We start from the raw sequence: 461,373 nt of genomic DNA, 5'->3' as shown, positions 1-461,373 counted from the left end.
TAACAAACTAGAAAATATCTTTTCTATCAGATGTAAAGAACATTTCTTTTCTCAATCAAAAAACAATGATTTTGTACTAAATATGATTCTATTATTCATTGATATACTAGCATTCGAGGCTTATATCAATGAAAAAACAGATCCGACAATCTTTATACAACACACGGTAGAACAATTAAAAGAAATAACATTATCTGTTAAAAGAAATAAAGAGGAGTTAAGCAAAAAAGACCTACAACTAATAGACTTTTTAGACAAAACTAATAACAGCGCAGCTATTGATTCTATAAAACCGAATACTCCTATAAGTAGCTTCGAGGCAAACTTTATGATAGACTACATCGTATGTAACTCATGGAAAAACGATGTACAAGAAATTATACTACCTAACTTCGAGGAAGAGCCATTCTTGTCTATTCCTTATTCACAGACGATGATAGAAGAGAGTATATTTTACTTTTCGATAGTATTGGTTAAAAATAAATATGATTACCATTATTACAAATCAAGCAACTTATTTGATAATGTAATCAAAAACTCTACAAGCTATATCGAGCTATTACTAACGCGAAACAAAACTAGGCTAGTAAATGAATTACAGAAGAACACCCAACTAATGAAGTTATTAGTGGATTCTACACATAGAGATTTAAATAAAGAAGAAAAAAAGATGGTCAAAAAACAAACTATAGAAGTTATTAAAACCATCCCTTCTCTTGCTATCTTTATTTTACCTGGAGGGGGTATATTATTACCTATTTTATTAAAGTTTATCCCATCATTACTCCCCTCTTCATTTAATGAAAATACAGAGCAGTAACGAATATAAACTATATCTTTCTAAATCGAAGTTGGTATACTTCGTCTAGATCTTGATTACTCATCAAGTTTACATTTAAATCTGTTACATAACCAGAGTTAAGACCGTATACCCATCCGTGTATTCCAAGTTCTTGATTGCGAGACCAAGCTTCTTGTACGATTGATGTTTTTGCTAAATCATACACTTGCTCTTGTACATTTAGCTCTACAAAACGATTAAATCGTTGTACTTCATCATCTATCTGATCTAACTCTACATTGTGTAATCTATAGACAGTCTTGATATGTCTAATCCAGTTATCGATCAGACCATAAGACTCATTCTTCATTGCAGCTAGTACCCCACCACATCCATAGTGACCACAAACAATGATATCTTTAATCTTCAGAATATTAACAGCGTAATCTAGAACACTCAACATATTCATGTCAGAGTGTATTACCATATTCGCAATATTACGATGTACAAAAACATCACCTGGTTCTGCTCCTATAATTTCGTTAGCTGGTACTCTACTATCAGAACACCCTATCCATAATACAGGGGGTGTTTGTTTTTCGCTAAGTCTTTTGAAGTAATTAGGATTTACAGTTAGTCTCTCCTCTACCCATTGCTTATTGCGATCTAGAATCTTCTTATAAAAATCACTATGTGCCATAGTCTTAATTTTTCTCTACAAACATTTCTTTTACAATGTTCACTTCACCTGTTTCTACTTTATAAAAAGCCCCTACGATTCCTATCTCACCTGCTTGATACATTTCACTCAGAACAGTACTTTTACTTAAGATATGGTCAATAGTATGATCTACGTTGTGATAAGCAACTAAATCAACTGCTTCTTTCGATTCTATATCAAGGTTTTTATTATTCTCTTTTACATACTCTATTGAAGGTTCTACTTTAGCTAATAAATTAGTTAAATGCCCTAATTTTGCACCTTTACAAGCTCCAGTAATAGCTCCACAATGTGAATGTCCTAAAACCATGATAAGTTTACTACCTGCTAATTTACATGCAAATTCCATAGAACCAATAATATCTTCATTCAATACATTACCAGCAATACGAGCACTAAAGATATCACCTAATCCTTGGTCAAAGATTAACTCAGCAGAAGTACGGCTGTCAATACAACTCAATATAATAGCGAATGGAAACTGTCCTTCTTTAGTAGAGTTTACTTGTTCTAACAGATTACTATGTGCTTTTAAGTTTTCTACAAAACGCTTATTTCCTTCCACTAAGAAATCTAAAGCTAATTTTGGTGTAACTAATTTTTGGTCTTCTATGTTGTGTAGTCTCATTCGATTGTTGTTTATTTAAGTTGTAAACTGATAGCAAAAATACAAAACAATCAATAAAATATAATGTATTATTATTTTTTGAAGTAATTTTTATTAATACTATAATTCATAAACAATAATTAACAATTAATATCTTAACCTTTATCTTACTCTTCAATGTAAAAGAGTTAAAAAGAGATGAACCATACAGAGATATAAAATTAGTAGGTCTTCAAATCAGTTCTTATCGATAAGCATTTAAATTTCATCTATTTACAAACACCATCAATCGTTAACATAAATATAAATTACAAAAATATTTGTTTGATTACCAAAATAGTTAATACATTTGCACCATAAATAACAGGAGGAAAAATTTGTACTGATTGCAACCTCGGTAAAAAATGCTAAAGCAGAAATTCATACTTCCCCTTTAGCCATTTCCTCTATTTTTAAAATCTTAAAAAAACAATTATTATGGCTTATTACTTTACATCTGAATCAGTTAGTGAAGGACATCCAGATAAAATTGCTGATCAAATCTCTGATGCTTTAATCGATAACTTTTTAGCGTTCGATCAAGATTCTAAAGTGGCTTGTGAAACTTTAGTAACAACAGGACAAGTAGTTTTAGCTGGTGAAGTTAAATCTAAAACATACTTAGACGTACAACAAATCGCTAGAGAGGTAATCAAACGTATTGGTTACACTAAGAGTGAATATATGTTTGACGCTAACTCATGTGGTATCTTATCTGCTATCCACGAACAGTCTGCTGACATCAACCAAGGAGTAGACAGAAAGAGTCCAGAAGAACAAGGAGCTGGTGACCAAGGGATGATGTTTGGTTATGCAACTAAAGAGACTGAAGACTATATGCCTCTAGCATTAGACCTTTCTCATAAATTGCTACAAGAATTAGCAGCTATCCGTAGAGAAAATACGGAAGTTACTTATTTAAGACCAGATGCGAAAAGTCAAGTTACATTAGAATATGATGATAACAATACTCCTATCAGAATTGTTACTATCGTACTTTCTACTCAACATGATGATTTCGTTCAACCAACGGATAACTCTGCTCAAGCTAAAGAAGTTGCTGAGAAAGCAATGCAAGCACGAATAGAGAAAGACATCAAAGAGATCTTAATTACTCGTCTTTTAAATAAATATCCTCAATACAAATATTTATTTGAGAATAATGAAGAAATAGAGTACTTAATCAATCCAACAGGTGTATTCGTTATTGGAGGTCCTCATGGAGATACAGGATTGACAGGTCGTAAGATTATCGTAGATACTTATGGTGGTAAAGGTGCTCACGGTGGAGGTGCTTTCTCTGGTAAAGACCCTAGTAAAGTAGACCGTAGTGCAGCTTACGCAACTAGACATATCGCTAAGAACCTAGTGGCGGCAGGTGTTGCTGATGAAGTATTAGTTCAAGTTTCTTATGCTATTGGAGTTGCTAAACCAACAGGTTTATACATCAATACTTACGGAACAAGCAATGTTAATCTAACTGATGGTGAAATCGCTAAAAAAGTTAGTGAGTTATTTGACCTAAGACCATACTTCATTGAAACTAGTCTTAAACTAAGAAACCCTATCTATAGCGAGACTGCTGCTTATGGACATATGGGACGCAAACCTCAAGTAGTAAAAAAAGTATTCACTAGACCTGGTGGAGAAACTAAAGAAGTAGAAGTAGAATTATTCACTTGGGAAAAATTAGACAGAGTAGAAGATATCAAAGCTAAATTTAGCTTGTAATATTCTTATCCAATTCATATAAAGAGACTGCTGTTGGTAGTCTCTTTTTTTTATATTTTCCTATAAGAAGAATCCTCTCTTATACACATTACTAGAATTGGTTTATATTTACTTAACTAAACCAAAATTATGAACTGGATTCTAGGTGTATTTATATTACTGATACTATATATTCTTTTTGATAAAAAAAGAAATAGAAACAAAAGGAATGCTCAACTTCAAAAATTAAAAGAAAGCTGGGGACATCCAAAAGGATTAACTGATTTTAATTTTGACAAAATAGCATCATACCATCACGCATTAGGTCATAATACATCGTATCAAACAATTAGCAAAACTATTAATCAAGATCTTGATTTAGACGATACGTTTACTTATCTAGACAGAACACACTCCTTAATAGGACAACAATACTTATATCACAAACTGCACACGATTAAGTCACCAGAAGAAGTAAGAGACCTTGATCAAACAATTAATTTCTTCAGAACTGACAGTGATGAAAGATTAAAAGTACAAATGCTACTAAGTACCTTAACGAATAGAAGTATATACTACTATCACACTCTATTCACCCATAACATCACAATAAACCGTTTCAAACTAAAACTAGCTTATGTATTGAATATCATTACAATTAGTTCTTTACTATTAAGTTTACATAGTTTAATCTGGATACTAGTATTACTTCCGGTATTTAGTGTCAACTTGGTCTTACATTATAAAAATAAATAAGCGCAATATGATCAGCTAAGTGCTACACAAAACTTTAAACATATTCTTAATTCAACTAGTCAGTTACTAAAGATGCAAAAGTTATCTACAGCATATAATTTTACCGAAACAAAAAAAGCTATACCTACACTGCGCAAATTAAATACACTAACCTATTTTTTCACATCAGACAGCGCTATTAAAGATGAGATAACTACATTAGTAATGTTCCCTATAGAACTACTAAAAATAATGCTTAATATCGAAGTTATAACCTTCGAATCTTTTCTTTTAAGAGCACAACATGCTAAAGAAGAGCTAAAAACTTCTTTTGAAACAATTGCAAAGATAGATACAGCAATCTCAATAGCTTCTCTACAAACAAATAATCGACTATGTCAACCTGTATTCCACAATAGCAAAGAAATACAAATAGAAAACCTAATCCATCCATTAATCGAAAATTGTGTAAGTAATACAATACATTTAGAAAATAAAAGCCTGCTACTAACAGGTTCTAATATGGCAGGTAAAACTACATTCATAAGAGCATTGACCTTAAATACAATATTAGCTCAAACAATAGGGTATGTATTCGCTACATCATATAAAGCTAACTTTTACCAAATCAACAGTTCTATCCGAATAACAGATGACTTACATAATGACACTAGTTATTACCTACAAGAAGTAAAACAAATAAAGCACTTCATAATACAATCAAATACTACAAATCCACAATTATATGTATTAGACGAAATACTAAAAGGAACTAATACAAAAGAAAGAATCTCCGCTGCGTATGCTATACTTAAATATCTAAATAAAGAGAAAGATATAGTTATAGTATCTACACATGATATCGAACTCATTGAGCTACTAGAAAAAGAAGGTTATCAATGTCAATACTTACAAGAAAGTATTGTCAACAATGAGTTACATTTTGACTACAAATTAAAGCTAGGTCAACCACAAACAACTAATGCAATCAAAATATTAGAATTAAATGATTTTCCTACTGAGATTACAGATTTAGCATATAACACAAAAAAAATGTTCAGTTAGCTAACTGAACATTTTTCTATTTCTTCATCTAAGCATTCAAATCTTGAATTCTGAGATTTAAATTCTGGAACGATTATCTTTAATTGTTTCACTAAGTACTCTACATCATCCTGTCCCTCATTCTCACACACATAGTTACACATCATCTCTAGATTCGCTTTTACCACATCTAAATCTTGATTACGTACTTTTGCAATCATTATCTTTTCATGATGTGTCTTCACCGTATTCTCATCATTAGCGAGTAACTCTTCGAAGATCTTCTCTCCTGGTCTCAGACCTGTAATCTTAATGTCGATGTCTTCAGGATAACTATAACCACTCAGTCGTATCATACGTTTAGCCAAGTCAAATATCTTCATAGATTTTCCCATATCGAAAACAAAGATTTCTCCTCCATTCCCCATAATTGAAGCTTCTAATACTAATTGACAAGCTTCAGGAATTGTCATAAAGAAACGAGTAATATCTTGATGCGTTACTGTTAATGGTCCTCCAGCATCTATCTGACGTTTAAACAATGGAATCACAGATCCATTAGAACCAAGAACATTCCCAAAACGAGTTACTATAAAACTTGTAATACCATTATCTTTTAATGTAGATACATATAGTTCAGCAGCACGCTTAGTTGCTCCCATAACGTTAGTAGGATTTACAGCTTTATCTGTAGAAACCATTACAAACTTTGATACTCCAAATTGAACTGATAAGTCTGCAATCACTTTAGTCCCCTTTACATTGGTATGAATAGCTTCATAAGGGAATGATTCCATTAGAGGAACATGCTTATAAGCCGCTGCGTGATATACTAAATTAGGTCTATAAAGTTCAAATAAAGATTCCATCTTCTTTGTATCCCTAATATTCCCAACAACATAGATAATGTCATTACATTTATTAGAAACCATAGTCTGTTGCACATCATATAAAGGAGATTCAGCATGATCTACTAATATAAGTTTCTTAAAATTAAATCGAGCTACTTGTCTAGCTATTTCACTACCTATAGACCCAGCTGCTCCAGTAATCAATACTACTTTATCATCAATCTCTTTACCAATAATAGGGTTATCTAATTGTATTGCTTTACGTCCAAGTAAATCATCAATCTTTAACTCTTTAATTTGCTTATTTGTATATGAACCATCTAACCAATCTGTTGCTGGTGGAATTATTTTAATCTTTACAGGAAGTTTCTCTAATACCTCTGATATATCATTTAATCTTTCTCTAGTGATATTTTGAATTGAGATAATAATTTCATCTATACGATTACTAGTAACATAAGTCTCATCAAGAATAGAAGGATTATAAATTCTGTAACCTCCTAGTCTATTTCCAGATTTACTATTATTGTCATCCACAAAAGCTACTATATGTGTTCTAACTTTTGTATCTCCTTGCAGTGCACCAACAGTAATAATACCAGAATCTCCAGCACCATAGATAATCACGCGTTTATGATTTCTAACATCTAATACATAACTACGATAAAATTGACTATAAAACAAACGAGCCAAAATAAGCATCGCAGATGTAAAGAATAAATGGAGTAATACAAAAGAATAGGAATATCTTAAATAAGGCTCAAAACTAGTCCCTAGAAACTCATTACGTTGCAATGAACTAACAATCATCATGATTGCTCCTGAAAACAGACAAGAAGTAAAAATAGTCTCAATATCTTTTATACTTGTTTGTCTAATAACCCCTTTAAAAGGTTTAAATATCAAAAAACTAACAATATAACAAACTAATAATACAGGTATTCTCTTTAACATTAATTCGATAGAGAAATTACCAAAAAAATTAGTTAACAAAAGGTTAGATATAAAATAGGTAAACAAGACAATCAACAAGTCTATTACAAATATGATACCCCTAGGTGTATCACGCTTTAACTGTCTTTTCAGCGCATTATTCATACGATTTTCTTTAGGTAGCTATTATTACAATTTTTCTAAATGCAAATATAATGCATAAAATGTCACATTTATTACTCTTCACTAGAAAATACAGTGTCTTCACCCTTTTCCTAGATTATTTAATCTTTATGAACATATTAACAACTAACACTACACTAAAATTAACAAATAGTAAATATATACAGATGATCCCTTCGAAAACCTAAAGGATTAGCACAATTATAAAACACATATAAACAAAAAAATCCCCAACCTCATACGAGATTGGGGATTCTATAAAGAAAGGCGGCGACATACTCTCCCACTGGTTAGCAGTACCATCTGCGCTAGCGGGCTTAACTTCTCTGTTCGAAATGGGAAGAGGTGAGCCCCGCTGCAATAACCACCTTAAATCGGTTGTTACACGATTAGCGTAACTAATATTTTTAACTATATTGATATTTTAAACTTAACTATACTTTAGAAAGTTGCCCTCCCCTTGTATTAACAAGGGGAGATTCACATAAGCTTACGGGTTATTAGTACTACTCGACTTTGACATTACTGTCTTTACATCTATAGCCTATCAACGTTGTAATCTCCAACGACCCTTTAAAGAAATCTCATCTTGTGGTGGGTTTCGCACTTATATGCTTTCAGCGCTTATCCCTTCCCAACGTAGCTACTCTGCGATGCCCCTGGCGAGACAACAGATGCACTAGAGGTTGGTCCAATTCGGTCCTCTCGTACTAGAATCAGATCCACTCAAATTTCTAACGCCCACAGTAGATAGAGACCGAACTGTCTCACGACGTTCTGAACCCAGCTCGCGTGCCACTTTAATGGGCGAACAGCCCAACCCTTGGGACCTTCTCCAGCCCCAGGATGTGACGAGCCGACATCGAGGTGCCAAACCCCCCCGTCGATATGAGCTCTTGGGGGAGATCAGCCTGTTATCCCCGGCGTACCTTTTATCCTTTGAGCGATGGCCCTTCCATGCGGAACCACCGGATCACTATGCTCTACTTTCGTACCTGTTCGACTTGTTAGTCTTTCAGTCAAGCTCCCTTATACCATTGCACTCTACGCACGGTTACCAAGCGTGCTGAGGGAACCTTTAGAAGCCTCCGTTACTCTTTTGGAGGCGACCACCCCAGTCAAACTACCCACCAAGCAATGTCCTCCCCAATAAGGGAGTTAGATCTCAAATAAGCAAAGGGTGGTATTTCAACAATGACTCCACAACGCCTAGCGACGCCATTTCACAGTCTCCCACCTATCCTACACATCACTTATCCAAGAACAATACTAAGCTATAGTAAAGGTGCACAGGGTCTTTTCGTCCCACTGCGGGTAATCGGCATCTTCACCGATACTACAATTTCACCGAGCTCATGGCTGAGACAGTGTCCAGATCGTTACACCATTCGTGCAGGTCGGAACTTACCCGACAAGGAATTTCGCTACCTTAGGACCGTTATAGTTACGGCCGCCGTTTACTGGGGCTTCAATTCAATGCTTCTCAACAATTACTCATCGATAACATCTCCTCTTAACCTTCCAGCACCGGGCAGGTGTCAGGCCCTATACGTCATCTTACGATTTTGCAGAGCCCTGTGTTTTTGATAAACAGTCGCCTGGACCTTTTCACTGCGGCCAGCTTGCGCTGGCGACCTTTCTCCCGAAGTTACAGGTCTATTTTGCCTAGTTCCTTAGCCATGAATCTCTCGAGCGCCTTAGGATACTCTCCTCGACTACCTGTGTCGGTTTACGGTACGGGTACTAATAATCTAAGTTTAGAAGCTTTTCTTGACAGCCCTTAGGCACACTATCTCGTTGTCCGAAGACTCAAAGTACTATCGCATTTCTCCAAGTTCGACGCATTTTACTATCAAACCTATAGGTACGTGCTTCAACGAACTATTCCGTCAGTTCGCGGTGCTTTCATCACTGTGTCACTCCATCACAATTATTAGTAGTACGGGAATATTAACCCGTTGGCCATCGACGTCCCCCTTCGGGTGTGCCTTAGGTCCCGACTAACCCTCAGCTGATTAGCATAGCTGAGGAAACCTTAGTCTTACGGCGGGGGTGTTTCTCGCACCCCTTATCGTTACTTATGCCTACATTTTCTTTTCTAAAAGCTCCAGCAATTCTCACAAATCACCTTCTGCGCCGTTAGAATGCTCCCCTACCACTCACGCAACTAAATGCGCAAATCCATAGCTTCGGTAGTATACTTATGCCCGATTATTATCCATGCTCGATCGCTCGACTAGTGAGCTGTTACGCACTCTTTAAATGAATGGCTGCTTCCAAGCCAACATCCTAGCTGTCTGGGCAATCAAACCGCGTTTTTTCAACTTAGCATACATTTGGGGACCTTAGCTGATGGTCTGGGTTCTTTCCCTCTCGGACATGGACCTTAGCACCCATGCCCTCACTGATGACTATCATTACTTAGCATTCGGAGTTTGTCAGGAATTGGTAGGCGGTGAAGCCCCCGCATCCAATCAGTAGCTCTACCTCTAAGTAACTATCGATCATCGCTGCACCTAAATGCATTTCGGGGAGTACGAGCTATTTCCGAGTTTGATTGGCCTTTCACCCCTACCCACAGGTCATCCGAAAACTTTTCAGCGTTAAACGGTTCGGTCCTCCATTTAGTGTTACCTAAACTTCAACCTGCCCATGGGTAGATCACACGGTTTCGCGTCTACCACTACTGACTTAAGCGCCCTATTAAGACTCGCTTTCGCTACGGATCCATGACTTAATCACTTATCCTTGCCAGCAACGGTAACTCGTAGGCTCATTATGCAAAAGGCACGCCGTCACCCCACAAAAGGGCTCCGACCGCTTGTAGGCGTATGGTTTCAGGATCTGTTTCACTCCGTTATTCACGGTTCTTTTCACCTTTCCCTCACGGTACTGGTTCACTATCGGTCTCTCAGGAGTATTTAGCCTTAGCGGATGGTCCCGCCAGTTTCAATCAAGGTTTCACGTGCCCCGACCTACTCAGGATACCACTATTCTTATCTTCTCTTACCAATACGGGACTATCACCCTCTTCGGTTTACCTTTCCAGGTAATTCTCATTAAATCCGCAAGAAATGTCGTGGTCCTACAACCCCAAAATTGCCGTAACAACTTTGGTTTGGGCTTTTCCGCGTTCGCTCGCCACTACTTACGGAATCACTTTTGTTTTCTTCTCCTCCGCCTACTTAGATGTTTCAGTTCAGCGGGTTCGCCTCCTATACAGGATAATATGTCTTCAACATACTGGGTTGCCCCATTCGGATATCTACGGATCAATTCGTGTGTGCCAATCCCCGTAGCTTTTCGCAGCTTATCACGTCCTTCTTCGCCTCTGAGAGCCTAGGCATTCCCCATACGCCCTTATTTTGCTTATGTGCTTACAATTCTTTCGAATCGTACTTTCTATATATTTCTATATCTTTTTTATTCTTTCTAACTGTTTTGTTAGTTAAGTTTTATCAATATGTCAATGAACTTGTGGACTTCTGTCCTAGTGGAGAATATCGGAGTCGAACCGATGACCTCCTGCGTGCAAGGCAGGCGCTCTAGCCAGCTGAGCTAATCCCCCGTATCTAGTGTTTGGTTAACAGCTTACAGTTAACAGTAACTTTTGGGCGGTTAGTTTAACCTCTAGTATTTCCTTCAAATTAGTAAACTAGTAGTCCCGGGCAGACTCGAACTGCCGACCCCTACATTATCAGTGTAGTACTCTAACCAGCTGAGCTACGAGACTCTGTATTACTTAATTCTTTTTTTGGTATTAACAGCGAGAGTAAAGTATCATACTTCTATAATTATTCTCTAGAAAGGAGGTGTTCCAGCCGCACCTTCCGGTACGGCTACCTTGTTACGACTTAGCCCTAGTTACTAGTTTTACCCTAGGCAGCTCCTTGCGGTCACCGACTTCAGGTACCCCCAGCTTCCATGGCTTGACGGGCGGTGTGTACAAGGCCCGGGAACGTATTCACCGGATCATGGCTGATATCCGATTACTAGCGATTCCAGCTTCATAGAGTCGAGTTGCAGACTCCAATCCGAACTGAGACAAGCTTTGGAGATTCGCATCCTGTTGCCAGGTAGCTGCTTTCTGTACTTGCCATTGTAGCACGTGTGTAGCCCAGGACGTAAGGGCCGTGATGATTTGACGTCATCCCCACCTTCCTCACGGTTTGCACCGGCAGTCTTGCTAGAGTCCCCGCCTTAACGCGCTGGTAACTAACAATAGGGGTTGCGCTCGTTATAGGACTTAACCTGACACCTCACGGCACGAGCTGACGACAACCATGCAGCACCTTGTAAATTGTCCGAAGAAAAATCTGTTTCCAAATCTGTCAATCTACATTTAAGCCCTGGTAAGGTTCCTCGCGTATCATCGAATTAAACCACATGCTCCACCGCTTGTGCGGGCCCCCGTCAATTCCTTTGAGTTTCATTCTTGCGAACGTACTCCCCAGGTGGGATACTTATCACTTTCGCTTAGCCACTCAGTCCGAAAACCGAACAGCTAGTATCCATCGTTTACGGCGTGGACTACCAGGGTATCTAATCCTGTTCGCTCCCCACGCTTTCGTTCATCAGCGTCAATAAATACGTAGTAACCTGCCTTCGCAATTGGTATTCCATGTAATATCTAAGCATTTCACCGCTACACTACATATTCTAGTTACTTCCATACTATTCAAGTTAAGCAGTATCAATGGCAGTGTCTTAGTTAAGCTAGGAAATTTCACCACTGACTTATAAAGCCGCCTACGAACCCTTTAAACCCAATAATTCCGGATAACGCTCGGATCCTCCGTATTACCGCGGCTGCTGGCACGGAGTTAGCCGATCCTTATTCTTACAGTACCGTCAAGTCCCTACTCGTAGGGAGGTTTCTTCCTGTACAAAAGCAGTTTACAATCCATAGGACCGTCATCCTGCACGCGGCATGGCTGGTTCAGAGTTGCCTCCATTGACCAATATTCCTCACTGCTGCCTCCCGTAGGAGTCTGGTCCGTGTCTCAGTACCAGTGTGGGGGATCTCCCTCTCAGGACCCCTAATCATCGTTGCCTTGGTATGCCGTTACCACACCAACTAGCTAATGATACGCATGCCCATCTTATACCGATAAATCTTTATTATCAATACGATGCCATATCGATAAACCATGGAGCATTAATCCGAATTTCTTCGGGCTATTCCCCTGTATAAGGTAGGTTGCATACGCGTTACTCACCCGTGCGCCGGTCTCAAAAAAGCAAGCTCTTTCTACCCCTCGACTTGCATGTGTTAGGCCTGCCGCTAGCGTTCATCCTGAGCCAGGATCAAACTCTTCATCGTATATTTTTAATTTCGTAAATTAAAAAAGTATAATTCCAAATCTTAGCGATTTGCCTTACTCTCTTATTTGTATGCTGTCAATCCAATATGTTTATGAACGTGTCTTCTTATTTCTAAGCCTCACTTGTTTTTCAAAGCGAGTGCAAAAGTAAAAACTTATTTTGAATTAGCAAAACTTTTTTAGAAAATATTTTTCTTTATTTTTTTTCGCTTAACTCCCGTTTTTACTGAAGCGGACTGCAAAGATACTACCTTATTTTTTACTTATCCAAATTTATTTTTGTAAATTTTTTAAAGCTTATTTTTTAGTCGTTCTTGCTTCACTTTTTGTTTATGATCGTCTGCCTCTAGAGTCGTTATCACTTCTCTAATGCGGATGCAAAAGTAGTATCTTTTCTCTTACTTCCAAACTTATCTTTGCCTTTTTTTCAATGTTTTTGAAAAGTATTTCATAACTCATTATTATACCACCTTTTACGAGTGAAAGTTTTTTTGTCTTTTTTTAAAGGTTATAGCCTTATGGCGTCTCTATACTATATATACGTAAAGAGCAGTACTCAATATTGTACTCTATTATATATATGTAATAATTGAGAATATGCCTTCTTATGCCCTTTCTGTCTATTTCTAAATGTTACTTTATCCTATATAGAGGTGTTTTATCTACTTTTTTGTAGTTGATCTACTTATATAGGTATGCTTTTTTAGAAGAAAAGTCCCTTATTATATGGCTATTATCTTGTTTCGAAGAAAAACAGATGTACTTTTTTTATTCTCATATTGAGCAATTATCCTCACAAACAATTATATATCAGCAAGTAAAGTAAATTACCACTATTATCTTTCTAAAGCCAAAACACTTCTGTATCCCAGTAATAGCAAGCCTTTATGCCTACTTCTTCAACACCGCTTCAACATTTCTCCAAGATTGCTCTATCTGAGCACCTCTTTCTTGAAGCAATATTGAAGAGGTCTTGTCGCACTCTTGAAGAGGGGGCTTAAAATATAGTAACAAAAAAGCCCTAGACTATATAGTCCAGGGCTGTATATGAATATAAAAATGACTCTTATTTCTTTAATATTTTTGCTCTAACACGTTCTCCTCCTACGTTTATATTCAATAGATATACTCCTCGCTCCAATTCCCTCATGTCAATCACTGCACGATTAGTCGCTGTAAAATTAAATCGTTTTACTAAACGATTGCTTAAATCAAAAACCTCTACTTCTGAAATAGTAAATACTTTATCCTTTGTAACTTCGACATTTGCGATATCTTGAACTGGATTTGGCCAAATCACTATATCTTCAGGCTCTACACCTTCAATAGTTGATATCTTTTCTATTCCATCTAAATCTCCATTGCTGATTAGTAAGCTAAAGTCCTGTCTACCATACGACAATTCACCTTTATGGCTCACTACCACTTCATATTCTCCTGCTTCAGGATTTACAATTTCTATTCTCTCTAGATTGTCGACATCATTATCTCCTTTTAGTGCATTGAGGTTACTCCTGTTTTTATTTAAATACCAAGGAAAATATTCTTCTCCATCTTTGTATAACCTAATATCTAAATCGTTGATCAGTTTATTCTTCTTAAAGCTTTCTTTTAATTCATTCGAATCAAACAACGCTTCCCTATCTGTCCAACTTAATGTGACTAACAATCTCTCCGAAGGATTATCTAATTTAAACTTATATCGAAAATCTTTTTTATTAAACAAAACACTTTCTTTTAGGACTGCACTGTCATCATTTACATTCTTTATGAATTCTATTCCCCTTTCTGCATTAATCATTCCCCATCCTATTTTATTCGTTGGGTACTTTTCTTCTAAGTACTCTGCTGTATGAGTCATCAGTCCGCGTAACGTAGCAGAACGCATCGGAAAATCATGTAGCTGTACATACCCTTGCTGCCAAAGAGTCAAAATAGCTGATACAACTGGCGATGCCATAGAAGTACCGCTCATCTCTTTATATACACCTACTGAAGGATTAGCATTATGATATCTCGGCAACTCGTACGCTGAAGATATAATCTTCACTCCTGGTGCAGCGATATCAGGCTTAATCCTAAAATCGCCTGTAGGACCATAACTACTAAACTTAGCCACGCTTAAACGATCTGAGTTATCTACGCCTACCGCAGCTACTACAACAGCATTCTTTGCATTCGTATTACCTAATAATAAATCATTACCATTCATAGTAGGATTAATTTTATCATAATACTCCCTATCATTACCTGCAGAAATTACTGGTTGATAATATGGATATGTATAAGTAAGTTTATCCAACTGATAAGCATCCTTATTATAATATCCAAAATAAGTAGGAGGAACTAGTGGATTATCATAATCATCTAATGCTGCTATCCCATAAGAATGATTAGATATCAATAAACCCGATTGGGCTGCTGAGGCCATCTCTACTATATCATTATCCCAATCATAACTCCATACGCTAGCTTCAGGAGCTAATCCCTTAGCTGGAGCATAAGCACCACTTGCTATTAAGGTCCCAGCTACATGAGTCGCATGATTTTTTCCAAGTTCTGCACGTTCTAAGTCTTCGCCATTAAGCTTCGCAATATTGATATCTGGATCTTTTAAAATCACACGGCTCGAAGCGCCACTCTTAAACTCTTGATGCTGCTCAAAGGCAGGCTTACCATCCCATAGCCCTATAATCATATTTCTACCCTGAAGATTGACTCTCTGTCTACCTCCTTTCGAAATATTATCTACACCTGTCAGGCTACGTGATAACGCATTCTGAGTAGCGTAATAAATAGGAATTCCTTCATTATCTACAGTTCTCAACTGATAAATACGTCCATCCTTATAAACTCCCTTAGTAGGAACACTATATTGTTGCTGAAATCGTAAGACAGCTTCTTTATCTGACATTACCTCTCTGCTAAACTGCTGTATAATCTCTTTGTTCTTCTGTTCATCCTGTTGGCTCTTTATCTCATTTCTCAATTGAGGACTCTGAGCAAACAACGAACTACAAAATAGTAAAGTATATACTATACTACTTACATCCTTCATCAATACCAATGTGGTTAAAATTACATTCTTTAGAAGTTCAAATATATGATTGTGTTCTAAAAAAACTCTTATTGTGAATATAAAAATACAACCAAAATAAATAATCTATCTAAAAAAGAAGTATAAATATACCTTAAATACTCTATAAAATATCTCTCTCAAAACTCCCTCAGACCTATATCACTTCATTTAGAAACAAGGCAATACAGATGAATTACCATACGGTTATCCCTATTTTATTCATTCATAATAAGGTATAATGTATAGAACAGATTTCGTTGAATCACACATAAATCTTTATATTTGGACAAATCTAACAGTAACCTTAATATTTATGAAAATCAAAAAGACCGTACTTGGTGTAGTTGCAGGGGCATCTATTTTGTCTATTTCTTGTGACAAAGTAAAGAACGAAGCTGCTTCATCAGGAGATTGGAATGAAAGTAATGCTTTCTTTAACGAAAGCACATTGCCATACTATACAGCAGACTTTGACAAAATTAAAGACAAAGATTTTAAACCTGCATTATTAGAAGGAATGCGTCGTCAGATGGAAGCTATCGACAAAATAGTAGCCAATACAGAAGAACCAACTTTTGAAAACACTTTAGAAGCACTAGAGCGTTCTAGTGAATTACTAGATAGAGTAAGTTCTGTATTTGGGCTATTAACAGGAGCTCATACTAATGATGAACTTAAGGCAATTAATTCAGAATTGGCACCAAAATTTGCTGGTCATAGAGATGCTATATACTTAAATGATGGCTTGTTCCAACGCATTAAAAAGCTTCACGACAATCAAGCTTCACTTAATCTAAATGAAGAACAGAATAGACTACTAAATGTATACTATGAAAACTTCGAGAAATCTGGTGCTAATCTATCTTCTGAAGATAAAGAGAAATTAAAACAACTAAACCAAGACATTGCTACTTTAAACAATCAGTTTGGAGATAAATTATTAGCAGCGACTAAACAAGGTGGAGTTAAATTCACTAAAGAAGAATTAGCAGGATTATCTGATGACGAGCTTAATGCCATCAAACAAGAAGATGGTAGTTATGTAATCGCATTAAACAATACTACACAACAACCAGATCTAGATAAACTGACCAATAAAGAAACTAGAAAGAAACTATTCGATCAAGCATGGGTAAGAGCTGAAAAAGGAGATGACAATGATACCAAAGCATCTATCCTAGCTCTAGTGAAAAAACGTGCTGAGAAAGCTAAGTTAATGGGATTCGCTAACTATGCAGAATGGAGTCTACAAGGTTCTATGGCACAGAATGCTACTAATGCTACTAAAATACTGAAAGACCTAAGTCCTTATGCAGTAGGAGCGGCTAAAGAAGAAGCGGCTGATATCCAAGCATTAATTAATAAAGAAGCAGATCCATTCACGCTAACAGCTGCTGACTGGAACTACTACGCTGAAAAAATCAGAGAAGAAAAGTATGCATTAAACCAAAATGAGCTTAAACCTTATTTTGAGATGAATAGTGTATTAGAGAATGGAGTGTTCTATATGGCTACGCAATTATATGGGCTTAGCTTTAAAGAACGCAAAGATATCCCTGTATGGCAAGAAGATGTAAAAGTATACGAAATCTTCAATGAAGATGGTAGTCAGGTAGGGTTATTCTATACAGATTATTACCAAAGAGATTCTAAACGCGGTGGTGCATGGATGAGTAATATCGTAGGTCAGTCTAAATTATTAAACAGACTTCCTGTAATCTACAATGTAGGTAACTTCCCAAAACCTGCGAAAGGTCAACCTACTCTATTATCTCAAGATAATGTAATCACGATGTTCCACGAGTTCGGGCATGCACTACATGGATTCTTTGCTAATCAAACTTACCCTACTCTATCAGGTACTAGTGTATCGCGTGACTTCGTAGAGTTCCCTTCACAATTCCACGAACATTTTGCTTTCGAACCTTCTGTATTAAAGAATTATGCTAAACACTATAAAACAGGAGAAGTGATCCCTGATGCTTTAGTTCAAAAAATGAAAAATGCAGGAACATTCAATAAAGGATATAGCATGACTGAGCTATTAGGTGCTTCTCTATTAGATATGGAATGGCATACTGTGTCTACTGATAAGAATATCACTGATGTACTCACTTTTGAAAAAGAAGCTTTAGCTAAATATGGTTTAGACTTACCTACTGTTCCTCCTAGATACCGCAGTACTTACTTTAGCCACATCTTCGGAGGTGGATATGCTGCTGGATACTATTCATACAAGTGGTCAGAAATGTTAGATTTCGACGCTTATGATTGGTTAGAACAAAACGGTGGTATGACTCGTGAGAATGGTCAAATCTTTAGAGATAAAATCTTATCTAAAGGAAACTCTGTTCCATTAGACAAATTATACAAAGACTTTAGAGGTAAAAACCCTACAATAGATGCTTTATTAAAGTACTCTGGTTTTACGAAGAAGTAATTGAAATAGAATAAAAAACCCTCCAGCTGGAGGGTTTTTTTATACATTTACTACTGAACTAATATTTCTATATTAAAAACTTTTCACTGATAACGTAGTGATAAGCTATATAAAGTAAATAAAAGTTATTTTGTTGTAACACTAAACAGCCAAGCTAAAGCATTCGCTGTAAATTGTGAATTATAAACTGTCTGATTCGTTAAAGAAGGGGTTCTTCCGTATCCTGACTTACCTATAGGTCTATTATTACTATCTACTAAAAAAGGACAAATATTATCACTTCTCATAGCTCCGCTAGTTCCACTCTGTGAGTTAAAACCACCATCTCCTGCCCACACAAAATTAAGTTCTTTGTGCCTAAATGCAAAAATATTACCATTCGAATCTCTAGACAGTACTTCTATATCATTTATTGCTCTTCCTAAAGAGTTTGGTTCTATAGCTATACCTGTTGTAGCATCATCTCCTAATTTTTTATTGCGAATATCCCCAAATGGTCCATTTAAAACTGGATCATCAACATTAAGAATAGAACAAATAGTTCCTGAACGAGTACCTATATTTACAGCACTAATATTAGTTGTGCCTAATACAGCATTCAATAAATAATAAGTACTTGCATTATCATTTGCATCTGTTACTGCTAAAAGAGCCCCTCCTGACCTAACATAGTTTGCTATTGCTATGGCTGCAGTCTCATTCATTCTTGTATTATAACCTATACTGATTAAAGCTGGGTTAGAAGTATTTATTTCAGAGGCAACATTATTAATCGTCGAATCATTATTAACGATCACTGTAATACTTCCCTCCATAGCTACTGTGCTAGTAGGTAAAGATCCAAAATTATTTGGACTATCTATAAAAGCCTTAGAATGTCCTCTATCAAAACCGTAACCATAACTAGTTTTATTCGAGTAAGTCAACATTTTCTTTGAAGACAATGCTAATGTTACATCAAAACTACAAGTAGAAGCTCCTACACTTGTTGGCATATTAAGTATCATAGTCTTCTTATCATTATTTGTTGGTGTTCCTTTTCCATATAATACAAAAGCTGTATCATCTATAAAAATCTCCTTCTTTGTAAAAACTCCTTTTGCTTCAAAGTAAATACCATCAACAGTATTCGTCACAATATGATATTCGCCAGGTTCCACAACCTCCATTATTATAGTAACATAATTTGAGGCATTAAGTGGTGTACCAGCTCTATACTTACCGAATACTTGTTGATTGCCCGGAAAACAATAAATTTTCAACACTGCTTCTTTAGATTTGACAGGTAAGTTATATACACAACTAGCACTAACAATATTCTCATTACTTGCAGTTGGATTATATTCTTTTATACCTTGAGAAGACATTTGTATAACCATAGGTAAAGTAGTCCCGCCTACCGTAAGTTTTCCTGTATTAACAATCGGTCTCATCTCTACCATCTGAATATCATTCGTAGCAACATTAAACTTAAAGTCAACTATATCAGATTCAAACTCTATCTTTTGTGTCTGAGTTGAACTAATTTCAATTACACCTCTTACTTTTCCTCTCCCTGTGGCGATAACCTTAACAGGTACCATAATTTTATGAGAAGTAGTTAATGGTTCATTCTTTAAAAACTCTCCAACAGAGGTCACTTTAGTACAATCAATAATAACCTCAACCTTCGAAATTACTGCAAAATATGGATATACACTTGGTGTTTCACCTTGTTCTACTTTTACATAAGAATTACTAATAAAATCCAAATCAGTTTGCATAGGCCACGTAGGAGTACCATAACCATCCAATTCAATAATAGCCGTTTTACTACTAACTTCTTGAGATGTCAATGTTCTTGTTTTCTTAAAGTAAATCCCGTTAACAGTAGGGGTGGTAATTGTTACAACTCCACCTTGAGAAATATTATTAATAGTAACACGCATTTTCCCCGTAGTTTTAACGTCATTTAAATCTACTCCCGTATAAAAGTTACCAATCTGCTCTACTTTAATTATATCATAAGTCAACGCTCTTTTCTCTACTTCATTACTAAGTGTGCAGGTTGCTAGTTTCTTATTCAGAAAGAACTTAATTGTATCCTTTCCACCAGAAACCCCATTAGTACGTTCATATCCTTTTACAGGAGTTCCATTTCCTTTTAAAACTAAAGTATAATCGCCTTTTTGAGGAAAAATACCACTAGCTAAAAAGCTATAGCCATTCTCCTTCCCCGTATTATCATAAGCAATAGCCTGAATTTCATAAGATCCTGGTATACTAACACTAACATCGACTGTAATAACATTTTTCCTAGAATCTAAAAACACACCTTCAATATAGTCTCCTGTAATCTTTATTGCTCTACACTTATCATCAGGTATAATAAATGTTGCAGGACCAACATCCCCACAGACATTCATCCATTGTTGACGACTTGTGTTATAAAATTCAACACACTCTATTGTTGTATTATAAATAACCATTCCGCCTAGTAATTCATGACTAGGAATCCGCATACGTTCTGTTGTAGACATACGAGGCAATAAAAAATCTTTTTCTTTAGAATTTAATTCTAAAAGGCTAAAATTCAATGGATTTAACGCATCAGAAGAAGAATCATCTGATATTTGGGTACCTTTTTCTGTCAATACCTGTGCTACACTTATCTGAGTTGGGCCTAACACATAGAAAAGGAGAATCAACAGTACAGTTCTGATGCTTTTATTTAAACTTATATGTTGTATCATAAACTTCATTTTTTTGATAAAAACTAGGGAATCTATTCTTCCCTAGTTTATAATTTTTATTAACAAGGATTACTTTTTATGTTCAATAACATAATCAATGGCCCAAGCCAATGTATTAGCATATAAAACAGCATTATAAACAACACCATTATCTGCATAATTCTTTGGTTTAGGAACACCTTGACTATCAAAATTAGAAGGGAATATAGATAGATTCTTATAATCTTTCTTCCCTATAAACCATCCGCCATCTCCAACAAACATAAACCCTAAATCACGATGTTTCATAGCCCAAATAGAATTAACATCTCCTTGTTTTGAAACTAAAGGAACATAACTATTTGGCAAATTAGAGTAATACCATCCATTATGTGCATCATTCCCCATCACCTTACCAGATAAATCTCCAAAAGGCCCTTTTATAATCGATTCGTTATTTGCAGAAGACAACACAGGATTCAGCATAGTATAATTATTAGACACACTAATACTACTACCTCCTACTGTTAAACCAGCTAACCTTTCTATAACATTCTTAGTATATGTTCTAGGTGTACTCTCATCTCCAATGATTAATACTCCTTTCTTATCACGTACAAATGCAACTAATACATCTTGTGTTTCTGTTCTGGTAAAATTATATCCTATTACATTGATAATAATATCCACATTATTGGAAGCAATGAATCTATCCAAATCAGCTCCTTGAGCATTAGTACTTAATACTCTCACCGAATTCACTTTTACTGTTCCCATTGGGCCAAAATTAGTACTACTCTTAAGAATTGCTCCTCCAGCATAAACAGTACTACTATTGGCACCGTAATTTGTTCCACCTAAAGACAATACTACTATATCGTGTGCTTTTACTTGTGCAACTACAGAGCACAGAGACGAATTAGAATCTAATCCTTCTGCTATAAGATTAAACACTGTCAGTCCTCCTGTAGTAAATATCCCAACTGGATCTAAAGTCACTGTTGCTTTTCCTTTCATTCTATCCGAATCAGTAAAAACACCTGTTTTTGTAAAATAAACACCATTAACAGTATTTGTTTTAATTGTATAATTCTCTGCATACCCTACATTTACACTTACTTCAATACCATGTTTACCTGCTTGTAAAGGAGTATTTACCAAAAAATTGTTATTTCTACTAGTAGATCCATTTGAAAAAGCAAAAGCACTAGAACAATCAAATGTATAATTCTTAGAACGTTCCACTACATTTATAACTGGAAAAGAAGAACAGAAAGCTCCCCCTGAATTAGGTGTTATAGTAGTAAACTCAATAGTTTTTGCTTTTACAGGAATCTTCACATATTGTCCATTTTGCATCTCTGGATATAAGGTCACATACTGTACATTATCAGATCCATTAAAAGTCAAAGTTGTACTTGGTGCAACAAATTTCACAGGAGTATCTGTTGTTCCTTTTATTATTCCATTTAATTCTATATCAACTATACCAGGCGCTAATACTTTTAAAGGAAGTAATATAGAGTTACTCTTAGTTAAAAAAGTATCTTCTTTATATTCTCCTCTCATTTGTATTTCATTAGTATTACATACTAATTCAAAACTAGTAGGAACTACTTTTACTTCAGCTGTAACGTTAGATGTTTTATTATTCTTTGAATTCGTAATAAACTTAAAAGTACTATTTACAACATTTATTGGAACTCCTTGCGCATATAGATATATCTCCGCTCTCCCTTCTTGTGTAAACTCTCCTGACCCGCTAAAACTAATACCATTTAGAGTCTCTGTACTTTGTACTCTCCAGAACCCTACCGTTGTCACATCAACAAGAACTTTAATTTTATTATCATTTGCATTTAAAGCAACTCCTTTATAAGCTGACCAAGCAACATCAACTGTTTGAGGTTCTACAAGTCTAAAATCTAACTCAGATGATTTCACTTTAATACGTATAGAAGTACAAGTCGTATCTTTCTTACCATTTATCATAAAAGTAACTAGATCTCCTGGTGTTTCATTTGGTTCTAATGGGGTTCCAAATCCTTCTAATGCAATTGAATAAACTCCTTTTGTTTCGAATATTCCTGATTTACTAAAAGAATACCCATTTGTTGTTACTGCACTAATATTATATGATCCTGTTTCTACCACATTAATTGTAATGTATAAAACATCTGTATCTCTTAAACTTTGGCCTTGTTTTAATTCTTTAGCTCCACTCGAATTTAAATAAACCTTAGAACAGTCTAAAGTTAATTTTGCAGGAGGCAATGTTCCACATACACTAAGCCATTTATTTGCTGTTGTACTCCAATAGTTGATACAATCATTATCTGTATTATAAATAACAAGTCCATTTCCTCTTACTTTATCGTCAATATTAATTTTATCCCTTTCAACGGTGGTCATTCTAGGCAATAGAAAACCTTTCGTAACACTTTCCAATTCTAAGATAGAATATGGAGCAGCAGTAGCATTTGTCACACCTGCAACAGAACCATCTTTTAACTTCGTCATATCATGTTGTCCAAAAGACAATGAAGCATTTACAAGAAATAGAATCATAATCAAAAGAACCGAATGAAACGAATCGATATGTAGTTTTTTAATTTCCATCAATATTATTTTTAATGATTACTATTTTACTAATAATGCTTCTAACGCTTGCAAGCGTTTAGCCATTTCATTCATTTCAGTTTCTAACTTCTCAATACGATATCCTTTTTTATTCAGCTCTTTTTGTTGATCAATAACATGTAAAAAGAGTTCTTCTGTCTTTTCTAATAGCTGAATAGATAATTCAGACACATTAAATGAGTAGCCTAGATCTGTTTTCTCTAAATCTGCAATAGGAGTTATACCTGGTAGATGTCTATTCGTTCTAATAAATCTATCTACACTAGTTAAATCATAGAACTTATAATCATATTTTAAATTAGAATATCCTTCAAAATAATTATCAAACACATAGTCTGCATAATAGCTATTCGTAGCAGTTATACTACCATTTATTCTCAATTTTTCATTAGGTACTTTAGCTGAATCAGACTTTTCAGAATACCCAATTCCTACCCAACCATTGATATAGATATCTTGGTTATTTTTAGTAGCCTGTTCTGTCGTATTAACAACGTACCAAGGCTCTTGAGCGATCTGATTAAACGAAATAAAAGTAGGGCTCTTTAATTCATCTGTATAGATTAATTGCTTCGTATTAATGTCAGCTTTTAATGAAGTTAACGTTTCTGAATTAGTAAAAATATCAGCTACATATATAGTTGTTATATCTTTATTTTCATCACTATACACTAATGCTTTCCCCTTACTATTATAATCATCTTCTAGCTTTAATGATGTAACTGTTTCTATTCCAGAAGGACTTCCGTCACTTCCAATACCGCCAAACAAATCACTCCCTTTAATATCTACAAGATCTTCCTGTTCGTTTTTATATACAAACTTCTTTGCTTTATAGGTTCTTAATAAAGAAGGTACAACAGGAGCATTAGGATCTATTTCTTTTTCTTTATCTACATGCACCTCCATCATTTCACCAGTAACAGGATTTTGTTCTAAATAAACATACATTGTTATCTCTTCAGGAGTCAAAGTAGTTAAGGTCTCAAATTTCCTAATAACCTCACTAAGCTTCATTGTTTCTTCTTCATTGGTATCTTTATTAATCCAGGTAAAGATATAATCACCTTTATCCTCAATAATTTTCACACTATTCGGATCAGCTATCTCCTTTATGTAGTGATTCAAAGTTGTATTAGAAACAAGAGTATTCCATTTATCTCCACTCCAGAAATAAAAACCTGCTAACATATCTTTAGTGCCTGTATGATATATAATTAGGCTATCTGGATAATCTGTTCCTACTATTGTCAACTTATCTGTACTGTTTTTTAATTCAATACGTGGGATCAAAACTCCTTTATTATTAGAATAAATTTCTAATTCAGATGAGTTATTGGGCAAATGGGTTCCTATTCCAGTCTGACCATACACACTACTAAGTAGTGTAAAAATTATCATAATAAGAAAATGTGGCTTTTTCATTTTATTGTATTTTTTATAGTTGAATATTAATTATTTTGTATAAAATTACAAACAATTACAAATAACAAACATAAAAAACAACAACAAATATATATTTTTATATAAATAAAAATTAACACACACAATAATAAAAAAACAATCAATAAAAACTATTATTTACAAATAAAAAAAACACTAAATAGTTAAAAATATATCAAAAATATCAACAATTAAAACCATTATTTAACAACAAAACAACAAATACATCTAAAAAAAATATTTTACAATAGATAAAAAAATTGTAATTTTCATTCTTTAATAAAAAAACACCTCTCGCAAATAAATAGTATTATTTACTTTTTCACTTCTTCTATTTAACATAACACCCCCTTCTTATATACTTCTATAATTTGAAAACTTACATAAAAAAGAAGAGTCACCTCATCACAAGGTAACTCTTCTCAAAATTGTGTTATAAAAAATCACACTTTCGTGTCTCGTCAATCAAAATAATCAGAATTTAAACAATACTATCTTTCACTGACAGATTACTCTGCTGCCCAAAAAGCCCACTCTTTACCATTAAAAACACACATCATATTTGATTTTGTATCATAAACTATCGTACCTGTTGGTGGAGAAACTATGTTTAAATGTGGGCTTTCTACTCTAGGTAAAACCAATGCTTTACTTGGGCTATCTAATACAAGAACTCCATCTATGGCCACAGAAGGGTCATTTCCTATTAAAATATTAGCACTTGCTATTTCAGTTAATTTATCTTGGGCTATTATATTTACCTCACCTGTATTAATCGATAAATCTACCCATTGATTTATACCATTAGAGTACTTAATTTTTTTATCTACCACATCGTAAATTAATGTGCCTTCCACTGCACTAGTCGCAAGAGCGCTATTAATCTTAGGTAAAACTATACCTCGGGTATCATCATCAGGAAACTCTAGTATAGAGCTTGGAGATAAAAAATAATCTTTACTCCCAATATTTACTTGTTGGCTCCATGCAGATAAAGGGATAATACCCACACAAAACAAAATATAACTAAAAAAAATCTTATTTTTCATTTTCTTCTTGTTTTTAATTGTCAGGGCATGATTGCACTATACAAGCCCATATTTTACCATTGTACAACTTCATACACTTATTAGTTGTATCATAAACCATCATCCCTGCTATAGGGTTTGAAAACGCCTTAATCTGTGTATCAGTTAATCGAGTAAGAACAAATCCTTTAGATTTAGATTCTAAATAAAGAATTGCATTTATACCATCTTCTGCTAAAAGCTCTCCATTACTACGATCTAAACTAGTCATGATAACAAAATCAGCATTTTTCTTTACTATACTACCTTCTACTCCTGGATAATAACAAATTAAACTACCTCCACAGAATGGAATTGTTGGATCTAATACAGTATACGCATCATCCAAGCTCGAATTAATACATGCATCCTCAGAATTTCCTATTAACTCTATACTTGCTCCAAAATCAACCACTTGAGCAATATCTGCATCAGGGACTTCACTAGGTTTAGTGTATTTATTTCCTGTTGCGGCTTCTATTATTGCTAAGAAATCTAATGCCTGTAACTCATATGTTAATTCTAAGGTGCTTCCTCCATTAATATTTAAGCCTTCGACAATGTGCATTCCTTCTTCACTTTCTATCATTCCTTGTCCCAGATTAGATTGGAATTTATTAAACCTAAAGTCTTCATGATACATAAACATAATTCTCAAATCAGCAAATGTAACAGTTGGATTTGGGTTTTTTACTTTAGCCTTAATTGTAATAATGCCATTTTCTTTATAACATTTATTCAAAACAGGCTCAATACTTATTTCAGGAGATAATACTCTAGGCTGATAAATCATTTCAACTTTAGTAGATGTACACGATGTAAAATTATTGTAATCACAACTCTCTATAGTCAGTACCTTATTCTCATTAAGACTTGTATATGTCAATTGTCCTCTATTTTCGTAGACTTTTGCTACTGCATCGTCTTTAAAACGTACCCTTGCTGTAATTGTAGTAAAAGTCATAGGGTCTAATTTAACCTTATCTATCTCTAGTTTTCTGGTTCCTTCATAATTATTGAAAATTGCATCATTAAAAGCACCTTCTGTTGACATCACTCCACCATCAACCCAAAACATTCCTTCAGGTAATTCATCCTCAATCTTAACATAACGAGGATCACATGAATAATTCCACACTTTAAATGTATACTCAAAATCACTACATGATACCACCTTTGGTGGTGCTTGTAATGTAAACTCTATTCCATCTGGATTAGGAGATGCAGGTCTTGGACAATTTAACTCAACATCTCCAATTGCAATTCCTTGATATCCTCTTGACTTAGTTCTATAATGAATTTTATGCTTTATTTCTATTCTTGTCACCTCATGCGGAAAAGTAACAACTGCTGCCCCATTTTTATTCGAAATACTAGAACGTTTTAATCCTGTGACAATACCTCCACCAACAGAGAAAGTCTTTTTACTACTATTAGAACTACTCGAAATCACACCTCTATAAGTCGTATTACCACAATACCCTATTACCTCTACCATATCGGTACTTGTACTAGTTTTATCTATTCCATAAATTTTAAATTTAGCAAAAGTAGCCCCATCCTTAAATGTAATATTTGTAATCGAATAGTTATCATCACTTCCTCTTACCCCTCTAAATTTAGACTCTAAAAGAGTTCCATTAGACACTCTTGGATATTTTGACGCTTGCATAGAAGGGGTTTCCTTACCATTACTATAGGTCTTATAAGTAACATCAAATCTCAATCCATTCGACACTGTTAAATTTGATACACTTTTTAATCCAGCAGTCCATTGGCGAGAACTAAAATTAAACAATCCTGTTTCGTTTGTAGTACAAGCATTACATTGTGCCACGGCTGCATCTGCTCCAAAAGTTATATATAATTCGTCTCTATTAATTGGCAATCTGAACAAATGCTCATCAAGCTCCCCTCCTATGTATTGTCCAGGAATAACAGCTAACCAATTTTGATTTCTAGCATCAGCTTCTGTTTTAGCTACCAACATTTTCACATCATACCCTTGACCACTATAAGGAAAATCTTCTCCACCTGCCCTCACTTCTACTATAGTACTTCCTAAATTAGTCTTCCTAAATAACCAAAATTTATCATCTAATATCTCACTATATCCACATCCATGATCATTTACTTTAGTAGAAGTATATCCTTGACCAATATTAGTTCCCCAGTAGATTGCAGCATTATCTCTATTTAATGGTTCCTCTTGAATTACCCCAAGTCCAACTTCAAACTCTGTTCCTATAGTATTTACTGTCAAAGCTGCCCCTGAAGCAGTAGAACGAGATACAGAAATACTCGTATTAGCATCATCTCTAAAAATACCTGCTACATTATTATGATACCCTAAACCTGTTCGCCCCCATGGCCAGAAAACACTTCCATAAGATGACATATAAGCTGCATTATCTAATGTAATACCATATTTAGTTGCTAAATAACTCTCAATTTTACTTGTCTCAGCTCCATTTAACTTTCGATTGTAAACAATAATTTCTCCTATTTGTCCCATAAAGAACCCTGAAGTCAAACTCGCTCCTCCAATAATAACTCCTTCATCTGGTTTTAAAGCCCCCTTAGCTGCTCCTGTTAATTTATTTCCTTTACTATCTAATGAATATTCTGTTCCACTGAACCTGAAAGTCACATAATTAGTTGCTCCTTCTGGCACATAAGTAGTCTGTAGAGCTGTTGTATTAATCTCATATCCACCATGTCCATCTCTAGCACTAGTAAGACGTACACGTCCCCCCGTTTCTTTTGGACTGAATCCAATAGAAGGTCTTCTTGTAGATTTAGATGAAGGATCAGTACTACCAAATCCCATATAGTACATCCTTTTCTCATTCTTTCCTTTTTCCGCAATATATACACCAAAAACAGTCAGTCCATCAACAAATCCACTAATACCAAGAGGTGTAGCTAAAAATTGGCTACCATTAAACACCAATGCATTATTAAAATTCATTTTGTAACTTCCCTTTAATAAAGTAGGCCTTTGCTTTCCTGCCTGACTTACAGCACTAAAAGTCATATTCAAATGACTATCAGTAGTTACAGGTGCATTTGCCCATTCATCAACTTCAGTAGAAGAATACATTTTAACTCTATTATCTGGTTTTAACCAAAGCTGTACATTCCCTACTCCTCCAGGATATTCTCTTTGAGCAAATAAAGGCATACTCGTCAATCCTAAAAATAAAAGGGCTAAAATCTTATATAAATATCTATACATATCCTGTAGTTTAAACAATTAAAATAAAAAAGATAAAATCCCTTTTACTCCTTTATATATTCAACAATTAGATAATAGTTACCAGCTGGGTTATTCTGAATAATAGTCCCCGCAGTACCAATAGCCAAAACTGTCTTTGTCCCACTGACTTGTTTGCTAATCACTCCTCTTGTCATCGAATTACTACTCTCATTAATCAATTTAGCATCTACTACTAGGCCTGAAATTACTTTTGGTAACTCAACAGAGGTAAAAGAAGTAGCTTTATTTAACTTCACTATATATCGCATCACATCTTTTTCATCCCATTTCCCTATAATCTCCTCTTTAATAGTCGAATAAAAATTATCATTCCCTTTTACTGTTTTTGCAATATTTTTTATATGCTCTGTATTTTCAGCTTGATTAACAATAGTCTTAAAATCGTTACTCACATCCTGAGATACGGTAATATATTCTGGAATAGAACTCTCATTTATATATTTATAATAAATCATACCTGCATTAGGTACATTTGCAATATTCTCTTCTACTCCTTCTTTATTATAACGAGTTACATTCGTAACTGTTTCTTTCACAGCAGACGGAACAAAACTCTCTATATATTCCGTAAACACAGTACTTCCTTTTAAAAGCTCTGTCAGCTTCACGTTATTTTCAATACCTCGCTCAGGTTTATATACTAATACAGCCTCTCCTTCATCATACACCGTAGATAATGATGTCAAAGACTCAAACGTCTTAATAACATCACTAAGTTTCATTGTTTCTTTAATATTAGTATCCTTATTAATCCATGTAAAAATATAGTCTCCTTCATCATATGTAACCGTAACACTATTCGGATCCGCAATTTCTTTGATATAGTGCTGTAAAGTAGTATTAGAAACTAAGGCATTCCAATGATTCTCAGCCCAAAAATAGTATCCCGCTAACATAGCTTTAGTTCCCGTATGATAAATCATCAAACTTTCAGGATACTCTGTTCCAACAATAGTAGACTTATCTTTAGTATTTTTTAATTCAAGACGTGGAATTAGAACTCCTTTATCTTTAGACTTAATCTCTAACTCAGAAGAACTACTTGGAATTTGAGTTCCAATACCAGTTTGACCATACGCTCCTATTCCAAGTGTGAATATTATTAAAATTAGCAAATGTGGTGTTTTCATTATATTGTGTTTTTTATTAATTACAATCTAAATATTCTATCAAAAATACAAATATTAACACAATTTTAAATACATTACACTATACAAATTTATTTTTTATATAAAAAACAACGAAACAAAGTAAATATTAACAAAAACAAAATAAAAAACAACAGTGGTAAAATTTATAAACACTCAACACTTAAACATATTATTAAAAATTCTTATACCCATATAGTATATTCAACATAAATGATAAATTAAACACATTAATTACAACTTTTTATCAATATAAAAAACCTATAAAACTGTAATTATTATATATACACATTAAACAAGGCCTTGATTAGAATTAAAAATTCTATAACAAAAATATTTTATTCTTATAGTTTTTTTCTCAAAAATCATATTTATCGCCCTTCAATTGAAAAATTAGGATTCATTCTCACTTCAAAAAGTATTTTATATACTTTGTTGAAAATAAGATGCTAAACAGATTGATAAGACTTATAGGAAAAAATGTTCTCCTCTTTCCTTACTTCCTTTATATGATAGAAATTACAAATTCCTGGTTCTCTTCATACATATATTCAGGAAACTGAAGGATTACAATGCTATTCTCTTTAGAAAAATTCTTTATGCATGTCTTTTTTCGATATATAACTCTGTATCTACCGACTAATGCTTCTCCTTTTTATTGTAATTCACTGCAACTAGGAGTAAAACATACAAGCCCTATTTCTGAAAAACTTATTCTAGATTAAGTGTGCTTCTTTGTTTCTACATATACCTTTGTCTCATCGAAACAGAAAAATAAAACAACAATGAATATATTAGCTTTTGCTGCTACCAATAGCAGTACTTCTATAAACTTAGAATTAGTAAAAAGTGTAACTACTCAATTTGAAGGACATAACATTAATATTCTAGATATCAATGACTATGAGATGCCTATTTATTCTCAAGATAGAAATAACCAAGGTGTACCTCAGCAAGCATTAGATTTTAATCAAGCGATTCTAAATGCTGATGCTATTATTATAGGATTAGCAGAACACAACGGTACGTTTAGTACTGCTTTTAAAAACATATTTGATTGGGGGTCTAGAGTGGAGAAAAACTTCTTTCAAAACAAACCAATGATGTTATTATCTACATCACCTGGACCTCGTGGAGGACAATCTGTCATGGATAATGCTTCAAGCATATTTCCTTACTTTGGAGGGAATATTAAATGTCAGTTTTCATTACCTAGTTTTCAAGATAATTTTAGTAATGGATCAATTAATACACCTGAATTAGCTTCTCAATTAACAGAGAAAATTAATAGTTTTAAACAACAACTTTCTTAAGTCTTTAAAAAATCCCTACAAAGATTTTGTAGGGATTTTTACTTTATATACTCATATTATTGTATATAGAAGAAAAGGTTTTAATGATTTCTTTTAGATCCTCTCCTGTAAAGTTTAATTGAATACGCTCTCCTGTTCGCAACCATAATACCAATTGCGATTTTTGGCTATCTATCTCTGTGATAGAATAAGAGATTACTTGTTTTAATGGTAGTACCCTATACTCTACAGCACCTCCTGCTCTATTAAAACTAAACATGAATTGAGAATACGTTAGTGTAAACTGTCCATTTACTCCTCTATATCCTACTTTAAATTTAATCCAACTAGAAAATTTACTAAATGTTGTTTTAGTAACACTAGTATCTACTTTCTTTAAACCATCGATTACATAGTTAACTTCTCCCATATTCACTTTTTTCATTTAAATATATACATTTATACTTATATTCTTTACTTCAATAAAAAAATGAGTAAATAAGACTATAATAATATGTAATAATCACGATATAAATCAAACTCATCCCATCTTTTACCTCTTTGATTCAAATTCCTTACCTTTGTATTGTTCAAATGCTTACCAATACTAAAGAATATCTTATCTCTTATACTTACCCGATAAGGTAAAGCATTTCCACAGCACTAATCTCTACTGAGAGAATTTTTAGAATCAACGAAAATGAAGAATAACTTTTTTGTCAACTTGTTACAACAAGAGAGCAAAACACTATTTAAATTAAAACACAGCGAACGACTGTGGCATATCCCTTTGATGGCAATGCTCGCTACAGGACTTCCCTTATTAACAGGATGGTATTTTGACAATCTTCAAGCAGGACTTTTAGCCTGTCTAGCAGGATTAGTTATCTTATACCTCCCTTCTAATATTCCTACTGCTCAGCGCATGATCACCATGCTGGTATGTTCCTTTGGTTTTATGTTATCCTTTGCAGTAGGCATATCGTTTAGCTTTAACTTTATTGCTTCTGCTATAGCCTTTGGTATATTCGTTACTGCAGTTCATTGGGTCAACCTATATTTCAATACTCGACCTCCTGGTAGCTTCTTTTTTATTATGGTAGCTTCTATGTCTAGTAATATGCCATTTGACTTAGCTACTATCCCTACACGTTTAGGATATGTAGTCATGGGCACCATGTTTGCTTGTACTCTAGCCTTAATATACAGTGTTATAGTAGGCAAAAAATACAACAGTAAAACAACTATACGCCTAGTACGTCCTGTCCCAGTCAAAGACCAATTTGATTACCTTATCAAATCTATTATAGTAGGCACCTTCATGTGTATTTCTTTATTAATAGGTCATCTATTGAAATTTGACAATCCATATTGGATCCCTATTTCTTGTGCCGCCATTATGCAAGGGATTTCTTTATACCACGTATGGCAACGTGCATTACAGCGTATCGCAGGTACTTTTATCGGATTAGGACTTTGTTGGGCACTTATCTCAGTCTCTACAGCACCTTTATATTTATGTATTTGTATAATGGTACTTCAGTTTATTATAGAAATGTTTATTTCTCGTAACTATGCAGTAGCTGTTATCTTTATTACAGCCCTTACAGTACTCCTTGCAGAGGCGGGTAATCCTATTATCAGTACACCTAATATTTTGATCCAAGCTCGTTTTATCGATATTGTGATTGGAAGTATTATAGGAGGTATTGGTGGTTGGTTCTTACATCATGAGTATCTAAGAAAACAAACTCGCGATAGTTTGCGCACTACACGATTACAATTACTCAAGAAAAAAAGGCATAAAATAATACAACAGTAAATCATATAAAAAGAACCTCTATAGAATCTAATCTATAGAGGTTTTTTCTTTATACTTTTCGGGATGTAAACTCTAAAATGTCTTTTCCTGGATGAAATTCCTCTCCATTCACTAAATTTATATAAAAACAATTATATACGTTCTTCACTTCACCTTTCTCTCTTTCTAACTCTACTTCAGCTAAGTACTCTGCTCCATCTTTTACATAGGTAAATATAGGTTCGTACACTACAGTTCTAGTAGTGATATCTAATATCCCATACAAGCCATTTTCTTCTAACTGAAATACACAAAACCTGATATTATCCATCAATCGCAAAGAAAAAAATACAGGTGATAATAACCACTCCTGAAGATCTACATTCCACACTCCCACTCTACTCACTTGATCCTTTTTAATCGACACAAAATAAAGAGGTTCTTTTATACTGCTTATCGTTCTAATCTTCTCTAGTAAGAACCCCTGAGGGATATCTTTCTGATCTATTAATAGTTCTTTTGCAGGCCAAAGTACCTCATTGTAATAAGAGGTAATAGAGTAATCACTTGGCTTATCTAGACAATCTTTAAGTACTCCATGCTTTGTCAAGATATAGAATTCGTTTACTCTACTTTCCGTACTAATAGGAGCTACTTCCACTATAAAAAAATGCTTAGAGACTACGGGATAAATATTCAATAGATTCTTCCAAATATCCTGTATACTGCGTTCACTTTTAATATCAATTACCTTTAGATGAACAGGAATATACATATCAAATTCATAGTTGACATAATACCTTCCATTCCCTATCGTATCTCTACAGATAGTTGGTTTAGCTATTAAGTGAGACTTAGCTGTCTGCATAGATACCTTGTATTCCTTCCCTTTATAAGTAATTGGAAAAATAGGTTGAGGAATTACTTCATAGGACTTCACTCTTTTACCTTTCAGATTATACACTCTTACCTCATCATCATTCACTTTTCTCACCCATCGCAATCCATTGTCATAAGTACTAACTACTTTTTTGACTATTCGTTTTAATCTATCCTTTTTTGCAAAATACAGATCATCTCCTACCTGAATTAATTTACTACCAATCTGTTTTATCCTGATAGAAGTACCACTTCTAGTAAGTCTATCTTTAGTAATCGTCTTTGTATCTAGTACCTGTCTTGTATCTAATGCTAATACAGTTACTTTCTCTCTTATGACCTCTGTCCCCCATAACGGTTTAAAGGAAGAGCTAGTACTCATGATATTAAAGTTAGGCAAGAACTTCCATTGCCAGAAGCGACTGTGGACAGTATACGACTGCACAATATTAGCTACTGTAAAACACCCTACCTCATATAACTCTATTCGATCATATCGACACTTCAGTACCTCTTTATTCTCTAGGTCTATCACACCGTACATCCCTTGCTTATCACGTACTACAGCATAACCTGACTTAGTGAATAATCCTCCACTAGCATACTGTTGACTGATGACAATTTGTTTATCTTGATTACAATATCCATACATTCCTTTCTCATCTACAAAAGGATATATAGCAGCGGTCTTATTAGTTAATGTGGTATTCATAAGCCTGAAGTTTAAAAAGTCTCTTAAATATAGTGATTTTTTAAACTTCTTCTTTAAAAACAAAAACTTAATTAACTAAATACCAAATACTTTAACACACTTATATTATTCTTTTTGCAATAATTCTAATTCTAGAATGTACTTATTCTCTAACTCTTTATCTCCACTTAGTACAAAAACCTGTATAGCTTTTTCTAAAAGATAAGGGTAAACCTTTATTTTATTTAAAGTTGTTTTTATCCAAGGATATATATCTTTGAACATCATATCTTCTTTATTCGAAATTCCTATCAGTAAATTACAAGCATATATAACATAGTACCTTCCTAAATTTATTTCATAACACTCCTCTACTTCTTCTAAGTATAATATTCCTTCTTTTAACTTTAACCATGCTTTGACATACTCCTTAATGCTTAGATAATCTTCTATTAATTTACTTAAGAAGCTTGCTTTACTCCAAGCATCATCCTCTACATACTCCCATAGCGCTTCTCTTCCTGCTATCACTTTATTTATATCTCCTATACCCTTATAGAAAGACACATAATCCTCCCATCTTTCCTTATTCCATACAGTGATATTCTCTTCCCAAGATTGAATACACGCTTTGGCAATTTCATCTTCTTCTAAATCCAATGCATAATAAACAATGCCTTCTGTAGACATCTCTTCAGGACAAAGGCTATAATATCTTTGTTTTCTTTCCTTCCACTCTACAATGTCTTCTTCATCCCAATCACATTCTGCTAGACTATCTCCAATTAAGTCATAAAAATCTTCTTTCCAACTTACCTCTTGATGGGCTATCCATTCAAATGTATTCTTCACTCCATTGTGTAGCAAATACTCTCTATCAAATCCACAATGTGTATCAAAGTTAGCATTCTTCGCTTGAATAAATAAGGAGATATAATCAGGACGTTGATATAAACTAACGAGATACGCTGCTAGATCTAATGCCTCTGTGAATCCCTGAAAATCATCTTCTCGCCTACTTGCTATCTCTGCTTCAAACAATTTGACTAACAACTGCTCCTCTCTCAATTCTTCTGAGTGTAAGAAGCCTACTAATACTCGATGTCTATCTATTGCATTCTCATGATTTCTTTCTTTTCCTAAGTATTCATATTTCTTCAAGTGGATAGGTTCAGAGACTAACTCCTTCACCATCTTCTTATACTTTTCTAACATCAAGTTTATCATTTCTTTTCCTTCTTTTTATTGAAATTCAAATTAACCACATATATCTTAAACCTAAAATACAAAAGGCTATCTAATGAAAGATAACCTTTTGTATATATTATGTGATATAGTTCGTTGTCTAGGACAGAGCGTTAAAAAACATTCCTAATTCAACTAGTATCCTATAGCAATATCATCTCCACGAGTATCTGCTCCTGCTTGGTAAGTACCATTTTTATTGACTAAGATTCCCTCTACGCGTCCATAAGGTTTGCGTTCTTTTAGGATATACCCTTTATCTGTAAGCGCTTTTCGCACTCCAGCCGTAATCGCTGTTGGTTCATAATCAACATGATCAGGAAGCCACTGATGGTGAAAACGAGGAGCAGATACTGCCTCTTGCATATTCATCCCAAATTCAGTTACATTTAGAATCGTTTGAAACACAGAAGTGATAATTGTCGATCCACCTGGTGTACCTACTACCATGTACAACTTACCGTTTTTCTCTAAAATTGTTGGAGACATTGAGCTTAACATTCGCTTTTCTGGTTCTATCGCATTCGCTTTTCCTCCCACTAATCCGTACATATTAGGTGTACCAGGCTTCACAGAGAAATCATCCATCTCATTATTCAACAAGAATCCTGCTCCTCCTACTATCGTTTTAGAACCATAAGAATCATTTAATGTAGTCGTTGCAGACACGGCATTTCCCCATTTATCGACTACACAGTAGTGCGTTGTCTCATCGCTCTCATACCCGCCTAACTCTCCTGCTTTAACATCAGTACTCTTCGTTGCTTTGTCAAAAGACATAGACTCCATACGCCCTAGATTGTATTCTTTATTTACTAACTGATTTACAGGCACTTTATAGAAATCAGGGTCTCCTAAGTGCTCAGCTCTATCTGCATATACACGGCGTTCTGCTTCTACCATTACTTGTACTGTTTTTTCAGATTGGAATCCCCACTTTGCTAAAGGGTATTTCTCTATGGATTGGAACAAAGAGATTAAGGCAATACCTCCACTACTCGGAGGTGGCATAGAGATTACTTTTAATCCTTTATACTCTCCTACTATAGGCGTTCTCCATTTTGCTTCATAGCGTTTTAAATCTTCAAGAGTTATCATTCCATTACCTCTCTTCATCTCTCCTACGATTAACTCAGCCGTTTTCCCTTCGTAGAACCCTTTATGTCCTTCTTTTTGTACACGTTTCAGTGTTTCAGCTAAATCTTTTTGAATAAACACATCTCCTTTTGACCACTGTTCTTTTTCAGTAATAGCTGTACTTTGTGTACTAAATTTCACGAAGTTATCGTGTTGTTTAGTGAACTCACCTGCTTGTTTTTCTGTAATACTAAATCCTTTCTCTGCTAAGTCTATAGCTGGCTGTACCAATTCTTCCCATTGTAGAGAACCGTACTTAGCATGAGCTTGTACCATACCTGCTATTGTACCTGGTACCCCTGTTGCTAAGGCTCCTCTCATACTCAATTCTGTTATAGCTTCTCCATCTCCTCCCCAATACATATTTTCTCTTGCTTGCATAGGAGCTTTTTCTCTATAATCTAATGCGTCTATCTTACCATCCTTACCGCGATACACCATAAATCCTCCACCTCCGATATTACCAGCATTTGGATATACCACAGCTAATGCTAGCTCTACTGCTACAGCAGCATCTACTGCATTACCTCCTTTTTTTAGGATATCTACTCCTACTCTACTTGCCTCTGGGTGTGCTGATACAATCACTCCATTCTTGTACGCCTGTGGATTCTGAGCTACTACTTGTAATAAGCTACCACATAGGATAAAGGCTGATAATATAACTTTCTTCATGTATTGTTGTTTTTGTTACCGCAAGATAGATATTTTGAATTTATTATTAAAATAAGTGTTCAGTTATAGATAAATATTCAAAAACATCTCAACATAAAAGAAATACACTATTAACACTTATCTTTACAATAAATCACAGCTATGAAACTATTTAATTTCCAGAAGAAGAAAACAGAAAGTCACGACCAACCCCACACTGAAGAAGAGATATTACTACATGAGTTAGTCGACCAAATCACTAAATTAAACTATACAATCCAAGTAGATAAAGCTACTCAGATTATCATCGTTAATGACCAATTACTATTGGAATTCAGAATCATCCGAAATCCTGATTATGCAAAAGAACTAATGCACCTCATGATTAATACTGCACATCCTACTCATTTTCCTGATGGTATTATGGAAAGCATCGCTGGGATAGGCGAAACGGTACAAGATAGAATAGCATCTGTAGTAGAGAACTATATCACCTCTACCTTTAAACCCATCGCAGAGAGCCTTACAGATACCCATTCACCAGAATATGATTTCATTAGTGATGAAGTACTATGGCATCCCGCATTAAGTGACTTACGTGTTCAAGGTTCTTTTAACAGAGAGCTGAGTGGTGATGAATTATATTTATTATTAGTTTCTAAACTTGAGTCTATGTTATCTAGAGATCAGAAGTTCCATTGGCTAAAAATGTATATATCAAAACAACAGTCAGGAGAAATAATAGGTGACTGCCTCTTAGATAACGAACCTTGGGATGAAGGATTAGATATATTAGCGGACTATATCAGTACATTCCCTGTAGAAAGCACATTTATAGGCATCAAACAATTCGTAGTGTTTAGACGATGTGATAAGTATGATTAGTACAAAAATTAAATATCACAAAAAAACCATACTCTTACTAGACTATGGGCTTTTTTAATTATTCTTAAAACATAAAACTAAATATTTACTTACAGCAAACCATTTTCTATGAGTAACTTTTTAAACATCAACGAAAATGCTTGATCAGGATTAGCAAATATTCGTAGCTTAGCCTTAAACTTCTCATCAAAAGGTAACTCTGATAAAGCTCTTTGTCTAATAATCTTATCTAGTTTTCTAAGTTCTGTACTTCTTAGTTTACTGTATAGAGGTTTATTCAAATGATATTTCTGTATTGTTTTTCTCCCTCTTTCAGTTAAGCCAATAACAACCTCATCTTCAAAACCTAAATGCTCTTCTATCTCAGCATCTATTGCTGTACATGGATCTAAACAATCTTGATTAGGCAAAGCTCTATTAGTTATTTTACCAACATTACTATCTTTATGGGATAGATATAGATTCTCCCATTCAAAAGCTTTAGTAGGATCTTCTGAGACTTCTACATAATGATCCACTTGTGCTTCACTTAAATCAGCGAACTTAACCTCACTATAAAAGCATTTATAAAAACTACTTCTAGCTAAAGTCTCCTTTACCTCTTTATGTCCATACTGACTAGTATGAGGCGTTACCTTATCTGACAGAGCACGCTTCTCCAAATACTTAGCTAACCATTTCTCCTCATTATCCACTAGCTTCTGAGGTTTATCTAATCGATCAATATACCTCATTACTTCGTTTCTAATAATTGTTTAAGTGTATCATCTAAATTCAAATACCCAAAATACTGTGGATTAATAGCTATTAACTTTTCTTCTATTTCTTTTTCTTTTGTCTTATCACCTGCTTCGATTGCTTCAATTCTTTCTTTTAAAAGTTTGTCAATCTCTACATTTGCAAAAGAACTTGTCTCCCCAAAAACATCAGAACTCAAGATTTCTTCAATAGGCTTATTTGAATACTTACTTGTCTCATCTATTATCTTTGAGTAACCTATCTCTGGTTTACACACATATACTTTAGCTCCTTCAACAGAACCTACGATAAATGGTGAATGTGTAGTCACGATAATCTGAAGATTAGGGAACAACTCTAAGATAGAGTTTAAGAATGTTTTTTGCCATTTAGGATGTAAATGATTCTCTGCTTCGTCTATTAACAACACACCAGGTGTTAAACAAAGTTCTGCTAAAGGTAAATCATTTAACTTATAGACAGAATACATCTGACTTAACAAAGAGATTAAACGTTGTACCAAATACAAATTCCCACTGCTCAACTTCTCTATCGTGATATCCACTCCATTCTGTCTAATGACAGGTAAGAAAGTAGAGCGCTCTACGTGTAACAGCTCCCCGTCTAAAAGACTAATCTTAAATATCTTCTTTAAAACTTCATAGATATACTCTCCCTCTGCTCTCTCTGTAGGATTGCTAGAGGATTTAAAATAATCAAAGAAAGTTACTATCTGTGTTGTATCTGTATTTCGTTGAATACCATCTAAGCAATTTCTTAAATACCCTTCAAGTTTAATAAAGCCTAAAGTATTTATACTAAATGTTTGGTGATCATTCTGGGATGTCCAATAATTAAGTATCCATTTATTTCCTTTTGCTGATGATGAATCAAATAATGCTTTTAGAAAAAACTCATACTTTTCTCCTCTATTATAAATATCAAAACTCTCTTTGCTATTACCTTCATTTAACCTTGCTTCCAATAACAAGTTAGCACCATTCAACTCTAACTCCATATTCAACAAAAAATCCTTACCTCTTCTTATTGAACGAATACTATCTCCCTCATATTCCAAAAACATCTTTCTAATCGCATCGATGATAATAGTCTTACCTGCTCCATTCTCTCCAGTGACAATAGTTACTTGGCTACCAGCATTTTCGTTAGTAGCAAATTCTATCTCATCATCTAAGAAAGGGCCAATATTCTTTAAGTATAACTTCTTTAATTTCATCTTATCATCTTTTAGGTAAAATTAGATAAATCTTAATTATCACACAAATATCATTTATAAGTAAAACCAGGCATTCTTCCCCTACACCACCCCTAACGCTTCAGCTATCTCTATTCTCCATCCATCCACGTCCTCGTACTTCTCGTTATATTCCTCTACTGAGAGATTTCTTAATCTGTATAACTCCTCTGACTTAGCAAAACCTATCTTGTTCCCTACCTGTATAAAGTCTTCTAAAGAGACTCCATCCTCCACTGTGTCATCATAATACTCAATCATGATATCCATTAACAGCAACTCTACATTAGTCCCATAATCTCTGTAAATCTCATCACATTCAAGCTCGAAATACACTATCCGTTCATCATCATTCTCTTGTAGAAGTACTGTAAAGCTCACTCCACAACAGAATATAGGTGTAACTTCTTTGCCTACTAATATATCATAGTTAAGAATACTTGGTAAGTAATAATAAGCACTGTCTTCACTCTCTACCCTAAACTCTAGTTCCTCTATATTCCCAATGTTCTCTATGAATACTTGTGGTAACCCAAAATCTTGTAGTCTCTTTACTCGACTCTCTTTTGCGACTATTTCTGTCATATTTCCTTAATTAGATTATACCTATTACAACGTTTCATTGTTTAATACCTTCTGTGCATATGCTAATGTGAACTCTATTCTAGCATCCTTTCTAATCTTTTAAAAATCATCATTTGTTTTCTTATGATATTTCTCTGCAAATAACGCTAAATAATCAACATTATCTTTTTTCCAATAACTAAACTCATCAGGAATTAATCCAGAAATACAACTATCCCAAACAAATGTATATTCCCAATGTAGTGGTATATACATTTCATAATTTATTGCTTCATACAGCTTAAGTACATACAACATACAAGCATCAAAATCTACTAACATCACAGGATAGATATCTAATAAATCCCATATATTATCACTTACTTCATATCTAAAAAAGAACTCCTTTTGTAGCTCTTCTACACTCTCTTCTCTTAGCTCATTAATTAATCTATCACAGTTCGTTTCATCTAAAGTTCTGATACTAAAACGCTCTCTTTCTTGTTCATTACAAACCATTGAGTAATTTTCGTACCTAATGTTCCAATCCATAACCCAATACTCCCTATCACATAAAAAGTACTTATACTCACCTTTATACTTTACTAATGTTATAACCTGTTCCTTCTCCTCTAATTTATAAAATTTCAAAACATCTGTCTTCATTATTCACTTTATTCTATTTTGTTGATATCTATTGTTTTTATAATACTGAAAACAAAACTGTAAATCTATCAACTGACCATTATATAAAAAGGAGAACAATAACTCTCTTATTGTTCTCCTCTTTTCTGTATTAAACTATACGTTATCTACTCCACTGGTATTTTATTTATAATCTCCTTTATAGTAGCTTCTGTATACCCTGACAAGCTCCATACCTTATTGCGCTGCCCACCAAAAGTCAGTACTAAACTATACCCAATCAATACCCCCGAATTTCTATGTTCTAACACTCCTATATCTTGAATATCTCTCACAGAATATAGCATCTTCTCACCTTTGACAGTTGTGATAATAAGATGATCTCCTTCAAAGTCAATACTATTACAATACTTAAACACATAGTATATCGCACCAATAATAAAGAAGGGCAATACGACTAATAAAAACCACTCTACTGTATCAGGTACTTTATTAGTAAGGGCTAATACCATACTAACAATAACACCAATACCTCCAAACCATACTAGCTTACCTAATATAATCCCTATCAGATGGTTATACGATTTTTTCATATTTTTTGCGCAAAAATATGAAACGCATAAACACTATCCCTATGGATATATAAATAGTACCGCAATTAATCTGATTATTACCACCAATACTTAGGGTACTTCCTCAGCTTGCTTATATTGTTAAATAACAAGGCTATTACTGTGATAATAACAGATCCTGCCAAAACAGGATTAACAATAAAAGACCAACTCGCTCCTCCTAGTATAATGACTAGAGGATCTGCACCTGCTGGTGGATGTGTAGTCTTAGTCACCAGCATTAAGCCTATCGCTGCACCTACTCCTATTGCTAGAGAATACCATTCTGTTCCTAAAAAAGTAAGACATAGCAGTCCTACTATACTCGCTAATAGATGACCTCCTATGATATTACGAGGTTGAGCCAAAGGACTATCAGGTACTCCAAATGCCAATACACAAGTCGCTCCAAAGGGAGCCATGATTAAAGGCATTTCTAATTCTTTAGTCATAAAGGCTATCACACCTATCGCTAACATACCTCCTATCCCTGAGTATATAGAATGTTTGGAAGTAGCTGATTGTGGACTAGTCTCTGTTGTTTTAAATTTTGCTATATATCGCTTCATTTAGATTAAATCTTGTTTTAGTAATTCTATTGTTTTCTTTACATAGGCTGAGTCCTGATAGACTTGACTCTCTGTCAGCCCTGCCTCAAACAGCATATATAACATAAAGGCTCTGTTCTCATCTGTCACTAATGCCTTAAAATATGCTTGTAATTCTGTCTTATGCTGATGGATGACTTCATAAATTTTCCCTTTATGCTCAGGTAGCTCTGACAACATATTAAGAAATGCACAGCCCCTATATCCCTCCTTCTCATTCATCTCTATAATATAGGTAAACACTGCTATGATGCGTTCCTTAATCGTGCGCTTCTTCTCCACATCTTCTTTCAGTCCCATAAACCAATAGTCATGTCTAGCTTTTAGATACGCTACAGCTAGATCATCTTTCGTTTTATAATGATCATAAAAGCTAGATTTAGCCACCTTAGCTTCTTCTATCACAGCATTGATCCCTGTGCTATTATATCCATATTGATGAAAGAGTAAAGTAGCAGCCTCTAATACTCTCTCCTTAGGTGAATTATTTTTCATGAAACAAATATAGAAATAAAAACAGACAAGTCTGTCTGTTTTACCTTTTTTATAGATCATTTTTTAATCGAGATAGGTCATTTGTGGCCATTTTAGGACATTTGTGGTCATTTTTTCCCATCTCAAAAAAAACATATTTATAATTCAAAACTTTGCAAAGAGAAAACTCAAGAATAAAAATAGAATACAATCTGCTATCGCATTTGATGTCTGGTTGTATTCTAGTAGGGTTTCACTCGAATTGAGTCCGTAGTGAGTCCGTTATGAGTCCGTACTCACTCCGTTAAATCAAGCAAAAAAACGGAGACGTATCTCACGTAGTACTCACATAATAATAAATGAACCAAATCAATAGTCAAATAAGACTACTATGTAAGTAAAGTATAACCAATAAATTATAACAATTATGGCAAAAATTGATGCAAAAGGGAGACCTCAAGGAAAGTATCTAAACTCTGTATTCAGAATAGTAGATAACAAAGTCATTATGCAAGGCAAACCCTCTAAACAAAAACAGACTAAAAAAACGAAGCAGGCAGCTACAGACTTTGGTACGGTACAGAAATGCAATAGGCAATTAAGATACCTAATCCAACTCGCGATGAACAACAATCATTGTAAAAAAATGCACCTTAGAATGAACACGCATGCATTAGCACAGTTGCGTAATAATGAAGTATTTCCTTTAGGTCAACGCACTTACTTTAATACAGATCTAAGCGGGATGGTAGGTTTTGACTTTAATACGAATACTCCTTTTGGAGAGTATTGTACCCTACCAATTACTTTTCAGAAACTAGATAGTCATCAAACACGTATTAGTATAGATACCTCTACTATCAATGACTATTTTAACTTTGAAGATAATACATCTGAGATTAAAGTAGAGTTATTTATACAATATCATCAACTTAACTATCAAGAAACCCACAAAACAGAAAGTATTTCCTTCACTGTCAAAAAAGGAGAAATCCTCTCTGCTAAAGAGTGGATCATACAGAATACGTTAGAGAGCAGTATTACCCTTGTGATAGGACAGTTATGGTATCTAAAGCAGACCTTAACTGGTCAATACATTATGATTAATAATCGTGAATTCCATCCTAGTAGTATACTCTATCTTGATAATGGCCTATAAAATACAATGAAAAACCTAGTGGATAAAGGTAGAGAATCACTGATATTCTCTACCTTTATCTTTTTAACTGTAAGTGTATGGGGTGGTTTTTGAATAAAAGTAAGTTTCCAAAAGAAAATAAGGATAGAGGAATCATAAGAATAACAGATAATGAAATTATTATCACTAATAGATCGTATGAGAGTGAAGATGAAATAATCCTAATCCCTAAAATAGAATACATTTATCTAGAGACATCGGACTATAGTGAGCCAAGTATGTTCATCTACCAAGATAGACAGTACTACATCCCTGGTGATTATGTAGGTACAGAAAAACTGTGGCTATACTTAGCCGAACAGTTTCATTTCGATATTAACTTGGTGACTCAACACCTCAACGATAAAACAAATAATATACATAAGCTCTACAGAACTACCTACAAACAGAATTATAAGCTAACGAATACATCTAATCATGATTATCTCGAAGGTTTTGAGATTATAGCTCCTACCCCACTATTTGTGCCTTGGAACACGACTAAAGAAGAGTTATTAGCACAAGAGTATATTCATTCGGATGGATTCTATGCAGAAACAACCTACCCTGTACGCATTGGCAATATCACTGTAGATAATTTAGGCACTTATATAGATGATGTACGTGCTGATGTAGCTCCTACGAGTTACTATACTAAATGCTTTGCTCCAGATGGATCTGATACTAGCTTATATCAACTAAAAGAGATTCTAGAGCACGATCTAGGTTCTACTGCTACCTATACGTTTTATAATGAACACCACTTGTTCTTCTATGCAGAATCTGATCATATCACATTCGAACTAAACTATACCGTAGATGATCCTGAGTTTAGAACTGTAGCTTATAGCTTCACTTCACTGAATATCAATACTAAGTATGATTATCCCGACCTATTATCAGATGACATATATACACCGAAACTAGTATTGTCAGCTACTTATGTATTCAACTATTCCCTTACTGCACCAAGTAATTATCTAAGAAATGAAAGAATCAAAAGTACTCCTGATCTTGTAAAGCTACAGAGTAAAAACAATTCTGTTATATGGATAGATAAACCGAATAATAGGATTGGATTTGCGGATAAAGCCTTTGCTATTACATTTAATAAAGAAGAAATAGACTCTCTTACACTATGGAATACCCTACCTGCTAAAGGTGGTGGATTCTGCGTATTATCTGTAAATTTAAAAGAGGGTAACACTGTCACTGTCTTTGAAGGAGCACACGATACGATTAAACATGATTTAGAGGATTTAGAGCAATTCTTAGGTTTACAGATTAATTTTTATGAAGACTATAATTGTTGATTTTAGAGGTTAGAATACCATTATCTCAATAAAATTTCATAGCTTAGAATAAATAAACTTGTCTTACTATGGGATTTCTATCAAAGCTATTTGGAAAAAAAGAAAACAAACCCTCCTCTACGAATGTATCAACAGTACCTACTGTCTATATTGACCTATCAGAGGAACAAAAAAAGGCACTCAAGCAGTCTACACTCCCACTCAGAACAGGACAACTGTATATGCACTATTGGGAAGAGGATTTACTAGCCGAAGACTATGACAATGTAGACTGGGCTCATAGGTTAGTACACTTTTGGGAAGCTGAAGAAGTATTTGAAAAGAAATCATTACCACTCCCATTTTTAGATCTAGAAGAGAAACTCTTTCTATTTAAAGGTGACTTGACTAATATAGAATTTGAGATCGGAAAAGCACTTCCTTGGTCTGGTTTTCCAGGAGGAGCTACGAAATATACTACCTATCTCAATGAACAACTAATCTCTATACCTCAACTCTCTACATACGGCAATATAGATTATATAGAACGTGTACCTCTTACTGAGCATAACTTAGATGTACTCACTGAAGGCAATGACCATCTACTCCTCCTTGATGAGAGAATAGTCCAATACAATAAAGGGGAGTTCTTCTTAGATAATACTATCGTACCAATAGATATAGCGTATAGCACAGGTGGACTTCATTTAGTTAGAAAAATAATGACTTAGTACAGTATATATCGATACTTTATCTTTCCTACCTATATTAACAGAACTATTCAAATAATTCTGAATGTGACCCTACACGTTCTAATCTGATAATATTTGGATTTTTCTCTTCAAACCAGATAATTAAATAATCTGATTCGATGTGACACTCTAAGCGCCCATTCCAATTACCAATTAATTTATGTGGCCTCATTTCAATTGGAACATTACCTACACCTCCTTCTATCAATAAGTCAATAAGATCAAGTACTTTCTTCAAGCGTTTCTTATTGTTCTTAATTTTCTTAAGATCTTTTTTAAACTGAGATGTAAGTTGCAGTTGATACATACACTACATTTTATCAATAAAATCGTGAAACTCTTCTTTGCTAATAGTTTCTAAATTAGTTTCATTCATAGCATTTATACTATCCTGATTAGGCTCATGATAATTAGTTGCTTTAATCAATAGTGTTTCTAATAGATTATTAAAACTACGATTATTCTTTCTTGCTAATTCTTCTATATGATTATATAGACCTGGATCTAATCGAAAAGAGCCAGCTTTTTTAGGTTTCTTTGTACTCATAAGTATATCTTTGTATTTATTTGTATTACAAATATATACAATTCTTATCATATTATAACACGTATAAAATACCTCCGTAAGAAAAAAAGAATACTATTTTATTTCGATTCTATACCTTTGTAAAAAAAATAATACACTAAAAATGAATATTATACACAAAAACAATATAATCCTTAATAAGCTTCCACCTTTAGAACAACAAGCTTTAGTGGAAACTGATATTGTACTTGGTGGCTACCAATGTTTGACAGATTTCATTCTCAAAGTTGTAAAAGAAAAAGAAGAGGAAAATAGTAAGAATAATGAGGTAATAATTGCTTCTGAACGAGATGCTGAAGTTTTTATTGACGCTATCTATACGATACAGGAACCTTCTATTCGATTAATAATGGCTTTTAAAGAGTATAATGCTATCATAAATAAAGGGTAGTATTAGTACAGAAAGAATACTGTAGAAAGGGATTTGACAGTATTAAAATGTTTATCTCTATGAAAACTCTAGACATTTTATTTAAAAAAAGTTAATCTTAGATCTTACGCTCAACTAACTATAATAAAAAAGACGACTCTTTCGAATCGTCTTCCTCATATTATTATAATTCTACTTATATAAAATAAGCAGCTACTACTCCTAATATTATAGCTATAAGCTTATTGATATTAAATGAATGTCCTTCGTTACTCTCAAAGATAATAGTCGATGAGATATGGAATAAAACACCTACTACTATAGCAGATATCTCAGCGTAATACTGAGTCAAGAACTCTACATTACTAGATACCAATGTTCCTAATGGTGTCATCAGAGAGAAAACAACCATAAAGAAAAGCACTACCTTCTTATTCATATTTGCATTAATAAAAAAGGCAGTTAATATCACTGCTATCGGCAAGTGATGTATCGCTATACCCCATGCTAACTCTTCGTGCTGACTCACTGGCATTCCCTCAAATAAGGCATGGATACACAAGCTGATAAATAAAAGCCAAGGTACCTTGTCTAATTTGTCATGGGTATGGACATGCCCATGCTCTGCCCCTTTAGAGAAAAACTCTAATATAATCTGGAAGACAATCCCGATCATAATAAAGAAACCAATATTACCAGAACTGTGGTCGTGTCCGTGATCATGACTATGTCCCGCATGCTCTGCTAATGATGCGGCTTCACTAGCTGCATACACATCAGGTAACAAATGGGTAACTGTCAATGCTAACAGAAATGATCCACTAAAGGCCATTAGCAATTTTAAATTCTTTTTGTTTTTGGGCTGTAATAGCACTGCTATTAAATACCCTACAATAACTGATAATAAAGGTATAATATAAACCATCGGCTTATTTGAAAATCATAATTAATCGATCTGATTCTTTTTTATAAAACTTGCGCAACTTATAATCACCAAAAACATCTAAAAGGTAGATTTCTTTCTCATTCATCATCGCTTCAAAGTCCTCTAGTCTTAACGCCTTAACACGTTCTTCGTATTCATGGTGTTCTCCATCTGCATCAAAGACAATCTCTTTGATAATAAACCCGTCTTCGTATTTTCTAGTAATATGGAAGTCAATTCCGTCTACTGTTTTAACTTCAGAAGGTACTAGATTAGCGATAACTTTATCTACATTCATAAAGTCGATTACTGCTAATCCGTATTCATTTACACTCTGATGAATAGCATCTAATGTACGCATATTATCAGCTGGATCAGGAAAATATCCGAAACTAGTAAATAAATTAAAGATAGCATCATACTTCTCTGTAGAAGGCTCTCTCATATCACGTACTTCAAAATGAAGTGTATCTGTAGCATACTTGCTAGCCTCTTCTATACTATTAGGCGACAGATCTACCCCAGTAACATCGTAACCTAAAGAATTTAAATATATAGAATGTCTTCCTTTGCCACAAGCTAAATCTAACACTTTTGCCCCTTCTTCTAAATTTAAATAATGAGTTAAATTATCAATTAACACTTGTGCTTCTTCGTAATCCCTATCTTTGTATAAAGTATGGTAATAAGGGGTGTCAAACCACGACTTATACCAAGCTTTGTTCTCTTTTGACATACTTTTATTTTAAAACTTTTTAATTAGCCTGCAAATTTACTTTATTTTTGCGGATTAAACCTAGCATATATCACAGACATATCAGGATTTTATAACTAACTAAAATAGTCTTGAAATAATGAAAAAAACGCAGTAAATTATACTGTTTTTATCAGACGTAGTATATTGGTTTAAAGCAGAATAGTCAATTATTCCTTATATAAGAAGAAAGATGGAAAATTTTAAAATGGTGGCTAAGACCTTCTTCGGTTTTGAAGAAGTACTAGCAAAAGAATTACAATTATTAGGTGCATTAAATGTACAACAGGGTACTAGAATGGTAAGTTTTAAAGGAGATAAAGGTTTTATGTATAAAGCCAATCTATCTCTGCGTACAGCTTTAAAAATCCTAAAACCTATTGCTACTTTTGCAGTATATAATGAAGCAAACTTATATAAAGGTGTTCAAAGTATTGACTGGAGTGAGTATCTATCAGCTAATCAGTCCTTCGTAATAGACGCTACAGTATTCTCTGATAACTTTAACAACTCTCAATTCGTTGCGTTAAAAGCAAAGGATGCTATCGTAGATCAGTTTAGAAATAAAAGTGGAGTACGCCCAAGTATAGATAAAGATTATCCGGACTTAAGAATTAACGTCCACTTACAAAAAGACCTGTGTACAATATCTCTAGATTCGTCAGGAGCCTCTCTACACCACCGTGGATATAGAACAGCTACTAATATCGCTCCTATCAATGAAGTGTTAGCAGCAGGAATGTTATTAATGTCAGGATGGGATGGTAGAAGTGATTTTATGGATCCAATGTGTGGTTCTGGTACAATCTTAACAGAAGCGGCTATGATCGCTTGTAATATCCCTGCAAATATCAATAGAAAAGAGTTTGCTTTTGAAAGATGGAATGATTGGGATGCAGAGCTTTTTGACAAGGTACAAGAGTCGCTATTAAAAAGAATACGCGAGTTCCATTATACAATAAAAGGATACGATAAGGCACCTTCTGCAGTATTAAAAGCGATAGATAACGTAAGAAATGCTAACTTAGACGAATATATCGAGATAAAAACTGCGAACTTCTTCGATACTCAAAAGGAAACTGAAGGCCCACTACACATGGTGTTTAACCCTCCTTATGGAGAACGTCTAGACATAGATCTAGAACGCTTCTACAGAGAAGTAGGTGATACATTAAAACAAGGATACCCTGGCACAGAAGCTTGGTTTATCACAGGTAATGTAGAAGCCTTAAAATTCGTAGGATTAAGACCTTCTAGAAAGATAAAACTATACAATGGAAAACTAGAAGCTCGTTTAGTAAAATATGAACTATACGAAGGAAGTAAAAAAGGAAAATATATTAATAAAAATGATTAAACCATGAGTGTATCTACTAAAACCATCATCTTACAGTTTCTGAGTTTTGCTGTACTATTCATTTTATGTCGTTTAGCATTCACTACTTTTACAGCATTAAGTGGTTTTTGGTTACCACTGACAAGTGCTGTAACTGCTACAATCTTAGCTCCTCAGTTTAAAGTATTCAAAACTGATAAAGGAGATAAAATATGTATGCGTTGGATATTCTTAAAAGGTGTGAAAATTTTAAACAAATAAAAGAACAAAAGCACAAAAGGCTTTGTTTTTACCCTTTGATTACATAGATAAGCTCTATTATCCATAAAAGAACTTTATCTTATAAAAAAGACAATTTTTGGCTTTTATACTAGTTATAAATGCCCTACATTTGTCACATATCCCTTTAAAAATTTAAATACTAAAAAGCCAATTGATCATCTAATCATGAACAATTGGCTTTTTTATTTTCTAAAAAATTATAACTAGCTATTTATCAGTCAATATAGATAGTAACTCAGCATCTACATATCTTCCCTTCTCAAAAAAGTAATCTCGTAGTACGCCTTCTGTTTTCATTCCGTTTTTCTGTAATACACGACGAGAAGCATCATGCGCAGGATCAATAAAAGCTTCTATACGATGCAAATCTAATGTAGTGAAGCCAAACTCTAACATTAAGGCTACAGCTTCACTAGCTATTCCTTTCCCCCAATAGGCAGGAGTTACTTCATATCCTATCTCTGCTCTACTGTTCTCTAGTGATAAACTATGAAATCCGCATGTTCCTATTAGTTCATCATTTCCCTTTAAAGTTATAGCCCATCGAAGACCTTGTCCATTTATCGTTCTATCATTCCATATCTGAATCAGTTCTTCTGCTTGTTCTACAGTCGTAAACGTTGCTAGATCATAGTATTCTGTTACTTCATCTTTAGAAAAGTATTCAAATACTTGTGGAGCATCACTTCTTCTTAATTCTCTTAAAACTAGTCTATCGCTTTTCACAATAGGCATTTCTCTGATTATTTTCATCTTTTGCTTTTTTACAAAGTACCACATTTTACTTTAGACTATCATAGTTACTTTATACAAACACCGTTGACATAAGTTCTCTTACTCAAACTAGCTCTAAAGTACATTTTGAGAAATAATTAACTGTTTTACTTTTTATTCCCCTTCTTATCTTCTATTTTTGAGTTCTAACCTATTAACTATAACTATTATGAATAGAAGAGCTTTTCTTCAAAATACCAGTATGGCTGGTATAGGTGCATTAATCGTACCTTCTTCTTTATTTAGCTTCTCAAGCAACACTAAAAAAGTGCGTATCGGAATGATCGCTGTAGGACTAAGAGGGCAAGTGCACTTAGATGAATTACTAAAAAGAGACGATGTAGAAGTGATCGCAATGGCTGATCCTGATGACAGAATGATCAAACGCGCTCAAAAAATCGTAGATAAACACAATAAAAAACAACCTATCGTATATGACAAAGGAGATTATGACTACCAAAATCTTCTAAAACGCAATGATATAGATGCTGTTATTATCTCCTCTCCTTGGGAATGGCATGAAAGACAAGGGACAGAAGCTATGCGTGCAGGCAAGATAGTGGGTATGGAAGTATGTGGAGCCATGACGCTAGAGGAATGTTGGAATTATGTAAATGTGTATGAAGAGACAAAGGTACCTCTGATGATGTTAGAGAATGTGTGTTACCGCCGTGATATCATGGCTGTCTTCAATATGGTAAAGAAAGGTAAGTTTGGGGAATTAATCCACGGTACTGGTGGATATCAACACGACCTTAGAAATGTCTTATTTAACGATGGGGTACAACCTTATGGTGGAGGTGTAGAATTTGGTGAGAAAGGATTTAGTGAAGCGAAATGGAGAACAGATCACTATGTCACTAGAAATGGGGAACTATACCCTACGCATGGTGTAGGTCCTCTAGCAGCTATGTTTAATGTCAATAGAGGGAATAGAATCACTCACCTAACTTCTATGGCTTCTAAAGCAAGGGGATTACATCAGTACATCGTAGAGAATGGCGGTCAAGATCACCCTAATGCAAAAGTAAACTTTAAACAAGGAGACATCGTTACTACAACACTTAAATGTGAGAATGGAGAGACAATGGTATTGACTCATGATACTTCTCTACAACGCCCATATAATTTAGGTTTTAAAGTACAAGGTACTGATGGTATCTGGCAAGAGATTAGCTCTGGCGGATTAGACAAAGGATTTATCTACTTCGAAAAAGAGATGGATCATTCTCATCAATGGGCTAACTCTAAAGACTACTTAGAGCAATATGACCATCCGCTGTGGAAAAACAATGAGGCTAAAGCTGTAGGTGCTGGTCATGGTGGTATGGATTACTTTATGATCAATGCCTTTGTGGAAAGTATCAAAAGAAATATAGAGTTTCCATTTGACATTTATGACTTGGCTACTTGGTATGCAGTGACTCCTCTAAGTGAGAAGTCTATAGCAGCACATGGTCAGGTACAAGAGATGCCTGACTTTACGAGAGGTAAATATGTGAATAGAAAGACAGTATTCGGTTCTAATAGTGAATATTAATAGATAAAAAAATCCCTGTTATGTATAACAGGGATTTTTTTGTTCTTTATTTTAAGTGCTCTGAGATAAAGCCCATCATACATTTATAAAAAGCAATACTGTTCTCCTCTTTTGCAAAGCCATGCCCTTCATCATATTTTACCATATAAGGTACTTCAAAACCACGCGCTCTTAATGCTTCCACAATTTGATCAGACTCTGCTATTTTTACCCTTGGGTCATTCGCTCCTTGAACAACGAAAAGAGGTTTGTTGATTTTATGTAATTGATAGACAGGAGACACTTCACGAGCAATCTCTCTTTCTTCTTCATTATCTAAATCATACCATATCTCTTTAACCATGTCTTTATAAGGCTTCCAATATTCTGGGAATGATTCAAAGAATGTGAATATACTAGATACACCAACATAATCTACTCCACAAGTATACAGCTCTGGAGTCTTCACTAATCCCATCAGTGTAGCATATCCTCCATGGCTAGCACCATAAATAGCAATCTTAGAAGCATCTACCCATCCTTGTTCGATAACGTATTGTACTCCATCTTCTACATCGTCCATTACTTTCCGTCCGATTTGTTTAAAACCTGATGTAAAGAACTCTTTCCCATAACCTCCTGATATACGGAAGTTCACTTGTAATGTTGCATATCCTCTACTTGCGAATAACTCTGTTTCTGGGTTAAAGCCCCAACTATCTCTAATACCTTGTGGTCCTCCATGTGGATTCACAATTAAAGGGACTTTATTTCCTTCTTTAGCAGATTTAGGTAATGTAATATATCCATGTAGTTTAATCCCATCACGACTCATAAACGAGATAGGTAACATCTCTGCCATATCCTCTTCTTTTAATTGAGGCATTAGATCGTAAAGCAGAGTAACATCACCTGTATCTTTATCATAATTATAATACTTACCATAAAGCTTATCACTCTGTACTATGATCAAATAACGGTCTTCTTTTTCTGTCTTAGCTGCTATAGAATACTCATATTCTCCAAAGTGTCTGTCTAAATCAGCACTAATCTTTTTAAAAGTCTCACTTACTGGTTCTATCACAACTTTTTCGCCTTCGTACCCTAAGTAGTCTATCTCCCAATTTCTATTACGAGAAAGTCCAATAATAGAAGCATCATACTCTGCATTAGCATATACTTCTTTAACTACAGACTTTGTTCTAAAGTTATACAGTACAATGCGTTGCTTATCAGAATCTAAATTAGTCAAAACATAAGCTTCATCTTTATCTGTAGACGCATAGTTAAATGCCATAAGAGAGAAGGTATCAGACCAATTTATAGTATGAAATAATTGGTAAGTTGTTTCTCCTTCTGCTTTATAAAAATACTGTGTCTGTATACCATTATACATCTTAGAATACCCTCTAAGATTACCATCTTTATCAAAATCATAATCAGATACAGGATTAGATGGGTCATCATTCGTAAATAGCTTCACGTATTCACCTGTATTGATATTAATCTTATAAGGTTCAAATATTTGAGCATTTTCAAGATTCATTGTGATAATGATATAATCTTTTTGCTCTTTAAGCATATTCAGAATACCTGCTTGTACCTTATCAAATGGGGTTAGATCTATGTTATTACTACCATCTACATTCACAGCATATATATGGTAGTTCTCATCTCCTCCATTATCCATTACATACGCTAGTCGGTCATCATTAATCCATCCATACCCTCTTACCAACTCTTCTCCTTCTTCTATTACACGGATGATATTACCTGTCTCAATCTCTTTTACATACACATGGCGTTTATTCTTCTCATCTTTTTCTCTATAAGATAAATACTTCCCATTAGGTGAGAGTTGAAATCCAGATGATGTAGGACGTTGAAAGTAATCTTCTACCTTATACTTATACTCCCCTTGTTCTTTATTAGCTAAGGCCAATAATTCTTCTTCTGTAGATACTAACGAAGGATTTCCTGGTAGAGTAATTACTGTCTTTTCAAAAACAACAGGTAGTTCTTGTTCCATTTGACTCATCTTTCCTTCTATTTTGTTTTCTATATACGCCCCTGCAAAGCTCATTCCCATAGCTGCGACAGAAAAACTTAAGTTGGCTTCTTTAAAAGCTATATTGGTAGCTTCGATTCCCATCGCTCCTTGACTAGGTAAGTCTAAAGTAACTTTATCTATATCTTCTATATGCAATACTAGATCTACTTTCATTTCTCCTAAGTCTAAGACTGCTTTATAATCTCCTATAATTTCTTTCATAATCCTATTTTCTTTTCTATTTGCACTCCTTTTCTAACAAGTAGCTTTACAAAAATACTGTTTTAAATATTCTTTCTAATCTACTTTATCAATTAAGTATAGGTACTAAAATGTGTAAATGTACTATTCCACAAGAGTACTAATAAATACTATTCTACAGCAAAAGAGAGTATAATGACCTCACTTCATTCCCCAACTATCTACACTATGTGTCATTTATTTTGTTAAAAAGAGGTCCAAACTGTCTAAAACAGCGATGGCACAACTATTGAAGGTACTTAAGTGACTATTTGGTTAATAAAACTTTTATAATGAGATATATTCTCAAATACAAACACTAAAAAATAAATTATAAAACAAACACGCAAATAGTATAACAATATTAAAAGATAAGGTTATGCAAAACGACAAAACGATTAATACGCCACAATCAATTCCTTTAGACAAACAAGAAGGAAAACCTTTAAAGACAAAATCATTATCTACAACTGATTATATCGTTTTAGGAGGTACCTTTTTACTAATGGGGGTAGGATTATTTTTAATTTACAAATTACAACCATACTTCGAGAGAATACGTTTCGAACAATTAAAATCATTTTGGGGTTCTACTGTAATTAACTTTGGACTTGTTCTATTTGTTTTACAAATGAGCTTCTTACTTTATATAGTATATCTTTATTTTAGATATAAACCTGTTGCTTCATTAAGTGATGAAGAATTACCAACATGTACTGTTATAGTTCCTGCTTATAATGAAGGACGTTTAGTATATGATACCCTACTTAGTTTAGCAAATGGTGATTATCCAGTAGAGAAATTAGAGATTATTTCTATAGATGATGGTAGTAAAGATGATACATGGAACTGGATGTTGAAAGCTAAAGCAGAATTAGGAGAAAGAGTATCTATCTTACAACAACCTAAAAACCAAGGAAAAAGACACGCGCTATACAGAGGTTTTAATATAGGTACAGGAGAGGTTTATATCACAGTAGATAGTGATTCTATTGTAAAAAAAGATACACTTAGAAACTTAGTTAGCCCATTCGTGTACAATGAGAAATGTGGTGCTGTAGGAGGAAATGTAAGAGTACTAAATACAGAGGATGGAGTTATTCCTAAAATGCTAAATGTAAGTTTTGTATTCAGTTTTGAATTCATTCGTTCTGCTCAGAGTGCTTTAGGATCAGTACTATGTACCCCAGGAGCATTAGCAGCATATCGAAGAGAAGCTGTAATGAACTGTTTAGAAGATTGGATCAACCAAACTTTCATGGGACAACCTTCTGATATCGGTGAAGATAGAGCCATGACAAATATGATTCTAAAACAAGGATATCACGTACTATTCCAACGTAATGCTTATGTATTAACAAATACTCCTGAAGAGTATAGAACATTATACAAGATGTTTATTCGTTGGGAAAGAAGTAATGTGAGAGAAAACATTGCTATGAGTAAATTTGCTTTTAAGAAGTTTAGAGAGGGATCGACAATAGGTCCAAGAATTTTATTGCTAAACCAATGGTTAAGAGTACTAATGGCTTATCCTTTATTAATCTTAATGTTATTCTTCATAGCGACTAAACCATTAGTGTTTATCACTTCTGCTTTAGTAAGTATTTTTATCTTCTCGAGTATTCAAGTATTTTTCTACTCGAAAAGATATAGCGTAGCAGAGTCTTTCTGGGCGTATCCATATAGTATATTCTATACGTTTACTCTATTCTGGATTACTCCTTACGCTATCGCTACCGCTAACAAAAGAGGTTGGTTAACAAGAACATTACCTGCACAAAAATAGAGTAGTTGAATATATTGATTTAAGTAAAAAAGACAGCATGCACTTCGCTGTCTTTTTTCGTTTTACTCTATTCATTTCTTTCATCTAAGGGAAATTAGCATAAATAAAGAACGGCTACTCTGTGAAGAATAGCCGTTCTTTTGTTCTTATCTATTTTAGATTATTTCACTTGATCTTCTGTTAGGTCAAATCCCCAATCTTTTCCTTTCATTGTAGCAGGAACTCCTTTTACCATCCAAACTGGTGCTTTACCATCTTTTAGGTAGTAATCGAAGAATTGTTGTTGACGTACTTGAATATCTTTTCTATTTTGACGTTTCATCAAGTTGTGCTCATCTCCATTATAGTTTAACATCCACGCTGGTTTTCCTAAACGTCTTAATGCCATAAACATTTCGATACCTTGATACCATGGCACTGCCCCATCGTTATCATTATGCATAATCACCACTGGTGTTTTTACATATGGCATTCTAAATAATGGTGAGTTTTCAATATATAAGTCATGTCCTTCCCAAAGTGTTTTTCCTATTCTACTTTGTGTTTTTTCGTATTGAAATTGGCGGCTCATACCACTTTGCCAACGGATCCCTCCATAAGCTGATGTCATATTCGCTACTGGAGCTCCTGACCATGCAGCTGCGTACATATCTGTTACTGTAATTAAATGAGCAACTTGGTATCCTCCCCAACTTTGTCCTTGGATAGCAATTTTATCAGCATTAACCCATTTATTTTGTTTTAAATACTCTACTCCTGAATTGATATATTCTTCTGCTGACTTACCTGGATGTCCATCTACATAACTAACATCTGGAGTAAACACTAAATAACCATTACTTACAAAATATGAAATATTTAAACGAGATGGTGTTGGTGCTGGAGCTTCATATCGATGCAAGTTATCAGATAACTTCTCATAGAAGTATACAATCATTGGATACTTTTTATTTGCATCAAAATCTTCAGGTTTGAATAACACTCCTGTTGACTCATACCCTTTAGGCGTAGTCCAATGTACTAACTCTGCAGTACCCCAATTGTACTCTTTTTGTTGTTGATTAATATCACTTAATTGAGTAGCGGATACTAAATCATTAGTAACATAAAGATTCATTGACTCTGTAAAAGAACCTTTTAAATAACCATATACATTAGCATCCTTCGCTTTAAACAAAGAACTATAACCACTATATGGTTGCATTAATATTTCTTTAGGTGCTTTTGTACTTTTTATTTCTGTAGTAAAGAATCCTGCATCTTTTGTTTGTTCATTGAATGCTGCTAAGATTACTTGTTCATTTCTGTTGAATGAACGCTTTTCATCATCTAACTTTAATACATCAAAAGCAATATTATTCTTACGTCCATATCCATTAGTAACCATTCTAGGAGCTTTATTACTATTCAAATAAAATTCCCAAATATCAAAACGGTCTCTAATTAAAACAGACTCGTCGTTATCTGTCCATGCTTGGATCCCATAAGAAGAAGCATTGTCAGGCATATCAAAAGTCTCATCTGCAAAAGATACAGTTAAACCTTTATTTAAATGTTTTGTAATATTTGATTTCACATCATAAGCATACCAATTACCTTCTTCACTGTTATAGTATACCACAGCAGTCCCTTTTGGTGATATACGAGCTGAACCTGGTAAGTCAGCAACTACCTCTACTTCTTTACCTGTATTTACATCTACAATGTAGTAAGAAGAAACTCCTGAGATATTCCACTGTCTTTCTACTCTTCGTCCAAAGTCTGAAGAATTAAACACAATATTAGCATTTCCTTCGTCTACTAATTGGCTTCCATTGATTTTTTCATCAGCTAAAGCAATAAGTTTACTCCTATCTTTAAGGTTAATAGTAGCTAAAAAACTTCTCTTTAAGTCCTTATCTAGATTCACCAATTGTTGAGGTTGAATATAGTCTTCATTATAATGCCAAATATCTACTACTGCATGATCTTCTGCTATAAGTGTAGTGTCTTTAGCAATAGGTTTTGGTGCAATACCTAAATACAATCTTCCTCCATTCTTACTAAAACGAGGTTTGTTATTTTCTGAAACAACCCAATCTTTAGGCATTCCTTTAGTTGTATTAGATGCTAATACTGTAGCGCCTGTTACAAGATCAGTATAGTATAAGTCATATTTCTTTACTAATACTTTCTCCTCATCATTCGTTCCAATAAACACTAATTGCTTACCATTCTCATCAAAAGAGAACTGAGAATACTTACCTGTACCTTCTAAGATTGTTTTGACTGCTTTTGTTTTCAAATCAACTACAAATACTCCGAAAGGTCCTTTTGCTTTCTCTTCTTTAGCAGTTTCTTCTTTTGTATCTGCTACCTCCTTAGTTTTCTCAGTCTTAGTCTCGTCTTTTTTATCGTCCTTTTTCTTTGCATTAGGATCCTTTGTAACAAAAACCAAATATTGTCCTAGATCATCAAAGTAATAGTCTGTTACATTCTCATAAGAAATTTTCTCTCCTGTTACTAAGTTCTCAAATACCAATTCTAAAGGAGTGTCTTTGTCTGCTTTTTTAGCAGGTTTCTTTACCTCCTTTTTGTCTTTTGACTTTGCAGTATCTTTAGCTGGCTCTAATAAATATGCTAGGTAATCTCCTTTCTTTTCTGGTACTTTAAAAGACTTAATATCTGATTTCTTTACTAAAGCTCCTGTCTTTAAATTATATATTCCTAAAGAATCTTTTGCTATCTCATCCTCTTTTTTCTTCTTCGTTCTTACTGCCTTTAAATCAGCGTAAGTAGGTCGAATAGAAAAAACAGAGAAGTTAGATGTTCCTGTAAATACAGGTTTTTCCCCTCTTGGAACTACAAGTTTTTTAGTTTTTTTTGTTGTCTCTATATAAAGAGTTTTGTCTCCTTCTTGTGGATTCACTTGATATAAAATCCAGTCTCCATTATTAGAAAAAGTTTTTGTTCCAATAGATTGCCACCCATCATAAACAGAATGGTCTAAAGGCTTTTTTTGTGCTTGGGTAGTCAAGCTCCCCAAAACAAAAAGACCTAACCCTAACTGTTTCCAGAAATAACTAGGATTAGATCTTTTTGTAGGTTTTGTTGTTGGTGTTAATTTCATATTACGTTAGTTAATTTACGGCTTGGAAGTTACCGCAAATTTCGTACTTGACCAAACAACTATCTTAATTGGTTTAACTCATGTAATTCTCTTATACGTTTCTTACTGATTTTACCTACACTTGTTTTAGGTATATCATCTACAAATACAAAGCGATCAGGGATAGCCCATTTATTGATAACTTGCTTATCAACATACTTTTGCATATGCTCTACTAAGTCTTTCTCCACAATCTCAACTCCCACTTTTGCTACAACTAATGCGAAAGGGCGTTCACCCCATTTATCATCAGGAATTCCAATGACTGCGGCATCTACCACACCTGGATAACTACTTATCATCTCTTCTAAAGCGAGTGAAGACATCCATTCACCTCCTGTTTTAATCACATCTTTAGAACGATCTACTATTTTCACATCATTATTCTCATCAATCCAAGCTATATCGCCTGTATGCAAATACCCTCCGTCCCACAGTTCCTCACTCTTCTTTTTATCTTTATAATATCCCATGGTAAGATAAGGAGCTCTTACTACGATTTCTCCTAATGTTTTACCATCTTTAGGCACTTCTACTCCATCCTCATCTATTACTTTTAAATCCACTAGTAATGCAGCTCTCCCCGTCCTTGTTCTAATCTCTAATTGAGACTCTAGATTATTTTGAATAGTCTCTAAAGATAAATAAGAAGTCGTTAATAATGGACAGGTTTCGGACATTCCATACCCTGTTACTACTGATATACCTCTTTCCATAGCTCTTCTTGCTAATGGCTTACTCAATGCCGATCCCCCTATTAATACACTCCAATTTGAAAAATCAATATCACTAGCAGCAGGGCTCGTCAATAACATATTTAATATCGTAGGTACACAATGTGATATCGTAGGTTTCTCTTTTCTAAAGATTTCTAAGAAACTCTGTGGTTCAAATCTACCAACATACACTTGTTTTAAACTTAATGCTGTCGCTACATAAGGAAGCCCCCAAGCATGCACATGGAACATTGGCGTTAAAGGTAAATACACATCTTTTGAGGTAATTTTAAACCCTTCATTCATCAGAGATAACACACTCATCTCTACCATCGTATGTAGCACTAACTGACGATGAGTGAAATATACTGCTTTAGGGTCACCTGTTGTACCTGTTGTATAGAATAAAGTAGCTACTGCTTCCTCAGAAAAATCAGGAAAACTATACCCTTTCGAAGAAGAAGCAACTAAGTCATCAAAGTATCCTTTTATATCTAAAACCGTCTTAACTTCATTAGTGTGATCGCGAATAATAATAATCTGCTTTACAGTAGTCATTTTATCCTTGATCGACTCTACTATTGGTACAAAATCCTCATGCACAACTAATACCTCATCCTCAGCATGATTAATGGTATAGAGCATTTGTTCTGGAGTTAAACGCCAATTAATTGTATGCAATACATTCCCTGAAATAGGAACAGCAAAATAATTCATTAAATAGCGATGGCTGTCATAATCGATTACTCCTACCACACTACCTCCTTCTAACCCTAATTCTCGATATACATTACACAACTGCTTCACTCTACTATACAGTTCATAATAATCAAAGCGCTCTTGGTTCTTATAAACGATTTCATGTTTAGGATTCACACGAAGTGAATTCTCTAGCAAGTCTTTTATCAATAGTTGATAGGCATGAGCATTACTTGCTGATTCTATTGTTTTTATTTTCATTTGATTGTTTTTTAGTTGGTTTACTACAATATAGTAAAAAGTTTCAAAACTCACCCTACCAATCAATTACGAATCTTATATGATAATAAAAATAGATTATCCTAACCTGGAAACTAAACATAAAAAAAGCCTGTGAACATTTCTATCCTCAGGCTTTTAAAATTATATCATAGATCTCTCTTAGCTTCTCAGTGATGCAATGAATTCTTCAACATCAGCATCAAACGTTGTTTCTTGAATTAATTCAAGAGATAAGGTTGTCATCTTTTTAAAATGTGTTTTAGAGAAACTTCTTCCTCCAAAACTCTCTTTACAAAAATCTCCTATAATACCAAACACTCCGTTTACCTCTTCTAAAGTAACTTCTTTCTGATCTGCATATCTCCCTCTTAATACAGCAGCTCCTACATAAGCTCCAATCTTCACGACCAAGTCTGTATTTAGAATTTCCTTTTTATCAGCTAAATAAAATAACTCATCTAAATTATGATGTATTAGCGTTTTTATATCCATATTCTATACTTCTCTTATTTAAAGCAAAGGTAAAAAGAAAAGTAGAGATATACTTAAACTTTAAGCATATCTCTACTTTATATTAACCCTATCATTGAATAAAAAAAGTGTTGAATTATCTTCAACACCTTTAAATTTTATAATTCAATATTATACAATTTCATTTTATTGTACAATGTTTTTCTATCGATTCCCAATACCTGTGCAGCCTTAGTTTTATTAAACTTAACTTTTTCTAATGCAGTACGAATAGCTTGTTCTTCATTTCTAGAAGAGAATAACTTGAGATCATCCTCTGCAGTTTCACTACTTACACTAGCTTTAATCGCTTCTGATTTTGGCACGAGAATCTCTTGTGGTAGTACATCTTTTTCTATGATCTCTCCACGAGTCAAGAGAACTGATCTTTTAATGATATTCTTCATCTCTCTTAAGTTTCCTGGCCAATCATAAGTTAAAAAGATACACTCTACCTCAGAAGAGAATTTCTTTACTTTTTTCTCAAGTTCAATATTAGACTCGTTTAAGAAATGCATCGCAAACATCAATATATCTGCACCTCTATCCGCTAATCTAGGAGCTACAATACCAAACTCATTTAAGCGATGATATAAATCTTCTCTAAATTCTCCTTCTCTTACAGCCTTTGGCAAATCCTCATTAGTTGCAGCAATAACTCTAATATCTACATCTATTTCATTACTACTTCCCACAGGTTTTACTTTGCGTTCTTGAAGCGCTCTTAATAGTTGCACCTGTACCTCATAAGATAAGTTACCTACCTCATCTAGGAATATAGTTCCTCCATTAGCAGCCTCAAAGTGCCCTACCTTATCCGTAACAGCTCCTGTAAAAGATCCCTTAATGTGTCCAAAAAACTCACTAGAAGCCAAATCCTTAGGGATTGCACCACAATCTACTGCAATATATGGTTTATCCTTACGCTTGCTTTTTAAGTGAATAGAATGTGCTATATTTTCTTTACCTGTACCACTATCACCTATAATCAAAACAGACATATTAGTAGGTGCTACTAGATCAATGTATTCATGTAATTGTTTAGACACATTACTTTCGCCTCTTACATACTCTACCTCTTCCACTTGCTCTTCTGCATTCTCTACATCTTTTACTACAGTAGATTTAGTTTTTGATTTTAAAGGCTCACCACTTTCCACACTTGCTTTTCTTTCGAGAGCTTGTTTGATTGTCAACAGTATCTCATCTGGGTTTATTGGCTTTGCTACATAATCGAATGCTCCTAACTTCATTGCATTCACAGCTGTTTTAATTTCAGTATATCCTGTCATTAAAATAACTTGTGAAGTTCTACATTTTGATTTTATATATTTAAGTAATTCTAAACCATTACTATCAGGTAGTCTAACATCTGTAAGGACAATATCATAGCACTCTTCATCAATACACTGTTCTGCTTCTGTACTACTAAATGCATTCGAAACTATATACCCTTTTTTAGATAAAAAAGTTTTTAGCATTTCGCAGAAAGGAACATCATCATCTATAACCAGAATCTTGTGACTCATATTTTTATTTTTTATGTGCTTCTTGCAAATTTATACTTTTTATTATTCATTCCCAATTACGATATAAAATTAACCTATATAAACAGCAAAAGGGAGCCTAAGCTCCCTGTTCACCTGAAGATTTCTCTTCTTCACCTTACTAACGATCTAACTTGTTATCTCTCGATAACATAACTTTTAAATAAACACTTAAATTTTCTTTTTCAAAAGCAGGAAGTTTTTCAACTTCTTTACTTTTTTTATAACACCTTACTGTAATAGTATATATACAAAACCATGCCAAACCTAATAGGCATAAGACCTATTCATATATCTATTTTATATTCAACACATTATGCGAATTAAAAAAAAACTCCCCAACTTTCCACAATAGGAAAAGATGGGGAGTTTTTTGTGTATTGTTTCCACACATATTAGAAAGGATACCCAATAGCGAAGTTAAACATTAGGTTATCTTTTCGCCATCTACTACTTCCAAAATTGATATCATCTATTACCCAGCGTTCACCTGATGCATGATATGGTACGCGCAATGGAAATGCAAAATCAAAACGAAGAACTAAGAATGTAACATCAAATCGCAATCCTGCTCCTGCTCCAATTGCTAACTCATTTAAAAAGTCACCACTGAACTTACCTCCAGGTCGATCTGATACATCGTTTAGATTCCAGATATTCCCAGCATCAACAAACAATGCACCATGTACAATACTAAATAGTTTTTTTCGGTACTCTAAGTTCATTTCTAACAACATATCTCCCGATTGATCTGGCATAAATTTAGCATTGTTAATCTCTGGATTGAATGAACCTGGTCCTAAAGTACGTGCTCTAAACGCTCTAATACTATTTGACCCTCCTACATAAAACTGCTTTGTATAAGGCATTTGTTTAGAATTTCCATAAGCTATCCCTATACCTGCGTGTATTCTACTCACTAACTGTGAAGTTTTACTTAGTCTTAGGTAATGTCTAAAGTCGTGTTCTGTTTTTATATATTGACTAAATGGAACACCTATCAAACTTTTTTCCTTATCCTTATCCACATTAGCCCCCATTAATAATCCTGTGATATTAGCAGACAGATCTAATCCTCCACGATAGTATATTGTCCCTTTTTTAAATTTCTTACTAGTATTTGTATAAGTATAGGTATAAGTAGGACCAAAGGTCAGCTGCTTATCTAATACTCTCTCCAGCGACGGATTACCAGCTGCATACTCCTTATAGTAATCTGTGACATGCCCAGGTTTTACATAGTTAATATCAAATACTTTCAAATCATGCTCTCTAAAAGCACTCTCTTTCCAGAGATATCCCCAAGAAGCTTTAAAAGACTGCAATGAATACAATTGGCTACGTTCCAAATATTCTCCCCCAAGAATAGCACGTGTCTTAGGGATATAAGCACTAGTCGATTGTAGATTAAATGGAGATATAATCTTAGGCCAAGTCAGACTAGTTTCAAGACCTACCTTATATACATTATACCCATTATTAGCCGATGACATTTGGAAATCTGCCCCACCATAAGCAGACACAGAGAACACCTCAGCTCCTTTCATAAAGTTCTTATTGCTCCAGTTCAAGTTTAACTCTGCTCCATTATAACTAGCTGAGTTCATCTTCCCTAACAACTCAAGTCTAATAGCCTTAGGATTATCAGGAGTTAAGAAGTAATAAGCGTTTAATTTATGATTTAAACTATCTGATATCTCGAACTGATTCTTCACAAACTTAAAAACACCTAAACTCACTAACCTATTTAAAGATAAGTTATGATCATTTCTGTTATAGGTATCTCCATGTTTTAAGTGAATCGCTCTATCGTAAATAGACGATTTAAACTTTCCTTTAGGATCTACTATTTTAAAATCTTTATATACTTGTGCTGAGTCAAGAGCCTGCATATAGTTCGTATCAGACAGCACATAATCAGAAAATATATAAATATTATCTATCGTATAAGGCTCTAATGCTAACTTAGGTGTATTCTCTTTAATCTTTAAAGCTAAGTCGACCTGATGATGTCCTACACTACTATCTACCTGCACTAATAAGTTATCTGCACTGAAGTAATAATACCCTTTATTTTTTAAATAATTATCAAATCTAGTACGTTCATCTTTAATAACATCTAAGTCATAAGCTCTTCCTTTTTTTAATCTTGTATAAGGCATCGCTTTAGATAGCTCTTGCTTGATACCTGTAGAATCTTTTGCAAAGGTAAACTCACGTATTTTATATTGCTCACCAGGGATTACCGTATACTCTGCCCCTTTCCTCTTATCACTTGGTTGAAGTGTATCATAAGTCACATCTACATTGAAGTACCCTTGATTCTCTAATCGATTAGATAGAATAGCCTTATTGTTCTCCATATCTACTTGATCGAATAATACAGGTGGTTCACCTAACTTGTTTCGCATCCATCGACGCACTTTATTACTTTTTTCTGGATCCCCTGCTAGGTTATAAAAAAACAATTTAGGATGCATACCTAACAGTGTCGCATTAGGAATAGGACGTAGCAAACCATGGAGTTCATCATTCATCTCAGACTTTTGAGACTTAGATAATGAATCACTGTTAATCACTATTTTTCCTCCAGAATACAGATACTCATCTTCTGCCAAATGACGAGTTGTGTTACATGAGAATATAAATAATAGTCCAAGACATCCCGCTAATCCATTATATATTTTACTCTGCTTTAGCTTCATCTCTTAATTGCTTTTTTAATTGTCTTTTATCTTTACTACGTTCAAATAATTCGCGGAATCTCTCATAACTCATCGTTATTATAAACCCGACTCCTGTCTCTACGATTTGTCCTTGAAGAGCTACTTCATAGCGGTTCTTTCTATACACTTTCATTAAGTATCTACCATCTTTTGACAAGGCATATTCTAATTCAATATCTCCTGCTATGTTAGCTGCCTGTTCATTCTGACGGGCATTTCCTTCTACTTCGAAACTACTTCCTACTGTTACTTTTAGTCGATCAGAGAATAAGCGTTTTGACACTGCTACATTTAAATCTGTTCTATTCTCTTTACTTCCTGAAGAATAATCTTCTGATGATTCTAAGTTAAAGTTAAGTTCTACACCTGCGATTAAGTTACCTGCTAAGTTATTCAATTGATCTGATAGTAATCTACTCACACTCTGTCTAGCCATAGACCCTGCACTCATTCCTCCTGCGCTACTCTCAAATGGATTCTCACCGATAAACCTATTTAATAACAACAACGCAAATACTTGCTTATTTAGTTCAGACTCATTCTGTCTTAACTGTTCTAACTTCGTCTTTGTATTGCTTAGCACATCTCCAGATACACTTGTAATTCCTTCTTTTAACTGTACATCAAAAGATATTTCAGGCTTCAGTAATTCGCCTTCCATCTTTAATAATGCTTGGAATGGTATCTTCTGCTTATACATATTTTGTTGTGTAGGAGATAGACTGCTTAGCTGATTTCCTAATAGATCTATTGGAGCTGTCTTCGTCTCATAGATTGCCGTTAAGTGAAGGTTAGCGTCTGTAGGATCACCTGCCCAGATAATATAACTTCCTTTCTGAATTTCGAATTTTCTCTTCATCATGTTAAATGACAAATCATAAGAACCTTGAGAGAACTCATATCTTCCAGACAATGTTACTTTACCAGACGGATCAATCCCTCCAACTAAATCTGCTTCTCCTTTTAAGATAATTTTATCTCCACTTGACTTATCCATAATCATCGTAAAACTAGCCTCTTTATCTACTTTAATCGAAACAGAAACATCTAGTCCTTTCAACGCTGAGTTGTTAAAATCCTCTTCATACTTCTGCATTTCAGCCAATTGTAAGCTGTGCTGATCTACGAACTCCACAATACCTTCTCTATCTGCTATACTAGGATCTTCTTGTGGTAATACAAATGAGAAATCGGTTTTCTTACCTATCTCAATACCTCCAGTAACAACAGGCTTGTTTAAATCTCCTTTGATCTTTATATCACTGTCAAAAACCAATTTACCATAATACATCTCATTATCTTTAGATGTAGAGTTCACTGCTTTAAAATCAACTGCCTTAATACTCAGATTAAAAGCAAAATCTTGATATGACTTAGTAAGTACCTGACCATCTACCACTAATAGATTTCCATCTGTATCTGTGATACTAAACTTATCTAATTCTATCCCTCTGTTTGTAAAAGAAATCTTTTCGTTAATCTTTCTAAAATCAGCATTTAAATCATTCACATGGAATCCAACATCATTAAAGTTCATAGCTCCTAATATTTTAGGATCTGTAAACTTGCCGCCTATTTTTAGATTACCTGAGAAAAAGCCTTCTGCCTTAGACAACTGGTCTTTTGCAAAATACTCTATCGCTGCCATTTGGAACTTAGCCAAGTTCACATTCATATCCATCTCCTGAGTATCAGCATCAGCCCATCCGTCTATAGATATCTTATTCTCACCTCCTTGTAAAGTAATATCAGTTATAAACTTACTCGCACTCTCATTCTTCACTCCGACATGTAAGTCACCTAACCCTATCTCCATCACCTGTAACTTAGAAATGTCAATATCTGATATAAATCTAAAGTCTGTAGCTAAATCTTTTAAATACACCTCACCGTCAATAAATCCACTAGCCAACAGAACATCTTTCTTAACCATCTTAGTCAACATCTCAATACTAAAATCATTAAACAATATTCTCATTGGACTATTGGCTACTTCATCCTTAGACTCAATAACTAAAGCACTATCCTCATGTGATAATTTAAAGTCCTTCACATAAAACCCTTCCGGTTTTAATACAAATCTATTCTCTGGTTTGACTACCCACTTTTGATAATCTAGTATAAAACCATCTGGATATAATCTTGCTATCATATCTCCATCCTCAGCACGAACATCTCCAGCGATAAGATAACACACAGCATCTAATTTATCCTTTAAGCTCAGATTATAACTAATCGTATTATCTTTTATTCCCCCTTCTAATGATACTCTTCTAAGCGCCACACTAGCATTCGCCACTCTTTCTACAGACAGCCCATAAGTTAATACTTCATTGACAGGTTTTAATTCTAAGGCAATATTATTAATCTCATTTTCTCCGTAGATTACTAAGGGTATCAAGCCTTTTAAACTGATATAATCAGTACTCGCATCATACTTACCTGACACCTCTATTGGTTTTAATTCTTTTAGATTAGGTACCACAGAGTGAATAACCGAACTCTCCTTAACCAAGAGTTTATACGTAAAGTAGTTTTTATCTTGCTCCTTTTCCTCTGCTCCATTTTGTTCAGTTACAGTCTTTGTAGCAATTTCTTTTTTAGGCTCTTCTATTGCATAATAGACATCTATTGTCTTCATTAATTCATCTGCTAGTTGAGTGATTTTATACTCTCCTTGCATATTGAAGTCTATTAGTTCAGAAGTCAGTCCTAATGATCTATGAGTATCCTTACTCGTCGCAACGATCTCTATTGGTTGTAGATTATATGCCCTAGAAGCAGACATATAGGACAGTCCTTTTAAAGACACTGTACCATCCAGATCATCAGGCATAATATTAGCTAGTTTCCCTTCTATCGTTCCTTTAAAACTAGCCGGAGCTTCTTCTATACTTAATTTATATAAATCAATATTTTTAAAATCAGCCAATAAGTCTAAGCTAATTCCCTTATCTGTCCACAGCCCACTAGCATCTAATGCAAAGTTTAGATTAGGATCATTGTTAATAGAATGAACAGTATATTTCCCATCCTCAATGGCTCCATCTACTTCAATATTGTTATAACTATACCCGCTATACTCTGCTTTTAAAACATTGATATTTCCTTTTGCGTTTATATTCTTTGGGTCTAGCCCTATCCCACTTACAGAAGCAGACATCGATAGTGTACCAATAGAGTCATTCTTTAAGATTTGACCTAATTTTAGTTCATTGATATTGGCTATTAAAGAATACTTCTCTTTTCCTTTTATGCGTTGATCGAAGAACGCTTTTACATCTGCATTACCTGAAGTCGTTTTAAGGGCTAATTGAGACTGTATCGCCTTCATCCCTCCCTTTACATTACCTGATAGTGATAAGTGCGAAGGAATCTCTATATTCGTTGGCAACACGCCTTTTGGAGCGATACTAAAGATATCCTTAGCAGAAGTCTGAAATTTATTCAGTTTTAAATCTACTATCGCTTTTTCAGGAGTAGTTGCTCCTTTTACATTTCCAACCACATTGATCGTTGTAGATTGTAATCCAGTTAGTAAAAACTGTTCGATAGACAAATCGCCTACTATACCTTTTGCTTTAATATCTACCGCTAAATCTTTATTCGTTAAACTTGTTAATCCTGCTTCTTCAAAAACAGTAGGCATAGCTAGATATACATCTCTTAATCCTAGATGAGAATCTTTGATCAATACATCCACAGAAGTATCCTCTAAATGCTCTGACAACTTATTCACATCTTTATAATTCAATGTTACATTAGCGTCAAACTTAGAGTTAGGGGTTTCTAAAATAAAGTCTTTAATGAAAGTAGTTTGATCCCCGTATAGAAAATAAGTTTTGAACTTATCTAATTGCAATCCACTCTTTTCTTTAAAAGAAAACCCTTCTAAGTTTCCTCTGATCACATTAGGCGAAAACTGAAAATCTTTTAAATCAAAGTTAATATCTGTAAATGCAATATGGTTAGGGTCTAACCCAAAGGTCAATGCCTTAACGTTATCGTTGTCAAACTTGACATCAATAGAGTTAAGGGCAAACTCCTTTATCCCTAGCTTCCATGGAGCAGATTCATCCACTACAGGAGCAGTCTCCTCTTCTATTACGGGTGGTGTTGCCTTAATCGTTGTAGGAAATAAATGAACAACAGCCTTAGTATCATCTAGACGGATCTCTTTTAAATCAATCTGTTGATTCTTTAAATCAATTTGCTCAAATGTAGTTTTAAAAGCTCCTAATGCAAGATTAGCATATAACTTGCTCTCCTTATCCTCAAAAACGATATTACTATCTGTCCACTCTATAGTACCTAAATCTACTATAGGCATCACAGAAGTATTTGACTCTTCCTCTATCGGCTCTACCACTAACTGTGCTGCCTCAATAGAAGCCTGAGAAGGCAATTCTTTTTTATAATTTAAGTCTATTCCTGCGATCGCAATCTTAGGAATAGCAAATTTCATCTGCTCTAAATCAAATTGTTTAAAACGCGTAATAAATCTCTTTAACCCAAATGAGACGTGATGACCATCATAATCATCATTATACTTCACCTGGATATCGCTAAGGCTTATCTCACCTACATCTATAGCCATAGAGCTACTGTCCTCTTTATCCTCCTCTTCCTCTGAAGCGAAGGCTTCGATGATATAATCAAAGTTAAAGCGTCCTAGACTATCGCGTTTAACATCTGTCTTTAGTCCATCTAACTGAACACTATTGACATTGACAGAGCTCTTCAGGAGGGCAAATAAGCTAATATCTACACCTAGATAATTAGTATATAACAAAGTATCCTTCTGTTGAGACTCAACATAAAGGTTCTTAACTACTATTTTTTTTGGAAAGGCAATCTCTATCCTATCTAAGGACACAGGGGTACCTATCTTATCCTGTACAAAGGTGATTGCAAAATCCTTCACCTTATTCTGGACAGCAGGTATCTGTATCGCAACGATAAGAAGTAGTAATATTAGAAATAAACTAAGTAAGAACCAGCCCAGTACCTTACCTATTTTAATTGTTATCTTCTTCAAAACAAATTTTTTATACAAAAATAACAAAAATCGTACCTCTCCAACAATGATATTCAAAGGAAAAGGAAAAAACTTTAGGGCAAAAAAAAATCTCCAACACGGAGATCTACAATTAAGAAAAAAATGGCAAGCTACCTACATCGCACCGCTACAACCTCGGACCTTTGCTGCGTTCCCACCCTGGAGGATTAAGAGGGAGCTGGTCGTGTAGGACTTGCCACTGCAAATATACAACGGTTTTTTATTTTTCCAAGCTTTTTCAACTATTCGCATTAGATTTGTATATTGTATCAAATTAAAAAATGACAATGAAAAAATATAACATTCTAGTTCCGTTAGCATTAGGAGTAGCTTTTATAAGCTGTTCAAACAAAAAAAATTTAGAAAAAAATGTTTTATCTATTGATACTACTCATCTAAAACAGCTATATAAGGGAAATGAAGACATAAAACTGAGTCTAAAAACTACCGAAAATGCGCAAGTAGACTCTGTAATTTATTACTTCAACGACAAAAAAGTAGGTGCTTCTATCAAAAATGAGGTGTTAAATCTAAACTTAGGTGAACAAAAGTTAGGTAAAACAACGATTAAAGCTGTTGCTTATGCTGAGAATTCGAATAAAGAATTCACTACGAATATAGAAATAACAGCTCCAAAAGAACCTGCTTTTTACAGCTATAAATTAGTAAACACTTATCCTCATGATCAAGAAGCCTATACACAAGGTCTAGAATTCTACAATGGTATTTTATACGAAAGTACAGGTAATGGCGAAGGTGGAGGAACAACGAACACGGGAAGAGGAACAGGTAAGAAAGGAATCTCTAGTGTACGCCAAGTAGATTATAAAACGGGTAAAATCATCAAGATTCACAAACAACCAATGGAGATCTTCGGTGAGGGGTGTACTATCTTAAATGGTAAACTATACCAACTAACTTATCAAAACAATGAAGCTTATGTATTCAACCCTGAAACATTAGAACAAGAAAAAACACTTCCTTATTTTCAGAAGATGGAAGGGTGGGGACTTACGAATGATGGTAAGCACCTGTATATGACATCAGGTTCTGAGTTTATCTATAAACTAGATCCAGAGACTTTTAAAGAAATAGACAGAGTAAGCGTATATACAGATAAGAATGTTATTCCATACGCTAATGAATTAGAATGGGTAGATGGTAAGATATATGCTAACTTCTACGCACAAAATGCAGTAGCTGTAATCAATCCTCAAACAGGAGCAATCGAAGCTGTTATAGACTTCAGCGAATTAGTAAACCTGACTACATATCACGAAGACAGAGATGTAATGAACGGTATCGCTTATAACCCACAAACTAAGACATTCTTCCTAACAGGTAAAAACTGGGACAAAATGTTCGAAGTACAGATTATTAAATAATTTAGGGAACTGAATAAAGGGAACTGGAAACTGAAAACAGAAAACTGGGAACTGGAAACTGGGAACAGGGAACCATAAACTGAAAACAGAAAACAGAGAACTGGAAACAGAAAACTGGAAACAGAAAACTGGAAACAGGGAACCATAAACTGAAAACAAAAAATGCTGACCATGGTCAGCATTTTTTATTATATGAATTTTATTCTTCTTCCCAATAATCACTACCTAAACCAATCCTAAGAAAATCTAATTGTTCATTATATATAAAGTGAATTCCATGCTCTGCCTCCCAATAACAATCGTTGTAGTGAATAAAAACAAGTTGTTCATTGGCGTTTAATACTATTCTTACACTATTAGGTGGCGCAACTAATTGCCATAATAATTCTCTATTCACATTAGCTTTTTCTAATACAAAATCCTTTTCATATTCCTCATTATAGTCCTGCCAAGCTACATTAAAAGATTTCTCCAAAGCCCCCATAGCAGTTACAAAAATCTCATCTTTATTCTTCTGCTCATATTCTTTTATGCAATTTACTATTCTCTCTTCCATCCCTGCTATAGCAAATAATTCCTCCTGTATGGAAATACGACACCCTCGATGACTTCCCCATATTAATGAAGATATAAAACGAGTACTTACCCATTCATAAACATCTTCATTATAATAAAACTCTAAGCCTGAATCGAGTAATTTATACTCCGCTTTTATAGGAGTTCTACTGTCATTTAAGTCTCGTGAAACCCACATCCCTTCTACAGTAAACAGTACTGATAAATGGGTGTTAAAGCCTGAAATATCAAATTTAAAAGACCATTCCTCTAAATCTTCATCCAATAAAACGATAACTTCTATGTCTAAATAATTCCAAAGCTGCTCAAGAGATATACTTTCTGCTGGTGTGGTGTAAATGTATTCTTGTTTATCGAAGGCATATCCTTTCTTTAATACTAATTGATGATATAAATAAGTAGTAAAACTTTCAAAAGTAACCTTCCATTTTGCAGAAAGAACTTGTCCGACAAATGAGTCTATTTGAGTAATTAATTGGCTATTTTCACTTAAGAAATAACTATCCAAAATAACATCAACAAAAACACTATCAGCTATTGGCAACTTATTCTCAAACTTCCAACTTGCAAACTGAAAAGGAATCAAATTCCCCAAATACTTAGAAGACACCATACTACACGCTTTCTATATAATTCAATTTCTCCAATAATTAATACCCATACAAGCTTTCTCCATTCACATCAGTAGTCAGTACATCTGACATATAGTCAAACAGTGGTCTCATCGCAAGAAACGTCTTAATTACCTCCTCTTTAAAATTAGGAGCTAATACCTCCTTATCAGTGAACGAACGCATCACGAGATACTGCTTCTTACGCAATAAGTCGATAGCAGGATGCTCCTTGTCAAATCCTTTAGGGGCAGTCTTTAGTTCCTCCCCTTGTAGTTCTCCAAAGTACTTCTGGAATTGTTCTTCTGCAATAATATCTCTTAGTTCACTTGCATCTATTTCTATCTCTTTGCGAATGCGCAATAAGTCTTCTTTGTTTGGCTCCCAAAAACCACCACCAACAAAACTTCTACCTGGCTCTATATTTACATAATACCCTCCTCTAAGCATTGGTTTAGTACGTCCTAAATGCAATCCAAAGTAATCCTTATAAGGTGTCTTGTCTTTTGAAAACCTTACATCTCTATAGATACGGTGTACATGAAATACATCTATACTATCATGTTGTTGCATCTCATCGTATATCATCTTGAAATACGCTTTAACCTCTGCGAATACCTTGTCGAAAGTAGGTTTATTCTCAGTAAACCAGGGTTTGTTGTTGTTTTGACTTAATGTGATTAGAAAATCAATATGCTCTTTTGTAAGTTGTTTCATAGTTTTGTTTTTAATTGTTGCCAATCTGCTATCTTTTCAGATAAACTCATACATGCGTTTGCTCCACTAGGTGAGGCTAATGTCAATAACTCAATACCTGCAATCGAACCAATGTGTTTCTTAAAGTATAGCGCTGCCTTCTGACTCGAAAATACAACAGTGTTGATATTAGGGTACTGTTGAAGTAAACCTTGTATATCATTTGCCTTTTCCTCTTGTATATCACTATCTAGACTACTCTTTCGTTCACAAGATTGCAATACATCCCATAAAGCTATACCGTGTTCTTGTATCAAGGCCACCCTATCCGAATACACTTCGCTAAACTCTTGTTCGAAAAGACAAAAGAGTATCTTCCAAAATGCATTTTGACGATTGCCATAATACTCTTGGTACAACAGTGACTTTATGCTAGGCATTGTCCCAAGAATAAGTACTTTAGCATTAGCATCAACAATTGGTTGAAAAGATGTAATTCGCTTTTGTTCTGACATGTATCAAAGGTATCACTATTTTTCATGAACAAGAAAATCATTCGATTACAGAAGTTAAATTGCTATGATTTATATCAATACACCTCTATTGTCAAATAGTTGTTTAAATCATCTATAAATGCGCTTGTCTATAGGCTAAAGGTGAGTGTCCTGTAGATTTTTTAAAATAACGACAGAAGCTAGTCGCATCTAAGAAATGAAGCTCTTCAGCTATTGTGTAGATAGGTTTATCCGTTGCGATAAGGTAAGACTGCGCTTGAGTGAGTACTAGTTCATTAATAATCGAAGAGACTGTCTTGCCCGTCTGCCTGCGTACCAAAGTCGTTAGATACTTAGGAGTGAGCTTTAGTTGATCAGCGTAGAACTGTACTGTGCGCTCAGCTAAATAATGCTGATGAACCAAATTATACAGTCTAAAAACAGTTGTTTCTTTCTTCGAACTTGGCTTCAACTTTACCTCATCTTGTTCATAAAATCGGTTAATATGAGCGATTAAAGAATACAATAGATACTTCATCGCATCAGGATAAAACACAGATGCATCTGTACTGCGATTGGCCAACAACAACTGATAGTAATCTATAAACACTTTTTGATCCCCCTCATTCAGATGAATAATAGGATGTCTGACCAACTCATTTAAAAACTGATAATTAGTAGGTAGAATAAGATCCTTTATACTATCCAGATCAAACAACACACATAGATACTTTCCCTTGCTTTCTGTAGTAGGAATAGAGAACAAACGCTGTGGAAATACTGTCAATAGAGAACCTACAGAGAACATCTCTGTTTGGTTGTCAACTTTGAGCTCATTACTTCCCTCCATACAATAAGACAACAATATTCCTTTCTCTCTATATGTGGTAGTAGAGAATAAAGAAGGAATAATACGATCCGATGTTATAATCTGAATAGGGAAATGCTGACTCATCACACAGTAGTTAATAAGTCAAAGTTAACAATAAAAACAACTTATTGCACATTTATAAAACAATACTGTCAATAGATAAACAAGGTCTTATTCAGAACTTTGCACCAAATAAAAAAGAAATATGATCAGTAAATCAGTAATTATAAAAGACACATCTTATACCTTATATATCAACTATCAAGATGATGAACAAAAACGAAAAGAGTTCAATAGAATGTGTCAGGAGGTGTGGGAGTTTGACTTTGAAGGATACTACCAATCGGGATATTGGGGAGAGGATTGTATCGTGTTTTCTTTATTCCAAGAAGATAAAATAGTAGCACATACAACTTTAAGCCTATTCGAAATAACGAAAGATAATAAAACGTATAAAACAGGACAATTAGGTACTGTGATGACAGACCCTGCCTATCAAAATAACGGTTTATCAAGGTTCTTATTAGAATATATAGAAGCAGAATATAAAGACATCGTAACAGGTTACTTCTTGTTTGCAAATGATACAGTACTGGACTTCTACCCAAAATTTGGGTATGTACCTGTAGAAGAATATCAAGCTACACTAAAGGTGAATACAAAACCTTCTACTCTATCGAGTTTAGAGAAATTAGATTTAGACAATCCTACATCGCTTGCTCTATTTGAAGAATATGTCAAAAATGGATATACCTATAATAGGCTAAATACTAAAAATGTAGGGTTGGCTTTCTTTTATTGTTATGCTAATTTAGATTTTGGTTTTAAAAACTCTATTTACTACAGCAAAACATTGGATGCCATTATTATCTATGAGCAAGAAGAAAGCGAACTGACAATCTATTCTATTTATCAAAGAGATCACAATGTCAAACAACTCGATGCGATAATAGATGCATGTTGTACAGAAGAGACACAGACTATCTATTTTGCGTTTAGCCCTGAAATAGAACAAGCTACTTATAGCTTATATAAAGAAGATGACGATATCACGCTGATGGTGACAGAAGAGCTAATAGACTTATTCTTTGATCAGAAGACCATGGTAGCTTCGCTATCACATACATAAATTCTAAGTAGTTAGTAATAAATAAGAAAGGCAGTATGAAATATTAACGTACTGCCTTTGTGTTTTATTAATACTTTACTGCTAGAACATCTTGCGCTTGTAAGATAGCCATAGCATTCATTTCTTTCAATCTGTGCTGATGAACATATCTCAATACTTCAGACAAAAAGTTCATACTAATCTGTATAGCTTCTTCTATCGTACGACCTTTCGTTAGCTGTGCGGAGAGTGTTCCTGTGAATAAATCTCCTGTCCCTACTACTTCTACAGGTATATTATCAGCATAAAAATGAGTCAACTTACCTTCATTAATCAAGATGACTTCTACTTGATGATTAATATTCTCTTTCATTTCGGCTGTAGTCAAAACAATGGTTTTAGAAGACAATACCTCATCTGTCTGTACTGCTTCTAGTAGTTCTTGCTCATTCGTTATACGTTTGCCTAAAAGGTATTCTAATTCGAAGTGATTAGGAGTCAAGATATCACTTAGCGCTAATAATCGTTCTTTAGAATAATCTGCCTGCTCTTTAGGTATATACAGCCCGTCTGTACGCGTATCTCCAAATACAGGATCATAGATATAGGTGATGGTATGCTGTGCTTTTAATTGCTTAATGAACTGTGCTGTCGCATCTATTATCTCTTTGCTTTTTAAGTACCCACTTACTACATACTGCGTAAGTTGTGCCGTATTAATTTCTAATACTCCACGAGCCAGCTTTTCGAATAATTCTTTAGGTACAGCCTCTCCATAATAAACAGGCTTGTCTGTGTGACTTGATAAAAGAATGGTAGGCATCGCTACACAATTAATTCCGTGAAGCTGTATAGCAAAACTAGCTGAGTTATTCCCCACATACCCAGTAGAGACAGTACTCTGTATGGATATAATATGAGGTTCTATTGTGTTATTTATCATGGTAATGAAATGAGAAAACACTTCTATACTCTTGTCTATTTACTTCTATAAGACAAGGAAAATATACATCTGTGCTTCTTAAATTATTTCTTACAAAAATACAACTATAATCAGCAAGCGAGATAGTCCAGTTTAAAGAAAATTGATTAAACCCAGAATCAGTGATAGACAGATAAACGAAAAGTAATTATACAAAATAGCTCTGAATTAGTGATACAAGCATACTATAGTATGGTTTTAGAGCTAATGAAAGAGATATGAAGTAGAATTGCTTTGTAGTATTTGGCTAACGCTTATTCTGGGTTAAAATAATACCAATAAAAAAGCAGACCGTAGTCTGCTTAATTCTATTTTATGGTATAAGACGTTCTACTTTTAATTGTTCAAATAGTTCTGTGAAAGAGTTTTTTGTAGGTTTATAAGTTGTAAAGCCTAATTTCCTACTCTTAGACATATCTGTAATGACTTCTATAGGACGACCTAAATCTGCGTCTGTATGCCATGGAGAGACTAATGTATCAAGATCCATTGCTTGTAGTTTATGCTTCGCTATAATAGTCTGCCATACCTCACTCTTCTGTAACAAGGTTGCTTCTAATGGTCTGATAGTATCCTTATACCCTTCAAAAGGTATGTCAAAATAATTAGCTATTTCTTCCCATAGCCACTTCCATCTAAACACATCTCCATTGGTAACATTGAAGGCTTGATTCTTAGCTGTAGCAGTAGTGGATGCCCATACTAACTGTTTTGCTAATACGCTTACATCTGTTACATCTGATACCCCATTCCACTGTGCTTCTGATCCTGGCCAAACCATAGGAAGTCCTTCTTCCTTACATATACTCGCATACACAGCAAGTGTAATTCCCATATTCATCAGATTACCTACTGCATGCCCTATCAAAGTATGAGGTCTATGTATACTCCAAGTAAAACCGTCTCGCTCAGATGCTTTATACACTTCATCTTCTTGAGCATAATAGAAATTCTCTAATTCTAATCGAGGGTGTTCTTCTCTAACAGGGGTAATAGGTAAGATACCTGACTTCACATAAGATTCAAAGGGGCCTAAATAATGTTTTAATCCAGTTACTAAGGCTACATGCTTTACGCTCTGTTTAGAAGATAATACATCTAGTAAATTCCTAACTAAAGTAGCATTGATAATAATATTCTCTGCCTCTGTATCCTTACGCATCCAGGTGGTAAAGTAAACATGGGTAGGAGCTATATCTTGTAAGGCTATAGCTAAACCTTCTCTATCTAATAAGTCTGCAGCAATGGGAATGACTCCGTCTACAATTCCTTTTGGATTTCTTGCTAATCCATATACTGTCCAATCTTGAGCGATAAGTTCTTTTGCTAGATTACTACCAGCAATACCACTAACGCCTACTACTAATGCTTTGTTCTTCATGATTCATTTCTTTGAAGACAAAGCTAAAGCAAGTAAAATAGCTGTGCATTGACCTAAGATAAGTCAATCCCTTGATCTAGATCAAATAGATTACTTCATTTTTTTCTTAATACGGCTAACTGTTTCTGGAGTTAGACCTAAATAAGAAGCCAAAAGATGCTGTGGAATACGGTTGACTAAGTCTGGATAACAAGTAATGATTTGCGCATATTTCTCCTCTGCATTATAGGCTATATTACTCAATATACGTCTATCTTTATTCGCTAAGCTACGTTCATAAAGTATTCTAAAGTAGTTACTCATCACAGGCATATCTATCACTATTCTATCATAGTCTTCCTTACTTATAAGCAGTAATTCTACTTCTTCTAAAGCATCAATGTTCAATACTCCTTTTTCACCAGTAAAGAAACTATAAGAATCTGCCATCCACCAGCCTTCCCAACCAATGAAGTTAATATTCTCTACTCCTTTTTCGTCTATCACATAAGACTTCAGTACTCCTTTCGCAACAAAAGCCATGTGCTTACACACTTCTCCTTCTTGCAGTAGGTATTGCTTTCTCCTTAGTTTTTTAACTGTAAAATAATCTTCTAAACGAACAGTTTCTTCTGTGGTCAAGTGTACTTTTTCTTGAATGTGTTGAATTAATAGGTCAAACATAATAAGTCATATAACATCATATCAACAAAATTAAGTTTTTTAAAACTGCTTTTGATTACCTTTAGCTATTCATTATAACATTATGCCGATTATATCTCAACAAAACTTACTTATTCCTTATCCGCAAAAAGTAGCACTATCTGTACAGTTTGACTATGCTATCGTGGATATACACAACAGTTTTGATTACTTAGAAGAACTATGGGATGATATTGTTTTGACGATTGCAAATGCTATTACAGACAGTGGAATTACTATATTAGAAGGCACTACCGATATTAATGATAACTATACGATTATTGCCTATAATTTAGTAATATTGGCTGTTCCTCCCTATATAGACTTTACCTTTATTTATAACGATTTGTATGATGTCGACTTACCTAGTTCATTTCTAATAAGTACTCCTAATTATTACAACAAGGAGATAAAAGACATTTTACTACAAACAAAATAACGATGATAAAACCAATTGATATTACCGACTTACCCCAGACTTTACATGTATTAGAAGAAGTAAAACAACATATGCTCAGCCAAGGTATTGATCAATGGGATGAATCTTATCCTAATAAAGATATTATCTCTAATGACATTCAAAAGAAGCAAGCTTATATCTATACAGAAAACGAACAGATCTTAGCCTATATGGTCTTAAACGAAGAATATGATGTAGAGTATAATGATCTACATTGGACTAGCCCTACTCCATTTATTGTTATCCATAGATTATTTGTCAGTCCTAAGGCACAAGGTAAAGGGATATCTAGTAAGATGATTCTATTCGCAGAACAATACGCCAAAGACAATAACTATGCATCTATTCGCTTTGATGCATATACACTAAATACTACTGCTAATGCGGTTTACACTAAAAAAGGTTATCAATTAGTAGGTACAGTTCAGTTTAGAAAAGGGGTGTTTAATTGTTATGAGAAAACACTATATTACTAATAAACTAAGTTTCTTATAGATTAACTATAGTATACACTGTATCTATTCCAATAGGTATTCATAAATTCTCACTCCAAACACTATACATCCTATTAATCCAAATATCACGCCACTCAATGCTGTCCAAAATTGATTGGGTTCTTTGATAAGCATTAATACACCTACAACAAGAAAAACTAAACATAAAAATAAATAGAATATATTTTTAAAAAACTCTTTTCTATCTTCCCTCTTTAGTTTTTTCGCATACTCTTCTAAATACAATTGCTTAATACTCTTATTATCATCGCTCCATTGTTTATAAATATCAGAGTATTTTTTTAAAGTATCAGTACATCCCATTATTTTATAAACTGAGTCTTCCAAGCTACTTCTTTGGTATACCTCATCGTCATTATGAAATAATTCTAATTCACTAAAGAAATCTTCTGTTTCATTATAAAACCAACTTAACTCTTCAAAATCAATACATATAATTTCATCATCTTTCACCTCATTCAATAAGAAATTGTAAAAATCTTTTCTCAATTGCTTTTTAGTAGATATTTCAATAGCTAAATTATGATTAATTCTTTGTTGTAAATTACTAAGTACTATTGATTTATCAATTATCAAAGAAACTCTATTATCTCCTTCCGTTATATAACTTTCTATTAGTTTACTTTTTTGTTCATTCAGTAGTTCTAAATCATATAATTCTTGCCACAATTGTGGCAAAGTTCCTATAGCTTCTAGCTCTTCCTCCTCGTTATTTTTATTTTTAAAAGTTAAATACACTCTATTTGCCATAGTATCTGAAATTTACATACAATTAAAGATAACAAAAAACCGAGCCTTTACAGACTCGGTTTACTATTATTTCTCTGATATTCTTCTCTATCTTCATTGACATACATCTTATGAGGAGATTGCTTAGTATGAAAGATATCCAGAATAACAATATTCTCTTCAGTTACCTCATATAGAATTTTATACTCATAAACTAAGAGATACCTTCTCTCGAATCGACTATACATCATACCTTCTTTCTGTCCTAAATAGGGAAAATCAATTAACTGCTTGATTGCTTTAATAATATTATCCTTTACCTCTTTAGCCTTGCTTACACTGACATGATTAACATAATAGAAGTATATATCCCTTAATTGACTGGCTGCAAAATCAGATAATATTATTTTCATACTACTACCATTTAGTACTCATCTCTTCTACTTCCTCTAAGGTATAATACCTTCCCTCCTCATAGTCTTTACGAGATATAGCTAATCTGCTCTCTAATTCCTCTTCTGTCATAGGTAAAAACATCTCCTCTTCCACTCGTTTCAGAGCATTGACATATTCATTTATCTGGTCGATCAATGCCTCATCGTGAATATCCATAAGGGATTTAACTATCTGCTGTCTCTTTACCTCTACACTCATAACTAATTCATTTACAACACAAAGTTACACAAAATAAATAAACACATTCCTCCCTAACTATAAATTTACCACATAAAAAAACCGAGCCTATACAGACTCGGTTTCTCTCTTTACAACTATATAAGTGGGTTTACTTCACTTCTTCGTATTCTACATCTTGTGTACCATCAGCATCACCACCTTGGTTTGGCTGTCCTTGTTGAGGACCTGCTTGACCACCTTCAGCTTGTGCTTTGTACATTTCTTCAGATGCTGCTTTCCAAGCTTCGTTAATTTTGTCTAACGCTGGTTGGATAGTATCTAAGTTCTTAGTTTCAAAAGCTGTTTTTAATTCAGCTAAAGCTCCTTCGATATTAGATTTATTTCCTTCAGATAATTTATCTCCGAACTCTTTTAATTGTTTTTCTGTTTGGAAAATCATAGCATCAGCTTCGTTGATTTTCTCTACAGTTTCTTTTGCTTTTTTATCAGCATCAGCATTGGCTTCAGCTTCTTTTTTCATTCTTTGGATTTCTTCTTCAGTTAATCCAGATGAAGCTTCGATACGAATATCGTGAGATTTACCAGTTCCTTTATCTGTAGCAGATACTTTGATAATACCATTAGCATCGATATCGAAAGTTACTTCGATTTGAGGCACTCCTCTTTGTGCAGGTGGTAAACCATCTAAGTGAAAACGACCGATTGTTTTGTTATCATTAGCCATTGGTCTCTCTCCTTGTAATACGTGGATTTCAACCGATGGTTGGTTATCTGCAGCAGTAGAGAATACTTGAGATTTCTTAGTTGGAATAGTTGTATTAGATTCGATTAATTTAGTGAATACACCTCCCATAGTTTCAATACCTAATGAAAGTGGCGTAACATCTAATAATAATACATCTTTTACATCTCCAGTTAATACACCTCCTTGGATAGCAGCACCGATAGCTACAACCTCATCAGGGTTAACTCCTTTGTGTGGTTTTTTACCAAAGAATTTCTCTACTTCTTCTTGGATTCTTGGGATACGTGTAGATCCACCTACTAAGATTACCTCATCGATATCTGATTTAGATAAACCAGCATCTTTTAAAGCTTTCTCACAAGGAATCATAGAACGACGTACTAAATCATCTGATAATTGCTCAAATTTAGCTCTTGTCAATGTTTGTACCAAGTGTTTTGGTCCTGAAGCAGTAGCTGTTACATAAGGTAAGTTAATCTCTGTTTGTGTAGCAGAAGATAACTCAACTTTAGCTTTCTCAGCAGCTTCTTTTAAACGTTGTAATGCCATAGCATCTTTACGTAAATCTACTCCTTCAGCAGAATTAAACTCATCTGCTAACCAGTTGATAATTACGTTATCGAAATCATCTCCTCCTAAGTGAGTATCTCCATTAGTAGATAATACTTCGAATACACCGTCTCCTAACTCAAGGATAGAGATATCGAATGTACCACCACCTAAGTCATATACTACTACTTTTTGATCTTTTCCTGTTTTGTCTAATCCGTATGCTAACGCAGCCGCTGTAGGCTCGTTAATGATACGTCTTACTTTTAATCCTGCAATCTCTCCTGCTTCTTTTGTCGCTTGACGTTGTGCGTCATTAAAGTAAGCTGGTACAGTAATAACTGCTTCCGATACTTCTTGTCCTAAGAAATCTTCAGCTGTCTTTTTCATTTTTTGTAGTGTCATCGCAGAGATTTCTTGTGGCGTATATAAACGTCCATCGATATCTACACGTGGAGTATCATTATCTCCTTTTACTACTTGGTAAGGTACTGCTGTTGCTTCTTTCGCAGCCTCACTATATTTCTCTCCCATAAAACGTTTGATAGACGCAACTGTTTTTGTTGGGTTAGTTACAGCCTGACGTTTTGCAGGATCACCTACTTTAATCTCTCCACCTTCTACGAAAGCTACGATAGATGGTGTAGTTCTTTTTCCTTCAGCGTTTGAAATTACTACTGGCTCGTTTCCTTCCATTACAGAAACACAAGAGTTTGTAGTTCCTAAGTCAATACCAATTATTTTACTCATAATATTTTCTATAGTTTATTTTTATACTTAATTCATTGTCGTGAGCTTCATGCTCGGTTACTCTTAAACAATCTTTGTGCCAACAGAAAAAATTGAATATTTTGTCTGTTTTTAGGTCATTTTATCTTTTAAATAATGTCATATTGTCATTTACCTCTCTTTTAGATAAGAAATAAGCATACATAACGTCAGTATATACTGACAATGATACCTCTCCTTAAGAAGCCCTCTCCTTAAAAAACACATCACTTACTACTCCTACTTAGTAATCAATACAAGAAACATAAAACAACTATATAATTATCTATCCACATAATTCCCTTCCCATCTTGCGTTAAATAAATCTCTAAAAGTTGTCTCTGATTAGAATTTAGCTATCTTCGTATTATTAAATCACTACTATTTTATGGAATGTATTTCTGTATTTGATATGCTCAAAATCGGTGTAGGACCATCTAGTTCGCATACTTTAGGTCCTTGGAGAGCCGCTGAGCTTTTTTTAAAAGAATTGCGTGATCGCAATATCTTTGACCAAGTTTCTTCTCTGAAAATGGATTTATTTGGTTCACTTTCTCTTACGGGAGTAGGGCACGCTACTGACTTAGCTGTCATGTTAGGACTAAGTGGAGCTGATCCAGAATATGTCCCTGTCGAAGACATTAGTGGTATTATTGATCATATTAATGCTTCACAGTCTTTATTATTAGGAGGAACAATGCCTGTAGTGTTTAACCCTAAGGAAAACATTGTATTTAATAGAAACTTCCTCCCTTTCCATGCTAATGGAATGACATTTACTGTACAATATGGTGAACATGAACTATATGAATCTACCTTTTATTCTATCGGTGGAGGATTTGTAGTAAAAGAAGAAAACCCTGATAATCAAGAGAAAGAAGAGATCAAAGCTACTTTCCCTTTCCCTATAGAAAAAGCTACGGAATTATTAGCCTACTGTAAAGAGCAGAATATGTCTATCTCTGAATTAGTATATGAAAATGAAAAGTCTATACGTTCAGAAGAAGAGATACATAATGAGTTATTACGCGTGTGGAATACCATGCTAGAGTGTATGTATATCGGATGTCATACAGAAGGTATATTACCAGGAGGCCTTAACGTACGTAGACGTGCTTATGACACTCATTCTAAACTGAAAGGAGACCTCCCTTATAACACACCTCAAGAATGGTTACAGACTATTCGTAAGACAAAGGTTTACTTTAGACAGATATTGAAATGGGTAAGTTGTTTTGCCTTAGCTGTTAATGAAGTGAATGCTTCTCTTGGGCGTGTAGTGACTGCCCCTACTAATGGTAGTGCAGGAGTTATACCAGCGGTATTAATGTATTATCTAGTTATAGAGAACCATAAAGCAGGCGATAAAGAAATCAAACAGTTCTTAATGGTAGCTGGCGAAATAGGTAGTATCTTTAAAAAGGGAGCTACGATATCTGCTGCTATGGGAGGATGCCAAGCAGAGATTGGGGTTTCTAGTGCAATGGCTGCTGGTGCCTTATGTGAGCTAATGGGAGGTACTCCAGAACAAGTAACTGTAGCAGCTGAGATAGCTATGGAACATCACTTAGGACTGACATGTGACCCTATCGGAGGTCTAGTTCAAGTACCTTGCATAGAAAGAAACACGATGGGCGCTATTAAAGCTATTAATGCAGCAGAGCTTGCTTTAGATACTGACCCTAAGAATGCAAAAGTTCCTTTAGACAAAGTAGTCAATACAATGTGGGAAACTGCAAAAGACATGAATAATAAATACAAAGAGACTTCAGAAGGTGGTCTTGCTGTAGCTGTAAACTTATCAGACTGTTAAACAGATGAAACAAACGATTGGAATATTGTGTTTCCTAGTCTCGGCCTATGCTTTAGGACAGAGTCAACTCTATGTATCTACACCCACTGTAGCTTACAACGATGCTAATGGTACTACTCAGATAGGAGTCTATACACGTGGTGCTTATTTAGAAAATATAGAAAAAATAAACAAAGATGTATTCAAGGTAACTAATGCTTATGCAGAAGAGACTTATATTTTAGATATTAATAATCTAAAAAAAACGCTCTCAGCAGAAGATACATCAGAAGCCTCTCCTAATCCGATTATAGACTTTGATGATTATTATGGAAGTCCTCACTTATTCACAACAGTAGGTGGACTGAAGGTAAGAAAAGCTCCTAATCATCAAGCAGAAGTATTAGAGACACTGTACACAGGTACACCATTAGCCATAGATTACTACCCTTATGATAAAGAAGCTTGGGTAAAAGTATCTCACTTAGGAAATACAGGCTATGTACCAGTGAAATATTTAGGTAAAAGACCTAACCTAAACAATCTAATAACAAATTATAAAAAAGCTACTGATCCAAAAGATCAAAAGAGATTTATCCAACGTATCGTAGAGCTTGGTTGGAATAGTAGCCAAGATGAAACAGCACTAGCACTAGGAGTTTTTGCTGAATATGCGGACAAAAATAACCGTCCAGAAAAAGCAACCATCGCTAGACTACAAGCAGAAGTTCTAAAAGTGTCTCCTAATAATGAAGAAATAGCTGACAAAATAGAAAATATGCTAAACCAACAACTATTCGGTTTTACGTTAAATAATGTGTTAGAACCAAGAAAAGGTTTTAGCTTAGCCACATTAGAGAAAAGTCTAGGGAAGATAAAAGAGAGTTATTCTAACTTAGATGATTGTGCTCTAGGAGACTATGAGAGCAATATAATATTCCATACAGCTGAATGTATTGGACATGATGTCAATAAAACATATAAGTTAAGAATAATAGAAATAAAAAATGATGCTGGATTCAAGATCAACAACAGCATCGTGAATGAAAATACAACAGAAAAAGAATTTTTAGAAATAGGAAAAGGCCTTATTAATACAATTCTTCCTTTAGAAAAAGCGTATCAGATAGCAGCTGGAGATATGGTATACCAATTTTCATTTGCAGAAGGTAAGCTGAGTAAAGTAGAATTGATTTACTTCTGCTAATTCTCTTCTTTTTATTCTGAAATAACAATTTTACAATAACCCAAAAAAACAAGAAAAATGTCTGTAGCAAAAAAAGACTATAAAAAAGTGACAACTAAGTCGCTAATAGATATGAAAGCCAACGGAGAGAAAATATCAATGTTAACATGTTATGACTACTCTATGGCTAAAGTATTAGAAGCAGGTGGAGTTGACGTAATGCTTGTAGGAGATTCTGCTAGTAATGTAATGGCTGGTCATGAGACTACTCTACCGATTACATTAGATCAGATGATCTATCACGCACAGTCTGTAGTACGTGGAGCTGACAGAGCGCTAATTGTTGTGGACTTACCTTTTGGTTCTTACCAATCTGATCCTAAAGAAGCATTGCGTTCAGCTATTCGTATCATGAAAGAAAGTGGCGCTCATGCAGTAAAGATGGAAGGTGGAGAAGAGATTAAGGACGGTATTAAACGTATCTTAGATGCAGGTATCCCTGTGATGGGCCACTTAGGACTTACTCCTCAGTCTATCTATAAATTTGGTACTTATACCGTAAGAGCTAAAGAAGAAGAAGAAGCTAATCAGCTGATCAAAGACGCTAAAATGTTAGAAGAGATAGGGTGTTTTGCTCTTGTACTAGAAAAGATTCCTGCTGCTTTAGCAAAGAAAGTTGCTGAGAGTATTTCTATCCCTGTTATCGGTATCGGTGCTGGTAATGGTGTAGATGGGCAAGTATTAGTAGTACATGATATGATAGGACTTACTCACGAATTTAGCCCTAAATTCTTACGTCGTTATATGAACATTTTTGAAGATATGAAAAATGCAGTATCTCAATATGTTGAAGATGTTAAGTCTGTTGATTTTCCGAATGAAAACGAACAGTATTAAGAAAGCTTACTTATTTAAAATACAAAGAATATCCTTTTTACATATAAAAAGGATATTTTTGTTTCAAATTATTACAAATGAAGATTGTTTCTACACCCGAAAACCTACAAGTATTACATGAAGATAATCATATCATCGTCATTAATAAACGCGTAGGCGATATCGTACAAGGTGACCAAACAGGTGATATGCCACTAAGCGAAATAGTAAAATTATACTTAAAAAAGAAGTACAATAAACCTGGAGAAGTTTATCTAGGCGTAGTACATCGCTTAGACCGTCCTACTTCTGGATTAGTAGTATTTGCAAAAACATCTAAAGCACTGAGTCGCTTAAACGAATCATTCAAGAACAGAGAAACACAAAAAACGTATTGGGCAGTAGTAAAAGATGCTCCCCCTAAAGTAGAGGACACATTAGAGCACTTCCTAGTTAGAAACCCTAAGAACAATACTTCTAAAGCACATAATAAAGAAGTCCCTAATAGTAAAAAGGCAAAGCTAACCTATAGAATGTTTCACCAACTAAAGACCTATTCTACTCTAGAGATAGATCTATACACAGGACGTCACCATCAGATAAGATGCCAGCTATCAGCTATAGGTTGCCCTATTAAAGGAGATCTAAAATATGGAGCAGACAGAAGTAATCCTGATGGAGGTATTCACTTACATGCTCGTAAGCTTACCTTTATTCACCCAGTGACTAAAGAGACACTTACCATAGTAGCTCCTACTCCTGATGAAGTAATATGGAATAATATAGAACCAAAATAATACAAAAAGCTATTCATTTCTGAATAGCTTTTTGTATTTCTATAATCTCCTATTGGTCAACTTCGTATCTTCGCTATAAATTATAAAGTATGCAAATAGAAAAGAAATATAGCTATACACAACGGACTGATGACACCATACTCGCTTCTACACTATCTAATACTGACGAAATAGTGATGGTACTGAGCAATGGAGATGTAACAAGACATAACTTTCAGACAGACAAAACTACCCTAGTATCTACTTTACAAGATAGTATGGGGTATACTGATGACGGGTTTGACCTCACTGCTCCTATTTCTATCTATACTTTAGATGATATTATCGTTATCGTAAACGACTTTAAACGTCATGGTTATATCATTAATCCTAAACAAGAATACCGACTACATCTATGGAGAGGGGATTATTACGCTAATATTACGAAGTACCCTATCGCACTGTATAAAGATGCCAATGAAATACCTCATATCATCTATGCGGATGATTGGAACCATGTACAAATCATGAATTTAGATACTCGTCAAGTACTAACTGCTGCTAAATCTTTAATAGAAGACGCTGCAGAAGAGAAGCATATCGAGTTTTATAAAACTCATAAAGAACACAATAAGCTAGCTTGGCCGAGTACCTATGATTATTTCTATGGTAAGTTACTATTATCTCCTAATCATCAATACTTCGCAAGTGTAGGATGGGTATGGGGTTCTTTTGATTGTATCAATGCTTATGATGTCTGTAATTTTATCACCAACCCTAGAATACAAGATATCATCGTTCATGGAGGAGAACATGAATCAAGACAAATATGCTGGGTAAGCAATAATATTCTTGCCGTAGAACACAGCCCTTATACAGAAGAAGAGGAAGAAGCAACAGAGGACACCTTAGATGAAATACACCTATACCTATTAGAAGAAAACAAAGCTACCTTATTAGATAAAATACAACTACAAGATAAAGCTATCCAATACAACGCTATGTACTTTGACGCTATACTCGATGCTTTCGTATTAGTTAACTCAGATGAAGGGGTATATATCGTATCTAAGAATGGAGAAGTACTTCATCAGGATCATACCATTCGTACTTATATATATAACACTACCTCTCAGCAGTTCTTATCATGTAATGAAAAAGGCGTATCCATCTATGACCTAAAGTTATAAAAACGCTAAGCATATATCATCAATATAAAATATTGTAAAAAAACGAATCCCATTTCATAGATAAGTAAAAAATATTATCTTCACTTTTTACATAATTTTTTGATAAATGAATGATAAGCCTAAAAAAAGTTTAGTAGATAAGTTTTTATCTAGTGTTGAAAAGATTGGTAATATGTTACCTCATCCAGCAACTCTGTTTGCTAGTTTTGCTGTATTAGTTATTATAGCCTCATGGATAGCCAGTTTTTTCGATCTCTCCGTACTCCATCCAGGTACTAAAGAAGAGATAAAGTCATTCAACCTAGTAAGTGCAGAAGGATTACACATGATTCTTTCTAAAATGGTTACTAACTTTACTAACTTTGCTCCTTTAGGTACGGTACTAGTCTCTTTACTAGGTATTGGTATTGCAGAAGGTTCTGGATTAATAGGAACTATCTTAAAAAAGATTGTACTATCCTCTCCTAAGAAGCTACTGACATTCGTTATCGTATTTGCAGGCATACTTTCTAATACGGCTAGTGAAGTAGGTTATGTTTTATTAGTACCCTTAGCTGCTATCATATTCTTAGCAGCAGGTAGACATCCTATAGCAGGACTAGCAGCTGCCTTCGCAGGAGTATCAGGAGGATATAGTGCTAACTTATTATTGGGAACTATAGATCCGCTATTAGCAGGATTATCAGAAGAAGCAGCTAGAATTATAGACCCTGCTTATGTAGTTAACCCCGCTGCGAACTATTACTTTTTATTTGTATCTACCTTCATTATTGCTATTCTTGGTACATGGGTTACAGAGCGCATAGTCGTACCTAGATTAGGAGAATACACAGGAGATGAAAAAGCAATTTCTATAGATCCTTTAACAAAAGAAGAAAAGAAAGGCCTAATCTATGCCTCTATAGCAGGTCTTTTATTCACTGCATTTATACTAGGAGGTCTGATCCCAGAGAACGGTTATTTAAGAGGTACTGATGGTGGGATTTTGAAGTCTCCTTTTATGTCAGGTATTGTTGCTTTATTATTTATTGGAGCTGCCCTAGCAGGTATCGCTTATGGTATCGGAGCTAAAACCATCAAAAACGATACAGATGTAATGAAAGGAATGTCAAAAGCGATGGAAACTTTGGGGTCTTATATTGTTTTAGTGTTCTTTGCTGCTCAGTTCGTTGCTTATTTTAATTGGACTAATCTAGGGTTAATCTTCGCAATAGAGGGTGCAGAAACACTACAAAAATCAGGTTTAGGAGCTATTCCATTGATGCTGATGTTTATTGTAGTCTCGGCCTTAATTAACCTAATTATGGGAAGTGCCTCTGCTAAATGGGCTATTATGGCACCTGTATTTATCCCTATGTTCATGTTATTAGGGTATTCTCCAGAACTAGTCCAAGTGGCTTACCGTATAGGAGATAGCGTTACTAATATTATCTCTCCGATGATGAGTTATTTTGCCTTAATTGTTGCCTTTATGCAGCGTTATGACAAAAAAGCAGGTATAGGAACTATCGTCTCTACGATGCTTCCTTATACTATTGTATTCTTTATCGGTTGGTCTATTATATTTGTGATTTGGTTACTTCTAGAATTACCTCTAGGGCCAGGAGCACAACTATTCTATACTGCACAATAAAACACTAAGAGCTAACTTTATAAAGTTAGCTCTTAGTGTTTATACTATTTACGCTTCTGTTGCAATAGGTTTATTACTTCTAGACCATTCACTCCACGAGCCCACATATAGCTTAGGCGTCGGGATACCAGCTGCTGTGATGGCTAATAGAGTGTGACATGCTGTAATACCAGAGCCACAGTGTACTGCTCTATTCTCTAACGGATAATCTTGTAGAATAGCAGTGTACTTCTCTCTTAACTGTTCTTCTGTCAAGAACATCCCCTTCTCATCTAGATTAGACATAAACGGAACATTGATAGCTCCTGGTATATGCCCTGCCACTGTGTCAATAGGTTCTGTTATCCCTTTATATCGATTTGCCTCACGTACATCGATCACTACATAATCCTCTCGCCCTACATTCGTCTCTATTTCATGAATATCAGCTAGTGGTAGTTGCCACTCCGTTACAGGGTACACTCCTACTTCACTTGCTTTGACCACATTATTATTGCTTGGAAAACCTACATGCTGCGCAGCACTCATTCCACCACTTAGCACTTGTACTTTCTGATGACCTACAGCTGTCAGCATCCACCAAAATCGAGCAGCAGAATTACCTCCGAATACTGTGTCATAAATAATCACATGACTATCTGGAGTAATACCTAAAGACTTCAAGCTGTGAGCAAATTGTGCTACAGAAGGCAATGGATGTCTCCCTCCTTTTGACGCATCTTCTCCTATATGGGCTAGCTGTGTATTTCCATCTACAAATAAAGCTCCGTCTAAGTGTTCTTTCTCATACTCAGCTCTAGCCACCTTACTATTCGTAGCATCTATTAATATATAACTACTTCCTTGTTCTCTTAAAGACAATAGTTCAACTGGTTGGATAATTGGTTTCATATATACTTATTGTTTGTTTCATCTCTTATTCTATATACTCGGTACCACAAAAATCTTAGATAATCTTTCTTTTAACTTAGCTAAGTCATCATTTGTTTTAGTCCCATAGAATGCTTTAGTAGCTACTATGGCTGTCTCTTGTTCTAACAGCTTTCTCCCTACGATCATTTCAGCTTCATACACCATATTCATACTTTGAGGTACACTAGGCATCTCTACTTCTAATTTTAGGATTCCTCCTTCTTCATTTAGACAATAAGGCTGTACTTTATTGATAACAGGATTAAAGAGTATACTGGTATAAACTATTAGAGATTTAGGCAAATTGTTCTTTTTGCTATTTTTCTTTAGAGTATAGATTATTTTCTCTACTTCATACCCTGCTACCATACTTACCTCATCAGACGTCACACGAGTATAATCATCTAAGGTAATATGAGTATGCCAGTGTTCTTTTTCTAAAAAGTCTTTTTGGTAAGAGAAGTTTAATGCTGTATTAGGAACTATCGTCGAGGTCGCATATACAAATCCTTCATCTAGTATATCATTCCACTTATTCTCTAGAAGATAAGTAGCTCCTTCTGCCTTATACACGACTTCATACCCTGCTACATATACATTATTCTTTATAAAAGGCAATCTACCGTATTCTTTTAATATCTGAGGATTCTCTGTCAGAAACTGCTTCACTCTATCTCTATCTTCTACAGATAGCTCAGCTAGGTACTTATTAGCTAATTCTTTACTGTACAATGGATCATGACTAATGTGTACGATAAACTGATTGAGAAGAGAATCACTTAATGACATCTTATACACTAGAGCCCCTTCTATAAACTTCTTCTTATTTACAACCACTTTCTCTTGAGACTCTGCAGTTGTATTACTGACTTCTTGTTGTCTATTCTCCTTACATCCCATCAGGGTTATCCCTACTATAAACAATCCTAAACTAAGTCTTATCATTCTATCTTATATTGAAAATCTAAAGTACAAAAAATAACCACGTTCTCTTATTTCTTCTTGTTATAATAAATACTAAACCCGCAAAACAATCTGATAATCACTAAAAACAAGTGTACAGTTAAAAGCAGGATTATAAACAATAACTGTACAGCTATATTAGGACGAAACCGTTTTTACAGCAGTGGTCGCATAGTGATCGCATAGTGATGGCATAATGGTCGCATAAAAAAGGGCTAAAACTATGCGACCACTATGCTATCATAACCCCATAAAGATTCGGTCATTGCAACATATAGCAGAAATTACTCTAAAAAAACGATAACAAACCCACATAAACTAATCAATAAAAACAAATTCACTCTACATTAATACAAAACTGTATAACCCTTCTTCAAAATTGTATAACACTATATCTGTCTTTTTATTCGTACTTTGTATCTGCACAAAAAGAATTATTGTACAAATGAAAAAAGAATATAAAGTAAGTGGTATGAGCTGTAATGGCTGTAGAACCAAGATAGAAGATACCCTAAATGAAATACACGGTGTAACGGCCGAAGTTTCTTTAGAACAAGAGCAAGCCAATATAGAGTCTCATCATGATATAGATACCTTAACACTTCAGAAAGAATTACTTAAAAAAGGAAACTATATACTACAAGAAATAGTAACTCATGAAGATGGTACGCAAGAGATTCTACCAGCTGTAGAAGTATCAGAAGAAGATATGTACCAACAAGAACTTCCTAAGGGAATGGAAGATAAAGCGGGTAAATACTTCTGTCCGATGCTATGCGAGGGGGATAAAGTATATGATACCAATGTAGGCTGTCCTGTATGTGGGATGAACTTAGAACAAATCCCTGCACCTAAAGTAGAGAAGACAGTCTACTACTGTCCGATGCTATGTGAGGGAGACAAGACCTATGACAAACCGGGGAATTGTCCTAAATGTGGGATGAACTTAGTGCCTAAGACCATACTAGTAGAACAAGAAGATACTACATATACAGATATGCTGAAGAAACTGCGTATCTCGGTAGCCTTCACTATTCCAGTATTTATACTAGCCATGGGGTCTATGATACCTGGGGATCCTATCGGAAAAGTTGTACCACATGAATGGAATAACTATATACAGTTATTATTCACTATTCCTGTAGTCTATGTATGTTGGATGTTCTTTAGTAGAGCATGGACTTCATTTAAGACATGGAATCTGAATATGTTTAGTTTAATCGGTTTAGGATCTGCTGCTGGGTTAATCTTTAGTGTTGTAGCCTTATTTTTCCCTGATCTTTTCCCTGATGATTTTAAAGGAGAGCATGGTATTCACCTTTACTTTGAATCTGTAGCCGTGATTCTTACACTGGTATTAGTAGGACAAGTAATGGAAGCAAAAGCGCATAGTCGTACCAATACCGCTATAAAAGAATTACTAAAACTATCTCCTACAGAAGCAACTTTGGTTACTGAAAATGGAGAAGAAATAATACAAATAGACAAAATTGTCAAAGGAAATCACCTGCGTGTAAAACCAGGAGAGAAGATACCTGTAGATGGCGAAATCATAGAAGGAGAATCGAGTATAGATGAATCTATGATCACTGGAGAACCTATCCCAGTACACAAAGTAAAAGGTGATAAAGTAGTATCAGGTACCATTAATGGAAATAGTTCGTTCATCATGATAGCAGAGAAGGTAGGTGACGAAACATTGCTTTCTCAAATCATTGAGATGGTGAATAATGCCAGTAGATCTAGAGCGCCTATCCAAAAACTAGCAGATCAAGTAGCGAAGTACTTCGTACCTATCGTAGTGATTATCGCCATAGCTACTTTTATTCTATGGAAGACATTAGGGCCTGAACCAAGATTAGCTTATGCATTCGTTAATGCATTAGCAGTATTAATCATTGCGTGTCCTTGTGCCTTAGGACTAGCGACTCCGATGTCTATCATGGTAGGAATAGGTAAAGGGGCACAGAATGGTATCTTGATTAAAAATGCTGAAGCACTAGAAACAGCCAATAAAGTAAATGTATTAATCACAGATAAGACGGGTACACTGACAGAAGGTAAGCCATCTGTAGAGAAAATCGTGAGTATATCTCCAGACTACACAGCAGAAGATTTACTAGTGCTAACTGCCTCGCTTAACCAAAATAGTGAGCACGCATTAGCGACTTCTTTTACTAAAAAAGCGAAAGAAGACGGTCTAAGCCTAACCCCTGTAAAGATGTTTAACAATATCACAGGAAAAGGAATACAAGGTCTAGTAGATAAAAAACGTATTTCTCTAGGGAATAAAGCACTTATGGATGTAGTACAAGCATCACTAACTGATAGCTTACTACAACAAGTAGAAAAAGAACAAAGCCAAGGAAAAACTGTATCTTATATAGCTGATAACAATACAGTCATAGGATATGCTGTATTATTCGATAAAATAAAAGAATCGAGTAAACAAGCTGTAAAAGATCTTCAAAATAAAGGAATCGAAGTGATTATGATCACTGGGGATAACCCTAAAACAGCGCAGGCTGTGGCTACAGAATTAAATATTAAACACTTCTTAGCTGAGGCTATGCCAGAAGATAAGTTAAACGAAATAAAGAAACTACAAGAACAAGGAAAGATAGTAGCCATGGCAGGTGATGGTATTAATGATGCTCCTGCTCTAGCCCAAGCTAATGTAGGTATCTCTATGGGTACTGGAACTGATGTCGCTATCGAAAGTGCAGAAGTAACCTTACTACAAGGAGATTTGGCAGGTATACCGAAGGCTATTAGCCTAAGTCATGGAGTAATGAAGAATATTAAACAGAACCTATTCTTTGCCTTCGTTTATAATAGTGTAGGTATTCCTATCGCTGCAGGTGTGCTATATCCGATCTTCGGAATAGTATTATCACCTATGATTGCAGCTGTAGCGATGAGCTTTAGTTCTGTATCAGTTATTACAAACTCGTTACGACTAAAGAATCTTAAACTTTAATCATCATTTTTTTTATAATACCTTTCATTTTTTTAACCAGAGCGATCACCATAGCTCTGGTTTTTTTTTATGTTTTTAATTTAAGACAACAGGTATAGAAACAAAAAAGCCAGGGTGATCTACCCAGGCTTTTTACTCACCTTAAAAACTAAAATTGCAAACACAAATACCAATTTTTAGCTTATTAAACCTAAAAAAAAGGCCATCCCAAAGAATGGCCTAATCAGAATCATCTATATAAAAAAAAACAAGTCCCCACTCTGTTTTTTATTAAAGTAATTAGATGTTCTTAAATATCTTCAAAGTTTAACAGTGCTAATATACAAAAAAAAAGCAAATATTAACATTTAAAAGAACTAGACGTAATAAATTAATATAAAAACAGAAAATCAATCAATAAAATAACATTTAAAAACTCTTATAATCAACTACATATATCTTTTTCAATAAAACATAATTTTATTCATTAAAATTTAAATTGACATTACTTTTAGTACATGCCGTTCATTTCTACAGCCAAAACAGGGCTCTTAAAAACAAAAAGCTTATCACAACTGGTGTTGTGATAAGCTTTTTGTTTTAGCTCATCTTCAAAAAAGGGATAAGACTAATCTTGCGCTACTGCTTTAGACTTAACAAATATAGCAGATAGAACTAAATATGCTGCTACTACTAATTCTATTATAACCCACCATATATGCTCTATAGGGATAGCATAAAAGGGCTGGAATATTCCAATAATAAGAATATACATTGCCATTTCGATAACTTTCTTATTGATATGAGAGTTATAGGCTAATATTCCTAAACCAACCATAACGATAAATCCCACTAAAAGATCAAAATCTGATGAAGAAGTAAATGCACTTAAGATCAATAAAAGTGCTATTAATATTTTAATTGCCCTTTCCATACTTTAATTCTTTATAAATTAGATTACTCTAAGATAATAAAAACTATAATCATTTAAAAATCAATAACAAAGAATTATCTATAATAAAACAAAGTAGTTAATATCAATAATATAATTAATTCATACTAACACAACAATCTCCATACAAAAGCACTTTTATTTGAGGTAAAAAAAACTTACTTTAGCACCTAATTATAATTAAATCATTAACAACACAATGAAACAAGTAACTTTAAACCATATCCATGAAGCTTTAGGAGCGAAGATGGTTCCATTTGCAGGATTTAATATGCCTGTACAATATGAAGGAGTAAACATTGAACACGAAACAGTTAGAAACGGTGTTGGTGTTTTTGACGTATCTCATATGGGAATCTTCAAAATTTCTGGACCAAATGCTTTGGCATTAATCCAAAAAGTTACTTCTAATGATGCTTCTGTATTAGTAGATGGTAAAGCTCAGTACTGCTACTTCCCTAATACTACTGGAGGAGTTATAGACGATATTATTACTTATAGAGTGAATGAAAATGAATATTTGATGGTAGTAAATGCGTCAAATATTGAAAAAGATTGGAACTGGGTAAGTTCTCATAATGATATGAATGCTACCTTAGAGAATCTATCTGATGGCTACTCTATCTTAGCGATACAAGGACCTAAGGCTATTGAGTCTATGCAAAGCTTAACTGACGTTAACTTAGCGGATATCAAATTCTACAACTTTGTGATTGATACTTTCGCAGGAGTAAAAGATGTAGTGATCTCTGCTACTGGATACACAGGTTCAGGTGGTTTTGAAGTATATGTAAAAAATGAAGATGTAGAAGCTCTTTGGAATAAAGTATTTGAAGCTGGTGCTAACTGGGGGATCAAACCTATCGGATTAGCTGCGCGTGATACATTACGCCTAGAGATGGGATATTGCCTATATGGAAATGAGCTAAACGATGAGATCTCTCCATTAGAAGCAGGATTAGGATGGGTAACGAAGTTCACAAAAGACTTCATCAACTCTGATAATTTAAAAGCTGAAAAAGAAGCAGGTATCAAAAATAGATTGATTGGTTTCGAACTAGTAGGTAAAGGTATTCCTAGACATGACTACGAAATCGTAGATGCTGAAGGTAACGTAATCGGAAAAGTGACTTCTGGTACTCAATCTCCTTCATTAGGTAAAGGAATCGGTATGGGATATGTACCTGTAGCACTAGCTGCTGAAGGAAGCCAGATATTCATCCGTATTCGTAAGAATGATGTTGAAGCAAAAGTGGTAAAAACACCTTTTTATAAAAAATAAGGCAAAAGAATAGGAAGCTTAAAAATAAGCTTCCTTTTTTTTTATGATATATTTGAATAATGAGTTATTTTTGCGATTATAAAATTAAGTAACAAATTATTATGGGAAGAGCGTTTGAATTTAGAAAAGGACGTAAGCTAAAACGTTGGTCTGCTATGGCAAAAACGTTTACAAGAATTGGTAAGGATATCGTAATGGCTGTAAAAGAAGGTGGACCTAATCCCGAGGCTAATGCTCGCCTTCGTGCCGTAATACAAAATGCTAAGGCAGCGAATATGCCTAAAGATAACGTAGAGCGTGCCATTAAACGTGCTACTGATAAAGATACTGAAAACTATAAAGAAGTAATATTCGAAGGATACGGACCTCATGGTATCGCTTTCTTAATCGAATGTGCTACAGATAATAACAATAGAACTGTTGCCAACATTAGAAGTTACTTCAATAAATGCAACGGTACTTTAGGTACACAAGGGTCTGTTGAGTTTATGTTTGACCATACATGTAACTTCAGAATCCCTGCTGAAGAAGGTAGAGATCTAGAAGAGTTCGAATTAGAATTAATTGATTTTGGTATCGATGAAATCTTTGAAGATGAAGATGGTGTAATGATTTATGCTCCTTTTGAAAGCTTCGGATCTATCCAAAAAGAATTAGAAGGTAGAGGAATTGAGATCTTGTCTTCTGGATTCGATAGAATACCACAAGTAACGAAAGAGCTTTCTGAAGAAGAAATAGCTGACGTAGAAAAATTATTAGAAAAAATCGAAGAAGATGACGACGTACAAAACGTTTTCACTACTATGGCATAATCCACAGTTTCGTTTATAATATAAAAAGACGGAATACTTTATCTAAAGTATTCCGTCTTTTTTATTTAAATCTTACTAAGTCAGGTGAAATCGTTTAGGAGGGTATCCGAAGTGTTTCTTAAACGCTTTAGAAAAGGCAACAGAAGAAGAATATCCTAAGTCAAAAGCTATCTCTGCAATGGTATGATGAGCTTCTTCTAACTTCTGTATAGCGATATTCATACGTCTATGTTGAGCATATTCGAATAGTCCTAGATTATACAGATGCTTAAAGCCTCTCTTTAGTTTATACTCATTGATAAAAAACAGTTTAGACAGTTCTTCTGTAGTATAAAACTCTCGGTAATTAAGGTCTATAAATTCTTTTATATTAGATAGTATTAGTTCATCTTCTGGTGTCAGCTTTACCCCAAGCTGTAACTTAGAGCACTCCTCTACCCCAACCTCTTTCTCATGTAACAATACAGATATTACCTCTAGTACCTTCCCTTTGACATACATATCTTTAGCTATTCCTTTATAACTACATGTTTTAATTTCATTTAACAGTACTAAAAGCTCTTGCGTCAGTTTTATATCCTTAATTAACCTAGAGGTCTGGTCATTCTTTATCGCAGTAGTAAACTTCGCTATAGCCTCATCTTGTTGTCCCCATTCATTAAAGAACTCTAAAGGTAAGTAGATATCTAAATGCTCATATACAGCATCTTTTTCGAATATGACATCTGCTACAGATCCTGTACTCAGATAAGTCAAATAGCAGTAAAAAGGCAAGTACTTATTAGGTGTCCCATTAATGACATCTCTGACGATATGCTTCCCAAAAAAGAAACTTAGCTCTACATACTCTATTTCTTCAAAAACATAGTGCAGGGCATAATCTTGTGTATACTTCAGATAATACTGTCTAATAATAATATCAGCAGAATCAAAGATATGATAAGTCACGAAACTCCCAGAATCATTTACTAATTCCTTTTTACTCTGATACATCTCATTAGTTACCATATTCTCTAACTCAAAAAACTCAACGATTTGATCACCTTTACTCATAAAACCACCTATTGATTACTAAACTGCTAATTTTTATTCCCTTTTGGCTAAGTCATTCCATGATATAGAATATACTTTTGTTTCCGCATTCAAATTTATTCAATCTAAATTAAGTATCAGATGAAAAGATTCTTTTTAATCAACACAAGTCATAAATTCATACTTACTGGTCTACTTTTGATCAATATAAGTACCTATGCCCAAGAAAAGGGGAATATCAAAGGAACTGTTGTGAGCCATACTCAAGAAAAATTGGTAGGAACTACAATTACTTTAAATAACAACTTATTTAAAACTGTTTCAGATAATAACGGATACTACTTACTAGAAAATATCGAATCAGGTAAATACCTTATTACTCTTCAGTATAAAAATAGCATTACAAAAGACAGTATCGTTATACCTGCAAATCAAACTGTCATAAAAGATTTCATGCTATTTGATGACAACAATGAAACCTTAGATGCAGTAGTCATTAATACAAATAAAAACATTCGTTCTTCTTCTTCTTTGCGAACAGCAGCTAACCTATTAGATGTACCACAAAACATCCAAGTGATAGATAAAGGGTTAATGGATGATCAGATTAGTATGACGATGAGTGATGCTATTGCTCAGAATGTGAGCGGTGTAAGATCTGTATTACATCAAGAGCAAGCTAGTGCAGGTATATATGTACGTGGTTATGGCGCTAGTAATCTAAGAAATGGTATGGATATCTCAGGAAGCTTTGGCCCTATCAGAGAAGACAATACCTTTATAGAACGTGTAGAGTTTGTAAAAGGACCAGCAGGTTTTATGATGGGAAACACACAACCAGGTGGTTTCTATAATATCGTAACCAAAAAACCAACAGGTAGTAACAAAACTACGGTTAAGACTATACTAGGTAGCTATAATCTATATCGTGCAGAGGTAGATGTAGATACTAAGCTAACAAAGGATGAGAGACTGTTATTCCGTATCAATGGGATGGCTACAAAAGCTAGTTCTTTCCAATTGTACAACAAAAACAATTACTTATCATTAGCACCTTCTTTAAAGTACAATATTAGTGATGATACGAATATTACCTTTGAGTATATATTCAACTCTAATGAGTTCGAAGGTGGGTTCTCTAAATATGCCTATTCTAAAAAGGAGTTTAAAGAACTACCTCGTAAATTTACATTCACTGACCCTATCATAGATCCTACCATGATTAAAGAACACAATGTGTTTATTAACCTTAATCACAGATTAAGTGCTGATTGGAATCTTACTGCTAAACTGGGTTATGTAGAAGCTACTATGGAAGGAGAAAGTCTGTACTCTATCTATAACTCTATAGACGATAAAGGCAATGTACAAAGAGCACTTTCTGTAAATGATGCGTATAACTCAGCTAAAGTTGGGCAAGTCTATATGAATGGCAAATTTAAGATCACAGATCAGATTAAAAACAATGTGTTATTTGGGCTAGATATGGGGCAAAAAGAACACATGGCTGATTGGTCTGTTATTTCTGATACTAAAGGAAATGCTATTCCAGTAGGTCCATCGTTTAATATATATAACCCTGTGTATGGTAAGCTTACTAAAAAAGATATCCCTACTTATGACCGTTCACGTTCACTAAGAGAACGAGCAGCAGGTAATATTCAAGAATATAGCTATATCTCTCTATATGTACAAGACGAATTTCTTCTATTAGATGAGAAACTTAGATTAGGGCTTGGGGTACGCTACACCTCAACAGAGAAAACAACGAGTGCTTCTAAAGGAGATGTTGTAAAGAATCAAGCGTATACTCCTCGTTTTAGTATCACGTATAATATCTCTCCATCATTCTCAGCTTATGCCTTATATGATCAGAGCTTCCAAGAACAAGTTGGTCAATTAGAAAACAACAAAACAGCTGATCCTTCTAAAGGAACCAATAAAGAATTTGGATTAAAGAAGACATGGTTTGAGAAAAAACTATTCACTTCATTAGCTTTCTACCAAGTAGATAAAACAAATATCCTTACCCCACGTGATGCCTCTGCTAATAACCAAATTATGGTACAGAGTGGGAAGGCTACGTCTAAAGGAGTAGAATTTGACTTAAATGGACAAATTACAGATGGTTTGACCTTGACAATGAACTATGCGTATACTGATGCTAAGATAACTGAAGATAATAATCCAGCTAAGAAAGGACAACTATTACCAGGAACTGCTAAGCACAGTACTAATGCATGGCTTACTTATAGAGTTCAATCAGGTACATTCGAAGGTTTAGGGTTTTCTCTTGGATACCAATACCAAAAAGATCGCTCACAAGCTCCTGTACAAGCTAAAAAGTTCTTACCAGACGACTACTTCACCCTTGATGGAGGAGTATCGTATAAAAAGAACAACTATGCATTCAACGTAATTGTTAATAATATCACAGATAGATATAATTATGTAGGTCACTTCCCTGGTGCGTGGGGATACACACACTATGGATGGAGAGCTACTACACCACTGTCATTCAAACTTAGTTTAGCTTATACATTCTAATAAGATAAAAGATAATTAGAAGTCATCTCAACTTTTTATTTTGCTGAAGTATTTTTAGTTCTATAACAATAAAAGTTATAAAGTTCCATGCCATCCAGCTAGAAAGTGTGGTATCAAATCTATTTAGTAAAGAGCGAAAGCTATCTAACCAAGCCTTGGTTCTTTCAATAACATATCTTTTTTTTATGATTTTTCATCAAAATAATCATCTTCATTATCTTGCCCATTTCGTTTATTAGGGCAGGTATTCGCTATTATTTAAATAAACTATTTTCCATAACACCTTTTTAAAGATGATTAAAACTAAATCTACTCACTAAAAACAATTTAGTATAGTTAAAGTAGCTAATAAAGAAAAAAATATTCAGCAGTAATTGTTTTTTGTTAATTTTTATACAAAATATATAAAAATTAACATCTTTAGCTATATATTTATTTTTAAAAAAATCATGAAGAAAATATGTTTTATCCTATGTATGTTTGTATTTAAAGTCGCTTATTCCCAACTAGGAGTAAATACTTCATTACCATTACAACCATTACACATTGATGGAAAAAAAGACAACCCTTTATTTGAAAAACCGAATGCTGAACAAATAAAAAATGATGTAGTTTTAGATGAAGAAGGAAAAATAGGGGTAGGAACTATTAATCCAAATTTTAAATTGGATATTTTGAGTGACACAAGAGGTGCTATTAGAATAGCTGATGGTACACAAGGTGAATCAAAGGTTTTAATGAGTAATGAAAATGGTGTAGGAACGTGGCAATCTCCTGCATCTATAAGACCTACAATATTAGGAGAACCTAATACTACAACAAAATCAGTTGCTTCACATGTGTTATTAGGTGCTTCTATTAATTTAACACGAGGAAAATGGATTATTAATATCGGGCAACTGTTAAGAAGTAATACTTCTGCATCAACTACTAAAAATAAATGGGTGAGAATAACTCTAAGTAGTAGTAATACTTCTAATACGAAAACAGGGTTTAAATTTATAAGTACTAGTATTTATATTTCGGGATGGTTATCTCCTTCTATAGCTACATACGGAGGTTTTTCTATGTTAACAGGTGTAATACCAGTAGAGGTTACTGCCGATGAGGTTACGTTATGGACATGGTTTGCAGGAGTTGATGAAACAAGTGAGTCTATACCTGCGGATGTTGGTAATAATGGAGAAAATTTTATATTTGCTATGCCTATTAACTAGTTTAAAGTTTCTTTTTAAACTTGGTAAAGTGTAAATCTAACTTTATTACTTTTGACTTACTTGATAAAAGGAGGTATAGGCACATTATATTTCTATGTAAAAAGAAGTATTTCATCAGATATTCAAAGAGTGACTTTTAATGAATAGATAAACAGCATCATTCACAAAATCTCCGCTTTATGTTCCATGATAAATATGACCCTATGTCTCACTCTATTCTAACTTTGTAAAGTACTAGGTACGTGAGATTATAAATTTTGTTTAGTGACGCAAATTTCTATAACCTTTATTTTACAAAAGTAAAGAATACTTCATAAAGATCATCCCTTTCTAGTTATTTTAGAAAGGGATGTTTTATTTTAAAACATTCGTTCTACTAGCAATATTCTCACATATTGACCTATACTCCTCTATTTTTCCTATTTTTGCAATAAAAATTTTTCATTATGAAATGGGAAGGTAGACGAGAAAGTAAAAACGTTACTGACAATAGAGGTAAATCTTCAGCTGGGAAAACAGCTATAGGAGGTGGTTTAATTGGTATTATAGCGATGTTGCTATACCTATTTGGAGGAGAAACAGGTAAACAAATAGCTCCTGTATTAGAACAAATGGGTGAAGGTCAACAAACAGAACAAGTAGAAACTAGAAACCTTTCTCAAGAAGAAGTAGAAATGGGTAAGATGGTAGCTGTGATGTTTGCTGACACTGAAGATGTATGGCACAAGATATTCAAAGAAAACGGAATGCAATACCGCGAGCCTAAAATGGAGCTATTCGATGATAAAGTGAATACACAATGTGGTAATGCTACTGCTGAGGTAGGTCCTTTTTATTGTCCTGCTGACGAAACAGTGTATATGGACTTAAGATTCTTTGAAGAACTACACACTCGTTTTGGAGCAGAGAGAGGTAACTTTGCTATCGCTTATGTTATCGCCCATGAAGTAGGTCACCACGTACAGACTCTATTAGGTACTAATAGTAAAGTACACCAAGCTCAACAAAGTATGAGTAAGAAAGAAGCGAATAAACTATCCGTAGGTTTAGAACTTCAAGCAGACTTCTATGCTGGTGTGTGGGCTAAGTATAATCAAAAGTACTTAGACGCTAAAGATATTGATATTGCCTTAAGTGCTGCACAAGCTGTAGGAGATGACGCAATACAAAAAAGAGTAACAGGTCAAGTAAATCCTGACTCGTTCACGCATGGAAGTTCGAAACAAAGAAAAGAGTGGTTTATGAAAGGATTCGAGACTGCGGATATCAAGCAAGGAAATACTTTTGACTTTATCCGATAGATTCACATCTTCCTACCACAAACAAACTAATATTTATAGACAATTAAAAAGACTCTTCTTAAGAGCCTAACCTTATGACAAACTTAAAAGATATACTAGACAATATTAAACAGAATAGTTTTGCACTAGCTCCATTTCAGGTAATGAGTGAAGCGTTTAATTACTACAGAAAGACCTTCTTACTAGTAATTACAACTTTATTACTTACCTTTTTTGCTGCGACACTACTAGGTTCTCTGATATTAAGTCAATTCGTCACCTTAGATCCTAATCAAGATGTTCTACAAGAACAAATTCAGGAAATGACTAGACAGCTAACAGAACCTCCTTTTTTCTATTATTATCTTGTATCATTTGCTATATTTAGCGCTCTAGGAAGCATACTTATAGGTGGTTTTTATAAATTAAATGCACAAGTACACTTAAATGAAGTTCCTTCTTTCTTTAATGCATTTAAGTACTTCTTTAATATAAAAGGGCTTTATATCTTTATATCTCATTTATTGATATCACTTGTCTTTATGGCGATTACTATTCCTTTAAAGTTACAAAACCTTGAAATGGTTTCTATGGCTATTAACTGGATCATTAGTACTTTGACCATATTCACTATTCCCTTAATTATATTTGGGCACCTAAAGCCTATTGCAGCAATAAAGAATAGTATCATGGTTGTGAATAAACAACCTATCCCTATCATCCTAACGATAATACTGAACTACTTCTTTTTGATTAGTGGTTTACTATTCTTTGTTATTGGTATTTTATTTGTCTTACCTTATTTATTCGCAGTATACTTTGTGTTGTATAAACAAGTCATAGGATATAATCTAGAAGAGAATAAACAGCGCTAACCTAGCCATCCCTCTCTATCTAGACTACGATATTGTATTGCCTCAGCTATGTGCTGGGGCTTTATATTTTCTGAACCATCTAAATCAGCTATTGTGCGAGATACTTTTAATATCCTATCATAGGCTCTGGCTGATAAGTTTAGCTTATCCATAGCGGTTTTTAATAAGTTTAGCGAATCTTCTTGTAGGGCACAGTACTTCCTTAGCAGAGCAGTAGACATCTGCGCATTATAATGAACTCCTTTATGAGATTTAAATCTATCTGATTGTACTTCTCTTGCCACTACTACTCGCTCTCTGATATCTTGGCTTGGTTCTGACAATTGTTTATCTGACAATTTTTCAAAAGGTACAGGATTTACTTCTATATGTATATCTATTCGGTCTAGCAGAGGACCAGACACCTTGCTTAAGTACCGTTGCATCTCTAGTGGTGTAGACTTGACAGGTGCACTAGGATCATTAAAATAGCCACTCGGACTCGGATTCATACTTGCCACTAGCATAAATGAGGAAGGATACGTTATTGTAAACTTTGCCCGTGAGATAGTCACCTCCCTATCTTCTAGTGGTTGTCTCATCACTTCTAATACCTCTCTTTTAAACTCAGGCAACTCATCTAAAAACAGTACCCCATTATGCGCCAGAGATATCTCACCAGGTTGTGGATAACTTCCCCCTCCTACTAGAGAAACAGATGACGCAGTGTGGTGAGGACTTCTAAAGGGCCTAGACCTCATCAGCCCACAGTCTTTTGCCTTTCCTACTACACTGTGAATTTTAGTTGTCTCTAATGCTTCTTCTAGTGTCATCGGAGGCAGTATACTTGGTAGTCTTTTGGCGAGCATTGTCTTTCCAGAACCTGGAGGACCTATTAAGATGATATTATGCCCACCAGCTGCAGCTATCTCCATCGCTCTCTTGATACTCTCTTGTCCCTTCACATCCTTAAAGTCTATCTCTAGGTGATGCTCAGACTCTTCACTAAACATCTTAGTGAAGTCTAACTCCACTGGTACTAACTCCCCCTTTCCCTCTAAGAAGTCTATCACTTCTTTTATATTACTGACACCATATACCTCTAATCCTTCTACTATAGCGGCTTCCTTCTCATTCTCTTTTGGAATTATAATTCCTTTATACCCTTCTTCTTTTGCCTTTATAGCGATAGGGAGTGCTCCATTAATACACTGTACAGTACCATCTAAGGATAGCTCTCCCATAATAATATAATCCGACAACTCTTCTTGTAATGACATCTGGTTAGAAGCTGCCAAAATACCAATAGCAATCACTAGGTCATAAGCAGAACCTTCCTTACGCAAATTAGCAGGTGCTAAGTTGATTGTTATCTTCCTCCCTGGAAACTTATAACTGTTATTCTTCAATGCTGCGGCTATCCTATAGCTGCTCTCTTTTATCGCATTATCAGGTAGCCCTACTAAGTGATATCCTACTCCTCCATCTATGTGTACCTCTACTGTGATAGTTGTAGCTTCAATCCCAAATACAGCGCTCCCAAACACCTTTGTTAACATAATTTATGAGTATTAATTAATATTTACCTAATAAATTCAATCATTTCTTACTATTCTAAAAACATTATCTTTGCCAATATGTGGAGCGATACCACAAAAAGCAACAACTTTTATAAATAAGATTAGTTAAATTTAAACAATAATGACTATTACTCAATAACACAAAACAAATACAAAAACCTACAAATCAAACATTTATATTTATTAAATTAGTTTTTGATTACAAATAAAGTCGTTTTGGCATTAGTATTGAGTAAGGTTACTGTGGAGATAGACTCTCACCTACAACAACAAATAGTATTTAAAGAATTATGATTACAAGTAGAAAAACAGTTTTAGTAGCATTTTCAGCGTTGATTATGTTTGGTACATTGATAGGAATTAACAGCTGCAATATAGGTTCATCTAAAACACTAGATCCTAAAGAAAATGCTTTAGCCTTACCTATCATAAAAGTAGATACAACAACTGCAATTACAATCAAAGATTATATAGGAAATATAGAGGGAAAAGTAAACGTAGAAATCAGACCTCAAGTAGAAGGTATACTTGAAAAGATTTTCGTAGATGAAGGTGCTTTCGTAAAAGAAGGGCAACCTTTATTCCAAATAGACCCACTACCTTACCAAGAAGTTTTAAACAATATGATCGCTACTGAAAATGTAGAGAAAGCAAAACTTAAAAACGCAAAACTAGAAATAGACCGCCTAAAGCCTCTTATCGATAATGAGGTTATCGCTCAGGTACAATTAGAAACAGCAAAGTCTAACTACGATATCGCGAAAGCTTCTTTGGCTAAAGCTACTGCTGCTGTTAATAGTGCTAAGATTAGTCTTGACTACACTATTATAAAAGCACCTGTAAGTGGATACATCGGACGTATGCCTAAGCGTATTGGTAACTTAGTATCTAAAGGAGATAAAGAACCTCTAACTGTACTATCAGACGTGAGTGAGGTATATGTGTACTTCGGGATGAGTGAGTCTGACTTCTTATACTTCAGCAAAGACAATAAGAAAACAGATACAGCTAGTATCAGCAATGGGCACTACTTACCAGACGTTTCTCTAATCTTAGCAGATGGACACGAATACCCTGAGAAAGGTAAAGTAGATATGATCAATGGACAAGTAAACAGAACAACAGGTTCTATTTCTTTAAGAGCATCATTCCCAAACTCTAAAGACGTGATGAGATCAGGTAATACAGGAACGATCAAACTAAAAGAAACAAATCCTCGTGTTATTCTTATTCCACAAGAAGTAACTACTTCTATACAAGACAAGACTTTTGTTTATATCTTAGATAAAGAAGACAAAGTAAAATTACAGTCTATCGAATTAAATGGAGTGTCAGGAAATAACTTTATCGTATCTGAAGGATTACAAATCGGAGATAGAATTATCAAAACAGGTTTTGATAAACTTACTGAAGGGATGTATGTAAAACCTTTAAACTAGACAAAGTACTATTCAAAAGACAAAAACAGAATTTAGAGTATTTGTACTCGCCTTACAAAACAATTTAATATGTTAAAAGCCATTATAGAACGCCCCATATTAGCCACTGTAATCTCAATTATGTTTGTGTTACTAGGACTAGTAGGGCTTACCTTACTGCCAATTACAAGGTTCCCAGAGATTGCACCTCCTAGTGTAAGTGTATCAACTTCTTACCCTGGTGCCAATGCAGAGACTGTTGCTCAGAGTGTTTTACTTCCGATAGAAGAATCTATTAACGGGGTAGACAATATGACCTACATTAGCTCTAAAGCGAGTAACAGTGGATCAGGAACAATCAACGTATTCTTTAAAGCAGGTACTGACCCTGATCAAGCTGCGGTAAACGTACAGAACAGAGTAAGTAAAGCTGCTGGTGATCTACCATCAGAAGTGAATGAGAACGGTATATCTGTGACTCCTCGTCTTAGTGGTAACATTATGACGATCAACTTCTACAGTGATCACCCAGAAGAAGTATATGACGAAACTTTCTTACAAGCTTATACACAGATTAATATTAACCGTGAATTACTTCGTGTACCAGGAGTAGCTTCTGTGAGCCGTATTGGTGCTCGTGACTACTCTATGAGAACATGGTTAAACCCTGATAAGCTTGCCTTATATAGTTTAACTCCACAAGATGTCATCAGTGCGATCAAAGATCAAAACTTTGAGATTGCACCAGGTAGCTTTGGGGAGACATCTGATGAAGCCTTTGAGACTGCTTTAAAGCACAAAGGGAGATTTAACTTACCTGAACAATACGAGAACATCGTTATTAAAACGAATAAAGACGGTTCTGTTCTACTGCTAAAAGATGTAGCTAGAGTAGAGTTCGGAGCCTCTAACGTAGGTAGTGATAACAGTGTGAACGGGTACCCTGGTCTAACGATGAATATTACACAGACCAACGGTTCTAACGCACGTGATATCGATATCGCAGTGCGCAAAACATTAGAGAGACTGTCTAAATCATTCCCACAAGGAGTGCATTATGAAATTAGCTATTCTGTAAAAGCGCAGATAGACGAATCTATTAGTCAAGTAAGAAGTACACTATTCGAGGCATTCTTCTTAGTGTTTATTATTGTTTACTTGTTCTTACAGGATTTCCGTTCTACAATTATTCCAGTTATTGCTATTCCTATCTCGCTAGTAGGTACCTTGTTCTTTATCTATTTAATGGGATTCTCTATTAATATATTGACCATGTTTGCCTTAGTACTAGCCATCGGTATTGTGGTGGATGATGCCATCGTAGTAGTGGAAGCCATCCACGAGAAGATGCATCATACAGGAATGAAGGCTAAAGAAGCGACAATCACGACGATGAACGAGATTACGAGAGCTATTATCTCTATTACGTTAGTCATGTCAGCAGTATTCTTACCAGTAGGATTTATGCAAGGGCCTGCAGGGATATTCTATAAGCAGTTCGCTTATACCCTAGCCTTCGCTATTTTGATTTCTGCTGTGAATGCCTTGACGCTGAGTCCTGCACTATGTGCTTTATTCTTAAAGCAACCATCAGGAGAAGAATATGCTGCTCAGAAACCTCAAGCAGGATTTAAGAGAGTACGCAATAAGTTCTTCTTTGCGTTTAATACTGCATTTGACAGTTTTACAGAGAAGTATGTCGTAACGATCAAGAAGTTAATTACGAACAAAAAAGTAGCTATCGCAGGATTAGCCCTAATCATAGGAGTTGGAGTTCTATATTTATACAAGACCCCTTCTTCATTTATCCCTAGAGAAGATGATAGTTATATCACTTACTCTCTAGCGATGCCTCCAGGAGCTTCATTAGCTCGTACTAAGGTAGTATTAGCGAAAGCAGATAGTATCTTAAAACAGCGTACGGATATCGAGGGGATGACAGCTATCTCAGGATATAATACGATAGATGGTAATGCCAGCCCATCATTTGCAGTAGGGTATATTAACCTTAAACCGTATAAAGAAAGAGGTAAAGTAAAGAATATAGACAAGATTATCGCAGAGATACAAGGCGATTTATCACAGATACACGAGGCTTCTTTTAACGTATTCCCTAGACCTACTATTTCTGGTTTTGGTGATTTTGGAGGAATTGAGTTTGTATTACAAGACCGTATGGGAGGTGGATTTACAGAGTTCAACCAAGTGAGTGATGAGGTAATTAAACAATTAAATGAAAGAGAAGAAATATCTAATGCCTTTACTTCATTTAAAGCAAACTACCCTCAGTATTTACTTGAGATCGACTATGTAAAAGCAAAATCGTTAGGTGTAAGTGTAAAAGACCTAATGACTACTATCAAGAACTACTATGGTCGTGTAAAAGCAGGGGACTTTAATAGATTCGGTAGAACGTACCGTGTATATATGCAGGCAGACATCCCATTTAGAGAGAGTCCACAGTCCTTCTCTTCTATCTATGTAAAGAACAAAGATGGAGAAATGCTACCTGCTAATACCTTGATTAAACTGAAGAAAGTATTAGGTCCAGAGACCGTAACTAGATATAACTTATATAACTCTATCTCTATCAAAGCTAACCCTGCACCAGGATATAGTACAGGAGATGCGATGAAAGCGATAGAAGAAGTAGCAGAACAACTACCTGGTAACTACTCTTATGAGTACACAGGTATGTCATTAGAAGAAAAAGATTCGGGTAACCAAGCGATTATCATCTTTGGGCTAAGTATCATCTTTGTGTACTTCTTATTATGTGCTCAGTACGAGAGTTACTTGTTACCAGTAGCGATTCTATTGACAGTACCGACAGGATTATTAGGGGTAGCCCTATTCGTTAACCTAGCTGGATTACAAAACAATATCTATGTACAAGTAGGATTGATTATGTTGATCGGGTTATTAGCGAAGAATGCCATCCTTATCGTAGAGTTCGCTCTACAACAGCGCAAAAACGGATTGTCGATATTCGATGCTGCCGTAGAAGGAGCTAAAATGCGTCTAAGACCTATCCTAATGACATCATTTGCTTTCGTAGCAGGTTTAATACCGTTGATGTTTACAGTAGGACCATCAGCTCAAGGAAACCACTCGATCAGCTTCAGTGCTGCTGGTGGTATGATATTTGGAGTAATTGCAGGTATATTTATTATCCCAGTATTATTCTATATCTTCCAGACTTGGGACGAAAAACTTAAATCTAAACTTACTAATGAATAAAAGATAGAAACCATGAACACAAAAAGAATTATAACAAGCACTTTATATGTATCGGTGGTTTCCGCAGCTTTAGCCTTACATTCTTGTGCTCCACAGTCTAACTATAAAGCACCTGAATTCGAATTGCCAGAACAGTATAGAGGTCAACTAGACTCTATCAACAATACTAGGGATTCGGTAGGAATAGCTGATATTGATTGGAAGACGTTCTTTGAAGATGAGAAGTTGATTGAATTAATCAACAGTGGATTAGAACACAACTTCGATATGGCTAATGCTATAAAGAATATCGAAATAGCTGACCAAAAGGCTAGACAAGCTAAACTAGAATGGCTGCCATCAGTAGATATGACACTTGGTAATGTAGCCTATCAGTATCGCTCTTCTAATTACTATGGATCAGCAGCAAGTAAATACTACGAAAATAAAGGGAAAGACGCTCCTAAGAATATGTATGTCAACTCTGCTCAATACGTCTCTTCTCTAAGTGTAAGCTGGGAATTAGACGTCTGGGGAAAGATGAAGAGCATGAGTGCTGAAGCTCTAGCGAACTATCTACAGACTCACGAAGCTCGCAAAGCGGTACAGACTACTCTAATCGCTAATATAGCAGAAGGATATTATAACTTACTACTGCTAGATGCTCAGATGGAAGTAGCTCAGTCTAACTATGAATTGACGAAGAATACCCTAAAGATAGTTGAACTACAACGAGATGCAGGTCAGACCACCTCTCTTGCTATTCAACAGACGCGTAACCAAATGCTAGTAGCAAAGGCGTTAATCCCTTCTCTAAAACAGCAAATAGCAGTTCAGGAGAATGCGCTATCCCTGCTTACAGGACAGCTACCAGATGCTATCGAGCGAGATACTAAGTTAGCAGAGGTCAACTACCAAGAAACACTGACAACAGGAGTACCACTATACTTAGTGAGTCAGCGTCCTGATGTACAACAAGCAGAGCTAGCTCTAAAAGCGAGTAATGCAAGAGTAGGTGTAGCACAGACTAGCAGATACCCTTCTCTTACAATAGATGTAACGGGAGGATTAAATAGTATGTTAGGTAAGAATTGGTTTAATATACCTGGTTCTTTATTCGGTGGGTTAATAGGTGATGTAGCCGCTCCTCTATTTAATAAGCGAAAACTAAAAACAGATTATGAAGTAGCTAAAATAGAAAGAGAAAAAGCAGAAATAGACCTTCAGAAGTCTGTCTATACAGCTATCACAGAAGTATCTGATGCCTTAATCACATTAGAGACAGTGAAAGAGCAGATAGAGATCGCTGAAGAGCAAGTAGCGACTTCTAGATTAGGGGTAAAGCAATCTAACTTACTGTTTAACAGTGGATATGCCAACTATATCGAAATTATCAATGCACAAAAAAATATGCTAGATAGTGAGCTGAACCTAAACAAATTAAAACAGAACAAACTAATTTCAAGAGTAAAACTATACCAAGCTCTTGGTGGTGGATGGAAATAGTACTCCACATTTATACTCTTATAATCTATACCAGAAAAGGCTGTCCGTGGACAGCCTTTTCTATTACTCTTATTTTAGCTAGATTGTACCTAGATTGCGAATACCTCATTAGTACTTATATCGTATGTCCATACTCACTCCGTTATTTTATACACATTAACGGACTTGCTACGGACTCATAACGGACTCACTACGGACTCATTCGAAACAAAACAGCATGAGTACTTATAGTAAAGTCATACAATATTAAATCCCTATAAACTATATTTATATTCCACTTCAGAAGTATAAATATAAAAAAAGCTGTCCAAAATTAGACAGCTTACTTCTATTATTTTTTTAATTGATACCTGCTTGGTTTAGCCATGCACTATACTTTCTACTGTTAGCATTATGCTGAGCTAGTGTTACCGCAAACTCATGATACCCTAATCTATCTACACTCGCACAGAAGTACACATAATCGTGTTTCTCTGCATTCAACACTGCATCTATACTAGACTGATCTGACATAAAGATAGGTCCTGGAGGTAGCCCTGTATTCTGATACGTATTATAAGGTGATGGTATCTGAGTATCCTTTAGATACACTCTTTTGATCACTTGTTTAAAATCATTAGTATGTAGTTTCTTAGCATATACTACAGTAGGGTCTGCTTGTAATGGCATTCCTAACTTAATTCTATTTAGGTACACTCCTGCTACTTTTTCTTTCTCGTCTGCTTTACTCGTTTCTTTCTGAACAATAGAAGCTAAGATAGATACCTCTACAGGTGTTAGCCCTAGAGCTTTTGCTTTCTCTTGACGCTCAGCGTTCCAGAAGCGGATGTACTCCTTATGCATCTTATTACGGATTTTCAAAGGGCTTACATTCCAATAGAATTCATATGTCTCAGGTAAGAAAGAGACTAATACACTTTCTTTAGTAAATCCGTTTTCTTCTAAGAAACTAGGTTCATAGAACGTCTCTAAGAAACCTATACTATCCGTCTCAAACATAGAACCTAATCTCCCTGCAAAATCTTCTATTCGCTCAAGGTTATTATACGTTAGACGCACAGGTACATTCTTTCTAAGTGCCTCGATGATGTCATAGGTATTCATTCCGTTTCTAAGTTTAAAACGACCACTGAATACATTAGACGGATAACTGCGTTGTTCTGCTATTTCTACGAAACCTTCTTTATCATTTAGATAAGGTTCTAATACCTTTAATACATAATGAAAGTTATCTTCTTGCTTAATGTAGATAAACTGTTCTTCATCCCAACCTTTTAAATTAGGCGAAAACGCCTTACCATACCATATATACAAGTATCCTAATAGTCCAAATCCCCCTAGAACAACTAGAATAACTAAGATGTTTTTTAACTTCATAATTTTATTTAAAATAATAATTGATACAACGCTTCGTCTTTATAAACTCCGCCAACTCTTTCCCAATCTTTCTTTATACCTACTAGTTTAAAACCGTGTTTTAAAAACAGTTGTTGACTAGGATAATTATCTACCGAAATATTAGCATACAGCTGGTGCAAACCTAATACTTCTTTGCCATAATTAATAACTAATTCTAATGCTTCTGCTCCTGCTCCTTTCCCTCTATCCTCTGGATGCTGGATCACAATACCTACACCTGCTCTATTGTTCTTAGGGTCAAACTCAAATAGATCGATTAACCCTAATGTCTGCTCTGTATCTATATCACAGATTACTAATCGCAACTGCTTTACTTCATAGATATCGAGATGAGCATTCTCTAAATACTGTCGAATCAAGAAGCGACTATAAGGTGTCACTGTATTACTAACTTCCCATAAATCAACATCATTCTCTATCTGATAGATGAACTCTAAATCTTCTGGCTCTAAAGCACGTAAAAATATAGCATTCCCACGAATATGTAACATCTTTTTTATATTTGTATTGTCCCTTCAAACGCTAGTTTGGCTGGTCCGCTTAATACTACATTTCTATAACTAATACGATCCTCTGTCTCAAAACTAATCGTCAGACTTCCCCCCTCTACATCTATCTTCACTTCATTATGATCACACTTCCCCTGAGCATACATCGAGATAGCTACTGCAGTAGCTCCTGTACCACAAGATAACGTCTCGTCTTCTACCCCTCTCTCGAATGTGCGTATTCTGAAATGATTAGGACCTTCCTGCTCTACGAAGTTTACATTAGTTCCTCCTGGTGCGTATAATTCACTCTCTCTTATCTCTTGTCCTATACCGAATACATCATAATTTCCTAAATCTCTCACTACCTGTACATGATGAGGTGATCCCGTATTTAAAAAGCTGTATGACTTCTCTATCTCTATCCCTGACACATTGATCATCTGTAGCGATACTATCCCCTCACTACTAATGGTAGCGGTATGTTCTCCATCTATAGCTATAAAACGGCAATTGTCATTAATTATTTTTAATTGTTTCGCAAAGGCTACTAGACATCTACCTCCATTACCACACATGGTACTCTCACTTCCATCTGCATTATAATAGACCATTCTAAAATCATATCCTTCTGCTTCTTCTAACAAAATCAAACCGTCTCCACCTATTCCAAAGCGTCTATGACATAAATGTGCTACTAATTCCTTGTCTTCTTTAGGAAAAAAACTAGTGCGGTTATCTATCATTACGAAATCGTTACCAGTTCCCTGATATTTATAAAATCTCAACATATAGCTAATCTTACTTAAAGTGGTAAAAATACAAATAATGTATGTTAAAACACGGTGTTAAGTGATGGTTAAACATCATTTTGTTCAAATTTTTATTTAGTAATTTTAGTCTTATTTAATTAATAGATTTATATATGAAAAAGATCTTAGGTGTTTTTTTAATTTGTTTATTAAGTGGTAGTATGACACTGGCTGGTTATAAGTATTTTTTTGAAAATCAAAACAATACTGAACTAAGTAAACTAGAGGATGTACCCTCTGCACTTTCTACTACTAAATCTTCTATTATCCCAAATTCGTCTATTGATTTCGTTGAAGCGGCTGAAAATACTGTAAATACAGTAGTCCACGTCAAAAATCTAAGCTATGTATCTTCTCGTTCTAACCCTATTATGGAACTATTCTATGGGTATAAGCCTTCGCCAAAACCTCAGATAGGAACAGGGTCAGGTGTTATCATTACTGAAGATGGTTATATCGTCACGAATAACCACGTGATCGCTAATGCTTCTGAACTAGAAGTGACACTCTCGAATAATGAAACGTATAAAGCGAGACTAATCGGTACGGATAAAGAAATGGATATCGCACTATTAAAAATAGAACCAAAAGAGAAATTATCTTATATCGTATTTGGAGATTCTGACGACATTCAACTAGGAGAATGGGTTATCGCTGTAGGTAATCCTTATAACTTAACCTCTACAGTTACAGCAGGTATCGTATCTGCTAAAGCTCGTAATCTATCTAAGACAAGTATTCAATCTTTTATACAAACAGATGCCGCTATCAACCCTGGTAATAGTGGTGGTGCCTTAGTCAATACTAAAGGAGAATTAATCGGTATTAACACCATGATCTCGTCTAACACAGGTGCTTATGTAGGGTACGCCTTCGCTGTGCCTTCTAATGTAACGCGTAAGATAGTTGAGGATTTATTAGAATATGGAAATGTACAGAATGCTACTCTAGGGGTATCTGGATATGAATTAACTCCTCAAATTGTCAAAGAGCTCAACATTAGCAATACTTCTTTTGGTTTTTATATTCAAGATATAATAACGAACTCTGGTGCAGCTCAGGCTGGATTAAAAAATGGAGATATTATCACTAAGATTAATAATAAAGAGATTAAGACCTTTGTAGACCTCCGCTCAATCATTAATACTAAACGCCCTAAAGATATAGTAGCAATAGAATATCTAAGGGGTAACGATACACATAGTACTTCTATAACACTTGGTAAGAATGAACCTCGCAAAATAGAGTTTAGAGGATTAGAATTACAAGAACTAGATACAGCCGAAAAAGAAGAGTTAAACATCAGCTACGGATTTAAAATAACGAAGATATTAGACAAGGATTTTGCGAAATATGAGGACGATTTGATCGGTAGTATTCTCCTTTCTATCAATGATCTCAAAGTTTCTAACATCAATCAAATTAAAAATATCGACTCTCAGATTAATCAAAATCAAAAAATAAAGCTCACTTTAATGAATAAAAACGGAGAATACCTTCGTTTACTAATATAATCGCAAGGTTCACCCAATAAATACACTAAAAAGAGTATTTTAAACTTTCCAACTTGATTAATTCATTAAAAAAACAGACTTTTGCAGTAATTTATCACAACACAATTTAATATATGAAAAATACTAGTCTTTACGAGAAAGAATTAGCTTTTCAAGCAGATCGTAGAAAAGCATGCGTAGAGTTTATTAAGATTATTAGTGACCTATGGTATGACAAGTCTATTGAACTATTGATGTTCCGTAACCAACTTATTGACCGTAGCGTTAGCGATATCATTAACTTACATGAGTATGCTGCAAAATTTGTTGGGAAACCAATCAATATTTTTGATTCTGTAGAAATAGCTGAAGCGATTCAACGAGCTGACTTACCACCTTCTAGAATCGATATCGGTCGTTTAACTTATGAATATCACTTAGAAGACAACAAGCACAGCAATGCTTTAGACTTTGTTATTTCTAAATTAAAAGACGCTAAAGAAACAGAAGAATTAGTACCTAAAGACGTAGTACTTTACGGATTCGGACGTATCGGACGTTTATTAGCTAGAGAGTTAATGAATAAAATCGGTAAAGGACAACAAATGCGTTTAAGAGCAATTGTAACTCGTGATAAAAACGATGCAGTTCTTTTAGAAAAACGTGCTTCTTTACTTAAATATGACTCAGTACACGGAGACTTCGAAGGTTCAGTAATCGCTGATCCTGAAAACAATGCTTTAATCATTAACGGTACTACAGTACACATGATTTCTGCTAATGCTCCAGAAGAAATCGACTATACTCAATACGACATTGAGAATGCTTTAATCATCGATAATACAGGTGCTTTTAAAACTGATGAAGATTTAAAACGTCACTTAACTTCGAAAGGTGCTTCTAAAGTATTATTGACAGCTCCTGGAAAAGGTGTACCAAACATCGTTCACGGTGTTAATCACACTGAGTATGATCCAAACCAAGTAGATATCTGGTCTGCTGCTTCTTGTACTACGAATGCTATTACTCCTATCTTAAAAGTAATGGAAGATAACTTCGGTGTAGTAAAAGGACACTTAGAGACTATCCACGCATATACAAATGACCAAAACTTAGTAGATAATATGCACAAGAAATACCGTCGTGGTAGAGCTGCTGCATTAAACATGGTTATCACTGAGACAGGTGCAGGAAGTGCTGTAGCTAAAGCGTTACCATCATTAGCTGGTAAACTTACTTCTAACGCTATCCGTGTACCAGTACCTAATGGATCACTTGTAGTATTAAACTTAGAGGTTGGTAAAGAAACTTCTGTAGAAGATTTAAATGAAGTAATGCGAAAAGCTGCTCTTAACGGAGACTTAGTAGAGCAAATTAAATATTCTATCAATAACGAATTAGTATCATCTGATATCGTAGGAACATCTGCTCCATCTATTTTTGACAGTAAAGCTACTATCGTTTCTGCAGATGGTAAAAACGTAGTTATGTACGTATGGTATGATAACGAGTATGGTTATAGCCACCAAGTTATCCGCTTAGCTAAGTACATCGCTCAAGTTAGACGTTATACTTACTATTAGTAGATAGTAAGCTTAATATATAAAAAAGTCCAGCTAATGCTGGACTTTTTTTATACTTCTATGTATTACATTTTTATTTCAATAATTCGTCTAGTGTTACTCTAAACTTAGAGCTATTCCAGTCAGCTGCCCTAAACTTACGCACTACTATATTCCCTTTTTTATCTATTACATAAGATGCTGGTATAGATTCTGAAAACAAGACAGCAGGAGCTGCATTCTGTTCAAAATAAATAGGTAAAGTATACTGATGCTTCTCTTTAAAAGCCTTTACCTTATCAGGAGACTCTGAGGTAACGAAAAGAAATACTGCTTTATCTTTATAATCGTTATAAAGCTCTTGAAAGCTAGGTTTCTCAGCTAAACATGGAGGGCACCACGTAGCCCAAAAGTTAATGATAACCACTTTTCCCCTAGTCTTATCTAAATCAAAAGTTTGTCCATGCTCATCTATTAAATGCCATGACTCGTAATTCACTGTTTGTTGATTTTCGACTTTCTCTAAGCTAGGACTCATAGCCACAAGCCTATTCAGCCACACCTTCACACTATCCCCTAAAGGAGTAAATAAAAAAACTCCTAATACAATAATAAATATAGCATTAGATATCCATCCTTTCTTCTTGGTATTCTTCTCACTCATACTCTTACTTTATTCAATATTTAAATCTAGAATACTCATTATACAAATACTACAAACCTATTCTACGTTATAATTATTGTACAATCACTTTTCGTTTATCTTTTTATAATGTATTCTGAGTTAAATATATAAAGAAGTCGCCACAACAAAAAATGTACTTATCTAAAACTGCACTAAGATTTTCTAAACATATCGTCAAAGTCCACATCTACTCTTCCTGGTAATACGATATTTAATACTATCCCTATAATAGATGCCAATGCCATTCCTTCTAATGAGAATAATTCTCCTATATGAATAGCTGCTCCTCCGATACCGATAATCAATATAACTGATGAAATAATCAGGTTTCTCTTTACCTTAAAGTCTACATCATTCTCAACTAACATTCTCAATCCACTCGAAGCAATAATACCAAATAAGAGAATAGAAACACCTCCCATTACAGGTGCAGGTATCGTACTTAACAAAGCTGATATCTTACCACAAAAACCAAACAGAATAGCAAAACATGCTGCTCCCATAAATATATATATACTAAAGGCTCTTGTAATAGCTAATACTCCAATATTCTCACCATAAGTAGTATTAGGTGGTCCTCCTATCAATGAGGCTAACATAGTAGCTACTCCATCTCCTAACATACTCTTATGCAATCCAGGATCTTTTATTAAATCTTTATCAATGACTTTACTCAACACCAACTGATGGCCTATATGTTCTGCAATAGGTACAATAGCTACAGGTAACATCAATAAAATAACATACCATGACACAGTAGGCTCGTAATGTACAAAAGGAACCATAAAATTCGGTACTTCAAACCAATTAGCTTCAATCACTTTTTCGAAGTGAACTACTCCCATGATTGCAGAAAAACAATAACCTCCTACAATACCTACTAGCACAGGGATAACACTAAGGAAACCTCGGGTAAATATTGCTGTAATAATCGTTATGGCTAATGTAACTAGGCCAATCATAACATAAGTTAAGTCATATTCTCCTTGAGGATTATTAGTCACCATACCGATGGCTGTACTCGCTAGTCCTAATCCTATAACCATAATAACAGGCCCAACTACGATAGGTGGTAATAATCTCATTAACCAATTAGTACCTGCCTTAGCAATTAGTAATGCTACTAAAGAATAAACAACTCCTACAAGAAAACTACCTACTAAAAAACTGCCTACAGGCATACCTGAAGAAGGGTCTGCTTCTAAAGCTTTCATTGCTATAATAGGGTTTATAAAAGCAAAAGAAGAGCCTAAGTATGAAGGAACTTTCCCTCTAGTTATAAAGATAAAGACCAATGTACCAATACCACTCGATATTAAAGCTATAGCAGGATTCATTCCTGTCAAGGTAGGAACTAAGACTGTCGCTCCAAACATCGCAAATAAATGTTGGACACTCAATAGAATCCACTGCCCTAATTTAGGCTTCTCATCTACTGCTAATACTATTTTCTTATCCTCTATATCACTCATTTGTTGTCTTGTTTACTAGTTATAACTAGAGTGCAAAATTAGTTAATTCAAAGTTAATAACACCTCTATTCAAACAGATAAAAAAAGGGTACCTCAATTGAGATACCCTTTATAATATAGAATTGTAGAGTTAATTACTTACCTGCTGCAATTAAGTTTAATGCAGAACCTGCTTTAAACCATTCTATTTGACTAGCGTTATACGTATGGTTAGCCATGATGATGTCCTTAGATCCATCAGCATGTACGAACTCTAATGATAACTGTTTACCTGGTGCAAACTCAGTTAAATCTAAGAAGTTGATTGTATCATCTTCTTTTATCTTATCATAATCAGCTTCATTAGCAAACGTTAAAGCTAACATTCCTTGTTTCTTTAGGTTTGTTTCATGAATACGTGCAAAAGACTTCACTAATACAGCTTTTACCCCTAAGTGACGAGGCTCCATAGCTGCGTGCTCACGTGATGATCCTTCACCATAGTTCTGATCTCCTACTACGATAGTAGGAACATTAGCTGCTTTATACTCTCTTTGTACTGCAGGTACTGCTCCGTAAGCACCTGTCAGTTGGTTCTTCACTTTATTTGTCTCATGATTAAAAGCATTCTCTGCTCCTATCAACATATTGTCAGAAATATTATCTAAATGTCCACGGAAACGCAACCAAGGACCAGCCATAGAAATATGGTCTGTAGTACATTTACCAAAAGCTTTAATCAACAATTTAGCTCCAGTAATGTTCTTTCCATCCCATGGAGTAAATGGCTCTAACAATTGTAAACGACTAGAAGTAGGGTTTACATCTACTACTACATTTGAACCATCAGCAGCTGGTGCTTGATATCCAGGATCCTCTACTGCAAAACCTTTAGTCGGCAATTCATCACCTGTAGGAGGTACTAATTTTACTTCTTCTCCATTATCGTTAATTAGTGTATCTGTGATAGGGTTAAAACCTAAGTCACCAGCAATAGCTAAAGCAGCTACCATTTCAGGAGATGTTACAAAAGCATGGGTATTTGGGTTACCATCCGCACGCTTAGAGAAGTTACGGTTAAACGAATGAACAATAGTGTTTTTCTCTTGTTTATCAGCTCCTTCACGATCCCATTGACCGATACATGGCCCACAAGCATTGGTAAATACTTTTGTTCCCATCTTCTCAAAAGTCTCAATGATACCATCTCTTTCAATTGTATAACGAATTTGTTCAGAACCTGGGTTAATACCAAATTCTGCCTTAGGAGTGATTCCTTGAGCTACTGCTTGTTCTACAATAGAAGCCGCTCTAGACATATCTTCATAAGAAGAGTTCGTACAAGAACCTATTAATCCCCATTCTACTTTTAATGGCCATCCGTTAGCTTCTGCTTCTGCTCTCATTTTTGACACAGGAGTTCCTCTATCTGGTGTAAAAGGTCCATTAATATGTGGTTCTAATTCTGATAAGTTTATTTCTATTAACTCGTCAAAGTATTTTTCTGGGTTAGCGTACACTTCAGCATCTGCTGTTAAGTGTTCAGCTACCTTATCAGCAGCATCCACTACATCTTGACGACCTGTAGCTGCTAAATATCTTCTCATTGAATCATCGTATCCAAATGTAGAAGTAGTCGCACCTATCTCTGCTCCCATATTACAAATAGTACCTTTACCTGTACATGACATAGAAGTAGCTCCTTCACCGAAATACTCTACGATAGCTCCAGTTCCTCCTTTTACAGTAAGAATATCTGCTACTTTAAGAATAACGTCTTTAGGGGCAGTCCAACCGTTTAACTTACCAGTTAACTTCACACCTATTAATTTAGGAAACTTTAATTCCCAAGCCATGCCAGACATTACATCTACTGCATCAGCTCCACCTACACCTATAGCTAACATACCTAGACCACCAGCATTAACTGTATGTGAATCTGTACCAATCATTAATCCTCCTGGGAAAGCATAGTTCTCTAGTACAATTTGATGAATAATACCTGCTCCTGGTTTCCAGAAACCAATACCATATTTATTAGATACAGAAGATAAAAAGTTAAACACCTCTGATGATTGGTTTTGTGCTGTTTGAAGATCTGTAGCAGCACCTACTTTTGCTTGGATTAAGTGGTCACAGTGTACTGTAGTTGGCACGGCTACCTTTTCTTTTCCAGCGTGCATAAATTGTAATAAAGCCATCTGAGCTGTTGCATCTTGACACGCTACACGGTCTGGTGCAAAGTCTACATAGTCTTTACCTCTCTCAAATGATTGTGATGGTGTTCCATCCCATAAGTGAGTATATAAAATCTTTTCTGAAAGTGTTAATGGACGACCTACTAGTTCACGAGCTTTCGCTACGCGGTCAGGCATCTTATCATACACTTTTTTAATCATTTCAATATCAAAAGCCATAATAAAGTTCTTTTTTTACAATTTAAATTATTAAGACAATTTACAGTTTTTTACCTCTAATAAATTCTATATAAATGTTAAAACAATATATTTAAAATGATTCTATTTAATTGAAATAAGTTTACAAAATAGACTATAATACTATGTCTAAGTATAATATCACAACAAATGATTAGTTGAGTATTTTGTTTAAATTTGAATCAAACTAATAAGAGGAATTATTGCCCTTACCTAAACTCGCCAACTATGATATATAGGTAAGCAAATGCTACTTATGAATTCATCGTCTTATTTAAAACAAACACCATGTACAAACATCTTTTTAAAGCTGCGCTAAATTGGATTGCTATCGACAAGCAAAAAGAGTCGAACAAAAAGGTGTATGCTAAAAGCCATACCATCAAAATAGAAGGAAAAGATATTTTACCTATTTCAGCAGCCAAAGCCTTTAAAGGAGACCCTACGTTGCTAAATCCAGAAGATTTATTGCTAAGCGCTCTTACATCATGTCATATGATGTCGTATTTATACGTATGCCAGCAACACGATATAGAAGTGCTTGCTTATGAAGATAATTCGGAGGCTACGTTAGTACTAAATGATGATGGTAGTGGACGTATAACCAAAGTGGTTTTAAATCCGATAGTACGCATCAGAGATGAATCACAAAAAGAACTAGCGCTACAACTACATGTTCAAGCCAACAAACTTTGCTTTATTGCTAATTCTTGCAATTTTGAAATAGAACATCATGCACAATGCATTGATTAACGTGATCCCATAAAAAAACGAGCCTATCTAATATTAGATAGGCTCGTTCTATATTAACTACATTTAAATATTTCTATTTAGCGTATATTATTTAGTAGGAATTGGTTTGAACTTCGTTAAGTTAATTCCTTCTACAGAAGATTTATACTCTTCGATAGTAGGGATTCTTCCTAAGATAGCAGAAAGTACTACTACTGGAGTAGAAGCTAATAAAGACTCTCCTTTTTTACGTTCAGAATCTTCTACTACACGTCCTTGGAATAGACGAGTAGATGTAGCCATTACTGTATCACCTTTAGCCGCTTTCTCTTGGTTACCCATACATAAGTTACAACCAGGACGTTCTAAGTACATAATGTTTTCGTATTCTGTACGGTTAGTTGTTTTTGGCAATAAATCACTAAACTCAAATCCAGAGTATTTTTGTAAATATTCCCAATCTCCTTCAGCTTTTAACTCATCAATGATATTATAAGTCGGAGCAGCCACTACTAATGGAGCATTAAACTTAACCTCACCATTTTGTTTTTCAAGGTTTTTAAGCATTTGAGAAACAATCTTTAAGTCATCTTTGTGAACCATACATGATCCTACGAAACCTAAATCAACTTTCTTATCACTTCCGTAGAAAGAAAGCTCTCTAATAGTATCGTGAGTATAACGTTTAGATACATCATCATTATTTACGTCTGGATCAGCGATCATAGGCTCATCAATGATGTCTAAGTCAATCACAACCTCAGCATAATATTTAGCATTAGCATCTGGAGTTAATGCTGGTTTTTCACCAGATCTAATCTCTTCGATTCTCTTATTTGCTTTATCTATTAATCCTTGAAGAACTTTATTACTATTATCCATACCTTTCTCTATCATGATTTGGATACGGCTCTTAGCGATTTCTAAAGACTCGATTAAAGTATCATCCTGAGAAATACAGATAGAAGCTTTTGCTTTCATCTCTGCAGTCCAGTCAGTAAATGTAAATGCTTGGTCAGCAAGAAGAGTTCCGATATGAACCTCGATAATTCTACCTTGGAATACGTTCTCTCCTCCGAATTGTTGTAACATTTGAGATTGAGTAGCATGCACTACATCACGGAAGTCCATATGTGGCTTCATATCTCCTTTGAAAGTAACTTTCACTGACTCAGGAATTGGCATAGAAGCCTCTCCTGTTGCTAATGCTAAAGCTACTGTTCCAGAATCCGCTCCGAAAGCAACCCCTTTAGACATTCTAGTGTGAGAGTCACCACCGATGATGATAGCCCAATCGTCAATTGTAATATCATTCAATACTTTGTGAATAACGTCAGTCATTGAGTGGTATTCCCCTTTAGGGTCACGTGCTGTAATTAACCCGAAGTCATTCATAAACTTCATTAACTTAGGGATATTAGTCTGTGCTTTTTTATCCCATACAGAAGCAGTGTGACATCCAGATTGGTATGCACCATCTACGATAGGAGAAATAACTGTAGCAGCCATCGCTTCTAACTCTTGAGCAGTCATTAATCCTGTTGTATCTTGAGACCCAACGATATTAACTTCTACTCGTACATCTGATCCTGCGTGTAACACTTTTCCAGGAGTTACTCCTACTGCGTTTCTATTGAATATTTTCTCAACAGCAGTAAGTCCTTGTCCTTCTATAGAAATCTCTTTTGAAGGAGCGAAAACCACAGGAGCTTCTATTCCTAATACTTTCGCAGCGAAAGTTTGGATCTTTTTACCAAATACGATAGCATAAGAACCACCAGCTTTGATAAACTCCATTTTCTGTGGAGTAAGTGCTTTAGCGATATCGATAAGCTCTTGTTCTCCGTTATATAATTTTTTAGATTTTGTATCAATAGTCAATACAGTTCCAGTCTCAACAGAGTAAACTTGTTCTAATACAGGCTCACCTTTTTCATTGCGAACTACCTCTCCATTAGCATCTGTTTTCTTCACCCAGTTTTTAAGGTCAAGTCCGATACCTCCAGTTACATCAACTGTAGTTAAGAAAATAGGTGAAATACCGTTAGTACCACCTACGATTGGAGCAATGTTTACGAATGGTACATAAGGACTAGCTTGTTTACCTGTCCATAAAGCCACGTTATTTACTCCAGACATTCTTGAAGATCCTACTCCCATAGTACCTTTCTCAGCAATCAACATTACACTCTTACCAGGGTGTGCAGCTTGTAGCGCTTTAATCTCTTGTTGAGCAGCAGGAGTGATCATACACTGTCCGTGTAACTCACGGTCAGAACGAGAGTGAGCTTGGTTACCCGGAGATAATAAGTCAGTAGAGATATCTCCTTCACCAGCGATGAAAGTTACTACCTCTATTTTCTCAGCTACTTCAGGAAGTTTTGTAAAGAACTCCGCTTTAGCATAGCTCTCTAAGATATCCTTAGCAATAGCATTACCAGCTAAGAAAGCCTCTTTTAGACGTAATGTATCTGCATCGTATAAGAACACTTGTGTCTTAAGTACTTTAGCAGCTTCTAAAGCGATAGCTTCATTATTACCTAATGCCAAGTCTAAAAGAACCTCAATAGAAGGTCCCCCTTTCATGTGAGATAATAATTCGAATGCAAAAGCTGGAGTAATTTCTTTTACTACAACCTCACCTAAGATAATTTCTTTTAAAAACTTTGCTTTAACACCTGCAGCACTAGTAGTACCAGGTAAAACATTATAAATAAAAAGCTTAAGAGAATCCTCATGGTATTCGTTCTCAGCATCTTTTACTTGTGCTATAACTTCACTTAATAGTTCAGCACCGTCAATTGGCTTAGGATTAAGCCCTTGAGTTTTTCTTTCTTCGATCTCGTTGATGTAATCCTTGTAAAGACTCATAGTTATGTCTATTTAATAAAAGGTTGAGGATAGAACCCTGTATCAACCTATACATGTTATTTTGTATTAGTTCTTTTTCTAAGCTTAATCCTCACATACTCATCCTTCTTAGTTTAGATAATTATGTTTAGTTTATCACTTTGAATTTTTGTCAGCACAAATTTAAGCAAACTAATTTATTTTCAAAAGTTTTTAATGAATCCTACAAATACAAAAAATATTATTTACAAACATTCTTCTTTACTGAATTAAATTCAATAGTTTTAATAAACAGAACCTCTTTTTCTGAAATTAATTAATTTTTAATGCTTAATATATCATATTACGATATTTATCCCCTAAACATAAAAAAAACGACATTCTAGCCTATTGCTAAAATGTCGTTTTCATTCCTTCAGATTATTATATTCTTATTTTTTAAGCCAATTATTACGGAATGTACAATTACGAAATTCCCCCTGAATGTTAATATAAGCATCATTTACCTTACGAGAAACCCATTTATTCACTTCTTCAGCTTGTTTTTTATTTAAAGCCATATTTCTAACCTTCGTATAATCCTCTGCAAAGTCAATTTTATGCTCAGCATATTTCTTATTGATTGTTACTATACGATAGTATTTCTCTTGTTTTTGCATATCGTTCTTTAATGCCACTTGAGATACTTCGCCTTCTTTTAGATTAGACACTAAGAAATATAGTTCTCTATCTTCCATATTATTCAATTCAAAACGTGGGTCTAATGATCTAGGATCTTTCATAATACCACCATTTTGTTTTGTATCCTTATCATCTGACTCACTCGCTGCAGCAGCTGCGAATGTAATCTCCTTATTAGCAATCTTCGTACGGATATTCTCTGCCCTTTTCTTAGCTTCTTCTAATGCAGCATCAGTTGGTTTTGGTTTTAATAAGATATGTCTTAGATCTAAGTGTTGTCCACGTATCTTCTCTAAGTATATGATATGATATCCGTATTCTGACTCGAATGGTTCAGAGATCTCTCCCTCTGCCATGTTGAATGCTACCTCTTTAAACTCTTTTACGAAAGGAGACTTTTTAGTGATAGAATAGAATCCTCCATTACTAGCAGACCCTCTATCATCTGTGAATAGTACCGCTTTACTAAAGAAACTAGCACCATTCTCTAATACGTCTTTCTTCATCTCATTCAGACGATCGATTACTTTTTGCTTTTGCTCTTTAGAAATCTCTGGTTTAATCACAATCTCAGCTATCTCTACCTCATCCCCTACAGTTGGTAACTGATCTTTAGGAATCTCGTTAAAGAACTGACGCACTTCTTCTGGAGTAATAGTTACCTTCTCCACGATATGCTGTTGCATATTCTGCGTCAGTTTATTTTGTTTTACGATTTCGAATAATGCCTCACGTAGTTCCTCTTCGTTCTTTTTATTATAGAACTGGATAATCTTATCTATAGAACCTACATCTTCCACCATACGGTTGATCTGTTCGTTCATAAAAGTAGTCACCTCAGCATCTGTCACCTCTAAACTGTCTTGTACAGCCTGGTGAGCAAATAATTTGTCTTCCAATAGTTTTTCAAACAAATCACATCTTGATAAATCACCTGTAGGGATACGTTGTGCTTTAAGCTCTATCAACGTTTTATCAATTTCTGATTCTAAGATAATGTAATCTCCTACTACTCCTACTACTCCATCTATTTTTCTACCCTGTTTAGTCTGCCCTTGCGCAAATCCTACAAAAGAAAGAGCTAGCCCTAAAGCTACCATTACCTTCTTATTAAAAAACTTCATACCTTTTATTTTTTTTAGCATCCTTTAATATATCTTCTTCGTATTGTTTTAGTAATTCCATTTTACGATCATTAATGACCATCATCTTTAGTGATTTCTTTAAATAACTAAAAGGAATTACACTTCCTCTAGATAATACCGTATTCACTTTTACAAAATAAGTACTATTTTCTTCTTCTACCTCAAAAAAGGCATTGTTTTTTAAGTAATTATCTTTGTTGTTATTATTTAAGAAAGGAAGCTTCTCATATATCTGCTTCACATCCACCCATATAGAGTCATTTAGAGCATACGATTTCATGTGCAGAGACATTCCATCTAACTTCTCATGATCTTCTTTTCGAGACGAACTAAAGTACTTTCTGATTGTACTATAATTACTATTATCCTTTAAGACATTAGCATAAGACATTCTCACTAGCATATCTTCTACAAGGAAATTACTCTTATACTTATCATAATACACTCTCAAGTCTTTCTCTTGAATAATTGTATCTATACTCTTCTGTACTAGTTTTTCTAGATAATCCTTTATTAGCAAATCACTTTTAAATTGATCGACTAATTTATCTATTTCTTCTTTCTTATCACTAGATAGATTAAACTCCGCAGCTTCTATCAATAATTTTTTAGTAGCCCACTTATCTATAAACCGAGTCACGATAGCTAGACTATCCTGCTTATCAGCACTAGAAGGAACGATACCATGTACCTCATCTCTGTCTAGATAAGTATCATTTACCCTTGCTACAGCATTCTCCTTAGACCCAGTGCTACCAAGCTTATCACAAGATACCACCATAGCACCACATAACATACTCAAAAACAAGGTTCCTACTAAGCGATATTTATTCATACACTATTTCTATTTATGAAACTAATTCCCAAAAATACTTATTTTAAAACAAAGTTTTATAACCAAAAATAAGTTACTTTCTAATTCTACCCCACTCCTTCTAAATTCCAACACACAATAATACAAATCTTTACTAAAGTACCTACACTAGTTAACGAAGTATTGATAATAATTATGTAATTATTTTACATAAAGGATAACTCCTTTCCTTTCTAAATATTGCTTTTTTATACTATCAACGTGAGTTCTACTATCTACTCTAACCATCGCTATCCCATTACATCAATCTATCTGAGTATGAAATAGCGACTAAATGTATACATCATTCTCCAAAAAACAACTTTTAATTCCGCAAAATATAAGTACTTTTGTACCTTAAAATTTTTAATAATGAGTTTTTTAAAGGAAATAGATCGTAGACGTACATTTGGTGTAATTGCTCACCCTGATGCTGGTAAGACAACATTAACTGAAAAGTTACTACTTTTTGGTGGAGCTATTCAAGAAGCTGGTGCAGTAAAAAACAACAAGATTAAAAAAGGAGCTACTTCCGATTTTATGGAGATTGAACGCCAACGTGGTATTTCTGTTGCAACTTCGGTTCTTGCATTTAATTATAAAGACAAAAAGATTAATATTCTAGATACACCTGGTCACAAGGATTTCGCTGAAGATACGTTCAGAACACTGACTGCAGTAGACAGTGTTATCGTAGTAATTGACGTTGCGAAAGGGGTTGAGGAACAGACTGAGAAGCTTGTAGAAGTATGTAGAATGCGTAATATACCAATGATCGTATTCATCAACAAACTTGACCGTGAAGGACGTGATGCTTTTGAACTAATGGATGAAGTAGAACAAAAACTTCAACTAAAAGTAACTCCTTTAAGTTTCCCTATCGGAATGGGGTACGACTTTAAAGGTATCTATAATATTTGGGAAAAGAATATCAACTTATTCAGTGAAGATAGCCGTAAGAACATTGAAGAAACAATCAATGTATCTGACCTAGCATCTCCTGAACTAGACAAATTAGTAGGTGAGAAATCTGCTAATAACCTACGTGATGAATTAGAAATCATAGAAGGTATTTACCCAGAGTTTGACAGAGAAGAGTATATCAGTGGTAACCTACAACCTGTATTCTTCGGTTCTGCGTTAAACAACTTCGGGGTACGTGAACTATTAGATTGTTTTATCCAAATCGCTCCTTCTCCTCGTGCTAAAGAATCTAGTACAAGAGTAGTAGAGCCTAAAGAAAATACATTCTCAGGATTTGTATTTAAGATCCATGCTAATATGGACCCTAAACACAGAGACCGTCTAGCATTCATCAAAATTGTATCTGGTACATTTGAGAGAAATACTCCTTACTTACACGTAAGACAAGGTAAGAAGCTTAAGTTCTCTAGCCCGAATGCTTTCTTCGCTGAGAAAAAAGAAATCGTAGATGTATCTTATGCTGGAGATATCGTAGGGTTACACGATACTGGTAACTTTAAGATCGGAGACACATTGACTGAAGGAGAAATCATGCAGTTCACAGGTATTCCTAGTTTCTCACCGGAGCACTTCCGTTATATCAACAACGCTGACCCACTTAAATCTAAACAATTAGAGAAAGGTATCGATCAGTTAATGGATGAAGGGGTAGCACAGTTATTCACCCTAGAGATGAATGGTCGTAAAGTAATCGGTACTGTGGGAGCACTTCAGTACGAGGTTATCCAATACCGTTTAGAGCACGAATACGGAGCTAAATGTACGTATGAGAACTTCCCTGCTTATAAAGCATGTTGGGTACGTCCAGAAGATCCTAAAAACGAAGAGTTCAAAGAATTCAAACGTATAAAACAGAAGTTCCTAGCTTTTGATAAATCAGGGCAACTAGTATTCTTAGCGGATAGTGAATTCTCTATCCAAATGACACAAAGTAAATTCCCTACTGTGAAGCTAGCATTCACATCAGAAGAAATTAAATAGTCAATATACTATAAAATATAAAATCGCTTAAGAGATAATCTTAAGCGATTTTTTTATGATTCAATCTTCTCTTAGGTAAGAGAATACCACAACCAAGTGGCAACTACATCATATTCTTCATACAAGTAACTCCTCAACTTTTAAAAATTTCCGATCGATATACATACACATGACTATCCTCTTACCCTGCACCCTGCTATTACACTCATCTCACTCTCTATCGAAACAAATACATACTCAATCTAGTTTAAATCTATAGTCACTCCGTTTATTTACCTAAAATAACGGAGTCAATACGGACTCATAACGGACTCACTACGGACTCAAGACAACTAAAACTAAAAGAACCTAACTAGTAGATACAAAAAAAGCTACACCGAAGTGTAGCTTTCTATATCTTTAACAAAGTCTAAGATTAGAATCTCTTCATTTGTTCTTTCATCATTTTGATTTGGTCTTTTAACATCCCTTGTTTATCAAGCTTCTGCGCTTCTCCTAGAAGTTTAGTAGCTTCTAGCTTACGTCTCTTCGTCATCGCGATACCTGCTAACTGAAGTTTAGCCATTGCTAAGTCTTGATCCATGTTTAATCCAAGTTCTACAGCCTTCTTCATATACTTCTCTGAAGCATTTAAGTTAGTCTGAGAAGTCATGATTCCCATTAAGTAGTTATAATATCCATTCTGCTTACGCACTAATGCTGTCTCTGGATTTTTGATTTTATTCAACCATTTTTGGGCACCGTCAAAATCTTGTTTTCTCAATTTCAAGAAAGCTAATAAGATAAACTCATTTTTATAGTAAAGTAATATTACTAATGAAATAAGGAACAATAAGAAAATACCGTTACCAATATTACCTTCTACGAATTGCCAAACTGATACTGCGAATAATACCGCAGCGATACCTAATTTAATATATCTATGAAACATCTACTTAATAAGCTTTTATTATAAAGAACGCAAAGTTAATAATTTCTATCCATTATAAAAATAAAAGAAAGTCAAATTAAACGCCTTTACATTCCTAAATCATTATATTTTCTCTTATTGTCTTTTTACCTACTCTACCTTAGAGCTGGATGACATAGTCTGCATCTATTGCCGTAAAATCGTGTACGATATAGTTAGCCCCTGTATAGTCTTGTTGTTTAGAGTTAGCACTCTTATATCCTATCACCTTAATGCCTGCTGCATTAGCTGCCTTGATACCATTAGTACTATCTTCTATCACGATGCAGTCCTCTTTATCACTATACTTCGCTAGTGAAGCTGCCTTTAAGAATATCGCTGGGTCTGGCTTAGACTTAGGAAGATCCTCTCCACTTACGATATGTGTAAAGAACGGATACAGCCCAAAACGAGTAAACACTCTGTCTATCGTACTCTTAGATGCTGATGATCCTACGATAAGCTCTATCCCTTTAGCATGTAATCCTTCTATCAAGTCTCGTACACCATCTATTAGTTCTAGATCAGGCTTGGTATCAAAAGATTCGTTGAACAACGCTCTTTTTCTCAATACCATGTCCGGAATATTACCTTCTACACCATATATTTCTTTTATGCGCTCATACGTATTCTTAGTAGAGTGCCCTGTAAAGGAATTATATACGTGCTCTGAAACTTCTATTCCCAATTCTTTAAAGTGACTGTGATATGCATAACGGTGTACCGGCTCAGTATCTACAATCACCCCGTCCATATCAAATATAACCGTCTTGATCATTTTTTTTCTGACAAAAATAATCCTTTATATCAATATACTGACTTTATTTATCTACATTTACTTCTCTCATCCAAAAACAAACTATAAAATATCAAAACTCTTGTCTGACGAAATTTCACTCTTACATCGATTACAAAATAACGACACAAAGCATGAAGCATTTCGTGAATTACTAAGCCTCTATCAGCAGCGCTTATATATGCATATCCGTACTATCGTGTTGAATCACGATGATACTGATGATGTGCTACAAGAAGTATTTATAAAAATATATCAAAACATAGATACCTTCAAGGGGAATAGTCAATTGTTCTCATGGATGTATAGAATAGCGACTAATCAAGCACTAGATTTTCTAAAGTCAAAAAGTAGAAAAATGCAACTAGAAGATGATGAGCTAAATGAGTATCTAGTCAATCAACTAGAAGCAGACAGTCTATTCGATGGGGATGAAGCAGAACTCATATTACAAAAGGCAATAGCGTCATTACCTCAAAAACAACAACTCGTCTTCAAGATGAAATACTATGAAGATCTAGACTACCAGACTATATCAGAAATTTTAGAGACTAGTGTAGGAGCACTAAAAGCTTCTTATCACCACGCAGTAAAGAAAATAGAACTTTTTATAGAGTCAAATTAAACCTTTGTACTTTTTAATCGTCTAACTAATAAAGGAGAAGAATATGGACAATAAATATTTAAATACGAAAGATCCTAAAGGCACTTTTAAAGTACCTGAAGACTACTTTGCTAATCTAGAGCATAGAGTATTAGCTAATATTGACTCTTCTATCACTCCTACTCCTAAGGTAGTACCTCTGTATAAAAGCCGTTATATTTGGACCACTGCAGCAGCGGCTATTGCATTGCTGTTTGGTATTACGTTCTTCTTTACTCCAGGTTCTAATACTTTAAATAAAGATAGTATAGAGAGTTACTTAGAATACAATCAAAGCTTCTCTTTAAACAATGACATTATCAATGCATTAGATGAAGAGGACCTCAACGACCTAAAAGACAATATAGAAATAAAACAATCCCAAATAGATCATTATGTGTTATCACATATTGATATCGAGTATTACTTAAATGAATAATACAATGAAACAATTATTAAGTATTTTAATGGTGCTTATGTTTAGTGTAACTACTTATGCACAGGACAAACATGATCAGATTAGATCATTAAAAGTTGCTCATATTACAGCCGAATTAAACTTGAGTAGCGAACAAGCCGAAAAGTTCTTACCGATCTACATCGCTTATGATAAGAAGATGTCAGAACTACGACACACTAATGTATTTAAATACATCAAAAACGCAGATATACAAGACTTAAACAAGCTTAGTGATAAAGAAGCGAATAAGAAAGTACAGGAACTAATAGACTTCGAAGAATCTTATTCTTCTGCTCGAATCAAGTTTGTAGAAGATGTTAAAAAGATCATAGGTGAAAAGAAAATTCTTGTTCTAAAAAAGGCAGAAGACGACTTTAACCGTCAACTCCTCAAAAAGTATAAAGACAAGAAGTAATTCTATTTAACCCGAATTATGCAATAGACATATAAACGAAAAGTAATTATACAAAATAGGTCTGAATTAGTGATTAAAGCATACTATAGTATGGTTTGAGAGCTAATGAAAGAACTATGAAGTAGAATTGCTTTGTAGTATTTGGCTAATGCGTAATTTGGGTTTAACTTAAAATAATATTAATCCATACCTATAAAGCCCACAAATCAACGTATATTTGTGGGCTATTTTATATATAATATAATAATGAGATTACACAGAAACCTTGTATTTACAGTTATAGACTCTATTTTAGCTATATTCAACGATGGTGAGTATGCAGATAAAATGGTAGCTAGAGCCTTGAAAAAAGATAAACGCTGGGGAAGCGCTGATAGAAAATTCGTAGCTGAGACTATCTATGAAATCGTAAGATGGAGAAGACTATATGCTGAAATAGCAGAAGTAAAAGACCCTATAAACAGAGATGACGCTTGGAGAATATTCGCTGTTTGGGCTGTACTTAGAGGTTATACATTACCGGACTGGAAATACTTCGAAAACACACCTGCAAGACGTATTAAAGGTAGATTCGACGAATTAAACAAAACACGTAAATTCAGAGAGTCTATTCCTGACTGGATGGATGAGCTAGGTGTGAAAGAATTAGGTGAAGAAAAATGGACGAAAGAACTTGCTGCTCAGAATAAACAGGCTAGCGTGATTTTACGTGTGAATACTTTAAAAACAACTAGACAAAAATTATATGGTATTCTGATGGATCTAGATATAGAGACTATCCTACCAGAAGAATATCCTGATGCATTAATCCTTAAAGAAAGAGCGAATGTATTTATGACAGATGCTTTTAAAGAAGGATTGTTCGAAGTACAAGATGCTTCTTCACAGTTAGTAGCTAGATTGTTAGATGTAAAACCTGGAATGCGTGTAGTAGATACATGCGCAGGTGCGGGTGGTAAGACACTTCATTTGGCTTCTCTTATGGAGAATAAAGGGCAAATCATAGCAATGGATATCTATGAGAGCAAACAAAAGCAATTAAAAATCAGAGCGAAACGAAACGGAGCTTTTAATATCGAGTACAGAATCATAGAAGGTACTAAAACCATTAAAAAACTACATGACAAGGCTGATCGTCTATTAATCGATGCACCATGTAGTGGATTAGGAGTATTAAAAAGAAACCCTGATAGCAAGTGGAAGCTTAGACCTGAGTTCGTAGAAGAAATTAAGCAAGTACAAGAGCAAGTATTACAAGATTATTCTAAAATACTTAAAGCTGGTGGTAAGATGGTATATGCTACCTGCTCTATCCTTCCTTCTGAAAATGAACTACAGATAGAAAAGTTCTTAAAATCAGATGCTGGTAAAGATTTTAAACTGATCGAAGATCATAAAATTCTATCTAGTGAATCTGGTTTTGACGGATTCTACATGGCTTTATTAGAGAAAAAATAAACCTACCGATAACAAAAGCCTGTTTTACCTTAAAACAGGCTTTTTACTTATATACTCCTTTTGATATTTCTGACATATGAAAACCAACTTCCTTATAGCCTCAATATTTCTTTTAGTACTTACGCTAGGTGCATGTGATAAAAAGAGTAATACAAACTTTACTCCTATTTATTCCACGGGAGAAGCACCTACTTCTGATACAAAAGCCACTGAAACCAGTAAGGCTACTACCACTGGTATTTTCTCTATTCCTGCGTCTGAACAAGATTATTACCAAGGAGTAGATTTCACTAAAACAGGTCTAGCGCTAAAACAAGAGCTAACAGAGCTAAGCACTCGTAAACACGTAAGAGAATTAAGTTATAAAGAAATATGGGAAGCTACCAAAGCAACTGACCTAACGCCTGAAGGTAATGAAGTATATCTATTATATGGTCATAAAGGAGTACGCACAGGCACCACAGCTTATACCAGAGGTAAGCAGAGTAATGGTGGTGGTCAAGGACAATGGAACAGAGAACACACTTATGCTAAATCACTAGGCACACCTAATCTAAATGAAGCTGGTCCGGGGGCAGATGCACATCATCTAAGAGCTGCAGATGTCAAATGGAATAGTATTAGAGGAAATAAACCATTCGTACAAGGTAGTGGCACTTCTAAGCTAGTAGGAGATTATTGGTATCCTGGTGATGAGTGGAAAGGAGATGTGGCGCGTATGATGATGTATATGTATATCCGCTATGAAAATAGATGCATCCCGAAGTATACTCCTAAAGGAAATAATGGAAGAAACGCTGGTGTGGTAGTTGGTACTACTAATAAGATAGATCCAAATATGATTAATCTATTACTAGAATGGAATGCTGAAGATCCAGTCTCTGAAATCGAGAAATACAGAAATGAGTATCATGCTAACACAAAGAACAAATATGCTCAGGGAAACAGAAATCCCTTTATAGACAACCCTTATCTAGCTACTCAAATCTGGGGTGGTCCAGAAGCAAAAAACAACTGGACAAAAGAATAACTTTACAATTTTAGATATACTATAAGGACAATCTGACGGATTGTCCTTTTTTTTGGTCTTATCTCTCCCTTATCCCCTTAAAAAGGCCTCAGTAATTAATACTAAAAGACCTAAAAAACTAAAATTTCTCTCACTCTGTCAATAAATAACAGTATCATACCTCCTATTTTTGCGTATATACAAGAATATTCACAAACCCTCTATATCCACTAAACTTAGAGAATAGAATAAGTAACTTGCAAGCTAATAGAATAGCGCAATAATTATTCATTCTATTGTAAAAAACAGAATAATAAATCACTTACCAAACATGAAAAAAACATTACTTGTGTTAGCAGGATTAGCCGTCTTCGCTACTTCTTGTACGAAAGATCCTATTATTACCGAACCTACTGAGTCTACAGAAAAACCAGGTAACGGTGGAGAAGAAAAACCTGACGAAGGAGGAAATATCACTCCTAATTCTGGAGATTACATCATCCCTGCTCAATACCAACAGTATTACAGTAAGCTAGACTTCACTAAAGAAGGAACACAACTAAAACAACAGTTAGCAAAACTAGTAAAAGATACACATATCCCACAGAGCTATACACCTGGTATCTGGGAAGCTACAGAATTTACTGATCAAGATCCTAATAACACGGATAATGTTCTTCAGATTTATAGCTGGCCTGATAAAGATGCTAAGGGTGATATCACTAAAATGAGATCTGTCCCAAAAGAACATAAGAATAATGGTACTAATCCCTCAATGCCAGTTACTTCTAAATGGGAAAGAGAACACGTATTCGCTAAAGCATTAGCTGTAGATAAAGCTAAAAATCAAAAAGCCTTAACAACTACATATTCTGATGATAAACCAACTGCAATAGAAGATATCGCAGGACATGATGCACACCATTTACGTGCAATCAATAGATCTACGAACTCATCTAGAAGCAATAGAAAATTCGTAGATGGTAAAGGAAATTCAAAAACAGTAGGTAAAGAATACTATTTCCCTGGTGACGACTGGAAAGGTGATATAGCTCGTATGATGATGTATATGCATATCCGCTATGAAAACGAAAATAGAGGAGGATATACTAAAGCTACTAAAGTAGGAATGCCTATAGATGCTAAAGCTGGTGTATTAAGCGATGAAATGATTGACTTATTCTTAAAATGGAATGCAGAAGATCCTGTAGATGAAATAGAGAGAAGACGTAATGAATACCATGGTAACCCGAATAATCCAAACTATAAATATTCTCAAGGTAACCGTAACCCATTCATTGACAATCCTGAATTAGCTACTCGTATCTGGGGTGGTCCTAAGGCAGAAAACAATTGGAGTAAATAGCAAAAACCTATTATAAGTAAAAGCTAGAAGTCAGTACATGATTTCTAGCTTTTTTTATTATATCTAGCGTCTACTCTATCTCATTAACTTAGTATTATAAAGCAATTCAATTTCATTAGCTCTAAAGCTATAGTATACTTAAGTCTTAATATAGACTATCTCATATTGTTTTTTTTACATCACCTTCACATATTTTTTGGATAAAGACATAAAAAAACCAATGCTTATCACATTGGTTCTATCGTTTATTATTTAAATTAATATGCTATTCAATCGCTTTTTTGCTTTGTACTTTAGCCTTTATAAACTCATACACAATAGGTAATACAGACACTACGATAATCAGAAGTACAATTTTAGAGAAATTATCTTTTACAAGAGGTATATTACCCAAGAAGTACCCTGCTAGAGTAAGTCCTACTACCCATACTATTCCTCCTACTACATTGTAAGTCATAAATATTCCATACCTCATCTTTCCAATCCCTGCTACGAAAGGAGCTAACGTACGAACTATAGGGACAAATCGAGCAATAACGATGGTGCGCTCTCCATACTTCTCATAAAAAGACTGTGTCTTATCTAAGTGTTCTTGTTTCACTACTTGTTTACCGAACAATTTAAATTCTGTTAGACGCATTCCTACTTTTCGTCCAAGATAATAGTTTAAAGAATCTCCAGTAATGGCTGCTACTAGAAGAATCGCAATGGTTAATACTATATTCAGCTCATCTGACTGAGCCACTAACATTCCTGTCGCAAAGAGAAGTGAGTCTCCTGGTAAAAACGGCATGACCACTAAGCCCGTCTCAACAAAAATGATTAAAAATAAAATAACGTATAACCACGTTCCGTATTGCTCTATAAAGATGTGCAAATACTTATCAATGTGAAAAAGATAATCTAATAGTTCCATACCCTCAAAGATATATATCAAAACAATTTCTAAAAGAAATTTCACAAAATTATAACAATGTGTACCCTTTTGAGAAACTACACAAAAACATAGTCCTATACTTTATTTAAAATCCAAAAAATAGTGCAAGAAACTTCATCTATCCTTATTCTACTGTCTAAAAAAGGTGTTTTATAATAGAAAACAGATTAGAATAAAAATATTTCAAAAAAAATAAAAAAATATTTACTCAGTAAACTTTTCATTCTAAATAGGTTAAACTAATCGTGTCATTTATTTTAAAAATAACTCGTAAAAACAGTTTGGAGAACCCATAAATACTACTATATTTGCACTCGCAATACGGAAGTAATGCAGACCAAAAATGGCGAGGTAGCTCAGTCGGTTAGAGCGCAGGATTCATAACCCTGAGGTCACGGGTTCAACTCCCGTCTTCGCTACAGGTAAAAGGACATCTTTATAAAGATGTCCTTTTTTTATTTGGTTTATTTTGGACACTTTCCGTCATTATCACTTTTTAATTAAGTAATTTTGCTTTAACAGAAACAATAAAACATAATTACCAATGATTAAAAGATTTAGTATAGTACTATGTCTTGCCATATTATCTTTCTCTTGTTCAAAAGAAGATAATGCTATAATAGACAAACCTATTCCTGAAGATCCAAATCCTCCTATCACAGACAACAATCTCTATGATTCGAATAACTATATTCCAGTAACAAAGGAAGAAATAGCTTACTATAGAGATATTGATCTAAATTTAAGAGGGTTAAAATTAAAAGAATCTTTAAACAAACTCGTTACTAAGACTCATCGACACTTAAAGTACACTCCTGATGTATGGAACGCTTCAAAAATAACTGATGAAGATCCTGATAACCCAAACAATGTTTTATTAATATATGGTTGGCCTCATGGAGAAAGTAATAAAGATGTACATTCACGATCTTTAGATAAAGAACGCAGAAATACAAGTGGAACAAGTAATCCTAATTTGAGAGATAAACTATGGGAACGTGAACACGTATATGCAAAGTCACTCGCTAATCCAAAACTAGTTACAGATAAATATCCTGGATATACAGAAATAGGTTTAATCGCAGGAACAGATGTCCACAACCTTCGTCCTATTAATGGTGAGTGGAATAATACTAGAGGTAATCTAAAATTTGTAGATGGTAAAGGTAATTCTGGAAAAAGAGGAAACTACTGGTTTCCTGGTGAAGAGTGGAAAGGTGATGTAGCTAGAATGATGATGTATATGTTCGTACGATATGAACAGCAATGTCATCCAGGAGCTATTGGAGAAGGATCTATCCTATTCTTTAATAAAGGTGAAAGAGATGGCATGATTGACTTATTCTTAAAATGGAATGAAGAAGATCCTGTGTCTGAAATAGAAATAAAACGTAATGACTATCACGGTAACCCAAATAATCAATATTCTCAAGGAAATAGAAATCCTTTTATTGACAACCCTTATTTAGCAAATCTAATCTGGGGAAATGATAATGGTAAACTTAAATTATCAGAAAACAAATGGGCTAAAAAATAATACTTTTTACAAAAAAAAACGACTATCAGATTGATAGTCGTTTTTTTATTTATTTTTCTTTTCAAACATAAGTTCTTTTACCTTCTCTTTATCTTCTTTCTCCTTATCTAAATCGAACATTGTTCCGAATACTCGATCCCAAAAAGTATTACTTACACCGAAGCCCATTTCTTCATCTTTATAGTGATGCAAATGATGGTTACGCCATAGTGGCTTCATAAACTTAAAGGGTGGTGCAAATGCATGAATAGCATAGTGCATCGATGCATATAATAAATACCCTATTATAAAACCAGGATAAAAACCAAATGTATATCTACCCATAATCAAATAATGTAATCCAAAAAGTACAGAGGCTAATATAATACTAGGTACAGGAGGCATAAATAATCGCTGTCTATCTCGAGGATAATGGTGATGATTGCCATGCATAATATAAGCAAACCTTTGCGCATTCGGTTTATCACTTATTAAATGGAAAATATAGCGGTGTGCTAGATATTCAAAAAAAGTCCAGAATACCATTCCTCCAAAGAATAGAAGAATAAGATTCTGGACTGATAAATTATAATCTGCATATCCTAGATATACTATATATGATAATACAGGTATATACATCCCCCAAATAACTGCAGGATGCCCCTTAGTAAGCATTTCTAAATAAGGATTCTTAAATAATCTAGCCTGACCCTTATTGTGTATTTTATCAAATTTCATAACTACATTAACTTAATTAAAGCTAATATAATTATTTTTTACCACTTAATAATAACACTTCCCCAAGTAAATCCACTTCCAAAAGCTGCTAATACAACTAAATCACCTTCTTTAATCTTACCCGCTTCCCAAGCTTCTGTTAAAGCTATTGGCACAGAAGCAGCGGTTGTGTTTCCGTATTTTTGGATATTATTAAATACTTGGTCATCTGATAAACCAAACTTCTGTTGAATAAATTGAGAGATTCTTAAGTTAGCTTGATGCGGGATTAGCATATTAATATCTGATACTTGTAGACCATTTGCTTCTAATCCTTCATTAATCACCTCACTAAAACGAACTACTGCATTTTTAAACACAAACTGTCCATTCATATGCGGAGTGTAACTAACATCGTCTGGATCATTATCTTTTAAGATATCTGTTACCCATCTACCTCCCATACCTGGTGCTAACAAAGCTAATTCTTCTGCATGCTCTCCTTGTGAGTGGATATGTGTAGATAATAAACCTTGTTCATCATTCTCAGAGCGAGTCAATACTGCTGCTCCAGCTCCATCACCAAAAATAACAGACACACCTCTACCTCTAGTGGTCATATCTAAACCTGTAGAGTGTACTTCTGACCCTACGACAAGTACATTTTTATACATCCCTGTTTTAATATACTGATCTGCTATAGACAAAGCATAGATAAAACCTGAACACTGCGCACGAATATCTAATGCTGCAACAGTATTTAATCCTAATTCACGTTGTAACATTACCCCTGGTCCTGGGAAATAATAATCAGGGCTTAAAGTAGCAAATACGACAAAGTCAATATCCTCAGCCTCTACTCCTGCTCTTTCCATCGCTATACGAGCAGCCTTTACTCCCATTCCAGAAGTTGTATCTTCTTCTAATGCTTTGTGTCTTCTTTCATGTATACCTGTTCTCTCTACAATCCATTCATGGTTAGTGTCCATTATCTTTGCCAGGTCGTCATTGGTCACTACATTCTCAGGAACGTAATATCCTAATCCGCTTATTTTTGATCTAAACATTTTTAAAAAAATTGGTTTACGAGCTACAAAAATACACTAATAACTAAAAACTTAAACATTTTTGCCACAAAAAGGCTATACACTAACAGAACACTCAATAATTTCATTTATATTAGCCAACCTAACGTTAAAACTAACCATAATGAGAATCATCAAAACAACCTTATTATCCCTATTTTTGATTAGTTCTATGTACGCACAAGAAAATGTTACATATCAAAAGCCATCTCAAGAAATTCTAGAATTAGCTGACTTCGAAAGAGCACCTGCTATATCTATGGACAACAAAATGGAATATATGCTTCTAAGCTATAGGAGTACATATAAAACATTAATGGATTTGAATGTAAATGAAATGAGACTTGCTGGTTTACGTATCGATGTAAACACTAATATTTCAAGCACAGTAACTTATATTACTAACCTAAAAGTTAGAAAAATAAAAGATACTCAAGAAATACAAGTAAAAGGATTACCAGCTAATCCTAGAATTACTAATATTACTTGGTCTCCTGATCAATCAAAATTAGCATTCACTAACACTGCTGAAAACGGTGTGGAACTTTGGATCTTAGACGTAAAAACTGCTCAAGCAACTAAACTTACTGAGGCAAATTTAAATGCAAACATCGGTAACCCTATTACTTGGTTTAAGGATAGCCAATCTTTATTGATTAACCAAATCCCTGCTAATAGACCTGCATTAATCGATACTTCTAAAAACCTACCAACAGGCCCTATCGTATCTGTAAGTGAAGGTGTTGTTTCTCAAAACAGAACATACCAAGATTTATTAAAGAATAAAACTGACGAGGCTAACTTCGAAACTTTAGTTACGTCTGAATTATATAAAATAGACCTAAAAGGAAATAAAACACTTTTCAAAAAAGGAGATTTATTTGTTGGTTCTAGTTTCTCTCCTGATGGAGAATATTTAATGGTAACTACATTACAAAAACCATTCTCTTACTTAGTATCACTAAACCGTTTTCCTATGAAAACTGTAGTTTATGACAAAGCGGGTAACTTAGTAAAAGAAGTAAATGATATTCCTTTAAATGAAATTATGCCTAAAGGTTTTATGGCTACACGTGAAGGAAAAAGAAGTATGGGATGGAGAGCTGATAAAGCTGCTACTATTTATTATGTAGAAGCTCTAGATGGTGGTGATCCTGCTAAAGATGTACCTTTCAGAGACGAAGTATTCACTTGGGATGCTCCATTTACTGATGCTCCTAAATCTATTGTTAAGCTATCTCAACGTTATGGTGGTATCACTTGGGGTGATGACAACTTAGCTTTAGTAGGTGATCAATGGTATGATACTAGAAACACTAGAACGTTCATTATCGATCCATCTAAATTTAATGATGCTCCTGTAAAAATAGAAGACAGAAATTCACAAGACGTATACAGTGATCCAGGTACATTCGAGTTAAAAAGAAATGAATTTGACCGTTATGTACTAGCTAAAGAAAACAATAAGCTATTCTTAATAGGAAAAGGTTATACAGCTAAAGGACAATTCCCTTTCATCGATGAGTTCGATTTAAAAACATTAAAAACAAAAAGATTGTACCAGTCTAATTACACAGATAAAAAAGAGACTATTCAATCTATAGAAGATGTAAAGAAAGGACTAGTATTAGTGTCTATTCAATCAGCTACTGAATATCCTAACTACTACTTCAGAAATATCAACAAGAAGAATGACTTAAAAGCGATCACTTCATTTAAAAACCCTTTTAGTTCTTTAAACGGAGTACACAAAGAGGTGATTAAATATAAGAGAGAAGATGGTTTAGAATTATCTGGTACTTTATACTTACCTGCAGGATATGATATTAAAGCTAAGAAGGAGAAATTACCTCTATTAATCTGGGCTTACCCTGCTGAGTACAAAGACAAAAATAGTGCTGCACAAGTAACACATAACCCTAATGAGTTTACATTCCCTTCTTATGGATCATTTATCTACTGGGTTACGAAAGGATACGCGGTATTAGATGATGCTGCATTCCCTATCGTAGGAGAAGGTAAAGAAGAGCCAAATGATACTTATGTAGAACAATTAGTAGCAAATGGTAAAGCAGCTATTGATGCTGTAGATGCATTAGGATATATCGATAGAAAGAGAGTAGCTGTAGGAGGACACTCTTATGGAGCATTTATGACTGCTAACTTACTTACACATTCAGACTTATTTGCAGCTGGTATTGCACGTAGTGGAGCTTACAACAGAACATTAACTCCATTTGGTTTCCAAACAGAACAAAGAAACTATTGGGAAGTTCCTGAAGTATACAATACAATGTCTCCATTCATGAATGCTAGTAAAATGAAAACTCCAATGTTATTAGTACACGGTGAAGCAGATAATAACCCTGGAACATTTACATTACAAACAGAGCGTTACTTCCAAGCTTTAAAAGGACTAGGAGCACCTGTAAGAATGGTTATCCTTCCTAAAGAAAGTCATGGATATGCTGCTAAAGAAAACATCTTCCACCTATTATGGGAACAAGATCAATTCTTAGAGAAAAATGTAAAAAACAAAAAATAATATATTTAAAAGCTCAGCAAATTGCTGAGCTTTTTTCTTATATCCACTACAAAAAACGCCACTTAATTAAAGTGGCGTTTTTTTATTATTGAAATTTCTTTAATGCTAGTTTAATCTTAGTTCCTTTTTCGATATCAAAAGGATGGTCAAAGAATACTACCCTATCCTCATTAAAGAAAGTTTTTATCATATAACCGTCTCCTTTAAAATAAGAATCAAGTACCTCTACTTCTATTTGTCCTTTTTGTTTTGAAAGCATTAATTGGTGAGGATATATTAGCAATAATTCATCCTCTTCAAAAGAAGTTGTAAAATCCGAGATATACAATTCATTTACCTCTCCGAATAAAGATGCAACATACTTATTCAATGGGAACTCATATACATCCTTCGTTTCTCCCATATCCACTAACTCACCATCTTTTAATACAATAGTCTCGTCAGCAAAACTCAATGCATCTATACTATCATGAGTAGCCACTATACACGTAATTCCTTTTTCTTTTAAATAAGCAAATAGATTACGTCTAAGCAGACTTCTTCTCGAATAATCAATATGACTAAATGGTTCATCTAATAGTAGAATCTCTGGCTCTAATGCAAGTACACGAGCTATAGCAACACGTTGTTGTTGTCCACCACTTAAGTGTTTTACTTTTACATCTGCATAGTCATCTAAATCTACTAATGTCAAAAGCTCTTTTATACGGTGCTCTTTCTCTTCCATATAAAAGTTAGAAAGATACTTCCCTATATTTTCTTTTACAGAAGTAAAAGGCATTAAATCGAAATCTTGAGCTAGGTATCTCATTTCATCTATTCCAGGAACCAAATGATATGCAGGCCCTAAAACTTGCTTGTTATTCCAGTGAATCTCTCCTTGATCTAGATCTTGTAAACCATAAATCAATTTTAATAAAGTACTCTTGCCACATCCACTTTCTCCCAACAGAGCAACATGCTGTCCTTTTTCGACAACCAAGCTAAGGTTATTAATAACTGTTTTTTCTTCTAAGTAACTAAATGATATATTTTTAAGTAAAAGCATTTCTATTTTTTATGAAAAACAAATATAATAATATCCCTTTAAGCACTATATAATATTAACTTTTAATAATAAAAAAGGGAACCACTATTGGGTTCCCTTATATACTGTAATCAATACAAATTACTTAGCAGCTAAATAACGCTCAGCATCTAATGCTGCAATACATCCAGAACCTGCAGCTGTAATAGCTTGTCTGTAATCTTTATCTTGTACATCTCCACAAGCAAAAACTCCTTCAACATTCGTTTTACTAGTCTTTCCTTGAGTGATTAAATATCCTGTCTCATCCATCTCTAGTTCTTCTTTAAAGATATCTGTATTAGGCTTATGACCAATAGCCACGAAGAAACCTGTAGCTTCAATATCTTTCTCTTCACCAGTGATATTATTTTTCACACGAACACCTGTTACTACATTACCATCTCCTAATACATCTACTGTAGACGTATTCATTAGGATTTCGATGTTTTCAGTATTACGTACACGTTCCTCCATAATACGAGATGAACGGAACTTATCACTACGCACTAGCATAGTAACTTTTTTACATAATTTAGATAAGTAATGAGCTTCCTCACAAGCTGAATCTCCAGCTCCTACGATTACTACTTCTTGGTTTCTATAAAAGAACCCATCACAAACTGCACATGCAGATACTCCTCCTCCTAATGATAAGTAATGTTGCTCTGATGGTAATCCTAAATACATTGCTGTCGCACCAGTAGAGATAATAACAGTATCAGCATGAATCTCAGTCGTTTCATTTACCCATACTTTCTTTACATCTCCTTTTAGTTCAGCCTTCGTTACCCATCCATCACGGATATCAGCACCGAAGCGTTGTGCTTGTGCCTGTAATTGCATCATCATTTCAGGTCCTGTAACTCCTTCTGGATATCCAGGGAAGTTCTCTACTTCATTTGTTGTTGTTAATTGTCCTCCTGGTTGTAGACCTTGATAAAGCACAGGTGCCATATTCGCACGTGCAGCATAAATAGCAGCTGTATAACCAGCAGGTCCTGATCCGATAATTAAGCACTTTACTCTTTCTATAGTTGGCATATTTCTTCCTTTTATTTGTTTCTAAACAAAAATACTTTTTTAAACCATATCTCTACATAAAAAATGATTTAAAATATTAATACTTAAATACAGATAATCTATTCTCTTCAAAATATTATACCTATCAAAACATATTATATCACCTAAAGTATCTTTTTCTTCCTTTACACATTACATAATTCTTAATCTTACAAAACATATAGTGATTTTAATACATTTTAAAAATACTTATCACACATTAAAACAACCACTTACACAAAACAACCCAAAAAAACATTTATTTTTCACACCTAAACCTTGCAGATACAAAATAATGTTCTATATTTGCACTCGAAATGACAAAATAAGTCTAGCGGGGTGTAGCGTAGCCCGGTCATCGCGCCTGCTTTGGGAGCAGGAGGTCGCAGGTTCGAATCCTGCCACCCCGACTTTTTCGGCATCAGAATGTGCCTAAATCCGTAAGTATCAATTACTTACGGATTTTTTTATTTTTAAATATATCATAATAATCCATTGTAAATCAATCTAAATGTGAGCTATTAGGTGAGCTATTTTTAAAAGGTAAATTAGCTCACCGAATCGAGTTTAACTAATTGTATTTCAACAAATTAAATACAATTTATTTTAGTTTAATTCAGTGCTTTTTGGTCTTGTTTGAGTACTATTCGGGTGAGTAGTTTTTTAAAACCATATCAAAACAGTTCGGTTAACATTAAAATAGATTGATATGAAAACAAAAAACACATTTGGAATACACTTCATTATACGTGTTTCTAATTCAAACAAAACAGTTCCATCCCTTATATACGCAAGGATAACGGTAAATGGACAACGAACAGAAATTTCTTTAAAACTAAAAATATCCCCTACTTCTTGGGATAACATTAAAGGAAAAGCAAAAGGAAAAAGTGAGGACACGGTTCGAATCAATGCACATATCGAGCGAGTACGTTCTCTCATTACAGATGCCTATCATCAATTAGTCCAACAAAAAAGAGTTGTCTCAATTGGAGCTGTTAAAAACATCTTTCTTGGACATGATGATACTGAATCATCACTTTTAAAGCTTATAGACTATCACAGAGAGATTGCTACAAGCAAATTAGCTTATGGTACACTAAAGAACTACTTCTCTACGGAAAAGTACCTTAAAAGCTATTTGCGTAAAGTACACAATCGAACTGACATCTATTTAAGCGAGATTAACTACAAATTTATTTTTGACTTTGAAAACTTCCTAAGAAACTGCAAACCTATTCACAAGCATCAACCATTAAATAACAATGGTATTATGAAACACATTGAAAGGTTTAAAAAGTTAATCAACTTAGCTATCACCATGGAATGGATGGAGAAAGATCCTTTTACCAAATATAAACTTCAATTTGAGAAGACAGAAAGAGGGCATCTAACCAAATCTGAACTTGAAATCCTTGTAAACAAGAATTTTGCTATTGAAAGATTACAAGCTGTTCTTGATATGTTTTTGTTTAGTTGTTATACTGGTTTAGCTTATATAGACATCTTTCACTTAGCACCACAAAATATAGCTAAAGGAAGCGATGGAAAAGATTGGATTATATCAAGTAGAGAGAAAACTAAAATACCTGTAAGGGTTCCTCTATTACCTGAAGCTTTAGAACTAATTGAAAAATACAAAGACCATCCTGTGGCTTTTGCCAAAGGCAAACTGTTCCCAGTTATTAGTAACCAACGAATGAATGGTTACTTAAAAGAGATTGCTATTATCTGTGATATAGATAAGAACTTATCTTTTCACTTAGCCAGACATACTTTTGCCACAACCATTACACTAAACAATGGCGTACCTATTGAATCTGTAAGTAAGATGCTTGGGCATACGGCTATTAAAACAACTCAAATTTATGCGAAGGTATTAGAACATAAACTGGGTGAAGATATGGACAATCTAAGAGAAAGAAGACGTATTCAGGAAAATCACAAGTACAACTTTGAAGAGTCAAATTAAACCTCCCAAAGACAACAGAACTAAACCAGTACATACAAATTGTTATTTAGGGTTAGAACTAAGCTTATAACGGCTTAAAACAAATCAAAACTAACCCTAAATACTATTAATTATGAAAGTAGATTTTATTACAAAAGAAGACCTTGAGATTTTTAAACAAGAGATTATTACTGAGATAAGAAGGTATAGCCCTTTTAATAGAAAGAAAGACCAAGAGATAAAACAATGGATTAAAAGCTATGAAGTAAGAAAACTTCTTGGTATTTCTCCTGGTACCTTACAAAATATGAGAATAAATGGTACCATACCATTTAAGAAGATAGGTGGATTGATGTTTTATAGGTACGAAGATATTTTAAAGATGATGGAGAGTGAATAAAATAAAAGCCCCCCAACTATCGTGTGGTAGTTGGGGTGTTTTATAAGATAGAAAGGGATTTATCGATTTCCATATATCTTATAAATAACGATTTTAAGTCCTTTGTATTATTGTGAGACAACATAAAAAAGTTGAGCTTTTAAATTTTATTAAATTTATTTTCGATCTCCTTTAAACGATTAAGTAAATCATTCCAGCTTAAACTATTTCCAATGATCATATGCTCTTGCATCGTTTTATAGTCTTCTGCCCATCTTTCAAATACTACCTCTGGAGGTAAAATACTCAATTTACCTTTCTTATGATTTGAGTAATCTATCCCTCTTAAAGGCTTTACTTTTTGTCGTTGCTCAACAATATTAGTAAACAAATCATCATCAACTATTGCTTGTTCACCAAATTCCGAATCCATAATTTTGTCTATGTCATAAAAATGCCTAGTCAATCGATCAGTTCTAATATTTTCAATAGGCTTTGAGAATTCTTCGTGCAATAACAATACTTTCTCAATTATAGTACGAGTGGGAACAACAACTTCTACATTAAATGTAGGCATAGTGAGGCAGAAAGTTAAAGAGCTTTGGTGGTCAAGGGTTACAAAGAATGTAGTATTCCTGAAATTTACATTTAAAAAAAATGTTAGCGTAGAATTGTAAATAGTAGAATAGTGTAGACATAAAAAAACCGGTAGCTTAGGCTATCGGTTTTCAAGTATATTAAAGAGGGATATACCCTACTCCGTATGTTTTATAAATTACCTTTAGATGTTGAACAAGCAGTCTTAGAGGAACAAGAAGAAGTAATCAAACAAGAGATTACCTACTCTCGTGAGAAAAAGAAACATCCAGGACGAGCTAAACTACCAGATCATTTACCCGTAGAAGAAATAGAAATACATCCTGAGGGAGATTTATCTGATATGATTTGCATTGGTAAAGAAACTACAGATGTGTTAGATTATGTTCCAGGTTACTTTAAAATCAAGCGTTACATCCGATATAAATACGCTACTAAAGGTAAAGACAACACTCAAATTAGTATTGGTGAGCTTCCAGAGCGAATTATAGATAAAGGAATCCCTTCAGAGGGGTTATTATCCACAATACTTGTAGATAAATATGTTGACCACCTTCCTCTTTATAGACAAAAGCAACGCTTTTCCAGAGAAAACATCGATATAGCTTCTTCTACAATAGATGGTTGGGCGGCTCAAAGCATGGATGCTTTAAAGCCACTATACCAAAAGCTGGTGATGGACATCAAAAACGAAGGTTATCTCCAAGTTGATGAAACCACCATCAAAGTCTTAGATGAGAAAAAGAAAGACAAAACTCATCTTGGCTACTATTGGGTGTATCACGCACCTATATCCAAGCTTGTAATGTTTAATTACAGTCCTACTCGTAGCGGTAGTGCTGCACTGCCTATATTAAAAAACTTCAAAGGATATCTGCAAACTGATGGATTTAGCGGCTACCAAGCCTATGGAAATAAGTCAGATGTTACACATCTTGCTTGTTGGGCACATGCTCGACGTGAATTTGAAAAAGCTTTAGATAACGATAGAAAAAGGGCGCAGCATGTACTAGTAGAAATACAGAGGTTATATGCTATAGAGAGAAAAGCTAAAGAACAAAACTTAGCTCCTGACCAAATCAAAGAACTTCGTCTAGATGAAAGTTTACCAATCATCAACAAGCTTGGTAAATATATGATTGCTCAGATGAATCTCACCTTACCTCAAAGTAGAATAGGTAAAGCTTTTGCGTACTCTCAAAAAAGATGGAGTAATCTAAGTGATTACTTACACAATGGAAACTTGCAGATAGACAATAATCTTGTTGAAAATGTAATCAGACCTGTAGCAATTGGTCGTAAAAACTATCTCTTTGCCGGTTCTCATGATGCAGCATAAAGAGCAGCTATGGCCTATACGTTTTTTGCTAACTGCAAAAAGCATGACATTAATCCATATAAATGGCTAAAGTATGTTCTTGAAAATATTCAATCCATCAACCACAAAAATATCGCTGACTTATATCCTCATAATTACAAGAAACTTATCCTGGATAATGTAGAAGAATAATTAGATCTCACAAGATGTACTTGCTCGGGTGCATACGTTTGGGTAACACCTTAGGTTCAAAGGTTCCATTGCGATCGCGATTAGACTCTAATTCAATAGAACCTGACTGCATACTTCGAACAGTTTTGGTGGTCTCGCCGTTGCGACGATTTGGAATCCCTTTAGCCTTTTCTTCTTCCAAATGATTCTCTAGTTCACTTTCTAACATAGTCTCAAGGAAATGTTTTAAAAGGGGACCAAAAACACCATCTGGACCTCCCATTTTCTTTCCTTGATAAATATCAGCCATTGCTTGTTCTTTAAAACTCTCGAAATCAAATACTTCTTTTTTTTGTTCTCTGCTCATTTTACTAATGTACATATTTTATTATACAATTTTTTTAATGACACAGTTTACGGGACACCCTCAAAGAATAATAATTAAAAAAGCACTTACTTAGTCCAAACTAAATAAGCGCTTTTTTTATTCTAATCAGTTATTACCTTAATCTCATATTCATAGTCTGAGGCCGAGCGCGAGCGTAAAATAAGTCTTGTTTTTAAGTCTTTTATAACTCCTCTTATTCTATTTATTGAAGAATTTTTTCTTACAAATAATTCTACTCGAATTGTACAACATTCATATTGTTTAAAATTCTTAAAATATAAATTTAGGTTTTCTAAATACTATCTTCAATTAAATTAGTTTTTAAAATTAGACTCTGTATCTAAAATTATTTGTATTTTTCCTTAAGAACTGCATCATAATCACCATCTAATAATTCCTTACTTCTTTCCCATTTAATAGGTACTATATTACTTTTAATTTCCCCTATATAAAGTTTATATGTAAGCCCTTCCCAATTTAAATCATTATAATAACTCTCTAATTGTTTTCCTTTTACCATCATTTTTAAATTATTAACATCATCCTCAATTACCTTATAAGTATATTGTAAATATTCTAGAGAAGAAATATTATTTAAAGTATGAATATCACATATATGAAAATAATTTTTCACAAACTGAACAGGAACGGTCAATCTAGCATAAGCTTTGGGTGCTAAAAAAACAAAGTCAATATTGACTGAATTTATTTCATCCTTTAATATTGCATTGCTAATATTTGTCTGTTTTGTAAAACAGTGAATCAACTCCATAGTAACCATCTCACATGATTGCAAATTCTTATCTAAAAAATTTTCTTTAATTGAAAATTTCCCCATCGTAAGTGTTTTCTCTCCGTGTTTAAGAAAACTATTGTTCCAAATAAATCGATCTATAGATGTATCTATTGGAAAGTAATACGCTGTATCACTATTATTATAAAACTCAACTGTGATTAAGCTATTATTAGTAATAGTATCTTTTAATATACTTAACTCTATAGCTCCTTCATTTTTTTTTTGTGAGTATCCCGTAAAAATAGTAAACACAGTGATTACTAAAATAAACATTTTATTCATTTTAAAAACTCCAATTATTATCATCAAACTGTTTTTTAAAATTTAAATAAGTGGTATTATAATTTATAATACCTCCCCATATTTGCTCCAATTCATAAGCTTTTACTTCAGTAATAACTAATGAAGCCTCTTTTCCATAAGCATTAAACCACTTTTGTCTGGCTCCTGATACAATATCTATTACATGACTAAATTCATGTAATATAGTTAAAGCGGTCTGTCTATATGTATTAAAAATCGTTGTATTTATTTTAATTGTCCCATTATAAGTATACACTCCATTTTCACTTATCAAACTACCTTGTACTTGTCCATCTAAAGCCTGTCCACCCTTTGTTACTAAGTTTTCAGTAATAACTAATTCTGGCCCATTAGCTGCTTCATAGTATTCAGGTAACACTTTTTTCGCAAATTCATTAACTAATTTAGAGCTTTTATCTCTAAATAAATCATAAGCTGGATCATCTGGGTTATACCCTTTCTCTTTTAATCTACTGTCTATTTTAGAAATTTCTATTTGTTCTGTTATTAAATGAGCTACATGATTCAACCCACTAGTAATTAATCCCTGTTGCATTCCTTTCCAAAAATCCCCTCCTGCTATAGAAGAAGATATTCCTCCTGATACCCCACCTGCAACCAACATGGTAGCTTTTAACTGTTGTTTATTTAATTTAATATTACTAGTAGGCTTTCCAAGTTTCTCTACTCCACTTGATATTAATGAACTAACAATTCCACTTGCTAAACCTGTAATAAACTTCCCTCCTTGTATCTCACTCATCGCACCACTAGTTACTCCATGAAGCCCAGCTTGTACAATTGAATTAGTAACTAAACTTCCTATTCCAAACGATATAGCTCCACTAATACCTCCCATTACACCAGCTTTTCCTGCTCCATAAAAGAAAGGTACTTTATTAACAGAATTCATAATTCCATTCATCACGATTCCGACACCAATACCAATTAAAATTGGAATAATCTCTCCACTTGGATCTGTATAAAGTAAAGGATTATTTAATACATACCCATATCTATTATAACTTTGAGTATTAGTATTATCCTGTACAAAATTATCAGGAGACATAAACCTTCTTAATTGAGGATCATATATTCTCCCATTCATATGAATCAGTCCTACTGTATATAAATGTTCATGACCTGTATATCCTCTATCTAATAATAGGCTAGTAGCCCAACCAAATTGATTTATCTTTACATCTGTTCCACCTATCTTAGCACCTTTTAAATTACCCCATGCGTCAAAAAACCTTTGCTCAACAATATTACCATTAATATCACTAATACCTATGATAGATTGTAAATTGTCTCTATGAAGGTAATAATTTTTGGGACTTGCATCTATTACTCCAGATTTTACTTCATCAATCTGAATATAATTTGCACTATAAGCATCTCCTGTTATATAAGAAACAATTTGCGTCTTATCCTTTGAAATTATAATCTCTATTGCTTTATCAGATGAATAATACTTCTGAATAGGTTGTTTATCTTTTGATTCTAAACTACCATAATAACTAGCAAACCTACCTTTTAAAATAGAAAAATCATATTCAATTTTAGTTTTCTTATCTAAAATCAATTCATATGGAGATTTAAAGGCATTGTATTTCACATTAACAAATCCTCTTTCCTGTAACATTTTACTTCCTTTTTCGTTGAAGTTTATGTTTTCAAGACGGTAATCTGTATCATTATAATTATACTTCCCTACCTCAGTATTTGAAGTAACTCTGCCTCTAAAATCATATGTATATTCATTGATTACAGATCCATTTGTTGTTTCTTTTAATAAACGGTCTAAATCATCATAAGTAAATTGTTCATTCTTTCCAAATAATTTTGAATTTCTTTGACTTAAAGTTCCTCTTTTAGCGTCGTAATTATAATCTATATCAACAATAATCTTACTTTGATATTTCTGCTTTATACTAGTTAAATAATCATTAACATCATACTGATTATCAATAACAAACCCATTACCTAAAGTCAATTTTTTACTTGCTCCAAATGCAGTTTGTTCGTTTAATCTCCAAATAGCTTTATCATTAGTAATATCCCTTTGCTCTACTAACAATCCTCCACTGTTCTTATCATAGATATTTTTAATAGTAGAACTTGCAATCCCACTTACACCTAATACATTAGTTGCTATTTTGGTTTGAGAAACCCTACCTTCTTTGTCATATACAAACGATTTTGTGTAAGTAAACTTAGGAGTTGTCTCAACTATACTTTCTATGTTATAGAACTGATTTTGATTATAATTAGTTTTATAACTAAATTTTGCACCATTATAATTTCCCTTTATCTCTGTAGGTAATTGAGTTGCTTTATCATAAACATATTCTATATCAATATTTGTTTTTTCATCACTACCACCATCTGTTTTTTCTTTTTTAAGATTACCTACTTCATCATACTCATATATAGTTTTACCACCTCTTGGTGTAGTTGTTTGAACTAGTCTACTTAAATTATCATACTTATATGTATAAGTCCCTGCTGAAGGGTCAATTAATTTTGTCTTGTTTCCCCATCCATCAATTTCAATCTTAGTAAAAATCCCTTCGTAATTTGATTGCTTTAAACTTCCATTTGCATAATACAAATTTTCAATAACACCTCCTTGGTCTTGAGTTTTTAAAACAAGACCTTGTGCATCTACCCACTTAGCTATTTTTTTATGTCCATCTTGAACAGTTACTTTGTTCTTTTCATACTCAGTTTTAATGGACTTTCCTCTATAATCAACAACTTCTATTGGCCTATTTAATCTATCATACAACGTATAATTCCATTTTACAGTTTCTCCTTGATAATAAGGTTGGCTTTCTCTAACTACATTACCATAAACATCGTACTCAGTACTTGTAAATACCCACTTCCCATTTAATGATTTAGTTTTAGTGCCTAAAACCCTATCTAAAACATCATAATATGTAAATGTTTGACTTCCTGTGTTACTACTTACTTCAATACTATATTTACTTCCTTGAACTAAATCTTTAGTAGATTTTGAAGTTATTATTTTATTTTTTAAATAATCAATAACCGTATTAGCATTTCCCCAGCTATCATAAATATACTTAGTCTCCCTACCAAGAGCATCTTTCTGAGTTAATACTCTACCTATAATATCATAAGTAGCACTTGTTTTTAATGCATTAGGAGCAACTGTAGAGATAACAAATCTTTTAGTCCCATCGTAAGTAAAACTTGTAACTAATGGAGAGATATTATCCGAATAAGTCTTCTCTGAAGCAATCCCGCCAAAAGGCATATAAGTATATTCTGTTGTTAAAGCTGATATTGCATCATTACCAAACTTTTTACTAACTAATACTCCTCCTTGAGCAGAATAAGTATTTTCTTCTCTACTAGTAAAAACATCACTACCTCTTGTTGAAGTCTTTTTAATTGATTTAAACTTACCATAGAAGAACCCCCCTTCATTACCAAATTTAAATTCTGGTGTATAAGTGTACTCTTCTGTTATTTTACCTGTTAATTTATATCCTTGCCCATTATCATTAGGTGAGTAATATTCTGTATCAGATTTTGTTAGAAGAATATCTACTGATGTATCAAATGTAAAGTTTTTAATACTTTTAAATCCATTAAGATAATCTACAAATTCTTCTTTTGTTGTCTCAATGAAGTATCTATTCTTTGTTTTATCAAAACGTTTATTAGTATATAAAGTCTTTTGTAAAAAGTTACTTTCATCTAAACTTCCATATGTTGACGAGACTAAAGCATTATCCATTAAAGGATCTTTCATCTCAACAGTCCAAAAGACTCCTCTATACATATCTTTTAGTAAATGTGTCCCTTTATCTGTTTGAACACTCTCATAGATATCACTTGTAATTGTTTTTTGAAATCCCATAAATCCTTTCCCTTGTAAGTGCTGAATGGCATTATGATATCTATATTCTTTAGTTAATGTCTTACCATCAAATTTGGTATTTACCTTATGAACCAAATAATACATTCCGTTTGCCTTATGTACATAATAAGGAAAAGGCAAGTTTAAATCACTATAAGTGTAAATCTTTTCTTGAACTGTATTGTAATCTTCTGAAAGTGGTCTATATTCAATAACTTGTTTAGCTCCACTATTATTATCAATCTCTGATATTTGAGTTTCTAAAAAATTATCTTGGCTAAAAATATATTTTGTTTCTAATTTGGTAACAGGATCATTTATTACCAAACCTGTTTTATACTTATTCAAATCATTATAATCTGAGCGACTATATACAAAAGAGAACAGAGAAATTTTGGTATTATATAACGAAACTGTTGTCTCTCCCCATAAATTCACATCTCCTTTTAAAGGTTGAGCTTTTACTGAAAAATCTTGATTTGAATCGTTTTTTACCTGAAAAACACGAATTCCGTCAAAAAGAGATGTCCCTTCAGAATCTTTTAATTTAGCATTTAATAAATTCTTACTTTTTAAATCATATTCGATAGCTCCCATTTTCTGGAACGAAACAATATCAGTAATTCCATCACCATCAACATCCATAGCCATAATATTAGACGCCCCATATTCAGTATAAGAATATTTGTCCATTTTCCCTGACCAAACTTTATCCCAAGTATTATACCTACGAAGTACATTTTTTTGAGACGGGTTTATATAAACTAATCTTTGCTTTGTAAAATCTTTATCTTTAACAATAAAGTTATTTCCCGTTGAAGTATAAGAATACCATAAATGCTGATGGTCTCTAATACCATTAAAAACCTTATTAACGCCATCACTCTCAACGTCATAAACCCTTTTCGGATAGATAATATCGGTTAATCCATCACCATTAAAATCACCAAAAACTAAAGGTGTTTTTTCTGTATATCCTTTAAACTCCTTTATAGGGGTATTTAATACATTTAGAGATTTATTTTCAATATCTAATTTAGCAATACTAAACTTCCCACTGTTATTCACAAATAAAAATTCAGGAAGTCCATCTCCATCAAACTCTATAGTAAAAACCTTAGTTCCTAAGTCTTTAACTAAGTCTCCTGATACTTTTAAATTTGTTAATTGAATTGTTTGATTATTTCTCTGCTGTTTTCCAATTTCACAAAAATAGACTCCAAAAGAAGCATAGTAATTATTTGGTTGAAATATTAAAAGATCAACTAGTCCATCATTATTAAAATCACCAAAAAGATAACGTCGATTTTCTTTATCTGGAACTAAATCTTGATTATGTGGATATATGGGTATCTCATCTCTATCCATATATTCATCATCTCTAATCTTAGGTCTATCATCTACATAAATCACTCCTTCTTTAGCCTTTTTAGCTAAAGTTGTTAATTCAAATTTTATTGTCTTTTGATCACTATCAACACCGCTTTGATTACTTAAATCTTTAAAGTACAGAGTAAATCTATCTTTACCATAATTAGTATCAGCATAATCAATTCCCATTTGGATAAGAAGATCTCCTTTAGACACTACACTTTGCGTTTTACCATTTAGTGTTCTATTTACTAAAGCCTTTCCATTAAAAAGAAGTCTACTTTTTGTATAAGATGAAGAGCTACCTTTATCATTAGAAGCCCATAATGTTACTTTTTCTTTATCTTCTGTTGCTTCATTTTCAATAGATTCATATATTGGATAAAGTTGTCCATTTCCTGAGAAATCACCAATAGACACAGAACCTATTTTGAATGTTGTTTTGGGAGTGCCAATATTTTTGGATTCTATATGAGTAACTATAGTATTCTCAGAAGAATTATATTTAAATTTTAGTGGATTTAATTTCTCTTTTTTATCATTTTCTATATCAACCTGAATAAGTCTTTCTTTTGTATCTTGATGTATATAATCATAACTCAATTTATAAAGCCTATACAGTTGTAAAGATGAACCATTCTTGTACTCAATTTTAATATTATCAACAACTTTAGAACTAGTTACTTTTTGCCCACGATAATACTTACTTAACTGAACTTTGGTATTTTTATAATTTACAGACACAAAGAAAGGAGCATCTGTCTTATTTGTGCCTCCATAAGAAATCTTAGTTAAATAAATCTTATTTGATTCAACTAAATAATCGTAATACACTCTATTATTATAAGAATCACTTATTTGAGTTATCATATAGCTACCAGCTACTAGCTCTGTATACCAAGCAATTTTCCCATTAGGATACCTTACAATAAACTCTTTGTTATTCGCTAATTTTTCTATCTTAATTTTAGAAAAAAGTTGAGTAGTATAGTTTTTATTATCATCACTAAGAAGTCTTTGCCCATCTAAATAATATGGATCTTTTCCATCAAACTGTACTCCTCTTACAACGCCATCTACTTCTTCACTTTTTCCACCTACATTAATTGAAGATAGTCCAAGTAAACTCCATCCTATACCTGCAATTCCATCAGAGCTTTGACTATTATATGTTAGCCCAAGATTTGGTGAAAAATTATTAACTCCTTTTATAACATCAATTGCAATAGTATAGTTTAAACCTCCTTGACCATTTACGCTTAATTCTCCTAAAACAGAAGGTAAAGTATCTGTTGGTGAACTAGTCACTGCAGCACTAAATGCCATTGCCATTGGGCTTTTTGTTTGATTTTCTTTGTAACCTGAAGTATCCATTTGTAAAGGGATACTTTGAGTTTGTGCTTTAATTGTGATGCTGAATATAGAAAACAGCAACAGTATAATATAAGTATTCTTTAACATATTATCTCTTTAATATATTTACATTAAATGAAGTATTCGAAATCAGTTTAAACTTTACAATATAAATTCCTGTAGGATAATTTGATATATCATAACTTACACTAGTGTCCTTTTTTGTGATTATTGATGATTTAACTAAAGCTCCTGTCATACTAAACACTTCCACTTCAGCTATCTTACCTTGTATTTCCTTTTCAAAAACTACATTAAATACTCCATCTGTAGGATTAGGATACACTATAACATGTTTCTTAATTTCCTCTATTGATAAATTATCTAAAGTCATTTGGTCATGTAATTGAGTATTTTTCATCGCCATAGCACTTACTTTATTAGCTACATTACATGGTTTGGTTCCTATCATATTACCAGAGGAATCATATACAAAACATATTTGTTCTTTATTAAAAGTTCCCTTTGGTGTTTGCTGTACTTTAGAAATTGAGATCTTTGTGATATAATTAACTAATTCTTGAACATGCATCCCCCAATCAATATTTGCAATATTAATCCTAAAACCATTGGCTAAAGGTGTGTCTAAAATAGAGCGTATCTTTGGTAAATAACCAGAAGTAAACGGAGTCGCTTTTATCTCACTATATTTTTTATCAGCAACCAATTGAAGTGAGTTATGAGCATAGAAATTTCTATCACCTAAAACTTTATAATTCGTATCTTGATAAGCGTTACTCCATGGACTTCTTTGGGAAGTTGTTGGTTTAAACAACCAAGAAACCTGATCTACTTTTATTAAGTTTTTAGAACGATAACCAAATTTAGGATCTTTAAAATCTAAATCTAAAAACTTACTTGAGTAAAGAGTTAATACTTCACCTGTATTATTAAGTATAATAGCATCTTGATAAATTATTTTAGACTCTTTCCCTTTAGTTGTAGGGAAAAAAATAGGAAAATAATTACCTATATCAGGTTTATTTTTCAAATCTCTATAAGCTAAGACTAAAAAATCTCCAGACTTAATAACTATATTTTTAGGAAATTCAAAAGCCCCCTCATCATCCATTAAAACCCAACCATCCATTGATATATCACTTGTTGTGTAATTATACAATTCAATAAACTCTCCTAAATGATGTGCTTTTTGTTTATATTTAATTGTTTTTTTTCCATTTTCTGTAACTCTTATAAGATCGAATTCTTCATCGAAAGGAGTATCGTAATAAACCTCTGTAATAGCTATTTGACCAAAAGTCTTATTAATAGTAAAAAGAAGAATTACAAAAGTTATGATAGAAAGAAAAGTAATTTTTCTCATGACTATTATGAATTTAAAAGTTTATCTCTTAATTGTAGTATACTCTTATCCTGTTCTGTATCTGATATTCTAAACTCAGAGAGTGCTTCAATAAGACTTAATAATTGATTATCATTATCTTGCTCTAGTAAATCTGATTTCAAAACAAGATTTAATGTCATAATCGAATAATGTCTCATTTTTTTATTCTCAAAATAATAGACACATTCACGTATGAATCTATCTACTTTATAAGCTTTACTTATTCCAACTAGCTCACCACCTACCTCCAACAACTTTTGTTCAGGTGATTGATTAGAAAGAACACTTAATCTAATTTCTCTGAATTTAATTTCATATTTCTCCCTATTTAGTCTACCAGAATCCTTTAATTTTTCTATTAGGTCAGCAATCTCTGAATAATTCTTTTTATTGTTTACTTCAACTCGCTTAAGTAACACATCTATTAATGAAAGTTTTGCCCAAAAAGAATTTTGATGCTTTTGATTTTCTCTTTCAATTGTTTCTAATAAATCAAACCTCTTATTTTTTTTAAGAGTTATTCGAACCAATTTAAGCCCATCAATATCTTTAGGATTTCTTGTATAGTATTGAACAGCTTGCTCTACTGAATCTTTAAACTTTTTCTCCTTTTGTAGAGTTCTAATGTATCTTTTCTCTGTAATTAATTGATCCTTTTTTCTATCTAGATTAGACATTCTTTTTTTTATTTTAGATAGTTGCTTCCTAAGCTGAGTACTATCTAATGCTGCTATCTCCTGTCTTCTTTGAATCCTTAAGTCTTTTGTTCTTTGTTTGATTTGCTTGTTAACCCTACAATCACTAGAAAAAAAGCCTAAAGAACTAAGTTCTTCTAACTTGTCTAATTGAATGCTTATTTGATTATTATCTTGATCTAGTTCTTTTGCAGATTCTAAAAACATTTTTATAGATTTCAACAAATCTTTGGGATTATTATATGGCGTAGGAAGGTCTTTTAAAACACTTTTATTTCCAGATAAAACTCTATAGTATTCTTTTGCTAATCTCTCTTTTAATAGAGCATGATTAGTTAATTTTTCAGCTCCTTGACGATACATTTCAATAACCTTACGATTATCTTGCCCTTCTTGTAAAATAAGCTTTCGCTTACCATTATATGCCCTTATTTCAGATGGAGTGTCCTCTAAAATTTGATCATATATCGTATAAACATTAGAAACACCGCTATGTATCCGACTAAGCAAGTGCATCTTGTGAGATATGAAAATTATTGTACAGAATCTTTGATTAACGTTTTGTAATTATGAGGATATAGGTCAGTAATCTTCTTGTGAATTATAGATTGAGTATTCTCAAGTATATATTTTAGCCACTGATACGGGTTAACATCATGCTTGTTGCTGTAGCAAAAAAATATAAATCATAGCATTTATGTGTGCATCATCATGTGATCCTGCGAAAAGGTGATTTTTACGCCCAAGAGCTATTGTCAAATCGCATTTTCAACAAGGTTGTTGTTTTCTATCTGTACGTTTTCATCGTATAAATACGTACTTAGATTATCCCATCTTGTTTGTGAGTAAGAAAGAGTTATGCCTATTTGACTTTTAGGAAGAATAAGTTTCATCTGAACGAACATATATTTCTCAAGTTCAGTAATAACAGATAAGTTCTGTTTTAGACGAAGTTCTTTAATTTGCTGTGATGTTAAGTTTTGCTCTTAAGTCTTTTTTTCAATAGCGTATAGTTTCTGTCTTTCTACAAGTACATGCTGAACTTTTCTTTTATCATTATCTAAAGCTCTTTCAAATTCACGACGTGCATGCGCCCAATAGCCAAGATGAGTTACATCTGACGGGGATACTTCTAACAAAACATAGAGTGTCTGTCACGGTTGCTCCATGCTCCTTGATAATACTTCTGAAAACCCAATAACATTGTTCAATATAATGGAAATATTTAGATTTTCCATATCTTTTTCCTTTGTTTGGGGGTCTTCAAACAAACCATTTCCATAGCGCTCTCCAAATTTCTTTATCTACTTCGCTAAATATTTCTGACAAAACTACATGCCTATGATAATAAGCCCAACCTCTTCTTTTAAGAGAGTATATCATTCCACATTTATCCTTTGTTGATTATAGCCCCCCCTTACTATATCAGGTGATGATGTCCTTTGCTTTATGATACTTCCTTTACTGCTAAATATTTAGCAGTAAAACTATATGTTAGAAACCATTGTAAGGTCTTAATTTTACGACAATTTCCAATTTTTCTCATCTAGCGATACGCAGTTGTAGCGTATGCACCCGAGCAAGTACATCTTGTGAGATCTAATTATTCTTCTACATTATCCAGGATAATTTTCTTGTAATTATGAGGATATAAGTCAGCGATATTCTTGTGGTTGATGGATTGAATATTTTCAAGAACATACTTTAGCCATTTATATGGATTAATGTCATGCTTTTTGCAGTTAGCAAAAAACGTATAGGCCATAGCTGCTCTTTGTGCTGCATCATGAGAACCGGCAAAGAGATAGTTTTTACGACCAATTGCTACAGGTCTGATTACATTTTCAACAAGATTATTGTCTATCTGCAAGTTTCCATTGTGTAAGTAATCACTTAGATTACTCCATCTTTTTTGAGAGTACACAAAAGCTTTACCTATTCTACTTTGAGGTAAGGTAAGATTCATCTGAGCAATCATATATTTACCAAGCTTGTTGATGATTGGTAAACTTTCATCTAGACGAAGTTCTTTGATTTGGTCAGGAGCTAAGTCTTGTTCTTTAGCTTTTCTCTCTATAGCATATAACTTCTGTATTTCTACTAGTACATGCTGGGCCCTTTTTCTATCGTTATCTAAAGCTTTTTCAAATTCACGTCGAGCATGTGCCCAACAAGCAAGATGTGTAACATCTGACTTATTTCCATAGGCTTGGTAGCCGCTAAATCCATCAGTTTGCAGATATCCTTTGAAGTTTTTTAATATAGGCAGTGCAGCACTACCGCTACGAGTAGGACTGTAATTAAACATTACAAGCTTGGATATAGGTGCGTGATACACCCAATAGTAGCCAAGATGAGTTTTGTCTTTCTTTTTCTCATCTAAGACTTTGATGGTGGTTTCATCAACTTGGAGATAACCTTCGTTTTTGATGTCCATCACCAGCTTTTGGTATAGTGGCTTTAAAGCATCCATGCTTTGAGCCGCCCAACCATCTATTGTAGAAGAAGCTATATCGATGTTTTCTCTGGAAAAGCGTTGCTTTTGTCTATAAAGAGGAAGGTGGTCAACATATTTATCTACAAGTATTGTGGATAATAATCCCTCTGAAGGGATTCCTTTATCTATAATTCGCTCAGGAAGCTCACCAATACTAATTTGAGTGTTGTCTTTACCTTTAGTAGCGTATTTATATCGGATGTAACGCTTGATTTTAAAGTAACCTGGAACATAATCTAACACATCTGTAGTTTCTTTACCAATGCAAATCATATCAGATAAATCTCCCTCAGGATGTATTTCTATTTCTTCTACGGGTAAATGATCTGGTAGTTTAGCTCGTCCTGGATGTTTCTTTTTCTCACGAGAGTAGGTAATCTCTTGTTTGATTACTTCTTCTTGTTCCTCTAAGACTGCTTGTTCAACATCTAAAGGTAATTGAGTTTGATTGGGATCCTCAAAACGTTCTCGGCTTTGACCGAACTTCATGCGCTCAAGTAGCTTTACACGATATTCCAGTTCTGTATTTTTTTCTTCTAGTTTAGAGGTCTTTTCTTCTAAGCTAGTAGTTTTCTTCTCTAACTTAGTATTTACTTTTTCTTGTTTGGAAATAGTCTTTTGGGCTTTGGTTAAAAGTGCCAAAAGTTCTTGTTTCGATAAGTTTTCTAAGTCTATTTCCATGAAGTAAATATACGTCAAAAGCCTTATTTATACAAGGATTAAGGCTGTTTTATCTCATGGAAAACCGCCTTTTTTGACTACTTTTTATCACTTGTATTCCTTCAATCATAAGTACCAAATCACTCCAACTGATTTGAGTCCGATTATGAATAGGAAAAGCAAAAGTACCTTGTTCTAATCGCTTGTGATATAACACAAAACCACCTGTTTCCCAGTGTAAGAGTTTCATCTGATTACATCGACGATTGATAAAGACGTAGACACTTCCATTATGAGCGACTTGATTAAGCTCGTTTTGAACAAGACCACATAGACTATCGAAACTCTTGCGCATATCACAAGCTGATTTATACAAGTAGAATTGATGGCTACTACTCAGACTAAACATTACACAAGGTTTACTAATGAATAGAGTTCACCCAAGTCTTTCGTTTCTAAACGTAACTTCACTCCATTAGGATACACGATTTCGTATTCTTTACTGTCGGTTTTAGATGTTTCACCTATTGCTATAAAGTTACTTGAGCCTTCTTGCTCTGTTTCACTCTTAAACTTTACTACCCAATAACTAAATGTCGCCAGCTTAATTCCAACACTTTCACAATACTTTGATTGTGTTAATCCACTTGCTTGCCAATCCTCTACATGAGAGTACATAATTTCTTGTTTGCTCATCTCTTTATTATTTAAAGCAAACTTACTTCCTTACATTATATTATGAAACATGCACTTGCTCGGGCGGATACGTTGTACTACCGATATTTCTTATCGATATACTTCTATTGCTTTTTAAGTTTGGATTTGAAGTGATCCCTCCTGGAAGTAAACTCATCGCATCATTTAAGCTTAATGATTGCAGATGATCTAAACTTGCTCTGTTTATCTTAGTAGAGTGATCTTGCTTTTGAATATTTGAAACAACATGAATTTCCTCTAAGCGAAAATTATCATCTTTTAGTACCCACTCAAATTCAATATCACTAGTAACATCAATCAATGTATCTAAACTTACCTTTCCAACATAAGAGATCATAACTTGATGTTTTCCCTTAGGTAATTCTAAAGAAAATTCTCCCTTGTTATTTGAAAAAGTTTCAACACGACTAGGTAACGTATATACATAAGCTTGAGCTAAAGCTTCTTTTTGATTTTTACCTTCTTGCAATACTCTGGCCTTGAGTTTATAGGTCTTAGTATTTTGAGCATAAATAGAATTTGTATATGAAATACCTGTCAGTATTATTAAAAAACTAAACTGCTTAAATTTCATTTTGTTTATATAGCTAATTAATTTCATTTGCACGATTGATTTTAGATCGGGACAAAACTATATCTGAATAAAAAATCTACACTGACGAGATGCGAAATAATAAAGACGAGACGAGTAATACTTGCGATTATGGTGATTATAATTCTAATTCTATCAATTAGTTTTGTCTGTATAAGCTTTATAAAAACAATCGTAAAGAGCTTATCAATAAAAATGAAAATTCATAAACTACTTTTTTAATGACTGAACTAATCACTAAAAAAACCTTTAGAGATATTATACGCAAAAAACAAAATCTCTTTATTCTCTTAGGAGTTTGGCTAATATCTATCCTAAGTTGTTTTATCAATTACACTCAATTTACTACCCATGCTACCTCTGTTGAAGCTCATCGTGTTGAAGTAAGGGAAAAATGGGAAAATAGACCTGATAAACACCCCCATAGAATGGCACATTACGGCTACCTTGTTTTTAGGCTTGCTCATCCAATGAGTATATTGGACAAAGGGTTAGACGACTATCTAGGAAATATAATATTCTTAGAAGCTCATAAGCAAAATACGGCAAACATTTCAGAAGCTAATAGCTCAGGGGTTCTTGTACGGTTTGGCGTATTTACCCCTGCTTTTATCTTACAAGTCTTGCTCCCTCTTATTATTTTCTTTGTTGGTTTTAATCTAATTACCAAAGAAAAAGAGGACAATACGTTAAAATTGTTAAGTATTCAAGGAGCCTCAAAAAAGGCTATTATTTTCGGTAAAGTAAAGGGATTGTGGCATTACGCTCTTCTACTTTCTATACCTATATTTCCAATACTAATTGGACTGATAAGCTACAGTTATTTAAGTACTTTTTCTGATATTCTGTTTCGAAGTTTACTGATTCTGTTTTCTTATGCTTTATTTTACTTTTTGCTAAGTTCAATTGTTGTAGGAATCTCAACACTAAGTAAAAACTCATCCATAGCATTGATTAACCTAATTACCATCTGGCTTTTGATGTCAATTATTCTACCTAAAGCAGTACAATATACCGCTCAAATTAGTTATCCAATTGAATCAAGGATTGCCTTTGAATCCAAACTTGAAAAAGAGATTCTAAAAGTTGGTGATAGTCACAATCCCAATGACCCTTACTTTTCTCACATCAAAGACTCTTTATTAAATCATTACAATGTTGACAATGTAAATAAACTTCCCTTTAACTATGGAGGTTTTATAATGAAACAAGGCGAAAAAATCAGTACGGGTATTTACAATGCAAAAATGAAAGAACTAGAAGATACTTTTGAAAAGCAATACCAAATCACCCAATACTCTAGTTATTTTAATCCAATGACAGCCATTAAAAGCTTTTCAACCACAGTTTGTGCAACAGATTATTATGCTTATAAGATGTTTCAAAACCAAGCAGAAGAATACCGCTACAAACTAGCTCAATATATGAATGACTTACAAATAGAACACATCAGTAATGACAAATCTAAAAACGAAATTATTAGTCAAGAAAACTGGAAGAACCTTCCTGACTTTAAATATCAATATACAGGACTATTAACTAGTTTACAAACTCAATTAACCACTTGTTTTTCCCTAGTCTTTTGGTTTGCAATAAGTCTTTTAATCATACTCCTAAGTATCAAAAAACTCAAATTCAATTAAGATGAATAAGTACTTATATAAACAATTTTTTCAAAATAAAGTGTATGTTTTTTCACTAATACTACTATTTTTTCTTGGAATATTATCCATACACACTGGAGTTACATTCCTTGAAAAAAACAATCAATTAATGCAAGATGCTACTGAATATCAAGAGCAAAGCATTCAAAAAAACACAGCGCACGAAACACATATTGGATCTACTCTTTACTATATAAAATTCCATTTATTTAACGAACCTAGTAAATTAACAGCACTTAATATTGGTATGAGAGATTTTACACCAAGTGTAAAAGGAATAACTATCCGAAATTTAGAAGAGCAGAAATACAATACCGATTTCTATAACCCTACAAGCGCACTAGCTGGAAATTTCGATTTTAGCTTTGTACTTATCTTCCTTTTTCCACTTATTATAATTGCTATTAATTTCAATATTCTATCACAAGAAAAGGAAAGTGGTACATTGAAACTATTGTCTTTACAAAGTGGAAATATAAAAAGAATAATAGATACTAAGCTAATAATAAGATTCCTATCTATTAGTTCTCTCTATTTTCTATTGCTACTAATTGCTAAATTTTGGATTCAAATTCCATTTGACAAAGCTTTTAACTTACTTATTTTACTTGGCTTTTTATACATTATATTTTGGTTTGCATTATGCCGTTTTATAGTAGCTAACAATAAGAGTACTTCGTACAATGCGCTTGCTCTAATTCTTATTTGGATAGCAATGAACTTTATTGTTCCGATGGTGAGCTTTGTTCTAATTCAAAAAATGTATCCTATCAAAGAAGCATTACAAACTGTTATAGAACAAAGAGATGGTTATCACAATAAATGGGACGAACCTCAAAAAAACACAATAGATAAATTTCATAATATATATCCTCAATTTAAAACTAATGATACCATTTTTAATAATGATTTCAATTGGAAATGGTATTATGCAATGCAACATCTAGCGGATGTAGAATCAATGAAATCTTCTATTGCTTATCAGAGCAAAATAAAGGCAAGAAATAATGCTGCTAAACTAATAGGTTATTTTATTCCAAGTATACACGCCCTAACACTTTCAAGTGAACTAGCCTTATCTGATCAAAACAATATACTTGCTTATGAAAACAAACTAAAGGATTTCCATCGCCAGAAACGTTTACATTTTTATCCCTTAATTTTCTCTAATCAAAACAGTACTGTAGAGAATTGGAACAATCACAAACTAGAAAAATTCAAAGCACAATCAAACGTTTCAATTATCCAGCTAGTATTGCCCCTACTTCTTATCATTACTATTTTACTGATTATCTCACATAAAAAACTAAAAAAATTATGTTAAAAGCAACCAACCTACATAAAAAATATGACAATGACACAGCATTACATAGCTTGAATATAGAACTCAAAAAAGGTGAAGTCTATGCTTTACTTGGTCAAAATGGAGCAGGAAAAAGCACAACTATTAATATATTTTTAGGTTTTATAAAACCAACATCTGGAGAAGCTTTTATAAATGGGATATCTGTTATAGAGAATCCGCAATTAATAAAAAAAGACATTGCTTATATACCCGAAACAGTTATGTTATACCCCGAACTAACTGGAATTGAGAATTTAGATTTCTTTAGTAAAATTGCTGGTTTTTCTTACTCTCAGAAAGAACTCATCGATTTTTTAATACTAACGGGACTACAAGAATCTGCACATCATAGAAAACTTAAAGGATACTCAAAAGGAATGAGACAGAAGGTAGGAATTGCCATTGCAGTTGCTAAAAACGCCAAAGTGCTGTTTTTAGATGAACCAACAAGCGGACTTGATCCAATTGCTACAAATGAATTTAATGAACTTATCTGTAAACTTGGCCGTGAAGGAAAAACCATTTTTATGGCCACCCATGATATTTTCAATGCTACTAAAGTCTCTACAAAAATAGGTATCATGAAGCAAGGAAAACTGATACAACAATTAGATTCTAAAGATTTTACACCTGATGAATTACAGGAATTATACATAAAAACTATATAAATTAGTTAGGTAAAAAAACGGATTATAATAAGTTATAATTCGTTTTTTTTATCTTTATTTATTTTACTTAAATTTAGTCTTAATAAATCATAATATAAAGTCATGAGATATTCTTCTTATAAAAACATTGGAGTTCTACTCTTTTTTCTAATTCAACTATTTTCATTTGAATTATTCGCTCAAACAAGTACAGAATATTTTGCAATTGAAAATACTCCACTATACCAAATTAAAACTAGTGATGTCAACTTAGCGATACGCTATAAAAAAGGCCAAGGTATCCCTATAGTTTTTATACACGGATCATGGGATGATCATAATTCTTGGTTACCTGTGGCCGAAGAGATAAACAAAACAGCTTCTAACCCTATAATTTTATATGATAGAAGAGGACATAGTGCTTCTTCTGCTGATAAAGAGCAAGGTACAATATCAATAGATGTTCAAGATGCTTTATCCTTACTTGATGCTCTAGAGATTAAAAAAGCTCACTTTATTGGACACTCTTATGGAGCAAATATAACTATTGAATTAGCCAACAATCATCCTGATAGAGTTGAGAGTATTGTCCTATATGAACCACCAATTTTTGGAATATTAAAAGGAAGGTCTGAGTATAAAGACATGCTTTCAGAAATACAGACCGAAATGCAAAAAAGTAAAAATTTACTTGAACAAGGACACATTGAACAGGGAACCTTTAATTTTATTGAAAAAGTAGCCTTTGGAAAAGGTAGTTGGTATTCTGTTTTTGATCAAAGAGCCAGAAATACCATGACAGCTAGTTATGCTACTTGGCTTGATCAAGCAAATGACCCTGAGCGTTTAAATATTAAACCCGGGAACCTTAATCAATTTAAAGGTAAAATCACTTTAATTACAGGAAGTGATTCCATTTTAGTGTATCCAGCTGTTGCAAAAACAATAAAACAGAAAGTTAATTCAATAGAGCTACAGACTATTCAAGGTGCAGGTCATGGAGGACCTATTTCTCATCCCAAACAAACTGCTGATTTAATTAGTAAACATTTAGAATAACTATAGTGATATACTTATGTATCTTTACTTTGTAACTTTAAAAAAATCACTCTCAAACTGAAGCAAATTATATGACCAACCTTCTTAAAACACAAATAGAACAAGTAGTACTAGTAACAGACGGTGATTTTGACTTTATCTTGTCTTGTTTTATTTTTAAAAAATATAAGAAACATCAGTTTTTAATTCAAGAAGGAGAGCCTGTGCCCTATTTATTCTTTATAGATAAAGGTCTATTAAAGCTTGTTTATACTGATGATAATGCCAAAGAGCATATCATTGACTTTGCAATGGAAGGTTGGTGGGAAACAGATCTAAAAGCATTCTACAGCCAATCTCTAGCAAGCATGAGTTTAGAATGTATTGAAGATACGCAAGTCTATGCTTTGGATTTAGAAGGTTATAATAAACTAAGAAAAGAACTTCCTGTGATAAATGAATTCTTTTTAGATAAAACGCACAAAGGTTTTATTGCTGCGCAACAGCGTATTTTATCCATGATGAAAAACAATACTACAGAGCGGTTCTTTGAACTTCAAGAACGCTTTCCTGGTATTATGCAACGTGTTCCAAAATCTCTTTTAGCAGCCTATCTTGGAGTTTCAAGAGAAACACTAAGTCGATTGGATCTAAAGTGATTTAGCTCACTTTAAATTTGTGATATACATCAACATCTTCTTCTAAGGTTTAATAGCAAATTTGCTCTGTAACTAAATAAGAATACAAGATGATAAAAACAACTATTAATCCTTGGCAATGGCAATTCGAGCGTAATTACGCTCAAGCAATAGAAGTAAAAAATGCTCAAAGTACACTTTACTGTTCTGGTCAGGTAGCTATTGATCAAAATGGAATCTCAAGTAACGCTGATATGAAAACGCAGCTTTTACTTTGTATTGAAAACTTAGAAAAGGTAATTAAAACAGCTAATTACTCCCTTGAGGGTATTGTTAGATTAAATATCTATACAACTTCTACCTCTGAACTAATGCAGCATTTTCCCATTTTACAAGAGTGGCTTGTTAAACACAAAATTCAGCAAGCAACAACAGTACTTGAGGTAAAAGGACTCTTTGAAAGTCTAACTGTAGAACTCGAGGCTACAGTTGTAAAATAGGTTTTATAAACAGATGCTATGACTTTATAGCATCTGTTTTTTTATAGTGTTAAATCTAGTTGATACATATCAATAAAGATGTTTATTTTATCATGACCAATTAAAAAACATAGTAACTTTATATTTTATAAGTTTAATAACACATGACTAAAATTAATACCGAAATTTCTAAACGAGGAGATGAAATCAAACAGATCTATTTTGATTATTTAGATAAACATATTAATGAAGTTGTTGCAGGTATTGCTTTCAGTTTTAAAGAAATCAATCAAATTGCAGATGATTTAGCTATATCACATACACATTTAACCGATACCATACAAAAAGAAACAGGCAATCATCCTTGTCATTTTTATGATTTAAAGATTATTGATAAAGCCAAAGAGATGATTGTAAATACAGACTATTCCATCGCAGAAATTGCTCGAATTCTAACCTATGACCCTTCTAATTTTTCAAAATTTTTCAAAAAGTTTACAGGATTAACACCAGGAAACTATAGAAAAGAAAATACATAAAAATACAATTCCCGAAAAGTTCACCATGTTATTGTTTTTAATTCATATCATATTTACAGAATCAATTGTAAAACATTTAAAATCAAACAACAATGACAAATAATAATCTAAAAGGAAAAGTAGTATTAATCACAGGTGGAGCTAAAAATCTTGGTGGTTTACTAAGTAGAAATTTCGCATCAAAAGGTGCTAAAATAGCGATTCATTACAATAGTGATAGCAGTAAAATAGAAGCCGAAAAGACACTTTCGGATATTCATAAGCTTGGAGGTGAAGCTTTTTTATTCCAAGCTGATTTAACTAAAGTAGAAAACATAGCTACTTTTTTTCAAGAAACTAAAAATCGTTTCGGAGGTATTGATATTGCAATAAATACAGTTGGGATGGTACTTAAAAAATCATTTTTAGAAACAACGGAAAAAGAATACGATAGCATGTTTGATATCAATTCCAAAGTAGCCTACTTTTTCATACAAGAAGCTGGAAAGCATTTAAATGACAATGGTAAAATCTGTTCAATAGTTACCTCTCTACTAGCCGCTTATACAGGCTTGTACTCTACTTATGCTGGAGCCAAAGCACCTGTTGAGCATTTTACTAGAATGGCTTCAAAAGAATTTGGATCAAGAGGAATTTCTGTAACAGGTGTAGCTCCTGGTCCTATGGACACTCCATTTTTTTATGGTCAAGAAACAGAAGATGCTGTTGCTTATCACAAATCGGCATCTGCTTTAGGTGGATTAACCAAAATAGAAGACATTGCTCCTCTTGTTGAATTTTTAGTTACTGATGGTTGGTGGATCACAGGGCAAACCATTTTTGCCAATGGAGGATATACAACTAGATAATGAATAATTTAAAAGGTGTTTAAGATTTGTTTTAAACACCTTTTAAAAATGTGATTATCACATCCTTGTTTTTATACTATTATCTTAGTTATATCAAACTTTACAAATACATATCAATAAAACTTTGAAGCGCTTTTGAAGGAGCTTTGTCTTTTCTATAGACAAGTAAAGTGGTCATCGTTCCTAATTGCTTACTAAGAGGATAGGTGCATATTTTTCTGTTTTGATAGTACTGTGATATAATCTCTTCAGGTAGCAGACTTATACCTAGTCCTGCTTCTACAAAGTTTATAATCCCCTCTATAGAGTTAAGCTCAATGCTCTTATAATTATGTACTCCTTTGTGAGTAAACCACGACTCTAAACGCTCTCTGAAAATACAACCATTGTCAAATACGATACTCTTTAATGGCTCTTGTGTAACTAGTTTGTTTAAACTTGGCTGTTTTGATGAAGCTAAAATAACAAGCTGTTCTTCTTTAATCTTTATTTGCTTTAACCCATTTGTATTAAGGGGAGCAGAAACAAAAGCAGCGTCGAGCTTATAGTTTAAAACATCAGAAATAAGTACATCTCTGTCTTCTGATTTAAACTCTAATTCAATATTGGGATACTTCTGTGCAAAAGAAAGTAATATCTCAGGAGCTTTTAATGCCATTGTGGTTTCCATACACCCAATAGCTAAATGTCCTGTTACAATATCACTGCTTTTTATTTCATTTTTAGCCTCTTGAACTAAATGCTGAATTTGCTTGGCATAATGCATTAATATCTTTCCTTCTTCTGTTAGATCAACCTTGCGAGATGTTCTTAAAAAGAGTTTGGTGTCAAACTCCTCTTCTAAGCTTTTAATTCTAGCTGTAACATTAGATTGAACAGTAAACATTAGATCAGCAGCTTTGGTAAAGCTACCACTCTGGGCTACTGCCTCAAATATTTTTAAATCGTTTGTATTCATTTTAAAATCACTTTTTATGATTTATTAAATAATAATTAATCGTTTTCAGCAATCAAATATCCGATATATTTTTGACAAACAAAATAACAAGATGAAAAAATCAATAACAAAACTACTAGTTGCTACGCTATTAACCTTTAGTCTGACTAGTATTTCAAATGCTTATGCACAATCAAATTTAATTTCAAAGAATCAAATCATGAAAAACCATTCAATTCACTATCGCTTTATTAAAGTTGATGGATTAAATATCTTTTATAGAGAAGCAGGAGACCCAAACAAACCTACCCTTCTACTCTTACATGGATATCCTACATCTTCCCATATGTTTAGAAATTTAATTCCTATTCTAAGTAAACAGTATCACATTATAGCACCTGACTTACCTGGTTTTGGATTTTCTGATGCTCCAGATCACAAGACGTTTAACTACACTTTTGATCACTTAGCTCAAGTCATGCAATCTTTTATTGAGCAAGTACAACTAAAACAATTTGCTCTATATGTATTTGACTACGGAGCTCCTGTTGGGTTTAGATTAGCTGTAAATAATCCAGAGAAAATAACTGCACTTATCTCTCAAAATGGAAATGCTTACAAGGAAGGGCTAAGTACAGAATGGGATCCAATACAACGTTATTGGCAAGACTCTTCAGATGCAAACCGAAAAGCACTACATGGTTTTGTTGCCAAAGAAGCTATTTGGTTTCAGTACCACCAAGGAGTTAAAGATCCTTCTTTAATTGCCCCTGAAGCCTACACTTTGGATCAAAAGTTCTTAGATAGACTTGGGAATATAGAAATTCAATTAGACCTTGTTAAAGACTATAAAACAAACGTAGCCCTTTATCCTAAGTTCCAAGAGTACTTTAGAACCTATCAACCAAAGACTTTACTTGTTTGGGGAGATAAGGATCCTTATTTCTTACCTGAAGGAGCTAAAGCTTACAAAAAGGACTTACCAAATGCTACTTTAAAATTCTATGACACAGGTCACTTTGCTTTAGAGACTCATGTAGATGAAATTGCAGCAGAAATACTTGAGTTTTTAAATACACTATCAAATTAATTTATAATCACAAAAACAATACACAATGAAAGCAGCCATATTAGAAGAATTTGGACCAGTTAATAACTTTATAATAAAAGAAGTACCTATTGCAAAACCTAAATTTAAAGAAGTACTCGTAAAAGTACTTGCAACATCAATTAATCCATTAGATTATCAGATCCGTCGTGGAGATTATAAAAATGAGTTATCTCTACCTGTTATCACAGGTCATGATGTCTCAGGGGTAATTGTAGAACTTGGACAAGGAGTTGAAAATTTTAAAGTTGGAGATAAAGTATATTACTCACCTGAGATTTTTAATGGACCTGGAAGCTATGCACAATATCACTGTGCATCTGAATCTATTATTGCCTTAAAACCTAAAAACATTAGTCATTTAGAGGCTGCTACCCTTCCTTTAGCCGCTGGTACAGCTTGGGAAATGTTAGTAACAAGAGCCCAACTTAAAATCAATCAGACCATTTTAATTCATGGAGGTGCTGGTGGAGTTGGAATACCAACTATTCAAATAGCTAAAGCTATGGGAGCTACTGTCTTTACAACAGCTAGAGATGTACATCATGACTTTCTAATTAAACTAGGAGCTGATTATGTGATTGACTATACCAAGGAAAATTATATTGATCGTATCAATGAACTAACGAACAATCAAGGAGTAGATGTAATTATTGATACCATTGGAGGAACAACACTTACTGATAGTGGAAAAGTTCTAAGTCAACTTGGCCAAGTAGTTACACTTGTTGATATCACCCAGCCTCAAAACCTTATTGAAGCTTGGGGTAAAAATGCGACCTATCACTTTGTCTTTACAAGACAAAATAGAAATAAATTAGATGAACTTACTAAACTTGTAGAACAAGGAAAACTAAAACCAATTGTAACTAAAGTATTCTCTTTAGAAGATATGGACAAAGCACATGATCTACTTGAAACAAGATCCGCAGATAAAAATTTTTATGGTAAGATTGCCATAGATGTTAAGCATCAAATTCTTTAATCCCCATAAAAGCAACTACTCTGTTCAAACAGTAGATCCCTCCTTCACTCCAATAATCATTATTTATAGTTTATTGGAGTGATTTTTTATATAGCATACAAATCATCTAGCAAGAAATAGTAACTTTACTTTAATGGAAGAATTCATCAACTTTTTAAGTCAATTTGGAGATTTTAGTGAATCTCAATTAAGCCTTATTTCTAGTAAGGCTTTGGAAGTTCAATTAGAGAAAGAGGATCATTTTATTGAATCTGGTAAAATTTTAAAACAGGTTGGTTTTGTTTTAGAAGGTATCTTTAGAATTTACTATTACAATGATCATGGAAAAGAGATCACTAAAATCTTCTTAGAAGAAAATCATTTAATTTCAAACTTAAAAGAAAACATCTCTACTGAATACATACAAGCAGTGACCTGTTGTAAACTTATTGTATTTTCAAATTGTGATTGGAAAGAAATTCTTTTAGAAATTCCCGAGTTAGAGTAAATCGTTCAAGAAATAAATAGACAAGCACTTTTGGTAAAACTTCAGCGAGTAAGTCCATTAATTGCTCAAGATGCTACTACTAGATATTTAGAGTTTTTACAGAAGTATCCAACTCTTGTTAATCGAATACCTCTATCTTACATTGCTTCATACCTTGGTATTACACAACAATCTTTAAGTAGAATTCGAAAAAACATATAGCTTTTCTTCTTTTTACCATATGGTAAATCCGTTGTTTTTTTATCTCTTAATCTTTGTAGAGTAATTTAAAAACAACTTAAAAAATGACACAAACTATTTTTATAACAGGTGCTTCCTCTGGTTTAGGAAAACAAACAGCAAAACTATTTGCAAGTAAAGGTTGGAGAGTTGTTGCCTCTATGCGTCAACCTGAAAAAGAGACAGAGCTAAATCAACTATCCAATGTTCATCTTTTAAAGTTAGACCTTACCAACCCTTCTCAAATTTTGGAAGCAGCTAAAAAAGCGGAGGAAATAGCCCCAATAGATGTGCTACTTAACAACGCTGCTTATGGATTAATAGGGCCTTTTGAAGCAATAACAGATGATCAATTATCTCAACAAATTAATACTAATTTCCTTGGTACTCTACTAGTAACAAAAGCCTTTTTACCCTATTTCAGATCTCGTAAACAAGGAACTATCTTAACTGTTACCTCTTCAACAGCCAATATTCCCTATCCTTTTGTTTCTGTCTACGCAGCTACAAAATCAGCTTTGCAAAACTGGACAGAAGCAATGAGTTATGAATTAAGTCAATTTGGTATTAAAATTAAAACAATACTTCCAGCCTATATGCAAACTAGTTTTGGAAGCAATGCTCAAATCGCTTCGCACCCTGATTATGATACTATATTTAATCAGTACTTAACAATAATGAAGCAAGATACAAGTGCTAAGCGTGATCTACCAGTGGATATTGCTACTATAATATATCAGACAGTAATACAAGATAAAGATCAGCTTCATTATACAGCAGGAGATTTATCCACTAAAGAATATCAGTGGCTTAAAGAAGAAGGAATTGAAAAAGTAATGGATACTATGCAAAAACGATTCTTTTAAACGATTGTTTTCTTGTATAAAGATAAAACCGCAACAGCTACGTTGCGGTTTTTATGTCTTAGAATAGTTCTTCTGTAAGCTCTTTAACCACCATTGCCCCTGCCATAGAGCCACTAGCTACAGCAGCTGATACAGATCTAAACATGCTGGTATTATCACCACAGGCATATACCCCATCGATACTTGTTTTTTGAAAAGCATCAACCTTGATATAACCAGTTTCTGTTAGTTCACAACCTAAGTCTTTTGGAATTGGACAATGCTGCTTAAAAGCTACAGCCGCATACATCGCTTGAACATCTAATTTAGAGTCATCTTTAAATACTACTGATTCAAGATAGCCTTTTTCGTGCTTAACTGCTGTAATTGGAGTCTCAATAATTGTAATGTGATTTTTAGCTAACTTCTCTCGCTGTTCTATAGTAAAATCAGCTGAAGCGTTAGTTAACACAGTAATATCCTTTGTTAAATTACCAACTAAAGATGCCATATGAACAGCCTTATCAGAATTTGCTAAAATAGCCGTTTTCTTATCCTTAAATTCATACCCATGACAAAAAGGACAGTGAATCACTGATATTCCCCAACAGGCTTCTATTTCTTTAATATCAGGCATAATATCTTTTATACCTGTGGCAAAAATTAATTTCTTACTGCTAAATGTATTATTTAAATCTGTGGTGATTTCAAAACCGTTTAAGGTCTTTTTACCTGATACTGCTAATCCTTGGTAGAAAGATACAGTTTGATAGGCTAAAACCTGTTCTTTTGCTTTATTAGCTATTGCAAGAGGCGTTTGTCCGTCTTGGGTAATAAAGTTATGAGAATGGGGTGTTTGTCTATTACAAGGCAAACCGCTATCAATAATTAAAACGGATTTTAATAAACGTCCCAATGCCATAGCAGCAGAAAGTCCTGAATAACTTCCTCCTACAATAATTACGTCATATTGATTTTTATAAGTCATAGTCTAGTTTTTATTTAATGCAACTAAGTTGCAATAATAATGATTAAATTTGTAATTGCAACAATGTTGCATTATTATTTAACATCATGAAACAAACTAGAAATACACAAGCTAAAACTGAAATAGTAAAACTAATTGAAAACTCAGAAGTAGCCTTATCTCATGCAGAGATACTTGCTACTTTAAATGGAGTCTGTGATAGAGTAACGATCTACAGAGTACTTGATCGTTTAATTGAAGAAGGGATTATTCATAAAATAGCCACAGTAGAAGGTACAATCAAATATGCTATTTGCCATAATTGTTCCTTAGAAAAACACAATCATAATCACATTCACTTTACTTGTGAACGCTGTCAAACTACCACTTGTATGATTGATATAGAACCTTTGTTTACCTTGCCAAAAAACTATAAAATGAGAGCTGTCAATTTTACAGTATCTGGTATTTGTCCGGAGTGTAGTTAAGATTCTATTTACCTTTAATTAAGTTTCTATGCTTTATACCAAACTCAATTAAAGATTCTAAAACAGGATAACTCTCAAGAGCATGTTCTGTTAAGCGATAAGATACGGTAATTGGTTTAGTGGAATTAACTGTTCTAGTAATTAATAAATTATCTTCCAATTCCTGCAGTTCTTTAGACAATACCTTAGGAGAAATTCCCTTAGCGTGTTCTTGCAAATCCTTAAACCGCATTACTTCATTTGTATGAATATTATGAAGAATGCAAAATTTCCACTTTCCACTTAGTAATTCAATAGCATCTCTTAGTGCTAAAATTGTTTCTTTGGGTACTTTATCGTTGTTTGTTACTGCCATTATAATCTTTACTATCCTTGAGGTAAGTCATAGCAAATATAAAATAACCGTGTTTTAGATTTGTAGTTATTTTAAAAACTATAACATGAAAATATCTTTAATTGCCAACATCTCAATCAATGGTAAAGTATTAGTATCAGATAATCCTTTATACCAACTACCTAAAGAAGCCTTTACTTTCTATCTTGACTTAGCACATCAAATTGGAAATTTAGTCATCTGATATAACACCTTTCAAAACTTTCAAAATTCTCCTCAAGAGGTTAAAGATCTTTTTAAAGGGATAGAGATTATTGTATTATCTACAAATCAAAACCACGTTGTCAAAGGGTATACTTTTATTAGTAGCCCTGAAGAGGCAATAGCTTATATGACTACAAAAGGAATTACTGAGCTAGCTATAGGTGGTGGAACTGGTACCTTCAACGCCTTTATAGATAAAGAACTAGTAACAGATCTTTATCTTAATATCAATCCCTTATTTATTGGAGGCAGTAACATTTTAGGTATACAAAATAACTTAAGTACCAAATTTGATATTGTAACGCATAAGGAGCACAATGGATCTATTGAATTGTATTTAACTAAAAGTAAGAACTAAAAAGTAAGTTTAATCTTTTGACAAGAAAAGCATCTTTATTTTTAAGCACTAATTGCTCTGCAATGATTAAAGCATTAGCCTGTGCCTCTGTAAACATTACTGGAGGAATTCTATAGCCTTCCATAAGAGAATACCCTTTACCTTCTTCTGCAATAATTGGAACACCAGATTCCTCCAAAGCTCTCATATCTCTATAAATAGTACGAACACTTACATTAAACTTCTCAGCGAGATAAGTAGCTGTTAAAAGTCGTTGCGTTTGCAGTTGAGTTAAAATTGCTGTTAAGCGTGAAACTCTTTTAATATCATTCATTTTATAAAGCTTTGGTGGGATGGTAAAAGTAGTAATTGTTTCTGTTACTAAGTATTTTGATTATTACCTTTAATAAGAAAGCTTTACAATTAAAACAAAGAATCTTTTCTTAAGAGTTTGGGTTGCCATTTATATGATTTAATTTTGAGAAGCAATCTTTAAAAACAAGTATAAAATATCAAACTTAGCACAAGATATCCTATTCGGTGTAGCAGTAGCTGATGCACTAGGAGTTCCTTTCGAATTTAAGTTTCCAAAATAGATTGCTCTTCTTTAAAATCAGATACCAATTAATTTAATCCTCAAAGAAAATTTACTCCCTAAATTCAATAATAAAAAACAGGTTCTTATTAATTAACTCTTTTATGAGTAATTAATTAGTGGGTTAAGAATAGGTAAATCTATTTGTATATACAATAACTACTTCTCTATTTCATAATGTCTATATTAATTAGTTTTAAAATACAAAGTAAACTCTATAATCTACAATCAATACACATAGTTTTTTTTAACAATAGATCTCATATTTCACATAATTAAAGCCTCAAAATAATCTCTTAACTAAAAATACAAGGCCATTCACCAATTAACTGATCATTCTAAAATAAAAAGTTTAATATCTTTACTTTATTTTAAACAAGTACTTTTTTGAATTTTTAAAAAATATTCTAACAACTTATAGTAAAAACAATACATTATCTAAAAAATAGTATACATTAACATTCTCATAATTTATTTATAAATTAGTCAAAACATAAAACATTCATGAGTTTTTTCAACGGTCTACTTAAAAAAAATAATTTATCCCAGCACGATGGTAGAGCATTATGGAAATATAAACTAAATGATTCTGATATAATTAGTTTAATTTCAAAATTACAATTTGGAAAAATTGATTCTATAGATCCTCGAGATGCAACTTTATTTTACTCCATCTGGTGGAAAAAAAAATATGCTGGTAATTCACCCAGTAAAAAGTCTATTTTTGAGAGTATTGGAGGAAATAGTAGATTCTATTATACTTGTGATGAATTTTATGATTTAGCAAAAAAAGGTGCACGTATATTAAGTATAAAGTGGATAAAAAAACAGAACACCTTGTATTTTAGAACTTTATTGTTACAAGGAGGATTACCTCTAGATCATATTTCTAAAAATCAAAGCCAGTATCAAAATTTTCTGCTTGCTGTTCTTGAAGAACAACCCAACACTATTGAAGATTTTATTTTTAAATCTGAAATCACATCACTCCTACCTAAGTCTAGTCAAAATGAAGTAATTTATGAAAACTGTCTGGAAATAGTTAAATCTATTCTAGAAGATAAAGAGGATTTTGAAGAATTATTAAACTCTGACGAAGTAATAAAGTCTATTTCGACTCAACTTAAGAAGAGGAAAACAGATCTCCAAAAAAAGACAAGGATTTCAAAACCAAGGAATTATTGGACAATGAAATTAGATGACAATAACACTGAAATCTCCTTAAAAGTTGGACTTGCCGATACTTATACTAGTATTTCTCTTGCTGATATTTTAGGTTTAGAAATAAAAGAAAGAGAATATCAGTTTTACATTAATGATGATCTAATATGCATTTTTAGGAAAATGGCGAATGGAAATTTTAAAACAGACTGGTACTGTCAACACAACATTCAATGGCTTCAAAATAATAATTTCCCATATACATATGTTATCGTTAATAACCAAAAAATTGAAATTAATGATTTTATTCAGATAACTCCTAACTTCGATGAACCAAGTCTTTGGGATAAGTACTCCGAAAATGAGTGGAGATTAATAAAAGGTAATGGAACCACAAGTAAACAAGCTGCTGTATTGTTTCCTAATAATTGGAAGTCAAATATTGTAGCTCAACAGCTTCAAATATATGACAAAGATTTGTCTTGGTTACAATTTGAAGGGGAAACAGAAGTTTTTAAAGGCAACGAGGTAATTAAATACTTAAGTTCTGTCAATTCTTTTAACTGGACGATAGTTAGCCAAAAGCCTTCAAACATACTTAAAGCTAATATGCCGATAGTCAATAAAATACCTTGCGTATTAGTGTATGACCAAAACAATATTTTAATTACTCCTCCTAAACACAAAGCCTGGTTTAAAAAACACAATTCTAATGAAAATTGGATAGAATTAACAAAGGAAAACAACATACCTAATGGTTGTATTAATCTTAAAATAGAAAAAGAAGGGCTCATAGCTTATGATAAGTTTTTCAATATTGGATCTTTAGACATTAAATATCTAAATAGATCCCTTGATAAAGCAGAAATTGAACTAAATAATTTTGATGATTTTGACTTTATTATTAATGAATCAGAAATATTAAATATAGAAAAAAAAGATAATAATTATCTTTTAAAGATAGATATTCAAGATGGTAAAATTCCAACATCCATCAAAGGAAGTATTGGCTATTCAAATCAACAAAAATTACATTTTGAGTTAGATTCTCCATTTCGAGGAATGGCTATAACAGATAAAAATGGAAATATAGTTCACGAAAAAACCAAACTTTCTTTATCTAATTTATATGGATTCAGGATCTTAAACAGCTTTAATACAGAGTCAATTATAACTATTAGAAATGGTTTAAAAGATGATGTTAAAATATCTGTTGAGCTAAAAAAATCCCCATTTCCAATTATTGCATTAAAAGAAGAAATTAACAGATTGTATTATTTAGCTGATATCATGAACTATAAAAATAAAGTTCACATAGATCTTGCCGATGACAAAAACAAAAAATCTTATGAATTATTAGGATTTAGCCATACTTTAAATACAAATAACCAAATAGATAGAAATCTTAGCTTATATAATAGTAAGGACGATTTAGATTTATATGCAGTACCTCTAAATTGTTCTTCCAAAGATATAGAGCTAATTCCATTATTTAAAAAAGAATATGTATATACTATTCCACTAACTAGTATTACCAATCAATTTATTATCATATCTTCTAAAGAAAGTGATTCTCAATTAATGCCACGATTTGTTAATACAGATAAAAGCTTTATTAGTACAAACAAATACGATCGAATTCAAAAAATTCATAATCAGCTAATTGAAAACAATTTTAAGGATGATATTTGGGAACAAGTTCTCAAATATTTCCAGATATGTATAAATAACAATATCCCCTTTTCTACCTTTGATGAGTTAAGAGCAATTTCTAAAAGTTCTTTAATCGCATCTAAAGCCTTCTTATATCTCGGAATTTATCAACATAATACCGATGAGTATATACAAAAATACATACCCGAGATTGAAAAAGATTTAGGTTTTTGCTTTCACTGGATTAAAAAGTCTGATTGGCAATCATCATTAGCTGATATTTGTGAATGTTTCGAGATTGAAGATCTAACTACAATGATTAGCTTAATAAATCTATATATGCAAGAGAACAATCTCATAAATCTAGCACGCTATATATCAGATAATTTAATAGAAAAAAACAAAATTTATAATCAAGATATTATTGAGATTAGAGCTGAACTTGGGGAGCATGTGCTTAGTATATTACCTAAAGATCTACCAAAAATATCAAAAGACTATAATATCCCTATTCAAGAACACCCTCAAATAAAATTATTACTACATTCACCCATAGCAGTTGCTGAAGCTATTAATGATACACAACACGATTTTTCCATATGGGATGATAGTGTGTTTGGGGAAACTCTTAGGCGTAACATTCAATATAGTCAATACTTAAACCCTAATTTTTACAACAAAGTCATTTTACACGTCCTTCAAAAAAAATAGAAACATGAACTTTAAAGAATTTTACACTAAAACAGAAAATAGATTAACTGATGCTATTTTGTCTTTATGGGCCACTGGCGATAAAGATATGCAGGATTACTTTAATTTTTTACTATCTCAAGAACCTATAATGGCCGAGGCTATATTTCAAAATATGTTTCCTTGGGAACAAGATAAATTAACATTTGAACAAACAACTGTGTTTCAAGAGGGCTTTAAAAATGCGCTAAACTCTATTAAAGATCCTGATTTTAGATTTCCTAATGATCGAAAACCATACAAGCATCAATTACAGAGTTGGGATATATTGCTTAATAAAAAAAAATCCATAGCTGTAACAACTGGAACCGGTTCTGGTAAAACCGAATGTTTTATGCTACCTGTTTTACAAGATCTTCATGAAAACTGCAACAATCAAGAAGGGATTAATGCTATATTTTTATATCCTTTAAACGCCTTAATATCAAGTCAAAAAAAAAGAATGCATGCCTGGTGTTCTGCATTAAATGGAATTAAGTATGCTCTTTTAACAGGCGATACCGACAATAAAGTAAGTAGTCTTGAACAAAAGAAAAAAGCTTTACCTGAACTTATTTCTAGAGAACAAATAAGAAATAATCCACCTCAAATTTTATTTACTAACCCTACCATGCTAGAATACATGCTGGTTAGAAATGCTGACGTCTCAATCCTTGAGAAATCAAAAGGAAAACTCAGATGGATACTTTTAGACGAAGCCCATACACTAACAGGTTCCAAAGCTGCAGAAATGGCTTTATTAATACGAAGAGTAATCAATGCTTTTGATGTAGATATAAAAAACATCAGATTTGCTATTACCTCTGCTACTGTCGGTGATGGAAACTCAGATACTTTAAAAAAATTCATGTCTGATCTTTGTGGGATTACAACAAACCAAATAGAAATTATTAAAGGAAAAAGAGTTAATAATCAAATTAATAATAATGATATACCTGATTTATCTGAAAAAATAACACAACAGAAAATAATTAAACTTAGAAACTCTTTTTTAAACAATCCTGCTCTAAGTCAGCATGAAATCGGTAATATTTTAGACATATCTAATAAATCAGAGCAATTAGAAGCAATTGATATCATAGCTAATCAAAAAATAAATAGTATAAATCTATTACCCTTAAGAGGACATTTTTTCACTAGAGGCATTGGAGGTGTTTATGTTTGCACAAATACTAAATGTGAGGAACATAAAGATCATAAACCTAAAAAAGCCATAGGTACTATGTACACACTGGCTAGTAAAAATTGCAATTGTGGTTATCCTTTATTAGAACTAATTGCATGCAGAAGTTGCGGAAACATGATGCTTGAAGGCGAACGAATTAAAAACACTAAGGGCCGAGACAAAATAAGCCAACAAACAACTATTGGGTACGATGCATTTCATATTGAAGAAAATGATGTGGAAGAAGATGACACTGGGCAATCAAAACAAATAAAATCATCAACAAATATAGCGCGTTTTATAATTTTCAATAAAAATCACAATACTAAAAACAGAGAATTAATCTCTTGTTCAATCACTCAAAATAATGATATTATTTCTGGGGATGATTTTTACATGACAGAAGAAACCAAATGCCCACACTGTGGTAATCAAAATGATAATCCTATTCATTTCAGGATTTCTTCAACTTTTACAAACAGAATTTTATCAGATCTTGTATTAGATCAAACTCAAAGTTCCAATAAAATAAATTCCAAAACCCTCTATAGTGGTAAAAAATATATGTCTTTCACAGATAGTAGACAAGGAACGGCTCAAATCTCGGCTCTAATAAATATTGACAATGAGAGCAATTGGATTAGATACCAAACCTATCATTTTTTACTAAAAAAATTAGAATCAAATAATATAGATGCTAGTCATGATGAGCTATTACAAGCTAGAGCTAGTTACGTTGATCATTTAGATAAAGCTCTTCCTTTTATGAAAAAGGATCTTCAAGAAAAGATTGAAGAATTAGATATACTAATTAACGCTCAAGACAATGGATCATTATCACAAAGTCGATCATCTTGGAATGAAATTATAGATAGTATTAAACAAAAAGAAAGTTTCAAAACACTATTTAAAAAAGTAGGTAGAGGCGACAATATTGAATATGATGGTAATGCATATGCAAAAGCACTATTATATGATCAATTTGCACGTAGAATCCCAAGAGAAAGGTCCTTAGAAAACTTAGGGTTAATTAATATTGTATATCCTTCACTAGACAATTGCATCTTACCTGATATTGCTAAAAAGCAAAACATTGATTTAGAAGAATGGAAAAGTCTATTGAAAATCGCTGCTGATTATATCGTCAGATATAATTTCAACTTTTTTGTAGATGATGCCATTAAAAGTTTCACGACTAAACCTTATCGCTCCCAGTTATTATATCAATCTAACAGTGAAGAAACTAATGTTAAAAGATGGGGAATATATAATCCAAAATCTATTTCACAATCGCGATTGGTTTTACTAATTTGTGCTGGACTAGGTTGGCATGATAAAGAAGTTATTACTCAAGATCGAGAAGATATTTTAAACGAATTATTAGAAAAAATATGGAGAACTTTAAAAGAAAAAATACTCACAGCAGATAATAACGGATACAAATTAGATTTCATTAAACATACTCAATTTGAAATTGCAGGTAAAGTGTATTTATGTCCAGTAACTAATCGTTTAGTTGACAAAATATTCAAAGATTATTCTCCTTTAATAAAAGGAAATCTGAGCTCTGATAACATCAATAATTATAAAGTCGATAACAATAAAAGTCATCAATTTCCTACTTTTAGTGCTCCTTATCATCGAAACAAAGAGAATGATAAAATCACAAAAGAGGACGTTGAAAAATGGTTATATGTAAATAGTTCAGAAGCACGTAAAAAAGGAATATGGAATGACCTGCATGAACGCATATATGATTTTGACAAACTTTATCTTGCTGGTGAACACTCAGCACAACAAAGTAAAAAAAGATTAGCAGAACTTGAAGAACAATTTGAAGATGGAGAAATTAACATATTAAGCTGCTCTACAACCATGGAAATGGGAGTGGATATTGGCAGTATATCTGCTGTAGTTATGAGCAACGTTCCACCAATGCCTGCAAACTATCTACAAAGGACTGGACGTGCTGGGCGTCGTTCTGAAAATAAATCATTGGCCTTGACATTCTGTGCTCCTAATCCTATTGGTTTACGAACGATGAATAACCCAAAATGGGCATTAGAGCATCCCATAGCTCCTCCGATTTTAGCATTTGATAGCAAAAACATTGTGATCAGACACGTTAATTCCCTTCTTTTCGGAATGTTTATCAGACAGCAAGATAACAACAATAAAGGTTTGAACATTAAAGAAAATATTGAGAAATTTTTCTATGACGGACAACCAACCATTGCTGAAAATTTTCTAAACTGGCTTGAAAAAACTAATGAATCTATTTTGAAAAAACCTTTAGAGTTATTAGTAAAAGAAACTCCATTACATAATAGTAGTATCGGACAACTAGTAACCTTAGTAAAAGATAATTTCAAAAAAGTAATGTTTGGTATTAAAAATCAAAAAGAAGGTTTTGAAAAGAAATTGTCAGAATTAAGTACTGAATTTGGGGATAACAGCCCAGCATTCAAAGCATTAAAATATAGACAAAGTCAATTCTTTCAAAAATTTGTATTAAGTTATCTAACTGAAGATAATTTTTTACCTAATGCTGGCTTACCTACTGGTATAGTTGATTTTGAGAAAATAACAATTAAAGATCTCAAAAAGACTAAAAAAACTATCATAAAATCAAATCCAACCTATCCTATTGTAAAAGCTCTAACAGAATTTGCACCAGGTAATAATATTTTAATCGATGGTTTAAACTACAAGTCATCAGGAATTATTTTAAAAAACAACTGGGGACATGCAGCAGAACGCTCAACAATACAAGCATGTAAAAAGTGTGGTTATCAGCGTACAGCTGTATTTGGTAAAATTGATGAGATTTGTCCAAATTGCAATAATGGGGCCTCTTTTACTGGTATTGAATTAAAAGATCATAAAGCTGCTTTTACAGAGTTATTAGAGCCTGTTGGTTTTGCTATCCCATTACATTATAACCCAACAAGAATACTTTCAGAAAAAATAAGGCCTCAATACTTAGAACCATTACTGCTTAATATCTCTCCATGGCAACAAAATCAAAATAGAGCTATTGCATATCGCTCCAGTACCGAAGAAGATCAAACAGAAATTCTTTTTTATAATAATGGAGAAGGAAATGGTTATAGTGTTTGTTTAGATTGTGGTAGAGTTGAAATGACCCGTGAGAAATTAGAAAATCACTACCGATTAAGGGGTGGAAAAGACAACAACGGAGAAAGCATTTGTGATGCTAAAAATATTAGAGATCATATAATCCTGGGAAGTAAATTTAAAACTGACTTTACTGAAATCAGAATAATTAATAGAGATAGTTCATTTGTCAATAATAAAAAACTAGTTTATTCATTAGGTGTCATTTTGACAAAGTCTTTAGCAGAGCACTTGGCAATTGAAGAAGCAGAGCTGAATTTTGGTATCAAAAACTATGGTGGCTATTATACAATTTTCATCTATGATACCGCGAAAGGTGGTGCGGGTTATTCCTCACAATTTAGATTGTATACTGAAAAAATACTAAAGAATGCTTTAGAGGTTTTAGAAAAATGTAAATGTAATAGTAGTGGTTGTACACGCTGTTTAATTGATAGAAATTCTCAATGGCATATTGAAGATTTAGATCGAATCACCGCAATAGACTGGCTCAATTTTGCAATACACAAACAGCTACCCAAAGATTTAAACTCAGCTAATCCTATTTTTGGTAATCTACTAGATGAAATAAATCGTTACAATTATCATTTTGGTATTAAAGAAATCAATATCCATATAAATAACTCGATCTCGAATTGGGATACAGAAACTATTAGTTGGTTAGATGAATTAAAAAGAAATAGAATAAATATTAATCTTATAATTGAGGGTGAAATTGGATATGTTAATAACAACGAAAAACTATCAATTCATTTACTATCTCATAATTTTAATCTTAAACAAGGTGAAAACACAATGTTTTCTCATTATCCTATTCATATGTCTCTAGTCTTAGAAAACAATCAAATAGTAGGATTCATATCACAACAGGATTACTCTAACCTAAATAATAAATGGGGCTATAACATGTCTGAAAATTTCTATCAAATAGAAATGTTAAGTACTACTAATTACTCTTTAATTAAAACACCTGATTTTGATGATAATAACTTGTTTGAATCACGAATTAAGACTCTACCTAATAATACAAAGAGTAACCAAATAGCAGATTTAATGATCAAGAACTTAGCCAGAGCTGATGAGTTAATACCTAAAATAAAAAATAAAACATATAAAGTTTCTTATTTTGATAAATACAATTTATCAGAGTTTTCATTGCGTTTAATGCTTCAATTTATTGATCAATTAAAAACACATTGGGAACTAGATATTAGTAACTTTTCTGTACATCTTGAAGAGAAAAAATTTAAAGAGGAAAAGGCTCCTTTATATATAATTCATAATTACAAAAAGATTTTAGATTATGAATCTAAACTATTAAAATTATCTTCTGATCTAAACTTCAAAGTAGTGCTCAAAAAAGAAACGAAGCTACCTCATTACAGATATTTTCAATTCGAGGCAGAAGAAAGTTCTTTCATAATTCGAATTGATGGAGGCATTGCTCATGGTTTTAAACCTGTTGAATGGTTATCTGAAAAAGACATTTCTTCTGATAATCAAGTTTTTGAAATATGTAAAGATGTACACCATGATATAATATTCAATATAAACCATGAATCAAAGAAAATCTAATTTTATTTTTAAAAACTAAAAATACAGATATTAATACAGAAAGCTGTTAAGTTAAGATCTACTACAGATGCAACTTGACAGCTTTTTTTTAGACGGACTTAATAATTTATTCTTTGTATTATTAAAAGGTTTATTATCATATTTAGTATTTATATTTTACTTTGTTAAGCATTTCAATTATTTGTTGCATACGATCCTCTCCCATTGATTTAATTAATTGATATATGGTCTTATGGCAAATTCTATATTTCTTACCACTTCCACAAAAACATTTTGCTGTGCGTAATGGTGCATCATTATTATAAATATATATCATCAAGTTTAATATTACATTCAAATCTTTGGTGTCAAAAAGATCATATAAAGACTCTAATATGCCTTGTAAACCGTGAGATCTTTCCTGAAGAAAATAGCCTTCTTTTTCTCTAAAGCTTTGATGATGTAAAAATGGTATAATATGATTCTGTATAAAATCCGTTAATGTATACCCCTTGCCACAATAAATGTATTCCTCTATAGGAGTACAAAGACAAAAGTGACCATCATGATATAGATGCCAATCCACATTATATGGTAATCTACCTTTTGTTTCATACACTAAAGGAAAACTTTTAGGATAGTCTATATTGCATTCAATTCGAATTGTATAATTATCGTATACTTGTTGGTGATCATCAAATAGATTAATTCTACCCTCTAAAAAAGGAAGAGAATCTTCCCGACTATATAATTTTAAGCCGGGAAAATTTTCTATAGCACATATGGTCTCTTCTTTGAATTTAACATATACTAGACTCATACCCCAAAAGGTTTAGAAGTTATTGCACCTAAAGCTGCTGCAGCTGAACTAAGTGATCTATTTTCCTCTTTGTTCTGCCCTAAAGGAAACCTATCTCCTAAATGTTTTCGCCATGCTTTACTTGATTCTCTATGATTCGATTCAAAAAGAGCTCTATCAGCATCTTCAATAAATCTATCTAGACAATCTAGAAATTTATCTTTATTTACATAACTGTCTAACAAATCATCTTTGGGTACTGCAGGTACAATACATTCAAATTTATTGGTCAAATCCCTTTTAATTTCTTTTAAAATGTCACGTAGTGAAATATCATCACGCTCATTCAGTACAATTCTATTTTTTGCATTTGTAGCTAAAATTGTCAAAGCTAAACCACTAGGCATCTTAAAAGTTTGCTTGTCTGCCCAACCTTTTAAATATTTAATAATACGAACTAATCTACCTTCTTTGTCTTTATTTGATACAAACCAATCAACCACAGCTTTAGGATCACTATCTTCAAAACCACTTCCATTAACAGCTAGTTTGTACTCTTGTCCTTCGACTTTATAATACACTGGATGATCAATTTCATAATCATTCACAAAAATAGATCGTACACATTTTTTCCTGTTTTCAGGTTTAGTATCTGTATGACCATCAACTGCCTGCTTTACCCAGTCCTTTAAAGTAGACGCGGATACATCTGGTTGTCTGAAAAAATAAATACCATCATCTAAATCACAAATATCTTGTGATGTTCGTATTCCATTTTTCATCTTATAAGATCCTTGTATGTAAAAACAAGGCTTATAATCAGGATGATTTTTTTCAAACCAAGCTTTAATTCGTTTACGAAGAGCTTCTTTTGAATTCTTCATTTTTTCGTTCTTCTTTGAACTTATTGATATCTCTTGATGATATTCTTGAAATAAATTGTGACTATTTGCCATCTTGTTATTGTTTTATAAAATTTAAAATTTCTACTAATCGATTTTTAGCTAATTCATCTCCTATCGATTTCATACGGTCTATATGTTTCTTTTTTGACGTATTAAGCTCTATATTGTCCCCTTTCATATCATGTTGAATACGTAAGTGGCTAAATGTATTCCCCTTTTTTGCTAATGCCTGATGTAAAAACAATAGATACTTTTCAGTAATTTGGGTCTGGGTATCTAAAACTAAATCAACCAATTTGGGATTAGGAAATAACCAGTCAAATACATTTTTTGGTCTCCAAGAACGTTTTATTATCTGTTTTCCTTGACCTGTTCCCAAAGATAAAAGTGCTATATTTTCAATAGGAATATCAAGTTTATCAGTAGCTTCAAATAATCCAATTAATGCTGGATTATTAGCAAATACTCCTCCATCTATCATATTAATGTTAACACCACTCCCTAATTCATTGTCAAATGAAAATGTATGTGGAGGGAAATATACTGGTGCTGAAGCACTTGACATTGCCGCATGATACGCTGGAATTTTATAATCTCTTTTATAGTCCGCATGGTGATTAGTTTTTAGTACATTAATCTCACCATTGTTTCCATTAAATGTAGGAATACATACTTTTGTTTTAAGATCGTTCATTAAAGGATCCTTCCCCTCATTTGCCTCAGCATAGACTTCTTTTATTTTTTTCAGCAGCTTTTTATTGCTATAAATCGCTGTAAAAAAAGCCATGCTCTTACGAGGTATAAAACGAAATACAAATCTTGGAAAAATAATTTTCGCGTGATCTTCATAAAAATTAGCTAATTCTTTAGCAGGTATTCCTAACGCTACACCTATTGCTAAAATAGCTCCTGTTGAAGTACCACAGATTAAATCAAAATGTTCATATAGTGATTTATTTGGTTGATCTTTTTGTAATTCTGTCTCTAACTCAGCTAAGATTTTGGCAGGGATAAGTCCTCTTATCCCGCCTCCATCAATAGAGAGTATTCTAAATTTTTGATTATCTTCTCTATCCATCCTCAATCATTTAAATGGTTCTCCACACACCGCTGCCCATTCACCCCAAACTGTTGCTACACATCTTTCTAAAACTATTCCTAGTGCTTTAGCGGTTAGCTTTGCCTCATCTCTTGCTTCTACAGCTGATTTATCTGAGTGATACAAAGTAGTATTAGGAAAATAAATCATTTCACAATTAATTAATCCAGGAATACTGTCCTTATATCCTAATTCAAACATTCTTTGTTTAAATTCCTGATGTTTAGAAGGAATATCATAAGTAATTAATACTTGCATAATTTTAAAATTTAATGTTTAAAAAAAGATTGTTTAATTTAGTTAGTCTCTTTTTTCTAATTGATTTTTACCTGTTGTTCTCACAGTTGTCTTTTAGCTACCTCTGATGCAAATAACAATAGACACAATTCACTTTTCATTGTACTTTTCTATACCATTTTATACACCTCCTTTCTTATTTATTCATCTCCATTAATACGAAATGTATGCCAAACCATTTTTAAGAGGTTTCGGCTTGTTTTTTACAAAAAAAATATCAATATTTGACAAACAACAATCAGTAACTGATATGAAAACATTAATATCATGGATGGCTAAAATGCATGATTTTACAAAAAACATGCCTATTGAAGTTGATGAAGAAGGACCTACTTGTACATTTCACAAAGAATTCTATCAGCACGATAGACATCTAATATTATATTCGAACAATGATAATGATGCTGATATTCGTATTGGAAAGCTTCTAACGGTCTTAAAACAGAAATACCCTAAACGTAATTTTGAATCACATCCTTTAAATATTCCTGACGTTATTAATATTCCAAAAATTAAAAGTAAGGTAGAGACCTTAATTATGAAGGAATGTAAAGACGATGAAATAACTATATTCTTTTCTCCTGGTACTTCAGCCATGCAAATTTCATGGTATCTGATAAATGAAGCAGGAATGTTTAATACAGAGCTTTTACAAGTACGCCCTAAACAACATTCAAACAGCAGAAAACCAGAATTATTAAAAATAGAAGTAGAAAAATCTACTATCCCTGGTAGCAGTATAATTAAAGAAGAAAGTGTTGCTCATCATAAAGAAAACTATCTTATTACAGACTCTTTAAAACCTATATACTCAAGAGCTTCAATGATTGCACAAGCTGATCAAGTAACTACTTTAATTTTCGGAGAGAGTGGTTCAGGAAAAGAGCACTTAGCAAATTATATACATAAAGAATCGGCTAGAAGTTCTAATCCTTTTATCGCAGTTAACTGCTCTGCATTTACAGATGAACTACTCGAATCAAGATTATTTGGTCATATAAAAGGAAGCTTTACTGGGGCAAGTTCAGATCATAAAGGGTTAATGGAAGAAGCGAATGGAGGAACTATATTTTTGGATGAAATCGGTGATATTTCACCATATATGCAGCAGGTACTACTTCGTGTAATCCAAGAGAAAAAAGTTTTAAGAATCGGTGATTCATTAGAGAAAAAAATTGATGTTAGGATTATTACTGCAACAAATAAAAATCTTCCCCTAAAATGTATGGAAGGTAGTTTTAGATGGGATTTATTTTATCGACTTGCTGTGACAGAATTGACCTTACCACCTTTAAGAGAAAGAGGAGTAAAAGAAGTTGAAGAACTACTAAATTTTTTTATTACCTCAAAACAAAAAATATTTAAAAGACCTAAAAAACTAAAGTTAGATAAAAAAAGTAGAAATTATATTTTAAATTATTCCTTTCCTGGTAACGTCAGAGAAATTGAGAACTTAGTTGAAAATCTTTACGTATTTAATACAGAAAGTGTATCTATGGAAACATTACCTGAAAGATTAATAAATACAACAGATGAATCAAAACTAGATTTAAAAACTGTAGAAAAATTACATATCAAAAAAGTACTAAAAATGGCCAAAAGTAAGCAACATGCTGCAGAACTCTTAGGATGCGTAATTAACACCTTGAATAAAAAAATAAAAGAGTATGATATTAAAACAGAGAACACATTTTAGTTCTTAGATTCAACTAATAAATGCAACAGCATTTAAAAAACGGCGGAGAACATTTGCTCCATGGAGCAAATGTTCTCCGCCGTTGGCGAAAAAAAACATCTACTTTTGAGGTTCCTACACACCCAAAAAGATGTCACATTTAACGTTAGAACAAAGATATAAAATAGAAGCATATAAAAAGGCAGGTAAATCACTTACTGAAATTGCTTGTTATATAGGCAAAGACAAGTCTGTTGTTAGCAGAGAGCTTAAGCGCAATTCAGACGAAAGAAATGGTGTTTATAAAGCTAATCTTGGACAAAGAAAGACAGCTCAACGACACAAAGAAAAACGCAAGAGAATACGCTTAACTGAAAACGTAAAAACAACTATTATAGACTATCTTAATCAAGATTATAGTCCAGAACAAATAGTAGGTAGAAGTAAACTTGAAGCAAAAGAAATGGTCTCTGTTGAATGTATTTATCAATTCATTTGGCAGAACAAAAAACAAGGAGGAAAGCTTTATAAGCATCTTAGAACTAAAGGTAAAAAATATAGAAAAAGAGGTGCATGCAAAGACAGTAGAGGCTTGATAAGTAATAGAGTAGATATTGAAAAAAGACCTAGTATAGTTGATGATAAATATAGAATAGGTGATCTTGAAATAGATTTAGTAATAGGGAAAAATCATCGTGGAGCACTGCTTACTATAAACGATAGAGCTACAGGGGTTTTATGGATGGGAAAGATAGAATCAAAGGAAGCTCACGTTGTAGAAGCTAAAATTATAGAACTCTTAAAAGACTTCAAACCGTTACTTCATACTATGACTTCTGATAACGGAAAAGAGTTTGCAAACCATCAAAATATAGCTAACACTCTAGAGCTTGATTACTACTTCGCAAAGCCTTATCACAGTTGGGAAAGAGGAGCTAATGAAAATTTAAATGGATTAGTAAGACAATATTTCCCTAAAATGACTAATTTCGATTTAATTACACAAGCAGCAATTGACAAGGCTGTAAATATTTTAAACAACAGACCAAGAAAGAGATTTGGTTTTAAATCGCCTAACGAAATTTTTACAGAAAAATTAAACCTAATGGTTACTGTTGCATTTAATACTTGAATCCACCGTTCTAATTAACTTCCATATAAAAAATTATGAGTTTTTTCAATACCCTTGGTCCAAGAAGAATTACGACACTTACACAAGATCTTTATGAAGGTTTTTTAATAGACACTGATGAAGAACATAATCACCTTTGGATTTATTTTACTGAAATAGCAAATCTAATTAATACGAAAAAAAAGAAATCGAAGATCAGTTCAAGAATGAAGATTATAAAGTAAAATTATCCTTTTTACAACAACCTATGTACTCAGTTTATGAAAATAAATTCGAGGATATTTTGTGTAAAAGTTTAATTGTCACTCTTATAAACTTCTTTTGTATTTTTCATACAATTCATAATATTTCATATGCGATATACACTTTACTGTTCCATCACGACATCCTTGTCGTCTATCTCTTCTTACACCATCAACAGCTTTACATATCTACTGGTAGCTGTGGATTTATATTTCCATGTTCATTGAAAGTATATTCAACCTCACCTGTTTCATCTGAAATCACGTAAAAAACTCCTGTGTATCCCCAAATATTACAAACACACCAACTACAATCCACGCTTTTTCTCCAACAACATCAAACGTTGGATTAAATTGTGCTCTTACAATCGTATCTCTAAGAGATGGATACGATTGTTGATATTGTTTTGCTATTTGAATAGCTTGTATCGCTGTTAATTTCATCCTATTCCAGTGTATACAAAATCGCCTATTTACAATCATTGTCAACTAATTACCTAAATTAATCACCCTAGCATTGATAGCTACATCATCGCTTCGATTCTCTTTACACTTTCCTCACTAAACAACCAAGAAGCAAACGTGCGTTTTCCATCGGGATGATGCAACAACGTGAACTGAGCCTCATCCCTGACTTTTTTGGATTTATCTTCTAGGTACATACTAACAATTTCTGGAGAAAAACAAGAGGTGTTTGCTAATCCCATGATTCCCAACCAACGCATCGTTGCATTTTTACTTGTCAATGCGCGCATAAAATACGATTGTGTCCGCAAGTCAGGTAAGTGACGATCACAAATAAACACCAAAGCCCAAATAAGTTCTTGTTCGACCTTTGGGTTAGTTTCTTGATCCAAGGCTGTTAAGAAGTAATCAATAGTTTTCGGATGGGATAAATAATGCTTCCAATCTCTAGTTTTTGTTCGAGCTTCTGCATTTATTTTTTTTGCAGCAATTATTTTTTCTTCAGCTGTTCCGCCTTGAATTGCCTGTATATGTTGGTGTTGAACTGGTGTTACTGCTGGATAGGGAACTTGTCGATTAAATTGCGCTTGTTTATCCTCATCCAAGGTCAACACAAAACCAGCCAATAAAAGTTCCTCTGCTTCCTTTAAATCTATACTAAGCGTTAAACTATCGCAAGCCTTATGTTGTTCTTCCCCTCCAGTTATTTCGCGTAATAGTGAGGTCAATTGTAGCAGTACAGCCTTATTGGACGCTGAAGCACTAAACATACCGGCTTCACTATCAAAAGTAATGTCACGAGTCAACTGATGCTCTTTGGCTAATTTTCTTGCCAATCGCTCAACGGAATATCCGCCGCCGTCTATTTCATCAAAATAATGAAAATTGGTGCAAATAATGGAGAAACTAGTGGAGTGTTCCACTAAAATACAAGGAAAAAACTCATTCATCTTCTTCTTATTTATGGCGTGATTTATAGTTAAAATACAGTCTTTGTTTCATTATACTTACTTCTTTTTGCTTTCTGCAGTTTAGTTCTATCCATTAAATTGCTAATAGGAATACTCTTTTCCCTATCTATTGTATCGATTCTATGAGAAAAGTATTCCTTTTATCAGTTTATTTACATAGAATGTTTAAGTACCCCTTCAACTCATCTACAATATTCTCTACCACTTCATCTCTTTTTTCAGGTTTGATTAATTCAAAGACAGTATCTTCAGAAAAGTCAAAGTATTCATATCTCTTTTCTTTAAAAAGTGGTTTAAAATCAGTACTACTTTTCTCTTTCACATTTCTACCAATACTAAAACCATTGGAGTCATTACATACATAATAAGAAGTATTATCTACCTCAAACACAAGAACTGTTATAGCTTTATTATCACTATGTGTTAACTTAGTTACCTGTTCTTTATCAATATCTTCTACTTTAGTACCAAAAGTAACTTCTATAACTTCTTTAAGCTTAACATAAAATTCATAGACTATATGCCATTTTATATGCTTAAATTGATCTTTAATTGTATGATACTTTGCATCTATATCTTTAGACTCAGCTTGCCAAAATTTTTTAGATTCTTCATAGTTCTTTTCTGTGATTTCTTTTAACTTTAAAGCTAATTTTACATCATTTAAGAACTCAAATCGCACTTGCTTATAGTGTTCTATACTTCTTTTTAAATCGCTTTCTTCTGACAAACTATTTAAGCATAAATCCAACCACTTCGCAATATCAGAGAGATGATCTTTTTTATTAAACAATCCTTTCACATCTTCTGGAAAATGCTCATAATACTCAGGATATTTACCATTAATGGTTAAGTACATTATACTCACCACTTCGTGTTTATCATTTGTTGGCTCAATAGCTAACTTATAATAATATCTTGACAGTTGGTACTTTAAATATATATCTTCTTCCTCTGGTTTAGTCTGATCTTTAGCAAATACTTTATTCTCTATTATAATAGCTTGCTTATATTTATTATTAATCAGAATGTCAATGTTGTGTATCTCTCTCCTATTTTGTTCATTAGGATTTACAGTTACTCCATCTAAACTATAGTTTGATACTCCCATTACTTCTAAAAACAAGGCTAAAAATCTTGTCCCTTGCCCATGTGATCCATTAGGATCTAATAAAAAAGAAATAAATCGAGAATGTAGATACTTCTCGTCATGCAGCTTGAACATCACGCGAAAAATATTAAACTGATTATAGTTCGACAGATTATATTCATTACTAATCTGGTCTAATTGCTGTAGAAAACAATCTTTTTGTTTATCTTGATTCATTTACTTTTATTCTTATTAATTATTCTTACTAGACTCAATAACAGTAAAACATATGCCAATGTACCCCTCTTTATTGTCCTCATGAGAATGAGTCAAACGAAAAAACACATCATTAAATATTAGTCCGTATAACAAATAAAGATACTATAAGATAATGTAAGATACTTCAGAAAACATGTGAAGCACCTACTATTTTGAGTAAAAGCAATAAATAACATCTAATTTTAAATTTATTTTATTGCTACATAGAAAAACTAACTTGATATAAAGAATACAACTACTAAATAGCTTTTTAATTAATTCTAAATATCAGTCTTAAATAATAACCATAAAAAACGAACAATTAATAACCTTGTCTGACTTCTTTACTCTAAAAATAGATGATTTACCAATTACCACTTTTTCACCAAACTCCCCTATTCTCTCCGATAAATCTGTTAAAAAATTTGAGTTGATTTTCGTTTGAATTATTTTCAAAAAAAGTGTTGTAAAAACAATACACAAATAGACTTAAACCCCTATGCATGCTAGGATGTAAATTATTGTATCGTGTATTTGTCCTTAGTGTAGTTAAGTTTCTATTTACCTTTAATTAAGTTTCTATGCTTTATACCAAACTCAATTAAATATTTTAAACAGGATAACTCTCTAAAGCATTAATGGATCTATAGAATATCTAAATTCATTGGAACAAGAATTATTAGGAAAAGATTTTAAAATAAGATCTTCTTGGAGTTTCAATTTGCCCTTCGTTAGTATTGGAATAAAATACTATCCTAAAACAGTTAATCAAGAAATACAATCAAATTTAAAACATGAACAGATGAAATTTAAATTCGAGAATAATAAAATTATAGGTATTATCCTAGAGAGTTAAAATAGTTCAATCTTTTAGGTCTAAAAACACATAATTAAAGCTAAATATACACCCCGACAACACAATAATACCATAACAAGTATATCATTTCATAACAAAATACATCAAATTAAATTAGTTAACTAATAATATAAAATAAACACAACAAAACACCTAAAAACAAAATAAAAACAAACAAAGGCTAAAACTAATATTTTTACTAAAATATTCGCTTCCATCAATCAAAAAAACAGGTTTTTATTTAACTTTTTAGTACTTTTTTAATACATTTAAAATCATTATATTTGATTTTAACCTAATTTGCTAAGGTGAGCTATTAGGTGAGTTGGTTTTTTACAAAAAAGACAACAGATTGATTTAAAGATATTTACGAGGAGTGGTTCGAATCCTGCCACCCCGACAAAAAGGAATCACTTTATAGTGGTTCCTTTTTTATTTACACTCACTTTCTTATTCTACATTAACACCTCTTCATGAATCATTGAGTATCTTCGTAATTATAATAAACGATGACAATGACTAGACAAAATCCAGAAGAAATAGTTCAGCAATTTGTAACTGCTTGGAATAAATACGATGCTACCTTACTTGCCGATATTTTTGTAGATGATGCAGACTTTGTCAATGTCACAGGGTTATGGTGGCATAAAAAAGAAGACATTTTTAAAGCTCATGATTATGGCTTACGAGTAATTTTCAAAGAATCTCAACTAGTAATCAAAAGAACCAAGATCAGATACTTAACAGACACTATAGCTATCGTACATGCAAGACTACAATTAAGTAATCAATCAGCATTACAAGAAAATGAAACTCCTCAACTTAGAAACAACTTATTCATTTTCGTAACTCAGAAAATAGAAAAAAATTGGTACTGTATAGCAGCTCAGAATGCCGAAGTACAGAATGGTAAAGAGACTTTTATTAAAAAGGAAGATGGTTCTTTTAAAGCAGTGAATTACAATCAATTTAAAAAGTAAAGACGATTTTAGATATTACATCCTTCCATGGTCTTTTTCTGTTTCAACTCACTAATATACTCTGAAGGCAATACACCTGTATATTTTTTAAAATTAATCGTAAAACGACTATGAGAAGCAAAACCGCTCTTATCTGCTAAATAACTTATCTTATATGTCAGATAATGTGGTTTACTTATTAAAGTATCTACCATATAAGAAATCCTCAATTCATTAATATACGTAGCGAAGTCTTTTTCTTTATACATATTAATGTAGTAAGACACATAGCGATGATTAACTCCTAAGCTTGCAGAAAGATTACTTAGTGATATTGATTTATCCAAGTATTTTCTTTGTTTCTCAAACTCTTTTATTTTTTGACACAGATAACACTCCATGCCTATAGACATATAATTAGTTTGTTTATTAGGATCAGCACTTATTTGTAGCACCTCTTCCTTTAAAGAAGAACCTCTAACTCTTCTTAGCAATCTTTTCGATTTTATTGAACTACTAGATAGTTTCTCATTTATACTCCATATCATACTTTTCTTTAATAGAGAGGCACACTCCATTGTTCTATTGATGATAATACTTAAAAATAATAAGGTCTTCATATTTATACTTTTATCATTATTCAACTATTATCTATACCTATACAGTAGTAACTTCCAAGTCAAATAATATGTGGTGGTGTATTTTATAGTCATGCTATAATGAAGCAGACTATAACTTTAGATTTATTTGATAAAAGTATAATCTCTATAACAGAATGTCACCTTTAAGGGGGTGGACAAAGGGGTGGACTTAACACAATTCACATGATATAAGTGTTTTAAAAAGCAATACATCTCATTAATAGTACACTCACTTTCAGATAAACATATACTTATTTAAAGATATAGTATCAAAGTTTTTTATATCTCTAATGCCTATTTATAGTTAGCTGCATATTTTTTAATTCTACATCCTTATCCTCTTCAACAAAAAAAGAGGCTATACAAACTGTATAACCTCTTATAATAAACAACCCTAATTTATTTCGAATACTTTATATAATTAAATTATTATTTTTCTACATTAATTTTACCAATTGTACCAATACTTCCATCAGCTAGATCTTTAATTTCAAGACCTTTAGTTACTTTAGCAGTTGCCAAATCTAATGTATATACAAATGATTTAGACTCAGCTGTAACAGGTAAGTAAACATCTGATCCATCTATAAATGGAGCTTGAGCTTGTTTTATATTTTCAGCATCTGGCAATCCTTCTATCCATTTAAATTCTCCTGTTGTACCATCAAATATCGCCAGTTTATTGTATGGTGTACTTAATGAATTCCAAGCAATAGCAATATCAGCATTCATATTTAACAAGAACTTATTGTTAGTAAGTGCGTATACTTTATGAACTTTATGTCCCCCTGATAATGACTCAATGTCATATTGATAATTTTTATCAAACTCTAAAGTTTTAGTATTAAATCTTAAAACAGAAGAAGGAATTGGAGAAAAAGAAGGTTTATCTTTACCTAACATAGCATTAGGAGAGAATACATAAACAAATCCATCATTTCCAGATGCAATAGTTGATATACGACTAGAACGATAACGAGCTACTGCAAAACTCATTCTATCATCTTTCACTACTTTTTCTAACTGTACTCTCTTATTTACATCCGTTTCGCTCTCATTAAATTTAAATACAGCTAACCACACTCTACTTCGGTAAGCAGAAGTATTATCTTCTTTCTCATCTTTGGTGATTTTAAATGGTTCGATAGCCATAACAAAACGATCATTACCAATCGTCTCAAGACCTGCGAAGTTAGCATACTCTCCTTTTTCTGCAATGTTTTCTACATTAATATAAGAAGTAAAATTAATTCTTCCTGTATTTCCATCTATGAAGTTAAAAGCCTGAGCCTTTTCTCCTGTAGTTAATTTCAAACCACCAGTTGTAGCGATCATATATTTACCGAAATTCGTAATAAACTCCTCACGAGTAGGTAGGTCAACTGTAGTATGTTTACTCAATTTTCCAGCAGGTGTTAATAACCAGCTCTGCATTCCAGAAGGATCTCCTTTTCTATATTCAAAAACATAAGCTCTATTTCCTCCATAAGTATAAACTGTAGTTCCTAATGCCGTTAATCCATTTCCCTTAGCAGATATTTCTCCAGATTTAAGGTCATTGGTAGTCAGTAATAAGTTCGTTTTAGAAGCACTTGCCCCGATTACGTACTTCCACTCTACTTTATTTCCTCCATCAGTTCCACCTTCTTCAGGTGTAGGAGTACTATTGTCATCAGAAGAACAACTAGTCACCGACAATGCCCCAAATATCATAGCAAAAGCAAATGTCGAAAAAACTCTTTTTTTCATTTTAATTGTATTTATTATAGATTAGTAATTTTAGTATGTATAGCGTATTTTAAACATGAAGTTTCTTCCTGGTTTTTGGAAACTATAGTTATCATAAGCTAGTTTATCGAATAGGTTATTAGCCTCTACGGTTAAGTGTATTTTATTATTAAATAAACTGTATGAAGCACTTAGATCGTGCACAGCTTGAGACGGAATCCATATAGGATCTTCACCGATTCCTTTAAAATCGTAGCTATAATGATCTATATAGCGAAGGTTATACCCTATATTTAAATTGTTGTTTTTCTTTCCTAAATCTTTAATAATAATCCCCACATCTGCTGATCCGAAGAAATAAGGCTCATTAGGAATTCTCTCATTGTAGTATGGGTTCTCTACTCCATAATCTCCAATAGTATATTTTTGTTTACTTCTGATATTTTGAGAAGTTAAACTACCTCCTGCATATATAAAATCATTGTACGTATAACGAGCTTCCACATTGATACCATAGCTCTCTACTCCTCCGATATTCACACTAGTTGCACGAGATCCTGAACCATAAGGATTACTGCGGATATAATCTTTAGTATCTCTGTATACAAAACCTGCATCTACGAATACAGCATGTATTTTGTTAATCACACCTGAGTAACTGATATTAAGGTTATAGTTTTTACCCTGTTCTGGTTTTAGACCTGTATTTCCCCATACTAAGTCTCCATCTCCAAATAACTCGCTATCAGTAGGTAGTCTAAATGTATTTTCATAAGAAGCCTTGAACTGTAGATCTTTCCACAGGTATGTAGCAGCGATACCGTACCCTGTTTTATCTACTTTAGTGCTTTCACTTTGATAAGTATGTTTGATACTGTAGTGTTTACCGAATAGAGATACATTCAGATTATCTAGAATATTATAACGATAAGACAGTGCCATAATATTTTTAAAACTACTTCTTTTTATCTCACTGTTCTTTTCTGATTGAGTTTCTTTTACAGCTAATGGATCTTTTGTCTTTCTGTTGAAGTAGTACATCACATCATTAAAACTAAATGAGTGCTTGTCATTTAATTTATAATTTACATTAAAAGTAGTTGAACCATTATGATCATAGAACTTAGTCATAGAAGGCCCTCCACCAGACTCACCTTGTTTTAACGTTTTGATACGTTCACCTGCCCAGTTATATTTATAAGAAGAGGTATCTATATTTTGATTATACCCTCCATTATAATTAGATGTAATACTTACATCTAATCCATCTATAAATAGGTTCTTCTTGCTATATTCTAATGAAGGCATAATTGTTACAGAACGACGTTTCTTATCTCCAAACACTTTCTCCATAATAGTACCTGTCTGCACACCGCGTTTTCCTTCTCCATAAGTAAATCCAAGCATCAGTCGGTCAGCATAAGACTTATCTACCACCCCTACTTTAGCTACTACAGTAGCAGTTTGGAATCGATCATTAAAGCGTCTTACCCATTGTTTCTCTTTAGAATAAACCCCAGATTGTAGATCTACCACAGGGACTAATACTTTATAATCATTATCTGAGTAGTTCTGAAAAGCATTTAACTGAGCTACTATACCATTATTAAAGGCTTTACTCACATTCAGATGACTCTTGTATGTATGGAATGAACCAGTAGTAAATGAAGCATCTATTTTAGTCTCTTTAGATTTGTTTGTGATAATATTCACTACTCCTCCTAAGGCATCAGATCCGAACTCCACAGGCACTACACCTTTATAAACTTCGATTCTGTCAACCATTGTGATCGGTAAGTTGTTTATTTTAAACTCACTACCAAATCCTTCCATAGGTACACCATCTATAAAGAATCGAATGTGTTTACCACTAAATCCATTCATTGAGAAATTATAGTCAGATCCCTCCCCACCATCTTTACGCACTTTCACACCAGATACTCTATCAAGTGCTCCAGCTACATCTAATGACGTATTGTAAAGTGGCTTTGCATCTATAGCAACTACGTTATAAGCAGATTCTCTAACTTTCTCGATAGGCTGTTTTACTTGTAGTACTACATTGTCTAAGAAAGAGTTATTCGTATCAAGTTTGAAGTTATGTATTATACTCTCTCCTGCTTTCACCTCAAATGAGTACTCTTTAGACTCATAACTGACGTGTTGTACAACTAATTTGTACTTACCAGGTCTTTTTGTTTTAATAGTATATCGTCCTTTATTATCAGTTAACTCACTATGATGAGTATCTAATAAGCTGACTGTAGCATAATCAATAGGTTCGCCATTCGCATCTTGTACAATACCAGAAATAACAACTGGCTTTTCTTGTGCAAAAGAAGTAAACTGACCTATATTAAAAATTGCAAAAATTAATAGTAGATAGTGTTTCATTGTTCTAAGAACTTAATGTTGTGTTAGTAATTATATTATTTAGATTAATTATAAATTGAAAGCAAATATATTTACTTATAACTAAACAACCATAATAACTTAGACTAAATATAAATAGATACACAAAAGAGACAATAATCGTCATCGTAATATTCTAAAAACAAAACACAATAACCTTTAATATTTTACTAAAATTTACATATTATTAACTAATAACTTTTATAAATAAAAAAAGTCAGAATTACCCATAATTCTGACTTTATACACAAAATGCACTATTTAATCTTATTAATTCTAAATAAAAGAGCTTTAGAGATTAGTACAAATAAAAAAAGAGAACTAAACTAGTTCTCTCTTCTTCTATTTCTTAATCTTTCGTTCTTCACCTCTTTTGGTTTGTTCACGCTATTATTGCGTTCTCTATCGAAGTTTCTTCTCGGTCTTCTATCCTCACGATTTCCGTCTCCTCTTCTTCCCTCTCTTCCAGAATCTCTTCCTGTAGTCATTCTACGACGAACACTCTGTTGACTCTCTTGATTTTTATTTAGACTAGCTTCCTCTGTCATTACAGAAGGCTCTATTAAGCGATTAAGCTCATCTAATTCTGCTTTTGTCAAGTCTCTATAAGTTCCCACAGGTACATCTAGAGAAATATTGATAATACGTATCCTTTTTAATGCTACTACATCATAGTCAAAATACTCACACATACGTCTAATCTGTCTGTTTAAACCTTGAGTAAGGAATATTCTAAACACAGTCTTGCTGATCTGTTCTACTCTACACTTCTTAGTCACTGTGTCTAATATAGGTACTCCAGCTCCCATACGTTGAATAAAACGATCTGTAATAGGCTTGTTTACAGTAACAATATACTCTTTCTCATGATCGTTCTTTTGACGCAATATCTTATTCACGATATCTCCATCATTCGTCATCAGAATAAGCCCTTCACTGTCCTTATCTAATCGTCCTACTGGAAAGATGCGTTTTGGATAATTAATATAATCCACGATATTATCGCGTACACTCGTATTAGTAGTACACTCAATACCGATAGGTTTATAAAAAGCTAAATAAACATTCTCTTCATTTTTATTAACGATTAATTGTCCATTTACGCGTATCTCATCATCTTCAGACACTTTTGTCCCCATCTCTGGCACTACACCATTGACAGTGACTCTCCCCTCATCTATAAGTCTATCTGCTTCTCTTCTAGAACAAAAACCTACTTCAGACAAATATTTATTTAAACGTGTTTGCATTTTTTCCATATCACAAAATTAGCTATTTTATTTGCTATTAAACAATGCTATAGCGAAGCTAATTCATAAAATAATTCTTAATTTTTTCGAAGACAATTCTATCTTGAACAGAATGTCCTAATCCTTCTGTATAATAAACCTCTATTCCCTTTTGGTTGGCGAAATCATGAAAAACTGTACACTCAGCCAATTCTACTACTACATCCTCTTTATCGTGAATAATCAATGTCTGATTAGACAGTGATTTTATAAAGTTACGACTAGCATACTCTCCCATATCCATATCGATTAACCCTTCTAAGAATCGTAACAAATCGCTAGATACTTTCTTCCAGTATCCTAACATGCCAATATAATTATCAATTACATGCTGAAAACGATCTAGACAAGCCATTAAAACAACCTTCTCTACAAAGTCATATTTCACTACACTCATCTGGTGTAATAGAGCAAACGCTCCTAGAGAATGAGCTACAACATACTGTGGTCTAAACGCTCGTAAACAATGATCCATCAAGTGTGAATAATCGATAACACTCAGATTACTTCCATCGCTAAGGCCAAGTCCCATCGCATCTATACTGATATACTGGTACTGGTCATCTAAATAAGTCACTAGTTCTTCCCAACGACCAGCATTACTCTCCCATCCGTGAAACAACATCATTAACGGCAACTCTGATCGTTCCTGATTCCAGCGATAGCATTGAATACTCAGTCCATCGTAGACAAATCTATCTTGATGAGCTTCAGATAAAAAGTATGGAATATCTCTTCGCTTAAGTTGCCCTTTACGAGGAGTAGAGAATAACTTATAAGCAATAGCACATGCTCTCTTAGGAGCAAATAACGACAATAAATTAATCAATAAACCTAGACACTTAACCATATATAACTTCTAGAAATAAAAAAAGCCTCTTTCACAAGAGGCTTTCTGATATTATAATTTAGCTATAATAGCTTCAATTTTTTCTCTTTCTTCTTCAGCTAAAGCACTATCAACTAAAATACGTCCACTGTGCTCATCCGTAATAATCTTCTTACGTGCCGCAATCTCTACTTGAGTTTGTGGTGGAATAGTAAAGTAAGATCCTCCTGATGCACCACGCTCGATAGATACAACAGCTAAACCGTTACGAACACCATTTCTGATTCTGTTATAAGCTACTAATAAACGATCTTCGATATCTTGTTTGAACTCTTCTGATTTCTCTAATAAGATTTTCTCTTCACGCTCAGTCTCAGACATAATGCTGTTTAATTCAGCTTCTTTATGTCCTAAGTGCTCTTTTCTAGCAGCTAACTTAGTTTCTGTCTCTGCAATTGTGTTTTTCTTGTGCTCGATGCTAACTTTCATCTCTTTGATGTGTTTTTCAGCAAGCTCAATCTCTAACTTCTGGAACTCAATCTCTTTTTCTAATGAGTTAAACTCTCTATTGTTTTTAACCTCATTTTGTTGCTCAGTATATCTTACGATAGCAGCTTTGAATTCCTCAATAGCAGCTTTTTTATCCTTAATACTCGCTTCGATATTACTTAAGTCTATATTTGATTTCTCTAAGCGTTTGTTCAGTCCAGCAACCTCATCTTGTAGATCTTCAACTTCAAGAGGCAATTCTCCTCTCATATTTCTGATTTCGTCAATTCTTGAGTCAATCAATTGCAAGTCATAAAGTGCTCTTAACTTCTCTTCAACGGTTAATTCTTTTTTCTTTGTCATCATTATAAGTAGTTAACTGGATTCGTATTTACTGTTGATAAAATAACTGCAAAAGTAGTTATTTTTTTTGAAAGAAAGTCAGTTATATAATTTTTTGTATACCTTTCACTTTCAAAATGCCCTATATCAGCTAAAACCAACTGACTTTCAGCTTGGTAATAATCGTGATATTTCAAATCTGAGGTGATATAGGCATCTACTTTCTGTGATAATGCAGCTCCTATTGCAAAACTTCCAGAGCCTCCTAACACAGCTACTCTCTTTATCGGCTTCCCTAATAACGCACTATGTCTAATACCTCCAGTTCCTGTTTTAGCTTTGACCATCTGTAAGAATGCTACCTCATCCATCTCTTCCTCTAGTTCACCTATCATCCCCATTCCTACATTTTGTAGTTTATTCTCTAGAGTATATATTTCATACGCTTTCTCCTCATAGAAGTCTAAGTCAAACAAGGCTTTTAATACCTTACCTTGTAGATGCTTCTCAAATATTACTTCTACTTTGACCTCCTCTACTTCTTCATATTTTAGTGGTTCTCCTATAACAGGACTACTCTTCTCATTTCCTCTGAAACTTCCCTTGCCCTCCGTGGTAAAACTGCACAAATCATAATTACCTATAGCACCAGCTCCTGCATTAAACAGTGCCTTTCTCACTTCATCTGCATTCACACGAGGAGCGTAAGTCACTAGCTTTTGGATATAGTTCTCTTTCGGTATTAATATACTTGTGTTCTTTAATCCTAGTGTATCACAGAAGATCTTATTCACCCCTTCCTGATGATTGTCTAATGCAGTATGTATAGCATAGATTGCGATATCGTGTTTGATCGCTTTAATTACAGCTCTCTCTACATAGCTCTTTCCTGTTATCTTCTTTAATCCAGAAAACAGGATTGGGTGAAAGCATACTACCATATTACACTTCTTCTCTATCGCCTCGTCTATCACGGTCTCTAAAGCATCATGACAGACTAGGATCCCACTTACTTCTAAGTTATAGTCCCCTACTAATAACCCGACATTATCAAATCCCTCTGCATACGATAACGGTGTCATCTCTTCTAACACAGTGATTACTTCTCTTAACTTCATTTCTCAAATAATTTTGAACTGTAATTTATATATTTTCTCAAAGATAAAAAAATTGGTAATTTCGTATTATGGAATTACTGCGAAAATTACTCTTCCCTTTTGCCATCTTATATGGCGGGATCACTTCCCTGCGCAATTACCTTTATTCAATAAATATATTGAAGAGAACCTCTTTTAGTACACCTACTATAGTAGTAGGTAACTTAAGTGTAGGTGGTACTGGTAAAACGCCTATGGTGGAATACATAATACGACTTTTAAAAGACAAATACAAAATAGCGACTCTTAGTAGAGGGTATAAACGCAAAAGTGAGGGCTTCTTCCTCGCAGATGAACATACGACTATGGAGCAAATCGGTGATGAACCTTTCCAATATCATCACAAGTTTGACAATATCGCTGTAGCAGTAGATGCAAAAAGAGTAAACGGAATAGAGAATATCCTAAAACGAAGAACAGATACTCAAGCCATCGTTCTAGATGATGCTTTTCAGCACCTAGCTGTAAAAGGTGGTTTTAATATTCTACTGACTACTTATGATGAACCGTACTATAGCGATTATATGTTGCCGACAGGTAACCTTAGAGAAAGTCGTAGAGGAGCGAAACGAGCAGATATCATCATCGTCACCAAATGCCCTCCTACACTATCTCTATCAGAACAAAACTCGATTGTTAAAAAATTAAATCTCAAACTGGGACAATTGTCTTTTTTTACGTATATTGAATTCAGTAAACTTGCATATTCAAAGGCTGATTCTATCTCAGTAAAAGACTTAAAAAAAGAAGAGTTTTTAATGGTAGCTGGTATTGCTAAACCACAAAGTTTTTTTGACCATCTAAAGGGCGATAAAACAATTTGTTTAACATTTCCTGACCATCATCATTTTTCATCTACTGACATTGAGTTAATTTTGAACAAAGCAAAAGAGAATAAGATTATTACAACAGAGAAAGATTATGTCCGCTTAAATGGACTAATCCCCTCGAATAAATTATATTATTTACCAATTCAGACTTCCTTTTTAAACAATCAAGAGGAGTTTGATAAAACAATTTTAAACTATGTGGGAGCAAGTACAAGAAACGGTTAAGTATTTAATTGAAAAGACACAATTCAAACCTGAGATAGGTATTGTATTGGGGTCAGGATTAGGAAACCTTACTGCTGATATTAAAATAGAGCATGAAATTCCTTACTCAGAAATTCCTAATTTTCCAGTATCTACTGTACAAGGACACAAAGGTGCTTTAATCTTTGGTACGATTGGTAATAAAAAAGTAATGGCTATGCAAGGTCGTTTCCATTACTACGAAGGATACGAAATGGTAAAAACAGTATTCCCTATCAGAGTAATGAAGTATATGGGAGTAGAAACATTGATCGTATCTAATGCTTCAGGAGGTGTTAACCCTACATTTAAAGTAGGAGACATTATGATCATCACAGATCATATCAATGCATTCCCTGATCATCCTCTAAGAGGACATAATGATGAGCGCTTCGGACCTCGTTTCGTAAACATGAATGATGCGTATACAGGAACTTTAGTTAAGAAAGCACAAGAAATAGCTAAAGCGAAAAACTTCGATATTAAACAAGGAGTATACTACGGATTACAAGGACCAACTTTTGAAACATTAGCGGAGTATAAAATGGTACGCGTTGTAGGAGCAGACTGTGTAGGTATGTCTACAGTACCAGAAGTAATCGTAGCTCGTCACATGGATATGAAAGTATTCGGTATCTCTGTTATCTCAGATATGGGGAATGAAGAAGGTATCGTAGAAGCACATCACGAAGATGTACTTAGAGCTGTAGAAGCTGCTGAGCCTATCGCTCGTGAGCTTATTAATGAGTTAATTAAGACTATGTAATTAGTTTTTCTTATAATGTAATTTTTAGAGATACTTCTTCTGCAGAAGTATCTCTTTTTTTTGAGACCTGTTTAGATTCTCTTCGTGGTTTTCTTTAAGAATACTACAGAGAACCTAAACAGGTTCTTTTTTTCACCTTCTGTCTTCTGCTAGTATCATAATGGCAGTTTTATCGCATAGTGATCGCATTAAAAACAGCCAAAACTATGCGAGCAGTATGCCACCACTATGCGATAACTATGCGACCACTCCAATAAATGGCACAAAAAAAAGCCACCGAAGTGACTTTTTTGAATTCTCTATTGCTATAAATTAATCTATAATTTCCATTTTTTTCATAATGAATGTCGCATTCTTATTCTGACATACACCATCTCTTATCTTGTAGTCAAAGTGTAAATCATCTTCTTTTATCTCCACCTCAAAACATTTATTGATTAGAATATCAGGGAATTTATTCGTTGTCTCACATACCTCTAAATCATGAGTAGCGATCACACCATAGGTCTTCTCCCTAATCAACTTATGGATCACTCCTATCGTCCCGCTCTGCTTATCATCAGAGTTCGTCCCTCTAAGTATCTCATCTAGTAGTACGAAGCATGGTTCTTCTCTCACCTGTTCGATAATCATCTTTAGCCTTTTCACCTCTGCATAGAAGTAAGACTCACTATCTTCTAATGAATCTGTCAGTCTCATCGATACAAATAACGGCAGTGGGAAGAAAGTAGCTTTCGTAGCACAGATAGGCGCTCCTATACTAGCTAATACAAGGTTAACCCCTATGGTACGCAAGAAAGTACTCTTACCAGACATATTAGATCCTGTCAGAATCACAAAGCGTTGGTTGCTAAAGTTGATATCATTACAGACTCTCTTCTTCTCATTTAGCAGTGGATGCCCTAGATCTTTAAACTTCATCTCTCCCTCTTCACTGATAGTAGGGAAGGTATAATGTCTGTTGTTATAAGAGAAGTTCGCTAACGAATTAAGCGCTTCTACCTCTCCTATGATCTCTATTGCTTTAGGTACAAGATGTCCTTTGCTCTTTTTCCATTCTAAAAATCGGTGTAATACGTGCACATGATACTGCACAAAACCGTTAAAGACAACCATCACAAAGATATTAGCCACAGTCTCTAACTGTTCGAATAATTTTGATAGTTCTTTTAACTCTTTACTCGCTTGAAAAGAATCTTTATTTAATTCACTGATATAGGATTTCATTTTATCTGTAGTGAAAGTCTCTCTTTCTATACGCTTAATGATAGAACTACAGCTCTCTATAGTCTCATGTACCTTATCTGCTCCTCCTAGCTCTGCCTGAATATTCTTTATCTGTGATAAAGTCAGTATTAAGTTAAAAGAGAATAAGGTAGAGATCACATATCCCATAAAGTCAAGGTCTAACAGAAAGTATAAAACAATCGAAATCCCTAATAGTACAGGTAACACATAGCTTAATGCACGGCCAAGTTTACTAATAGGTACTACGGCTGTGTCACTCCATTTCTTTAATCTTGTATACGCTTTCTCATCTAGATTAGACAACTTGCTATAAGCATTTATCTCATGTCTCCATTCTACCTTCTGAGAAAGTTCTTTAATCGCTTCTTGATTATCTAAAATAGCCTCTGAAGTCAATTTGCCTTTTAATAAATCTGCAAGCTTTTGTTTTCCTATAAACGTTGCTGTTCTATTTAGGTATTGATACAAAGATTTATGTCCAAAGATATCTAAGTCAAAAGCATAAGGATGTTCTGTAGTCTTAAACTCTTCTCCTGAATCAAAAGGTCTTTTATCCTCTTCTAAGAAGGCAAGCTCATCTGTATTAATCTCTTTAAGAGCCTGTACATAGCGCATTTTCCAAGAGTACTCTACATGTACACGTAGTAATACTAAGAAAGCAACAATAAGCCCTCCTGTAATATATAAATAAAAAGTATCCGCGTTAGCCAAAGCTAGATAGAAGAAATAAATAATAGCGAAGAAAACGATCAAGCGTATTGCTCCTACTATTTTATATTTACTTCTTATAGCATTGTATTTAGTATTAAATAATAACTGTCTTTTGTTATAAATTTCCATTGATAATTTATTTTTTTTGCCATACCGCCTCTAATGAGACATCAACAAATATACACCAATAAAAATATCTTGTTCATTAATTCTAGTTATAATATTGAGAATCTATTGTGAAAATAGGGGAATAAATAGGACAATTTAAATTAGCATTACACTATTTCACTTCAGTAGTTTATCTTCGTATTATAAAATCTCTAATAGCTGTGTTATGCCTCTAGACTTTGAACAAAATAGTTATCTATACCTACCTAGTTTCTTTATGGAAGAAGAATTAACATCTATAGAATTGATACTTAACAACTTTCACAAGCAATGGTTAATAGAAAATGAACAAGAGTATAAGAACGGCTTAATCAACAGTCATAGCCTTACGAGTAGTCCTTTTATTACTAAACAAGAAAGGCCAACATTATTCCAATTCATTGCTCAGGCTAAACTTATAGATATTGTCGAATCTATCTTTCCTGATAAAGCTAAATTCTTAAATACTCAATTATTCTTTGATCCTTATCACAAGGAACAAAAGAACTATTGGCATAGGGATATTCAGTATACAGGGCTTTCGATAGAAGAACAACAAGAAAAGATTAAGACAGAAAATGTAGTTCACTTTAGAATCCCACTGAAGAAAGAAAATGGAATAGAAATCATCCCTGCTACTCATCGGTTATGGGATATGCCTATAGAAGAAGACACTCGACTATCTCAGCATGGTCGTCATCCAAGTGATGCTCTGGAACGAGGGCAAGTGTTTAATCTAAATAGAGGTGATCTATTTATCTTCTCTGCGAATAGTATCCACAGAGGGCTATATGGTGATGAGAGATTCTCTTTTGACATCATCTACTGTGATGACACTCCTGCTTTTAATGCATTTATAGATCCTAAAAATCAACCTACTGAAGAAGAGTTAGCTCTTCTAAACAACAGTGTGTTCTAAGAACACTTCTTTTATATGAAGGAACTAAAAAGGATGTAATGGTATAATACCCACTACATCCTTTTTAACCTTCTATTGGCTCTGATACAGACTTACTCACTTTTATCTCTCTGGATAGCATTCCTAACCAAGTTCTAAAGCTAAACTGCTCCCACCCTTTCTTACCTAAATCGTGACAGCGTCTAGTCCCTTTACCAAAAAGATAGATATGTAACCCTATAAAAACTATTAGAAATAGTATTCCAAAAAAAGCGCCACTTAATCTCGCAAATACTGAGAAGCTTAAAAACAACAGCACAAAGTAAGTTACTACACTTACGATATATGCCTTTCTGTTGATAGTCCCTTTATAAGAAAATGCCTCTTTCATCACAATTATTCAATTTATCTTGAAGCGTCAAATTTAAACAAAAACTAGTAAAAAAATTACTCTGATTATATAAGTAATAGGTAGACTTATTGGTGATAAAATAAAGTTTTATTTAGATATACTAACTGTAGTTATTTTAATTTAAAAATACATGACACCTTATGACAAACATGTTAAACAATCAAATAACACCTTCTGATTAAACAATATGAACCTTATATTTAAGGTTATATCTATAACCAACTAGAAATAATCACTATAATATGAGATTTTTATTCACCTTACTAATGGCTTTAGTAATCACCATGACTAAAGCACAAGAGTTAATAATACAGCCACTACTTCCACCAGACACTAAGGAACTAACAGACCTGTCTTTCCTTAAAGAAGAGCTCAAAGACAAGCAAATCGTCATGCTAGGAGAACAAACACATATGTATGATAATATCTTTGAGATGAAGACAAGAGTAGTTGAATACCTACACCAAGAAATGGGCTTTACTACTTTCGCTATGGAGTCTCCTGTATATGATATATGGAAGATGAATCAACAGGGGTTTAATCCTGATGCGTTTAATCAAGCTATTTTTAGTACATGGAGTAATAGTCAAGAGTTTCAAAGATTAGTTAAGTATATAGAAGATAACAACCTTAAAGTGATAGGATATGACTCGCAAATCCTAAATGAGGATATCTTCATAGAAGACTTCTTTACTTACCTAGAGCAACAAAAAATAAGTTTAAAGCTTGACTCGGATGACTTCGGTATCGCATTAGAGGCATTGCTAGTTACTTATAAATACGATAATCAAGATATCAAGTTTACTGCTTTTGAAAAAGAGCTTAAAAGAATAATTACTGCTATAGAGAAGTTACCTCAAACAGACACTAATCTTACTTGGGTACAAATCACTAAAGGTCTTCTAAGCACTGCACAATCAGTCAATGATACGAAAGAACCTATTATGACAAGTGACCTTGCCTCTAAAGATGACAACTATCGCGATAAACAAATGGCGGATAACTTAATACAGTATATTAAAAGGCATCCTCAAGAAAAAATCATGGTATGGGCTGATAATATCCATGTTATGTACAGCAACCCGAATAGTGGAAATGTACAGGCAAGAGCCTTCATCTCTATGGGACGACAAATAAAAGATTATTATAAAGAGAAAGTATTTAGTCTAGGTACATTACATGCCAATGATTCCCTGTTCGATACAGGGACACGTACCTTACATGCTACTCCTATTCAAGAAGGTTCTTTTGAAGATCAGTTACAAAAGTTAAACACTCCTTATCTGTATATTTCTTCTAATCAGGAAGCAATGCATCTACCTATGGATACAAGGCTACTTCACTTCGTAGAGTATACTAAGGAGAGATTAGACTTATTTCACGATGGTTATATATTTCTAAATACTGCTTCACAAGCAGAACGAAAAAAGATAAAGAAACAAGATACCCAAAACAAGGTAACTGTACCTTCTAAAGAAATCAAACAAGAACAAGGTTCTTTTAAAGGGCAACTATTAGACAAAGATACTCAACAGCCTATCGCCTTTGCAACTATCATTTTAGTAAAACAAGATATCTATAGAGTAACGGATGACAATGGGTATTATGAACTACCTTTTGACCCTAAGACAAAAGGTAACTCTACACTAGAGATACAAGCTCTAGGGTATGATAACTATACTGTATCCTTAAATGAATTAGCTTCTGTTATCTCCTTAGAAACCAACTTTGACTTACTAGATGAATTAGTTATCACCAAACAACTTACTCCAAAAGAAGTACTCCGCCTTGCTATCAAAAAGAAAGCTGAGAACCACCCTACTGAACCATTTAACTTCACTAGATTTAGTCATGAATTAATCTATAAGAACGATACTAAAATATTTGACCTTGAAATAATAACTAAAGATTACCAGGAAACCTATTTAGGCTTGAACAGAACAACTTTTGAGGTACAACAAGTAAAATGGAACAATAGAGGTATTAAGAACATAAAAAATACAGACCATATTTTTAGAGGCAGAGAGAATCCAATTCAATACTCTAATATATTACACAAAAGAAAATACAAGAAGTTTAAACTCTCGTTTATAGAATCAAAAGATCCTAATGATAGTAACTTATATGTTATCGCATTCGAAACAGAGAGAGAGGGTTGGAATTACACTAATAAAGCTGATCCCTCTAAATACTCAGGTAGAATTTATATTAATCAAGATAACTATGCCATAGTAAAAGTGGTTGAAACATGGGAATCATCATTAGATGCTGACTATTTAAAAAGTAAGTATAAACACAATTCTAATATAGAGCGTATTGCATTAAGGACTGCTAAGGAAGAAAATATCAGCGTATTCAAAGATCTCCTCAATAATGGTAAATACTATGCTACTAACTTCTTCTATAGATCCTTTAGTGATGAAACTTATCATAATGGAGAAAAACATAATTTCACCAACTCTACTGACTCTCATTTATTTGATTTAAAAACAAATGATGTCGAATTCATAGAGTATGAATTTAAAAACAGAAGCAAAACTTTACTAGATAGGGTATCTTACAATGAGGACTTTTGGAACAACTTCTACAAAGAAAACCCTCAGTATAAACCATAATTAAGTTAAACAAAAAGAGGCTGTAATTCCATTACAGCCTCTTTTTATATCTATTTCGTAATGACGATCATCCCAAAATCACCTTTTTTATAGCCATACATGACATCTGTCTGTTTTGACTTTTCGAAGCGTATTTCTTTTACATCTTCTACTTTTAACAAGGCTAAGTCTTTTGACTTCATCATTGTATTTCCATCTCCTTTTTTATCTATTACCATCACACTAAAATCCCCAGGCTCTATAGTAGGAAGAGCTCCCTTGTGATACAACTTACAGGTATTAATATAAAGATCTTCTACATACTGCTGTAGAGTAAGTTTATTACCTGGGTTTACTTCTTCTTTAGATTGATATAAAGAAGCTAAACTGTCATTTATACTTGTGTTTTTATCTTGTGGATTTTGTCCAATACAGAATGTAGTAACACATAGTGCCACTACTATATATCTTAAATGTCGCATGAGGTATAGAGTGAAATTATAAAGCTCTAATTTACTCTATCAATTCTTAATATAATGATAAAGATAAGGTATTGAAATGCTAATTAACTCAACTATTGCTTTAACACCCAGTCCACTATTTTTTGTTTAGGTACTTGATGGATTTCATAACTTTCTCCATCAGCAAAGAAATGATTCTCCCCTTCTAATACTTCTATTGCTATATTCTTATTATGAAAACTCTGAAGCAATTCAACATTGCTAATAGGATCTACTAATACATCTTGATCTCCTATCATATAAAACATCGGTATAGCTATCGCTCTATACTTATCCTGATTGTCTTTTGCCACTATATCTCTTTCTGCATGTCCTATTAGAAATCGAAACCTCGTTTTAGTTTTCTTATCTGTATATCCTATCTCCTTCATCTTTTTCTTATACATCTTCCAATAGTTCTTATCATCCTTAATTGAAATATAATAATCAGCTAGTTCATTATACACCTTTTCTTTTTCTTCTTGAGTATCATACGCAAAGTAATCTTGAAAACCATTCTCCTCTTGTTTTAGTTGGTATAAAAACATCTCTTTACCAGACACAACAGGTGATGATAACATCACTAAAAAATCAGGATCAAAAGAATGAGCATAAGCATCCATAATAGCAATCCCTCCCATGCTATGTCCTATTACACCGATCTTTTTATCCTTTAACTCTTCTCTCTTCTTTAACATCTGAAAGGCCGAAGCTAATTCTGCACCCATCATAGAAGGGCTATATGACATATCTCCACCTCCTGTTCCTCCTGAATTTCCCATCTCTCTTTCATCATATCTAAATACAGCTACATTGTGATCTAATAAGGCTTCTGCTAAATAGCTATGTGTATTACGTGTATTATATCCTGTACCTGGTTTAATAATCACTACTTTATCGAAGCCTGTCTTAGGTATGATCAAACTCCCTTCAAAAGAAACACTATCTATCTTTCCTTTCCAATGAAAGGCAGGTACATTAAATTTAATCGTAGTAAAAGAGTAATTGTCTTTTTTAGGGACATAGGTTTCTAAGTCAGTCTTAGCATTCTGTCCTAAACACATCGAAGTAATCAGTAGAAAGCTGTATAAAATTAAGTGTTTCATAATTATAAGTTTTAGTTAAGTGTTCTATAGATAACTACTTAACTAAAACCTTTAGTATATAAAAAAGCTACTTTAACATATAGTAAAGTAGCTTTATTCACTTTTATATCAATTGATTACCAAACTAATACGTTATTCTCATTCTTCCAAAGTAACAAACGGAAGTCTTCATAAATATCAGCAGTACCAATAGTATGTGTATCTCTTACAGGCTTATTCAAAGTCAGCTTGTGTAATATACCTGCATATGTACCTACATATAATGTCTTCTCATCTTCTGATAATACCATTCCACTTATGGTAGAACCTAAGAAATGTTGCCACAGCTCTCTTCCGTCTTTATGTATTGCTCTGATATATCCATAAGCATCTCCTAAGATATAGTAGTCATTAAAAGCTACACCAACATACACACGCATTCCTTCATCTAATATCGTAATATCCTCATGATCATCCCATCCTGGTATATCCATTCCATCTAACTTATCTCCATCTACCCCTATCGATATCCCATTGTAAAAATGGCAAGAGTTAGTCAATAGTTGTTTATCATCTTTAGTAAACAAACAATAATGAGGATACTCAGATTGTGGACCTACTGATCCTACTTTATTCCCTTCACTGTCCAAAACGATGTGATCGCTACACTGCTCTCCTACTACAATATACTTATTGTCGTGAGATAAAGTAGCATGATCCATAGATAATCCATTGTTTTCTTCCCCTTCTTCTAGTATTGGAAACAACAGTTTCTCTTCTTTAGTATTTAACAAATAAATTCCCTCTGAAGAGATGAACAAGACTTTCTGTCCATCATTAAAAGGAATAAGTCTTGTAATTCCTATATTCGCTAAAGTATCTAATGTAAACTCTGCTATAATTTCTCCTTCCCATCCTTGACGAGTCACTATCTTATCTGCATACGCTATCGCATAAACAAGGTTGCGCATAGACTGCCCAATGCTTTTAATCTCTTTGTCTAATGCAACTACTTCTGTTCCTTTCGCTATATATGCTTGTCGCTCTTCATAAGAAGTCCCTTGCATAAAAGCAACACTATCTTCTGCTATATAACAAATATCTCCTATATAACTCCCTTTGTCATCTAACATTGGTATAATAGGGGCATGTGCAGGAGGAAACTCTTGTCTAAAAGTATCTACTGCACCATTAACATTAGCTTCTCTTAATAACTCAATAACTGCTTCTGCAAGTTTACCTCTTGTGTCCTCTGCTTCTTCACCATCCCATTTATCCCAGCCGTGTTCTGTACCGAAAGCGACCATCTCATTAATCTCCTTAGCATACTTCTCGCCTTTCTTATACCACTTACCCTGTAGCTCTTCTCTTGTTTTCATCTCTTCTATGTTTTATCACAGCACTAAAGTATTGACTTATGTCTTCTAATGCAATCACTTTATTCAGCTAATTTTCGCTCTCCTAAGTTCTCTATTAATCTCAATAAATACCCATCAGGATCTTGTACTAAGAACTGTTTCTGACCGAACTCTACATCGTCTGCTCTATACCAACGCTCTTCTGCATCAATAAATAAAGTATAATTAGCTTCCTGAAGTCGTTTTAGAATAGGTATTATGGCATTTACTTCTATCTGAAAGTTTATTCCTCTACCATATGGCTTTTCTAATATCCCTGTCTCCCATTCTCTATCAGCAGGATTATATTGTTCTAACATCACTTGCGCCTCTCCCATACCTAAATAGGCAAAGTGCTCCTCCTTGCGATCATACATTACTTCAAATCCTATATAATCGCACCAAAACTGTAAACTAATAGCTAAGTCAGATACTACAAACTCTGGTACTAAAGCTGCCCACTTTATATTATCACTTCTCATGATGTTCTTTTAAGTAAAAATACTATTTATTAGATACAAAAAAGGCTATCTTTTAGATAGCCTACGATATACCTTATCCAATTCTTAAATAGTTGCTTGACTATCTAACTCAACATTAAAACTCACCTTTAATCCCAACGCCTTAAATACTTTTAATAAAGTAGTCAGACGAGCATCTGTAGTGCTATTCTCTATCTTTGAGATCTGAGCTTTTTTTACTCCTACTAAGAGACCTAATTCCTCTTGTGTTAAATTACGCTTTTGTCTTGCTTGTTTTATTTGTTGTCCTAACAAGTCAAGCCTTAATTCATTATCAAACTCTTCTCTACTCTCTGTTCCTCTCTCACCAATATATAAATCAGTAATTTCTTCTAAGCTATATGTTTTCATTTTACTTCTCTTTACTATTAAAATAGACATCTCTCAATCGTTCAGCTCTTTCTATTTCTTTTTTAGAAATTTTATCCTCTTTTTTTATAATACCATGTGTTGAAATCACCATTGTATTTTTATTATCTGACTTATCCCAAAAGGCAAATAGCCTATAATAAAAAGAGCTATACATTGTTCTAAACTCCCAAATATATCACCTTGTAACTTCTTAAATAATTCAATATCTGAAGTAATGCTTGCTTTGTTTATATTATAAATAATCTTTGCTCTAGCTTTAGAATCTAAATGGTCTAAAAACTCCTTAGCTTCTTCTAAAAAAATGACATTAAACTTTAAACCATCTTTCATTATCAATAGATTACAAAATTAAATGTTTCCTAATAAAGAAACAACCATTATTATATATTAAAGATAAAATGATTTAAGAACATAAAATTAAACATATCAAACACCTTCTTAACAATACTAAAATAATACACTTAAAAGGCAATAACTCATTACATCATAGTTAACCAACTTCACTATTCTTCGTCAAAAGAAAACTCACTCCACACCAATTCCCAAAAAGGACTATCTAAATCAAAACGCTCATTATACAATCTCTCTATTTCTTCTTTAGACAATTCAGATTCTGTCAAATAAATCATATATTTCACACACTCTTCAAACTCACCTAAAGAATCTGCTACTAATAATGGTTCCCATTTACCTGCTCCATGCTCTGCAAAATAAACAGGAAAGCCTTTCTCCTCTTTTGTGATATCTATCCAATATGGATCTTGTGCATAACCTCCACATATTACATACCAATTAGGATGAAAATCACCTTCCTTAGTTCCTGTGATATCCTTTCCTTCAACGCTATTATACTTATACCCATCTTGAAAACCTTCAATATCGCCCTGTTGAGGATAAAACTGAGGCATAAAATAATGAGTACATTCTATCTCTTTTGCTATAAAATCTGTTATTGCTTTTGGAAATTTCATATTCTTCTTTTTAAGAGGATAAAGATAAACCATTCTACACTTGCTTCCCCTTCATCATTTTATTCCAATATAAATAGGGTAACATATATTTCTTCAACATCCATAAGCGCCAATGCTCTTGATCACTTGTATTAATCAACAACTGTTTTAACTTAGGATCAGGTGTAAACTCATTCTTATAATTAAACTCTGCTAATACTAACCTACCATACCCTGTCACTAATGGGCATGAAGAGTATCCTTCATACCCTTTATTAGATACTTCTTTATTATCTAGCAACTTACATAAATTATCTACTACTACTGGAACTTGTTTACGTATTGCAGCACCTGTCTTAGCTGTAGGTAAACCTGCTACATCTCCGAGTCCAAATACATTAGTATACTTATTGTGTTGTAAGCTGTTTAAATCAACATCTAGCCAACCAGCAGTATTTACTAAATTAGATTCTCTTACAAACTGTGGCGCTACTTGAGGAGGTGCTAAATGTAAGAAGTCAAAAGACATCTCTACTACACTGTCATTAGCTACAGTAGTACTGCCGTCAGAGATTACCACACATTTATTATCTGGCATATTCGTGCGTTTAAAATAAACCTTTTTATGATCAGCATCTATTTTAATCGGATTGTGAAAAGGTCTAAAGTCAATACCATATCTATCAACTACTTTCATTAAAGTCTCTGCAATAGGTTTAACTCCAAAAATAACACTCCCAGGCATTGGGAAATGAACTTTAGTATTCTTATCTATTCCTTTCTTGCGAAAATAATCACATGCCAGATACATAATCTTCTGAGGAGCTCCACCACATTTAATAGGAGTATTCGGTTGAGTAAAAATAGCTGTTCCACCTTTAAATTCTTGTAATAACTTCCAAGTATATTCTGGATCTATATAATTACTACACACCACACCTTTCTCTACAGCATCAGCTAGTCCTTCTATCAAGGATAAATCATTCACTAATCCAGGGCAGACTACTAGATAATCATAAGTATAGGTTATTCCTTCTTTAGTACTTAGACGATTATTATCAGCATCCATAGTAATAACCATATCTCGAATCCAATCTACTCCACTAGGTATAAGATCCTTTGTCGGTTTTATAGTTTTCTTCTTATCATAAGCTCCCGCCCCTACTAGTGTAAATGCAGGCTGATAGTAATGTAATTCTGACGCATCTATAATCCCAATATCTATATTGTGATTACGTTTCTTTAGCTGAGCTGCTGTCATTATGCCAGCAGTTCCTGCCCCTATAATAAGGATTTGATAGTGAGTTTTCATTATTTACAATATTGTTTCAGTTAATATACTAAAATATTAACCATCTACCGTATGTGTTGTAACAAATGTTACAATACTGTTTATAATTTATTAATAGAAACACATTACATTACGTGTCGCACAATACATACCCAATACAACACATCAGTAGCGACATAGCACCTTACGTATCACACAATACAGATCCTATACAACACATCAGTAGAGACACAATATTTTGTGTTTCAAAAAATACATCTCCAATATAACACATCAGTAGAGATGCAATATTTTGCATGTCACACAATACATATCCAATACAACATATCAATAGAGACACAGCACCTTACGTGTCACATAATACATACCCAATACAACACATCAGTAGAGATGCAGTATTTTCATGTCACACAATACATCACCAATATAACACATCAGTAGAGACACAATATTTTGTATTTTCAATAAATACATCTCCAATATAACACATCAGTAGAGATGCAATACTTTACATGTCACACAATACATACCCAATACAACACAACAATAGAAATACAATACCTTACGTATCGCACAATACATACCCAATACAACACATCAATAGAAACGATTACTATGAAACAAAAAAAGAGAGATGATCTCTCATCTCTCTTCATATATAAATAGAATAGTCTAATTCTTATTCCCCTTTTTTAGCTCTTCTTGATCTAGCTAATAAAGTATTCTTCAATAACATCGCTATTGTCATTGGTCCTACACCACCTGGTACAGGAGTAATAAAAGCAGCTTTCTTACTAACTTCGTCAAAGTCTACATCTCCTGCGATAACGTATCCTCTAGGATTAGTCTCGTCTGGTACTCGTGTGATACCTACGTCTACTACAGTTACTCCATCCTTCACCATATCTCCTTTTAAGAAGTAAGGCACTCCTAATGCTGAAATGATAATGTCTGCTTCTCTAGTAATCTCTGCAATATTCTTAGTGCGACTATGCGTTAATGTCACAGTAGCATCTCCAGGGTAACCTTTACGGCTTAACAAAATACTCATAGGACGACCTACAATGTGAGAACGACCGATAACTACTACGTTTTTACCTGCTGTCTCTACTTTATAACGCTCTAATAATTCCATGATTCCATAAGGAGTAGCTGGTAAGAATGTCTCCATCTCTAAAGCCATACGACCGAAGTTCGTTGGGTGGAACCCATCTACGTCTTTATCCGCATCGATAGCTAATAAGATCTTTTGCTCATCAATGTGTTTTGGAAGAGGTAATTGAACGATATATCCATCTATAGCAGGATCAGCATTCAATTCTTTTACTTTAGCTAAAAGCTCTTCTTCTGTAGTTTCTTCTGGCAAAGAAACTAGTGTAGATTCAAAACCTACTTTCTCACAAGACTTAACCTTACTTCCTACGTAAGTTAAACTTGCTCCATTAGTACCAACAATAACTGCTGCTAAGTGAGGTACTTTTTCTCCACGAGCTTTCATCTGTTGAACCTCAACAGCGATCTCATTCTTGATATCTTCCGATACCTTTTTTCCGTCTAGTAGTTGCATTAAAATAAAATGTGTGTTGTGTGTATGTAAATAAAGAAGGTTTAAACCTCATAATGAACCTTAAACCTTCTTCTTTAATTATCTTTGCATGCCTTTCATTTGCCCCATCATTCTCATCAAATTCTTTCCTTTTGCCCCTTGCATCATCTTCATCATTTTGCTCATTTGATCGAACTGCTTAAGCAATTGATTCACTTGTTGTATATCCGTACCCGATCCTTTAGCGATACGGTTCTTACGTTTTACATCTATAATAGATGGTTTAGAACGTTCTGCAGGTGTCATTGAGTAGATAATAGCCTCGATATGTTTAAACGCATCATCTTCTATCTCTACATCTTTCATTGCTTTTCCAACTCCAGGTATCATCCCCATCAAGTCTTTCATATTCCCCATCTTCTTCACTTGCTGAATCTGATTTAAGAAATCATCAAAACCAAACTCATTCTTCGCGATTTTCTTCTGGATTTTACGAGCCTCTTCTTCGTCGTATTGAGCCTGTGCACGCTCTACTAACGAGATAACGTCTCCCATCCCTAAGATACGGTCTGCCATACGATCTGGATAGAACACATCTATCGCTTCCATCTTCTCACCAGTACCGATAAACTTAATCGGTTTATTTACTACTGATTTAATTGAGATTGCAGCCCCTCCACGTGTATCCCCATCTAACTTAGTAAGGATTACCCCATCGAAGTTTAATCTATCGTTAAAAGCTTTCGCTGTATTTACGGCATCTTGTCCTGTCATAGAGTCCACTACGAATAGCGTCTCATGTGGTGTAATTGCTTTGTGAATATTAGCGATCTCCGTCATCATCTCCTCGTCTACTGCTAGACGACCAGCTGTATCGACAATCACTACATTGAATCCATTTGCCTTTGCATGCTTAATAGCATTCTCTGCAATTAGTACAGGATTGTTATTTCCTTCTTCTGAATATACTTCTATACCTAATTGATCACCTACTACATGTAACTGATTAATAGCTGCAGGACGATATACGTCACACGCTACCAATAAAGGTTTCTTATTTTTCTTTGTCTTTAAGAAGTTTGCTAGTTTACCAGAGAATGTTGTTTTCCCTGACCCTTGCAAACCTGACATTAAAATAACTGAAGGATTACCAGATAAGTTAATACCTGCAGCCTCACCTCCCATTAATTGAGTCAACTCGTCCTTAACGATTTTGATCATCAATTGTCCTGGTTGTAAAGTTGTAAGTACCTCTTGTCCTAAGGCTTTTTCTTTTACTATATTAGTAAAATCTTTAGCAATCTTAAAGTTAACGTCGGCATCTAATAGAGCTCTACGAACCTCTTTTAGAGTGTCTGCTACATTGACTTCTGTAATCTTGCCGTGTCCCTTAAGGATATGAAAGGCTTTATCTAATTTATCACTTAAATTATCAAACATATCGGTATTATTTTAATACTTTGAGTCGCCAAAGATACTATTTAACTCGTTAAGTCACAAAAAGCAAAAGCAACAAAACATACTTTTTTAAAAATTATTTGTTATTTCGGTTATTTATCACCAATTACCTTCCCTCTACCGAACCTTTTCAAAGGAGAAAAACTTATTTATAAACCGAATATCATTACCTTAGTTTTTATAATAAATCCAAAACATGAAAAAACTACTTATACTAACCTCAGCCTTCATATTATCATGTAGTCAAACAATATACAGTCAAGACTTACACACTAAAATAGATAGTATACGCAACCTATACAACGTTCCTGAAGTGGCCTTTGCCATTGTAACAAAAGACCAGACTGTTCAAAAAGGAATCTCAGGACATCACAAATTCGGCGAAAAGAACACGCCCTCTAATGCCGATCTAAAAGACTACTTCCACTTAGGTTCCAACTCTAAAGCCATTACAGGGTTTATAGCTGCCAAACTAGTAGAACAAGGCAAAATCAAATGGAGTACTACCTATTTTGATCTATTCCCTGAAGCAAAAGAATCTGCTAATCCTGCATACTACACTGCTACACTGAAGGACTTCTTCTCTCACAGAGCTAAAGTACATGCCTTCACTAGTGGTACGGAACGCATTGGTCTTCCAAAGCTCGAAGGGACAAAACAACAACAGAGACAAGCTTTCGCTCAACATGTATTAACGATGGCTCCACTAGAAACTCCAGATGGATATACTTATTCTAATGCAGGGTATAGTATAGCAGCTTCTATGTTAGAAAAAGCAGCTAACAAATCTTGGGAAGAACTAGCAAAAGATATTCTAACCAATGAACTAGGTATAAACTTCGTCATCGGCTGGCCAAATCGCAATCTAGAAAACCAACCTTGGGGACATGCCTTACAGTATGATGTACTAGAATCTGTACCTCCTACTTATAACTATGCATTAACCCTTATAGAACCTGCAGGTGACTTAAGTATGAATATAGAGAACTATATCAAATACATCCAACTCAATCTACAAGGTCTTGCAGGTCAAAACAACGCCCTTAAAGCAAGTACTTATGACTTCTTATTTAATAGTCAAAGCAAATATGCCATAGGCTGGGGGAATCTTATCAATGAGACTACTAAGCTATATGACCACGCTGGTTCTGACGGTACTTTCTTTACCTATACACAGATAGATGGCAATACTAATACTGCCTATATCATTATGGCAAACAGCGGCACTGCCAATGCACAACAAGCTGTAATGAAAATAGTGCAAGTGATGAAAGAGGCTGATAAGTAAAACAATATTAAAAACTAAATGTAGCTCCTAATAGAATACTTCTACCTCGAATAGGTATCTTTAAGGAGCTACTATTTAACCCCGTATAACTCGTATACGAATACTCTTTTTTATCAAGTAAGTTCTGTAACAATGCTGTGAACTCCACTTGCTTCAACTTATATGACGCTGTAGCATCTATAAAGAAGTTTTTATAACTCTCCTTACCTCCCATATCATTATAGTTATGCTCTCCACTGAGCTGTAATTGTACATTCTTTAAAGTAAAGAAAGACAAATTCACTTGTTGAGTGATATTGTGTAACTTATCAGTATTTCTAAATTGATTGTTCTCCCAAAATATATTGTCACTAATGATATACTGTATAGACATCCAATCTAACTTCTTTACAAAAGCCTCAAAACCTACAGTCCACTGATTACTGTAATTTGTAAACAACGTATTCTGTTGCCATATATCACTTTTATAATACTCATAAGAAGTACTTAAAGCTAATGTCGTCTTTAACTCACTAAATAACTTAGACACTCTCGTATTTAGATATAACTTATCCATCTTTATATCTTGCGCTACTTTATTGCTCCACGTATAATCCTTATCATAATATCCTTGATTAGCTACATTAATCTTAGAAGGTTGGTACCCTATATTCAAATTAAAGAATACAGAAGTCAATAGATTGCGATGATCTAAACCTATCTCATAACGCATAGACTTATACTTCTGTGGCAAGTTACCATAAGTCATAAAATCTCTATAGGTAGCCATCACCACTCCTTGATAATAATTATCTATCTGACTTACTGACTCTGTATAAGAAGTATTCGCATTAAACTTCCACAACTGATTCAAATTATAATTAAACGAAACTGAAGGTGTTATTAAGAAGTTACCTTTCTCTTCATTCTCAACTCCTATTCTGTCAAATACACTGTGTTGTTCATATTTTAGAGGTATGTTAATGCGTAAATTACCTTCTTTTAAATAATATGTATAACTCGTCGTTAATGTAGTCCCATATTTCTTAAGTCTTACACTATTATCATGTAGGTATTGATCTAAAAAACTATATTTCTTATCTGTCTCTAATCTAGTCTTTAACTCATCATTATTATAGTACAACTCTACATTAAAAGACAGTGGATTAGACCACACTCTCATCGTCTTGCCAGATTGGACTTTAAACAATAAATGCTTATTATCTACCTTCTGCCTATCCATACTAGACGCTTTATCAGTTCCTTTAAGTGTATTTAAAGTCATACGCTCTGGCTGATCTACATATTTTATGAATGCATCGATCGTATACTTATTATCATCCGTTCCAAATATATACGCAAAGCGATTCTGAATAGTCACATTATCTTGTTTAACATGATTAGTAAACTGATCCATGTCCTGTAGTAAACTTTCATTGCTTCTCTGCCAATTAAAGATGGTCTTCAGTTCATTCTTAAAATAGACAGCTGTGCTATTCTTTTCATAGTTCACAGAAGCATTTAATCTAGTATTACTAAGTGCAACATTCCTATCCTCGTTTAATGTCAATACTTCACCATTCATTAAATCGTAGTTAGAAATATAGTAACTATCTTGTTGTTTGTGATCTTTTGTAATGTCAACCTTAAAACGCAATGTAGCCTCCTTAGCAAGTTTCTTTAGATGGTTGATAGATCCTAAATACGTTTCATTAAACAAGTATCGTTTCTCATCCATCGGTATTCTACGAATACTCGTGTTACCGATGTATTGCTTGAGTGGCATATCAAAAGAAAACAAATCTGTAAAGTCAATCTGTTCTCTTGTATCTACTTCTATATTAACACCTGTATTATCAGACTTCGCAGTCACTAAAGTTTGACTGTTCTTGGCTATTAAAGTAGCGAATACTTTATTGCTGCTCAACAGAGGTGATCCGCCGAAAGCAGTCTTAACCTCACCAAAAGGCTTTTGTTTATACTCGTCTTTAAACTTGATATTTAAAGCCGCATTCTCACTAAATTCAACTCCTTTTAGTGTTTTGATATGTTGATTATTCTCTATCACTTGTACAGACTGTACAGCATCGATAGGTAAGTTATTAGATGCTATTGTATATTGATTACCTAGCAAGTCAAGCCCTTCCATATAAAACTTATTAATAGGTTTCCCTTGATAAGTAATAGCTCCTGTCGTATTTACTGTAATACCAGGTAGCTTCTTTAAGACATCTTTCAGATAGCGATCCTCTTTTCCTTTAAAGGGAGTGACACTGTAGTTAAGCGTATCTCCTTCTTGGGTTATAGCCTGACTTTTAATCACGATCTCCTCTATCTCTATCGCCTTGCTAAACAGTTTTACCTCTTTACTCTTTATAAACGAAATATACTCCACTCTCTCATTCTGAAACCCTAAATAGGAAAATATAATATATGCTGGTGTTTCATCACTCTTTATCAACACTTCGCCAGACTTAGTACTTAATGCATAAGTTATCATCTCATCGGTACTATCGTATACCTTACAGATAACTCCTTCTATAGGTTCGTCACTCTCTCCATTAATAACTCTCCCCTTCACAATACTACCTTGACTAAAACATAACTGAGTAAACAGCAATAAAAATATAGTCCAAAATTGATTAAACAATCTCAGACTAATTCTCTCGCTATTTATACTCTTAATGCTCATTTTACTCTAACTCTATCGGATTATAGGGTATTGACTTCATACCACTTGTATTAGCCATTTTTCCTGGTTCTGTATAAATCTTTCCTTGTAATGAAGCTCCTGGGTCAAGATGATCATTCTTATCTCCTCTTCTAAATGATTCTCTATCTGTCTTCGTTACTTTAGGATATAAGGCTATATATACATCTTCATTTTTGCGCTCTACACCATTAGCCATAAAAACGTACTCATTCTTAGTATCTCTTACTTCTAATATCAAACCTGGTAATCCAGTAAATAAGAATGGACCATCACTAATCGGCAACTCACTAGCATACCAGGCAATATAGTCACGCCCTCTAAACTTAGCAGTAGCTTTAGTACATTGATACCCTAAGATTTCTTTCTGTTCCTTTCCTATTTTCCACTCTATCTTAGGAATACCTTCCTCATATTGAAACTTATAACCTGAAATATCTCTATGAATAATTACTTTTGACTTTTCAAAGTCTTTTATTATCGTGCCTGAAAAAACATATTGTTTTAACAACTTTAATGCTTCTCCAAAATTTTCATTACTGACTGTTCCTAAAAAGTGCTTATTATTATAATCAATCATTTTATCTTCAGTTACATCTACATATTTACTCTTAGAATCAAGTATCTGTAACACTGTTTCTCCTGATTTCTTCTGATTTGTAGAGTTATCATTTAATTGATAATACACAGACAACTTAGATTGTCCTATAATCTCTGTCTCTATCTTAGGAAAGCCTTTTGACTTTTGTCCTTTAACTTTGTTTACAGTACTAAAAACTATAACTATTAAAATAAAAATATTTTTCATAATTTGTATTATACTTATAAAAACCAAGGAGTATAGTACTATATTCCTTGGTTTTAAAAATTATTAATCTAATTAGCAGTTATAAATAACTAAAATCTTCAATAAAAAAAATCAACTATTGACATCGTAATTTATTATATTTTTCTGCAGCTTTTAATGCCGCATCTCCATCAGGATACATATCTGCCTTTAAATAAAAAGTACCTCCACAATTATCATGTACAGTAATCCATCCTTCTGCAGCTGCAAATGCTACCGTACTCACTACTAAAACTGCCACTACTAAAATGGCTTTCATTGTTTTCTTCATAATTTTAAATTTATTTGGTTAAAACTAAAATCCTTCTTGTGCACCAAAGAACTTACAAATTAAAGTTATGTTAAATAAAGTTAACAAACAATATCCAAAAAAATAAATCTCATAAAAAACAAATAAATAAAAACAATTACTTAACAAATACACAACAAATACACAACAAACACAAACATTACTCTAACTCTATCGGATTATAGGGTATTGATTTCATTCCACTTATATTAGTCACTTTTCCTGGTTCTGTATAAATCTTTCCTTGTAATGAAGCTCCTGGATCAAGATGATCATTCTTATCTCCTCTTCTAAATGATCCTCTATCTGTCTTCGTTACTTTAGGATGAATAGTTAAAAATACCTCCTCATTCTTATTCTCAATTCTATTAGCTATAAAAGCATAGGCATTCTTAGTGTCTCTTACTTCTAATATCAAACCTGGTAATCCAGTAAATAAAAATGGACCATCACTAATAGGCAAATCATCTGTGTACCACACTACATAATCACGCCCTCTAAACTTAGCAGTAGCTTTAGTACATTGATAACCTAAAATTTCTTTCTGTTCCTTTCCTATTTTCCATTCTATCTTAGGAATACTTTCCTCATATTCAAATCTCTTACCTCCTATCAAATCATTTACCACTACTTTAGATGTTGAAAAATCTTTCAGTATTACACCTTTATAAACATATTTACCAAACACCTTCAGACCTTCAGCTATATTATCCTTATTTAATTCTCCTGTAAGTGCCGCATTATTATAAGCGATAGCATCTGATTCAACTACATCAAAATACTTACTCTTAGAATCTAGTATCTGTAACACTGTTTCTCCTGACTTCTTCTTATTTGTTGAGTTATCATCTAATTGATAATACACAGACAACTTAGATTGTCCTATAATCTCTGTTTCTATCTTAGGAAAACCTTTTGTACTTTGAGCAGACACATTATTTACTACTATAAAACACAGATACATTAAATTCAATATTTTTTTCATCTTTGCCATTCTTTATATAACAAGATATTTTACCTTGTCTAAATAACTAATTAATTAGTTACTAAACTACAAAAATAGTTTTACATCTTTTAATAATTATCAAATACTTTTTGAAATAGCTAAATATGAATTATAATATTTTAAAACAATGCTCTTTCCCATCTCCCTTTTATCCTTAATTTTGCAGTCTAAAAATTAGAATTACATGTCTCAGCCTAAAGCTATCTTCAGAAAGTTTACCAGTGATGTGCAGTCTATAACACTGCCGACTAAGTTTACTTTCCCTTTTTATTACGAACCTCATCCCCTAACCGTACTAGCAGCAGAAGAGTTACAACGTGAACTAAGCACACATCCGCTTATAGCACCGCTATTTGACACAGAGAATGAGAACTGTCTACCTACAGGTAAGATGTTTGGTGTACTAGTAGTAAAAAATGAAAAAGGAGAACTAGGCTACTTAGCAGGCTTCTCTGGTAAGCTAGGCAGTCATACAGACCTAGAAGGATATGTACCACTAATCTTTGACCTGTGGAATGAAGACGGCTTTTTTGCAAGAGAAGATGTAGAGGTAAAAGCAATTAATGCTATCAATGCCAAAATAGAAAAACTAGAAGCAGATTCTGTGTATAGCAATGCCAAAGCTTTATTGAAACAACAGATAGCTGATGAAAAAACAGCCATCGAAGAAAAGAAAGCACAACATAAAAAACAAAAAAACGAGCGAAAAGCCATCCGAAAAGAACAGGAAGCTATACTCTCTCCTGAAGAATTTCAGCTATTAAATGATGACTTAGTCAAACAGAGTTTAAGAGATAAATATGAGTTGCGCGTACTGACAGAATATTGGCAAGAGCAAATCACTACGACTAGAGATATCACGACAAGTATAGAAGAGGAGCTAAATAACCTAAAAGAAGAACGCAAACAAAAGTCTAATGGACTACAGCAAAAACTATTCGCTTCTTACAAATTCTTAAATTATAAAGGAGAGGAACAAAGCTTATTAGAGATCTTCGAAAAGACAGTATTACAACAGCCACCTGCTGCTGCTGGAGACTGTGCCGCTCCTAAACTGATGCAATACGCCTATGAGCATAATTATACGCCTATTGCCTTAGGAGAATTCTGGTGGGGAGAGTCTCCGAAGTCAGAGATTCGCAAGCATCAGCACTTCTACCCTTCTTGTCGCAGTAAGTGTGAGCCTATTTTAGGACATATGCTAGAAGGCTTAGAAGTAGATGATAACCCACTACTAATAAACCCTGCTCTTAACAGACCTATTGAGGTAGTCTATGAGGATGAGTACTTCGCTATTGTCAATAAGCCTGAAGACTTCTTATCTGTACCTGGTATTTATATACTAGACTCTGTATATGAGCGTATGAAACTTCGCTACCCTAATGCTACAGGACCTCTTATCGTACACCGATTAGACATGCCTACATCAGGTATCTTAATCATTGCTAAGGATAAAGACTCTCATAAAGCACTACAGAGCCAGTTTATAAAGAAGAGCTTAGAGAAGAGATATGTCGCTATACTTGATGGTATCATAGCAGAAGACGAAGGGATTATAGAACTACCGTTGAGAATAGACTTTGACGATAGACCTAGACAGATGGTATGCTATGAATATGGAAAGTATGCCAAGACTAGATACGAAGTGATAGAACGAAAAGATGGCAAGACGAAAGTGTACTTCTATCCTATCACAGGGCGTACCCATCAGCTGCGTATGCATGCCTCACACCCAAAAGGACTAAACACACCTATAGTAGGTGATGACCTATATGGTACCAAAGCAGACAGACTATATCTACACGCAGAAAGTATCACTTTTAGACATCCTAAGACATACGAATTAATGACATTTACCATAAAAGAGAGCTTCTAAGCTCTCTTTTTTCATTACATTAGCTATAAATACAGCACTATGAATGAAAAGAAAAAACAGTTACAAAAGCATAAACGCATAGCTACTGGTCTATTTATACTTATGGCTATTCTCTATATCTCTATGGTATATGCCATCAGACATTCACCTGCTTCGTGGATGGGATATGTCAAGGCATTCTCAGAAGCTGCGATGGTCGGGGCACTAGCAGACTGGTTTGCGGTGACAGCTCTTTTTAGACATCCGATGGGCATGCCCATTCCGCATACTAATCTTATTGTCAATAGCAAAAACAAGATTGGAGATAACCTAGGAGACTTTGTCACAGATAACTTCTTGACGTCAGATAATATCAGACCTTATGTGGAGAAAGTTGATTTAGCGAATATGATTTCTACTTGGTTAAACAAGCCTAATAATCAAATCATTTTAGAACATGAGATTACTTCACTAGCCAAACGAATACTCGCTGAACTAGAGGACGAAACAATCATCGCACTGATGACTTCAAAAGCGAAAGAAGGTATCGCAGCTATTAATATTCAAAGCTTTGTATCACAAGGAGTCACCTATGCTATCGAAAAGAATGAACACAACAGATTATTAGATATTATCTTGCCTAAGGCACAACTCTATGTAGAAGAACACCGCCAAGAAATATATGACAATGTCGTAGAAAAAAAACCTATCTTAGGGCTTATCGGAGGTAAAGCGGTGACGAATCAACTTATCAGCGGTATGAATACCTTCTTAAGTGATATAGAAAAAGACCCTAATCACAAAATAAGAAAAGAGATTACCCTAAGGTTAGAAATGCTCGCTGTAGATATAGAAGCTTCTCCTATGTGGAAAGCTAAGTTCGATGAAATCATAGGTCAATTCATTACTGATGATACTATTCATACGTATATGCAAGACCTATGGCATTCTACAAAAGAGAATCTACTCGTACAACTAGAGGACAATAACTCAGTACTGCGTAAGTATATCTCTAATAGCCTGTCTAAAATAGCACTAGACTTAGAGAATAACGAAGAAAATAAAATAAAGATCAATAAGTGGATACAACACACCATCTATAAAGTAGCTCTTAAAAACACAAAAGAAGTAGGGCAACTAATCAGAAATACTGTAGATAGCTGGGATGGTCGCGAACTAAGTGATAAACTAGAACTAGAAGTAGGTAAAGACTTACAGTATATCCGTATCAACGGTACTCTAGTGGGAGGACTAGTAGGGTTACTTATTTATATCATTACCTCCTTGCTATAGTTATATTACACTTGTAATATAACTAGGCTAATTTATTGTAATCTTTATACCTATTTTACACTACTCTCCTTCCTATCTCCTCTTAAAATGAGTTGAGGTGAGTCCGTAGTGAGTCCGTTATGAGTCCGTAGTGTGTCCGTTAAATCAAGTAAAAAAACGGAGGCAATACCTACTTAAACCATAAACAATATCGAAATATCTGCTATAAGACTAAACTTAGTTTACTATAAAGCTAATACTACAGAACAAAAAAAGCTGTAACATCTCTGTTACAGCTTCATTATATTAGATGGTTTATGATCTAATTATCAGATTGTCCTTTTAGGCTTACTTCATTTCCTTCACTATCTGTTTTAACGATAGTTACTTCATGTGCTACTTCTGACTCAGGATTATCCATTAAGATCGTGATCATATCATTCGCCTTTTTATCTTTAAAATACAGTACTCTATTACCCATTGTACCTTGTATATCTTCAGTTCCTTCTAGAATCAGGTCAGGGACATCAGATACTAGCTTACCGTCGTTCCATATTGTTAAGCGCATTACTTTCTCATCTTTTCTATCTATACGCCAGATATCTTGTCCCGTTTTAATAATAGCATATGGTTCTAAGAACTTATTCACACTTCTGTGCAATCTCTTCTTATCTGCCTGAATCATTTCTTCTCTTATCTTCTTCTCTAGTTCAGTCTGATCGATAATGCGATAAATATCTCCGCTCTCTGTCAACCACATTCTCCCCAAGTCAAACATAATACCGCGCCATCCCATATGACTGTATTCTTCTATTACAGAGTTCGCTATCTTAGCTGAAAACTCGGGTACAAAAAACTCTTCAAAACGACTCACAAATTCGAACTCGGAAGTCACTGGTGGCAAAGGGTATTCTCGCTTCAGAGGATAGACTATTCTCTTGGCAATACCTTCTCTATCTTCATTCTCAAACAAAGTGATTAAGGATTTTATTCGTTCTACCGAAGCATCAGACAGATTACTCTCCTGACTATACCCACTTAATCCCATCACTAGGAATAAAACTGCTAATATTCTTTTCATATTTTTATTTTCTTTTTTAATCTTTCTAATCTATCGCGCATATGCTCCGACAGTAGTTTCTGTACTTCTAGATTTGACTCCGTTTCTTTTAAATAATCGAAGTGCACTAATAATTCTTCTATTCTCTCTTGACTCAATTCTATATTAGCTGTACTCAAAAAAGTATCAAAAGAAATATGAGCTGCACATAGATAATCAAATAAATACTCTTTCCCTCCTCTTTCTAATAAAGTCTGTGCTAATAAATGAAACTTATTATACACTGAAAAATTAAGTTTAGACGCTGTCCCGATATGGATAAATAACTCTCTTAATAGAGGCAAATCTACAGTATCTAATTGCTGACAAACTAACTCTGCTATCTGAATTCTAAAAAGGTAATTATCATCTTTAAACTTAGCTCCATACTTTCCGTTCCAATCTAGGGCTAACCACTCACTATCAGACGAAGAATAATTATCTATAAAACTTTGAAAATCAACACTACTCACTTCCATATCTCCTTACTTTTTTTATTCTAATACGAATGATAAAAATACAATTAAAAATAAAAAAGCGAACAATTACTTTTCTACTATTTAAAAAGTAATTGTTCGCTTATATCTAGATCCTTATTCTTTACTGTAAGAGTGAGATCATCTCTTTATTATCTTGTAATACGGCATGGTCTAATGCTGTCTTGCCTCTGTTATCTTTTACTGTCTTATCTGCACCTGCCTTTAGTAAAGCACCTACAATATCAGTAGTCCCAAAAGTTACTGCAAAAATAAGAGGACTAGCATCATTACTATTCCTTCTATTGACATCTGCACCTGACTCTAATAACCAATTAACCAAAGTCAAATTCTTTTTAAACACAGCTCCTATCAAGGCTGTATTGCCCATAGCATCTTGTTTCTCTAGGTCTACTCCTGCTTCTAGTAATACCTTCACTACCTCCTTACTATCGTTATACACTGCTATCGTTAAGGGAGTAAAAGAACGATCATTGACTTGATTTAAATCTATCTTTTGACTGATCAACTGCTTTACCTCCTCTGTATTATTCTCTCTTGCGGCTGTAAATATATCTTGCCCAAAACTAATCTGAACACTACATAACAACAGTCCTACTATCATCCATTGTTTCATCACTAACACTAAAAATAGATTCAACACAAATACATATCCATAGAAGCAAATCTAGGTACAGAACAATGGTAGAAAGTAAATAATATAAAAATATAAGCTTGTACCTAAATCTGTTCTTCTATACTCTTGATAAAATATGATGTGGGGCCATATAGAGTAGATAATGTATCTATGCTGAATCCTTGTTTATACTATATCTATTATTGAGCTAAATACGGTTTTATCTCATCTAGCTTCATATCTACTGCTTTTAATAGACGTGTACCATATTCTTTATCAGCTTGATAAAAATAAGCAATCATCTTATGCACGATCACCTTATTCTTAATCGTCTTAAATGCTCCACTCAAATTCTTGATTAAATTATCTTGGTCTTTTTTAGAGAACGAGCGATATAGATCACCAGCTTGTTTAAAGTTATTCTCCTTATCTATCACATGCTGTGTAGTACTAACAGGTTTAAAGAACTCAGATTTAGAGTACATAAACTTAGCATTATCTACTACTTCAGGTTTATTAGTAGATGGCTGATAGTTCACATCACCAGACTGTACACGTGTAGACATATACCCATTCTGGTTATAAGTAGTCGCTGTATTCTTAGGTGCATTAACAGGTATTTGTTGGAAATTCCCTGTTAAGCGGTGACGTTGTGTATCTGCGTAAGAGAATAATCTTCCTTGTAACAGTTTATCCTCAGAAGGCTCTATACCAGGCACTAATGTACTAGGTGCAAAGGCAGCTTGTTCTACCTGTTGGAAGTAGTTCGTAGGATTAGCCTTTAATGTCATCGTACCTACTTTTACAGACTTCGCTATCTCTGCTGGCCAAATCTTCGTTACATCTACAGGATTAAAGTCTAAGGCATCGAAGTCTTCTCTCTTTAACATCTGTACGTATAAGTCCCAGATAGGATAATCACCTCGATCTATTGCGTGATATAAGTCTAAAGTCGCGTGCTCTACTGAAGTTGCTTGGATAGCGTTAGCCTCTTCTTGTGTCAGGTTTTTAATCTCCTGACGAGGTACCCATTTATATTTTACATACGTTACTTCTCCTTTATCATTCACCCATTTATATGCGTGTACTCCATTCCCTTCCATCTGTCTAAAGTTAGCTGGTATACCGTAATCAGAGAACAGCCAAGTAAACATATGAGTAGATTCTGGCAAATTAGAAAAGAAGTCAAATACCCTATTCGGATCTGATGCTCCATTAGTCAAAGGAGACGGTTTAAAAGCGTGTACCATATCAGGGAACTTAATCGCATCCCTGATAAAGAATACCGGAAGGTTATTTCCTACTAAGTCATAATTCCCCTGCTCTGTATAGAACTTTACCGCAAAACCACGTGGGTCTCTATACGTCTCTGGTGACCCTTGCTGATGTGTCACAGTAGAGAATCGTACCATCACAGGCGTTGTCTTACCTGCTTGTGATAAAAAGTCTGCCATCGTCACATCCGAAAAATCAGCACTCGCTACAAACTCTCCGAAAGCTCCAGCTCCACGAGCGTGTACTACTCTCTCAGGAATACGCTCTCTGTCAAAAGCAGCTAACTTCTCTATTAAATGGATGTCTTCTAATAATACTTGTCCATTATTACCAATGGTTTTAGAATGTTGATTACTTCCTACAGGGCTACCTGTATTCGTAGTCAAAACTTGAGCTTGAATAAAAGATGATACTACTAATGCAGATATCAAAAAACTACGTTTAAGCATAAAATTAATATTTGTTGTTTAGATTTTTTCTTTACATCACAAATATATTATGCCACTCAACGGCAAGTCAGTCTTTACGAACGATAGATTTTATTCTATCATAGGTACTATTTATCATAAATACTATCTATTATAGATTCCTCTATATCGCCTACTATTTATTCATAAAAAAACAAGTTTAGTCCTCAATGTACTATAATACCTGCAATCTCTCTTTCATACTGCTTCTCTGTATAAACAAAAAAGGAGCAATAATCTTTTAAAAACTATTACTCCTCAGGGTTCAATTATATATATTCTATTGTAAGTGTCTACTTTTCTGACTAACTCATCACTACATTGATCACTGTTCTTCTAGGTTGAGACGAAGAGAACTCCTTATGACAAGTCCATTTGCTTCCTGGCTCAAACCCTTCTATTGTATTTCCATCTTCTATGACATCCCCTGCTTCCATTAAATAATAAGCATAGTCCCATAGACGACCTGCTACCTCATTCACTATCGTATCATCATCAAAGAAAAACTGAAAATCAGAAATACCTAACGCATGTAACCCTACTGTATCCATTAACAAACTTCCATACTCTGGCTGATTCACATTATATAAACGAACATTGATCATTAAGTCTAATGCAACGTAGTTAGGATCTAGACAGTCTCTCATAAATACTTCTGGATCAATCAACTTCTCACCGTGCTCAGAAACAATGATAGTAGGCTGAGCTACCTTAGCCATCGCAAAGAGCATCTGCTGCATTAATACAATGCGTATGCGAGGTTCTAAACTTCTACTCAAAAAATCAGTCACTAACACTTCATATTGACAATTCTTCAATACCTCTGCTCCCTCTTCCCAATGCCAATTCTGTTCTGTATATTTCTGGTCGATCTTCTTAATACTGTCATCCTCTGCATGCATCACGACACACTGCGCAGGCACAATACCCTCTTCGAACTCTACTTCACAATCAGGGAAAGTAAACACATTAGCCTCTTTTGCAAAGGTTACATTAGGAAACACTTGTTTTAATTCTTCTAATACTGCTTGTAGGTCTATAGATGGTTTCTGTTCAAATAACAATCTAAACATCATCATCTTCGGGTTATTACCTAGTTTTTTACTTCCCATATCTTATTGAAATATTATTAATGTATTGCAAGTTTAAAATTACGGAATTACAACAATTAAAAGATGAGTATTATCACCTTATTTGCTATAAGTCTTTTTTAATAGCTTATCGATCTGATAACCATGCTGTACTAATAGATCTAAACCATCTAACTCTAGTCTTTCTTTTGTTGGCCTCCACCCTTGTTCTAATCCATAATCTAAGGCTAAACGGATAAATAATGGTCGATTTAAATTCACTACTATTTCTTTTTCTAACGCTGTATTATATAATAGCACACCATGATTAAGTGGATTACCTACATAATAGTCATCTAACACACGGAAGTGGACGAATAAAGCATACTTACTATACTTATCTACAAAGATGCGCATAATGAAAATGCTCTCCTCTGTATCAGCGATATAAGTACCTCCTATACTATATAGGTACTCCGAGTTATCTACTCTTAGTGTTCTTAGCTTCTTCTTCATAGGCATAAAAAAAGGTATGTGTAAGTAAACACATACCTTCTATATTTCAAAATAAACTATTCGTTATTTTAATTTAGCAATCAGCTCTTCTAATGATAATACCTCCTGCTCACCTGATGCTAATTCTTTTAGTGTATATTTCTGATCTGCGATTTCTTGAGATCCTACTAACACTGCATAAGGAATTCCTTTCTTATCTGCGAACTGGAATTGCTTACCTACTTTAGCTTTATCAGGGTAAACTTCTGTACGGATACCAGCATCTCTTAGCTTCATCACTGCTTGTACTCCATAGCTCATCTCATCTTCTCCCATATTTAAGAACATCACTTTAGAAGATGTACTTACTGTTTCTGGGAATAGATTTAGCTCTTCCATCACTAAGTAGATACGGTCTAAACCGAATGAAATACCTACCCCGCTCATATCTTTAAGCCCGAAGATACCTGTAAGGTCATCATAACGACCTCCTCCTCCTATAGATCCAAGCTGTACTGTCTCAGGTGCTCCAATCTCAAAGATCGCTCCTGTATAGTAATTAAGTCCTCTAGCTAAAGTCACATCTAAGTTTAATTTCGCTGTCTGTAGCCCAATAAGCGCTACTTCTCTTCCTACGAATGCTAACTCTTCTACTCCTTTTAATCCTTCTTCTGATGAAGCTAACATCACACGTAGTTTCGCTAATTTCTCTTCAAAAGTACCTGTGAAGTTAAACAATGCTTTTACTTTTTCAATAGACTCTGCAGCAATACCTTTTTCGATCATTTCTGCTTTTACTCCATCTTCCCCTATCTTATCTAGTTTATCAAGAGCTACAGTAAAGTCAATTAACTTATCACTTGCATCAATCACCTCAGCAATACCTGCTAATATCTTTCTATTGTTTAGTTTTATAGTTACTCCATGTACTCCTAATGCAGTGAATACTCTGTCATATAGTGTAACGAACTCTACCTCTTGCCACAGTGATTTAGATCCGATCACATCAGCATCACACTGATAGAACTCTCTATATCTACCTTTCTGTGGACGGTCTGCACGCCATACAGGTTGCATTTGGTAACGTTTAAAAGGGAAGTCTAACTCATTCTGGTGCATTACTACATAACGAGCAAAAGGCACAGTCAAGTCATAACGCAATGCCTTCTCAGAGATCTGATTCGTTAGTTTTAAACTATTCTTACTCTCTAATACAGTATCATCTACTTTACTTAAGTAATCCCCTGAGTTTAAAATCTTAAAAATTAAACGATCACCCTCTTCACCATACTTACCAAGTAGTGTATCAAGGTTTTCGAAAGAAGGAGTCTCGATGGGATGGAATCCAAATTTCTCAAATCCATGTCGGATAGTCTGCATGATGTATTGTCTTCTTGCTACTTCTGTTGGAGAAAAGTCTCTTGTACCTTTTGGAATTCCAGGTTTCTTTGCCATCTCTAATTAATTTTTATGTATTATTATTAGACAAAACTACTACTTTTTTTAAAATACTCCTATTGAATCAAAGGGGCAAGTATGAGTATTTGTCACTTATTTTAAGAAAAGAGGATAACTGTGAGGTTTAAACTTTTTTTGTGTATTTTTACTTCTAACAACTATATTAATTACTGCTACTACTATATGTTTAAAATCGGAATCGAAAACATGAGAATCGCCTTGACAAGTATTAAGAGTCAGATACTCCGTACTTGTATCACTGTGTTTATCATAGCGATCGGTATATGGGCATTAGTAGGAATATTAGCTGTAGTCTCTGCTCTACGCAATACAATATTAGATGACTTTGCCTCTATGGGAGCAAATACATTTACGATATTGAGATACGATGTAGCAGACAGAATGGCTAAGAATAAGTCTGTACAAAAAGTTAATCCTGTTATTACCTATAGTGAAGCACAGGCATTTAAAAGAGAGTTTTTGTTTCCTTTCGCTAATGTATCTCTGTCTTTTAACGCTGCCTCGAATATCGAAGTCAAAAATGACTTCATGAAGACAGATCCTGAAATCCCTATTATCGGATGTGATGAGAACTACTTATCGAATAGTGGATTAACTGTCACGGAGGGTAGAAACTTCAGTTATACTGATATTACTAATGATCACTTCGTATGTGTTATCGGTTCTGACTTTTCTAAAAAGATGTTTAAAGATCAGAATCCGATAAGTCAGGTTATCTCTATCCGAGGGTACAAATTTAGAATAATAGGGATGCTGAAAGAGCAAGGAAGTACTTTTGGTCAAAATGAAGACCAACGAATCTTTATCCCGATAAAGATTGCTCGCTCTATATTTAATACTGCACATGGTAACTATGATATCAAAATAGGTCTATTACAAGATAACTTACTTAATCAAGCCATAGATCAGGCTACTATAGACTTTAGAAATATCAGAAAACTAACTCCTGCTCAACCTTCTAATTTTGGTATCGAACGCAGTGATGATTTGATACGCTCTATGATGAAACAGGTGAATATGCTGAATGTAGCAGCCTGGGTAATCGGTCTAATCACAATACTAGGATCGTCTATAGCACTGATGAATATCATGCTCGTATCTGTCACTGAACGTACTCGTGAGATAGGTGTTCGCAAATCTCTAGGTGCTAAAAAGAAAACAATAGCAATACAGTTCTTTACTGAAACAATCATCATCGGTCAGTTAGGTGGGCTATTAGGCACCTTACTTGGTATCCTAACAGCTTATGCTTTAGCCCAAGTCATGAGCTTTAGTTTTACAGTGCCGTGGACAGCTATCATAGCTGCTTTTACTACTACCTTCGTTGTTGCGATAATATCAGGGCTATACCCTGCGATGAAAGCTGCTAAGCTAGATCCTGTAGAAGCATTGAGATATGAGTAATGTTTTTTTTGTGAAATCGTTTTTTTGTGATGTTGTGATGTTGTGATACTGTTTAGTCTATCATATCTCGCTGTAAAGTCTACTGACTTTGAGCTTTTATAACACTATTATCTTATTTACTGTGACACGCAAAATATTGCGTATTTACTTTATGTTGGGGACGTAATCTCTCAATGCAAAGTCTCCTGACTTTGAGGCTTTATAACACTATTATCTTATTTACTGTGACACGCAAGATATGCGTCTCTACTTTATGTAGTGGACGTAATATACACCGTTAACTGCCAACCTAATAATACTGTTCTAAGTCAAAGCCTAGTACAGCGTTATACTTGCGATACTGCTCATCAATAGTCGCTCTAAGTTCTATGACTTCCTTTGTAACAGGATGTGTAAATTTTAGTTCTAAAGCATGCAATAACATTGCTCCTAATCCATGTCTGTCAAGCCAAAGCTTATTCTGCTTATTACAGCCATGTGGGCGACTCCCTAGAATAGGGTGAAAGATATGTTTAAAATGTTTGCGCAATTGGTGTTGCCTTCCTGTCTCAGGATAAGCTTCTACCAAGGAATAACGAGAAGTCAAGTGCTTACCAAATGGCATTTCTACCTCTACTCTCTGCAAGGTTTTGTAATATGTTTTGGCTTCTTGTACTTGACCATTGTCATTGGTCAAAGCATAATCAATTGTCTCTTCATCTATCGTATATCCTCTCACGATAGCGATATACTTCTTCTCTACACTACGGGTAGCAAAGTCATCATTAAGCTGTTTTAGAATCTCTTTATCCAAAGCAAACAATAATACGCCTGATGTCTTTCTGTCTAAGCGATGTACTGGATAAACATACTGCCCTATCTGATCTCTTAAGATCTGAATAGCATACTCCTGAATATCACTTGCTATAAAAGATTTGTGTACTAATAAATCACGTGGCTTATTAATCGCTACTATATACTCGTCTTGGTAAAGGATTTCTAACATCTGACAAAGATAAAAAAGCAATAAAGACAATCACTAAAAACAACACAACCTTATTAGTATTCATATAAAAAGCACAAACAACAAACAATTAAACAACACAATACATAATAAAATAAAAATACAATATTAAATTTTATAAAAATTTATACATATATTTACTTCTTTAATACAAAAAAAATATGATAGAAGAAGAAAAAACAGAAACAAGAAATACAACATCATCTAGTACTACTAATAGAGTACACTTACAGAGTGACACTATTAATCTAGAGAGATTTAAACCTTCAGCGATATACATATTAGTAGCTTGGATAGCTTTAGGACTTGGAATCACTAGTTATTGCGTAGGTCTGTGGAATGCAGAGATTTTATTAAGTGAGAAAGGTTTTTACTTTACACTTATATTATTTGGGTTATTTGCAGTAGTTGCTTTACAAAAGAGTGTTAGAGATAAGATAGAAGGTGTACCTGTTACCCCTATTTTCTATACGTTAGGGTGGATTGGTACCATGGCAAGTATAACATTACTAACTATTGGACTAATCAATGCAGAAATGACTTTAAGTGAAAAAGGGTTCTATGCTATCTCTTATTTATTATCTCTTTTCGCTGCTGTGAGTGTTCAAAAGAATGTACGTGATTTAGAAAATTTCAATAAATAGTTTTTATAATATCACTTTACCACAAAAGAAAACCTCCAATCTTAATTATTAAAGATTGGAGGTTTTTTATATTCTATTTAAAAATTAAATCGCACTGATACTAAGAATTGTGAAGGTCTTAGTTTAAAGTTAGTTGTTGATGTCTGTATACTATTGATTACTACTTGTTCGTATTCTTTTGTATTCAGGATATTATTCCACTCGAAGTCAAAGTCTATCTTCTTCTTATTCCACTTAAAGCGATACATAACATCCATAAATCGATTAGTAAACTTCTGATTATTAAATACATTTTCTTTATAATCTAGCTTCCAAATAAAACTATGTGATTTAAAAGGGATAAGGTCTATACGCAGATTATGTGAGTTGCCATAAGAATGTGTTGACTGCTTCATATCTTTTCGCTCTGTCTCCATATAATTAAAATCATAAGTAAAGTTTAACCAATCAAAATAATTATTCGTCAATTGTAATCCATAATTATAGTTATAGGTATTCACATCTCTTAGATACTCATTTACTAATATCTCTGACTTACCTTTATTAACTGAGAAACTTCCTTTAATATTAGAGCTATACTCACTAAAGAACTTACCTAGGTTAATATTAGCACTTTGATTATTTGAAATGTTCTTTTGCTCTAAAGCTTCTAAAACAGACTGTCCATTCTCATCAATTGTCTGTGATAATATAATCTTTCTCTCTTGGTAGTTATTATTTAAAGACCCATTAAAGAATATTCCATTAAAAGGATTTTTAAACTCAAACCTAAACCAAGAAAAAATACTCTGTGTGTCTTCTATCTTCGCCTTATATGCTGTAAAGTTTAGTCCACTAAAAATATAGTGACTGTACAGTTGGTCAAGAGGGGTATAACTAGTACTCAAGTTACTTCCTCCTCTTAATGTCCACATATTATTAATCTTATATGACAGGTATAATGATGGTGAGAAATCTACTGCATTCTTTGTAGTCTTCGTATCTATAGACTTATCATCTAACTTCATAGATGACCATATAATAGGCACAGTAAATGTCATATCCCATGACACTCCCTTAAAATTAACACTAGAATTTAAACGATTTACAAATCTATTGTAAGTCAAATCATTCTGATAATTATCCCCTAGCCAAACAGACTGAGTATTATATCCGTATAAGTCTGTCTCAAAACGCTTATTCTCATACAATAAACTATACTCTTCTGTAAAAGTCCACTTTCTGTACTTCCACGAAAGTGATAAAGCATTCTGTGTATAGAAAGTATTGTCTAAGAATGACTGATTTAATAAATCGTATTTCTTCAAATCTTGATCTGGGAAGTTCACATTGCCATTCGCTACCACATCATAATCTTGTTTATCTCTTGTAAAGTCAATAATAGACTTAAAGTTAGCAAACTTATTACTACCTACTGGTACTAGGGTACTCAATGAATTCTGTAAGCTAAAAGAAGGAGATAATACACTCTGATTAATAGGATCGTTATTCTGTAATAATAGTCCTCTTTCTTTATTTCTACTTACATTAATCGTTATATAATCTTTTAAGTAATTGTCTTTTGTATTCTTCGTAATCGTAAACTTAGAGTTAAATGCTTCTTTAAAGTATCTGTTCTCATCTTTTCTACTATATCTAATTACATCACTGACATTGCCATTTGCGTCTAAGTTTCTAATCTCTGTAGATTGTGCTCCTGATTGCTTAACCTCATCATTGTTATAAAAAGCATTCGTATTCATCTCTATCTTATCTGTAAACTTCACTAAGAAGTTAGCAGAAACATAATGAGATCTATTGTCTAAATAACGTGATTTAGCAATACCAGGAGCAGACGTTGTACTCATAGACAGCGCCTGGCCTGTACTCTTCGTATAATTATAAACATCAAAAGAACCAAAAGAGCCAAATGCTCTAAATTTATTAGTAAGGTCTTCTCCTGTATTATTAGTATCATAACTTACTAAGTACTGTAATCCTTTACTAAAAAACATCGGAGATATAGTACTATTCCATAAAAAGGGATCACCACCTACTCCTATCTTAGCACTACCACTTAAACTTATTTTATTCTTTAATCTAATATTAATAGCAGGACTCTCTGAAGGTACTTTTCCCTCTAGCATCTTAATCGGCTGATGGTTTTCTATTACCTCTAGCTTGCTAACATGAAGATTAGGCAAGGCTTTAGTAATAGCACCATATCTTCCTTGCATCAAGTCTTTCCCTTCTACATAAAACTTATTTAGAGGCTTACCTTGATATTCTATTTCTCCATTACTCTTCACCTCCATTCCTGGCATCTTCTTTATCACATCTTCTAGTACTCTATCATTCTTCCCTGCAAATTTGCTAAGATCAAATACTAGAGTATCATTGTGTTGAGTAATAGGAGAAGCTTTAACGAATATTTCTTCTAATTGTGTAAACTCATCTACTAACTGAATTTGAATATCCTGAGACTTATTCTCAATCACTTTTTCAAATACACTGTAGTTCACTATAGATGCCTTGATCTTTAATGTTGTTAGAGAAGACTTGATAGGTATCTGATAAGTCCCTTTGCTATCCGTCATCTCATAAGCTATTACAGCATTAGTCTCTGGATTAAGTATAGAAACAATTACATTAGATAATGCTTGTTTATTCTCACCATTTACTTTTCCCTTCAGAACTACTTGTGCCTGTAAAGGCAAGGCTACTATAAAGAAAAGTATATATATTACATATTTCATCGTTAATAAGGTCGTTTGGTTAATTACTAATAAAGCTCTATAGGATTAGGCTCTTTGCCAAATTTCTTAGTCATAAAATCAGAAGGTTCTTTGTCATCATTCATTAACTTTCCTCCTATTTCTTGTATGAGTTGCATATAAGTTTTATTGGCGTTTAATGTTTTTAATCGATTTAATTGTTTACCTGTTACTTCCTTGAAAAAATCTAATTCCTTTAATTCAACCCAGTAATTATGTACTCTTGTTCCCTCTATAAATTCAAACATATAATCTTGATTGCTATCCTCTGCTTTTACTACAAAACCTGGCAGATTTTTAAACTTATAAGGTCCTTCTATTATAGGTACCTCAGTAGTAAACCATACTGTCCAATTACGTCCACTTAGTTCTCCAGTTGCCTTCTGTACTTTCATACCATGATACTCTTCTATCTCACTTGAGATAGTCCATTGAATAAGATTAAGAGGCTGTTTTACTTTATAAGCTTCTAGCGAATTAATCATCTCATAAAGAATAATGCTACCTGAGTCTTTAGAAACCATCCAAGGCACTTGAGAATTTTGAATATCTATTTCTATCTCTTCTAATTCAGCAACAAATTCTTGGTAAGTAAACTCATCATAGAACATAGAATTACTCCCGTCTATATCCAGATAGAACTTCTCTGTGATAGGAAGACTATCAGGCATTACTTTTACATCATAAGGCTTAAAAGTCAATGAGTACTCATAACGCATAAAGTCTTTTTTCTCTTGAGCCATACTATGAATAGATAATAAAAATAGTACAACACATCCTATTAAATACTTCATAACCTTACTTTTTTAACCATTCAAGGTAATTACTACTATTTCCCACTTTCTTATTTAGCATCTGTTGATTCTCAACAGTATCTTCAAAATAAACAATCATACCTTGACTATCTAAATTCTGCTTAACTGTCATATTCGCCTTAACCTCTCTTAGCTTGACTAACTCACTAGTTTTATACAATCCAGCCTGTTTATATTCGTTGAAGTCTACTGGTATTTCTACTTTCTCACTCTTTCTGAACTCAAAAACATAATCTTCCTTATCATCCTGTGCTTTGACTACAAATCCAGGCAAGTTCTTAAACTTATATGGCCCTTCTATGATAGGAATTTCAGAAGTAAACCATACTGTCCAATTACGCCCATTCAGTTCACCTATAGCTTTCTGTACCTTCATACCTTCAAACTCCTCTACAGTATCATCTATATTCCATTTGACCTGATTAACTGGACTTTCTATCTTCAACATAGTACCACTCACATTCTGTACATAAAATAGTTTATTAGCTTCCTTTACTAATACCGCTTCAAGCCGTGTCTGTTCACCAGCCATACTAAACGACTTACCTATTAGTCCGCTATTCTCTTTTTTAGCTAAACGTTCTACCCTAGTAGCATATCCTTTAGAATAAAAACGAGAAGAAGTATCCCATACATCTAAGAATACAGACTCTGTAAACATTTCGTCTGACTTAATAGATGGTTTAAACGTTGCCTCATATTCATATCGCATGACCTCTATTTTCTCCTGAGCTACTACTCCTAAAACAGTTAAAACAGTAACTGTAATACTAAATAAATACTTCTTCATAACCTTACTTTTTTAACCATTCAAGATAGTTCGTATCATCTCCCCTCTTTCGATTCATCTCCTGTTGATTTTCTATTGTATCAGGTTCATCAAAAATTATTCTTTGAGCTGCCAAACCTTGTTTTATAGTCATATTAGCTTTAACCTCTCTTATCTTTATTAACTCAGTAGTTTTGTAAAGCCCTGCTATTTCGTATTCGTTGAAATCTACTGATATTTGGGCTTTCTCACTTTTTCTAAATTCAAAAGTATAGTCTGCTTTATCATCCTGTGCTTTGACTACAAACCCAGGCAGGTTCTTAAACTTATAAGGCCCTTCTATAATAGGTATTTCAGAAGTGAACCATACTGTCCATATACGTCCATTTAATTCTCCTATTGCTTTCTGTACTTTCATCCCTTCATACACCTCTATATCCTCAGAAATACTCCATTTGACCTCATTAAGTGGGCTTTCTATTTTAAGTAATGTACCAGTTAACATCTGTAAATAGAATAGCTTATTACTTTCTTTTACCAATACTGCCTCAAACTCAGTTCGTTCATTAGGCATACTAACAGACTTACCTATTAGCCCCCTATTCTTAGGATTAGCTAAGCTTTCTACCCTAGTAGCATATCCTTTAGAATAAAAACGAGAAGAAGTATCCCATACATCTAAGAATACAGACTCTGTAAACATTTCGTCTGACTTAATAGATGGTTTAAACGTTGCCTCATACTCATATCTCATGACCTCTATTTTCTCCTGAGCTACTGCTCCTAAAACAGTTAAAACAGTAACTGTAATACTAAATAAATACTTCTTCATTACTTAATCACTTTATACTAATAGAACTCTATAGGCTTACTTTCTTTTCCCATCTTCTTATTTAGTTTATCATTGGTTATATCATTACCCTTTTCATCTACTACCTTTACAATAGTTCCTGCTCCTATCTCACTCATCATTTGAGAGAAACTTTTATTAGCATTGACATTCCTAATCTTATCCCATTGTTTCTTATTGACTTTCATGGCATTTTTATGTCTATCCATTAGCCAAAACTCCGCTGTGACTTTTTCACTCTTTAAGAACTCAAACTTATAATCACCTGTACTATCCTCTGCTTTGACTACAAATCCAGGTAAATTCTTAAACTTATAAGGTCCATCTATCAAAGGGATATCTTGAGTAAACCATACTGTCCAAGTACGTCCACTCAGCTCTCCTACCGCTTTCTGTACCTTCATACCATTGTAATCTTCTATATCTCCAGAAATATTCCACTTAATTAAATTACTAGGTTCTTCTACATTATACGTTTCTATTCCTGAATTTTCATAAGTATTTAAGTTTGCTTGATCCTTATAGATAATCCAATTTACTTTACTTCTAAATTGACCTAAAGCTTGGAAACGCGCTGTATGATCTGCTGTTTTTTTAGCTCCTGTAGTGTACTCTATAAGTGTTTCTTCTCTTTTAATATTTCCTTCACTAGCAAATCTAGATTCGCTATTCTGCACATCTAGATATACTATTTCAGTTGCACTATTAGAAGTATTAATATCATCAGTCGTTTTGGCTAAGGGCATGGTCATCTGATACTCATATCGCATTACCTCAATTTTCTCTTGAGCTAATCCACTTATACTAGTTATAAACGCGACTATACTTATCACTAACAATTTCTTCATAATCCATTGATTTTATTACACTTGTACAGTAAACATACTAATAGAACTCTATAGGCTTACTTTCTTTTCCCATCTTCTTTTTAGTCATCTCATCGGTTATATCCTTCCCTTTTTCATCTACCATTTTAAAAGTCGCCGTACCTCCTCTTTCGTTCATAATCTGAGAGAAACTTTTATTAGCATTAATATTTCTAATCTTATCCCATTGTTTCTTATCTATTTTCATCGCCTTCTCTTGTCTATTTGATAACCAAAAATCAGTAGTAGCTCTCTCACTCTTTAAGAACTCAAACTTGTAGTCTCCTGTACTATCCTCTGCTTTGACTACAAATCCAGGTAGATTCTTAAACTTATACGGTCCGTCTATCAATGGGATATCTTGAGTAAACCACACAGTCCAAGTACGTCCGCTCAACTCACCTATTGCTTTCTGTACTTTCATCCCATTGTAATCTTCTATATCTCCAGAGATACTCCATTTCACTAGATCATTAGTTTCTCCAACATTATACGATTCTATACCAGAAGAAGCATAAGTGTTTAATTCTGCTCCATTTTTATATACTGCCCATTTTACTCTACTCTTAAATTGACTTAAAGCTTGCATACGCACAGCAAAATCTGCATCTTTCTTAGCCCCAGTAGAATATTCCATCAAAGTCTCTTCTCTTCTAATATTTCCTTCACTAGCAAATCTAGACTCACCTCCCTTAACATCTAAATAAATAATTTCAGTACTACTCTGAAGAGCTTCTTCATCTCCAGTAGCGGTAGTTGCTGGTAGTGTTAGTTGATACTCATACCTCATTACATCTATTTTCTCCTGTGCATTAGCTAACATCACACTACATAATGCTGCTACTGTTAGATACATCCTTTTAATCATATACTATAGTTATTTATGGTTTATACTAATTATGATTTAAATTATTTAACATCTATATTATTTTCAGATCGGCCATATTAAATAAATATAACACTAATAATTAAAAATTAATAAATATATTCAAATCATTAACAACAAAAACTAACTTATCATCACTAATAAATAGTTATCCAAACTAACAACTATTTAATTAGTTTTGCAACTAATTAAATAGTTTAAATATAAAAAATTATCTAAATCAAAATAACACCCTTATTTTCAATTACTTAAAAAACATAAATAACAGAGTCTATTTATAAATACCATTGGAATAAAAAAGGTACTAACCTATATCTTAATTACATAATCAACTTATCTTTGAGCCCTTAAATACCCTTAGACAATTCATTAAATATGTCAACAACAACATTTAAATCAAAAAACAATATATTTTCTTTAATCAAGCAATCCTTTTCTAATGAAAACTTTGACTTGACTAATATGTCCATTAATAAAGCTGTTTTTCTACTAGCTATTCCTATGATGTTTGAGATGCTAATGGAGTCAGTGTTTGCTTTAGTTGACTTATATTTTGTTGGTCATTTAAAAGAGAGTGCCTACGCTATACAAAGTGTCGGGCTGACAGAGTCTCTACTATCTATTATTTACGCTATATGTATAGGGATTAGTATGGCTGCCACAGCTATCGTAGCAAGGCGTATAGGTGAAAAAGATAAAGAAAAGGCAGCGCAAAATGCAGCACAAGCCATCACACTTTCAATATTAATCACTATTGTATTAAGTGTACTTGGTTTTATTTATGCAAAAGATTGGTTACTGTGGATGGGAGCATCAGAAGCTTCAGCAGAATATGGATACGGATATACCAGAATCTTATTAGTCAGCTGTGTATCCATCATGCTCTTATTCCTTATTAATGGAATATTTAGAGGCGCAGGTAATGCGGCCATAGCCATGAAAAGTCTTGGTTTTGGTAATATCATCAATATCATCCTATGCCCTATTATGGTTAGAGGATGGTGGATATTTCCAGAAATGGGATTAGAAGGAGCTGCTTACTCTACAGCTATAGGACGTAGTATGGGGGTAGTGTATCAGTTGTATTATCTGTCTAAAAAAGATTCACTTATCCAGTTAAAACTAAAGTACTTCAAAATACAATGGGATATGACCTGGAATATCATTAAAATCGCAGTACCAGGTATGGTACAGTATATGATATCCACTTGTAGTTGGGTTATTCTTGCACGCATAGTAGCGCAAAGCGGAGGAGAAATAGGTTCTTCAGGTTTCTTGACATGTTTACGCCTTCTTGTATTTTTTATTCTTCCCGCATGGGGATTGAGCAATGCGGCTTCTACTTTAGTTGGTCAAAACTTAGGAGATAACAATCCCGACAGGGCATATAAATCAGTGATTGCAACTTTAAAATACAATGTCTTCTATATGGCTATTGTCACGATTATATTCTTTAGTATGGCCGAAATTTTAGCTTCCTTCTTTACAACTGATGAAGCTATTAAAACAGTCGCTAAAGAAGCAATGTATATAGGAGCTATTGGTTTTATAGCTTATGGAGCAGGAATGACCTTGATGAATGCCTTTAATGGAGCTGGAGATACTGTTACCCCAACAATAATAAATATAGTAGGGTTCTGGTTATTTCAGATACCTTTTGCTTATTTAATGACTTATCATTTTAATTTGGGTTCTACAGGAGCTTTTATCGCTATCCCTTCTGCCGAATTAGTAATTGCTATTCTTGCCTTTATTTTATTTAGGCGAGGTAAATGGAAACAGAAAAAAGTATAATAAAAACGCCTTAACAGATGATATTAAGGCATTTTATCTATTTAGTATATTCTGATGCTTTTCTAATCATATCCACATGTGGAATACCATCTTCTAAATACTCTTCAGAAGAGGCTACAAATCCAAATGAACTATAAAATTTCTTCAAATAACACTGAGCTCCGATCTGAATATCTTGAGCTCCAAACTCCTCTTCTATCTTATCTATAGCATGTTGCATTAAGATACGACCATAACCATCCTTGCGATAGTCTGCGTGGACAGCTACTCTTCCTATAGCTATTTCTGGATAACTAAGCCCAGGAGGGACAATACGAGCGCAAGCAACGACTTGATCTAACTTCGTTGCATAAATGTGTAAACATTTCTTATCCTTACCATCTAATTCAGGATAAGGACAGTTTTGTTCTACCACAAATACATCTGTACGCAAACGCATAATATCATATAATTCACTCACTGTCAACTCATCGAAAGCTTTGGTATGCCAATGGATACTATTCATAACTCAATATTTTAAAGTCTATTATTCAAAGATAAAAATTACAAATTAACATATTGTAATTTTTATTTAAAACACATTAATCATTTATAGTTAAATCCTCTTCACTTAATGTAACCTTCTAAGAATACCTATCTATTTAATAACACCAGTCCCATACAATAATAACATAAGAATAGTATTATAGATTATATGTATCATACAATTATAACCAAAACCAAATCTCATCCGTATATATCCGAGTAGAAGTCCTCCTATGAACTGAGGAAGAAACAACAAAGGGCTATATACCAGTACTTCAGTATTAATCGTATAAAAGTTACTAATATGCATAATCATAAACAAAAATGTGTAACTGTAAAACACATACCCAAAATACTTCTCATGTCTCTCTTTAAGTATCACTATATTATTTCTATGTAGATAAAGATAAGCACACAGTATCACGTAGAATACCCCTCCTACTATGAAGGCTATACTCAGATTAAACCTATACAAGATCCAAAGGCTATATACTAATGTAAGAGGAGTACTTAACAACAAATACCAACTCTTAAACCTTAGAGCTAATCTAAAAGCAACCTCCTCTGCTAAAGGTCCTAATAATACAATAAACAACATAGCTACTAACAGTCCTTTGTCAGCTATAAAATCAAGTAATCTAGCTGTCTTAGGTAATGGAACTATTTTATTAATACTGAATATATAAACTGTTATCACTATTAATGTAAAAACAACTAATACCAAGCTTCTTCTTACTTTCTCTTTCTTGCTAATATCTAATACTTCAGTATGAGGTTGTCGTATATAATGGATAAAATCACTAATGATAACTGATATACTCATTTTATTAAGTCAATAATTTTACAATACAAGATAAACAAAAAAACAGTAATCACGTTTCCGTGATTACTGCTTCAACAACTTATTATACTCTGAATTTGCCTAATTCAAAACACGCTAACTAACTAATTTATTTTAAATGCTACTATTGTACAGACTCTAATTTAGAGATAGCTGTAACGTCATTTGCATTTTCGATTGTAATACCTTTTTTAGCAATACCTGTTGCAACATCAATATTGTATACTTGGAAACGATTTGTTTTCTCTATTGGAGCTACATAGTGTACTGTTTTCTTATCCTTCTCTACATATATCTTTTGTTTATATGGCATTTGTGCATGATCAGCAATAGTGTCTATCCATCTAATAGATTGAGTAGATACATTTACGATTGCTAACTTAGTCACACCAGACCAAGTGCTTTGAATATTCTTATCTACAAAGAAGCTCACTAAGAAATCATTACCTCCAATGTACTCTGCACGAGATAACTTATGTCCTCCTGATGCTTTTTGTACATCAAAGAAGTATCCTTTATCTATTTCATGGTTTTTGATTTTAATAAAAGCAGAAGGGTTCTTAGACTTCTCAGCAGGAGACCATGCATATACAGATCCATCTTCCACTTGTTGAATACCATTCATCCCAAACCAGCTTCCTATTAACCCAGTTCTATCATCTATAATGGTTTTACTAACTTTAAGACTTGGATAATCTACTACTGCAATAAATGTATTGTCTCTATATTTTGTATCTCCTTCTTTTGGCGACACAGAATAAGGAATATATAATTTATCTGTTCCTACCGCAAACACCCCAGTTAAATTACGCCCTCCAGCTTCTTCATCTTTATATTTTAATTTATCAAAATCAACAGCTCCTTTATGAGTCATTTGTTTTAACTCAGTATTTATAGCAAACAGATTTCCTCCTAATGTAGCACTAACTACATCAGTTTTTCCAATATTTCCATAACTACCTATTGTTTCAGTCGCTAGTTTAGTTCCCTCTACTATTTCATTCTTAGCATTTAAACTATAGAATGTCAATGGGCTTTGTCCACTGAATCCATATACAGCAGCCATTAATTGATTGTTTTGTACGAAGAATGAATAAGAATCAGTTTCGATACCATTGTTCTTATCTATTTTTATAACACCTTCTGTTAATGACGATGCGGTTGCTATATATTTTGTTCCTCCTTCTTGTCCTGTCAAGGAGTTAATCACAAATACATAAGAACTAGCTTTTTTACCTTCTTCAGGAGTTGTTGGTTTTTCTGATGATGAGTTGTCATCACTACTACATGATGCTATTAATACAAGTGATAATAGACTTAGTGTTTTTTTTATGATATTCATATTATATTTAATTATGTTTTTTATAAATTATATCTCAGTTTTAAAGTCACTGAACGACTTGGCTTTTGTAAACTGAAGTTGTCATACAATGTCTTATTAGCTAGATTCTTCACCTCTACTGCCACATTATATCTTCCATCACGAATAGCATAATGCAAACTGATATCTTGTGAGAATTGCTCTGGTATATATCTCTTATACTTAGCGATACCAGCACTAGGAGCATATAAATAATATTTCTGTACATACATCATATTATAGTCTAGACGCAAACTATTCTTAGATCCAAATACTTCTTTAAAATTGAATGACACCATCCCATTTCCATATAGATAAGGGATATTAGCCACTCTATCTCTATATAAAGCACTCACTTCCTCAGAATTATTCTCATACTTCATATCATTTAGAATATCTTGATATGTAACATTAGCCATCACAGAGAAGAAATCTTTGTAGCTATATCTTATCTCTCCATCAAATGACTTTACTAAAACTCCTCCGATATTTCTATTTACTTTTTGAGCTGCAGTACCTTGTCCTGTATTAACTTCCTCCTTTATATAATCTTTAGCTTTTCGATATAAGAAATTAGTCTCTACCTTGAATTGGTTTACTTCATTAATAGTAAATCCATATTGAAGTCCTACATTAAAGTTATTACTAGACTCTGGTTTTAGATTATAATTAGAAGCTAAGTTTACCTCATCCCCAAACATCTCATATGCTTCTGGCATACGTATGCTATGTTCAAAAGACCCTTTTACTTGTAAGTCTGGCAGTATATTATAAGCTGTAGCTATTCCATATCCAGTAAAGTTCTGTCTATTGTCTTGTGTGAAGTAAGTCTCGTTATAATAGCGTTCTGAGTAATTATATTGGAAGTACTTCTTTAGAAATGCTATCGCGTTCCACTTTTCATTATGCGTATACTGGTAACTAAAACCTAATATAGCCTTATTAGATTTCTTAGGTAGATTATTATTCTTTAACGTAGCGTCTAATAAATCCTCTCCTTTTCTATTAAATAAAGATAGATTATAGTTTACCGCAAACAGATGATGCTCACTTAGTGCATAATTTGCATTAGCGATTACTGATCCATTATTATTTTTGTACTTAAATCTTCTTCTCTCTATCTCCCCTCCTTCTTTCTTTAAAGTATTTTTTATAATATAATCTCCATCCCAGTTATACAATCTATTCATTGTATCTACAGATTGTTCACTACCTAGATTATAATTAGCATTTACAGAAACATTCAGATTTTCTACTAAGAAATCTTTCTTTGTATAACTAAAACTTGGTAATATTAAGTCCCCTTTAGTAAAACGACCGCCATAGACATCTTCCATTCTATTCCCAGTCTGGATCTGATTGTAATTCTTTCCTAACGTAATCCCAAATAGTAACTCATCAGCATACCACTTATTCACCATACCTCCTTTTAGGACAATTCCTTCATTGTGATAACGATCGTGGAATCGACGAACTCTCTTTGGCGTAAGTACTCCTGTTTCAAAATTGTGAACATCTACATTCACTTTATAATCATTGTCAGAATAGTTTTGATAAGCATTTAATTGAAACTTATATCCTTTATCTGTAGTCATTCCCATATTGACAGATGAACGCACAGTATTAAAAGATCCATAAGAAACTGTGGCGTCTAAATATTTGCTCTTAGTATTCTTAGTGATAATATTTAGAGCACCTCCTAGAGCATCCCCTCCTAAACTAATAGGAACTACCCCTTTATAGATCTCTATGCGTTCTATCATATTTACAGGGATATTGTTTAGTTGGAAAGAAGATCCTACTCCCTCTAATGGAACTCCATCTAAGTAGAATTTGATCTGATTTCCACTAAAGCCGTTTAGAGCAAAATTAAAGTTAGAACCAAGTCCCCCTTCTTCTCGCACACGTACTCCAGCACTTCGGTTTAAAATCTGATTGACATCAGATACTGTATTGGCTAAAGCTTTTACTTCTACAGCGTTGACAGTATAAGCACTTTGCCTTACTTTTTCACTAGCACTCTTAGCTTTAATATTAATTTCACTTAATTGCTGTTGTTGTTCTTTTAATTTTACTGACAGTACTTTAGTAGTTTCTTGATCAAAAGTAATATTGCTTTTAAAAGAGTTGTATCCCATAAAACTAACTTCTATGGTCTCTTTTTTATTTGGAACTTTTAACTCAAAGTTTCCTCTTTCATCAGTCTGAGTAGACTGATTAGATTCGATACCAACAATGGTTGCATAAGCTATTGGTACATTTTTTTCATCTAACACTTTTCCTTTTATAGAATAAGCCAGTTGTTGAGCATGACATAAAAGGTTAAAAGAGAATAAGAACGTAAGTAGTATATATTTTTTCATTTAAGATTGTATTTCTCAAAAGGCAATAAAGAACTTGACACAACACCTTTTGATTACTATGCATTGAATATTTAACTAGTTTATAAATCACATATAAGTGTTTACTTAGACCATAAATATTTAACAGCTATTTAGATATTCCATAATTAACTATGATTAGCAACAAAAAAATAAAAATCTAATAATCAACATATTACCAACAACAATATATTAATTATTATTTAGACTAATTTTATATAAGTGCAAATATATAGTAAAACTTAACATAAAATCAAGTTATGCGAGTATTTATTTTTAATAAATCTAAATAATAAAAAAAGGCGATTATTCATTGTATGAATAATCGCCTCTATATTAATGCGTTATAACGACTAGAACAATCCTTTTAATTTATCGATTGCTCCTCCTAATCCTTCTTTTCCTCCTAGTAAAGACCCTAGCATATCTTGTGCTCCTCCTTGTCCTAGTCCACTTAGGATTGTAGACATATCAAAACCTGATTCTCCTCCTTGTATTTTAGCTACTATAGCTGATACCACTTGCGGTACTACACCATTAGCAAAACTTCCAGCTACACCTTCTGATAAACCTAATTTACCAACTAATCCACTGATAAGGTTACCTATCATACCTGTTACGATAGGATTAGATGCAATATTAGAAGCTTGACCTGATAATAAATTAGTCAATCCACTAATATCTCCAGAGCTAACACTATCCTTTAATCCATTGATAATACTGTCTCCTGTTTCTTTAGTAACTGCACTTGTAAGATCTGACGTGATCCCACCTTTAGCCACTTCACTAGAACTAATCTGTTCTACTAATTTTGTAATTTGCTCTAACATAGTTTTATTTTTTAGATGTATAAAACTACTTATTATTTTCGCAATACTTGCATTTTCTCAAAAATTTCATCCCATATTAACACTTTACTTTCATCAGTAGAAGCATTAATATTAGGAGATAAAGAAAAGGCAGGTTGCATCAATACTTGAATAGCGGGATGAGGCTCCTCTTCGAATCGATCAATCCCAGCAAACAATACCGTTTCAGCATTTACTACATCCACTAAATCTACTTCGTTAATCGCTTCTGGATAAGCACAGTTAATCACTCCTATCAAGTTATGAGCATGACTAAATGCCTCTTTATCTAAGATATACTTTTGATAATGTTTAGTATGAATAGTGACAAAATGAGAATCATGTAATAATCTATGCATATCTGTAGAAGCCAAATCTACTCTAAAGTGTATTCCATTTGGCAATACAAAGTCAGCTTTAATCTCAGGTACTGAGGCATCTGTATACAACACATTCATTCCTAAAGCCAACGCTTTTTGAGCCACCTTCTCTCCTGCTGTATTTAAACCTATAATCCCAAGTGTCTTACCTGCTAATTCAATCCCATTGCTATAAGACTGCTGTAGAGATTTAAAGCTAGCATCGCCTTCTAAAGGCATATTGCGGTTCGACTCTTGTAACAAACGACATCCCGAAAACAAATGTGCAAATACTAACTCTGCAGTAGCATTAGACAATGCTTCTTCTGCCCATATTACCTTAATACCACAACTTTTGATATAATCTATACTATCTAAGTCTATCGAAGTACCTGCAAAAACAATAGCTTTTAGATGGGACATCTCATCTATCATTTTTTTATTCAATAAAGTTCCCTGTTGTAACAACAGAATCTCTATCTCATTCTTACTTGTATAATTAACTAACTGTTCGTGAGCTACACGAACCTCTTTTACTTCAAATCCCAATCCCTCTAAGTCGTTCTTTACTTCTTCTGGGATACCATCATTCGCTAATATTCTCATCTGCGTTATTTGATTCTTTATTAAATCTTTGATTTCATCGTATGTAACACTTCTACTAGAGCATCCACACTCTCTTGTTTCAAGGCATTATACAGAGAAGCGCGATATCCTCCAGCTACTCGATGACCTTTTATATTGGTGATATTCGCCTCCATACACAATGTATCGAAGACCCTTCTCATTGTCTCTTCTTTAAAATCAAAAGTCATATTCATCTTTGATCGATATGCTACATCAGCTAGTCCTACTACATAATCTAACTCATCTATAGCACGATATAGAGTAGCTGCTTTTTGATTATTAATCTTTTCGATAGCCTCTACACCTCCTAAACGTTGTAACCATCTCAAGTTTAATAAACTCGTGTATATAGCAAACACATTAGCTGTGTGATATAAACTACCTTTATCGATATGCTCAGCATAATCCATCATTTGAGGTATCATACGACCTGACTTACCAAGAATACTATCTTTTACTAAAACAACACTTAACCCTGCTGGGCCTATATTCTTTTGTGCTCCAGCATAGATTAGGTCTATTTTATCACAGTCATATACTCTAGAATAAATATCCGAACTCATATCACAGACTATCGGACAGTCTGCCTTAGGCACATCGCTAAACTGCGTACCATATATTGTATTATTAGAAGTATAATGCACATAATCTAGCCCCGAAGGAATAACGATATCTTCTGGGATATAAGCATATTTTCTATCCTTAGAAGTAGCTAATACCTCAACTTGACCGAATGTTTCTGCCTGTGCTATAGCCTTAGAAGACCAATTACCTGTATCGATATATCCTGCTCGTTTCTGCATTAGATTATATGGAACCCTTAAGAATTCCATACTTGCTCCTCCTTGTAAGAATAGAGCTGAATACCCCTTCCCATCTAGTCCCAACAGAGACAGAGCCAAATGCTGTGCTTCTTCTAGTACAGCTATAAACTCCTTACTGCGATGAGAAATCGAAAGTATAGATAATCCACTTCCATTAAAATCCAATACAGCATCTGCAGCTCCTTTATATACCTCATCTGGTAATAGACATGGCCCTGCACAGAAATTATGTACTTTAATCATGTTTTGTTGTTTTTTCTGTGAAACTGTGAATTTGTGAAACTGTGAAATCGTTTTTTTGTAATGTCGTTTTTTTGTGATATCGTGAAATTGTTCAGTCTATAATCCTAAAATTAATCTATCAGTTGGCGCGGATTTGTAATCCGTACCTTGTTCTGTAAACATTTACAGTGACACGCAAAATATTGCGTCTCTACTAATGCTGATGTGGTTTGTAACCTGTGCCTTATATCAGTTGACGCGGATTTGTAATCCGTGCCATGTTCTGTAAACATTAACTGTGACACGCAAAATATTGCGTCTCTACTAATGCTGGTGTGGTTTGTAACCCTCGCCGTATATCAGTTGGCGCGGATTTGCAATCCGTGCCATGTTCTGTAAACATTAACTGTGACACGCAAAATATTGCGTCTCTACTAATGCTGGTGTGGTTTGTAACCCTCGCCGTATATCAATTGGCGCGGATTTATAATCCGTACCGCTTTCTGTAAACATTAACTGTGACACGCAAAATATTGCGTCTCTACTAATGCTGGTGTGGTTTGTAACCTGTTCCGTATATCAGTTGGCGCGGATTTATAATCCGTGCCATCTCTAATCATTACAATCCTAACAAAAATTCAATAGTATCCACATTATCAGCATAATCCCATAACTGTGGTTCTTGTGTCTGTCCAAAAGCAATACTGCCATCTACTAGATTATTAGACACGATACATTGTATCTTATCCACATCCTGAGCTAGTCTCGCTTTTACCTCATTAATATCAGTATAGTATTCATAGAATACAGACGATATAGGTGAAGCATATCCCTTATCCTCTTTCACAGTTAAGAATCCATTATCTAGAATCTTAAACTCACTCATTAAGAATACAGCTTTATTATAATCATAGTTATTAGAATATTTCTCATATTCTATAACATCTTTGTACTCAAACATACCTTGATAAAAACTATCAAATACATAACCTTCTGGTACGAATATCTTAGATACATTACGGCATCCTAAGCCGTAGTATGTAAACACATCTTTACCTAAAGCCACCATATCCTCATGACTCTCTGTACCATCTAAGACAGCAACAGAGTTTCTATTCTTGCGAATGATATTAGGAACACTATTAAAGTAATAATCAAAATAACGAGCTGTATTATTACTTCCTGTAGCTATCACTGCATCAAATCCTTCCATCTTCCCTTCAATAAAATCAAAACGACTAGCAAATCCAGGCTCTACAGCTACTAAGTAATTCGCTAAAAAAGGAAGTAATTTTTGGTCATTAGAAGACATTTTTACCTTAGCAATATTACCCGAAATCAATACACTGATAAAATCGTGAAATCCTACTAAAGGAATATTACCTGCTAAAATCAATCCTACTCGCTTATTAGGCTCAGTAGAAAAATCATATTTTGAAGTCCACTTTTCTAAATTATCTTGTGTCAACGCACTTGCCCAAGAGTTGATCGAGATCACTACTTGTTCTAATGTGAACCATCCATTGTAGTTTACTGAGCTGTGAATCAGCTCTTCAAACTTTGAAAAAAATTCATCATTATGACATACATCATTGTTTTTTACAAATTCATTTGCAGCGAATTGGCTCAAAAATTGACCTAACTTAACAAATGCATTTTTTTTAACATCTAAATTCATATTGACTTGTTTGTGAATTGTTTTGGGTGTAAATTTGCATACAAAGTTAATACATATAAAACAAAATATAAGCTATGGCAATCATTATAACAGACGAATGCATAAATTGTGGAGCTTGCGAACCTGAATGTCCTAACACAGCGATATATGAAGGAGCAGATGACTGGAGATATAAAGACGGTACAGCCTTAACAGGTAAGGTAGTTTTACCTGATGGTACTGAAGTTGATGCTGAAGCAGCTCAAGAACCTGTTTCTGATGAGTTCTACTACATCGTACCTTCTAAGTGTACAGAGTGTAAAGGATTCCACGAAGAACCTCAGTGTGCGGCAGTTTGTCCAGTAGATTGTTGTATTCCTGACGACAACCATGTCGAAAGTGAAGAAACTCTTTTACAAAGACAAGCATTCTTGCATAAGCACTAAGCAACATATAAAGCTACTCTCTATGAGTAGCTTTTTTCATTTATCACCATAGCCATAAATCGATATATTACTCTACTAGCTCAAGGATTCTTGAGCTTTTTGTTTTTGACATTTCGTTGTAATACAATCCTTATTTCCATTACAACTCTAAATTACAATTAGTTATAAAATTATTTTTTATTAACTTTATAGGTAATTAACACAAAAAACAAAATCATTATGAACAAATCTCATGCATTTTGGATCACGGCCATGATCCTTATCACGACCTCAGCCTTTGCAGATAGTCCCTCCATCAAGATATGGGGAGGTGGACTTACACTAGGTTCGCTTATCGCAGTATTCCTATCTTGGACGAGAAATAAATCTATTCTTTGGGCCATTGTCCATTTCTTTCTCGGATGGTTATATGTGATTTATTATTTCTTTAGCAACAACTCTAAATAGTATAAAAAATACGCTCTGATGACTAGTCATCAGAGCGTATTCATTTCTATCTCTTCCCTATTGAATGTTACACTCAATTAGTTTATATCGCCAATCATATTATACCAAGTTAATATCTTATCTTTTATTCACTGCTTTATTAAAAGTAATTGGAACAATCAAATTGCTATTATAGTAATTTCCATTAATATCTCTATTAAAATGATAATCTTCTAACTTTTCATTTTTTAAAGCATACATAATATCTGTCACTAATTCAGTATACATAGCATTATCTGAACTATAATTTCTAGGAAAATCTAATGCCAGATTCCACTTTTGAGCTTTATAATCAGATTCAATATTTACTAATATATAATTAGGCACAGAACCATTCTTAGTATAAATAGTATTAGTTATTTTTGCCTTCACTTTTTCAGATAAATCTATCATTTTATCCTTTGGAAACTTAAATCTAGTATATAACAAACAACCATCAGTATTAATAACTTTTCCATCTTTAGAATAGCATTTAATCACTTTTTCTTTATTTACAGTTGTAATCTCTTCTATCAATCCATCCAACAAAAATTGCTTAGTAACAAGTGTAGAACCCTTTTCTTTTTTATTAAGATAGGTTACAACCCTATCCATATAAAGAGTTTCTTCTTTAGTATTTAAATCTCTCTTATATATTTTTGATTTAAACTCATACTTATTATCAGCTAATACACTACCTGTATAGACCACTCTATTTGTCCAAGAACGAGTAGAATCAACCTCAAATCCACCGTTGAAATAGCGTGTAAAAGTTATATTCTCATTCTTTTTTAGAATACTCTTAATAATATCATTCCCCGTAAATTTCATTCGACTCTGTCTAAGGGCACTTCCGCCTGGTGTATTCTGACTATAACCAAGTGAAGATATAACTATAGCTACAAATAATAGCGTTGATTTAAATAATACTTTCATTGAGGTTTGATTTAATATTTTACATATAAAATCAAAACTAGAAAGTCCACTCCGTATATCCTAGACATTATCTGACAAAAAAGATAAAACTTTAACTTATTATTAATATTTCATACAAAACTTACATTCTATCATTTAACACACTATAACTATCCATGGTGAGCTATAAATGTCAAAGGAATAGTATAGTTACGATTATAGAAATTACCATATAAATCTTTATTAAAGTGATACTCTTCTATTTTTAAACTATTTAGGGCATTAAGAATATTAATCACTAAACCCGAGTACAAATGATTACTCACTTTATAGTCTTCAGGAAAAGAAAATATTACAAACCATTTCTTACTTAGATAATCCGCTTCTATATTCAGCAAGATGTAAGAAGGTATTTTTCCTTTAGAACTATACAGAAGATTCTGTATTCCCTGTTTTACATCTATAGATAAAGCCTCAAACTTATGTCCTGGAAATTTAGAATAACTATATAGCAGACATCCCTTATCGTTTAACTTAGCTCCATTTTTATCATAACAGCTAATGGTCTCCTTCCCTTTATCACTCTTATACTCTTCTACTAGCCCCCCCTTTTAAGAATTGCTTTCTTATGTAGACCTGTTTCTTTCCTTTCTTATCTAATAAAGTTCTTTTGCTTTCTTCCTCTTTAACTAATTTTCTTGTTTCTATATCAAGCTTATAAGTCTTAGTCATTAGTAAATACTGATTATCCTTTAGGCTTTTCCCTGTATACTTCACTACTCTGTCCCACGTAGATACAGAATCAACAGCATTAATACTGTTAAAGTATCTAGTAAACAATGTATCTTTCTCTTGCTTATTTAACTCTTTTACAATATCATATCCACTTAAAAGCTACCTATTAATTATAAGCGCATCAGAAGCTGGTCCCCCCTGACCATATCCTAATACTGAAATTAAAAAAAGTATTAACGCCGTTATTCTATTTAATTGCATTTGTCTCATTATCATATCTATTTCTTTATTCTATAATTTAATTACATATAACTATAAAAGTATTTTTCACCTACTTTATTGTATAAATACTTTCTATTTAAGATTACTCTTGTTCTAAACGACCTATCACCTAGATAACTATTACTATTCTCTTAGATCATTCCTTCTTCAAAACATTATATTTTCAATACTCTAGAGTTCTTTAATCTCTAACTATTCTTATCATCTAAAAGATAATGGGATAAACATAGTTCTATTATAATAATTACCATTAATATCTTTATCAAAATGATATTCTTCTAGTTTCTCATTATTTAACACATGTGCTATAGCAGCTACTAAACTAGTGTGCATATCAGAGCCTAACTTATACTCTTTAGGAAAGTCTAAAGCTAGATTCCAACGTTGGCTCTCATAATCTGCTTCAATAGCCAATATGATATAACGAGGTAGTCTACCTTTACTCTTACTTACTAGATTAGTTATTGTTTTTTGTAGATTGTTTTGAAACTTTTCTGTTTTTTCAACTGGGAAAGGTGTCTGAGAGTAGCGAAGGCATCCTGTTTCATTCAACACGTTCCCTTCCTTATCTATACATTTGACAACATATTGTTTATTCTGATGAACTACCTCTTCTACTAATCCATCTAATAGATATCTCCTATTCAATATATGAACAGCATCTGATTTATTCTTATGATATACCTTCTCACTTTCGGTATTTAGCTTTAACTCACCCGAATTCTTTTCTTTAAGCCTACTCTGAGCAGACAGCTTATATTTATTATCGTCCAGTTTTTCTCCTGTATACTTTACTTCTTCTTTCCATAAACGCGTAGAGTCTACTAAGAAGCTGCTTAAATAATGTCTCGTAAAAACCGTATCTCTTCCTGATTTTAATAAATCTTGAATAACATCATTGGCACGATATACCTCAACACTATTATACTGCTTTACATTTCTTTTCTTTTTTTGACCATATACAGTCATAGTTGTAGTAGCTAATACCACTGTTAATACAATGTTTAACAATCCTTTCATGCGTGATGTTTATTGGTTTTTTACAAGTGAATCCAAAACTATAAAGTCCCTTTCCAAAATCCCAGACATTATCTGACAGATTCACTATTTCTCAAATTTATTTTAACCTTATATCCAAGGAGAATACATGGTCAATAAAAGGACAATTCTTCGACTAACGACCTCTTTTGCCCACTAAATACGGCTTATTGTCCACCAACTGTCGAAGGAATTGCAGTCAAACTACTGTTTATAAGGCTTTAAGGGGATATAAAGAAAGTATTCATTCTACACATTAAACAAACAAAACACTATAAATCAACACATTAAACAGAAATCACTCTTAAAAAAAATGTCATCCTTTTTTTCAAAAAGAACTAATTATAGGTCTTTACAGAGCTAATTATCAAAAAAAAGGAAGTATACTCTATAAAAACTCGTTATAAAAGGTCAATTTTTGAATCAAAAAGTAAAAAAATGAGTTTATTATTTTTAAGATTATACCTCTTATAAAAGGTTTATAAATGGAGTTAGATAGCTATAATGAAACCAATGTTTAGATCTCAAAGACTAGATTAAACCCAGAATAAGCGTTAGCCAAATACTACAAAGCAATTCTACTTCATATCTCTTTCATTAGCTCTAAAACCATACTATAGTATGCTTGTATCACTAATTCAGAGCTATTTTGTATAATTACTTTTCGTTTATCTGTCTATCACTGATTCTGGGTTAAAAGGAGTCAAAAAAAATGGGGATAAACACTAACCTGTCTATCCCCCTACCAAAAACTAAAAAATGTAAGATGCTTACAAAATTTACTTGTATAAAACCTAGTCTAATATAGATATCGGTTTGAAATTATCATCTAATGCTACGAGTGTTAATACTCCTGTCACTACTTGGATGCGTTCATCCTCTCTCATCTTCTCTCTGTACACATTGACACGGATGCGAATACTCGTATTACCGATAGACTCTACCTCGCCTACCATCTCTACTAATGAGCCTGCTGGTATCGGCTTGCTGAAGTCAATCTTATCACTGCTAACAATCACAAAGTTCTTTCTACAAAAACGCGTAGCAGTCATAAATGCTGTCTCTGTCATCATCATGATTACTCGTCCACCGAACATCGTGTTATGATGATTAGTAGTATCTGGAAATACTACCTTAAAGACACTAGTGATTGCCTTCGATTTGCGTTCTTCTATCTCTGCTTCTATTAACATAGTTATATTCGTTAATCCTACAGTATTCAGACAATACTATAAACTAGATAGAAATCTATCAAACTGCTATTCGAGAAAATGATTTGGAATTAAATGAAAAGATACAATGTGCTTATCCTAGATTATACAGACTATAATCTCATGGATTAAATAATAAACACATTCCAACTTGACATAAAGCTCTAAACCGCGAAAGCATAGTCTATAAACAGAATTAGGCAGGTCTCCTGACTTGTAACTATTTTTTATCATCCTTCCCATTACTTAAGTAATAACAGTGGATCACTTGGATAAAAAATTAATGAATTACTTACAGTTGCGCGACAGTTCGTGATTCTCACACGATTCCCTTTTCATATACAACTAAGTATAACCTATTTCTATGGAATAAATACTGTATTATTTTCTAATACTGTGGCGAAGATAGTAATTCTTTTGAAACATCCAACACATTTTAATCAAACAAAGCCACATAAACTAAGAAGTCTATGTGGCTTTTATCATTGCATAAGTCGATATATTTAAACTAAACTATTTTCTTTTTTGCCCAATTTAGGACATCTATATAGAGAATACTTCTCACATAAAATCTATTCGTATAGAGCTCTTCAGTTTCTTTTACAAATCGCTCTAAAACAACCTTCTGATCTTTAGCCGATGCCCCTAATAGCCCTTCGAATAGCCTCATAAAGGTGTCGTGTATCTGTGTTTTATTTTTCATCTTTTTCATCAAGGTTCTATTGGCTTTAATAAAATCTTCATAATACTGATCTTGTCCAGACTCATACTGTGCCATTAGAGATAAGATGCGCGTATGGAATAGTAAATCTTCTTGTACAGAATAGTCAGATTTGTTCAAAATGCGCGCTGTATAAGCAAGTGAATCTTCATACTTCTTGTACCCAAAATACAAAGAGGCTACTTTAAAATACAGAATATGGAAGTGATGCTCATCGATCATATTTCGATATTCATTAATACCACGCTGTAATTGCTTGACAAAAAGTAAACTGCCATTATAAGTCTGCTGTATAAACTCTATATTCAACTTATTACTAAACTGTAATAAGAATCGCTGAGAATCTATATTCATAGACTGAGGGAAACTCTCTAAAGTTAATTGTTCTTCTAACTTAGCATTCCAATAAATATACTTATCCACTGATTTAAATAACAATAAGATTTTAAATAGATAAGAATTTCCTTTTAAATACCATATAGGATGACTCTGTATCATCTTAGGATGCTCATAGAATAGCGTCACCCATAGCTTAGCGTATTTATAAGCATTGTGATAATCTTGGATTAGAAAACACAACCACACATGTGCTTTAAAGTACCACAACTTCTCTCTAAAGTTAAGCACCTTCACATCTATATCTAAGAGCTGATCACTAAATCGGGTAATTAGCTCTTGCTTATCTTCCTCGCTCTTAGCATACCCTGAGGTAAGCATCTCGTTATAGAACTTCAGTGATAGATTAGATAACTTAGTCGCATAATAGTTCTGTATAATCAGGTCATTAGACTGTGCGATAAGCTCGTCTGCACGCCCCGTAATACTACGAGTGATATACTGAGATTCGATTACCTTTTCTAGTTCTATAATCTCTAGAGCCAGGCTTTTCTCCTCTACATCTAAAGCGATTTGTTTCGCCTTGTCTAATATTTTTAGCCCTTGCTTATGTAATCCTTTTTGATACAAAATGGTTGCAAAATCTAATTGTTCACGTATCTGTATTCTTACGTTTTTCTTACTAGGATTCATACGAAGGCTAGCCAAAATAGCTTTATACAGATTTGCTTTTAAGTTGGATAATTGTTGTTTACTCGTTATTTTTTGTTTGAGAATAACTTGCTCATCATACTCCTCCATCTTATCCATCGCATTAAATAAAGAGATGAATTTAGCATCTGCATTATTCTGCAACCTATTCACATATAAAGTAAATTGACGTTTCTCTGACCTTGTCAAAGATTTTATCAATATAAATAACCAGTCTTTCCCCCAATTTGACATTGTAATAAAAAATATTTTAACAAACTAAAAAACAACAACTTAGATATTGAAATTGGTTTTTTAACATTGTAGTTTTTGTTTTTTTGATAAAGTTAACAAAAAGCTTTTATACACTTTTGTCTAAAGTTATTTAAAAACATAAAAATATGAAAACTGAAAAGATTGAGATTTTTGACACCACATTAAGAGACGGAGAACAAGTACCTGGTTGTAAACTAGATAAACAACAAAAGTTAACTATTGCTCAGCAACTCGATGAATTAGGTGTTGATGTGATTGAGGCAGGTTTTCCTATTTCTAGTCCTGGTGACTTTGAAGCTGTTCAGGCGATTAGTAAAATCGTTAAAAACGCTAAAATATGTGCACTTACTCGTGCGAATACAAAAGATATAGATTCGGCAGCTAAAGCATTAGAGTTTGCACAAAAACCAAGAATACACACAGGTATCGGTACATCTGACTCACATATAAAATACAAGTTTAACTCAACACAAGAGGCCATTATAGATCGTGCTGCAGAAGCTGTAGCTTATGCTAAGAAGTATGTACACGACGTAGAGTTCTATGCAGAAGACGCTGGTAGAACTGATAATGCTTATCTAGCGAAAGTCTGTGAAGCAGTGATCCAAGCAGGGGTGACAGTGATCAATATCCCAGATACTACTGGATACTGTCTACCTACAGATTATGGAAACAAAATCAAGTACCTAAGAGATCATGTCAAAGGAATAGAAAACGTCATCTTATCATGTCATTGTCACAATGACTTAGGAATGGCTACTGCTAATTCTATCGCTGGAATAATCAATGGAGCTAGACAGATCGAGTGTACTATCAATGGTATAGGTGAACGCGCAGGTAATACTGCTCTAGAAGAAGTAGTCATGATCTTAAAACAACATGAAAATTTAGGCTTTCATACAGATATTAATACGACGATGTTAAACCACTTAAGTCAGTTGACTTCTTCTACGATGGGAATGGTAGTACAACCGAATAAGGCTATCGTAGGTGCGAATGCCTTTGCTCATAGTTCTGGTATTCATCAAGATGGAGTGATTAAACGAAGAGACACTTATGAGATTATTGACCCTAAAGATGTAGGTGTAGACGCTTCTTCTATCATTCTAACAGCACGTAGTGGTAGATCTGCCTTAGCATATCGCTTCAAGAATATCGGATATGATGTCACTAAAACAGAACTAGATACTTTATACGAATATTTCTTAGGCGTAGCAGATACTAAAAAAGAAGTAACCGAAGTAGACTTATTTGCCATTATGAATATGTATACACAAAACCAGATTATTAAACACGCCTAAACAAACAAAGAAAATGAGTAAAACACCAAAAACATTATTTGACAAGGTATGGGATGCCCATGTCGTAGAAAGTATTGAGAACGGTCCGGATATATTATATATTGACAAACATCTAATTCATGAGGTAACAAGTCCACAAGCCTTTGATGAACTAAAGAAGAGAGAGATTCCTGTCTTTAGACCTCAACAAATCATCGCTACAGTGGATCACAATGTACCTACTCTAAATCAAGAATTACCAATAAAAGATCCTTTATCAAAACAGCAAGTAGAACAATTAGCAATTAACTGTAAGGAAAACAACATTACTTACTATGATTTAGGACACCCATACCAAGGAATAGTGCATATTATCGCACCCGAACTTGGTATTACTCAGCCAGGTATGAGTATGGTCTGTGGAGACAGTCATACTTCTACTCATGGCGCATTCGGAACTATAGCATTTGGTATCGGGACGAGCCAAGTAGCGCAAGTATTCGCTAGTCAATGTATCTTAATGAATAAACCAAAGACTATGCGTATCACTGTAAGTGGTAAGCTTAATGCTCATGTACAACCAAAAGATGTGATCTTATATATCATCTCTCAGGTAGGAACAGATGCGGGTACGGGATACTTCTGTGAATATGCTGGTAACGTATTTGAAGAGATGAGTATGGAAGGGAGAATGACGGTCTGCAATATGAGTATAGAGATGGGAGCTCGTGGAGGAATGATAGCTCCTGACAAAACTACTTTTGACTATGTAAAAGACAAAACCTTTGCTCCTCAAGGAGAAGAGTGGAATCAAAAAGTGGCTTACTGGTCAACGTTACCAACAGATAAAGATGCGCAATTTGACTGTGAATATCACTTCAATGCTGAGGATATCAAGCCGATGATTACTTATGGTACTAACCCAAGTATGGGAATAGACATAGATACGTTCATTCCATTCAATAAAAATGAATCAGAAGAGAAAGCTCTTAATTATATGGGATTATTACCTGGTCAGGCTATTGATACGATACCGATTAAACACGTATTTATAGGTAGTTGTACGAATGCGAGAATAGAAGACTTTAGAGTAGCTGCTTCTTATATTAAAGGAAAGCAAATCTCTAAAGACATCAATGCTCTAATAGTACCTGGTTCACAAAAAGTAGTCGCTCAGATTAAAGAAGAAGGACTAGATATAGTGTTCCAAGAAGCTGGTTTTATAATTAGACAACCAGGCTGTTCTGCTTGTCTAGCGATGAATGAAGACAAGATACCATCAGGCGAATTCTGTGTTTCTACTTCAAATAGAAACTTCGAAGGAAGACAAGGACAAGGAGCTCGTACCTTATTAGCAAGCCCATTAACAGCAGCTATCGTAGCTGTAGAAGGAAAGATTACTTACTCTAAAATGAATGAATATGCAAGCCTTAACTAAGATAACATCTACTGCTACTCCATTAGCTATAGAGAATATAGATACAGATCAGATCATACCTGCTCGCTTCTTAAAAAGTATAAACAGAGAAGGCTTCGGTGATAATCTATTTAGAGACTGGAGATATAACAATGATGGTAGTGAGAAAAAAGACTTCTCTCTAAACAACCCTAAATACACTGGTGAGATATTAATCGCTGGTAATAATTTTGGGTGTGGAAGTAGTAGAGAACACGCAGCATGGGCTTTATCTGATTATGGTTTTAAAGTGATTGTGAGTAGTTACTTTGCAGATATCTTTAAAACGAATGCTTTAAACAATGGTGTACTTCCTATTATGGTAAGTAAGGAGTATCTCTCTTACTTATTTAATGAAGTACAAAATAACCCTAATGTAGAGATAGATGTGGATGTGGAACAACAGTCTATTACAGTCAATAATCAAAAAGAGCACTATGAACTAGATCCGTATAAAAAGATCTGTTTGCTAAATGGATATGACGACATAGACTTCTTAATTGCTAAAAAGGATGCAATAAAATCCTTTGAACAAACTAAATCGTACTAGACATGATGAACAAATACAATATAGCGGTATTATCGGGAGACGGTATAGGCCCTGAGGTAATCCACGAGACAATAAAAGTATTAAACGCAGCGGCACAGACCTATGTGTTCCAATTACAATATCACGAAGCATTAATCGGAGCTATTGCTATAGACGAAACAAACAATCCTTTGCCACAGGAAACATTAGCTAAATGCAAGGCTTCGGATGCTGTGCTTTTTGGCGCGATTGGGGATCCTAAATACGATAATGATCCGTCTGCGAAGATACGCCCTGAGCAAGGGTTACTTGCTCTTAGAAAAGAATTAGGCCTTTATGCTAATGTACGTCCTGTAAAAGCGTATCAAAAGCTGATCAATAAAAGCCCTTTAAAAGAAAGCATCATTCAGGGAACTGATATGGTAATTTATAGAGAATTAATTAGCGGTATCTACTTCGGAGACAAAAGCACTTCTGCTGACGGCAAGTCAGCAGTAGATATCTGCTCGTATCATCAAGAAGAAATAGAAAGTATCGCTCGTCTAGCTTTTAAAACTGCTAAACAACGTAATAATAAAGTGACACTTATAGATAAAGCAAACGTATTAGAAACTTCTAGGCTGTGGAGAAAAGTAGTGAAGACCATTGCTATGGAGTTCCCAGAAGTTGAACTAGACTTTATGTTTGTAGATAACGCGGCTATGCAATTAATCTTAAACCCAAAACAGTTTGACGTTATTCTAACAGAAAATATGTTTGGAGACATTATTTCTGATGAAGCTAGTGTTATCGGTGGCTCTATTGGATTATTGCCTTCTGCATCTATCGGAGAAGAAAGCGCTTTATTCGAGCCTATTCACGGTTCTTATCCACAGGCAAAAGGACTAGGAATCGCTAATCCTATTGCTTCCATATTAAGTGGAGCTATGATGCTAGAACATTTAGGCGAACACGAAGCTGCTGAAGCTATAGAGGATGCAGTACTACACTGTATCAATGCAGGAGTATTAACTACTGACTTAGACAAGACTTCTAAATTTATTACATCTGATATCGGTGACTATATCTGTAACCATATTCGATACAGAACAGGATATCGATATCAAGATAATATCCCGTATCACAAATCAACGATTATATAAACAGAAAAGAGCTCCTTAATGGAGCTCTTTATTATTTTGTTCTGCTCATTTGATGAGCTTGTATATCTTCGTATATCTTTACCGTCTGCATAGTGGTAAAAGCTTTCATCTTATTCAGCATATACTGTCCATGTTCTCCCATTTCTGGTTGTACTTTCGGCTTTCGCTTATCACTTCCTACCCAAGTATAATAATATGTTTTATCATTCTCAATCGCCACTATCCCCCACAGAGTCAACCATATAACTATAGTCATTTAGACCGAATCTATAAGACTTAGTATTACAAAACAGATTATCTCCTGTATATTTATAATTCGCATCAGATAAAATATAATTATTATATTATCATAAAAGATATTTTATTTCAAAACTATACTATATTTGTTTTAGTTTAAAAAAGTATAATTAAGTAAAATCTTTTGTCTTCATTATTATTTCTAATCAAAAACGAAAGATAAGTTAACTCTTTTCAATAACAGCTTCATATTGATTTCATTTACTTCAATATGAAGTTATAATTTTTTATTGTTTCAATATGAAAATATATTATTTAGTACAAGCTCATACAAATCCATCACAGTTAAAACGTATGATAAGTCAATTGACAGATGATCAAGTTTTTTTTCTAATTCACATTGATTCTAAAACTTCTATCGATATATTTAAAGAAATTAGTTATAAAAAAAACATACATTTCATAGAGAACAGAGTTAACTGTATTTGGGGAGATTTTTCACAAGTTCAAGCAACACTTAATCTAATACAAAATTTAAAACTATTTCCTGTACAACCAGAAGATAGAATAGTCTTAATTAGTGGACAAGATTACCCCCTAAAAAACGCGAAAGAGATAACAAAATTTTACTCTGAGAATATATCAAAAGATTTCATTGAATTTTTTGTAGCTAAAGAAAAACATTACCGCCCTTACTTAAACTTCAAAGGTTACAAAGTTAACAGAAGTGATAAAAGAGGTGATTATGTAATTTTTAAAAAACATAACTTTACAGGTATATACAAATCACTACTTAAAAGGTGCTTTAAATTTAAATACTTAAAGTATTTTTTTACAGAAAAAAAACTCAATCCATCTATAACGTTTTACAAAGGCTCTCAATGGTGGTCATTGAGATATGATACATTGCAAAAAATAGTAGATTTATACAATTCTAATTATGATGAATTTTATAATTTCTTTAAAGTATCGTTTTGTTCTGATGAATATTTTTTTCAAACTCTATTAGTACAAGTTATGAAAGATGATATCGATATTAAAGTCGAATCTTTACTAACATATATAGATTGGGATAGAACGAATGTTCCTCTACCAGTTACTTTTACAATCGAAGATAAGGAGTTTTTAAAAACAGCTTCAGACAATTTTCTTTATGCAAGAAAATTCGATACTACAAAAGATAAAGAAATATTAGATTGGATAGATTTGAAGTTGTTAAAGTAGAAAACAATCACTTAAAAAATCTAATCATGAAAAGAATGAAAATATTTTTCAAAAACGTTTTGTAAGAGTAAAAAGACTTTTATATATTTGCACTCGGTTTTTAAGCAACAGCTAATTCAAATAAACCAGTTAGATTAGTAAAATTAAGATTTAAAGATAAAAGCAATGAGCAAAAGAACGTTTCAACCATCGAATAGAAAAAGAAGAAACAAACATGGTTTCATGGATAGAATGTCTACTCCTAACGGTAGAAAAGTATTAGCTGCTAGAAGAGCTAAAGGAAGACATAAATTGACTGTTTCTTGTGAAACAAGACATAAAAAATAATGTTTGATTCAAACATAAATAAAGGTGTTACTATTATTCGTAACGCCTTTTTTTATACTTTGTCGTAAAACATACCATCTATCACACACAACAACACTAAACTTACTTCACTCACAACGAAGTATTTAACATAACAACACAATTAAAATGCCCAAAGACAATTCTATCAAAACTGTATTAATCATTGGTTCTGGACCAATCATTATCGGACAGGCTTGTGAATTCGATTACTCAGGTTCACAATCAGCAAGATCTTTAAGAGAAGAAGGAATTAAAGTTATTTTGATTAACTCTAATCCTGCGACAATTATGACTGACCCATCTATGGCAGATCATATTTACTTAAAACCACTGACAGCAAGATCTATTATTGAGATTCTTGTAGCTCATCCTGAGATTGATGCTGTATTACCTACTATGGGTGGTCAGACAGCACTAAACTTATGTTTAGAATGCGATGAGAAAGGTATATGGGCAGACTTCGGAGTTCGCCTAATCGGTGTTGATATCAACGCTATTAACATCACTGAAGATCGTGAGCAGTTCAAACAACTTCTAGAAAAAATAGATGTTCCTGCAGCTCCTGCAAGTACAGCTACCTCATTCTTAGAAGGAAAAGAGATCGCTCAAAAATTTGGTTTCCCATTAGTTATTCGTCCTTCATTTACCTTAGGAGGTACTGGAGCAGCTTTCGTTCACAAAGAAGAAGACTTCGACGATTTATTAACTTATGGATTAGAAGCTTCTCCTATCCACGAAGTTTTAATTGACAAAGCTTTATTGGGATGGAAAGAATACGAATTAGAATTATTACGCGACAAAAATGATAACGTAGTAATCATCTGTACTATCGAGAATATGGACCCTATGGGTATCCACACAGGAGATAGTATCACAGTAGCTCCTGCTATGACATTATCAGATAGAACATTCCAGAGAATGCGTGATCTATCGATCAAGATGATGCGTAGTATCGGTAACTTCGCTGGAGGATGTAACGTACAGTTCGCTGTATCACCAGACGAAAAAGAAGATATCGTAGCTATTGAGATCAACCCTCGTGTATCTCGTTCTTCTGCATTAGCTTCTAAAGCGACTGGTTACCCTATCGCTAAGATTGCAACTAAACTTGCATTAGGATATACACTTGATGAATTACAAAACCAAATTACTAAATCTACATCTGCTTTATTCGAGCCGACTTTAGACTATGTAATCGTTAAAATACCTCGTTGGAACTTTGACAAATTTGAAGGCGCTGATAGAACATTAGGTCTTCAAATGAAATCTGTAGGTGAGGTTATGGGTATCGGACGTTCATTCCAAGAAGCTTTACACAAAGCAACTCAATCATTAGAGATTAAACGTAATGGTCTAGGAGCTGACGGTAAAGGATACACTAATTATGATCAAATTATCGATAAACTTACTCACGCAAGTTGGGATAGAGTTTTCGTAATCTATGATGCAATCCAACACGGTATTCCATTAAGTAGAATACACGAAATCACTAAAATCGACATGTGGTTCTTAAAACAATACGAAGAACTATATATGTTAGAAAAAGAGATTTCTAAATATACACTTGAAACTCTACCTAAAGATTTATTACTAGAAGCAAAACAAAAAGGTTTTGCCGATAGACAAATCGCTCATATGCTAAATACACTTGAGAGTAAAGTACACGACTTACGTGATACAATGAACATTCAACGTGTGTTTAAATTAGTAGATACTTGTGCTGCAGAATTCCCTGCTAAGACTCCTTACTACTACTCTACGTTCGAGGCTGAAATCGAAAGACCTGACGGTACACGTTATGTCTCTAACGAAAGTATCGTAACAGATAAGAAAAAGGTAGTGGTACTAGGTTCAGGACCTAACCGTATCGGTCAAGGTATTGAATTCGATTACTCTTGTGTACATGGAGTATTAGCTGCTGAAGAGTGTGGTTATGAGACGATTATGATTAACTGTAATCCAGAGACAGTATCTACTGACTTTGATACAGCGAACAAATTATACTTCGAACCAGTATTCTGGGAACATATTTATGACATCATCCAACACGAAAAACCAGAAGGAGTAATCGTACAGTTAGGTGGTCAAACAGCGCTGAAACTAGCTGAAAAACTAGAGAAGAATGGTATTAAGATCTTAGGAACTAGCTTTGACGCATTAGACTTAGCAGAAGACAGAGGGCGTTTCTCTGAATTATTAGAGCAATTAGACATCCCATTCCCTCAATTCGGTGTTGCTAAAACAGCTGAACAAGCTAATAAATTAGCAGATCAATTAGACTTCCCTCTATTAGTAAGACCTTCTTATGTATTAGGAGGACAAGGAATGAAGATCGTTATCAACAAAAAAGAATTAGAGGAACACGTAATCGAATTACTGAACTCTATTCCTGGTAACTCATTATTACTTGACCACTATCTAGCAGGAGCTATTGAAGCTGAAGCAGATGCTATCTGTGACGGTGAGAATGTACACATCATCGGTATTATGGAGCATATAGAACCATGTGGAGTTCACTCTGGTGATAGCCACGCTATGTTACCTCCATTTAACTTAGGTGAATATGTGTTAAACCAAATTAAAGACCACACAAGAAAAATTGCTGTAGCTTTAAAAACAGTTGGTTTAATCAACATTCAGTTTGCTATCAAAGATGATATTGTATATATCATCGAAGCTAACCCTAGAGCATCTAGAACAGTTCCATTCATCGCTAAAGCGTATGGAGAACCTTATGTAAACTACGCTACTAAGGTAATGCTAGGACACAACAAGGTAACTGATTTTGACTTTAATCCACAATTAAACGGATACGCAATCAAAACTCCAGTATTCTCTTTCAACAAGTTCAAAAATGTAAATAAAGCATTAGGACCTGAAATGAAATCTACAGGAGAAAGTATCTTGTTTATCGAAAACTTAAGAGACGATCAATTCTATGAAATCTATTCTCGTAGAAAAATGTACTTAAGTAGATAATACTAAAAAAGCCCACTTTTATCAAGTGGGCTTTTTTTATTTATTTCTAGAGTATCCTTCTCTTTTATCTACTCTACTATTATAATATTTATAATAAATACCTCCTGCACATACCTCATACTCTCCAAATTCTATAGAGTCATAAGCTGAAATTATAAAAATAGAGCTAAGTAATACATTTCGATCTTTCATTACAAACTTCTTAAGACTTGTCATAGCTTCAGGGCTCATAAAAACATTCCCATCTGCTATAGACTGTGTTTCATCCACTTGTGTAAAATTACAAGCAATATATCCATCCGTCTGAGTTAGTTTTTCTTTTAAATCTCTTTTCTTTTTGCTTTTCGATTCTTGCTTAATATCACTCTGTATAAGTGTATCATTAACATGAATAGAAACAAAAGAATTAGCAAATAAACTTGAGGTCATAAATAATAACCATACACATAAAAAGTTTCTCATAATAAATATCTTTAAAATTATAGCCTGATATTAAAGATATAACATTTAACAATACAAAAACCTAAATTACAAACACTAATATCCATAATATAGTTTTGCTAAAATCCATAGCAATACTACACTCTGTTATACAGACATTATTTACTACTTTTGACTATCTAACTTCATTGTCAAAAAACATGTCACAAGAAATATTAATAGGCTTATTAGCTATTCTAATTATCGTTGCTTTTTTTATTGGTAAATCAGGTAAAAAAGAAACTACCTCATCTGGAGATCTTATTAGACTACAAGCAGACAACGACTTTAAAGATAAACTGATAGATCAACTAAAAAGCGAAAAGAAAACAATAGAAGAAAACTTAGAGATTATCCGATTAGATAATCAGGAACTAATAGCACGTATATCTATTCGCGATACAGAATACATTAATTTACAAGAACGATTAGAATCACAACAACAAGAGACTGCTAATCTTCAAGAGAAGTTCACAAAAGAGTTTGAGAACCTCGCTAATCGAATATTAGAGGAGAAAAGTGATAAGTTCACTAAACAAAACAAAGCTAGCTTAGAAACGCTATTATCACCTCTACAAGAGAAAATACAACACTTCGAACAAAAAGTAGAACAAACACATAAAGAAAGTATTGATCATCATGCTGCATTGCGTCAACAGATATTTGGGTTACAACAACTAAACCAAAAAATGAGTCAAGAAACCCTTAATCTAACAAAAGCACTAAAAGGGGATAATAAAATGCAAGGAAACTGGGGAGAGATGATTCTAGAAAGTGTACTTGAAAAATCTGGTTTAGAAAAAGGTAGAGAATATGAAACTCAACAAAGCTACACATCTGAAGAAGGTAATAGACTACAACCCGATGTTGTAATCTACTTACCTGACAATAGACATATGGTAGTCGACTCTAAAGTATCCTTAGTTGCTTATGAACAGTATATCAATACTGTAGATATCGAAGAACAAAAACGCTATCTACAAGAGCACTTAATTTCTTTAAAAAGACATATAGAAGGATTGTCTGAAAAGAATTACCACGAACTATACAGAGGTACAAGTCCTGATTTTGTATTGCTATTTATCCCTATAGAGACAGCCTTCTCGATAGCAATTAACGCAGATAATACACTATACACTAAGGCTTTTGAAAAAAACATCGTCATAGTAACCCCTTCTACTCTATTAGCAACATTACGCACAATAGAAACAATGTGGAGTCAACGCAAGCAACAAGAAAACGCTTATGAAATAGCTAGACAAGCAGGCTTGCTATATGATAAATTTGTTGGACTAGTTACAGACTTACAAAAAGTAGGAAAGAAGATAGATGAATCAAGAAATGAATATGACAATGCCTTCAATAAATTAAGTGAAGGAAAAGGAAACTTGATAACTTCTGTGCAAAAATTAAAAGACATGGGCGCCAAGGCTAAGAAAAGCTTAGATTCACAAATTTTAGACAATGCTATTGATAACCTTTAATTTAAATAGATAAAATATTAAGAGAAGTTTATTTTATTAAAAAATCATTAGAAATTTTAAAGTACACTTTGTATAGATTACCTTTGCATAGTTTTTAAGAAAATATTATACTAACTACTTAATAAGCTTCGATCTATGACTTTTAAAGACATGCACCCAGCAGATATTGCTGAAGCAATTACAGAGATGAAAAGAACCGATAGAAACCTTGCGTTTCTAAAGCTTTCACCTGACTTAAAAGTTGAAGTATTCTCCTTTTTAGATATTAATATTCAAGAGGAAATAGTACGTAGCATGACTAGAGAAGATTATGCAGATGTACTTAATAACTTAGAACCCGATGACCGTACAGAGTTATTAGAAGATTTCCCAGATGAATTAATTAAATACTCTATCAACTTATTAAATGATAAAGAAAAGCAAATTGCACTTAACTTAATAGGATATAAAGAAGATAGTATTGCTCGTTTAATGACTCCTTTATACATACAAACAAAGGCTAACAAAACAGTTAGACAAGTTTTAGATCATATCAAGGTGTATGGTAAAAAAGCCGAAACATTAAACTATATCTATGTAGTAGATGATCACAATAGATTAATTGATGACTTAAAACTAGGTGAATTAGTTCTAGCAGACGAAAATACACTAATAGCAGACTTAATAGACAATACATTTGCTTCTATTACAAGTACTACAAAAACAGAAGATGCTTTTGATATATTCGAGAAATACGATCGTTCTGCACTACCGATTATTACTGAAAGCGGAGTACTTGTGGGTATAGTAACCTTCGATGATATCTTAGATGCTATTAAAGATAGAGATACCGAAGATATCCAAAAGTTCGGGGGTATGGAAGAGTTAGATTTATCTTATACACATACACCACTATTCGAATTAGTACGAAAAAGAGCTGGTTGGTTAATTATATTATTTTTAGGAGAAATGTTAACCGCTTCAGCCATGGGACATTTTGAAGATGAAATAGAAAAGGCAGTTGTCTTAGCACTATTCGTTCCTTTAATCATATCTAGTGGAGGTAACTCAGGTTCACAAGCAGCTTCTCTTATTATACGCGCTATGGCATTAGGAGAGCTAAAGTTAAGTGATTGGTGGTATGTAATGCGAAAAGAGGTTGCCTCAGGAGTTATGCTAGGAGGTATCTTAGGAATTATAGGTTTCGTGAGAATCTTTATTTGGCAAGAAGCAGGTATCTATGACTACGGAGAGCATTGGATTGCTATCGGACTAAGTGTATCAGTCTCTTTACTATTCATTGTGTTATGGGGTACCTTATCAGGTTCGTTAATACCATTTATACTAAGAAAGTTTGGAATGGACCCTGCTACTGCATCAGCTCCGTTTGTTGCTACACTAGTAGACGTTTCTGGATTAATAATCTACTTCTCTATAGCAGCAATGTTCTTATCAGGAAAGATATTATAATAAATAAGTATAACTAAAAAAAAGCGAGTAAACATTTGTGTTTACTCGCTTTTTTTATATAACCTTACTTTAAGGTAAGAGGTTTTTCAGCTTCTAATACAGGAGCATTAGAGTTATTATAAATCTGAGGCTCATTATTTTTATTATAACTAACTAGAGCTTGCTCATACTCTTTTTTATACTTGTCTTTATCTGAAGTCAATTTATCTTTTGTTCCACAAGAAATAAATAATATACTTATTGATAGTGTAATATACGCTACTCTCATACTATCTAGTTTAAAGGTTGATTCTCTTAAAGATAAACTTTAAATTAATAGATACTACTCCTCTTCTCTAAATTTGACTTTTTTCATATTTGGTAACAAAGCTGCTATAATCCCTATTAAAGGTAAATAGGCACAAATCATATAGATATTCTCAATAGAAGTACGATCAGCCCACCATCCTAAAACAGCAGATCCTAAACCTCCCATACCAAAAGCAAAGCCATAAAACAAACCTGATACCATCCCTATTTTACGTGGTAATAGCTCTTGTGCATACACTAATATAGATGGGAATGCTGAGGATAGGATTAAACCGATAATCACAATTAATATACCTGTCCACTCTAAAGAAGCATAAGGTAGTAACATCGTGAACGGAGCTACTCCTAATACTGAGAACCAAATAATATATTTACGTCCTACCTTATCTCCAAAGAAACCGCCTATTAAAGTTCCTGCTGCCACAGCTAACAAGAAGTAAAAAAGATAAACCTGAGCTTGTACTTCACTTATACCAAACTTATCCATTGTATAAAACTGAAAATAACTAGAAATACTAGCTACATAGAAATACTTAGAAAAGATAAGTAATAATAAAACTACAATAGATGTCCATACTCTTAACTTAGAAAGTTCAGGAATACGAATAACTTTCTTCTTCTTACCAACTTGACTCTTTAATACATCTTTATACCATCCACCAATAAAAGCATATACAAATTGAGCAATAAAACCAACAACTAAGAACCATAGTAAATGTTGTTGTCCTTTTGGTAATACAATCCAAGCTACTAATAATGGTGCTAAAGCTGTTCCTGTGTTACCTCCAATCTGGAAAATAGATTGTGCTAAACTACGTTTCCCTCCTGAAGCTACATAAGATACCCTAGATGACTCTGGATGGAATATAGAAGATCCTATTCCTATTAATATAACAGCACATAGTACCATTGCATAAGAAGGGGCGTAACTAAGTAAAATCACTCCAAGCATAGAACAAATCATACCAATCATTTGTGAATAAGGTTTTGGATGTTTGTCTGTATAAGTTCCTACTAAAGGTTGAAGTAAAGAGGAAGAAACTTGATAACAAAAAGTGATCATTCCGATTTGTGCAAATGTTAAGTTATAGTTAGTCTTTAATAGAGGATAGACCGCTGGTACTATAGCTTGTAGAAAATCATTACATAAGTGTCCAAAGCTTATTGCTAATAGAATTGGAAAGACTGTTTTTTGATTTACTGTTTGTTCATTGATTTTGTTTACTAATGTTTTGGGTGCAAAAAGTTTAGTATTCATTACGTCATTTTTCGTTAAGCCCAAATATAATAGGTTGTACATATACTGTCCTAACCGTTCAAATAAATTTCGAAATATGCCTATTTTTAGTACTTTTACCTTTTATCATTACACCAACCCAATAGATTCTTAAAAATGTCACAGCATAATTATAATAAATCAGCGTTAACTGAAAACGAAGGTATTGAACAACCTAATACTACGGATCAAGATGCTATAGCTAAGTTTCAAGCTAGACGCAGACAGAAGATATCTACTGTTGAAATTATTCAGAGAATCATTAACAATGATAAAGTAGCCTTAAGTCAAGGTATCACACTTATTGAGAGTTTAAATCCACTGCATCACGCACAAGCAGACGAAATAGTACAAGGATGTCTTCCTTATGCTAATAAATCTGTCCGCATTGGTATAACAGGTGTACCTGGAGTTGGGAAAAGTACATTCATAGAAGCCTTCGGTCTCTTACTGACTAAAATGGGTAAAAAAGTAGCTGTATTAGCTATTGATCCTAGTAGCAGTATCACTAAGGGAAGTATCTTAGGAGATAAGACACGTATGGAAGAACTAGTCCGAGAAGAGAATGCTTTTATACGCCCATCAGCTTCTGGAGACAGCTTGGGTGGTGTAGCTAGAAAAACAAGAGAAAGTATAATCTTATGCGAAGCTTGCGGTTTTGACACTATACTAGTAGAGACAGTGGGGGTTGGACAAAGCGAAACTGCGGTACAGAGTATGGTAGACTTCTTCTTATTACTTAATCTAGCTGGTGCTGGTGATGAACTTCAGGGAATCAAAAGAGGGATTATGGAAATGGCGGATGCTGTTATTATCAATAAAGCAGATGGTGAAAATATAAAAAGAGCTCATATGGCTAAACTTGATTACAATAGAGCCTTACATCTTTTCCCTAAGAAGCCTTCTGGATGGACACCAAAAGTAAGTACCTGTAGTGCTATTGAAAACACAGGAATAAAAGAAATTTGGGACATCATCACTCAATACACCACATTGACCAAAGAAAATGGTTATTTCGACAACAGACGTCAAGAACAAAACCAATATTGGATGATGGAGACTATAAACGAAAACATATTAATGAACTTCTACAATCACCCAGAAATAAAAGCAATGCTTACTGAAAACAAAAAAGCAGTGCAAAACAGTGAATTATCACCTTTCGCAGCTGCTCATAAAATCTTAGATCTATATTTTAACTCACAAGCTAAATAGTATTGAACTATTTAGCTTGTTCTATATTAATCTTCTTCGTCTAGTTCCTCGTCATCTACGTAACGCTCCATCTCTCTTTCGTAAAACTCACCAGCTTTTACGATCAATCCTTCCATCTCAGCTTCTATCTCAGCTTCTTCAGACTCTTCTATTGTTTCTAAGAACTCTACCTCATCAGTATTTAAGTTGATGATAAATCTAGGGAATTCTAAATGTATAATAAAAATATCCTCTGGATACTCAGTATTATCAGCTAGTACGAATTTTGGTAACTCCATATTAATTCTAATTATTATTTATTAATCTGTTTGACAATTTATGAAAACGCCAGTATAGACATATTGCAGCAGTAGTTAATCCTGCTAATAAACCTATCCATATCCCAGCTGCTCCTACACTAGTATACAATCCAAGGTAAATAGATATAGGAAAACCAATAATCCAATAAGATACAAAAGTAATTCCCATAGGCATATTTACATCTTGAAGTCCTCTAAGTGCTCCTAATGTTACTACTTGTATACAATCTGATATTTGGAATACTGCCGCTACAAGTAATAACGTGCCTGCTAATTTAATCACTTCTTGATTCATTACCGCATTTTCGATGTCATTATTATCTAAAAACAACATTGGAATATACTGATGGAATAAAACAAAAAGAATTGCAAAGCCTGTATAAATAATAACTGCCATTAAGATAATAGACCTCGCTACTACTCTTAACTTCACATAATCCTTTAATCCTCTTTGATTCCCTACTCTAATCATCGCAGCTACGCTTAGCCCACTTGCAAACATAAAAGTCATCGAAGACATACTCAATGCGATCTGATTAGCGGCCTGTGCCTCTGTACCTATCATTCCAGATAACCATACTGCTCCAACAAAAAGTGCTACTTCAAAGAAACTCATCATTCCTGAAGGAACTCCAATTTTTGTAATTTTCAGTAACATCTCCTTTTTGATTTCATGAAACTTAATATGTGATAAGAAAGACTTAAACATCTCTTGTCTCTTCAAAGCGAAATGCATATAAATAATCATCACAATACGCGAAATAAGTGTACCATAAGCTGCCCCTAGCATACCCAATTCGGGGAAAATCCACACACCATATATCAACAAATAGTTAAATACTATATTAGTTAAGTTTGCAATTATCGTTGCATACATAGAATTTTTTGTCTGTGATTTACCATCTGCAAACTGCTTATAAGATTGATACATTACTAATGGAATCAAAGATAAAGCTACAATATCTAAGAATGGTTTAGCAAGGATCGTTACCTCCTCTGGCTGCCCCATGTGCATTAATAGAGGCTTTGCAAAAAAGATAATACTAAATAACACTACTCCTAAAATAGTACATAATGCCAGCCCATTAATAAAAATACTTCTTCCACCTTCTACATCTTTTTCTGCATCACTATGAGCTACTAATGGAGTCAAAGCTGTTGAAAATCCGACACCTAAAGCCACTGCTATAAAAACAAAACTATTTGCTAAAGAAGCTGCTGCTAATTCTGTAGCTCCGATTTTCCCCACCATAATATTATCAATCACCCCCACAATTGTATGACCAAGCATTGCTAATATAATAGGATAAGCTAAACGTATATTATACCCAAATTCTTTATAGTATACTGATAAATTCATTGACAAAAATTTTGTGCAAATATAACTACTGTATACGGAAACTCACTCTCTTAATTACACGAATAAACAAAAACATATTCTCAAACGGCAAGTTTATTGCAGTATATTTTTCTCAAACAACAAAATAAAGACACAATCCTCATGATTAAACTCACTAAAAAAATTTCACTTACAGTGTTAGCACTAAGTGCTATTTTAGTTGCAATGCCAGCTGCAGCTCAAAAGAAAGACAAGCCTTATTACCCTCAGGGATTTAGAGTAGGTTTTGGTCTAAACGGAGGTATGCCTTTAGATTCTAAATATGATGCCGCACTTGGTGTAGATGCAAGAATCCAATATGACGTTAGTCAAAAAACCTCGTTTACTTTAACTTCAGGTTATACTCATTTATTTAATGGAGATGAAGGAGATTTAGGATTAGTTCCAATAAAAGCAGGATTTAAACAGTTTTTAAACAAAAACATCTATGCTATGGGAGAATTAGGAGTAGGTATTGGTACGCACTCAGGAATGGGAAATACCTTTATTTGGTCACCCTCTATTGGTTTTGCTAATCGCTATGTAGATGTAAGTCTTCGTTATGAAAATTACAATGATTATAACACTGATCAACTTGCTGTCCGTGTAGCCTACGGATTTTCTTTAAAAAAGAAAAGCAAAAAGAAATAGAAATAGAAACATAACTGAACAATAAAGCCAATTCAATAATTGAATTGGCTTTATCATTATCTTACTCTTCATTCTTTAATTTCTCAATATACATATCCAGATCCTTTTGAATCTCAGGGTCTAGTTTAGGCAATTTGATATCGTCATATTTACTAAATACTTCTTCTAGTATTTTAGCAAACACATAACGACAATAAGCCTTATCATCAGCAGGTAATACATACCATGGACATTCTGCTGTAGAAGTCCTATTAATAGCCTCTTCATAATACTTTTGATAGTCATCCCAGTACTCTCTTTCTTTAATATCACTAGGTTCAAACTTCCAATTGTGTTTCTCTTTTTCTAATCGACGTAATATTCTTTTCTTCTGCTCCTTCTTACTTAGGTGCAAAAAGAACTTCAAGACTATTACTCCATTATTACTGATATGTTTCTCAAAGTTATTAATCTCTTCGTAACGTTTGTCCCAAAACTCATCTGTTATATCTTCTGCTTTATTAATACCAGGTATTCTTTCATTTAAAACTACTTGTGGGTGAACTCTAGAAATCAATACATTCTCATAATGACTACGATTAAACACAGTAAACTTTCCTCTCTCAGGCAAGGTCACATAATGCCTCCAGATATAATCATGCTCTAGTTCATAAGACGTAGGTTTCTTAAAACTTTGCACCACTACCCCTCTAGCGTTAAAAGCCTTAAAAACTTCTCTAATTAAACTGTCCTTCCCAGCTGTATCCATTCCTTGTATACAGATAAGTACACTATAACGATTATGAGCATACATCACATCCTGAAATTTACCTAAGTTACGACTCAGTTTTTCCACTTTTCGAAATGCCTTGGTCATAGATAGATTTAAATCTGGTACAGTTGATAATTTTTCTAGCTCAACTTTATTGTCTATTCTATATTTTTCTTCTATATTCATTCTCAGAAATTTTTAAGCTTAAATTACTATTTTATTTTAATTTACTCCGCTTTTACATAACATTTATTCTATGAAACAAATTGCACTAGAACTACTTTTCCAGATATTAGGCATTGGAGCTGCATCTGGCTTAGTGTATGATGACAACCAACTCCATATCATTTCTGACAATTCTACTTACTTCTATCACTATAGTTTACAGAATAATCATCTTTATAAAACGTCTTTATCAAGTGATAATCTAAGTCAAGAGAATATAGAGAAAGCTATTAAACCTGATTATGAAGCAATCACTACAGATGGGTTAAACTACTATATTTTTGGTTCTGGCTCTAAACCGAATAGAATAAACTTAGTAGAAGTAAACGGACTGACACACGAAGTCCTTTCAGAAAACGAACTAGACATACTATATGATTCTATGAAGAGTTTTGCTAATCTAAGTGATGCTGACTTTAATATAGAAGGGGTAATTTTTGACAATGATCTATGGTATTTTTTTAATCGAGGAAATGGACCTAAAGGTGCTAATGGAGTATTCGTTGTAAAGGGTAACAACATTCTAAATGATTTTCAAATCACTTATACTCCTATGAAATTACCAAAACTTAATAAAGTACAGACTAGCTTTACAGACGCTATTAAAGTAGAAGACAAGATATACTTCTTAGCTGCTGCAGAAGATGGTCAATCAACCTATGCTGATGGAGAAATAAAAGGAACTATACTAGGCCGTATAGATACCAAAAAACTAAAAGTAGAAAAGACACTAACCATAAGTAACACACATAAATTCGAAGGATTAACCTTATATAGTCAAGAAGGAAAAAACTTAGAGTTCTTACTATGTGAAGATCCTGATAATGACAAAAATGAATCAGGCATATACAAACTATCTATTAAGAATTAAATTTTCCCTTTATATCTGAACAAAAAAAGCAGAAGTAAATACTTCTGCTTTTTTAATTTTATTAGCTCTAAAGCTATATTGAATTAGTTGTTTTCGTTTGTCTTAACCTTCTGTTGGTCCAGACCGCAAAGATAAAATAAAAAATACAAATACCCCACATTTTAATAAAGACATCGCTAATTTCTGTCAGTGATGCTCCGAACTGTGTAAGAGATATAAATCCTTTTACTCCTAACGTACTTGGTACCAATACAGAAACACCTTTTATCCAAGCAGGAAAGGCTATTGTAGGCCATGAAGTACCACTAAGCATTAGAGCTGGAATAGAGAATACTGTAACACTCATAATTGCCTCTTCTCTTCTCTTAAAGAAGTTTACTAAAGTCATTCCCATAAAGGTAATAGACAAGATAACAGGAATCAAAAAGATCATAATCTCAAATATATTTCCTCGTTGGGGCAAATTATAAACATGCATGATAATAAGCACTCCTACTAAAAGTAATATCATTGATATAATCAAATAAGTCAAGGCTCTTCCTAAAGTTAAAAAGACATTGCTAAAACGTCTTTTTTCAGCATAAGAAAAGACCTGAGCAAACATCCCATTCTGACGAAGTGTCCCCCCCATAATCCCCATACCTGTTAACTGTAATGTCTGTAATGCAATAATAAACACTACTGGGATAACGAATGTAGCATATCCAACATTAATATTATAAAGAGGTACAGCTGTGACATTAAATGGACGTCTAGTAGCAATAGCCTGATCCATTGGTGTGCTTTTAGCCATTGCCTTGTTCACTTCTACTTGCGCATTGAACGTTCCCATAGAGACCATCACAGCTCCTATAGTTTGCTTATAATAGAGCATATAAGACGCATCTGCATATACTGAGATAGAAGGGACTTCTCCCTTTTGCATATCACGAGTAAAATCTTTTGGTATCATTATAATACCTCTAATTTCACCTTTATCATATACTTCCTTAGCTGCATCAAAATCACTTGTATGATATACTACCTTTAACTGATGTGTAGCATCTATCATTCTACTAACCTGCTGCCCTAACTTAGCCTGATCGTGATCTACAATTGCTACAGGTAAGTCATCAAAGTTCTCATGTGAGTAGACATAAGAATAGAAGAATCCTACTAACATAAAAGATAGCATATAGGACATCACTACAGCCGAATCCGAAAAGATTAGTTTAAACTCTCGTTTACACGCTTCTGTAATTAAAGCGAAGTTAGCTATTAGACCTTTAAACATCGTATCCTCCTTTCTTCAATTTTTTATAGTACAACGGAATACACAACAATCCTACGCATACAAATATAGCTAGCGTTATGATGTAATTCTGTTGTGTATTATTATATTGAAATCCTTTAATAGCATAATCAACTGTAAAACGCATATAAGAGTGGAATGGAAAAATATAATTAAACCCTCTTATGAATGCACTCATCCCTTCTGGAGGAAACGTATATCCTGCAAAAGAAAAGGCTAGAGCTGCATAAGACCCTCCTATAGTCAATGCTGTTCTAAGGCTAGACATAATAGAAGCCATAAAGAAAGCCATACTCTGACATACCACTACGAAAGAACAAAAGAATAAATTTATAACGAAGATATTTCCTTTAAAAGGAACTCCAATTCGGTAATAAAGTAAACTATTCATCATGAACCCCATTAAACAGAACAGTAACGTATAAGGTAATATTCTACTTATCACAGCTACGAATACTTTATCATTACTCTGTTCTAATAATTGTTTCCCTTTATTATATCTCAACACAGATCCAAAAACATAGATAGAGATGACCATAATAATAATCTGAAATGACATTGGCATAAAAGCAAGTGTCAGATAATACCCATAACTTGTATAAGGATTATACAGCACATGGCTATTAGTACCTGTAGGCACTACAGTAGCCACAGCCTGTTCTGCCATCAGTCCACTCTGTTGTAAACTCATGATCTTTGCCCCTGCAGCTAGATTACCTGCTACCATCTGGAAATCTCTTTGTATTAATCCTGCCGGTAGTAAATACTGCCCATTGTAGTAACACACTACATTAGTATAAACACCTTTCTGAGCATTTTTCTGAAAATTCTTTGGTATTATAATTAGAGCAAACGAATCTCCTCTTCTAATTGTCTGTTGACCTTCTAGCTCATCACTTACTTCATAAGCAATGTCCATACTAGCTGTAGCATCGATCATACGTCCTAACTGACGAGACAATTTACTTTTATCTAAATCTAGTAACGTAACAGGGAGATCTCGTGAAATCCCCTGACTCAGCAGTGACGAATAAAAATAGAATAGCATCACAGGCACGCCTATCATCAAGACAAGCAACCGCGGTGATGTAAACATCCTTTTACATTCACTAATAAATATAGATAAAAAACCTGTTTTAGTCATTACACCCTTTATTTCAAACTACTTTCTAATACTAAAGCACTCATACCTGGTCTAAGACCTTCTACCTTCTTAGTTGGGTAAGCTTTAATTAAGAATGTCTTCATATCAAAATCACCTTTTGTTTTCGTAGCCGTCCATGTAGCATAGTCTCCTTGAGCAGCGATATACTGTACTTCTAGCTCTACCATCTCATCCCCTAAAGCAGGAAACTTAGCCATAAACTTACTTGCCATCTTAAACTTAGGCATTAGATTTTCTTTGATATTGAAATATACCCATACATCTGACAAATCTACTAGATTGACCACAGGATAACCAGAATTCACTATTTCCCCTTTATTAGGCATGATAGTCAATACTTCTCCTTGTTGTGGAGCTTTTACATCACCTTCCCCTTTCAGAGACATTACTTCATTTACAGCACCTTGTGCTTGTCCTACCATAGCTAATGCTGCAGCTTTATCCTCTACACGAGCTCCTTTTTGTACCATTTGATACTTAGCATAAGCCGCTTTCTCTACTTCTTGTGAAGCCTTAAACTGTGTATATGCCTCATCTCTTTTTTGAGCTGGTACTACTTTCTCTTTATATAAATTCTCTACACGATTATAAGTCTTCTCTGCTAACTCTGCTCCAGCTTTTGCTTGTTGCCACATATTATAAGTCGCAGAGACTTCTTCACCTCTTGCTCCTTTATTAGCTTTAGCATCCATAGCTTGTGCAGCCTGTTTAGCTGATTCCGCCTGTAGTAGTTTAGCATCTATCTCAGGAGTGCTTATTTTTAATAATAACTCCCCAGCTTTAACTTGTTGTCCCTCCTTTACTAAAATATCTTCTACACGTCCAGGTATCTTAGAAGCCACATTAATCTGTGTAGCATCTACCTGTCCTTGAATATAGGATTCTGATGGTGCACTCATATACCATAGTGATATAATTAAAATTAAAAGCACTATAACGATAGCAACCATTGCACTTACAACTTTATTTTTCATCTTTTAAAGCTTATATTATTTTGTGTATTGTAAAAAATCATAACTTAATCCTGCTACTTCGAAAAGGGATGCCACCCCTATAGCATAATTATAATTGGCTTGTAGTTTCATTAATCTTACTCCTGACAAATTCATCTCAGCATCCACTACCTCTGTTGATGTTGCAAAACCTTCTGAGAATGCTTTAGTTCTAACACGTAGATACTCCACTGCTAATTTCTCTTGTACATTAAGATTCTTAATCTGATCTTCTTGTTTTTGAATATCTTGATACAGCTTAGCTACTAGCATCTTCACATCACTCTTCGCTTTTGTTTCGAATAATTCTACGCTTTCTCTAGTTGCTTTAGCAGCTTTAATCTCATTCTTGTTTTTAAATCCTTCGAATAACGTATAACTAACACCTATCCCTACTACCCACGGCTTACTATCTTTCTCTCCTATTAAGATAGGGTTATTATGTGCTAATATTGTTTGTCCGAATCCAAATACTGTTGGATAATTAGCAGATTGCTTTACTTTTACCCCTTGATCAGCTAGCTCTTTTTGCAATACTAATTTTTGTAGTTCTGGATAATTTTCTACAGCAGAACCTTGAAAGAAGTCAACGTTCTCTAACTGAGGTATCGAAAAGAAATCACTATCTAACGTAGCTGTAACTTCATCTACTTCTAATGTATTTGCTAAGGCTAACCTTGCTAATTTAGCATCTTTTAGCGCTCCATCTAGCTGTCTATTAGCTTCTGATACAGCCACATCAGCACTCATCTTTTCTACAGCTGCTATCATACCGTGTTCCTCTAGCTTAGTCGCATCGTGTAGATGTTTATTCATCCCCTCTAAGACTGTTCTTCTTACAGCCACAGCTTCTTCAGCTAACTTCACTGAATAATAACGTTGTGCTAATTCAGTGATTAACTTATTCTTCGTTTTTTCTAAATCTTTCTCTCCTATTTTACTCTCTATCTCATGTGCCTTTATAGCTGCGTTAATCTTTCCTCCTGTATAAAGAGGCCAAGTAGCCATAAAACCACCGAAAACCATATCTTTTTTATTAAATGACTTAGACCAGTTACCTAAGACATCTGGATTAGGTAAATGAATAAAATCTCCTATTCCATTTTTCAACCCATTTAGATCTACTCCTAACGATTTGCTAAGATATAGTCCTCCTCCGAAAGCACGCACAGAAGGATAGCGTAGCCCCTTAGTAGCTTGCCATTTATAATGGTGTACTTCTTCCTGTTTCTCTACTGCCTTAATAAGACTATTATCTTGATACATCTTATTATACGCATCTGTAAATGACAGACTCTCCTGTGCATACACAGAACTAGACATACCTATAAAGAATAATACTCCTCCTACTACAGAGAAATAATCCCTTAAATCTAATCGCTTCATGAACATACTTTCTATTTATATATTGCAAATATAGAGACTATACTCCTAATATTATATTTTACGTAAAATTACCTATAAATTTAAACTTTTTTAATACAATTAAAAATGATTAAACGCTCTTTTTAGCAATAAGCTGTACACTATATAGCAGTCTTATTTATTGAATAAAACATCTGCATCAGAGACCCTATATAAAATACTGACCTCATCACTGTAGTAATCAACCCATTACTTATATCTAAAACTATGTATCTATGTAGAATACAACTATTTTATCAAAATAATAAAACTCAAAACATATGCCACTCTATCAATATCCACAAACTAAACTTTAGAGTACAAAAAAAAGAGCAATCCTTACTGACTGCTCTTTTACGATTTTATTTTTCGATTTCTCTTAAGTTCTCCATTTTCTTATGTGCTAAGAATCCTTTGATATCTTCGAAGTGTTCTTTCACTCGTTTATTTCCAAACTCAAATACCTTCTCTGCAAGACCATCTAAGAAATCACGGTCGTGAGACACTAAAATCACGGTTCCTTCGAAGTCGCGCAAAGCTTCTTTAATGATATCTTTCGTTTTCATATCTAAGTGGTTCGTTGGCTCATCCAGAATCAATACATTATAAGGTTCTAACAGAAGTTTCACCATCGCTAAACGAGTTTTCTCTCCTCCTGATAACACTTTTACTTTTTTATGAATATCATCACCAGAGAACATAAATGCTCCTAAGATATTTTTTATCTGTGTTCTGATATCTCCTTCTGCTATTCTATCTACTGTTTCGAAAATAGTCAAATCTTCATCTAATAAAGAAGCTTGATTCTGTGCGAAGTAACCAATCTGTACATTATGTCCAATCTCAGCTTCACCTTGAAAATCTATTTCTTTCATGATCGCTTTAATCATAGTAGATTTACCCTCACCATTCTTTCCTACAAACGAAACCTTCTGGCCTCTCTCTATTACAATATTTGCATCTTTAAATACAACGTGATCTCCATAAGACTTTGACATCTCTTTTACTACCACAGGATACTGTCCTGAACGTGCTGCTGGTGGAAACTTCAAACGAAGTGCAGAATTATCAATTTCGTCCACTTCGATGATTTCAAGTTTCTCAAGCATCTTTACACGAGACTGTACTTGTAAAGTCTTAGAATACGTTCCTTTAAAACGTTCAATAAACTCTGTTGTCTCTGCGATCATCTTTTGTTGCTCCTCATACGCTTTTAGCTGATGAGCACGTCTATCTTGACGCAATACTAAGTAATCAGAATACTTCGCTTTATAATCATAGATTTTACCCATCGTTACTTCAATCGTACGATTGGTAATATTATCTACGAATGCACGGTCGTGAGAGATAACCATCACCGCCTTAGCTTGGTTGATTAAGAAGTCTTCTAACCACTCGATACTTTCGATATCCATATGGTTCGTAGGCTCATCTAATAAAATCAAATCTGGTTTTTGTAATAAGATTTTTGCCAACTCGATACGCATTCTCCATCCACCACTAAACTCTGATGTAGGTCTATTAAAGTCTTCTCTAGTAAAACCTAATCCTTTTAATATCTTCTCTACCTCTGCCTCATAGTTCACCTCTTCGATAGAATAGAACTTCTCACTTAACTCAGATACACGCTCGATTAGCTTCATATAAGCATCACTCTCATAGTCAGTACGCACTGTCAGTTGCTCATTGATATCATCTATCTCTTTCTTCATAGAGAAGATACTTGCATACGCCTTAGACGCTTCTTCCATTACAGTACAGTTATCTTCAGTCAATAAATGCTGTGGAAGATAAGCAATAACAGCATCTTTTGGTGCTGAGATATTCCCTGTAGAAGGTTTATTCGCTCCTGCTACTATCTTTAATAAAGTAGATTTTCCTGCCCCATTTTTTCCCATTAAGGCAATCTTGTCGTTTTCATTGATTGAAAAATTGACACCACTAAATAAAGTAGTACCACCAAACTGAACTGAAATATCGTTAACTGTAATCATGTAACTCTGTATATCTGTTTTGAATTAAGTTGCAAATATAGTATTTGTTAAGTACCATCTACTACATTTTAATTAATAAAAAAAGCTCTGTAAAACTAAATTTACAGAGCCATATATCTTTATAGTATCATCACTAGGCTTCTTCTTGAACTCCCGTTTTCTTACCACACATAAATAGTAGTACATATCCTATGATACCACCAAGTCCTGAAGCAATTAGAATACCTAATTTTGCTTGATCTGGGAACTCTGGATGCAGATTGATATCAAATGCTAATTCAGTAACGAATAACGACATCGTGAACCCAATAGCAGCTAAGAATCCTAATCCTAATAAATTAAGATACGTCATCCCCTTAGGCATTGCTACTACTTTAAGTTTGATTAATAACGCTGTTAGTCCTGATACTCCTAACACTTTTCCTACTAATAAACCGAATGCTACTCCTAATGTCACAGCACTTAATCCACCATCTCCGATACTAATCGGAATAGCTGCATTAGCTAACGCAAACACAGGCATCACAAAGAATGCTACGAAATTATGCATGCTGTGCTCTAAACGAATAGATGCTGGTAACGCATCTGTAGCCAAATCTTTAATATCATGGACACATTCCATCTGATCTCCTGTAAGATTAGGAATCTTATCGTCTGGATCTATTTTACTGAAACGGTCTCTTAACTTGTTTAATTTTGCTACGAAGTATGACTCGTGTACTCTCGCTGTACTCGGTATAGCGAATGCCGCTAATACTGCTGCGATAGTAGCGTGTACTCCTGATAATAAGAAGCATAACCACACTCCACCGATACCGATGATCGCGTAGTATATCGTGTTTCTAATTCCCACTAGATTACTGATTACTAATAATCCGAAGAATCCTAATCCCATACCTAGATTAGCTAAAGATAAATCACTTGTATAGAACATTGCGATAACTAATACTGCTCCTAAATCATCTGCAATCGCTAACGCTGTCAAAAACACTTTTAACGAAGTAGGCACTTTATCACCTAATAAATATAATACTCCTAATGCAAAGGCAATATCTGTAGCCATCGGGATTCCCCATCCATGTGCTGCATCAGTACCTCCGTTAAACACAATATATACTAGAGCTGGTACAGCCATACCACCGATAGCAGCGATAATAGGTAACATCGCCTTCTTAGGTGATGATAATTCTCCAGTAGTTAACTCACGTTTTAATTCTAAACCAACCACAAAGAAGAAAATAGCCATCAGACCATCATTCACCCAATGTTTTAAAGAGTGGTTTAAAGTCATATCATTTAATGAAAACCCAATATGGTTATCATCCCAAAAACTCATGTAAGCATCTGCCCATTGTGAATTTGCCATAAAAATAGCAAATACAGCAGCTAAAAATAATACTACCCCACCAGATGTAGATTTGCTCATGAATCTACTCATGGGTTTTGCAATCCACTTGTCTGCAGGTGTCTCTCTAATTTGATCTTCCATTATGTTGTAAAATAAATAATAGCGAATATATATTTTCTCCGCATTTTACACAAATTTATACTGCATTTTTTAAAAATAACTAAATTTACATCAGCAATAAACTTTTTATTTTAAATAATTCACATTTAACAATAAAATAGAATTGTTCCTTAAACTCCTTGCTCTTAATACAAAAAAACATTACTTTTTTTATCAATCCAAAAAATATCTCCTAACCTTTTCGTAGACTGTTTAAAAAATAAAGAAACTCTACGGCTATCATATTCTAGCCTGTCTTGTTATTTTTCAAAGGAATAACAGCCAAAATTATACAAACACTACTTTTATTTTTTTTGTCTTAAAGTTTGTTATTTTCGCCAATAAAACTACTGTTAGTAAATACTCATCATCACCTTATAGCCCTCACTAGCTAATTTTTCTATTTCGTCTTACTATACTAGCACATTGCTAGGGGTATTCTTGCACATTCCTTCGACAAAATGGCCTTCTAGGCAAGCAAACCCCAAGGATACTCCTAGCAAACCCCTAGAAAGTGCAAGCCAAATGACATCGGGATCAGATGTATCGGATGGGGTTCTTCGCAGACTCAGAAGGACAATAAGAGCGGATGTGTAGGATGGATTCTTCGAAAGCTGAGAAAGACAATGAGAACAAATGTGTACGGTGGGATTCTTCACATACACAGAAGGACATAGCGAACAGAAATACACTAGTGTAAAGTCACAGATTATGAATCAGTGACAACATGATAACTTTTAGCATATATTAATAATGTATAACTCTTAAGATTAAGTATATTTGTACTTTCATAAACTCATACTATGGATACAATCTTAGACTCAAATATAGAACCTAAAGCTAAACCAAAGTGGCTTCGTGTAAAACTTCCCACTGGAAAGAAGTACACTGAACTTAGAGGTTTAGTAGATAAATATAAACTGAACACAATCTGTACTTCAGGTAGTTGTCCTAATATGGGAGAATGCTGGGGAGAAGGAACTGCTACATTTATGATATTAGGAAATATCTGTACGCGTTCTTGTGGATTCTGTGGTGTAAAGACAGGACGTCCTGAGACGGTGGACTGGGATGAACCAGAGAAAGTAGCGCGCTCGATCAAATTAATGTCTATCAAACACGCTGTAATCACTAGTGTGGATAGAGATGACATTAAAGATGGAGGATCTATTATCTGGGCAGAAACTGTACAAGCAGTGAGAAGAATCAGCCCTGGTACTACAATGGAAACCCTGATACCAGACTTCCAAGGAATAGAGAGAAATATAGATAGAATCATAGAAGTAGCTCCAGAGATTGTCTCTCACAATATGGAGACGGTTAGAAGACTGACTCGTGAGGTACGTATTCAGGCTAAATATGATCGAAGCCTAGAAGTACTGAGATACTTAAAAGAAAAAGGAGTGAATAGAACTAAATCTGGTATCATGCTAGGACTAGGAGAAACGGAAGAAGAAGTAATCCAAACTATGCATGATCTAAGAGCTGTTAACCTTGACGTATTAACTATCGGACAGTATCTACAGCCTAGTAAAAAGCACTTACCTGTGAAGGAGTTTATCACTCCTGAGCAATTCGAGAAATACGAAAAGATAGGGCTAGAATTAGGATTCAGACACGTAGAAAGTGGTGCCTTAGTTCGCTCATCTTACCGAGCGCAAAAACACCTTTTATAATATAAATAAGGTCGCGTTCTTCGCGACCTTCTTCTTTTTACACTTATGAGTAAAATAAAAATAGCAATAAATGGTTTTGGTCGTATAGGCCGCAACCTTTTTAAACTCCTTTTAGATCATCCTACCATAGAGGTAGTCGCTATAAATGATCTGGCTGATACGCAGACTATGTCACATCTACTAAAATATGACAGTATACATGGTATACTGAATAAAGATGTAAGTTATGACAAGGACCATATCATCGTAGCTGGTAAGAAAATAGCATTCTTTAGAGAAAGTGAGATATCTGGTCTAGACTGGAAAACGTTAGATATAGACTATGTCATAGAAGCTACTGGACGTAGAAAAACCTATCCCCTATTAGAGCAACATATCCAGCAAGGAGCTAAACGTGTCATCTTATCTGTACCACCAGAAGACAATGTTATCAAGACTATCGTACTCGGTGTAAATCACAATATCTTGACAGGAGAGGAACTTATCATATCTAATGCGAGCTGTACGACTAACAATGCTGCTCCTATGGTCAAAGTAATTAAAGAACTATGTGGTATAGAACATGCTTATATCACTACAGTACACTCTTATACTACTGACCAGAGTCTACATGATCAACCTCATAAAGATCTGAGAAGAGCTAGAGGGGCTGCTCAGTCTATAGTCCCTACTACTACAGGAGCAGCGAAGGCACTGACTAAAATATTTCCTGAATACGAAGGCAATATTGGTGGGGGTGGTATACGCGTACCTGTACCGGATGGATCATTGACAGACATAACCTGTATCGTCAAAAGAAAAGTAGAAATAGAGGAAATCAATGCTGCATTCAAAAAAGCAGCAGAAGGAGAGTTAAAAGGAATCTTAGCCTATACTACAGATCCTATAGTCTCTGTAGATATCTTAGGGAATACAAACTCGTGTCTATTCGACTCTCAACTCACTTCTGTCTTAGACAAAATGGTAAAAGTAGTAGGATGGTATGACAACGAAATCGGTTATTCTTCTAGGTTGATAGACTTGATTACTTATTTCGAAAAGATTAAGAAGTAATTTTCATCTAAAAAAAGACATAAAAAAAGCGTTATCAATATATTGATAACGCTTTTTTTATAGTGCAATGAGAATTACTTCTTCTCATTTAATTTTTGACTCATTTCCATAGAGATCGCAGAGCGCTCCATTTGTAGCTTACCAGCCATCGTCTCGATAATTACTGTAGTTTCGTGTAACTCATTGATTCTACCGTGAATTCCAGACTTAGTAACAATACGATCACCTACTTTAATACTAGCTTCATAAGCTTTCTCTTGTTTCATTTTCTTTTGTTGTGGGCGAATCATTAAGAAATAGATTACCACAAACATTAAAACTATAGGTAAAAATTGTTGTAAATTTTCCATTTGGTATTATTTATAGATTATTAATTACTACGAAGACCTACGTTAGCTTTAATCGTAAGTGTCTCATTTCCTTTTTTTGTATTCGTAACCAAAGTTACTGTTTTTTGTTGTTGTCCTTCTGCCCCTGTTTGAAACTTAACAGTTAATTTTGAAGTTTCTCCTGGCTTAATAGGTGTTTTTTGATATTCTGGAACTGTACATCCACAAGATGCTGTAGCATTAATAATAACTAAATCAGCCTTACCTGTATTCTTTAATTCGATCTCAGTAGTTACAGATTCATTATTTGCAATATTACCGAAATCATGTACTGTTCTGTCAAAAACAATCTCAGGATACTCTCCATTAGTTCTAGTACCTTCTACTTTAGCTGCATTCTCTCTGTCAATCAAGCTAGAAGCAGCATTGTTCTCTTTACAAGAAACTACTGTAAAAGCTAACCCTAATGTTAATAATAAAATTTTTCTCATAGTTCTTTACTTAGTTTAGAAAGGTTATAGCAATCCTTTACCGATTTTATTAAGTCTATTCTCCTCGTTATAAACTTTAGAAATATTATCTAATACTCCATTGATAAAAATACTACTTTTTGCTGTAGAATACTCTTTTGCAATCTCTAAATATTCATTAATTGTCACTTTTACTGGAATAGAGCTGAATTTTAAGAATTCACAGATAGCCATTCTCAAGATAATCGTGTCTAATTCTGCAATACGCTCAGGGTCCCAATTAGGTGTTTTATCTTCAAACTCTTTTGTTAACTCTGCAAAGTTCAAAATCGTCTTTCTATAAAGATTAACTGCAAACTCTTGGTCTTCAGAATCTTTATAAACCTTAGGTACGATGAACTGTACATCTCTTTCTTTTAACTTGCGAAGTTGTTTTTGGATCATGGTATTCACCACAGGAATATCGTCTAACCAAGTTAACTTACTATCTTCTAAGAACTCATAGATTTTCTCATTAGGAGCGATAACTTCTGTAAAGATGTCACATACGAACTGACGATCGTCTTCAAAAGTTACTTCACTCTTAGCCATATAAGCTTTAAAGAAAGTACTCTCTTTCACTTCGTCCAATAACATTTGGATATAGTTATCGTGTACTTGCCATGTAGTTATCTTCTTCTCCTCTATCTTATTCGATATAGAAGTAGAGCTTTCTAATAGGTCTAGAACTCTGTTCTCGATAAAACGCTTGCTTGGGTTTCGTTCTGCGGCAGTAGCTAAATGTTTTTTTTGTGCTAAGGAGATATACTCGACTTCTTTTTTTCTAATCTCTACTAAGGTAGTAATCATTAATAAGTATAGGTCTTGTATATTCTCTATACTATTGATTAGAAACTTTTCTCCTGACTGAATTTGTTCAGAATTACTTTGTTGCATTGCATAAAGCGTTTGCATAACCTTTATACGAATGTGTCTTCTGTTTAACATGCTACTTAAGAACTTTAAAAAAAATAAATTATATGTTGTTTGTATAACGAGGGCAAAGGTATAAAAATATACTTTTAATCAAATCAGAAATTTAATAGAACTATATAATTTAACTTGAATTTTAATAATTTATTTAAAACTCTAAAATTTAGGATCTCTAATAATCCTTTATCTTTGCAAAGCTAGACAAGCTTTTTTTGCCTAGTTTTATCAATTATTAAAAATGCTTCTATATAGCATTTATCCCAAGTATGAGCGCATTAAGTCAATTAAATAAGTATTTCTATAAATATAAATATCGTTTCTTAATAGGTGTTATTATTACTATAGTAGCACAGATATTTACATTATACACCCCTAAACTAGTCGGGGACTCTATCCGTACATTAGAACAGATGACTGTCTTCGACAAAGAGGAAGTGACCTCTATCCTACTAAATAATATTCTGTGGATACTAATCACTACATTAATAGCAGGATTCCTAACCTTCTTAATGAGACAAACACTGATCGTGATGTCACGTCATATCGAGTTTGACTTAAAGAATGATGTCTTTAAACATTATGAGGTGCTATCTCAGAGTTTCTATAAAAGAAATAGAACTGGAGACTTAATGAACCGCATCAGTGAAGATGTCGGTAAGGTAAGACAGTATGTGGGACCTGCTGTAATGTACTCTATCAATACATTAATCCGTTTTGCTGTAGTACTGACACAGATGTACTTAATCTCTCCACAGTTAACCCTGTATTCGTTAGTACCACTTCCATTGCTAGGATATTTTATCTACAAATTAAGTAAACAGATCAATGAGAGAAGTTCTATCTTCCAAGCTAATCTATCTAAACTAACTACTTTCTCACAAGAGATGTTCTCTGGAATAAGAGTAATCAAAGCTTATTCTATAGAACAAGAAAAGCAAGACGAGTTTAGAACACTAACACAAGAGAGTAAAGACAAGTACTTAAACTTAGCGAAGTCTAGTGCTTTAATAGCTCCTCTGATGATCTTCTTAATCGGGTTAAGTAACTTAGTAGTGATCGCTGTCGGAGCCTTAATGTTCTTCAATGGTAGTATACCAGACATCGGTATTATCGCTCAGTTTATCCTGTACATTAATATGCTGACATGGCCTATTGCTTCTATTGGCTGGGTATCTTCAATGATCCAAGAAGCAGAAGCTTCTCAGAAGCGTATCAATGAATTCTTAAACGAACAACCTGAGATATACAATACGAATCCTAACCCAACTAACGTAGAAGGGAATATCACCTTTGACAAAGTGTCATACACTTATGAAGATACAGGTATACAGGCTCTAAAAGACGTCTCTTTTACTTTAGAAAAAGGAAAGACACTTGCTATATTAGGTAAAACGGGGTCTGGTAAGTCTACTCTACTTACGCTAATCAGTAGAATGTACGATGTCACTAGCGGAAATATCTATATAGATAACACACCTATCAAAGACTGTAATCTAAAGGATCTGAGAAACAGTATCGCTGTAGTACCTCAAGATGCTTTCTTATTCTCTGATACCATCAGTAACAATATTAGATTTGGTAAAGAAGATGCTACTGAAGAAGAAATCATCGAAGTAGCTAAAAAGGCTGTTGTACACGATAATATCACTCAATTCAATGAGGGATATAACACTACGCTAGGAGAAAGAGGGCTTACGCTATCCGGAGGTCAGAAACAACGTGTTTCTATCGCTAGAGCACTGATAAAGGATGCTCCTATTCTAATTTTAGACGATGCATTATCTGCTGTAGATACAGAAACTGAAGAGAAAATATTGCAAAATCTAGAAGAACACAGCAAAGAAATCACGACACTAATTGTCACACACAGAGTTTCTTCTGCTAAGAATGCAGACCAAATAATCGTACTAGACCACGGTCAAATCGTAGAACAGGGTACACACAACGAACTTATTCATACTGAAGGATACTATAGAGAGTTATACCAAAAACAATTAAATGAAAAAGAATTATTATAAATAGTTGGTTTATTAAGTTTTTTTTTAGACTTTTGAATGCTATATGAACAAATCAATTAATTGATAAGAAGGAATTATGAGAGATAACGAAATGTTAGAAAAAGAAGAAATTTTTTCAAAAGTACTAAGAGCGGGTAGAAGAACTTATTTCTTTGATGTTAGATCTACAAAGGCAGATGACTATTACATAACAATTACTGAGAGTAAAAAGTTCACGGAAGAAGATGGATCTTTTCACTTTAAAAAACACAAAATCTATTTATACAAAGAGGATTTCGGTGCTTTTAGAGAGATATTAGATGAGATGACTCAATTCGTAGTAGATCACAAGGGAGAAGAAGTTATTTCTGAGAGACATCAAAAAGATTTCAAAAAAGAATATCAGTCAGAGAATGAGGTAAGTTCATTTACTGATGTTAGTTTTGACGATATTTAATAGAAACACACAAAATAAAATAGGTTCGAGTTATTCAACTCGGACTTTTTTTATACCTTTGACTTATAAATCATAGGCAATGATGTCTGCCTCGAACCGCTTCTCTATAGAATGCTGATGATGTCTAACATAATAGTATACTAACGTAAAACTGAATGATAGACTATGCATTTAAATTTCTCAAGCTTTAAACAAGCTTTTAATCCAAAAAATATTTCTTTTTCTCTACTGATAAGATGGTTCATTGCTATTCTCCTTTCTGGGACAATAATAGGTAGCATATCTGCCCTATTCCTTTATATCTTAGAAGAAGTAACAGAGTTAAGAATCTCTCATACTTACTTATTATATGTTTTACCTCTTGGTGGTTTTTTAATAGGATTATTATATCACTACTATGGCAAAGAAGCTAATCAAGGGAATAACCTAATCATATCAGAATACCACACTCCTTCTAAGACAATACCATTTAGAATGTTCCCTTTAGTTCTATTAGGAACTTGGGTTACTCATCTATTTGGAGGATCTGCTGGTCGTGAAGGTACTGCTGTACAAATGGGAGGTACTATAGCAGATCAACTTAATAAATACTTACATCTAGGTGCTGAAGCTAGAAAGACTATTCTTCTGATGGGAGTTAGTGCTGGATTTGCCTCTGTGTTTGGAACTCCAATAGCAGGTATTTTCTTTGCATTCGAATTAATGCTCCTAAGAAATTTTAAACTTAATAGTCTATTACCTGTTATTCTGACAGCTTATATAAGTCATTACACTTGTATCGCTTGGGGAATACATCATACCATATACACTGTAGATATACCTATCTCACATACTATAACTACGTTACTGAAATGTGGAGTAATAGGAGTAGTATTTGGTCTAACAGCTTATCTATTCATCCTGTTTTTACAAAAATGGGGAAAGCTATTTACCACAACTATCACCTACCCTCCCCTAAGACCTTTTATAGGAGCGCTACTCTTTATACTCTTAATCCATACGATAGGTAATGAAAGCTACTTAGGACTAGGTGTTCCAACTATCGTAGACTCCTTCACTATACAAATGAACTGGGAAGTATTTATACTAAAAATAGTCTTCACCACATTAATCTTAGGGGCAGGCTTTAAAGGAGGTGAAGTTACACCTCTATTCTTTATAGGGGCGACACTAGGTAGTTACCTCTCTCTTTATGTAGGATTACCAATAAGCCTAATGGCTGCATTAGGTTTTGTAGCTGTTTTCGCTGGAGCTACTAAAACGCCGCTTGCTTGTACATTTATGGGCATAGAACTTTTTGGCATAGAATATGCTATATTACTAGCGGTAGTATGCTTTGTAGCCTATTTTACATCAGGGAAACAAAGTATATATAGTGAACAGTTCAAAAACAAGAACAAGATAATAGATCTAAAATTGAAATAAGCGTATATAATCAAAGGATAAATAGCATATTTTCAAAGTACTACTAGTAATTTAGTATTAAATTATCAATATGATATTTTCAAGGCTTTATATTCACAAAATTATAATTACAAAAACGAGGTAAATTCAAAATCTTTGCTACCTTTGCTTCGTAAATTTCATAAGGTATTGATTGATTTGAGACTAAGAAATTAGGGCAATCTTCATAAAATAACTTATGAAAAAGAATAACAAAATAAACGCTAATTCTATTACAAACTAAACAACAAAAGATTGCATTAAAATTCTATTTTATGTTTCACAAAAAATTTTTAAATCGGTTTACATTTGGACAATTAACGATGGCTGTCGTTTTCCTTTACCTTATTTACGCAATTACTTCATTTGTATTATACCAATCAACTGCTAGTATAGTAAATATCGTTATTTCAGGTTTTCTTGCAACACTTGCTATAATCGACAAAATACAAAACAAACATACAATTCGTAAAAACTACCCAATTTTTGCACGATTCAGATATATGTTTGAATCAATCAGACCAGAGATGCGTCAGTACTTTTGGGAAGGAGAATTAGACGGTAAACCATTCAATAGACGTGAGCGTTCTATTGTTTATCAAAGAGCAAAAAACGAGAAACAAACTGTTTCTTTCGGTATGCAAGATGACCCTAACCGTATCGGTTACGAATGGGCTTCTCACTCAGTATACCCTAAACATATATCAGATACAAACTTTAGAACTACTATCGGTAGCGACTTATGTAGCCAACCTTATAGTGCAAGTGTTTACAACATTAGTGCGATGAGTTATGGTGCATTAAGTAAAAAAGCTATTACTGCTCTTAATGAAGGAGCTAAGATAGGTGGTTTTGCACACAATACAGGAGAAGGAGGTATTAGTCAATACCACCGTTCTGGAGGAGATTTAATTTGGCAAATCGGTACTGGATACTTTGGATGTCGTAATGAAAAAGGTTTCTTTGACGATACTTTATTCGAAGAGCGTTCTAACTACCCAGAGGTAAAAATGATTGAGTTAAAACTATCTCAAGGAGCTAAACCTGGTCACGGAGGTCTTTTACCTGCTGAGAAAAATACACTAGAGATTTCTAAAATCCGTAGTATTACTCCTCACACTACAGTACACTCTCCATCAGGACACACAGCTTTCTCTAACCCTACTGAATTAGTTCACTTCATCGCTAGATTAAGAAAACTATCAAATGGTAAACCAATTGGTTTTAAAATCTGTATTGGTAAGAAAGATGAGTTCTTAGATATCGTAGCTGCAATGGTAGAAACTGGTATTCACCCTGACTTTATCACTATCGATGGGGCTGAAGGAGGAACAGGAGCTGCGCCATTAGAGTTTATTGACTACATGGGTATGGCATTAAATGATGCTTTAGTATTCGCTAATAAAACATTAATCGAAAACGGATTAAGAGATAAAATAAAAATACTAGCATCAGGACGTATCATTTCTGCTTTTGACATTGCTAAAACAATGGCTTTAGGTGCAGATGCTTGTTATAGTGCTCGTGGTATGATGTTCGCTTTAGGATGTATCCAAGCTTTACAATGTGATAGTGGTCACTGTCCAGTAGGTATTGCAACTCAAGATGAGACATTATACAAAGGATTAGATGTAACAGATAAGAGAATGCGTGTTGCTAACTTCCATAAAAACACAATGAAAGCTTTAGGAGAGTTCATCAGTGCTTGTGGATATGAGAATACTCAAGAAGTTAATCCTAAAACATTCTACAAACGTATCGATCACGGAGTGATTAAAAGTTTCCAAGAAATGTACTTCGGTAACTTAGATACTAGAAAAGTAAAATAATAAGCTGACTAAGCTTCGTTTATATAAAAGACCACAAAGTTATTGTGGTCTTTTTTTATATTAGCCCTATCAAAACAACATAATAATAAACGCCTTGAAACTTAAACCAAAACACTGGGTAACACTCATTATCCTTTCCTTAATATGGGGATCGTCTTTCATCCTTATCAAACGAGGTTTAGAATATTTTACTCCTATACAAGTAGGTGCACTTAGAATTACTTTTGCAGGTTTATTCTTATTGCCTATTTCTCTAAAGCATATTAAAAAGTTACCTAAGAAAACATTTCACTGGTTATTTCTTACTGCTCTAGTAGGAAGCTTTATTCCTATGTTTTTATTCCCAATAGCAGAAGTACACCTAGATAGTTCTATAGCCGGAATATTAAATGCCTTAATGTCGATATTCGTAATTGTATTAGGTGTTTTATTCTTTAAGTACAAAACTCACCTTGGAGAAGTCACAGGAGTTATCCTCTCTTTTATTGGAGTCATTTTATTATTACAGTCTCCTGAATCTACAGGTCTTGTATCGGATGAGTGGTTCTATCATTTATTATTAGTAATCGCTTCCTTAATGTATGCTTATAGTGGATTATTAACTCAGAAATACATGGGTAATATTCCTCCTATTGTCTGGACAGCATTTATAGAACTAGTCTTACTTATACCTGCCTTAATTGTATTAACATCATCAGGCTTCTTTCAAACTATCGGTGAACATCCTGAAGCATTGAAAGGACTTGGTTTTGTCTTCTTATTGGCTTTATTTGGTAGTGCATTAGCTAATATCTATTACTATAAACTTATCCATGAGACCAATGCTAGTTTTGCCTCGTCTGTATCTCTACTAATGCCTTTAGTAGCTTTCTGTTGGGGATTATTAGATGATGAAGTATTAGGGTTCTTACAGATATTAGGAGGTATACTAATCGTAGCTGGACTTTACTTCGGTAGAAAAGAAATAAAACTGCCTGTACTAAAAAAGAAACCGATATAAAAAAGGGTGTCATTAGTTTGACACCCTTTTGTAATAATCTATTCAAAAGGTAAATTATTCAAATCAACATTACCTCCAGAAAGAATAATCCCTACTTTCTTTCCTGCAAAAGAAGGTCTTTCTTTTATCAATACTGCTAAAGCAACAGCACTACTTGGTTCTACAACAATCTTCATACGTTCCCATATCAATCGCATCGAACTAATAATTTCATTTTCTCGTACACGTATAATTTTAGATACATGGTCTTTGATAATAGGAAAAGTAATATCCCCTAATTGGGTACGCAAACCATCAGCTATAGTATCTGTAGTCTCATTACACTCAATCTGCCCACTCATTAAAGAACGATAGGCATCATCTGCTTCTAAAGGTTCACCTCCTATTACTTCAATAGTATCCTTACCAAAAGCTTTTGCTGCTAATGCAGTGCCTGCAATTAAGCCTCCTCCACCTACTGGAGTGATAATAACATCTAGGTCAGGGTACGCTTCTAACAATTCCATAGCGGCAGTACCTTGCCCCATAATAACATCTATATTATTAGATGCATGTATAAATGTTGCTCCTGTGTCCTCTATCACTTGATTGCAAATACGTTCTCTAGACTCTAATGTAGCAATGCAGTCTATAATCTCTCCTCCATAAGCCATTACTGCATTACGCTTAACATCAGGAGCATCTTTTGGCATTACGATATAACATTTCACTCCAAGATATTTAGCAGCAAGAGCTAAAGCCTGCGCAAAATTACCAGAAGAGTGAGTGATCACTCCCTTTGCTCTCTGATCTTCTGTCAACTGAAGAATAGCATTGGCTGCACCTCTCATCTTAAATGCACCTGCACGTTGAAAATTCTCACACTTAAAGTACAAATCGTTACCTAAAAAGTTTTCTATTTGACCAGACTCCATAATTGGAGTATAACGTGCATATGGTCGAATACGTTCTAAACAAGCTAAGAAATCCTCTTTCATAAAATGTAATCATTTAAACAAAAAACTCCCAACTGTAAGTTGAGAGTTTTTATATAACTTATTATTTTACGTCCATTAACTCTACGTCAAATACTAAAGTTGCATTTGGAGGAATAACCCCACCTGCACCAGCTTCTCCATATCCTAAATAAGAAGGGATAACGAATCTAGCTTTATCACCAACGTTTAATAAAGCAATTCCTTCGTCCCATCCTTCGATTACATAACCTTGTCCTAATGGGAATTCAATAGGTTTTTTTCTTTTATAAGAACTATCAAACTCTTGTCCATTTGCTAAAGCACCTTTGTAGTGTACAGAAACAGTTTTACCTTTCTCTGCTTTCTTACCTGTACCTTTAACAATCATTTGATATCTTAATCCGCTTGGAGTTTCTTCAAAACCAGCAGATAATTTCTCTACTTCTACTAAAGCAGCTTTTTTAGCTTCAGCTTCTCTTTTCTCTCTAGCTCCTTCAAAAGTTCTGAAAGCTTCAATAGCATTCCATTTCTCAGCAGTCTCTCCTACTCTTACAATCTCTACAGACTCTAAAATATCTCCTTGTGCTACTGCATCTACAATATCTTGTCCTTCAACAACTTTACCAAAAACAGTATGTTTACCATCTAACCAAGGTGTAGCAACATGCGTAATAAAGAATTGAGACCCGTTAGTACCTGGACCTGCATTAGCCATAGATAATACACCAGGACCATCATGTCTTAAAGCTGGGTGGAACTCATCATCAAATTTATAACCTGGACCTCCAGAACCTTGACCTAATGGACAACCTCCTTGGATCATAAAGTCAGGAATAACTCTGTGAAACTTAAGACCGTCATAGTATGGTTTTCCTTGTGGACGTGCACTATTTTCTAAATTACCTTCTGCTAAAGCTACGAAGTTACCAACTGTACCAGGTGTTAATTCTTCTGTAAGCTTTACTAATATTGCTCCTTTTGATGTGTTGAACTTAGCGTAAATACCGTTTTCCATTGTTCTAATTTTTATCGTTTTTGAATTACTTCACTTAGTCTTAAGACTAATTCTTTCTTTTATGATTTCTTATTTGCAGCAAGATATACTACTAGAGATAATAATGCTAAACACATACCTCCTATACATACTCCACTCCATCCAAAAAACTTCCACAAATATAGTCCAAAAGCCGAGCCAAAAGCAGTTCCAAGGAAACTAAATGACATATAGACAGTATTTAATCTATTGCGAGCTTCAGGTAAAAGAGAATAAATACGCGTTTGATTAGATACATGTATAGTCTGTAATCCTAAGTCTATCAAAATAATACCTATAATAAGCCCTATCACTGAAGCACTTGAAAAATAAAATATTACAAAACTTATGAATGTCATGAATATGCCATATAGTATCAACTTTCTAGCTCCTCCTGCTCCCCCTATTTTTCCTACTAAAGGAGCTGCAAAAGCACCACATGCACCTATCAATCCGAACGCCCCAATTACAGCAGAGTCATATCCGAAAGGTTCATTGTGTAAAAGTAATACCATCGTAGTCCAAAAAGTTCCAAACTGAGCAAAAGCTAAAGCTGTTACTCCTGTTGAGTCCCTTAATACAGGTTGTTCTTTTATTAAGACAAAAAGAGATTTATATAAGTCTTTGACCTTTCCATTAAAGGTAGGTTTATTATAGGGTAGTCTAATTTGAATCATGATTACGATAATAATACTTACTATAGTAGCTATCCAAAACATACCTCGCCATCCTAACCATACACCTACAAAGCCACTAAGCGTTCTAGAAAACAATATCCCTATAAGTAATCCACTCACTACTGTTCCGATTACTTTTCCGCGTTGCTCATCAGAAGATAAACTAGCAGCTAATGGCAAGACTAACTGAGGGACAATAGAAGTCGCTCCTAAGACAAAGCTAATAATCTGTAATAAAAAGAAATTTTGTACAATTGCAGTTAGGGCTAAAGCAATAGTAGCAAATATTGTTGTTATAATAATTTGTTTTTTCCTTTCGAGCATGTCTCCTAAAGGAATCATTAAAAACATCCCTACAGCATACCCTGCCTGAGTCAGATAGGTAAGTGTTCCTGCTGAAGCTTCAGACACACCAAACTCTTCTGATATCAAAGGAATTAATGGTTGACAATAATATAAATTAGCAACGATTAAACCTGTAATCGCTGCCATAAATAGCACATTTGATTTTGATAAACTCATAGATACAAATTTAAACTAATTCAGATGTAGAAATCTTAAGATAACATAAGAAATTATAATAATTACAGTAAAATTAGAAGTACTACAATAGCCTATCTCTTTAATTTAAATTCATAACTATCAAATAACTTCTTTTCTAATATTCATTATTAGCTTCAATAATCTATATCCATTACTTCTAAGAAAGTAATTTTCAAATCATATATCATAAAGTATTTTGCCTTACACAATTTTAATAGACCTAATAAAAAGCTACTTTTGCATTAAAAAATGAAGAATATACTATTCTTACTTCTTGCTATACTCTTAGAGACTATAGCTACAACTACTCTTAAAGCTAGTGAAGGATTTACTAAACTTGTTCCTACCACTATAACTTTACTTGGTTATGTAGGTGCTTTTTATTTATTGAGTTTGACCTTACGTGCTATACCTATTGGAATTGCATATGCTTTATGGTCAGGGATTGGAATTGTGTTGGTCACTATAGCGGCTTACTTTTTATACAAACAAAAACTCGATACTGCTGCTTTAATAGGAATTGCATTTATAATTACAGGAGTCTTAATCATTCAGCTTTTTTCAAAAAGCCAAGCCCACTAATACAATTTTGTAGGTTACAGAATACAATTGTACATTTGCCAAAATATCAAAAGTAATTATGCGCATAGACATTATTTCCGTTTTACCAGAATTAATAGAGAGCCCTTTTCAAGCTTCTATCCTAAAAAGAGCAATAGAGAAGGGACTAGTAGAAGTACATTTTCACAACTTACGTGATTATAGTACTAATAAGCATAAGAATGTAGATGACTACCAATTCGGTGGTGGAGCAGGAATGGTTATGAGTGTAGAGCCGATAGATAAATGTATTACTGCATTAAAAGCCGAGAGAGAATATGATGAAATAATCTATATGACTCCTGATGGCGAAACCTTAAATCAACAAATGGCCAATGGAATGTCTATGCTTAAAAACATTATCATTCTATGTGGACACTATAAAGGAGTAGACCAACGTGTACGTGACCATTTCATCACAAAGGAAATCTCTATAGGAGATTATGTCTTATCTGGTGGAGAGCTAGGGGCAGCTATTTTATGCGATGCTATTATCCGTCTTATCCCAGGAGTACTTTCTAATGAAACTTCAGCATTGACTGATAGCTTTCAAGATAACTTATTAGCCCCTCCTATATACACTAGACCATCTGAATATAAGGGATGGAAAGTTCCAGATGTGTTACTAAGTGGAAACTTCGCTGCTATAGATAAGTGGAGAGAAGATATGGCTTATGAACACACAAAGACAAGAAGACCAGATTTATTAGAGAGAGAAGACTAAATTATCTCTCCACTTCTTAAAATACTTAATAAAAATAGGGATAAATCACATACTGATTATCCCTATTTTCATTGATAAAATGATTTACATTTTATTCTTTTCTATCCTAATATACACCTATATAATACTGATCTACTCCAGTTGTTATTGTTGCTCCTAATTGTCCTTTTTTAGCTGTTGACTTAATATCATAAATGTAAACATTTCCTTTTCCTGAAACAGGTGCTAAAGCAATATAGAACTTTCCTCCTCTTACAACTGATGTCTGATATTGTGTCAACCATAAGTTAGCTGGCACTTCTAAATCCACCGCAGTTTTATTATTTAAGTCTATACGTGCTAATCCCCATGCATGAGTAGTTGTTGGTTTACCATTAGGATCCACTCCCATTTCGATCTCTGGTGCATCAAGTTTCTCATAAGGCATATAACCTATACCATCTCCTATATAAAACCATCCATTACTAGAAACTTTCTTTCCACCTAAGGCACTACCTAAATCGAATTTAAATGTAGTATCATATTTACCATCTTTAATTTTTGCAATATATGTCTTATCAGTTCCATTTACCATTTGAAGAACTTCTTTTTGGTTATTTACATATAAAGTTGGTGTACGATATCCGTTAGTACTTCCTACAACATGCTCTGTTGTGATTACATCCGTTTTAGACAAATTATTTTTATCAACAACTAAAGTAAAAGTTTTATCTGTAGGTTTTCTTTTTCCAGTACTTGGATCATAAAGGCTAACAGCAGCACCATAATAAAGTTTATTATCAACTAATACAGGCGAATCAATCCTACTTATGTAATATCCTTTTTTAGTAAATTCGTCACTAAGTTTAACATTAATTTCTTTTTGTGCTCCTGGCAAAAATGACCATTTATTTAAATCTATAAGAGCAATACTTGCAGTAATTTTATGCCCTAAATAAGCACCTTCTCCATTTTCTCCGGCATGTTGAGGCGCTGCAGTTATATAATGAACAGACCCCATATCTTCATTAATTTTAGTAAATCTACCTGTTTTTGTCCCTAATACAGGAGCAGATTCAATATGACCTACTTGAGTGTAATTTTGTCCACCTTTATGTTCATATTTTCGTAAATCTCCCACAGTATAATTTAAATTATATACATACTTTCCATCTTTTGATACATATATTCGAGAAGTTCGGGATGAAGGCATTTGGAATCCTTTTTTACTAAAACTTATTTCTCCTTCCGTTAGTTTATCTACCCCTTGTAAATAAGTAGCTGACTGTGATCCCGATCCACTAGCATAAGCTAATTGAAATTGCTTACCTTTAAATTCCTCTCCTGTATCTGGGTTAGAATTATCATCAGATGAACATCCTATTGTCATTAATGCTAGCCCTGCAAATAATAATGTGCTTTTAAAAAATTTACGTTTCATAGTATTTATTATATATTAAAAAATTGAATAAGTTACTTTTCCATAAAAAGCTCTTCCTGGTTTCTGCAAACCAAAATTGTCATATATCCTTTGATTAAAAATATTCTTCATATCAAAACTTACTGTTGCTTTTTTATTAGAGAACTGATATATCACTCCAATGTCATTAGGATATTGAGAAGGTATTTCATCTAAATTAGTTCCTCCTACATTAGACCAGTTCCTCAAAAATTTCTTTACATAGTAAACATTGTAATTCACAGAAAAGAAATCTCCTTTCGATAAAACATTATTAAACTTATAACTCAGATTAGCATTTAGTTTAAATGAAGGCTCATTTCTTATCTGCGTTTTGTAGTATAAATATGGATTGCCATCTTTATCAAATTGCTTATTAAATAATACATCAAACTTAGATAGTGCTAGATTGAACGCTAAACGTTGTCTAAAAGAATAGTTTAACTCTATATCAAAACCTCTACTTAATACATCATCTAAATTTTCATACCTAGTAAAGATTCCTTTTGAGTCAATACTCTCCCTAATCATTCCTTTTACATTTCGATAAAAGTAAGTAGCATTTAAGCTCATTGAATGATCTTTAAAGTTAAATGGCCCTGCTATAAACCCTATATTATAGTTTGTGCTTTTCTCAGGATCAAGGCTAAATGAAGGCAATAGATTATCTGCATTACTTCCAAAAAGCTCAGATTCTTCTGGCAAGCGAATTGCCTTTTCTGCAGAACCTAATAAGTAAAATGGTTCTAACAATTTGTAAGACACACTTACCCCCACTCCATTATGATCAATACTATTATTTATTTTCTTAGTCTTATATAAATCACCAACTAATGGCTTATTCGTATCTTTATAAGGTTCATTAGAGACTGCCTTCTGATGATATAGTTTATAAAATAAATTGGTTTGAAGCCTATTGTCAAAAAGTTTATTCTCATAGCTAAACGAGAGTATATCCTTAGTCAAATCTCTTGTATTAACTAATCTCATAACAGCTACTGGTTGCAAAACATCAGTTATTCCTCTTTCAAAACTGTTATAGAAATAGTTAACACTCAGCTTATGATTAGTTATAAATTCATACCCTACATTTGCACGAACAACCCAAGATTCATCTTTGTTCTTTTCTAGTGTTTTTTGAGACGCTACTTCTGCACCACTTGTATATTTCAGTGGTTTCCCTAAAGGATCTCTTATTACATTTCCACTCCAATCGTACATATTACCAACTGTATCGATAACTTGTCTAGTTAAATCACTATAAGATAAATCTAGCTTTACCTCTAATCCTTTTACTAATAAATCCTTTTTTTCGTAATTAAGTGTTGCTACATAAGATTCTCTCTTAGTATTTCTATCCCCGTATACATTCTCCATAGTAATACCATGCTGAATCTCTTTTCTATTTCCAGAAACAATGCCTCCAATAAAAAATTTATCCGCCCATTTCACATCTGTGAAACCTACATCTACTTTAGTTCCATAAGATTTATAACCATCGTGAAAACGCCTAGCTCCATTCTTTGGATAACTTACATTTCCTTGATAATCCACATACCTAATATGATCTCCATAGACTTTATAATCATTATCACTATAATTATAAAATGCATTAGCTCTAACAGTCAGTCCATTTTTATCATTTCGATATCCTCCATTGACATTATACTGGTGTGTATTAAAAGAGCCAAAAGAGCCACTAGCACTCAAAGTATTAGTCATTTTCTGTTTTAATACTACATTGATAGCTCCTCCTAAAGCGTCTTGTGATAAATAAGTAGGCACTACACCCTTATATACTTCTATACGCTCTATCAAAGCTGGAGGAATACTGTTCAATGAAAATGAACTACCATAATTACTTGCTGGTACTCCATCTATAAATACCCTCACCGCGTTTCCAGACAAACCATTTAAATTATAATTTACTCTAGAACCTAACCCTCCATCTTGTCTTATTTTAACTCCTGCAGTTCTATCAAGTATTTCATTCGTTTGCAAAGACATCAGAGATGCTTCTTTCATTTCTATAACACTCACTGCAAAACCTTTAGTTTCAAGATCTCGTTTCTCTGTTTTGACTGAAATAAGCATTTCTTCTAGATTGTGTCCTTTAGATTCTTCTACTGTAACCAATAAATTACTTTTAGAATCTTTAAAGTCAATTTTTACTTTAAAATCAACTATTTCCATAGATTTCACATCTAATACATATTGACCATAATCAACATTTTGAATAGAGAACTCTCCTTCATCATTTGTCTCACTATACAAGTTTCCTTTATCTAAGCTAACAACGGCATATGCTATAGGTCTCCCATCTTTTAGTTTTATTACTCCTGATAAAACTCCTTTTTGAGCAACCATGAACATAGGTATAAGTAGCATTAAAATATAAATAACATATTTACTCCAAGTATTATTTCTATAACTACCTAGCACTTCTTTTTCACTCTTTTTTGTACCCCAATATTTTTTTATACTAATGATTCTAAACACCTTTCAATATATTTTTTTTAATAAAAACCATTTTTAATAAGAGGTATACCACTTATTAATTCTGTAATGCAAAATTACTTTAAGCATTAAGCCTTTTATCTTTCAAAAAAGGATAATTAAATACACATCAAGGATTATTTTTATTAAATCTAATTAATATCTATATTTACAATCTTAATTTCATTCTATTATATGCAACTAACTACTAACTATATAGACAAAATAAGCGGTCAACAAACAACAAAGAAAACAGAAGGAGAATCAATTATAGAGTACACAGTTAATGATGGTGATTACTTTCTAGAAAAAACTCAAAAAGTAGGGCGTTACTTTATAACTTACTATGAGTTTATGTTGAATAGCCCCATCACCATTTCTCTATCTCCAAACTCTAAAGGTATTTTAATGCTGTTCTTACTTGAAGGTGAACAACAACTTTCTCATCATCTAATAAGAAAAGTAAATAAAGAGAACTATATGCTTAAAATAGATTCCTCAAAACAAGAAACTCGCTATATTTCCATTTTAATACCTAAAGAGATTATAATAAAACTAAAACAAGATTTATTAATAGATTTTGAAGCTGAAGAACTACCTAGCACTTTAAAACTAGACGATTTAATAAAAAAGAACAAAATCATCTCTCCAGAAATGAAATCCGTAATCACGGATATATGCTCCTGTCAAAGAGATGGTTCATTCAAACAAGTTTATTTAGAAAATAAAATAATAGAGTTACTGTTTCTACAATTAGAATACATCAATCAAGACCAATCAAAATCTTATATATCCAATATAGACATTGAAAGAATGCACTCTGCTAGAAAACTATTGACTCAAAATATTAAACATCCATATACTCTATCAACTCTTGCTAAAAAAGTAGGTACAAATGAATTTAAATTGAAAAAGTATTTTAAAGAACTCTTTGGCTCAACAGTATTTGGGTATCTAAATGAGCACAAGATGAATAAAGCAAAAGAACGATTACAAAATTCAGATATTACAATTTCGGAGCTAGCAGAAGATCTAGGTTATAAATCACAGAATCATTTTAGTACAGTTTTTAAAAAATTTTATGGTTATCCTCCTAGTGATGTAAAAAAAGTTAAAAACATAAATAATAACAGCACACACACTATATACTTATTACCTTTATTCATTATAGAGAAACTTGAAGCTCTAGAGCTTCTTACATTAGGCACATTTATATTATAACGAAATAGAAATCAATAGAATAACAACTATGCTTTTACTTAAAATAATTAGTTATTATTCTGTTTTATTTTTTATATTTGCACTCGATTTTAGACCAACCTCTGGCGAGGTCCGTGTATGTTGTTCTGAAAAATAACTTTTATACATTATTACAATGGCAGATTTAATGAAATTCGTTCAAGACGAATTAGTTGCAAAAAAAGATTTTCCTCAATTCAACGCAGGAGATACTATCACTGTTTACTACGAAATTAAAGAGGGTGACAAAAAAAGAACTCAGTTCTTTAAAGGTGTAGTTATCCAAAGAAGAGGACAAGGTACTACTGAAACTTTTACTATCCGTAAAATGTCAGGTAACGTAGGTGTAGAGCGTATCTTCCCAATCAACATGCCAGCTTTAGAAAAAATCGAAGTTAATCAAAGAGGTAAAGTACGTAGAGCTCGTATCTTCTACTTCAGAGAGCTTACTGGTAAAAAAGCAAAAATCAAAGAAAGAAGAAGATAATCAACTTTCTAAGAGTTATAAAAAAAGAGATTGTACAATGTACAGTCTCTTTTTTTTATGTCAAAAAAAAAGGGAAGAGATAATTAAATCCCTTCCCTATATATTAATTTACACCTTTTCTATTATCATAAGATCTTGTATCGATTAACTTATTATATGGATCGATACCAACCTCTGTTGGCTTCTCATCTACTATAATAGTAAAATCATTCATAATATCTGATACTTTTACTTTTTTCAGATATAAGACTTTCTCTTTACTGTTTTTAGACTTTTCTTTCACATCTTCTTGTGCAAAAATCCCTATTTCTATATAATCTGCTAATGGAAGTGATTTAATTTCTACTCCTTTATCCGATTTGTAGACACGTGTATTCAGATCAGAACCAGCTTTAGTCGTTGCATCCGTATAGCTCTTTTCTCCTTTATCATCAGCTCTATATTTACTTACGATAGCTTTAATTTTCACTTCATACTTACCATTGTCTAACTTTTTTACTTCTGCTTTATCTATATAATTGTCATATAAAGTAATTGTCTCAAACATATCCTTAACTAGGTACTTCAATGAGTCTGGAGTTGCCTCTTTAATATCCGCTACTAACTCAGATGCAGTAGTATAAGGAGCATCTTGAAAAGCTACCTTTTTAATATATCCTTTTAAAACATCATTAAGCTGCTTATCTCCCAGATAATCACTCATCGTATAGAATACTAAAGAGCCCTTTTGATAATGGATATACTGTTGATTCTCATTATACATCAATGCTTTTTCTTTTTTACTCTCACCACTACGTCCTCCTAAGTATCTATCTAATGCTTCTTTCAAGAACTTACGCATCTGTCCTTTTCCATATTCTGCTTCTAATACTTTTAAAGAACTATATTCAGCTAAACTCTCAGACAACATCGTTGCACCTTGGACATTAGCCCCTATCACTTGATGCCCCCACCATTGGTGTGCTACCTCATGTGAAGTTACCGCGAATGGATAATCTACCTTATTATCGGCTTCTTCATCTACTTTAGCAATAAATCCAATAGCTTCTGAGAAGGGTATTGTATTCGCAAATGACTGTCCAAAAGCTCCCATTGAACTAGGAAATTCAATAATACGAACTTGTTTATGTTGGTATGGGCTAAATTCTTTCTCATAATATGCTAGGGACTTCTTCACCCCATTTACCATGCGATCGATATTATATTCATGCCCTTTATGGTAATATATCTCTATATTAATATCATTCCATTTATCGCGCTTCACTTCATATCTAGCAGAATTATAAGCATAGAAATTCAGCATTTTCTGATCCATTTTATAATGGAAATAGCGTCTATCCCCTTCTGTCCACTCTTTCTGTAGGTATCCAGGAGCTATCGCTATTTGATCTGCTGATGTACTTACAGTAGTTTCAAATGTTACCCAATCTGAGTCAGAACTTATATATGTATTTTGTAATGCTTTCTTATCTGTTTGCTCAGCCATGCGCTCTTTTGGTTTTAGACCATACTTTTTACGCACCTCATCATCAGATAACTCAAATCGACTTATGTACCCAAAAGAAGGAAACAACTCACCATTATTAATGAATGTACCATTCTCTAGTACAGAGGAATTACTGCGAATAGCGGTATTTTCTTTATTCTTTACTTCAAACTTAAATACCAATTTTTCTCCATGAGCTAAAGGCTTAGTTAATTTGTATAATCTAATACCAATTACAGTATCATTTAATACTTCTTTTGCTCCATCAACAGTGATGACATTAATATATCTTTTAACATAGTTTACATAAAGGCTATCTACTGCTTTCTCATTCTTGTTCTCTAGTACATACTGTCCTTTTGCTAAAAAGTCCCCTTGTGCTGGATATAAATCAAAATCTACTTTTATATCTATAATACGCGGAAGAGTCATATTCTCATATTTCTTATAAATCTTTTCGTACTCTACCCCTAATAGCTCATTTTCTTTGTCTGAAGTATACTTATTTAATACAGTATTTTCATAGTACAGATATCCACCTAAACTAAAGAATCCTATACCAAAAAGTACAATAACGCTTACTATACCTTTGTTAGCTCTTTTTCTAGCAAAGTATAATCTCTCTTTCAAATTATTCACTATACCTCTTCTCCAGAACAATAATGTCAATCCACTTAATGAAGTAATAAACATTACCCAATAAAGAGCATAGATATAATATCTACTTAGGTTAGAACCAAAACCATTCATATCAGAATAGGGTGTTCCTGGTAGTTTATTAAAAAAGAAGATACGTTGCTCAATACCTAACTTTGACAATTGTCCTCCAAATAAGAAGAACACAAATAAAACAAAGAATCCTACTAGATAGTTTCTAAAATAAGTTTGAACCGCAATAGCTAAACCTGCCCAAATCATATACCATATCCAACTTATTCCTATTAACTCTTTAAAATAAAGTCCTATCTCAAAGTTGTAATAACCATTGTGTATTTGTACAATAATCCCTCCTATCATAATAACTAATAACAAGAATAACTGTACTACTATTAAACTTATAAACTTAGAAAAGAAGAATACATAGTTAGGAGTTGGAGTAGCATCTATTAATAAGTCCATTCTTGACAACTTTCCTCTATGTACTAATAACCCTGCTCCTAAGAAAGTAATAATGATGATGACCAACTGAAATGTAGATCCTGGTATTCCTAACATCAAGCGAGTAACTGGATATACTGTAGTCCCATATAAGGAAGTCGCTGAAGAAGAGACTAACAACATCATTAAAACACCTAATCCCACAAGGATCATAAACACTTTATTCTTAGCTAAATATTTTATCTCTCCTTTAGCGAAACTAAATATATTACTCCACTGTGTTCCTAATGAAAAGTTATAGCTAACCTTAGGTAATTCAATACGTACTATTCCTCCGAAATTATTCTTCGTCACGCGTTCTGATTTCTTAGACTTTCTACTAAAAGTAAATGCTTGCTGTGTAAACGTAAAGAACTTTGCAAGCCCCCCTAAGAACAATAAAGATACCGCTAACCAAATTCCTCTATTTAATAGATACCACTTTTCTATAGGAAGATTATTATTGTTTATCTCATCCACTGTCCAGTATTCAGTATAATATCTTAAAGCCGAACTTCCTGATGGATCTAATAAAGCGACTAACTCTTTATTATCCATATCTTTTCCTAAGCCCCCTAATACCCCTTGTATAATCAATAATATAACCATAGAGACAAAACCGATATACACGCTTCTAGACATTGTCACTACAACAAATACAATACTACCAAAGAATAACATATTAGGAATAATAGTCAATAAATACACCTGTACATAACTCCAAAGCACATTCTCTCCTAATAAATTAGGATTAGCCCACGGTAGTAATGTCGCAAGAAATATACCAATACCTATCGTTAAACTAATGAATAAGGTTACTAAAAATGAACTTAAGAATTTTCCTGCTAAATATTCTCTTTTAGAAAAAGGATACGAGAATAGAATATGATGTACTTCATAACGAAAATCTCTATAAATAGAAGCCCCGATAATAGAAGGAAATAAGAAATAAAGTAAATTATTAAAACCTTCTATAAAATTAGCCAATACATAAGGTGAATTAAACTTCATTAGAGAACTAGACGTTACTTTCACTACATCAAAAACTCCAACGGCACTAGCCATACTTAAAAAACCTAGCAAAAAGAATAACACTAGGTATAGATAAAATACCCAATTCTTTAACCAGCGTTTTATTTCAAATGAAAAAATAGTTCCAAACATCGTTTATCCGTTTTTAAGTGCCACAAAATAAACATCTTCTAAACTTGGCTGTACTGATACAAAACCTGCTTCTGTAAGCGAATCCTCTGAATACACTCTAATGTTTAGCTTATTATCTTGATTATATTTTCCAGACAGTATCATAAGCTCCTTATTCAGTTCTTCTGCTACTTCACGAGTAGTTTCTCTAGTCCAGATCTTACCTTCCAATTTCTGTTCAGCTTGCTTAGGTGTACTTCTTTCTAATAGATTTCCTCCATTTAGAATAGCCATCTCATGACATAGCTCATTTACATCATCTACGATATGGGTCGAGAATATCACTGTATTATTATTACCGATCTCTCTAAGTACATTTAAGAAGCGGTGTCTCTCTGCAGGATCTAGTCCAGCTGTAGGTTCGTCTACTATAATTAACTTAGGATCATTTAATAACAACTGAGCAATCCCAAAGCGTTGTTTCATACCTCCTGAATATCCACTCACACTTTTACGACGAACTTCATAAAGATTCGTTACTTCTAATACTTTCGTTACTATTTCCTTTCTTTCAGCAGCTTTTGATATCCCTTTTAATCGAGCGAAATAATCTAATAGATCTACTGCTGACATATTAGGATATACACCGAAATCTTGTGGTAAGTACCCCAACAGTTTTCTGAACTCACTTTGTTGTTCTAATATATTAATATCGCCGAAGTGAATTGTTCCACTATCTGGTTTTTGAAGAGTAGCGATGGTACGCATCAGAGATGACTTACCAGCTCCGTTAGGTCCTAACAGACCGAACATCCCTGCTCCTATCTCTAAGTCTAAATTATCTATTGCTTTAACCCCATTTTTATAGGTCTTGTTCAAGTTTTTAATAACTAATTTCATAATCACATTTTTGGTTCTATATCATAAGTAGCAAAAAGTATAATTATGTTACATTATTTTTTAATCTTTTTTTAACAAGTGTGTTTTTATTCATAATTTACAATCATACATTATACTAAGCATATCACACTTCCATTGACTTTAAATCATAATTTCTATTGTTTCAATAAATATAACTTTATCATTTATACCTTACTTTTACACCTTCTAAACACCTATTAAATGTTACAACGCTTATTTGGTTTACAAAATCAAAACATCAGAATTCAAAGTGAAATACTAGCCGGTCTAACCGTAGCTATGACCATGATACCAGAATCACTGTCTTTTGCCATACTAGCTGGCTTACATCCATTAACAGGATTATACGCTGCCTTTCTTATGGGGATTATAACAGCTGTTTTTGGAGGAAGACCAGGTATGGTCTCAGGAGGAGCTGGTGCTACTATCATTGTCATGATATCACTTATTGCTATGTATGGAATAGAGTACTTATTCGCAGCAGTAGTATTAGCTGGTATTATACAAGTATTAGTAGGAGTGCTTAAGTTAGGAAGGTTTGTACGATTCATACCTCAGCCTGTCATGTATGGGTTCTTGAATGGATTAGCTATTGTAATATTCTTTGCACAAATAGCCCAATTCAAAATTGATATAGAGGGAGTTAATACATGGCTTAGCGGAATGGCTCTATACATAATGATAGGATTAACACTATTAACCATACTAGTTGTAACTATCTTTCCTAAAATCACTAAGAAAGTACCTGCTACTCTTGTTGCTATAATTGTGACTACAGCAGTTGTATTTTTCTTCCAAGTAGACACTCGAAAAGTTATGGACATCGCTCATATCAGTGGTAGCTTACCTAGCTTTCATATTCCTTCACTCCCTTTTACACTAGAGACTTTACAGATCATCTTGCCCTTTTCTCTGGTTATGGCAGGAGTAGGTTTAGTAGAATCTTTACTAACCTTAAGTATCGTAGACGAAATCACCAATACAAAAGGGAATAGTAATAAAGAATCTATAGCCCAAGGTATAGCTAATATCACAAATGGATTCTTTGGAGGTATGGGAGGTTGTGCCATGATAGCACAGACTTTAGTTAACTTAGATGCAGGAGCTAGAAGTAGACTAGCTGCTATTATTGGCTCGCTTACCATCTTAGCCATTATATTAGTTGGCGCTCCTATCATTGAACAGATACCTCTAGCTGCATTAGTAGGAGTGATGATGATTGTCGCGATTACTACATTTAAGTGGGTATCCTTTCAGTTAGTGACCAGAATGCCTAAAGCCGATATCTTTGTTTTATTTCTAGTTACTATCATTATTGTAATCACACATAACTTAGCCTTAGCTGTATTAATCGGTGTAATCGTTTCTGCTTTAGTATTTGCCTGGGACAATGCCATACGTATACGAGCTAGAAAATCTTTTGACCCTCACGGCAATAAAGTCTACGCTATTTATGGCCCATTATTCTTTGGGAGTACTACTTCTTTTATTGAGAAATTTACTCCTCTTACAGACACTCCTGTGGTATACTTAGATTTTAAAGAATCTAGAATAGTAGATATGTCTGCTATAGAAGCTTTGAAAAAACTAATCGATAAATATCAAGAACAAAACAAACAAATCTTACTTATCAATGTCAATGCTGAAAGCAAAAGATTGTTAATCAATTCTAAGCTTTTCAACAGTAACTTATTAGAAAACAATTAGATTGATATATTCCAGTAGCCTATTATCAGAGTTAATTCTTTATATTTGAGTTTAAACCACTACAATTTTAAAAAACACTATTATTATGCTAAAAATATCACTATCTGTATTACTTGCTATTCTAGGAGGTTATCTTATTTTTTTAGGATTAAACAATGATATGTTACCTCCAACCATTACAGGAATAGGATTCTTTATAATTGCTATTATATTTAATCTACCTAAAGACAAAAAATAAAGGACTACCTCATCTATTGTCCTTTTCTATTCTAGATTATAGACATTGATAGTATCATATGATACTATCACCTATAAAAAAACACCTCTAATGAGGTGTTTTTTTGTGTAAAACGTTTCTTATTACAAGCTGTTTACTTAATCTCTTTAATTTGGTGATAACTCGCAGTCAATACCTTTTAATGAATTATATTCTTCGATAGGAATAATTACGATTCCATTATGTTCGTTTTCATTTACGATTAACTCATTACCACTGTCCATTACATAGTCCACATAAGTAGTTACATCCTCTGTAAAGTCACTAAAACTGATTACTTTATTCATTTTTTTAATCTTTTGAAGATACTAATACAAGTATTAGACCAAAAAATTAACATTCATAAAAAAAATTACAATTTAAATTTAAATCCTCGTGGTGCATATAACTTATCCTCATCATATAGGTTTAAATAAAGACGAACAGTATCTTGTTTTCCCTTTATATAAACTGCATATATATCGAGTACTCCTCTACCGTTAAACAGTCCATTAGGAGTGTCAAAATGACAACAACTACCTACTCTGTAGAAAGATAAATTATTTCCTTCTAAATCAGTTAGATCATCTAAGTACTCTCTCTGATTTTTAGGCCCTTCATTTGTCTTTACCCCTCCTACTTTTATAGGATTCTCAGGTGTGTAGCCATACTCAAAAGTTCCTATCTCATTCACAGTAGTTACCTTGTTTTCTAATACTTGCTTAGATTTACAACTCACCCCAACAAGAATTAACAAAACGAAAAACACAGACTTTCTCATAATAAACTGATTTAAAGAATATTTACATCTCTAAGATACAGAAAATAAATAGACATTGAACTATGTGAAAACAATTACAGAGCTACCAAAAATAAAAAAACACCTCATCCTAAAGAGAGGTGTTTTCTATATTTTAGTAGAGTGAATTACTTGATATAAGTAATCTCATTTTTAGGTTCTCCATCTAAGAAGCCTTGTTGCTCCATCCATGCATCACTATAGATCTTACTCATATAACGCGAACCATGGTCTGGGAATAACATAACTACTACACTATTCTCGTCAAATGCTCCTTCTGCAGCATATTGTCTTGTAGCTTGTAGTACAGCACCTGAAGTATATCCTAAGAATAATCCCTCTGTGCGTGCCAACTCACGTGCTGTTTGTGCAGCATCTTTATCCGTTACCTTCATAAACTTATCGATAACAGAGAAGTCTGTAGCAGTTGGGATTAAGTTTTTTCCTAATCCTTCTATCTTATAAGGAGCTATCTCATTAGGATCAAGCTCTCCTGTCTCGTGATATTTCTTTAATACAGAACCATAAGCATCCACACCTAAGATTTGAATGTTTGGATTCATCTCTTTTAAGAAACGAGCTGTACCAGATATAGTACCTCCCGTACCAGAACAACAAACGAAGTGTGTAATCTTACCTCCTGTTTGTTCCCATATCTCAGGTCCTGTAGATAGATAGTGTGCTTCTGTATTTAGCTCATTAAAATATTGATTGATATAAATAGAGTTTGGCGTTTCTTTCTGCACCGTCTTCGCTACCTCATAGTATGAACGAGGATCATCAGCCGCTACATTAGCAGGACATACATATACCGTAGCTCCCATCGCACGTAGCATATCTATCTTATCTGGAGAAGACTTATCACTCACAGATAAGATACATTTATATCCCTTAATAGCACTCACCATCGCAATACTAAATCCTGTATTACCTGATGTAGTCTCTACGATTGTACTACCTGGCTTTAATATTCCTTTTTTCTCAGCTGCCTCGATAATGTGCATTGCTATTCTATCTTTTGCAGATTGTCCAGCACTGAAAGCTTCTACTTTACCATAGAAATTCCCTTTTAACTCTTTTGTTGCTTTACTCAATTTTACAATTGGCGTTTTCCCTACAAGAGCCAATACATTATCATACGCTTGAATTTCTTCTTTCATAATATCTTATTTACTATGGATAGATGTTCTTTATCTCATCTACCACTGTTATCTAACAAATTTACTAAAAAAACAAAGAGACTACTCTTTTATCCCTTCTAAATCGAACATGAAAGCAAACTCTTTTGCGACCTCTTTTAAAGCCTCAAAACGTCCTGAAGCTCCTCCGTGTCCTGCCTCCATATTTGTGTCTAAATACAGTTGTTTATCATTCGTTTTCATCACACGTAACTTCGCTACCCACTTCGCTGGCTCCCAGTATTGCACTTGAGAATCGTGTAACCCTGTTGATACATACATATTCGGATAATCTTGAGCGACTACATTATCTATCGGAGAATAAGACAGCATATAGTCATAATACTCTTTCTCATTCGGATTTCCCCACTCGTCATACTCTCCTGTTGTCAATGGTATTGTATCATCCAGCATAGTCGTCATCACATCTACGAAAGGTACTTGAGCAATAACTCCATTGTATAAATCAGGGCGTTTATTCACCACTACTCCCATTAATAAACCTCCTGCTGAGCCACCTTCTGCATATAAATGTTTTGGAGAAGTATACCCTTCAGCAATCACGTGCTCTGAACAAGCGATAAAATCGTCAAATGTATTCCATTTCTCTAATAGCTTACCATCTTCATACCACTGACGTCCCATATCTTCACCTCCGCGAATATGTGCTATCGCATAGATAAATCCTCTATCTAATAAACTTAAACGAGTAGTAGAGAAATAAGGTTCCATCGAATATCCGTATGATCCATATGCATATTGTAAGAATGGGTTAGTACCATCTTTCTTCATTCCCTTTTTATACACGATAGACATCGGAACTTTCACTCCGTCTTTTGCAGTAGCCCAGATGCGTTCTTCTACATAATTATTCTTGTCGAAAGTCCCCAATACTTCTTGTTCCTTCTTCACTTCTTTCTCACGCGTACGCATATTAAAGTCGATTACAGAAGAAGGCGTGTTCATAGACTGGTATCCATAGCGTAGTATCTCTGTATCAAAGTCTAAATTCGTACCTGTATACGCATTATATGTTTCACTGTCAAATGGTAGATAATATGCCTCTTGGCTATCATCCCAAGGTTGAATCTTCAAATGAACTAATCCGTTAGATCGCTCTGAGATCACTAAATAATCTTTAAAGATGTCCACTCCTTCTAATAGTACCTCTTCTCTGTGAGGGATAAGCTCTACCCAATGCTCCACAGTAGTCTTGTCCTCAGGACAACGCATCAACTTAAAGTTATCTGCCTCATCTAGATTTGTCATGATATAGAAATGTCCATCATAGTGTGAGATATTATACTCTACCTCGCGCACTCTCTCTTGGAATATTCTAAACTCTCCATCAGGATTATGAGACTCTAAGATTCTGTACTCACTTGTCAGCGTACTCTCACTTCCTATCACTAAATACTTACGCGATTTCTCTTTAAAGATATGAGTATCAAAAGTATCATCCTCTTCGAAGTACACCATCACATCCTCTGTGATAGCAGTTCCCAATTTGTGTTTATAGATTTTATCTGCACGCAGTGTTACCTCATCTTTACGAGAGTAAAACAAAGTCCTATTATCAGCAGCCCAAGTAGAACTACCTGTTGTTTTCTCTATCGAGATAGGAGATATCTCACCTGTTACTAAGTTCTTTACTTGCAGTGTGTATTCTCTACGAGATACAGTATCTACCCCAAAAGCAACCCATTGGTTATCTTCTGATACATTAATCCCTCTTAAATGAAAATAAGAGTGTCCTTCTGCCATCACATTACAGTCAAACATGATCTCTTCATCAGCCTCTAAGCTTCCTTGTTTACGAGAAAATATAGGGTAATCTTTTCCTTTCTCAAATCGAGTGATATAATAATATCCGTTGTAGAAATAAGGTACAGAACTATCGTCCTCTTTTATTCTGCTCTTCATCTCTTCAAACAAGTCTGCTTGGAAAGCCTTAGTATGTGCAGTCTGTCCTTCATAGTATGCATTCTCAGCATTTAGGTAATCGATCACTTCTTGATCTTCTCTATTGTTTAACCAGAAGTAGTTATCGATACGTGTATGATTGTGTGCTGTTAACTCGTGAGGTCTCACTGTAGCTATTGGCGCTTGTATATCTTTATTCATTTTCAAATGTTAAAACACAAAAGTAAGGTTTTAATATTTAAATAAATGTTAGCATGGTTTAAATGAATACTAATGACCTACTCGTCCATTTATTGACTCAACTGAGTAGAAACAAAAAAGCCAAAGACTCCCATCTTTGGCTTTTCTATATCGTTGTATTAATCTCTATTTCTTCAAGAGTTCTAATGCTAAATTCATCTCAGCATCTTGTGCTTGCTGTAATCCCTTTTGGAAATCATCTGCTTTAATAGTATGATTAGGCAATACTCCTCTACAAGTGCGATCTTTATTTGCTATTGCATTAAAGAATACCTCACTTCTAGGCAATGATAATACAGATTCTGTATTCGGTAATTTATAACTTAAAAACCAGGCTGCCGTTGTAAAGTCACTACAACTTCTAGTCTCCTGACCTACGATATCACCACGCTTATTCAATTGGAACAAATGTGCAAAATAAGCTGCTGCTGATACAGTATTATTATTTGACAATAAAACTACTTTACCTGTAAACGCATTTTTATCCTGTGGGTAATTCTCTACATAAGAATCGTCTAGACGACTGTTTCCATAATAAAACTGATCTTCTTCATTATAATCAAATCGCTGACTCATAAAGTTGTCTTGGCTAATAATATCAGCTGTATTTGCCAACTTACCATTTCCATCCAATAGATTCTCTTTCATATTCACTTTAGGAACTCTAGTCGCATATTTATAAATATTTTTAAAACTCTTCTCTGGACTAATAAAAGAATAAAACAAAGGAATATTAGACAATAGACCTCCTCCATTATCACGAATATCAACCACTAGCTTTTTAATATTCTTGTCTTTGATGTCTTGAAATACGTTGTTCAAGATATAATAAGCATATGTCTCTGATACACTAAATGTTGTTATTTTCAAAATATAAGTATCATCATTTAATGGATATCCATAGATCCCTTTAGAGAAGGCAACAGTACTCAGTGGTAGAACACTCTTCTGAGCATGATACTCATAGTCATTAAAGTTCACTGCTTTCAGCGTTATCGTCTTAGGGGTTGCCTCCACAGTTTCTTTATACTCAATGATAAACTCTTTGGCTTCTGGAAATATTAAAGAAGCATAATTAGAGAAATTCTTATTAGAACTAGCCTCTACTCCTCCATCTACCTTATTCGGTATTTTATTCAATAAGTCAGCAATACTTACATTATTTACTTTGATAATCTCAGCTCCCATCGGGATATCTAGAGTGTACTGATTAACGAACACTCTATTGTCATATACACTAGTCGCAATAGGAAAGAAATGACTGACCTTAATATAATCCTCATAAATAATATCATCCATCTCAATACTTGAATGAGCATCACGTATTAATGCAACAGGGTTACATAAGACAAAATTCTCTAAAATTGGCTTTTGCTCTAAAGTATGACGTAGTTCCTTTACCTTCTTATCAAATTCTTTTTCTGTTATAAATCGAAATGGATTAGGATGCTGTTCTTTTATTGCCTTAACTACAAAATCAAAATCAGCTAAGTAATTATCTTTAGTAAAGTCTTTCACTTTTTTCTACCCAAATGCAAAAACCTGTAAAAATAAAACCATTATTACTATAATACCTCGAAGTTTTATCATGTTTTTATTTATTTAAATATCAAAAAGCAAATATAATAACTTAACTAACCTCATCTAAAGAATATTTTTAATTAATCTAAAAAAACACTCTTTAGCAGTTTGTCTTACTTACCTAAACTCTTTTTATTAATTAAGTCCACTGCGTACTGTATCATCCCATACGCATTATAATCATTTGCTGATTCAGATACTATATGATCTATCTTTAAACCATTTCGGTGCACATTATACTCTTTATCATTTGGGTAGAAAGCTCCATAACCTGAGAAGTCTATTGTAGTATCATCTTTTAAAAGTACCCGTACACGATTAGTCACAGCTCCTCCTGTCTGCTTACCTATAGTAATACATCTTGGTGCCTGCTGAATCCCCATTCCCATATATTCAGCAGCACTCAGCGTAGTATGATCCACAAGTAGGACTACAGTTCCTTTATAATAATCTTTATTCTCATTGCCCACCTTGAAAGGATCTATAATCTTAGCAATGCCCACCTTACTATCCCATTCTCCTAACGCTGGCCCATACCAACCTAATGCTTTAAAAAAAGTAGTTCTATGAGGTAATAGGTAAGATGTAATAAGCTCTGGGCTTATATTCTCAGGATAATTACGTAGATCTAAGATAATGCTCTGCTTACTACTATTAGCCTTAAAGAAACTCTTCAGTCTCTTCTTTGTCGCTCTACCTAGATGAAGATATCCTATATCATCACCTAACTCAGGAGCTTTCTGTTCTTTAAAAAGTGACTTTATTGTTTTAAAATTCTTAAACTCTTCTCCCTTTAATAGAGGAACCGTTCTTTCTATAATCTCTCCACTTTTCTTTTTTATACTTACTGTCATTGATTCTTGATCTCCTAAAGCAGGAAAATAAAAACTCTCAAATCTTTTTAAATAATTGGGATTAGATACACTTACATATTTTCCTATTGTACTTTCTCTATAGTCCTTTACAGACTTTCCTTCGACTCTAAAAATCACATCTCCTAGCTCTATATTACTCTCTTTAGCCTCGATAGGGTCATAAATAGTCGTTATCACTAAGGAGTCATTTATATTTTTGGTCCCATAGGTACTAAAACGTTTAACTTTAGTATTGAGATAATAACTTGCTTGATAGTCACTATGTGAATCATTCAACTTTACGAAAAGCTCATCTTTTAGATACTCAAATTCTACTCCTTCTTTCGTCTTAAACCTCGGAACGAAATCAGTCAATACCTCATCCCATGGCGTATCAGCTAGATATATATTCACGTTGCCATAACGGATACTATTCCAAAAAGAAGATAAAAACAACATACGGTGGCTTTCATTCCCATTGCTAAAATTAGGCAACGGCTTTTCGTGATCAAATTTTACGATAGAAGATATTTTACGATTAGTTAGATAATACTTACCATAATTAGTATTGTCTTTTAAGTCTATCAAAATAGACTTTAATTCCTTATCATAGAGGTCACTGTCTATCCATTCAAATCTAGCATTAACTGTAAATAATTTATCTTCAACTACTTTTATACCATCCTTTTTTAGAGGATGTTTAGAAGAGTCAAACTGTTTTATCCATTGCTTTAAGAAGGTATTTAAAGCCTCTTCGCTCTTTATCGTTTCTAGAGTAGTATATGCCTTTAAGAATTCTTGATCCATATCATAACCACCTCTACTTACATTAGGGTGTTTATACTTGACTAGTCCCCATACATGTATTAGACTTTCAGAACTTACCTCTTTCAACTCTCTTTGCTGAGCAAAAGAAACAGTACAAATCAATAGTGTAAACAGTGCAAAAATTTTCTTCATTATATCGTTAATTAGATGTTTTATGTTCTAAATATATTGATAACACCACAGAGCTTTTAAGCTATTAACACTAAAATAACTTTGCTATTTACTGTCAATCAACCACCTATAAAATAGAAAAGGTCAGAAACATACGTCTCTGACCTTTTCGAAAATAACTGAATAACTAAATAACTTCACACCTTACAGTGTGTATAAACCTCGTTTTTTAAAAGCGATTAGAACTCGTGCTTTATTGACTTATAACGCTAATAAAAAAGTAAATAAATACGCGTATTCTAACCTCTATATACAGCTAGGGATTACTCCGCTAGATCGTATCCAAACTGAATACCTGCTGTACCTCCTAGTTCTGTAAATAACTTCATGAATCCTTCTGCAGTTTCTGCACGATTCCAGTCACGTTGTAATTCACAGAATAACTGTACTACGCTAATTGGTTTAGCACCTGCCTGTACCATTCTCATAATTGCGGCATCATGTGCCTCTTTAGAAGTACCTCCTACAGCATCTACCACGATATATACCTCATATCCCTCTTGTAACGCATCCATCACTGGGAATGTAAGACATGCTTCTGTCCACAGTGCTGTCATGATTAATTTTTTTCTACCTGTAGCTTTTACAGCCTCTACGAACTCCTTATCTTCCCATGAGTTAATCGTCGTTCTATCATAAGAAGGCACGCCTTCTAAGTGTTTTCTTAGTTGAGGAACAGTCTCTTTATTTAATCCTGTTTTTACATTCACTGTAGATAGAATGATAGGCATATCATACAGTTTGGCTGCATTTACAGTTCCTCTAATATTGTTTAGTAGTAACTGTCTATCCATAGAAGCGATAGAATTTACTTGTACTGGTTGATAATCAATAACGATTAATGCTGCGTTCTCACCTGTTAATAAGTGATCTTGTTTTTTGTCTCTAATTGGTAAACTTGCCATAACTTTATTTTTTTAATATTTAATCATGATACATTCGCTTCTAATCTTCCTGTCTTATAGTCTCTCTTTTATTGGACATAAGACAGTGTTCGCTAGAAGAAAATGAAATACTATACACTGTAACAAAAAAAGAATACAGACTGTATTTATAAGGCCTTTTATAAATTCAATAAATGATAGTCTAACTCCCTTTCTGATTACAAGTATAAAATTATCACATCCTCTCCCAAAATCACTTAACCTAGATTAACAAAGGATTTTCAGGCAACTTTACTACTATGCTTAGACTGTTAAAACTTCACTTTATCTCTTCTACCATCCTCTATTATATGACCTCATATTCTATTCTTATCCTATTCTTTTGTTTACAGCACACCCTAGGAGAATGGCTGATATATAAAAGGATCATTCTTCGACAAACAAGTCCTCCACTCCACTAATCTCGAGGTATTGTCCATGAATTGTCGAAGGAATTCAATCTAAGTACTATAAACACTACGATAAGCAGGTATAGTGCATGATGAGATACAACACACACAAAACAAACAACAAACTAATAATCAATAAGTTAAATTAAAAACAGTAGTTAATAGGCTTAAAAAAAACAGATATCTTTTTTCAATTAAATAGTTCAAAACCCATTAAATTAGGCTGAAAAACAAAAAAAGAACCTTCTAAAAAGACTTTTAAGTATATAAATTGCCCAAAAAAGAAATTAAAAAACAAAAAAAAGGTCAAAGATTATCTCTTTGACCTTTTATATTATTCACTAAGTATATACCCTTACTTTATAAAGCTACTTCGTTTAATTCACTTCTATACTTTTCGATTTTCTCTTTTAGTTCTGCTGCGAGCTCACTATTTACAATACCATTCACCTCATCAAAATTTTCATAATACTTAGGCAATGCGAAGCTGTCCTTTACTTGTCCTCCAAACTGAGGGAACACCGTCTTAGCAAGGTTTAATGAATTCTGACCTCCATATCCTCCTGGTGAAGTAGACATTAAGAACATCGGTCGCTCTTGGAATAGCTTTAACTCTATTCTAGAACACCAATCAAATAAATTTTTAAAACAAGCTGTCCAGTTGCGATTGTGTTCAGACATAGAGCAGATGATAGCATCAGACTGCTTTATCTTTTCTAAGAATAACTTCGCTCCTTCTGGAAAACCTTGTTTCTCTTGATCTACAGAAAATGGAGGTACTTTATAGTCATTCAGATCTATGACTTCCACTTCTCCCGCTGGGAACAAAGGCACGGTATACTCAACTAGCTTTTTATTAATAGAAGTACTCGATGTACTTGCTGCAAATCCTAATATTCTCATAGCTTATTTATTGTTATAGTTTATCGTATGCAGGAAACGCTCTAGATACTATTCTCTTCCATTCTGGATGACGCTTAATATAAGCATACACTAACGGACATAATGGGTACAGCTCATAGTTATGCCCTTCTATATACATCAGACTCTTCTCGATCAGAGCAGTAGCCACTCCTCTACCTGCTAGCTCTTCTGGGCTCTCTGTATGAATAAGTTTAATAATATTACCTTCTTCAGCATAATCTATAAATGCAGTATGCCCCTCTACTGTTAATTCAAAACGGTTAGTATCAGCATTTTTATTTACTTCTAAATTTACAAATTCTTCTTTCATATCCTATACGTTTACGTGGTTAATTCTACTCTATTACAAAATTAGAACTAATTCTCTTCTACTGTACTTGACCTAGATTAAGTTTATTGTACTTTTCTATACAAAGATCATACCTATATATCCCGTACTAATATAATTTTCATACCGTCTAAATCTCTTTGTTTAAAAGATTTTTTAACTATTAAAAGAAAAATAATCGACTTATTATCTCAATAAAAAACATAAATTTTCATGTATTTATATTTTTTGGCACGATATATGTAAAATACATATCACAACAAAAACAACAAAACTTTCTTTTTCTTAAGTGACCTGGTTACCCCCAAATAACTAGGTCACTTTTTATATCCTATTGACTACTGCGTTTTGATAGCCATAAATTCCCTCATACACTGTTATAATATAGAATATTCTTCAGTTGTTATTAACTATTCTATAACAAAATCATTTATCTTAAAAAGATTTTAATATTTTTGCGCCACTAACTAAAATGTATTAAACATGTTTGGAGACTTAATGGGCATGATGGGTAAACTACAAGAGACCCAAGCTAAGATAGAAGAAACAAAGAAGAGATTAGACACCGTATTGGTAGATGATCAGAGTAATGATGGGTTACTACAAGTGACGATGACTGCTAATAGAACTATCCGCTCTTTATCTATCAGTGATGAACTAATGGAGGACAAAGAACAACTAGAAGATTACTTAGTCATGGTACTTAACCGTGCTATCGAAAAAGCTTCTGCTATCAATGAAGCAGAATTAGCTGCGGCTGCTAAAGATGGAATGCCGAATATCCCTGGACTAGATCTATTTAAATAATATTATGAAAAAAATTGTTTGTGCTCTTTTACTTGCTACTGGAGCGTTATTCGTGTCTTGTAATAAAGAAGAAACTAAGGGGAACCTTACTGTTACTGGAAAAGTAGATGGATTTAAACAAGGTAAGTTATACCTGTTTCAGATTCAAGATACTGTATTTAAAGCAATAGATTCATTAAATGTAAAAGGAGATGCTAACTTTAAGTTTGACTTAAATATTGACTCTCCTGAAGTATTCTTTTTAACCTTAGACCGTGGTCATTCTAACTCTCAGGATAATCAGATTATGTTCTTCGCTGAACCTGGAAAAATGACAATCAATACTACGCTTAAGAATTTCTATAGTGATGCTAAGGTAACTGGATCGAAATCTCAAGAGGTGTATGATGAATACTTAAAAACACGTTCGCTAATCACAGATAAACAGAATGGTCTATTAGTAGACATCTTTAATGCTGAAAAAGAACAAAACGCTGCCAAAAAAGACAGCCTTAATAACTTATCTAAGAAACTTACAATCAGAAAGTATCTTAATGCTGTAAACTTTGCTATTAATCATAAAGACTCTGATGCGAGTCCTTATATCGCATTGACAGATTTGTACAACGCTCATACTAAGTTATTAGACACGATCTATAACTCTCTATCTCCTGAAGTAACTGCTCGTAAATACGGAAAGCAACTGAATGAGTATATCAAAGAGAGAAAAGAATCAGAAGCACAAGTGACGACTACTCAGAATACAACTACTGAAGTTCAAGAATAATCAAAAAACGCCTATAAGGCGTTTTTTTTGTATGTTTACTATCCATGTCATTAGCTATTCAATTACAACAATCTTTACAGCTCTCTATAGAAGAAACTTCTATAGCAGAAGAACTATTCTATACTATACAATTCAATAGAGGTGAGACTATTATTACTCCTCTTCAGAAGAATGCTCCTCTGTACTATATCGCAGAAGGGTATATCCGTATCTATGCTCTAGTAGATGATAAAGAGGTTACACAGTGGATCAGTGGAGCGGGCTACTTTATGACTGATCTGTCTAATTGGTTATTTGACACCCCAATTAAGTGGACAATAGAAGCTCTTACACCTGTCACAGCGCTATGCATCACTCCTACAGACTATAAAGAATTAGCAACACAGATACCTAATTGGGTAGAAAAAGAGAGAGGTTTCATCGGACATTGTTTCATACAGATGGAGAATAGAATATTTCAATTCATCTCGTTAGCAGCAGAGCAACGCTACCTTCACTTCATGGAGCAATTCGGTTTCTTATTTAATGAAGTGCCTCATCAATATATCGCATCTATGCTAGGTATGACACCCGAAACTCTGAGCAGAATAAGAAAAAAAGCAGTAACACTTCGATAATCAAGTTAGTTAAGCCTGCTATTCTCTTCGTTGTGGGAACTATACTAATTCTATTATATTTGTGTGAACCAAAACACTATAAAAATGAATTTTGAACAACAACTACAAACGAAGATAGATTTAAAAACAAAACCTCTACAAGCACTAGGACTATTAGAAAAGATAGCTTATAAAATAGGAAAGGTACAACAGACACTTACACCTAGTCTAGTATCTCCTACCATCATCGTATTCGCAGCTGATCATGGCTTAGCAAAAGAAGGTGTGAGTGCTTATCCTGCTGAAGTAACTTATCAGATGGTACTTAACTTTCTAAATCACGGTGCTGCAATCAATGTATTCTGTAAGCAACACAACATCAATCTAAAAGTAGTAGATGCTGGTGTGAGTAAAGACTTTGCCCCTCATCCTGACTTAATCCAAGCTAAAGCAGGTCATGGTACACATAATATGATCTCTGGCCCAGCTATAACTAAAGAAGAACTAGCCTTCTGCTTCACTTCTGGAGAGCAAATAGTGAGAGATATCGCTGCTACAGGAACTAATATTATAGGATTCGGAGAAATGGGAATAGGGAATACTTCTTCTGCTTCTCTGCTGATGAGTTCTCTTTTAGATCTACCTATAGATAAATGTGTAGGGAGAGGAACTGGTCTAGATGATGAAGGATTAAAAAGAAAAAAAGATATCCTTACCAAGATTATCAATACTCATCCAAAACCTGCAAATGCGAAAGATGCTCTAGAACAATATGGAGGATATGAGATCGCTCAGATGTGTGCTGCTATGCTAGAAGCTTACAGGCAGAATATGATCATATTAGTAGATGGCTTTATCGCATCGAGTGCATTCTTATGTGCGGCTAACTTAGAGCCAAAGATAACTGATAACGCAATCTTCTGCCATAAATCTGATGAGATAGGTCATCACCTATTGATTCGCTCTTTTAATGAACAGGCAATTCTAGATATGAACTTACGCTTAGGAGAAGGTACCGGGTGTGCTCTAGCATATCCTCTTATACAGAGTGCTGTAGCATTCTTAAACGAAATGGCTAGTTTCGAATCTGCAAATGTTTCTAACAAATGATCCGAAAAGAACTCACTTACTTTCTGACGGCTGTTATGTTCTTTACGAGAATACCTATTCCTCTTAAAGTACCTTATAGCCATGAGATCATGAATAAGTCTCAGAAATATTTCCCTCTGATAGGGTATCTAGTAGGTGGTATGGCGGTACTCGTCTATTGGGTTACCTCCTATTTATTCTCTGCAGATATAGCTATCGTACTCTCTATGGTGAGCACAGTATTACTGACTGGGGCATTTCACGAAGATGGATTTACAGATGTCTGTGATTCTTTTGGCGGTGGATATGGCAAGGAGAAGATTATGACGATTATGAAAGATAGTCGTATAGGAGCGTATGGTGTCATCGGTATTGTTTTATTACTTCTATTGAAGTTTCTTGCCTTGCATAATATTGCCGAGTTATCTACTTCCTTTTTACTTGTAGTGATGCTAAATGGACATATCACGAGTAGATTTCACGCTGCTACAGCTATATATACTCATCGATATGTAAGAGATACAGATGACAGTAAGTCTAAACCGATGGCAAACCAAAAGCTATCTTATTCATCCTTACTGTTTTCTCTGATTCTAGCGATCGTCCCTTACATACTATTTGATAACTGGTTATTTATCATAGCTTTTTTTGTTAGCTACATTGGTAAAATATACCTGACGATGTACTTTAAAAAACATATAGGCGGATATACTGGTGACTGTCTTGGCACGATACAGCAAGTATGTGAAGCCTTATTTTACTTAACAACACTAACACTATGGAAATTTTTGTAATCCGTCATACGAAAGTAGACGTTCCCCCTGGCCACTGTTATGGGCAGACTGATGTCAATCTATTCAATGACTATCCTGATGAAATAACTACCTTCAGAGATAGAATCCCAAATGACATCGACACGGTCATCTCTAGCCCTCTAAAGAGGTGTACTTTTATAGCGGATCACTTCTCTCAGTGGTACTCTACGGATGACAGACTCTTAGAGATGAACTTCGGAGAATGGGAGATGAAAAAGTGGGACGAAATACCCAAAAATGATTTACAAAACTGGATGGACAACCTCGCACAAACTTGTCCTCCTTATGGAGAAAGCTTATCTATAGTACAAGATAGAGTATCTTCTTTCTTAGATGACTTGCGCAAAGCAGAGTATAAAAAAGTATTACTAGTCACTCATGCAGGACCGATAAGATGTATGTGGAACTACCTATTACAAACTCCAATCAACAACACCTTTAAAGTACCTGTAGATTATAATGAGGTCTTTCACTTTAATCTGGGAGCCACTCCTCAGGATGACTTTATTCTACAGAAAGCTTAGCTCCCTTATCTAATTACTTTTCTTGATAAATGTCAAGAGGTGATAAATGGAGATATACAACCTTTGTCTATCTAATTTACAATCTTATGACAATAGAAACGAGTATCACAATTAAAGCTACGAAGGAAGTAATATGGCAAGTATTAATGAGCTTCTCTGAATATCCTGAATGGAATCCTTTTATACTATCCATCACAGGTGAGCCAATAGTAGAAAGACAAATCAAGATTAGCCTGCCTACGATGAAGTTTAAACCTATAATTCTAACAAATAAAAAAGAACAACTCCTTAGTTGGAAAGGAAAATTAGGAATAAAAGGGATATTCGATGGGCATCATCAATTTGAAATACAACAGCTAGATGAGCAACATTGCTTATTTATACATAGAGAGGACTTCAGTGGAATATTAGTTCCCCTATTCAAAAAGAAACTACAAACTGAAACTCAACAAGACTTTGAAGCTATGAATATCGCTTTAAAAAACAGAGCTGAGAAGGCATAAAAAAACTCGTGAAGCAATTCACGAGTTTTGTTTTTATTTATCTACTTCTATTTCTGCATTGATATGAAGTGGGTCATAACTGATAACTTCCCAATCTTTACTCAACAAGTCAATATAGTAGTAGTTTACATTATCATCTTTGTCAAAAGCACCATTCTTATTGATATCTTCTATTGTTCTAAAGTACAATCTATTTTGACTATCAATAACTGTCCAATCTAACAATTCATGTAAATCAGCACTTAGCTTTTTAAAGTGTGTACCATCTCCCCTACTAATATACAATGTCTTGATATCATTAGAATCTACCTTGCTATCTCTATTCGTATCTGCATCGAATAAGCTGTACACTAATATATTCTTTTTGGTCTTCTCTGCTATCGTATTAAGGTAAGATACATTCTGTATCTGCACTTTCTTATCTGTTAATGGTCTGATCTGTAAAGAATCTTTATGTTGAAACATAAGGTTCTCTAGATACCCTGTTAGTTCAAAAGGCGCATAGTTAGATACGGTATAAGAAGTTTGGTTTACTTTACTCATACCACTTTTAGAAGAATAGCTATATACTCTAATCTCTCCTATAGGATGGATTAGATGATCTGATTTGCCCATCAGAATAGGAAGATCAGCAATGCGAATATCTTCTGAACGGTCTCTTTCTTTTACCACTTCAGTCGTAGCAGCAGAGGTACCGTCTTCTTTATAAATAACTTTTGGTTTTTCGCCTTCTTGTTTACAAGCTGTTACTAAAACTAATGCGCTTAAAAACAGGGTTATTCTTACTTTCATAATAGAAAATTTAATACTTCAAAGATACATAATTACTGTTTCTGTACACAACACTACTTTGGCATTTTTTCAACAAAGCTTTATCAGTTATTATACGAAATCTACTATCCTCTGAAGAAGTGTGATTCGAAGACTCCTTCGTTTCCAACATTGTCCTTTACTTTTATAACTACATCATTTCTACCTGTCACTACTTTACCATCACTAAACTTGTGAACAATCTTACGTGTCTTGTAGTCATAATCTAATAATATCCAATTGCCATTGATAAAGCCTGTAATGGTATTAATACCTGACAAATCATCTTTAATCAAGAAAGAGATCTGAGATTCTTTAGTTAACCACTGCCCTTCTGTGAAACTTGGTTTCTCAATAACAGGCACTTTTTCATCCACTAAGATCTTATAATCTCCAAAGCTCTTAGTATAGATCGTCCACAGATTACCTTTCTTAGCCGTTTTAAAATAATCTCTTCTACCTCCATCTACTCTAGCAATAAATGCTTTATCACGATTAGAGATATTCATAGCAGACGTGTCAAATGATACAAGGATATTCTTAGCTAGAGGAACAACAGGTTTGTGCAATTTTAATACATCATCTTCTACAGACATATCCATCAAGAAGTCATTGTAAAATGTCTTAATAGGAAAACTCACTGTTACATTCTTCTTCTCAAAAATATAATCTCTATCTGTAACTATCTTGTACTCTCCTTTTGCTTCTGACTTCTTCACTTTAGCAGTAGCGTCTGTATATTCTACAGGAATATTAATTGTTTTCTTATTCCCGTGATAATCTGACAACACAATACTATAGTTATAGTTCTGCCCACTCTTAACAGTGACAATTCCTTTAGTAGGATCTACTTTTAAGACTGATAAGTTATAAGGTTTCTCATAAAACAGTTTTTGTACTTTTTTCTTTGTTGAAACATAGCGTTCATAGTCAATTAAAGCATTGACATAACCCGTCTCAGAAAAAGAAAAAGTATCAAATTTATAAGAAAACAAAGCCTTGCCATTCACAAAAGTCTCTACCATATACACTCCATTCTTATTGGTATTAAAATTAGCTGTATCATGAATATCTATTCCAAAACTAATATCTCCTCTAGCCTTGACAGGAGAGGTCAAAAAGCTACCATCAGTCTGTGTCACATAAGATAACTGCTGCGGAGTCTCATTATCATTAGCCACAGCTCCATCACCAACAGGATAAACATAAAGCCCATTAACGGTAGGTGCTTGAGTATCTGTTAACAATTTATCCATTCCTTCTCTTAAAGGGTTAATGATATTCTGTGTCTTTGTGTCACGAATCTCATAGTGAAGGTGAGGACCACCAGATCCACCTGTATTCCCAGTATATGCAATGATTTGCCCCTTCTTTACTAATACTTCATTCTTACGAGGAAAAATCTCTATCTCAAAGTTCTTCTCTGCATAATGTCTATTCAAAACAAGAGTAGCGATATCGCCAGCATAAGAGTCTAAGTGCCCATAAACAGTAGTCTGTCCATTAGGATGATCAATATACAGAGCCTTACCGTATCCCCAAGTCGATACTTTGATACGAGATACATAACCATCTGCTGGAGCATAAACTGGTAAACCAATTCTCTGTTGTGTCTTTATATCAAGACCTGTATGGAAATGAGTACCTCTTAACTCTCCAAAATTACCTGAGGCATGTATGCTTATATTTAAAGGACTATCAAAGGTTTCGGTATTCTGCGCATATGCAAAAGTTCCTAATACACTTAAAAAAAGGCTCGGTAGTATTCTTACTTTCATAATTTTTAAAACATTTCTGCTAAAATACATAATAACCCTAGAAAAAATAGTATTATCGCTAAAAATGAAACACATAGCTAAAAGCTGTTTAAAGAAAAAGATAAATAACCTTTTTTTTTACAGAAAACTTTTTTAAATTTAAATACTAATTGTAACTTTGTTGAAAGGATAGTGAATAACAAGTATAATGAGCGAGCTAACTGATATTATTAATTCTTTAGAGGTAAAGTTTGCTAAACTTATGCAAAGGCTAAGTGTCTTGGAAGCAGAAAACAAACAGTTAAAAACTAGTTTGGAGCAAGCTCAAAAAGAGATTCTTAAAAATGAAGAGCAATTAGACTCTATTTATAAAAAATATGAGTCAATACAATTAGCTAATTCACTATTGGGCAGTGAAGAGAATAGAAGAGATACGAAACTCAAGATAAATTCATTGATTAAAGAGATAGATCAGTGTATAGCTCATCTCACAAAATAGGAGAAATATGAGTCAAAAAGATGAACAATTAAAAATAAAACTATCTATAGCTGATAGAGTATATCCCCTAACGGTGGCCTATTCGCAAGAGGAAGGACTGCGATCGGCATCGAAGAAGATAGATTTAATGATACATCAATTTGAGGAAAACTATGCTGTAAGAGATAAGCAAGATGTTCTAGCGATGTGTGCGTTACAGTTCGCATCACAAAACGAACAAAAGACAATTGATACTACAGATAGTTATAACAAAGCTGTAGAACGTTTAATCAGACTGGATGAAGCTTTAGATCGTGTACTTTCTAAAAAAATATAACAATTCGTTCTTAACATAAGATACTAAAAATACTGCTCACATTAGTACTGTTTGATAAACTCAACACAAACAAATTAAAATGGGTGAATCTTTGCAACTAAAGCATGCTGCCTTGCGCAGATCCTTGAAAAGCAAGCTAACTCAAAACTTGTTAATAAGAGAGTTTACGCGACTCAAACTAATGTGAGCTTTTTTTATATATAATTTATAGAAACATTTATGGAAATACTAATGATCGTTGGGGGAATAATACTTGGTGCTGCGATAGGCTTCATGGTGGCGAAGTACCTTGAAAAAAACCATGCTTCCTCAATATTGTCTAATGCTCAAAACGAGGCCAAAACGATATTGCGTGATGCAAAGACTGATGGAGAGGCAATTAAAAAAGAGAAAATATTACAAGCTAAAGAAAAGTTTATAGAGTTAAAATCTGAACATGAACAAGTAATCTTAGCTCGTGATAAGAAGATGGCGGAGGCTGAGAAAAGAACTAGAGATAAAGAGTCTCAAATTTCAAGTGAATTAGCTAAAGCAAAGAAAGCAAATGATGAAAGTGAGAAAAAAGTTGCTGAATACAGTACTAAACTTGAAATCATTGAAAAGAAACAAGAAGAGGTAGATAGACTTCACCGTTCTCAAGTAGAACAATTAGAAATCATCTCTGGCCTTACAGCTGAGGAAGCAAAAGCTCAAATCGTAGAGAGTCTTAAAAATGAAGCAAAAGCAAATGCTATGGCTTCAATACAAGAGACTATCGAAGAAGCTAAACTTACAGCTCAACAAGAGGCTAAAAAGATTATTATCAATACTATTCAACGCATTGGTACGGAAGAAGCTGTAGAAAACTGCGTGTCTGTATTCAACATCGAATCTGATGATGTAAAAGGTAGAATCATTGGTAGAGAAGGTAGAAACATTAGAGCTATAGAAGCAGCTACTGGAGTAGAAATCATTGTAGATGATACTCCTGAGGCTATTATCCTATCTTGCTTTGACCCTGTTAGAAGAGAGATTGCTCGTCTATCTCTACACAGATTAGTAACAGATGGTCGTATTCACCCTGCTCGTATCGAAGAAGTAGTAGCTAAAACGACTAAACAAATCGATGAAGAAATTATCGAAATAGGTAAGAGAACTGTTATTGATTTAGGTATTCACGGTCTACACCCTGAACTAATCAAAATAGTAGGTAGAATGAAATACCGTTCTTCTTATGGACAAAACTTACTACAACACTCACGTGAAGTAGCTAAATTATGTGGATTAATGGCAGCAGAGTTAGGCTTAAATGTTAAGTTAGCTAAACGTGCTGGATTACTTCACGATATCGGTAAAGTACCAGAAACAGAAAGTGAATTACCGCACGCTATCTTAGGTATGCAGTGGGCAGAAAAATACGGAGAGAAACCTGAAGTATGTAATGCAATAGGTGCTCACCACGATGAGATAGAAATGACTACATTAATCGCTCCGATTATCCAAGTATGTGATGCTATCTCAGGTGCTAGACCAGGTGCTAGACGTCAAGTATTGGATTCATACATTCAACGTCTTAAAGATCTAGAAAGTATAGCTAATGAATTCGGAGGAGTTAAAAATGCTTATGCTATTCAAGCAGGACGTGAATTACGCGTTATCGTAGAAAGTGAAAAAGTAACTGATGAAATGGCTGCTACTCTTTCTTTCGATATCTCTCAAAAAATCCAAACTGAGATGACTTATCCAGGTCAAGTGAAGATTACTGTAATTAGAGAAACTAGAGCAATAAATATTGCTAAATAATAAAGACAACAAGTCACAAAAAAGAGCTATTCAAATGAATAGCTCTTTTTTTATATCTTACCAGCACGTGGATGAAATTCTTCTAATACCGACCTCAAACGCTCTGTACTAATATGTGTGTATATTTCTGTTGTAGTGATAGACTCATGTCCTAGCATCAATTGAATAGCTCTAATATCAGCTCCATTCTCTAATAAATGCGTAGCAAAAGAATGTCTAAATGTGTGTGGACTAATATTCTTCTCTAAACCTACTTCTACAGCTAATCGCTTAATAATAGTAAATATCATAGCTCGGGTCAATTGCCCTCCTCTTCTATTCAAAAATAAAATATCAGAACTATCTTTCTTAACTACCTGATGAGAACGTATAGAATCATTATACAATACGATTAGTTCCATACTATTATGATCAATAGGTACAAAACGATGCTTACTCCCCTTACCTATCACACGTATAAAACCTTCTTCAAAAAAGAGATCAGATAACCTAAGTCCTACTAATTCACTTACACGTAAACCACAGCTGTACAATACTTCTAACATTACTTTATTTCTAAAGCCTTCTGGAGTAGATTGATCAATTGCCTCTATAAGTATATCTATTTCTTCTACACTTAATACATCAGGTAATTTACGTCCTGTCTTAGGTGTTTCTATCAACTCTACTGGGGAAACCTTTAGATAACCTTCTAAGATAAAGTAATTAAAAAAATTCTTTAATCCTGATATTATACGCGATTGGGTGGTAGGTGCAACTATATCAGCGATACTATACAAGAACTCCTGTACCACACTTGCATCTATAGCCTCTAATAAGACGTGCTCATCATACCCTTCTATATACCCGATAAACTTACGAATATCTAATTCGTAACTTTCTATCGAATTAAGCGAGAGTCCTCGCTCTAACTTTAAATAAGTAGTAAACATCTTAATAAACCCTTCCCAATACCCAGAAGCCATAGTACATTCTTTTATATCCCAAATATACAAACAAAAAAAGAGCCTCTAAAAAGAGGCTCTCTATATTCAAATAAGATTTTATTCTAATTAGAATTTGTAAGTTAAACTAAACTTAGCATTATCAAAGAAGTTATTGAAAATGTTTAAGTTAGATTTAGTATTTGAAACTGTTGCAACTTTTGTTCCAGCTGCCTTAACATTGTAATTCTCGTAAAAGAAGATATCTCCCATATTAAATCCAAGAGCAATTTTCTCAGTTACAAAGTAATTAAATCCAACAGTAACTCCAGTTTTAATACCTGTTGCTTTTACATCAGCAACTCCACCTCTAATTTTTGCCTCATTATATCCAATACCTACTTCAGCAAAAGTTTTAAAACGTCTTCCAACTTCTAAAAAGTAGTAACGTCCAAATGCTCCTGCATATGTTGTATTAACATGGTCTCCTTTTAAATCCTCAATTCCATCAAATCCTTCAAAACTATTTAAACCAAGTTTTCCAAATCCTAATTCAACACCAACAGCGAATTTATCTGATAACATATATCCTACTTTTGGAGTAAAGTTAAATTCTGTTGTTTTGATATCAGATCCACCATTCTTAGGTTTAACTGTTACATCATTAATTTGGAAAGCCCCTTCAACGAATACATTAGATTCTTGGAATCCGAAAGTTGGTTTTTCTGTTTCTTGTGCGTTAGCAGTGAACCCGAAAGCTGCAACTGCAACTAATGAAAGTACTAGTTTTTTCATGTTTTTAAGCTATTTTTAATTAACAATCCAAATGTAGCGACTATCACTAATAGCGATGTAATTTTTAATGATAAAATAACAATTAGATAACATAAAATCTACAAAAATCACACTAAAACACTAATAAACAATATAATATAAAATAAAAAACAATTCATAAATATAAGTTAAAACAACTGTTTTTAACCATAACAAAACAATTATTATTCGATTTTATACTAAAACACCAGCTATATAAAACCATTTTTAACATAATAAACAGCACAAACCACATAAAACAACACTAAACACTATTCTTATAAGTGTGAAATACTATTTATAAAAACACTATATAACACACATAAGAAGCATTAACTTTTTTTTTAAGCAACTGATTAAGTATTAAATAATATATTTGTCAGAAGTAAATTAAACTACATGAAAATATTAATTATAAATGGTCCTAATCTGAATCTTCTAGGAAAAAGAGAACCTGATGTATATGGTCACACCTCTTTTGAAGATTACTTTGAAGTATTAAAGGCTAATTATCCTGAAGTAGAACTCGAGTACTATCAGTCTAATATAGAAGGAGAACTAATTAATAAAATACATGAAGTAGGTTTTAGCTATGATGCTATTATCTTAAATGCAGGAGCGTACACGCATACCTCTATCGCTATAGCTGATGCCATCTCAGGTATAACAGCACCTGTCATCGAAGTACATATCTCTAATACACATAAGAGAGAAGATTTTAGAAAACATTCTTATATATCACCAGTATCACATGGAGTAATATTAGGCTTTGGTCTAAAAAGTTACGACTTAGCTATTGCTTCTTTACAGTTATAATGAAACATTCTTTTTCTAAGTATATTACTTCTATATGCGTTGTGATACTATCTATATACGGTAGTTATGCACAAGACAACACTGTAAATGGTAAAGTCATAGACTTATATGGTAATCCTATAGAGAATGCTACAGTATTTGTAAAAAAAACGGATAAACAGACTATCACTAACCAGAATGGAGAGTTTCAGATAGAAATAATTCCAGGTCAATATATCTATGCTCAAAAAGAGGATTTTACAATTAGAAGGATAGAGTACACTCCAAATAAAACTAATGCACAAAAACTAGAGCTAGTCCTTACTCCTTTAGAAGAAACAGACATCTTTTACGATAATCCACAAGATGAATATGCCATCTTCATTATGGATCTAGCTAGTACGCATAAAAAAACGAATAACTTAGAGAAATATACTCTTGACTATTATTCTAAAGGTAATCTTCAACTTGCATCAGGAAGAGAAACATTCTTAGGGCAAAAAAGAAAAGACCTAGATCCCTCACTTGATATAACAGATGTAAATAACTTTATCTATCTAGGAGAGTTATCTTCTCAACAAACAGTTTTAAATGAAGATTATGGAAAAGAAAAAGTTATCGCCTTCAATGAAATAGGAAAGGCAAAAGATCTTTTCTTCTTAACAGCAACAGATAGTGATATTAATTTATACGATAAAATCGTTTCTAATCAGATTAATGTAATCTCTCCTCTGATGTCCTATGCTAAGACATATTACTATTTTAAATTACTGAAAAAAGACACTGATTCTTTAGGAAATGATATATATACAATAGGTTTTACCCCAAAAAGGGATAGAGAACCTATCATGGAAGGTAAAATAAAAATCACTAGTGATAAATGGCAAATTACAGAACTGTATGCAGCTATGAATGGAGAAAATGTTGGATTAAAGAATGTAAAACAAGTCGTAATAACTCAACAGTATAAGCATAATCCATTACTAAATCTATATCTTAAAGAAAGTCAAAACCTATATTTGAAAGGGAAATTCTTAGTATTTGACTATGTTGGTTCATTTAAAGCGCATTATACAAATTACCAAACAGACAACTCTATTAATAAATCACAATTCAGCAATGAACTAATCCAATATTCTAATAACTTCTTACATCAGCCAGAAAGTTACTGGGAAAAGAATAGACCATATCCTTTATCTAAAAAAGAGATGGCTACTTTCAATGAACAAGAAATAAAAATACAAGAAGCAACAAGGGTAACATTAGATTCTATAGATAATAGAACTAATAACTTCACTCTTTTTAAGTTAGTCAAGGGATATCAACATTTAAACTCTTATAAAAACTCGGCTATTACCTATCGTGGACTTTTATCCACATTCGCATTTAATGCGGTACAAGGATTCAATGTTACTACAGGCTTAGACTATGTAAAAGTAAAAGACGACTACTCTCAAACTAAACTAGGTACAATCGTCAACTATGGTATCTCCGAAAATAAATATAGAGTATCTGGATATGCATCTCATATCTTTAATCAAATAGACTATAATACAATCACTATATCTGGTGGTAGTACGATATTACAGTTTAACCAAGATGATCCTATTAAAACGCCTATTAACTCATTTGCAAGTGCTTATTTTGGTAAAAACTATGCAAAGTATTTTCAGAAAAGTTACCTTCAAATCAAGTATGAACAATATGCTTTTAATAGATTTAAGTTTAGTGGTTTATTAGAGTATGCTCATAGAAGAGCATTAAATAATAGTCTTAACAGCCCACCATTTGCACCACAAAAAGACTTTACTTCTAATAACCCATTAGACCCAACGGATTTTGATAATGCACCATTTAAAGATAATTCTATCTTTAAATTTAACTTAGGGCTAAACATCATCTTTGACCAAAAAATAATCACTTATCCAGATTACAAACAATATTTACCTACTTCTAAATATCCTATTATATCACTTACATTAGATAAGACATTGAATGCTACAACTAGTAATTATAACTATACTTTTGTATCATTTGCAACACAGTACAATGATAATATCGGTAAAATAGGAAACTTATACATAGGGCTAGCTGCAGGAAAATACCTTGAACAAAATGATATCGCCTTCACTGACTATAAACACTTCAATGGAAATAGAACTTTTATAGGATCTACCGCTGTATATAACAAACAATTCAACTTACTACCCTACTATGAATATAGTACAAATAAATCTTATGTTGAGTTTCACCTAGAACACGACTTTAGAGGGTATATCATGAATAAAATTCCTTTATTAAATAAGACCCGATATTCTATCGTAGTAGGATACCATATGCTGAATGTTCCTGATAAAGATGTGTATGGAGAATATAGTATAGGCTTAAATAACTTTGGTTTTGGAAAGTTTAGACCTTTTAGAATAGACTTCTTTAAAACTGTTTCGAATGGACCTTATAAGAATTTTGGTTTTGTATTCGGTATTAAAGTACTTGACTTAATCCAAAAATAATAACGCTGTATTAGTATTTGATATTTAGCAAGAACGACTCTCGTTATTAATGTAGATCCTTACTTTACGAGCTTAGTTTAGTGAATTCTTAGTTGTCTACAATTACACAAAAGATAGAATAACCACAGCTTCAAAAAGCCGAATATTAAAATATCAAAAAACGACATTCATATATAAGTATATTCTTTTTAGTGTGTATTGAGTAGTTAATGAATTTTGCTCTGGTATACTAGCAGATTGCTTGCAGGTTTCTTGCACATTTCTTCGACAAAAACACCTTCTAGGCAGGAAAACCCCTAGAAATCTCCTAGCAAACCTCTAGAAAGTGCAAGCCTTACGCCTTATATCTATTCCTAAATACTAAAATCACAACTCGTATACTAGTTTAAGATAATAATTGCTCTTTCACTTTAACGTATTCATACCTAATGGTATTACTTTTAAATGATACTGTTATAAAGTCTTTTAAATCAATATTAGGATTACAACTAAGAACTATCTATGGAGAGATATACTACAAAAAAGCACAAAAAAAAGAACTAAGCTTGACTTAGTCCTTTTAATATATTCTTATACTATTCTTCTATTCTTTCTATATGAGCTCCTAGAGCACGTAGTCTATCATCTATAGCTTCGTATCCTCTATCTATTTGCTCTATATTCTGAATCTCGCTTACTCCCTTAGCTGATAGAGCAGCTATCAATAAAGATATACCTGCACGAATATCAGGAGAAGACATCTTAGTAGCCTTTAACTGAGACTTAAAGTCATGTCCTATAATAACAGCTCTATGCGGATCACATAAAATAATCTTAGCTCCCATATCAATTAGCTTATCCACAAAGAATAATCTACTCTCAAACATCTTTTGGTGGATTAATACCTCTCCTCTAGCTTGTGTCGCTACTACTAAGATAACACTTAACAAATCAGGTGTTAGTCCTGGCCATGGCGCATCTGCTATAGTAAGTATAGAACCATCTATAAAGTTTTGGATTTCATATCCATCTGTATGAGCTGGAATATAAATATCATCTCCACGCTTCTCTAATGTAATTCCAAGTCTTCTAAAAGTATTCGGTATCACACCTAAATGCTCCCAACCTACGTTCTTAATCGTAATTTCACTCTGTGTCATCGCTGCTAACCCAATCCATGAACCGATCTCTATCATATCTGGTAACATCGTATGCTCACAACCTTTTAGTGCTGTCACTCCTTCTATAGTCAGTAAGTTAGACCCAACACCTTGAATCTTAGCTCCCATAGAGTTCAACATCTTACACAGTTGTTGGATATATGGCTCACAGGCTGCATTATAGATAGTCGTAACTCCTTCTGCTAATACAGAAGCCATTAGTATATTAGCAGTTCCTGTTACAGATGCTTCATCTAACAACATATCAGCACCTACTAACTTCTCTGCTTCTACTCCATAGAAATATTCTTCTCTATTATATCTAAATGTAGCACCTAATTTTATAAATCCATCGAAATGCGTATCTAATCTTCTACGTCCTATCTTATCTCCTCCTGGTTTTGGGATATATCCTTTTCCAAAACGAGCTAATAAAGGCCCAACCATCATAATAGATCCTCTTAAGGCTTTACCATCTGTCTTAAAGTCATCTGAGATAAGATAATCTAAATCTAACTCATCCGCTTGAAATGACATCTTATTAGGACCTAACTTTTCAATTTTAACTCCTAATTTGCCTAATAACTCTATTAATTTATTTATATCAATGATATCCGGTATATTAGAGAGTACAATTTTTTCTGGTGTTAATAAGACAGCACATAAAATCTGCAATGCCTCATTTTTAGCACCCTGAGCATATACCTCCCCTTGTAGTTTAAAACCTCCTTCAATCTTAAATGTACTCATTACTTCTTACCTTTTGAATGATAGTTATTACTTTTATATTTCTTATTGTTATTGTTGTTGTTAGAATTACTCTTCTGATTATTAGAGTGATTCGTTTTGTTAGATTGTTTCTTATTTACCTGCATTAAGTTAGCAGTAGTAGATAATTCTTCTTCTTTTTTAAATAAATTAATCTTTCCATTAGACAGCTCACATAGATGCTCAAAGATCACTTCGTCTTTCACTGTTTCTTTATTCCAACTCAGATAACTCTTCTTCATATGATTAGCGATCACTAATATCAAGGCATCCTTCATCTCACCATCTTCCCAAGCGATAGCCTTATTTATCATATAGGTAATATTATTACCATAAAATCTATATTTAGGGTGATTCTGAGGATAGGCTAATTTACCAGGTTTTGTAAAGATAGTTTCTTGTGTTGCAATAGGAAATGGGCTATCAACATCTAATTTAAACTCAGACATCATGAATAGTTGATCCCATAACTTATGTTGAAAATCAGGTACATCACGCAAGTGCGGATTCATACTCCCCATCACACTAATAGCATACTTAGCGCCATTATTTCGCTCTTCTCTATCTTCGATTTTACAAATATGGTCTATCAAACTATGTAGATGACGCCCATATTCTGGTATTATCAATGGTTTTCTTAAGGAATTATAATCTAAGTGAGTTACTGCTTCTTTGGAATCAAATTTCATATTATCTATACTGTTATATTGGAATAATTACTTATTAAGTTATTTATATATAACTCCTAATCAAGTAATTTATTTAAAAATAGGTAAAAAAAGGATTATAAAGAAACTATTCCTTCAATAGTTGAAACTGCAATGTATTTATCAATGATTTCTTGTGCATTCTTCACTGTAAGTTTTACAGAAACACTTGCAAACTTACCTGTACTAGAGTTCTTAATTTGAATATCTGCATTACAACCATCAAAAGCTTCTTCTACTCTGGCAATTTTCTCAGGTTCACCTGGCACTATAAATTTATAAAGGTAAGGTCTTGGCCACATTTTATCGTCTTCTAATTGCTCTTTTAATCTTTTATAAAATTCTATTGTCTTATCGTCCATATCGTTTTTATTAGGCAAATATAATCAAATTAACCACTATAATTTTCAAAAGATGTAGTTAAAACTCTTTTGCAGACCACATTTTATTGTACTTTTGCACCTTTGATATTTACAGCAAAATGGACACAAAAATAATCTTAATCATAGGAGGACCCGGTTCTGGTAAAACTACGTTGATTAACGAACTTACTAACAAAGGATATGTTTGCTATCCAGAAATATCTCGTGCGGTAACGAAAAAAGCCCAAGAAAAAGGTATTGATCAATTGTTCTTAACAGAACCTCTATTATTCAGCCAATTACTTTTAGAAGGAAGAATCGAGCAACATAAAGATGCTGTTAAAGAATCAGCGAATATTGTTTTTATAGATAGAGGAATTCCTGATGTACTAGCTTATATGCATTACACAGGAGACAAATACCCTGAGAGTTTTGATATAGCATGTAAACAACATCTTTATCACCAAATATTCTTATTACCACCTTGGGAATCAATTTATCAAAGTGATGAACAACGTTATGAGAATTTTGAACAGGCAAGTCAAATACACGAACATCTTATCTCAACATATAAAAACTATGGTTACGATCTAATCGAAGTTCCAAGAGACACAGTTGAGAATAGAATTGATTTTATATTAAGCAGAATTTAAGAAATCATCATATTTGAGTTAAAAGGGTTATAGTATTCAAACTATAACCCTTTTATTTACAACAAATTTTGTAAATTCGTTATCATATTTTCATATATTTCTGTTAGCACATGACCACACCAATTGAAATTCTTCAAAAGTACTGGAACTACGACAGTTTTCGAGAGCCACAGAAAGACATTATAGATTCTGTCCTAGCAAAGAATGATACTTTTGCTTTACTTCCTACAGGTGGAGGAAAAAGTATCTGCTTTCAGATTCCTACACTTCTATTACCAGGCACATGTTTAGTAGTTTCCCCCTTGATCGCTCTAATAGAAGACCAAGTCAACAATCTTAACAAACTTAATATAAAGGCTACTTCTATTATAGGAGGTACGCCAATGCATGAGATAGATGCCATATTTGACAATTGCCTATATGGAAACTATAAATTTCTATATATATCACCTGAGCGATTAAAACAGACTTGGATTCTTGAACGAATAGAAAAGCTTAAAATCAGTATTATAGCCATTGATGAAGCCCATTGTATCTCTCAATGGGGACATGACTTTAGACCTGCTTATCTAGAATTAGGAAAATTACGTGATGTTTTCCCTGAAGTACCTATTATTGCACTGACAGCATCTGCTAATAAAAAAGTAATAGAAGACATCTGCACAAATCTTAAACTTAATTCTCCAAAGCTATTCACAAAAAGCTTTTTGAGAGAGAATCTAATATACGGTGTATATAAGGTAGAGAACCAATTAAACATGGTTCTACGCATATTACAAAAAAATCCTGCACCAACAATCATCTATGTTCGCAATAGAAAAGAAGCTTATTTCTTCTCTAACCAATTAAATCAAATGAATTATAAAGCTACTTTTTTTCATGGGGGCTTATCTATCATTGAAAAAAAGAAAAGAATGCAAGATTGGATAGAAGAAAAAACACCTATTATGGTAGCGACTAATGCTTTCGGAATGGGGATTGACAAAAAAAATGTAAAGAATGTAATCCATATACAGATACCCGAAAACATAGAGAACTATTACCAAGAAGCCGGAAGAGCAGGACGAGATGGTAATAAAGCATTTGCTACTATGCTAGTCACTCCACAAGAAATCAAGCAAAACAGTGAAATGTTTGAAACGAATCTCTTTGACAAAGAGTTTCTTAAACGCATCTATCGAAAACTCAATAACTTTCTAAGTATTGCTTATGGAGAGGGATACAACTGTACTTACAGTTTAAATTTCAATAAATTCTGTAGTCATAATAACTTTCCACATAGGAGAGCTTATAACGCACTACAATTCTTAGATAGACAAGGTATCATTCGACTATTAGAAAACAGTAAAAATAAAACTAAACTGCTCTTTACTGCTCCTAGTAGTGAAATACTAGACATAACGTATGACAATGAAAGTTACGAGAACATCATTCACTTCATACTACGTACTTACACAGGAATACACGAGTACGAACAAGATTTAGATTTACACCTAATAGAACAACATACTGGCGAAAGTCAAGAGAGCATTATCGCTTGTTTAAAGGATTGTCATGACCAAAACTTATGCAACTACATTCCTGAAGAAAACGATCTTACAGTGATATTCAATGAGGCTTGGGAAGAAGACAGAGTACTATACCGTACATTTCCATATCTTAAACAACAGAACGAACAAAAGATAAATCAATATAAATCTCTCTTATTTTATATTGAAAATGAAGATATTTGTAAGAACAAAATACTGCTAAAGTATTTTGATGAAAACAAAACAACTGATTGTGGTACTTGTTCTACATGTATATCTAATAAAAAGAAACATAAAACTAGTAGTGTTATTATTGACAATATATTTAAAATTCTATTACATACACCTAGCACTATTCAACAATTAGAAGTAGAGCATGGTATAGATAAAGAGGATATAATATATTCACTACAAGTACTACAAGAACAAAATAAAATAAAAATAAACCTAGAAAATCAATATTTAGTAATATGAAAGACTTGCGTATCGTATTCATGGGAACTCCAGACTTTGCTGTCGGGATTCTAGATGCTATATATACAAATAACTATAACGTAGTAGCTGTAATTACTGCTCCTGACAGACCAGCTGGTAGAGGACAGAAGATTAAGTACTCAGCTGTTAAAGAATATGCTTTAGAAAAAAATTTACCAATACTACAACCAACAAACTTAAAAGACGAACAGTTCTTAGAAGAATTAAAAAGTTATAATGCTAACCTTAATGTAGTGGTTGCTTTCAGAATGCTTCCTGAAGTAGTATGGAAAATGCCAGAACTAGGAACCTTTAATTTACATGCTTCCCTTTTACCAGATTATAGAGGAGCGGCTCCTATCAATTGGGCTATTATCAATGGAGAAACAACAACCGGAGTATCTACATTCTTTATAGACGAAAAAATAGATACGGGAGCTATCATTCTTAAAAAGGAATTAAATATTGGAGCTAATGAGAATGCTGGTGAACTACATGACAGACTGATGGTCTTAGGAGCTTCTACTGTATTAGAAACGCTTGAATTGATCAAAGAAAGTAATGTTACTACAACTGCTCAACCAAAAGAAGAAACCAAAACAGCTTATAAATTAAATAAGGACAATACTAAAATTGACTTCACACAAACAGGTCAGCAAATACACAATCTTATTAGAGGGCTTAGTCCATACCCTACAGCATGGTGTTTCTTTCAAGATAAAAGTAATGAATGGACAGTTAAAATATACGAAGCTAATTATGAGGAAGATAGTCACAACTACCCTATTGGTAAAGTAGTTTCTAGCAAAAAAGAGCTTAAAATTGCTGTCGAAAAAGGTTTTATCAATATTTTAAGACTTCAATTCCCAGGTAAAAAACCTATGAAAGCCAATGAATTACTCAATGGAGTTACTTTTACCGAAGACTTAATAGCTCTATAAAGCTCTAAAAATCAACATTTAATGAATTTATAGTTTATTTTAGCTTTTAAATCACTTTGATTTATCAAATTTTTATTTTTTTTTATGCAAAAGACTTGCTTTATTACAGAATTACCCTAAATTTGTATAAGGACGTTAATAAAGTTAACCTTTAAAAAAAATTATTATGAACAAAACTGAATTAATTGATGCAATTGCTAAAGATGCAGAGATCAGCAAAGTGGCTGCTAAAAAAGCATTAGAATCATTCTTATCAAATGTTGAAACTACTTTAGGTAAAGGTGGAAAAATTTCTTTAGTTGGTTTTGGATCTTGGTCAGTATCTGAAAGAGCTGCTAGAGAAGGAAGAAACCCTCAAACTGGGAAAACAATCAAAATTGCTGCTAAAAATGTAGTAAAATTTAAAGCTGGTTCTGAATTAGAAAACGCTGTAAACAAGAAGAAAAAATAATATTAATAGTAATATTAACACTTTTTCGAAAATATAAAGCCTCACTTATTTTAGTGGGGTTTTTTTATTATATTAGAAGATGAAATCTATCTGATAGTTTATATATATGATTCATTCACTTTCCATACAAAGAGGAGATCAGTTAATCTCATTGCCTAGTGCCCTTAACGCAGATCTTATTTTCTCAAGATCAGTCATTCTATTAACAGAACACAGTCAGGATGGCTCTGTTGGCTTTATTCTGAATAAACCATTAGATCTAACCTTATCAGATCTTTTACCGAATACGGAAGCCTCATTTACTATTTATGACGGAGGTCCTGTTCAAAAAAACAGAATATTCTATATCCATACTAGACCAGAGCTAATTCCTGATAGTATTCATATTGTAGATGATTTATATTGGGGAGTAGATTTTGAAGAATTGAATAACATTCTATCCCTAGGAATACTTAACAAGAATGATATTCGCTTTTTTCTAGGATATTCAGGTTGGGACTGCGACCAATTAAAAAATGAGATTCAAGACAACTTTTGGATAGCTTCTAATAAATTAGATACCAAGAATATTTTTTCCCAATCTCCGACAGAACTATGGAAAAGTTCGTTATCTAAATTGGGAAACAAATACTCTCTATGGTTAAATGCACCTGAAAACCCTAACTTTAATTAGGGAATACAGATAACATACTTACATCAATCTAATTTTAGCATTTAATTTATTTACCAAATCAGCAGCTAAAACGTTGCCATATTCTTTCTTACGGTACTTAGTCACAGGTTGAATTCCCATAATGACATTCGTAATAAATAATTCATCGGCCTTCTGTAATTCAAATGGTGAAATGACTGCTTCTTCAAATTTATATTCAGGATGTTTTTGTAGTAACTCGATTACTTGTTTTCGCATAATCCCTTTCACACATCCATCAGATAATGGAGGGGTTTTTACCACATTATCTTTAACGATAAAAATATTACCATTTAAAGCCTCTACAATGTTTTTAGTATCATTCAACAATAAACAGTTCTGATAATCATTCTCTTCAGCAAAAATACTTCCTGTTACATTGATTAACCTATTATTTGTTTTTAAAGTTGACAACAAATGAGAAGTTATATAAAAATCTTTATATAGTTCTATCTCGTAGTTCATAGTATTTAAACTATAAACTCCATTATTTAAAACCTCAGCCGAAACGATATAACCTATTTTTCGACTAGTTGGTAAATACTTACCTTCAGCATCTCTATATACTGTAAAACGCACTCTAAATGCATTTACAACTGATTCAAGACTATTGATTGCTTTAAGTATTTCTTCCTGAAAATACTCCATTGTAAACTCCATAGGTATCTCCATACGCAGAATGCGCATAGAAGACATTAATCTAAAGTAGTGGTCTTCTAAGAATAAAACCTTTTTATCTAAAACTCTAACTGTTTCAAAAACAGCATCTCCATATAAAAAGCCTCTATTATGCTCTACAGATACATCACTATTAGAAACAATTTTGCCGTTAACATTAATCATATATTTCTTTTCTTCTGATTACTATTAACGGCAAATATAAGTTATATTTTATGGAATTATGCAGAACCTAATACTTGTTTTAAGTCCATGATTTGATTTTCCCATAATTGTTTTGATTCATTGATTTCATCTGGCTCAGCGAAATCTGTAACGATAATAGTTACATCTTTTGTCAATTCATCTTTATTGATTTTTAACTCAAAGAAATAGTCAGTTTCTTTATCGTTTTCATCTAGCCATCTATATCGAACTCTCTCATCAGCTTTACGAGTAACAACACGAGCTTTCTCTTCTGAATCTCCCCAAATAAAAGAATAGATCTCTCCACGTGAATTTACATTATCAGCGAACCACTCGCTTAGCCCTGAGGGATCCGAAATATACTGATACAATAATTGCGGAGATGAATTAATTGAGAATTCTAGTTCGTATTTTTCTTTCATAGCCTTTTATCAAATTTTATAATTTTTTCGAATATAATCATATTTTGTAAATAAAAAAATATTTTTTTTCTCATCCTCTATTTGCATTATAAAGTTTTTGTTCTATATTTGCACCCGCATTACAGAAGTAACGCAGCCCAACAATGGCGAGGTAGCTCAGTCGGTTAGAGCGCAGGATTCATAACCCTGAGGTCACGGGTTCAACTCCCGTCTTCGCTACAAGGTAAAAGGACATCTTAAATAAGATGTCCTTTTTTTATTTATATTCTCTCCTGTATTATAAATACTACCGAACTATCATAGAAATATACCTACTTCTATAGAAAGTCACGAACTAAGTTTGTCATCTCAAAAAATCATTAATACAATATGACAAAAAAAATATTAGTAATCAATGGGCATCCTGATCCAGAAAGTTATAATCAAGCACTTGCTACAGCTTATATAGAAGCACTTAAAGAAACTCCTCACACAGAAGTAAAATATTTAGCACTACATTCATTAGATTTCAACCCTAATCTTGAATATGGATATAGAAAACGTACAGAACTAGAGCCTGATTTAATAAAAGCCTTAGATGATATTAAATGGAGTAACCATATGGTATGGATACATCCTCTATGGTGGGTGGGGCTACCTGCTCTGATGAAAGGCTTTTTTGATAGAGCCTTCTTGCCTGGCATCACGTTTAACCATATCTCTACTACAGAAACAATAGGCCTTTTAAAAGGCAGAACAGCTAGAATAATAACAACAGGTGGTGACCTTAGTCAAGAAATCTACACAACAGTTTTTAATGATAGTGGTCTACTTCAACTCAAAACAGGTATTTTAGAATACTGTGGTGTGGAAGTAACAGATACAACTTTCATCGGGTTAATGAATAATTCATCATTAGAAGATCGTCAAAACTGGCTAGAGGAAGTCCAACACTACGCAATAATAGACTCTAAACCTCATAATGTCGATATACACACAAAAACCTTATCAAAATAACAACCTTAAAAACAACGCATTAACCCATAAACTAAAATATTTTTAAAAATAAAAGCTTCTATCCCTTGCATGGTTACTATTTAGTAGTATATTTGCACCACAATATCGCGGGATAGAGCAGTAGGCAGCTCGTCGGGCTCATAACCCGAAGGTCACAGGTTCGAGTCCTGTTCCCGCTACTACCAAGGAGACTTAAATAAGTCTCCTTTTTTTATGCCTATTTTTTTACTTCCTCTTATCTAAATCAGCTTCTCAATAATTTTATATTTTTACACTTTAATAAAAGATAAAGATGAAATATACTTCAGATACTTTCCCTGAATTAACTACTCTTACGAATCCTAAATTAACTTTATTGGTTCGCGTTGTATTTCTACTTTTTACGACATTTTTATTAGTGTTATTATATCTCATCCCTTTGGCTTTAATAAACGACTATACAGGCAGTACGGAGATTTACATACTTATAGGCATATATGCTTTAATACTCACTTATGGAATATATAAGTTCAGTAAAGACTACAAAAAGAAAAGTACTAATGCCATACATAAAATTGTAGTCAATAAACTAGGAATACAATATCACAAACTCAATGGAGAAATAGAACACTTATCATATAAAGACCTCAACAAGTCTAAACAACTTTATACTAAAGATATTTTCACAAAAACAATAGGAGTTAATATAAGCAGTAAAACTTTGTTAAAAGTATTTTACAATCAGCAGGAACGTACTATATCTTTTCAGAACACCGATATTTTTTACACATACCTTTCTACTAATTCTAGAGAACTTAGACAGCACTTCTTACAAGGAGTTACATTATACAGACCAGACTTAAAAATAGCTGATAGTGTATATAATGATTTTTTTATCAATCCTAACACCTTTGAATTTGATAAAAAAGGGTACAAAAAAACAATGATTATCGCACTTATTATATCTCTAGTGATATTAGCTATTGTCTTTTTATCAATCAATGCTTAAAACTGTATATTAACCATAATTCAACAGAATCCATATTACAATATGAACAAAACTCTATTAATATTGGCATTTCTTTGTATTAACTTACATTCGATTGCTCAAATAAACCAAAGATTAAAACCTAAAGACCAAAAATTTAAAGATATAATTGAGGAGTTAGGCAATCCGCTTGAAGGAACACCTAAAATGATAATTCATTACATGGGAGACAAAACGGGTAGCTATATATGGTATTTTAACCAACGAAAAGCCATTAAGCCTAGCTATTTTTCAGGCAAACCTACAGATATATTATCTGGCATCTATATAGAAGACCATGGAGGGATAGTCGAAAAAATCACCTTTAAAGATTATGCCGAAGGATTAGCACAACCTGATTTTCTATATGATTACTGCTTCGTAAAGGATGCAGATAAAGATGGTAAACCTGAGTTTTATCTGACCTACATAATGGATTCTGATGGCTTAGACGCTAAACCTTTAAAGGTGATTGTCTATAATTCTAAACCTAAATCATATGATTTATATAAATCTAAAATCACAGCTTACTTTCCAGAGCAAGAAAGCGATAAATACTACACAGAAGAAGATACTAATTTTAAGCAATTACCTCCAGCTATTAAAAAGCAAGCATTAGATATATTAGCTAAAATTGAACAACAGAGGGAACAAGATTAAATCTAAAAAAAAGGCAATCATTTCTGATTGCCTTTTGTATTATTATTCATTATCCTCTTCTTCCTCGTCATCATCGTAAAAGTCAAACCACTCCGCATCTTCACTAAGAGACTTATCAGCGAACATATCTAATTGTTCAACAAACTCAGTAGCTAAATAAAGGCGTTGTGTTTTCCCAATACTTTCTGATAAACGGTGTAAACGCGGTTCTAAGCGATTTCTAAGCTGAATATCTATATCATCTATAATATACATCTTCAACTGATTTACGTCAAACCCAGCGCTTGCAAACATCTCATTCAATCGATTAGCAGTACCTATCAAGATATCATTTCCTAATGAAAGTAGATTCTTATCTTCATCTAAATCTGTATAATCATGTACTCCATAGATTCTAAGGTCTGTATATCTACTATACGCTTCGAAGACTTCCATTAATCTCTCTACCTCAAACTTATCTTTAACAACAATCAATACTCTTGTAGCGATTTCGCCTTCTACAGGTCTTTCAGTACGCTGTAGAGCTGCGATGATCATAGCTGTTGTTTTCCCCTGCTCTTTAGGTCCAAAAATAACTACATCTCTTCCACTTTTAATTGTTCCAAAAGTTTTCTTTTGAAGAGTTGTTGGTTCTAAAAGACCATTCTTACTTAAGTTCTCTTGTAAAGTACTATTTATCTTTTTTAATTTCATATTCTATTTATTTGCAAACATCTCGACATCTTGCTTCGAAACTTCCTTGCCTCCTAATATTATTAATCTTTCTATTACGTTTCTTAACTCACGGATATTACCAGTCCAATCATATTGTTGTAATAACTCGATAGCTTCACTACTAAATGCTTTTGGAGCTGTTCCTTGCTCTTTTGCTATTTGACTGACAAAATGCTCTGTCAGTAAAGGAATATCATCTCTACGGTCGTTTAATGCAGGCACTTTAATTAAAATAACTGCTAAGCGATGGTATAAATCTTCTCTGAAGCGACCTTCAGCTATTTCTTTTCTAAGATCTTTATTCGTAGCCGCAATAACACGTACATCTACTTTCAAATCTTTTTCAGCCCCCACACGTGTGATCACATTCTCTTGTAATGCTCGAAGTACCTTTGCTTGAGCAGACAGACTCATATCCCCTATTTCATCTAGAAATATAGTTCCGTGATTAGCTTGTTCAAACTTACCTGGTCTATCTTTTACAGCAGAAGTAAAAGCTCCTTTTACATGACCGAACAATTCACTCTCTATCAATTCTGAAGGTATAGCTGCACAATTCACCTCTACCAACATATTTTGAGCGCGGTTGCTTTGCAAATGTATCTGATGAGCCACTAATTCTTTTCCAGTACCATTAGGTCCGGTTATCAATACTCTTGCTTCTGTAGGAGCTACTTTTTCGATAATATCTTTTATTTGACTGATAGGTTCACTATTTCCTATCATCTCGTATTTCTTCCCTACCTTTTTCTTTAAGATTGTATTCTCTACTACTAGCTTACTAGTATCTAAAGCATTTCTAACTGTAGTTAATAACCTATTTAGATCAGGTGGTTTTGAGATATAGTCAAAAGCACCTAGACGCATTGTGTTTACAGCGGTCTCTAAATCTCCATGCCCAGATATCATTACGAATACTGTATCTGGCTTTATCTTTTTAGCTGCCACTAACAGTTCTTCACCGTCCATTTTAGGCATCTTGATATCCGAGATTACTAAATCATAATCTTCACCTGTTATCTTTTGCAATGCCTCTTCTCCATTTTCTGCAGCATCCACTACATAATCCGAAGATTCTTCTTCTAAAATCTTTACTAACACTCTACGAATAGCAGCTTCATCTTCTACTATTAATATTTTAGATGTCTTTCCCATATATTATAATTCAAAAGCAATTTATAACACTAGTATTTAAGCCACTTATAAAGCTCTTTCCATGAAGGTCTCTTTCCGTACATTAACACTCCAATACGATATATCTTAGCCGCTATCCATACTACTAGTATAAAGGTAAGAAATAGAATAATAATTGACACTATAACTTCCCATAAAGGTACACCGAAAGGTATTCTCATCAACATAACAATAGGCGATGTAAATGGAATCATAGAAAACACAGTAGCTACTGTCCCATGAGGGTCCTTCATTACAGTAAAGAAACCAATATACACACCTAACATTAAAGGCAATAAAATAGGTAATAAAAACTGTTGCGTATCTGTTTCGTTATCTACAGCAGCTCCTATAGCTGCATATAATGAACTATATAAAAAATAACCTCCGATAAAGAAAATGATGAAATAGATAAACAGAGAAATCAAAGGCAAACTTAATATCTCACTCACATAGTTCTGTACATCGAACATTATTTCATTCGAAATCATCCCATTAGCAGCTTGCATAGCTTCAGCACTTCCTGCTCCAGGCATAGCATTGATGCCTAATATACTACTTGCTACACCTAATAAAATGGCTCCTACTACTCCCCAGATAAGGAATTGTAGCAACCCAGCCATAGATGTTCCTACTATTTTTCCCATCATCAACTGAAAAGGTTTTACAGATGAGATGATAATTTCTATAATACGATTTGTCTTTTCTTCTATCACAGAGCGCATCACCATATTTCCATAGATAATAATAAACATCATGATAAAGTATCCAAATAATCCACCGATAATAATCTTAATTTCATTAAGACCTTTTACAGTAGCTTCTCCATCTGCTTTCACTAGCTTTAAGTTTACATCAGCTTTAGCTTTATCTATCACAGAAATATCGATTCCACTTTGTTCTAAATTAACATGTGTTATCTTATCTCCTAACAATAACTCTACTTTGCTAACAAAACTTAAGCTAGGACTTTCATTAGAAATATAAGTTACACTCTCTTGATAATCTCCAATATTATCAGACTTTGGAACATACACTATCCCTTCGTATTTTTCCTCTTTCACTCCCTCTTTAAGAATATCTAAATCAACTGCTGATAAATCTTGATATTCAAAAGCTTCATTACTTTCAAACTGAGTTACAAATAATCCACTCTCATCGTGAATAGCTACTTTCTTTACCTCTCCTTTCATACTGCTCAGATAAGCAATAAACACAGTTAGTAAAACAAAAAATATAGGACTAACGAAAGTCATTACGATAAAGGACTTATTGCGCACTTTAGCAATGAACTCTCTTTTTATTATTAATGGTAGTATATTCATATTACTTACTTACAGATTGAATAAAAATATCGTTTACAGTTGGTAATTTTTCTACGAAGTGAGTTACCTGTCCATTCACTGACAATATATTTAATAACTCATTAGGCATTTTTGTACCTAAGTCCACTTCTAACTGTACTTCGTTATTCAGTGATTTAAAACGAGTACTCTCAAACTTAAACTTATCACTCAATTCTAAAAACAAACGCTCGATATTATCACTTAATACCCCTACTTGATATAAGTTAGTTCTGTGTTCTCTTTTCACATCTACTAACTTACCTTCTATTAGTTTATTGGATTTATTAATCAATGCAATATAGTCACACATCTCTTCCACACTTTCCATACGGTGAGTAGAGAATATGATAGTAGTACCTTTTTCTTTTAACTCTAGGATTTCATCTTTTATGATATTTGCATTAACTGGGTCAAATCCCGAAAATGGCTCATCTAAAATTAAAAGTTTAGGCTCGTGTAACACAGTTACTACAAATTGTATCTTCTGAGCCATCCCTTTTGACAGCTCTTGAATCTTTTTATTCCACCATCCCTTGATATCAAGTTTATCAAACCAATAATCTAATTGACGTTTAGCTTCAGCTTTAGACAATCCTTTTAGTTGAGCCAAGTACATAGCCTGCTCTCCTACTTTCATCGTTTTATACAGACCTCTTTCTTCAGGCATATAGCCTATATCTTGAATATGTCTTGGACTTAGAGGTTCTCCATCTAGTAAGATTTGTCCTGAGTCGGGATAAGTGATTTGATTTATTATACGGATTAAAGAAGTTTTACCTGCACCATTAGGTCCTAAAAGACCATAGATTGTACCCTTAGGTACAGTGAGAGATACTTTATTTAATGCTGTTTTATCAGAATATGTCTTTACCACATCCTTTACTTCTAATATAGATTGCATCGGTGAATTCAATTAATTTCTGTAAAAATAAGTAAATATTTGAAAACGGGAGAATGAGGACAGTTATTTTCGGTAGGGCATAAAAAAACCCAACCTTATTTGGATAAATAAGGTTGGGAAAAATTGCTATGAAAAAGAAAATCCACTGTTTAATAAGTGTCCTACAAATGTATAACTTATTTTCAATCAAGAAAACATTTCTTTCACTTTTTCAAAAAAAGATTTGTCATTTTTAGTCGGACTTGGCTTAAAGTTTTGATCCTCAAGCATTTGTTCAAAGAATTCTTTTTGCTCTTTGTTCAACTTTTTAGGTGTCCATACGTTAATATGTACTAACAAATCACCATTTCCGTAACTATTTAAGCTTGGTAACCCCTTACCTTTTAGGCGTAAAATCTTACCAGACTGAATTCCTTCTTCTAATTTGATACGTACACGTCCTGTTACCGAATCAATTTCTTTACTTCCTCCAAGAGCTGCTTCTGCAAAACTTATGTATAAATCATAATGAAGATTATCTCCTTCACGTTGTAATGTATCGTGTTCTAATTCTTCTATTACTACTAATAAGTCTCCTGGTATACTATTCTTTCCTGGAGCTTCATTTCCTTTTCCAGATACCTTCAGTTGCATACCATCTGCTACACCTGCAGGTATTTTGATTGATACAGTCTCATCGCTTACGATCATACCGTCATTATCCGCTCCAGCAGGTTTGTGATCCATTACTTGACCACTTCCTTGACAGCTATTACAAGGAGAAGCTGTTTGCATACGTCCAAACACAGTATTAGCTACTCGCATTACCTGTCCTGTACCATTACAGGTAGGACACGTTTTATAAGTAACCCCGTCTGCTTGAACTTTGCGTTTTACTTTTATTTTTTTCTCTACTCCATTAGCGATATCTTCTAAAGTCAACTTCACTTTTATACGTAAGCTAGTTCCTTTCACTCTGCGCTGACCTCCGCCACCTCCGCCGAAGCCACCAAAGCCTCCGCCTCCGAATGCACTACCAAAGATGTCTCCAAACTGACTGAATATATCATCCATATTCATGTGACCACCTCCGCCGAAGCCACCTCCGCCTTCGAATGCAGCATGTCCATATTGATCATATCTTGCTTTCTTATCTGCATCACTTAATACTTCATAAGCCTCAGCTGCTTCTTTGAACTTCTCTTCTGCTTCTTTATCTCCAGGATTCTTATCAGGGTGAAACTCAATTGCTTTCTTACGGTATGCTTTCTTTATAGCTGCAGCATCTGCACCTTTATCAATACCTAATATTTCGTAATAATCTTTTTTCATCTTTACTGTCTTTTACTTCCTATTTTAGAAAGATTACTGTCCTATAACTACTTTAGGGAAACGAATAACCTTCTCTCCTAGTTTATATCCTCTTTCTATAACGTCTACCACTTTACCTTTCATCTCATCTCCTGCAGGAATTTGTGTCACAGCTTCTGACAAATCGGCATTAAAGTCATCTCCTGCCTTTATCTCTACCTCTACTAACCCTTTGCTATATAATGTATCTGTAAACTTAGTAGCAATTAACTTAATCCCTGTAAGATGATCACTCTCTCCATGTTTTTCTAATTCTATAATAGCTCGGTTAAAATCATCTAACACAGGCAATAAAGATAACATCACACCTTCACTAGCAGTACTTAAAAGCTCTAAACGCTCTTTAGCAGTACGCTTTCTAAAGTTCTCAAATTCAGCAAACAAACGTAAGTTTTTATCTTTTTCACTTGCTAATTGTTCAGCAAGTAATTCTTCTGCACTCTTCACTTCTTGCTCTACGTTCTCTTGCGTTTCAGCAGTATCTTGTACTACTTCTTGTTGAATTTCTTCTTGTTCCTTATTTATATCTTTATTTTCAGTACTCATGATTGTGTATTTATTATTCTTATTAACTGCTAACTTCATAGCAAATCCTTTGCCAACTTAGTCAATCTGTCATTATGACATTTTCATTATTAAGCTATATTCGTGCTAATTACCTCACTTATTCACTCAAAATAGCGATTTATATCACACTCCATAAAAAAAGGAAACTCTAGCATCCTAAAGTTTCCTTCTATCGTTATCTATTGTACCTCTTCTTTATCCTTTAAAAAAGTCCTTTAAAGCCGTTTTTAACGTCTTAAATTTAAAATCAAATCCTGAACTAATAATCTTTTCACTACTTACTTTTTGTCCTTCCGTTACTAAGATTGCTTTTTCTCCTAGAGCTACTCGAATAACACTTTCTGGTATAGCAGGTAGCCAAATAGGCTTCCCCATTGCTTCGCCTAAGCTATTTGTAAACGCTCTATTCGTCAAAGGTTCTGGAGCTACACCATTATAAATTCCCTCTAACCCACGTTCTAAGACATAGACAAACAAGTTTACTAAATCATCAATGTGAATCCAAGAATAATACTGCTTACCTGTACCAATAGGTGCTCCTAACCATAATCTAACAGGTTTTATCATCGTAGCTAATGCACATTCGTGCAAATCTAATACTAAACCTATACGTACAAGGCTCACCTTAAGTCCCAATTCTCTAAAAGCTAAATTACCTCTTTCCCATTGTTCTACTACATTTCCTAAGAAGTTAGTAGCTTTTTGATAATGTTCTTCATCTTGAACCTCAGCTATATTGCTATAAATACCGATAGCAGATGCCCCAATAATATGTTTTATCTGGTGCGTATTTTCTTTAAGTACTTGATACAGAAAAGCAGTTGGTATAATACGACTATCCAATATTAACTTCTTACCAGCCTTAGACCAAGAATCGGCTATACTAGACCCCGCAAGATGAATAATAGCTTCTACTCCTTCTAAACAAGCGATATTGATTTCTCCCTTATAAGGATCCCAAACAAATCCTTTTGCACCCTTTACCTCATTCTTCCCTAAAGAGCGTGTAAGGTAATGTACTTCATGACCTTGATTGATTAGAGATTGAGTTACTCTACTCCCGATAAAACCAGTAGCACCTGTTATCAGTACCTTCATTATTTTTTACTTCTTATTTTTAATGTCCATTCAAAGTTCATAACAGACACCTGATCACCATCCGCATTTCTTCCAATGCTCTTCATCCATACAGTCACTCCCTCACCAGTATCTATTGTTTTCTTTATTGCTTCATCTAATAAGGCTCCATCTACACATTCAAAAAAGATGCGCCCTGTTGCCTTCTTGGTAAAACTACTATTATTATTGGCTACTAGCATAGATATTTTCTCTCCACTCTCTGCAATCTTACGCATAACTAATGCTCCTGTAGATAATTCTGCTGCCATAGCTTGTACAGCAAAGTACATAGAATTAAATGGATTCTGATTTTTCCAACCATGCTTAACAGTCGTAACTGCCCTTACATCAGATATTTCTTTCATACGCACACCTGTCCAATAAGCAGATGGCAATTTAAAAAACAAAAACTTATTAATATTCGATACGTTAAACTTCATAAAACTTAGATTTTTACTAAATATACAAAAAATGTTTATCCCTAACATAAATTTAACAAAAGTTAATTCTGTGTTAAAAAACAGTACTATGTAATACAAAGTACCTTCCTTTAGATATATCTTTGCTATAGAAAATAAGAAACACTATTACCATGAATATAGAAAACACAAAAGCTCAAATGCGAAAAGGTATTTTAGAGTTTTGCATTCTTTCTATTCTTAAAGAGAGAGATTGTTATACCTCAGAAATACTAGACGAATTAAAAAGCGTCAAGTTGGTAGTGGTAGAAGGTACAGTATATCCTTTACTAACTAGATTAAAAAATGATGATTACCTAGCTTATAGATGGGAAGAGTCCAGCTCTGGACCTCCACGCAAATACTACAAGCTAACCGAAAAAGGAGAATTATTTTTAGACGAATTAGCTAAAACATGGTATGAGTTAGCTAACGCAGTAAAAGAAATAACTACTAAAAAAATGAACGATGAATAAAACACTTACAATCAATATAGCAGGATCAGTTTTTCACATAGATGAAAATGCTTATCTAAAACTAGATCAATATCTAAAGGCAATCAAACGTTCGTTTCCTAAAGAAGAACAGGACGAAATCATTCATGATATTGAAATCAGAATAGCAGAACTATTCTCTGAGAATATTACAGACTCTAATCAAGTAATCACAATAGCTGATGTAGACAGAGTAATCTCTATTATGGGAAGTCCAGAAGACTATATAATAGATGAAGAGCCAACTGCAAAAACAGAGACTAAATATGTCTACACAGGCACCAAAAAACTATACCGAGATGGTGAGAATGCTATGGTAGGTGGAGTATTAGCTGGTCTAGGTCACTACTTTAAGATAGATACGGTATGGATGAGAATTATCTTTATGATATTAGTATTATTCTACGGAACAGGAGTTTTATTATACCTTATCTTATGGATTATCGTACCAGAAGCTAAGACTACTTCTCAGATCTTAGAAATGAAAAGAGAGCCTATAAACATCTCTACTATTGAGAAAAAGGTAATGGAGAATGTTAATTATGTAACGAGCAAAATCAATGATGTAGACTACGAACATATCAAAAATCAAACGAAAAGAGCTGGTGAACGCAGTGGTAAAATAATCCTAAATATCATCGGTATCTTCTTTATCGTCATCAGTGTATTGTCCATATTTTCAAGCATAATTGGTATTTCTGCAGCTTTGATTAATAAAGAAATTATCTTAGAAGAAATAGGTTCTGAATTTCCTTTACTTTCTGCAGGAGTTTATCCATTTTGGGTGAGTACCTTATTACTAACTTCTTTAGTTACCCTTCCTTTCATCGGATTGTTAATTATAGGGTTACGCATGATCTATACTAACATTAAGTATGTAGCCCTAATCATAATTGGGTTATTACTACTGTGGTTTATTTCTTTAGGTTTATTCTCTATACCATTCTTAAATGCTAAAAACTATGAATCTCGACACGTCTATAGAACTGAATATACAGAGTCTGCTAAGGCTACCTCAGAATTCAGCTTTGATGACACTACTGATGAAATCAAAATCACATTAGTAACAGAGGATTATTTCAAATCAGATAAGTCAAAAACGGAAGGGTTTGAAGTAAAAGAAATCAACTCACTTTTGCCTATCGAAATAGAAATCTTACCTACATTTCAAAACGAGATATACGGTACTTCAGAAGTTAAAGACTTTACTATCAATAAAAAGAAAAACAAGATAATAAAGATAGATTTGAACTTAACCAACTTAAATCAAGAAGGGAATCAATTAATCATTTCTAACAATCTATTTCCAGAAAACAAAACAAATGCAGATACTGAAAATGCCAAAATAGTATACACTATTTACATCCCAAAAGGAAAAAAAGTATACATCAGTGAACCAGTAAAAGCATTGATAAAATCAAACGAGACACTTACAGCTGGAGCGCATTGGTACGAGATGCAAGAGGACTCTACCCTTAAATGCTCTGACTGCTAGTAATATTAATTTTGTTTCAATTATTACCAATAAAAAAGGTTCCTCAAAAAGGAACCTTTTTTGTATCATATTCATCTGATTAGTAAGAACCAGATTCATTATAAGCATCTCTTATCATTTTATCATTTGCTTTAATCGCAAACTCTACACGTCTATTCTTAGCTTGTCCTTCTTTCGTATCGTTAGAAGCGATAGGATCAGCTACACCGAAACCATCTGTTTTCATACGATTAGCAGCTACTCCTTTAGACGCTAAATACTGTCTTACAGATGCTGCACGTTTTTTAGATAAGCTTAAGTTATACTCTTCTCTACCTGTATTATCCGTATATCCGTAGATCTCGATATCCGTATCTTGGTTCTCAGGGTCTTTAAATACTGTAGTTAACTTGTCTAAATTATCTTTCGCTCTTTGTGTCAATGTTGAAGAATTTAAATCAAAGTTTACAGAATTCTCTCCTAACACTAGCTTGATTCCCTCTCCTACACGTTCTACTTGAGCACCAGGTACCGTGTTTTCGATCTGACGTGCTTGCTTATCCATCTTGTTTCCGATCACTCCTCCAGCAGCACCACCGATTACACCTCCTAGTACAGCACCTAGAGCACCGTTACCTCCTTTACCGATATTGTTTCCTAAGATACCCCCGATAATAGCTCCACCTGCAGCACCGATAGCAGCACCACGTTGTGTCTTATTAGAGTTTTTAGCAGCTTCACATCCTGTTAAAGATACTGAAGAGATTAATAATGTTCCTGCTAATATAAATGTGGCTGTTTTTTTCATCTTGTTTTATTGTTTTGTTTTAAAAGGTAAATTAATTCTTAGTAAAGCGGTATGTCACATCATACGATTGTCCACCTGCATAGAATTTATCAACTAACTCAAATGTATTAGCTGTTTGATTCTTCACACGTAGAGAATACCCTGTTGTTACATTTTTAGCTTTGACACCCTCATCGACGAATTTAAATTCGAAGTTACCATTCGGAGTAACAGTCCATTTAAAATCACTTGCAAAACTAGGACAGTCTCCTCCTTTTGTCAATTCTACTACACCTGTATTATTGTTAGAAACGAATTTCCATTGGCTCCCAATAAAACATTGTGAATCAGCAATATTAAATGAACTCACTTTTACGAACTCACCACCGATGTGCTTGATATCCGTTAAAGTCCAATTCCCTTTTATCCCTACCTGAGACTTTGTGTCCATAGTAGGCTTACACGATGCTACTGCAAGAGCCAGTGCACCAAATAACACTAATTTTTTCATAGATTTTTTATTATTGTTACGTTTTCTTTTACGCGATACTCTTCTCAAAGTTACGAAGAAATAAGATAACCTTGAGTTTTCTGACAAAGTGACACTCTTTTTGCTTTGGTATCTTTTTTGTCCTTACAACACTGTAAAAATATTAAAAATTCAAATAACATTAAACATACAACTATGACATCTGGAAAAATTAACGTTACAGTGGAGAACATCTTCCCACTTATTAAAAAGTTCCTTTACAGTGATCACGAAATTTTTTTAAGAGAGTTAGTATCTAATGCTACTGATGCTACATTAAAACTAAAACATTTAACGAGTATAGGGGAGGCTAATGTAGAATATGGAGACCCTATCATTGAAGTTAAAATAGACAAAGACAATAAAAAACTTCACATCATAGACCAAGGTCTAGGGATGACTAAAGAAGAAGTAGAAAAATACATTAATCAAGTTGCTTTCTCTGGAGCTGAAGAATTCTTAGAGAAATATAAAGATTCGGCTAAAGACACAGGTATCATCGGACACTTTGGTCTAGGGTTCTACTCTGCTTTTATGGTAGCGGATAAAGTAGAAATCTTCACTAAATCATTTAAAGATGAGCCTGCTGCACATTGGACTTGTGATGGTAGCCCAGAGTACACTTTAGAAGCATGCGACAAAACGACTAGAGGTACTGAGATTGTATTACACATTGCGGAGGATTCACTAGACTTCTTAGAAGACTATAAAATCCGTGAGTTATTAGTAAAATACAATAAATTCATGCCTGTGCCTATTAAGTTCGGTACGCATGAAGAAGGTGAAGGAGATGATAAAGTAGAAGTAGATACTATTATCAATAACCCTAACCCAGCATGGACAAAACAACCTGCTGACTTAAGTGATGAAGATTATAAGAACTTCTATAAAGAGTTATACCCTACTCAATTCGAAGATCCTTTATTCAATATCCACTTAAATGTAGATTATCCATTTAACCTTACAGGTATCTTATACTTCCCTAAGTTAAGTGCTGATCTTCAAATGCAAAAAGACAAAATCCAATTATACCAAAACCAAGTATTCGTAACGGATAATGTAGAAGGTATCGTTCCTGACTTTTTGACAATGTTAAAAGGAGTTATTGACTCTCCAGACATCCCATTGAACGTATCTCGTTCTTACCTTCAAGCAGATGGTAATGTGAAGAAAATCTCTAACTATATCACTCGTAAAGTAGCGGATAAGTTAAAATCATTATTTAACGAAAATAGAGAAGACTTCGAAAGCAAATGGAATGATATCAAAATCGTACTAGAATACGGTATGTTATCTGAAGAGAAGTTCTACGAAAAAGCTGGAGCATTCATGCTTTACCCTACTGTAGATAATAAATTCTATACATTAGAAGAATTAAAAGAAGCTACTAAAGATAACCAAACTGACAAAGACGGTAATCTAGTAATCTTATATGCTTCTAATAAAGATGCTCAACACAGCTATATCGCAGCTGCACAAGAGAAAGGATACCAAGTATTATTATTAGACTCTCCTATCGTATCTCACTTGATCCAAAAGTTAGAAAGTGATAATGAGAAAACTACTTTCGTACGTGTAGACTCTGACCATATCAATAACTTGATTAAGAAAGAGGATTCTGAAATCTCTAGATTATCTGAAGATGAACAAAAATCATTACAAGAGATCGTAGAGAATATCGTACCTAAGGATAAATATACTGTGAAGCTAGAAGCTATGGACAGCACAGCAGAGCCATTCATCATTACACAGCCTGAGTTTATGCGTCGTATGAAAGAGATGAGTCAGTCAGGTGGTGGAGGTATGTTCGGTATGGGTAACTTCCCTGAGATGTATAACCTAGTGGTGAACACAAACTCTCCTCTAGCATCTAACATCATCGGTAATGCTGATGAAGCAACTAGAACAGAAAGTATCAAACAAGCAATGGACCTTGCAAAACTATCTCAAGGTTTATTAAAAGGTGAAGAACTTACTGCCTTCGTAAAAAGAAATTTCAACAATCTGAAATAAGATTATAGCACTTCCAGAGAAGCCCATAACAGTGATGTTATGGGCTTTTCTTTTTTACAAACACATCCACTCTTCCTATCATATTCCTTTCAAGTTATTTAATATACTATTATCTAAACTATGCCTCCATAATTTTTCACTTGATTTTATTGACTTATCTAAAAGTCCTTTCTTATCTCTACACCATCCCTCTCTTACACTTTCTACAAGCTAATCTTTCTTTTTCGTCTTACTATACTAGCACATTTCTAGGGGTATTCTTGCACCTTTCTTCGACAAAATGGACTTCTAGGCAAGTAAACCCCAAGGATACTCCTAGCAACCCCCTAGAAAGTGCAAGCCAACCTAGATATAGATGGCTTATAGGAGCATTAAAACAAACATTCTTAATTTACAATTTTTAATTCCTAACCGAAGTATAGCGCTAGACATTTGTCCTAGACTGCTGAAAAAAATATGACTACCTTTGCCACGCAAAAAGTAATAAAAATGAAAGAACAAAATACAGCAAAAGGTGTTTTCTTAGTTGCTATCGGAGCGTCTAGTTTCGGTATGTTAGCTTCGTTCGTAAAACTGGCTTATGCACAGGGATATACGACTGCAGAAGTAACATTGTCTCAAGTACTTATTGGGTTAATCTGTGTGACCTTAATCAATGTACTACGCAAGAAGTCTAGTGATGAACAAAAGGCGACTTCTAAAGATATTAGACAATTAATCTTAGCTGGTACTTCGATGGGATTCACTTCTGTATTATATTATATGGCTGTGAGTTATATCGATGCTTCTATCGCAGTAGTTCTCTTAATGCAGTCTGTGTGGATCGGTATCGTATTAGACAGTATCGCGACTAAAACGTTTCCTAATCTTTTAAAAATAATCTCTGTTATCTTAATCTTATCAGGGACAGTATTAGCGACTAATGTATTGTTTAGTGAAATCAAGTTAGATATTAGAGGAGTGATATTTGGTTTTATGGCAGCGTGCTCTTTTGCTACTACACTATTTGCTTCAGGGCGTATCGCTAATCACTTAGCAGCTCCTAAGCGAAGTATGTTTATGCTATGTGGTGCAGCGACTATCGTATCTATCTTTGTGATCATAACACAGATAGGGCCTAATAACTCTGATGCGATGATGAGCTTCTATACGATGTTCTCAGACAATACTTCTGGTATCCGTGATTTTGACTGGAGTATCTTCTACGGATGGGGACTTATATTAGCCTTATTCGGTACTGTATTACCTCCTATATTCTTGAATATGGGATTCCCATTGACAGGAGTTGGCCTAGGAAGTATTATCTCTTCATTAGAACTACCTGCTTCCGTGACAGTAGCTTTCTTTGTACTAAAAGAAGAAGTTATCTTCATTCAATGGATGGGAATATTAATGATACTAGGAGCTATCGTACTAATGAATAGCAACCTATTATTTAAAAAGAAAAAAATTGAGGTAGTGGAATAACTTCCTCATTGTAGTTTTTATATAAATTTAAAAAGCCTTCTCTTGTTGATCAAAAGAAGGCTTTTTTTATTGGATTGAGTTACTTTATATTCTTCTCTTCGTTCCAGTAGTAGCTATCTGGATAAATGCGCTCGCCGAAGATGGCAGTACCTACTCTCACGATGGTAGCCCCTTCTTCAATCGCTATTTCTAGGTCATGGCTCATCCCCATAGAGAGTTCTTTCATTTCTACATTAGGTAGTTGGAGCGCTATCGCCTCTTGTTGTACTTTCTTTAGTATTTTAAAACAAGGGCGTACCAACCTCTCTTCTGCGCTGAATAAGCCAATTGTCATTAGTCCCTTGATGTGTAATCGATCATACGTAGCTACTTCTTTTATAAACTCAACAGCCGCTTCTGGTGCTACCCCGAACTTGCTATCTTCATCAGAAGTATTCACTTGGATTAATACATCTATTGTTCTGTTATCTCGTTCTAATAGTTGTTGTAATTTTTCTACTACACTGATGCGGTCTATAGACTCTATGCAAGTTACTCCATACTTCAGGATATCTTTGATCTTGTTGGTCTGTAGATGTCCGATAAAGTGTCTAGTACAATTATCAGTGCCTATACCTTCATACTTATCTCTTAGCTCTTGTACCTTATTCTCTCCTATCAGAGGGTATCCCTCCTCTATCGCTATCTTTATTCTATCTGCATCTACCGTCTTAGTAGCGAGCAATAGTTGTACCTCATCTCTAGAACGACCACTGTGTGCGCATGCTGCTGTAATACGCTTTTCTAAACTTGCTAAATTATCCTTTATTCTAGTTTTCATACTTCTCGATTTAAAAAAAGGATATCCCAAAGATTGTTACTAAGGGATATCATGAACTAAACAACAGTTAGATTTTACTTTAGACTATTATCCTTTACTGTTACTACAAATGTAATACTCCTTTTGATCAAATAGATAACACAGATTTAATAATATGAGCTAGTCCAGATACGCACTAAGCGCCTCACTGAAAATAGTGATTTTGTGAATCAGACCATAAAATATTGCTAATATGCGAAAATAATAAGGGAGACTTCTTTACTTTTACCCTCGATAAGACACAAACAAAACCATTTAAAAAAGAACCTATGATTAAAAAGATTTTCTCATTAGCCATTTTATTCTCTACACCGATGTTCAGTCAGGTAGCACGAGATACTATCTGGGTAGATAGCTATGACTATGTAACAGCTAGAAAAAATGCTGAATCTTTTAAAATTGCAAAAGATATCAAAGGCGAACCGACACTAAAATCAATAGAGGTATATAATGCAGCTTCTAAGAAGATAGAGAGTAAAGGGAAAGGAACTCTTCAAGAAGGAGGACAAGTTCTATACACAGGAGCTGTAAACTACTATAATAAAGAAGGAAAAATAGACGCTACTTATACATATGATCAGGATAATATGATCGCTAAGGCAGAGACTATAGATCCTCGTAATGGCAATAAATATATATGTACTTATAGTGATAATATGATTCAAGATGGTCAGGCTATTTATAACTGGCAAGGAACATATATCTATGTAGAAGCTGAAGGAGGTATATATACTCGCTATGAGATCATCAATCCTAAAAATGAAAAGAACTATATCGCCTATTTCTTCGATGAGAATAATTATATCACAGGGGAGAAATACTTCGATGTAAATGGAGAGGTAAAGCAACAAGCTACTTATAGTGGTGGGACACCTTATGATGGGTACGTGACTGCATTAGACTATGACAGCTTCACAGTACAGTCTATCAGCGAATATGGAGAAGGAACGATGATCTCTACTGTGGCTTACTATACAACAGGAAAAGTGAAGAGTAAATCTACAACTGTAGCTAATGTAACAACAGATGTATACTATGATCAAGCGGGTAAAGAGATGGGTACCTTTACAAGTAAACTAGAAGACGATGGATACTCTACTTATCAGGAAGGAACAAACTACATATTCAATACGTATGATAGTCATCCTGATGAGATCTACTCTATCTATACTTATAAACAAAACGTACCTGTACTGGTAAAAGAATACTATACATTCCCTAAAAAGAATGCAGTGAAATCTATCACGTATAGCAATGAAGAGAGTTATATCCAGAAAGTAGAATACTTCAATGAAGATGGTAGTTCTAAAGGACAAATCACTTATAACGAGGATGGATATACTCCTAAAGAAGGGACTATGATAGTAGGGAATGTAAGCTCTATCTATAAAAACAGCAAACTAGTAGAAAGAACAGAAACGTATGAAAACGGTAAAGTATTCGAGGTTACAAAAAACAATACTTCTGTATACTATGACCAAAAGGGGAAAGAGATAGGTCGTATTGACTTTAAACTAGACCCTATCTATGGATCTATGTCTTATATCACTGGTACTAGATATGTATTATCTAATGATTTGATTTCTACTGTTGCTAAGTATGAAAAAGAATTATTAGTATATCAAGCTGATTATGATACTAATGCTGATAAAGCAGTATTGTCAACAGAGTCATACTATTCTAACAATGCGTTAATCAAAGAAGTAGAATATCATGACAATGGTAAAAAAGCTAAGGTATCTACTTACTCACCTAACTCCTACTCTTATACTCCTGTAAAAGAAACACATTTCGACAAAACAGGGAAAGAAATAGGTACATATGACTATATCCCTCAGACAGGAACTCGTATAGAGTTATCTTATGATAAACAAGTAACTTCTATCGAGAAACTACAAGATGGAAACCTTCTTTCTAAAAAGGGATATGCGTTAAAAACAGGTAGTAACTCATACGCTAGTAACTCTTATTTCTTACAGGCTGATATCGACTATAATAAGCAAGGTAAATTCTATAATGAAAAAGGAGAAATAATCTCTACAGCTACTTATAAAGAAGGTGTTCCTTATGAAGGAACAGTGACTATCATAGACTCGTATTACAAAACAGAAACTGTTTATAAAAACGGACATAAAGTAGGTAAAGAGACTATTAAGTACTCTAGTGGAGATGAGATTATCAATATCAACTACTATGATGATAAAGGTGACCTTACTAAAATAGAGTCTTATGAGAATAGTACTCTGAAAACATCTAGTGAGTATAAAGATAATGTGATACATGGTGTATCTACTTACTACGATAGTGAAGGAGAAGTATTATCTACGCTGACTTATAATGAGGGAGTTCCTTATGAAGGAGTGTTAACTGAAGCGTCATATATAAACTTCACCACTAAAGGTTTTGAGAATGGAGAGTTAACTTATGTAAAAGTTTACAATGTAGATGATGCTTATTCTCCTACGAACTTACTAATGGAAGAGCATTATAGAACTAATACTTCATTTGAGAGAACTATCTATCATGCAGAAACAGAAGCTATAGTGTATAAATATAATCTTACAGATAGTGAGCTAGATGGAGCATACCAGTACTATGAAAATGGTAAGGTGAAGTATCAAGCTACTTTTAAGGACGGAACATTAGTAGATGGTTCTGTAGGTATAGTAGACTTTAATTATGAACCATACAACTATTATTCTTCATACGAAGCTTCTGAAGATACTTCTAAGTACACAGTACTAAGTAATAAAAAAGGTACTTATACGATCAGTATTTTAAATACGGATGATAATAAAGAGGTATTTAAAATGGAAGCGAAGGTTAAAAAAGGAGACCATAGTTTAAACCCATTGGCTAGTAAAAAAATAAAACTAGAAAACTTATACCCAAACAATGAGTATAATGTAATGTCATACTACAGTAGTCCTTATGACTATGCAGTAGATGCAGCAGCTACTGCTGTAGCAGCTGACGCAGCGGCAGTAGAAGCTACTGCTAGTGCATATTATGAATAAAAATATTCTTAGATAAGAACCATTAAATCCCAAGTGTTATACTTGGGATTTTTTTGTTTTATAGAAGTATCATTCTCATTTATTTTAATTAACTATTTTGATATAAATATTAATTTTATTAAATTAGACTTCAATAAAACTAAACAAACTATCCACATTATGTCAATTAAGCCCAAACTACCTATACATTGCCCTAGTTGTGAAAGTGAACTAAAGGTCACCCAGCTTTCTTGTGAGCACTGTCAGACTATTGTCAATGGTAACTTCTCTCTCCCACTCCTCTTACAGTTGGGTAGAGAAGAACAAGAATTTATACTGGCTTTCTTTCTAAACAGTGGGAGTCTAAAGCAAATGGCACAACAGATGAATATCAGTTACCCTACTGTTCGAAACAAACTAGATGACATGATAGAACATATCCAGCAACTACAGAAAAAAGAATAATCAACTACTAACCAACAACCTTATGACAAAAAACTATATTCTTAAACCATTTGAAAGCATACAAGATAAAACGCTCTTAGCAATCGGTGTACTAACTGGAGTAGTTATTAGTTGTCTTCAACTATTAACTCATATGCGTAGTATAGCAATTCTAAAACAAGTAACTCTCAAATCAGCACCTACACTTGTCCAAACCTTGAGTGACTTTGCTATCACAACAATAGTAATGACACTTGCTTTATTTGTATTTGGAAAAATCATCAACAAAAAGACTCGACTAATAGATATACTCAACACCGTGTTGATTGCACGTATATGTCTAGATATAAGTGTACTATTTGATATCAATGGATACCTAAGTGATTTCTCTCTTCAACTTATTGACAATATTGCTAATCCTGAAATATTGTTCAAAAGTAATCCACAAGGTTTTGTTTATTTTATCATTACGTCATTTGCTAGTATTCTCTGTCTAGTTGGTTTTGGATACTATATCTACCAAGGTTTCAAACTAGCTACACACCTCAAAAAGAAATATATGATTATTGCCTTCGTACTAATCATCTTACTTGTAGATACTCTGACAAGGCTAATCACTACATTATATTAACCAACACAACAACACTATGAAAAAACTATTAACTACACTTACCTTATGCTTTGCTACTACATTTAGCTTTGCACAAACAGCTGTTCAGGTAGACAGTGAAATTGATGGGGACTTATACTTAGCGAATAAAGACAGTAAACAACTTGCCATTATAATAGCAGGCTCTGGTCCTACTAACAAGAATGGAAACAATCCTGCTGGAGTAAATGCGAACTCGTATAAGTACCTTGCCCAAGGGCTAAAAGAGAATGGTATCAACACCTTCACGTATAACAAGAGGATGTTCGCTCAGATGAAGAACCAGACTATTAATGAGGCAGATATTAAGTTTGAAGACAATGTGAGTGACTTAAATATAGTTATTGACTATTTCAAAAAGGACTATCCTAATATTATCTTGATAGGGCACAGTGAAGGAGCCATGGTAGCTACATTAGCTAGCCAAGACAATAGTGCTGTATCAAAGCTTATCTCACTACAAGGGCCAGGAGAATCAGTTGATAAAGTACTGTATAAACAGATAACAGCACAAGCGCCTTTCTTTGCAAAATCAATAGAAGACATTCACGCTAAACTTAGAAAAGGCGAAATAGTAGACAGCATCCCTCCTATGCTACAAAGCTTATATCGCACTTCTGCTCAGCCTTACCTTATCTCGTGGATGAAGTATGATCCTACTGTAGAGCTTAAAAAAGTAAAACAACCGATTTTAATCTTACAAGGAGATAAAGACTTACAAGTCAAAACAGATCAGGGAGACAACTTAAAACAAGCTGTACCTACTGCAACTCTTGTGACAATAAAAGGAATGAATCACGTACTAAAAACAGTTGTAAAAGAGGAGGAGAACTTAGCACTATACATGAAGCCTGATGTGCCTCTTCACACTGAACTAGTACCTACTATTGTTAACTTTATAAAGAAATAATATGGAGCCTATCTTAATAACATCTGCATTATTTTTCATAATGAGTTTTATCCTTACTCCAAAAACAGCAAAATACTTATTAGCAGGGTATAACACAATGAGTAAAGAGAAGCAAGAGCTCTATGATATAAAAAACATAGTTCGTATACTCAATAATTCTCTAAGAATTGCAGCATTAATAATTTTAATAGGTGCAGCACTATATCAATGGACTGGATTGGAAATTATAAGGGATATTTTTGTCATGTATTTACCTTTAGTATTTCTATTAGGAGTAAATATTTATACGAAGAAAAAATACTCTACTGATCCTATAAAACCTTTTGATATCATTATACCTATAGCAGTACTAATTTTTGTAATACTAATCACACTATGATAGCAACAGAACTACTTATATTTATGTGTCTATTTATTGTCTTAGGACTACTAGTTCCTCATGTCAAAACAATAAATAGCATACTAGGGTATCGCACACACCGTGCGATGAAGAATCAACGCAACTGGGAGTTTGCACAAAAGCTAAGTGGTAAGTACTTTGTATACTTAGGTATAGGTACGGGTATATACAGTGGTATTTCTTATCTACTTCCTACTTACTCAAAGCTATTAAACAATATATACTTCTTACCGATGATACTCAGTTTAGCATTTATTATTTATAAAACAGAACAAGGATTAAAGAAACTAGATGAGTAATCATGAAAACTTATATCACACTCCTCAGAGGAATAAATGTCAGTGGCAAGAACATCATCAAAATGAATGTATTAAAACAATTGTGTGTTGACTTAGGTTTACACAATGTCCAGACTTATATTCAGAGTGGGAATATAATATACCAGTCTGTAGAAGTAGATTCTTCAATACTATCAAAAAAGATACAAGATAAAATACTGAGTACACTAAACCTCACGGTACCTATTCTTACTCTAGATATTGATCAGTTCGAAGAAATACTTGCACAACATCCTTTTACTAAAGAAGAAGAACTAGCACAATTATATCTCACTTTTATAGATGGTACGCCTCAACAAGAGGGAATTAACAGCCTTGAAGAAAAGAAAGATACTTTAGAATTACTACATACTACTGATAATGCAATATACCTCGTCGCAAATATTGGATATGGAAAAACGAAGATTAACAATACTCTAATAGAGAATAAACTAAAGGTAACTGCTACCACACGTAATTACAAAACATGTTTACAAATCAAAGCATTAGCTATTAAGTAACACTTAAAGCATTATCTTTATTGATAATTAAAAATTACTATGAAAAGACTAACTCAATTATTCTCACTATTCTTTCTTCTATTGACATTCTCTTGTTCTAATGATGACAACGTTTCTTCTAATGATGACAATGTCCATTTTACAATTAAAACATACAGCGAACAAGAACATACAATAGATGTAATCATCACCTATGGTACTTATGATCGTAAAGAGAATAAAACCATCCTAAAAAAGCTAGTGATAAAAGACTTCAAAGAATTTACTTCTCCAAAGATTACAACAGATCAAACTTATGCTTTCTTAACTGTAGAGAAACTAAATGATCCAAATCTAATGACTTTTATTAAAATAAACTCTTTCGTCAATGATAGAGACATTATGACTAATGCTAGTAATAAAGAGTTTACTAATGCAGAAGTTGATATTAAGCATTTTGCAAATATGCACAAGAAATAAAAAACTGCTATTATTATAATTAAAACCAAAAGCTTCGTTTATAACGGAGCTTTTCTATTTTTAAAAGGAATATATAAAATACAAATCATCACTCCTTACAAATATTTATAATACTTCATCCTCTTAATTTTTTTATAATTTTTAACTACTATATTTGCGCCCAAATTTACCTACTATGAAAAAAATATTTCTTTTAATCACTTGTATAGCTCTTGGAGCATGCAGTTCTTCGATGAGTACTACTATGACTACTACAAAAGTTAACACACCTCTTAATACAGAAGTTATAGTACTTAAACTTAATGAAGAAGTTCCTACACCAAATACAAAAGTAGGTAGTAGCAAATTTGGAGATTCAGGTTTTTCTGTCAACTGTAACCTAAATTATATATTAAATAATGCTCGTAAAATTGCTCAAGACTTTGGAGCAGATGTCATTAAAATAACAAAACACAAACGCCCTAACCTATGGAGCACTTGCCATAGAGTGAACGTTGATTATTATAAAACACAAACACTTAAAAATAACAATTAATGAAAAAAACACTCTTACTAATCTCTTCTGCATTACTATTATTAAATACAAGTTGTGCTACTATCGTATCTGGAAGCAAACAAAAAATAGAGATCTACTCTACTCCTACGAACTCTACAGTCTATATAGACAATAAAGAAGTAGGTAAAACACCATACAATACTAAACTAAAGAAAAACCAATCTTATACACTTAAGATAGCAAGTGAAGGATATGACACTTATAAAACTGATTTTGAAAGAAGCTTTAATGCTTGGTACATTGGTAATATTGGTTTGGGAGGGATTATAGGACTTATTGTTGACCCTATCACTGGTGCAATTCATAAATTAAAACCTGTACAATACAACAGAACTCCTGCTAAAGATACTGTTATCAAAGCAAATCACAGAACAATCTTTATGAACATTAGTTTAAAAGAACAAGATAAACCTCAACAATAAGAATAACAAAGCCTCGCAAATGCGAGGCTTTCTATATCTAAAGCACTAGTAGTGCCATATCTTTTAATGCTTGTGCTGGTTTAGAATACCAGAATGGCTCAAAGTCTTCATTCGTAAACTCTTCAAAGCTCTTTTTCATTTCTTGATAAGTCATTGTTTGAGAAGCTTTCTCCTTCAAAGTCTCGACAAAATGTACAAACCAATCCCCTACCACTCTATCTACATCTACACCTATCGTCTCTTTTTTAGTATAGAACACCAATTGAGCCATTTCAAACACTCTGTTCTTTTTCTTCTTTTCGAAGTACTCAATATAAGGGAATGTCCCTAACCATACTACTTTTTGATTTGGTTTACATACCGTCAAAGGTTCGTTGTTTAAACAACTGAATATATAATCAGGTGATATACTCGTACGAGGTACTTTAAAATCAAACCATTCATGTAATGGCATATCAAAGCACATCCCATGCATAAAGTTAAACAGTGACTTCTTCAGTCCAAAGGAGAACTTATCGTGTATTGCACCATTCATCTCTATGTGAGGTACATCGTTATTAGCGAATGTTCCCATCTCAGCATTTACACGCTCTACCTTGTATTCCTCTGGGTTCATCCCTACTGGTGAGTGAGCAGTCATCGCAAACTGATGCCAAAAGCCCGATTGCATTACTCCTGCTTCAAACAACTGACGCACCATCTCTAGACTGTCTATTGTCTCCTGTGCAGTCTGTGTTGGGAAACCATACATTAGATAAGCATGTACTAAGATACCTGCCTCTGTAAAGTTTCTATTCACACGAGCTACTTGTTCTACCGTAACTCCCTTATCTATTAATTTTAATAATCTATCTGAGGCTACCTCTAATCCTCCTGATACAGCTACACATCCAGAGGCTTTTAATAATAAGCACAAGTCTTTCGTAAAGCTTTTCTCAAAGCGGATGTTCGTCCACCATGATACCGTTAGTTTACGTCTGATAATCTCTAACGCTACCTCGCGCATTAGTGCTGGTGGTGCTGCTTCATCGACAAAGTGAAAGCCTGTCTCTCCCGTCTGCTCAATTAACGTCTGCATACGGTCTACGATCTGCTTTGCCGTTATTGGTTCATATACCTTGATATAGTCTAAACTAATATCACAGAAGGTACACTTACCCCAATAACATCCATGTGCCATCGTTAGTTTGTTCCATCGTCCATCACTCCACATACGGTGCATTGGATTCACTACCTCTATCACAGAGATATACTCTGTCAATAGTAAGTCTGAATAATCAGGAGTACCTACCTCAGCCTGTTTATAGTCACGCTTCAGTGGATTATTGATATACACTACCTCTCCATCTTTAGCGATAAGCGTACGCTTTAACTCCTCTTGTGCTATCTTTCCTTCTACATAGAGAATCAAGTTCTCTAATGGAGCCTCTCCATCATCTAAGGTGATAAAGTCAAAGAACTCAAATACACGCACATCTTTTAATGAGCGTAACTCCGTATTCGGAAACCCTCCTCCCATCGTGATCTTGATATGAGGATAGTTCTTCTTAATGTACTGAGCACATCTAAAACTGCTGTATAAATTACCAGGGAAGGGTACTGAGAATCCCATTATCTTAGGATTAGTCTTATCTATTAGCTGTTGTAATAAATCAAGCGTAATCTCATCAATATAAGTCAAAGGTTGATGTAGTGCATCATACATCTCATCAAAGGTATGCGCAGAACGACCTAATCGCTCAGCATATCTACTAAACCCAAAGTTGGTATCTACTGTCTCGACAATCAGATCAGACAAGTCCTCTAAGTACAGTGTAGATAAGTGCTTCGCCTTATCTTGTATTCCCATCGTACCGAATGCCCATTCTAATTCTTCTAGTTGTTCAAAGCGAGATGCTCGTGGAAGATAATCCTCTTGTACGATAGCATGTGCTAATGTAGAGTTCTTCCCTTGCAAAAATGCAATTACAGCGTCGATAGTAGAGATATAGTCCTCTTCTAAAGCAAGAATACGATGTATATTAGGTGATACTTCTTCTATGTGTTCATGTACATAGTCGAACAAGTCTATCAAACCTTGTTTACTAAACAATTTCAATATAACCTCTATTCCCAAATCTGCTTGGTAGCTATCTATATTTAGGGTATTCAGAAACCCCTTAATATATGCTGTCGCTGGATAAGGTGTGTTTAACTGCGTAAACGGAGGAGTTATAAATGCTATTGTTGTATTCACTGTATCTAATTTTGGAGTGCAAAGATACTACTATTCAACCGAGTAAAAAACTGTATCTAACATACATTACTTCTTATTTAATCAACATTTAACAAACAAAAAATCAACACTTTACACAATTACAAAAGTTTCTACTCCTTTTTCAGAGAACACTACACCAACACCTTACGCAGATATATCTTAGAATATCCTAAAGGATAGTCCTTCTCTTCTGCAAAAATCTCATAACCTAAAGATTGGTAAAAGTAAGAAGCTTGAAACGAAAAAGTATTCAGTGATATATACTTACAGTTGCGTTCTACAGCTACCTGCTCTGCTGCTAACATGAGTTTCTTACCAAGGCCTTGTCCTCTATGACTCTCTTTCACAGCGAGGTTCTGTATCTCTAGTGTTCCCCATAATGAACGTCCTAATATCCCTCCGATTACCTCTCCTTCTTCTACTAAAGTAACCTCTAGTGATTCATTGATACAAGCTGATAAATGTGTCGTATGACTTACATTATAAGAAGATAATATCTCCTTAATAGCCATCGCATTATGATCATCTATCTCTGTGGTTATCTTTATTTCCATAACTTATTACTTCTAAAATCCACTTGTTATTCCCTTTATATTAATTTCTTATATCCACTAAATCCTGTAGCACAACCAAAGAAATAAGAATGCTTTTTAACGTGTAGTCCTACTGACTCAAAACATTGTGCACTCTTAGTCACATCTTTAAACTTATTCGTATATCTCCACAGCATCTTATATTCATTAATTCCTCCCAACAATAAAGCCCCTAATACAGGGACAATACTCCCTAAATAAAAACCATAAAAGAATTTAAGTATACTATTGTTGGGTTCAGAAACTTCTATAAAAGCAAATTGCCCATTCGGTTTGAGTATTCTTTCTACTTCCTTAGCCAATATTTGAATTTGCTCTTCATTAAATGTCTTTAAACCAAAAGCACAAGTAACATAGTCATAGTGTTCTGAAGGCAAGCTACTCACTAATACATTCTGATGAAGTAGATCTACCTCTCCCTTATACTCTGTCTGATTTCTATGCTCTGCTCTTTTAATCATCTCATCGCTATAGTCTAAAGCAGATAGCTTAGCCTGTGGGAAATTTCTTTTTATAACACCCCACATTTCCCCTATCCCCGTCATAAGGTCTATTACTTCTACTTTTTCGGGTGTAGGTTTTAATTCTTTAATCAACTGCCTTCTCCAACGAATAGAGAATCCAAATGAAGTAATATAATTCATCCGTTCATAAGAACCACTCATCTGATTAAACAGACTTTTTATATATTCTGGATTATAATTATTCTGACTCATTTGATATGGATTATAGGCTTTAAATATGTTTATATATAAACGACAATATCACTCCTAAAGTACTAAATCTTAATCACACCATAACTTATTTCTATTCAATCACCATTTAAAGAATTTAACATATTCCTATCTTTGCCTAAAATATTAGAAATATGGAGAACAATAGTATTCCAATTTACAACATCTGTAACCTACTCGACAATAACAATATATCACAAGACTGTGTAGTATATCGACTTGAAGAGTTTATTTCTAATAGACCGAATATGGTATCTGCTCCTCATAGACATGCATTCTATCAGATCCTCTTCGTAGCAGAAGGGAAGGGAATACACTCTATTGACTTTGAGAAATTCTCTATTGAGGAGAAATGCTTATTTTATCTCAACCCTTCGCAAGTACACAAATGGGAATTCGAACCTGGTACCAAAGGGTTTCTTATCAATTTCAATGATAACTTTCTGCGTACATTCTTAGTTAACCCGAACTATCTAAAGGAGTTTACCTTCTTCGGAGGTAATGCGCAGTACTCTAAGTTCTCTTGTGAGAAGTGCTATGAGACACTACACACGAAGTTCGAGAAGATGTATTATGCCTATACAGAAAACCAACCTTTACAGAAAGACTATATCAAAGTCTTAATGCTAGAACTGTTCTTAGAGACACAGCTATTCTTAGTCAAAAAAGTATTCGAGCCAGAAGAACCAAATGAGACGAAGGGTGCACACTTCATCATCAAGAATTTTGAGAAGCTTGTAGAAGATCATTTTATAGAAAAGAGATTGCCTGGAGAATATGCTGATATGCTACACATCACTCCTAATCACCTCAACTCTTTATGCAAAAAAGTAGTAGGTATAACAGCAGGTGAAGTTATCCGTAACAGAGTTATCTTAGAATGCAAACGATTATTGGTCAATGCCGATTTATCGATTACAGAGATCTCTTACGAACTCGACTTTAAGAACAATGCTTACTTCTCTAGATTCTTTAAAAAGAATACAGGGCTATCCCCTGAAGAATTTAGAAAACAGAACTAAGAATTGATTACTTAAATACAATTCGCTTTTATCACACTGTTCTAAATTGATTAGTGTAAATATCACCACGTTTAGTGTAATATATTTCAGTAGATAGGGTTCTAACTTTGCTGAAAAATAATACATTATGGATTTCCCTCTATTTCATTTAGACTGGTTGAACGATCGTTTCCTCATTGCGATGATAGCGATTATTCACGTATTTATAAACCATGGGCTAGCCGTTGGGTTCTTGCCTTATATTACATTATTAGAACAACAAGGAGTAGTCAAAAGTGGACCAGAAGACATCACTGATCTTGCCTGGGATAAGATGGTACACCGTATGATGATGGTCGGTTTTGTGATCACAACCACGATGGGAGCGATGACAGGAGTCGGTATATGGTTCTCAGCAGCACTAATTAGTCCTAACTCTATTGGTAGTTTAATCCGTGTTTTCTACTGGGGATGGTTTACAGAATGGATTGTATTCGTATTAGAAGTAGTTTTTATCATGATCTATTTCTTAACATGGAAGAACTCTAATAAATCTCTACGTGCTAAACAACGCCATATCCGATTCGGTTGGTTCCTTTCTGGATTCTCATGGCTGACTATGGCTATTATCGTAGCGATATTAGGATTTATGATGGATCCTGGTAACTGGATACAAGAACAATCTTTAGTAAGTGCATTGACTAACCCTATTTACTTACCTCAGCTATTATTTAGAACACCTACAGCGATGGTTGTAGCAGGAGCCTTTGGTTTCTTACTGATTATGTTGTTCACTAAGAAGTCTAGTGCTATCAGACCTACGGCTCTTAAGACTACAGCTATATGGGTATTACTATGGTTACCACTATCTATTCTAGCTTCTATTTATTACTATAACGTGATACCTGATGCGATGACAGCGAATATGAGTACAGCGGTAGGTACTATGGACTTTGCTAAATACTATGATTTATTAAAATACATTATCCTAATAGCAACTAGCTCACTAGCTCTGTTAGCAATCTGGACACTGTGGAAACCTAAGAAAGTCAATCTTATCATTGTGATTATTCCTTTTGTACTATCGCTTGGTTTCTTAGGAATATTCGAACGTGTACGAGAATTTATCCGTAAGCCTTATGTCATCGGTAACTATATGTACTCTAACCTGATCAGAGAAGAAGACTATCCTCTGCTACAGCGAGACGGTATACTGAAGCACTCTACTTATACCTCTATCACAGAGATTACAGAAGAGAATAAACTAGAGGCTGGTAAAGATGTGTTTATGATAGCGTGTTCTCGATGTCATACCAGTCAGGGGATTAACTCTATCATATATGTATTCGAAAAAATGTATGGAATAGGAAAGCCTTTAGATATCAACTCGATGAAAGCGTATATACCTAATATGCACAACGGTAGAACCTATATGCCTCCTTATCCAGGTAACGAAGAAGAACTAGATGCACTAGCCCATTATATTTTCTATTTACAACAGAGTGGTGCGACACTAGAAGGGGCGCAGAGTGCTGGAGCACATCTTAACCCTACTCACTCTGTAGAACATTTTATAGAACAAAAATTAAACAATAACAAAAATGAATAATACTCCATTACCTAAAGATATACCCTTAGACTTACCATTACCAGAGTGGTTACTAGTTATTCTATTAGTAGTTTCATTCTTAGCACATATTGTGTTTGTAAACTTAATGGTAGGAGGTTCTATAGCTACGCTATGGGCAGAAATAAAAGGACTTAAAAACAAAGAATACGATGTACTAGCACAAGAAATAGCTGCGACAATAACAGTAAACAAATCATTAGCTGTAGTACTAGGGGTAGCTCCTCTACTGAGTATTAATGCACTGTACACCATTTATTTTTACACAGCTAACTCCTTGACAGGGATTATGTGGATATTGATTATCCCTATGGTAGCGATTGTTTTCCTATTGACCTACTTACACAAGTACACTTGGGAAGCAATGGCGAATATGAAATTGTTACACATATCTATCAATGCTCTAGCAGTAATTATGTTCTTATTCATTCCCCTAATCTTCTTAGTGAATATCAATCTGATGTTATTCCCTGAGAAATGGATGAGTGTAAGAGGATTCTTATCTGCTTTAGCCCTGCCAAATGTATTCCCGAGATACTTCCATTTTATCTGTGCTTCACTAGCCCTGACAGGTCTATTTATCACTTGGTATATGGGGCGTAAGAACTATCCTTTTGAAGAATATTTTAAAGTATTCACTAGAGCGAAGGTTAAACGTCTTGGATATCAGTTAGCGTTAGGAGCATCTGTAGCTCAATTCCTATTTGGTCCTATCGTGATGGCTACTTTACCTGCCAAAGGGTTTAGTTGGGCTATGATGGGAGTGATCTTATCTGGTGTAGCTGTAGCTGTATATGCAGTGTACTATATGATCAAAACACTAAGAGGTACAGATGACCAACTAGACAGATACTTCAGAAGAATAGTGATCTCTATGGGGATTGTAGTCGTATTCATGGGAAGTGGACGTCATGTCTATAGAGCGAATGCTATCAACCCACACCGAGAACTGATGGCTCAAAAGACAGCCGAATTTGAACAAGCATCAAAAGAAGCTAGAGAACAAGCAGCTAACCAACAAGAAGAAGAAAAACAAGCGATAGCTACTGCCGAAGCTTCTGGTGATAATACAGCTAAGGGTAAAGCAGTCTTTAATAGCTACTGTGCTGCCTGTCATAAAGAGAAGGCACCACTAGTAGGGCCTCCTGTGACAGAAATGCAAGAAATATATGCAGACAATAAAATGGATCTAATCAAGTGGATTAAGTCTCCAGGTAAGAAACGTCCTGATGCACCACAGATGCCTCCATTCCCTCAGATCAATGATACGGATATGGAAGATCTGACTCAATATATCTTAAACATTAAATAAGTAGATTATGATTATTACGATATCACTATTTCTCATCTTAGCCATACTGATCATCTCAGGTGTTATCATTTCTAAGGTGATTAAAATCTATCTCTACTCTTCTAAGAATAAAGAGATGTGGAAAAAAGAAATTAAAGAAGAAAAAGACTATCAGTTTATAAAAGGTCTTTACTAACTCAGTGTTCTCCCCAGCACTGCGCACATCGTATCCCTCATTAGTAGGTAAGTATTGTATTTCCTGTAAGGTAATCTATTATTGTCATATCAAGAGAATGCTCCCAAAACTCTCTTTTTTATAGATTACTTACATCACCATTCCCAATACCTTATCTATTCTAATGGGGGATATTTTTATTCTATCTACTTCAGGTTATAACACTGTTCTTTACTTCTTAGACCAATTACTCAATTCCTCTTCTGCATCATATAAAGACTGTGCATACCATGCATAGATATTCATAATCATATATCTTTCTATGCTTCCATCTACACTCTTCATAGATACCATGATGAGGTGAATACGCCCAAGATTATACTTTTTTATATTGACTAGCTGTTTAGCTGTATACTGTTTCTCACTTCTAAAATACTTTTTGAGTATCAGCTTATCTCCTCTTATATAAGCAGTACAGAGATATATAACCTGATTCACTGTTATACATGTAACTAACACCGTAATTACATACTTTATAATCACAAACCAATAATCTCCAACATCATGACTGATTGTAACAATGCTACAAAACAGAATGGTCAACAATATATTTAGTATCAGATGCCCTAATGAATACTGATAGGACAATCTCTTTTCTTGTGCAATCATCTAGTTAAAGAGTTTAGTTGTTCCAAAGAAAAGATTTTAACCCCTATATATCAAATCCTATAATCATAAACCATAGTAAACTACACGATATAGGACATAATTAGCTATAATCAGGGATAAGAAAACACCTACTCTACTGCTAATAATTAGGTTCAAATAAGATATCTCGCTCTAACAAAATCTCCTCAATACAAGCTCTCCATCTCCTTAAACTTCCTACTCCAACTATTCACGTACTAAGAAGGCACAGCATGATAGTAATATTATGGGATAGTGATACCATAGTGGTCGCATTAAAATAGGCTAAAATTATGCGACCACTATGCGATCACAAGCCGACCACTATGCGACCACATCAAAAAAAGACTGTCTCATCCTACTATAGCTGTACAGTTATTGTTTATAATCCTACTTTTAGCTGTACACTTACTTATGCTTTCTATTCTTCAAAAGATGAATTGATTTTTTAACAGATATAATTCTTTTAAAATAAACTACTTTTAACCAGGGTAATTCAATTACTAAAATGAATTTTCTAACACCATATCAAGTATTATAATAGACATTGTCCGAAATCGAGTTCAATAACAAGCAATATGCTCAAATACAAATACATCTTCTAAATGATAAAGTTACTTATAGAAAAACATAAAGGTATCATCACGTATGACACCTTATCTCATTTAAATTTTAATGGCTCTCCTGCTGAGGTAATAGATGAGTTAAAAGAAGATTTGTTTCAAGCAGAGTTTGGTAACCATACCTTACTTGATATTGGTTGGTATCCAGAGTTTGATGTCGATGGGCATTTCTGTGTACAAGTTATTTCTAATTATGACTGGGAAGCTCCCTTATATAAAGAGAACTGTAAATCATTTGCCTCTTTAGAAGAGTGTGTGCTCCATGCCCTTCAGCACTGTTTATAAATATACACTATGATACAACAAGATATACTATTAGCCATGATACCTGCTTTCTTAGGTGTCATAGATCATCATATCAGGGCTATCGCTTATGACTATACAGAAGATACAATCTCTCTATATGTTTATACAAGTACCGTCCCTACAGAAGAGGATTATGAGACTATAGATATCGCTGTCACAGAGATATTGGCCTCTCTGCCTCAGCTCCTATATCAGCATATAAAGATTGTACAGCACACAGCTCCTATTAGAGAACTTAATTGTTATAAAGGATGGTTCTTTGTAAGGAAAGAATAATGTTCTATACCTTATTCTCAATTGATTTATTGATAGATTAGTCTTAATAGCCTTCTACTCTGTTTCCTTTTTTAAATTAAACTTTAATCTTTAAACAACGTTAAACCTTCATTTAAAAACTGATTATTGTTTAAATTAGCAAAAAATAAACACTATGCCTTTAGACAAAATTACGTTTCAGAACGCGGGCTATTTTTCAAAACTAATGTTAGATTACCTTAATCAAGAGGCTAATCTAAAACACTTATATAATCACTTTCCTACTATAGAAAACTTTAAACAACAGTTAGACGAGAAGCGTGCTAACTATCCGATAGAACATAGAACTGTACTCTGTCAGGCGTTGTTAAGTCAATATAAAAACACGAAGACTTCTGAGAAGACTTTAGAGCATATAAACGCATTAGCGAAAGAAAATACATTTACAGTTACGACTGGACACCAGTTAAACTTATTTACGGGACCGTTATACTTCTTATACAAAATCATCTCTGTGATCAACTTAGCCAAAGAACTGAACGCTAAGTATCCCAACGAAAACTTTGTCCCAGTGTACTGGATGGCAACAGAAGATCACGACTTCGAAGAAATTAATCACTTCGTATTTGAAGAAAAAGTGATTTGCTGGAACAGAGAGAGCAAAGGTCCTGTAGGAAGATTAAGTACAGAAGGTCTGGATAAAGTATATGAAGTATTCCAATCTCATATCGGGGTAGGTAGTAATGCTACTTATATCAAGGAGCTATTCGAAAATGCTTATCTAAAACACGATAATCTGACGGATGCTACACGTTACTTAGCGAATGAACTATTCGCAGAGTACGGACTGGTAATCATAGATGGTGATGACGCTGAACTGAAAAAGTTATTTGCTCCTCATATCAAAGAAGAATTACTTCATCAGAGTGCTATCAAAGAAGTTGAAAAAAGCTACGATACACTATCAGAATACTTCATACAGGTCAATCCTCGTGATATCAACTTATTCTATATACAGGATAATCTGAGAGAAAGAATTATCTATGAAGATGATATATATAAGGTAAATAATACGTCTATTACCTTCACTAAAGAAGCAATACTAACAGAACTAGAGAATCACCCAGAATGCTTTAGTCCTAATGTGATACTGAGACCGTTATATCAAGAAGTAATATTGCCTAATCTATGCTATACTGGAGGTGGTGGAGAATTGGCATACTGGTTAGAATTAAAAAAAGTATTTGATTTACACAAGATCACTTTCCCGATGCTATTACTGAGAAATTCAGTGCTATTAGCGACTTCTAAACAAGTAGAGAAAATGGATAAACTAGAACTCTCTTGGAAAGATATGTTCATGAAACAAAGTCACTTAATCAATGCGAAAACGAAAGAGTTCTCTTCTATTCAATTTGATTTTGAACAACAACGCCAGTTCTTAGAAGAGCAGTTTAAAACACTAGAAGAAATAGCTTTACAAACGGATAAATCTTTTATCGGAGCAGTAAATGCACAGAAAGTCAAACAACTAAAAGGATTAGACAACTTAGAGAAAAGACTGCGTATCGCTGAGAAAAGAAATCACGCTGACAAGCTAGAGCGCATTACCTTATTACAGAATGAACTATTCCCTAATAATAGCCTACAAGAGCGTATCGTTAACTTCTCTGTGTATTACAAAGAATATGGAGACCAGCTGATCAAGGCACTATTTGCACAATTAGAACCACTAAATCAAGAATTTGACATTGTCATTCTTTAATACAAAGCAAAAACTAGTATATTAACTATTACAGAAACATATTTAGATTAAAATAAAGATATTAGTGAATAAATGCCATTTATAGCACAGATGGCATTTATTTTTATAAGATATTGAATTTTAAGGTTTTTAGGGAAATGTTGATAAATAAGATTTCGTAGAGTCGCAAATAATCGTATTTTTACCAATTATAAAAACATTCTTTTGGTAAAATGGGTAAAATCATTGCTATTGCTAATCAAAAAGGTGGTGTAGGAAAAACTACAACATCAGTTAATCTTGCTGCTTCATTAGGAGCACTAGAGAAAAAAGTACTTATCATAGACGCAGATCCTCAGGCCAATGCTTCCTCTGGATTAGGAATCGATGTAGACTCTGTTGAGATTGGTACTTATGAAATATTAGAGCACAGTAATACGCCAGAAGAAGCGATTGTGGAATGTACAGCTCCGAATGTATATCTAATCCCCGCCCACATTGACTTAGTGGCTATTGAAATTGAGTTGGTGGATAAACCAAACCGAGAATACATGCTTAAAGAAGCACTTAAATCTGTCAAAGATAAGTTTGATTACATCATAATCGACTGTGCTCCTTCTTTAGGTTTACTTACACTAAATGCGTTGACAGCTGCTGATTCTGTAGCTATTCCGATTCAGTGTGAATACTTTGCATTAGAAGGTCTTGGTAAATTATTAAACACAATTAAAAGTGTTCAAAAAATACACAATCCTAATCTAGATATAGAAGGATTGCTATTAACGATGTACGACTCTCGCTTACGCTTGTCTAATCAAGTGGTAGAGGAAGTACAGAAACATTTTAACGATATGGTATTCGATACTATTATCCAACGAAATGTAAAATTAAGTGAAGCACCTAGCTTTGGCGAAAGTATCATTAACTATGACGCTACTAGTAAAGGGGCTACAAATTACATCAATCTAGCAGAAGAAATTATTCGAAAAAATAGTTAGACTTCTCTAGAATTATTATTTAGAATATTATGGCAAAGGCAATTAAGAAACAAGCTTTAGGAAGAGGACTATCGGCTCTATTAAAAGATCCAGATAACGATATTAGATCAATCGAAGATAATAATGCAGATAAAGTAATCGGCAATATTATAGAGCTAGACATAGACTCTATTGAGATAAATCCATTCCAACCTAGAACGAACTTTAACGAAGAGTCTTTACAAGAGTTAGCTACAAGTATTCGAGAATTAGGTGTAATACAACCTATTACGGTTAGAAAAATTGAGTTCAACAAATACCAATTAATCTCTGGTGAACGCCGTTTAAGAGCTTCTAAAATAGTAGGATTAGACTCTGTGCCTGCTTATATCCGTATAGCGAATGACAATGAGTCTCTAACTATGGCTTTAGTAGAGAATATCCAACGTCATGATCTAGACCCTATCGAGATAGCACTGTCGTATCAACGTCTAATGGAAGAAATAAATCTGACACAAGAACAAGTAAGTGATCGCGTAGGAAAGAAACGTTCTACTATCGCTAATTACTTGCGCCTACTGCGTCTAGACCCAATCATTCAGACAGGGATAAGAGATGGATTTATCACTATGGGACATGGTCGTGCTATTATTAATATAGAAGACTTAGATGTACAGACAGATATCTATCACAAAATCATTACAGAAAACTTATCTGTAAGAGAGACTGAGGCTATCGTAAAAAAATATCAAGAACAACTAAGAGGTATAGTATCACCTGCTCTATCTAAGAAAAATACAGAGTTTAATATTCCAGAAAGTTATTCGAGATCATTCGGACAATTCTTTGGAACAAAAGTAGATATTAAAGTTTCTAATAATGGAAAAGGAAAGATATCTATTCCTTTCCACTCTGAAGAAGACTTAAATCGTATTATCAAACTATTAGAAAATTAGTGAAACACAAGTTATTAATCCTATTATTCTTCATAGGAGCAGTCTGTCACCCCACCTATGCACAGTCTGTAAGTGAAGAAGATGAACCTACTACGAAAAAAGAGTCTGCAGACTATAAACCATTAGATCCTGTAGCTCCTTCTCGTGCGGCATTCTATGCCTCTGTTATTCCTGGAGTAGGTCAAATCTATAATAAGAAATACTGGAAAGTACCATTAGTATATGCAGGTATAGGAATACCTACATACTTCTGGATGGATAACCAAAGACAGTATAATAGATATAGAGACGAATATAAGAAACGTCTACAAGGTGTTAACGATCCTAACGACCCTACTTTTGGAGGATTAGACAACGATCGTATATTAGAAGCTCAAAAGTTCTATAGACGTAATAGAGACTTATCTGTCGTAATCACAGTTGGTTTTTATGTTCTAAGTATCATCGACGCTAACGTAGATGCTCACTTGATGCAGTTCAACGTTAATGAGAACTTGACTATTAAGCCTGCCTTTGAGATAGACAGAATGAATCTTCAGAATCAAAATCAGTTCCAATATGCGATAAATGTAGAATATCGCTTTTAAAATATTTATCCAATGAAAATTGCTTTATTAGGATATGGCAAAATGGGTCAAATCATTGAAAGAATTGCCATAGAAAGAGGCCACGAAATAGTACTTCGCAAAAGAAGTTCTGATACTTATGAAGGACTAAAAGAGACAGATGTAGCGATAGACTTCAGTGTGCCTTCTGCTGCTGTACAGAATATTACAACTTGTTTTGAACTAAATATCCCTATTATATCAGGTACCACAGGTTGGTTAGAAGAATATGATAAGATGGTAGATCTATGTACGAAAAGCAATGGTGCTTTTTTATATGGGTCTAATTTTAGTTTAGGAGTAAACCTATTCTTTGAGCTAAACAGCTATTTAGCTAAGATGATGAATAATCTTAATGATTATAAAGTATCTATGGAAGAAATACATCATACCCAAAAGTTAGATGCTCCTAGCGGTACAGCTATTTCTTTGGCTAATGGTATTATCGAAAATACAGATTATACAGCATGGACATTAGATACACCAGATGCTAATCAGATACATATCAATGCAAAACGCATAGATAGCGTACCTGGTACACACAGTGTATTCTATGACTCTGCTATCGACCAGATAGAGATCAAGCACACAGCTCATAATAGAGAAGGCTTTGCTCTAGGAGCAGTAGTAGCCGCTGAATGGATACAAAATAAAAAAGGAATATTCTCTATGAAAGATGTTCTGAATCTAAAAAAATAATTACCTTCACTAATAATCATTAAACAATACTAAACTATGACAATGTCTCAATGGTTTTTGTTTTTTCTTTTAGTACAAGTTATACACTTTCTTGGAACTTGGAAATTATACGTAAAAGCTGGAAAGAAAAGCTGGCAAGCTATCGTGCCTGTATATAATGCTGTGGTCTTAATGCAAATCATAAACCGTCCTAGATGGTGGGTTATCTTATTGTTTGTACCTATTGTGAATTTAATCATGTTTCCAGTAGTTTGGGTAGAGACACTTAGAAGCTTCGGAAAAAACAAAACAGTAGACACTATACTAGGAGTAGTAACACTAGGTCTTTATATCTATTATATCAACTATGCTGTCGATGTAAAATATGTAGAAAACAGAAGTACAAAAGCAGCTACAAGCTCAGGAGAGACTGTTAGTTCAATTCTATTTGCAGTTGTTGTTGCTACAGTGATTCACACTTATGTAATTCAACCTTATACAATACCAACGTCTTCATTAGAAAAGACTTTACTAGTAGGAGACTTCTTATTCGTAAGTAAGTTCCACTATGGGGCAAGAACTCCTATGACTACGGTAGCGTTACCAATGGTACATGATACTTTACCATTTACAAAGAAGAATTCTTACTTAAAAAAGCCACATTTACCATACTTTAGATTACCTGGTTTTCAAAAGATACAACACAACGATATCGTCGTGTTCAACTGGCCAACCGATACTGTTTATCAGTTCAACGATCCACTTAGAAGACCTGCTGTAGATAAACCAATCGACAAGAAAACAAACTATGTTAAACGAGCTGTAGGTTTACCAGGAGAAAACATTTCGTTAGTTAATGGTGATGTTTACATCAATAATGAGAAATTAAAGCTTAATGATCGTGCTAGATTACAGAGCACTTATACTGTAAAAACAGACGGTACACCAATAGATCTAAATGCTTTAGTAAAACGATTAGATACAAGAGAAGGTATTGAATACTTTAACAATGATCCGAAAACATTAATCTTCGCCGCTTTAACAGATGAAAATGTAGAAGTATTAAAGTCTATGTCTCAAATAGTAAGTGTTACAAAAGGATATCCAGAAGAAGCTAAAGCCTATATTCAAGCAGCGTATGCTAATGTAATATTCCCTCATAACTCTAAAACTTGGACAAATGATGACTTAGGTCCTCTACATATTCCTGCTAAAGGAGAGACAGTTACGCTAAATGCTGATAACTTCCCAATGTACCAAAGAGTTATTCAGGTATATGAGGGCAATAAATTAGAGGTTAGAGGCAATAAAATCTATATCAACGATGTAGCTACAGATAAATACACTTTCCAACAAGATTATTACTTCATGATGGGAGACAATAGAAATAGATCTGAAGATAGTAGATATTGGGGATTTGTACCTGAAGATCACATTGTAGGAAAACCTGTTTTTGTATGGTTAAGTATAGATCAATACGTTCCATGGTCAAAAGCATTAGATAAGATTCGTTGGGATAGAATGTTTACTACTGTTAATGGTAATGGTAAGCAGACTTCTTACTTCCCTTACTTCTTAGTAGCCGTGATAGGTTTAGTAGGTTATAATACTTACAAAAAGAGAAAAGAAAAAAAGAATTCAAAATATTAAATTAAAACATGAATAACATACTTATTCATCCTAGTTACTTCCCTTCTATCAGTCACTTTGTAGCTATGTTACAAGCAGACAAAATAACATTTGAGATGGAAGATAACTTTCAAAAACAAACCAATAGAAATAGAGCGTTCATCTATAGTGCTAATGGAAAGCAAATGCTTAATATTCCAATCAAACACTCAAAAGAACTTAAACAAAAATATAAGGATGTAAGAATAGAGCATGCTTTTGGCTGGCAAAAACAGCATTTTAAGAGCCTAGAAGCTGCTTATAGAACTTCTCCTTACTTCGAGTACTTTGAAGATGAGATTCGTCCTATTTTTGAAGGAAAACCAGAGTTTATGTTAGATCTTAACCTTCAAATACATGAAGTGTTATGTTCTTGCTTAGGGATAGACCTCCCTTATGAACAAACTAAAGACTACCATAAAGAAGTAAGTAATGACATTACTGATTTGAGAACTTTAATAAATGGTAAGAAAGATACTAATATCTACACTCCATACATCCAAGTTTTTGATGAAAAACATGGCTACTTAAACAATCTAAGTATTCTAGACTTATTATTCAATGAAGGAAGACATGCTATAGATTATCTTAAAAAGCAGTCATTAAGCATATAAAAAAAAAGCTGACCAGTGGTCAGCTTTTTTTCTTTCATAGCGCAATTTTATACTTTTATTTTAAGTACTATAACGATAAATTATAAGTAACAAACAATCAACATATCTTTTCCTTTTCATAGCATTAAAAATCGTTGATGACCTTATCGTTATACACTTAAGACAATAATTCTGAAAAAAGTCACATCATTTTATACAATTTATTTTAAATAAATTGTACTTAACTAGCAATCAGCCTCTCCCCTTACAAAAAGATTTAAATTATCTGGAGATAAAAAAGGAATATCTAATCCCAGACCGCGTATAATAAACAACATCCCGAAGATTACGATAACATAAGGGTAATACTTCATAATACCGTTTCTTACTCTAGGAGAAAACATATCTCTTACATAAATAATAGAACTCATCAAAGGAATAGTTCCTACTCCAAATAGAGCCATATAAAGCATCCCCATAAATACACTCTGTGTAGCTAATGCACCAAACAATGCGACATAGACCATACCGCATGGCAAAAAGCCATTAAAAAAACCAATAAAGTACAGTGTTCCTTTATTTTGTTTTTTAAACTGACCTCCTAGTTTAGTTTTAATCTTACTCACTATAAAGTAAAAAGGCTTTAGAAAGCCAAAGTTTCCAAGCTTGTTTTGTGGTATTAATATAAAGACAATCATTAAAATCCCTACAACAATAGACATCTGCTGCTGTAGTCCAGCTAAGTAAAGGCCTTTACCAAACATACCAAAAACAAGTCCTAAAATAGAATATGCAGATATTCTCCCTAAATGATAGGTGAATATCTGCATAGCTTTTTTAGTACCATTACTCTTAGAAACTGGCAACATCATAGCTATAGGTCCGCACATACCAATGCAATGCAGACTACTAATCAGTCCAAAAATAAGAGCTGTAATCACTAGTTAATCTTTTTTTACAGTTAAACTTTGTTTATTTCTGTAATCTGATCCATTATAAGACCATTCTACTGCAATATCCCAACGACCGTCTACCAGCGTATTGTTAGGTATGAGCAAATTGGAAGAAGACAGTGATATAGGCATATCAAAGTCTAATTTCTGGTTAGACGGTCTGTATAGGAATATTTTTCCTGTAATATTTTTTGCGTCAAAATCTGAAGGAAACACAATCGATATATCTCCTGCTTTAGTAGACTCAATAGATACCGGAGTAGCAAGCTTCAATGCAGCTACTTCTCTATCGTGTTTACCATCTACTTCTATTTCTTGTTGATAATAATTCTCAGTAACTAACTCATTATCATATTTACTATCAATCTGTACTCTAATAACATATTGCAAAATGAAGACCATAAAAATCCCCATAGCAATAACAATACCTGTTCCAAAATTAAATTTCATACCTAACAAATTTTAATATTAATCCAATGTTCTAGGGCCTAAGAAGTTTGTTGAAGTTGTCTGAATCAACTTATCTCCTTCATACACCTCTATTTTAACTTTTGTACGATGACTTTCTAATAAGAACTGTGGAACATCAATAAACATAGTTCCTTCTGCATATCCTTCTTTAACCACTTTTATAATTGGGTTCCCTACTAAAGTAATAATTCCTGTTTCTGGAGAAGATAACTTAAAGGTTACATTCTCGAAATCCTTCATCGTTTTATTAACTACCTTAAAGGTATAAACGTTTCTAATATTCTCCTTATCATCTACGGTGACATGGGTATACGTTTGACCTGCCACACGAAGCACAGTAGCTTCAATATCTGTTCTTAAGAACAATAACCCTACCAGAATAGTCATTAGGATACAAAGAACAGCTACATAACCTTTCTGACGCAAACTAAATTTAAACTTAGTACCTTCTGATATTTCTGATTCTGATGCATAACGTATCAAACCAGTAGGTAAACCAACACTCTCCATCATGTGATCACACTCATCAATACAAGCTGTACAGTTCACACACTCTAACTGAGTACCATTACGAATATCAATACCTGTTGGACATACATTTACACATTGCTTACAGTCGATACAATCTCCTATACCTTCTGCAGTTCTATCAACTCCTTTTTTAAACTTAGCTCTACCATTTGTCGCTTCACCACGCACGTGGTCATAAGCTACAATAATAGATTTATTGTCTAATAAAACTCCTTGTAATCTACCATAAGGACAAGCAATAACACATACTTGCTCTCTAAACCATGTAAATACAAAGTAGAAAGCTCCAGTAAATATTATTAATCCAATAAAACGCCCCATGTGATCTGCTGGTCCGTCTTTCATCATTTGAAGAACGACATCACTTCCAATAATATAAGCTAAGAAAACATTAGCAATCAAAAAGGAAATAACAAAAAATATAAACCACTTTAAAACTCTCTTTCTTATTTTCTCAGATGTCCATGGTTGTTTATCTAAACGCATTTGAGCTCCTCTATCTCCATCAATCCAATATTCAATACGTCTAAAAACCATTTCCATAAAAATCGTTTGAGGGCAAATCCAACCACAAAATATACGACCAAATGAAACTGTAAATAGGGTAACAAAAACTACACCAATAATCATAGATATTACTACAAGATAAAAATCCTGTGGCCAGAAAGGAAAACCAAAAATATTAAACTTTCTATCTATTACGTTAAACAATAAAAACTGGTTTCCATTTATCTTAATAAATGGCGCAGCAAAAAGAAACAAGATAAGAGCGTAACTTACGATCTTACGTTTATTATAAAAAGGGCCCGAAGGTTTTTTAGGATAGATCCAAGCTCTTTTACCATCTTTGTCAATTGTACCTATGGAGTCACGGAAACTCTCATCATGTATTGTAGCCATAGTAAAATGTTTTTCAATGAGTAATAAAGTAATAAACTACTTATACTCTATTCTTATTATGTTAGTTTATAATAGTGCCTAAGCACAAGTTTTTGACAGATAATCTGTCAGAAATCTTCTAATTATTGTCGCCTAAAAGATTCCTTATTCTCTTAATCTGAAATATACCTAACTGTTCCGCTTTCCCTAACCAAAGTAAAAAACACAAACAATCATATTCGTTTATTAAAAAGATAAGATTTACTTCTCATCTACTGTTATATCAACATCTATATATATAAATCCTAAAACAGTATAATCGCTTCTAAATACCTTATATTTTAAACAGTTTAACTCTACCAAGTCCTCGTTTAACAACTAAATAAAACCTTGACAGACATAAACTTTTTTTATACTAGAAAGGTACGAAAAAAGCTCTCAATATGCATTGTATTTATGATAATAATACTATAGATAATGTCTTTATTAACACCAATAAACGAAATAAGTCAACACCTCTTGATCAATAGAAAATATTTGGTATAAAAGAGGGCTAAATTGTCAACCTTAGCCCTCTATTCTTTTTACCAGTCTATACTAATAATACAGTTAGTATAGACTATATTATTTTAATTCTTTACTTCAACAGTTTCTGCATCTACAGCAACCTCTTCAGAAGCTTCTTCTTTTGCACCTTCTTCTGAAGCATCTCCTCCAGTCAATTCTGCTTTAGACCATACAATATCTCCTTCTGGAGCTTTAGCCTCTGCTGGAACTGTACCATTAAGAGAAATAACATAAGAAGCTAACTTTTCTATTTCAGATGGTTTGAAATTTGACTTCCAAGGCACCATTCCTTTACCAGGACGTCCACCTTCAGAAATTGTATTGAAGACATTTTTCATACCTCCACCTAATATCCAGTGGTCGTCAGTTAAGTTAGGTCCGATAGATCCCCCACCATCATTCTTATGACATACAGCACAATTTGTATCAAAAAGTGCCTTACCAGCAGCTAACACAGTTGGATCATCAGAGAATACTGCTTGATCAGCTGTTAACATATCAGGAGCATTTTTCTTGTACTCCTCAACTTGTTCTTTAGCAGCAATCATTTCTTTTTCAAACTCAGCAACTTGATTATCTGCATCAAATACGTGATATCTCAACATATAGATTACAGCAAAAATTGCAGTCACATAGAAAAGTCCAACCCACCATGGTGGTAAATCATTATCTAACTCTTTAATTCCATCATAATCATGATCCATCATGATATCGCCTTCTTGCTCAATTGTTTTAGTATTAGTCAATTTCTGCATTAAGCGTTTTACCCAAGGGGCATCTCTTAATGGGCGACTAGCTTCTTTTTGTTTTAGAGCTCTCTCTTCAGGAGTCATTAAGCGATCCAAAATCTTGTTTGTTGCAGATGCTACAATTTCAACAGCAATCAATGCGAACAAGAATAAACCTAATAATATTAGAACAACGGGATGTTCTACAAAAGCCGGTTTATCACTATCCCCCCCTACTAACCATTCTATCGCTAAAAAGAAAATAGCAAATAGAAGAGGAACTCTTACATATACTGGAAAAAACTTTTTCATAATTTTCGTGAATTACTATCAACATTGTGCTCTTCATCATCCATGAATGGCATATTGCTCAATTCTTCTATTGTGTCTTTCTTATAAGTAGCAACCCACACGAAAAGTCCAACAAAGAATGTAAAGAAAATAATAAGTGATATAATAGGGAATATCTCCACTCCACCTATTGTTTCCATATTATGTTTAATGAATTTTAGCATATTGATTCATTTTTAAAATATTATTCTTCTACCTTTTTAATGTCGGTACCTAAACGTTGTAGATAAGCAATCACTGCTACAATCTCACGATCACTCATAGGTATAAACTCTTCACCTTTTGCTTGTGCACGTTTTTTACTATCCTCATATGACTTCACATAATCAGGATCACCTTCTAAGTTCTTAGCAATCTCTTCAGACTGTGCTTTTATAGAAGCCTTCGCGTTAGCAATATCCTCATCTGTATATGGAACTCCTAAAGTTCTCATTACACTCATTTTAGTTTCTATATCTGAGTAATCTGCATTTTTATTAGCAAATAACCATTTATATCCAGGCATGATTGAATTAGGAGATGTTGACTGAGGGTCATACATGTGGTTATAATGCCAACTATCAGAATATTTACCTCCTACTCTAAATAAATCTGGACCTGTTCTCTTAGAACCCCATAAGAATGGGTGATCATAAACATATTCCCCTGATTTTGAGTACTCACCATATCTTTCAACTTCTGAACGGAAAGGACGAATCATTTGTGAGTGACACCCCACACATCCTTCTCTAATATAAAGGTCACGACCTTCTAACTCTAGAGGAGTATATGGTTTAACACTTGTAATAGTAGGAATATTTGACTTCACAAATATTGTAGGAACAATCTGTACCAATCCTCCAATTAAGATAGCTACTGTAGTTAAGATCGTAAACTGAATAGGTCTTCTCTCTAAATGAGTATGCCATCCTTCTCCTTTTAATCTACCAGCAGAAATTCTTTGTAATGCAGGTGCTTCAGCTAATTCATCTTGAACTGGTTGACCAGCTTTTACAGTTTTATAGATATTGTAAATCAATACTAATACCCCTGCTAAATACAATGTTCCTCCAATAGCACGCATTGCATACATTGGCATAATAGCTGTAACTGTTTCTAAGAAGTTACCATATTTTAAAGTTCCATCAGGGTTAAAGTCTTTCCACATTAAGTGTTGAGAGAAACCTGCCACATATAATGGAATAGTATATAAGATAATACCTAATGTACCAATCCAGAAGTGGAAGTTAGCAGCAGCTTTAGAATAAAGCTCTGTTTTAACCATTCTAGGAATTAACCAGTACACCATACCGAATGTCATGAATCCGTTCCAAGCTAATGCTCCAACGTGTACGTGAGCTACGATCCAGTCAGTATAGTGAGCAATAGCGTTTACATTTTTAAGAGATAACATTGGTCCTTCAAAAGTAGCCATACCGTATCCTGTAATACCTACTACGAAGAATTTTAATACTGGATCAACTCTTACTTTATCCCAAACTCCACGAAGAGTTAAAAGACCGTTGATCATACCTCCCCAAGATGGTGCAATTAACATTACTGAGAACACAACTCCTAAGTTTTGAGCCCATTCTGGTAATGCTGAATACAATAAGTGGTGAGGACCTGCCCAGATGTATAAGAAAATTAAAGACCAGAAGTGAATGATAGATAGTCTATAAGAATAAACTGGTCTATTCGCTGCTTTTGGTAAATAATAATACATTAAACCTAAGAAAGGTGTAGTTAAGAAGAATGCCACCGCATTATGTCCATACCACCACTGCACTAATGCGTCTTGTACCCCTGCGTACACAGAGTAAGATTTAAATGCACTTACAGGTAACTCTAATGAGTTAAAGATATGTAATACAGCTACAGTAACAAAAGTCGCTAAGTAGAACCAAATTGCAACATAAATATGACGCTCTCTTCTTTTGATAATCGTCATAATCATATTAACACCGAATGTCACCCAAATCACTGCAATCGCGATGTCTATAGGCCATTCTAATTCAGCGTACTCTTTTGATGTTGTAAATCCTAATGGTAAGGTAATTACAGCACCAATTAAAATTAATTGCCATCCGTAAAAGTGAAGATTACTTAAAAAGTCACTGTACATTCTGGCTTTACATAACCTTTGTAAAGAATAGTATATTCCTCCGAAAATTGCGTTACCAACGAACGCAAAAATCACAGCATTAGTATGCAATGGACGCAATCTCCCGAAACTCAACCAAGATATTCCATCTGTTAAGTTAGGAAATATAAACATCACTGCTAAAACTAATCCTACAAGCATCCCGACAGCTCCAAAAAATATTGAAGCATAAAGAAATTTCTTTACAATTTTGTTGTCATAATAAAATTGTTGCACTTCCATAGTTGTTTATATTTGATTTTCTTTTTGTTTATTATCTGTTTTTTTGTCTTTCTTCTCTTTTGAAGTAACTTTTACTTCGTCATCAAAAAGCATACGCACTGAAGGGGTATACGCGTCATCAAACTGACCGCTTTTTACTGACCGTATAAATAAGTATAGAAATATACCAGCTACTACTACACTGATACTAATTAAGAAATATATAACACTCATACCTAATATTTACTTGTCAAAATTAACATTATCTGATGCCTTAAAACATGATAACTATCATATTTAGCTTTTTATCTTAATCTTTCTTTATAATCTTCTTTGCAAAGTAATTACTCATGATCGTTACAAAGCTGATTATAGAAACAGTGCTTATGGGCATTAATATAGCCGCTACCAATGGAGACATTTTATTCATTATAGAAACCGTTATACCAATCACATTATAGCTTAAAGCTAAGATATAACTTAATTTGATAATTTTAACAGATTTCTTTGAATAATTTAAGAATGACTTTAAGCTTTTAAACATCTTAGCATCTAGTATGGCATCACTTGCTGGAGTAAACACATTAACATTCTCAGAAACAGACACTCCTACATTACTTTGAGCTAATGCTCCTGCATCATTTAATCCATCTCCAACCATCATTACATTCCCCCCATTTTCTTGCAATCTTTTGACATATTCTAATTTCTCTTCTGGCTTCTGATTAAAAACCAACGAAGTAGAACTAGGAAGCAACTTTTCTAACACTTCTTTCTCACCATCATTATCTCCTGAAAGAATAGCTAATTTATATCCGATATTTGTTAAATTATCAAACAATTCTGTAACGCCTTCTCTATAGTGGTTAGCAAATACAAACTTCCCTTTATACTCCCCATTAATTTGGATATGAACTGATGTTTCATTTAACACTTGTTCACTTTGAATCCCTAACAAACTAGGAGATCCTATTAGATAACTATTTTTGTTTATCGTACCCAACAGTCCTTTTCCTGGTATTTCTTCAAATAACTCAGGTTTGACAACCACCTTTGTAGACAAAAAGTTATACAGTTTTCTACTCAAGGGATGATTAGATGCTCTAATAATATTTCTAATATCGCCTTGTTCTTCTTTAGATAACTCCTCTCCGACATACTGTATAGTTGAACTTGCATTAGTAGTAATAGTACCTGTCTTATCAAAAACAATAGTATTCACCTTTGCCATTTGTTCTACGACAGTAACATTTTTTAAATAGAACTTATTTCTACCATAAATACGGATAGCATTACCTAAAGTGAATGGAGCAGTCAAAGCTAAGGCACAAGGACAAGCAACGATTAGAATAGCTGTAAACACATTAAAAGCGGCATTGATATCCACAAAAGCCCAACCTATAAAAGCAGATATAGAAATCAGCAATAATACAGGGGTAAAATAATGACTAATCGTATCCGTAATAGTTTTATACTTAATATCCACTTTTTTCTGGAAGACATCATTACTCCATAACTGAGTTAGATAACTTTGAGAAACAGTATTCACTGCCTCTATCTCAATAACGTCTCCCACTTGTTTTCCTCCTGCAAAAACTTTATCTCCTGATTTCTTTTCTACAGGAACAGCTTCACCTGTTACAAAACTATAGTCAATAAAAGCTGATTCTGAAATCAATATTGAATCCACAGGTACTAGTTCTTGGTTACGGATCAGAAGACGATCCCCTTTTACAACCTCATAGACTTGAATAGGTTCTTCTACTCCATCCTCTCCAATTTTAGTAATCGCAATAGGAAAATAGGATTTATAATCTCTTTCAAAAGATAGGAAGTTATAAGTACGTTGTTGAAACAGTTTTCCTAACAACATAAAGAAGACTAACATAGTCATACTATCAAAAAAACCTGGGCCTAAATCAAATATAATATCTATCGTACTTCGAATAAACATCACTATAATTCCTAAAGACATAGGAATGTCTATGGTATAATTTTTTGTTTTAATCCCTTTCCAAGCAGCCAAGTGGTAAGGAGAAGCAGAATAAAAAAATACGGGTAAAGAAATAAGTAATATAAGCCATCTAAAAAAATCCTTATATTCTCTCATCCAGATATCATCAATATTAAAATACTCTGGGAAAGAAAGCATCATAACATTTCCAAAACTAAAAAATGCTATCCCTATTTTATAAATTAAACTTCTATCTATAGCCTGAGGCTTATCTTCATAATTTTTTAAACTTATATAAGGTTCGTAACCTATCTTCGTTAGTAGAAGAACTAACTCTTTTAAAGATACCTTTTCAGAATTAAATGTAATTGTTGCTTTCTTTTCAGGGAAATTAACCAATACTCGAATCACACCGTCATTTAGTCTGTGCAGATTCTCTAATATCCAGATACAAGAACTACAGTGAATATGTGGGATATATAAAGAAACAATATTAGTTGCTCCTTCATTGAACTCTAGGAGTTTGTTAATAATTTCTGTTTTCTCTAAAAAATCATATTTACCATTTGCTTCTTCTGGAGTAGCCCCTGGAGTAGTCTCCATATCATAATAACAGCTTAAATCATTATCGCTAAAAATCTCATAAACTGTCTTACACCCATTACAGCAAAATTCTTTATCATCGAAGTCAATGCGGTTAAAGGTTGTCACCTCATTACCACAGTGATAACACTTATTTTTATCCATAATTTATTGCTCATTTTACCTATACCAAAGGTCTACGTTTAATAATGGAGAATATATGACATTTATCATAAAAAATCACTATCTTTGTAGAGTTATTTTAACAAAAACTACTTGGTCATGGGCAGATGTGAACAGTGTATTATTAGAGAATTTAGTTCTCTAAAAGCATTAACTAGAGAAGAGCTTTTAACAATATCTGAAACTAAAACTCACTTTATCGTAAAGAAAGGGGAAACCATCTTCAGTGAAGGTGATAACCTTAATGGTGTATTTTGTATCAAGGACGGTTTTTGTAAATTAACAAAACTCAACTCTAATGGTAAAGACACAATTGTTAAGCTTGCTAAGAATGGAGACCTTCTAGGACAACGCTCTATCATTAATGAAGAGACATCTAATCTTACTGCAACAGCGATTGAAGATATGCAAATCTGTTTTATTCCTAAGAAAGAAATGATGGAATACTTCACAGATAACAATAAATTCTCTTTACTTGTAACAAGAGACATCTGTAACCACTTAAAAGATGCAGACAAAGGCTTAGCTGATCACACTCACAAGACAGTTAAAGAGCGTCTTGCTATTATACTTCTAAAACTTGAGGAAGTAGGTGGTATTAATCCAGAAAATAATGCACTGAATATCCAATTATCAAGAGAAGATCTTGCTAATATGGTCGGTACTGCCACAGAAAGCTGTATTCGCTTATTATCAGAGCTTAAAAAGGACGGTATAATAGAATTATCTGGTAAAAAGATTATTCTAAAAGACAAAAACGAACTAAAAGCATTAGCTCAATAATATCATTCATTCTTTAACGTAACTTTTTATCATTTAAACTTAGATATCATTATTTAATATTCTTAAAATAATGTATTTTCGCAACATGATGAATGAAAAATATATAGAGCAACTACAATCTATTTTAAGCTCGCCAAAAAAGATAAGTATTATCCCTCATAGAAATCCTGATGGTGACGCCATTGGCTCTACATTAGGGTTGTACCATATTTTAAAAGCATTAGGACATGACGCATATATTATATCTCCTAATGATTTTCCACACTTCCTTGCCTGGATGCCAGCTAGTGAAAACATTATCATCTTTGATAAAAAAAGAGAATTAGCTAATCAGATTCTTTCTTCTAGTGACTATATCTTCACTTTAGACTTTAATATTCTATTAAGAACAGGGGAGGATATGGAAAAAGTTCTTGAAAAGATGACTGCTCCATTTGTAATGATAGACCACCACCAAATGCCCGGTGACTATGCTACATTAACCTTCTCTAATCCAGAGTTTGGGTCTACATGCGAACTTCTATACACTATTATACAAGCATTAAAACTAACTCATTTAGTTGATAAAGATGCTGCTACATGTATATACACAGGTATTGTAACTGACTCAGGTTCTTTTAGGTTCCCTAAAACAAATGCCAACACTCACCGTGTTGTAGCAGAATTGATAGACAAAGGAATAGACAACCCTGCTATACACAATGCTTTATTTGACAACAGTAATTACAACAGATTACAATTATTAGGTAAAGCACTCCAAAACATGGTAATATTACCTGAATACAATACATCATATATATATCTGACTGATAAAGAACTTAACGAGTTCCAACATCAAAAAGGAGACACAGAAGGTTTTGTTAACTACGGATTATCAATTAAAGGGATTGACCTAACCTTTTTCTTTATTGAAAGAAAAGATGAAGGCATTGTAAAAATATCACTAAGATCACAAGGCAATATGGACGTGAACCAACTAGCACGTAAATATTTCGAAGGTGGAGGGCATGTAAATGCCGCAGGTGGTAAATCTACACTATCTTTAGAAGATACAATAACTCGATTTACAGACATCATTAAAAAGCATAAAAAAGAATTCTATGTATAAATCTATTCAGTTTCTAAGTATAGCATTATTTGCTGTTTTTGCTACTAGTTGTAATCAAGATAAAGAAGCAAGAAAACCGATATCAAAGTCAAAAGAAAGCATTATACAAAGCTCTGCTTTGAAAAATATGGATATGGTTAAAAGTGAAGAAGAACTCATAAGCCAATACATAGAAACAGATAAAGATAATACATATATCAATTCTAAAAACGGTTTTTGGTACAGCTATCAAGAACGAAAAATACATGACTCTATCAGACCTTCAGAAGGTAATACTGTCATGTACACTTATGAAATAAGCACTTTACAAGACAGTTTATTATATTCTTCTAATGACATCGGAGTACTATCTTATATAGTTGATAAAGAAGACATCCTTCCTATATTAAGACACTCTATCAAGCTCATGAAGAAAAATGAGTCTATCAAAGTACTTAGCCCTTCTATATTAGCATACAGCTATCTAGGCGACAGAAACAAAATAGGTAAAAATCAACCATTAATATTCACTATAGATTTAAAATCAATAGAAAAAAGTAACTAAAATAATATGAAAAAAATGACAAGTTTAATTCTAAGTATTGTAGCATTAGCTGCTTCTTGTACTTCAGCTAAGACAGATTTACCTGATGGTTTATATGCTGATATCAAAACATCAAAAGGTAATATCGTTGTTGAACTAGAATATGAGAAAGCACCAGTAACAGTTGCTAACTTCGTTTCATTAGCAGAAGGTAATAACCCTTTTGTGGACAAACAATATAAAGACAAACCTTATTTTGATGGTATCGCCTTTCACAGAGTAGAACCTAATTTTGTTATACAAGGTGGAGACCCTACAGGTACAGGTTCTGGTGGACCAGGATATGTATTTAAAGACGAATTTGACCCAAGTTTAAAACATGATAAAGCAGGTACTTTATCTATGGCAAACAGCGGTCCTTTTACAAACGGAAGTCAATTCTTTATTACACATAAAGCTACTCCACATTTAGATGGAATGCATTCAGTTTTTGGATATACTGTAAAAGGTCTTGATATAGTTAATGCTATCACTCAAGGAGACAAAATGGAGTCTGTAAAAATCATTAGAGTAGGAAAAGAAGCTAAAAAATTCAACGCAGTCAAAGTGTTTAAAAAATACTTTGAAGACGCTGACAAAGCTAAAAAAGATCAAGCAGACAAAGTAGAAGGTGCCCAAAAAGAATACGCTACTAAATTCGCAGAATTAAAAGCAAAAGCTACTAAAACACACTCAGGTCTATCTTACGTTATCATTAATGAAGGAGAAGGTAAAAAACCTAATATCGGGCAAGATGTAATGATTGACTACGCAGGATTCTTTGAAAACGGACTTATGTTTGATTCAAGTAATGAAGAATTATCTAAGCTATTCGGTACTTTTGATCAAAGAAGAGCTAACGCTAACCAATACATCCCTATCCCTTTTAAATATGGTACTAAAACAGGTTTAATACCAGGTTTTATTGAAGGAATAGAGCAAATGAAAATAGGAGACAAAGCGATTATCTTTATCCCTTCTCATTTAGCTTATGGAGAACGTGGAGTTGGTCCTATCCCTCCTAACACTGATTTAGTTTTCCAATTAGAAATGACTACTGAAAAGTAATATTCCGAGATATTTAAAATTACAAAAAGGATTGACGTACGTCAATCCTTTTTTATTTCCACATACCAGAGCACTCCTTATTTACTCATTTAGCACTGTATAAAACCATTTAATATTCCTAACTACAAAATCTATAGAAACAAAAAAAGACGTGGTTAAAACACGTCTTTTTTATTTCATATATCATCTTATTATGACATATCTATTTTTAAGCTTCAGATACCTCTTCTGCTGGTTGTTCTTGTTGTGGCAAATCTGCTCTAGTCAAGAATGTCATTACCTCTGAATCAATCTCGAAAATAGTCTTTCTAAATAACTCAAATGCTTCGAATTTATAGATCAACAATGGATCTTTTTGCTCATGTACAGCTAACTGTACAGATTGCTTTAATTCATCCATTTTTCTTAAATGCTTCTTCCATGCCTCATCTAGAATAGTCAAAGTAATGTTTTTCTCAAAATCATTAATTAATGACATTCCTTCTGTTGCATAAGCTTCTTCTAAGTTAGTTACGATATTAATCGTTTTAACACCATCTGTAAAAGGAACTACAATACGCTCAAACTGACCTGCATTGTTCTCATAAACATTTTTGATCACTTTAAATGCTTCTGCTGCACTACGTTTACATTTATCTGCATAAGCATTATAAACGATATCGTATTGCTTATTAGCGATAGCAACTACATCACCTTTTGCAAACTCTTCTTCACTAACCACATTGTTCGTACCGAAATTACGGATAATATCAAATTCGTAATTTTTATAGTCACTAGCTAATTTGTTAGTCTCTACAATACGCTCACATAGGTCATACATCATATTCGCGATATCCACTTTAAGACGCTCTCCGAATAAGGCATGCTTTCTACGTTTATAGATTACTTCACGTTGTGCATTCATCACGTCATCATATTCTAATAAACGCTTACGAATACCGAAGTTATTCTCTTCTACTTTTTTCTGAGCTCTTTCGATAGACTTTGTCATCATAGAGTGTTGGATTACTTCTCCATCCTCTAATCCCATTCTGTCCATTAATTTAGCTACACGATCAGATCCGAATAGACGCATTAAGTTATCCTCTAGTGACACATAGAACTGTGAACTACCTGGATCCCCTTGACGACCTGCACGACCTCTTAACTGACGGTCTACACGACGAGAGTCATGGCGCTCAGTACCGATGATAGCAAGACCTCCTAAGTCTTTTACTTCTTGAGAAAGCTTAATATCTGTACCACGACCTGCCATGTTTGTAGCAATAGTTACGATACCTGATTGTCCTGCTTCTTCTACGATTTGAGCCTCTTGTTTATGTAATTTAGCATTCAACACATTGTGTCTAATACCACGCATTTTCAATGATCTACTTAATAACTCAGAAATCTCAACTGATGTTGTACCGATCAATACTGGACGTCCAGCATTTGATAACTCTACCACATCCTCGATTACTGCTTTAAATTTCTCACGTACTGAACGATAAATCTTATCTTCTTTGTCATGACGAGCGATACCTCTATTCGTAGGAATCTCTACAACGTCTAATTTATAAATCTGTAAGAACTCACCTGCTTCTGTAATCGCCGTACCAGTCATACCTCCTAGTTTGTTATACATACGGAAGTAGTTCTGTAATGTAATTGTAGCAAATGTTTGAGTAGCTGCTTCAATTTTCACATTCTCTTTAGCCTCGATAGCTTGGTGTAATCCATCTGAGTAACGACGACCATCCATGATACGTCCCGTTTGCTCATCTACGATCATAATTTTGTTATCCATTACTACATATTCAGTATCTTTTTCGAATAGAGTATAAGCTTTTAATAACTGGCTTAAAGTGTGGATACGCTCACTTTTCACTCCGAAGTCTTGGAACAATACTTCTTTTGCTTCAGCCTCTTCATCCTTAGATAGATTCTGTGCTTCTATCTTAGCGATTTCAACACCAATATCTGGAAGTACGAAGAAGTTTTGATCTGTATCTTTTGATAAGAATTGAATACCTAAATCAGTTAACTGTACTTGATTATTCTTTTCTTCGATCACGAAGTATAACGCCTCATCTACTTTATGCATTTCTCTATTGTTGTCCTGCATATAGTGGTTCTCAGTTTTTTGAAGTAATTGTTTTACTCCTTCTTCACTTAAGAACTTAATTAACGCTTTATTCTTAGGTAAACTTCTATATGCTCTAAACAATAAGAATCCACCTTCTTTAGTATTTCCTTCACGAATTAATTTTTTAGCTTCTGCTAAGAATCCATTAGCTAGCTTTCTTTGCATCTCTACTAAGTTAGCTACTTCTGGTTTTAATTCATTAAATTCATGACGATCTCCTTGTGGTACAGGTCCAGAAATAATCAATGGCGTTCTAGCATCATCAATTAATACAGAATCCACCTCATCCACGATTGCAAAGTTGTGTTTTCTCTGTACTAATTCTTCTGGCGTATGTGCCATATTATCACGTAGGTAGTCAAAACCGAATTCGTTATTTGTACCGTATGTAATATCCGCAGCATAAGCCGCTTTTCTACCTGGAGAGTTTGGTTGGTGATTATCAATACAATCAACAGTCATTCCGTGGAACTCAAACAATGGAGCTTTCCACTGACTATCACGTTTTGCTAAGTAGTCATTCACTGTTACTAAGTGAACTCCATTTCCTGTTAATGCATTTAAGTACAATGGTGAAGTTGCTACTAACGTTTTCCCTTCCCCTGTATGCATCTCAGCAATTTTACCTTGGTGTAATACGATTCCCCCGATTAACTGTACATCGTAGTGGATCATATCCCAAGTAACTTGTTTTCCTGCAGCAGACCATGTATTCGCCCAATGTGCCTTATCATCTACGATAGTCACATAAGGTTTAGTCTCTGCGAAGATTCTATCTTGTTCTGTTGCAGTAACGATTACTGTTTCATTTTCTTTGAATCGACGAGCTGTTTCTTTTACTACAGCGAATGCTTCTGGTAGAATATCCAATAGCAATTTCTCAGAGTTGTTATAAGCCTCTTTTTCTAAGCTATCAATGCTAGCGTAGATAGACTCTCTCTTATCGATATCTTGCGTTTTCTCAATTTCTTCTTTATAAGAAGCGATTTTAGCATCTTGATCTGCTCTAGATTGCTGTATCTTTTCTTTGAAGTAAATTGTTTTCGCTCTTAGTTCATCGTTTGAAAGGCTAGATAAAGCTCCTTCATACGTTTTTATTTTCTCAATTAAAGGCTTGATGTCTTTGATATCTCTTTCTGATTTATCTCCAACAAACACCTTTAATATGCTGTTTATGATACTCATAAATTTATGTGGTTTATTTTTTTATTACTGTCAAATCGTAAAATTAAATAAAAAAAAAGCCTTTTTAGAGGCTTTTTTCTTATCTATATCTTAATACTCATCCTCGTTCCAAAGGTAATCTTCGTCAGTCGGATAGTCTGGCCATATCTCTTCCATTGATTCATAGATTTCTCCCTCATCTTCTATAGATTGAAGGTTTTCTACTACCTCTAGAGGAGCACCTGTTCTAATTGCATAATCAATAAGCTCATCTTTCGTCGCAGGCCATGGAGCATCACTTAGGTAAGATGCTAATTCTAATGTCCAATACATCTCTATTCGTTTTAAATTTTTAATGCAAAAATAATTTTTATTATGAAATTATCAAGCTTTTTTTTATTTATTTCAGCTGTTTTCAAGAACGTAGCTTTTTAAAATCTACAGATTTTAAGAAAAATAACACTTTTTTAGTCTTCTTTTCTTGGAATCCATTTCACTTCTTCAGCCTGTAAATCAAAAGTCAACTTTCGTGCCAACACAAAAAGATAGTCAGAAAGTCGGTTTAAATACTTCAAAACTGACTCGTCTACAGGCTCTGACTCATTCAGACTCACTGACAAACGCTCTGCTCTACGACAAACACATCTTGCGATATGACAATATGACACAGTAGTATGTCCACCTGGCAAAACGAAATGAGTCATCTGTGGTAATGAATCTTCCATACGGTCAATTTCATTTTCTAATAGCTCTATATCAGCCACACTTATTTTTGGAATATTTAGTCTTTCTTTTCCATTTTTCAAAATTGCTTTCTCTGGATCAGTAGCTAATATAGCTCCTACAGTGAATAATCTATCCTGAATCTCTATCAATACTTTTTTATACAAGGGATTTATCTCTTGATCGCGAATTAAACCGATATATGAATTCAATTCATCTACCGTACCATAACTTTCTATTCTGATGTGATGTTTTGGCACACGTGTACCACCAAATAATGCTGTTGTTCCCTTATCTCCAGTTTTTGTATATACTTTCATAATATTGTTCTTGGTTTAATTAACTCACAAAGTACAACAAAAAAAGAAATGTCTAAAGCTTATTCTCTAACGAAATCTCTATTATTTCTAATCAAAGATCTATTGATATAAGATAAACCTTAATAACACATAAAAATAACTTTCTAAGAACTACGATCTACTTAATACGTTCATCACTCTCTATCACTCCATCTCTAAGTCTGATGATGCGATGTGCATGTGCAGCTATATCTTCTTCATGTGTTACTAGTATAACCGTATTTCCATTCGCATGTATTTCATCGAATAGACTCATAATCTCAACAGAAGTCTTAGTATCTAAATTTCCTGTTGGTTCATCAGCTAATATAATAGCTGGTTTATTTACTAGAGCACGAGCTACAGCTACACGTTGCCTCTGCCCTCCTGAGAGTTGATTAGGATGGTGATCTATACGATCACTTAATCCCACCTGATCTAACACTTCTTTTGCACGAGCATTGCGTTCTGCTTTAGAGTTACCTGCATACACCATAGGTAATGCCACATTATCTAACGCAGTCGTTCTAGGCAATAAATTAAAAGTCTGGAATACAAAACCAATATGCTTATTACGAATCTCTGCTAATTGATCATCTTTTAGAGCACTAACATCTTTACCATCTAAGTAATAACTACCGGAAGTAGGCGTATCTAAGCATCCTAAGATATTCATCAAGGTAGACTTACCGCTTCCTGAAGGTCCCATTAGAGCAACATAATCTCCTTTTGCTATTTCTAAATTCACACCTTTCAGCACATATACTGTTTCAGATCCCAATTTAAAATCGCGTTTAATATCTTTTACTTGAATAATATGAGTAGACATAATAGATAGTTTAGTTATGCTTTTAGTTCATTATCTTTTCTAATAATCCGAAAGACTCTTCTAAGATAAATAAATTACTAGAAATAATACATCTACTTACTAACTATCTAACAGAACAAATTACATACGTAGAATAAAATGTTGTTTTAATTGTTCTGATCTAATAAATGCTACACCGTAATAATAGAAATCGATCGTAGCACTGAAGCGCTCATCTAACACGATCTGCTCCCAGAAAGCCTCTATCTCTTCTCGCCCTTCTCTTCTATCAATCACAAGGACGCTATCATTATGCATACGAGTACATACATCAGTTATAGCAATATCGTTCACACTAGACATATAGATCATATCTACTGCATCAGAAGATTCTTTTAATGATTTAACACAAGCCACCTCCACAGAGAGTGTCCCATGTACGGCGAGAGACTGAGGCTGATAGTAATTTAGCATGCGTAGTATAAAAACATCTTTCTTTGCCATCCCTCTCCATCTGCTATCTTTAGGATATAATCCTTTAGTCAATAAATTAAATATAAATGGAGAATGCACCCCATGTTCATTACTTGACTTCCACCAATATCTAAAATAGTTTTCTTTCTTAGCCATCGCATTATAGTAAAGATTCTTCTACAAAAATACATATAAATAAAAAAAGCTTCTCGAATGAGAAGCTTTTAGTGACCGCGGCAGGATTCAAACCTGCAACCTTCTGAGCCGTAATCAGATGCGCTATTCAGTTGCGCCACGCGGCCATTATTCTTTTATTTATTTCTATCACAGTCTTGATTTGAATCAAGACTTTAGTGACCACGGCAGGATTCAAACCTGCAACCTTCTGAGCCGTAATCAGATGCGCTATTCAGTTGCGCCACGTGGCCTATTGCTTAATTGCGAGTGCAAATATAGGACGATATTCCGTAAATACAAACTCAGCAATCAAAAAATATCAATTAATTTTTACCTCTATTTTTTAACTTTCTTACTATTAATCGTTTAATGATCTAAAAAAAAGTAATTTTAACATCTCTTTTATTTGACCTTTTCTACTAAAACATTAGCTTCTTTCATTTCTCAGGTAATATTTATTTGAATCTATAAGAGAAAAACGCGTCAAAAGTGAGTCTATATCTAACACCACAGACAGTATTAGTGACAACAAAAACTTTAAAAATCTCCTTTAGAGGGAAAATAGTGCAAGAATAATATCGCTGTAATAACGAAAATCATCAAAACAAAATAGAATGGATTACCTGTAAAAAGACCACAGACCAAAAATAACACAGTTGCTACAACTCCTATAAATAAGAAGTCAAAACTCTTTTTATCGATTAAATCATCGTCCCATTCCTCTTCTTCCTCTCTCAACAATTCCTCTTGTTCCCGTTTATACTGAAGATATTCTTCCTTGGTATTAAAACGCTTAATAGAGAAAAACCTTCTAACGATAAAATAGGCTAGTATAGCTACTACTATAAATATTGTTAGTTCATACATAATCTTCTTCTTTTACACCCTATACTCTGACAAAAAACAACTAGATAAAAACCGATACAGCATTCTACTACTATCTTCTCTTTATATCGTCATTTCTTCTGTCATTAAAACTGAGTCAAAGAAACAACTTTTGTTTTATTCTCAAAACATTTAGTATTGAAAATTACGCATTTATATAACAATTAAGAAACTATTTATAAAAAAAAGAGAACATTTATAAATTATAAATGTCCTCTTTTTCAATATACATACAGGTTATTTTTACTTGCTTAATGTTTTTAATACCTCGTCATTATTCGTAGTATTTTTCACATTGTCAATGATAGATGTCATCGCCTCCACAGAGTTCATATCATCTATATATCTTCTAACCATAAGAGCACGCTTAAGCTCCCATTCGTTTAATAATAAATCGTCTCTACGTGTACTAGATGAAGTAATGTCTATCGCAGGGAAAATACGTTTATTTGCCAACTTACGATCTAACTGTAACTCCATATTACCAGTACCTTTAAATTCTTCGAAAATCACTTCATCCATTTTAGACCCCGTATCTACTAACGCTGTAGCGATGATACTAAGAGATCCACCATTTTCTATATTACGAGCCGCTCCGAAGAATCGTTTTGGTTTTTGTAATGCATTAGCATCTACCCCTCCACTTAATACCTTTCCAGATGCTGGCTGTACGGTATTATAAGCTCTTGCTAAACGCGTGATAGAGTCTAATAAGATTACTACATCATGACCACACTCTACTAATCTCTTTGCTTTCTCTAATACGATATTAGCTACCTTCACATGTCTCTCAGCTGGTTCGTCGAATGTAGAAGCAATTACCTCAGCATTCACACTACGCTGCATATCTGTCACCTCTTCAGGGCGCTCATCTATAAGTAACACGATTAAGTATGCCTCAGGGTGATTAGCTGCAATAGCATTCGCTACCTCTTTTAAAAGAACAGTTTTACCTGTCTTTGGTTGAGCTACGATCATACCACGTTGCCCTTTACCGATAGGAGCAAACATATCCATTAGACGAGTAGAAATAGTACTACTCTTCGCATCTAGATTAAACTTCTCATTCGGGAATAAAGGAGTCAAATGCTCAAAAGATACTCTATCTCGAACAGACTGAGGATCGTGACCATTAATTTTCAACACCTTTACTAATGGGAAGAACTTCTCTCCTTCTTTCGGAGGGCGCACCACTCCTTTTACAGTATCACCAGTTTTCAGACCGAATAATCTAATCTGTGACTGAGATAAATAAATATCGTCTGGAGAAGATAAATAGTTGTAATCCGCAGAACGCAAGAATCCATATCCATCAGGCATCATTTCTAATACCCCTTCACTCTCTATAATACCATCAAATTCATAATCAGGTTCTCTGAAATTATTCTTTTTGTTGTTATTATTTCTATTCTGTTGATTGTTATTTCTTTTTTGATTGTCGTTTTCAGACTGTTGAGGAGCAGTATTATCTACAGTAGATATTTCCTCTTTCGCTACAGGCTCTCTATCTGTTGCTGCAACATTAGTTACTTCAGTAGAAGCATTATTCTTAGGTTGTGATTGTTGCTGACGAGATTTGAAATCACGTTTTTGCCCATCACGTCTATTATTATCAGGTTGTCTCTTTTTGAAATCCCTTCTATTTTCGTTTGTAGAACCTCCTTTTTCTTCAGCAGTTGATTCACTTACGGTTTCTTTCTTTTGTTCTTGTTTCGCAGGAGCTTCTTCATTTCTCTGGTGAGTTGTTTTGCGTTGTGTATTATCTGCTAATACACGAGAAGCCTGCTCCACTTTACTCTCTACCTTACCCTCATCCTCATTAGATTTACCTAGTCTCGGTCTTCTTGATTTCTCAGTAGTAGGAGTTGTATTTTGTTTAACTGTTTTATCTGTTTTTACATCATTGTTAGCCTTATCCACAGCTACTTTTTTAGCTACTGCAGGAGCCTTCTTTTCCTCTAAAGGAGCTTTATCCACAGGTTTAGCTTTTACAGGTGCTTTTTTCTCCTCTGCATTTGTCGCTTGTTGATGTTCTAATATCTGCCCTATAAGTTCGTCTTTTTTCAAAGAAGCCACCTTAGCAATTTTTGCTTTTTTAGCAATCTCCTGAAGATCTGCGACCTTCATTTTTTTTAGTTCGGAAATTTCAAACATATAAATGTTTATAGATTATAAAAATATTGAGTTGTGTAATTTTAAATAAGAATGGAAATTTAAAATAGAATTGCCGTATTATGAAGAACTTACGACAGTACTGATGCAATATTACGAATAAAATTTTATAAACAATAGGTTTTTATAAAAAAGAAACACTATTTTTGTACTTCATACATTTTTACAATTATGTTACAGAGAATACAGACTGTTTATTTGATTCTTGTCTTTATCATTATGGGAGTGTTACCTTTTTTCATCCCATTATGGACAAATGGTGCGAATGAACCTATCTATTTCATGATGATGCCTTCATCTACTATCCTATTCGGATTATCTACTGCTCTTACAGTAGTAGCTATTATGGGGTATAAAAATAGAAAGAGACAGTTTGTAATTAATAGATTGAATATAATATCAAACTTTATACTATTAGGATTATTTGTATATCGTGCGCTAACAGTATCTGGAGAAACTGCGGAAGCTATTTCTGAGAAAGGTATTGGGATGTTCCTCCCTATTATTTCTATCCTGTTCCTTGTCTTAGCGAACAGAGCCATTAAGAAGGATGAAGATCTCGTAAAATCTGTGGATCGTTTACGATAAACCTAACATCTTAGTTTATTAGTGCGTTAAAAAAGCCGAACCTATATGAGTTCGGCTTTTTTGTTTTTAGGCCATTCGATAATTTCCATATCCTTTATCGCTCCGTTATCTATCACAAAGCGCAACATCGTACGCACCTGATGAAAACCACTTATACCAGCTGCACCAGGATTTAGATGTAGTACTCCCATCATCTGATCATACTGTACCTTCAGTATATGTGAGTGCCCACAGATATAGATAGCAGGCTTCTCTTGCTTGATTCGCTCTCTTACATTAGCTCTATATTTCCCTGGATATCCACCTATATGGATCATATAGACCTTCATCCCTTCACACTCAAAGAATAACTCTTCAGAAAATTCTAGTCGAGCCTCTTTACCATCTATATTTCCCCATACACATCTAAGTGGTTTTAGCGCCTTTATGGTATCAGTCACTACTAAGTCTCCTATATCTCCTGCATGCCACACCTCATCTGCCTGTCTGACATACTTCAGGATAGACTCATCTATAGTGCCGTGTGTATCCGATAATAATAATATTTTTTTCACCTTTATCTATTTATAATAAGATAGCCTCTCTTAGTGAGAGGCTATACTATGATTACTCTGTATAAAACAAAATTAATTCTTCTATTGCATTCTGACAAACTGGACAGAACTCTGGATACTGATTCGTTTTCATTCTACAGTCTAACGTACCTTTATACACCTTGCGTCCTTCTAGTCCTTCATATACTCCTAGTGGGTATTTTTTACTGTCTTTTTCTAATGTAGGTACTGGAGTTCCCTTTTTAAGCATTTTTTTCCACTTGCTATCGAAGTCTACTAATGTAGTTATATTCTGCTCCCAAGGTTCTGTCTGATTAGAAATTAAATCACTCAACACATCATTAGGGTAAAAATACTCATCTGCTAATCCTGCAAAGCTATGCCCAAACTCATGTACTACCACAGGCTTAAAGTCCTTATGTCCTGTAGTCGTCAATGTATAAGAATTATAGATTCCTCCTCCTCCATACACATCTGTATTCGCAAGAATGATAATGTGTTCATAAGGAATACCTGCTAGTACATCGTGTAATTTCTTAATTCTGTTCGTAGTCAAATAACGCTCCGAATAAAAAGTATCAAAATTAGACTCTACAGCTGTCTTTTTCCAATCTCCTTGTCTTGGGACACTTACCCCTGAGTCTTTAGAAGCACTCTTTACAGCAATAAAATTAAAATTATCAGCAAATTTATCGAAAGGCTTATGTGCTAATAATTGTTCTATAGACACCTTTACAGCATCCATAAATTTCCCCATTTCTTCTTCCTTAAATCCTTCTGCAACGAATACTACATTGATAGCCTTAGCATTGTCTTTCGCTTTATGTACATACTCATGTTTAGTCACATCCTTAGTTCCCTTAGTATGGATTAATATATCTTTAGGATCTACATGATGTACTAATTTATCTTTTTCTTTTCCATCAGCATCGAATAGGATTAATTCTATACGCACATTATCTTTCGGAAACGGTACTAAGAATACATTCTCAAAGCTCTTGGTATTCTTCTGCGCTTCCTCTGTAGATAACCACTCTTGGAATAGTGTACTGAAGCTATTAGTATAGATTAATGTATTTGTTTGCTCATCGTATACACGTACTTGTCCATTTCCTTTTAAGGCATTCTCTCCTAAGTTATGTGTACGCCCAGCCCATGAAGGCAAAGAAATTAATTCATCTAATAAGATAAATTGTCTCTCGTTATTTCCTCCGAATACATAATCTAGACGCAATGTTTTGTCTTCAAAATATTGATTAAAATCCTGTGCCTGTACATAAGAGCCTATACACAAGCCCAGTAATACTAGTAGTTTTTTCATTATTAATATAGTTAGGTTAATTGGGTTAGTTACTTGTCACAACAAGTCAAGTCGTAAAAATAAACATATTTCTAAACTATCTCTTGCTTTTAACGTTGTTTACTTCAGATCGATTTAATTGATCTCTCTTTAGAACTAGTTTTTCTAATATAACCAACGCAAACTTATCAGAGCCATCTCCCTAATCCACCGTTCACACTAGAGTTATACATATTAAGTACATAATTATAACAGGTCGAAAAAGGGATGTTTTTTGAGGTGGTCGCATAGTGGTCGGATAGTGATCGCATAGTGGTCGCATAAAAAAGGGCTAAAACTATGCGACCACTATGGCATCAAACCACGATCACTATTCTAGCAATACAGCCCTAAATAAATTAAAATCCGCCTTCTTACTAAATACGAATAGTAATCCGTCTAGCCCTTTCATTTCTTAGTTATTTGTTCTTCTATTCAAAAAATGAGTTCCTAATTTTATAATAACATCAACTACCTAGTCCCGATTTTAAAGTATATTTGCGTTTTACAAAACAAAGAGAATTACATTGAGATACTTTTTAGAATTCGCATATAACGGAACACATTATCACGGATGGCAATTACAACCTGATGCTATATCAGTACAGGAAGTACTGACTAAAGCTATCTCTACTCTACTACGCATCCCTATAGAGCTAGTGGGAGCAGGTAGAACAGATGCTGGAGTACATGCTAAACAGATGTATGCACACTTTGATCACGAGTTACCTTTTGACAAAGATTCTTTAGTACAACGAATGAATTCTTTTTTACCTGAAGACATTGTTATTTATAATATACATACGGTAGCAGATGATGCCCACGCACGCTTTGATGCGACAGCACGTACCTACGAGTATCACATTCATCAGTATAAAGATGCGTTTTGTAATGCGGGTAGCTACTACCACTTTAGACCGCTGAATGTAGAATTAATGAATCAAGCTGCTCAAATCTTATTTGAGTATGAAGACTTCGAATGTTTCTCTAAGACACATACAGATGTATTCACCTTCAATTGTACTATTTATAAAGCACATTGGGATATTCTACCTGATAACAGACTAGTATTCACCATCTCTGCGAATCGCTTCCTGCGCAATATGGTCAGAGCGATAGTGGGTACTTTAGTCAATGTAGGGCATGAAAAAATAACACTAGATGACTTCAGAACGATAATAGAAAGTAAAGACAGAGGCAAAGCTGGCTTTTCTGTACCTGGAAAAGGTCTTTATTTAACTCAAGTTAGTTACCCTTATTTATGAAAAAACTAAAATCATTATCTCTACAGAAATTATTACAATATACTAAGCCGTATCAAAAACGATTTAATTGGGTAGTTGTATTTGCGATTTCCCTTTCTATATTCGCTGCCATACGTCCGTATATGCTAAAGATAACTGTAGATGAATACGTACAGAAACAAGATCAATCTGGGTTGCTACTCTATATCCTACTGATGGGATTAGTACTCGTACTAGAAGTATCTTCACAATTCTTCTTTACCTATTGGGCGAACTGGTTAGGACAGGATATCGTAAAAGACATTCGAGAGAAACTATTTGATAAAATCATCAACTTCAGAATGCGTTATTTCGATAACGAACCCGTAGGAAAATTAGTGACACGTGCAGTATCTGATATAGAATCTATCGCTAGTATCTTCAGTCAAGGACTCTTTATGATCGTCAGTGACTTACTAAAGATGTTCGTGGTACTGTGTATCATGTTCTATATGAACTGGAAATTGAGCTGTATCGTATTGATAGCTATGCCTATTCTATTATATGCTACTCGAGAGTTCCAACGACACATGAAAACTGCATTCCAAGAAGTACGTACACAGATATCTAATCTAAATACATTCGTACAAGAGCGATTAACGGGAATGAAGATCGTACAACTCTTTACGAGAGAAGAAATAGAATACGAAAAATTCAAAGAGATTAACCATAAACACAATGTGGCTTGGCTAAAGAATATTCTGTATAACTCTATCTTCTTTCCGATAGCGGATATCGTATCTTCTCTTACTCTTGGTTTTGTGATTTGGTATGGAGGGATGTCTATCGTACAAGGAGACAACCTTACTTCTTTCGGAGATTTATTCGCCTATACGATGTTGATCACCATGCTATTTAACCCATTGAGACAGATAGCTGATAAGTTCAATGTCATGCAAATGGGGATTATCGCAGCAGAGCGTGTATTCGAAGTATTAGAAACAGAAGAACAGATAGACGATAGCGGTACAGTCACTGCCCCACAGTTTAATGGTAAAATAGAACTAAAAGCTGTTCGCTTTAGTTATATCGAAGGAACAGAAGTACTAAAAGGGATTAACCTAGATATAGCTGCTGGTAGCACCATTGCGATCGTGGGAAGTTCTGGTGCAGGTAAGTCTACTATCATCAATCTATTAAATAGATTCTACGATATAGACAGTGGTACGATCTGTATCGATGGTGTCAATATCAATGAATATAAACTAGCTACACTGCGCAAACAAGTAGCAGTGGTACTTCAGGATGTATTCTTATTTAGTGACACAATATACAATAATATCACGCTACATGATGAGAGTATCACAAGAGAGACTGTCATCGAAGCTGCTAAGAAAATAGGGATACACGACTTCATCTTACAACTCCCTGGTGGATATGATTATAATGTGAAGGAACGCGGTGTCATGCTATCATCTGGACAGCGTCAGTTGATCGCTTTCTTACGTGCGTATGTTAGTAATCCTAGTATTCTGATACTAGATGAAGCTACCTCTTCTATCGATACACATTCAGAAGAATTACTACAGAAAGCGACTGACTATCTAACTAAAGATAGAACGTCTATCATTATAGCACACCGATTAGCAACGATAGTAAACGCTGATCAAATTATCGTAATGGATAAAGGTAAAATAGTAGAAAAAGGAACTCATAAAGACCTATTAGAAATCCAAAACGGATACTATAAAAACCTACACGAGTCACAGTTTAACAAACAAATATAGCTCAATATACAGAAGCGATAGATCCACATCTATCGCTTTTTTATTGTTCATTATAACAATGGTTTCTCTACCCAAAATGAATTAGACGAAAACTTCCGAAGAGTAGAAATACTTTTGTTCTAAAATTTCAATATTTTTTAGTACGCTATTCTCTCCTAGTTTTTTAAAAGATTATCAACAATATTGCCTTTTTGATAATAATTGTCACGTCTTAATAGCCAAATAAGCCACACTCCTTGCAATTACCTTAGTTACAGCCTATCAACTTTTCGTATTGAAAGTTTCAATAACAGAAATAAATGATTATTTTCGTAGCATAAAATATAGAAATATATAGATATATGAAATTCGATATTATTGTTTTAGGAAGTGGCCCTGGAGGTTACGTTACTGCGATTAGAGCTTCTCAGTTAGGTTTTAAAGTTGCAGTTGTTGAAAAAGAAAATTTAGGAGGTATCTGCTTAAACTGGGGATGTATCCCAACGAAAGCTCTTCTTAAATCGGCACAGGTGTTTGAGTACCTTAAACACGCTTCTGACTACGGATTGACTATCAATGGTGATGTAGATAAAGATTTCAATGCTGTTATCGCACGTTCTCGTAACGTAGCTGAAGGAATGAGCAAAGGAGTTCAATTCTTAATGAAAAAGAATAAGATCGAAGTTATCGACGGATTCGGAAAAGTAAAACCAGGTAAGAAAGTAGACGTTACTGACAAAGATGGAAAAGTAACTGAACTATCTGCTGACCATATTATCATCGCTACAGGTGCTCGTTCTAGAGAGTTACCTAACTTACCTCAAGATGGTAAAAAAGTAATCGGATACAGACAAGCATTAACATTACCTCAACAACCTAAGAAAATGATTGTTGTTGGTTCTGGAGCTATTGGAGTTGAGTTCGCTTACTTCTATAAATCAATGGGAACTGATGTAACTATTGTTGAGTTTATGCCAAATATCGTTCCTGTAGAGGATGAAGATATCTCAAAACAATTTGAGCGTTCTTTAAAGAAAAATGGTATCAACATTATGACTAATTCTTCTGTAGAGCGTATCGACACTACAGGTGAAGGAGTAAAAGCATATGTAAAAACAGCTAAAGGTGAAGAGGTATTAGAAGCTGATATCTTATTATCTGCTGTAGGTATCAAAACGAATATCGAGAACATCGGATTAGAAGAAGTAGGTATCGCTACAGATAGAGATAAAATCTTAGTAAACGATTTCTACCAAACTAACGTACCTGGATACTATGCTATCGGTGACGTAGTACCTGGACAAGCGTTAGCTCACGTAGCTTCTGCTGAAGGTATCTTATGTGTTGAGAAAATCGCTGGACACCATGTAGAGCCATTAGATTACGGAAATATCCCAGGATGTACTTATGCTACTCCAGAGATTGCTTCTGTAGGTATGACTGAGGCTAAAGCGAAAGAGGCCGGTTATGAACTTAAAGTAGGTAAATTCCCATTCTCTGCATCTGGAAAAGCAAAAGCTGCTGGTACTCCTGATGGATTCGTTAAAGTTATCTTTGATGCTAAATATGGTGAGTGGTTAGGATGTCACATGATCGGAGCTGGTGTTACAGATATGATCGCTGAGGCTGTAGTTGCTCGTAAATTAGAAACTACTGGATACGAAATCCTTAAAGCTGTGCACCCACACCCTACTATGAGTGAGGCTGTGATGGAAGCTGTAGCTGATGCTTACGGTGAAGTAATCCACTTATAAGAATTAGATTATTCAATATATAGAAACGGGCTGCCTTAAGGTAGCCCGTTTTTTATTTATCTATTCTAGAAACAGTGTTCTAACCATGAAATAAAAAAGCGAGTCCTTCTTTCGAAAGACTCGCTTATTCATTTTATAGTAAATTCTTATGATAGAATATCTACTCCTAAATAATTAGCTGGTGTGATTGCTTTAAGTTCAGTTTTAATCGCATCAGATACATTTAATGTCTCGATGAAATTATGCATTGATTCTTTATTAATCACTGTATTCGTTCTAGTCAAATCTTTTAATGCTTCATACGGATTAGGGTATCCTTCTCTTCTTAGGATAGTCTGAATAGCTTCTGCTACTACAGCCCAGTTATTCTCTAAGTCTTGAGCAAACTTATCTGCATTCAGCAATAACTTATTCAATCCTTTTAATGTAGACTCAAATGCAATAAGCGTATGTCCAAAAGGCACTCCTATATTACGCAACACTGTACTGTCTGTCAAGTCACGTTGAAGACGTGATATCGGTAACTTAGCAGCTAAATGTTCAAAGATCGCATTAGCAATACCTAAGTTTCCTTCTGAATTTTCGAAGTCAATAGGATTCACTTTATGAGGCATAGCCGAAGAACCTATCTCTCCTGCCTTAATCTTCTGTTTAAAGTAATCCATCGATACATACGTCCAGATATCTCTATCTAAGTCTATCAGTATCGTGTTTATACGTTTTAATCCATCGAAGAATGCTGCGAAGTGATCATAGTGCTCTATCTGTGTAGTCGGGAAAGAATGCTTAAGCCCTAAAGTCAATTCTACGAAGTCAGTTCCAAACTGTTTCCAATCTTGTTTTGGGTAAGCTACATGGTGGGCATTAAAGTTACCTGTAGCACCACCGAATTTAGCAGCAAAAGGTACTTGCTCTAATAATGCTAACTGCTGTTCTAAACGCTCCACAAATACGTAAATCTCTTTACCTAGACGTGTAGGAGAAGCAGGCTGACCATGTGTACGTGCTAACATAGGTACATCCTTCCACTCTATGCTCAACTCTTTTAATCTATTGATAACAGTTAGTAAAGATGGTTTATACACATCCTCATATGCTTCTTTAGTCAATAAAGGTATAGAGGTGTTATTAATATCCTGAGAAGTTAGTCCAAAGTGAATAAACTCTTTATACTCTTCTAACTTTAAAATGTCAAATGCGCTTTTCAGAAAGTACTCTACTGCCTTCACATCGTGATTCGTCGTTTTCTCCATCTCCTTGATCCACAAAGCATCTTCTGTGGTAAACTCTTGATACAGTTTACGCAATTCAGGAAAGATAGAACTTGGGACATTGGCTAATTGAGGGACATTGTGCTCACATAGAGAAATAAAGTACTCTACTTCTACTAATACTCTGTACTTGATTAATGCTTCTTCTGAGAAATAATTAGCTAGTGCATTGGTCTTACCTCTATAACGCCCATCGATAGGCGAAATAGCATTTAATTCTGTTAGCATATTTTAGATTGTGTTGTTAAGACACAAAGATAAAGCATTCGATACAGAATCAAAGTATCTTAAATAAAAAAGATAGTTGATAGTAGGTTTGTTTTTTTGTGATGGTGTTTTTTTGTGATGGTGTTTTTTTGTGATGGTGTTTTTTTGTGATGGTGTTTTTTTGTGATGGTGTTTTTTTTGTTGTTTGCCTACGGCATAGGGTAATGGGAATTAGAGATATGGTTAATTGACAGTTCACAATTTCACAACTTCACGGTTTCACAACTTCACAATTTCACGGTTTCACAACTTCACGGTTTCACAAAAGACAACTTCATAGAAACAAAAAAAGATAGCTCATTAGAACTATCTTTTTCTTTATATATTCAGCTATAAGCTTTAAGAAATCAGCTTTTTAAGTACAATCTTAATTCTTAATTCTTAATTCTTAATTCTTAATTCTTAATTCTTAATTCTTAATTCTTAATTCTTAATTCTTAATTCTTAATTAAAATTACTTGCTCCACTCTCTGATAGCGTCTTTATTAATCTTGATATAATCAAGATTATTCGCTTTCTCTGCTAACTCTAATGCCCATTTGGCAGTTTCTACAGCAGCTATTTTATCACCTCCTTTAGCTTGGATCTGTGATTTTAAGCGTACAAAGTAGTAAGGTATTTTCTCTCCTGATTTCTCAATAGCCTTATTTACCCAATCTAGAGCTTTTACAAGGTCTTTATTCGTTAGGTAGTAATATTCTGCCGCTCCGTAATAATCAACGATTGTAGGACCGTCAAATGTCTCCTCAATACTCTGCATTGCCAATTGGTCTGTTGGTACTTTAAAACGAACAGGCACAACTGTCTTCTCCCACATAATCTCTAGGTCTGCGTAGTCTATGTTTACGTTATTCACCGCTACAGTTAATGTCTCAAACTTGCGATCAGAACCAATAGGTTTAACCTTAGTCGATAAAGCTACTTTACTCTCATCCCATTTCTCTGGTAATCCCCAGTTATTCGTATCTGCATAGAATATTACTTCCCATTCTTCTACTTTAGGAATAGTAAATAATGCATACGATCCTTTCTTTAATTTCTTACCACCTATCTCTACATCATTACCAAAAGTAACTACCGTATTCATATTCGCTCCTGTTCTCCACATTCTTCCATAAGGAACTAAATCACCAAATACTAAACGCCCTCTCATATTCGGTCTTGAGTAGTCAATCTTGATATCCGTAAGCCCTACTACTTGATGTGATTCTGCTTTTGTACTTGTAGGTGGAGTGTGAACTTGTGCTTGTGTACACAGTGCAAACAATGCAAATGATAATGCAACTAAACTTCTTTTCATTTTTCTTAGCTTATTTTATACGCTCTAATTAATCATCTAATATTCTGAAGAATACATTCTCTATTAGTGATTAACAAAAGGTACTTAAATTAAATATTGTGTTTTGTTTCCTTATTTCAGAAGGTTATCAAATGTATTAACTTTCTTCTTAAAATTAAATCAAAACACCTTTGTTTTTTTATACCACTACCATAAAAAAAGCCACGTGAACTCACGTGGCTTCTTTAACTATAATTATAAAAACTTATTTCACTTTATTAATTCCGCTTTCTAACCAAGCTTTATACTCAGGTGCGTCTGGCATATAACCAACAGCTTCATTTAAGCGATTACCTTCTTTATCTAATACGATATAGTAAGGCTGTGCATTCGCTTGGTAATGTTTCATTTGGAAATCACTCCATTTATTACCAATTGTTTTTATTTTCTTACCTGTAGTTTCAGAAATATATTGTTCGTTCTCAGGTAACTTCGTCGGATCATCAACATAAAGTGATATTAAAACTATTTCACCTTTTAAAATTGATAACACATTAGGTTCAGACCATACAGAGTCTTCCATTTTACGGCAGTTCACACATGCAAATCCTGTGAAGTCAAGTAAGACTGGTTTGTTTACAGACTTAGCATAAGCCATACCTTTCTCATAATCTGTAAAGGCAATAATATCATGTGCTCCTAGTTTAGCTCCGTCTGGAATAGCAGTAGCTACTCCTCCCGCATTACCACCTTTTCCTCCAACACCATAAGGACTTTCTGAATACGTCATCGGTGGAGGGAAACCTGAGATAATCTTAAGTGGTGCTCCCCATAGTCCTGGTATCATATAAATCGTAAATACAGATACTAATAAAGCCATAAATAATCTTCCTACTGATATACTATCTGCGGGGCTATCATGAGGTAACCTGATCTTTCCTAATAAATATAATGCCCATGCTCCAAAGATAGCAATCCAGATCGCTAAGAAAACTTCTCTTTCTAACCAATGTGCTTGTAATACAAGGTCTGCATTAGACAAGAATTTAAATGCTAAAGCTAACTCTAAGAATCCTAAAGATACTTTCACAGTATTTAACCATCCTCCTGAACGTGGCATAGAGTTTAACCATCCTGGGAACATAGCGAATAACATAAATGGTAATGCTAATGCTAGAGAGAACCCTAACATTCCTACGATAGGTGCTATACCTCCTTTAGATGCTGCTTCTACTAATAGTGTTCCTACGATAGGCCCTGTACATGAGAATGATACTATAGCAAGTGCTAATGCCATAAATAAGATCCCTATGATACCTCCTCTGTCTGCTTGAGAATCTACTTTATTAGCCCATGAGTTAGGTAACATAATCTCGAACGCTCCTAAGAACGATGTAGCGAATATCACTAACAATAAAAAGAAGATAATATTAAAATACACATTCGTAGAAAGTGCGTTTAATGAATCTGCTCCAAATATTGCAGTCACTATCGTTCCTAATACTACATAGATAAGGATGATAGATAATCCATAGATAATTGCATTCTTAATTCCCTTCGCTCTAGTCTTAGACTGTTTAGTAAAGAAACTCACTGTCATTGGAATCATTGGGAATACACATGGTGTAAGTAATGCTGCAAATCCTGATAAGAAGGCTAAGAAGAAAATAGTAAACAAACCTTTTTTCTCTTCTTTAGTATTCCCCGTTGTAGCTACTGTTGTATCCGTTGTATCACTATCCTTTTTAGTATCTACAGCAGTAGTTGCTAAATCTTCGAAGTTCTTTACTTCCTTGGTTTCAAGTGTCTTTAAATCGTAAACAAATAAGTTACTCTGGCTAATACACATTTCATCACATACCTGATAAGCTAATTCTACTTGGATAGTTTCCACAGTAGGATTGGTTATCTTAATGTCTTGAACTAGTTTAGCAGAGTCTACGAAGTAGATTTCATCCACACCAAAGACATCATTAAATGAAGTCTTTGTTTCACTCTCCTTTGCCTTACCCTCTAAAGTATAATTTCCCTCTTGATTATTATAAATAAACTCTAAAGGCAGCGAACCTCCTTCTGGGTTATATTGGGAGTATAAATGCCAGTTCTTTTCTATTACAGCATCCCAAGTAATGGTATATTCTGTATCAGACTTTTTCTCAATTTTAGATTGCCATTTAGCAGGATTAGTAATCTGAGCCTGCACTGATATAAATGACAATAAAAAAAGTAGCAAATAAGCTAATTTTCTCATAGATTAATTTGAATTTTAATAATGTTTGTTGTTGTATCTTTTATCTTAAATCGTTCATCCATTCGACTACCGATAACCCATACAATCTTATTTTCTGAACATAAAAGCCAAGTATTCTCTTTATCAAATAGACTAAACTTCTCGTCTTTAAAAAACTTACTCATTTTCTTTGTTCCCTTCATCCCAAATGGGATAAATCTATCGCCACTTCGATATTTACGTATAGTCAATGGAAAAGTCAATAAATCTCCATCTACATAAATGGTCGAAGCATCACTTGTTAACTGTTTTTCTTCATAAGGTGTTATACTAATCGTTAGTGGTTGGGTTAATGTTTGTTTGTTCTCTAATAAATATATTTGTTCTTTATTCTCTTTTTCTTGTGGAAGAGGTTTTATTATAAACTCTCCTCTATTCTTCAACAGTACATGAGTAGGCGAATAAATCATCTTACCTGATGCTCCATTAATTAAATCTTCGATATCAGACCAAGCCGTAAATCCTAAAGGAGATAACCACTTATACAAATATGCTTTAGGTGAAGAAAGACTTTTTAACTGCTCTAAGTTAATACTTATCTCCTCACCGTCATGTTCTGTAACTACCTGACTGTAATAATATTTACTAGCATCTTCACTCAAATCTACTGACTGCTGTAAATACTCCATTGTCTGTAAAAAAGACTGACAAAAATGTTCATTTGTCTTTTTTAGAAGCGGCAATATATTCCTACGAATTTTATTACGCAAATATTTTGTCTGACTATTTGTTATATCTTCTCTCCAAGTAATCTGATTCTCTTCTGCATAATGAGCGATATCCTCTCTAGTAAATGGCAATATTGGTCTTCTGATGTAGCCATTTCTAGCTGGTATTCCTAATAACCCTTCTATACCCGTACCTCTAGATAAATTAATCAAGAAAGTCTCCATAGAATCATCTAAGTGATGAGCGGTTAATAGATAGGTCTTCTTCTGTTGTGTAGCTAGTTCTCTAAACCAATCATATCGCAATTCTCTAGCTGCAATCTGTATAGACACCTTGTGCTCTGTGGCATATTGTACTGTATCAAACTCTGCAACAAAAACTGGAATGCTTAACTCCTCTCCTAATTGTTCTACAAACTCTTGGTCACCATTACTATCTTCTCCTCTTAAATGGAAGTTACAATGTGCTATCGTTATGTCTAGTCCTAACTTATGACATAAATGCACTAAAACGATACTATCTATCCCTCCACTTACTGCAAGTAATAATGGCTCTTCTAATAACTCTCTGAAGTTATTCTCTATATGTAATTTAAACTGATTAAACATCTTCTAGTAAAGTCAACAAAGTAACTAAAATAATTTAATTACTTTCTCCTTATTTATGTTTTTTTAACCTAGATTAAGACTTTTTCCTTCTTTTTTAAATGATATTTTATAGCAAATAAAATAAAGCAAATAAAAAAAGCCTCATCTAACAATGAGGCTTTGATATCTTAAATTAACTATAATCCATCTACTTTATTTCCAAAATTAGAAGCTTGTGCGTATGTTCTCCATTTTTCAATACATTCTACCATATCTGTAGGTATCTCAGAGTCAAACCTCATTCTTTCTTTAGTTATAGGATGTGTAAATCCTAGTGTTTTAGCATGTAGAGCTTGTCTAGGTAAAACAGCAAAACAATTATCTACAAACTGTTTATATTTGGTAAATGTCGTTCCCTTAAGAATTAAGTTACCTCCATAACGTTCATCGTTAAACAGCGTATGTCCAATATGTTTCATGTGAATACGTATCTGATGCGTACGACCTGTCTCTAGACGACAAGATACTAAAGTAACATATCCTAAGCGCTCAAGTACTTTATAATGCGTCACAGCCCATTTCCCCATACTCTCATCATCAAAGGCAGCCATCTGCATTCTATCTTTGACGTGACGGCCGATATAGCTCTCTATCGTACCTTCATCTTCTTCTACATTCCCCCATACCATAGCGACATACTCACGCTCAGATGTCTTTTCTGCAAATTGCTTTTGCAGTTCGGTCATTGCCCATTCTGTCTTTGCTACTACTAACAGACCACTAGTATCTTTATCAATACGGTGGACTAATCCTGGTCTTTCACTACTATTTAGGGGTAAATTCTCAAAGTGATATGCTAAAGCATTTACTAGAGTTCCTGTATAGTTACCATGTCCTGGGTGTACTACTAGTCCTGCTGGTTTATTCACTACTAATAATGAATCATCTTCATATACTATATCAAGAGGAATATTCTCTGGTATAATGATATTTTCGAATGGTGGTTGTTTCATCAACACACGCACCACATCATTAGCTTTTACTTTGTGATTTGATTTTACAGGTATATCATTCACGAATATATTTCCATTAGTAGCTGCTTGTTGTATTTTATTACGTGTAGCATTCTCTACTAAGTTCATTAAAAACTTATCCACTCTTAAAGGAGCTTGTCCTTTCCCTGCTTCAAATCTATAATGCTCAAATAACTCACCTTCTAAGTCATCGAACATTTCTACATTATCTTCTTGCATTAATCTTATTTAAATCTTTTAAAAATCAAATTCACTAGAATTACTAGAATTGCCATTCGCATCTTCGATAGCTGGCGCTACGTCAAGCTCTTCTTCTGAGTAACCCGCTCTACCATCTCCTAAAACAAAGTCAATTCTAGAGTCTTTTGCTATTTTATCCCCTTCATTTAAGACTTTACCTTTTTGATAAACTTTAAGCACAACATCCTTTCCAATGAAAGTCTGGTATGTAATAGTTCCTTCTTTTAAACCTAATGACTTAATAGTCGCTAAGGCCTGACGGTAAGTTAATTCTTCAAGCTTTGGCAATTTTACATTACCATAACCCGATGCATTAATCTTCACATATATCTTTCTATTCGTTTTTACACCCGTCTTCGGAGCAGGGTCTTGCTCCACAATACTTAACGGAGGAAAGTCTTTATCATAATCAAGTGTATCTAATACAACCATGTTCAACTCATTCTTCTGCAACAGTTGTAACGCTTGATCAGTATCTAACTTAATTAAACTTGGTACTTCTATCTTTTCTCCATGATTAGTCGTATGTGCCAACCACTTAAGCGCTAAGAACACACCTAGTATAACGATTACGACTGCACTCGCTAAGGAAATAAAAAAGGCTCTACTTTTTAGAAAATCCATTAATTTCATATCTACTTATTTTGAGCAAAGATATAAAATCGAAAACATTTTTTGTTTCTATGTTTTATTATAAATTTGTTTTGAACAAATACAAACTAGTAATTCATACTAATGTATTAAAATTTAGCTCTATATGAAGCACGTAGCAGTAATTATGGGGGGATATTCTAGTGAATACAAAATCTCATTGACAAGTGGTAAAGTAGTATGTGAAACACTAGACCGCTCTAAATATATTCCTTACCCTATACATATTTTTGAAAACAAATGGGTATATGTAGATGATAACAATGATGAATTCCCTATTGATAAAAATGACTTTTCAGTAAACTATAAAGGAAATAAAATCACTTTTGACGTTGTATTTAATGCTATACACGGTACTCCTGGAGAAGATGGTTTAATGCAAGCTTACTTTTCTCTTATCGGAATGCCTCATACCTCATGTGACTATTACCAAGCTGCTTTAACGATGAATAAAAGAGATATGCTTTCTGTCTTAAAACCTTTTGGTATTAAAACAGCAATCTCTTATTATCTAAATGAAGGAGATGTTATCAATACTGAAGAAATTATTCAACGTGTTGGATTGCCTTGTTTTGTGAAACCAAATAGATCTGGTTCTAGCTTTGGTATATCTAAAGCAAAAACTACAGAAGAATTACTTACTGCCATAGACGTAGCTTATAAAGAAGATAACGAGATTATAATCGAAAGTTTTTTAAATGGTACTGAGGTATCTGTTGGGGTTATTGACTATCAAGGAGAGATAAAAGTACTACCTATGACAGAGATAGTTTCTGAAAACGATTTCTTTGACTACGAAGCAAAATACTTAGGTAAATCTCAAGAGATAACTCCTGCTAGAATAGATGATAAAGTTAAAGATAAAGTAGCAGATATAGCTAGTAGAGTCTATACAATTTTAAATATGCAAGGCTTCTCTCGCAGTGAATTCATCATAGTGGATGGAGTTCCATTTTTATTAGAAATGAATACTGTACCAGGTTTAACGAACGAAAGTATTCTACCACAACAAGCAAAAGCGGCTAATATTGCCCTAGCTGACTTGTTTGACAATGCAATTGTTTTAGCTTTGCAGAAAGCAAATTAATTTTAGATACCATGAGAAGAGCAGTTTTACCAGGTTCTTTTGACCCTATTACAAATGGCCACTATGATATTATCCAAAGAGCATTACCTCTATTTGATGAGATTATTGTTGCTATCGGAGTAAACTCAGATAAAAAATATATGTTTTCACTAGAAGACAGAAAGCGCTTTATAGAAGAGACATTTAAAGATGAGCCTAAAATTAAAGTAGCTACTTACGAAGGATTAACTACTGATTTCTGTTTTAAAGTAGGAGCACAGTTCATTCTTAGAGGACTAAGAAACCCAGCTGACTTCGAGTTTGAAAAAGCAATTGCACATACAAACCGTTTCTTGACAAAAATTGAAACTGTCTTTTTACTAACAGCTGCTAGTACTTCATTTATTAGCTCTAGTATAGTGAGAGATGTTATCCGTAATAAAGGAGACTATTCTAAACTAGTTCCTCCTACAGTAAAATTCTAATCCAATATAGAATCTAAAAAAGCCTATCTAAATCGATTTAGATAGGCTTTTTAAATTATTCATCTTTTAATATTCCTAGTTCATCTATAAGCAACTTAATATTCTCATAAGAGTTATTCATTGCCTCTCGGATTTGTTCTTTATTTAACCAAGCTACTTGTTCTATATCTTCTTCTATCTGACCTACTAATGGTCCGTCAAAAGTAGAAGTCATTTTATACCAAGTAGTAATTTTCAATCTATACTTACCATTTCTTTTAAAGATATGATACGTTTTAGGCAATTTACGCACTATCTTAAGTTTAGACACACCTGTTTCTTCCTCTACCTCTCGTATAGCTGTTTCCTCCATTTCTTCTCCTTTCTCAATTCCTCCTTTAGGTAAGTCCCACTTACCACCTCTAAGAATAAAAAGAATTTCTCCCTTTGGATTAAACACAACTCCACCTCCTGCTTTCTGTACTGGTATCTTTTCTTTTATCTTCTTTAAGATCTCTTTTTCATCTGGATGATATAAAAAAGCCTTCTCAATTTTATTTTGAAAATATTTAATGATAATTTTGTCAATATCGACACTATCTAATAAGAACAGTTGAAAATCGGTTTCTTTCTCGATTTTATCTGTTAAGAACAATGGTTTGTCGTTTACAAAAACTTTATACATTTGTATTATGATTTTTAATAAAGAAACAGCACACAAAACTGCCGAGTCACTTCTGCAAATTAACGCAATTAAATTAAATCCTAAAAATCCTTTTACTTGGGCTTCAGGATGGAAATCACCTATTTATTGCGATAACCGTATCACATTGTCTTATCCAGAGATTAGAAAGTTCTTACAAAAAGAATTTGCTGAAAACATTGTAGCTAAATATGGTAAACCGGATGTAATCGCAGGAGTAGCTACAGGAGCTATCGGTATAGGCCTTCTAGTAGCAGAAGCTTTAGAACTGCCTTTTGTATATGTACGTCCTGAACCTAAAAAACACGGAAGACAAAATCAAATCGAAGGACAATTAGAAGCTGGTAAATCAGTTATTGTTATCGAAGATCTTATCAGTACTGGTAAAAGTAGCTTACAAGCCGTTGACGCACTAAAAGAGAACGGAGCTAATATCCTAGGTATGGCTGCTATCTTTACTTATGAATTCCAAGTAGCTGAAGACAACTTCAAAAATGCAGGAATAGAACTAACTACACTAAGTAACTACTCTTCTTTATTAGAAAATGCAGTAAACCAAAAATATATTTCAGATAGTGATCTAGACACACTACAAGAGTGGAGAAAGAACCCTGCTGAATGGAATCAATAATAATATCCTAAATACTAGAATATATGAATTTAGAAAGTCAAAAAGTAACTGTTGCTAAATCAGCAGAATATATCTTCAACGCTTTGACAGACGTTAAGAACTTTGAAAAACTAATGCCTGAGTCAATTGCTAAGTTTGAAGTTACAGGAGATGATTCTTTTATCTTTGCATTAAAAGGAATGCCAGAGATTAAATTAAAACAAAAAGATCAAACTCCTCACTCTAAAGTTGTCTTAGGTGCTGCTAGTGATAAACTTCCTTTTACATTAACTGGAAATATTACTGAAGTAGATGCTAATAACTCTGAAATACAACTTCAATTCGAAGGTAGCTTTAACCCAATGATGGCGATGATGGTAAAAGGACCTATCGGTAAATTCATTGAAGCTTTAGCTGGAAATATGAATAAATTATAATACAAAAAAAGAGGAATTTACACTTAGTAAATTCCTCTTTTTATTTTTAGATGTTCAAAATAGAATCTTTATGCTCTTATTTGAACTCCACTTTATATTCTAACACTTTAGGATTAGCTATAATATCAGACATAGAGAATCTCTTTTCAAAAGATTTACCATCTTTACTGATTACGGCATCTTCATAAGATACAGACTTAATCTTCTTGTCAAAACTTGTTTTTAGAACATAAGTAAACATCGCTTCCATTCCTCCCATCTCATTCGATTTCTTAGCTTCTTCAGTATCTTTTACACTAACCTTTCTTTCGAATTGTTTACTGTCTAGGCTATACTTACTCTCCACTAATAAAGGAGGTTGTTTCTTCCCATTTTGCTTCTTATCTAGCTCACTTGTTTTATCTGTTATCTTATTGATATTTATAAGTGATTGATTCAAGTCTGCCATATCTTTTGCAATTACTTTTAAATTAAAATCAGCTAAAGAGTCTTTCATATTAATCATAAAGCGTACATTCTTAGTATTGTCAAATAACTCTTTGTTTGCTTTAATAATACTATCTTTCTTCTGCTCTCCATTCTTTTCTTTTAACATAGCGAAATCAAGTATCTGATCTATGCTTAATTCCTGTCCGCTAATCAATTCTAACTTCTCGGCATCTCCTTTAAAAATAGCATTCTTATCAGGCACATTTTGTAACAACTCTTTAAAGTCCATCTTAAAGGTGTAATCTACCGCCCCGTTATCTTTTACGTACATTTCTTCCTTCGTCACACATGACTGAAGTGATAAGCTCAATCCTAGAAGGAATAAATAAATCTTTTTCATTTGTTTTATTTTTTTTGTGATACACAAAGGTAAACTTTTAAATCACTGATAAAATATGACCATACAAAAAACAGCAATAAATCATAATGACTTATTGCTGTCTTAAATAAAATTATACTATTAATTTTAAGCGTTTTTTAATTTCTTATAGAATAGACTATTTTACTGTCTTAGGATCCTTTGTATTCTTAAGTCCTCTATTAATTATTAAGTGAGGATAGAACTGATCTATTCCTTCTCCTGCTTTTATAAAATTCAAAGTAATCGCTGCTGATCTTGATTGATACTTTTCAAAATAAAACTAAATTAACAACCTATCTTAAAACCATTTACACAAAAAACACAGTATCAGCTGCTCCCTCCCAAGTTTAGGATATTAGTATCTAAATACCTTATAAATATTTTATTTACAAAATATTTTTTCTCTTTTCCCTTGCACAATTCAAATCTTTTATACAATCTTTGCACTGAAAATAAAGTTTAACAATTAAAAACGAAGAAAAAATGTTTGTACTAAATTATACTTCTACATCATTCGCATCAGCAGAGATTGCTGGGGTGTATCTTCGTGCTACTTTTATTTAGAATATCTAATTTTATATATAAATGAAAAGCCCGAAGATTTAAATTCGGGCTTTTTTGTGTTTATTCCGGACCCTTAACGTCATTAAAACCCGAATTGACTGATAGATGCTAAAGATCATCAGTAAAAAACAAATCAATTGTGAACTAACAATTGAGCATTTAGTCAATTTAAATTTTACATCATGGGAAGGAAACTTTCTGGGAGAGACTTTATTAAAATAGGCTTTCCTCAAAACAATACAATAAACATCGCCTTAGGGCAAGTAAATAGATATAAGAAAAAAGAGAATAAAAACAACATACTTGAAGAAGCTAAGCTTGTCCTAAAGAACCCTGATTCTTACATAGGAGACGGTATCTGGGGCAAAGTAGCAGAGAGTATGATAAAGCAAGTGGAAGTCAAAAAGCATCAACTGAATACCAATAGAGTACCATTCTCTATTTATGGAGAAGATGCCATTGACGAACAGACGAAATACCAACTGTTCACTGCTTTAAAATTACCTGTGGCAGTACAGGGGGCATTAATGCCTGACGCTCATTACGGATATGGTTTACCTATCGGAGGAGTATTAGCTACTGATAATGCCGTTATTCCTTATGGAGTAGGTGTAGATATAGGATGTCGTATGAGTATGTCAGTCTTTAATCTACCTGCCAGCTTCCTAAAAGGGAAAGACCATATGTTGTTAAACATATTATCAGAACACACCAAGTTCGGTATGTATGACACACATAAAGTCAAAGCTGATCATGAAGTATTCAGCAGAGAAGAGTTTAAAAATATTCCTTTTGTAAAAGGCTTATTAGATAAAGCGTACAAACAATTAGGAACATCAGGTAGTGGTAACCACTTCGTAGAGTTTGGTATCGTTCGATTAACGGAGACTAAACCTGAGTGGAGATTAGAACCTGGAGAATATATCGCAGTTCTTTCACATAGTGGATCAAGAGGTCTTGGAGCTAATATCGCTAAGCACTACACATATTTAGCAACTAAACAATGCCCTCTACCAAGCAATGCACAACATTTAGCTTGGTTAGACCTCAACACACATGATGGGCAAGAGTATTGGTTAGCCATGAATCTTGCAGGAGATTACGCAAAGGCATGTCACGATGATATACACCGTCGCATTGCTAAAGCATTAGGTAAGCAGATAGCTTTCACTATCGAAAACCATCATAACTTCGCTTGGAAAGAAGTGATTAATAACAAAGAATTAATTGTTCACCGCAAAGGAGCTACTCCTGCTGCAGAAGGACAATTAGGAATAGTCCCGGGATCGATGACTACTAATGGCTATATAGTCGAAGGTCTGGGAAATGCAGAGAGCTTAAATTCTGCCTCTCATGGAGCAGGACGCCTACACTCACGCGCGGCATGTAAACAGAAGTTTACCAAGAGTGAGATTAAGAAAGAGCTTAGCTCTACAGGTGTTCAACTTATCGGAGGTAGCGTAGATGAAGCCCCAATGGCTTATAAAGACATCAATGCAGTGATGCAAGCTCAAAGCGAATTAGTAAAAGTATTGGGAAGCTTTACCCCTAAATTTGTAAGAATGGATAAGTAATTATGGCAACAGTTATTCAGATTACATCAGGTAGAGGCCCCCAAGAGTGTGATTTTGCCGTTAAGAAGATCGCACAACTTTTTATAGACGACGCAGTCAAATCCAATATTAAAGTTGATCCAATACAGGATGAAGCCGACGCACATGGCGCGTCGGTCTTTATCCAAATCGTCGAAACGTCTAAAGAAGTTGATACTTTTTTGAGAACTTGGTTAGGTACAATACAGTGGATTTGCGAAAGTCCCTTTAGACCTAAACACAAAAGAAAGAATTGGTACATCGGTATTTTTGAAAGCACTAAAGCAAGTGATCCTGCGATTCTTGACTGCGATATTCAATATCAAGCTGTACGTAGTTCTGGAGCTGGCGGACAGAATGTCAATAAAGTTAGCTCAGCTGTGAGAGCTACTCATCTGCCTACAGGTATTACTGTACTAGCAATGGATAGTAGATCTCAGCACCAAAACAAAAAATTAGCCACCGAAAGAATACTAGATAAACTTCAGAATATGGCATTAAATGAAGTCAAACTAGAAGAAAAGAATACGTGGCTAAACCAAACGAAAGTAGAAAGGGGTAACCCTACTCGAACTTTCATTGGCATAAAATTTAGAGAGAAATAATCACAAAAAAGGCTACTCATATGATATGAGTAGCCTTTTTATATTTTCTACAGTACCTCAGTCCTGTTACACTTCTATACCTTATAATTATTAGATAATTTCAGCACTTAAACCTGCATCTAATAATTGTAAACACTGAGACTTAAGTTTCTTAAACTCCCCAGTTTTAACCGTACATTTACCTGTATAATGTACTAATACAGCACATTGTTCTGCTTGTTCAGATGTATGATCACACACGCGAATAAGCGTATCGATGACATGATCAAAAGTATTTACATCGTCATTATACAAAACAATTTCACTGTTTCCATTCAGTAATTCAGATACATCTACATTTTCCTGAATTTGCTCTTGTGTACTCATAATATATTATATAGTAATGAAATTTTATCCTTTTATAAACTTCAAAGATACCCAATTATTCTTTTCTAAAGAACTTTCAAAAACTAAACCAATCTTTTCTGCACAATTTTTAATCGCTGTAATATCTTCTGTATAGAATCCACTGAAGTAAATCTCACCTCCTTGATATAAACTAGCAATATACTTGTCCATATCATTTAATAGGATGTTTCTGTTGATATTAGCTAAGATTACATTGTACTTAGGCTCTTTACTAATGATAGAAGCATCTCCTTCGAATACCTCTACGTTAGCACAGTTATTTCTCTCAGCATTCTCTATAGAGTTAAGATAACACCAGTTGTCAATATCGATAGCATCTACGTGCTTAGCTCCGCGCATAGCAGCAAGTATCGCTAAGATAGCCGTACCACATCCCATATCTAGCACTACCTTATCTTGCATATCATTATTTAATATTTGGCGAATCATCATAAAGGTAGTCTCGTGATGTCCTGTACCGAAGCTCATCTTTGGTTCTATAACGATATCATACTGAGCACTTGTCTTCTCGTGAAATGGTGCTCTAACATAACATATACCATCTACATCGATTGGGTCAAAGTTCTTTTCCCACTCCTCATTCCAGTTTACTTGAGCTATTTCCTCTTTTCTATAAGTAATTGTAAACTGTTCTGACTGTAAAATAAAAACATCTTCTAAAATATCCTCTGTCCACAAATCTTTTTGAACATAAGCACTAACACCTGTTGCTGTCTCTTCAAAACTCTCAAATGCCTTTTCTCCTAACTCCGCAATCAGTATTTCTGTACCAAGTTCTCTTGGTTCTACATTAAAATGATAACCTATATATACCATAATTTCTTATTAAATCTATTTCCTTAACCTTTTGGTAACACTATCTTTACATTGAAGTAACAACATAAGTATTCCTATTGCAAAACTAATGTTATTTTTGCACAAATAAATACAACACACTATGAAAAAGCTTTTACAATGTCTTTTTTTGCTTTGTCCAATGCTGACAATGGCACAGGAAATTAAGCATGAAACCACTAGTAATGAATTAAAATTAGAACAACTACCATACTATAGTTATGGTAAAGGACTAGGAATGACTTCTGCAGACAGTATCTTCCAGTTAAATATCCGATTCAGAATGCAGAACAGATTAACCTTCAATGAAAACGATGGTGAGAAAAACACCTATGAAGGAGAAATCAGAAGATTGCGTCTAAGACTTGACGGTTTCGTAGGTAGCCCTAAGTTCTTATATGTAATTCAGCTTTCATTCGCTCCTAAAGATTTAGGGACAACCAAAGAGAATGAACCTATTAATATCATCCGTGATGCTGCCTTAACATATCGTCCTAACGAAAACTGGAACTTTATCTTCGGACAGACTAAACTACCTGGTAACAGACAGCGTATTAACTCATCAGGAGCACTACAGTTAACAGATCGTTCTATTAACAACTCTAAGTTCAACATCGATCGTGACTTCGGTATACAAGCCTATTACTTACGTGAGAAGAAGAATGAGTTCGGATATAATATTAAAACTGCGGTATCTACAGGTAGAGGTCGTAACTTCTCAGGGAGCGAAAGCGATAGCTATGCATTAACAGGTAGAGTAGAGTTATTCCCTTTAGGTAGTTTCTCTAAGAATGGTGCATTCTTTGAAGGTGACTTAGCTAGAGAAGCAACACCTAAATTAATGTTGTCAGGTACCTTCCATCGCAATAATAATGCAATGAAATCACAAGGTCAAACAGGGAATAAACTAGGAGAAGCAAAGTCATTCAACTCATTAATGCTAGACGGTATCGTTAAATATAATGGATGGGCTGGTATGGTATCTTATATGAACAGAACCTTAGACGATGCATTATCATTAAACAATCTTGAAGATCCTACAGCTGGGTATAACTATATCTTTGCTGGTCAAGGAATGGACTACCAGCTAAGTTATATCTTCCCTAGTAACTATGAGATCATAGGACGAGTATCTACTCAAACTATGAAAGACCAATTACATAAAAACACAGACTTCAATTTACCAAATACAACACAGTTTTCACTAGGAGCAAACAAATACCTTTGGGAACATACTTTTAAGTTACAAGCTGAGTTAACGTATGATAAACAAAAGTTCTACCAAGGCCCTACGAAGAACAATTGGTATTTTAGACTACAGTTTGAAATAGGAATATAATAAAAAAAACGTCAATAAATTATTATTATCAAAAATACAACCCCTAAATAATTAACTATTATTTAGTAATTTATCAAACCTACTATAACCAAACTTTAAGTTCTTATTGTTTACTTTTGAAACATAATTCAAAGCTAAAATTAAATAAGTATGAAAAAGATTATCGTTGTAGTAGGTTTTATTTTTGCTTTCATTTCTATGGGTTGTGGAAATAATAGTGCTACTGCAGGCAATGCTCCTGTAGATCAACCGAATTTATTGACTTCTATGACAGCAGAAGATAGAGAGTTTAGAATAATCGAACAGAGTGAAATCAACACTCTGAATAAGACTATTATAGAGCAGAATTTAAACTCTATCGAAAAGATCATGCAAGAATATGCACCTGAAGATATGGCTGCAGAAGGCAATTACACTTATATCATCACGAAGGCAACGACAACAGATCCTAATAAATTCACCCTTTCTTTATTAGAAGATGGTATCAACGATGATTCGTTAAAAGCTTTGAAAGTAATCATGACTGTAGAGAAAAAGAAAGACACTTTTAGAGTACTTGGTATTAAAGAAAGCTACCAATGCTGGAAAGACAGAGGTCACCAAGACTGGGGAGCTGATTACTGCTTATAATATATAGACACACATTACCTCAGATAACTATAATAAAAAAGTCATACTAGTAGTATGACTTTTTTTTGTATTATTTAGCTTATTCAGCTTGCTCTGCTTGAGGCTCATCTTCTTTTCTTCCAATATTCATATTTGGGAATTTTTGTTGAATAGATTTCAAAGCGAACTCATTGATTTCATTCATTGCTTCTGGTGAAGGCAATTTCATTGTTTCTGCATTGTGCTTTAAAACTTCTTCTAATAAAATCTGTGTTCTTAATAATTGAAAATTTAAATCAATTATTTCTCCTGCTACATCAATGTCTCCTAATGTCATTATTACTCTTTTTTAAATTTATAACTTTCTATTGTTCGAACTCAAATTTAACAAACTATTCTTAATATGAAACTATTTTAATGTTATTCTTTGAAAAAATATTCTAACTCTTGTCTCAAGTTATAACGCGATGACATTACCTCTCCATAAGCTCCTGCAGAACGAATAGCAATTAGATCACCTCTTTTTAATTTTGGAAGTAAAACATCTTTGCCAAAACAGTCACTACTCTCACAGATCGGCCCTACTACATCATACTTCACTTCTGTTTCGTTAGTCACCTCATCCGCATATTTATCAGATAGCAATTCTACCTTGTGATACGCTTGGTACAAGGCAGGTCTTAATAACTCTGTCATACCTGCATCTAGAATAGCAAAGTTCTTCTTTAGTCCTTCCTTTATATATAACACTCTACTGATTAGAGTCCCACTATTCGCAATGATAGAACGCCCTAGTTCAAAGTGAATTTGTTGATGTGGTCTCACGTCTAAAAACTCGTGGAATAAATAAAAGAAATTAGAAAAGTTAACAATAGCTTCTTCATCAGGTTCGCTGTAATTAATCCCTAATCCTCCACCTAAGTTTAACACAGGTACATCATGTCCTCTCTCATAGAACCAAGTATTCCACTCATTTACTTTTAGACATAGACGTTTGAACACATTCAGGTCTGTGATCTGCGATCCCACATGGAAGTGCAATCCTATTAATTCTAAATATTCATTCTTATTGATGATCTCGATACAGTTCATTAACTCATGCATCATAATACCAAACTTATTCTCATCTAATCCTGTAGTGATATAGTGATGCGTCTTTGCATCGACATTAGGGTTTATACGCAAAGCGATACGCCCTTTTAGCTGATGCTTAGTAGCCAAATTACCTATCACTTGTAGCTCTTGTACAGACTCTACATTAAACGACATAATCTGATTCTCTAACCCGATTAATATCTCTCTGTCTGTCTTACCTACTCCTGCGAACACGATATCTGATGGAGAGAAGCCTTCCGCTATAGAGCGCTCTATCTCTAGCCCACTCACACAGTCTGCACCGAAGCCGTGAGCACTAATCTCTCTTAAGATACGCGGATTATTATTAGCCTTTATAGCATAGTGAATATGATAACCAAAACGATCTGCTGCACTCTTAGCGACAGATAGTGTTTCTCTTAAAAGTGGTAAATCGTAGTAATATAAAGGAGTCTCTACTCCTTCTAATTCTTGTATTATCTCTCTTGTCATCCTATTCCTTGTTTAAAATAATCTACTGTGTAATGATCTCAATGCTTCTAACTTCTGACTAGCTGGAACTAAAATAGAAATATTATGCTCACTTCCACCATACGATATCATACGGATAGGCAAGTGCTTCACTGCTTCAGAGACGATAGTAGCATGCCCTAATTTATTATTTCTAAAATCTCCTACGATACAGATGATAGCCTGATCTGTATCTACCTCTACATGACCGAAGAAGTTTAGCTCTTCTATAATCTCTTTTAGATACTGCGTATTATCTATGGTTAGTGATACAGCTACCTCAGAAGTAGTGATCATATCTATTGGTGTTTTATATCTTTCGAATACTTCGAATACTCTTCTTAAAAATCCGTATGCTAATAACATACGCGAAGAGTGAATACGTATAGCCGTGATACCATCCTTAGCCGCTATCGCCACGATCTGATCATCGTTCTGACAGTTATCTGAGATTAAAGTACCTGGTGCACTTAACTCCATCGTATCTAATAATCGCACAGGCACATTAAATCTCTTCGCAGGGAATACACTCTGTGGGTGTAAAATCTTTGCTCCAAAATAAGCCAACTCTGCTGCCTCATCAAAGCTCAGATTAGCAATAGGCTTGGTATTCGGTACATAACGAGGATCGTTATTATGGAATCCATCTATATCTGTCCAGATCTGTATCTCTTCTGCTTGTAACACTGCCCCTATTAGAGAAGCTGTATAGTCAGACCCACCTCTTCTTAGGTTGTCAATCTCCCCAAAAGCATTGCGACAGATATACCCTTGTGTAATAAATAAGGTATCCTTAGGGTACTGTGCTAATAGAGTACTTGCTTGAGTACGGATATAGTCAAGATTAGGTTCTTGTTCTTCATCGATACGCATAAAATCAAGTGCTGGAAGTAATACAGAGCTTACCCCAATCTCTTTTAAGTAAAAGTGAAATAGCGTAGTAGATAGTAACTCTCCTTGTGCTAATGCTATTCTTTCTTCTATGGCAGTAAATAGATCATTGCTAAAAGACTCTAACAAATTAAAGTGGTGATCTATTACTTCTGTCGCCATCCGCAGACCCTCCTCTGTTTTAAATAATTGCTTTATGAAAGTTTTATAAGTAGCATATAGGTTATCGATTTGTTTCTTTGCATCCTCCTTTTTGCCATTAGTATACGCTTCTGCTATTCCTACTAAGGCATTAGTAGTACCTGACACAGCAGATAAGACTACTAAATGACGATCGCTTTGCTGCGAATGAATAATCGGCAACAACTGTTGCATCCTTTCTGGGCTTCCTACTGAAGTACCTCCAAATTTTAAAACTTTCATATAAAATTAATTTGTTATTAAATGTATTCTCTTTACTCAGATCAAAAACTATACTATTCTGTAATACCCTCTGACCATAAACCAAAAAAAGGGGCTTGTCGTGATGACAAGCCCCTTTAGTATATCTTTAATTCATATCCATAGGAAAGCTGCTCACGACGTCGGACGTAAGTACTGTTTCTTTCCCTTCTTTATAATTGATATAAACATTTTCTTCATTGATTTGGGACAAATATAAACACTTTATTTAATAACCAATACTTTAAAACAACTTTTTTAAATAAACTGTAAAGCTTAATCACCTCTGTTTTAAAAAATCTTACCATAATATCTCTTCTCTATTCTCATATAAGAGATAACTAAAAAGAATAACCTTACTCTTAGTTAATAAAGTAGTGTCCTCTTTAAAACAAAAAAAAGAGACAATACAATAATATCGTATCATCTCTTTTTGTTCAATTTATGGAAAACTATTTTATTTCTTCACTAATATATAATCTCCAGATTCATGCTCATTCACCACATCTCCTTCACTATCTAGAAAGTATAATTTGCCTTCTTTTACTAAGAACGCATGTGCAGCACTATACTCATCTTCTCTCAGGTACAGTCTATCCTGCTCTAGCTCCCACTCTCCTTCTTCATGATGTGTACCTGTAGAGCTAATGACTCTATAGACATACTTATTACCTTCTTTGATCTGAGCAGATACTTGGAGTATCTCCATATCTTCTCCTTCTTCTGTCCAAGGAAACTTTCCTTCATAAGTACCATATATGACCTCCTTCTCCTCTACTTCTTCTTCAGTAGGAGTTATACTACTTTGTTCTGATGGAGTAGGCACTTCTGTAGTTTGCTCTACTTCTTTACTATCCTTACACTGTGAGAAAAACACGCCTAATAAAGAAAGTAATATTACCACAACACTTCTTTTCATCATTCTATTTTTTAAGACAACAAAGATGAAGTATTTCTATCAAAAATTGATTATTCTAGGCTCGCTTTTTCAGCTCTACGGTCAGCTTCAGAAGCAGACTCTGCCTTACCAAACTTCCAATAAGAATAAGCGTACAACTCATCCTTAGTCCAGTTTAATTCTTTTCGAAGGTAGTTTCTCAATTCTTTTACTGTATCAAACTCAGCCGCTACATATCCGAACTTAGACATCTCATCACTGTGCTCTGTTATGATTTCTTTTGCTCTCTTCGCTAATTCAGAGTTTTGCCCAGAAGTAGGGTTGATCAGCCATTCTATTTTAGACTCTGCATGAGTAGGTAATTCTTGTATATCCTCTGCACTTTCTACCTCTATCACAGCATTCACTCTAGCATCTACAGGTAGAGACTCTAATATAGCTCCTAATACTGGTATAGCTGTACCATCTCCTACTAGTATATACCATGCTGCCTCTGGATATAACTCACTAGGATCACATCCCATAGCTACACCTAGCGGATCACCGATCTCTGCATTAATAGCCCAGTTAGAAGCTGGCCCTTCATCACCATGTGCTACGAAATCTATGTATAACTCATTCTTTTCTAAATCTATCCCTCTATGTGTATAAGTACGTACATAAGGTTTGATTGATTCCTCTTGAGGCTTCCATGCCCCTTTCTCGAAGTCAAACTCTGGTAAGTGTACCTCAGCACATCCTTCTGGAGCGATAAATATCTTATTATTTACCCCTATCGTTGTATTCTTAAAATCTGCTACATCATTACCACTTAATGTAATACGTATATAATGTGGCGTGATATACTCTCTATTCTTTAATGTAAATACTTTGCGCTGTATGTTACCTTTCTTTGCCATATTGTTGTTTTATTCTTTGGTTCTATTTCTTTAAATCACACAAATATAGCTTTTTTATTTAGATTCAATATAAACAACTAGTTAAATCAGTATTTTATCCAATACTAACCACTTATTGTCCAATTCGTTCTAATATGGAAGTACTAGCAGTATCCTCCTATTATTACTTACCTCAGTATATACGCTAACTCTCCTTCTAATCTGTTCTTCTTTTTCTCTATCACTATCCTTAATGACATTACTATACTACCTTATAATTACTTCTATTTTCCATTTCGTATCCTTTATATAATCCTTAGAGGAGAATACTTGGATATTAAAAGATCACTCCTTCGACAAACAACACCTCAGCTCCACTAAACTCGGCTTATTGTCCATGTATTGTCGAGCAATTTCTATACAACCCTATATTTTACAAGGGGTAAGCAACATATAATCCATACAGTAAAAAAACACAAAAACAAAACAAGTAACTATAAATCAACCAATTAATAAAAAACATACTTAAAAAAAAGTATATCATTTATTTTGAAAAACAATCAAATTGACCGCTAAAAACTACTTTTTAGAAAAAAAAGAGGGTATACATTCTATAAAAAGAAGATTTTAAAGCTCAAAAAGGAATTAAAAACAAAAAAAGAACAATCCTTTTTTAAAATACAGCTCAATATAAGGAGTCTGAATCAGCATATAGAAGCTTATTAAACTTTTGATAATAAAAGCCAAAAAACAGTGAATCGATAAAAAATGTTTCTATGCAAGATTATTAATTTATACTTTTGCTAAAAATATATTATAACATGCTTATTATAGGAATTGCAGGAGGTACTGGAAGTGGTAAAACTACAGTAGTTCAACAAATTATAAATGAACTACCCGAAACTGAAGTTGGAGTTATATCACAAGATTCATACTACAAGGCGACTGATAATCTTTCGTTAGAAGAAAGAACGTTAATTAACTTTGACCACCCTCGTTCAATTGACTTTGAATTATTGGTAAAACACCTAAAAGAATTAAAAGAAGGAAACAGTATTAACCAACCTGTTTACTCGTTCGTGAAACACAATCGTACTGATGATTATATCTTAACTCACCCTCGTAAA

Annotated in this window: 394 protein-coding genes, 8 tRNA genes, 3 rRNA genes, 2 other RNA genes, 5 pseudogenes and 2 riboswitches (2 of these 414 only partly in view); of the genes and pseudogenes, 176 read left to right on the top strand and 236 right to left on the bottom strand. The window is 33.8% G+C overall.

The features are described from left to right. Window positions 1–820, top strand: partial view of an LETM1-related biofilm-associated protein gene (locus BK054_RS11210; RefSeq protein WP_006259452.1) — the 3' portion only. Its footprint begins 350 nt before the window's first position; the window shows 820 of its 1,170 coding nt (coding positions 351–1,170); its start codon lies off the left edge, out of view; its stop codon occupies window positions 818–820. 10 nt (window positions 821–830) lie between these two features. Here BK054_RS11210 and BK054_RS11205 read toward each other — a convergent pair whose 3' ends face one another. Together BK054_RS11205 and BK054_RS11200 are read right to left on the bottom strand one after the other, a co-directional pair. Next, window positions 831–1,481, bottom strand: coding sequence for a carbonic anhydrase (locus BK054_RS11205; RefSeq protein WP_058699473.1), 651 nt, complete (start codon window positions 1,479–1,481; stop codon window positions 831–833). Window positions 1,482–1,485: 4 nt separating this feature from the next. After that, window positions 1,486–2,130 (bottom strand): carbonic anhydrase family protein, encoded by a 645-nt coding sequence (locus tag BK054_RS11200; protein ID WP_058699472.1) that lies wholly within the window; start codon window positions 2,128–2,130, stop codon window positions 1,486–1,488. Between the two features lie 456 nt (window positions 2,131–2,586). Between BK054_RS11200 and metK the strand changes: the two genes are divergently transcribed. From metK to BK054_RS18620, 3 genes are all read left to right on the top strand, one after another. After that, window positions 2,587–3,879: a methionine adenosyltransferase gene (gene metK / locus BK054_RS11195; protein ID WP_006259455.1), complete on the top strand. Its 1,293-nt coding sequence runs from the start codon at window positions 2,587–2,589 to the stop codon at window positions 3,877–3,879. A gap of 129 nt (window positions 3,880–4,008) precedes the next feature. Continuing rightward, window positions 4,009–4,614, top strand: coding sequence for a hypothetical protein (locus BK054_RS18625; protein WP_232234264.1), 606 nt, complete (start codon window positions 4,009–4,011; stop codon window positions 4,612–4,614). Between the two features lie 72 nt (window positions 4,615–4,686). Then, window positions 4,687–5,658, top strand: coding sequence for a MutS-related protein (locus BK054_RS18620; protein ID WP_232234263.1), 972 nt, complete (start codon window positions 4,687–4,689; stop codon window positions 5,656–5,658). Here the strand turns inward: BK054_RS18620 and BK054_RS11185 are convergent. The 7 genes from BK054_RS11185 to BK054_RS11155 all read right to left on the bottom strand — a co-directional run bounded on the left by BK054_RS11185 (window position 5,655) and on the right by BK054_RS11155 (window position 15,986). Further along, window positions 5,655–7,586 carry a polysaccharide biosynthesis protein gene (locus BK054_RS11185; protein WP_058699471.1) on the bottom strand — a complete coding sequence of 644 codons (1,932 nt, stop codon included), beginning with the start codon at window positions 7,584–7,586 and terminating at the stop codon, window positions 5,655–5,657. The genes BK054_RS18620 and BK054_RS11185 overlap by 4 nt on opposite strands. A 280-nt stretch (window positions 7,587–7,866) precedes the next feature. After that, window positions 7,867–7,976: ribosomal RNA gene (gene rrf / locus BK054_RS11180) — 5S ribosomal RNA — on the bottom strand. A 108-nt stretch (window positions 7,977–8,084) separates the two neighbouring features. Further along, window positions 8,085–10,979 (bottom strand): 23S ribosomal RNA (locus BK054_RS11175). Window positions 10,980–11,098: 119 nt separating this feature from the next. Continuing rightward, window positions 11,099–11,172 (bottom strand) — tRNA-Ala (locus BK054_RS11170). Window positions 11,173–11,263: 91 nt separating this feature from the next. Next, window positions 11,264–11,337, bottom strand: a tRNA-Ile gene (locus tag BK054_RS11165). 72 nt (window positions 11,338–11,409) lie between these two features. After that, window positions 11,410–12,927: ribosomal RNA gene (locus BK054_RS11160) — 16S ribosomal RNA — on the bottom strand. The 16S, 23S and 5S rRNA genes sit together here with 2 tRNA genes alongside, the layout of an rRNA operon. Window positions 12,928–13,994: 1,067 nt before the next feature. After that, window positions 13,995–15,986 carry a S8 family serine peptidase gene (locus BK054_RS11155; protein WP_058699470.1) on the bottom strand — a complete coding sequence of 664 codons (1,992 nt, stop codon included), beginning with the start codon at window positions 15,984–15,986 and terminating at the stop codon, window positions 13,995–13,997. A 334-nt stretch (window positions 15,987–16,320) separates the two neighbouring features. On the opposite strand from BK054_RS11155, the gene BK054_RS11150 reads away from it, so the two are divergent. Further along, the gene (locus BK054_RS11150; protein WP_058699469.1) at window positions 16,321–18,447 is read left to right on the top strand and encodes a M3 family metallopeptidase; all 2,127 of its coding nucleotides are present in this window, start codon (window positions 16,321–16,323) and stop codon (window positions 18,445–18,447) included. A 125-nt stretch (window positions 18,448–18,572) separates the two neighbouring features. Here the strand turns inward: BK054_RS11150 and BK054_RS11145 are convergent, their stop codons facing one another. The 6 genes from BK054_RS11145 to BK054_RS11120 form a co-directional block, all read right to left on the bottom strand. After that, window positions 18,573–21,179, bottom strand: coding sequence for a hypothetical protein (locus BK054_RS11145; protein WP_058700029.1), 2,607 nt, complete (start codon window positions 21,177–21,179; stop codon window positions 18,573–18,575). A gap of 69 nt (window positions 21,180–21,248) precedes the next feature. Further along, window positions 21,249–23,777, bottom strand: a complete 2,529-nt coding sequence (locus BK054_RS11140; RefSeq protein WP_058699468.1) for a hypothetical protein — start codon at window positions 23,775–23,777, stop codon at window positions 21,249–21,251. A gap of 21 nt (window positions 23,778–23,798) precedes the next feature. Further along, window positions 23,799–25,223, bottom strand: coding sequence for a hypothetical protein (locus tag BK054_RS11135; RefSeq protein WP_058699467.1), 1,425 nt, complete (start codon window positions 25,221–25,223; stop codon window positions 23,799–23,801). Between the two features lie 527 nt (window positions 25,224–25,750). Beyond that, complete coding sequence (locus tag BK054_RS11130; protein WP_006263166.1) at window positions 25,751–26,290, bottom strand: hypothetical protein; 540 nt, start codon at window positions 26,288–26,290, stop codon at window positions 25,751–25,753. Window positions 26,291–26,303: 13 nt separating this feature from the next. Next, the gene (locus BK054_RS11125; protein ID WP_058699466.1) at window positions 26,304–29,546 is read right to left on the bottom strand and encodes a hypothetical protein; all 3,243 of its coding nucleotides are present in this window, start codon (window positions 29,544–29,546) and stop codon (window positions 26,304–26,306) included. Window positions 29,547–29,590: 44 nt separating this feature from the next. After that, window positions 29,591–30,718, bottom strand: a complete 1,128-nt coding sequence (locus tag BK054_RS11120; protein WP_058699465.1) for a hypothetical protein — start codon at window positions 30,716–30,718, stop codon at window positions 29,591–29,593. An 803-nt stretch (window positions 30,719–31,521) separates the two neighbouring features. Here BK054_RS11120 and BK054_RS11115 point away from each other — a divergent pair. After that, window positions 31,522–32,049 (top strand): NADPH-dependent FMN reductase, encoded by a 528-nt coding sequence (locus tag BK054_RS11115; RefSeq protein ID WP_006256715.1) that lies wholly within the window; start codon window positions 31,522–31,524, stop codon window positions 32,047–32,049. A gap of 43 nt (window positions 32,050–32,092) precedes the next feature. Here BK054_RS11115 and BK054_RS11110 read toward each other — a convergent pair whose 3' ends face one another. Beyond that, window positions 32,093–32,473, bottom strand: a complete 381-nt coding sequence (locus BK054_RS11110) for a hypothetical protein (RefSeq protein ID WP_230456712.1) — start codon at window positions 32,471–32,473, stop codon at window positions 32,093–32,095. A gap of 255 nt (window positions 32,474–32,728) precedes the next feature. Between BK054_RS11110 and BK054_RS11105 the strand changes: the two genes are divergently transcribed. Further along, the gene (locus BK054_RS11105) at window positions 32,729–33,850 is read left to right on the top strand and encodes an FUSC family protein (protein WP_058699464.1); all 1,122 of its coding nucleotides are present in this window, start codon (window positions 32,729–32,731) and stop codon (window positions 33,848–33,850) included. A gap of 49 nt (window positions 33,851–33,899) precedes the next feature. Here the strand turns inward: BK054_RS11105 and BK054_RS11100 are convergent, their stop codons facing one another. The 3 genes from BK054_RS11100 to ggt all read right to left on the bottom strand — a co-directional run bounded on the left by BK054_RS11100 (window position 33,900) and on the right by ggt (window position 38,456). Further along, window positions 33,900–35,420 (bottom strand): WG repeat-containing protein, encoded by a 1,521-nt coding sequence (locus BK054_RS11100; protein WP_058699463.1) that lies wholly within the window; start codon window positions 35,418–35,420, stop codon window positions 33,900–33,902. A 105-nt stretch (window positions 35,421–35,525) separates the two neighbouring features. Then, entirely contained in the window at window positions 35,526–36,626 is a 1,101-nt protein-coding gene (locus tag BK054_RS11095) for a hypothetical protein (protein WP_058699462.1), read from the bottom strand. 153 nt (window positions 36,627–36,779) lie between these two features. Then, window positions 36,780–38,456, bottom strand: a complete 1,677-nt coding sequence (ggt, locus tag BK054_RS11090; protein WP_006266681.1) for a gamma-glutamyltransferase — start codon at window positions 38,454–38,456, stop codon at window positions 36,780–36,782. Window positions 38,457–38,597: 141 nt separating this feature from the next. On the opposite strand from ggt, the gene BK054_RS11085 reads away from it, so the two are divergent. Further along, window positions 38,598–39,320, top strand: coding sequence for a DUF6348 family protein (locus BK054_RS11085; protein WP_006256721.1), 723 nt, complete (start codon window positions 38,598–38,600; stop codon window positions 39,318–39,320). Between the two features lie 89 nt (window positions 39,321–39,409). Here the strand turns inward: BK054_RS11085 and BK054_RS11080 are convergent, their stop codons facing one another. The 7 genes from BK054_RS11080 to BK054_RS11050 form a co-directional block, all read right to left on the bottom strand. Further along, entirely contained in the window at window positions 39,410–40,054 is a 645-nt protein-coding gene (locus BK054_RS11080) for a hypothetical protein (RefSeq protein WP_058699461.1), read from the bottom strand. After that, window positions 40,054–41,295 carry an AAA family ATPase gene (locus BK054_RS11075; protein WP_058699460.1) on the bottom strand — a complete coding sequence of 414 codons (1,242 nt, stop codon included), beginning with the start codon at window positions 41,293–41,295 and terminating at the stop codon, window positions 40,054–40,056. The genes BK054_RS11080 and BK054_RS11075 overlap by 1 nt, the downstream gene beginning before the upstream one ends. Window positions 41,296–41,376: 81 nt before the next feature. Then, the gene (locus tag BK054_RS11070) at window positions 41,377–41,898 is read right to left on the bottom strand and encodes a hypothetical protein (protein WP_058699459.1); all 522 of its coding nucleotides are present in this window, start codon (window positions 41,896–41,898) and stop codon (window positions 41,377–41,379) included. A 99-nt stretch (window positions 41,899–41,997) separates the two neighbouring features. Next, window positions 41,998–42,543 (bottom strand): hypothetical protein, encoded by a 546-nt coding sequence (locus BK054_RS11065; protein ID WP_058699458.1) that lies wholly within the window; start codon window positions 42,541–42,543, stop codon window positions 41,998–42,000. A 146-nt stretch (window positions 42,544–42,689) separates the two neighbouring features. After that, window positions 42,690–43,115: a hypothetical protein gene (locus tag BK054_RS11060; RefSeq protein WP_058699457.1), complete on the bottom strand. Its 426-nt coding sequence runs from the start codon at window positions 43,113–43,115 to the stop codon at window positions 42,690–42,692. 77 nt (window positions 43,116–43,192) lie between these two features. Further along, window positions 43,193–43,702 carry an HPP family protein gene (locus BK054_RS11055; RefSeq protein ID WP_006256723.1) on the bottom strand — a complete coding sequence of 170 codons (510 nt, stop codon included), beginning with the start codon at window positions 43,700–43,702 and terminating at the stop codon, window positions 43,193–43,195. Continuing rightward, the gene (locus BK054_RS11050; protein WP_039329066.1) at window positions 43,703–44,236 is read right to left on the bottom strand and encodes a TetR/AcrR family transcriptional regulator; all 534 of its coding nucleotides are present in this window, start codon (window positions 44,234–44,236) and stop codon (window positions 43,703–43,705) included. It lies immediately after the preceding gene. Window positions 44,237–44,642: 406 nt separating this feature from the next. Between BK054_RS11050 and BK054_RS11045 the strand changes: the two genes are divergently transcribed. The 3 genes from BK054_RS11045 to BK054_RS11035 all read left to right on the top strand — a co-directional run bounded on the left by BK054_RS11045 (window position 44,643) and on the right by BK054_RS11035 (window position 47,415). Beyond that, window positions 44,643–45,374 carry a hypothetical protein gene (locus BK054_RS11045; RefSeq protein ID WP_058699456.1) on the top strand — a complete coding sequence of 244 codons (732 nt, stop codon included), beginning with the start codon at window positions 44,643–44,645 and terminating at the stop codon, window positions 45,372–45,374. A gap of 77 nt (window positions 45,375–45,451) precedes the next feature. Next, on the top strand, window positions 45,452–46,705 hold the full coding sequence (locus tag BK054_RS11040; RefSeq protein ID WP_058699455.1) for a hypothetical protein: 1,254 nt from the start codon (window positions 45,452–45,454) through the stop codon (window positions 46,703–46,705). A gap of 68 nt (window positions 46,706–46,773) precedes the next feature. After that, window positions 46,774–47,415: a hypothetical protein gene (locus BK054_RS11035; RefSeq protein WP_058699454.1), complete on the top strand. Its 642-nt coding sequence runs from the start codon at window positions 46,774–46,776 to the stop codon at window positions 47,413–47,415. Window positions 47,416–47,461: 46 nt separating this feature from the next. Here BK054_RS11035 and BK054_RS11030 read toward each other — a convergent pair whose 3' ends face one another. Both BK054_RS11030 and BK054_RS11025 read right to left on the bottom strand, forming a co-directional pair. Continuing rightward, window positions 47,462–47,743, bottom strand: a complete 282-nt coding sequence (locus BK054_RS11030) for a type II toxin-antitoxin system YafQ family toxin (RefSeq protein WP_006260838.1) — start codon at window positions 47,741–47,743, stop codon at window positions 47,462–47,464. A gap of 3 nt (window positions 47,744–47,746) precedes the next feature. Further along, the gene (locus tag BK054_RS11025) at window positions 47,747–47,983 is read right to left on the bottom strand and encodes a hypothetical protein (RefSeq protein WP_058699453.1); all 237 of its coding nucleotides are present in this window, start codon (window positions 47,981–47,983) and stop codon (window positions 47,747–47,749) included. Between the two features lie 142 nt (window positions 47,984–48,125). Between BK054_RS11025 and BK054_RS11020 the strand changes: the two genes are divergently transcribed. After that, window positions 48,126–48,413: a DUF1778 domain-containing protein gene (locus BK054_RS11020; protein ID WP_006263155.1), complete on the top strand. Its 288-nt coding sequence runs from the start codon at window positions 48,126–48,128 to the stop codon at window positions 48,411–48,413. Between the two features lie 175 nt (window positions 48,414–48,588). On the opposite strand, the gene BK054_RS11015 is transcribed toward BK054_RS11020, so the two are convergent. Continuing rightward, complete coding sequence (locus BK054_RS11015) at window positions 48,589–49,317, bottom strand: ZIP family metal transporter (protein ID WP_058699452.1); 729 nt, start codon at window positions 49,315–49,317, stop codon at window positions 48,589–48,591. A gap of 4 nt (window positions 49,318–49,321) precedes the next feature. Then, window positions 49,322–50,053: a class I SAM-dependent methyltransferase gene (locus BK054_RS11010; RefSeq protein ID WP_006256733.1), complete on the bottom strand. Its 732-nt coding sequence runs from the start codon at window positions 50,051–50,053 to the stop codon at window positions 49,322–49,324. Window positions 50,054–50,279: 226 nt separating this feature from the next. On the opposite strand from BK054_RS11010, the gene BK054_RS11005 reads away from it, so the two are divergent. Both BK054_RS11005 and BK054_RS11000 read left to right on the top strand, forming a co-directional pair. After that, the gene (locus BK054_RS11005) at window positions 50,280–51,428 is read left to right on the top strand and encodes a class I SAM-dependent RNA methyltransferase (RefSeq protein WP_006260835.1); all 1,149 of its coding nucleotides are present in this window, start codon (window positions 50,280–50,282) and stop codon (window positions 51,426–51,428) included. Window positions 51,429–51,431: 3 nt separating this feature from the next. Then, window positions 51,432–51,668: a hypothetical protein gene (locus tag BK054_RS11000; protein ID WP_006266669.1), complete on the top strand. Its 237-nt coding sequence runs from the start codon at window positions 51,432–51,434 to the stop codon at window positions 51,666–51,668. 228 nt (window positions 51,669–51,896) lie between these two features. Here the strand turns inward: BK054_RS11000 and BK054_RS10995 are convergent, their stop codons facing one another. After that, window positions 51,897–52,442 carry a GNAT family N-acetyltransferase gene (locus BK054_RS10995; RefSeq protein ID WP_006260834.1) on the bottom strand — a complete coding sequence of 182 codons (546 nt, stop codon included), beginning with the start codon at window positions 52,440–52,442 and terminating at the stop codon, window positions 51,897–51,899. 190 nt (window positions 52,443–52,632) lie between these two features. On the opposite strand from BK054_RS10995, the gene BK054_RS10990 reads away from it, so the two are divergent. After that, window positions 52,633–54,003, top strand: coding sequence for a Gfo/Idh/MocA family protein (locus BK054_RS10990; protein WP_006260833.1), 1,371 nt, complete (start codon window positions 52,633–52,635; stop codon window positions 54,001–54,003). Window positions 54,004–54,049: 46 nt separating this feature from the next. Here the strand turns inward: BK054_RS10990 and BK054_RS10985 are convergent, their stop codons facing one another. Next, window positions 54,050–56,254, bottom strand: a complete 2,205-nt coding sequence (locus BK054_RS10985; protein ID WP_058699451.1) for an alpha/beta hydrolase family protein — start codon at window positions 56,252–56,254, stop codon at window positions 54,050–54,052. Window positions 56,255–56,651: 397 nt separating this feature from the next. On the opposite strand from BK054_RS10985, the gene BK054_RS10980 reads away from it, so the two are divergent. After that, a complete protein-coding gene (locus tag BK054_RS10980; RefSeq protein WP_006256740.1) occupies window positions 56,652–58,061 on the top strand; it encodes a glycosyltransferase in 1,410 nt (469 codons plus the stop codon). Window positions 58,062–58,221: 160 nt separating this feature from the next. On the opposite strand, the gene BK054_RS10975 is transcribed toward BK054_RS10980, so the two are convergent. The 7 genes from BK054_RS10975 to ffs all read right to left on the bottom strand — a co-directional run bounded on the left by BK054_RS10975 (window position 58,222) and on the right by ffs (window position 72,947). Then, window positions 58,222–61,170, bottom strand: coding sequence for a prolyl oligopeptidase family serine peptidase (locus tag BK054_RS10975; protein ID WP_058699450.1), 2,949 nt, complete (start codon window positions 61,168–61,170; stop codon window positions 58,222–58,224). A 59-nt stretch (window positions 61,171–61,229) separates the two neighbouring features. Beyond that, entirely contained in the window at window positions 61,230–62,885 is a 1,656-nt protein-coding gene (locus BK054_RS10970; protein ID WP_058699449.1) for a fatty acid--CoA ligase, read from the bottom strand. A gap of 180 nt (window positions 62,886–63,065) precedes the next feature. Beyond that, complete coding sequence (locus tag BK054_RS10965) at window positions 63,066–63,398, bottom strand: hypothetical protein (RefSeq protein WP_006256743.1); 333 nt, start codon at window positions 63,396–63,398, stop codon at window positions 63,066–63,068. Window positions 63,399–63,535: 137 nt separating this feature from the next. Further along, window positions 63,536–64,945, bottom strand: a complete 1,410-nt coding sequence (locus tag BK054_RS10960; protein ID WP_006256744.1) for a sigma-54-dependent transcriptional regulator — start codon at window positions 64,943–64,945, stop codon at window positions 63,536–63,538. A 413-nt stretch (window positions 64,946–65,358) separates the two neighbouring features. Continuing rightward, entirely contained in the window at window positions 65,359–67,668 is a 2,310-nt protein-coding gene (locus BK054_RS10955; protein ID WP_058699448.1) for a BamA/TamA family outer membrane protein, read from the bottom strand. Next, window positions 67,649–72,727, bottom strand: coding sequence for a translocation/assembly module TamB (locus BK054_RS10950; RefSeq protein ID WP_071307255.1), 5,079 nt, complete (start codon window positions 72,725–72,727; stop codon window positions 67,649–67,651). The genes BK054_RS10955 and BK054_RS10950 overlap by 20 nt, the downstream gene beginning before the upstream one ends. A gap of 121 nt (window positions 72,728–72,848) precedes the next feature. Next, window positions 72,849–72,947: signal recognition particle sRNA small type (gene ffs, locus BK054_RS10945), an RNA gene on the bottom strand. A gap of 88 nt (window positions 72,948–73,035) precedes the next feature. Here ffs and BK054_RS10940 point away from each other — a divergent pair. Next, entirely contained in the window at window positions 73,036–74,133 is a 1,098-nt protein-coding gene (locus BK054_RS10940; protein WP_006260824.1) for a glutaminyl-peptide cyclotransferase, read from the top strand. Window positions 74,134–74,332: 199 nt separating this feature from the next. Here BK054_RS10940 and BK054_RS10935 read toward each other — a convergent pair whose 3' ends face one another. From BK054_RS10935 to BK054_RS10920, 4 genes are all read right to left on the bottom strand, one after another. After that, window positions 74,333–75,322 carry a DUF6985 domain-containing protein gene (locus tag BK054_RS10935; RefSeq protein WP_006260823.1) on the bottom strand — a complete coding sequence of 330 codons (990 nt, stop codon included), beginning with the start codon at window positions 75,320–75,322 and terminating at the stop codon, window positions 74,333–74,335. A gap of 37 nt (window positions 75,323–75,359) precedes the next feature. Continuing rightward, window positions 75,360–76,037: a DUF2461 domain-containing protein gene (locus BK054_RS10930; RefSeq protein WP_006260822.1), complete on the bottom strand. Its 678-nt coding sequence runs from the start codon at window positions 76,035–76,037 to the stop codon at window positions 75,360–75,362. Then, window positions 76,034–76,531, bottom strand: a complete 498-nt coding sequence (locus BK054_RS10925; protein WP_006260821.1) for a DNA-deoxyinosine glycosylase — start codon at window positions 76,529–76,531, stop codon at window positions 76,034–76,036. The genes BK054_RS10930 and BK054_RS10925 overlap by 4 nt, the downstream gene beginning before the upstream one ends. Window positions 76,532–76,643: 112 nt before the next feature. Beyond that, window positions 76,644–77,465, bottom strand: coding sequence for a helix-turn-helix domain-containing protein (locus BK054_RS10920; RefSeq protein ID WP_058699446.1), 822 nt, complete (start codon window positions 77,463–77,465; stop codon window positions 76,644–76,646). Between the two features lie 121 nt (window positions 77,466–77,586). Here BK054_RS10920 and BK054_RS10915 point away from each other — a divergent pair, with 121 nt between their 5' ends. After that, entirely contained in the window at window positions 77,587–78,510 is a 924-nt protein-coding gene (locus BK054_RS10915) for a GNAT family N-acetyltransferase (protein WP_058699445.1), read from the top strand. A 67-nt stretch (window positions 78,511–78,577) separates the two neighbouring features. On the opposite strand, the gene pdxY is transcribed toward BK054_RS10915, so the two are convergent. The 3 genes from pdxY to BK054_RS10900 all read right to left on the bottom strand — a co-directional run bounded on the left by pdxY (window position 78,578) and on the right by BK054_RS10900 (window position 81,515). Continuing rightward, a complete protein-coding gene (pdxY, locus tag BK054_RS10910) occupies window positions 78,578–79,432 on the bottom strand; it encodes a pyridoxal kinase (RefSeq protein WP_058699444.1) in 855 nt (284 codons plus the stop codon). A 352-nt stretch (window positions 79,433–79,784) separates the two neighbouring features. Further along, entirely contained in the window at window positions 79,785–80,852 is a 1,068-nt protein-coding gene (locus tag BK054_RS10905) for an SDR family oxidoreductase (RefSeq protein ID WP_058699443.1), read from the bottom strand. 90 nt (window positions 80,853–80,942) lie between these two features. Continuing rightward, window positions 80,943–81,515, bottom strand: a complete 573-nt coding sequence (locus BK054_RS10900) for a Crp/Fnr family transcriptional regulator (RefSeq protein WP_058699442.1) — start codon at window positions 81,513–81,515, stop codon at window positions 80,943–80,945. Window positions 81,516–81,597: 82 nt separating this feature from the next. On the opposite strand from BK054_RS10900, the gene BK054_RS10895 reads away from it, so the two are divergent. Both BK054_RS10895 and BK054_RS10890 read left to right on the top strand, forming a co-directional pair. After that, window positions 81,598–81,972, top strand: coding sequence for a hypothetical protein (locus BK054_RS10895; RefSeq protein ID WP_058699441.1), 375 nt, complete (start codon window positions 81,598–81,600; stop codon window positions 81,970–81,972). A gap of 2 nt (window positions 81,973–81,974) precedes the next feature. Further along, complete coding sequence (locus BK054_RS10890) at window positions 81,975–82,469, top strand: GNAT family N-acetyltransferase (RefSeq protein WP_006263139.1); 495 nt, start codon at window positions 81,975–81,977, stop codon at window positions 82,467–82,469. Between the two features lie 42 nt (window positions 82,470–82,511). On the opposite strand, the gene BK054_RS10885 is transcribed toward BK054_RS10890, so the two are convergent. The 4 genes from BK054_RS10885 to dnaK form a co-directional block, all read right to left on the bottom strand. Next, on the bottom strand, window positions 82,512–83,258 hold the full coding sequence (locus tag BK054_RS10885; protein WP_058699440.1) for a hypothetical protein: 747 nt from the start codon (window positions 83,256–83,258) through the stop codon (window positions 82,512–82,514). Window positions 83,259–83,305: 47 nt separating this feature from the next. Continuing rightward, entirely contained in the window at window positions 83,306–83,650 is a 345-nt protein-coding gene (locus tag BK054_RS10880) for a type II toxin-antitoxin system RelE/ParE family toxin (protein ID WP_006256761.1), read from the bottom strand. 4 nt (window positions 83,651–83,654) lie between these two features. Further along, on the bottom strand, window positions 83,655–83,891 hold the full coding sequence (locus BK054_RS10875) for a hypothetical protein (protein ID WP_006256762.1): 237 nt from the start codon (window positions 83,889–83,891) through the stop codon (window positions 83,655–83,657). 130 nt (window positions 83,892–84,021) lie between these two features. Next, window positions 84,022–85,917 carry a molecular chaperone DnaK gene (gene dnaK, locus BK054_RS10870; RefSeq protein WP_006256763.1) on the bottom strand — a complete coding sequence of 632 codons (1,896 nt, stop codon included), beginning with the start codon at window positions 85,915–85,917 and terminating at the stop codon, window positions 84,022–84,024. A 406-nt stretch (window positions 85,918–86,323) separates the two neighbouring features. On the opposite strand from dnaK, the gene BK054_RS10865 reads away from it, so the two are divergent. From BK054_RS10865 to BK054_RS10840, 6 genes are all read left to right on the top strand, one after another. Continuing rightward, complete coding sequence (locus tag BK054_RS10865; RefSeq protein WP_071307254.1) at window positions 86,324–87,748, top strand: L-serine ammonia-lyase; 1,425 nt, start codon at window positions 86,324–86,326, stop codon at window positions 87,746–87,748. A gap of 4 nt (window positions 87,749–87,752) precedes the next feature. Next, window positions 87,753–88,934, top strand: coding sequence for an SH3 domain-containing protein (locus BK054_RS10860; protein WP_006260812.1), 1,182 nt, complete (start codon window positions 87,753–87,755; stop codon window positions 88,932–88,934). A gap of 57 nt (window positions 88,935–88,991) precedes the next feature. Continuing rightward, window positions 88,992–89,810: a 3-methyl-2-oxobutanoate hydroxymethyltransferase gene (gene panB / locus BK054_RS10855; RefSeq protein ID WP_006256766.1), complete on the top strand. Its 819-nt coding sequence runs from the start codon at window positions 88,992–88,994 to the stop codon at window positions 89,808–89,810. 77 nt (window positions 89,811–89,887) lie between these two features. Further along, window positions 89,888–90,586: an RluA family pseudouridine synthase gene (locus tag BK054_RS10850; protein ID WP_006256767.1), complete on the top strand. Its 699-nt coding sequence runs from the start codon at window positions 89,888–89,890 to the stop codon at window positions 90,584–90,586. 89 nt (window positions 90,587–90,675) lie between these two features. After that, window positions 90,676–91,755: a hypothetical protein gene (locus tag BK054_RS10845; protein WP_058699438.1), complete on the top strand. Its 1,080-nt coding sequence runs from the start codon at window positions 90,676–90,678 to the stop codon at window positions 91,753–91,755. A 106-nt stretch (window positions 91,756–91,861) separates the two neighbouring features. Continuing rightward, window positions 91,862–93,388 carry an AbgT family transporter gene (locus BK054_RS10840; RefSeq protein ID WP_006263133.1) on the top strand — a complete coding sequence of 509 codons (1,527 nt, stop codon included), beginning with the start codon at window positions 91,862–91,864 and terminating at the stop codon, window positions 93,386–93,388. Window positions 93,389–93,436: 48 nt separating this feature from the next. On the opposite strand, the gene BK054_RS10835 is transcribed toward BK054_RS10840, so the two are convergent. Both BK054_RS10835 and BK054_RS10830 read right to left on the bottom strand, forming a co-directional pair. Continuing rightward, on the bottom strand, window positions 93,437–94,279 hold the full coding sequence (locus tag BK054_RS10835) for a sulfurtransferase (protein WP_006260808.1): 843 nt from the start codon (window positions 94,277–94,279) through the stop codon (window positions 93,437–93,439). A gap of 30 nt (window positions 94,280–94,309) precedes the next feature. After that, entirely contained in the window at window positions 94,310–95,245 is a 936-nt protein-coding gene (locus BK054_RS10830; RefSeq protein ID WP_006263131.1) for a hypothetical protein, read from the bottom strand. A gap of 463 nt (window positions 95,246–95,708) precedes the next feature. On the opposite strand from BK054_RS10830, the gene BK054_RS10825 reads away from it, so the two are divergent. Continuing rightward, entirely contained in the window at window positions 95,709–98,243 is a 2,535-nt protein-coding gene (locus BK054_RS10825) for a heavy metal translocating P-type ATPase (protein WP_006263130.1), read from the top strand. Between the two features lie 607 nt (window positions 98,244–98,850). Here BK054_RS10825 and BK054_RS10820 read toward each other — a convergent pair. Next, a complete protein-coding gene (locus tag BK054_RS10820; protein ID WP_006256773.1) occupies window positions 98,851–99,156 on the bottom strand; it encodes a DUF6804 family protein in 306 nt (101 codons plus the stop codon). Between the two features lie 217 nt (window positions 99,157–99,373). Between BK054_RS10820 and gcvT the strand changes: the two genes are divergently transcribed. Together gcvT and BK054_RS10810 are read left to right on the top strand one after the other, a co-directional pair. Further along, the gene (gene gcvT / locus BK054_RS10815; protein ID WP_006260805.1) at window positions 99,374–100,456 is read left to right on the top strand and encodes a glycine cleavage system aminomethyltransferase GcvT; all 1,083 of its coding nucleotides are present in this window, start codon (window positions 99,374–99,376) and stop codon (window positions 100,454–100,456) included. A gap of 101 nt (window positions 100,457–100,557) precedes the next feature. After that, the gene (locus BK054_RS10810; RefSeq protein ID WP_006256775.1) at window positions 100,558–101,268 is read left to right on the top strand and encodes a YebC/PmpR family DNA-binding transcriptional regulator; all 711 of its coding nucleotides are present in this window, start codon (window positions 100,558–100,560) and stop codon (window positions 101,266–101,268) included. A gap of 75 nt (window positions 101,269–101,343) precedes the next feature. On the opposite strand, the gene BK054_RS10805 is transcribed toward BK054_RS10810, so the two are convergent. Continuing rightward, window positions 101,344–102,321 (bottom strand): helix-turn-helix domain-containing protein, encoded by a 978-nt coding sequence (locus tag BK054_RS10805; RefSeq protein ID WP_058699437.1) that lies wholly within the window; start codon window positions 102,319–102,321, stop codon window positions 101,344–101,346. 120 nt (window positions 102,322–102,441) lie between these two features. Here BK054_RS10805 and BK054_RS10800 point away from each other — a divergent pair, with 120 nt between their 5' ends. Beyond that, a complete protein-coding gene (locus tag BK054_RS10800) occupies window positions 102,442–104,847 on the top strand; it encodes a TonB-dependent receptor (RefSeq protein ID WP_058699436.1) in 2,406 nt (801 codons plus the stop codon). Window positions 104,848–104,869: 22 nt separating this feature from the next. Here BK054_RS10800 and BK054_RS18615 read toward each other — a convergent pair. Beyond that, a pseudogene (locus tag BK054_RS18615) lies at window positions 104,870–105,105 on the bottom strand (IS5/IS1182 family transposase); the annotation flags it as partial. Between the two features lie 191 nt (window positions 105,106–105,296). On the opposite strand from BK054_RS18615, the gene BK054_RS10795 reads away from it, so the two are divergent. The 3 genes from BK054_RS10795 (at window position 105,297) to BK054_RS10785 (ending at window position 108,219) form a co-directional block, all read left to right on the top strand. Beyond that, entirely contained in the window at window positions 105,297–106,064 is a 768-nt protein-coding gene (locus tag BK054_RS10795; protein WP_006256778.1) for a hypothetical protein, read from the top strand. Window positions 106,065–106,510: 446 nt separating this feature from the next. Next, window positions 106,511–107,365 (top strand): neutral zinc metallopeptidase, encoded by an 855-nt coding sequence (locus BK054_RS10790; protein ID WP_006256779.1) that lies wholly within the window; start codon window positions 106,511–106,513, stop codon window positions 107,363–107,365. Between the two features lie 74 nt (window positions 107,366–107,439). Continuing rightward, window positions 107,440–108,219: a hypothetical protein gene (locus BK054_RS10785; protein ID WP_006256780.1), complete on the top strand. Its 780-nt coding sequence runs from the start codon at window positions 107,440–107,442 to the stop codon at window positions 108,217–108,219. Here the strand turns inward: BK054_RS10785 and BK054_RS10780 are convergent. Then, on the bottom strand, window positions 108,216–109,757 hold the full coding sequence (locus BK054_RS10780) for a YifB family Mg chelatase-like AAA ATPase (protein WP_006260801.1): 1,542 nt from the start codon (window positions 109,755–109,757) through the stop codon (window positions 108,216–108,218). The genes BK054_RS10785 and BK054_RS10780 overlap by 4 nt on opposite strands. 311 nt (window positions 109,758–110,068) lie before the next feature. On the opposite strand from BK054_RS10780, the gene BK054_RS10775 reads away from it, so the two are divergent. The 3 genes from BK054_RS10775 to BK054_RS10765 all read left to right on the top strand — a co-directional run bounded on the left by BK054_RS10775 (window position 110,069) and on the right by BK054_RS10765 (window position 115,921). Then, window positions 110,069–111,217 (top strand): efflux RND transporter periplasmic adaptor subunit, encoded by a 1,149-nt coding sequence (locus BK054_RS10775; RefSeq protein ID WP_006256783.1) that lies wholly within the window; start codon window positions 110,069–110,071, stop codon window positions 111,215–111,217. A gap of 69 nt (window positions 111,218–111,286) precedes the next feature. After that, entirely contained in the window at window positions 111,287–114,436 is a 3,150-nt protein-coding gene (locus tag BK054_RS10770) for an efflux RND transporter permease subunit (RefSeq protein ID WP_058699434.1), read from the top strand. A 12-nt stretch (window positions 114,437–114,448) separates the two neighbouring features. After that, window positions 114,449–115,921 (top strand): efflux transporter outer membrane subunit, encoded by a 1,473-nt coding sequence (locus BK054_RS10765; protein WP_006260798.1) that lies wholly within the window; start codon window positions 114,449–114,451, stop codon window positions 115,919–115,921. 339 nt (window positions 115,922–116,260) lie between these two features. On the opposite strand, the gene mltG is transcribed toward BK054_RS10765, so the two are convergent. From mltG to dapF, 3 genes are read right to left on the bottom strand one after another with little or no spacing between them, the layout of a single operon-like run. Next, window positions 116,261–117,298, bottom strand: a complete 1,038-nt coding sequence (mltG, locus tag BK054_RS10760) for an endolytic transglycosylase MltG (protein ID WP_058699433.1) — start codon at window positions 117,296–117,298, stop codon at window positions 116,261–116,263. A gap of 8 nt (window positions 117,299–117,306) precedes the next feature. Continuing rightward, a complete protein-coding gene (locus BK054_RS10755; RefSeq protein ID WP_058699432.1) occupies window positions 117,307–117,831 on the bottom strand; it encodes a GNAT family N-acetyltransferase in 525 nt (174 codons plus the stop codon). 5 nt (window positions 117,832–117,836) lie between these two features. Then, a complete protein-coding gene (dapF, locus tag BK054_RS10750; protein WP_058699431.1) occupies window positions 117,837–118,619 on the bottom strand; it encodes a diaminopimelate epimerase in 783 nt (260 codons plus the stop codon). Between the two features lie 134 nt (window positions 118,620–118,753). Here dapF and BK054_RS10745 point away from each other — a divergent pair, with 134 nt between their 5' ends. Beyond that, window positions 118,754–120,154, top strand: a complete 1,401-nt coding sequence (locus BK054_RS10745; protein ID WP_058699430.1) for a trypsin-like peptidase domain-containing protein — start codon at window positions 118,754–118,756, stop codon at window positions 120,152–120,154. 113 nt (window positions 120,155–120,267) lie between these two features. Continuing rightward, window positions 120,268–121,716: a glyceraldehyde-3-phosphate dehydrogenase gene (locus tag BK054_RS10740; RefSeq protein ID WP_006256790.1), complete on the top strand. Its 1,449-nt coding sequence runs from the start codon at window positions 120,268–120,270 to the stop codon at window positions 121,714–121,716. Window positions 121,717–121,789: 73 nt separating this feature from the next. On the opposite strand, the gene BK054_RS10735 is transcribed toward BK054_RS10740, so the two are convergent. The 3 genes from BK054_RS10735 to BK054_RS10725 form a co-directional block, all read right to left on the bottom strand. Continuing rightward, window positions 121,790–122,359, bottom strand: a complete 570-nt coding sequence (locus tag BK054_RS10735; RefSeq protein ID WP_058699429.1) for a TlpA family protein disulfide reductase — start codon at window positions 122,357–122,359, stop codon at window positions 121,790–121,792. A gap of 173 nt (window positions 122,360–122,532) precedes the next feature. Beyond that, entirely contained in the window at window positions 122,533–123,852 is a 1,320-nt protein-coding gene (locus BK054_RS10730) for a solute carrier family 23 protein (protein WP_058699428.1), read from the bottom strand. Window positions 123,853–123,986: 134 nt separating this feature from the next. Then, window positions 123,987–126,248 (bottom strand): aconitate hydratase, encoded by a 2,262-nt coding sequence (locus BK054_RS10725; protein ID WP_006263118.1) that lies wholly within the window; start codon window positions 126,246–126,248, stop codon window positions 123,987–123,989. Between the two features lie 306 nt (window positions 126,249–126,554). Between BK054_RS10725 and BK054_RS10720 the strand changes: the two genes are divergently transcribed. After that, complete coding sequence (locus BK054_RS10720; protein WP_006256794.1) at window positions 126,555–127,019, top strand: OsmC family protein; 465 nt, start codon at window positions 126,555–126,557, stop codon at window positions 127,017–127,019. Window positions 127,020–127,106: 87 nt separating this feature from the next. Here the strand turns inward: BK054_RS10720 and BK054_RS10715 are convergent, their stop codons facing one another. The 3 genes from BK054_RS10715 to BK054_RS10705 form a co-directional block, all read right to left on the bottom strand. Beyond that, window positions 127,107–129,869 carry a bifunctional aconitate hydratase 2/2-methylisocitrate dehydratase gene (locus BK054_RS10715; RefSeq protein ID WP_058699427.1) on the bottom strand — a complete coding sequence of 921 codons (2,763 nt, stop codon included), beginning with the start codon at window positions 129,867–129,869 and terminating at the stop codon, window positions 127,107–127,109. Window positions 129,870–130,279: 410 nt separating this feature from the next. Then, window positions 130,280–131,653 (bottom strand): peptidylprolyl isomerase, encoded by a 1,374-nt coding sequence (locus BK054_RS10710; protein ID WP_006263115.1) that lies wholly within the window; start codon window positions 131,651–131,653, stop codon window positions 130,280–130,282. Then, a complete protein-coding gene (locus BK054_RS10705; RefSeq protein ID WP_006263114.1) occupies window positions 131,640–132,509 on the bottom strand; it encodes a hypothetical protein in 870 nt (289 codons plus the stop codon). The genes BK054_RS10710 and BK054_RS10705 overlap by 14 nt, the downstream gene beginning before the upstream one ends. 390 nt (window positions 132,510–132,899) lie before the next feature. On the opposite strand from BK054_RS10705, the gene BK054_RS10700 reads away from it, so the two are divergent. Continuing rightward, window positions 132,900–134,492 (top strand): peptide chain release factor 3, encoded by a 1,593-nt coding sequence (locus tag BK054_RS10700; protein ID WP_006256798.1) that lies wholly within the window; start codon window positions 132,900–132,902, stop codon window positions 134,490–134,492. A 415-nt stretch (window positions 134,493–134,907) separates the two neighbouring features. Here BK054_RS10700 and BK054_RS10695 read toward each other — a convergent pair whose 3' ends face one another. Then, the gene (locus BK054_RS10695) at window positions 134,908–135,423 is read right to left on the bottom strand and encodes a hypothetical protein (RefSeq protein WP_006256799.1); all 516 of its coding nucleotides are present in this window, start codon (window positions 135,421–135,423) and stop codon (window positions 134,908–134,910) included. Between the two features lie 139 nt (window positions 135,424–135,562). Continuing rightward, window positions 135,563–136,219 (bottom strand): HAD family hydrolase, encoded by a 657-nt coding sequence (locus tag BK054_RS10690; protein WP_071307253.1) that lies wholly within the window; start codon window positions 136,217–136,219, stop codon window positions 135,563–135,565. Window positions 136,220–136,319: 100 nt separating this feature from the next. Between BK054_RS10690 and BK054_RS10685 the strand changes: the two genes are divergently transcribed. From BK054_RS10685 to BK054_RS10660, 6 genes are all read left to right on the top strand, one after another. Then, window positions 136,320–136,862, top strand: coding sequence for an RNA polymerase sigma factor (locus tag BK054_RS10685; RefSeq protein ID WP_006256801.1), 543 nt, complete (start codon window positions 136,320–136,322; stop codon window positions 136,860–136,862). A gap of 43 nt (window positions 136,863–136,905) precedes the next feature. Next, complete coding sequence (locus BK054_RS10680; protein ID WP_058699425.1) at window positions 136,906–137,319, top strand: hypothetical protein; 414 nt, start codon at window positions 136,906–136,908, stop codon at window positions 137,317–137,319. A 4-nt stretch (window positions 137,320–137,323) separates the two neighbouring features. Next, complete coding sequence (locus BK054_RS10675) at window positions 137,324–137,755, top strand: hypothetical protein (RefSeq protein WP_006263113.1); 432 nt, start codon at window positions 137,324–137,326, stop codon at window positions 137,753–137,755. A 246-nt stretch (window positions 137,756–138,001) separates the two neighbouring features. Beyond that, window positions 138,002–139,213 (top strand): RsmB/NOP family class I SAM-dependent RNA methyltransferase, encoded by a 1,212-nt coding sequence (locus tag BK054_RS10670; protein WP_006263112.1) that lies wholly within the window; start codon window positions 138,002–138,004, stop codon window positions 139,211–139,213. A 76-nt stretch (window positions 139,214–139,289) separates the two neighbouring features. Further along, complete coding sequence (locus BK054_RS10665; protein ID WP_058699424.1) at window positions 139,290–140,243, top strand: endonuclease I family protein; 954 nt, start codon at window positions 139,290–139,292, stop codon at window positions 140,241–140,243. A 310-nt stretch (window positions 140,244–140,553) separates the two neighbouring features. Continuing rightward, on the top strand, window positions 140,554–141,588 hold the full coding sequence (locus BK054_RS10660) for an endonuclease I family protein (RefSeq protein ID WP_058699423.1): 1,035 nt from the start codon (window positions 140,554–140,556) through the stop codon (window positions 141,586–141,588). A 265-nt stretch (window positions 141,589–141,853) separates the two neighbouring features. On the opposite strand, the gene BK054_RS10655 is transcribed toward BK054_RS10660, so the two are convergent. Further along, window positions 141,854–142,504, bottom strand: coding sequence for a DedA family protein (locus BK054_RS10655; protein WP_029988604.1), 651 nt, complete (start codon window positions 142,502–142,504; stop codon window positions 141,854–141,856). Between the two features lie 366 nt (window positions 142,505–142,870). Here BK054_RS10655 and BK054_RS10650 point away from each other — a divergent pair. Then, window positions 142,871–142,944: transfer RNA gene (locus BK054_RS10650), tRNA-Met, on the top strand. A 125-nt stretch (window positions 142,945–143,069) separates the two neighbouring features. Next, window positions 143,070–144,062: an endonuclease I family protein gene (locus tag BK054_RS10645; protein WP_006260778.1), complete on the top strand. Its 993-nt coding sequence runs from the start codon at window positions 143,070–143,072 to the stop codon at window positions 144,060–144,062. Window positions 144,063–144,107: 45 nt separating this feature from the next. Here the strand turns inward: BK054_RS10645 and BK054_RS10640 are convergent, their stop codons facing one another. Both BK054_RS10640 and BK054_RS10635 read right to left on the bottom strand, forming a co-directional pair. Continuing rightward, entirely contained in the window at window positions 144,108–144,779 is a 672-nt protein-coding gene (locus tag BK054_RS10640; RefSeq protein ID WP_006260777.1) for a sterol desaturase family protein, read from the bottom strand. A gap of 38 nt (window positions 144,780–144,817) precedes the next feature. Further along, entirely contained in the window at window positions 144,818–145,825 is a 1,008-nt protein-coding gene (locus BK054_RS10635; RefSeq protein ID WP_058699422.1) for a 3-oxoacyl-ACP synthase III family protein, read from the bottom strand. Window positions 145,826–145,886: 61 nt separating this feature from the next. Here BK054_RS10635 and BK054_RS10630 point away from each other — a divergent pair, with 61 nt between their 5' ends. Further along, on the top strand, window positions 145,887–148,388 hold the full coding sequence (locus BK054_RS10630; protein ID WP_081048725.1) for an alpha/beta hydrolase family protein: 2,502 nt from the start codon (window positions 145,887–145,889) through the stop codon (window positions 148,386–148,388). An 85-nt stretch (window positions 148,389–148,473) separates the two neighbouring features. Here the strand turns inward: BK054_RS10630 and BK054_RS10625 are convergent, their stop codons facing one another. Both BK054_RS10625 and trxB read right to left on the bottom strand, forming a co-directional pair. Beyond that, a complete protein-coding gene (locus BK054_RS10625) occupies window positions 148,474–149,436 on the bottom strand; it encodes an ABC transporter ATP-binding protein (RefSeq protein WP_025124638.1) in 963 nt (320 codons plus the stop codon). A gap of 120 nt (window positions 149,437–149,556) precedes the next feature. Further along, the gene (gene trxB, locus BK054_RS10620) at window positions 149,557–150,498 is read right to left on the bottom strand and encodes a thioredoxin-disulfide reductase (protein ID WP_006260773.1); all 942 of its coding nucleotides are present in this window, start codon (window positions 150,496–150,498) and stop codon (window positions 149,557–149,559) included. A gap of 353 nt (window positions 150,499–150,851) precedes the next feature. Here trxB and BK054_RS10615 point away from each other — a divergent pair. From BK054_RS10615 to BK054_RS10605, 3 genes are all read left to right on the top strand, one after another. Next, window positions 150,852–150,926: transfer RNA gene (locus BK054_RS10615), tRNA-Pro, on the top strand. 299 nt (window positions 150,927–151,225) lie between these two features. Continuing rightward, the gene (locus BK054_RS10610; protein WP_006263106.1) at window positions 151,226–152,488 is read left to right on the top strand and encodes a site-specific integrase; all 1,263 of its coding nucleotides are present in this window, start codon (window positions 151,226–151,228) and stop codon (window positions 152,486–152,488) included. A 112-nt stretch (window positions 152,489–152,600) separates the two neighbouring features. Next, window positions 152,601–152,867: a helix-turn-helix domain-containing protein gene (locus BK054_RS10605; protein WP_039329044.1), complete on the top strand. Its 267-nt coding sequence runs from the start codon at window positions 152,601–152,603 to the stop codon at window positions 152,865–152,867. A 139-nt stretch (window positions 152,868–153,006) separates the two neighbouring features. On the opposite strand, the gene BK054_RS10600 is transcribed toward BK054_RS10605, so the two are convergent. Beyond that, a complete protein-coding gene (locus BK054_RS10600) occupies window positions 153,007–153,525 on the bottom strand; it encodes a nucleotidyl transferase AbiEii/AbiGii toxin family protein (protein WP_073145886.1) in 519 nt (172 codons plus the stop codon). A 96-nt stretch (window positions 153,526–153,621) separates the two neighbouring features. Between BK054_RS10600 and tnpC (BK054_RS10595) the strand changes: the two are divergent. Next, window positions 153,622–154,953 (top strand): annotated as a pseudogene (gene tnpC, locus BK054_RS10595) (IS66 family transposase); the annotation flags it as partial. A 7-nt stretch (window positions 154,954–154,960) separates the two neighbouring features. Here tnpC (BK054_RS10595) and BK054_RS10590 read toward each other — a convergent pair. The 11 genes and pseudogenes from BK054_RS10590 to BK054_RS10545 all read right to left on the bottom strand — a co-directional run bounded on the left by BK054_RS10590 (window position 154,961) and on the right by BK054_RS10545 (window position 169,613). Beyond that, window positions 154,961–155,299 (bottom strand): transposase, encoded by a 339-nt coding sequence (locus BK054_RS10590; RefSeq protein ID WP_006260765.1) that lies wholly within the window; start codon window positions 155,297–155,299, stop codon window positions 154,961–154,963. A 367-nt stretch (window positions 155,300–155,666) separates the two neighbouring features. Further along, complete coding sequence (locus tag BK054_RS10585) at window positions 155,667–156,422, bottom strand: hypothetical protein (protein WP_006260764.1); 756 nt, start codon at window positions 156,420–156,422, stop codon at window positions 155,667–155,669. Then, window positions 156,400–163,146 carry an RHS repeat-associated core domain-containing protein gene (locus tag BK054_RS10580; RefSeq protein ID WP_071307252.1) on the bottom strand — a complete coding sequence of 2,249 codons (6,747 nt, stop codon included), beginning with the start codon at window positions 163,144–163,146 and terminating at the stop codon, window positions 156,400–156,402. The genes BK054_RS10585 and BK054_RS10580 overlap by 23 nt, the downstream gene beginning before the upstream one ends. Before the next feature lies 1 nt (window position 163,147). Continuing rightward, complete coding sequence (locus BK054_RS10575) at window positions 163,148–164,422, bottom strand: T9SS type A sorting domain-containing protein (RefSeq protein ID WP_006263102.1); 1,275 nt, start codon at window positions 164,420–164,422, stop codon at window positions 163,148–163,150. A gap of 5 nt (window positions 164,423–164,427) precedes the next feature. After that, window positions 164,428–165,654 (bottom strand): hypothetical protein, encoded by a 1,227-nt coding sequence (locus tag BK054_RS10570; protein ID WP_071307251.1) that lies wholly within the window; start codon window positions 165,652–165,654, stop codon window positions 164,428–164,430. A 239-nt stretch (window positions 165,655–165,893) separates the two neighbouring features. After that, window positions 165,894–166,277, bottom strand: a pseudogene (locus tag BK054_RS18610) (IS66 family transposase). 124 nt (window positions 166,278–166,401) lie between these two features. Continuing rightward, the gene (locus BK054_RS18845) at window positions 166,402–166,521 is read right to left on the bottom strand and encodes a group II intron maturase-specific domain-containing protein (protein ID WP_083387845.1); all 120 of its coding nucleotides are present in this window, start codon (window positions 166,519–166,521) and stop codon (window positions 166,402–166,404) included. Window positions 166,522–166,741: 220 nt separating this feature from the next. Next, a complete protein-coding gene (gene tnpC / locus BK054_RS10560) occupies window positions 166,742–168,316 on the bottom strand; it encodes an IS66 family transposase (protein WP_071307250.1) in 1,575 nt (524 codons plus the stop codon). A 49-nt stretch (window positions 168,317–168,365) separates the two neighbouring features. After that, entirely contained in the window at window positions 168,366–168,704 is a 339-nt protein-coding gene (gene tnpB, locus BK054_RS10555) for an IS66 family insertion sequence element accessory protein TnpB (RefSeq protein WP_071307249.1), read from the bottom strand. After that, window positions 168,704–168,991 (bottom strand): IS66 family insertion sequence element accessory protein TnpA, encoded by a 288-nt coding sequence (gene tnpA / locus BK054_RS10550; protein WP_006258245.1) that lies wholly within the window; start codon window positions 168,989–168,991, stop codon window positions 168,704–168,706. Before tnpA ends, tnpB begins: the two co-directional genes overlap by 1 nt. Before the next feature lie 40 nt (window positions 168,992–169,031). Continuing rightward, complete coding sequence (locus tag BK054_RS10545) at window positions 169,032–169,613, bottom strand: carboxypeptidase-like regulatory domain-containing protein (protein WP_071307248.1); 582 nt, start codon at window positions 169,611–169,613, stop codon at window positions 169,032–169,034. Window positions 169,614–169,825: 212 nt separating this feature from the next. Here BK054_RS10545 and BK054_RS10540 point away from each other — a divergent pair, with 212 nt between their 5' ends. The 8 genes from BK054_RS10540 to BK054_RS10505 all read left to right on the top strand — a co-directional run bounded on the left by BK054_RS10540 (window position 169,826) and on the right by BK054_RS10505 (window position 176,802). Continuing rightward, on the top strand, window positions 169,826–171,247 hold the full coding sequence (locus BK054_RS10540; protein WP_039329025.1) for a DUF3526 domain-containing protein: 1,422 nt from the start codon (window positions 169,826–169,828) through the stop codon (window positions 171,245–171,247). 1 nt (window position 171,248) lies between these two features. Continuing rightward, window positions 171,249–172,592 (top strand): DUF3526 domain-containing protein, encoded by a 1,344-nt coding sequence (locus BK054_RS10535; protein WP_071307247.1) that lies wholly within the window; start codon window positions 171,249–171,251, stop codon window positions 172,590–172,592. After that, window positions 172,586–173,281: an ABC transporter ATP-binding protein gene (locus BK054_RS10530; protein ID WP_071307246.1), complete on the top strand. Its 696-nt coding sequence runs from the start codon at window positions 172,586–172,588 to the stop codon at window positions 173,279–173,281. The genes BK054_RS10535 and BK054_RS10530 overlap by 7 nt, the downstream gene beginning before the upstream one ends. Window positions 173,282–173,383: 102 nt before the next feature. Further along, window positions 173,384–174,319, top strand: a complete 936-nt coding sequence (locus BK054_RS10525) for an alpha/beta fold hydrolase (RefSeq protein WP_039329019.1) — start codon at window positions 173,384–173,386, stop codon at window positions 174,317–174,319. Window positions 174,320–174,390: 71 nt separating this feature from the next. Continuing rightward, entirely contained in the window at window positions 174,391–174,957 is a 567-nt protein-coding gene (locus BK054_RS10520) for a Crp/Fnr family transcriptional regulator (RefSeq protein ID WP_071307245.1), read from the top strand. 89 nt (window positions 174,958–175,046) lie between these two features. Next, window positions 175,047–175,436: a RidA family protein gene (locus tag BK054_RS10515; protein WP_039329016.1), complete on the top strand. Its 390-nt coding sequence runs from the start codon at window positions 175,047–175,049 to the stop codon at window positions 175,434–175,436. A gap of 143 nt (window positions 175,437–175,579) precedes the next feature. Then, window positions 175,580–175,954 carry a helix-turn-helix domain-containing protein gene (locus BK054_RS10510; protein ID WP_071307244.1) on the top strand — a complete coding sequence of 125 codons (375 nt, stop codon included), beginning with the start codon at window positions 175,580–175,582 and terminating at the stop codon, window positions 175,952–175,954. A gap of 92 nt (window positions 175,955–176,046) precedes the next feature. Beyond that, complete coding sequence (locus tag BK054_RS10505; RefSeq protein ID WP_039329014.1) at window positions 176,047–176,802, top strand: SDR family oxidoreductase; 756 nt, start codon at window positions 176,047–176,049, stop codon at window positions 176,800–176,802. A 100-nt stretch (window positions 176,803–176,902) separates the two neighbouring features. On the opposite strand, the gene BK054_RS10500 is transcribed toward BK054_RS10505, so the two are convergent. Next, window positions 176,903–177,760 (bottom strand): LysR family transcriptional regulator, encoded by an 858-nt coding sequence (locus BK054_RS10500; RefSeq protein WP_039329013.1) that lies wholly within the window; start codon window positions 177,758–177,760, stop codon window positions 176,903–176,905. 91 nt (window positions 177,761–177,851) lie between these two features. Here BK054_RS10500 and BK054_RS10495 point away from each other — a divergent pair, with 91 nt between their 5' ends. The 4 genes from BK054_RS10495 to BK054_RS10480 all read left to right on the top strand — a co-directional run bounded on the left by BK054_RS10495 (window position 177,852) and on the right by BK054_RS10480 (window position 181,404). Continuing rightward, window positions 177,852–178,829 carry an alpha/beta fold hydrolase gene (locus BK054_RS10495; RefSeq protein ID WP_198032301.1) on the top strand — a complete coding sequence of 326 codons (978 nt, stop codon included), beginning with the start codon at window positions 177,852–177,854 and terminating at the stop codon, window positions 178,827–178,829. A gap of 25 nt (window positions 178,830–178,854) precedes the next feature. Then, window positions 178,855–179,832: a zinc-dependent alcohol dehydrogenase family protein gene (locus BK054_RS10490; RefSeq protein ID WP_071307243.1), complete on the top strand. Its 978-nt coding sequence runs from the start codon at window positions 178,855–178,857 to the stop codon at window positions 179,830–179,832. 133 nt (window positions 179,833–179,965) lie between these two features. Then, window positions 179,966–180,319, top strand: coding sequence for a hypothetical protein (locus tag BK054_RS18805; protein WP_317042548.1), 354 nt, complete (start codon window positions 179,966–179,968; stop codon window positions 180,317–180,319). 284 nt (window positions 180,320–180,603) lie between these two features. Continuing rightward, the gene (locus BK054_RS10480) at window positions 180,604–181,404 is read left to right on the top strand and encodes an SDR family oxidoreductase (protein WP_071307242.1); all 801 of its coding nucleotides are present in this window, start codon (window positions 180,604–180,606) and stop codon (window positions 181,402–181,404) included. A 58-nt stretch (window positions 181,405–181,462) separates the two neighbouring features. On the opposite strand, the gene BK054_RS10475 is transcribed toward BK054_RS10480, so the two are convergent. Beyond that, window positions 181,463–182,371, bottom strand: a complete 909-nt coding sequence (locus BK054_RS10475) for an NAD(P)/FAD-dependent oxidoreductase (RefSeq protein ID WP_071307241.1) — start codon at window positions 182,369–182,371, stop codon at window positions 181,463–181,465. An 86-nt stretch (window positions 182,372–182,457) separates the two neighbouring features. Here BK054_RS10475 and BK054_RS10470 point away from each other — a divergent pair, with 86 nt between their 5' ends. Then, complete coding sequence (locus BK054_RS10470; RefSeq protein ID WP_071307240.1) at window positions 182,458–182,838, top strand: Fur family transcriptional regulator; 381 nt, start codon at window positions 182,458–182,460, stop codon at window positions 182,836–182,838. A 4-nt stretch (window positions 182,839–182,842) separates the two neighbouring features. Here BK054_RS10470 and BK054_RS10465 read toward each other — a convergent pair whose 3' ends face one another. Further along, on the bottom strand, window positions 182,843–183,193 hold the full coding sequence (locus tag BK054_RS10465) for a winged helix-turn-helix transcriptional regulator (protein ID WP_071307239.1): 351 nt from the start codon (window positions 183,191–183,193) through the stop codon (window positions 182,843–182,845). 85 nt (window positions 183,194–183,278) lie between these two features. Between BK054_RS10465 and BK054_RS18605 the strand changes: the two genes are divergently transcribed. Beyond that, the gene (locus tag BK054_RS18605; protein ID WP_232234262.1) at window positions 183,279–183,416 is read left to right on the top strand and encodes a hypothetical protein; all 138 of its coding nucleotides are present in this window, start codon (window positions 183,279–183,281) and stop codon (window positions 183,414–183,416) included. Window positions 183,417–183,476: 60 nt separating this feature from the next. Beyond that, window positions 183,477–183,794, top strand: a complete 318-nt coding sequence (locus BK054_RS18600; RefSeq protein WP_317042575.1) for a dihydrofolate reductase family protein — start codon at window positions 183,477–183,479, stop codon at window positions 183,792–183,794. A 16-nt stretch (window positions 183,795–183,810) separates the two neighbouring features. Here BK054_RS18600 and BK054_RS10455 read toward each other — a convergent pair. After that, window positions 183,811–184,107 (bottom strand): annotated as a pseudogene (locus BK054_RS10455) (helix-turn-helix transcriptional regulator); the annotation flags it as partial. 765 nt (window positions 184,108–184,872) lie between these two features. On the opposite strand from BK054_RS10455, the gene BK054_RS10450 reads away from it, so the two are divergent. Both BK054_RS10450 and BK054_RS10445 read left to right on the top strand, forming a co-directional pair. After that, window positions 184,873–187,893, top strand: a complete 3,021-nt coding sequence (locus BK054_RS10450; RefSeq protein WP_071307238.1) for a hypothetical protein — start codon at window positions 184,873–184,875, stop codon at window positions 187,891–187,893. Between the two features lie 4 nt (window positions 187,894–187,897). After that, window positions 187,898–193,810, top strand: a complete 5,913-nt coding sequence (locus BK054_RS10445) for a DEAD/DEAH box helicase (RefSeq protein WP_071307237.1) — start codon at window positions 187,898–187,900, stop codon at window positions 193,808–193,810. 142 nt (window positions 193,811–193,952) lie between these two features. Here BK054_RS10445 and BK054_RS10440 read toward each other — a convergent pair whose 3' ends face one another. Genes BK054_RS10440 through BK054_RS10425 form a run of 4 tightly spaced genes read right to left on the bottom strand, consistent with a single transcriptional unit; the run spans window position 193,953 to window position 196,850 of the window. After that, on the bottom strand, window positions 193,953–194,609 hold the full coding sequence (locus tag BK054_RS10440) for an SEC-C metal-binding domain-containing protein (protein ID WP_071307236.1): 657 nt from the start codon (window positions 194,607–194,609) through the stop codon (window positions 193,953–193,955). Further along, the gene (locus BK054_RS10435; RefSeq protein WP_071307235.1) at window positions 194,606–195,544 is read right to left on the bottom strand and encodes a CBASS cGAMP synthase; all 939 of its coding nucleotides are present in this window, start codon (window positions 195,542–195,544) and stop codon (window positions 194,606–194,608) included. The genes BK054_RS10440 and BK054_RS10435 overlap by 4 nt, the downstream gene beginning before the upstream one ends. A gap of 4 nt (window positions 195,545–195,548) precedes the next feature. Then, window positions 195,549–196,571, bottom strand: a complete 1,023-nt coding sequence (locus BK054_RS10430) for a CBASS cGAMP-activated phospholipase (protein ID WP_071307234.1) — start codon at window positions 196,569–196,571, stop codon at window positions 195,549–195,551. A 6-nt stretch (window positions 196,572–196,577) separates the two neighbouring features. Then, window positions 196,578–196,850: a hypothetical protein gene (locus BK054_RS10425; protein WP_071307233.1), complete on the bottom strand. Its 273-nt coding sequence runs from the start codon at window positions 196,848–196,850 to the stop codon at window positions 196,578–196,580. Between the two features lie 289 nt (window positions 196,851–197,139). Between BK054_RS10425 and BK054_RS10420 the strand changes: the two genes are divergently transcribed. Both BK054_RS10420 and BK054_RS10415 read left to right on the top strand, forming a co-directional pair. Beyond that, window positions 197,140–198,585, top strand: a complete 1,446-nt coding sequence (locus BK054_RS10420; RefSeq protein ID WP_232234261.1) for a sigma 54-interacting transcriptional regulator — start codon at window positions 197,140–197,142, stop codon at window positions 198,583–198,585. Between the two features lie 130 nt (window positions 198,586–198,715). After that, the gene (locus tag BK054_RS10415) at window positions 198,716–199,696 is read left to right on the top strand and encodes an IS30 family transposase (protein WP_006265742.1); all 981 of its coding nucleotides are present in this window, start codon (window positions 198,716–198,718) and stop codon (window positions 199,694–199,696) included. Between the two features lie 503 nt (window positions 199,697–200,199). Here BK054_RS10415 and BK054_RS10405 read toward each other — a convergent pair. The 3 genes from BK054_RS10405 to BK054_RS10395 all read right to left on the bottom strand — a co-directional run bounded on the left by BK054_RS10405 (window position 200,200) and on the right by BK054_RS10395 (window position 202,701). Beyond that, on the bottom strand, window positions 200,200–200,382 hold the full coding sequence (locus BK054_RS10405; RefSeq protein WP_071307230.1) for a hypothetical protein: 183 nt from the start codon (window positions 200,380–200,382) through the stop codon (window positions 200,200–200,202). Window positions 200,383–200,462: 80 nt separating this feature from the next. Continuing rightward, a complete protein-coding gene (locus BK054_RS10400; RefSeq protein ID WP_071307229.1) occupies window positions 200,463–201,353 on the bottom strand; it encodes an Imm51 family immunity protein in 891 nt (296 codons plus the stop codon). Window positions 201,354–201,522: 169 nt separating this feature from the next. Then, entirely contained in the window at window positions 201,523–202,701 is a 1,179-nt protein-coding gene (locus BK054_RS10395; RefSeq protein ID WP_071307228.1) for a PD-(D/E)XK nuclease family protein, read from the bottom strand. A 1,392-nt stretch (window positions 202,702–204,093) separates the two neighbouring features. On the opposite strand from BK054_RS10395, the gene BK054_RS10385 reads away from it, so the two are divergent. Beyond that, window positions 204,094–204,558: an SgcJ/EcaC family oxidoreductase gene (locus BK054_RS10385; RefSeq protein WP_006263099.1), complete on the top strand. Its 465-nt coding sequence runs from the start codon at window positions 204,094–204,096 to the stop codon at window positions 204,556–204,558. Between the two features lie 8 nt (window positions 204,559–204,566). On the opposite strand, the gene BK054_RS10380 is transcribed toward BK054_RS10385, so the two are convergent. The 7 genes from BK054_RS10380 to BK054_RS10350 form a co-directional block, all read right to left on the bottom strand. Further along, window positions 204,567–205,157, bottom strand: coding sequence for a helix-turn-helix domain-containing protein (locus BK054_RS10380; protein WP_006266536.1), 591 nt, complete (start codon window positions 205,155–205,157; stop codon window positions 204,567–204,569). Window positions 205,158–205,607: 450 nt separating this feature from the next. Then, window positions 205,608–206,927: a DUF4374 domain-containing protein gene (locus tag BK054_RS10375; RefSeq protein ID WP_006266534.1), complete on the bottom strand. Its 1,320-nt coding sequence runs from the start codon at window positions 206,925–206,927 to the stop codon at window positions 205,608–205,610. A 30-nt stretch (window positions 206,928–206,957) separates the two neighbouring features. Further along, entirely contained in the window at window positions 206,958–209,300 is a 2,343-nt protein-coding gene (locus BK054_RS10370) for a TonB-dependent receptor (RefSeq protein WP_006263096.1), read from the bottom strand. A gap of 344 nt (window positions 209,301–209,644) precedes the next feature. Next, window positions 209,645–210,577: a 23S rRNA pseudouridine(2604) synthase RluF gene (gene rluF, locus BK054_RS10365; protein ID WP_006263095.1), complete on the bottom strand. Its 933-nt coding sequence runs from the start codon at window positions 210,575–210,577 to the stop codon at window positions 209,645–209,647. Between the two features lie 49 nt (window positions 210,578–210,626). After that, the gene (locus BK054_RS10360) at window positions 210,627–211,457 is read right to left on the bottom strand and encodes an alpha/beta hydrolase (RefSeq protein ID WP_006263094.1); all 831 of its coding nucleotides are present in this window, start codon (window positions 211,455–211,457) and stop codon (window positions 210,627–210,629) included. A 51-nt stretch (window positions 211,458–211,508) separates the two neighbouring features. Beyond that, window positions 211,509–212,288: a zinc ribbon domain-containing protein gene (locus tag BK054_RS10355; protein WP_006266532.1), complete on the bottom strand. Its 780-nt coding sequence runs from the start codon at window positions 212,286–212,288 to the stop codon at window positions 211,509–211,511. A 2-nt stretch (window positions 212,289–212,290) separates the two neighbouring features. Next, window positions 212,291–213,385 carry a Nif3-like dinuclear metal center hexameric protein gene (locus tag BK054_RS10350; RefSeq protein WP_006266531.1) on the bottom strand — a complete coding sequence of 365 codons (1,095 nt, stop codon included), beginning with the start codon at window positions 213,383–213,385 and terminating at the stop codon, window positions 212,291–212,293. 68 nt (window positions 213,386–213,453) lie between these two features. Here BK054_RS10350 and lpxK point away from each other — a divergent pair, with 68 nt between their 5' ends. Both lpxK and BK054_RS10340 read left to right on the top strand, forming a co-directional pair. After that, window positions 213,454–214,479, top strand: coding sequence for a tetraacyldisaccharide 4'-kinase (gene lpxK, locus BK054_RS10345; protein WP_058699344.1), 1,026 nt, complete (start codon window positions 213,454–213,456; stop codon window positions 214,477–214,479). Then, window positions 214,451–215,263: a purine-nucleoside phosphorylase gene (locus tag BK054_RS10340; RefSeq protein WP_006260749.1), complete on the top strand. Its 813-nt coding sequence runs from the start codon at window positions 214,451–214,453 to the stop codon at window positions 215,261–215,263. Before lpxK ends, BK054_RS10340 begins: the two co-directional genes overlap by 29 nt. A gap of 312 nt (window positions 215,264–215,575) precedes the next feature. On the opposite strand, the gene BK054_RS10335 is transcribed toward BK054_RS10340, so the two are convergent. After that, a complete protein-coding gene (locus BK054_RS10335; protein ID WP_016649760.1) occupies window positions 215,576–217,351 on the bottom strand; it encodes a MutS-related protein in 1,776 nt (591 codons plus the stop codon). Window positions 217,352–217,556: 205 nt separating this feature from the next. Here BK054_RS10335 and BK054_RS10330 point away from each other — a divergent pair, with 205 nt between their 5' ends. Beyond that, window positions 217,557–218,288, top strand: coding sequence for a phytanoyl-CoA dioxygenase family protein (locus tag BK054_RS10330; RefSeq protein ID WP_006263092.1), 732 nt, complete (start codon window positions 217,557–217,559; stop codon window positions 218,286–218,288). Window positions 218,289–218,352: 64 nt separating this feature from the next. Here the strand turns inward: BK054_RS10330 and BK054_RS10325 are convergent, their stop codons facing one another. Beyond that, window positions 218,353–218,658 (bottom strand): DUF805 domain-containing protein, encoded by a 306-nt coding sequence (locus tag BK054_RS10325; protein ID WP_058699343.1) that lies wholly within the window; start codon window positions 218,656–218,658, stop codon window positions 218,353–218,355. A gap of 263 nt (window positions 218,659–218,921) precedes the next feature. Between BK054_RS10325 and BK054_RS10320 the strand changes: the two genes are divergently transcribed. Further along, window positions 218,922–221,294 carry an erythromycin esterase family protein gene (locus BK054_RS10320; protein WP_058699342.1) on the top strand — a complete coding sequence of 791 codons (2,373 nt, stop codon included), beginning with the start codon at window positions 218,922–218,924 and terminating at the stop codon, window positions 221,292–221,294. 50 nt (window positions 221,295–221,344) lie between these two features. Here the strand turns inward: BK054_RS10320 and BK054_RS10315 are convergent, their stop codons facing one another. The 10 genes and pseudogenes from BK054_RS10315 to ffh all read right to left on the bottom strand — a co-directional run bounded on the left by BK054_RS10315 (window position 221,345) and on the right by ffh (window position 230,375). Continuing rightward, a complete protein-coding gene (locus tag BK054_RS10315; RefSeq protein ID WP_016649764.1) occupies window positions 221,345–221,755 on the bottom strand; it encodes a hypothetical protein in 411 nt (136 codons plus the stop codon). Between the two features lie 92 nt (window positions 221,756–221,847). After that, the gene (locus BK054_RS10310) at window positions 221,848–222,879 is read right to left on the bottom strand and encodes an alpha/beta fold hydrolase (protein WP_016649765.1); all 1,032 of its coding nucleotides are present in this window, start codon (window positions 222,877–222,879) and stop codon (window positions 221,848–221,850) included. A 116-nt stretch (window positions 222,880–222,995) separates the two neighbouring features. Beyond that, window positions 222,996–224,237, bottom strand: a complete 1,242-nt coding sequence (locus tag BK054_RS10305; protein WP_058699340.1) for a YncE family protein — start codon at window positions 224,235–224,237, stop codon at window positions 222,996–222,998. 59 nt (window positions 224,238–224,296) lie between these two features. Beyond that, window positions 224,297–224,737: a bleomycin resistance protein gene (locus tag BK054_RS10300; protein WP_058699339.1), complete on the bottom strand. Its 441-nt coding sequence runs from the start codon at window positions 224,735–224,737 to the stop codon at window positions 224,297–224,299. A gap of 84 nt (window positions 224,738–224,821) precedes the next feature. After that, window positions 224,822–225,127, bottom strand: coding sequence for a helix-turn-helix domain-containing protein (locus tag BK054_RS10295; RefSeq protein ID WP_006256923.1), 306 nt, complete (start codon window positions 225,125–225,127; stop codon window positions 224,822–224,824). Window position 225,128: 1 nt separating this feature from the next. Continuing rightward, window positions 225,129–225,478 (bottom strand): annotated as a pseudogene (locus BK054_RS10290) (type II toxin-antitoxin system RelE/ParE family toxin). Between the two features lie 173 nt (window positions 225,479–225,651). Then, window positions 225,652–226,119, bottom strand: coding sequence for an SMI1/KNR4 family protein (locus BK054_RS10285; RefSeq protein WP_006256926.1), 468 nt, complete (start codon window positions 226,117–226,119; stop codon window positions 225,652–225,654). A gap of 34 nt (window positions 226,120–226,153) precedes the next feature. Then, window positions 226,154–227,410 (bottom strand): FAD/NAD(P)-binding oxidoreductase, encoded by a 1,257-nt coding sequence (locus BK054_RS10280; RefSeq protein ID WP_016649770.1) that lies wholly within the window; start codon window positions 227,408–227,410, stop codon window positions 226,154–226,156. Between the two features lie 658 nt (window positions 227,411–228,068). Beyond that, on the bottom strand, window positions 228,069–228,956 hold the full coding sequence (locus tag BK054_RS10275; RefSeq protein WP_006256929.1) for a bifunctional 5,10-methylenetetrahydrofolate dehydrogenase/5,10-methenyltetrahydrofolate cyclohydrolase: 888 nt from the start codon (window positions 228,954–228,956) through the stop codon (window positions 228,069–228,071). A gap of 78 nt (window positions 228,957–229,034) precedes the next feature. Next, complete coding sequence (gene ffh, locus BK054_RS10270; protein WP_006256930.1) at window positions 229,035–230,375, bottom strand: signal recognition particle protein; 1,341 nt, start codon at window positions 230,373–230,375, stop codon at window positions 229,035–229,037. A gap of 214 nt (window positions 230,376–230,589) precedes the next feature. On the opposite strand from ffh, the gene BK054_RS10265 reads away from it, so the two are divergent. After that, window positions 230,590–231,681: a serine hydrolase domain-containing protein gene (locus tag BK054_RS10265; RefSeq protein ID WP_006266525.1), complete on the top strand. Its 1,092-nt coding sequence runs from the start codon at window positions 230,590–230,592 to the stop codon at window positions 231,679–231,681. 7 nt (window positions 231,682–231,688) lie between these two features. On the opposite strand, the gene BK054_RS10260 is transcribed toward BK054_RS10265, so the two are convergent. The 4 genes from BK054_RS10260 to BK054_RS10245 all read right to left on the bottom strand — a co-directional run bounded on the left by BK054_RS10260 (window position 231,689) and on the right by BK054_RS10245 (window position 236,491). Continuing rightward, on the bottom strand, window positions 231,689–234,352 hold the full coding sequence (locus BK054_RS10260; RefSeq protein WP_006266524.1) for a TonB-dependent receptor: 2,664 nt from the start codon (window positions 234,350–234,352) through the stop codon (window positions 231,689–231,691). Between the two features lies 1 nt (window position 234,353). Then, on the bottom strand, window positions 234,354–235,178 hold the full coding sequence (locus BK054_RS10255) for a GLPGLI family protein (RefSeq protein ID WP_006263084.1): 825 nt from the start codon (window positions 235,176–235,178) through the stop codon (window positions 234,354–234,356). A gap of 115 nt (window positions 235,179–235,293) precedes the next feature. Next, window positions 235,294–235,488: a hypothetical protein gene (locus BK054_RS10250; RefSeq protein ID WP_016649775.1), complete on the bottom strand. Its 195-nt coding sequence runs from the start codon at window positions 235,486–235,488 to the stop codon at window positions 235,294–235,296. 178 nt (window positions 235,489–235,666) lie between these two features. Continuing rightward, window positions 235,667–236,491 carry a GLPGLI family protein gene (locus BK054_RS10245; RefSeq protein WP_006266521.1) on the bottom strand — a complete coding sequence of 275 codons (825 nt, stop codon included), beginning with the start codon at window positions 236,489–236,491 and terminating at the stop codon, window positions 235,667–235,669. A 205-nt stretch (window positions 236,492–236,696) separates the two neighbouring features. On the opposite strand from BK054_RS10245, the gene BK054_RS10240 reads away from it, so the two are divergent. Beyond that, window positions 236,697–238,388 carry an RluA family pseudouridine synthase gene (locus BK054_RS10240; RefSeq protein ID WP_006266520.1) on the top strand — a complete coding sequence of 564 codons (1,692 nt, stop codon included), beginning with the start codon at window positions 236,697–236,699 and terminating at the stop codon, window positions 238,386–238,388. Between the two features lie 39 nt (window positions 238,389–238,427). After that, complete coding sequence (locus BK054_RS10235) at window positions 238,428–239,660, top strand: DUF445 domain-containing protein (protein WP_006266519.1); 1,233 nt, start codon at window positions 238,428–238,430, stop codon at window positions 239,658–239,660. Window positions 239,661–239,961: 301 nt separating this feature from the next. Here BK054_RS10235 and BK054_RS10230 read toward each other — a convergent pair whose 3' ends face one another. The 7 genes from BK054_RS10230 to hisS form a co-directional block, all read right to left on the bottom strand. Next, a complete protein-coding gene (locus tag BK054_RS10230) occupies window positions 239,962–240,720 on the bottom strand; it encodes a hypothetical protein (protein ID WP_006266518.1) in 759 nt (252 codons plus the stop codon). Continuing rightward, window positions 240,717–241,217: a hypothetical protein gene (locus tag BK054_RS10225; RefSeq protein WP_006266517.1), complete on the bottom strand. Its 501-nt coding sequence runs from the start codon at window positions 241,215–241,217 to the stop codon at window positions 240,717–240,719. The genes BK054_RS10230 and BK054_RS10225 overlap by 4 nt, the downstream gene beginning before the upstream one ends. 121 nt (window positions 241,218–241,338) lie before the next feature. Then, window positions 241,339–241,851 carry an ankyrin repeat domain-containing protein gene (locus tag BK054_RS10220; RefSeq protein ID WP_230493111.1) on the bottom strand — a complete coding sequence of 171 codons (513 nt, stop codon included), beginning with the start codon at window positions 241,849–241,851 and terminating at the stop codon, window positions 241,339–241,341. 200 nt (window positions 241,852–242,051) lie between these two features. Next, entirely contained in the window at window positions 242,052–243,575 is a 1,524-nt protein-coding gene (locus BK054_RS10215; RefSeq protein WP_006266515.1) for a catalase, read from the bottom strand. Window positions 243,576–243,898: 323 nt separating this feature from the next. Beyond that, on the bottom strand, window positions 243,899–244,705 hold the full coding sequence (locus tag BK054_RS10210) for a DUF4261 domain-containing protein (protein WP_025124125.1): 807 nt from the start codon (window positions 244,703–244,705) through the stop codon (window positions 243,899–243,901). A gap of 78 nt (window positions 244,706–244,783) precedes the next feature. Then, entirely contained in the window at window positions 244,784–245,179 is a 396-nt protein-coding gene (locus BK054_RS10205) for a hypothetical protein (RefSeq protein WP_230493112.1), read from the bottom strand. Window positions 245,180–245,242: 63 nt separating this feature from the next. Then, window positions 245,243–246,613, bottom strand: coding sequence for a histidine--tRNA ligase (gene hisS, locus BK054_RS10200; protein ID WP_058699334.1), 1,371 nt, complete (start codon window positions 246,611–246,613; stop codon window positions 245,243–245,245). Window positions 246,614–246,799: 186 nt separating this feature from the next. Between hisS and BK054_RS10195 the strand changes: the two genes are divergently transcribed. Continuing rightward, complete coding sequence (locus BK054_RS10195; RefSeq protein WP_058699333.1) at window positions 246,800–248,041, top strand: ABC transporter permease; 1,242 nt, start codon at window positions 246,800–246,802, stop codon at window positions 248,039–248,041. Between the two features lie 289 nt (window positions 248,042–248,330). Here the strand turns inward: BK054_RS10195 and BK054_RS10190 are convergent, their stop codons facing one another. Beyond that, entirely contained in the window at window positions 248,331–249,026 is a 696-nt protein-coding gene (locus BK054_RS10190; RefSeq protein WP_058699332.1) for a pseudouridine synthase, read from the bottom strand. Between the two features lie 179 nt (window positions 249,027–249,205). Between BK054_RS10190 and yiaA the strand changes: the two genes are divergently transcribed. Next, window positions 249,206–249,688, top strand: coding sequence for an inner membrane protein YiaA (gene yiaA, locus BK054_RS10185; protein ID WP_006263070.1), 483 nt, complete (start codon window positions 249,206–249,208; stop codon window positions 249,686–249,688). A 77-nt stretch (window positions 249,689–249,765) separates the two neighbouring features. Here the strand turns inward: yiaA and BK054_RS10180 are convergent, their stop codons facing one another. From BK054_RS10180 to BK054_RS10155, 6 genes are read right to left on the bottom strand one after another with little or no spacing between them, the layout of a single operon-like run. Next, a complete protein-coding gene (locus BK054_RS10180; protein WP_058699331.1) occupies window positions 249,766–252,423 on the bottom strand; it encodes a TonB-dependent receptor in 2,658 nt (885 codons plus the stop codon). A 26-nt stretch (window positions 252,424–252,449) separates the two neighbouring features. Beyond that, window positions 252,450–253,235, bottom strand: coding sequence for a GLPGLI family protein (locus BK054_RS10175; RefSeq protein WP_006266511.1), 786 nt, complete (start codon window positions 253,233–253,235; stop codon window positions 252,450–252,452). 4 nt (window positions 253,236–253,239) lie between these two features. Then, window positions 253,240–254,046 (bottom strand): GLPGLI family protein, encoded by an 807-nt coding sequence (locus tag BK054_RS10170; RefSeq protein WP_006263067.1) that lies wholly within the window; start codon window positions 254,044–254,046, stop codon window positions 253,240–253,242. A 4-nt stretch (window positions 254,047–254,050) separates the two neighbouring features. Beyond that, on the bottom strand, window positions 254,051–254,857 hold the full coding sequence (locus tag BK054_RS10165) for a GLPGLI family protein (RefSeq protein WP_006266510.1): 807 nt from the start codon (window positions 254,855–254,857) through the stop codon (window positions 254,051–254,053). Between the two features lie 17 nt (window positions 254,858–254,874). After that, a complete protein-coding gene (locus tag BK054_RS10160) occupies window positions 254,875–255,723 on the bottom strand; it encodes a GLPGLI family protein (protein WP_006266509.1) in 849 nt (282 codons plus the stop codon). Between the two features lie 37 nt (window positions 255,724–255,760). Next, a complete protein-coding gene (locus BK054_RS10155; protein ID WP_006266508.1) occupies window positions 255,761–256,609 on the bottom strand; it encodes a GLPGLI family protein in 849 nt (282 codons plus the stop codon). A 393-nt stretch (window positions 256,610–257,002) separates the two neighbouring features. Between BK054_RS10155 and BK054_RS10150 the strand changes: the two genes are divergently transcribed. Then, the gene (locus tag BK054_RS10150; protein ID WP_058699330.1) at window positions 257,003–258,421 is read left to right on the top strand and encodes an MATE family efflux transporter; all 1,419 of its coding nucleotides are present in this window, start codon (window positions 257,003–257,005) and stop codon (window positions 258,419–258,421) included. 37 nt (window positions 258,422–258,458) lie between these two features. Here BK054_RS10150 and BK054_RS10145 read toward each other — a convergent pair whose 3' ends face one another. The 8 genes from BK054_RS10145 to BK054_RS10110 all read right to left on the bottom strand — a co-directional run bounded on the left by BK054_RS10145 (window position 258,459) and on the right by BK054_RS10110 (window position 268,086). Further along, window positions 258,459–258,926 carry a GNAT family N-acetyltransferase gene (locus tag BK054_RS10145; RefSeq protein WP_006256950.1) on the bottom strand — a complete coding sequence of 156 codons (468 nt, stop codon included), beginning with the start codon at window positions 258,924–258,926 and terminating at the stop codon, window positions 258,459–258,461. 132 nt (window positions 258,927–259,058) lie between these two features. Beyond that, on the bottom strand, window positions 259,059–259,769 hold the full coding sequence (locus tag BK054_RS10140) for a CPBP family glutamic-type intramembrane protease (RefSeq protein ID WP_006256951.1): 711 nt from the start codon (window positions 259,767–259,769) through the stop codon (window positions 259,059–259,061). A 142-nt stretch (window positions 259,770–259,911) separates the two neighbouring features. After that, window positions 259,912–261,129, bottom strand: a complete 1,218-nt coding sequence (locus BK054_RS10135; RefSeq protein ID WP_058699329.1) for a DUF4374 domain-containing protein — start codon at window positions 261,127–261,129, stop codon at window positions 259,912–259,914. A gap of 20 nt (window positions 261,130–261,149) precedes the next feature. Beyond that, a complete protein-coding gene (locus BK054_RS10130; RefSeq protein WP_006263060.1) occupies window positions 261,150–263,510 on the bottom strand; it encodes a TonB-dependent receptor in 2,361 nt (786 codons plus the stop codon). A gap of 371 nt (window positions 263,511–263,881) precedes the next feature. Then, complete coding sequence (locus BK054_RS10125) at window positions 263,882–264,358, bottom strand: hypothetical protein (protein ID WP_006256954.1); 477 nt, start codon at window positions 264,356–264,358, stop codon at window positions 263,882–263,884. Between the two features lie 32 nt (window positions 264,359–264,390). Beyond that, on the bottom strand, window positions 264,391–265,341 hold the full coding sequence (locus tag BK054_RS10120; protein WP_006256955.1) for an NAD(P)-dependent oxidoreductase: 951 nt from the start codon (window positions 265,339–265,341) through the stop codon (window positions 264,391–264,393). 20 nt (window positions 265,342–265,361) lie between these two features. After that, complete coding sequence (serC, locus tag BK054_RS10115; RefSeq protein WP_058699328.1) at window positions 265,362–266,429, bottom strand: 3-phosphoserine/phosphohydroxythreonine transaminase; 1,068 nt, start codon at window positions 266,427–266,429, stop codon at window positions 265,362–265,364. A gap of 598 nt (window positions 266,430–267,027) precedes the next feature. Then, entirely contained in the window at window positions 267,028–268,086 is a 1,059-nt protein-coding gene (locus tag BK054_RS10110; protein ID WP_058699327.1) for an acyl-CoA reductase, read from the bottom strand. 74 nt (window positions 268,087–268,160) lie between these two features. Between BK054_RS10110 and BK054_RS10105 the strand changes: the two genes are divergently transcribed. Then, a complete protein-coding gene (locus tag BK054_RS10105) occupies window positions 268,161–268,511 on the top strand; it encodes a 4Fe-4S dicluster domain-containing protein (RefSeq protein ID WP_006256958.1) in 351 nt (116 codons plus the stop codon). A 564-nt stretch (window positions 268,512–269,075) separates the two neighbouring features. Here BK054_RS10105 and BK054_RS10095 read toward each other — a convergent pair. From BK054_RS10095 to BK054_RS10070, 6 genes are all read right to left on the bottom strand, one after another. Further along, window positions 269,076–269,912 (bottom strand): hypothetical protein, encoded by an 837-nt coding sequence (locus BK054_RS10095; RefSeq protein ID WP_071307226.1) that lies wholly within the window; start codon window positions 269,910–269,912, stop codon window positions 269,076–269,078. Between the two features lie 149 nt (window positions 269,913–270,061). Next, window positions 270,062–270,289, bottom strand: coding sequence for a hypothetical protein (locus tag BK054_RS10090; RefSeq protein WP_058699326.1), 228 nt, complete (start codon window positions 270,287–270,289; stop codon window positions 270,062–270,064). A gap of 187 nt (window positions 270,290–270,476) precedes the next feature. Next, window positions 270,477–270,731 carry a hypothetical protein gene (locus BK054_RS10085; RefSeq protein ID WP_006256961.1) on the bottom strand — a complete coding sequence of 85 codons (255 nt, stop codon included), beginning with the start codon at window positions 270,729–270,731 and terminating at the stop codon, window positions 270,477–270,479. A gap of 378 nt (window positions 270,732–271,109) precedes the next feature. After that, entirely contained in the window at window positions 271,110–271,928 is an 819-nt protein-coding gene (locus BK054_RS10080; RefSeq protein ID WP_058699325.1) for a hypothetical protein, read from the bottom strand. 812 nt (window positions 271,929–272,740) lie between these two features. Next, complete coding sequence (locus tag BK054_RS10075; protein WP_058699324.1) at window positions 272,741–273,139, bottom strand: acyl-CoA thioesterase; 399 nt, start codon at window positions 273,137–273,139, stop codon at window positions 272,741–272,743. A gap of 199 nt (window positions 273,140–273,338) precedes the next feature. Next, window positions 273,339–273,532: riboswitch (cobalamin riboswitch) on the bottom strand. 133 nt (window positions 273,533–273,665) lie between these two features. Beyond that, entirely contained in the window at window positions 273,666–275,159 is a 1,494-nt protein-coding gene (locus BK054_RS10070; RefSeq protein ID WP_058699323.1) for a hypothetical protein, read from the bottom strand. Between the two features lie 146 nt (window positions 275,160–275,305). Between BK054_RS10070 and BK054_RS10065 the strand changes: the two genes are divergently transcribed. From BK054_RS10065 to leuB, 4 genes are read left to right on the top strand one after another with little or no spacing between them, the layout of a single operon-like run. Next, window positions 275,306–276,481, top strand: a complete 1,176-nt coding sequence (locus BK054_RS10065; protein ID WP_006256966.1) for a 2-isopropylmalate synthase — start codon at window positions 275,306–275,308, stop codon at window positions 276,479–276,481. Window positions 276,482–276,494: 13 nt separating this feature from the next. Then, window positions 276,495–277,898 carry a 3-isopropylmalate dehydratase large subunit gene (leuC, locus tag BK054_RS10060; protein ID WP_058699322.1) on the top strand — a complete coding sequence of 468 codons (1,404 nt, stop codon included), beginning with the start codon at window positions 276,495–276,497 and terminating at the stop codon, window positions 277,896–277,898. Beyond that, window positions 277,882–278,466, top strand: a complete 585-nt coding sequence (gene leuD, locus BK054_RS10055) for a 3-isopropylmalate dehydratase small subunit (protein WP_058700025.1) — start codon at window positions 277,882–277,884, stop codon at window positions 278,464–278,466. Before leuC ends, leuD begins: the two co-directional genes overlap by 17 nt. Before the next feature lie 2 nt (window positions 278,467–278,468). Then, window positions 278,469–279,587: a 3-isopropylmalate dehydrogenase gene (gene leuB, locus BK054_RS10050; protein WP_006266495.1), complete on the top strand. Its 1,119-nt coding sequence runs from the start codon at window positions 278,469–278,471 to the stop codon at window positions 279,585–279,587. 31 nt (window positions 279,588–279,618) lie between these two features. Here the strand turns inward: leuB and BK054_RS10045 are convergent, their stop codons facing one another. Further along, complete coding sequence (locus BK054_RS10045) at window positions 279,619–279,843, bottom strand: hypothetical protein (protein ID WP_006256970.1); 225 nt, start codon at window positions 279,841–279,843, stop codon at window positions 279,619–279,621. 281 nt (window positions 279,844–280,124) lie between these two features. On the opposite strand from BK054_RS10045, the gene BK054_RS10040 reads away from it, so the two are divergent. From BK054_RS10040 to carB, 3 genes are all read left to right on the top strand, one after another. Further along, window positions 280,125–281,048 (top strand): beta-1,6-N-acetylglucosaminyltransferase, encoded by a 924-nt coding sequence (locus tag BK054_RS10040; RefSeq protein WP_006256971.1) that lies wholly within the window; start codon window positions 280,125–280,127, stop codon window positions 281,046–281,048. A 165-nt stretch (window positions 281,049–281,213) separates the two neighbouring features. Further along, the gene (gene rpmH, locus BK054_RS10035) at window positions 281,214–281,375 is read left to right on the top strand and encodes a 50S ribosomal protein L34 (RefSeq protein WP_006256972.1); all 162 of its coding nucleotides are present in this window, start codon (window positions 281,214–281,216) and stop codon (window positions 281,373–281,375) included. A gap of 147 nt (window positions 281,376–281,522) precedes the next feature. Continuing rightward, window positions 281,523–284,375 (top strand): carbamoyl-phosphate synthase large subunit, encoded by a 2,853-nt coding sequence (gene carB / locus BK054_RS10030; RefSeq protein ID WP_006256973.1) that lies wholly within the window; start codon window positions 281,523–281,525, stop codon window positions 284,373–284,375. Between the two features lie 36 nt (window positions 284,376–284,411). Here the strand turns inward: carB and BK054_RS10025 are convergent, their stop codons facing one another. Next, complete coding sequence (locus tag BK054_RS10025; protein ID WP_058699321.1) at window positions 284,412–284,837, bottom strand: hypothetical protein; 426 nt, start codon at window positions 284,835–284,837, stop codon at window positions 284,412–284,414. A 179-nt stretch (window positions 284,838–285,016) separates the two neighbouring features. On the opposite strand from BK054_RS10025, the gene BK054_RS10020 reads away from it, so the two are divergent. Both BK054_RS10020 and mgtE read left to right on the top strand, forming a co-directional pair. Beyond that, a complete protein-coding gene (locus BK054_RS10020) occupies window positions 285,017–286,339 on the top strand; it encodes a DNA recombination protein RmuC (RefSeq protein ID WP_006263046.1) in 1,323 nt (440 codons plus the stop codon). A gap of 135 nt (window positions 286,340–286,474) precedes the next feature. After that, window positions 286,475–287,788 (top strand): magnesium transporter, encoded by a 1,314-nt coding sequence (gene mgtE / locus BK054_RS10015; RefSeq protein ID WP_006256976.1) that lies wholly within the window; start codon window positions 286,475–286,477, stop codon window positions 287,786–287,788. Between the two features lie 64 nt (window positions 287,789–287,852). Here the strand turns inward: mgtE and BK054_RS10010 are convergent, their stop codons facing one another. Together BK054_RS10010 and BK054_RS10005 are read right to left on the bottom strand one after the other, a co-directional pair. Further along, window positions 287,853–288,056: a hypothetical protein gene (locus BK054_RS10010; RefSeq protein WP_006256977.1), complete on the bottom strand. Its 204-nt coding sequence runs from the start codon at window positions 288,054–288,056 to the stop codon at window positions 287,853–287,855. 54 nt (window positions 288,057–288,110) lie between these two features. Beyond that, the gene (locus tag BK054_RS10005) at window positions 288,111–289,355 is read right to left on the bottom strand and encodes an MFS transporter (RefSeq protein WP_006256978.1); all 1,245 of its coding nucleotides are present in this window, start codon (window positions 289,353–289,355) and stop codon (window positions 288,111–288,113) included. Window positions 289,356–289,490: 135 nt separating this feature from the next. On the opposite strand from BK054_RS10005, the gene meaB reads away from it, so the two are divergent. Further along, complete coding sequence (gene meaB / locus BK054_RS10000) at window positions 289,491–290,588, top strand: methylmalonyl Co-A mutase-associated GTPase MeaB (RefSeq protein WP_006256979.1); 1,098 nt, start codon at window positions 289,491–289,493, stop codon at window positions 290,586–290,588. 26 nt (window positions 290,589–290,614) lie between these two features. Here the strand turns inward: meaB and BK054_RS09995 are convergent, their stop codons facing one another. Both BK054_RS09995 and BK054_RS09990 read right to left on the bottom strand, forming a co-directional pair. Further along, complete coding sequence (locus tag BK054_RS09995; protein ID WP_006256980.1) at window positions 290,615–290,866, bottom strand: hypothetical protein; 252 nt, start codon at window positions 290,864–290,866, stop codon at window positions 290,615–290,617. Between the two features lie 7 nt (window positions 290,867–290,873). Continuing rightward, the gene (locus tag BK054_RS09990) at window positions 290,874–292,247 is read right to left on the bottom strand and encodes an MATE family efflux transporter (protein WP_006256981.1); all 1,374 of its coding nucleotides are present in this window, start codon (window positions 292,245–292,247) and stop codon (window positions 290,874–290,876) included. A gap of 141 nt (window positions 292,248–292,388) precedes the next feature. Between BK054_RS09990 and BK054_RS09985 the strand changes: the two genes are divergently transcribed. Next, window positions 292,389–292,916: a hypothetical protein gene (locus BK054_RS09985; RefSeq protein ID WP_006256982.1), complete on the top strand. Its 528-nt coding sequence runs from the start codon at window positions 292,389–292,391 to the stop codon at window positions 292,914–292,916. Between the two features lie 61 nt (window positions 292,917–292,977). On the opposite strand, the gene BK054_RS09980 is transcribed toward BK054_RS09985, so the two are convergent. Further along, a complete protein-coding gene (locus tag BK054_RS09980; protein WP_006256983.1) occupies window positions 292,978–293,853 on the bottom strand; it encodes a PPK2 family polyphosphate kinase in 876 nt (291 codons plus the stop codon). A 70-nt stretch (window positions 293,854–293,923) separates the two neighbouring features. On the opposite strand from BK054_RS09980, the gene BK054_RS09975 reads away from it, so the two are divergent. Beyond that, the gene (locus BK054_RS09975; protein WP_006256984.1) at window positions 293,924–294,763 is read left to right on the top strand and encodes a DUF6929 family protein; all 840 of its coding nucleotides are present in this window, start codon (window positions 293,924–293,926) and stop codon (window positions 294,761–294,763) included. Window positions 294,764–294,836: 73 nt separating this feature from the next. On the opposite strand, the gene BK054_RS09970 is transcribed toward BK054_RS09975, so the two are convergent. The 6 genes from BK054_RS09970 to nhaA form a co-directional block, all read right to left on the bottom strand. Then, the gene (locus BK054_RS09970; protein ID WP_006256985.1) at window positions 294,837–296,036 is read right to left on the bottom strand and encodes an ABC transporter permease; all 1,200 of its coding nucleotides are present in this window, start codon (window positions 296,034–296,036) and stop codon (window positions 294,837–294,839) included. Further along, entirely contained in the window at window positions 296,029–297,150 is a 1,122-nt protein-coding gene (locus BK054_RS09965; protein WP_230486142.1) for an ABC transporter permease, read from the bottom strand. The genes BK054_RS09970 and BK054_RS09965 overlap by 8 nt, the downstream gene beginning before the upstream one ends. A 56-nt stretch (window positions 297,151–297,206) precedes the next feature. Next, a complete protein-coding gene (locus BK054_RS09960; protein ID WP_006256987.1) occupies window positions 297,207–298,193 on the bottom strand; it encodes an HlyD family secretion protein in 987 nt (328 codons plus the stop codon). A 15-nt stretch (window positions 298,194–298,208) separates the two neighbouring features. Beyond that, complete coding sequence (locus BK054_RS09955; protein WP_230486141.1) at window positions 298,209–299,597, bottom strand: TolC family protein; 1,389 nt, start codon at window positions 299,595–299,597, stop codon at window positions 298,209–298,211. A 380-nt stretch (window positions 299,598–299,977) separates the two neighbouring features. After that, on the bottom strand, window positions 299,978–301,609 hold the full coding sequence (locus BK054_RS09950; protein WP_006256989.1) for an ABC-F family ATP-binding cassette domain-containing protein: 1,632 nt from the start codon (window positions 301,607–301,609) through the stop codon (window positions 299,978–299,980). Window positions 301,610–301,742: 133 nt separating this feature from the next. Further along, window positions 301,743–303,098 (bottom strand): Na+/H+ antiporter NhaA, encoded by a 1,356-nt coding sequence (gene nhaA / locus BK054_RS09945; protein WP_006256990.1) that lies wholly within the window; start codon window positions 303,096–303,098, stop codon window positions 301,743–301,745. Window positions 303,099–303,919: 821 nt separating this feature from the next. Here nhaA and lipA point away from each other — a divergent pair. Continuing rightward, window positions 303,920–304,792 (top strand): lipoyl synthase, encoded by an 873-nt coding sequence (gene lipA / locus BK054_RS09940; protein ID WP_006256991.1) that lies wholly within the window; start codon window positions 303,920–303,922, stop codon window positions 304,790–304,792. A gap of 45 nt (window positions 304,793–304,837) precedes the next feature. Next, window positions 304,838–305,845, top strand: coding sequence for a type I glyceraldehyde-3-phosphate dehydrogenase (gene gap, locus BK054_RS09935; protein ID WP_006256992.1), 1,008 nt, complete (start codon window positions 304,838–304,840; stop codon window positions 305,843–305,845). Between the two features lie 74 nt (window positions 305,846–305,919). Here the strand turns inward: gap and yajC are convergent, their stop codons facing one another. The 3 genes from yajC to nusB are packed head-to-tail and all read right to left on the bottom strand — an operon-like array spanning window position 305,920 to window position 307,631. Then, the gene (gene yajC, locus BK054_RS09930; RefSeq protein ID WP_006256993.1) at window positions 305,920–306,195 is read right to left on the bottom strand and encodes a preprotein translocase subunit YajC; all 276 of its coding nucleotides are present in this window, start codon (window positions 306,193–306,195) and stop codon (window positions 305,920–305,922) included. Window positions 306,196–306,215: 20 nt separating this feature from the next. Further along, entirely contained in the window at window positions 306,216–306,665 is a 450-nt protein-coding gene (locus BK054_RS09925) for a DUF1573 domain-containing protein (protein ID WP_006256994.1), read from the bottom strand. 24 nt (window positions 306,666–306,689) lie between these two features. Beyond that, window positions 306,690–307,631, bottom strand: coding sequence for a transcription antitermination factor NusB (gene nusB / locus BK054_RS09920; RefSeq protein ID WP_006256995.1), 942 nt, complete (start codon window positions 307,629–307,631; stop codon window positions 306,690–306,692). Window positions 307,632–307,882: 251 nt separating this feature from the next. Between nusB and BK054_RS09915 the strand changes: the two genes are divergently transcribed. The 5 genes from BK054_RS09915 to BK054_RS09895 all read left to right on the top strand — a co-directional run bounded on the left by BK054_RS09915 (window position 307,883) and on the right by BK054_RS09895 (window position 314,342). Beyond that, entirely contained in the window at window positions 307,883–309,634 is a 1,752-nt protein-coding gene (locus tag BK054_RS09915; protein ID WP_006256996.1) for an ABC transporter ATP-binding protein, read from the top strand. A 76-nt stretch (window positions 309,635–309,710) separates the two neighbouring features. After that, a complete protein-coding gene (locus BK054_RS09910) occupies window positions 309,711–310,070 on the top strand; it encodes a PUR family DNA/RNA-binding protein (protein WP_006256997.1) in 360 nt (119 codons plus the stop codon). A 66-nt stretch (window positions 310,071–310,136) separates the two neighbouring features. Next, window positions 310,137–310,204: riboswitch (Fluoride riboswitch) on the top strand. Between the two features lie 31 nt (window positions 310,205–310,235). Further along, a complete protein-coding gene (locus tag BK054_RS09905; protein WP_006256998.1) occupies window positions 310,236–311,495 on the top strand; it encodes a chloride channel protein in 1,260 nt (419 codons plus the stop codon). A gap of 293 nt (window positions 311,496–311,788) precedes the next feature. Continuing rightward, on the top strand, window positions 311,789–313,342 hold the full coding sequence (locus BK054_RS09900) for an FMN-binding glutamate synthase family protein (RefSeq protein ID WP_006256999.1): 1,554 nt from the start codon (window positions 311,789–311,791) through the stop codon (window positions 313,340–313,342). A 94-nt stretch (window positions 313,343–313,436) separates the two neighbouring features. Further along, window positions 313,437–314,342, top strand: a complete 906-nt coding sequence (locus BK054_RS09895; RefSeq protein ID WP_006257000.1) for a DMT family transporter — start codon at window positions 313,437–313,439, stop codon at window positions 314,340–314,342. A 38-nt stretch (window positions 314,343–314,380) separates the two neighbouring features. Here BK054_RS09895 and BK054_RS09890 read toward each other — a convergent pair whose 3' ends face one another. From BK054_RS09890 to BK054_RS09880, 3 genes are all read right to left on the bottom strand, one after another. Further along, entirely contained in the window at window positions 314,381–315,319 is a 939-nt protein-coding gene (locus tag BK054_RS09890) for a pyridoxal-phosphate dependent enzyme (RefSeq protein ID WP_006257001.1), read from the bottom strand. A gap of 61 nt (window positions 315,320–315,380) precedes the next feature. Continuing rightward, the gene (locus BK054_RS09885; protein ID WP_006257002.1) at window positions 315,381–316,313 is read right to left on the bottom strand and encodes a peptidylprolyl isomerase; all 933 of its coding nucleotides are present in this window, start codon (window positions 316,311–316,313) and stop codon (window positions 315,381–315,383) included. A gap of 59 nt (window positions 316,314–316,372) precedes the next feature. After that, complete coding sequence (locus BK054_RS09880; RefSeq protein WP_006257003.1) at window positions 316,373–317,530, bottom strand: MFS transporter; 1,158 nt, start codon at window positions 317,528–317,530, stop codon at window positions 316,373–316,375. Between the two features lie 270 nt (window positions 317,531–317,800). Between BK054_RS09880 and BK054_RS09875 the strand changes: the two genes are divergently transcribed. Then, window positions 317,801–318,133: a DMT family transporter gene (locus BK054_RS09875; RefSeq protein WP_006257004.1), complete on the top strand. Its 333-nt coding sequence runs from the start codon at window positions 317,801–317,803 to the stop codon at window positions 318,131–318,133. 58 nt (window positions 318,134–318,191) lie between these two features. Further along, on the top strand, window positions 318,192–318,875 hold the full coding sequence (trmD, locus tag BK054_RS09870) for a tRNA (guanosine(37)-N1)-methyltransferase TrmD (RefSeq protein WP_006257005.1): 684 nt from the start codon (window positions 318,192–318,194) through the stop codon (window positions 318,873–318,875). 106 nt (window positions 318,876–318,981) lie between these two features. On the opposite strand, the gene BK054_RS09865 is transcribed toward trmD, so the two are convergent. Together BK054_RS09865 and BK054_RS09860 are read right to left on the bottom strand one after the other, a co-directional pair. Further along, complete coding sequence (locus BK054_RS09865; RefSeq protein ID WP_006257006.1) at window positions 318,982–320,295, bottom strand: DUF4374 domain-containing protein; 1,314 nt, start codon at window positions 320,293–320,295, stop codon at window positions 318,982–318,984. 15 nt (window positions 320,296–320,310) lie between these two features. Then, window positions 320,311–322,812 carry a TonB-dependent receptor gene (locus BK054_RS09860; protein WP_006257007.1) on the bottom strand — a complete coding sequence of 834 codons (2,502 nt, stop codon included), beginning with the start codon at window positions 322,810–322,812 and terminating at the stop codon, window positions 320,311–320,313. Between the two features lie 192 nt (window positions 322,813–323,004). On the opposite strand from BK054_RS09860, the gene BK054_RS09855 reads away from it, so the two are divergent. Further along, complete coding sequence (locus BK054_RS09855) at window positions 323,005–324,030, top strand: helix-turn-helix domain-containing protein (RefSeq protein WP_006257008.1); 1,026 nt, start codon at window positions 323,005–323,007, stop codon at window positions 324,028–324,030. Window positions 324,031–324,184: 154 nt separating this feature from the next. Beyond that, entirely contained in the window at window positions 324,185–324,535 is a 351-nt protein-coding gene (gene rplS / locus BK054_RS09850) for a 50S ribosomal protein L19 (RefSeq protein ID WP_006257009.1), read from the top strand. Between the two features lie 103 nt (window positions 324,536–324,638). Here the strand turns inward: rplS and BK054_RS09845 are convergent, their stop codons facing one another. Both BK054_RS09845 and BK054_RS09840 read right to left on the bottom strand, forming a co-directional pair. Then, complete coding sequence (locus BK054_RS09845; protein ID WP_006257010.1) at window positions 324,639–328,322, bottom strand: M1 family aminopeptidase; 3,684 nt, start codon at window positions 328,320–328,322, stop codon at window positions 324,639–324,641. Window positions 328,323–328,325: 3 nt separating this feature from the next. Continuing rightward, a complete protein-coding gene (locus BK054_RS09840; RefSeq protein WP_006257011.1) occupies window positions 328,326–329,201 on the bottom strand; it encodes an ABC transporter ATP-binding protein in 876 nt (291 codons plus the stop codon). Between the two features lie 222 nt (window positions 329,202–329,423). On the opposite strand from BK054_RS09840, the gene BK054_RS09835 reads away from it, so the two are divergent. Next, window positions 329,424–330,929 (top strand): SulP family inorganic anion transporter, encoded by a 1,506-nt coding sequence (locus BK054_RS09835; protein ID WP_006257012.1) that lies wholly within the window; start codon window positions 329,424–329,426, stop codon window positions 330,927–330,929. Window positions 330,930–331,014: 85 nt separating this feature from the next. Continuing rightward, a complete protein-coding gene (locus BK054_RS18450) occupies window positions 331,015–331,167 on the top strand; it encodes a hypothetical protein (protein ID WP_006257013.1) in 153 nt (50 codons plus the stop codon). A gap of 146 nt (window positions 331,168–331,313) precedes the next feature. Here BK054_RS18450 and BK054_RS09830 read toward each other — a convergent pair whose 3' ends face one another. The 9 genes from BK054_RS09830 to BK054_RS09790 form a co-directional block, all read right to left on the bottom strand. Continuing rightward, entirely contained in the window at window positions 331,314–331,493 is a 180-nt protein-coding gene (locus tag BK054_RS09830; protein ID WP_006257014.1) for a type II toxin-antitoxin system Phd/YefM family antitoxin, read from the bottom strand. A gap of 65 nt (window positions 331,494–331,558) precedes the next feature. Further along, window positions 331,559–331,966 carry a hypothetical protein gene (locus tag BK054_RS09825; protein ID WP_006257015.1) on the bottom strand — a complete coding sequence of 136 codons (408 nt, stop codon included), beginning with the start codon at window positions 331,964–331,966 and terminating at the stop codon, window positions 331,559–331,561. A gap of 146 nt (window positions 331,967–332,112) precedes the next feature. Continuing rightward, the gene (locus BK054_RS09820) at window positions 332,113–333,144 is read right to left on the bottom strand and encodes a PLP-dependent cysteine synthase family protein (protein WP_006257016.1); all 1,032 of its coding nucleotides are present in this window, start codon (window positions 333,142–333,144) and stop codon (window positions 332,113–332,115) included. Window positions 333,145–333,225: 81 nt separating this feature from the next. Beyond that, a complete protein-coding gene (locus tag BK054_RS09815; protein ID WP_006257017.1) occupies window positions 333,226–335,286 on the bottom strand; it encodes a S9 family peptidase in 2,061 nt (686 codons plus the stop codon). Between the two features lie 165 nt (window positions 335,287–335,451). Continuing rightward, a complete protein-coding gene (locus BK054_RS09810; protein ID WP_006257018.1) occupies window positions 335,452–336,843 on the bottom strand; it encodes a S41 family peptidase in 1,392 nt (463 codons plus the stop codon). Between the two features lie 176 nt (window positions 336,844–337,019). After that, window positions 337,020–338,720 carry a S41 family peptidase gene (locus tag BK054_RS09805; RefSeq protein WP_006257019.1) on the bottom strand — a complete coding sequence of 567 codons (1,701 nt, stop codon included), beginning with the start codon at window positions 338,718–338,720 and terminating at the stop codon, window positions 337,020–337,022. Between the two features lie 302 nt (window positions 338,721–339,022). Then, complete coding sequence (locus BK054_RS09800) at window positions 339,023–339,664, bottom strand: hydrolase (RefSeq protein ID WP_006257020.1); 642 nt, start codon at window positions 339,662–339,664, stop codon at window positions 339,023–339,025. Window positions 339,665–340,452: 788 nt separating this feature from the next. Next, on the bottom strand, window positions 340,453–340,995 hold the full coding sequence (locus BK054_RS09795) for an NADPH-dependent FMN reductase (RefSeq protein ID WP_006257021.1): 543 nt from the start codon (window positions 340,993–340,995) through the stop codon (window positions 340,453–340,455). A gap of 13 nt (window positions 340,996–341,008) precedes the next feature. After that, on the bottom strand, window positions 341,009–341,326 hold the full coding sequence (locus BK054_RS09790) for a GNAT family N-acetyltransferase (protein ID WP_006257022.1): 318 nt from the start codon (window positions 341,324–341,326) through the stop codon (window positions 341,009–341,011). A 501-nt stretch (window positions 341,327–341,827) separates the two neighbouring features. On the opposite strand from BK054_RS09790, the gene BK054_RS09785 reads away from it, so the two are divergent. The 7 genes from BK054_RS09785 to BK054_RS09755 all read left to right on the top strand — a co-directional run bounded on the left by BK054_RS09785 (window position 341,828) and on the right by BK054_RS09755 (window position 346,444). Beyond that, the gene (locus tag BK054_RS09785) at window positions 341,828–342,151 is read left to right on the top strand and encodes a YbaB/EbfC family nucleoid-associated protein (RefSeq protein WP_006257023.1); all 324 of its coding nucleotides are present in this window, start codon (window positions 341,828–341,830) and stop codon (window positions 342,149–342,151) included. A 4-nt stretch (window positions 342,152–342,155) separates the two neighbouring features. After that, entirely contained in the window at window positions 342,156–342,917 is a 762-nt protein-coding gene (locus tag BK054_RS09780) for a DUF4369 domain-containing protein (RefSeq protein WP_006257024.1), read from the top strand. Between the two features lie 44 nt (window positions 342,918–342,961). Then, window positions 342,962–343,534, top strand: a complete 573-nt coding sequence (locus tag BK054_RS09775) for a Crp/Fnr family transcriptional regulator (RefSeq protein WP_006257025.1) — start codon at window positions 342,962–342,964, stop codon at window positions 343,532–343,534. An 84-nt stretch (window positions 343,535–343,618) separates the two neighbouring features. Next, on the top strand, window positions 343,619–344,623 hold the full coding sequence (gene cobT, locus BK054_RS09770) for a nicotinate-nucleotide--dimethylbenzimidazole phosphoribosyltransferase (protein WP_006257026.1): 1,005 nt from the start codon (window positions 343,619–343,621) through the stop codon (window positions 344,621–344,623). Next, a complete protein-coding gene (locus BK054_RS09765; RefSeq protein ID WP_071307225.1) occupies window positions 344,620–345,396 on the top strand; it encodes an adenosylcobinamide-GDP ribazoletransferase in 777 nt (258 codons plus the stop codon). Before cobT ends, BK054_RS09765 begins: the two co-directional genes overlap by 4 nt. Next, window positions 345,381–345,941, top strand: coding sequence for a histidine phosphatase family protein (locus tag BK054_RS09760; RefSeq protein ID WP_006257028.1), 561 nt, complete (start codon window positions 345,381–345,383; stop codon window positions 345,939–345,941). The genes BK054_RS09765 and BK054_RS09760 overlap by 16 nt, the downstream gene beginning before the upstream one ends. 86 nt (window positions 345,942–346,027) lie before the next feature. Further along, window positions 346,028–346,444 carry an SRPBCC domain-containing protein gene (locus tag BK054_RS09755; RefSeq protein ID WP_006257029.1) on the top strand — a complete coding sequence of 139 codons (417 nt, stop codon included), beginning with the start codon at window positions 346,028–346,030 and terminating at the stop codon, window positions 346,442–346,444. Between the two features lie 33 nt (window positions 346,445–346,477). Here BK054_RS09755 and BK054_RS09750 read toward each other — a convergent pair whose 3' ends face one another. Together BK054_RS09750 and BK054_RS09745 are read right to left on the bottom strand one after the other, a co-directional pair. Then, window positions 346,478–347,236: a hypothetical protein gene (locus BK054_RS09750; protein ID WP_006257030.1), complete on the bottom strand. Its 759-nt coding sequence runs from the start codon at window positions 347,234–347,236 to the stop codon at window positions 346,478–346,480. A gap of 104 nt (window positions 347,237–347,340) precedes the next feature. Further along, window positions 347,341–349,107, bottom strand: a complete 1,767-nt coding sequence (locus tag BK054_RS09745; protein WP_006257031.1) for a M23 family metallopeptidase — start codon at window positions 349,105–349,107, stop codon at window positions 347,341–347,343. Window positions 349,108–349,219: 112 nt separating this feature from the next. Between BK054_RS09745 and BK054_RS09740 the strand changes: the two genes are divergently transcribed. From BK054_RS09740 to rny, 4 genes are all read left to right on the top strand, one after another. Then, on the top strand, window positions 349,220–349,510 hold the full coding sequence (locus BK054_RS09740) for a hypothetical protein (RefSeq protein ID WP_006257032.1): 291 nt from the start codon (window positions 349,220–349,222) through the stop codon (window positions 349,508–349,510). 7 nt (window positions 349,511–349,517) lie between these two features. Further along, window positions 349,518–349,826, top strand: a complete 309-nt coding sequence (locus BK054_RS09735) for a cell division protein ZapA (RefSeq protein ID WP_006257033.1) — start codon at window positions 349,518–349,520, stop codon at window positions 349,824–349,826. A 58-nt stretch (window positions 349,827–349,884) separates the two neighbouring features. After that, a non-coding RNA gene (gene ssrS / locus BK054_RS09730) (6S RNA) lies at window positions 349,885–349,992 on the top strand. A 53-nt stretch (window positions 349,993–350,045) separates the two neighbouring features. After that, a complete protein-coding gene (gene rny / locus BK054_RS09725) occupies window positions 350,046–351,608 on the top strand; it encodes a ribonuclease Y (protein ID WP_006257034.1) in 1,563 nt (520 codons plus the stop codon). A gap of 50 nt (window positions 351,609–351,658) precedes the next feature. Here rny and xerD read toward each other — a convergent pair whose 3' ends face one another. Continuing rightward, a complete protein-coding gene (xerD, locus tag BK054_RS09720) occupies window positions 351,659–352,573 on the bottom strand; it encodes a site-specific tyrosine recombinase XerD (RefSeq protein ID WP_006257035.1) in 915 nt (304 codons plus the stop codon). A gap of 87 nt (window positions 352,574–352,660) precedes the next feature. After that, entirely contained in the window at window positions 352,661–353,326 is a 666-nt protein-coding gene (locus tag BK054_RS09715) for an outer membrane beta-barrel protein (RefSeq protein WP_006257036.1), read from the bottom strand. A 417-nt stretch (window positions 353,327–353,743) separates the two neighbouring features. Between BK054_RS09715 and aroQ the strand changes: the two genes are divergently transcribed. Together aroQ and BK054_RS09705 are read left to right on the top strand one after the other, a co-directional pair. After that, window positions 353,744–354,160 carry a type II 3-dehydroquinate dehydratase gene (gene aroQ, locus BK054_RS09710; RefSeq protein WP_006257037.1) on the top strand — a complete coding sequence of 139 codons (417 nt, stop codon included), beginning with the start codon at window positions 353,744–353,746 and terminating at the stop codon, window positions 354,158–354,160. Beyond that, window positions 354,160–356,652, top strand: a complete 2,493-nt coding sequence (locus tag BK054_RS09705) for a DUF5686 family protein (protein WP_006257038.1) — start codon at window positions 354,160–354,162, stop codon at window positions 356,650–356,652. The genes aroQ and BK054_RS09705 overlap by 1 nt, the downstream gene beginning before the upstream one ends. A 575-nt stretch (window positions 356,653–357,227) precedes the next feature. Here the strand turns inward: BK054_RS09705 and murA are convergent. The 3 genes from murA to BK054_RS09690 form a co-directional block, all read right to left on the bottom strand. After that, entirely contained in the window at window positions 357,228–358,541 is a 1,314-nt protein-coding gene (gene murA, locus BK054_RS09700) for a UDP-N-acetylglucosamine 1-carboxyvinyltransferase (RefSeq protein WP_006257040.1), read from the bottom strand. Continuing rightward, window positions 358,541–359,248 carry a DUF4290 domain-containing protein gene (locus BK054_RS09695; RefSeq protein WP_006257041.1) on the bottom strand — a complete coding sequence of 236 codons (708 nt, stop codon included), beginning with the start codon at window positions 359,246–359,248 and terminating at the stop codon, window positions 358,541–358,543. The genes murA and BK054_RS09695 overlap by 1 nt, the downstream gene beginning before the upstream one ends. A 95-nt stretch (window positions 359,249–359,343) precedes the next feature. Continuing rightward, window positions 359,344–359,628 (bottom strand): DUF493 family protein, encoded by a 285-nt coding sequence (locus tag BK054_RS09690; protein ID WP_006257042.1) that lies wholly within the window; start codon window positions 359,626–359,628, stop codon window positions 359,344–359,346. A gap of 119 nt (window positions 359,629–359,747) precedes the next feature. Between BK054_RS09690 and BK054_RS09685 the strand changes: the two genes are divergently transcribed. The 5 genes from BK054_RS09685 to BK054_RS09665 all read left to right on the top strand — a co-directional run bounded on the left by BK054_RS09685 (window position 359,748) and on the right by BK054_RS09665 (window position 364,349). Next, window positions 359,748–360,281 (top strand): AAA family ATPase, encoded by a 534-nt coding sequence (locus BK054_RS09685; protein WP_006257043.1) that lies wholly within the window; start codon window positions 359,748–359,750, stop codon window positions 360,279–360,281. A 110-nt stretch (window positions 360,282–360,391) separates the two neighbouring features. Continuing rightward, window positions 360,392–362,284, top strand: coding sequence for an ATP-dependent DNA helicase RecQ (locus tag BK054_RS09680; RefSeq protein WP_006257044.1), 1,893 nt, complete (start codon window positions 360,392–360,394; stop codon window positions 362,282–362,284). Then, window positions 362,281–363,225, top strand: a complete 945-nt coding sequence (fmt, locus tag BK054_RS09675) for a methionyl-tRNA formyltransferase (protein ID WP_006257045.1) — start codon at window positions 362,281–362,283, stop codon at window positions 363,223–363,225. The genes BK054_RS09680 and fmt overlap by 4 nt, the downstream gene beginning before the upstream one ends. Window positions 363,226–363,391: 166 nt before the next feature. Then, window positions 363,392–363,676, top strand: a complete 285-nt coding sequence (locus BK054_RS09670) for an HU family DNA-binding protein (RefSeq protein ID WP_006257046.1) — start codon at window positions 363,392–363,394, stop codon at window positions 363,674–363,676. Window positions 363,677–363,782: 106 nt separating this feature from the next. Then, window positions 363,783–364,349 carry a YqgE/AlgH family protein gene (locus BK054_RS09665; RefSeq protein ID WP_006257047.1) on the top strand — a complete coding sequence of 189 codons (567 nt, stop codon included), beginning with the start codon at window positions 363,783–363,785 and terminating at the stop codon, window positions 364,347–364,349. 18 nt (window positions 364,350–364,367) lie between these two features. Here BK054_RS09665 and BK054_RS09660 read toward each other — a convergent pair whose 3' ends face one another. Both BK054_RS09660 and BK054_RS09655 read right to left on the bottom strand, forming a co-directional pair. After that, window positions 364,368–365,210, bottom strand: a complete 843-nt coding sequence (locus tag BK054_RS09660) for an aminotransferase class IV (protein WP_006257048.1) — start codon at window positions 365,208–365,210, stop codon at window positions 364,368–364,370. Between the two features lie 56 nt (window positions 365,211–365,266). Continuing rightward, the gene (locus BK054_RS09655; protein WP_006257049.1) at window positions 365,267–365,653 is read right to left on the bottom strand and encodes an START-like domain-containing protein; all 387 of its coding nucleotides are present in this window, start codon (window positions 365,651–365,653) and stop codon (window positions 365,267–365,269) included. 145 nt (window positions 365,654–365,798) lie between these two features. Between BK054_RS09655 and BK054_RS09650 the strand changes: the two genes are divergently transcribed. The 5 genes from BK054_RS09650 to BK054_RS09630 all read left to right on the top strand — a co-directional run bounded on the left by BK054_RS09650 (window position 365,799) and on the right by BK054_RS09630 (window position 368,315). Then, window positions 365,799–365,872, top strand: a tRNA-Met gene (locus BK054_RS09650). A gap of 150 nt (window positions 365,873–366,022) precedes the next feature. Next, entirely contained in the window at window positions 366,023–366,649 is a 627-nt protein-coding gene (locus tag BK054_RS09645) for an NAD(P)H-dependent oxidoreductase (RefSeq protein ID WP_006257050.1), read from the top strand. A gap of 106 nt (window positions 366,650–366,755) precedes the next feature. Next, window positions 366,756–366,828, top strand: a tRNA-Met gene (locus tag BK054_RS09640). Window positions 366,829–366,941: 113 nt separating this feature from the next. Then, the gene (locus BK054_RS09635) at window positions 366,942–367,637 is read left to right on the top strand and encodes a hypothetical protein (RefSeq protein ID WP_006257051.1); all 696 of its coding nucleotides are present in this window, start codon (window positions 366,942–366,944) and stop codon (window positions 367,635–367,637) included. 42 nt (window positions 367,638–367,679) lie between these two features. Further along, complete coding sequence (locus BK054_RS09630; RefSeq protein WP_006257052.1) at window positions 367,680–368,315, top strand: hypothetical protein; 636 nt, start codon at window positions 367,680–367,682, stop codon at window positions 368,313–368,315. A gap of 42 nt (window positions 368,316–368,357) precedes the next feature. On the opposite strand, the gene BK054_RS09625 is transcribed toward BK054_RS09630, so the two are convergent. The 8 genes from BK054_RS09625 to BK054_RS09590 form a co-directional block, all read right to left on the bottom strand. Further along, window positions 368,358–369,008: a DEAD/DEAH box helicase gene (locus tag BK054_RS09625; RefSeq protein WP_006257053.1), complete on the bottom strand. Its 651-nt coding sequence runs from the start codon at window positions 369,006–369,008 to the stop codon at window positions 368,358–368,360. A 3-nt stretch (window positions 369,009–369,011) separates the two neighbouring features. Next, the gene (locus tag BK054_RS09620) at window positions 369,012–370,184 is read right to left on the bottom strand and encodes a sigma-54-dependent transcriptional regulator (protein ID WP_006257054.1); all 1,173 of its coding nucleotides are present in this window, start codon (window positions 370,182–370,184) and stop codon (window positions 369,012–369,014) included. A 29-nt stretch (window positions 370,185–370,213) separates the two neighbouring features. Continuing rightward, a complete protein-coding gene (locus tag BK054_RS09615) occupies window positions 370,214–371,527 on the bottom strand; it encodes an ABC transporter permease (RefSeq protein ID WP_006257055.1) in 1,314 nt (437 codons plus the stop codon). 1 nt (window position 371,528) lies between these two features. Beyond that, entirely contained in the window at window positions 371,529–372,449 is a 921-nt protein-coding gene (locus tag BK054_RS09610; protein WP_006257056.1) for an ABC transporter ATP-binding protein, read from the bottom strand. A gap of 186 nt (window positions 372,450–372,635) precedes the next feature. Then, window positions 372,636–373,760, bottom strand: coding sequence for a molecular chaperone DnaJ (dnaJ, locus tag BK054_RS09605; RefSeq protein ID WP_006257057.1), 1,125 nt, complete (start codon window positions 373,758–373,760; stop codon window positions 372,636–372,638). 33 nt (window positions 373,761–373,793) lie between these two features. After that, the gene (locus tag BK054_RS09600; RefSeq protein WP_006257058.1) at window positions 373,794–374,384 is read right to left on the bottom strand and encodes a nucleotide exchange factor GrpE; all 591 of its coding nucleotides are present in this window, start codon (window positions 374,382–374,384) and stop codon (window positions 373,794–373,796) included. Window positions 374,385–374,561: 177 nt separating this feature from the next. Next, window positions 374,562–375,464 (bottom strand): TIGR01777 family oxidoreductase, encoded by a 903-nt coding sequence (locus tag BK054_RS09595; protein WP_006257059.1) that lies wholly within the window; start codon window positions 375,462–375,464, stop codon window positions 374,562–374,564. After that, window positions 375,464–375,925 (bottom strand): DUF4442 domain-containing protein, encoded by a 462-nt coding sequence (locus BK054_RS09590; RefSeq protein WP_006257060.1) that lies wholly within the window; start codon window positions 375,923–375,925, stop codon window positions 375,464–375,466. Before BK054_RS09590 ends, BK054_RS09595 begins: the two co-directional genes overlap by 1 nt. A gap of 152 nt (window positions 375,926–376,077) precedes the next feature. Here BK054_RS09590 and BK054_RS09585 point away from each other — a divergent pair, with 152 nt between their 5' ends. Then, window positions 376,078–376,419 (top strand): PadR family transcriptional regulator, encoded by a 342-nt coding sequence (locus BK054_RS09585; protein WP_006257061.1) that lies wholly within the window; start codon window positions 376,078–376,080, stop codon window positions 376,417–376,419. Next, window positions 376,412–377,932: a PspC domain-containing protein gene (locus tag BK054_RS09580; protein WP_006257062.1), complete on the top strand. Its 1,521-nt coding sequence runs from the start codon at window positions 376,412–376,414 to the stop codon at window positions 377,930–377,932. The genes BK054_RS09585 and BK054_RS09580 overlap by 8 nt, the downstream gene beginning before the upstream one ends. A 79-nt stretch (window positions 377,933–378,011) precedes the next feature. On the opposite strand, the gene BK054_RS09575 is transcribed toward BK054_RS09580, so the two are convergent. Both BK054_RS09575 and BK054_RS09570 read right to left on the bottom strand, forming a co-directional pair. Next, complete coding sequence (locus tag BK054_RS09575) at window positions 378,012–378,719, bottom strand: OmpA family protein (RefSeq protein ID WP_006257063.1); 708 nt, start codon at window positions 378,717–378,719, stop codon at window positions 378,012–378,014. A 31-nt stretch (window positions 378,720–378,750) separates the two neighbouring features. After that, the gene (locus BK054_RS09570) at window positions 378,751–379,296 is read right to left on the bottom strand and encodes a lipocalin family protein (RefSeq protein WP_006257064.1); all 546 of its coding nucleotides are present in this window, start codon (window positions 379,294–379,296) and stop codon (window positions 378,751–378,753) included. A gap of 87 nt (window positions 379,297–379,383) precedes the next feature. Here BK054_RS09570 and htpG point away from each other — a divergent pair, with 87 nt between their 5' ends. Both htpG and BK054_RS09560 read left to right on the top strand, forming a co-directional pair. Continuing rightward, window positions 379,384–381,240, top strand: coding sequence for a molecular chaperone HtpG (gene htpG, locus BK054_RS09565; RefSeq protein WP_006257065.1), 1,857 nt, complete (start codon window positions 379,384–379,386; stop codon window positions 381,238–381,240). A gap of 489 nt (window positions 381,241–381,729) precedes the next feature. Next, complete coding sequence (locus BK054_RS09560) at window positions 381,730–382,707, top strand: EamA family transporter (RefSeq protein WP_006257066.1); 978 nt, start codon at window positions 381,730–381,732, stop codon at window positions 382,705–382,707. A gap of 79 nt (window positions 382,708–382,786) precedes the next feature. Here BK054_RS09560 and BK054_RS09555 read toward each other — a convergent pair whose 3' ends face one another. After that, window positions 382,787–383,527, bottom strand: coding sequence for a YggS family pyridoxal phosphate-dependent enzyme (locus tag BK054_RS09555; protein ID WP_006257067.1), 741 nt, complete (start codon window positions 383,525–383,527; stop codon window positions 382,787–382,789). Between the two features lie 308 nt (window positions 383,528–383,835). On the opposite strand from BK054_RS09555, the gene BK054_RS09550 reads away from it, so the two are divergent. The 10 genes from BK054_RS09550 to BK054_RS09505 all read left to right on the top strand — a co-directional run bounded on the left by BK054_RS09550 (window position 383,836) and on the right by BK054_RS09505 (window position 391,240). Continuing rightward, window positions 383,836–386,583, top strand: coding sequence for a toxin-antitoxin system YwqK family antitoxin (locus BK054_RS09550; protein WP_006257068.1), 2,748 nt, complete (start codon window positions 383,836–383,838; stop codon window positions 386,581–386,583). Window positions 386,584–386,742: 159 nt separating this feature from the next. After that, window positions 386,743–387,027 (top strand): DUF2089 family protein, encoded by a 285-nt coding sequence (locus BK054_RS09545; protein WP_006263001.1) that lies wholly within the window; start codon window positions 386,743–386,745, stop codon window positions 387,025–387,027. Between the two features lie 22 nt (window positions 387,028–387,049). Further along, a complete protein-coding gene (locus tag BK054_RS09540; RefSeq protein ID WP_006257070.1) occupies window positions 387,050–387,637 on the top strand; it encodes a hypothetical protein in 588 nt (195 codons plus the stop codon). 16 nt (window positions 387,638–387,653) lie between these two features. Next, window positions 387,654–388,565, top strand: a complete 912-nt coding sequence (locus BK054_RS09535; RefSeq protein WP_006257071.1) for an alpha/beta hydrolase — start codon at window positions 387,654–387,656, stop codon at window positions 388,563–388,565. A gap of 1 nt (window position 388,566) precedes the next feature. Next, complete coding sequence (locus BK054_RS09530; RefSeq protein WP_006257072.1) at window positions 388,567–388,944, top strand: DUF3784 domain-containing protein; 378 nt, start codon at window positions 388,567–388,569, stop codon at window positions 388,942–388,944. Beyond that, on the top strand, window positions 388,941–389,264 hold the full coding sequence (locus BK054_RS09525; protein ID WP_006257073.1) for an SdpI family protein: 324 nt from the start codon (window positions 388,941–388,943) through the stop codon (window positions 389,262–389,264). Before BK054_RS09530 ends, BK054_RS09525 begins: the two co-directional genes overlap by 4 nt. A gap of 2 nt (window positions 389,265–389,266) precedes the next feature. Beyond that, window positions 389,267–389,803 carry a DUF1697 domain-containing protein gene (locus BK054_RS09520; protein WP_006257074.1) on the top strand — a complete coding sequence of 179 codons (537 nt, stop codon included), beginning with the start codon at window positions 389,267–389,269 and terminating at the stop codon, window positions 389,801–389,803. A gap of 39 nt (window positions 389,804–389,842) precedes the next feature. Then, window positions 389,843–390,262: a hypothetical protein gene (locus BK054_RS09515; RefSeq protein WP_006257075.1), complete on the top strand. Its 420-nt coding sequence runs from the start codon at window positions 389,843–389,845 to the stop codon at window positions 390,260–390,262. Between the two features lie 175 nt (window positions 390,263–390,437). Continuing rightward, on the top strand, window positions 390,438–390,797 hold the full coding sequence (locus BK054_RS09510) for a hypothetical protein (protein WP_058699319.1): 360 nt from the start codon (window positions 390,438–390,440) through the stop codon (window positions 390,795–390,797). Further along, the gene (locus BK054_RS09505) at window positions 390,797–391,240 is read left to right on the top strand and encodes a PEGA domain-containing protein (RefSeq protein WP_006257078.1); all 444 of its coding nucleotides are present in this window, start codon (window positions 390,797–390,799) and stop codon (window positions 391,238–391,240) included. Before BK054_RS09510 ends, BK054_RS09505 begins: the two co-directional genes overlap by 1 nt. 37 nt (window positions 391,241–391,277) lie before the next feature. On the opposite strand, the gene BK054_RS09500 is transcribed toward BK054_RS09505, so the two are convergent. From BK054_RS09500 to BK054_RS09490, 3 genes are all read right to left on the bottom strand, one after another. After that, the gene (locus tag BK054_RS09500) at window positions 391,278–393,476 is read right to left on the bottom strand and encodes a B12-binding domain-containing radical SAM protein (protein WP_006257079.1); all 2,199 of its coding nucleotides are present in this window, start codon (window positions 393,474–393,476) and stop codon (window positions 391,278–391,280) included. 152 nt (window positions 393,477–393,628) lie between these two features. Continuing rightward, on the bottom strand, window positions 393,629–394,051 hold the full coding sequence (locus BK054_RS09495) for a GNAT family N-acetyltransferase (RefSeq protein WP_006257080.1): 423 nt from the start codon (window positions 394,049–394,051) through the stop codon (window positions 393,629–393,631). Between the two features lie 35 nt (window positions 394,052–394,086). Next, window positions 394,087–394,806: a class I SAM-dependent methyltransferase gene (locus BK054_RS09490; protein ID WP_006257081.1), complete on the bottom strand. Its 720-nt coding sequence runs from the start codon at window positions 394,804–394,806 to the stop codon at window positions 394,087–394,089. Between the two features lie 152 nt (window positions 394,807–394,958). Here BK054_RS09490 and BK054_RS09485 point away from each other — a divergent pair, with 152 nt between their 5' ends. The 4 genes from BK054_RS09485 (at window position 394,959) to BK054_RS18445 (ending at window position 398,939) form a co-directional block, all read left to right on the top strand. Further along, the gene (locus BK054_RS09485; protein ID WP_006257082.1) at window positions 394,959–395,846 is read left to right on the top strand and encodes an AraC family transcriptional regulator; all 888 of its coding nucleotides are present in this window, start codon (window positions 394,959–394,961) and stop codon (window positions 395,844–395,846) included. A 127-nt stretch (window positions 395,847–395,973) separates the two neighbouring features. After that, on the top strand, window positions 395,974–397,434 hold the full coding sequence (locus tag BK054_RS09480; RefSeq protein ID WP_006257083.1) for a c-type cytochrome: 1,461 nt from the start codon (window positions 395,974–395,976) through the stop codon (window positions 397,432–397,434). Further along, window positions 397,427–398,764, top strand: a complete 1,338-nt coding sequence (locus BK054_RS09475; protein ID WP_006257084.1) for a c-type cytochrome — start codon at window positions 397,427–397,429, stop codon at window positions 398,762–398,764. Before BK054_RS09480 ends, BK054_RS09475 begins: the two co-directional genes overlap by 8 nt. A gap of 7 nt (window positions 398,765–398,771) precedes the next feature. Further along, window positions 398,772–398,939, top strand: a complete 168-nt coding sequence (locus BK054_RS18445) for a hypothetical protein (protein ID WP_006257085.1) — start codon at window positions 398,772–398,774, stop codon at window positions 398,937–398,939. 210 nt (window positions 398,940–399,149) lie between these two features. On the opposite strand, the gene BK054_RS09470 is transcribed toward BK054_RS18445, so the two are convergent. After that, entirely contained in the window at window positions 399,150–399,587 is a 438-nt protein-coding gene (locus BK054_RS09470; protein WP_006257086.1) for a hypothetical protein, read from the bottom strand. A gap of 623 nt (window positions 399,588–400,210) precedes the next feature. Between BK054_RS09470 and BK054_RS09465 the strand changes: the two genes are divergently transcribed. The 9 genes from BK054_RS09465 (at window position 400,211) to BK054_RS09425 (ending at window position 408,031) form a co-directional block, all read left to right on the top strand. Then, complete coding sequence (locus tag BK054_RS09465) at window positions 400,211–400,513, top strand: hypothetical protein (protein ID WP_006257087.1); 303 nt, start codon at window positions 400,211–400,213, stop codon at window positions 400,511–400,513. 9 nt (window positions 400,514–400,522) lie between these two features. After that, window positions 400,523–400,810 carry a hypothetical protein gene (locus BK054_RS09460; RefSeq protein ID WP_006257088.1) on the top strand — a complete coding sequence of 96 codons (288 nt, stop codon included), beginning with the start codon at window positions 400,523–400,525 and terminating at the stop codon, window positions 400,808–400,810. Between the two features lie 154 nt (window positions 400,811–400,964). Beyond that, window positions 400,965–402,554, top strand: coding sequence for a bacillithiol biosynthesis cysteine-adding enzyme BshC (gene bshC / locus BK054_RS09455; protein WP_006257089.1), 1,590 nt, complete (start codon window positions 400,965–400,967; stop codon window positions 402,552–402,554). Window positions 402,555–402,766: 212 nt separating this feature from the next. Next, complete coding sequence (locus tag BK054_RS09450) at window positions 402,767–403,531, top strand: ParA family protein (RefSeq protein ID WP_006257090.1); 765 nt, start codon at window positions 402,767–402,769, stop codon at window positions 403,529–403,531. Between the two features lie 29 nt (window positions 403,532–403,560). Further along, entirely contained in the window at window positions 403,561–404,466 is a 906-nt protein-coding gene (locus BK054_RS09445) for a ParB/RepB/Spo0J family partition protein (protein ID WP_006257091.1), read from the top strand. Next, window positions 404,466–405,053, top strand: coding sequence for a DUF5683 domain-containing protein (locus tag BK054_RS09440; RefSeq protein WP_006257093.1), 588 nt, complete (start codon window positions 404,466–404,468; stop codon window positions 405,051–405,053). Before BK054_RS09445 ends, BK054_RS09440 begins: the two co-directional genes overlap by 1 nt. Window positions 405,054–405,065: 12 nt before the next feature. Beyond that, window positions 405,066–405,770, top strand: coding sequence for a 4-hydroxy-tetrahydrodipicolinate reductase (gene dapB / locus BK054_RS09435; protein WP_006257094.1), 705 nt, complete (start codon window positions 405,066–405,068; stop codon window positions 405,768–405,770). A gap of 36 nt (window positions 405,771–405,806) precedes the next feature. Continuing rightward, on the top strand, window positions 405,807–407,399 hold the full coding sequence (lepB, locus tag BK054_RS09430) for a signal peptidase I (RefSeq protein WP_006257095.1): 1,593 nt from the start codon (window positions 405,807–405,809) through the stop codon (window positions 407,397–407,399). A gap of 8 nt (window positions 407,400–407,407) precedes the next feature. Continuing rightward, window positions 407,408–408,031: a WbqC family protein gene (locus tag BK054_RS09425; RefSeq protein WP_006257097.1), complete on the top strand. Its 624-nt coding sequence runs from the start codon at window positions 407,408–407,410 to the stop codon at window positions 408,029–408,031. A 224-nt stretch (window positions 408,032–408,255) separates the two neighbouring features. On the opposite strand, the gene BK054_RS09420 is transcribed toward BK054_RS09425, so the two are convergent. The 8 genes from BK054_RS09420 to BK054_RS09385 all read right to left on the bottom strand — a co-directional run bounded on the left by BK054_RS09420 (window position 408,256) and on the right by BK054_RS09385 (window position 417,535). Then, window positions 408,256–408,951, bottom strand: a complete 696-nt coding sequence (locus BK054_RS09420; protein ID WP_006257098.1) for a sulfite exporter TauE/SafE family protein — start codon at window positions 408,949–408,951, stop codon at window positions 408,256–408,258. A 3-nt stretch (window positions 408,952–408,954) separates the two neighbouring features. After that, on the bottom strand, window positions 408,955–409,413 hold the full coding sequence (locus BK054_RS09415; protein WP_006257099.1) for a FixH family protein: 459 nt from the start codon (window positions 409,411–409,413) through the stop codon (window positions 408,955–408,957). Window positions 409,414–409,431: 18 nt separating this feature from the next. Further along, complete coding sequence (ccoG, locus tag BK054_RS09410) at window positions 409,432–410,865, bottom strand: cytochrome c oxidase accessory protein CcoG (RefSeq protein ID WP_006257100.1); 1,434 nt, start codon at window positions 410,863–410,865, stop codon at window positions 409,432–409,434. Window positions 410,866–411,473: 608 nt separating this feature from the next. Continuing rightward, on the bottom strand, window positions 411,474–412,451 hold the full coding sequence (locus BK054_RS09405) for a cbb3-type cytochrome c oxidase N-terminal domain-containing protein (protein WP_006257101.1): 978 nt from the start codon (window positions 412,449–412,451) through the stop codon (window positions 411,474–411,476). After that, window positions 412,448–412,654: a CcoQ/FixQ family Cbb3-type cytochrome c oxidase assembly chaperone gene (locus BK054_RS09400; RefSeq protein WP_006257102.1), complete on the bottom strand. Its 207-nt coding sequence runs from the start codon at window positions 412,652–412,654 to the stop codon at window positions 412,448–412,450. The genes BK054_RS09405 and BK054_RS09400 overlap by 4 nt, the downstream gene beginning before the upstream one ends. A 20-nt stretch (window positions 412,655–412,674) precedes the next feature. Beyond that, window positions 412,675–414,855, bottom strand: coding sequence for a cytochrome-c oxidase, cbb3-type subunit I (gene ccoN, locus BK054_RS09395; protein ID WP_006257103.1), 2,181 nt, complete (start codon window positions 414,853–414,855; stop codon window positions 412,675–412,677). A gap of 6 nt (window positions 414,856–414,861) precedes the next feature. Further along, the gene (ccoS, locus tag BK054_RS09390; protein ID WP_006257104.1) at window positions 414,862–415,068 is read right to left on the bottom strand and encodes a cbb3-type cytochrome oxidase assembly protein CcoS; all 207 of its coding nucleotides are present in this window, start codon (window positions 415,066–415,068) and stop codon (window positions 414,862–414,864) included. A gap of 76 nt (window positions 415,069–415,144) precedes the next feature. Beyond that, window positions 415,145–417,535, bottom strand: coding sequence for a heavy metal translocating P-type ATPase (locus BK054_RS09385; RefSeq protein ID WP_006257105.1), 2,391 nt, complete (start codon window positions 417,533–417,535; stop codon window positions 415,145–415,147). A 117-nt stretch (window positions 417,536–417,652) separates the two neighbouring features. Here BK054_RS09385 and BK054_RS09380 point away from each other — a divergent pair, with 117 nt between their 5' ends. The 4 genes from BK054_RS09380 (at window position 417,653) to BK054_RS09365 (ending at window position 421,074) form a co-directional block, all read left to right on the top strand. Next, window positions 417,653–418,336, top strand: coding sequence for a Crp/Fnr family transcriptional regulator (locus tag BK054_RS09380; RefSeq protein ID WP_006257106.1), 684 nt, complete (start codon window positions 417,653–417,655; stop codon window positions 418,334–418,336). 85 nt (window positions 418,337–418,421) lie between these two features. Then, on the top strand, window positions 418,422–419,444 hold the full coding sequence (locus BK054_RS09375; RefSeq protein WP_006257108.1) for a DHH family phosphoesterase: 1,023 nt from the start codon (window positions 418,422–418,424) through the stop codon (window positions 419,442–419,444). After that, window positions 419,437–419,988, top strand: a complete 552-nt coding sequence (gene gldI / locus BK054_RS09370; protein WP_006257109.1) for a gliding motility-associated peptidyl-prolyl isomerase GldI — start codon at window positions 419,437–419,439, stop codon at window positions 419,986–419,988. The genes BK054_RS09375 and gldI overlap by 8 nt, the downstream gene beginning before the upstream one ends. A gap of 6 nt (window positions 419,989–419,994) precedes the next feature. Further along, window positions 419,995–421,074: a peptidylprolyl isomerase gene (locus BK054_RS09365; RefSeq protein ID WP_006262988.1), complete on the top strand. Its 1,080-nt coding sequence runs from the start codon at window positions 419,995–419,997 to the stop codon at window positions 421,072–421,074. A gap of 208 nt (window positions 421,075–421,282) precedes the next feature. Here BK054_RS09365 and secA read toward each other — a convergent pair whose 3' ends face one another. The 9 genes from secA to rho form a co-directional block, all read right to left on the bottom strand. Further along, window positions 421,283–424,384, bottom strand: a complete 3,102-nt coding sequence (gene secA / locus BK054_RS09360) for a preprotein translocase subunit SecA (protein WP_006257111.1) — start codon at window positions 424,382–424,384, stop codon at window positions 421,283–421,285. Window positions 424,385–424,474: 90 nt separating this feature from the next. Then, on the bottom strand, window positions 424,475–424,696 hold the full coding sequence (locus tag BK054_RS09355) for a DUF2795 domain-containing protein (protein ID WP_002986941.1): 222 nt from the start codon (window positions 424,694–424,696) through the stop codon (window positions 424,475–424,477). A gap of 134 nt (window positions 424,697–424,830) precedes the next feature. Then, window positions 424,831–425,406, bottom strand: a complete 576-nt coding sequence (locus BK054_RS09350; protein ID WP_006257112.1) for a cob(I)yrinic acid a,c-diamide adenosyltransferase — start codon at window positions 425,404–425,406, stop codon at window positions 424,831–424,833. A gap of 157 nt (window positions 425,407–425,563) precedes the next feature. Beyond that, entirely contained in the window at window positions 425,564–426,253 is a 690-nt protein-coding gene (locus tag BK054_RS09345; protein ID WP_006257113.1) for an ABC transporter ATP-binding protein, read from the bottom strand. Window positions 426,254–426,373: 120 nt separating this feature from the next. Further along, window positions 426,374–426,862 (bottom strand): hypothetical protein, encoded by a 489-nt coding sequence (locus BK054_RS09340; protein ID WP_006257114.1) that lies wholly within the window; start codon window positions 426,860–426,862, stop codon window positions 426,374–426,376. Window positions 426,863–426,934: 72 nt separating this feature from the next. Next, window positions 426,935–427,008: transfer RNA gene (locus BK054_RS09335), tRNA-Arg, on the bottom strand. Between the two features lie 52 nt (window positions 427,009–427,060). After that, window positions 427,061–427,134 (bottom strand) — tRNA-Arg (locus tag BK054_RS09330). A 286-nt stretch (window positions 427,135–427,420) separates the two neighbouring features. Continuing rightward, window positions 427,421–427,750: a hypothetical protein gene (locus tag BK054_RS09325; protein WP_006257115.1), complete on the bottom strand. Its 330-nt coding sequence runs from the start codon at window positions 427,748–427,750 to the stop codon at window positions 427,421–427,423. 261 nt (window positions 427,751–428,011) lie between these two features. Then, entirely contained in the window at window positions 428,012–429,922 is a 1,911-nt protein-coding gene (gene rho / locus BK054_RS09320; RefSeq protein ID WP_006257116.1) for a transcription termination factor Rho, read from the bottom strand. A gap of 189 nt (window positions 429,923–430,111) precedes the next feature. Between rho and BK054_RS09315 the strand changes: the two genes are divergently transcribed. Beyond that, window positions 430,112–430,528 (top strand): DUF4293 domain-containing protein, encoded by a 417-nt coding sequence (locus BK054_RS09315; RefSeq protein WP_006257117.1) that lies wholly within the window; start codon window positions 430,112–430,114, stop codon window positions 430,526–430,528. A 41-nt stretch (window positions 430,529–430,569) separates the two neighbouring features. Here BK054_RS09315 and BK054_RS09310 read toward each other — a convergent pair whose 3' ends face one another. Both BK054_RS09310 and BK054_RS09305 read right to left on the bottom strand, forming a co-directional pair. Beyond that, window positions 430,570–431,082 (bottom strand): metallophosphoesterase family protein, encoded by a 513-nt coding sequence (locus BK054_RS09310; RefSeq protein WP_006257118.1) that lies wholly within the window; start codon window positions 431,080–431,082, stop codon window positions 430,570–430,572. 52 nt (window positions 431,083–431,134) lie between these two features. Next, window positions 431,135–432,403 (bottom strand): M64 family metallopeptidase, encoded by a 1,269-nt coding sequence (locus BK054_RS09305; protein WP_006257119.1) that lies wholly within the window; start codon window positions 432,401–432,403, stop codon window positions 431,135–431,137. Window positions 432,404–432,948: 545 nt separating this feature from the next. On the opposite strand from BK054_RS09305, the gene truA reads away from it, so the two are divergent. The 3 genes from truA (at window position 432,949) to lpdA (ending at window position 437,164) form a co-directional block, all read left to right on the top strand. After that, window positions 432,949–433,686, top strand: coding sequence for a tRNA pseudouridine(38-40) synthase TruA (gene truA / locus BK054_RS09300; protein WP_006257121.1), 738 nt, complete (start codon window positions 432,949–432,951; stop codon window positions 433,684–433,686). After that, on the top strand, window positions 433,683–435,431 hold the full coding sequence (locus tag BK054_RS09295) for an ABC transporter ATP-binding protein (protein WP_006260627.1): 1,749 nt from the start codon (window positions 433,683–433,685) through the stop codon (window positions 435,429–435,431). Before truA ends, BK054_RS09295 begins: the two co-directional genes overlap by 4 nt. 341 nt (window positions 435,432–435,772) lie before the next feature. Beyond that, a complete protein-coding gene (gene lpdA, locus BK054_RS09290) occupies window positions 435,773–437,164 on the top strand; it encodes a dihydrolipoyl dehydrogenase (RefSeq protein WP_006257123.1) in 1,392 nt (463 codons plus the stop codon). Window positions 437,165–437,310: 146 nt separating this feature from the next. Here the strand turns inward: lpdA and purB are convergent, their stop codons facing one another. From purB to BK054_RS09260, 6 genes are all read right to left on the bottom strand, one after another. Further along, on the bottom strand, window positions 437,311–438,663 hold the full coding sequence (purB, locus tag BK054_RS09285; protein WP_006257124.1) for an adenylosuccinate lyase: 1,353 nt from the start codon (window positions 438,661–438,663) through the stop codon (window positions 437,311–437,313). A gap of 493 nt (window positions 438,664–439,156) precedes the next feature. Then, a complete protein-coding gene (locus BK054_RS09280; RefSeq protein WP_006257125.1) occupies window positions 439,157–440,002 on the bottom strand; it encodes a DUF2911 domain-containing protein in 846 nt (281 codons plus the stop codon). A gap of 244 nt (window positions 440,003–440,246) precedes the next feature. Beyond that, window positions 440,247–442,232, bottom strand: coding sequence for a protein-disulfide reductase DsbD family protein (locus BK054_RS09275; RefSeq protein ID WP_006257126.1), 1,986 nt, complete (start codon window positions 442,230–442,232; stop codon window positions 440,247–440,249). Then, complete coding sequence (gene tilS / locus BK054_RS09270) at window positions 442,229–443,548, bottom strand: tRNA lysidine(34) synthetase TilS (protein ID WP_006257127.1); 1,320 nt, start codon at window positions 443,546–443,548, stop codon at window positions 442,229–442,231. The genes BK054_RS09275 and tilS overlap by 4 nt, the downstream gene beginning before the upstream one ends. Before the next feature lie 176 nt (window positions 443,549–443,724). Next, window positions 443,725–444,780, bottom strand: a complete 1,056-nt coding sequence (locus tag BK054_RS09265; RefSeq protein ID WP_071307224.1) for an RluA family pseudouridine synthase — start codon at window positions 444,778–444,780, stop codon at window positions 443,725–443,727. A gap of 18 nt (window positions 444,781–444,798) precedes the next feature. After that, window positions 444,799–445,434, bottom strand: coding sequence for a PASTA domain-containing protein (locus tag BK054_RS09260; RefSeq protein ID WP_006257129.1), 636 nt, complete (start codon window positions 445,432–445,434; stop codon window positions 444,799–444,801). A 124-nt stretch (window positions 445,435–445,558) separates the two neighbouring features. Between BK054_RS09260 and BK054_RS09255 the strand changes: the two genes are divergently transcribed. Next, a complete protein-coding gene (locus BK054_RS09255) occupies window positions 445,559–446,539 on the top strand; it encodes a D-alanine--D-alanine ligase (RefSeq protein WP_006266420.1) in 981 nt (326 codons plus the stop codon). 11 nt (window positions 446,540–446,550) lie between these two features. Then, window positions 446,551–447,003 carry a pantetheine-phosphate adenylyltransferase gene (gene coaD / locus BK054_RS09250; RefSeq protein WP_006260618.1) on the top strand — a complete coding sequence of 151 codons (453 nt, stop codon included), beginning with the start codon at window positions 446,551–446,553 and terminating at the stop codon, window positions 447,001–447,003. A 55-nt stretch (window positions 447,004–447,058) separates the two neighbouring features. Here the strand turns inward: coaD and BK054_RS09245 are convergent, their stop codons facing one another. After that, a complete protein-coding gene (locus BK054_RS09245; protein WP_006257132.1) occupies window positions 447,059–447,667 on the bottom strand; it encodes an NUDIX hydrolase in 609 nt (202 codons plus the stop codon). Between the two features lie 7 nt (window positions 447,668–447,674). Here BK054_RS09245 and pyrE point away from each other — a divergent pair, with 7 nt between their 5' ends. Together pyrE and BK054_RS09235 are read left to right on the top strand one after the other, a co-directional pair. After that, a complete protein-coding gene (gene pyrE / locus BK054_RS09240; protein WP_006257133.1) occupies window positions 447,675–448,316 on the top strand; it encodes an orotate phosphoribosyltransferase in 642 nt (213 codons plus the stop codon). A 23-nt stretch (window positions 448,317–448,339) separates the two neighbouring features. Then, window positions 448,340–448,732 carry a hypothetical protein gene (locus BK054_RS09235; RefSeq protein WP_006257134.1) on the top strand — a complete coding sequence of 131 codons (393 nt, stop codon included), beginning with the start codon at window positions 448,340–448,342 and terminating at the stop codon, window positions 448,730–448,732. 76 nt (window positions 448,733–448,808) lie between these two features. On the opposite strand, the gene BK054_RS09230 is transcribed toward BK054_RS09235, so the two are convergent. Next, the gene (locus BK054_RS09230; protein ID WP_006257135.1) at window positions 448,809–449,561 is read right to left on the bottom strand and encodes a hypothetical protein; all 753 of its coding nucleotides are present in this window, start codon (window positions 449,559–449,561) and stop codon (window positions 448,809–448,811) included. A 767-nt stretch (window positions 449,562–450,328) separates the two neighbouring features. Between BK054_RS09230 and BK054_RS09225 the strand changes: the two genes are divergently transcribed. Both BK054_RS09225 and prfH read left to right on the top strand, forming a co-directional pair. After that, window positions 450,329–451,720 carry an RtcB family protein gene (locus tag BK054_RS09225; RefSeq protein ID WP_006257136.1) on the top strand — a complete coding sequence of 464 codons (1,392 nt, stop codon included), beginning with the start codon at window positions 450,329–450,331 and terminating at the stop codon, window positions 451,718–451,720. 2 nt (window positions 451,721–451,722) lie between these two features. Further along, window positions 451,723–452,343, top strand: a complete 621-nt coding sequence (prfH, locus tag BK054_RS09220; protein WP_006257137.1) for a peptide chain release factor H — start codon at window positions 451,723–451,725, stop codon at window positions 452,341–452,343. 90 nt (window positions 452,344–452,433) lie between these two features. Here the strand turns inward: prfH and BK054_RS09215 are convergent, their stop codons facing one another. Beyond that, window positions 452,434–452,709, bottom strand: coding sequence for an ATP-dependent Clp protease adaptor ClpS (locus tag BK054_RS09215; RefSeq protein WP_006257138.1), 276 nt, complete (start codon window positions 452,707–452,709; stop codon window positions 452,434–452,436). A gap of 24 nt (window positions 452,710–452,733) precedes the next feature. Then, window positions 452,734–453,567 (bottom strand): 50S ribosomal protein L11 methyltransferase, encoded by an 834-nt coding sequence (gene prmA / locus BK054_RS09210; RefSeq protein ID WP_006257139.1) that lies wholly within the window; start codon window positions 453,565–453,567, stop codon window positions 452,734–452,736. 121 nt (window positions 453,568–453,688) lie between these two features. On the opposite strand from prmA, the gene BK054_RS09205 reads away from it, so the two are divergent. Then, on the top strand, window positions 453,689–454,924 hold the full coding sequence (locus BK054_RS09205) for a porin (RefSeq protein ID WP_006257140.1): 1,236 nt from the start codon (window positions 453,689–453,691) through the stop codon (window positions 454,922–454,924). A gap of 150 nt (window positions 454,925–455,074) precedes the next feature. Further along, window positions 455,075–455,554 (top strand): hypothetical protein, encoded by a 480-nt coding sequence (locus BK054_RS09200; RefSeq protein ID WP_006257141.1) that lies wholly within the window; start codon window positions 455,075–455,077, stop codon window positions 455,552–455,554. Between the two features lie 79 nt (window positions 455,555–455,633). Here the strand turns inward: BK054_RS09200 and BK054_RS09195 are convergent, their stop codons facing one another. The 5 genes from BK054_RS09195 to BK054_RS09175 form a co-directional block, all read right to left on the bottom strand. Beyond that, a complete protein-coding gene (locus BK054_RS09195; protein ID WP_006257142.1) occupies window positions 455,634–455,870 on the bottom strand; it encodes a hypothetical protein in 237 nt (78 codons plus the stop codon). Window positions 455,871–455,953: 83 nt separating this feature from the next. Continuing rightward, the gene (lysA, locus tag BK054_RS09190) at window positions 455,954–457,120 is read right to left on the bottom strand and encodes a diaminopimelate decarboxylase (RefSeq protein WP_006257143.1); all 1,167 of its coding nucleotides are present in this window, start codon (window positions 457,118–457,120) and stop codon (window positions 455,954–455,956) included. 12 nt (window positions 457,121–457,132) lie between these two features. Next, window positions 457,133–458,452, bottom strand: coding sequence for an aspartate kinase (locus BK054_RS09185; RefSeq protein ID WP_006257144.1), 1,320 nt, complete (start codon window positions 458,450–458,452; stop codon window positions 457,133–457,135). 475 nt (window positions 458,453–458,927) lie between these two features. Next, window positions 458,928–459,392, bottom strand: coding sequence for a hypothetical protein (locus tag BK054_RS09180; protein ID WP_230486138.1), 465 nt, complete (start codon window positions 459,390–459,392; stop codon window positions 458,928–458,930). Between the two features lie 47 nt (window positions 459,393–459,439). Further along, the gene (locus BK054_RS09175; protein WP_006257146.1) at window positions 459,440–460,267 is read right to left on the bottom strand and encodes a siderophore-interacting protein; all 828 of its coding nucleotides are present in this window, start codon (window positions 460,265–460,267) and stop codon (window positions 459,440–459,442) included. An 800-nt stretch (window positions 460,268–461,067) separates the two neighbouring features. On the opposite strand from BK054_RS09175, the gene udk reads away from it, so the two are divergent. Then, window positions 461,068–461,373: the 5' portion of a uridine kinase gene (udk, locus tag BK054_RS09170; protein ID WP_006257147.1), read on the top strand. It continues 303 nt past the right edge of the window; the window shows 306 of its 609 coding nt (coding positions 1–306); its start codon is at window positions 461,068–461,070; the stop codon falls past the right edge of the window.

This window comes from Myroides sp. ZB35, assembly GCF_001865835.1.
GTDB lineage: Bacteria > Bacteroidota > Bacteroidia > Flavobacteriales > Flavobacteriaceae > Flavobacterium > Flavobacterium odoratimimum.
The sequence above is the reverse complement of the archived record's forward strand: the minus strand, read 5'-3'. Positions and strand labels throughout refer to the sequence as shown.

Bases quoted from the DNA above. Each gene is read 5' to 3' on its own strand.
- BK054_RS10340 (WP_006260749.1), top strand. From the start codon at position 214,451: ATGTGGGAGCAAGTACAAGAAACGGTTAAGTATTTAATTGAAAAGACA.
- BK054_RS10285 (WP_006256926.1), bottom strand. From the start codon at position 226,119: ATGAAATTTCCAAAAGCAATAACAGATTTTATAGCAAAAGAGATAGAA.
- BK054_RS10625 (WP_025124638.1), bottom strand. From the start codon at position 149,436: ATGCTTTTACTTAAAAATATATCATTTAGTTACTTAGAAGAAAAAACA.
- BK054_RS10790 (WP_006256779.1), top strand. From the start codon at position 106,511: ATGAAATGGGAAGGTAGACGAGAAAGTAAAAACGTTACTGACAATAGA.
- BK054_RS09200 (WP_006257141.1), top strand. From the start codon at position 455,075: ATGAAAAAGATTATCGTTGTAGTAGGTTTTATTTTTGCTTTCATTTCT.
- BK054_RS09820 (WP_006257016.1), bottom strand. From the start codon at position 333,144: ATGAAAGAAGAAATTCAAGCGTATGATAATGTATTGGCTCTTGTAGGG.
- BK054_RS10510 (WP_071307244.1), top strand. From the start codon at position 175,580: ATGACTAAAATTAATACCGAAATTTCTAAACGAGGAGATGAAATCAAA.
- BK054_RS10070 (WP_058699323.1), bottom strand. From the start codon at position 275,159: ATGTCAAATTGGGGGAAAGACTGGTTATTTATATTGATAAAATCTTTG.
- BK054_RS09245 (WP_006257132.1), bottom strand. From the start codon at position 447,667: ATGTATAAAGTTTTTGTAAACGACAAACCATTGTTCTTAACAGATAAA.
- BK054_RS09760 (WP_006257028.1), top strand. From the start codon at position 345,381: ATGGAAATTTTTGTAATCCGTCATACGAAAGTAGACGTTCCCCCTGGC.
- BK054_RS09400 (WP_006257102.1), bottom strand. From the start codon at position 412,654: ATGCTAAAATTCATTAAACATAATATGGAAACAATAGGTGGAGTGGAG.
- BK054_RS09910 (WP_006256997.1), top strand. From the start codon at position 309,711: ATGAGAGATAACGAAATGTTAGAAAAAGAAGAAATTTTTTCAAAAGTA.
- BK054_RS09955 (WP_230486141.1), bottom strand. From the start codon at position 299,597: ATGAAGCGATTAGATTTAAGGGATTATTTCTCTGTAGTAGGAGGAGTA.
- BK054_RS09595 (WP_006257059.1), bottom strand. From the start codon at position 375,464: ATGAAGGTACTGATAACAGGTGCTACTGGTTTTATCGGGAGTAGAGTA.
- BK054_RS09975 (WP_006256984.1), top strand. From the start codon at position 293,924: ATGAAACAAATTGCACTAGAACTACTTTTCCAGATATTAGGCATTGGA.
- BK054_RS10535 (WP_071307247.1), top strand. From the start codon at position 171,249: ATGAATAAGTACTTATATAAACAATTTTTTCAAAATAAAGTGTATGTT.
- murA (WP_006257040.1), bottom strand. From the start codon at position 358,541: ATGAGTACATTTAAGATTGAAGGAGGTTTTAAACTACAAGGGGAGGTA.
- BK054_RS09340 (WP_006257114.1), bottom strand. From the start codon at position 426,862: ATGGCTAAGAAAGAAAACTATTTTAGATATTGGTGGAAGTCAAGTAAT.
- BK054_RS18605 (WP_232234262.1), top strand. From the start codon at position 183,279: ATGAAAATATCTTTAATTGCCAACATCTCAATCAATGGTAAAGTATTA.
- BK054_RS10540 (WP_039329025.1), top strand. From the start codon at position 169,826: ATGACTGAACTAATCACTAAAAAAACCTTTAGAGATATTATACGCAAA.
- BK054_RS10165 (WP_006266510.1), bottom strand. From the start codon at position 254,857: ATGAAGAAGTATTTATTTAGTATTACAGTTACTGTTTTAACTGTTTTA.
- BK054_RS11055 (WP_006256723.1), bottom strand. From the start codon at position 43,702: ATGAAGCGATATATAGCAAAATTTAAAACAACAGAGACTAGTCCACAA.
- yajC (WP_006256993.1), bottom strand. From the start codon at position 306,195: ATGGAAAATTTACAACAATTTTTACCTATAGTTTTAATGTTTGTGGTA.
- BK054_RS09665 (WP_006257047.1), top strand. From the start codon at position 363,783: ATGATTCATTCACTTTCCATACAAAGAGGAGATCAGTTAATCTCATTG.
- BK054_RS10395 (WP_071307228.1), bottom strand. From the start codon at position 202,701: ATGAATCAAGATAAACAAAAAGATTGTTTTCTACAGCAATTAGACCAG.
- BK054_RS10430 (WP_071307234.1), bottom strand. From the start codon at position 196,571: ATGGATAGAGAAGATAATCAAAAATTTAGAATACTCTCTATTGATGGA.
- BK054_RS11025 (WP_058699453.1), bottom strand. From the start codon at position 47,983: ATGAGTACAAAGAAACCTAAAAAAGCTGGCTCTTTTCGATTAGATCCA.
- BK054_RS09825 (WP_006257015.1), bottom strand. From the start codon at position 331,966: ATGAGAAAGTCTGTGTTTTTCGTTTTGTTAATTCTTGTTGGGGTGAGT.
- nhaA (WP_006256990.1), bottom strand. From the start codon at position 303,098: ATGGAAGATCAAATTAGAGAGACACCTGCAGACAAGTGGATTGCAAAA.
- BK054_RS10010 (WP_006256977.1), bottom strand. From the start codon at position 288,056: ATGAGAGTAGCGTATATTACACTATCAATAAGTATATTATTTATTTCT.
- BK054_RS09925 (WP_006256994.1), bottom strand. From the start codon at position 306,665: ATGAGAAAAATTTTATTATTAACATTAGGGTTAGCTTTTACAGTAGTT.
- BK054_RS10820 (WP_006256773.1), bottom strand. From the start codon at position 99,156: ATGGAAAGGGCAATTAAAATATTAATAGCACTTTTATTGATCTTAAGT.
- BK054_RS09575 (WP_006257063.1), bottom strand. From the start codon at position 378,719: ATGAAAAAAACAGCCACATTTATATTAGCAGGAACATTATTAATCTCT.
- aroQ (WP_006257037.1), top strand. From the start codon at position 353,744: ATGAAAATATTAATTATAAATGGTCCTAATCTGAATCTTCTAGGAAAA.
- BK054_RS10140 (WP_006256951.1), bottom strand. From the start codon at position 259,769: ATGAGTATATCAGTTATCATTAGTGATTTTATCCATTATATACGACAA.
- BK054_RS10130 (WP_006263060.1), bottom strand. From the start codon at position 263,510: ATGAAAAAATATATACTACTTACGTTCTTATTCTCTTTTAACCTTTTA.
- BK054_RS10080 (WP_058699325.1), bottom strand. From the start codon at position 271,928: ATGAAAGGATTGTTAAACATTGTATTAACAGTGGTATTAGCTACTACA.
- prfH (WP_006257137.1), top strand. From the start codon at position 451,723: ATGGCAACAGTTATTCAGATTACATCAGGTAGAGGCCCCCAAGAGTGT.
- nusB (WP_006256995.1), bottom strand. From the start codon at position 307,631: ATGTTAAACAGAAGACACATTCGTATAAAGGTTATGCAAACGCTTTAT.
- BK054_RS10300 (WP_058699339.1), bottom strand. From the start codon at position 224,737: ATGAGAAGTGATAATATAAAGTGGGCAGCTTTAGTACCAGAGTTTGTA.
- BK054_RS10025 (WP_058699321.1), bottom strand. From the start codon at position 284,837: ATGAGAAACTTTTTATGTGTATGGTTATTATTTATGACCTCAAGTTTA.
- BK054_RS09460 (WP_006257088.1), top strand. From the start codon at position 400,523: ATGATACAACAAGATATACTATTAGCCATGATACCTGCTTTCTTAGGT.
- BK054_RS10245 (WP_006266521.1), bottom strand. From the start codon at position 236,491: ATGAAAAAAATATTGAATTTAATGTATCTGTGTTTTATAGTAGTAAAT.
- BK054_RS10975 (WP_058699450.1), bottom strand. From the start codon at position 61,170: ATGAAATTAACACCAACAACAAAACCTACAAAAAGATCTAATCCTAGT.
- BK054_RS09230 (WP_006257135.1), bottom strand. From the start codon at position 449,561: ATGAAAAAGATTTATTTATTCCTTCTAGGATTGAGCTTATCACTTCAG.
- BK054_RS18625 (WP_232234264.1), top strand. From the start codon at position 4,009: ATGAACTGGATTCTAGGTGTATTTATATTACTGATACTATATATTCTT.
- tnpC (WP_071307250.1), bottom strand. From the start codon at position 168,316: ATGGAAATAGACTTAGAAAACTTATCGAAACAAGAACTTTTGGCACTT.
- BK054_RS09790 (WP_006257022.1), bottom strand. From the start codon at position 341,326: ATGAAAGAAGAATTTGTAAATTTAGAAGTAAATAAAAATGCTGATACT.
- BK054_RS10575 (WP_006263102.1), bottom strand. From the start codon at position 164,422: ATGAGAAAAATTACTTTTCTTTCTATCATAACTTTTGTAATTCTTCTT.
- BK054_RS09175 (WP_006257146.1), bottom strand. From the start codon at position 460,267: ATGGCAAAGAAAGGTAACATACAGCGCAAAGTATTTACATTAAAGAAT.
- BK054_RS09525 (WP_006257073.1), top strand. From the start codon at position 388,941: ATGATAGCAACAGAACTACTTATATTTATGTGTCTATTTATTGTCTTA.
- BK054_RS11035 (WP_058699454.1), top strand. From the start codon at position 46,774: ATGGGATTTCTATCAAAGCTATTTGGAAAAAAAGAAAACAAACCCTCC.
- BK054_RS18805 (WP_317042548.1), top strand. From the start codon at position 179,966: ATGGAAGAATTCATCAACTTTTTAAGTCAATTTGGAGATTTTAGTGAA.
- BK054_RS09580 (WP_006257062.1), top strand. From the start codon at position 376,412: ATGAATAAAACACTTACAATCAATATAGCAGGATCAGTTTTTCACATA.
- rluF (WP_006263095.1), bottom strand. From the start codon at position 210,577: ATGGAAAAAATGCAAACACGTTTAAATAAATATTTGTCTGAAGTAGGT.
- BK054_RS10840 (WP_006263133.1), top strand. From the start codon at position 91,862: ATGAATGATAAGCCTAAAAAAAGTTTAGTAGATAAGTTTTTATCTAGT.
- BK054_RS09915 (WP_006256996.1), top strand. From the start codon at position 307,883: ATGAGCGCATTAAGTCAATTAAATAAGTATTTCTATAAATATAAATAT.
- ccoG (WP_006257100.1), bottom strand. From the start codon at position 410,865: ATGGCTACAATACATGATGAGAGTTTCCGTGACTCCATAGGTACAATT.
- BK054_RS10220 (WP_230493111.1), bottom strand. From the start codon at position 241,851: ATGAAACAATGGATGATAGTAGGACTGTTGTTATGTAGTGTTCAGATT.
- BK054_RS10235 (WP_006266519.1), top strand. From the start codon at position 238,428: ATGAATGAAAAGAAAAAACAGTTACAAAAGCATAAACGCATAGCTACT.
- ffh (WP_006256930.1), bottom strand. From the start codon at position 230,375: ATGTTTGATAATTTAAGTGATAAATTAGATAAAGCCTTTCATATCCTT.
- BK054_RS09555 (WP_006257067.1), bottom strand. From the start codon at position 383,527: ATGAAAACTAGAATAAAGGATAATTTAGCAAGTTTAGAAAAGCGTATT.
- BK054_RS10105 (WP_006256958.1), top strand. From the start codon at position 268,161: ATGGCAATCATTATAACAGACGAATGCATAAATTGTGGAGCTTGCGAA.
- ccoS (WP_006257104.1), bottom strand. From the start codon at position 415,068: ATGAGTGTTATATATTTCTTAATTAGTATCAGTGTAGTAGTAGCTGGT.
- BK054_RS10075 (WP_058699324.1), bottom strand. From the start codon at position 273,139: ATGTTAATAGAAGCAGAGATAGAAGAACGCAAATCGAAGGCAATCACT.
- BK054_RS10480 (WP_071307242.1), top strand. From the start codon at position 180,604: ATGACACAAACTATTTTTATAACAGGTGCTTCCTCTGGTTTAGGAAAA.
- rny (WP_006257034.1), top strand. From the start codon at position 350,046: ATGGAAATACTAATGATCGTTGGGGGAATAATACTTGGTGCTGCGATA.
- BK054_RS09735 (WP_006257033.1), top strand. From the start codon at position 349,518: ATGAGTCAAAAAGATGAACAATTAAAAATAAAACTATCTATAGCTGAT.
- BK054_RS09805 (WP_006257019.1), bottom strand. From the start codon at position 338,720: ATGAAGAAAATTTTTGCACTGTTTACACTATTGATTTGTACTGTTTCT.
- BK054_RS10885 (WP_058699440.1), bottom strand. From the start codon at position 83,258: ATGGCAAATAGAGTGTATTTAACTTTTAAAAATAAAAATAACGAGGAG.
- BK054_RS09800 (WP_006257020.1), bottom strand. From the start codon at position 339,664: ATGGCAAGTTTACCAATTAGAGACAAAAAACAAGATCACTTATTAACA.
- BK054_RS11030 (WP_006260838.1), bottom strand. From the start codon at position 47,743: ATGTATCAACTGCAACTTACATCTCAGTTTAAAAAAGATCTTAAGAAA.
- BK054_RS10360 (WP_006263094.1), bottom strand. From the start codon at position 211,457: ATGGTTAAGTGTCTAGGTTTATTGATTAATTTATTGTCGTTATTTGCT.
- BK054_RS10225 (WP_006266517.1), bottom strand. From the start codon at position 241,217: ATGGAAGTGAGTAGTGTTGATTTTCAAAGTTTTATAGATAATTATTCT.
- BK054_RS10705 (WP_006263114.1), bottom strand. From the start codon at position 132,509: ATGAATAAATATCGCTTAGTAGGAACCTTGTTTTTGAGTATGTTATGT.
- BK054_RS10470 (WP_071307240.1), top strand. From the start codon at position 182,458: ATGAAACAAACTAGAAATACACAAGCTAAAACTGAAATAGTAAAACTA.
- BK054_RS10905 (WP_058699443.1), bottom strand. From the start codon at position 80,852: ATGAAGAACAAAGCATTAGTAGTAGGCGTTAGTGGTATTGCTGGTAGT.
- BK054_RS09785 (WP_006257023.1), top strand. From the start codon at position 341,828: ATGTTTGGAGACTTAATGGGCATGATGGGTAAACTACAAGAGACCCAA.
- BK054_RS10880 (WP_006256761.1), bottom strand. From the start codon at position 83,650: ATGAAAATAATATTATCTGATTTTGCAGCCAGTCAATTAAGGGATATA.
- trmD (WP_006257005.1), top strand. From the start codon at position 318,192: ATGCGCATAGACATTATTTCCGTTTTACCAGAATTAATAGAGAGCCCT.
- BK054_RS09740 (WP_006257032.1), top strand. From the start codon at position 349,220: ATGAGCGAGCTAACTGATATTATTAATTCTTTAGAGGTAAAGTTTGCT.
- BK054_RS10505 (WP_039329014.1), top strand. From the start codon at position 176,047: ATGACAAATAATAATCTAAAAGGAAAAGTAGTATTAATCACAGGTGGA.
- BK054_RS10385 (WP_006263099.1), top strand. From the start codon at position 204,094: ATGACTAGACAAAATCCAGAAGAAATAGTTCAGCAATTTGTAACTGCT.
- BK054_RS11185 (WP_058699471.1), bottom strand. From the start codon at position 7,586: ATGAATAATGCGCTGAAAAGACAGTTAAAGCGTGATACACCTAGGGGT.
- BK054_RS10210 (WP_025124125.1), bottom strand. From the start codon at position 244,705: ATGGGAAGTAAAAAACTAGGTAATAACCCGAAGATGATGATGTTTAGA.
- BK054_RS10900 (WP_058699442.1), bottom strand. From the start codon at position 81,515: ATGTTTGACCTATTAATTCAACACATTCAAGAAAAAGTACACTTGACC.
- BK054_RS10275 (WP_006256929.1), bottom strand. From the start codon at position 228,956: ATGCAACTACTAGACGGAAAAAAGGTATCGGAAGATATCAAGAATGAG.
- BK054_RS10020 (WP_006263046.1), top strand. From the start codon at position 285,017: ATGTCACAAGAAATATTAATAGGCTTATTAGCTATTCTAATTATCGTT.
- gcvT (WP_006260805.1), top strand. From the start codon at position 99,374: ATGAAACAAGTAACTTTAAACCATATCCATGAAGCTTTAGGAGCGAAG.
- BK054_RS09840 (WP_006257011.1), bottom strand. From the start codon at position 329,201: ATGAAATTAGTTATTAAAAACTTGAACAAGACCTATAAAAATGGGGTT.
- BK054_RS11115 (WP_006256715.1), top strand. From the start codon at position 31,522: ATGAATATATTAGCTTTTGCTGCTACCAATAGCAGTACTTCTATAAAC.
- BK054_RS10695 (WP_006256799.1), bottom strand. From the start codon at position 135,423: ATGTTTCATAGATATATTAAATTAGGTATCGCTGCGGTATTATTCGCA.
- BK054_RS10330 (WP_006263092.1), top strand. From the start codon at position 217,557: ATGCCTCTAGACTTTGAACAAAATAGTTATCTATACCTACCTAGTTTC.
- BK054_RS10990 (WP_006260833.1), top strand. From the start codon at position 52,633: ATGAATAGAAGAGCTTTTCTTCAAAATACCAGTATGGCTGGTATAGGT.
- BK054_RS10310 (WP_016649765.1), bottom strand. From the start codon at position 222,879: ATGAAACACTTAATTTTATACAGCTTTCTACTGATTACTTCGATGTGT.
- BK054_RS09830 (WP_006257014.1), bottom strand. From the start codon at position 331,493: ATGAATAAAGTAATCAGTTTTAGTGACTTTACAGAGGATGTAACTACT.
- BK054_RS10295 (WP_006256923.1), bottom strand. From the start codon at position 225,127: ATGAAAACATATAGCTTAGAAGAAATTACTGATTTATATATTGGTGAG.
- BK054_RS10960 (WP_006256744.1), bottom strand. From the start codon at position 64,945: ATGAGTCACAAGATTCTGGTTATAGATGATGATGTTCCTTTCTGCGAA.
- leuB (WP_006266495.1), top strand. From the start codon at position 278,469: ATGATGAACAAATACAATATAGCGGTATTATCGGGAGACGGTATAGGC.
- BK054_RS10655 (WP_029988604.1), bottom strand. From the start codon at position 142,504: ATGGAACTATTAGATTATCTTTTTCACATTGATAAGTATTTGCACATC.
- BK054_RS09365 (WP_006262988.1), top strand. From the start codon at position 419,995: ATGAAAAAAATGACAAGTTTAATTCTAAGTATTGTAGCATTAGCTGCT.
- rho (WP_006257116.1), bottom strand. From the start codon at position 429,922: ATGTTTGAAATTTCCGAACTAAAAAAAATGAAGGTCGCAGATCTTCAG.
- BK054_RS10710 (WP_006263115.1), bottom strand. From the start codon at position 131,653: ATGAAGTTTTTTAATAAGAAGGTAATGGTAGCTTTAGGGCTAGCTCTT.
- BK054_RS09375 (WP_006257108.1), top strand. From the start codon at position 418,422: ATGATGAATGAAAAATATATAGAGCAACTACAATCTATTTTAAGCTCG.
- BK054_RS09215 (WP_006257138.1), bottom strand. From the start codon at position 452,709: ATGAGTACACAAGAGCAAATTCAGGAAAATGTAGATGTATCTGAATTA.
- BK054_RS09560 (WP_006257066.1), top strand. From the start codon at position 381,730: ATGAAAGAACAAAATACAGCAAAAGGTGTTTTCTTAGTTGCTATCGGA.
- BK054_RS10135 (WP_058699329.1), bottom strand. From the start codon at position 261,129: ATGAATATCATAAAAAAAACACTAAGTCTATTATCACTTGTATTAATA.
- lpxK (WP_058699344.1), top strand. From the start codon at position 213,454: ATGGAATTACTGCGAAAATTACTCTTCCCTTTTGCCATCTTATATGGC.
- secA (WP_006257111.1), bottom strand. From the start codon at position 424,384: ATGAGTATCATAAACAGCATATTAAAGGTGTTTGTTGGAGATAAATCA.
- dapB (WP_006257094.1), top strand. From the start codon at position 405,066: ATGAAAATTGCTTTATTAGGATATGGCAAAATGGGTCAAATCATTGAA.
- BK054_RS10765 (WP_006260798.1), top strand. From the start codon at position 114,449: ATGAACACAAAAAGAATTATAACAAGCACTTTATATGTATCGGTGGTT.
- BK054_RS10475 (WP_071307241.1), bottom strand. From the start codon at position 182,371: ATGACTTATAAAAATCAATATGACGTAATTATTGTAGGAGGAAGTTAT.
- BK054_RS09505 (WP_006257078.1), top strand. From the start codon at position 390,797: ATGAAAAAAACACTCTTACTAATCTCTTCTGCATTACTATTATTAAAT.
- BK054_RS09350 (WP_006257112.1), bottom strand. From the start codon at position 425,406: ATGAAAGTATATACAAAAACTGGAGATAAGGGAACAACAGCATTATTT.
- BK054_RS09590 (WP_006257060.1), bottom strand. From the start codon at position 375,925: ATGAAGTTTAACGTATCGAATATTAATAAGTTTTTGTTTTTTAAATTG.
- BK054_RS09325 (WP_006257115.1), bottom strand. From the start codon at position 427,750: ATGTATGAACTAACAATATTTATAGTAGTAGCTATACTAGCCTATTTT.
- BK054_RS11050 (WP_039329066.1), bottom strand. From the start codon at position 44,236: ATGAAAAATAATTCACCTAAGGAGAGAGTATTAGAGGCTGCTACTTTA.
- BK054_RS09510 (WP_058699319.1), top strand. From the start codon at position 390,438: ATGAAAAAAATATTTCTTTTAATCACTTGTATAGCTCTTGGAGCATGC.
- purB (WP_006257124.1), bottom strand. From the start codon at position 438,663: ATGCTAACAGAATTAAATGCTATTTCGCCTATCGATGGGCGTTATAGA.
- BK054_RS10500 (WP_039329013.1), bottom strand. From the start codon at position 177,760: ATGAATACAAACGATTTAAAAATATTTGAGGCAGTAGCCCAGAGTGGT.
- BK054_RS10215 (WP_006266515.1), bottom strand. From the start codon at position 243,575: ATGCTTAAACGTAGTTTTTTGATATCTGCATTAGTAGTATCATCTTTT.
- BK054_RS10190 (WP_058699332.1), bottom strand. From the start codon at position 249,026: ATGTTAGAAATCCTTTACCAAGACGAGTATATAGTAGCGATTAATAAG.
- BK054_RS10420 (WP_232234261.1), top strand. From the start codon at position 197,140: ATGAAAACATTAATATCATGGATGGCTAAAATGCATGATTTTACAAAA.
- BK054_RS10355 (WP_006266532.1), bottom strand. From the start codon at position 212,288: ATGACAAAGAAAAAAGAATTAACCGTTGAAGAGAAGTTAAGAGCACTT.
- mgtE (WP_006256976.1), top strand. From the start codon at position 286,475: ATGACTTTTAAAGACATGCACCCAGCAGATATTGCTGAAGCAATTACA.
- panB (WP_006256766.1), top strand. From the start codon at position 88,992: ATGTCTGTAGCAAAAAAAGACTATAAAAAAGTGACAACTAAGTCGCTA.
- BK054_RS09280 (WP_006257125.1), bottom strand. From the start codon at position 440,002: ATGAAAAGAAGTTTAGTTGCATTATCATTTGCATTGTTTGCACTGTGT.
- BK054_RS09670 (WP_006257046.1), top strand. From the start codon at position 363,392: ATGAACAAAACTGAATTAATTGATGCAATTGCTAAAGATGCAGAGATC.
- BK054_RS10755 (WP_058699432.1), bottom strand. From the start codon at position 117,831: ATGTTACATATTCGTGGGAATGCTATATTTTTACGTGCTTTAGAGCCA.
- BK054_RS09530 (WP_006257072.1), top strand. From the start codon at position 388,567: ATGGAGCCTATCTTAATAACATCTGCATTATTTTTCATAATGAGTTTT.
- BK054_RS09765 (WP_071307225.1), top strand. From the start codon at position 344,620: ATGATCCGAAAAGAACTCACTTACTTTCTGACGGCTGTTATGTTCTTT.
- yiaA (WP_006263070.1), top strand. From the start codon at position 249,206: ATGATAGAAGAAGAAAAAACAGAAACAAGAAATACAACATCATCTAGT.
- metK (WP_006259455.1), top strand. From the start codon at position 2,587: ATGGCTTATTACTTTACATCTGAATCAGTTAGTGAAGGACATCCAGAT.
- BK054_RS10405 (WP_071307230.1), bottom strand. From the start codon at position 200,382: ATGAAATTAACAGCGATACAAGCTATTCAAATAGCAAAACAATATCAA.
- BK054_RS09630 (WP_006257052.1), top strand. From the start codon at position 367,680: ATGAACAAAACTCTATTAATATTGGCATTTCTTTGTATTAACTTACAT.
- BK054_RS11080 (WP_058699461.1), bottom strand. From the start codon at position 40,054: ATGAGGTATATTGATCGATTAGATAAACCTCAGAAGCTAGTGGATAAT.
- BK054_RS09660 (WP_006257048.1), bottom strand. From the start codon at position 365,210: ATGATTAATGTTAACGGCAAAATTGTTTCTAATAGTGATGTATCTGTA.
- bshC (WP_006257089.1), top strand. From the start codon at position 400,965: ATGCCTTTAGACAAAATTACGTTTCAGAACGCGGGCTATTTTTCAAAA.
- meaB (WP_006256979.1), top strand. From the start codon at position 289,491: ATGTCACAGCATAATTATAATAAATCAGCGTTAACTGAAAACGAAGGT.
- BK054_RS09880 (WP_006257003.1), bottom strand. From the start codon at position 317,530: ATGAGTTTATCAAAATCAAATGTGCTATTTATGGCAGCGATTACAGGT.
- BK054_RS09235 (WP_006257134.1), top strand. From the start codon at position 448,340: ATGAATTTAGAAAGTCAAAAAGTAACTGTTGCTAAATCAGCAGAATAT.
- BK054_RS10490 (WP_071307243.1), top strand. From the start codon at position 178,855: ATGAAAGCAGCCATATTAGAAGAATTTGGACCAGTTAATAACTTTATA.
- tnpA (WP_006258245.1), bottom strand. From the start codon at position 168,991: ATGAGCAAACAAGAAATTATGTACTCTCATGTAGAGGATTGGCAAGCA.
- BK054_RS10260 (WP_006266524.1), bottom strand. From the start codon at position 234,352: ATGAGCATTAAGAGTATAAATAGCGAGAGAATTAGTCTGAGATTGTTT.
- BK054_RS10690 (WP_071307253.1), bottom strand. From the start codon at position 136,219: ATGATCAAGACGGTTATATTTGATATGGACGGGGTGATTGTAGATACT.
- BK054_RS09780 (WP_006257024.1), top strand. From the start codon at position 342,156: ATGAAAAAAATTGTTTGTGCTCTTTTACTTGCTACTGGAGCGTTATTC.
- BK054_RS10915 (WP_058699445.1), top strand. From the start codon at position 77,587: ATGATCAGTAAATCAGTAATTATAAAAGACACATCTTATACCTTATAT.
- hisS (WP_058699334.1), bottom strand. From the start codon at position 246,613: ATGGCAAAGAAACCTGGAATTCCAAAAGGTACAAGAGACTTTTCTCCA.
- BK054_RS18445 (WP_006257085.1), top strand. From the start codon at position 398,772: ATGATTATTACGATATCACTATTTCTCATCTTAGCCATACTGATCATC.
- BK054_RS10965 (WP_006256743.1), bottom strand. From the start codon at position 63,398: ATGGATATAAAAACGCTAATACATCATAATTTAGATGAGTTATTTTAT.
- BK054_RS09415 (WP_006257099.1), bottom strand. From the start codon at position 409,413: ATGAAATTTAATTTTGGAACAGGTATTGTTATTGCTATGGGGATTTTT.
- BK054_RS11135 (WP_058699467.1), bottom strand. From the start codon at position 25,223: ATGAAAAAGCCACATTTTCTTATTATGATAATTTTTACACTACTTAGT.
- BK054_RS09845 (WP_006257010.1), bottom strand. From the start codon at position 328,322: ATGTTTGGAACTATTTTTTCATTTGAAATAAAACGCTGGTTAAAGAAT.
- ggt (WP_006266681.1), bottom strand. From the start codon at position 38,456: ATGAAGAAAGTTATATTATCAGCCTTTATCCTATGTGGTAGCTTATTA.
- BK054_RS10955 (WP_058699448.1), bottom strand. From the start codon at position 67,668: ATGAAGCTAAAGCAGAGTAAAATATATAATGGATTAGCGGGATGTCTT.
- xerD (WP_006257035.1), bottom strand. From the start codon at position 352,573: ATGGCTTCTGGGTATTGGGAAGGGTTTATTAAGATGTTTACTACTTAT.
- BK054_RS11010 (WP_006256733.1), bottom strand. From the start codon at position 50,053: ATGTCAAAAGAGAACAAAGCTTGGTATAAGTCGTGGTTTGACACCCCT.
- BK054_RS10580 (WP_071307252.1), bottom strand. From the start codon at position 163,146: ATGTTAAAGAATACTTATATTATACTGTTGCTGTTTTCTATATTCAGC.
- BK054_RS09485 (WP_006257082.1), top strand. From the start codon at position 394,959: ATGGAGAACAATAGTATTCCAATTTACAACATCTGTAACCTACTCGAC.
- BK054_RS11070 (WP_058699459.1), bottom strand. From the start codon at position 41,898: ATGACAGAAATAGTCGCAAAAGAGAGTCGAGTAAAGAGACTACAAGAT.
- ccoN (WP_006257103.1), bottom strand. From the start codon at position 414,855: ATGGAAGTGCAACAATTTTATTATGACAACAAAATTGTAAAGAAATTT.
- BK054_RS10740 (WP_006256790.1), top strand. From the start codon at position 120,268: ATGAAAAATACTAGTCTTTACGAGAAAGAATTAGCTTTTCAAGCAGAT.
- BK054_RS10730 (WP_058699428.1), bottom strand. From the start codon at position 123,852: ATGAGTGATATAGAGGATAAGAAAATAGTATTAGCAGTAGATGAGAAG.
- BK054_RS09865 (WP_006257006.1), bottom strand. From the start codon at position 320,295: ATGAAACGTAAATTTTTTAAAAGCACATTATTATTTGCAGGGCTAGCA.
- BK054_RS10745 (WP_058699430.1), top strand. From the start codon at position 118,754: ATGAAAAAGATCTTAGGTGTTTTTTTAATTTGTTTATTAAGTGGTAGT.
- leuC (WP_058699322.1), top strand. From the start codon at position 276,495: ATGAGTAAAACACCAAAAACATTATTTGACAAGGTATGGGATGCCCAT.
- BK054_RS10230 (WP_006266518.1), bottom strand. From the start codon at position 240,720: ATGAAAAGAATATTAGCAGTTTTATTCCTAGTGATGGGATTAAGTGGG.
- BK054_RS09465 (WP_006257087.1), top strand. From the start codon at position 400,211: ATGATAAAGTTACTTATAGAAAAACATAAAGGTATCATCACGTATGAC.
- BK054_RS10280 (WP_016649770.1), bottom strand. From the start codon at position 227,410: ATGAAAACTCACTATCAAATCCTTATTATAGGGGCAGGAACTGCTGGC.
- BK054_RS09960 (WP_006256987.1), bottom strand. From the start codon at position 298,193: ATGAAAAATAAAGTTGTAAGTGCAATGGTTGCTATCGTTATAGTGCTT.
- BK054_RS09475 (WP_006257084.1), top strand. From the start codon at position 397,427: ATGAATAATACTCCATTACCTAAAGATATACCCTTAGACTTACCATTA.
- BK054_RS10590 (WP_006260765.1), bottom strand. From the start codon at position 155,299: ATGAGCAGAGAACAAAAAAAAGAAGTATTTGATTTCGAGAGTTTTAAA.
- BK054_RS10895 (WP_058699441.1), top strand. From the start codon at position 81,598: ATGCCGATTATATCTCAACAAAACTTACTTATTCCTTATCCGCAAAAA.
- BK054_RS10150 (WP_058699330.1), top strand. From the start codon at position 257,003: ATGTCAACAACAACATTTAAATCAAAAAACAATATATTTTCTTTAATC.
- lysA (WP_006257143.1), bottom strand. From the start codon at position 457,120: ATGACAAGAGAGATAATACAAGAATTAGAAGGAGTAGAGACTCCTTTA.
- BK054_RS11005 (WP_006260835.1), top strand. From the start codon at position 50,280: ATGGTGGCTAAGACCTTCTTCGGTTTTGAAGAAGTACTAGCAAAAGAA.
- BK054_RS10335 (WP_016649760.1), bottom strand. From the start codon at position 217,351: ATGGAAATTTATAACAAAAGACAGTTATTATTTAATACTAAATACAAT.
- BK054_RS11075 (WP_058699460.1), bottom strand. From the start codon at position 41,295: ATGAAATTAAAGAAGTTATACTTAAAGAATATTGGCCCTTTCTTAGAT.
- BK054_RS09835 (WP_006257012.1), top strand. From the start codon at position 329,424: ATGTTACAACGCTTATTTGGTTTACAAAATCAAAACATCAGAATTCAA.
- BK054_RS09385 (WP_006257105.1), bottom strand. From the start codon at position 417,535: ATGGATAAAAATAAGTGTTATCACTGTGGTAATGAGGTGACAACCTTT.
- BK054_RS10195 (WP_058699333.1), top strand. From the start codon at position 246,800: ATGTTTAAAATCGGAATCGAAAACATGAGAATCGCCTTGACAAGTATT.
- tnpB (WP_071307249.1), bottom strand. From the start codon at position 168,704: ATGTTTAGTCTGAGTAGTAGCCATCAATTCTACTTGTATAAATCAGCT.
- BK054_RS10645 (WP_006260778.1), top strand. From the start codon at position 143,070: ATGATTAAAAGATTTAGTATAGTACTATGTCTTGCCATATTATCTTTC.
- BK054_RS09535 (WP_006257071.1), top strand. From the start codon at position 387,654: ATGAAAAAACTATTAACTACACTTACCTTATGCTTTGCTACTACATTT.
- trxB (WP_006260773.1), bottom strand. From the start codon at position 150,498: ATGCCAACTATAGAAAGAGTAAAGTGCTTAATTATCGGATCAGGACCT.
- BK054_RS10985 (WP_058699451.1), bottom strand. From the start codon at position 56,254: ATGAAAGAAATTATAGGAGATTATAAAGCAGTCTTAGACTTAGGAGAA.
- BK054_RS09855 (WP_006257008.1), top strand. From the start codon at position 323,005: ATGCAACTAACTACTAACTATATAGACAAAATAAGCGGTCAACAAACA.
- BK054_RS09680 (WP_006257044.1), top strand. From the start codon at position 360,392: ATGACCACACCAATTGAAATTCTTCAAAAGTACTGGAACTACGACAGT.
- BK054_RS10305 (WP_058699340.1), bottom strand. From the start codon at position 224,237: ATGAAAACAAGAGAAGAGCTACAGGGTAAGTGGTATAAGAAAGGCGAG.
- BK054_RS11120 (WP_058699465.1), bottom strand. From the start codon at position 30,718: ATGAAAACACCACATTTGCTAATTTTAATAATATTCACACTTGGAATA.
- BK054_RS10800 (WP_058699436.1), top strand. From the start codon at position 102,442: ATGAAAAGATTCTTTTTAATCAACACAAGTCATAAATTCATACTTACT.
- BK054_RS10545 (WP_071307248.1), bottom strand. From the start codon at position 169,613: ATGAAATTAATTAGCTATATAAACAAAATGAAATTTAAGCAGTTTAGT.
- gldI (WP_006257109.1), top strand. From the start codon at position 419,437: ATGTATAAATCTATTCAGTTTCTAAGTATAGCATTATTTGCTGTTTTT.
- BK054_RS09185 (WP_006257144.1), bottom strand. From the start codon at position 458,452: ATGAAAGTTTTAAAATTTGGAGGTACTTCAGTAGGAAGCCCAGAAAGG.
- BK054_RS09305 (WP_006257119.1), bottom strand. From the start codon at position 432,403: ATGAAAAAACTACTAGTATTACTGGGCTTGTGTATAGGCTCTTATGTA.
- BK054_RS10735 (WP_058699429.1), bottom strand. From the start codon at position 122,359: ATGAGTGAGAAGAATACCAAGAAGAAAGGATGGATATCTAATGCTATA.
- BK054_RS10835 (WP_006260808.1), bottom strand. From the start codon at position 94,279: ATGAAACCAATTATCCAACCAGTTGAACTATTGTCTTTAAGAGAACAA.
- BK054_RS11020 (WP_006263155.1), top strand. From the start codon at position 48,126: ATGAATATTATACACAAAAACAATATAATCCTTAATAAGCTTCCACCT.
- BK054_RS10170 (WP_006263067.1), bottom strand. From the start codon at position 254,046: ATGAAGAAGTATTTATTTAGTATTACAGTTACTGTTTTAACTGTTTTA.
- fmt (WP_006257045.1), top strand. From the start codon at position 362,281: ATGAAAGACTTGCGTATCGTATTCATGGGAACTCCAGACTTTGCTGTC.
- BK054_RS10400 (WP_071307229.1), bottom strand. From the start codon at position 201,353: ATGAATGAGTTTTTTCCTTGTATTTTAGTGGAACACTCCACTAGTTTC.
- BK054_RS09745 (WP_006257031.1), bottom strand. From the start codon at position 349,107: ATGTGTTTCATTTTTAGCGATAATACTATTTTTTCTAGGGTTATTATG.
- BK054_RS10315 (WP_016649764.1), bottom strand. From the start codon at position 221,755: ATGCGACATTTAAGATATATAGTAGTGGCACTATGTGTTACTACATTC.
- mltG (WP_058699433.1), bottom strand. From the start codon at position 117,298: ATGAAGTTAAAAAACATCTTAGTTATTCTAGTTGTTCTAGGGGGATTT.
- rpmH (WP_006256972.1), top strand. From the start codon at position 281,214: ATGAGCAAAAGAACGTTTCAACCATCGAATAGAAAAAGAAGAAACAAA.
- BK054_RS10825 (WP_006263130.1), top strand. From the start codon at position 95,709: ATGAAAAAAGAATATAAAGTAAGTGGTATGAGCTGTAATGGCTGTAGA.
- BK054_RS10160 (WP_006266509.1), bottom strand. From the start codon at position 255,723: ATGAAGAAATTGTTAGTGATAAGTATAGTCGCGTTTATAACTAGTATA.
- BK054_RS10795 (WP_006256778.1), top strand. From the start codon at position 105,297: ATGAAGAAAATATGTTTTATCCTATGTATGTTTGTATTTAAAGTCGCT.
- htpG (WP_006257065.1), top strand. From the start codon at position 379,384: ATGACATCTGGAAAAATTAACGTTACAGTGGAGAACATCTTCCCACTT.
- BK054_RS09685 (WP_006257043.1), top strand. From the start codon at position 359,748: ATGGACACAAAAATAATCTTAATCATAGGAGGACCCGGTTCTGGTAAA.
- BK054_RS09275 (WP_006257126.1), bottom strand. From the start codon at position 442,232: ATGAGAAAATTAGCTTATTTGCTACTTTTTTTATTGTCATTTATATCA.
- BK054_RS10830 (WP_006263131.1), bottom strand. From the start codon at position 95,245: ATGATAAGACTTAGTTTAGGATTGTTTATAGTAGGGATAACCCTGATG.
- BK054_RS09705 (WP_006257038.1), top strand. From the start codon at position 354,160: ATGAAACATTCTTTTTCTAAGTATATTACTTCTATATGCGTTGTGATA.
- lpdA (WP_006257123.1), top strand. From the start codon at position 435,773: ATGAAATTCGATATTATTGTTTTAGGAAGTGGCCCTGGAGGTTACGTT.
- BK054_RS10265 (WP_006266525.1), top strand. From the start codon at position 230,590: ATGAAAAAACTACTTATACTAACCTCAGCCTTCATATTATCATGTAGT.
- BK054_RS09990 (WP_006256981.1), bottom strand. From the start codon at position 292,247: ATGAATTTATCAGTATACTATAAAGAATTTGGGTATAATATACGTTTA.
- BK054_RS11200 (WP_058699472.1), bottom strand. From the start codon at position 2,130: ATGAGACTACACAACATAGAAGACCAAAAATTAGTTACACCAAAATTA.
- BK054_RS09750 (WP_006257030.1), bottom strand. From the start codon at position 347,236: ATGAAAGTAAGAATAACCCTGTTTTTAAGCGCATTAGTTTTAGTAACA.
- BK054_RS11040 (WP_058699455.1), top strand. From the start codon at position 45,452: ATGGGGTGGTTTTTGAATAAAAGTAAGTTTCCAAAAGAAAATAAGGAT.
- BK054_RS10065 (WP_006256966.1), top strand. From the start codon at position 275,306: ATGAAAACTGAAAAGATTGAGATTTTTGACACCACATTAAGAGACGGA.
- BK054_RS09970 (WP_006256985.1), bottom strand. From the start codon at position 296,036: ATGTTTAAAGGTCTAATAGCTAACTTCGCTTTAATTACAGAAGCGTGT.
- BK054_RS10515 (WP_039329016.1), top strand. From the start codon at position 175,047: ATGATAAAAACAACTATTAATCCTTGGCAATGGCAATTCGAGCGTAAT.
- BK054_RS09695 (WP_006257041.1), bottom strand. From the start codon at position 359,248: ATGAAATTTGATTCCAAAGAAGCAGTAACTCACTTAGATTATAATTCC.
- BK054_RS18620 (WP_232234263.1), top strand. From the start codon at position 4,687: ATGCAAAAGTTATCTACAGCATATAATTTTACCGAAACAAAAAAAGCT.
- BK054_RS09875 (WP_006257004.1), top strand. From the start codon at position 317,801: ATGAAGAATATACTATTCTTACTTCTTGCTATACTCTTAGAGACTATA.
- BK054_RS09655 (WP_006257049.1), bottom strand. From the start codon at position 365,653: ATGAAAGAAAAATACGAACTAGAATTCTCAATTAATTCATCTCCGCAA.
- BK054_RS09985 (WP_006256982.1), top strand. From the start codon at position 292,389: ATGATTAAACTCACTAAAAAAATTTCACTTACAGTGTTAGCACTAAGT.
- BK054_RS10780 (WP_006260801.1), bottom strand. From the start codon at position 109,757: ATGTTAACAAAGGTGTTTGGGAGCGCTGTATTTGGGATTGAAGCTACA.
- BK054_RS09405 (WP_006257101.1), bottom strand. From the start codon at position 412,451: ATGAAAAAGTTTTTTCCAGTATATGTAAGAGTTCCTCTTCTATTTGCT.
- BK054_RS10585 (WP_006260764.1), bottom strand. From the start codon at position 156,422: ATGATAATAATTGGAGTTTTTAAAATGAATAAAATGTTTATTTTAGTA.
- BK054_RS09890 (WP_006257001.1), bottom strand. From the start codon at position 315,319: ATGAAAGAGGATTTCTTAGCTTGTTTAGAACGTATTCGACCATATGCA.
- BK054_RS10175 (WP_006266511.1), bottom strand. From the start codon at position 253,235: ATGAAGTATTTAATAGGATGTGTTGTACTATTTTTATTATCTATTCAT.
- BK054_RS11100 (WP_058699463.1), bottom strand. From the start codon at position 35,420: ATGAATACCACATTAACTAATAAGACCGCTGCTATATATCCTTTTGTA.
- BK054_RS10570 (WP_071307251.1), bottom strand. From the start codon at position 165,654: ATGCACTTGCTTAGTCGGATACATAGCGGTGTTTCTAATGTTTATACG.
- BK054_RS10680 (WP_058699425.1), top strand. From the start codon at position 136,906: ATGGACAATAAATATTTAAATACGAAAGATCCTAAAGGCACTTTTAAA.
- BK054_RS09195 (WP_006257142.1), bottom strand. From the start codon at position 455,870: ATGACATTAGGAGACATTGATGTAGCAGGAGAAATAATTGATTTAAAT.
- gap (WP_006256992.1), top strand. From the start codon at position 304,838: ATGAGTAAAATAAAAATAGCAATAAATGGTTTTGGTCGTATAGGCCGC.
- pyrE (WP_006257133.1), top strand. From the start codon at position 447,675: ATGATTTTTAATAAAGAAACAGCACACAAAACTGCCGAGTCACTTCTG.
- dapF (WP_058699431.1), bottom strand. From the start codon at position 118,619: ATGTTGAGATTTTATAAATATCAGGGAACTGGTAACGATTTCGTAATG.
- BK054_RS09635 (WP_006257051.1), top strand. From the start codon at position 366,942: ATGAAATATACTTCAGATACTTTCCCTGAATTAACTACTCTTACGAAT.
- BK054_RS09470 (WP_006257086.1), bottom strand. From the start codon at position 399,587: ATGATTGCACAAGAAAAGAGATTGTCCTATCAGTATTCATTAGGGCAT.
- BK054_RS10935 (WP_006260823.1), bottom strand. From the start codon at position 75,322: ATGGTGTCTTCTAAGTATTTGGGGAATTTGATTCCTTTTCAGTTTGCA.
- BK054_RS10425 (WP_071307233.1), bottom strand. From the start codon at position 196,850: ATGCAAGTATTAATTACTTATGATATTCCTTCTAAACATCAGGAATTT.
- BK054_RS10845 (WP_058699438.1), top strand. From the start codon at position 90,676: ATGCAAATAGAAAAGAAATATAGCTATACACAACGGACTGATGACACC.
- BK054_RS11110 (WP_230456712.1), bottom strand. From the start codon at position 32,473: ATGAAAAAAGTGAATATGGGAGAAGTTAACTATGTAATCGATGGTTTA.
- BK054_RS11150 (WP_058699469.1), top strand. From the start codon at position 16,321: ATGAAAATCAAAAAGACCGTACTTGGTGTAGTTGCAGGGGCATCTATT.
- BK054_RS10720 (WP_006256794.1), top strand. From the start codon at position 126,555: ATGTACAAACATCTTTTTAAAGCTGCGCTAAATTGGATTGCTATCGAC.
- BK054_RS09690 (WP_006257042.1), bottom strand. From the start codon at position 359,628: ATGGACGATAAGACAATAGAATTTTATAAAAGATTAAAAGAGCAATTA.
- BK054_RS10670 (WP_006263112.1), top strand. From the start codon at position 138,002: ATGAGATTACACAGAAACCTTGTATTTACAGTTATAGACTCTATTTTA.
- BK054_RS09255 (WP_006266420.1), top strand. From the start codon at position 445,559: ATGAAGCACGTAGCAGTAATTATGGGGGGATATTCTAGTGAATACAAA.
- BK054_RS10770 (WP_058699434.1), top strand. From the start codon at position 111,287: ATGTTAAAAGCCATTATAGAACGCCCCATATTAGCCACTGTAATCTCA.
- BK054_RS18450 (WP_006257013.1), top strand. From the start codon at position 331,015: ATGCTAAAAATATCACTATCTGTATTACTTGCTATTCTAGGAGGTTAT.
- cobT (WP_006257026.1), top strand. From the start codon at position 343,619: ATGAATTTTGAACAACAACTACAAACGAAGATAGATTTAAAAACAAAA.
- BK054_RS10325 (WP_058699343.1), bottom strand. From the start codon at position 218,658: ATGAAAGAGGCATTTTCTTATAAAGGGACTATCAACAGAAAGGCATAT.
- BK054_RS10045 (WP_006256970.1), bottom strand. From the start codon at position 279,843: ATGACTATAGTTATATGGTTGACTCTGTGGGGGATAGTGGCGATTGAG.
- BK054_RS11060 (WP_058699457.1), bottom strand. From the start codon at position 43,115: ATGAAAAAATCGTATAACCATCTGATAGGGATTATATTAGGTAAGCTA.
- BK054_RS09425 (WP_006257097.1), top strand. From the start codon at position 407,408: ATGAATAACATACTTATTCATCCTAGTTACTTCCCTTCTATCAGTCAC.
- BK054_RS10530 (WP_071307246.1), top strand. From the start codon at position 172,586: ATGTTAAAAGCAACCAACCTACATAAAAAATATGACAATGACACAGCA.
- BK054_RS10380 (WP_006266536.1), bottom strand. From the start codon at position 205,157: ATGAAGACCTTATTATTTTTAAGTATTATCATCAATAGAACAATGGAG.
- BK054_RS09550 (WP_006257068.1), top strand. From the start codon at position 383,836: ATGATTAAAAAGATTTTCTCATTAGCCATTTTATTCTCTACACCGATG.
- BK054_RS11125 (WP_058699466.1), bottom strand. From the start codon at position 29,546: ATGTATAGATATTTATATAAGATTTTAGCCCTTTTATTTTTAGGATTG.
- rplS (WP_006257009.1), top strand. From the start codon at position 324,185: ATGGCAGATTTAATGAAATTCGTTCAAGACGAATTAGTTGCAAAAAAA.
- BK054_RS10155 (WP_006266508.1), bottom strand. From the start codon at position 256,609: ATGATTAAAAGGATGTATCTAACAGTAGCAGCATTATGTAGTGTGATG.
- BK054_RS10605 (WP_039329044.1), top strand. From the start codon at position 152,601: ATGAAAGTAGATTTTATTACAAAAGAAGACCTTGAGATTTTTAAACAA.
- BK054_RS09345 (WP_006257113.1), bottom strand. From the start codon at position 426,253: ATGTCTACTCATATTATTCAAGTAAAAGATATTAAACGCGATTTTAAA.
- BK054_RS10940 (WP_006260824.1), top strand. From the start codon at position 73,036: ATGAAAAAATATAACATTCTAGTTCCGTTAGCATTAGGAGTAGCTTTT.
- BK054_RS11205 (WP_058699473.1), bottom strand. From the start codon at position 1,481: ATGGCACATAGTGATTTTTATAAGAAGATTCTAGATCGCAATAAGCAA.
- BK054_RS09965 (WP_230486142.1), bottom strand. From the start codon at position 297,150: ATGTTTACATCACCGCGGTTGCTTGTCTTGATGATAGGCGTGCCTGTG.
- BK054_RS11140 (WP_058699468.1), bottom strand. From the start codon at position 23,777: ATGGAAATTAAAAAACTACATATCGATTCGTTTCATTCGGTTCTTTTG.
- BK054_RS10370 (WP_006263096.1), bottom strand. From the start codon at position 209,300: ATGAAACACTATCTACTATTAATTTTTGCAATTTTTAATATAGGTCAG.
- BK054_RS10520 (WP_071307245.1), top strand. From the start codon at position 174,391: ATGACCAACCTTCTTAAAACACAAATAGAACAAGTAGTACTAGTAACA.
- BK054_RS11045 (WP_058699456.1), top strand. From the start codon at position 44,643: ATGGCAAAAATTGATGCAAAAGGGAGACCTCAAGGAAAGTATCTAAAC.
- BK054_RS11130 (WP_006263166.1), bottom strand. From the start codon at position 26,290: ATGAAAAATAAGATTTTTTTTAGTTATATTTTGTTTTGTGTGGGTATT.
- BK054_RS09980 (WP_006256983.1), bottom strand. From the start codon at position 293,853: ATGAATATAGAAGAAAAATATAGAATAGACAATAAAGTTGAGCTAGAA.
- BK054_RS11155 (WP_058699470.1), bottom strand. From the start codon at position 15,986: ATGAAGGATGTAAGTAGTATAGTATATACTTTACTATTTTGTAGTTCG.
- BK054_RS09645 (WP_006257050.1), top strand. From the start codon at position 366,023: ATGACAAAAAAAATATTAGTAATCAATGGGCATCCTGATCCAGAAAGT.
- BK054_RS10525 (WP_039329019.1), top strand. From the start codon at position 173,384: ATGAGATATTCTTCTTATAAAAACATTGGAGTTCTACTCTTTTTTCTA.
- BK054_RS10995 (WP_006260834.1), bottom strand. From the start codon at position 52,442: ATGAAAATAATCAGAGAAATGCCTATTGTGAAAAGCGATAGACTAGTT.
- BK054_RS10920 (WP_058699446.1), bottom strand. From the start codon at position 77,465: ATGAGTCAGCATTTCCCTATTCAGATTATAACATCGGATCGTATTATT.
- BK054_RS09480 (WP_006257083.1), top strand. From the start codon at position 395,974: ATGGATTTCCCTCTATTTCATTTAGACTGGTTGAACGATCGTTTCCTC.
- BK054_RS09515 (WP_006257075.1), top strand. From the start codon at position 389,843: ATGAAAAGACTAACTCAATTATTCTCACTATTCTTTCTTCTATTGACA.
- BK054_RS09755 (WP_006257029.1), top strand. From the start codon at position 346,028: ATGACAATAGAAACGAGTATCACAATTAAAGCTACGAAGGAAGTAATA.
- BK054_RS09950 (WP_006256989.1), bottom strand. From the start codon at position 301,609: ATGATTACAGTTAACGATATTTCAGTTCAGTTTGGTGGTACTACTTTA.
- BK054_RS11105 (WP_058699464.1), top strand. From the start codon at position 32,729: ATGAAGAATAACTTTTTTGTCAACTTGTTACAACAAGAGAGCAAAACA.
- BK054_RS09775 (WP_006257025.1), top strand. From the start codon at position 342,962: ATGTCATTAGCTATTCAATTACAACAATCTTTACAGCTCTCTATAGAA.
- BK054_RS09620 (WP_006257054.1), bottom strand. From the start codon at position 370,184: ATGGGAAAGACATCTAAAATATTAATAGTAGAAGATGAAGCTGCTATT.
- BK054_RS10775 (WP_006256783.1), top strand. From the start codon at position 110,069: ATGATTACAAGTAGAAAAACAGTTTTAGTAGCATTTTCAGCGTTGATT.
- BK054_RS10465 (WP_071307239.1), bottom strand. From the start codon at position 183,193: ATGGCAGTAACAAACAACGATAAAGTACCCAAAGAAACAATTTTAGCA.
- BK054_RS10850 (WP_006256767.1), top strand. From the start codon at position 89,888: ATGAAGATTGTTTCTACACCCGAAAACCTACAAGTATTACATGAAGAT.
- BK054_RS09995 (WP_006256980.1), bottom strand. From the start codon at position 290,866: ATGGAGTTACCAAAATTCGTACTAGCTGATAATACTGAGTATCCAGAG.
- BK054_RS10350 (WP_006266531.1), bottom strand. From the start codon at position 213,385: ATGAAGTTAAGAGAAGTAATCACTGTGTTAGAAGAGATGACACCGTTA.
- BK054_RS11015 (WP_058699452.1), bottom strand. From the start codon at position 49,317: ATGGTTTATATTATACCTTTATTATCAGTTATTGTAGGGTATTTAATA.
- BK054_RS11085 (WP_006256721.1), top strand. From the start codon at position 38,598: ATGAAACTATTTAATTTCCAGAAGAAGAAAACAGAAAGTCACGACCAA.
- BK054_RS11065 (WP_058699458.1), bottom strand. From the start codon at position 42,543: ATGAAGACAGATGTTTTGAAATTTTATAAATTAGAGGAGAAGGAACAG.
- BK054_RS10450 (WP_071307238.1), top strand. From the start codon at position 184,873: ATGAGTTTTTTCAACGGTCTACTTAAAAAAAATAATTTATCCCAGCAC.
- BK054_RS09260 (WP_006257129.1), bottom strand. From the start codon at position 445,434: ATGAAATTAATGGATTTTCTAAAAAGTAGAGCCTTTTTTATTTCCTTA.
- BK054_RS09885 (WP_006257002.1), bottom strand. From the start codon at position 316,313: ATGGAAAACGGTATTTACGCTAAGTTCAACACATCAAAAGGAGCAATA.
- BK054_RS09795 (WP_006257021.1), bottom strand. From the start codon at position 340,995: ATGAGAATATTAGGATTTGCAGCAAGTACATCGAGTACTTCTATTAAT.
- BK054_RS09540 (WP_006257070.1), top strand. From the start codon at position 387,050: ATGACAAAAAACTATATTCTTAAACCATTTGAAAGCATACAAGATAAA.
- BK054_RS10415 (WP_006265742.1), top strand. From the start codon at position 198,716: ATGTCACATTTAACGTTAGAACAAAGATATAAAATAGAAGCATATAAA.
- BK054_RS09490 (WP_006257081.1), bottom strand. From the start codon at position 394,806: ATGAGTCAGAATAATTATAATCCAGAATATATAAAAAGTCTGTTTAAT.
- BK054_RS09355 (WP_002986941.1), bottom strand. From the start codon at position 424,696: ATGTATTGGACATTAGAATTAGCATCTTACCTAAGTGATGCTCCATGG.
- BK054_RS10250 (WP_016649775.1), bottom strand. From the start codon at position 235,488: ATGAAGAAAACAATGAAAGCCATTTTAGTAGTGGCAGTTTTAGTAGTG.
- BK054_RS09625 (WP_006257053.1), bottom strand. From the start codon at position 369,008: ATGAAATTAAAAAAGATAAATAGTACTTTACAAGAGAACTTAAGTAAG.
- BK054_RS09495 (WP_006257080.1), bottom strand. From the start codon at position 394,051: ATGGAAATAAAGATAACCACAGAGATAGATGATCATAATGCGATGGCT.
- BK054_RS10810 (WP_006256775.1), top strand. From the start codon at position 100,558: ATGGGAAGAGCGTTTGAATTTAGAAAAGGACGTAAGCTAAAACGTTGG.
- BK054_RS10635 (WP_058699422.1), bottom strand. From the start codon at position 145,825: ATGTTTAGATCAAAAATAAGCGGATTAGGATATTACGTTCCTGAGAAT.
- BK054_RS10110 (WP_058699327.1), bottom strand. From the start codon at position 268,086: ATGAATTTAGATGTTAAAAAAAATGCATTTGTTAAGTTAGGTCAATTT.
- BK054_RS10495 (WP_198032301.1), top strand. From the start codon at position 177,852: ATGAAAAAATCAATAACAAAACTACTAGTTGCTACGCTATTAACCTTT.
- BK054_RS09265 (WP_071307224.1), bottom strand. From the start codon at position 444,780: ATGCAAGAAGATAATGTAGAAATGTTCGATGACTTAGAAGGTGAGTTA.
- carB (WP_006256973.1), top strand. From the start codon at position 281,523: ATGCCCAAAGACAATTCTATCAAAACTGTATTAATCATTGGTTCTGGA.
- BK054_RS11145 (WP_058700029.1), bottom strand. From the start codon at position 21,179: ATGATACAACATATAAGTTTAAATAAAAGCATCAGAACTGTACTGTTG.
- lipA (WP_006256991.1), top strand. From the start codon at position 303,920: ATGGATACAATCTTAGACTCAAATATAGAACCTAAAGCTAAACCAAAG.
- BK054_RS09610 (WP_006257056.1), bottom strand. From the start codon at position 372,449: ATGCAATCTATATTAGAAGTAAAGGATGTGGTAAAGACATATTCTGAT.
- BK054_RS09295 (WP_006260627.1), top strand. From the start codon at position 433,683: ATGAAAAAACTAAAATCATTATCTCTACAGAAATTATTACAATATACT.
- BK054_RS10785 (WP_006256780.1), top strand. From the start codon at position 107,440: ATGACAAACTTAAAAGATATACTAGACAATATTAAACAGAATAGTTTT.
- BK054_RS10875 (WP_006256762.1), bottom strand. From the start codon at position 83,891: ATGAGTGTAGAGGTAAAGAGACAGCAGATAGTTAAATCCCTTATGGAT.
- BK054_RS09585 (WP_006257061.1), top strand. From the start codon at position 376,078: ATGAATATAGAAAACACAAAAGCTCAAATGCGAAAAGGTATTTTAGAG.
- BK054_RS09615 (WP_006257055.1), bottom strand. From the start codon at position 371,527: ATGAATATACTACCATTAATAATAAAAAGAGAGTTCATTGCTAAAGTG.
- BK054_RS10240 (WP_006266520.1), top strand. From the start codon at position 236,697: ATGTCTCAGCCTAAAGCTATCTTCAGAAAGTTTACCAGTGATGTGCAG.
- BK054_RS10665 (WP_058699424.1), top strand. From the start codon at position 139,290: ATGAAAACCAACTTCCTTATAGCCTCAATATTTCTTTTAGTACTTACG.
- BK054_RS10610 (WP_006263106.1), top strand. From the start codon at position 151,226: ATGAAAACAAAAAACACATTTGGAATACACTTCATTATACGTGTTTCT.
- dnaK (WP_006256763.1), bottom strand. From the start codon at position 85,917: ATGAGTAAAATAATTGGTATTGACTTAGGAACTACAAACTCTTGTGTT.
- lepB (WP_006257095.1), top strand. From the start codon at position 405,807: ATGACAATGTCTCAATGGTTTTTGTTTTTTCTTTTAGTACAAGTTATA.
- BK054_RS10255 (WP_006263084.1), bottom strand. From the start codon at position 235,178: ATGAAAAATATTTTTATTTTAATAGTTATAGTTTTTAGTACTGTAAAC.
- BK054_RS11000 (WP_006266669.1), top strand. From the start codon at position 51,432: ATGAGTGTATCTACTAAAACCATCATCTTACAGTTTCTGAGTTTTGCT.
- BK054_RS10205 (WP_230493112.1), bottom strand. From the start codon at position 245,179: ATGAAGAAGAAGCTAAGAACACTAAGAGTAGATAACTCGGAGTACCTA.
- BK054_RS10040 (WP_006256971.1), top strand. From the start codon at position 280,125: ATGAAAATATATTATTTAGTACAAGCTCATACAAATCCATCACAGTTA.
- dnaJ (WP_006257057.1), bottom strand. From the start codon at position 373,760: ATGAAAAAAGATTATTACGAAATATTAGGTATTGATAAAGGTGCAGAT.
- BK054_RS09450 (WP_006257090.1), top strand. From the start codon at position 402,767: ATGGGTAAAATCATTGCTATTGCTAATCAAAAAGGTGGTGTAGGAAAA.
- leuD (WP_058700025.1), top strand. From the start codon at position 277,882: ATGCAAGCCTTAACTAAGATAACATCTACTGCTACTCCATTAGCTATA.
- BK054_RS10725 (WP_006263118.1), bottom strand. From the start codon at position 126,248: ATGGCTTTTGATATTGAAATGATTAAAAAAGTGTATGATAAGATGCCT.
- BK054_RS09205 (WP_006257140.1), top strand. From the start codon at position 453,689: ATGAAAAAGCTTTTACAATGTCTTTTTTTGCTTTGTCCAATGCTGACA.
- BK054_RS18845 (WP_083387845.1), bottom strand. From the start codon at position 166,521: ATGATATACTCTCTTAAAAGAAGAGGTTGGGCTTATTATCATAGGCAT.
- serC (WP_058699328.1), bottom strand. From the start codon at position 266,429: ATGATTAAAGTACATAATTTCTGTGCAGGGCCATGTCTATTACCAGAT.
- BK054_RS10145 (WP_006256950.1), bottom strand. From the start codon at position 258,926: ATGAATAGTATCCATTGGCATACCAAAGCTTTCGATGAGTTGACAGTG.
- BK054_RS10375 (WP_006266534.1), bottom strand. From the start codon at position 206,927: ATGAAAAAAAGAGTTTTTTCGACATTTGCTTTTGCTATGATATTTGGG.
- BK054_RS09445 (WP_006257091.1), top strand. From the start codon at position 403,561: ATGGCAAAGGCAATTAAGAAACAAGCTTTAGGAAGAGGACTATCGGCT.
- BK054_RS10445 (WP_071307237.1), top strand. From the start codon at position 187,898: ATGAACTTTAAAGAATTTTACACTAAAACAGAAAATAGATTAACTGAT.
- prmA (WP_006257139.1), bottom strand. From the start codon at position 453,567: ATGGTATATATAGGTTATCATTTTAATGTAGAACCAAGAGAACTTGGT.
- BK054_RS09380 (WP_006257106.1), top strand. From the start codon at position 417,653: ATGGGCAGATGTGAACAGTGTATTATTAGAGAATTTAGTTCTCTAAAA.
- BK054_RS09545 (WP_006263001.1), top strand. From the start codon at position 386,743: ATGTCAATTAAGCCCAAACTACCTATACATTGCCCTAGTTGTGAAAGT.
- BK054_RS10660 (WP_058699423.1), top strand. From the start codon at position 140,554: ATGAAAAAAACATTACTTGTGTTAGCAGGATTAGCCGTCTTCGCTACT.
- BK054_RS10930 (WP_006260822.1), bottom strand. From the start codon at position 76,037: ATGAAACAACTTACAAAAGAGCATATTGATTTTCTAATCACATTAAGT.
- tilS (WP_006257127.1), bottom strand. From the start codon at position 443,548: ATGTTTAATCAGTTTAAATTACATATAGAGAATAACTTCAGAGAGTTA.
- BK054_RS10120 (WP_006256955.1), bottom strand. From the start codon at position 265,341: ATGAGAATATTAGCGAATGATGGTATCCCAGAAGAAGTAAAGAACGAC.
- BK054_RS10440 (WP_071307236.1), bottom strand. From the start codon at position 194,609: ATGAGTCTAGTATATGTTAAATTCAAAGAAGAGACCATATGTGCTATA.
- BK054_RS10320 (WP_058699342.1), top strand. From the start codon at position 218,922: ATGAGATTTTTATTCACCTTACTAATGGCTTTAGTAATCACCATGACT.
- BK054_RS10865 (WP_071307254.1), top strand. From the start codon at position 86,324: ATGGAATGTATTTCTGTATTTGATATGCTCAAAATCGGTGTAGGACCA.
- BK054_RS09900 (WP_006256999.1), top strand. From the start codon at position 311,789: ATGTTTCACAAAAAATTTTTAAATCGGTTTACATTTGGACAATTAACG.
- BK054_RS09815 (WP_006257017.1), bottom strand. From the start codon at position 335,286: ATGAATAAAGATATACAAGCGCCAATAGCTACAGTGAGACCTCACGAG.
- BK054_RS10890 (WP_006263139.1), top strand. From the start codon at position 81,975: ATGATAAAACCAATTGATATTACCGACTTACCCCAGACTTTACATGTA.
- BK054_RS10700 (WP_006256798.1), top strand. From the start codon at position 132,900: ATGAGTTTTTTAAAGGAAATAGATCGTAGACGTACATTTGGTGTAATT.
- BK054_RS09600 (WP_006257058.1), bottom strand. From the start codon at position 374,384: ATGAAGTTAGCAGTTAATAAGAATAATAAATACACAATCATGAGTACT.
- BK054_RS10095 (WP_071307226.1), bottom strand. From the start codon at position 269,912: ATGAAAGTATTATTTAAATCAACGCTATTATTTGTAGCTATAGTTATA.
- BK054_RS10970 (WP_058699449.1), bottom strand. From the start codon at position 62,885: ATGAAAATAAAAACAATAGAATCAGCAAGTAATGCTCATGCCTATCAA.
- BK054_RS10805 (WP_058699437.1), bottom strand. From the start codon at position 102,321: ATGAGTAAAGGTGATCAAATCGTTGAGTTTTTTGAGTTAGAGAATATG.
- BK054_RS11095 (WP_058699462.1), bottom strand. From the start codon at position 36,626: ATGATAAACTTGATGTTAGAAAAGTATAAGAAGATGGTGAAGGAGTTA.
- BK054_RS10860 (WP_006260812.1), top strand. From the start codon at position 87,753: ATGAAACAAACGATTGGAATATTGTGTTTCCTAGTCTCGGCCTATGCT.
- BK054_RS09225 (WP_006257136.1), top strand. From the start codon at position 450,329: ATGGGAAGGAAACTTTCTGGGAGAGACTTTATTAAAATAGGCTTTCCT.
- BK054_RS09715 (WP_006257036.1), bottom strand. From the start codon at position 353,326: ATGAAAAAACTAGTACTTTCATTAGTTGCAGTTGCAGCTTTCGGGTTC.
- BK054_RS09905 (WP_006256998.1), top strand. From the start codon at position 310,236: ATGCATTTAAATTTCTCAAGCTTTAAACAAGCTTTTAATCCAAAAAAT.
- BK054_RS10640 (WP_006260777.1), bottom strand. From the start codon at position 144,779: ATGAAATTTGATAAAATACACAATAAGGGTCAGGCTAGATTATTTAAG.
- BK054_RS10715 (WP_058699427.1), bottom strand. From the start codon at position 129,869: ATGAGTCTTTACAAGGATTACATCAACGAGATCGAAGAAAGAAAAACT.
- BK054_RS10005 (WP_006256978.1), bottom strand. From the start codon at position 289,355: ATGAATACTAAACTTTTTGCACCCAAAACATTAGTAAACAAAATCAAT.
- BK054_RS09180 (WP_230486138.1), bottom strand. From the start codon at position 459,392: ATGATGAAAAGAAGTGTTGTGGTAATATTACTTTCTTTATTAGGCGTG.
- BK054_RS10435 (WP_071307235.1), bottom strand. From the start codon at position 195,544: ATGGCAAATAGTCACAATTTATTTCAAGAATATCATCAAGAGATATCA.
- BK054_RS09520 (WP_006257074.1), top strand. From the start codon at position 389,267: ATGAAAACTTATATCACACTCCTCAGAGGAATAAATGTCAGTGGCAAG.
- BK054_RS10925 (WP_006260821.1), bottom strand. From the start codon at position 76,531: ATGTCAGAACAAAAGCGAATTACATCTTTTCAACCAATTGTTGATGCT.
- BK054_RS10675 (WP_006263113.1), top strand. From the start codon at position 137,324: ATGAAACAATTATTAAGTATTTTAATGGTGCTTATGTTTAGTGTAACT.
- pdxY (WP_058699444.1), bottom strand. From the start codon at position 79,432: ATGATAAATAACACAATAGAACCTCATATTATATCCATACAGAGTACT.
- BK054_RS10180 (WP_058699331.1), bottom strand. From the start codon at position 252,423: ATGAAATATGTAATATATATACTTTTCTTTATAGTAGCCTTGCCTTTA.
- BK054_RS09315 (WP_006257117.1), top strand. From the start codon at position 430,112: ATGTTACAGAGAATACAGACTGTTTATTTGATTCTTGTCTTTATCATT.
- BK054_RS10125 (WP_006256954.1), bottom strand. From the start codon at position 264,358: ATGTTAGAGCAAATTACAAAATTAGTAGAACAGATTAGTTCTAGTGAA.
- coaD (WP_006260618.1), top strand. From the start codon at position 446,551: ATGAGAAGAGCAGTTTTACCAGGTTCTTTTGACCCTATTACAAATGGC.
- BK054_RS10980 (WP_006256740.1), top strand. From the start codon at position 56,652: ATGCAAAACGACAAAACGATTAATACGCCACAATCAATTCCTTTAGAC.